Below are 461,373 nucleotides of genomic sequence, written 5' to 3'. Positions count from 1 at the left end.
CTAATTACTGAATCCTCAAACTGCGGTACAGCAACAACCTCACCACCACATTCAGGTACCTTAGTCTCTAAAAATGAATTTTGCCAACATTCGTCATACCTATTTTTAACAATTTTACCATCAGTCAAACTTGTTTCAGTATAACCAGGATAGTTATGCTGAGCAGCAAACATACTGTTAGAAGCAAATAACGCAAGTAATACTGCGGTTAATTTTAGCTGTTCGGTCATTATTATTTCCTCTATAAAAAATTATGCAACACTTAATTAAACACTATAATTAAACACTATTTATTGTCTGATCAAGCCTAAAATTAAAACATCACATGTTGAACTCTTAGATAACACACGCGATACACGTAAATCCATGCACTTACTATAATCACAGGCCCAAATTCTGTCAAGACATACAAGCCTGATAAATCCACATATCTCAAGCTAGATAAGCAATTGTCCCGCGCAATTATATCCCATTATGAAAAATAACACAATAAACAATCTAAATTAATTCAATCAGTTATCTCAACCAATTCAATCAGTTATCTCAAATTTAAAAAAATTATTTTAAAAAAATTTAAAAATCAAGTAGTTAATATTTCCATCACTATTTATTGAAGAATATATTTTCCCATGACGACATAAAAAACGATTAGAATTGTACAAAAGTAATTATTGGTCTATATTATTGACTAGTTCAACAACACCAGTTTTTTCGTTGTTTCAGTACAACAACCATATCCAATAAACAAATTTTTAGGATTTGTGATGAAATTATCTAATATATACTTACGCTTATGCCCCATAATAACAAGCTGGCTGCTTGTTACTTCCCCACATTTTGTTCACGCTAATGAACAAACCATTAGAAACAAAGCCTCCTATTTGTTCATGGCTCTTAGTGCTGAGATTTTACTGACAAAAGGATATGGTGATATCGCATTAAATACCTACTATAAGCTATTACAACAGACTCAAGATATAAAAATCGCAGAGCGTGCAACTGAAATAGCTTTGGCAAATACGAACCCAGAAATGTCTAAACAAATTCAATCCTTGTGGCTTAAATACCATAAGCAACCTTCAACCCGCTTGAAGAATTTATTTTGGGAACAAGCTGTTCTTGAAAAAAACTATCCCTATATATTCAATAATCTTGAAAATAGATTATTATTATCAGAAACATTACCAGAAAAGAGTTTTATATTTAATACACTAATCTCTCTCATTTTACAAGATATATCTCTATCTAAATATGCAAAACAAGTAAATTTAATTGCTAAACAATATCCTGAGAATGTAGATGCAGTCGTTACTAACCTAGTATACGCCTCAGCTAACAAGGATTACCCAACCACTCAAAAAGCCATAGCTCAGATACATTTTTTGTCTCCACAACCTAATCAAAGAATTATTACCCTATTACGTTTCTTAAATAATATTGACCCAACATACCTCAATGATTTTTTTAAAAAACTATCGAATGAAAAATACCAAAAAGAATGGATTTCTATCTACATTGATCAATTTCTGATTCAAAAACAATATGATGAAGCATTTAAAATAATTGAAAAGGCCTTAACCATATTTCCTAGTACACCACTATACACACAAGCAGGTTATGTTTCAGCATTAAAGAATAAACCCCAAAACATATATAATCATTACTTTACTCAAGCCTATCAATTAGCAAATAAACAACAGAAAGATTATGTTGCGACCTTTGCTGCTGCTGGTGCTTTAAGCAATGAGAACATTGGGTTATGTATATCATGGCTTGATAAAATACAGAATTCTGAATATGTGTATGATAAATTAATCATGCAGGGATTCATCGCCTATCACCAAGAAAAACAAAAATTATTAAAAGAAATATTAAATAAAGTGGAAAAATTACCTCAACTATCTGGTATAGTGTACCAATATGAGCAATATGCTAGACTGAAGTTAGGTCAAATTACTCAAACTGAAAAAGGTCAAAAAGCATTAAAGGAAATACTTACTTTAGAAAACTCAATTCAACATAATGCTCCAGAATTGATTGATATAAAAATGGGAATATTGCTATATAAAGGTGATATTTATTTTTCTCAAAGAAATTATATTCAAGCAGAAAAGGCCTACAGATCTGCGGTAGAAATGTATCCCAATGCCTTTAATCTAAATGCTCTGGGTTACACTCTCCTAGAATTTGATAACCAAGAAAAAAATAGACAAGCACTCCCTATTCTTCAGCAAGCTTATCTACTGGATGCTAAGGCTCCTGAGATCATGGATAGTTTGGGCTGGGCTTATGTGTTGAATGGTTATGTCAATAAAGGATTACCATTGTTACAAAAAGCTTATACAGCTACTCAATCCAGTGAATCAGGCTCTCACTTAGCTCATGCCTTATGGATTAGTGGTCATAAAAGACAAGCATTAGAAATCATTCACTCAGAACTTAAAAAAAATCCCTCAGATCCCCATATGCAAAAAATTATTAAAATCAACCAAATTCCCCGAAAAGAAATTACCTTATGAATCAAATAAAATATCCTTTTTTATTATTACTATTAATCATTAGTCTTATTTCGAGCTGCACTTCTATACCTAATAAAAATATTGTGTGGCAATCCTATCACGATCAAAAGATAGATTTTAAGGCCTTTGGTCGTTTATCAATAAAAATTGATCACCGTGGTTCACATGGCAACTTCGATTGGAACAATCAACACTCCAGAAGTTTTAGTATTATTGATATTAATACTCCTATTGGCAATACTATTGGTCAACTTTGTAAAGATTTTATTGGCGTAATCGCTGAAAATAATAAAGGGGAAATTTTCACAGGAAATAATGCATCTGAGTTAAGTGAAAAACTTCTTGGTTTTCAAGTCCCCATTGATTATCTCGACCTCTGGATTAACGGCTATGCATCAACCCAATCTCCTTATAATACATCAGGCAATAAACTTTACCAAAACAATTGGACTATCGAAAGGATACTAGACAAAAATCAAAAACCAAAAACAATACTACTACAAGGCAATGGATTAAGTATAACCCTCTTTTTTGATCAATTCTCTAAATCTGATAACTTACAACACAAAAACCAAGATTTAATCTGCCCGAATAGAAACCTATGAGCTATTATTTATCACCCGCTAAAATAAACTTGTACTTACATATCAAAGGTAGACGTAGTGATGGTTATCATCTAATAGAATCAATTTTCTCACTCATTAATTTATTTGATGTATTAGAAATTAAAACCACCTTTAACAATGAAATTAATCTGATCTCATCCAATCAAGAAATCGCTACTCAGGATAATCTGATTCTCAAGGCGGCTCATATGTTGAAAAATAAAACTGGTAGTAAATATGGTGCTAATATCACTTTAAATAAGAATATTCCTATTGGTGCTGGATTAGGTGGTGGTAGTTCTAATGCTGCTACTACTTTAGTGGCACTTAATTATTTATGGCAAACTCATCTATCAATATCTGAACTAAGAGAAATAGGTCTTGAACTAGGTGCAGACATTCCTTTTTTTATTTTAGGAGAGAATGCCTTAGTCTCAGGCATTGGAGAGATTTTGACCCCTATTAAACTGGCCAAATCATACTATGTTATTGTATTTCCCAATATATCTATATCCACGAAAAAAATTTTTCAGGCATTGGCCTTGACACAAAACAAAAGTACTGGGATAATCAGCCGTCTGTGTGACGGAACAAAAAATGACTTACAAACGACTGCTTTTCGTTTATACCCAGAAATGGAAATTGTTAGTCAGTTGCTAGCACCTTTTGGAAATCCAGTTATGACGGGCTCTGGTTCTGCAATGTTTATTGCAGCTCAGAATAAAGAACAGGCTCTTTTAATAAAAAAACAGTTGCCGGGGGATTTTAAGGTTTATTGTGTTGAATCTTTGGCTCAACACCCATTAAATGGTCTAAAAAAACCCATGGGGATTTAAATACAAATGGGGAGTCGTCAAGTGGTTAAGACACTGGGTTTTGATCCCAGTATGCGGAGGTTCGAATCCTCCCTCCTCAGCCACAATACGAGCGTATAGGATTGATCCTGTGCGCTCTTTTGTTTATTAATTTAATTTAATTAAGATTAATTTTAAAAATTATTTTTTTATGGTATCTTTTCAAAACAATATGCAAGCTAAAACTACACAATGTTTTGTAATGCTATAAAATTTAACCCACTTTATGGAATTGACATGGCTTCTTGTGACAGCTTAATGGTTTTTACGGGTAATGCAAACCCTTTTCTAGCGGAAAATGTGGTCAAACACCTAGATATTTCTCTTGGTAGGGCGAATGTAGGGACATTTTCTGATGGAGAAACAGCAATAGAATTGCTGGAGAACGTTAGAGGTAGAGATGTATTTATTTTACAATCTACTTGCTATCCAACCAATAATAATTTAATGGAAATATTAACTATGGCTGATGCATTAAAAAGAGCTTCAGCCGGCCGGATCACCGCTGCAATTCCTTACTTTGGATATGCACGACAGGATCGCAGACCTCGCTCTGCACGTGTACCAATTTCAGCTAAACTAGTTGCTAATATGTTAGACAAAGCAGGGATCGATCGGGTTCTGACCGTCGATCTACATGCCGATCAAATTCAAGGCCTGTTTGATATTCCTGTAGATAATGTATATGCAACTCCTATTTTGACTCATGATATTCAAGAACAAAGATTAGACAACATCATTGTGGTAAGTCCTGATATTGGAGGGGTGGTTCGTGCTAGAGCTGTAGCTAAAGTACTCAATAGCGAATTAGCTATTATTGATAAACGTCGCCCAAAAGCCAATATGGCTGAAGTAATGAATATTATCGGTGAAGTAGAAAATAAAACATGTATATTGTTCGATGACATGATAGATACTGCTAATACTTTATGCAAGGCCGCTACCGCACTAAAAGAAAAAGGTGCTAATCGAGTATTAGCATATGCTACCCATCCCGTATTATCGGGTGGTGCAGTACAAAGGGTCAATGAATCAATTATTGATGAGGTAATAGTAACAGATACCATTCCCTTATCTGAGGACGCTCGATCTTGTAAAAAAATAAGACAAATCAGTATTTCTGGATTACTAGCTGAAACCATGCGTCGCATTAGTAACGAGGAATCAGTTTCTTATTTATTTAACGAAGATATAGCTAAACCGGGAGCTTTGTTTCTCCCTTAATTAAACCATCTAGAGTATTGGTCGCGATTCTATCTAGATAATTTTTTTTTGGAGTGTTAATTATGACTGAAGTGGTAAAAGCAAATAAAAGAGATAAGATAGGTACCGGTGCGAGCCGCCGCCTACGTAGACAAGGATTGATTCCTGCTATTATTTATGGTGATAACCAGCAACCAATTAATATATCGGTTGATCAAAACAAAATGTTTCATGCATTAAATCAACCTGAATTTCATACAAGTGTGGTTCAATTAGAGTTAGAGGGTCAACCTCTAGAAGTGATTGTACGCTCTTTCCAAATGCATCCATTTAAACCTCAAGTACAACATATAGATTTTCAGAGGATAAATAGTGAAAAAACAATTAAAATCAAAGTTCCATTAGAGTTTTTAAATGCTGAATCTTCAGTTGCAGTAAAACTTCATGGTGGTGCTATATTTAAAATTGCTAATTCGGTTGAAATTATTACCAAACCAACTACTATTCCACAAAAGCTAACAATAGATTTAAAAGACATCCTCCCCGGCCAAATCTTACATGTATCCGACATTAAATTCCCAGAGGGTGTAGAGTCAGCTGCGTTAAAATGTGGCAATAATCCACCAATTGTTTCATCCTCAGGAAAGAGTAAATAAACCCATCAAAAAACCAAGCATTGCTTGGTTTTTTATACTAAAATCGCAGATATACGTCATAAACAAATCACTTAATCCATTGTTACATATGTCAACTAATGTTCTAGTGTACAAATTTAGGATCCACTATAGATCCAATGTAATTGACAATACAATATAAGGAAATAACTATGAAGATAAATAAATATTTGATAGCTCTGACATTAAGTCCACTGTTAACAAATCCTATGAGTTTTGCAGCTCGTATATCTGACATCATATCTGTCATACCCATATTAATAGATGATGCAGTAGCAGGCGGCCCTCTAAATTACTATCACAATTTTCCACAAGAAAATCTAGATGAGAAGAAAAATGGCTATGAATTCAAAAATTTGATGATTTTGGGAGATAGTTTAAGTGATAAAGGCTCTGGTGGTAGAAAATCTCTATATATTGCAGGTGGTTATGAAAGCCCTATGTATTTGGATTACTTAAGCCTGGCATTAACTGGTAAACATTCGGTACCAGAAAGTGATGGTGGCATGAACTATGCAATGAGAGGAGCTAGCATGGTCAGAATTCAAAAAAACCGAATAAGTATTCAAGAACAATATGATTTATATCTTAAAAAACATAACTATAAAGTTGATCCTGACTCTTTGTATGTTTTATGGGGTGGGAATATGGATTTAAATATCTTAGTTGCCAGTAATTTTCTTAATATCATTCTAAAAAAATATGATTTAAATAAACCAGAATATACGATGAATGAATCCCATCAAGCTACAGCCAATCTTGCACAAGATTTAATTAATCGCGGTGCTCCATATGTATTTGTTTCTAATATTCCTGACTCAACTCTCTTTCCTTACAGTATGTTACTGACAGTTGAACAAGTTGTAGAAGCTATCTTCACACCTCTAATAATCGTCCCCTATACATGGATAATCACAGCAGCAGGTCGTGCTGTTGATCGCTACGCAAGAAATCCAAATAATATTATTCAAGCTGATGGTAGATATTTCTTTCGTGAAAATCATATTAATGCCATGCACAGCCAACTTTATTGGATGTTGCCAAAATCTCTTATTAGTTTTTTATATGATGCTGTAACCTATCTTCAAGATAAGGTAATCGGACAATATAACTACTCACTTAATCAAGCATTAAGTAAAGTAGATGGTAACATTGTTTATTTTGACTTTAGTGCTCTATTAAATGAGGTGGCGTATAACTATAAAGATTATGGTCTTGATACAGTTTTAGTGCCCACATGTACGTTAGGATATTCATCTCGTTTTTGTGATAAAAAATCTCCCGAGTTCCATTCAGAAATTTCTCTCTTCAGTGATTGGTTTCATCCTAGTCCACAATTGCATCTTATGATAGCACAGACCATGCAGGCGATTTTTAATGCACCTGTTTATGCAAGCTCTATTGCCCAACAAGCAGATAATATTAACTTATCTAAACAATTCTTTATTAATAATCAGCTCAATGAATTGCGATATCAACACAACCCCCAACTTAATCAACCTTCTTTTTTCATAGGATATTCAGGTTCTATTAATAAAAGTGGTACATACATAGATAAGAAGAAAACCAATACGAACATATTAAATATTGGTATATATTCATACCTCGATCCACAGTGGCTAGTTGGTACTGCTGTATCAATAGGTTTTGGTAAAAATAAACCTCATGATCATTTCCGATATGGTTTCAGTCATCAAAACTTAAGCTTTTTCACTCAATATACTTTTCAAAATAATTTATGGCTTAATATAAACCTTGGTATTGGTCGTTTAATTGCCGATGATATTATTCGCTCTACTCTTATTTATACTAAGATGATTGACACTAAGGGTCAGACTAAAGCCTATTCTTACAATACATTAGCTAGAATAGGGATAGATATCTATAATGATGAAGCCCAACAAACAGGAACTGTTTTAGAATTGGGTGTTAATAGGGTTAAGGTAAATGGTTATACAGAAAATGGTAAAAAATTCTTAGCTATGAAATATAATAAATATCATTATGATAAAAACTATGTTGGAATAGGCTGGTACTATCGTAATCAAAACTTAAAAGTTGCTTCCAAAAATGTTCAATTGTCCTTTGAAACTAGTATTAATCGTAGATTAGGTGGTAATCAATTTAAAGTTCCTGCGGGATTAACAACAAGTCCAACAATGTTCAAAAGAGAGATAAAGAATAATGATAAGCAGTGGATTAATACCCAAGTTGGCCTCAAAGTAAATATTAATCACGCTTCCTCTTTATCGACCAACTTGGGCTATTCCTCTGATTTAAAACGTAGTCATCATGTCAATTATTCTATTGGGTTTAAATATCAGCTATAGATAATGGCTTTTTATGGTTAATAAAGTAGAGAGCACCAATACTAATATAAATTCTGAAACTTATATTTTTTTGCTTTCAATAATATAAAAGTATTAAAAAATGTTGATGGGGGAATAAAATGCCCATCTCAAAAAAAAAAGACAACTTTAAGTTGTCTTTTTTTGACATATATATATACTACTTACCTACAATTTTTCCATAAATAAACAAAACAATCAGAGCACCCATGATAGCAACCACAAAACTACCAAAATTGAAACCATCTACAGTACCATACCCAAAGAATGAACTTACCCAGCCACCAACAACAGCACCAACTATACCAAGTATGGAAGTCATAATAAATCCACCTCCATCCTTACCCGGCATAATCCACTTAGCAAGAACTCCCGCAATTAAACCGAATATAGCCCACGATAGTATACCCATAATTCCATTTCCTTTCGTAAAATTGTTAAATAATATCTTATACTTCCTTTGCTAACTCTCTAGCCTTACCAATATACTTGGTAGGTGTCAAAGATAATAATTCACTTATTACTTCCTTCGGTAATTCTAGTCTACTAATAAAATCTTGTATTGTTTTTTGGTTAACTTCATCTTTACCTCTAGTTAAAGCTTTCAGTTTTTCATAAGGAGAATCTATACCATAACGACGCATCACTGTTTGAATTGGCTCTGCTAATAACTCCCAATGGTCTTCTAAATCCTGTTCAATAACTGATTGATTAACTTCCAGCTTAGCAATCCCCCGCAATAGCGAACTATTGGCTAATACCGTGTATCCAAGAGCCACTCCAATATTACGCAACACTGTACTATCGGTCAAGTCTCTCTGCCAACGAGAGGTCAATAACTTCTGTGACATATGACTTAATAACGCATTAGACATCCCAAAGTTACCTTCTGAATTTTCAAAATCAATGGGATTTATCTTATGAGGCATGGTAGAACTGCCTACCTCTCCTTCCTTCAATTTTTGTTTAAAATAATTTAAAGAAATATAACCCCATACATCTCGACTAAAGTCAATCAATATTGTATTTATCAATATTAGAATTTGAAAATATTCAGCCATATAATCATGAGGCTCTATTTGAACTGTATAAGGATTAAATTCCAATCCCAAGGACTCAATAAATAATCGATTATTTGATACCCAATCAACATCTGGATATGCAACCAAATGAGCATTATAATTTCCTACAGCACCATTGATTTTAGCCATGAAAGAAAATCTACGTAACTTTTCAAGTTGTCGATTAAGTCGATATACAACATTAGCAAACTCCTTTCCTACTGTAGTAGGGCTGGCGGGTTGCCCATGTGTGCGACTCATCATAGAAACATCTGCATAAACATGTGCCATTCTTCTTAATGATTCAGTCACCTGCTCTAACTGAGGAATAATAACTTCCTTATTAGCATCTCTTAACATAAGTGCATAACTAATATTATTAATATCCTCACTCGTACAAGAAAAATGGAAAAATTCCTTCACATTTTCCACTTCCATATTTTCTTTGAATTTCTCTTTTAACCAATATTCCACCGCTTTTACGTCGTGGTTGGTAATTTTTTCAATTTCTTTAACCTGTTTAGCATCATCTAAAGAAAAGTCACTAATTACTTTATCGAATAATTCTTGTGTTTGTTCAGAAAAAGTTGGAATTTCATTAATTTCCTCCAAATTAGATAAATATTTCAGCCATAATATCTCAACAATAGCCCGATATCGAATCAAAGCATATTCAGAAAAATAAGGTGATAATACCTCGGCTTTAGAACGATATCTACCATCTAAAGGAGACAGAGTACTCAATAAATCAACAGCCATAATAATTAAATGTTTCCTCTCAAAATTTTCCAACCTTTATTGGTTAAATAAAATGTTGCTGATTTTTCCTGTTCTTTTCCTAGATATTTTTCATAATTCTTATCAGTGATCTTCAAGAATGGCTTTGCCCATCTATCTATTTTAGGTTCAACCGTATAAGTAACATGACTAACCTGACGGCCAAGACTAGTTGCTGGAATGCTGTAATACAACAGATCAGAAAACTCAAAATGCCCTACACAAACTGCACTACCTCCATTAAAGTACTGAGTTCCTTTATCTGTAATGTTCCACACTTTATAAGTTGTTGAAATGTTATCTTGCAACTTAATTTTTTCTGTCCCAGCTTCCTCATAATACCCTTGTTTTTTCAAAATGTTCATCTGTTCAACAGCAGACTTATTGACTTTTTTCCCATCAATATCTTTATACTTTATTTTAATTTGTTGGTCACCAAATCGATAATTAGGGATAATTTCACTATCGTCTAGAGCAAGACGAATTCTTAAACAAATAGGCTCGTCCTTATAAATTTGACTAATTGATTTTTTGACTTCTTTTTTACTGATCTTGTCACCAGAAGAACACGCTCCCAATAAAACAAGAGCAGATACTGCCAATATGTTTTTTTTCATACGAATTCCTTTTATACAATAAAACTTGAATACAGGACAAGAAATTAATATCCCAAAATATTCAGTTGTGAGTTTAATGTATGACTTTAGAATTTGCAACTGAAACTACCTTATCTTGTACTTGAAAAGATATAATTTGTCGTACATAATGAATACGTTATCATTCACATGAATCAACATGTCCGGAACATTATTAATTTCTGATTTACATTTATCCCACAACACAAAAAGTTTCAACTGTACTATACGAGAAAAACTTCCTAGATGGTCAGTCGAATATGATGCTCTTTATCTATTGGGAGATATTTTTGATGCCTGGTTAGGTGACGATATTATCGAAAATTATGCCATAGAGATAATTGATGCCTTTCAATCTTTTTCTAAACAAAAACCTTTATATTTCATGCATGGGAATAGGGATTTCTTGATTGGGAATCATTTTTTGGAACTATCTGGCGCCACTTTATTACCAGATCCCTATTTAGCCAAGATATATGGCCAATATTACATCCTATCCCATGGAGATTTACTCTGTACTGATGATGTTCAATACCAAAAATTTCGTGCCAAAACGCGTTCAATAGAGTGGCAAAATAATATATTAACTAAACCCAAATGGTATCGAAAAATTCTAACTAAAATCATTCGGAGTTTTTCCTCTTTTAAAGGAAAGCAGGCTCAACAAAAAATAATCAGTGATGTTACAATGCTAGGCATCCAAGAATTAAAAAAGCATTTCTCAGAATATCCCGAAATTGACATTATTCATGGACACACTCATAAACCTAAAATCCATATTCATTCATTCCATCTAGATCATAATTCATATACATTTAACCGATATGTTTTACCAGATTGGAGACCCAACATGTGTGGCGGGATCATCATCAATCAGAATAATAGAGTTAGCTATATAAACTTCCAATAAATATAAAAAAATGTAATAAATCTTTACATTCAAAAATATTTTTGTATTTTTACAACAACAATAAAAAAAGAAAATATATTTCATTACTTTAAATTCAATTAAAATCAATCATATACATAAATTTATCTACATGCGCAATTAACCCCATACAAATAACATGAGATTAGGAGCATTTCAATTTGCCTAACAGGAACATTATATCGGATAATTGACCCATAGGGAAAGCCAAAGTCTTTCTCAACAGTAGTCTCTCCTCTATTTCTCCTTTGTAGACTTTGATACACCTTATTTATATAAGGTGTTTTTTTATCTTGTCTCAATACTTATATTGGAAAAATGGTGGCTGTAATCATCACTCATTTTCACTATTGCAAGCACAAGTTGCCATGCTATATTTTGATATAGTTCTGAATAACGCCCCATCTTATCAATGGATCCTGTATCCATTGCTTCTCTAATCTCACAAGCCAGAGGCAACTGGCCTAATAGTGCGACATTAGTTTTTTGAGCCAATTTTTCTCCTCCACCAGAACCAAATATTTCTTCCTTAGCATAACAGTTTGAACAAATGTAGTAAGACATATTTTCAATAATGCCAAGTACTGGAATAGATACTTTATCAAACATAGAAATAGCTTTACCTGCATCAATTAAAGCAATTTCCTGAGGCGTAGTAACAACAACAGAAGCTGTAACAGGTATCTTTTTCGATAATGTCAACTGAGTATCTCCTGTTCCTGGCGGAAGATCTATAATCAAATAATCCAACGAACCCCATTTAGTAAAAAATAACAATTGCTGCAATGCTTTACTGATCATTGGACCTCGCCAAACAACTGCTTGATCATCATCAATCAAAAAACCCATAGACATGATTTCAATACCAAAATGATTGTTCACAGGAATAAAATGATCCTTATCTTTTTCTGGCTTCTGATCTCTCACACCCATCATTAAGGTCTGACTAGGCCCATATAGGTCAGCATCTAGCAATCCAACTTTGGCGCCCATACGATTTAACTCTATCGCTAAATTAGCTGAAACTGTACTTTTACCAACGCCACCCTTACCTGATGCTACTGCAATAATATTTTTGATATTAGGAACACGTGCAACATTTGACTGAACTTTTTTGGCTTTAATAACAAAATCAACGTCAAACTTAAGTTGTGAATATTTCCCCGATAGACCATCCTTTATATTTTGCACTAACTGGATCTTTTGACTCGTATTTATAGGGAAAGGTAAGGTTATCAAAAAATTTGATTCATCAGTCCCCTTATCTACCGATTTAAGCAAAAAATTGAAGTCTCCCAACCTCTTATCGCAGTTAGGAATAGCAATCTCCCGCAACAATCTCTCTATCTTTTGCCGATTATCCATCATCTATCCTGCTCTGATTAATGATTATCCTCTTTTCTCATTTGTGGAAATAAAATAACATCCCTAATAGATTGGGCATCAGTTAAAAGCATCACTAGACGATCTATACCAATTCCACCGCCACCTGTTGGCGGCAAACCATATTCCATTGCTCGTATATAATCTGCGTCATAATGCATTGCTTCCTCATCTCCAGAATCTTTTTGTACCACTTGTTGTCTAAATCGTTGAGCCTGGTCTTCCGGATCATTCAATTCTGAATAGCCATTAGCTAATTCCCTTCCCACTACAAATAACTCAAATCGCTCTGTCAAATTTGGATTAATATCCGAACGTCTCGCCAACGGTGAAATTTCTATGGGATAGTCAATAATATAGGTTGGATTCCATAACTTTTCTTCTGTTGTTTCTTCAAATAAAGCAAACTGTAAACTACTCAAACTGTGATTAGTTGATTCAATTTTAAGATTAGCCAACGCTAATTTTAGCCAATCAATATCATTAAGATTCTCTAAGGAGTACTCCGGATTATACTTATGAATAGCCTCTACAACAGTCAATCTTTCAAAAGGTTTTTCTAAATTCACTGATCTCCCGTTGTAATCAAAAACTAAACTGTTTCTTACCTCTATCGCACTATACCTAATAACAGCTTCTGTCAATTCCATCATTCTTTCATAATTAGAATAGGCCTCATAAAACTCCATCATAGTAAATTCAGGATTATGTCGTGTACTAATTCCCTCATTTCTAAAACTGCGATTCAATTCAAAAACTCGCTCAAATCCACCAATAACTAATCGTTTCAAAAACAACTCTGGGGCTACTCTCAAATAAAGTGGCATATGCAATGTATTATGATAAGTCTCAAAAGGCTTAGCTGTTGCACCACCAGGAATAGAATGCATCATAGGCGTCTCCACTTCAAGATAGTTTTGACTAAGCATATATTCTCTTACTATTTGTAAAATTTGACTCCTCTGCCTAAAAATATTTCGACTTTGCTGATTCACCATTAAATCCACATAACGGTATCTATACCTTTGCTCCTGATCTGAAAGTCCCTTATGCTTTTCTGGTAGTGGTCTCAATGACTTAGCTAATAATCTTAACTCAGTAACCCGAATAGATAACTCACCATGCTTGGTTTTAAAAACTTCTCCTGTAGCTCCTAAAATATCACCTAAATCAAAATGCTTAAATTCCGCATACAGTTCTTCCCCAATCAAATGCTTACTAATATACAATTGAATAACACCTGCCATATCCTGCAATGTGGCAAAGCTGGCCTTCCCCATCACTCGTTTTAACATCATCCTGCCAGAAACCTTGGCTGTTATTTTTTTTTCTTCTAATTCTTCTTGACGCCAACCATCATATGCCTCATGCAAATCTTGAGAAAAATTAGTTCTCTTAAAATCGTTTGGATATACATTACCTCTTTGCCTCAAATGATTTAATTTTTCACGTCGAAATGCAATAATTTGATTTTCATCGACAATATCTTCAAACAGTTTTTGTTGATCCATTTATTCTTCCTAATTTACATATCACCTCAATGTTATTACTCAAAAATACTAAAATTGCCTTTTCAATCCCGTTTGAGCCATCACACTTGCCGCCAATTCTTCGACAGACTTATTAGTGCTACTAATATAAGGTATCTTATTATATTTAAATATTTTTTCAGCCTGAATAACTTCTTTTTCACAATTTTCTAAATCTGCATATTTTGAGTCTGGTCTTCTTTCCGTTCTAATACCATGTAATCGCCCAGGATCTATGGTTAGACCAAATAACTTATCTTGATAGGGTGCCAATAATCTAGGAATATTGAATTTATCTAGGTCATCTTCTATTAGAGGATAGTTAGCTGCTCTGATGCCATAATTTAGCGCTAAATATAGACAGGTAGGTGTTTTGCCAGAACGAGAAACACCTACCAAAATGATATCTGCATGTTTTAAATTTTTATGAATTAATCCATCATCATGATTTAAAGAAAAATTAACCGCATCCATTCTTCTAGCATACTTTTCAGCATCATTCACCCCATGTGTTTTGCCTACTTTATTACTTGCGATCTCCTTCAACTCTTTTTCCAATAAATGAATAAATGTATCGAAAAAATCTATATGAAATCCTTGGCAGTGGTGAATTGTTTCTCTTATGTCTGTATTTACAATACTAGAGAAAATCAAAGGCCTAGGATGGCCATCTTCTACTATCTTATTGATTTGCTTCACTAATGTTTCTGCTTTCTCAATTGAGTCAATAAAAGGATAAGTTCTTTTTTGGAAGTCTACATAATCGAAACGGTTTAGCAAAGCTTCTCCCAATCCTTCCGAGGTAATACCTGTCCGATCTGAAATAAAAAAAGCATATCTTGACTTTTCTGTTCCAACCATAAACTATCCTTAGCGATTGTCAGTATTCAACATTAAATGCACATTATCTCAATTTATCTCAAAATAATCAATTTTATAAATCAATTTATCTAAGCTAATGAAATGATTTTATTTATATTTCAATTTATTAAATTGATTAATTAGCGTCAAATCTCAAAATTACATGACATCGTGTCACGAAAAAGTTAGAATATCCTCCATATTTATTCTATCGGTTAACCTTAAAATTCAGGGAACAACAATATGTCAAGTGAAAACATTATTTGGTTTGAAAATTTACGTATAACAAATATTGATCAAGTAGGTGGTAAGAATGCATCTTTAGGAGAAATGATTAGCCAACTGACTGAAAAAGGTGTCAGGGTTCCAGGAGGATTTGCAACCACGGTTCATGCTTTCCGACATTTTCTAGCCCACAACAATCTTAACGAAAAAATTAATACCGCCCTAAATAATCTTAATGTTGATGACATAAATGAACTTGCCAATGTTGGAAAACAAATTCGCCAATGGATTATAGACACCCCGTTCCCTGAAGATTTAGAAAATGACATTAGAACAGCTTGGGATAAAATGTGCCAAGATACAGGTGGCCACCAAATTTCAGTTGCTGTACGCTCATCAGCAACTGCCGAAGACCTTCCAGATGCTTCCTTTGCAGGTCAACAGGAAACATTTTTGAATATACAGGGTTTTGAAAATGTAAAGGAAGCAATTCATCATGTATTTGCTTCTCTATATAATGATCGCGCTATTTCGTATCGAGTCCATAAGGGCTTTAAGCATGATGCTATTGCTCTTTCTGCCGGCGTTCAACGTATGGTTCGTTCAGACCAAGGTACCTCAGGTGTTATGTTTACTATGGATACTGAATCTGGCTTTGATCAAGTTGTTTTTATCACTTCGTCCTATGGACTTGGAGAGACAGTTGTACAAGGTGCAGTCAATCCAGATGAGTTTTATGTACATAAGCCTATATTAAAGGCGGGAAACCCTGCTATCATCAAAAAAGTATTGGGCGAAAAAGCTATTAAAATGGTTTTTACTGATGAAACGCAGGCTGGTCATTCAGTCAAAATAGTTGATGTCCCTGAAAAAGACCGACGTCAATTTTCAATTAATGATAATGAAATTACAGAACTGGCCAAATATGCTTTAATCATTGAAGAACATTATGGTTGCCCTATGGATATTGAATGGGGGCGTGACGGAATAGACAATAAGTTGTACATTTTACAATCTAGACCAGAAACAGTAAAATCCCAAGAAGCAAAAGTAGATACTTTGAGAAATTACCACGTTCAAGAAAAATCCAAAGTACTATGCACTGGACGAGCAGTGGGACAAAAAATAGGCCAAGGTAAAGTTAAAGTTATTACCGACATCAGTCAAATGGATAATATCAAAGCAACAGATGTGTTGGTAACTGATATGACAGATCCTGACTGGGAGCCTGTTATGAAACGTGCCTCTGCTATTGTCACTAATCGTGGTGGTAGAACTTGTCATGCAGCTATTATCGCACGTGAACTTGGAATTCCTGCAGTGGTTGGTTGTGGTGATGCCACTAAAAAACTATCCGATGGACAAGAAGTTACAGTTTCTTGTGCTGAAGGAGATGTAGGTAAAATTTATGAAGGCCTGTTAGAGATAAAAATCACTGAACTAAAATTAGATAACATGCCAGAACCTCCAGTTAAAATCATGATGAATGTAGGCAATCCTGAATTAGCTTTCAATTTCTCCAGTCTACCGAATGAAGGAATTGGTTTGGCTCGCATGGAGTTTATTATTAACCGCCAAATTGGTATCCACCCAAAAGCATTAGTAGAATACGAAAAACAGTCTGATGAGTTGAAAAAAATTATTGATGAAAGAATTGCCGGCTACACATCTCCAGTCAATTTTTATATTGATAAAATTGCAGAGGGGATCGCAACTTTAGCAGCCTCTGTTTACCCTAAAAAAGTCATTGTACGTCTTTCTGATTTTAAATCCAATGAATATGCTAATCTAATTGGTGGGAATTTATACGAGCCTGATGAAGAGAATCCTATGTTGGGTTTTAGAGGTGCTTCCCGCTATATTTCTGATGATTTTAGAGATTGTTTTGATTTAGAATGCCATGCTTTAAGAAAAGTACGTGATGAAATGGGATTAACCAACGTTGAAATCATGGTTCCTTTCGTAAGAACACTCAAAGAAGCAGAGCAAGTCATCCGTGTTCTAAAAGAAAACAACTTGGAAAGAGGCAAAAATCAGCTTCGTCTAATTATGATGTGTGAAATCCCTTCTAATGCAATTTTAGCAGAACAATTCTTACAATATTTCGACGGTTTCTCAATTGGCTCTAACGATATGACTCAACTTACGTTAGGTGTTGATAGAGATTGCAGTGGAGAAGTTGCCAATAAATTTGATGAACGCGATCCTGCGGTTAAGACAATGTTAGCATTGGCTATTTCTGCATGTAGGAAATTGAATAAATATGTAGGAATTTGTGGCCAAGGCCCTTCTGACCATGAAGATCTTGCAAAATGGTTAGTAGAACAAGGCATTGAAACTATTTCTTTGAATCCTGATACTGTGGTTGAGACATGGCTGTACTTAGCTAACGAACTAAGCCCCAAACAAAAAATGTAATCGATATTAAAGTAAGATGAAAGGATAGCTACACTAGAATATAACCTGAAAAAATTATAAGGATTTGATCCTTAACGTTATGTTACACTGATAATATTCACTCATCAATTTTTGTAAAAAAACCATGAGAAAGATAATTGCCAATATTTGTACCAAAAATAAAAATCCCGTTTATCCCTCATGTAATATGACAGCCGTTGCGAAACTCTCACGGAACAACTACTTAGGGTTGAAATTACAAGCACAGGCTAACTGTATAAAAATACTACCTAAAGAGGTAGAATTGGATTTATACTACTTAAAAAAATGGCTAAGGTAGGCTTATGTTGACACAAAAAAACAAATGGTTTTTATTAGCTTCTGTTACTTGGTTTTTATTAAGTTGTTATGGTTTATTTTCGGAAATTAGCTCAAAACACACTACTCTTTTGGGTGATGTTATGGTTTTTTTCCATCTCAATCAAACCACATGGGCTATTGATAAAATAGCCCATTTTTTTGTTTTCTATATTCAAACTATTCTCATTTTACACAGTTTCAATCCCTTAAAAAAATTAGGTTTCATCTATATAATAGTCTGCATGATGCTCTGGACTTTCTTATCAGAACAATTACAATCCGTATTAACCATAACACGTCATAAAGATTTATTTGATGTGATGACAGATAACTTAGGAATATTATTTGCTAGTGTGTTTTTTCTATATGTTGAAAAGAATAAATAACCTGTATTTATCAATATTATATAAGGAAAATCAATGTGTAATCCCCTTTACAAGAAAAATATCATTTCAGTTCCTGAGCTCTCTAAAAATGAGCTTGAACTTTTGGTACAAACAGGATTAGATTTAAAGCATTCACCACGTAATGATTTATTGAATGGTAAAATGATTGCTAGCTGTTTCTTTGAACCTTCGACTCGAACGAGACTTTCATTTGAAACTGCGATACAAAAATTAGGAGGGAAAGTTATCGGTTTTTCTGATGCCCAAAATACCAGTGTTAAAAAAGGAGAAACTTTAGCAGATACTGCACGTATGCTTGATTCCTATGCAGATGCAATTGTGATGAGACACAATAAAGATGGTGCAGCAAGAATCATGGGGGAATTTGCAACTTGCCCCGTTATCAATGCAGGGGATGGTACTAATCAACATCCCTCCCAAACACTTCTGGATTTAATCTCAATTAAAGAAACACAAAAAACCTTAGAAAATTTAAAAATCGCCTTGGTCGGTGATTTAAAATACGGGAGAACTGTACATTCTTTGGTTCAAGCTTTAAGCTTATTTAACTGTGAGTTTTATTTTTTATCTCCAGACAATCTGGCAATGCCTGATTATATTTGTGAAGAACTAGATTATGCAGGTATTAAATATCAAACCTCACAATCTTTGACTCATGCAATTGAAGTAGTCGATATTTTATATATGACCCGTATTCAGAAAGAACGCTTTGATGAGCAAGAATTTCTAAAACTAAAAAATAGCTATATATTAAATGCTTCTTTACTAAGTAAAGCGAAGCCCAATTTAAAAATTTTACATCCGTTACCAAGAGTAGATGAAATCCATTACTCAGTGGACAGCACGCCTTACGCCTATTATTTCCAACAGGCATACAACGGTGTTTTTGCGAGACAAGCAATTCTTGCTCTGGTACTTAACCCCTCAATTTCTTAAACTTAATGAATGAGATAATATTGTGAAAAAACAAACTCTAAGTGTAAAAGCTATTAAAAATGGTACTGTGATAGATCATATTCCTGCAGGCGAAGGACTAAACATCTTGCACTATTTTAAGCTCGATCAACTGCAAAAATGTATCACAGTTGGCTTTAATCTGAAAAGTGATACTCAAAATCATAAAGACCTAATAAAAATAGAAAATATTTTCTTTACTGAGGAAAATATTCAACAAATTGCTTTCTTTGCTCCTAATTGTACTATTAACATTATCCAAAACTTTCAGGTTATTGAAAAAATAACACCTACATATCCCGATCAAGTAATTGGTATTTTTAAATGTCCCAACATAAACTGTGCTTCACATACCGAACCTGTCAAAAGTCATTTTTATGTTAAAAATAAGGATAATAAAACAAAATTAAAATGTCACTATTGTGAGAAAATATACCCATTTGAATGGGTACACAAATAATTAAATATCTGCTTCTACTTGATTACCTTTTTCCTCAACCCATTCACGTCTAGAAGCTGCTTCACCTCTACCCATTAATAACACAAACATTTTATGAGTATCATCTGGTATATCATTAATACAAACCTGTAGTAGTCGTCTGCTATCGGGGTTCATAGTTGTATCTCGCAACTGTTCGGGATTCATTTCTCCTAACCCTTTAAATCGGCTAATAGAGTATCCACCTTCATTAAAACCTTCCTTTGTTAATTTAGTAACTGTACCCTCCAGTTCCAGATGATCTAAAGCATAATATTTTCTTGCTTGTTTATTTTTACCTCTCACATTAACATCCACTCTAAATAAAGGAGGCTGTGCCACAAAAATATGCCCTTTCTCTATCAATTTAGGAAAATGCTTGTAAAACAGAGTTAGCAATAGTACCTGTATGTGGGCACCATCTACATCTGCATCTGATAAAATAGCAATCTTTCCATAACGTAAAGAACTCAAGTCCACATCGTCCTCTAATGTATGAGGATCAACGCCAATTGCAACAGAAATATCATGTATCTCAGCATTCCCTAACAACTGATCTTTATGCACATCAAAACTATTTAATACCTTACCTCTTAAAGGTAAAATCGCTTGATTGTACTTATTCCTCGCCAATTTAGCTGAACCACCAGCGGATTCCCCCTCCACCAAAAATAGTTCTGTTTCTCGGACATCTTCACTCTCACAATCTGTCAATTTTCCGGGGAGTACCGCAAGCCCTGATCCTTTTCTTTTTTCAATTTTTCTAGCAGAACGCATCCTTGCTTGTGCCTGTCTAATGGACAGTTCTGCTATTTTTTTACCTACATCTATATTTTGATTTAACCACAATTCAAGAGTGTCTCGTAATACTTGAGACACTAAACGAGTACTTACTCTATTAATAAGTTTTTCTTTGGTTTGACCTTGGAATTGCGGATCCATCACTCGAGCAGACAAAACAAAGGAGACTCTAGAAAAAACATCTTCACTTTGTATCTTAACACCCCTAGGTAATAGATTGTGTAATCGAATAAAATTATCGACAACAGTAAAAACAGCTTGCTTTAATCCAGACTCATGTGTTCCGCCTAAGGGAGTTGCTATCAAATTCACATAGCTACTAGAAACAACAGAACCTTTTTCACTCCAAGCCAGTGCTACAGATACACCTTCTCCTTTACTAAAATCACCAATATCCTCAGTAAGATAATTTTCCATATATTGAACAGGATGAATTATTTCAGTGTCGCCTAATAACGAGACCAAATAATCCTGTATACCATTTGAATAGTACCATTCTTTAGTTTCTAGATTACCATCCACTCTATGTATGTTTAGCATTACTCTTAACCCAGGCAATAAAATAGCCTTGGCTTTAAGCAAGTTTTCTATTTGAGGGATCGAATAATTTGGGTGGTCAAAATATTGAGTATCTGGCCAAATTCTCACTTTCGTCCCAGTATCATGTTTTGCACAAACCCCAATTTTGGCCAAAGGCTCTATAACTTCACCTCCCGAAAAAGCAATATACCAAATTTCACCATCTCGTTTTACAGTCACTTCCAATCGAATTGACAGTGCATTAGTAACAGAAACACCCACCCCATGCAACCCTCCTGAAAAAGCATAAGCACCTCCTTCTTTCTTATTAAACTTACCACCGGCATGTAAACGGCTAAAAACTAATTCTAAAACACTTACATTTTCATCAGGATGTAGTCCTACAGGGATTCCTCTCCCATTATCCTCAACTTGTAATGATAAATCAGAAAAAATATCTACCTTAATTTCATCCGCAAATCCTCCTAAGGCTTCATCTGCAGCATTATCAATCACCTCTTGGCAAATATGGGTTGGATTATCTGTGTAAGTATACATGCCAGGTCTTTTTTTTACTGGCTCTAATCCTTTTAATACAGTAACACTTGCTTCATCATAGCTTAGGTCTAAGCAATTCTTTTTGTCCATCATATTTAATTTAATCTATTTTTTTCATTTTTGAATTAGGTCAGAATCAACTCCCAGAATAGGGGCAAATTCTTTCAATACTGTTTGATATACTTCTTTTTTAAAGTCAACAATTTCTCTAATGGGATTCCAGTAAGCATTCCATCTCCAACCATTAAATTCAGGATTGCTAGTAGCTCTCAAAGAAATGTCTGAATCTCGGCCAACAAACCTTAGCAAATACCAAATCTGTTTTTGTCCCTTATAAAGGCTATCTGAATCTTTCTTCAACCATTTTTTAGGAACATCATAATAGATCCAATCATCAGTCCGATTAATAATTTCAACATGCTCAGGTTTTAAACCAACTTCTTCCATCAATTCCCTATACATCGCCTCATCAGGCGTCTCCCCTTCATTAATCCCACCCTGGGGAAATTGCCAAGCTAGTTGTCTAACTCTCTTCCCCCAAAATACCTTGTTGTCTCGATTGACAATGACGATCCCAACATTAGGTCGATATCCTAATTGATCTAACATTTTACTACCTATTTAAATTTAATAATTTCATTCTCTCATAATTTAAATTTTAAAACTAGGGACTATTCAGTAAGAGTATTATTTGTAAAAGACTTTATTTTACTTCAATTGTCTATTGCTAACAAAATTGATATTAATCTGGTACTCTTAATATGAGTAGTGGGAATTTTTTGTTTTTATTAAACCAATGTAAAATATTGGCTCCAATTCCTATCGATGTAACACCAGATAATACGGATGGAATCTGGATACCTACTGTGAAAAATAATTTTTATATCTCAACATAAACCACATTCCTACTAAAGTTTTTTGAGTATGATTTACCGATATTCACAATTGGATCAAGTAGCAATCCCCTATTAACATCCATATACCTTGATTAGATTTTGCATTGAGACAGCCAATAGTGCTACAATCAACGAGTACTTGTTGTATGTCAGGTTGTAAACAATCAAACATATACTCATATAGAAAATGTTATAACGCCACTCTTATTGTTTTTTACACACTATGTCCGACATATCAGAATTAATACCACGCTTAGCAATTGATACGAGTACTGAATACCTTTCAGTTGCGCTGCAAACTAAATGCGGAATCTTTTTAAGACATAAAAAAGTTGTTAATAAACATTCTGATTTTATCATTCCTTTTATTCTAGATGTACTCAAGCAAGCAAATATATCCCTCAATGAGATTCAGTTAATTGCCTATACAGCAGGCCCAGGCTCATTTACCGGCTTGAGAATTACTTTATCAGTTGTTAAAGGAATTGCTTTACCTAGAAACATTCCTCTTGTTGCTATCCCTACTCTGGATCACATAGCTTACCAAGTTCATAATATTAATCCTCAGTCAAACATTATTGCATTAATGGATGCCAAAATTAATGAAATATTTATTGCTCAATATCAGTCTAGTCCATTTAAAAAAATTAAGTCAGACTTTATTCTCAGAAAAAATTCCGATGAATTCCAAACATTATTAACACAAGATAATATGATCATTATTAGCAATAATAACTTCCATGAAAATGAAATCACTGTAAAAAATATTTTGGTACGAAACCCAAAAGCTGACCAACTATTTAAATTACTGGATAACACTACAAACTATTCAATGAGTAATGCTAAAAATTCGACTTTAATGTATATTAGAAATAAGGTGGCATTGACACATCAAGAACAACGACTGAAGGTTAAATAATTTGATACGTAAAATACAACTCTCCGATTTAGAATTTATCCATCGTATTGATCAATCAACCAACCCTCACCCATGGAGTCTTGGAAATATTCAGTCTAGTATCCAACATTATTTAGGATACGTATACTTGCATCAAAATAACTTGGTTTCTTTTTTATTATTTGCAAACCAATTAGACTATACAGAAATTTTATTACTTGCCACCGAACCTAAGCATCAGAATCAACATTTTGCAAGCCAACTAATCAATTGTTTAGTAGAATATAACAAAAGAGCTAACATCTATAAAATTCTGCTCGAGGTAAGACAATCAAATTCAATTGCTTTACAATTTTATCAGAGAAAAGGTTTTACCTATTTAGACACAAGAAGAAATTATTACCAAAGTCCTATTGAAGATGCATTAATTTTGAAAAAAAATGTTAGATTTTAAACTATTAGACTACCTCAAAGCACTAGACTTGGAACCTTTATACATACATAAAGAATCCAGTACATCACCTATTGTTGTACCAAACAAACAAGAACGATTATCGCCTGAACCTGTCAAAAAAACGAATATGCCTAATCAGCTTATTGTAACAAATAACCCTGATATTAATCAGCCCCAGACAATAATGGAAAAAACTTCGATAGACAATATCAGTGAGCTAGAAATAAATGCTAGGGCACAATTCATATTAGCCAATCAAAATGAGCATCTTATTCTAATTGGTTTTATGTCATCAAACCTAAATCAAACACAAAGTCCTTTTAAGGAAGGCAGCTATTCCAAATTACTCAAACATCTATTCAAACAACTAAATTTAACTTACCATGATGAAACTTTATTTAAAAAACGAGAACTGAACCAGCTTCGCAATAAGGAAAAAATTCGAGCTATACTACTATTTAGTAAGGAATTTAACTCAACCAAACACATAGTGGAATTACTACAAAAAAACACCCCAACAAAAATATTAGATCATCCTAACAATTTGCTTCGAAATCCATCACTTAAAAAACAAGTATGGTTAGAACTCAAGAAATTTTTTAAAAATCTAAACTAACATTTCCTTGCCTTCTCTTAATATTCTGATAGAAGTAAGCAAGAATGGCAATCTCATTCTTTTTAGCAATCATGTCTCTCGACTTTTCAAAAGAAAGTTTGATTTTTTCTTGACCAAACGGATAATCCAAAGTTTGAGAATTAACTCTCACTATGGTTGGCTGTGACTTTTTATCCAATAAATAATATCCTGGCTGTCCGTTTTTATTCGGACTGGTTGATAAAAATTTAATATATTCCTCTTGAGATAAATCTGATTCCGCTTTCTCTATTGACATAACTAGAGGATGTGTCCAATTTAATAAAACGTTTTGTCCGGAGCTCAATTGACTAAATCTCTTATTGACATCAGCCAAAGCTAATTCCCCAGCTTTCATCATGGTATAATCGTTAACTACCTGTTGTTTTACCTCATTAAAATCAAGTAATCTAGCAGGCCTATCTTCAATTACTCTAACGATCCAATAACTATCCCCCACATTAATTACTTCTGAATTTGATTTATCAGAAATGCTGATAGGATCAAATAAGGTTTCAATAACCTCAACAGGTAATCCTTGTAAAAGTGCCTGTTGTTTAGTAACCCACGCTTCACTAGACTGAACAATATCGAGTCCTAATTCTTTTTCAGAAACTTTATGTAAATCTTTACTTTCATTAAATGAAGCTTCTGATAATTCATCTCTCAACGTAATGAGTTTTTCCTTTGCCTGATTGTATTTCAAAACATACTCAATCCCTGTTCTATCTCTATCATAAGAGACCCAATCCATGGCAGCATCGACTTTGATAATATGATAACCATCTTCCGTTTCAACCAGTTGATTATGTATTTGCCCTGTCCCTAAACTAAATACAGCATCTTCAATGGCTTCATAGTACTGTCCATTTCTCTCAATAATACCAACAGAGCCACCAAATTGAGCTGTGGAAGCATCTTGTGAATATTTTTGTGCATAATCAGCAAATTTTTCTGGCTGTTGTTTTACTTTCTCTAGAATTAATTCTGCCTGTCTTCTTAAACTTGATTTGACTTGCTCATCCAGAGTCTGACTCTGCGGAAACATTAATACAATATGTGAAACCATCCGTTTAGGATTAGCCCCTTTATTATTTTCATAATAAGCTTGTAGTGTTTCCTCTGGAATTTGAACTTGTTTCATCATCCAATCTGGTGTTAAATGTAAATATTCAAAACGAACTGACTGATATTGTTTATATGCCTCCTGATGTTCTTCATAAAATGACTTCAATTCATCTTCATTGTAATGAACCTGGACTTGGTAGTCAGCAACAGGGAAACTTACACTTTGAATTTCCTTTTTAGTCTCATAAACAGTCAAATACTGAAGTAATTGGTAATCTGAAATAATATGATTATTGTTTAAATAATAAGTCATATAAGTAAATATCATATTTTTTTTCATTTCATCTTCAAACAAAAAATCAGAATGATAAGTATTATTAATAAAACTTCTGTATTTTTCTACATCGAAATTACCATTAAAATCTTTAAATGCAGGTTCAGATTTAATTACCTGATTAAGTTGATTAGGAGGAACCTCTATACCAATTTTTTTCCCTCCTTCAATTAAATAGGCTCTTTTTTGTAAAAAGATATATGCTTGCTTAATATTATCCTCATCTTGCATCTGCCTATTTCTTTGCAAATAAGCTTGTACATCAAAATTTGTGATTCTAGTATCACCTATTTCTACAAGATATTGCCTCTTATTAGAGGGACTCAACCCACCTATACCAAAATAAAAAAAACTGGCTACAATAATGATTAAAAATACTTTCACTAACACACTATTTCTGAACAAATCAAACATACTGACAACCAATAAAATGAATTAAAACCAGGCTCTATTGTAACTGAATTTAATAAAAAAGGTGAGCTAAAACTCACCTTTATTTGACACATTGAGGCTCAACTAAACCGATTTTTTCAAGCCTTTACCCGCTCTAAATTTAGGTGTTTTTGAAGCCTTAATCACGATAGGCTCTCCTGTTTTAGGATTTCTACCATTTCTTTCTGCACGCTCCCCTACATAAAATGTACCAAATCCTACTAAAGTAACAGCCTCACCTTTACCCAAAGCATCAGAAATAGCGCCTATAAAACCATCTAAAGCTTTAGCCGCAGTATTTTTAGAAATTCCCGCACTCTCCGCAATTGCACTTACTAATCCAGACCTATTCACAATGAGTCTCCCTTTCAAAAAAATATTAACAATCCTCAAACGAGAACCTAGACGGTGTAAATAACACATGCAATACACATATTTACATATACTTACGATCCTTTATAGCAAGAACAAAAAGCCCATGTCAAGCACTTATACATTTTATTAGCATTTTCTTCCTATAAAATTTAAATAACATATCAAAAATACCACTAATTCTTGCTTACTGTTATTTTTCCTTGCTTACGAGTGTCATTTATCTCAACTGGCACAGCACTACTACTTGAGGCAGTCAACAACTTACTAGATTCCACATCTGAATATGAAGCTTCTGGCATTCTTTCTAATGCGAGTTCTAAAATTTGATCTATCCATTGTACCGCAATTATTTTTAATCCCTCTTTGACATTGCCAGGAATTTCTTCTAAATCTTTAACGTTTTTACTAGGGATCAAGACTGTATCGATCCCCCCCCTTAAGGCGGCTAATAATTTCTCTTTTAGTCCTCCAATTGGTAACATTTCTCCTCTCAGAGTAATTTCTCCGGTCAGTGCAACGTTAGATTTTACCGGAATACCAGTTAAAGCAGAAACCATTGCCAAAGTCATTGCCCCACCTGCACTTGGTCCATCTTTAGGTGTTGCACCTTCTGGAACATGTACATGAATATCATATTTTTCATAAAAATCAATTGGTATACCCAACGACTCAGATCGAGAGCGCACAACAGAAAGAGCTGCTGTGATAGACTCTTGCATCACGTCACCTAGCTTACCTGTTCTAACAATACCCCCCTTACCTTTTAGGGCTACAGCCTCAATAGTTAGTAGCTCCCCGCCAACCTGTGTCCAAGCCAGCCCAGTCACCTGCCCTACCCGATTTTCATTTTCAGCTTTCCCGAAGTCGTAACGCTCCACACCCAAGAATTCAGATAAATTATCTGTCGTAACAATTACTTGATTATTTTTAGATTTCCTCTTATCTGCACTTAATACATGCTCAATAACAACCCGCCTACAAATTTTAGCAATTTCTCTTTCTAAAGAACGAACACCAGCCTCTCTTGTGTAGTAACGAATAATATGCCTGATAGCAGATTCTTGAATTTGAATTTCGTCTTCTGTTAAGCCATTATATTTTATTTGTTTACTTATTAAATAATTCAGAGCAATACTAACTTTTTCATCTTCTGTATAGCCAGATAAGAAAATCACTTCCATTCGATCTAATAGTGCAGGAGGAATATTTAACGAATTAGATGTAGCAATAAACATTACATCAGATAAGTCATACTCCACCTCTGTGTAGTGATCTGCGAAAGAATGATTTTGTTCGGGATCCAAAACCTCTAATAAAGCGCTAGCAGGATCTCCTCTAAAGTCCTGCCCTATTTTATCAACTTCATCTAATAAAAATAGCGGGTTTTTCACTCCAACCTTCATCATGTTTTGGATAATTTTACCTGGCATAGAGCCTATATAGGTCCTCCTATGCCCTCTAATTTCACTTTCATCATGCACTCCTCCTAAAGCCATACGTATATACTTACGTCCAGTAGCATTAGCGATAGAGCGTCCTAGCGATGTCTTACCAACACCAGGGGGTCCCACTAAACACAAAATAGGCCCTTTAATCTTACCCACTCTCTTTTGTACCGCAAGATATTCTAAAATTCTATCTTTAACCTTTTCCAGTCCAAAATGATCATCATCCAATATGTTTTGTGCTTTAGAAATATTGGTATTAATTTTAGTTTTTTTCTTCCATGGTAGTTCAAGTAATACATCAATATAATTTCTAACCACTGTTGCCTCAGCTGACATACTTGGCATCATTTTTAGTTTTCTTAATTCTGCTAAGGCTTTGGTTTGTGCCTCCTTAGACATTCCTGAAGATAAGATTCTATTTTCTAACTCATTTAACTCTTCTTTTTCATCTTCTTCACCAAGCTCTTTTTGAATCGCTTTCACTTGCTCGTTCAAGTAGTACTCACGCTGAGACTTTTCCATCTGTTTTTTTACTCGACCACGAATACGCTTTTCAACTTGGAATAACTCCATTTCTGATTCAATATAACCCAGCAGCAAAGAAGCTCTTTCATTAATATCCAAAGTCTCAAGAATTTTTTGTCTTTGAGGTAACTTTAATTGCATCTGAGCAACAATTGTATCTACAAGCTTACCTAATTTATTAATTTCCTTTATACTATTAACAATTTCTGCAGGAATTTTCTTGCTCATGTTAGCATATTCATCTATTTCATTAATTAAGGCCCTATATAAGACCTCTGAGGTTTCATTTTGCTCTCCTGTATCACTCAATACGGAGACACGAGAAACAAAAAAGGAATCCTCATCTGTAATATCCAGTACCTTAGCTCTATCAATACCTTCTACTAAAGCTTTAACAGATCCATCAGGGAGATTCAATATTTGAACAACCTTAACAATAGTTCCAATTTTATATAAGTCATCGGCTGTTGGATTTTCAATCTGATAATCTCTCTGTGCCAATAAAAATATGGATTTGCATTCCTTTACAGCAGCTTCCAAAGCAGCAATAGATTTTTCCCTTCCAATTAGCAAAGGGATTACCATTCCTGGATAAACAACTACATCTCGTAAAGGAAGTGTGGACAACACATGTGTTTTTTTTCTTGCCATTATGTTTTTCCCGATTTCATAATTGATATAAAGCAATATGGTGGGCAATTATTTAAATTTCAAGTCTTTAAAGTATTAAATATAAAAAACCACTATGACCAATGTGATAGCTTCAATCATAGCGGCTTCAATAAGAAATTTTATATTTTTATTTTATAGGTCTTTGGCATGGCTAGCTAGGTATATCGCCACCCCTTTTGTATCAGGCTTCATCCCATCTGTACCTTTTTGCCAATTAGCTGGGCAAACCTCACCAAATTCTTCTGTGAATTGCAATGCGTCCACCATACGTACCATCTCATCAACATTACGTCCTAGTGGTAAATTATTAATCACTTGATGCTGCACAATACCCTCTTTATCAATTAAAAATGAACCCCTTAAAGCTACTCCCGCATCAGTTTCCACGTCATAGGCACGGATAATTTCGCCTTTAATATCTGATACCATAGTAAACCCAACTGGACCAATCCCTCCCTCATTAACTGGGGTTTCCCTCCATTTCACGTGCACATAAGGATTATCGACTGATACAGAAAAGACTTCTACATTTCTTTTCTTGAATTCGTCCAAACGATTATTAAAAGCAATAATTTCAGAAGGGCACACAAAAGTAAAATCCATAGGGTAAAAAAATACTACTGCATATTTATCTTTTCGCACATTCTTAAAGTTAAATTTATTATCAATAGAACCATCTGGTGTCACTGCTGAAAAAGTTTTATCAGAATCAAAGAAAAATGGTGCTGGTTTAGTCACAAGAACAGACATAATACTCTCCTTCTAAAAAAGTTAATTTACTGTAATAAAATTTTAAATAGATTCATAAATTTTAGTAGCAACTTCTATCACATCGCTAGAAGTAACACGACGTAAAAGCCACTTTATTTTTTTCTGAATTATTTTCTGACGATCATCATCCAACATATTAACAACCTTAAATGAATCTACTAGTCGTGAAGCCATCATAGGATTAAATTTTTCTATTTTTACAATTAATTTTGCAATAAATTGATAGCCCTGTGCATTTATTTGGTGAAAGAAAATCGGATTTCGCGTAAACGTAACTAATAATGCCCTGACTTTATTGGGATTAGTTAAATCAAAATAAGGACTCTTTAAGCTTTTTTTAACATTCTTAAAAGTATCTTTTGCGAAACTAGAGGCGATCAAGTTAAAATACTTGTCCAATACTAAATCTTCACTTTCAAATTGTTTGGCAAATGAATCCAAAAGCGCCTCTTTGGCCTTGCTGTCGATATGTTTAATAGAATCTAATAAACCTATTCTATGCGTCATATTTGTGGATATTTGTTCATAGTCACGAGTAAACTGATCAAAATAATTTTTATCAGCATGAATCAAATAACTTCTAAATACATTAATCAAAGCTCTGACCCACTCTAATTCAGGATGATATCGCTCTTGAACACCAAAGGGGTCACTAGCTTCATAGCGTAACAACAAATTGTATTTGGATTCTATACTGGCAAAGCAATACAATGCAATTTGTGACTTGAAGTCTTCAATAACCTTTTGTAATAAAACTGGATCAATGGGTGCATTTGCTTCTAATAATTCATTAAAGCTTGGTAACACTAACATCAAGGATAACAAAGCATAATTATTTTCTGTTTCAATCATTTGATTAATTTTTGAGCTAAACCCCGAAATTGATGGGTATTTCTTACCTATTTTCTTTGCTTTTAAAAATTTTTTAATATATTTTTTGTATAATTTTTGGGAAGATTCCCAACGGATAAATTCATCGCTATCATGTAGCATTAAAGTCAACAGCTCATTCTCTGATTGCTTATATTCTAATTTAATTGGTGCTGAGAATCCTCTTCCAATCGACAGTATAGGATTCTGATTAGTATTAATCCTAAATTTTATCTCTGCCTTCCTATTTTTTAGTAGTAAAACATTTTCATCTTGCCATTGCTTAATATTTTTGATTTGATAACTTTGTTTTCTCCCATCATCAGTTAGAAATCCCATCTTAATAGGAATCAACAATGGCTTCTTATTACCTCCCGGAATATTCTGCTTGAGTTTAATCAAAACCTCTTTTTGATCCTTGTCAAAATATTTTTTTACTTTCACTATAGGTGTACCCGCATATGAATACCACCTTAAAAACTGAGGTATTTTCATGCTATTCGCATCCACCATTGCACTAAAAAAATCCTCACAAGTGACCGCTTGTCCATCATGTCGCTCAAAGTAAAGTTGCATACCTTTTTGAAAACCATCTTCTCCTAAAATAACATGCAACATACGTACCACTTCAGCACCCTTTTCATATACAGTTGTTGTATAAAAATTATTAATCTGTTCATATGCCTCAGGTCTTACTGGATGGGATAATGATCCTGCATCTTCTATAAATTGAAACTCGCGTAATATCTTGACAGCCTCAATTCTTCTTACTGCTCTTGAACTCATGTCAGAAGCAAACTCCTGCTCTCTGAACACCGTCAAACCTTCTTTTAATGTTAACTGAAACCAGTCTCTGCAAGTCACTCTATTACCAGTATAGTTATGAAAGTATTCGTGCCCAATAACTGATTCAATATTGGAAAAATCTCTATCTGTAGCTGTTTTAGATGTTGCTAGTACATATTTAGTATTAAAAATATTTAACCCTTTATTCTCCATTGCTCCCATATTAAAATCATCTACGGCAACCACCATAAAAATATCTAAGTCATATTCCAAATTAAAACGATCCTCATCCCATTGCATTGCTCTTTTTAAAGACTCAATTGCAAAATCGGTTTTTTCAATATCTTTCTGTCGGCAATAGAATTTGATCCTGACATTCCTACCAGAACGAGTAATATAGACATCTTCTTTATGTGCCAGCTGACCTGCTACCAATGCAAATAAATAACTCGGTTTTTTATAAGGATCATGCCACGTGATCCAATGCCTATTATTCTCTGTTTCTCCAAATCTAATTGGATTACCATTAGAAAGTAAAACAGGATATTTATCTTTATCTGCTGTAATCGTAACAATATACTCCGCCATAATGTCAGGTCGGTCAAGAAAATAGGTAATCTTGCGAAAACCTTCAGATTCACATTGAGTGAATAAATTTCCCCCTGATTCATACAGCCCCATCAACGTTTTATTCTCTTTAGGCTTTAATCTCGTGACTATTTCTAACCTAAAGTCTTTTTCTGGCACTTTCTCTATTCTTAACTGATGCTCAGTGAGCACATAGTCACCCTTCAACAACTGCTGACCATTTAACTCAAGACTAAGCAACTCTGCCTCACCATCCAAAATTAATACATTATCAGAACCCAATGGATGTATATCTAATACTGAATCTACTACTACATCTTCCTGATGAATATCAAAGTGTAGATTAATAGTCTTAATCACAAACGGCAAAGATGTATAATCTTTTAAATATTTTACTGAATTTTGCATAATCACTTCCACAATTAAAATATCTGACCCTTTTCACCACAAGCTATATCTAAATACCGTCTAACTACCCCTAGTATACTTTCCTTCTTATTTTTCTTAGATACCCAATTTTCATTCTCATAAATAAATTGATAAGCATCTTTACCTGCGACTAGCCAGATTTCATGCTGACTATAATTCTTAGTCAACACCATATATTCTTGAGTATTGTTATAAATAATAAAAATATCCCCTTTGTTATCATAGTCAAAGTCCCATTCATAACTACCTAACTCATCTTCAATCTTAATAAAAAATTTGTCTGATTCAACCCTATAGTCTACATCATTCATCTTTAAACGCCTCAAGTCTATCTACACGAGAGATATTATAATACAATACTCGAATATTTTTGATGTGTCTTATCTATTGAAAACTAAATTAAGAGATATAATCCTTATGAGATCAAGCCAATTATTTATTTTTATTTTGCTCACTTCACTTGTCGCTTGTGGCCATAAAGGTTCTTTATACCTACCTGACAAGAATGAGGATAATTCTGGTTTTGGCCCCATACAAACTGGGATAGGACTAAACCCTAATAAAACCTCCCAGCATAAAACACCATCGCCTACGCCTCCTGTACCAAACAACGATAACAAGAATGGGGATAACTAGGATATGCTACGCTACGTTAACCAACAATTATTTATTGAGCAAACATCTTGCTTGGAGTTGGCTAAAACTTATGGGACACCACTTTATGTTTATTCCAAAAAACATATCCAAGCTGCTTTTTTAAATTATCAACATATTTTTAATGATTTCAATCCTTTAGTTTGTTATGCAGTCAAGGCAAATAGTAATTTATCTATTCTCCAATATTTAGCTAGCTTAGGTGCTGGATTTGATATTGTGTCTGGTGGTGAATTACAAAGAGTTTTACTCGCGGGAGGAGATCCTGACAAAATCATTTTCTCTGGTGTCAACAAAAGTGAAGATGAAATTAAGTTGGCATTAACTGCAGGAATACTATGCTTCAATGTCGAATCATTGTCCGAGATTGATCGTATTCAAGTAGTCGCTAAGGAATTAAATACTGTTGCACCAATATCTTTTAGAGTTAATCCTAATGTCGATGCTAAAACACACCCTTATATATCCACAGGCCTAAAAAATAACAAATTTGGCATTCCCTATCCAGATGCTCTCGCAACCTATTTATATGCTCAGAAACAATCACATCTATCTATTATCGGCATTGATTGCCATATAGGTTCACAATTACTGGATTTAACCCCATTAAATGAAGCTGCTGATAAAATATTTGAACTCGTTATTCAATTAAAACAAAAAGGCATTCATCTCAAGCATATTGATCTGGGTGGAGGAATCGGCATTCCTTATAAGAAAGATGATCCTAACCCTAATTATGAAGATTATGCGAGGCATATTACCCCTTTTTTTCAGAAAAATAATGGATTACAATTAGTTTTGGAGCCTGGTCGTTCTATTATTGGAAACTCTGGTATTCTTTTAACAAAAGTAGATTTTATTAAACACAATCAAGAAAAGTGTTTTATTATCACGGATGCTGCTATGAATGATTTATTAAGGCCTGCATTATATGATAGCTATCATGATATCGTTCCTATAGTAATACACGAAAACTTGTCCACTGTTAAAGCAGATATCGTTGGCCCTGTATGCGAATCAGGGGATTGTTTAGGTAAAAATCGAACACTCGCTGTACAAGCAGGTGATTATCTTGCTGTAAAAAGTGCTGGTGCTTATGCTGCTTCCATGGCCAGTCATTATAATTCTCGTCTCATTGCTCCCGAAATCCTGATTGATGGTGACTGCCATACCATGATAAAAAGTAGGGATACATTTGAACAAGTTATTCAAAATGAAATTCTTTTTTTACAGAAGGTTGTGAAGTGAAATCAATTGCTTTAAATATCAATAATATTACTAAGGTATATAAAAATGGCTTTAAAGCACTAGATAATGTTTCTTTTCAAGTTTTTAACGGCGAATTTTTTGGCCTCTTAGGTCCCAATGGTGCAGGTAAAACAACTTTGATCTCTAGTATTGCCGGCCTAAGTAAGCCCACATCTGGATCAATTCAAGTTTTAGGTTTTGATACCAAAAAAAATAGTCATCTCTCTAAAATGAACCTAGGTATCGTCCCCCAAGAATTAACCTTTGATCCATTCTTTACAGTCAAAGAAGTTTTATCCTATCAATCAGGCTATTATGGTATCAAAAACAATGATCAATGGATTGAAGAAATATTAGAGGAACTGGGATTATTAACAAAAATTAACAATAACACCCGTAGTTTGTCAGGTGGCATGAAACGCCGTTTGATGATAGCTCAAGCTCTTGTACATAAACCTCCCGTTATTATATTGGATGAGCCGACTGCTGGGGTAGATGTAGAATTACGTCAATCTTTATGGATCTTTATCAAAAAACTCAATCAACAAGGTCATACTATTATTTTAACGACACATTATTTGGAAGAAGCTAAGCAATTGTGCGATAGGATTCTCTTTATGAAACAGGGGCAACTAATTGCACTTGATAAAACAGAAAACCTGTTGGTAGTTGATGAACATATTCACGTTTCATTTATTTGTCACGAGAATATAAAACCATTACTGAGTTGTTTACGTCATCAACATCAAAAAAATAAGTGGTTGTTTGAACTTGATAATTATTTACAACTAGAAAACTTATTACATATCATCAATGCCAACCATATTACTATTTCTGGGCTAGAAATAATAGAGAAAAATTTAGAAAAAGTTTTTTTAAGCTTAACACAATGAATAATTTATACGGTATCTACACCCTTTTCAAAAAAGAAGTTCTACGCTTTTCCAAGGTAGGTCTGCAGACTCTTGGTGCCCCTATCGTTTCCTCCTTACTGTATCTACTGATTTTTTCTAATGTGCTACAAGATAAAATCAATATTTATCCTGGGGTTAGTTATATGCAATTTCTTATTCCTGGTCTAATTATGATGGGTATTATGCAAAATGCCTTTGCTAATACTTCTAGTAGTTTAATTCAATCTAAAATTGCAGAAAACATTATTTTTATCTTACTCCCACCTTTATCCAATTTAGGATTTTTTATTGCTTTTGTAGGAGCCGCACTAATAAGAGGACTAATGGTTGGGCTGGGAATCTTTATTTGTGCTTTGATATTCGTACCAACTATTCCCATCTACGGACTATTATGGATAGTTTTATTTGCTATTATCAGTGGAGCAACATTGGGGACATTGGGCTTAATAGCCGGTATTGTCGCTGAAAAATTCGATCAAACATCATTGTTTCAAAATTTTATTATTATGCCACTGACTTTTCTGTCAGGTGTTTTTTATTCTATACAAAAACTACCCACATTCTGGTACACAATTAGCCAAGTCAACCCCTTCTTTTATTTGGTTGATGGTTTTAGATATGGTTTTTTTGGACAATCTGATATACAACCTTCTATTTCTTTAGAGATCTCCTTAGTTTTTTTTATGTCATTAACAATAATCGCCATACTAGTATTAAAATCAGGCTATAAACTAAGGTCCTAACACAGAACAGGAATCATCAATATGCAGTTAGAAGAATTAACCAATCTTATTCAACAAATAATACCATGCACCTACATAGAAGTTGATGGAGACGGATATCACTTTTTTGTGAAGATTGTGTCACAAAAATTTGAAAGTTTAAGTCGTTTACAAAGACATCGACTAATTAAAGATAGCCTAAAAGAACAAATTGCCAGTAACGAGCTACACGCCTTGTCTATTATAGTAGCGGCGACACCTGAAGAATGGGAACTAAAAAGTATGCAACTAAAATGAAAAACGTTTAGGCAAAGTATCTTTTAATCTGTCATATACTTTTAAAATAACATCTTCGGTTGTTTTCCAATCAATACAAGCATCTGTTATGGAAACCCCATATTTTAATTGGGATAAGTCTTCTGGTATTGATTGATTGCCCCACTCTAAATTACTTTCTATCATTAAAGCACAAATAGATTGATTACCATTTAAAATTTGATTAATAATATTATCCACCACTAAAGGCTGCAACTCTGCTCTTTTATTGGAATTCTCATGTGAACAATCAATCATAATATTAGTTGATAACCCTGCTTTTCTCAATCTTTCCTCCACCAACGTCACATTGACAGAATCATAATTTGTTTTATTATCCCCCCCTCTTAAAACAATATGTGCATACGGATTACCTCTTGTTTTAACACGAGAAACCCTACCTTCCTGATTAATACCTAAAAAATGATGTGCATTGGCAACGGATTTTAAAGCATTCAAAGCAACAGCTAGGCCACCATCAGTTCCATTTTTAAATCCTACCGCTGAAGATAAGCCCGATGCTAATTCCCTATGTGTCTGAGACTCAGTTGTTCTTGCACCAATGGCGGACCAACTAATCAAATCTTGCAAATATTGAGGAGAGATCGGATCTAATGCCTCGGTCGAAGCAGGTATCCCTATATGTGCAATTTCTAGCAGTAACCTTCTACTTAAATGTAGGCCATCTTCAATCTTGAATGTATCATTCAAATAAGGATCATTAATCAAGCCCTTCCAACCAACAGTTGTTCTTGGCTTTTCAAAATATACTCGCATAATTAAAAAAAGTGTATCTTTAACTCTATCTGAGAGTTTTTTTAATCGCTGTGCATATTCTATTGCTGCTTTATAATCATGGATAGAACAAGGCCCCACAACAACAAACAATCGATAATCCCTATGATCTAAAATATTTTTTACAATTTGCCGACTTTCTGATACTAATGTACGAGCTGTAGGAGACAATGGTAATTTATCTTTTAATTCTCGTGGCGTAACAATTGGTACATTCGCCTCAACATTAATATCATTAATTTTTTGTTTAGTTACAATCACTATATAATCCATTGAAAAATATTATCAAAAAATGTAATCGCCATCCGGATTATCCAACCAACAATCGGCCATATCACCTGGAATAAACCTAAAAACAAGGCGGCTATTACTATCCAAAGACCATACGGCTCTAACTTCATATATTGACTATAAGCTTCTGGACTCAAATAACTACTGATGACACGACTTCCATCTAAAGGTGGAATAGGCATCAGATTAAACACACATAACACTGCATTAATAACAATACCAAATTGGGACATTTCCCTGATGAAGGATACTAAATTAGAGTCTTGATTTTTTGATAGGTAAGAAGTGCCAACAAAGAGTGCAGCCCAAACAAATACCATAAGTAAGTTAGATAAAGGGCCTGAGGCTGCAACTTGCCTCATCCCTTTTCGGTAGTCTTTGAATCGGGAAGGGTTGATCGGTACAGGCTTGGCCCATCCGAATAAAAAGGGCACTTTCAGAACTAATAAAAGTAGTGGTAACACAACTGTCCCTATTGGATCTATATGAGCCAACGGATTTAATGTTAACCTCCCTGCATTTTTTGCTGTATCATCACCATTTTTCTTGGCTACATAACCATGTGCTGTTTCATGCACAGTAACTGCCAAAACCATAGGAATAGTATACACACAAACTTTATAAATGATATCTGCTATATCCATAAGTATCCTAGTTAAATTTAAATACATCCCATATGGGACGACATTCTATTGGCAAATCAGGTGTCACACCTATTTTTCTATGACAACCATATTCATGCCCATGAAAGTCACTACCTGAAGAAGCTAATAAATTATATTGCTCAGCTAACAATGAAACTGTCATTATCTCATTATAATCATGACCACTACAACCTACTTCTATACCTTGCCCACCATAAACAATAAATTCATCTAGGAACTGACGTATTTTGGCTAGGGTCAAATTGTAGCGTAAAGGGTGAGCCAGCACAGCTATCCCTCCTGCCTCTACAATTAATCTTACGACTTCTTGTAACGAACCCCATTCCGTTTTAACATAGCCTTTCTTCCCTTCCCCTAGGTACTTATTGAAAGCTTGTTGAATAGAAGATACAACTCCCTGACTGACCAAATATTCTGCCATATGTCTTCTACCTACCGTATCAGGATGTGAAGATAATTCTAAAGCACCTTGGTACACACCACGAATTCCAATATTTTCTAATTTCTCAGATATTAAGGAAAGGCGTTTTAGTCTTACACTTCTAATTTCATCAATTAATCTTATTAAGGGAAGGTAATCCAGGTCAAAATCAAGTCCAATCACATGTATGACTTTATTGCGCCAAGTAACAGAAATTTCTACCCCATTAACAAATGCTATACCCAGTTTGTCTGATACAATTCTTGCTTCTTCTAGACCACCTATATTGTCATGATCAGTTAAAGCTAATAATTCAGCATGATTCTCATTAGCTCGCTCTATCAATTCTTTTGGGGTATAAATTCCATCAGAAAAGTTTGAATGAAAATGTAAATCTATTTGCATAACTTAATTTTACCTTACACAACAAGGCAGTGATTTTATATCATCATAATCATTATTCTTCTTCAACTAACTTAGAAAATCGTTGCATTAAATCGTCATCTAACTGGCCAACTTTTTGGGTATTTAAATCCAAAATTACATATGTAACCATAGCATCTAATACTATACAGTTTGTTTTAGAATTAATAATTATCTGCTCTATAACACCTTTCCTCTCACTAAATTTTTTAATTTTTGATTGTATCTCAAGTTCATCACCAAACACTGCAGGGGATCGATAGTTAATATTGATATTAACAATTACAAACCCTAAATGCTTACAATGTAAGTCTGACAGAATATCGGTACTATCAATCATGTCCCATCTAGCTTCTTCCAAAAACTCCAAATATCTTGCATTATTAACATGACGGTATAAATCTAAATGAAAGCCTCTAACCTTGATAACAGTTTTAAAAATCACCATTACTCCTTTATTGATTCACTACTCAGATTCTGCAATAGAAAACAACAATCAGACTACCCTAAATTTTTGCTAAAGTTCCAAAGATATGAAAATTTATAGTCACAAACTAGTCTCCCAAATAAAGTCTATCTAATTGTAATATAACACAAATCTTACACTATTTACTCTTTTTAAATCAATAAGTAAACAACTATCTTAAGTATCATTCAAGCTTTTTCTTCGATTGATTCAATTGATTATTCTCTTCTTGGAGACTTTGAATTAATCCATCAACTCCACTTTCTTGAATAATTTCAGAAAATTGTCCACGATATGTAGTTACCAAACTAATACCCTGTACATTAATATTGTAAATTTTATATCCTTGCTCAGTTTTATAAAGAAAATAATCTATTTCAATAGGATCCCCAACATCAGATCTTACTGACGTTGCTGTAGATTGAATGATAATCTCTCTGCGCTTATTCTTAATAATTGGATTCTGTTTAATTTCAACCTTGGTATCTCTCACATGAATAAATACATTATAATAGGCATTAATCAATTTACATCTGAACTCCTTACTCAAGAGCATTTTTTGGTCTAAAGTTGCATTTTTCCACGGAAAGCCAACTGCTAAAGCAGTAATTCGATTAAAATCAAATAAGTCCACAGTCTGATCAACTACTTTCCTTTTAATGTCATCATTATTATTTCCATTATCTGAGGACATTAAACCCACCACATCAGCAATAGTATCAGTTAAAACTTTTACCGCTTCTGACGGCGTATTCATGAGACTAATATTGCCTTTAGCTAATACACTTAATGGTAAAAATAATAACAATTCCAGTATAAAAAATTTTATTATCTTCATATTCTTAACTAAATTAAAGTGTCATTTTCTTATTTGACCTAAAAAATTAACAACAATTTTATTTAATAATTCCTCGATAACAACTGCAGAATTTGTTACACTAATTGTGTCCCCCGGTTGTAAGTTATCAGTATCTCCTCCTTGCTGTAACCCAATGTACTGTTCTCCTAATATCCCCATTGTTAATATAGAGGCGGAAGTGTCTTGAGAAAAAGAATACTGTTTATTGATAGATAATTCAACTTTTGCTTGATAGCTTTTGACATCTAAAGTGATGTTATTCACTCTACCTACTAAAACGCCTGATGCCCTAACAGGAGCACCTATCTTCAAATTACCGATATTGTTAAAATAAGAAAATACCTGGTAACTACCTTCATCCGAAACAAAATGGTATTTATCCCCAGCTACCTTCATGCACAAAAAAATAATAGCAAAAAAGCTCAAAACCACCAGTAACCCAACAGAGAACTCAATATGTTTTTCTCTCATCCCATTAACCCGTAAATAAAAATACTGTTAATATAAAATCTGTTACCAAAATATACAATGAACACCATACAACCGTGTGATTGGTTGCTTTTAAAATTCCATTAGGAGTTGGACAAGCATACAATCCATTGTAAACTGCAATCAAGGAAATTAATATACCAAATACTAGTGACTTAATGATGGATCCTGATAAATCATAAGATACCGAAATGGCAGATTGCATTTGTCCCCAAAAGATGTTTCTGTCCAATCCATACAATACCACTGCCATTAAATATGTTCCTAGTATAGCAAAAGCATTATATACCAAAGTTAAAAGTGGTACGGAAATAATACCTGCCAGAAATCTAGGCCCTATAACCCTCTCAATGGGGTTTACGCCCATTACCTCTAATGCACTTAACTGATCTGTACTCTTCATTAAACCTATTTCACTCGTCATAGCACTGCCAGCACTACTTGCAAATAAAATAGCAGCTAAAACTGGCCCTATCTCTCTTAATACAGAAATACCGACCAAGGCACCTAAACTAGACTCTGCATTAAACAAAATAAGTGAATTATAGGCCTGTAGTCCCAGAACTAATCCTAAAAACAATCCACAAAAAACAATAATACTTATAGAGGAACAACCAAAGACATAAATTTCTTTTATAACCAATGTCGGCTTTAATAAATTTTTAACTGATTGAAATAATACCGAAAATAATAATAATACGATTTGCCCAATTTGTATATTAAATTGTATTACCTGTCGACCTATGGCTCTAATCGTACCAAACATATCAACTTCCTACATCTAACAATGCCAAAGGGATAGATGCCGCTCGTAAAAATTCCTGTACTATTGAATTTCTATTTTTCAAAATATCTTCAGGGCTTCCATCAAAAACAATCCTATTTTGTGACAGTAAAATAACTTTGTCAGCCAATGGCAAAGATTCTCTGATATTATGTGTCACCATGATACTAGTAGCATTAATATTTTGATTTGTTCTACCTATTAACTTTGCAATTTTCATCAACACAATAGGATCTAAACCTGCAAATGGTTCATCATATAATAATAAACTAGGATTTAAAGCAATTGCCCTTGCTAGTGCAACTCTCTTGATCATACCCCCCGATAACTCTGCTGGATATAATCTTTCTACACCTCCTAAATCAACTGAAAGTAATTTATTTTCTACAATAGCTTCGATTTCTTTTTCACATAAGGAGGTATGCTCTCTAATTGGAAACGCAACGTTATCATATACATTCAAATCAGTAAATAAAGCACCTTGTTGAAATAGATAACCCATACTCTTACGATACTTATGTAGTTCAGCTTTTGAAAAATCTGAAATTGATTTTCCTTTTATTAAGACTTCACCTTTTTTAGGATAAATTTCACCAGATATCAATTTCAGTAACGTTGTTTTCCCTGAACCTGATCCTCCTATAATACAAACAAAATCTCCTTCATATACAGAAAAATTTATGTCATGTAATACCTCCTTTTCTGTATACAAAAAAGTAACATTTCTAAACTCTATATAAGGCACCATTCTCATAAATTGCTCAAATCATATGACTTGCTACATTAATTGCGTGGATTAAACTACTAGCATTTGCCTTTCCTGTTCCCGCCAATTCCAAAGCTGTCCCATGATCAACAGATGTTCTGACATACGGTAACCCTAATGTAATGTTTACTGCTTTTTCAAATGAAGCATATTTAATAACTGGTAATCCCTGATCATGATACATTGTTAAAATAACATCACTACTTTCAATGAGTTCCTTTTGAAATACTGTATCCGAAGAATAAGGACCGAATACTAAAATATTTTCGTTTTTCAGATGGGTTATGGCAGGGATGATCACATCTATCTCTTCCATTCCCAAATAACCATTTTCACCAGCATGTGGATTTAATCCTGTTACCAATATTCTGGGTGCGTGTATTTTAAATTTTGACTTAAATTCCTGATTAATAATACGAACAACTTTTATTATTAGTTCAGAACTAATTGTTTTAGCTACTTGACTCAACGGTAAATGCGTAGTTACCAAGGCAACATTTAATTGCCCATCAGACAACATCATAACAACTTTTTCAACGCCTGCTTTATTTTGAAAATATTCAGTATGCCCAGTAAAGGGAATACCACTTGCGTTAATAATCCCTTTATGTATTGGACAGGTCACTATACCTGCATAAACGCCATTTTCAATACCTTCTACAGCCTGATCTAAGAGTGCCAAAACATACGAGGCATTTTTAACATTCAACTGCCCAGAGATAACCTTCTCCCGAACTGATATATTTTTAAAAGTAATATTAGGATTCTCTCCTCTGAAGTATGGATACAAGAACTCATACCTCTTAAGCTCTTTAGCTCTCTGTTCTAAAGATTCAAAATCAACTAATATCTCAATCGGATAGTCAAACTTAGTATCAAGAATACCTAAACAAATATCAAGCCCAATTCCAGCAGGCTCTCCACTTGTGATTGCTAAAGGAATCTGAGCTTGATCTATTTTCATCTATTTATGAATATCAATATGGTTTTTCTCTGTATTCGATATAAGCTCTATTTTTCAGGTCTTGTACAATACCTGATAAAATTTCTTGTTGCTTCCTATTGGCAATAAAGTTTCTAGCATCTTCTTTATTTTTCTGTGTGACAGGCATTTTATTTTGATTCAATAAAGCTTCTATTTCTGTTTCAGTAACTTCAATTTGACCTTTCGACACCTCTTTTGCCAGAGCCTCTACCATTAAATTATCCTTAATAGTCGCCCTTAGCATTGCCTCAGGAACACCCTCTCTTGAAATTGCTTTATAAAACTGCTCTGGTGTCATCTTATTAGAAGTAGCTATTTTTGCAACCTCGGCATCAATGTCCTTCTCCGAAACAGTAACCTGCATATTTTCTGCTGCCTGTTTTAGTAGTCTTTGCTGAATTAAATTGTCAATAGCTACCTGTTTAACATCTATTTTTTTTAGCTCAGACTTAGGGACTTGGGCTACAATCTGATGACTAATATCATTAATATCCCTTTGGGTAATTACATCTTGATTGACCACCACTACAATCTGGTCAACCCATCGTACAGATGCTGCGTTAGCACTCAACAAACCAAACCCCATTAGTACAGCACTTAGCCACTTTAAACTCATATATTATTTAACCTCTCTCTTAAGACGATAACCCGGTATGGAACGATACAATTCACTAAATGGATTCACTCCAAAACCGCCTAAACCTCTCAAATTTAACTGAAAAAATACTGCATTTTTTCGTTTATTATATTCTGCTAAATAAGTTTGAAATACTGTATTAAATCCCCAACATTGACACTCACTAACATACTCAACTCCTGCCAAGGCCTCTAATAACTTTTTATCAGATAAAGAATAGTTGTATCTACCAACAATTGAATATTTATTAGCAACTGGCCATCGAAAAGAAAAATCAACTTGTTCAAATTTGTTATCGTTTCGATTAATCCGAGAACTATTTCTATCATATTTATAAAGCAAATTAACCAGCTTACCAAATTGTGAATTATATCTTAAGCCTATCACATAACGATTATCTACTTTACGATTAGCATTAAAATATAAATCTGCCTGCAATGAGATTTTATCAGTAATTCTACTTTGAGCAAATAATAATGTATCATAACTGATCTTTCTACTATGCGCACCATCCTCTAAACTCGTATTATCTTTTCCAAAGTCAATACGTTGACCTATCCCAGTTCTAAAAAACTCTACTCCGTTACTTGAACTATAAAATCTTGTTAACAAACTATAAGACAAATTATTAGCAACACTAATCCTATCATAACCAGTAAATCTATTGATTCTAAATAGATTTGAAAAGGTTGGGTCTACCTCTTCACTATCAAAATTAGGGAATTGATCCTGTTCTTTTTTGGGAACATATGTATAAAAAATCCTAGGTTCAAGTGTTTGTATAAAATGATTTTCTTTAAATGTCAAAGGTCTTTCAAAAATTAATCCAGCATCCATACTGAAAATAGGTAGCACCCTAGACAAATGTCTTTTTGGTAAATTAATTTTTGTTCCATCCTTATCGACTCGCCAATAATGGTCTAATTGATAATAAGTAGAATGCAGTCCCAAACTAGGTCTGAAAAAGCCCCACTCATTGAAAAAATTCCAAGACACTCGGGGATAAAACAAACTTCTAATACCTGTTTGTTTCGTACGATGATCAAAATTACTTACTTGTGCCAAAATATCTATTTCTGCTGTATTCTCTAGTAATTTAGACCATCTTAGAGTCAATTGGGGACTCAGTTGATACGGCTCATATGTTGAATCACTAGAATTTTGTAATGTTTGATAATTTTGGAAGGTTAAGAATGCAAAAAATGCTCCTCCAAGGATCTGGTCGCCATACGATAACCATAATTGTCGATTTAAGTTATTATTCTCTGCAGAAGATGTTCTAGTACCAAAATCCTTAAAATAATGATTATCAGATACTTGATTATAAACTATGCCCAGAGATATTTTGGGTGTCAAATTTTGAATATGTTGAAAATCAAAAGCATAACGACTACTTTTATTTAATTCTTTTTTTGCAACTCTATCACTTGGCAGAAAACTCGCTGATATTCTACCAAAGAAATTAAGAGCTAAATACCTAAACTCCCCATCAATACCGATCCCCCTTTTTGTGTACAGATGGGGTGTTATCGTCATATCATAATTGGGCGCTAAGTTAAAGTAATAAGGTAACCCAAACTCTAACCCATTTCCTGACTTAATCCCTACAATGGGATTCAGAAACCCACTTTTTCGACTACCATTTAATGGAAAATCAAACCATGGAACAGCCATTACAGAAACTCCCTTAAAAATAAATTTAATTTTTTTGGCTACCCCTATATTATGATCATAATCTAAATTAATTTCTTTCGCTTCTATATACCAACTATCATCTCCTGGATTACAAGTATTAACACGTGCATTTTTTAAACGATAAAAATTTTTTTGCAAAATTTCTAGTTTTTTTCCTTCCCCTTGCAGAGATATCCTATTCCCCCGACTATTAAACTTAAAATCATCTACACTACCTGATTTGGTACTTAAATCATATTCTAAACTGTGCCCAGCAAAAATTTTACTACCATCCCTTAATTTAAAAGGATCTGAAGTAATAATTTTATTATTTTTATAAAGAATTTTATTAGCATTTAAGACTTGATCATCATACTCAACGATAACATTACCTTCAACTAAGACTTCTTCCAAACCCTTTCCCTCGACACTTTTGTCAAATGTAAAACGCACACTTCCACTATGAGGTGGAGATTCCTGACTGGTTTGAATAGGATCAATAGCTACAAATTTACTACCATTAGATGAGCAAGTATTATTATCGGTTAAATTATTATATTCATTAATAAATTTCTTATTGTATACTCTTTTATCAGAGAATCCTTCCAAGGGCGCCGACAAACTAACACTGAAACATAATCCAATTTGAGCTAGCAATAACTGCCACACAACTTTTTTTACTCGAAACAAAATTATAACCTTTGGGACAAATGAGTTAAAATAGTGTTCATTTTAACCTGAATTACTATAAAATAATATGCAACGTGAAAATAATTTAATAGACTGGGTTCAAACACTTTATCCAAGCCAATCTTTCCAAATAAAATTTGCAGCTTCTGATGCTGACTACCGAAAGTATTATAGAGCCATTTTTGACAATGGATCTTCAATTATTCTAATGGATGCCCCTCCCGAAAAATTTGATATGAATCCTTATATTCATGTACAAAGCCTGTTCCATTCTATTCAAGTTCCCAAAATATACCATGTCAATCAAAAAGCTGGCTTCATGTGTTTACAAGACTTTGGTAATGATTCATTTATTAGTTTAATGTTAGAAAATAATTCCCATGAAACACATAGAGAATTATTACTTAAATCAGTTTCAGAACTAACAAAATTACAACAAATCTCTCAAGAAAATAAATTACCCCTCTACTCCAAAGCAAAATTAAATGAAGAAATGGATTTATTTGTGACTTGGTGTATTCCTCAATACTATCATAAGCAGCTTAACAGTAAACAAACCGAAATATGGCAACAATCTAAAGACAAAATAGTAGCAGAAATTTTAAGTCATGCTAATGTATATGTACACAGGGATTATATGATAAGAAACCTAATGCTGTTACCTGACCAATCAATAGGTGTTATCGATTTTCAGGATGCTGTTTGGGGTAGCATTTGCTATGACATTATATCTCTCACACGAGATGCTTTTATTTATTGGGATGAAGAATTTACCTTAGACATAGTCATACATTACTGGCAACAAGCCAAGGAAAAAAATCTACCTGTCAATCCTTCTTTTGATGCTTTTTATCGAAGTTATGAATGGACAGGTGTTCAAAGACACCTCAAGGTAGCCGGTATTTTTACCCGTTTGAAATATAGGGACTACAAAGATAAATATATTTCAGAAGTTCCTAGATTTATTCAGTATTTGAAACAAACAACCCGTCGTTATTCTGAACTACATCCATTATATCGATTAATAGTGGAACTAACAGGAGAAGATCAAGACCTACAACAAGGCTTTACTTTTTAATGAAGATCAATATGTATTTTACTTATTTATTCTCTTGTGAAAACAATGTTCTAGTAACAATACTAACGCGCAGAATTACGATAGTGCTTGGTAACCTACATTGAACATATCAATTAATAAAAATTAATAAACTTAAAGCACAAATGAGAAAATCTCCTCCTCTGGGAGTTATTGATTTATGCCCTTAGGCAATAGCGGCCACACTATTAAAGAATATACAATAATAACTAATCATATGCTGTTCATCTTAATCAATAACGTTGTTTCCTAGTATCTTTGCTGCTATAACAATTCAAAAACATATTAATCAAACTGCATACTCACTACAGAAATCCTAGGCTTTATCACTATTACTTTTTTCCAATATCCCTGTTATTTTTACGGATTTCAATCAACAACAAATATTCACATACATATTCTCCTGTTCAAACTACTAATAATTAGACAGTATATTGTTATCAATAGATATTTTCTCTACGTAAACAATAAGATATAAAAAAAAATACAATCAATCATATGCAACAGTCACTAGTGATAATCAACCAAACTGTTCCTAATTAAGAACTGTAACAAGCAGACATTAGTCATCTCAAACTTGGAAGTTTGATGTCATTAGTGGTATATAAACATCGAAAAGATAATCAAAACAGGAGAAGATCAAACATTCTACTATTCAACTAATTTTAAAAATTGTAATCTTACACGCATTGGAGATAAAAAATGATGGATATAACACCTTTTGAAAACACTATTCGTGACCTAAAAGAAACCGGGAAATATAGAATTTTTAATGATATCTCACGTGAGAACGGACAATTTCCTTATGCCTTATGGTATGGCGACTATGGTGTTAAAACAATTGTGAACTGGTGCTCTAATGATTACCTTGGTATGGGGCAAAATAAAATCGTATTAGATGCTATGCGTACTGCTTTAGACAAAACAGGAGCTGGTGCTGGAGGAACTAGGAATATCAGTGGAACCACTCACTATCATATCATTCTTGAGCACGAACTGGCCAGTCTACATAAAAAGCCATCTGCCTTGCTATACTCGAGTGCCTATGTTGCCAATGAATGGACTCTTATTGCCTTAGGTAAAATTATTCCTAATATTCATTTTATTAGTGATCAGAATAATCATAACAGTATCATTGTCGGTATTAGTCATAGCAGGAAACCTAAGACTATCTTTGAACACAATGATTTAAAAGGGTTAAAAACAATCTTACAAACAGTAAAATCCAATAATGAAATCCCATGTATTCTTTTTGAATCTATTTATTCTATGGATGGAGATATTAGCCCGATTCAGGAGATTTGTGATTTAGCTGATGCATATGAGGCCATAACTTATATTGATGAGGTACATTCAGTTGGCTTATATGGGAAAGAGGGCGCAGGAAAACTTGAAGAGTTAGGCTTACAAAATCGTGTAGATATTATCAATGGAACACTAGGTAAAGCCTTTGGTGTACAAGGGGGTTACATTGCTGCCGATACCACAGTCATTGATGCCATTCGCTCTATTGCTTCTGGATTTATATTTACCACTAGCCTAAGTCCCATTATCTGTGCTGGGGCACTTTCTGCTATAAAATATTTAAGAAAACATCCTGAATTAAGAATACAGCACCAAGAACGTACAAATCTTTTAAAAAATAAATTAAAAATAGCCGAGATAAAGATCATGCCTAGTACAACACATATCGTGCCTGTTCTCATTGGAAATGCCGAACAAGCAAGATCAATTAGTGACCAATTATTAACCAATTATGGCATCTATGCTCAAGCAATCAACTACCCAACTGTACCAATCGGCACAGAAAGGTTGAGATTTGCACCAACCCCCTACCATACCAATGAAATGATAGACAATCTAGTCTGCGCTCTCACAGATCTACTATAATTAGAACCCACGGCTTATACTCTAACACTATTTTACCGAATGCTTGATATCATCATATAGCGGTTCTGGTCAAGTTTAACTTTTTCCAAACAGTATTTTTCCCACTTTTTTTCATAAGTTACTTTCTCTATATATAACAATTGATTACTAACTTAAGACATTTTGTCAATCCTCCAACAAGAAGCAGTATCAATATTTTCTAAAGTCCTCAATCAATACTTAATCATAGCCACAAAATATTTTTGTAAAACAGCTTTATTTAATTTATTCAATCTAATTTTACCTGCTGTAAAAATCGGTAATTTAAAACACCAACACAGAATAAGGAATACTTGTAAAAGCCTATCCTAGCGAAGGATATATGTCCCTATCTAAAATTCAAAATAAGTATCAAGAGTAGGAAATAAACTGACTTTACTACTAGTATCTTAGACAATTAAGATCCCCTTGTTCAACTTGAAGGGCTATGACTCAAATAGTGTATGTACTATCTTATCTTTACTTAAAATTTTCCTGTGCTCATATTTGACTAATACTTTGATTTATCAATTCCCGTTGCTGTTAAAACAACCCAGTCTTGAACACCATTAAAAAAACAACATATAATATAAACTCAGTATTAGGCTTGAACAAAGGAAATATCATGTCCGAGATTATTTGTAATCAAAAAAGATACCATTTAGAAAATATTTACTGTATTGGTAGGAATTACTCTGAGCACATTAAAGAACTTAATCACACACCAGATGATGAGATAGTGGTGTTTACCAAACCCAATACTTCTATCCACTTCGAAGAGATACCTGTACAGCTACCTAGTTTTTCTAACAATATTCATTATGAATGTGAAATCGTCATTTTAATTGGGGAGGATATATTAGAAGCGCCAATTAAAAACCCTTTAAAATATATTGCCGGCTATGCATTGGGAATTGATATGACTGCACGTGATATACAAAAAATTGAAATAGAAAAAGGGTTGCCATGGCTTAAAAGTAAAGGATTTAAACAGTCAGCACTAATTTCTAAATTTATTAGTCCCGAGAAAATATCTAATCCTAACAACATTTATTTTGAATTATCTCTTAACCAAAAAACAGTTCAAGTTGGAGAATCATGTCACATGATCTATTCCATTCCCACCATCATCCAATCAATACATAAAATTTATGGACTAAAAAAGGGTGATATTATCTATACTGGGACTCCCAAAGGGGTAGGACAGCTACACTCTAATGATATTTTGGAACTAAACTTGGAAAAGGGTCTGTTAAAAGCTACATTTACCATTGCGTAGTTGCGCCTTGTCTACATAGCAACCCAGGTATGAAGTAGTATAAGATTATTGTATTTGTGAACTACTCCTTTCTAAGGAAGAGCTATGATAGTGAGAGCTTCATACGACCGATAATCTACCTTACACAGTCACACTACAAGATCAAGAGTTCAGTAACAAGGAAATTTTTTACAACACGATTTGGTAGCACCTACGTCATAAGACACATTCAAGACTATGTATTGTATTCATACCTCTATCGCAATGAAACAACACATTCGGGATGTAGTGTCTTATACCGAGCGGTATATAACTGGGTATGAAACATTGATATTGATCATATCTTGTCTTAATCCTTTACACCCATATTCCAAATAAGTAATAAATTCACGTCAACCATGATCCCCCATGATAAGACGATCGTTTACTTTGTATCATTCCTTAATAATTCCTCAAAGGTGAAACAACTATTTTATTGTAAATAAACTAAGTTAGTTCAAAAGTTTTGTAAAAAGTCATTACACTAATTAGAAAGCCTTTTATCATGTATGACCGATAATCTTTGTTTATCTCCATCATTTAGATTCCAGTCTTTTTCTAGAAAATTTCCTTTGTTCCAAACTCAATTGGTTAAGTGACTGTCTAAAATATCTAGCAACACCAACCTGTAGTCTATTTTTTACAACTCCATAAAACTTGTAACAAAAGGATTAATAGTTCTTTGCTGCTTCATCATCCTCAATAGGCGTTTTTTTTGAGTCAAGTTCATCAACTTCATCAATACGGGCACATATCTGGCCATCTTTATCGTATCTAGCTTGTCCGGATTGAATACTCAATCGATACTCAACTGTATAGGTTAAACTCGACAGACAACGTTTGATCATCCTACCTGATAACGGTAGATTTCTATTCTTAGCATCTGCTTTCAAATGATTCAAAATACCTACCTGTAATGGTTTAACTTTGCCCTGTGAAAATATATCAGGCCAATATGTCTGTAAATTCTCAGTCGCTTCTGATACTGGCATCCGAATTTTGGGAAGGGGGTGAGATGGACCTTTTTTCTTTTGAGGAGGTGTTTGTACTCTAGGTTTTTTCAGCTCTTTAGATACTGGTGTTTGTTCCTTTACTTTTACCTTTTTGGCTTGCTTCTGAAAAGGATTTTTTTGTGTTTTCTTGACAACAACCTCAACTTTAGTATTTTTCCTACGTCTGACACCAGAAGAATCTGTTACTCTGGGTCTTTTTAGCATTAAAGTTTTTCTTTCATTACTCATTTTTTTAATCCTCTTTCCAAAATGTCTCCTCAACATACCCTATGGGTTTTGGTGAAATCGTAATAATCCATCTGTATGGATTTTTAAATGTTAATGTAAGTAATTAAGGATAATTTTTATCAATCTTAGGTATCCTTATTCGTGGGTTAATAAAGAGTATTTCCCAATCTAATGCCCCTATCCAGTATTTTAATACTATCTCTACCACCATATAGAGGGGGATAACCAACTTATCAGAAAATTTCATAGACATCAACTCTGTTATATCATTTTCTGGTGGCGTAGACTGTGGGCAACCTCTCCTTGAATGAGTAAATAGTATTCAGAAATAGTCTCCCTAGATAGCTTTCTTTTTCTTATTAATTTCATGGAATAAGCATCACTGTACATGGTTAAGTATCTTGAGGTGGTATCTCACCAATAAACAAATACCGAATTGAAAATAACTAATTTCATTCATCATTCGATAACGTCAATATCAAAATAAGCTATGAGGCAACATTTAGTATTCATATTGTCGTGTCGTATAATAGCCAAAAGCTTCCCAACCATAAAAGAATTCTCATACCTGTAGTTTTTTCTTAAAATACTCTGACTATTCTATCGATGACTTAACTTCTTTTTGCCAAATAGCCGTTTTAAAATAACCCGCTATGACTCTCCAAAGAAACCCTCTTATAGTTGATATATAGCTAAATGACATTGATTAATATTAATCAATAACACAATACACTAGGTAAAAATATTATTATTAAGATATATGTTCTGAAAAATGCCATAGATCTATTCAGAATATTTTGGAGTCCATAAGCTCGCGTACCTTGCAATTCATCCATAAACTTCACCAATATTTACTCTCCCCCCCCTTTGTAAGCTTAGACATGTTACTTACCCAAAGATCTTCTACATACACCAATGGTCTAATCTTTACTAATTTGAGTAGGAATTTTGATAAAGGTAATTAGGTCTAATATTGCCTATTCTCAAGTATAAGTGTGATACTTTATTTTTTGCTTTTTTCCAGTTGTGACGCAACTAAGTCTTATGGCTCAATTGTGGTTTAACTAGCTGATGTTGTGCTGTTTTGACAGTTACTTAAGCTCAAAAACTAGTCAATACCCGTATCTATACCCACTTCATATTCTGTTTGTATAACAACATAACACTTTTCACATTTGTGACTGATGGTAACGTTTTTCGACTATTACAGTATCTTACCCAACCTATTTTGATTAAATACATTTTGGAAATCTAGAACTTTCTTTCAATCCTTTCTTCTTAGGCTTAGGAAAAATAGAACGTTTGGTAAAGAAGTTCCGAAAATAGGCTTCTAAATATTTTAAGGATTGTTGTAACACTTGACTATGGCAATATTTAAGCTACTTGAATTTTCCATTTGGGTAGCAAGTCCACTATTTTGCTATCAGCCCCCATGGTTGTTTATTCTGCTAATCTAAAACATGATTAAATACAAAACGAGAACAGCTTCATTTTGTGAATATATTCACCATATATATTCACCATTTAGGTATTAATTTAAATTGAAAAAGGGGGGGGGCTTACAGCAAAGATGATAATTATCTGTATTGGCTTAAAACAGACCATTATGAAAATGTAGTTAATTGAAGAAAAAAAATAGGAGTAACTACAATGTTTAAAATAAGAGCAATATGTTAAAAAACTATGTTCAGTTCAGAATGCTCTCTGACAGATGTGTTCAAGAACAGAACCTACCACAAATGGCATTTCTCCTGATGGTTGATAATTACACGACCATATTTTATTTATTGAATCATATTTTACTCCTGCTATGCCTAGCCTGAAGATATATTATCTGCCTACAACATCATAACAAAATATTCATTACCAATAACCATCTATTACAAACAGAATTCATAGATTAAAAAAAATGATATATCACCAGATTCCACTTTTACTCTTAACTGGAATGTGGCGATTGAAAATCGTCACTTTTTTTTGTTTGAGGAATATTCCCATTAAATCCCAATACTGTGACTGCCAAATATTTTATTTATAGATAGATTGACATATCCTATCCTATTCAATATTATCCAAAATCTCTAATAAGTTAAAGTATAAATGCCCTAATTTTTATTTAGGGACACTTTGAATATCTTAAAAAATATAATTTTAATTTTTTATTTTTCTGTAAGGATTTTCCAAAAATAAACTTTAGGGTTATTTGAATCTATGCTTTATAAACCAACGTCATTATTTGTACTATTTATTATATGTTTATCAGTTGGGGGTTTGATTTCTACTGATATTTTTTTACCAGCACTTGAGGATATGCGTCAATACTATCAAGTAACGGAAAGTCAGATTCAAAATGCGATAGCTATTTTTTTAATTGCATTGGCTGTTGGGCAACTGATTTATGGACCACTCAGTGATAATTTTGGGCGTAAAAAAACACTTTTATTTGGCTTGCTTTTATGGCTTTTTTCTACAGTAGGTATCATTTATACAGTTAATATTGAAGCTTTTTTTATACTACGTTTTTTACAAGGTCTTGGAGCTTGTGCTGGTATTGTTATAAGTCGTGCTGTTATTAATGATTTAATGGATAAAGAACAAGCAGGAAAGATTTATTTAGTTATTTTCCCCTTTGTAGGCACATCACCAGCAATTGCTCCATTAATTGGGGGATTTTTATTACAAGTTTTTAATTGGCAGTCTACATTTATATTTTTAAGCCTTTTTATATTTTTTACCATTATACTGTGCTGTTTTGTATTAACAGAGACTCTTTCTCCTCCACAACGACAATCTTTCACTCCTACAGGAATTATTAAGAACAGTTTAGAAGTCATTAGAAATAAACGGTTTATCTTTTATGCGTTGATACCATGTTTTGCCTATGCAACTTACTTTGCTTACATCGTGGAATCACCTTTTTTTCTTACAACTCTGGGTTTATCACATTCATATATTGGCTATAGTTACATTGGCGTTTCTCTAACTTATGTCTTGGGAAACTTAGTAGCGAGAAGATTGATTGAACGGGAACCTATGGAATACACTATCCGACGCGGATATATTATTGTTGTTATAGGATCCATTTTATTTACTCTACAAACATATATAAGTCCATGGCCACTTGTAACGAGCTTAATAACCATTTCTATTCTCACTTTCGGCAATGGTTTTCTGTTGCCATTAGGAACTGCATTAGCAATTTCATCTCACCACCAAGCGGCTGGAGCAGCAGCCGGTGTTATGGGCAGTTTACAATTAGGGAGTGCCGCGCTAAGTGCCTCACTTATAGGGAAAATATCTACCCATAATCCACATAGTGTTGCTATTTTATTAGCGTTATTCTGTACAGTGGGTTTTATAATTTACATTCACAAGGCAAATTATTATATGACCTTGTGAAAAAATCGAATTAAATAAGCAGATTCGGTTAAAAATATTAAATATTAGTGTCACTGTGTATGATGGTGTTACCATGATTATTTTTGTTTTTGAATAAATTAATTTATGCATAATTAAAAATCTAGTTGTGACTCAAGTTAGATATAGAACAGTGGTTCGTTCAAATGTCAAATATGGGTCAAATATTTTTATGCTCCAGTGATTACCCCCAACCAATAGGTGATACAGTTCCGAATCTAAACTTGTCGTTATGGAATCAATCAGATAGTAGAGAATTAAAAAATCCATAAATAACATTTTGACAATGGTATCTACGTTTTCACTTTGTCGTTGTACTCATATTTTGAGATTACTGAGCAATATTAATATTGAAAGAGTAAGACAATTAAAACTACTATTTGGTAATATAACAATGGGTTTTAATAACAGTTTCAAATTCAGATGTAGCAAAATGTTCAACTTACAACAATGGAAGATGAGTTAGAATTTAGAAATTTCAATCGTAAAACATGACGATAAATCTCAAAAAATTTAGGAATCTATTTACAGAATTTATTTGTCAAAGATTCTATTTTTCTAAGTTTAAGAAAAAAGGGTTAAAAAAAGCTTTAAATCTCTACTCAGATTAGTAAAAACTACGTCATTATGTACGCTAATAATTTGCAGGTAGGTAACATGTTTAAATCCGCAAAAGATAATGGTACTCATGGTGACAATCTTGAGAAAAATATAGATTAAATTATTTTAACGGCTGACTGATACTAGATACTACAAGAATATTTACCTAAAATATTACAAATGCTGAGAATTACACCCCTCAATATTAAAATCTAAGATGAAAATTTAGTTTATTTTTTGAATTAATTTTAATGAAAAGTAGGTAACCATTAATCCCATAATGATTATTACATAAGCCAAAACATAAGATGGGAAAAATTTTGACATCATGATAAATATTGACCCTATCACCATTGCTAAACGAAAATCTAATGATTTTATTGAAGTATATTTAGCTCTAGAATTTTTTTCTGCCACATATACCAATAACGACTGTAACACAGGTAAATACACCATCTCAGAGAGAGTATAGAAAGTCATGGATAGCATAAGAATCCATGCGGAGTTACTCACCATCATCACGGCAAAACAAATAGAAGCCAAAATAGGAAAAATAATAAATATGTGCCAATTATTTATATACTTAGTTGCTCTTTGAACCCATGGACTTAATAAAATAACCATAAAATTGGTTTGGAGTCTCAAAATACCAAACATCTGAATCCCAGTAATGGCTACTACATAGGTACCAACTGCAATAATTTTTTGCATAGGAAACTCAATAGACAGCCTCATCGCTATATAATATGTCAGTTGTATTGATATCCCAAAATGAAGCGTGTTTGCTAAGAGCAAATATAACAATTTTTTATCCTTAAATATAATTTTATATTGATTAATAAAATTATTAGGTGTTGATTGTATGTCTGCTTTGACCAACACGGTTTCTTGTAATTTAGAAATAACTAGAAAAAGGCTTACTAATGAAAAAATACCACAAATGAAAGTGAGAGAGTTAAATCCATACATATCATATAAGATTACTCCCGAAATAGTCCCTACACTCCTACCGAGATTGGTAAGCCAATAGAGTATATTGTACACATCCTTGGCTTGATCTTGTTTTAAAACATCAAGTGTAAAAGCCTCACTCACTGAACTAACTACTGAATTTAGAGTACATATTACTAAGTATAATAATATTATTATATAAAAATTAATATGTATAAAAATAGCAATAGATATAAAAAACAGAGCAACAGTTTTAACTAGCTCTGAATAAATAGTGATTTTCCGTCTACCCTTGAGGTCAGATATATATCCCCCCCATAAACTAGCCACTGTGGAAATAATAGTAATCAACAACAAAGATAATCCAACTACAGTAGGATTAATATAACCAGAAATATATATAACAAAAAAAGGGATTACTAACCCTTCAAACAACTTTTCGGTAAAATGAATAAAAAATCTAATTTTTAAATGGGAATTAAATTTCATAACACAATAACCTATGCCTGTAATTAATTATTTAGCCAAAAGAACTGATAGTTTTTGACCTCCTTGAAATAAGTTTACTTTGTTAATACAGTTGGATAACCGATAATACTCCTGCAGAAATATTAAGCTATATTCATGGACTAATAACTTACCACCTAGTACTACTACTTTAAAAAAAATACTAAAATTAAGGGAGATTAACAAATTTAATTTTTATTAGAAAACTGTGACTTCATTATATTATTTTTTGAGTAAATATTCATTATTATCATTTTATGATGTGTGACCATATAATAATTTTAGGTCAACATATTTTAATATTAAAAAAATCAATAGTTTATACCTATCCCTCATAAGTAATAATTACAGTTTTATCAGCCTGGCCTTAATCCTTATGTAGATCAGACTTGCAAGCAAAACAATCATTTATAGAATAATGATTTTGTAACAAAATTTACTTTATCTGTTTTCTTTACTTCTTTGACATAAGAATTACAGTCAATCAATAAACACATTGCTAATACATATTTTAAGTTTGCTTTATTCATATAAACCTTTATCTACTTTGAATAAGCCTTGTCAATGCTGCTAGAAATTAGCCCATCAAAAATAAAATTAAAACTAGTTGAATATCAAAATTGACATATGTTACTAATGATCAAATTCAATTTAGGTGCTAAAAGTTTTTTAATGAGATAAAAAAATTAGTAAAACTAGACAAACTATTTACAAGTATGTTGATGAAGGTAAACTTTCATTTAAACTGGCTAACAATAGAATAAAACTAATTAAGGCCAGTGAAATTTTGAGTTTTTTTCCTGAGGTTTCTAATAAGATGACTGATCTTAAACAAACAAAAAGCACACTTGATATTGAATTAAAATTAGAATAGCTACAAACAGATCTTACAGATAAACAATATGGAATTGAAATGATTAAACAAGAATTAATATTTGAAAAAATAAAAATGAATTGTTAATCAGTCAGAATAAAATGCTAAATGATTTCAATAATGTGTTAAAAAGTCAGTCACTGAATCCCACAAAAGGTTTACCACAACAAGATGAATGGCATACAAAAATTGATAAGAGTGAGAGAGGATTTTTTAGAAAAATATTCAAGTAAAAATACCTTCCTTAATTTTATTAGAATCAGTCCAAATTATTGACACTAAAGCTATACGAATTATGTAACTTAATGTAAATCATATGGTTATCCAGAACAAAAACCTTACATAATTCTTTGTTATGTAAAATGTAAAATTTCTAAAAGATAGTGAACCAATTCCCTATTATTTCTTGTTGTTCATAGAGTATGAAAATGTTATATCTGACCTAGTAAATCCAAAGAAAATTTAAAAAATGCAGTCTTTTATATTCGTTGTACAATCTCAAGTTTGTTTCCGCTATAACTCACGCAAACTATTTTCCGACCCCCACCTTAAAGGACAGCAAGATAATTATTTCCTAACTTTCTTATCAAATTTCCCCAAAATATCCCTCTAGATTTTATTTATAAATTATTTTTTGTATATAATGGTTCAATAGAAATAAAAAATTAACTGATTCTAGCAATGATTTTTTTAATATACAAAACTTAATAAATAACAAATCAAAACAAAAAGATAATAAGTATTGATGAGAATACTGTAGTTACTTTAGATGACAAAATTTGGCATACAGATAAGTAACTATTGAATACAAAAAAATACTTCCTCAGCAAAAAACTCTAACGTGATAAAATGGTAGACAAATTCGCAGATTTAATTATTAAATGGCAACGACACTCAGGTCGTAATCAATTGCCATGGCAGGTATCAGATCCCTATAAAATATGGGTTTCTGAGGTTATGTTACAACAAACACAAGTACAAACAGTTTTGGATTACTTTCCAAAATTCATTCGAAGATTCCCTACCATACAAGATCTAAGCCAAGCTAAATTAGAAGATGTGTTGCAAATATGGGCAGGTCTCGGTTATTATTCACGTGCAAAAAATTTACACATCTCTGCTCAATATATTATACAAAACTACGGTTTACATTTTCCTAAGACTCGAGTTGAATGGGAACAGCTCAAAGGTGTTGGCAGAACAACAGCTGCAGCAATTGTTGCCTTTGCCTTCCAACAAAAGGAAACAATTTTAGATGGGAATGTTAAAAGAATCTTAGGTAGAGTCTTTGTATTACCCTTTAATATTGCAGAAAATAGTAATGAAAAAAAATTATGGACACTCGCTGAACAATTATTACCCGTCCAGTCTAGTGATATGCCTGCCTACACTCAGGGATTGATGGATTTAGGGGCTACTGTTTGTACAAAAAATAACCCTCTTTGCTCACAATGCCCTGTCAATCTACTCTGTCTAGCTAAACAACAGAAAAAAGTTTCAGATTTCCCAATTCATAAAAAATCAATCAAAATAAAGAAAATGTGTTATTTTTGGCCAGTGATTATTAATGATAAACAAATTTTTTTGATCGAGCGGCAACTCTCTGGAATATGGCCAGGATTACTCACCCCTCCTATTTTTACCACTGAGGAAGATTTATTTAACTGGCTAAGAAAAAACAAGTATTCCTTAAAAAATGTCCTTAAACTAGACCCTATTCTACATAAACTGACGCATAGAGAACTAATCATCTTTCCTTTTGAAATCAGAGTCACTCAAGCGACAACAAGTAATTTTTACACATTCCAAGAAGCCATCAAAGAAAGGATTCCTAAACCTTTAAAAGATTTTATTTGCCAAAGATATTTATCCTCTAGCTCTTATTAATTATTCTTATGTCTATTCTGACTCAAATTAACAGCACACTAGCTTATGTGTCATGATATAGATCAACCTTAAAATATCTTATAAAACAAAAGCATACCAAACTTTTCCATCTCGAAAAAACCTCTGGCATTTAATTCCCCACTATGAATCGTTACTATAACTCCTCTTTTTTCAGTAATATCAGTGCCAACTAAACAAATAACCATATGAATTTAAATTAGAAATATTAATTTTATTAACATTATTTTTCGTCCAATATATCAAGTAGAGAATCGACCCTGCATAAAATCATTTGGTATATTAACAACGTAATCTGGCTTATTTTTGTTATTGCCAATTTAAAAATGGATAAGATTTTACTCCTTATTATCCAAAATTTCTTTTAATGGGGGGGGATAGAACTGTCCCTTTATTTTAGTAAAATTGATTTCTCTACCTTTTTTGTTTTTGTTTAATCTATTTTTGACAATAGTTAATCGTTTCTCCTTTTTAACTATTTTAGACAGTTTATTGATTATGTTTGTCAATCATCACCGCTTTGATTGACCTAGAATTCGATTTAAAGTAATGGCAACTGATTTTGCCATCATTTCGACATAGTCTGTTGGTGCATTTTCAGAAAAATAATCTGGATCAGTATGCCCCACCAATAGTAAACCTAAATAATTATCCTGAGCGACTAAAGGTAAATGTAAGAAGCTTTCTACTCTAACATGTGCATCAAACCAATCGTATAAACCAGGATGAATACATTTTGTTCCTGTCACTGGTTTTTTAACTGACTTGATCGACTCGATCAGGTCTAAATCATTGACTCTATCTACATCGGCAATCCTAATACTTGCTTTAGGTTCAACAATAATTTTTAAAATGTTGTACGGCATATTAAAAACACAATTGAAATTTTCCCTAACCGTATTTAAAACTTGTCTAACTGTTTTACAGGCCATTAACTCATGATCAAAATTTATAATTTTTTGAATCAGTAAAAAATTCTCATCGGCAATACGATACATCTCTTGTAATCTCAGCTCAAGGTTTTCAATTATATCTTTATTAGCTGCCTGCTGAACTTCGACAAAGGGTCTTATTTTATCATTATTTTGCTTAGGCACTGTTTATCACCCCATCAAATACAAAAGCTACAGAGCCTATCATCGTTATATCATTACCTTCTTCCCACGCAATTTCCAGATCTCCACCTGGTAATGTGACTACTACCTTATTATCTAAAACACCTAAGGAAATCCCTACAACTACAGCAGCGCATGCTCCAGAACCACAAGCCAATGTTTCCCCCGTACCACGTTCATACACTCTTAATTTTATGTGTTCTCTATCTATCACTTGCATGAATCCTACATTGGTCTTTTCAGGAAATTGTTCCGAAGACTCAACACCTTTTCCCCAAACTGTGACTGGTGCTTTTTCTACGTCATCCACCATAATAACAGCATGAGGATTGCCAACATTAACACAAGTAACAGGTAAAGCTAATGCGCCAATAGATACAATCTGAACTGGATCATTGTTATCTTTATTTTTGGGAATGAAGGGTATCTCAGAAAAAGTAAATTTTGGTTGATTCATATTAACTTTAATTAAATCATCATCTTGAACTGTTAATATGAGAACTTCTTTCTTAGTTTCTACCCGAATCTCCTGTTTATCCGTTAAGCCTTTTTCTATCACATATTTTGCAAAACATCTTGCACCATTACCACATTGTTCAACTTCTCCACCATCACAATTAAAAATACGATATTTGAAATCACAATCAGCCCTCTGTGAGTGTTCAACCAATAGTAGTTGATCAAATCCTACCCCGGTATGACGATTAGCCCATAACTTAATTAACTCAGTATCTGGAATGAATAACTGATTAATAGCATCAATCACCATAAAATCATTACCCAGTCCATGCATTTTTGTAAATCGTACCCTTGTGGCCATCATAAAAACCTTGTTCGCAAAATACTCTTGTTTTATGATAACTGAAAGTTTGATAATATTGAATACTATTATGTAAGATAATTCCCATCTCAGGAGTAGAAAATGCGTATCGAAAATACCATTTACAAACAAACTAAAAAATTAAAGTCATTACCGAGTTCTATAAGGCTATGGCTAATGTCGAAGGTATTAGGTCGATTCGTTCCTTTTATCAACACTGCAGGCGCTCAATTTAAAAAATTAACTCGTGAAGAAGTAATAGTATCCATCAACAATCGTAAAAAAGTACAAAACCATATTAAAGGTATACACGCCTGTGCTACTGCCTTAATTGCAGAAACAGCTACAGGATTTGTCACGAGCTTGAATTGTCCGGATGATAAGATAATCTTATTGAAAGAGATGCATATTCGATATACTAAAATTGCTACAGGTAATTTAACAGCTACCGCGTTTTGTAATGAACAAATGGCTCAACAACTTGCTGATGATGAGAGAGGGTATTTTGTTGTCCCTGTCAAAATTACGGATGAGGCTAACATAGAACCCGTGGAAATTCAAATGACTTGGGCTTGGCTACCAAAAACAGTCAAAGAATAATGCCTGCTTTTTTTGACACTCACACACATACAGATTTTTTGCTTGCTCAAACTGGAGAATCTTTAGTGGAATTCACCTTAAAATGCATCAAGGTGGATGTATTTAAAGTGATGTTAATGGGCGTCCACTATGATCAATTTAAAAATATTATACAACTGTGCCATACTAATAATACCTTATTTTACTACACATTAGGTCTACATCCCTTATACTTGAAACAACACAATCTATCTGACTTAGAATATTTATCAGCTTTAGCCCAGCAAGATTCAAAATATTGTGTTGGTATCGGAGAAATAGGACTGGATAAGTATATTAAAGAACTCACTGACCCAATACAATGGAAACTACAATGTGAGTATTTTAATAAACAACTTCAAATCGCAGAAAAATTAAAACTACCTGTTTCAATCCATGCAAGACATTGTCATAACGAAATCTACTCCTTTATCAAAAAATATAATATTTCTGGTATCATTCATGGTTTTTCTGGTAGCTATCAAGAAGCAAAACGTTATATTGACATAGGTTTTTCAATAGGTGTTGGTAGTACAATTACTTATCCGAGAGCAACTAAAACAAGAACTACCATTAGTCAATTACCTTTAGATGTGATGGTACTAGAAACAGATGCACCAGACATGCCACTTAATCATCAGCAAGGAAAACCAAATCACCCTGCAAATATTCCTTTAATCTTTGATACACTACAATCCCTAGTTTGTGTTGATCCTGATCTTTTAAAACAGCAACTATGGTATAACAGTCTAAAGATCTTTAATATCGATAACTGACTGATATTACTCCTCAAGTACTCGTTTATCTTGCCTAAAATAAAAGTCCGGTCAAAGATGCCTAAAGTGGTCAATATAGAATTGAAATATGTGACATTCATTAAAACATGCGTTGCACCTAAAATATTCCTTTGACAATTGAACTTATAGCATAAATTGAGAATTTGATCTTTCACATATTACGTCTTTCACAACTATCTCAACTCGTGAGAGGTGATATTCTATCTCCGATTAAAAAGTAAATATCTTATGCATAGTAATTTTCTTGAAAATAAATAATAAATTTTTGATATTTAAATTAAAATTTCAATATTTATTCAAATCAATAATCATTTTCAACGTAACATTTCCGAAAGTTCATTTCTCCCCCAATACAATTAATTAGGTATGTGATCAAAATTAGAGATCAAGAATAAAAAATTACAAAATTGCTAACAATAACTTAGCAACCTAAAGACTCATCCCTCAATAATCAAAAAAGTTGAGAATACCTAAAACGTAGGTACTCATCACCAGAAAACTCACCGAATTGTCCCAAAATATACAGGGACAATTAGTTTTCGTACAAGAAGGGGTTAAGAATGAAAGCTAAAAAGATAAGGAAACAAGTTAAAAGAAATATATAACAAAAGCTTATGCAACAAATCTCAAATTGTTAAAGACAAAAGGCAATAACACAGTGACTGAATTTAAACTCTGTGAAAACAAGTATAAATGATAGCGAACTTCCCAAAAACAAAAATTATTCAAAGAAAGGGAATGTAATGCCTCCCTCATCAATGGGTATTTATTTTTTTAGTGAAAAATTTTTCTTCTAATGTAGATAGACCGTCTCTAACACATTCTTCCATTTGTGCATAACTTATGTAGTCTCCGTCTTTGTAATACTTTTTTCTACATTGTTCTTTTAATTTATCATGTGATTGTTCTAACCATTTTATTGTATAAGTATAATTCTTTTGCTTGTTCAATTGCTTAATTCTTTTTTCAATATTATTATATACCTTGTTTCCAGAACTTTCGAAACATAAAGCTATATCTACCATACTACCCTGAGCTTGATCATAACATTCACTATCCTCCTCAGTCTCTACATATTTAGCAGTGGCTTGGTTAAAACTAAATATCAACAATGGCAACAATAATAAACTTCTTTTCATAACACCTCCTTTTAATTTTCAATTAATAATACAACAGCATTTTCCATTTGTATCTATGGTGAACTTATTTTTCCACTAAACTTAAAATGAAGTCTGCCAGTATTTTTGGGTAAAGAGTCAATTATTTTAGGAAGGCACTTCACTTGGAATAAGTGACGGTGACACCCCCCTCTTTATCTTCGACTTCAGTGGATTCTGACCCCACCAGTTGATTCCTCTCATTTAAAGTGAGTAGTGGTACTCTACCTTAACTTCATCTTGTAATTATTTCATATCATTTTTTGAGTAAATGAAATAATCCAAACTTAATTTATTTATATATTTCATCTAAAATTTAGACTAAAACTTTTTCAATAAACTGGTACCACATTCCCTCCCTCAGGGTATTATCTCAAATGGAATCTAGGCAATCCTTGATTTTCACATGATCTTATGACCTACCATAGTAAAAATAGACATATGTTGAGTGTAGTGTTTCACACCACAAAGATATCGACGCCACTAAAAATATCATGGTTGCAGATCTAGTTCATGTCACAGATACTATGCAATACATAAACAATTTCCGCATTGAGGATAATGTGGCATCAAAAAGTAACTGAAAATAATTAGTATGACTCGTATGAGATAGCTTCTGCTTTTTGATTAAAGACAAAAACCTCTGTAATTGGTACCATTGTTACTATACTCTCATCTTAACATTACCACTAGAAAGTGGTAATGGCCTATGTACAAAACAATGTATGATAGCGATATTAATGTGGTCATCAATATCATGACTTCGGTCGCTTGGTCATCTCCGAGGATATATATGCATAGAAGGCTTCATCCAAGCTGGAATACTATCAACCCAAGCTGGAAGTTGAGTTTTCTCGTGTGCAACCCACTTCCCTCCAGCTCTGATGTTGGGTTCTCCTGTATATTCCAATTCATCAGACTCTGGTACCACTTGATCATTATCACTTGTTGATGTTGATAACCCTTCTACAGGTTTCACTTCAGCAGACTTTGGTGTCGCTACTGGAGCAGTTTCACTTACCGCCGGTTTTGATACCTCTTCTGTAGGTGTCACTTCAGCAGACTTTGGTGTCGCTACTGGAGCAGTTTCACTTACCGCCGGTTTTGATACCTCTTCTGTAGGTGTCACTTCAGCAGATTTTGGTGTCGCTACTGGAGCAGTTTCACTTACCGCCGGTTTTGATACCTCTTCTGTAGGTGTCACTTCAGCAGATTTTGGTGTCGCTACTGGAGCAGTTTCACTGACAGCCGGTTTTGATACCTCTTCTGTAGGTTTCACTTCAGCAGATTTTGGTGTCGCTACTGGAGCAGTTTCACTTACCGCCGGTTTTGATACCTCTTCTGTAGGTGTCACTTCAGCAGACTTTGGTGTCGCTACTGGAGCAGTTTCACTTACCGCCGGTTTTGATACCTCTTCTGTAGGTTTCACTTCAGCAGACTTTGGTGTCGCTACTGGAGCAGTTTCACTTACCGCCGGTTTTGATACCTCTTCTGTAGGTGTCACTTCAGCAGACTTTGGTGTCGCTACTGGAGCAGTTTCACTTACCGCCGGTTTTGATACCTCTTCTGTAGGTGTCACTTCAGCAGACTTTGGTGTCGCTACTGGAGCAGTTTCACTTACCGCCGGTTTTGATACCTCTTCTGTAGGTGTCACTTCAGCAGACTTTGGTGTCGCTACTGGAGCAGTTTCACTTACTGCCGGTGTTGATGCCTCTTCTGTAGGTGTCACTTTATCTGATTCTGATACCGCTACTGGTGTAGTTTCACTTACAACTGGCAGTAGTGATTCCGCCTTAACTTCATCGGACTCTAATGATGCTTGATTACTATTACCTAAAGCTTGTGCTATAGATTTTGGCCTATATTGAATAGGTAGCGTTGTCGCTCCATCAATTTCATAGCTACCGTTGTACAACATATTCAATACCAAGGTTTGGTTATTGATATATTTACTAACCCCTGATGAGTTACCACTAGCATCAACACCACGACCATAAGTAATTGTCACCACACAACCATTGGTATTGGTTTCAATAGAGGAGCCTTTATCCTTACTTGGGTCATCTGAAATGACTAACTGAGCATAACGTCCAGTAATCGTATTATTGACCTGTGCATAGGGATCCGTACAACGTCCATTTTGCAAATTATCTGTAATCGTTATCTTAGCATTGGTAGCCATTTGAATGCCTTCTGCTACCTGCGTTTTAGCAATATATTCATAAAATCTAGGAAGTGTGAACGCTGCCACTATCCCGATAATGACTAATACGACCATTACCTCAATTAAGGTAAAGCCTTTCTGTGATTCTTTCATACGTCAATCCTTATTCAAAAAACAAAGAAACTAATTAAAAACTGCTAATAAATCGCTCCTAAATAGGAGCGGCAATAGTAACCTTAAAAACTAAATTGGCAAAACGAACTAAAAAACGAACTAAATATGTTTGACCAATTACAATTTTCATCGTAATCATTTCATATCATTTTTTGAGTAAAATTTGAGTAAATATTCAATACAAAGTAATAATTTAGGCATTCACTATTTATTTCAATCTGGTTTTGATTAATATAAATTTGTTATCAGATTTATAATTTATATAAGATTTAAGAGACTGGGTAGTATTCAAGATGACATAAAGTCTTTCTGAAAATAGTCAATGGGTAGAAATAACCCAGACTTAATTTTTATATTATTTCATAATAAATTTAGATTAAAACTTTTTCAATAAACTGACACCATATTCCTTCCCTTAGGCATCAGCCAAAAGAGTGGAATATGGTGCCAATTTAAACAAATAGAACTACTAATCATTAACAAGTGAAACAGTTTAAGAAACCTTTGACCTGTTGCTCTTTTTTTTGTGATATAGCCTTAACTCATAGGAGTAGTTCACTACAACACTTAAGCTTTAGGACTAGGTACAAATGACATCGATTTTCTTACAATCATTGGTATCGAAAAATTCCTTACACATATCTCATCAAATAACCTTAATAATCGGTACTACTATACGCCTACTTTATCGAATAACTTGTCTTGAATACAACTTACAAGATCTGGTGAATCCTTACATTGTGGCTTAATTGCTAAATATTCTGTACCCGATACTCCAAGTGAAGACATTATTTCCATATCTTCTTCATTTAGCATTGCAAGCTGAGCAAAAGGATCAGAAGCTTGTGATGATGCCTCTTCTGTAGGTGTCACTTCAGCAGACTTTGGTGTTGCTACTGGAGCAGTTTCACTTACCGCCGGTTTTGATACCTCTTCTGTAGGTGTCACTTCAGCAGACTTTGGTGTCGCTACTGGAGCAGTTTCACTTACCGCCGGTTTTGATACCTCTTCTGTAGGTGTCACTTCAGCAGACTTTGGTGTCGCTACTGGAGCAGTTTCACTTACCGCCGGTTTTGATACCTCTTCTGTAGGTTTCACTTCAGCAGATTTTGGTGTCGCTACTGGAGCAGTTTCACTTACCGCCGGTTTTGATACCTCTTCTGTAGGTTTCACTTCAGCAGATTTTGGTGTCGCTACTGGAGCAGTTTCACTTACCGCCGGTTTTGATACCTCTTCTGTAGGTGTCACTTCAGCAGATTTTGGTGTCGCTACTGGAGCAGTTTCACTGACAGCCGGTGTTGATACCTCTTCTGTAGGTTTCACTTCAGCAGACTTTGGTGTCGCTACTGGAGCAGTTTCACTGACAGCCGGTGTTGATACCTCTTCTGTAGGTGTCACTTCAGCAGATTTTGGTGTCGCTACTGGAGCAGTTTCACTGACAGCCGGTGTTGATACCTCTTCTGTAGGTGTCACTTCAGCAGACTTTGGTGTCGCTACTGGAGCAGTTTCACTTACCGCCGGTTTTGATACCTCTTCTGTAGGTTTCACTTCAGCAGATTTTGGTGTCGCTACTGGAGCAGTTTCACTTACCGCCGGTTTTGATACCTCTTCTGTAGGTGTCACTTCAGCAGACTTTGGTGTCGCTACTGGAGCAGTTTCACTTACCGCCGGTTTTGATACCTCTTCTGTAGGTGTCACTTCAGCAGATTTTGGTGTCGCTACTGGAGCAGTTTCACTTACCGCCGGTTTTGATACCTCTTCTGTAGGTGTCACTTCAGATGATTCTGATACCGCTACTGGCGTACTATCACTTATAACTGGTATTGATAACTCTTCTGCAAGTTTCACTTCATCAGATCCTGATGCCACTACTGGTGTAGCTTCACTTACTGCCGGTGTTGATGCCTCTTCTGTAGGTGTCACTTTATCTGATTCTGATACCGCTACTGGTGTAGTTTCACTTACTGCCGGTGTTGATGCCTCTTCTGTAGGTGTCACTTTATCTGATTCTGATACCGCTACTGGTGTAGTTTCACTTACAACTGGCAGTAGTGATTCCGCCTTAACTTCATCGGACTCTAATGATGCTTGATTACTATTACCTAAAGCTTGTGCTATAGATTTTGGCCTATATTGAATAGGTAGCGTTGTCGCTCCATCAATTTCATAGCTACCGTTGTACAACATATTCAATACCAAGGTTTGGTTATTGATATATTTACTAACCCCTGATGAGTTACCACTAGCATCAACACCACGACCATAAGTAATTGTCACCACACAACCATTGGTATTGGTTTCAATAGAGGAGCCTTTATCCTTACTTGGGTCATCTGAAATGACTAACTGAGCATAACGTCCAGTAATCGTATTATTGACCTGTGCATAGGGATCCGTACAACGTCCATTTTGCAAATTATCTGTAATCGTTATCTTAGCATTGGTAGCCATTTGAATGCCTTCTGCTACCTGCGTTTTAGCAATATATTCATAAAATCTAGGAAGTGTGAACGCTGCCACTATCCCGATAATGACTAATACGACCATTACCTCAATTAAGGTAAAGCCTTTCTGTGATTCTTTCATATTTGTCTCCTAAACATTTGTCAGTTTCACCTAGTACACCCCCGACCAGAAGGACGGGGTGAACATCAGTATTTTTTTACTTGAAAGTTGATACTAAAGACTTTGGTCTATATTGAAGAGGTAGGGTTGTAGCTCCATCGATTTCATAGCTACCGTTGTACAACATATTCAATACCAAGGCTTGGTTATTGATATACTTACTAGCACCTGATGAGTTACCACTAGCATCAACACCACGACCATAAGTAATTGTCACCACACAACCATTGGTATTCGTTTCGATAGAGGAGCCTTTATCTTTACTTGGGTCATCTGAAATGACTAACTGAGCATAACGTCCAGTAATCGTATTATTGACCTGTGCATAGGGATCCGTACAACGTCCATTTTGCAAATTATCTGTAATCGTTATCTTAGCATTGGTAGCCATTTGAATGCCTTCTGCTACCTGCGTTTTAGCAATATATTCATAGAATTTAGGAAGTGTGAACGCTGCCACTATCCCGATAATGACCAATACGACCATTGTCTCAATTAAGGTAAAACCTTTTTGTGCTACTCTCATAACTTATCTCCTAGATATTTATTTATAAAAATCAACCGAACTGCTACTAACAATCCGGACATGGAAGCCAATCTAACATCTATCAGGTAAATTTTGAGTAAATGCTCAGTATTAAAAATGGTAATTTAAAGCTGTATGAAGGTTTTGGTTTAGTACCCCCTATTGTTGGGGGGAGCTTGAACTAGTCAAATATTTACTCTAACTCTAAGAAAGATGGTGGCTTTTTTTGATCTAGTGAGGAAAATGTCTCATCTAATGAAAGAACTAACAGTGAGATAGATTTTTTGACTTTTTATTTGATCAAAAACAAATCAAAAACTATTTTTTGAACTAAAGTCAATGGTTGTTAATTTAAATTCCTACTTAATCTACAATTTCTGTATAAAAATCCTCATGGTAAATTCTCCACTATTTTTATGTATGATTATGCTCATCATCATTCCTATGAAAACTTAATTTCAGGCTCATAATTTGATTGCTATCAGAAATATTTTCCTTCTTAAATCTAAGCAAAAAACTGTGTTCACTAGTCAACCTAAAATTAATTAATGATCTTTGAAAACTTCCATATCTCTTATCTTTTTCTCTATGAAAATTTTCTGGATCTTTCTTGTTTTTTTATAAACAAAATTTGAGTATTTAGAGTAAATTAAATTCATACCAATTAAATCTGTTTCAAATAAAATACATGCTACCTGAAATTACTCAGTTGGCATAAAGGATCCGAATCAAAATTCAGATAAATAATTTAAGGTGTTTTGAGTTTATTATCTATGAAAAACTTAAGAAGTAAGAATCTACCCCAATATCCATGACCATCGTCAAAAAAAGTTATTTAACTCTTTCCTGACAATCTATGATTCTATCTCAATACAATCACACAAAAAAAATCAAATAAAATCATAGCATAGTAATGTGTCGTACTGCTGTCATATTACTATTGTTTAATGGCCAAGTTTATTGTAACTTATTGGAAAATCACCATGACAAATCCCCAGCTTATTATTATGATTGTCGGTTTTTGCTTAGCCGCTTATTCTATTGTCGCCAATGACGCCATTCAAACTTTAGGAACATTTATCTCATCAAATAAAAATAAGCCATGGTGGATGTTGTGGCTTTTTATCTCTTTGATTTTAATTTTTGTTCTAATGTATGGTTGGCTTGGTTCAGGAACCTTACAAGATGCTTCATATCATCGTCTAGATTCAATCCCTTTCCCGAGTGGTGGGTTAACTTGGTTATACATCATTCCACCAATAGTGATTTTAATCTTAACTCGTTACGGGATTCCTGTTAGTACAACTTTCCTTATTCTAACTATTTTTGCTCCTAGCAATCTAGAAAAAATGTTGCTAAAGTCACTTATGGGTTACGTCGTAGCTTTTGTGTTAGCAATTTTGCTTTATAGATTTGTCTTTAGTCATACCATTCGCTACTTTAATCGCACAGGAGATCAGACTGCTCCTAAATATTGGATTGTTTTACAATGGATTTCAACCGGTTTTTTATGGAGTCAATGGTTAATACAGGATCTAGCAAATATTTTTGTCTTTTTACCGAGACAAGTCTCTGCTAATTGGATGATTGTTGCATTAGCTGTCTTTTTACTTACACTTGCCCTAATATTTTATAAAAGTGGGGGCGCCATACAAAAGATTGTCACTAATAAGACAGGAACAGTAGATATAAGAGCTGCCACTATTATTGATTTTATCTATGCAATTATCCTCTTAGTATTCAAAGAATGGAGCCATGTACCGATGAGTACTACTTGGGTATTTTTGGGATTACTAGCTGGTAGAGAGTTTGCTATATCGCTTCTTATGTATTCTCCACCACTTAATGAAACAGCAAAAATAGTTAGAAGTGATGTAACTAAGGCATTGGCAGGACTTATTATAAGTGTTGTTTTGGCACTCTTATTACCTATTTTGTATCGGTGGGTTGCTTACTAATTTTAGATAAGTTCGAATTAAAAGGGTTATTCTCCGATCTTTTACGAAATGGTAGTACAATATAAAAAAAGCACTATTGTATTCCAACATTGGATGTTTTTTTCTCGACCTACTACAAAAAGAAACTAAATTAAAAAAAATAAATATTAACTATCGGAGAATAACATGAAATTAGTAACGGCAATCATTAAACCGTTTAAATTAGATGATGTTAGAGAAGCATTATCAGAGATTGGCATTCAAGGAATGACTGTAACAGAAGTGAAAGGCTTTGGCCGCCAGAAAGGCCATACAGAAATTTATCGTGGTGCAGAATATGCAATAGATTTCTTACCTAAAATTCGTCTTGATATTGCCATCAGATCGGAGGATGTAGAAAAAGTTATCGATGTGATTATTCTTACTGCTGCCACAGGAAAAATGGGAGATGGTAAGATCTTCGTCACTCCGTTAGAACGTGTAGTGAGAATCCGTACTGGTGAGGCTGATAAAAATGCAGTGTAAAAATTATTTCAGATGAATAAAGTTCTTTTTGGTATGTTCTAACCTTACGATATAGAGCGTTTTTTGTTGTCATGCAACACTAAATCAGTGAGACTAATCATGTTTGCACCATCAAAAACAATAGAAAGAATAGGCTATGTTCTGCTATTGGTATTTTTTTCTACCTTAGTGATTGTCTCACAAAGAAACTTTTATTTTATTATTCCTACTATTTTTTCTATTTTTGGTATTATATTGTTGGTACACAACAGCTTTATAATACACTCTTTTAAAATCAATAAAGATCATCTTATTATTTTATATACTTTTTCAACTTATACCATTACCGCATCTGTATTGGCTTTGATTCATGGAGAAAGTTTTAGTAGTATTAAATTTGAATTAATTCCCCTGATTTTGTTACCTGCTTTTTTATTCTTTTGTCATACTCTCAACTATACTAAATCACTTAATTATATATTTCCCATTGCGACCATCATTATTGGTATTTATGCTTTGTATGATAAATACGTACAAGGTACCGAACGTGCATTGGAAACACAACAACCAGTCATTCCTGCTGCTGGGATCGTGATTACATTATCACTTTTCTGCCTCACTTTATTCTTTGATGCCTATAAACGAAACAAAATTTATAGCCTATTCACCTTAATGACTTTTTTACTTGGCGTAACTGCCAGTGTTTTAACTGGCTCTCGCGGTGCCTGGTTATGTTTTCCTATAGTATTTATAGTACTTTTTATTCATTATCTCGCACATATACCTAAGCTCATCACAACACTATTTCTTCCCATTATACTCATAATTTTCATGTCATTTTTATTTCTATATGACACAGGGATCTCTGTAAGATTGGATCAGATTAGAACTGATTTGATTTGGTATTTTCAGGATAGCAATCCTAACTCTTCTATTGGACTACGTTTTGAGTTTTGGAAAAGTGCTATTGATGGTTTTTTACAAAAACCTTTATTAGGCTGGGGAAATGCCAATTATATTTTTGTTAAAGAATTACAAGCAAAAAATGGTTTAATTATTCCCGAGGCTGTTCCCTTTGTGCATGCCCACAATCAATTTTTGGATGTATTGGTAAAAAAAGGTATTTTCTTATTTTTAGCAACCTTGTCTATCCTATTTGTACCACTGCATATGTTTTATAAATATAGACAACATAATGAGACTATTTCTATATTGGGCTATATTCTCATTTTTAATATTTTCACATTTTGTTTATCTGATTCTTTTCTAAGATTGCCATTAGGTATGATATTTTATATGATGACAGTTTATATGTTACTTGGCTTTTTGATCAAACATGAATCTTCCTAACATTTTTATTCTGTCTTTACCTGATGCGGTCAATAGACGGCAATCAGCCTTTAGTCAGTGTATTGAATATGCTCTACCCTTTGAATGTGTGGATGCTTTGGATTTTAGGAATAAAACAAAATGGGAAACATCTGCTGCCTATCAACCAACTGATAAAGCAAAACAAAAAAACAAATTTTTAAGTAATACCGAGATTGCTTGTGCACTCGGACACCAGAAAATTTATAACAAGATTATCGCTCAACAAATTCCTTTTTCCCTAATATTAGAAGATGATTTTAAATTGATTAACAACCCGTTGCCACTATTGAGTCATATTGGTACTATTCAAAAAAATACTGAATTTGATGTACTAATACTCGGTTATGTTAAAATCTTAGAGAAAGATTTAGCTTACCATTATCGTAGGCTTCCCATTAAACATACTTATACTTGCTTAAATTATCAATTTGGGAAACCATGGAAACAATTTAGTTGTGGTACTGTCGCTTATATCATTACCCTACAAGGAGCCAAGAAATTACAATCACAGATGATACATGTTACTGCTGATGATTGGTTATATTTTGAACAACAAAAAAATACTAAAATATTGCACATGCACCCCTTCATTGCTCTTGAAGATTGTGAAAATTTCCCAAGCAATATACGTCATGAAAAAAAAGGGCACTTAGATATCAAATGGTCAAGCTATATGGTTCGATCTGCTAAAGGAGTTATGAAAAATTTTTTAATGAATGGATTACAATGCAAGCAATGAAACTAGTTATCCTTGATAGAGACGGTGTCATTAATCATGACAGTGATGAATTTATTAAAAATCCAGATGAATGGATCCCCATCCCTAATAGTGCAGATGCAATTGCTTTTTTTAATCAATACAATTACCTTGTTGCTATTGCCACTAATCAGTCAGGTATATCAAGAAAACTATTTACTATCAATGACTTGAATCAAATTCACAGTAAAATGTTAAAACACATCAAAAATGCAGGGGGGGAAATAGAAGGAATATGGTTTTGTCCTCATTCAGAGCAGGATAACTGTCAATGCCGAAAACCTAAAACTGGTTTAATTGATGATATACTGCAAAGGTTAAATATCGCAGCAAGTGAAACCTATATGGTTGGTGACAGTCTAAGAGATTTGCAATGCATTCATGAAGCAGGTGGGATTCCAATACTGGTACTGACAGGAAAAGGAAAGAAAACACTCTATGAGCAAAAAATACCTGAAAAAACAATGGTTTATAATGACTTATGGTCCTTTGCCCAAGATATTTGCTTGAATAAATCATGCAATTAGAGTATAAAATTTGGAAAAAAATGTCTTTATAGTGCAACGAAACAAAAGTGAGATAGATATGGCAATAATAAGAAGCCTTCTTTTATGGTTAGTTTTTACTCCTTTTACCATCATATGGTTTATTCCTATTCTTTTTTCTGCCGTTTTACCACGTAGACAGCGTCATAATGTTGGTGCCTTTTGGAATACAACATTCGTGTTTTTAATTGATAAAATAATAGGTCTAAGATACGAAGTACATGGGTTGGAAAATGTTCCTGATGAGCCTACTATTATTTGCTGTAAACATCAATCTGGATATGAAACACTTGCTTTACAAAGATTTCTGCCTAGTCAAGTTTTTATTATGAAAAAAGAGCTATTATGGTTTCCCATCCTAGGTATTAGCTTATACATTATGAATTCTATTCCTATTGATCGTGATAAGAAAAACCCTAAGACTAGGGAACAGTTAATTAAAACAGCACATAAAAGAAAAAAAGATGGTTTTTGGATTAACATATTTCCAGAAGGGACAAGAGTTCCACCAGGGAGAAAGGGTAAATATCGCTACGGTGCTGCCAATATGGCTCAAGCATTGAAAATGAATATTTTACCTATTGCAACCAATAGTGGTGAATTTTGGTCCAAAGGGTTAGTTAAATACCCGGGAACGGCTAAATTTATTATTGGGAAACCTATTTCTTATAAAATAGGTGATGCTAAAGAAATGATGCACCAATGTGAGGAATGGATTGAATCTCAACAATTAAAAATTACCGGAGAGGGTCCTTTGGGGCCTAAAAAACAAAACGACCAAGACATAATCAATTAAAAAAAATAATGCAAACTATATTGGTTTCAAATTTCTTGACTATTTGTTTTTGACTAAACTTAATAAACTTCTAATGAACAATCATTAACGTTTATTCGTACATTAGCTTGATAGGATAGCTGTATTATTAAAATTTGTTAAAATTTCAAGGTACTTTAAGATGATTTTATTACGCTCCATATTATTTTTAGTTTATCTTCCACTGACTATGTTCGTCTATCTTGTGGCTTGTATCCTATTTATACCTTTTATGGATAAAACAACGCCAAACAGAATAGCTGTTTATTGGTCAAGAACAGCATTATGGGGTCTAAAAAAGATAGTAGGTCTTTCTTTTGAGGTAAAAGGAATGGAAAATATTCCTAAAGATCGAGTATATATTACTGTTGCCAATCATCAATCAGGAATGGAAACATCTGCTATTTATTCATTTTCTCCTATTTCTGTGTATATTTTAAAGCAAGAATTATTATCTATTCCTCTTTTGGGATTTGGTCTTTATTTGACTAATCAAATTCCTATCAAAAGAGGTGATCCTAATTCAAGAAAAAATATGCTAAAGATAGCCAAAGAAAAAGTGGAAGATGGATTAGGAATTAGTATTTTCCCAGAGGGCACCAGAATTCAACCAGGAAAATATGTTGCTTATAAACGTGGTGCGGCTCATCTAGCCAAAGATTTAAAGTTAGACCTATTACCTATTGCCCATAATTGTGGAGAGTTTTATTCTAAGGGTCTTAAAAAATATCCAGGGAAGGCAACTTTTATTATTGGTAAACCTATTGCATGGAACGCAAAAGAAGATCCACGTGAACTCACAGAACTAATTCAAAAAACTGTTCAGTCTGCTCAAAAAGAAATTGAAGGTGTTGGTCCACTGTATAATAAACAGTGAAAAATACATAAATTTGTTAAAATATCCTGTGGCTATAATCAAAAAGTTTTTCCTAAATTTCAAACAAGGGTAACCTATGACAACTAAAAACGATATATCAAGCTTTTCTTATCGCGAAAAAATGGTAGTTGAAGAACACGAAAAACTTTCTCCTCGCTTAGTCTATGAAATTATTCGAAGAAACGGTCTAGAGGAATTAGTTAGACCTAAAGCATCACTAATTTTTTCAGGTATAGCGGCGGGAATCCTAATTACTTTTTCTTTTGTTTTTAAAGCGGTTTTTACTACTTATTTACCCGATGCGAGTTGGTCTCCAATTATTTCTAATCTGGGTTATTCAGTTGGGTTTATCATTGTTGTATTAGGGCATATGCAACTCTTTACTGAAAATACAATTACAACTGTGGTTCCTCTATTCAATCCCCTTACACTAAAAAAAGTTTTATCTGTCATAAATCTTTGGAGTATTGTCTTATGTTCCAATTTGATTGGTACTGCATTAGCAGCTCTTTTTTTGCAGAATTGTAATGTTTTTGACCCTATCATTGTCAATGAACTCAATAACATTGCTCAACATGTCACATCTACTGGTGCATGGGAGAATATTTGGCGTGGTATTCCTTCAGGTGTTTTAATCGCTTCTTTAGTTTGGATGTTACCTACCTCTAAAAATTATGCATTTTTATTAGTTATGTTTATTACCTATTTAATTGCTCTAGGTGACTTCACACATGTAGTCGTAGGTTCTGCCGAAGTGGCCTATTGGGTGATGCAAGGAAATGCTAATTTATATGATTATTTTGTTCGTTTTTTATTTCCGACTAGTCTGGGTAATATTATTGGTGGGACATTTATTTTCACTATGTTGATTTATGTACAAGTCCTAGAAGAAATCAAACGAAAATAAGGTTTAAATTAATGAGAATATTGGGTATCGACCCAGGTAGTCGCTATACAGGTTTTGGTATTATTGATATTTCTAGATACAATGATTATTCTTACATTGTATCAGGTGTTATTAAAACAAACCCTAAAAATAGTTTACCTCTTAAAATCAATACCTTGGCCACTTCCATACAAGAAATAATAGATACCTACCACCCAGATGAAGTAGCTATCGAACAAATATTTATTAATATCAATTCTGCTACTAGCCTAATTCTAGGACAGGCTAGAGGGGGAATACTAGCTGCTGTATCATTAAAAAAAATACCTATTTATGAATATACAGCACTACAAGTTAAAAAAGCAGTTGTAGGTAATGGCAAAGCATCAAAAAAACAGGTGCAACATATGCTAGTTAATATGTTAAAGTTATCAGCAACACCTACCCCAGATGCTGCTGATGCTATCGCTGTTGCTTTTACTCACTCACTCAACAGAGTTAGCTCAACTAGAAAATTTTTTTATCTTAATAAGAAGGAAGTATTATGATTAGCCGCCTCACTGGCGTTATCATTGAAAAAAATCCACCTTTCATTGTGGTTGATGTACATGGTATTGGTTTTGAAATAGAAGTATCTATGCAAACCTTTTATCACTTACCCGAAACTAATCATAAAGTTGGTTTATATATTCAAACCCATTATCGTGAAGATTCACAACAATTATTCGGTTTCTATACTCCTCAGGAAAAAGAAACATTTAAACAGTTAATCAAGGTCAATGGTGTAGGTGTCAAAAGCGCATTAGCTATTTTGTCAGTATTAGAAATTAATGAGCTTACTCTAGCCATTAAAAATAAAAATACTACCCGTTTATCTTCTGTGCCTGGTATTGGTAAAAAAACAGCTGAGCGTTTAATTTTAGAACTAACAGATAAATTATTATTTTCTAAAAACGATAATTGTACCTCAGAAATTTATCAGGATAATACTGAAGATATTATTCAAACGTTGCTCGCATTAGGTTATAATCAAAGAGAAGCAAAGAATGCTATTAAAAATATTGAACCACAATTGAATCTTGGTGAATCTGTGAAACTAGCCCTAAAGTATTTAACAAAATAAACTATTTTTATCAATATAAATTTTTACAGTAATACAACAACATAGGTTATTATGATCGAGTCAGAAAAGATAAATGAATTAAATCAGCATATTAATGACATAAAATACCGCACTGAGAATATCAGGGGGTATCTTTGACTACGAGGAAAAAAAACAAAAACTAGAAGAAATTTGTTTATTATTAGAAGATCCAGATACCTGGAATGATATTTCACAAGTCCAAAGGATAAATAAAGAAAAAAAATCTCTAGAAAATATCGTAGATGCTATTGATTCTATTAACTCACAAATAGGAGATGCTGTACTCTTACTAGAAATTGCAATAGAAGAAAATGATTACAGTGCCTTTAATGAAATTATCCAAGATGTTAATAACGCCGAAAATAAACTAGCTGATCTTGAGTTTAAACGGATGTTTAATCAAGAAGCAGATGGCAATAACTGCTTCATTGACATTGTTGCGGGAGCAGGAGGTACAGAAGCCGAAGATTGGGCTGGCATGCTATTGCGTATGTATATCCGATACGCTGAACACAAAGGTTTTAGAGTCGAAGTATTAGAAGAAAATACGGGTGATATTGCGGGTATTAATCGTGCTTCCCTGAAACTGGAAGGTGATTATGCCTATGGGTTATTGAGAACAGAAACAGGTATTCATCGTTTGGTACGTTGCTCTCCTTTTGACTCATCTAATAAGCGACATACGTCTTTTGCTTCTGTATTTGTCTATCCAGAAGTTGATGATAGTATTGACATTTCAATTAACCCTTCTGATTTGAAAATAGACACGTATCGTGCCTCGGGCGCAGGGGGGCAACATATTAATAAAACTGATTCTGCAGTACGCATTACACACATCCCAAGTGGGATTATAGTCCAATGTCAAAATGACCGTTCACAACATCGCAATAAAGAAGAGGCAATGCAAATGCTAAAATCTAAATTATATGAATTAGAAATGCGTAAACACAATGAAAATAAACAAGCATTAGAAGACAGTAAATCTGAGATAGGTTGGGGTAATCAAATCCGCTCTTATGTATTTGACCAATCAAGAATTAAAGATTTGCGTACAGGCTATGAAGTTGGGAACATTAAAGCAGTCATGAATGGTCATTTAGATGATTTTATTCAAGCTAGTTTAAAACAAGGAGTCTAATAACGATTTTTTATTGAACTTTAATAATAATTGGCAATAATCATATATAAGCATAGACAGTATATCTGTAAATCCATTGGACTATTGTATAGCTTGCTTGTTTTAATTTCTGGTAAAATGAAAAGAGTAGAATACCAAAAGGTGGCATATGCCCTGCATTTTTAAACTTAATTGTGCATATATCATTAATATATCCTACATGATTTTGCTGGCTTTTTTGTGTATTACAATTATTATTAATTTAAAGAGAATTAAATATGTCCAAAAAAACACATTTTGGTTACCAACAAGTAGATGAATCTCAAAAATCTGAAAAAGTGGCAAAAGTTTTTCATTCTGTTGCTAAAAAATATGACATCATGAACGATATAATGTCTATGGGTATTCACCGAATTTGGAAACAATTTACCTTAACAACAGCACGTATTCATAAAGGAAATAAGGTCTTAGATATTGCTGGAGGGACAGGAGACTTGGCAAGTGGGTGGTTAAAGAGAGTAGGTAAGACAGGTGAAGTTTGGTTAACTGATATCAATTCCTCTATGCTTACTGTAGGGCGTGATCGTCTGCTAAATAAAGGACATATTATCCCTGTCGCTGTATGTGATGCTGAAAAATTACCATTCTCTGACAATTATTTTGACTTAGTGTCTGTTGCATTTGGCTTGAGAAATATGACACATAAAGACATCGCCTTAAAAGAAATGTACCGAGTTTTGAAACCAGGTGGTCAGTTATTAGTATTAGAATTCTCTAAGGTTTACCAACCTCTAAGTAAACCTTATGATTTTTATTCCTTCAATTTCTTACCTAAATTTGGTAGACTGATCGCTAATGATGCTGATAGTTACCAATACCTAGTTGAATCTATTCGCATGCACCCAGATCAAGAGACACTTAAGGAAATGATATTAAGTGCAGGTTTTGATAGAGTAGATTACAACAATTTGACTGCTGGCATTGCTGCATTACACAAAGGCGATAAGTTTTAATTTAGGTGCGATACTCGGCATTAATTGTCACATAATCATGGGACAAGTCACAAGTATATACCGTAGCTTTTTCTTGCCCTCTATTCAATTCAACTTGAATGGTGATTTCAGGTTTAGCCATAATCTTTTGACCATATTCTTCCTTATAATGACTAACAACACCGCCGTTTTCAGAAACCAGAATATCATCTAAAAATAGTTCAACTTGGCTCACATCCAAGTCTTCAATTCCAGAATTACCAATTGCACACAAAATACGACCCAAGTTAGCATCAGAAGCAAAAAAAGCTGTCTTCACCAACGGAGAATTAGCAATACTATAACCTACCTTCCTTGCCTCTTGACGAGTATTAGCGCCATTCACTTGAATGGTGATAAATTTAGTTGCTCCCTCACCATCTCTAATGATAGATTTAGCTAGTTCAGTGACAACTTCTTGTAAAGCTAATTTGAATTGCACATAGTCAACACTGTTAATATCTTCAATTATTTTACCATCAGCTTCGCCAGTCGCCATTAAGACGAAACTATCGTTAGTACTTGTATCACCATCAACAGTAATCGAATTAAAACTTTCTTCAACCACCTCTCTAATCAAATCATCTAACACTGGTTGAGATACTTTTGCATCAGTCGCAACAAAGGAAAGTAAAGTTGCCATATTCGGACAAATCATCCCAGATCCTTTGGCAACACCTGTAATATGAATAGGGTTCCCTTGTAATTCAATACGTTTTGAACAAGCTTTAGGCATAGTATCAGTGGTCATAATTGCTAAAGCCACAACATCCCAATAACTTTTTTTAACATTATCTAAAGCTGATATGATTTTATCTACAGGCAATGGTTCCATGATAACGCCAGTTGAAAATGGAAGCACCTGACTAATATCACAATTTATTTTTTCAGATACTTTTTTACATATTCTTAAAGCATTATCTCTTCCTGCCTGTCCTGTTCCTGCATTGGCATTACCAGTATTAATCACCAATGCTCGAATATTATTTTTAGTCTTTAAGTGTTGTTGACAAATCTGAACTGGCGCTGCACTAAATTTGTTTTTAGTAAATACCGCGGAGACTTTGGTCTCAGGAGATAAAACAAATAAAGTTAAATCATTATGATTACTTTTTTTTACGCCTGCTTGACCAACATATAATTGAGTTCCTTTAATATCATAAAGCTCATCAGCCGTTTTGGTATTAAGATTTACTGCCATTATTTTCCCTTTCTTCTAGTTTTCGTATCTTTATCCTTCATCACGCATTTAATAATCGATGTACCCTCCTTAATTAAATAATAAAGATCTAGCTAGAGCAAAACTGTCTCGCTTACAAGAAACACCATTATATAACATAATTAACAACTAAAATCAGAACCGTCAACTAATTTAAAATAATAAAATCAATAAAGACAATAACAACTGATACATCAGGTATTAAGAGATTAACTCATAAATTTAATCAAATTGCTGTGTCCACAGATTTTAAAACTATCTAAACCTACTAATAAAAATAACCACTACCAAAATAAAAGCTCAAAATTCTTTTAGAAATCACTTTTCCCATTTTAACTTGTATTTAAATATTTATTTGATCAGATGACAGCCTTTTTGACCTAATGATGCATATCATATATATCCACACAATGAAATAATTTTGATTTTGTGTATTTAATCATGATTTAGCTTATATGAAGCTAATAGTTTTAAATTGGGCTATAAAATAGACGATTAAACAAAAAAAATCCATTAAAGTAAATTAGCACAGTCGCCAAACATAACAAGATCTCCCATTACTTTAAAACGAGGAATACATCACACTTTGAAAAATATATTAATTTTTGATTTTGTCTCATCATAGGGGCATCATCATTTTTGTACCTCAAGGAGTCTTTATTATTTAATCATCTCTCTCAAAACGTAGTGTAAGATACCACCAGCTTTAAAATAATCAACCTCATTAACTGTATCGATGCGACATATGACCATAAATTCTATTTCAGAACCATCTTCTCTTTTAGCAACAACTTTAATATCTTGATGTGGTTTAACATTGTCATACAAATGGATAGTAAAAGATTCTTTACCCGTTAACCCAAGATTTTCCGCATTTTCACCATTTTTATATTGTAAAGCCAAAATACCCATACCAATTAAGTTAGAACGGTGAATACGCTCAAAACTTTCAGCTATGACAGCTTTAACACCTTGCAAGTTTGGACCTTTTGCTGCCCAATCTCGGCTAGAACCACTACCGTATTCTTTACCGGATAAAATAATACTTGGAATACCTGCCTCCTTATACTTCATCGCAGTATCATAAATGGTTAATTGCTCACCAGTTGGGATATGTATGGTATAACCTCCCTCAATACCAGGCACTAACTTATTACGAATACGAATATTCGCAAACGTACCTCTCATCATTACTTCGTGATTACCTCGACGCGAACCATAAGAATTAAAATCCTTAGGCATTACACCGTATTCTTGCAAATATTGACCCGCAGGTGAATCTGGTGCAATATTACCCGCAGGAGAAATATGATCTGTGGTAATGGAATCGCCAAAGTAAGCCAAGACGTAGGCGTTTTCTATTGGCTTTAATACCGGTAACGGTTGATCAATTGCCTCAAAATAAGGAGGATGACGAATATAAGTAGAGTCTTGATTCCATTCATAGGTTTTACTAGCTTCTACTCTTATAGCTTGCCAATTTTCGTCTCCATCGAATAATGCTGTATAGCTTTTTGTAAACATAGTACCGTTTACCATGGACACAGCTTGTGCAATTTCATAGTTACTTGGCCATATGTCTTTTAAGAACACATCATTGCCATTTTTATCTTTCGCTAAAGGGTCACTAAATAAATTAATACGTGTTGTACCCGCTAAGGCAAAAGCAACCACTAGAGGTGGGGAAGCTAACCAATTAGATTTAATTTTCGGGTGAATCCTTCCCTCAAAATTTCGGTTACCAGACAATACACCAGAAACATTTAAACCTGATTCATCAATCGCTTTTGCTACTTCAGGAATTAATGGACCAGAATTACCAATACAAGCTGTACAACCATAACCGGTTAAATTAAAACCTATTTGCTCTAAGAATTTTGACAAACCTGACTCATTTAAATAAGCTGTTACTACCTTAGAACCAGGTGCTAAAGAAGTTTTCACCCAAGGTTTACGAGTAATACCTAATTCTACCGCTTTTTTGGCCACCAAACCAGCTGCCATCATTACACTAGGATTAGAAGTATTAGTACAAGAAGTAATAGCAGCCAAAACAACATCACCTTGTTTTAACTGGTATTGTTGTCCATCTAGTATTAAGCTAATGCTTTTATCTAAATTATCACCCAACTGATTAGCATTCATATCAAAAGCATTTCTCAGGTCACCAATGACAACTCTATCTTGCGGACGTTTAGGCCCAGCTAAGCTAGTTTCTACTGCACTCAAGTCTATTTCTAGAACATCAGTAAAAACAGGTTCCTGACCTTTTTCTTGCCATAAACCTTGCTCTTTAGCATATATCTCAGTTCTTAAGATAACTTCTTCATCACGTCCTGTCAAACGCATATAGTTCAAGGTAACTTCATCAATAGGGAAAAAACCAACAGTTGCACCATATTCAGGTGACATATTAGAAATAGTGGCACGGTCTGCTAATGACAGATCGGCTAAACCCTCACCAAAATACTCAACAAATTTACCTACAACACCATATTTTCTTAATATCTCAGTAATTGTCAGGACTAAGTCAGTTGCAGTAATTCCTTCTCTTAAATGACCTCTTAACCTGACACCTACTACCTCTGGTAAGGTCATTGAAATAGGCTGCCCCAACAATGCTGCTTCAGCTTCAATACCACCAACGCCCCATGCTAAAACTGATAAACCATTCACCATAGGTGTGTGAGAATCCGTTCCAACAACTGTATCGGGAAAAACCCAATATTCTCCATCTTTTTCATTTGTCCAAGTGACTTCTGATAAATATTCTAAATTAACTTGGTGACAAATGCCTGTGCCCGGTGGGACAACACTAAAATTGGCAAAAGCCCTTTGTCCCCACTTCAAAAATTCATAACGCTCAACATTTCTGCTCATTTCCATAGCTACGTTTTGTTCAAATGAATGAGGTGTTCCAAAATAATCAATCATAACAGAATGATCAATCACTAAATCAACATGACAAAGTGGATTCACTTTTTTAGGATCACAACCTGCTTTTGCCATAGCATCTCTCATCGCTGCTAAATCAACAACTGCAGGAACACCTGTAAAATCTTGCATCAAAACACGAACAGGTCGATACTGTATCTCATGGCCTGATTTTTTATGTTTCAACCAATCTCCAATAGCTTCAATATCTCGCCTAGTAACTGTTTTTCCATCCTCAAATCTCAAAAGATTTTCTAATAAAACTTTCATAGATTTTGGCAATTGAGACAAATCACCTAATGTTTCTTCTGCCTTTTTCAAAGAGTGGTAATTATATTTTTTATCTTTAACTGTTAACGTAGACAAAGTATTAAATGAATTATTCGTGCTCATATTAACCCTCTTAATTGATAATCGTCCTAAAATTTTTGTCAACCCTTTGTTCTTCCATAAGTTATTTTTTTTATACTACCTAAAAAACTAAACTTTGAGTAGCCTACAGCATGAAACATTGTATAAATAATTATATTCATATGACATACTTTTTCTCTGTAAGAAAATAGAATAAGAAAAATTAATTTAATCAATATCACGCTCAGCAATATTTAAATAAATTATTAGGAATTTAAATAATCAACAATTTACTTTTTGCTTTGAATAAATTTATGTCTATAATTGGTTCAATATTCAATTATAAATTCTAAACCTTGAAAGCAGTTGAAATAAAAAAATGAATAACAGTGACGTAGCAAACATAACCAAAGAAATAACATTAATGGTCTCATACCATTTACAACCCAGCGTTTTTCCATAGGTTAAAATCACAAGCATAACAATAAAGATAATTAAAACACTATGTAATATATGTATATGGAATAACTCATAAAAAGAACTAAGATACACAATACAACCATACATCTGTACATCCCTTTATTACTTAAATAACCAAAGGATTATTTTGAAAATTTTCCCACAACAGAAAAAATAAGTTTTTAAAATATTCATCATATTTTAAATGGCTATTGTTTTCTCAACCCGATAGAAACTATCTTTACTATATAAATTTTTTACCTAGTGACATCGTGGCGTAGTAAGCCAATTTTTAATAATATTACCTATCCTTTGACCGTCATTTATACTAGTAATTGAATACTTATTAAAAATCTATTGATTAGAAAAAGATGATTGAGATCAATTATACAGATTATGGTTTTGATCACAATTAGGATATAAGCTATTCTTTAAATACAGATATTACAACAAATTAAAAAAATAATATATGAGGAAACTACAGCTAAGAATTGAGTTCTAGCCTAAAAGTTATGTCATACATATGACATAACATATGTCTATAATTTTTTGGTCATCTATATAGAGAGGAACAGCCATGCCAACAAAAAACAAAAAAAGTCTAAAACATATGAATCAGGATATGGTTCTTAACCATAGTAATAATCTAAGTATTCAAGAAATCATACAGAATAGTATCTCACGTCGACGTTTTTTACAAATGGGTATTGTAACAACAACAGCAACACTCACTTCTAATTTTTTGAGTAGTAAAACCATAGATACTATTAATTCCTCTGATAGACCTAAAGCTTTAGGGTTTGAAAGTATACAACCTTCCTCTCAAGACAATGTTAGAGTACCTAAGGGCTATACTGCAAAAGTTCTATACAGCTGGGGAGATCCAGTTGGTATTCATGATAAAAGCCCACAATTTAAACTTAATGCAGCCAATAGTGCCAGAGAACAAGCGTTACAAGCAGGTATGCACCATGATGGTATGGACTATTTCTCCCTACCAATGCATACACAATCTAACTCTAACGCCTTATTAGCTATTAACCACGAATACTGTGATAATGGTCTTCTATTCCCTGATGGTGACAATAATTGGTCACTTAATAAGGTCAGAAAAGCGCAACAGGCATTAGGTGTTTCTATTATAGAAATAAGGAAAAATTCACAACAACAATGGGAAGTTGTAAGGCCTTCTCAGTATGCACGTAGAATCACTGCTCAAACACCGATGAGTGCAACAGGACCAGCGGCAGGACATCGCTTAATGCAAACCAAACAAGATAAAAGCGGTCGAATTTTATTAGGAACAATGCAAAACTGTTCAAATGGTAAAACACCATGGGGGACATATCTTACCTGTGAGGAAAACTGGAGTGATATGTTTACTAATAAAACTGGTAAACTAACTGAACTAGAAAAAAGATATGGCATCAAACAAAGAGAACAATTCTATCGCTGGAGTGAAGTAGATCCTCGATTTGAAACTTCCAATGAACCTAATGAACCCCATCGTTTTGGTTGGGTAGTCGAAATAGACCCTTACAACCCCAATAGTACCCCTAAAAAACATACATCATTAGGTAGAATCAAACACGAATGTGCTACCGTTGATATAGGAAACAATAATAAAGTTGTTGTTTATACTGGCGATGATGAGAAATTTGAATATATATATAAATTTATATCCAAACATAGTTATCAACCACAAGATAGAGCTGCTAATTTAAAACTATTAGAGGAGGGTGTCTTATATGTTGCTAAATTCAATGAAGATAATACAGGCAAATGGATACCTTTAGTTTTTGGTCAATATCCATTAACACCAGATAATGGCTTTAAAGATCAAGCTGAAGTACTAATAAAAACCAGATTGGCTGCTGATAAAGTAGGTGCAACTAAAATGGATAGACCAGAATGGATTGCCATTGATCCTAAAATAAAAGGTAGTGTGTACTGCACATTAACCAATAATTCTTCAAGAGGAGAAAATGGTAAAGCCGGAGTTGATGCAGCCAACCCAAGAAAAAATAATATATTTGGTCATATTATACACTGGCAGGAAGATAAAAATAATCCTGAAAGTTTATCTTTTACCTGGGATATTTTTGCCATGGGTGGTTTATTAAATAGTTCAAATCTTAATTGGACAACAGATATTAAATCAGTCTCCTTTGGTAGCCCCGATGGGCTGAAATTTGATCATAGGGGGGTGATGTGGATACAAACAGATGTTTCCACCACAACATTAAATACAGGACCTTATGAAGGTTTAGGAAACAACCAAATGTTTGCTGTCGTTCCTGGCTCTAAAGAGTTTAAACGTTTTCTGACAGGGCCTTGTGGCTGCGAGATAACAGGTATCACTTTTAGCCCTGATAATAAGGCTATGTTTGTCAACATTCAACACCCCGGAGAAGCGGGGGGGGTCTCCGATCCTAAAACACCAAGAGCAGTTTCATCATGGCCAGATGCTCAAATAACAGGGCGACCTCGTTCCTCAACAATTGTTATCACTAAAAACGATGGAGGAGTGATTGGCTCATGACTAAACATGAGTTTATAATAATTAACAGTGACTAACAACATCGAGAGCCTCCTTTGCTGCTGTATCTTGCATTCAACCGGTTATGATAAAATTCCTCATAACTCATTAATACACGGTTAGGATGACGATCCCTCATAAATGCGCAGTATTGTTCATAATCTGGTTGACCTACCATTAGATACAATGTTTGCTTGAAGGCTTTCAATCTTTGTTTTAACATTAAATTCCCTCCTTTTTAATTCTAGCTAATTCTACTTGTGGCAAAGGCTCATAAGGCACTTCGGTTGAGGTCTCTTGATCTGATTTCAAAGATAGTAAAATCGAATAGATGCCGTATAAAACTATAATAATTGTGGCAATCATAAAAAACATAATAATAATTCCATCCACTTGATTGTTAAAAATAACGTACTTAGCATCTTCTGGCGTAGAAAACACTACATCAGCAACAAAAGGTTGATTAATATATTTTTCCTTTATCTTATTGGCAATAGCAAAAAAACCAATGGTATCATCAGCTACTTTTAGATAAGCAGCTCTCATGGTACAAATTAATAACCATATGGTTGGCAATACTGTGATCCAAGCATACCTATTACGTTTCATTTTGAATAAAACAACTGTACCCAAAGTAAGAGCCAAAGCCACTAACATCTGTCCTCCAATACCAAATAAAGGCCACAAAGTATTAATTCCACCCAAGGGATCAACCACCCCTTGATATAAGAAATATCCCCAGGCACATACAATAACTGCAGTAGCTAACAAATTAGCCGGTAGATAATCTGTTTTCCTAAACTTGGGATGAATAAGGCCTAAAAAATCTTGCAACATAAACCGACCTGCACGACTACCAGCATCGACTGTGGTGAGAATAAATAAAGCTTCAAATAAAATAGCAAAATGATACCAAAAGGGCATTGAGATGAGATTAGATATCCCATGGTGCAATAAATGTGCCATCCCTATAGCAAGGGTTGGCGCACCACCAGTTCTTGAAATAATACTTTCTTCCCCAATATCTTTAGTCATCTGTTGTATGGTTTCTGGCGTAATTACGAAACCCAAATTTGATATTGTCTGAGATGCAATAAAAACATTATCTGCCAAACCTTGTGGATTGAGAAAACTCTGTGGACTATTCATCACAAAATAAATACCTGGGTCAAGAATAGAAGCGGAGATTAAAGCAATAATAGCCACTCCGGACTCCAATATCATAGCACCATAACCAATAGGTCGTGCCAATACCTCATTAGGAATCATCTTGGGAGTTGTGCCTGAACAGATTAAAGCGTGAAATCCAGACACAGAACCACATGCTATAGTAATGAATAAAAAAGGGAAAGCAGGTCCAGACCAAATAGGACCAGTACCATCAACAAACCTAGTCACTGCTGGCATTTTCAAATCAGGCATTAGGACAATAACAGCCAAAGCAAGAATAAATATCATTCCCAACTTTAAAAACGTAGATAAATAATCTCTAGGTGCCAATAATAGCCAAACAGGTAATACCGCTGCTAAAAAGCCATAACCAATTAAACAGAAAGTCAGTGTCTCACCACTCAAATCAAAATAATGACTCAAATGTGGTTGCTGAGAGACCCAGCCCCCCAAAAAAATACCTAAAATTAATAAAACAAAACCTACTATTGAAATTTCGAAAATCTTACCAGGACGTATATATCTTAGATAAATCCCCATCAGTAATGCCAAAGGAATAGTATACGCCAAAGTAAAAGTCGCCCAGGGACTATGGGTTGCAGCTTTAACAACAATCATAGCCAATGAGGCAAGAATAATAATCATGATCATCAGAAATAAAATCATACTAATCACACCTGGAATATAACCCATTTCATCTTTCACTATCTCGCCTAATGACTTACCATCATGCCGCATAGACATGAATAAAACCATAAAATCTTGAACAGCACCTGCCAACACAACCCCAACCAGAATCCAAAGCATTCCTGGAAAATAACCTAACTGAACTGCCAATACCGGCCCTACCAAAGGCCCCGCACCTGCAATCGCTGCAAAATGATGTCCAAACAAAATTACTTTATTAGTAGGAACATAATCCAAACCATCACAATGCCGAAAAGCAGGGGTCATACGCGTAGAATCCAATCGGAGTGCATATTTGGCAATATATAGACTGTAATAACGATAACCAATAAAATAAATGCAGAGGGCACAAATAACAATCCATAAAGCGTTTATAGTCTCATTTCTTTCCAATGCAATAAAAGTAATAATACCTGTAGCAACAATAGAAGCAAACAATAATAAAATAATACTTCTAATACTATGTATCTTATTAGCACTCATATATCTCTCCTATCCTTCTTTTATTGCATTTATTTTACGACTAAAAAATAAAAACAATCAATCAGAATCTTATTTGTATCTTTTCTACCTATTGAAAACTATTTAACATTTCACTATAAAAGTTTCACGTGAAACATTTAAATTCTTAACCATTTTACACATTATGAACTCTGTGAATGACAAACTATAAAATTATCTAGACCCATTGATTTAGTAGTTCAATTTTTATTATTTCAAACGAATTGGAATAAAATATTAAAAAAACAGCTAAATACAATTATACAGTTTCCAAAAATGTGTTAACTAAAGTGAGAAAAGATTTCTTTTTAAAAGTTGAGATTAGGAATCTGTATCTTCTTAAAATACGTATACCTTCCTCATATATCGCACAATAAAAAGTATAAATTGATATGGCACTATACTAATACAGACAGAATAACACTTATTTCAAGTATCAAAATTAAAGATTAAAATACTATTATTTTTTACCCTCTAGATAACCAATCAACAATCCTATTTAACTGAATAGAATCCATAATAGAATTGATAAACCCCAGCGAATGGTCACAATAAACCCCAATAGAATTATAAAAAATTTTTAAAAAAGTTTAGTCGTAAAGATAAATACAGTTTAATGGCTCAAGTTAAAGATTTTAATTTCATGAATGAAAATACGGCTCAAATTCGTATATCTGCTGTTGTTTTACCCAAAACACCCACAATCGAGGAATATAAAGAAATTGAGTCAGAAGAAACTTCTTTAGTGGAAGTTAAATTTAAAATTTATTGCGGTAATATCATGAAAAAAGGCTTTGTAGAAACACAGTCAAATAATGAAGTTAGAGAAACAGCAGAAAAAGTTGTTGATGTACTACCATTCCTTACCTTCGGTCGATTGAAATACCTTGTTTTGATTGCCAAGTTGAGAAGTTTAGTTGGTGTATATATTTTAGCTGTATTAACTATTCCTCAAATTGGTACTAACTTAATTATGGAGTATTTAGGCAGAAAGCTATAGGAGCATAATAAATGAGAAATATTATTTATTTATTACTTGCTTGTTGTATCATGTGCAAGTGCTGAAATCGTTTTCCCTTTTTCAGAATCACTTTTTCCAAGTAATAAAATATGTGTTTTATCAAATTTTTCTTTTTTAATTGAATTTTTCTTTAAATTTTCATTGATACCAAAAATAATTTTATCTTTTTCAAAAATACTTGTAGGATCATAGTCTTTTTTATTGACGTCCTCGCCGGCCTAAAGGGCAGGGATTCCTACGGTGTTTAGCAGTATTGCTAACTCACTTCGGTGGGTTCCTGTTGCTGATGACCTTACTGCATCATTCACTTCACAGGCTAACCGGGCACATCCTGCCCTTAATATATTTATCGCTCCAACCTCATCTGCATTTAATTTATATCCACATGCAACACATTCAAAGTTTGATTGCGTTTGACGGTTCTGTGCACTTATATGCCCGCATTGTGGGCAAGTACGACTGGTATTCTTAGGATTCACTGCTACTAAATGACCTCCTCGCCATAACAGTTTATAGTCCAGTTGCCTTCTAAATTCATACCATGATTGATCTAGCATAGAACGATTTAATCCCGATTTTTGCTTTACTCTTTTACCAGGATGAGTCGTATCCCCCTTTGCAGACTTAGATATGTGACCAACCTGCAAATCTTCTACATACACAATGGCGTGGTTTTTGCTAATTTGAGCAGAGAGTTGATGAAGGTAATGACGTCTAATATTGGCTATTCTCGAGTGTAAGCGTGATACTTTATTTTTTGCTTTTTTCCAGTTGTGACTCAATGGCCTCTTATGGCTCATTTGACATTGCAATTTAGCTAACTGACGTTGTGCCGTTTTAAAACTATTGATAGGCTCAAAGTATTGACCGTTACTTAAAGTTGCAAAACGGGTAATCCCCATATCTATACCCACTTCATTACCTAATGGTATTGGTGGTTCAACATCATATTCCGTTTGTATAGCAACATACCACTTTCCACACTTGTGACTAATGGTAACGTTGTTAATCGAACCAATGACATGACGACTATTACGGTATCTTACCCAGCCTATTTTGGGTAAATACAAACGGTTGTTACCTTGTTCTAGTTTTACACCTTGGGGAAATCTAAAGCTTTCTTTCAATCCCTTTTTCTTAAACTTAGGAAAACTAGAACGTTTGGCAAAGAAATTCCGAAAAGAGGCTTCTAGATCTTTTAAGGATTGTTGTAACACTTGACTATGGCAATCTTTAAGCCATTTGAACTCATCTTTCCATTTAGGTAGTAAGCTCGATATTTTACTGTAGCAGAATTTGAAACCGTTACCAGCCTCATACTGCTTATTCTGACAATCTAAAGCATGATTAAATACAAAACGAGAACAACCACAAAACTGCTTCATTTTGCGAATATGTTCACCATTAGGTATTAACTCAAATTTAAAAGCTTTTTTGATTTGCATGTCTTGATTATACTAATGAACTATGAATAGTCAATAAGATAGCATAGACACTAAAAGACGGAATAACCACTTCGTGGTTACGCCTTATATCCCCGCCATGAAGGACGGGGTCTTACGGCGAGCGATAAAACTAGACCACAACGATCACCGCGAGCATTGATGAACTTATTCAAAATATTCTCATCAATTACCCAAAAATTTAAAACCATAAAAAAATGTTCCACATGGAACATTTTTTTATACAACCACTATATTAACTAAGCGCTTAGGAACAATTATAATCTTCTTAACTGTTCTACCTTCTATATGCCTTAATACTGATTGCTCTGCTTGAGCCAAATACTCTATTTCTTCCTTGCTTGCTTCTAAAGCGACAGTAATACGCCCACGTAATTTACCATTAACTTGAACCATTAACTCCATCTCGTCTGGTACTAAGGCCTCCTTATCAGCTACAGGCCAACCAGCCTCCAATATACCTTGATTTAATTCAAGCTCTTCCCATAAAGCTTCTGCAATATGCGGAACAATAGGCCACAACATTCTAAATACCACACTAAACATTTCTGTTGCTACTTCATTACCATAAGGTTGTGATAAGTCAGTTTTTTCATAAAGATTTAGCAACTCCATAATCGCTGCTATTGCAGTGTTAAACTGTTGCCTCCTATTATAATCATCAGTCACTTTATCAATAGTTGTATGCAATTTAAAACGCAATGCCTTAACATCTCCGGTCAAATCTTTTTGTGTCAATTGAAATAACGTTAAGCTATTTGATTTTTTAAACTCCACTAACAACCGCCACAATCTTCGTAAAAATCTAAAAGAACCCTCTACACCTTCTTCGCTCCATTCTAAAGTTTGCTCTGGAGGCGCGGCAAACATCATAAATAAGCGAATGGTATCTGCACCATATTCCTGAATCATCTGCTTAGGATCTACTCCATTATTTTTAGATTTAGACATCTTCTCTAATCCACCAGGAATAACAGGCTGTCCATCGATTTTATGATAAACCCTGGCAATCTGTCCTTTATCATTTTTTTCTACTACAACATCTTGTGGTGATATCCATTCCTTTGATCCATTTTCTTGCTCTCGATAATAGGTCATAGCAATAACCATTCCTTGAGTAAGCAGTTTTTGAAAAGGCTCATCAATAGACACTAAACCCTCATCTCTCAATAATTTAGTAAAATATCGAGAGTATAATAGATGTAAAATAGCATGCTCAACCCCACCCACATATTGATCAACTGGTAACCAATAACTTGCCGCTTGTGGATCTAACATTCCCAACGCATACTGAGGAGAAACATAGCGCATAAAATACCAACTAGATTCAACAAAAGTATCCATTGTATCGGTCTCATACTGACCAATAACTTCACCTTTTTCATTTTTTACTTCATAAAAGTCTGGTCTTTTCTTCAGTGGAGAACCGGAACCATCCGGAATAATCTCCTCAGGTAGAACAAATGGTAGTTGATCATCTTCAATAATACCTTCTTGACCATTTTCATAATAAATAACGGGAATAGGACATCCCCAATATCTTTGTCGTGAAATACCCCAATCTCTCAGTCTATATTGAGTTTTTAATTCTCCTAAACCTTTTTCCTGTAAAGCCTTAGCGATACAAGTAAAAGCCTCTTCAAAATTCTGTCCATCAAATTCACCGCTATTAAATAGAATACCATGATCCACATAGGCTTTCTCAGATGACAACTCACTTCCATCTGTAGGTTGAATGACCCATTTAATCGGCAAAGAATATTGTGTTGCAAACTCAAAATCTCGCTCATCATGTGCTGGCACAGCCATAACTGCACCATCCCCATAACCCCATAATACATAATTAGCGATCCAAACCTCCAATCTCTCGCCAGTAAGAGGATGAATAACATAACGTCCAGTAGATCTCCCTTCTTTTTGCATTGTCGCCATATCAGCTTCTGCAACAGAGCCTGCCTTACATTTTTGTATAAAAGCAATGAGATCAGGTTTATCTTTACTGGCTGCAATTGCTAATGGATGTTCAGCCGCTACGGCTAAATAAGTGACTCCCATTAAAGTATCAGGTCGAGTAGTATAAACCTGTATGTATTGGCTATCTTCTTTTGATAAATCTCTCTGACTATTTTTATCCAAAGGAAAACGGACAGCCATCCCTTGAGACTTACCAATCCAATTCTTTTGCATCTGAATAACATTAGTCGGCCAACCCTCTAACTTATCCAGATCATTTAACAATTCCTCTGCATAATCTGTAATTTTAAAGTAATACATCGGAATTTCTCGTTTTTCAACCAAGGCTCCTGAACGCCATCCTCTACCATCAATCACTTGCTCATTTGCCAAAACAGTTTTGTCAACTGGATCCCAATTAACCACACCTAGTTTTTTATAAATCTTGCCTTTCTTGTATAAACGAGTAAATAACCACTGCTCCCAGTGATAATATTCTTTATCACATGTTGTAATTTCTCTATCCCAGTCAATTCCAAAACCTAATGCGTTCAAGACCTTTTTCATATCTTGGATATTCTCTCTAGTCCATCTTACAGGAGAAACTCCATTTTGAATTGCCGCATTCTCTGCAGGTAATCCGAATGCATCCCACCCCATTGGCTGTAATACGTTAAATCCATTTAATAATTTAAAACGACACAAAACATCTGATAAAGTGTAATTCTTAACATGCCCCATATGTAACTTTCCAGAAGGATAAGGAAACATGGACAAACAATAATATTTAGGTTTAGTTGTATCCTCAGTCACATTGAAAATTTTGGCTTCTTGCCATTTTTTCTGCATTTTGGACTCGATTAAATCTGGTTGATACTGTTCTTGCATGATTTATTTACCTAATAAAAAATATTTTTGTTGAAAGAGCCGTTATTATACCGAATTTGCTACTTTATAAGCTAACTAAACTTTTAAATATGCTAATCAAATCTTCTTTTATATGTAATGCCACCGCCAACTGACTCTGTACTGACACGAGCAAAAACATTCAAAAACTTACTAATAACATCGATCAAACGCACAGCTTGTGTACTACTTTGAATACCAAATTCATAGCTCATATATAAGTTTTCATTTAGTTGTTTACCAAAAGTAACCATCTGCTCTGCAGGATTTAATTCCCCTGTACTTGTGTTTCTTTTCTGACTAGAACTTAATCCTATATTATCAAATACTGAACCAACCTCTTTATTGACTTTTTCAGCCGCCAATACTCCGACTGCTAGAGCAAGTGCATCATTGTCATTCTCTCCTTTGGATTCACGACCTAAAATCAACCAAGATAATTTATCCCTATCACTCATGAAAACATCTGATATGAGTGTAATTCTCGGATCTTGAAAAGTGCCTGTTACGTCAACACCAGCTCCTACTGGGGATTGGTAACGTCTAGCTCTAACGTTCATTTGCGTATTCGCCGGATCTCCTGTAAAAACTAAAGATCCTTTCTCTACCCTCAAATTCTGTCCGTAAGCACGATATTTACCTTCTACCGCAGAAATTTTTCCAAATATCTTTAAAGGTTGTCCCTTTTGTGCTCTTAAACGAAGGTTCCCACCAACTAAAAAATCCAAGTCACTCAAAATAAATCTTAATTGATTGTTCAAGTTAAGTTCTAAATCTACTATAAATGGTATCAGATTATTCAGTTTTAAATTTGGTATTTTTCCTCCTACAATATGTACATCATCTGATAACTTAGGCATACTATCACCCAAATTTTCATACTTACCTTTGTCTAATTGTAAACTTCCCGTCAATTGCAAACCAGAAGTTCTGTCCAAATTCATTTTGGTCTGCCCAGAAACAATAAATTGTCTATTAGGCTGATTTATGACCAAATAACGATCAAGAGCTAAATCCAAATCAATACCATATAATCCATTGATTTCTCCCACTACTCCTTTTAATAAAATAGCCCCCTCTTTATTCTTGAAAGACAGTTGATCAATAATCCATTGCTTACCTACCAGTCTTGAATTGAGTTGGCCATTACGTAAAAAAATTCCATTTGATAAATCTTTATATTCAACACCTGTTCCATCAAAATAACCAGTTAATTTAGGTTCTCCAACTGATCCCGATATATTAATTTTAGAATCGATTCTTCCTTTTAAATCTATGCCAACTGGTAAAGTATATTTAAAGGCACCAATATCACTGGAGTTAATATTAATTTGCCCTTGAATGGGAGAAGTTATAAAATTCCTACCAAATTTTTGTGAGATTGTCACATCCATATGCCCGCTTGCGAATCTTGTTTGAGTATCTAACAATGTCTTAATTTGATTACTATATAGTTGTACATTAAAATTAAATTTTTCTAAACCTAATGGTGTTTTTCTTTCAGAAAAAAGAATGTCTCCTGTTTGTTTTGTTAACTTAATATATCCAGAAGTATTTGCATTATAGGTTAAATCCCAATCACCTTTTACTACAATGTTTTGTTCAAAAGGGAGCTTAATCCAATTTTGTAACTCTCTCAATCGAAACTCAGCCACATTACCTTTCGTTTTAAATCCTTTCCCTTTAGTCCAATCAAAATAGTTTAGGTGTACTATCCCACCTAAAACAGTCCATTTTGCATCACCTAATTTTAAGCTATTAATACTTGCTTTGACAGGAACAGAATTTTGTAATAATAAATCAAAGAATCCTGATAGATTAAGTTCATCAATATTACCTTTCCACACATAGTTTTTATCAATCCCACCGCGGGCTCGATAATGTCCTACTAAAGTTCCTTGAGGTAACTTTAAACTAAATTGAGTGCTACCAGAATGAGAAACCAGCGTGCCAGTAAACAAACTATTTATATTATTAATAGAAAAATTACTAATATTTAATCCATTCCCTTTAACACCTATTTTTAAAGGAGCTGTTAAATCTGGAGAAATATGAATACCAAAACTTAAAAAATCTAATGAAAAAATTCCAAGTAATTTTACTTTTTTTAATTCACCAACTAAATTAGCAACCAAATTTTTAAAATTTCCTTGAATATATCCTTTAATGAAAGCATTACCTGAAATACCGAACCCAAAATATTGTAGATTAGGCATATGAAGGTCTATATTCAGTCGATCCTGATTATTATCAGATTTACGATTCAAAATCAAATGATTATCACCAAGTACAAGCCTTAGATCTGCTTTTTTAATTTCTTTTTTATTAAAATCAACAACCCCTTTAGTATAGAAAGGCATATTAGAGATTTGGCTATTTTCAATATTTACCAATAAATACAAAGATTCATTCAGGTTACCTCTAATATGCGCTTCTCCATTAATACTCGCTCGAGGATAATGCGGATTTATCACATAAGGGTTGAAATTCCTACCTAACAAATTTAAATCAATATCAAACTTATCTTTTAAATAAAATTTTCCAGAACCATAAAAATAACTATTTGATTTAGATAAAATAAATTGGTTAAACAATAATATTTTATCTCTAGATTGTAGTTGAGCATCTACTTGTAATTTATTCCACGCTGATTCAATATCAATCTTTAAAATAGGATTAATATAATTTCCTTCTAAAATTGCTTTTCCTTGATACGTATTTTTGATAGGTATATCTATGAAATCTATTAAACCTAAATTGACATTAGCCAACATTTGAATAGTTCCATCAGGGTGTATCAATCCCTTAGCATCTATATTTCCGTTAGTCATTGTTTTCATAATACCTTTAGAGAGTTCCAAAGTCCCATCCTCAGGTACTTCAAAATCTAAATCAATTTCTTTTATGGGAACTCCTTTCTTCTCATAATACGCTGGCCTAGCATTTTGAATATTAAAGTGCCCATAAAAAACTTCAGGATTATCTTTTTTTAGTTCCATAGAAAGCTGAAACGAAAGTTCAGCATCAAACCAACTAGAAACGAAATTTTGGGGATTAATTTTATCTCCTACAATATCTGCTGAAATAATTCTTCTTGTTTTAATAGGATCAAAAGGTGATAAATGGACATAACCAGCAATACCTAACTCTTTATTTTTTATATTTGTTTCTAATAAAGGATGTTGCAAGTTATTACTAAGCTTAATAAAACCAAAATGGGTACTATCTGAATGTAAACTGTATGAGTCAATTCGACCAACTAATTCAAAGGATTTAGCATCTTTAAAAAATAAAGTACCTCTATTGAGGGAGGAAAATATTATTAATTCTGTAATTCCTAGTGTGTATAAATGATTAAAATAGGAAAAATTAAATCTACTATTCCTAATAATAGGTGATTCAAAACCTTCTATTGAAAGACTAGAAATATGAATTTCATGGATATGGAAATTAAAAGGTAATTTTAAACTATCAGGTAACTTAACAGGAAGTTTAACTGCCTCATTTGGGATTTTTACATAAAATATATCTCCCAATTCTACTAATTTTACTTTTAATAAACCATCTATTTTTTTATTATCTTCCCAAATCCATTGGATTTTATTTGAAGATAATATATAGTCCTTAGATTTTATTTTAATCCCTTCAATATCAAAACCTTGATAGAAACTCCCTCGTAATTTCTCTTGTGAAACACTCATTCCAAACAAATGAGGTATGGTGGCCAAGGTAACCCTAAGTCCTAAATTAGTAAAAACAATAAAATTACCTAATAGAATCAATATGATAATAATAGCTATTAAAAACCGCCAGGTGAATGAATAAAATCTCTTAAGAAAGACTAACACTAAAACCTCGCCCCTAGATTAAGATGCCAACTAACTTTTCTTCTTTCATGCCCATACGCAACATCAAAAGACAATGGAGCCACTACACTAAACCAACGAACACCAATACCCGTACCATGTTTTAGTTTTATATCCTTCAATTTATTTTTTACATCTCCTATATCATGAAAAACAGCAACAGAGACACTTTTGGTTACTGGTTTTTGATACTCCACAGTTGCAGCCACCTTTACCATACCTCCAAGAGTATAAGAACCTTTCTTCATCCCTATACTATCAACCGGATAACCTCTAACTGAACCAGGTCCCCCTATTTTAAATTTTAATTCATCCGGTACATTAGCGGGATCTTTTGCCGAAACATAACCAGCTTGAGCTTTGAATAAAAATGTACCATTATTTCTTTGCCATGGTGTTATGTAATAATCACCATCAATCTCATATCGCCGTACAGAAGAAGATGACAGTACCCCCAAGGTACTACCAACCTTAGCGGAAATATAATAACCATTTTCAGGTCGTAATAAAGTTTCAACACGATTAATCTTCCATTGACCTGTGACTAATAAGGCATTATTATTCTTACGCTCTTCTTTGGTTTTTAATTTTTCTTGGTAATACTCTAAACCTACACTTGTATCTGTTACCTTGCCGGTATAAATATACCAAAATCCTGTAGACCATAAAACAGTATTTAGACCATTTTTAGAGCCTTTAAAATAATTTGTCCTAGCTGTCCAAAACTTGCCATTAGATTTTTTAGTTTGAGTTACCCCAAGGCTTACTTCTTGTTCGTATTGGTTATAAATTGCACTGATGGCTGATACATAACCTCTATTCAAAAAATTGTAATATTGATACTCTAAAACTGTTCCAAATCCAGCTCCAGAATCGTAGGTAAGCTCTATACCAAAACTTTTCTTTAACTGCTCTTTTAAATAGACAAATATTGGTACTTCATTATTTTCAATCTGTCCAAACACAGGTGTTACCACAACTTCACTGTAGTGCCCATCTTTTTCTAATTGCTGCTTATAATCAAATAATAATTCTTCATTATAGTCACCCCCTTGATTAAAAACAGCTAAATTCCTGACAATTGATTCAGGATATCTTTCCACGCCAAATACTTTAATCTCACCAAATTTAATTAAATTTCCACTTTCAATATCAAGGCTTAGCAAAGCACTATGCTCATTGGGATCAATTTGAGCATATGAATCTTTAATACGTGCTAAAGGGTATTTATTCTTCCGAACTTCTTTGAGTATCAATTTTTTACTTGAGGACCATAATTTTTGTTTAAAGATGTCTGACACATTTAATGCCCACACTGTATTAATACGCTGATAATAATTTTGAATAGACGGATCATCTTCAATTGCACCTGACAAAACCACTAATTTATTTTTGATTCTAACAGGTTCAGATAAGCCCACTTCAATAGTGTACTCTTTATTTCCTAAATTTAATCTAGGTACTATCTTAATTCGACTATCAAAATAACCTTCAGTCGCTAAAATTTGATTGATTTCTTTAGGTGCTTCTAACTCTAAATACTTTTCTTGTTCTTCGTCTAAATCAGGTTGTCTGCTTTTATTAACAATTGATAAATGTTCTTCTAATAATGCGGAAATACTGTTAATTACCTCTTCATCTGCATTACCAACCTCTAGAGGATAGACGTGAATCTTAACGAGATACTTAGCCTCTACCATTTCCTCTATGGGTGGAGTGACTAATTCATTTTTACTTTTCTTGAGTCCCCAATCAAAGCCAGAAAAAATCAACCATATTGATGACAACAAAATAACCATTAAATTTCTATCTATCACTCAATAATTACCTTTTGTTTTAAAGTTTTTTGGTAGTCGAAGCATTTTATCAGAATATATTCTAGATTGATTACTTTAATTAAGTTTAATTTATTTCTTCCCAATTCAACGAGTAAACTAATAAAAACATATGTTAAAATTAATTCAGTTATGCAATAAATTAATCTACATACTATGCATCAAAGGATTCCCCAAAAAAAAATTAAACAAGCAAAATTCCATTTGAAACGAGGAGGTATCATTGCTTACACCACAGAATCATGTTTTGGTCTAGGCGTACTCCCTAATCATCCCAAAGCAGTTTCTCGCTTGATTAAACTTAAAAAAAGACCAGTCAATAAAGGCCTAATTGTTATTGGTAGCACAATTAAACAATTGTCATCTCTCATCAATCCTTTGTCTGCATCTGAACTTGATTTTTTAAATAATACTTGGCCTTCAGCCAATACTTTTTTAGTTCCTGCTTGTCCTACAATATTTCCACTACTACGTGGAACTCAAAGGAAAAAACTAGCAATAAGAATTCCTGACCATGCTCAAGCTTTATTTTTATGTAGACAAATTCAATCCGCCTTAGTTTCAACCTCAGCCAATATAGCTCATAAAAAACCTTGTGTAACATTTCGGGAAATCAATCGACAATTTGGAGGTAGGGTGCTAGTCATCTCAGGATCAATAGGAAAATACAAAAAAAGTAGCCAAATATTTGATTTGGCTACTTTAAAAAAAATACGCTAATTATTAACTTAGATAAGAAATATCAGCAACTGCATTTAATTTTTTAGATAGTACGTTTAACAAATTTAATCTATTTTCTCGTATTTGCGTGTCAGCAGATATAACCATTACTTCATCAAAAAAAGCATCAACTTTTGGTTTAATTTTTGCTAAAACATTTAATGCACTTTGATAATCTCTGTTTTGTAACGCTGTTTCTATTATACAGGAAACTACCTGTATATTTTCCCATAAGATGATTTCTGCTTTTTCATGTAATTTATCTTGATGAATATTTGATTCAGAAAAATTATTTTTTTTAAGTATATTAGAAACTCTTTTATTAGTCTCTGACAAAGCCAGTGCCTCAGGTAAATTTTTAAAGTTTTCTATGGCAATCAATATTGCTGATAGCTGGCTAAATTCTTCTGGTTGCTTGGCTAAACTTGCCATAACAACATCATGAGTATGTTTATTCTGTAAATATACAGCAAGTCTAGTTAAGATAAATTGATATACTTCTGATACTGTCTTTGTACTCAACAGACCTTTAGGAAAAGTTTGATATACAAACTCTAACAACTTTTGTATATTCAAAGGAAATTCCAATAATATTCTAACAATACCTAATGCAGAACGTCTTAAAGCATAAGGATCTTTATCTCCAGTAGGAATTAATCCAATACCCCATATTCCTATCAAAGTCTCAAGTTTATCAGCTAAAGAAACTGCTATTCCTATTTCACTACTAGGCAATACATCATTTGCAAACTTAGGCCAATAATGTTCTTCAATTGCTTTAGCCACCTCGCTATCTTCATTATCGTTCAAAGCATAATATTTACCCATTACACCTTGCAATTCAGGAAACTCTCCTACCATTTCTGTGACTAAATCCGCTTTAGCCAACTGTGCCGCCCTACGAACCTTGGTTTCATCAATACCTAATTGACGAGCAATAAATGATGAAATTTCCATTAAACGCTGCACTCTATCATATTGACAACCTATTTTATTATTATAAATTACATTCTCTAACACATGTAGTCGGCTTTCTAAACTTACTTTCCTATCTACATTATAAAAAAAGGCAGCATCTGACAGACGAGCCCTCACAACTCTCTCATTCCCCGCAATCACTTCCTCCGGGTTTGCAGATTCAATATTGGAAACTAATAAAAAAGTATTTAATAGTTTTTGCTCAGCATTCATTAACGGAAAGTATTTTTGATTTTTTTGCATGGTTAATATTAAACATTCTGCAGGTATTTCTAGAAACTCAGGTGCAAAAGTGCCAACCAATGTCACCGGCCATTCAACTAGACCAGTAACCTCATCAAAAAGTGACTCTTCTGCCACCCATTGTGCATTTATTTCAGAACATCTATCTTGTATCTGTTGTTTAATTGCATTTTTTCTAGTCTCAAAATTGACCTTAACATAATTTTTTTCCAACAATTTTTCGTATTGATTACTATGTTTAAGCTCAATTAATTCATGGGTTGACATGAAACGATGCCCCAACGTTTTATTATCTGCCTTCAAACCAAATAAATGTACAGGCAATATATCTTCGCCCAACATTGCAATTAAACTATGAACTGGTCTCACAAATGTATAAGATTTGTCACCCCAGTGCATAAGTTTAGGTACAGGTAATTTCTTAACTGCTACATCTAATATCATCTGTAGTATTGTTGCTAATCCTAAACCTTTTTCAAAAAACTGATAACAGTAGATTTCCTGTTTACCATCATGCATAATGCATAAATCTTGCAAAGAAATATTATTTGATTTTAAAAATCCTTGTAGGGCACGAGAAGGTTCTCCATCAACCATTCCAATAGCTATAGAAGGTCCTTTTTTAATTTTTTCTTGATCTCGTTGTTCTGATTGCACCTCTGGAATCAATAATGCCAAGCGACGTGGTGTAGCAAAAAATTGATAGGATACAGTTTTTTCCACCATTTTTTCTTTAACTAGTCCTTCAAAAATTAATGAGGCAAAACTTCTTCCTAATTTCTCCAGTACATTAGGGGGCAATTCTTCGGTACGTAATTCAACCAATAATGTTTCTTTATTCATATTTCTTCCAAAATTACTTTTGAATAGATTCCCTTAACAAAGGAAATCCTAATGCTTCTCGTGAAGCAATATATTTTTTAGCCACTTTTTTACTTAAACTCCTAATTCTTGCGATATAAGTTGCTCTTTCTGTTACTGAAATAGCACCCCTAGCGTCAAGCAAATTAAAAGTATGTCCTGCTTTTAAAACTAACTCATAAATGGGTAATATTAAACCTACTTCTTCTACCTCTAATAATCTTTTAGCTTCACTTTCATATTCATTAAACTCCCTCAACAACCAGTCTGTATTCGCATATTCAAAATTATAATAAGATTGTTCTACCTCATTCTGATGATAAACATCACCATAAGTCACTATGTCACCGTTAAAATTTCTACCCCAATTCAAATCATAAACATTTTCAACCCCTTGTAAATACATGGCAAGTCTTTCCAATCCATAAGTAATTTCACCCAGTACTGGAAAACAATCCTGTCCTCCCACTTGTTGAAAATAAGTAAATTGAGTAATTTCCATACCATTTAACCATACTTCCCAACCAAGACCCCATGCACCTAAAGTAGGATTTTCCCAGTCATCTTCAACAAATCGCACATCATGAACTTGAGGAGAAAGCCCCAGATCTTTCAAAGAATTTAGATAAAGCTCTTGTATATTATCAGGTGAAGGTTTCATAACTACCTGAAATTGATAATAATGTTGTAAACGATTCGGATTTTGTCCATACCGACCATCTTTAGGTCGTCTTGATGGCTGCACATAGGCTGCATACCAAGGTTCACAGCCTAAAGCCCTTAAACAAGTAGAAGGATGACTCGTTCCAGCACCAACTTCCGTATCAAAAGGTTGCAGAAGAATACATCCTTTGGATGCCCAATAAGTCTGTAATTTAAAAATAATTTCTTGAAATGTAAGCATAATTTTTATTTAATATTGATAAATTAATGTCTATCGTTATAAAAACACATTCTTAAACAGTAGCGAAGTATTATAATCAATATTACACCATGCTTACTAATTAATTTTTTTATCTTTATCAAACTGGATAAAAATATTGACTAGTGATTTTTAAAATATTTTTTCAATATTTTTTCTGTATCTTTTCTGTTGTTTTTTTGACAGACACTACTTTCCCGTCTTTTGCAGTCACACTACAAATTTTAGAACCATCAAATGTTATGTCATATACCTGTTGAGCAATTCCTAATGACCGAGAAACAACGCTAAGCCCTTTAGAGTTTCCAAGTAGAGCACTTAAGTGCGTCACATCTATCCCCACACTTACAGCATCACAAATGCTCTTCTTGTTGAATGATTTTTTACCAAAAACCTCTCCTACCCCTACTTCTAAAGTATTTTTATTTTTCCCAGTACCAACAGTTGTCTCTGTATTCTCATTTCTATCAATTTCTTGCTTATCTGTATGGGTAGTATTAGCCTTTTCTGCACTACTCTTAATAGTATCAAAAATCTGGGTCAATTTATTAATATCAGAACTAATCTTATCAAGTTTCTCTTCTGTGGTTTGAGAAACACAAAATGATCCAGCTAATATCATTAATAATAGAACAATTTTTCTTATCATTGAATTCTCCTAAAAATATGCTCACGTAACAGTTTTTTGACAAGAAAATTAATAAAAGTTCAATTAAGATTAGGATAATTATTATCAATATTCTACATTTGAAAAAATTTAAGTTAAAATAAACCTATTAATCATTTACCAATAAAAAATATGTTTCGAATATTTAAAAAGAAAGCAGATCAAGCTTCTACAAAATCAAAACCTGAAAAAAATTCAAAAACTACTCAAACAAAGGCTACTATAAACAGTCAAATAATCCCCAAAGAACCAGATTCTGGGCTCTCGACAAACAATTCTGTAGGCGAGTCAATTGCTACAGAAACTTATGAACTCCCAACTCAAGATCAACTTATCAAAAACTGTAAAAAAAATCCAGTAAAAAAAGATTCCTGGTCTTTTCGACTAAAAAAAGGCTTATCTAAATCACGTGATAAATTCAATAAATCAATGGCCAGCATTATTGGTGGCGGACAAATTAATGAAGAATTATATGAAGACCTCGAAACAGTGTTACTGACTTCTGATATGGGTCTTAAGGCAACAGAGTTTCTATTAAAAGAAGTGCGAAATAGGGTGAGTTTTAAGGGGTTAAAAGATGTTAATGAACTAAGAAGTACTTTGAAAGAAGCTTTATTTGACCTAATTAAACCTTTAGAGCAACCCCTAGAAACAATAAATACCAAACCTTATGTCATCATGATGGTAGGTGTTAATGGTGCAGGTAAAACCACAACCATAGGTAAACTTGCCCATCATTTTCAAAATAAAAATAAGAGTGTTATTTTAGCTGCAGGAGATACTTTTAGAGCAGCTGCTAGGGAACAGCTCTTAGCTTGGGGGGAAAGAAATAATGTAACCGTTATATCTCAAGAAAAAGGAGATTCTGCCGCCGTATGCTTCGATACTATTGAGGCCGCCAAAGCAAGAAATAAAGATATTGTATTAGCAGATACTGCGGGACGTTTACCCTCTCAACTTAATTTAATGGAAGAAATCAAAAAGGTAAAACGTGTTATCCAAAAATCATTACCTGATGCACCACATGAAATTATCTTAGTTTTAGATGCCAATATTGGACAGAATACTATCAACCAAGTAATCGCTTTTGATGATGCTCTAGGATTAACTGGCTTAATTATTACTAAATTAGATGGTACAGCCAAAGGCGGTATAATTGCAGCCTTAGCAAGAAACAGACCTATCCCTATTCGTTATATTGGTGTAGGTGAGAATATTGATGATTTAAAACCTTTTAAGGCTCAAGAATTCGTGGATGCTTTTTTTGATGATTAAACAAGGAAATTTTACCTATGATACGATTTGAACAAGTAGTTAAGACTTATCCAGGTGGATACCGGGCTATTGATAATGTTTCTTTTACCATTAACCAAGGAGAAATGATTTTTATTGCAGGACATTCTGGTGCTGGTAAAACAACTATACTAAAATTAGTAGCGGGTATCATTCGACCAACATCGGGAAAAATTTGGGTCAATAATAGCTGCTTAAATGATTTAAATCACGACCAACTTGGTTTCTTGAGGCAACATATAGGTGTTATATTCCAAGATCATAAAATCTTGTATGATAGAACAACTTTAGAAAACGTGTTGCTACCTCTTTATATCACAGGATACGATAAAAATATAGCGCTTAGAAGAGCCAATCTGGCCATTTCAAAAGTAGGATTAGAGGGCAAAGAAAATGTCAACCCAATCTCTCTATCAGGTGGAGAGCAGCAACGCTTATGTATTGCCCGAGCAATGGTACATCAACCAGGAATACTCATTGCTGACGAACCCTCTGCCAATTTAGACCGTTCTTATGCTTTAGATATTATGGCATTATTTCAATCTTTTCATAAAGCAGGAACAACTTTGATTATTTCAGCACATGATGAATCTCTAATGGCTGATTATGGTCATCGTATTATACGTTTTAAAGAGGGAAGGTTTGCTGCATGAAACAATTATACAACCAGCATATTAATGCAATAAGAAATTCTATTAAAAGATTATTTAAACAACCTGTTAGTTCTATTTCTATTTTAATTATGCTAGGTATTGCTCTTGCTCTACCTTTAACTTTATATTTATCTGTACAAAGCTTTGAGTTGATTTTAAATAAGTTAACCATAGATCCTAGTATTACTGTTTTTATGGAAAATAACACGCCAGAAGAAGAGATATCATCGATCTCCTCTACTTTACAAGATCACCAAAATATTCAATCTGTTAAGTATATAGATAAAGAAGATGCCTTAACAGAAACCAGCAATATACTTGAACAGAAAGAACTCATCAACATGTTTGATCAGAATCCATTACCTGATGCATTCTCTGTTATTCCCAAAGATGTTGAACCGAGTCAAATTAGTCAACTAACTTCAGAATTAAAACAACTACCCTATGTTAATCAGGTATCTGTGGACTCACAATGGGTTCAAACACTCTATCAAATAAAAAGCTTTATCAATAAAATTCTTATTTTCTTATCAGTGACTTTAAGTTTTGCCTTTATTTTAATTTCTCATAATACGATTCGTTTACAGATACTATCTTGCCGAGATGAAATTGATATATCTCATTTATTGGGTGCTTCGAGTTCTTTTATTCGTAGGCCTTTCTTGTACCAAGCCTTTTGGCAAGCAATTTTAACGATTATTCTTGGGGTATGTATTACTAGTATTACAATGTTAACTGCCTTTAGGCAAGCAAAACTGATTCTAACCCCTTATGGTATTCAAATTCAACAAAGAATTTTTACTGTTCCTGAACTTTTATGGATTACTTTGATTGTTGTGGCTCTGGCTTTAATCGGCGCCACTTGGGCAAGTTGGCAATCTCTAAAAGAATTTGAACAACAAATTGGATAGTTATTATTTAGTTTACATTAATATTGAGTAGATCGTACTAGATGATAAATGGCGTCTAGTGCTTCCTTAGGACTCATATCATCTGGTGTTAGATTTTGTATTTGCTCGATCAATGCCTCATACAAAACTTTGTACTCATCCTTTTTATCGTCAGTCACTTGCATAACTTGAAATAAATCCATTTGTGGTTGCTGTTGTAAAGTCTCTGACTCCCTTAGAGACAGTAATTTTTCAGCATATTGTATAACTTTTTTAGGTAATCCTGCCAATTTTGCCACAGCAACCCCATAACTTTTCATAGCAGGTCCTGCTTCTAAACGATGTAAAAAAACAATATGTTTTTTTTCTTCTACTGCTGATAAATGCTTATTAAAAATAATGGAAAAATGAGCTGCCATCTCGGTTAACTCAAAATAATGTGTTGCAAATAAAGTAAAACTCTTATTAACCGTACTAAGATAATTTAAAACAGATTGTGCAATCACAGAACCATCCAAATTAGAAGTTCCACGTCCAACTTCATCCATCAAAACTAAAGAAGATTCTGTAGCATGATTAAGAATATAAGCAGTTTCAGACATTTCCACCATAAAAGTAGAACGGTTACTCGCAATATCATCCGAGGCACCAATACGAGTAAATATTTTATCGATTGAGCCTAATATTACTTTCTTGGCTGGTACAAACGATCCTATGTGAGCCATCAATACAATCAAAGCATTTTGTCGCATATAAGTCGATTTACCACCCATATTAGGACCAGTGATTAGCATTATCTTTTGTTTATTATCCAGTACACAATCATTGTTAACATAATGTTCCACTAGTTCTGATACAACTGGGTGTCTACCTAGTTGAATGTCAAGTATGGGATAATCCACTAATTTTGGGCAGATATAATTATTTTGTATAGCTTTTTGACTAAATGATAATAAGACATCTAAACTGGCAACTGAACGAGCAATAGTTTGTAACAAACTAATAAATTTTTGCAACTGACTAACCAGATCATTATATAAGTATTTTTCTCGTTCAAGAACTAATTGTTGGGAATTCAACACTTTCTCTTCTAGAGACTTTAACTCAGGTGTGATAAATCGTTCTACATTTTTTAAAGTTTGTTTTCTAACATAGTCAACAGGAGCATTAATAGCTTCTTTTTTACTTAACTCAATATAAAAACCATGGACACGATTAAACTCAATTTTTAAAGTAGATAAGCTAGTTTTTTGCCTTTCTCTATCTTGCATTTGAAGTAAAATATGATCCACATGAGATTGCAATTCTCTCATTTCATCCAACTCTACATCAAACCCTGTATTAATGACATTACCATCCTTTATCCATACAGAAGGTTCTGGTAAAATGGCTTTTTCTAATAAATCTGCCATTTCTTTACCTTGAGGGAATACCTGTTGCAAGACCTGTAATAATCCACTTTTCAACTCATTATTAATAACTAATTTTTCTAATATCCGTAAACTATCCCTTAACGCAGATAAATCCCTAGGTCTCACACTAGCTAAGGCAATTCTAGCAATAATCCTTTCTATATCAACAACTTGTTTTAACTTAGAGTATAGATTTATAGGGTTTAATTCGATTAACTCTGCTACCGCTTTTTGACGTGCTTCAATATGTGCATGAGCAGTTAAAGGGTGATGTATCCATTGTTTCAATAAACGGCTTCCCATATGAGTAGCACATTGATTAAGTACAGAAAATAAAGTAGGTGCTTTTTTTCCAGATAGTGTATAAGTTAACTCTAAATTTCTTCTGGTTGTACTGTCTAGGCCGATATACTGTTCCTCTTTTTCCAAGCTAAGTGCATCTAAATGTTTAGGAACTTGTTGCTGAGTTAATTTTATATAGTAAATTAATGCACCTGCTGCTGAGATGGCTAAAGGATGTTCACTCTTATTTAGTCCAAAACCTAGTAAATCTTGTGTTTCAAAGAAATGGATTAATACATTAAAAGCGGAATCACTTTCAAAATGCCATTCATTAACATAGGTCACTTGGTCTTGCCAGTTAATAGGAATAGCTACTCTTCTGGTGTCCTCTAATAAGATCTCTGATACTTGAAGTCGTTCTAATTCATCTTCTAAAAGATGATGAGGGATTTGTTTTGATTTAAACTCCCCACTTTCCAAAGACAACCATGCCAAACCGTATTCTTTTTTGCCATAGACAATAGCAACAATACGGTTAGTTTCAGTTTCAGAAAGTAATGCTTCATCAGTTAAGGTTCCTGGTGTTACAATTTTAACAATTTTACGTTCTACAAGCCCTTTACCTTGACCAACCATTCCCACTTGTTCACAAATGGCAACACTCTTTCCTGCTTTAATCAAGCGAGCTAAATACTGTTCAGCAGCATGATAGGGAACCCCAGCCATTTGAACTGGCTCATCACCAATTTTACCACGGGAGGTCAACGTAATATCTAATATACTGGCGGCTTGAACTGCATCATCTAAAAATAACTCATAAAAATCGCCCATGCGATAAAAAAGTAATTTATCCGAACAAGTTTTTTTAATTTCTAAATATTGTGCCATCATGGGCGTTATTTTATTATTCTGCATAGATTGTAAAAGATAATATTTCCCCTCATTTTAACCCTGTGAATAATCAATTGTCCAAAAATTTGATTTATTCTAAAATAAAACATTGTTTATTGATTTATGAATTATGACTTTTATTAATCAAACTGCTATTTGGGCACAATTACACCAACACCAACGTGCGACTCATTACCTACACATGCGTGATTTGTTTACGCAAGATCCAGATCGTTTCAATAAAATGCACCAACAGTTAAATGGATTATTATTTGATTATAGTAAGAATCGTATTACAGAAGACACAATCAAACTATTAATTGAACTGGCACAAACAGCTAAAATCAGGGAATGGATTGATAAAATGAGAACAGGAAAAAGTATCAATCTTAGTGAGAATAGACCTGTATTACATACTGCTTTAAGACAACCCAAAACAGCAAATATCTATGTTGCTGGTGAAAATATTATTCCCAAAGTTCATGAGGAGCTAGAAAAAGCACTCAATCTAGCAGAACAAATTCGTCAACAAAAATATTTAGGTTTTTCCGGACACCCTATTACCAGTATCGTGAACATTGGCATAGGAGGCTCGGATTTAGGTCCAAGAATGCTTTATGTTGCTTTGAAGCCATACCATCATGAAAAAATTACCGTGCATTATGTTTCCAATGTAGATGCAGCACATTTAGGTGAAACTTTAAAAAACCTAGATCCTAAAAGTACCTTGTTTATTATTGCCAGTAAATCATTTACCACCCCTGAAACCTTGTTGAATGCTATGACAGCTAAAAAATGGTTCTTAGAGAATTCACAAAACGAAAATATCAGTACTCATTTTCTAGCCATTACCAGCAATAAACAAGCCGCTTTAAATTATGGGATTGCCGAAGAAAATATTTTTGGTATGTTTGACTGGGTAGGTGGTCGATATTCTTCTTGGTCTTCTATCAGCCTTTCAGTTATGTGTGCTATTGGTCGAGATAACTTTTTAGAGTTTCTTGAAGGAGGGAGAAATATGGACGAGCATTTTTTCTCTAGTCCTTACTCTGAAAATATTCCTATTTTGATGGGATTAATTGGTGTTTGGTATAACACTTTCTACCAAAGCAGTAGTCATGCCATTATTCCCTATGATCATAGTTTAAGACGCTTTCCTACTCATATTCAACAACTCGATATGGAAAGCAATGGTAAGAGAACAGGCCGAAATGGCGAATATTTAGATTTTGATACAGGTGCTGTAATCTGGGGTGAAGAAGGTGTTAATTGTCAACATGCATTTTTCCAGTTACTTCATCAAGGCACTCGCTTGATTTGCTCCGATTTTATTGTAACAGCTAACAGCTTTTACCCTGAACAAAATAATCAACATCAAGTGCTAGTTTCGAATGCACTGGCTCAAACTAGAGCATTAATGCAAGGTAAAACTGAAGCTAAAGTTTATCAAGAGTTAAATTATTTATCAGGTATTGAACGAGACAAACTAGCACCACAAAAATTCTTTCCTGGTAATCAACCAAGTAATACAATTTTCCTAGAACGATTAACACCCTTCAACTTAGGCATGTTATTAGCCCTATATGAACATAAAGTATTTGTACAAGGTATCATCTGGGGTATTAATTCTTTTGACCAATGGGGTGTCGAGTATGGTAAAGTATTAGCAAAAAATATAGAACCCTTACTATCCAATAATGAATCAGCTCAATATGATTCCTCCACTAATCACTTAATTGATTACTTTAGAAAACACAATAAACCACATGAACCGTTCTCTGTTAGAAAAATTAAGTAACTTATTAATTACTAAAAATCTAATCATCTGCACTGCAGAATCTTGCACAGGTGGCTTATTAGCAAACTATCTAACTGATTTATCAGGAAGTTCCCAATGGTTTGAACTGGGTTTCATTACTTATTCCAATAAGGCTAAAAGCAATATATTAGGTGTTTGCACAGAAACGCTGACACAATATGGATCAGTAAGTCAAGAAACTGTAGTAGAAATGGCGAAAGGTGCTTTATTAAAATCATCCGCTGATATCTCAATTAGTATTTCAGGTGTTGCAGGTCCTACCGGAACAGACTCTCAATATCCAATTGGTTCTGTGTGGTTTGCTGTGACTTCTAAAAATACAATCAAAACTTATTTAAAACATTTTACTGGCAACAGGAAGGAGGTAAGAGAAAAAGCGACTCAATATGCTATTGAAATCCTAATTAAATTTATCCATTCATATCCCACCTACTAAAATGACAAGTTCTTACGGTGAAGCTGATAAATATTAAACATGCTTGTATTAAATGTATATGATTATATCATGGGGGAAAAAATTAAAAAGTATAAAGTATAATACCTAAAATTATGGAATAATAGTCATGAATCCATAAGAAATCATACCCAGAAACGACACCAGAATTCATTTTACAAGTCTAACTAAATTTCGTTATAATCGGCTCTAGTTATGCGAATTATGATTGATAAATAAAGGCTTATATTACTATGAAAACATATTTAATATTTCTTTCTTGTTCACTGCTTTTCACAGCTTGTGTGACTCAAAAAAATGATGATTTTTTGGATGCATTAGCTTTAAATCCTTCTTCTCAAATGTTAACCTCGACTGACTGGGTAATTATCTCTGGCCATTCCTTCAATGATAATGACATTAAAACTAACCTAGATAGCTTATTACCCAACAATGGTGCTAGAGCAATTGTCACTTTCAATAATACAGGACAGATAAGTATTCGTGGTGGTTGTAATCAATTAAGCGGATTTTGGTCACTCAATGATAATGTGTTAAAAGTATCTTCATTAGCCTCTACCAAAATGGCTTGTGAGGCTTCATTGATGGATTTGGATCAAGCAGTGCAAACATTATTTTCCAATAAAACTATTACCGCTCGTGTCCCCAATGGACTTGATAATTCTTTAATTAGAATGCAAACTAATGACAATATTTATTATGTAATGCAGTCAATTAATAATATTGAAAAAAATAATAAATCTTATGCAGGTAAATATTTTTCAGATGAGGTATTCCAAGAGTACGAATGGAAACTAACCAGTGCATTAGATCATGAAAATAATATACTTTTAACAAATACACCACTTCAAATTACGACTTTTAGCCAAGAAGGGCAGAATATGATTGTCAAGTCCAATTGTGGGAAAGCTATTTTTAATATGAATTTAGTTAAAAATAATTTGAGCATTGGTAATATTATTTCTGGTGCAGATACATGTAGTAAAATCGATAATGCCTTAACCAATAAGCATTTCTATATCAAAGGTGAAATGATAGGTAAGAATCCAGAAATTAAATTCATTGGTTCAAATGGTGATATTATTTCCCTCAAAGGTAGTAAGAAAAAGAACTGATGAAAAACACTAAAAATAGAGATTAATGTTCCGAATGAAAAGATGTGCATTTATTATACTATTATCACTGTACATTACTTCTTGTGACCAAATAAAAAACTCATTCACTCATATCAAAAGTAATGTGACACAGCAGAATCAAGATAATAATTCATTACATCAATTTGAAGCCAGAAACTGGCAATTAATAAAGGCTTTTGATAAAAATCAAAAGCCCTTGTTTCTTGAGTCTGTTGATTTTAAATTTGAAGATATAAATCTGAGCATTAAAGAAAATACTATTTATTTGCAAGGCATTTGCTCACCATTTCATGTCAGTTTCACACAAAAAGAACCTTCAATTATCATGACGGATGTTATTAATTATGCTAATGCAGTATGTAATAATAGTAATAGATTCAAGATAGGCCAAAATATTGTAGATTTCTTTAATAAACAACAACTTTCTATTAGTTATGGAAAATTTAATGATCATCTTATCTTCTCAAATTATGAAAAAAATACTTTAATTTTCAAAGAACTAACATCAGATACAGGACAACATCCAATCATTAAATCAAATATCGTTGATTCCACTACTGCATATATGGAAATAAAACCAACTGAAAACTGTGATAAAACAGAAAACTGCTTCCTAGTCAGAGAAATTTTTTATGACAATCAATTTCAAAAAAATTATTCTGAATGGTTAGCTCTAGATTTTGAAATTGAAAATCTACATCTGTCACCCGAATTCAGTGTGACAGTTAAGTTAAACATATTTAAAACAGGGGATCCTAATATTAAAACTAAATACATTTTAGATAAAGTACTAGAACAAACCCCCATCAAAAATTAATATCAAATATTAAGAAAGAATTCTTTGGATATTAGCACCTACATTACCTAATTTCTCCTCGATTTTTTCATATCCTCTATCTAAATGATAAATTCTCTCTATATAAGTAGTGCCATCAGCTACCAACCCTGCGACAACTAAACTAGCAGAAGCTCTTAAATCAGTTGCCATAACCTTGGCACCTGAGAGTTGTTCAACCCCTTTGATAAAAGCAGTGTTACCATCAACTTCAATACAAGCACCCATTCTATTTAATTCAGGTACATGCATAAATCTATTTTCAAAAATTGTCTCCACAATCTTACCAGTACCTTCAGCAATAACATTCATGGCCATAAACTGAGCTTGCATGTCAGTTGGAAATCCAGGATAAGGCAAAGTCCTAATATTGACAGGTTTGGGTCTTTTCCTCATCTCGATTAAAATCCAATCCTTACCCGTCTCAATAAGTGCACCAGATTCTAATAATTTATCCAAAATAATTTGCATACTTTTTGGGTGTGCATTGTTAAGGATAACTTTACCTTGAGTCATTGCTACAGCACATAAAAAAGTTCCTGTCTCAATACGATCAGGTAAAATACTGTGCTCTGCACCATGTAATTTATCTACACCATGGATTTTTAATACCCCTGTACCAATACCTTCAATCCTAGCACCCATAGAAACTAAACAATTAGCCAAATCAACTACTTCTGGTTCTTTTGCTGCATTTTCTAAAATGGTCACACCTTTTGCCAAAGTAGCTGCCATCAACAAATTTTCAGTTCCTGTAACAGTAACCATATCCATAATAATATGGGCTCCCTCTAAGCGCTTTGCTTTAGCCTTAATATATCCATGCTCTACGTTAACTTCAGCCCCCATGGCAACTAAGCCTTTAATATGTTGATCGACTGGGCGAGAACCTATAGTACAACCACCTGGTAAACTAATTTGACACTCTCCAAATTTTGCCAATGTCGGTCCTAAAATTAAAATAGATGCTCTCATGGTTTTGACTAAATCATACGATACAGCCAAATCATGGATAGAAGCACAACATATATTCACCTTATCCTGATGATTACTTTCTATATCTGCTCCCATTTTTTCCAAAACTTCAATGGTTGTTTTAACATCTTTTAACATAGGAACATTACTTAATGCCAAAGTATCATCCGTTAATAATCCCGCACACATAATGGGTAGGGTTGCATTTTTTGCACCTGAAATTCTTATTTCTCCATTTAAAGGGCCATTACCCACAATCTTTAATTTAGCCATTTATAATTCTCTATTGACAATTTATTATTTTAATTTTACGAGTTACATCTCTTTAACTCTTCATCCCTTAATTCTTTTCTCAAGATTTTACCCACTAATGATTTAGGAAGTTGATCTCTAAATTCAAAAATTTTCGGTACTTTATAGCCCGTTAAATATTGACGACAAAATTTAGTTATTTCTTCTCCTGTGAGTTTAGGATTACTGGTAACCACAAATACCTTCAATGCCTCACCTGTTTTAGGATGAGGCACACCAATGACAGCACATTCAACAATATCTGGGTGTAAAGTCACAACATCCTCTACTTCGTTAGGATAAACGTTGAAACCTGAAATAACAACTAAATCCTTTTTTCTATCAACAATACGTAAATAACCATCCTCATCCATTGTGGCAATATCGCCTGTCCTTAACCAGCCATCTTTTAGAACTTTCGCTGTTTCTTCTGGTTGTTTCCAGTAACCTTGCATCACTTGAGGTCCTTTAATCCATAATTCACCTGATTCTCCTAATACCACCTCATTGTTATTATCATCCCGTAAAGAGATATCAGTACCTGGTAATGGCAAGCCAACACTTCCAGTCCATCCTTTTTGTTTCATATCATCCGTATCCATCAATGGATTGACCGCCACACCAGGACTAGCTTCTGTTAGACCATAAGCTTCAATAATGGGTAACCCAGTCACTTTTAACCACTTGTCAGCAACATCTTTTTGAATCGCTGCTCCTCCTCCAAGACATAAAATCCAAGAAGAAAAATCTACTTTTTGAAATTCTGGATTACTCAGTAAAGAATTGAAAAGTGTATTCACTGCAGTTAAACCAGAAATTCTATATTTTCTCATCTGTCGAATGAACATCTTTGTATCCATAGGATTAGCAATCAAAATATTTTGCCCACCCAGATTCAAGAAAATCATCATATTACAAGTTAAAGAAAAAATATGATAAAGAGGAAGAGGTGACATCGCTATCTCTCCTCCCAATTTAAAATTATAAGGTTTCAGCCATTCTTGTGCTTGAGCCATATTTGCACAAATATTACGATGTGTTAACATCGCTCCCTTAGCAACACCCGTAGTACCGCCAGTGTATTGTAAAAAAGCTAAATCCGTATTTTTAATATCAACCTTAATATAAGACTTTTTCTTTCCTAACTTCAATGCATCATTAAACTTTATAGTGTTGCTGGGCAATTTATAAGAAGGTACCCCTTTTTGTATATATCGTACAACAAAATTCAATAGATATCCCCAAAAAGAATGTAACTGATCACCAATAGAGGTCAATATAATATTTTTAAGAGTTGGTATTTCTGGTAATGCTTTTTCCAGTGTCTTAGCAAAATTTTCAATAATAACAATTGTTGTTGGTTCTGCATCTACTAACTGATGTACTAATTCAGGTGCAGTGTAGAGAGGATTAACATTCACAATAACTGCACCAATTTGCAACGCACCTAAAACTACAATTGGATACTGCAAGCAATTCGGTAACATAACTGCTATCCGATCACCTTTTTTTATTTTTAGTTCGTTTTGTAAAAATGATGAGAATAAATCAACTTTCTCCTTAGTCTGTCCATAAGTTTGAACGGTATTAACGCTTGTAAAACCTTTATGATGTCTAAATCTTTCTACTGATCGATCGAATACATCAATAATCGTCCCTAATGAATCTACATCAACTTCAGAATCAACACCCTTAGGATAACTCTTTAACCATATTCTTTCCATAGCGTATTCTTTCCATACCATTATTGATCCTAATTATACTAGCATAGAAACCATTTATTACTTTCTTATTTTAAGTTTTGCCATCTCTTCTTCATGCAAAACTCTTCTTAAAATTTTACCAATATTAGATTTGGGTAATTCATCCCTAAATTCAATAATTTTAGGGATCTTGTAACTTGTCAGACTCCGTCTAGCAAATTGTATAACTTCTTCTTCAGTTAAATTAGGATCACTTTTAACAATAAATACCTTTAATGCTTCACCCGTCTTTTCACTAGGAACACCTATCACACTACACTCTAATATCCCTGGATTCATCATTAAAACATCTTCAACCTCATTAGGATATACATTAAAACCAGATATGATAATCATATCTTTTTTACGATCGACTAGTTTAACAAATCCTTCTTCATTGACGTAAGCAATATCTCCAGTATCCAACCAGCCATCTTTCAAAACTTTTTCCGTTTCTTCCGGTCGATTCCAATATCCCAGCATCACTTGAGGCCCTCTGACCCAAAGATCACCAACTTCTCCAATACCTAACTGCTCACCATTTTTGTCTCTAATTTGAATATCGGTGCTAGGAATTGGTAAACCAACGTAACCTGTGTATTGTTCAATAGTAACAGGATTAACACATACACCAGGACTAGCTTCTGTCAAACCATAGGCCTCAATGATCGGTAAACCGGTGATTTGATTCCATTTATCAGCAACATCTTTTTGTACAGCAGCACCACCACCCAGAGATATTTTCCAACTTGAAAAATCAATTTTCTTAAACTCAGATTGATTCACTAAAGCATTAAATAAAGTATTCACACATGAAATGGCAGTAATATTATATTTTTTGTTTTTTAACTGCTTAATAAAATTCTTCATATCTCTTGGGTTCACAATTAATATATTGTGTCCACCGATACTAGTAAAAATCATTAAGTTAACTGTCAGGGAAAAAATATGATAAAGTGGAAGGGCTGTAACAATACATTCGCTACCCGGTTTTAACTTCAAAGATATCCATTCACTAGCCTGAGCTATATTGGCACAAATATTACGGTGTGTTAGCATAGCTCCTTTAGGAATACCTGTTGTTCCTCCTGTGTATTGTAAAAAAGCCAAATCCGTATTTCTAAGATCAACAGGTCGAAAAGATGTTTTTTTACCTAGTGCAATCGCTTCTTTAAATGCAATATGACCCGATAATTTATAAGACGGAACCCCTTTAGCAATATTTTTAACAGCAAAGTTAAATACAAACCCCCAAAATGAATGTAGTAAATCACCAATTTTAGCCACAATAACATGCTTAACTGGAACTGTATCTGCTATTTTCTCAAATGTAGAAGCAAAATTTTCTAATACCACGATAGTTGAGGCTTCGCTATCTATTAGTTGAGCCTGAACTTCCGGAGCAGTATAAAGTGGATTTATATTTACTACAACCATACCAGCCTGCAATGCACCAAATACGGCTATAGGATACTGCAAAACATTTGGCATCATAATTGCAATACGTTCACCTTTTTCAACCTTCAAGATATTCTGTAAAAATGAACTAAAGTTATCTACTAATTCTTCTGCCTGAGCAAAGGTTAGTGTCGTCCTAATACTTGTATAAGCAGGATTATTTGCGTATTGTTTTGCAGAACGCTTAAACATATCTACTATTGTTCCTAAATCATCCACATTAATTTCACGTTTAATAGACTTAGGATAACTTTTAAACCAAATCTTTTCCATTGCAATCCCCACCAAAATAATCATTTATTCACACTACTTTAGAGATTTTAGTCTAAAATAGTAACTCTTTCTATAAAAAAAAATAGCACTTTAATATCTAAAAGTGCTAGCAATAATACCTCCACCTAAACATATATCATCTTGATAAATCACTGCTGACTGTCCAGGCGTCGCACCCCATACAGGTTCTTTAAATACTAAGCGAATCTTTTTTTTATCCATATAACATAATTCAGCTTCTACATCTTGCATACGATATCTTACCTTAATCTGATAATAACCCTCTTTGGGAGGTATTCCCAAAGTAAAACTTAAATCATCCATAACCAACTCATTGCTAAATAAAAAAGGATGATTGTATCCTTGCACAACAATCAACTGATTATCTTGAATATTTTTACCGGCAACATACCAAGGATCTCCATTACCACCAATACCTAACCCTTTTCGTTGTCCAAGGGTATAAAAAGCAAGTCCAACATGTTCTCCCATTATCTTTCCTTCTGGTGTTACCATCAATCCTTTTTGAACTGGTAAATATTTTTGTAAAAACTCCCTAAAAGGTCGCTCACCGATAAAACAAATACCTGTACTGTCTTTTTTATTGGCAATAGGTAGTGTTAAATCCGATGCCAATTGCCGAACTTCAGACTTGTTTAAATTTCCTAAAGGAAAAATAGAGGATCTAATCTGATCAGGATTTAAACGATATAAAAAATAACTTTGGTCTTTATTTAAATCTTTTGCTTTTTTTAAATAATGTACATCATCAATGACTTCTTTACGTACATAATGTCCTGTTGCTATGTGATCAGCACCAGTCGAAAAAGCATAGTCTAAAAAAACTTTAAATTTAATTTCTGAATTGCATAAAATATCTGGGTTGGGTGTTCGTCCTAATTGATACTCCTGTAAAAAATACTTAAACACTCGATCTTGATATTCTTGAGCAAAATTAACCAAATTAATATCAATTCCTAAAATATCAGCTACAGCAATTGCATCCAAAGAATCTTGCTTAATTGAACAATAGCTTTCATTGTCCTCCTCTTGCCAATTTTGCATGAAAATGCCTTTAACTGAATAATTTTCCTTTTGTAATAGATAAGCGGCCACAGAAGAGTCAACTCCTCCTGACATACCAACAACAACATTATTCATCCTTACCCTTTTCCTGTACTTCCAAAGCCTAAATCACCTCTATCAGTCGCCTGAAATTCATCTACTATCTCAAACTGCACTTGCAAAATAGGAACAATAACCATTTGAGCTATTCTTTCTAGCGGTTTAACCACATAAGATTGATTAGAGCGATTCCACACTGAAATTTTTACTTCTCCCTGATAATCAGAATCAATCAAACCAACCAAATTACCTAAAACAATTCCATGTTTATGCCCCAAACCAGATCTGGGTAATAGCATAGCAGCTAAGCTTTTATCTTCAAGATAAATGGCCCAACCAGTCGGAATTAATACACTTTCATTAGGGCTTATAACTAAATCTTCCGTAATGCAAGCATGCAAATCCAAACCTGCCGAACCAGAAGTTTTATATTCAGGTAAATGATCTTTGATTAAAGGATTGATAATTCTTAACTTAACATTAACATTACTCATAATGTGTATATTCACTTAAACAATTGATAAAATATGCAAGATATTTCAATAATTCATATTCATTTTAACGAATTGTATCTTGTATGCCTACTTAATTTTTAATTTGAAAAATTGATATCAAAATTTTATATCACAATCAATACAATATCATTATAATAAGCAGAAAAGGGAAGTTTATAAACCCATACTCTTAAAAGGAAGCATATTATGAACACAGCACTCGTATCGATTTCTATTATGTTAATCTTATCTTTAATATTTCGCATTCACGTAGTTATCAGTTTATTTCTTGGTGCATTACTGGGGGGGATTTTTTGTGGCGTTCCCCTTAGTAACATTATGTCAGCGTTTGAAAACGGACTTAGTAACGGTGCCTCCATTGCATTATCTTATGGCTTATTAGGCGTGTTTTCGGTTGCACTATCTTATTCTGGGTTACCGCAACTAATCATCAAATTATTATTAAGTAATATTCAAAAAGAACAGAAAAAAATTTACATTAATCCTAAATATTTAGTTTTATCAATTATTATCCTATTTGGGCTTATGTCTCAAACTCTTATTCCTATCCACGTGGCCTTTGTATTTATTTTTATTCAGCCTCTTTTATTATTATTTAATCAACTTAATTTAGACCGTAGAATGATTACCTGTACTATTTGTTTTGGATTAGTTGCTGGTTATATGCTATTACCTATTGGTTTTGGTAACGTTTATCTAAATGAAATATTGCTTAAAAATTTAGCTTCAGCTCAACTTGATACGAGTAACTTAAGTGTTTTCAAAGCCATGTTAATTCCTGCCTTAGGTATGTTGACGGGTTTATTAATTTCTATTTTTTTCACTTACCGGCGACCAAAATTTTATAAACAAGATCCTGAGGTTGTCAAACTTTTGCAGCAAGGACCACAAGAAGAATTTAAATATTCATCTTATGATGTATTTATTTCCTTAGTGGCTATTACCATTACTTTTTTGGTTCAACTTATTTCTGGTTCTCTTTTATTTGGAACCTTTGTTGGTATAGTCCTTGTTTTTCTTGGACGATTTGTAAATATAAAGCAATCTGATCAACTATTTGACAAAGGTTTTAAAATGATGGCTATGATAGGCCTTATTATGATTACTGCTGCAGGCTTTTCTAATTTTATTAAAGTAGAAGGAGATGTACCTGCATTAGTACAACTTTTTTTATCTATTTTTGATTCACCTCCTGTAGTAGTAGCAATCCTACTATTAGCCGGTTTGTTTATTACCTTAGGTATTGGAAGCTCTTTTGCTACCGTTCCTATTTTATCTACTATTTATGTTCCAATTGGACTACAAATGGGCTTATCTCCTATGGCTATTTTAGCTTTAGTAGGTACCGCAGGGATTTTGGGGGATGCTGGTTCTCCTACTTCAGACTCAACATTAGCGCCTACTGCTGTATTGAATTTAGATAATCAACACAATCACTTAAAAGATAGCGTTTTGCCTACTTTTATCCATTTTAATATCCCATTATTAATCTTTGGCTGGTGTGCAGTAATGTATTTAGCCTAAGTAAGCTAAATTTCATAAGCCTTATATACAGAAAATTTTATATGGAACACATACATATTATTGGTATTTCTGGAACATTTATGGGGGGAATCGCCCGTTTAGCTTTGGCTTCAGGTTACAAAGTAACAGGTTGTGACAGTAAAATATATCCCCCCATGAGTACTCAGTTAGAAGAACTAGGAATAAAAGTAATCGAAGGGTTTGATGCAGATCAAATTAATATTAAACCCGATGTATTTGTTATTGGAAATATTGCCAAAAGAGGGATGCCTATTATTGAAGCTATTTTAAATCAAAATAGAACCTATACCTCTGGACCTCAATGGCTTTATGAGCATATTTTATTTCCTTTGCATGTATTAGCTGTTACAGGAACTCATGGTAAAACTACTACGGCCTCTATGTTAACTTGGATTTTAGAATTTGCAGACTATAAACCTGGTTGGCTAATTGGTGGTGTTCCTGAAAATTTTAATGTATCTGCCAGACTCCCACAACAATCTTCTAAATTTTTTGTTTTAGAGGCAGATGAATATGACACTGCTTTTTTTGACAAACGTTCAAAATTTATTCATTATCATCCTAATACTTTAATTATTAATAATTTAGAGTATGATCATGCAGATATTTTTGAAAATATTCAAGCCATACAAAAACAGTTTCATCATCTAATTCGCACGATCCCAAGCCATGGAAAAATTATCTATAAAGCAAATGAACCTTATATTAAAGAAGTTTTAGCAATGGGTGTTTGGACGCCATCAGTTTTATTTGCTAGTAAAAACAAAACTGATTTTTATACCAAAGATTTAGGTAATGGTTCTGATTTTGAAGTCTATTTGAACAATAAATGTTTAGGCATTGTTAATTGGTCTTTATTAGGAAAACACAATCAAAACAATGCTCTAGCGGCTATTATTGCTGCTCATCATATTGGTATTGATGTAAGAAAAAGTTGTGAGGCACTATGTCAATTTAAAAATGTTAAACGTCGTATGGAAGTTAAAGGAATTGTACATAAAATCACAATATATGATGATTTTGCTCATCATCCCACTGCAATTCAAACAACAATTGAAGGATTAAGACATAAAATTGGTCATAAACAACGTATTATCGTTGTATTAGAACCTCGTTCTAACACTATGAAGTTAGGTTCTATTAAAAATTTATTACCTAAAGCTTTAAATGGTGCTGATCAAATATTTTGCTATGCTAGTAATATTGATTGGTCATTTGAAGAAAGTTTACAGCCCATTCAATCAAAAATTGTTATTGAAAAAAATTTTGACGAGATGATTACAAGAATTATTCAATTTATACAACCTACCGACCATATTTTAGTCATGAGTAATGGTAGTTTTAATAATATTCATTCTATTTTGCTAAAAAAACTGGAAACAGTATTATGATCAAAAAATATTTTTACCTAATCTTTTTATTTTTAATATCTGCTTGCTTTAACTCTCAGAAAAAACAGGATAATCAATTAAATATTTATAATTGGTCAGATTATGTGGATCCTGAAACAGTAGAAATTTTTGCCAATAAAAATAATATTAAAGTCAATTATAGCTATTATGACAGCAACGAAAGTTTAGAAGCAAAAATTTTAACAGGTCAATCAGGTTATGATTTAGTTTTCCCTGGTTCTGCTAACATAGAACGCCAGATTAAAGCAGGAGCATATGAAAAATTAGATAAAAGTAAAATTCCTAATTACCAATTAATAGATCCTCAATTATTAGAATTAATGCAACGTATTGATCCTAATAATGACTATGCTGTTCCCTATTTTATAGGTATTAATACCATTGCTATTAATGTAGAACAGGTTAAAAAAAGAATTGGTCAAGAACTTCCCCAAGATATATGGGATCTAGTTTTTAACCCCAAATATACTAAAAAATTGAAAACTTGCGGTATTAGCTTACTTGATAGTCCATCTGAGGTATTTCCTTTGGTTTTAAGTTATCTAGATTTAGATCCATCTACAAATAACCCTGAAGATATAAATAGAGCCTATGAAACATTAAAAAAGGTACGATCAGATATAAAGCGTTTTAATTCTTCTGGATATATTAATGATTTAGCTAGGGGTGAATTATGTGTAGTAGTAGGTTATGGGGGTGATTTGAATATTGCAGCTAGAACAGCTAAAGAAGCTAATGCTCCTTTTAATATAAAAGTATTAGCACCAAAAACAAAAACAGCTATTTGGATAGATTCAGCAGCCATTCCAATTGGTGTAAAACATCCAGATAATGCTTATCTATATATTAATCATTTTTTAGACCCTGAAATTGCAGCTAAAAACGGTGATTTTGTTACTTTCCAACCAGGTAGCGAACCTGCTAAGAAATTAATGAAAAAAGAATACACTGAAAATGAATCTATCTTTGTTAGTAATGATATTATCAAAACAGGTTTTATTATTAAGCCCTTTAGTCCTGTGTTAATAAAAAAAATGGTTAAGCTTTGGCAACAATTAAAAGTAGAAAAATAAATGATTTTTATTTCTGAACAAGATACGATTGCAGCTATTGCAACAGCTCCTGGTAAGGGGGGTGTCGGTATTATCCGTATTTCTGGCAAAAACTTACAAACATTAGCTAAACATATTAGTAAAATAAATGAGATAAAACCACGTTATGCCTATTTTACTCCCTTTTATAACAATAATAATGAAATAATAGATACAGGTATCTTATTATATTTTAAAGCACCCAATAGCTTTACCGGTGATGATATAATTGAAATTCAAGCTCATGGGGGAACAATTGTTTTACAATTGTTGTTAAACCGTTGTATTGAACTAGGTGCTCGTTTAGCATTACCAGGAGAATTTACTAAACGTGCTTTTTTAAATGAAAAAATTGATCTAATTCAAGCTGAAAGTATTGCAGATTTAATTGGAGCTAATAGTGAAAGTGCAGCTAAAATGGCCACTCGTTCACTACAAGGTCAGTTTTCTCATTATATTGAAATTATCAAACAAGAGATTATTGATATTAGAACTCTAGTAGAAGGTTCGCTCGATTTTCCTGAAGAAGACATTAATTTTCTTCAAGACGCACAGATAAAGAATCGATTAGCTAAAATTGAAACTAATTTAAACAATATTTTAATTACAGCTAAACAAGGTTCTATTTTAAGAGAAGGTATTACATTAGTTTTAATTGGTGCACCTAATGTAGGTAAATCATCTTTACTAAATGTTTTAGCTGAAAATGAAATTGCAATTGTAACTGATATTGCAGGAACAACCAGAGATGTTATTAAAGAAGAAATTATTTTAGAAGGTATCACTATCCATTTAATGGATACAGCAGGTTTAAGAGAAACTGATGATATCATTGAAAATATAGGTATTGAAAAAAGCTATCATTCTTTAAATATTGCTGATGTTGCCCTAATTATTATAGATCCCAGAGAAGGAATAAATCACAAAACCCAGCAAATTTTGGATAAGCTACCTAAACAAATTAAAAAAATCTATATTTATAACAAAATTGATTTAATTAATGAATTACCCAAAGTAACATACATTAATGATAAAGATCCTCTAATTAAAATTTCTGCTAAGAAAAATTTAGGAATCGATTTATTAAAAAAAGAAATATTAAATCAAATAGGTTATATAGGAGAAGACAACAGTTTATTTTTAGCAAGAACCAGACATGTTGAAGCTCTAAGGAAAGTTCAACAACAAATTACATTTGCAATTGAAACCTATTTTTATTTAGATTTACTAGCAGAACACCTTAGTAATGCTCAATTTCATCTTAATGAAATAACTGGAGAATACACTTCTGATGATTTATTAGGTAATATTTTCAGTCAATTTTGTATTGGTAAATAATTTAAAGATAATGAAAAGCACTGGGTAATTTTTCATCATTAGGGAAAGTGACTAAATCATAATTATCATCACTTTCTAAAATTTTACGTAACAAACTATTATTAATGGCATGTCCTGATTTATAACCTTTAAAATGTCCAATAATTTGATAACCAATAACGTACAAATCTCCAATAGCATCCAGTACTTTATGTCGAACGAATTCATCAGGATATCTTAAACCTTCTGGATTTAAAATACCTTCATCATCAATCACAATAGCATTATTTAAATTACCTCCTAAACCTAAATTATGAGTACGCATTAATTCAATTTCTTGCATAAAACCAAATGTCCTGGCTCTAGCAATTTCATCTATATAAGAAGCATTAACAAAATCAATATCAAAAGTCTGATTACTACGATTAAAAACAGGGTGATCAAATTTAATTGTTAAACTAACAATGAAACCATCATGAGGAATAATTTCTACTTTTCTCTCAATCTCATCTACACTAATTAATTTTTTAATTTTTAGAAAAACCTTTTCTTTTTTCTGCTCCACAATACCTGCTTCAGTAATAACATGAATAAAGGATAAACTAGAGCCATCCATAATCGGTATTTCTGGTGCATTTAATTCAACTAATACATTATCAATCCCTAAAGCACAAAAAGCTGACATTAAATGTTCTATAGTTCCAATTCTAATACCATCTGAAGTAACAATAGTAGATGAAAGACGCGTATCATTAATCAGATAAGGATTTAGATTTATAATCCTGTTTTGATCTTCTGGTAAATCAACTCGTCGAAACATAATCCCCTTATCAATATCTGCTGGAATTAATGATAACCTAACTCTTTCTCCTGAATGTAAACCTACACCAGTTATAGTAACTTCTTTCTTTAATGTTCTCTGTAACATTTAATAATCCATTGATTTAACAATATTATTTTTTTAATAAAGTTGTATATTTCTTGTTAAAAACTATATTCTTATACACAGGAAAAATAAAAAAAAAAAATTATTATTTTTTTTTTAACAAGTTTTTCATCATTTATGCACAAGCATAAACAGATACAATTCATTAAATTATATTAAATATTTTTTATATTAACAAAAATATTCAAATCTAATACTATTACTAAATTATATATGTATAAAAATATATATTATTTCTATTAACATATTTTTTCATTAAATACATATTTAAAATCTTTAATTTTTTTTGATAATAATGATCAAGAAATAAGATTTTTTCAGATAAATTACAATTAGATTATTATTTATTAGTTTAGCTTACTAAATACAAGATAATTTTTACCAAATAACTATTACCTATAAATATACTTTTTTAAACTTTTATTCAATTTTAAAGGAATAAATTTTACAAAATATGTACAAGAGAGAATTAACTTGGTTTAAATAGGAGTACATTAAGATAGTAAAATTTGTTTTGAAGTAATAAATAGTATATTCTTATAAATTTACAATTATATTTAATTTCAAGTAATCTCATACGTTATGAAGATTCTATTAGTAAAAACTTCCAGTATTCTGAATGTAAACCTACACCAGTTATAGTAAGTTCTTTCTTTAATGTTCTCTGTAACATTTAATAATCCATTGATTTAACAATATTATTTTTTTAATAAAGTTGTATATTTCTTGTTAAAAACTATATTCTTATACACAGGAAAAATAAAAAAAAAAAAATTATTATTTTTTTTTAACAAGTTTTTCATCACTTATGCACAAGTATAAACAGATACAATTCATTAAATTATATTAAATATTTTTTATATTAACAAAAATATTCAAATCTAATACTATTACTAAATTATATATGTATAAAAATATATATTATTTCTATTAACATATTTTTTCATTAAATACATATTTAAAATCTTTAATTTTTTTTTTGGTAATAATGATCAAGAAATAAGATTTTTTCAGATAAATTACAATTAGATTATTACCTATAAATATACTTTTTTAAACTTTTATTCAATTTTAAAGGAATAAGTTTTACAAAATATGTACAAGAGAGAATTAACTTGGTTTAAATAGGAGTACATTAAGATAGTAAAATTTGTTTTGAAGTAATAAATAGTATATTCTTATAAATTTACAATTATCAATTAATCTCTACGTTATGAAGGTTCTATTAGTAAAAACTTCCAGTATGGGGGATTTGATTCATACTTTATACTCAATTGAGGATTTAGCAAAATATAGATCAGATATTGAACTACATTGGATTTGTGAAGAGTCTTTTGTAAATATTCCTAAATTACATCCTTTTATTCATAAAGTAATTACCTTTTCTTGGCGAGAATATCGTCAAAAATTATGGTCCTTAAAAACATGGAACACAATGAGAGAAATTAGAGAATTTTTAGTAGGAGAAAAGTATGATCTAGTTATTGATAGTCAGGGACTTATCAAAAGTGCTATAATCGCCAGCTTAGCAAAAGCACCAATACATGGATTTAATAAAGATTGTATACGTGAAAAAATAGCAGTAAAATTTTATACACATCATTATCATATTCAAGAAAAAGACAATGTAATTTGGAAAAATCGGCAACTATTTTCTTTAATATTTAACTATCGAAATCAAATTGATAGAAATCGTTATGTAGCAAATTTACAAATACCAGAACATATTAATTTAGATTTTTTGGATTATGAGAACTTTCATGTAGTTGTGCAAGGAGCAAGTCAAGATTATAAATTATGGACTAAAAATAACTGGCAGGCATTATTAAAGAAAAAACATATGGATGATGCTTATCCTGTTTTATTGACCTGGGGTAATGAAAAAGAATATGAAGCAAGTAGAAAAATAGCAGAAGGACTTGATTTTGTTTATTTATGTCCTAAGATGGACTTAATACAAGTAGCAAAATTAATAGATTTAAGTACCTCTGTTGTCTCTGTGGATACTGGTTTATTACACTTAGCAAATGCTTTAAATAAACCAACTGTGGGGATTTATCCTAATAGTTCGACGGGTAATACAATGGTAGAAAATAGAAACTGGGAACAAGTAATTGGTGGTTTAAATTCTACTGTTAGTGTTGAACAAGTGTATAGTATTTGGAATGAGGTATTGAAAAATAAAGAGATAAGTCAAAATAATTAAAAGCTATTACAGGATTTAACTTTATTGATAAAAAAAGGATTTTTTTTATGAAAGCACTAGTGGCTGTTAAAAGAGTAGTTGATTTTAATGTTAAAGTGAGAGTAAAAGCTGATGGTTCAAATGTAGATACAGATAATGTTAAAATGTCAATGAATCCTTTTGATGAAATTGCTGTAGAAGAGGCAGTTCGTCTCAAGGAAGCAGGAAAATTATCAGAAGTAATTGTATTATCAATCGGGGTAAAAAAATGTGAAGAAATATTGAGAATAGGATTAGCAATGGGTGCTGATCGTGCTATTCATGTTGAAACTGATAAAGAAATTGAAACATTAGCAGTCGCCAAAATTATTCAAAAAATTGTTGAAAAAGAAAATCCAGACTTAATTTTTTTAGGAAAACAAGCTATTGATAATGAAGCTAATCAAGTAGGTCAGATGTTAGCTGCTTTAATTAATGCACCACAAGGAACATTTGTGAGTAAAATTGAGTTATCAGGAGGAGAAGTTGAAATTACTAGGGAAATTGATGGTGGTTTAGAAATGTTAGTACTTAAACTGCCTGCAGTAATTACAACTGATTTACGTTTAAATGAGCCCCGTTATATTAAGTTACCAAATATTATGCAAGCAAAGAAAAAATCTTTGGATAAAGTATGTCTTGAAGAATTAGGAGTAGATATTGAACCTAGAATTGAAATTCTTGCTTATATTGAACCAAAACCAAGAACTGGTGGTGTGAAGGTACAGTCAGTACAAGAGTTGGTAGATAAATTAAAAAATGAAGCAAAAGTAATATGAGTAGGAGAGATAAATGAGTACATTAGTTATTGCAGAAATTAATGAAAGTCAATTAGCCCCTACCTTATTTAATACGGTAACTGCTGCCAAACAACTAGGTGATGTGGATATTTTAATAGCAGGAATGAGTGTAGACGGTGTTGCTAAAGAAGCTAGTCAAATTGAGGGTGTTAATAAGGTATTAGTGGCAGATGCTGAACATTACCAAAACCAATTAGCTGAAGAAATGGCAGTTTTAATTAAGTCTTTGGCAGAACCTTATCATTATATTATGGCAGCAGCTAATACCTTTGGAAAAAATATTTTACCCAGAGCAGCAGCACTACTTAATGTAGCACAAGTATCGGATGTATCAGAAATTATTGCTGCAGATACTTTTTTGCATCCAGTTTATGCAGGTAGTGTTTTTCAAAAAGTTAAAACCAAAGATAATAAAGTTATTTTAACCGTTAGAACTACTCATTTTGATGTAAGTAATAGAGGTGGATCTGCCAGTATTGAGAAAGTTTCTGTCCCTAACCCAGTTAATTTAAGTCGTTTTATAAAAAGAGAGATTTCTAAATCAGATCGTCCAGAATTAACACAAGCAAGAGTAGTTGTTTCAGGTGGTAGAGGTTTAGTCAGTAAAGAAAACTTTGAAAGTTTAGTATATCCATTAGCTGATTCATTAAATGCAGCGATAGGAGCTTCTCGTGCAGCAGTAGACTTGGGTTATGCTCCTAATGATTATCAGGTGGGTCAGACAGGCAAAATTGTAGCACCAGAATTATATATTGCAATTGGTATTTCTGGCGCTATTCAACATTTAGCAGGAATGCAAGATAGTAGAATTATTGTAGCAATTAATAAAGATCCTGATGCCCCTATTTTTAATGAGGCCACTTATGGTTTAGTTGCTGATTTATTTAAGGTAGTACCGGAGTTAGTTGAAACATTAAAATGATCATATTGAATAATGAGACTAATTGACGGCTATTTTTTACAAATAAATTGTGGATAATATGATCGATCACTTTAAAACAATTGATGAAGAGGTTTTTGCAGAATATAAACATAAGGGTAGCCGTTTTTTGGCTTATGCTTACCCTACTCAATCTATTGGTGAGATAAAGATACAACAAGATTTATTGCGTAAAGAACACTTAAAAGCAGTTCATGTCTGTTATGCTTATCGCCTCGGTTTTGATAGACAACACTATAGAGCGAATGATGATGGTGAGCCATCTGGTTCAGCAGGATTACCTATATTGGGTCAGATTGATTCGTATAAATTAACTAATATTAGTATCATGGTGGTACGTTACTTTGGAGGTATACTTTTAGGAGTACCAGGATTAGTAAAAGCTTATAAAACAGTTTCTAAAAATGTTTTATCTCAAGCACACATCATAGAAAAAAATGTTTATAAAACTTTAACTATCGATTTTGACTATTCAAAAATGAATGAAGTAATGAGATTGATTCAGAAAACTGGTTCTGAGATTATTGAGCGAAATTTACAATCAAATTGTCGGTTAATTGTGAATATTCCATTGGTAGAATATAATACTTTTTTGGTCTATTTTAAAGATCATTTTGCAGTTAACATGGGAGATTATGAATGAAAATATTGGTGGTTGGTTCTGGAGGTAGAGAACATGCATTGGCTTGGAAAATTGCTCAATCAGATAGAGTATCCAAAGTATTTGTAGCGCCTGGTAATGCGGGTACTTCAGTAGAACCAAAAATAGAAAATATTAATTTAACTGAGCAAGATGATCTTATCCAATTTTGTCGAGAACAATATATTGATTTTACTGTTGTTGGACCAGAAGCATATTTAGCTGAAGGTATTGTGGATAATTTTAGAAAATTTGATTTAAAGATTTTTGGACCAACTCAATTTGCAACACAATTAGAAAGTTCCAAAGATTTTGCTAAACAGTTTATGAAAAAATACCATATTCCTACGGCTGATTATCAAACATTTTTTAATATTGATGAAGCAAAAGCTTATGTGTTGCATAAAGGAGCTCCTATTGTTATTAAGGCAGATGGATTAGCTGCAGGTAAGGGTGTAGTTGTGGCAATGAGTATTGAAGAAGCTAATCAGGCTATTGAGGATATGCTATTAGATAATAAATTGGGTGATGCAGGTACTAAAGTAGTTATTGAAGATTTTCTGGAAGGTGTTGAGGCAAGTTTTATTGTAATGGTTGATGGTCAACATATTTTACCTATGGCTACAAGTCAAGATCATAAACGATTATTAGATCAGGATCAGGGGCCTAATACTGGTGGAATGGGAGCATATAGCCCTGCTTTGGTTGTTAGTGAGTCAATTTTTCATAAGGTTATGGAAAGAATTATAGAGCCAACAGTTAAAGGTATGCGAAAAGAAGGGTATCCATTTACAGGTTTTTTATATGCAGGTCTAATGATTGATTCTAGTGGAGATCCTTATACAGTAGAATTTAATTGTCGTTCTGGGGATCCAGAAACACAACCAATAATGAGTAGATTAGAAACAGATATTGTTGATTTATTAGAAGCTGCAATTGAAGGAAGACTAGATAAATCTAGTATTCACTGGAATGAAAGAACAGCAGTGGGAGTTGTGTTGGCAGCTGAAAATTATCCACAATCACCCAAAAAAGGTGATTTTATTCAAGGTATAGAAGCTGCAAATAAAATTGCAAAAGTTTTTCATGCAGGGACAGCTTTAAAAGATGGAAAAGTTGTGACCAATGGTGGTCGTGTTTTGTGTATCGTTGGCTTAGGTAATGGTGTAGAAGATGCCAAACAAAAAGCTTATGCGGCAATTAAAGAAATTTATTTTGATGGTATGCAATATCGAAATGATATTGCAGATAAGGCAGTGCTTGCTTAAGGTAATTATATTTTATAATGGTTGTTTATTAATTGATGTAGGTGTGTTAAGAAAATCTATTATTTCTTAATTTTTGTGTAAAGTGTATAAATTATTGTATCCCCATATTTGTACTCCCAGGTGTTGGTCAAGTACCTGGTTCTTTTCATCCTATTAGTAAGATATGCACACTAAATCAGAGAATTATGTATGTTAAACAGTATCCATTATTATGATTACTCTTTTGTAGTTAGAGTTATTTTTCTAGTGTCTTTATCCATATACTGCTTAGCAGAGAATCTAGGATAGTATTTCTTTTTTTTAGATAGAAATACTTCTGTGTGCTACACATCAAAGAATACTCCATAATTGTGGATACTCTGTGTACTAACCAAAATTATAGATTAAGTTAGTGACTACAATTAAGTAGTCTTTTTTCTTGAGGATATCGGGTGGTCATACAAATATTACGTTGGCCGAATTATCTCATACACAGGCTTAATGACGTAATTCAAATACAAATAATATAGACTTTTTTCCTCTTATCCATTTGGATCTTTTGTCTACTAATTCTGGGGTATAGGTTTCTGTATCAGGGGGCTAACATTTTTTCATTGTTAATATAGGGAAACTCATGTCTTTCCCACACTATATTACTGATAAATAGATTTAAAGGTATCTGTTTAATGTATTCTCTGTATAGCTAAAAAAAATTATTATGTCATCATACATATTATAACCCTCAACCTTAGAATCATGGTCTGTTCCTTTGAAGTAAATAATTTTTTCATCCATCAATACTAAATTTTTTTGGATAGCTAAGCTGAGTGATTGTATGGTATCTATATTATAGTAGGTTTTTTATTAAGTTAATGATTAAGAAACAATTAAGTAGTCTATCAGAGATTATATTGATCTGTTTTGATAAAAAATTAGTCTTATCACAATTGGCAGATAAAAATATTTTGATAAAGTATTTTTCAAGGGATAACATGAAAACCGAACTTAAATTCATGTGATATATTGATAATAAATATAAAATTTATTATTTATCTCTTAGTAAGGCTTCTACTGGATTTAATTTTGAAGCATTTCTAGCTGGGACATAACCAAATATAACGCCAATTAAGGTAGAAAAGAATACAGCAATCATAACAGAAGTTATCGAAAAGCTAAAACCAATCATGGTATCAGGATCGCTTGCAATGATTTTAATGATTCCTCCTATTAAGAAAGCTAAGATAATACCAATAAAGCCTCCAAAAATACATAAGATAACTGATTCGATTAGGAATTGTTGTTTTATATCTTTTTGTTTAGCACCAACAGCCATACGAACACCTATTTCTGGTGTTCTTTCTGTCACAGAAACCAGCATGATATTCATTACGCCAATACCACCAACTAATAATGCTATGGAAGCAACAATTAATATAAATAACCTAAGCCCATCGGTGCTTGAAGTAAATTTTTGAATTTCATCATCAAGAGCAAATGTTTCAAAATCTTCATTATTTTGATGTTTTATATAAAAATAATGTTTTATTTTTTCCTTTACATCAGAAATTGAATATCCTTTTCTAACAGTTATTGAAAAACCTGGATAATCAGTATTGAAGCCCATAAAACGAACAGAAGCAGTAGTGTAAGGTATATAGGCCTGTCCAGAGGAGTGCTGATCATAATCTGGTTTATTTTTGACAACACCGATGACTTTCATAGGGCTATTTTGAATTGAAATAGTTTTGTCAAGCGCACTTTCATAGGGAAACATCTCTTTCGCCGAAAGATCATCAATAATAGTGACTAAGGAAGCACTATCAATTAAATTCTTGTTAAAGGGTCTACCCTCTAGTAATTTTAAATCTTTAGTGTGAATACAGTTAAAATCACAACCAAAAACATTAGTATTAATAGATGTATTACCATACTGCATTACTCCTCTGAAATTAACATCAGGTGTAACATCCTTCAAATACGGTAATGATTTTAGATATTGTAAATCACTTTCATTAAACGATTTGGCAGGAGATTTTAAGTTAGTTGCATTAAATTCTTGACCTTTGAAAATATATATGGTTCGTATTGTGTCTTCACCGAGTGAACTCATAATTTTAGTGACTGTTCCATTACCTATAGAAACCATAGAGACCACAGAGGCAATTCCAAAGATAATCCCAAGCATAGTTAAAATGGCACGTAATTTATTATTGCTAATAGATCGAGTAGCCATTTTATAGTTTTCTTTAAGAGCACTTAATATAGCATTAATATCAATTAATTTCTTTGTACTGTAAAAGGAATCTAACTTATTACCTGATATAGACTTTAGTCTTTTGTCACTAATAATCTGCCCATCTTTGATTTCCACAATGCGTTTAGCCTGATGTGCCAGATTGGGATCATGCGTGACCATTATGATAGTATGACCTTGATCATTCAAATTATGTAGAATTTGCATGACTTCTTCACCATTTTTACTATCTAAAGCGCCTGTTGGTTCATCAGCAAAAATTACTTCTCCACCATTCATTAGAGCTCTGGCAATACTTACTCGTTGTTGTTGTCCACCTGATAATTGTGCGGGGGTATGGTGTAAATGTTCTCCTAAACCTAATTGGGTTAATAATGAAGTAGCCCTTCTCTTACGTTCATCAGAAGGCATACCATGATAAATAGCAGGCATTTCGACATTTTCCAAAGCTGTCATACCGGAGATTAGTTGATAGCGTTGGAAAATAAAACCAAAATGACTACAGCGTAATTTAGCTAAATCATCTGGTTCTATATCACTAATCTTCTTACCATAGATTTCATAATTCCCATCAGAAGGTTTATCTAAACAACCCAAAATATTCATTAAAGTTGATTTTCCGGAACCTGACTGCCCTACAATGGCAATAAAATCACCAGAATCAATTTCTAGATTTATATCCTTCAAAACATCAACTGTTTCTTCCCCTTGTTTAAAGGATCTATATAAATTTTTAATTTTGATAATAGGAGAACTCATTTAGGTACCTTTGTATTTTTATTCAAGAGCCACAGACTCTTTTAAGATGGTATCACCTTCTTTTAGTCCCGAAACGACTTCTGTTTTGATGTTATCTGTAAAATTAGTTTGTACTTCTTGCATGTTTTTATTACCTTTTGAATCTATTAAGGTAACATATTTTTTACCATCTTTTTCGGTGATGGCAGTGTTTGAGATAGCAATTACATTTTTTCTTTCATCCGTAATAATATGTACAGTAGCAGTCATATTAACCCTAAAACTTTTATCAATTTCGTTAACATTTAGGGTTGTATAATAGTACGTCGAAGCAGTACCATTGGTGTTATCAGAAACATAAGTAGGTGCAGGATGCACAATATCAACCTCAGCTGGATAGTTTTTATTATTACCGACTACAGTAAACGTGGCTCTTTGGCCAGGCTTTATGTTATAAATATCTGCTTCGGATACCTGAGCTGTTATGACCATTTTATCCATCTGAGCAATGGTTGCTATAGTGGGTGTGCTATAACCAGCAGTTAAAGTCTGACCCTCCTCCACAGGTAGAGATATGATCACACCAGATATAGGTGCAATAATTTTGGTGTAAGACAAATTTTTAGTCATATTATCTACATCTAGTTTAGCCTGATCAACTTTTATTTTAGCCTGAGTTACCTCATTGGATATTTCCTTATAAAAAGTAAGGTATTTATTATATTCTGTTCGAGAAGTTGCGCCATTTTTGTATAACATTGTATAACTATTCAAATCAGATTTAGCAACCGCTAATTTTCTTTGTAGGGAATTCAAATCTGATTGGGTAGAAATCAGATTACCTTTGGCTTTATTTAAGTTGTTTTCTTGTACAGTGGGATCTAATTCAGCTATTAATTGTCCCTTTTCAACTCTGTCCCCAACCTTTATATGAAGTGTTTTTATTTCTCCTGTTGTTTGAGCACCGAGCGTTGTTTGTTTATAAGGACGTAACTGACCAGAAGTGATGACTTCAGCAGCAATATCCTGTATTTCCACTTTTTCATAAATCATCTCATCGGTTTTTTCTGATCTTATATTTTTAGATATAAGGTATAGAATTAACAGAAAAACAATTATAGAGAATATAATAAAATGTTTTTTGGTAAAAATTTTTTTTTCTCTTTTTATATGATTTTGTTTAGTTGCCATATATACTGTTCGTTGATAATTTTTTTAATATGGGCAATTGTAAAGATAAAATTTCAATTTGGCTATAGTTAATAGTTATTAATTTAATTTTCTAGTAACTATTTGATTATAATTTTATTATTATATAGATTTGATAATCATATGCTAAAAATAGTTCAATAGATCATTTTAATTTGGAGGAGTTGAATATGTGGCACAAGATATTTGCATATTGTGTATTCTATTTATTCTCTTTTAATTGTGTTTTGGCAACAATTAATCTTAATTCTGCAACTAAGAAAGAGCTTGAAATGTTAGTGGGAATTGGAGCAGTGAAAGCTAAAGCAATTATTAATTATCGTCGTGAACATGGTCAATTCACTAGTGTTGAAGAAATAATGAAAGTTCCAGGCATAGGAAAGAAAATTTACTTACAGAATATTAACCAATTATCTGTCACAATACCAACAGATACTGATGAATATAAGAAGAAACAAAACAAGCAAAAAAAAATTAAAAACAAGCAAAAAAAAATTAAATCGATTTATCCAGTAACTTAAAGGGTGATAACTCAAAAAATCTTTTATTTATATATAGTATTCTATTGGGTGTGTTAATGCTGGCAATTGAGTAGATCAAGCCCATGATTTTTGAGTTAATAATATTTTTTAGGTATTGCAGGAGCAGATGAGATTCCTCAACACATATTCGGAAAATAATTATTGACAATGTAGTTAAGTCTCCGATTATTATTTAGGGTTAAAAAATTGGTTGGAAGTATTTGGCCTCGGTTAGTTGTTGACCTGTAACAATTTTAGGATCAATTAATGTAATTTTTTTTTAATTATTTTATGTTTTTATTGGTATAGGTATAAATAACTTGATCAAAATATATTCAGAAAATTGAACATATTGGAGACTTAACTTCTCAAGATGTAGTTATTTTTGGTGATATTATTTGAGATAGCTTTGAAATCCTTGAAATCACTTAAAATAAGCGATACTACGATAGGGAAATTAGATGGGAACTCATCAATGTGTGGTTGTGCCTTTAAATCTAATAAAGGAAATATTTTTTGTGATGAGTATCAAGGTCATCTTTGAGCCATTTTACGAGTTTATTACCGGGTTAATGGTCAAAATTGGTGATAATTTAGAGGATGGTTGGGTTCATTATTGAATATTTTAGGACAGCCATTGTTTATCTGAATTAGTTGTAGGGAGTTAGGAAGTAAGGTTATATATCTTACAAAATTCTTTTGATGTTTTTTAGTATGTAACATAATTTAATCAATATGTTAGTGTGACTACTGGAACTTCTACTAAAGGGGGTTTAATTCAAGTTTAGCTCTTTTGATATAGGTGGTGTTTATTAGTATTGTAGTGATTATTTTCTAAAATATTAAAAGTTTGTAATGAGCTGAATTCAGCTTATGTTTTGGTTGTTTCCACAGTACTAAGATAACTTAAATAATGTTAGAATGCTAGGTTGATAACACTATCGAGGTGTAGTGCCTAAACCAAATACACGAAATCTTTGGAGTATTCATCATGGATGATAATTTAAAAAAAGCTGCGTTAGAGTTTCATGAATATTTAAGACCTGGAAAGATTCAGGTAACGCCCACTAAGCCTTTGGCTACTCAGTACGACTTGTCTTTAGCATATTCTCCTGGAGTTGCTGCTCCCTGTATGGAAATTTATAGTGATCCCACATTAGCTTCGAAGTATACAGCGAGGGGAAATTTAGTTGCGGTTGTTTCAAATGGTACAGCAGTACTAGGTTTAGGAAATATTGGCCCCCTAGCTGGCAAGCCAGTAATGGAAGGTAAAGCGGTCTTATTCAAGAAATTTGCAGGGATTGACGTATTTGATATTGAGATTGATGAAACAGATCCAGACAAAATTGTTGATATTATAGCTTCTTTGGAGCCAACTTTTGGTGGTATAAATTTGGAAGATATAAAAGCACCAGAATGCTTTTATATTGAGCAAGAATTACGTAAAAGAATGAATATTCCAGTATTTCATGATGATCAACATGGAACTGCAATTATTACAGCTGCAGCTATTATCAATTCTTTAGAAATAGTTAAAAAAGATATTGCAGAAGTTAAATTAGTTTGTTCAGGTGCAGGTGCAGCAGCAATAGCTTGTTTAGATTTATTGGTTGCTTTGGGATTAGATAAAAATAACATTGTTGTATGTGACTCAAAAGGTGTTATTTATGAAGGTCGTGGAAAATTAGATCCTTCGAAAGAAAGATACCAAGTAGCAGATACTGGTAATAGGACATTAGAAGATGTAATGCCAGGTAAAGATATTTTTTTGGGATTATCTGGACCAGATGTATTAACCCCAGAAATGTTAAAGGGTATGAATGAAAATCCTATTATTATGGCGTTGGCAAATCCACAGCCAGAAATCTGGCCACCTTTAGCTAAGCAAGTAAGACCGGATGTTATTATTGGCACAGGTCGTTCAGATTTTCCTAATCAGGTCAATAATGTTTTATGTTTTCCATTCCTATTTAGAGGGGCATTGGATGTCGGAGCTACTACTATCAATGAACAAATGAAAGTTGCCTGTGTTCATGCTATTTCTAGGCTAGCTAAAGCAGAAAAAAGTGATTTAGTACGTAATGCGGTCGGTAATAAAGATCTAACATTTGGGCCAGAGTATCTTATTCCATCACCTTTTGATCCCAGATTGATTGTGGAAATTGCGCCAGCAGTGGCAAAAGCAGCTATGGACTCTGGTGTTGCCATTCGTCCAATACAAGACTTTGATGCATATGTTAATTCATTGACGCAATATGTATATAAAACTAACTTGTTTATGCGTCCGATTTTTGAAAAGGCTAAGCAAGATAAAAAACGTGTAGTTATCTGTGATGGCGAAGAAGAAAGAGTATTGCATGCGGTAAATACTATTATTTCTTCTGGGTTGTGTGAACCTATTCTAGTGGGTAGAAAAAGTGTCATAGAGAAAAAATTAGCAAACTTAGGTATTAAATTAAAAATAGGCAAAGATTTTGAAATCTTTAATAGTGATGAGGATTCGAGATATGAAGACTACTGTGAAACCTATTACCAAATAGGTAAAAGACAGGGTATCACGCGTTCTATGTCTAGACAAAGACTATTGAATACACCAACTTTAATAGGTGCATTAATGGTTTACAAAAATGATGCTGATGCTTTGGTTTGTGGGGCTGTCGGACCATTCAAAGAAAATTTTAAGATATTAGAACAAATTATTGGTTATGATAACCCAGAAAAAATAGCTTGTGCTATGAATGCATTAATTTTGTCACAGGGTAATATTTTTATTGCTGATACCTATGTAAATGATGATCCTGATTATAGGCAAATAGCGAGAATTACAGAATTAGCCAGTAAGGAAATGTTAAGATTTGGTATAAGACCCAAGGCTGCATTATTAGCAAATACTAATTTTGGTTCTATGCAAACTGAAGTAGGACAGAAGATGGCTAAGGCACTAGAAATTATTCATGAAAGATGTCCAGATTTAGAAGTAGATGGTGAAATGCAAGGGGATGTTTCTTTAGTAGAAGAGATGAGAATGAGTATTATGCCAGATACTACTCTAAGATCTGGTGCTGCTAATTTATTAGTCATGCCTAATGTGTTTGCTGCCAATATCAGTTATAACTTATTACGGGTTTCTGCTTCTGATGGGGTAACCATAGGACCTATTTTAATGGGTATGGCTAAACCTTGTCATATTGTAACACCTATTTCTTCAACTAGACGAATTGTTAATTTATGTGCTATTGCTGCAGTAGACGCTCAGAGAGTGGGTGATAAATAGGAAAAATAATGAATAAGTTTAACAGGAGAGATTTTTTAACATCTTCAGGTATTGCAACTGTGGCCTTTTTACAAGCTTGTACCACAACTAAATCTGTACCAGAACAAAGGAGTAAAGTTTTAACCAAATATGGTTTAGATAATAATGTTGCTCATTTTTTTGCTAGTTCTGGGTATATCACAGATTATAATCGTATTAGTTTAGCCATCTCCAAATTTGAAAGAGCGGGATTTGTTGTTAATAATCAAGAATCAGCATACAGACGCTATAGGAGATTTGCAGGTACAGATGCTCAAAGAGCTGCCGATTTTCAAGATATTATCGAAGGAAGAACACATGTTCCAAAGCTATTATTAGGTGTTCGGGGTGGTTATGGTGCAGTGAGAATATTACCCATGGTTGACTGGGTTCGCCTTGGTGCGATGATGAGGGAGCATGGCACAATGTTATTTGGCTTTAGTGATACAACAGCTATTCAATTAGCCTTAATCGCTAGGGGAAATATGGTTAGTTTTAGTGGTCCTATGGTATACAGTGATTTTGGTAATCCTAGGGTATCTAACTATACGATAAAAAGTTTTATTGAGTGTGTTTCTAATCCATCAGTCACTGTGGTCGCTAATGGCTCTTTTATTAAAAATTCTATTGAAGGTATGTTTTGGGGGGGTAATTTAAGTGTTCTTTCGGCTTTAACTGGTACTGATTATATGCCTAAAATAGAAGGAGGGATTTTATTCATAGAAGATGTGGGTGAGCAACCTTATCGTATAGAGCGAATGTTGCAGACCCTTTATTTATCAGGTATTTTATCTAAACAAAAAGCAATAGTGTTTGGTAATTTTAAGATGGACAATATAGTTGATCAATATGATAGTAGTTATAACTTTACTTCTGTTATTGCAACTATGCGTCGTTTAACTAATGTTCCTATTTTGACTAATTTTCCTTTTGGACATGTGATAAATAAAGCGACTATACCATTAGGGGTTATGGCTAAAATTAGCCCAAATAGTTATGGCTATTCAGTTACTTTTATTCAGTATCCACATTTGGATCCTAGCCAATTTAACTTATCTTCGTTAATGGATGTTGAAGAACCAATGACAGTTCCCGACTATATAAATGAAGGCGCCAGTGGTTTGGAATGGGAATAGATACAATAGTCATGAATAAAATGAATAAGCCAAGAGTCATTAATTAAGTAATGTTAGTCTAATGATTTGTCTCGATAAAAATATTTTCAATATTTTAGAGGCTTATTTTGGTGAGGTGCAACACATTTCTATAGGTTTGATGTATCACCCTAAATATTTATGGCCTTAGTAAAGACTGATGGTTGGTCATAAGAGTGCGGCATATCAAGATCAAAAATACTATCAGTAGTTGGCAGTAAGTGATCCAATGTGTAGATACTTATGCCTTCTTTTTAATAAACTAGTTTTCTGATGTAACCACTCTATTGCTCTGAGGATCTAAATATACTAGGGTTGATAAATGGTAGCCACGACTATTGATTAATATACTTTTCTTTTCAACAAGGCATTCAATTCTTTATTTATTATTTTTAGTTTAATTGCATTTAGGATTATATGGTGATTTCCAGGTGATTATATTGTTGAATAATAGAAAATTTACTTTGATATTCAATGTTATTTTTGAGTTATATGGGAGGTTTTCTTATTAATCTTTGTTATCATTGGGCGTGTTTATTCTCTATTTTATGGTATGACAATATTTACAATATTAAAATTACATATTCCCATGACATTAGTAGATTTAATATCTTATATAGATATTAAAACAATTAGTTATTGACGATTCGATACTTTAAATTAATTTCTTTTGGGATTTCATCTTTTTTGTATTTATTTTATAGGTATAATTGGTAGGACAGTTATTTGAAAGGTATGTATGTATCATCGTATTTGGGCGATTTTGTTTTTCATTCTATCATCTAGTATTGTTTTTGCCGGAGAGCTGGATGGACGACAATTACAAGCAATATGGGGGTTGCCATTTTTATGCGTATTATTATCGGTAGCAATTGGTCCATTAATTCATCAGCATTTTTGGGAAAAGCATTATGGAAAGATTTTATTATTTTGGACTTTAATATTCATCATTCCATTTTTTTATTTTTATGGTATGGACGTTGCTAGTTATTCGATAATTCATGCATTATTAGAAGAATATTTGCCTTTTATATTATTACTCTTGGCTCTATATACTGTGTCGGGGGGTATTTTGGTTTGGGGAACATTGCATGGAACACCGAGAAATAATTTAATAATTTTAGCAATGGGAACTTTTTTATCTTCTGTTATGGGAACAACAGGTGCTGCTATGTTACTAGTTAGACCATTAATTCGTGCTAATGAAAACAGAAAATATCGGGTGCATCCAATTATCTTTTTGATTTTTTTGGTAGCAAATATAGGTGGTGGATTAACACCTATTGGGGATCCCCCCTTATTTTTAGGTTTTCTGCAAGGGGTTGACTTTTTCTGGACATTAAAGCATATGGGATTACCTGTGTTGCTAAATACAGTTATTTTATTGTTGTTATTCTTTATTTTAGATACTATATTATACAAAAAAGAAGATCCAATTATAAAACAGTTCCCAGAAGATAAAGAAAAAATCAGATTATATGGAAAATGGAATTTATTGTTGTTAGCACTTATTGTGGGAGCAGTGATTTTATCTGGAATTTGGAAACCTGAGGATTTTATAGTTATTTATGGTATTCATATTGGTTATCAAGACGTGGTCAGGGATGTAATTTTAATTGTCATTACTATTATTTCACTTTTAATTACGTCAAGTCAGGTTAGAAGTGGAAATGAATTTAATTGGGAACCCATGAAAGAGGTTAGTAAGCTGTTTTTAGCTATATTTATTACTATAATTCCAGTGTTAACAATTTTAAAAGTTGGTGTTGATGGGGATTTTGCGCCCTTAGTTTCTTTGGTAACAGATAATAATGGACAACCGATTAATAAGTTATATTTTTGGGTAACAAGTGCTTTATCATCATTCTTGGATAATGCTCCGACTTATTTAGTATTTTTTAATATCGCATCCGGAAATGCAAATTATTTGATGCATGAAATACCAAATACACTATTAGCTATTTCGATGGGGGCTGTGTTCATGGGGGCAGCTACATATATCGGTAATGCACCAAATTTTATGGTGAAATCTATTTCAGAGCAGAGAAGAGTAAAAATGCCTAGCTTTTTTGGTTATATGTTATGGTCAATAGGTATTTTGGTACCTGTGTTTATTCTTGATATGGTTGTATTCTTAATGTAAGTAGGGAAAATTTTACCAGTTTTGTCGTAAGATTCTAATTGTTTGGGTTGGTGGATGTTGATAATGTCAAATTTTGAGTGTTAGCAGTGTCATAAACTTGAGATTATTATTTTCCTAGTTATTTTAAGAGACTTTTGGCAAAGATATATTTGGTGAAAATATCTTTTACAGCTGCGGGCGGAATATCTTTTTTCGACATGGGCTACCACTGTTATTTGTGGAATGGTGTTAAGACTTATCAACCTAGTGAATATATATGTATTGAGGTATCTTAATGCCAAGAATGATATTTTTATTGGTTGAATTGATTAAGAAGTTAGCATGAATGTCGTGAAATATTTACAAGCTCAGGGGGTTGGTTCTAGGAAAGAGTGTCATATTTTGATTGAGGAGGCTGCTGTAGAAATTAATCATAGATTGGTTATTTCGGCTCATCAAGAGATTAGGTCAGAATTGGTGGATTCATTGTTGATTTATGGAGAGCCTCAGCATATAGTTCCTTTACCTTATTTTTGCTTAGTATTGAATAAACCTAAAAACTTTGAAGTGTCACATAAGCCCAAATACTATCCTAGTATATTTTCTTTATTACCTGGCCAAATAAGAAATCTACCTTTACAGGCTATTGGAAGGCTTGATGTTGATACGACAGGGTTATTGTTGATTACTAATGATGGAAAATTAAATCACCGTCTAACTTCTCCTAAGCATGATGTAGAAAAAGAATATTTGATTAACCTAAAGTATGAATTTGATTTAAAACAAGAACAAAAACTATTACAGGGGGTATTGTTAAAAGATGATAATGAAATTGTTAAAGCTAAAAGTGTCCAAATAGAAGCAGGTAGGTTAATTAAAATGGTTATTACTACCGGTAAATATCATCAAATAAAAAGAATGATAGCGGCCGTAGGAAATCGTGTGGAATCTTTGCATAGAACTAGATTTGGAAAATTAAATTTGCCTTGTGATTTGCAAATAAGTTGTTGGCGATTTGTTACCCCAGAAGTGATTTAATTTAAGGTATTTGATTAGAATAATGGAACAAAATATTGCAATAGGTAGCCCAAAAAAAATTAAGTTTAATCAATTACTTCAGCTTAAAAAAGGAGTTATATTACCAGAATTTGAATTAATGATAGAGACTTATGGCATATTAAATCAAGCACATTCTAATGCTGTATTAATTTGCCATGCTTTATCAGGTAATCATCATGTAGCAGGTAAATATACAGAGAAAGATAAATATTCTGGTTGGTGGGATAATATGGTTGGACCCGGTAAGCCTATTGATACTAATTATTTTTTTGTTGTTGGCCTAAATAATTTAGGTGGTTGCCATGGTAGTACTGGTCCTAGCTCTATTAATCCTAAGACAGGTAAATTATATGGTTCTGATTTTCCTGTGATTACGGTGGAAGATTGGGTTCAATCACAAGCACTATTAGCAGATTATTTGGGGATATCTCAATGGGCAGCTGTGGTTGGTGGTAGCTTAGGAGGTATGCAAGCACTACAATGGGCAATTGATTTTCCACAACGGCTAAAGCATGCAGTGATCATTGCCTCAGCACCTCAGTTATCAGCGCAAAATATTGCTTTTAATGATGTCGCTAGACAAGCCATACTATCAGATCCTCATTTTTATCATGGATTTTATCAAGAATATGCTGCTAGACCACGAAATGGTTTGAAGATAGCCAGAATGATGGGTCATATCACTTATTTAGCAGAGCAGGGGCTGGGTATGAAATTTGGCAGAGAATTAAAACATGGTAAGTTACGATATAACTATGATACTGATTTTGAAGTAGAATCTTATTTAAGGTATCAAGGAGATAAGTTTTCTGATTCTTTTGATGGTAATAGTTATTTGTTAATGACCAAAGCTCTTGATTATTTTGATCCTGCACAGGCATATGGTGGAGAACTTAGGCAAGCTGTTAAAAGAATACAAGCCAAAACTTTTTTAGTGAGTTTTAGTAGTGATTGGCGATTTGCACCGAAACGATCTAAGGAGATTTTACAAGCATTGATTCATGAGGAAAAAACAGTTCAATATTTGGAAGTTGAATCAATTTATGGGCATGATGCCTTTTTATTAGATGATCCTGCTTATATGAGAGGTATGAAAATTTATTTTTCACGTATCAATTGGGAGATCAATCATGTTGAGGATTGATTTAAAGTATATTTTTGATTGGATACCTGAGCGTTCTAGAGTGTTAGATTTAGGATGTGGCGAGGGAGAATTATTGTATGCCCTGAAAACACAAAAAAATTGCCAAGGCTATGGTATTGAAATTGATACCAATCGGATATTGAAATCAATGGAAAAAGGGATTAATGTTTTACAAGGTAATATAGAGAATGGATTAGACATTTTTAATAATGGTCAGTTTGATGTGGTGGTTTTATCTCAAACTATTCAAGCTATGCGTAATACAGAAGGTATTTTGCAAGAAATGGCTAGAGTAGGTAATCAGTTGATTGTCACTTTTCCTAATTTTGGTTATTGGCGCAATCGAATTCAAATTGGTTTTGGAGGACATATGCCAGTTTCAGAAAGTATGCCTTATAGTTGGTATGACACACCCAATATTCATTGGTGCACCTTGACTGATTTTGAAAAATTATGCCAAGACATCGATATCAGTGTAGAAGAGCGTATAGTTTTGACCAAGGGTAAAAGCATTCAACATTTTTCAAATATTTTGGGTAGCTTAGCAGTTTATCGTTTAGGTCGAGTAAGGATGTAAAATGCAAGCTTATTTAGATTTATTGGATAGAATTTTAACACAAGGAATAGATAAGTCTGATCGAACGGGGACAGGGACTCGTTCCATTTTTGGCTATCAAATGCGTTTTGATTTACAAAAAGGGTTTCCTGTATTAACAACTAAGAAGTTACACTTACGCTCGATTATCCATGAATTGTTATGGTTTTTAAAAGGTGATACTAATATCAAATATTTACGAGATAATAAAGTCAGTATTTGGGATGAGTGGGCAGATGAAGATGGAGAGTTAGGACCTGTGTATGGTTATCAGTGGCGTTCATGGCCAACTTATGATGGTAGCTCAATTGATCAAATTAAGCAGGTGATAGATACCATTAAAACCAATCCAGATTCTAGGCGTATGATTGTTTCAGCGTGGAATCCTGCTTTAGTTGAAGAAATGGCATTACCACCTTGTCACACTTTGTTTCAATTTTATGTGGCAGATAATAAATTGTTTTGTCAGTTATATCAACGTAGTGCCGATGTATTTTTAGGCGTGCCTTTTAATATTGCTAGTTATGCTTTGCTGACCATGATGGTAGCTCAAGTAACGGATTTAGAAGTGGGTGATTTTGTGCATACTTTAGGTGATGTACATTTATACAGTAATCATTTTGAGCAAGCAGAATTACAATTAACCAGAACACCTAAAGAGTTACCTATGATGAAAATCAATCCAGAAATTAAAGATATTTTTCAATTTAGTTTTGAGGACTTTGAGTTGGAGGATTATAATCCATACCCTTCTATAAAGGCAGAAGTGGCGGTTTGATATGGTAAAGCAAAAAATTACTTTAGTGGTAGCTAAAGATAGGAACAATGCTATTGGTGTTGACAATCAAATACCATGGTATATTCCAGAAGACTTTGCTTTTTTCAAAGAATATACCATGGGTAAGCCTATTATTATGGGACGAAAAACTTGGGAATCTTTGCCTAAAAAACCCTTACCAGGGCGTCAGAATTTGGTAGTGACACATAATAAGGCCTATGAAGCTAAAGGAGCTGAGGTATTTTTTAGTCTTGAAAAAGCCCTTGAGGTATGTGCAGCAGAATGCGAAATTTGTATTATTGGTGGTGCAGAGATTTATCTACAGAGTATAGAATTAGCCACAGACTTAATAGTCACTGAAGTTGATTTAGAAGTAGAGAATGCCAGCAGTTTTTTTCCTAGAATTTCTGATAAAAATTGGAAACGTATTCCACTTAAACAAAAACAAATATCAATCAATAAAATTTCTTTTAACCTAATGCATTATATTAGAATGTAGTTATGTGGTTAAATTTTTCTGTTGACTGGTGTAAGGATATTATTACAGAAAATGAAGGGATTGTAGTAAAGATTAATTAAATATGGCGATATTATGTACTCGCAGGATTTTTACGTTCTGTTTTGTTTTATTAAAAGATACTTACGATAAAACACAATAAGCTATTTTATTTATTATCGACAATTTTTAATGTGATTTTTCTTATTTTCGGTAGTGGCTATTAATTCCTTTTAGCTTGTGATAGTAAGCTAGGTATTCAGTAATAAATTCTGGATTCTGACAAATCGCTGAAATAAAAGCGATACCTTCAATGCCTGTTTGAAGGACAGGCTGATAATTGTTCGCATTAATACCACCAATTGCTACAATCGGTATGTTTGGTGCTGTTTTTTTTATTGATGTTAATTCCTTAATACCAATAGGTTCTTTAGCATCAGATTTGCTATTAGTAGGAAATATTGGACCAACACCGATGTAATCCACCTTTTCTTGTAGTGCAAGTGCTAGATCCTGTTCGTTATGCACAGAGTAGCCCAAGATCATATGTTCAGGTAGAATTTTTTTGAGCTCTTTTAGGGGCATATCGTCTGCTCCTACATGGACACCATCAGCGTTTAAAGATAGAGCTAAATCAATGTTATCATTGACTAAGAAAGGAACATGATATTGATGGCAAAGGTTTTGACATGTTTTAGCAAACATGAAACAATCATTTCCTGTTTTAGCCTTTCTTCCTTTTTCTCGAAATTGAAATAAAGTAATACCTTTTTGCAAGGCTGATTCTAAAATTTTTAATGGATTTTGAGTATCTTGGCTACCCATAATGAAATATAGAGCTAATTGATTAATGTCCATAGGTTTGTACTTCTATCTGAACTTTTGGTGTAATTTTATGATAAGCAAAGTGATTGATTGGTCCATGCCCATGTCCAAGATGAATAGGATTCTCTATAGCCATTTGAATAAATTTTTTTGCTTCTATCACAGCATCTAGTAATGCATAACCATCGGCCAATAAAGCTGTAATAGCAGCAGATAAAGTACATCCAGTACCATGTGTATCGGAGGTATTAACACGAGGAGTTCTTAGGTAAAATATTTTATTATCATTAAGTAAATAATCTTCAGCAAATTCGTCATGATGTAGATGACCTCCTTTAATCAGAACATTCTTTACTCCTTTTTCTATTAATCTGTTTGCAATATTTTGGATATCTTGTTTTGAATTAATCTTCATGTTACTCAATACTTCTGCTTCAGGAATATTGGGTGTGATGAGGTAGGCCATCGGTAAAATATTTTGTTTGAATTCTTCAATTGCATGTATATCGAGTAAAGTCGCCTTTGATTTAGAGACCATAACAGGATCGACAATAAGTGGTTTATTGGTGGTTTTGAGGATAGATGAAATTGTTCGAATAATATCTTTAGAATATAGCATTCCTGTTTTGATGGCACAGATATCAAAATCATTTAATACAGCTTTTAATTGATCAGCAATAATATTAATATCAATTGCTTGTATAGAATATACATGTTGAGTATTTTGTGCGGTAATAGCGGTAATGACACTGGTACCGAAAACATTTAATTCCTGAAAGGTTTTTAAGTCAGCCTGAATACCTGCTCCACCACCACTATCAGAGCCGGCTATCGTTAATACACTTTTCATTTAAACTCCTAAAGATAGCTGATATAAGCGATTAATAAATTCAGTTTGGAATTGACCCAATAACCGGGATTGTGTAAAGGCATGCCAAGCTGCTTGCTTATAGGATTGTAAAGTTTGTTGTAGTGATTGAAAATTATTGCTGTTTAAACAAAGAGAGGCTGCACAAATTGAGCTTAATAAACAGCCAGAAGCTGTTACTTGAGTGATAAGATGATGTCCTCCCGAAATGGTTATCATCTTGTCGGCACAAGCCAAGATATCTTCTTCTCCAGTTACGGCGACAATACAATTATATTCTTTAGCAAAAAATTGAATTTTCTCTTTGATTTCATTTAAATTTCCAGTGCCTGCATCAACACCTTTCGATTGCCACTTGATGTTGGCTAAAGCAGCAAACTCCCCTAGGTTACAACGAATAGCCTGTACCTCAAAGGATTGTAGTAACTGTAAAGTACTTTTAGTACGATATTGAGTAAAGCCTGCACCAACAGGATCTAGAACAACGGGAATATTAGAATGATTGGCGGCTTTTCCAGCAGTAGACATTAAATGTATTGTATTAGGGTTCAAAGTGCCGATATTAAGGCAAAGTGCTTGTACTTTTGAGGCAATTTCTTCACTTTCATCAATGGATTCAGACATGATGGGAGAGGCACCAACAGCCAGTAGGCCATTGGCCTGAAAATTAGCTGATACAATGTTGGTAATACAGTGTACGATAGGACTTTTTTGACGTATTTGTTGGAAAATCATGTTGCAAGATGCTTTCTATATTAATTCAATCGATTAAGAAAGCAATGAAGATAGTTTGATAATGCTAGAAAAATCATTGCTCCCTACGCTCGTGTTAACGAAACAGGTTCCAAGGGTTTAGAAAAATCTATCTCAACTCATTAACTGTTTATTTTAAGGAGTACCCCTGCAATTGTCGATTATTATAGAAATATAGTCTGATTAAGTCAATGACTCAATTTGGATAAAACAAATAGATATATGTTGTTATATCCATAATTTTGTACCAATAGATTCTAATCGTTTTGGACTGATAGTTTTTCATATGGTTTCGTATGACTTAACAACAGTTGATATTTTAATTTTGTGACGATATGCTTGTTGAATATTTGGTTATGGCAGTATTTTTTAGCTTATCACGATTGTTTAATGACAGTTATGATTTAAAAATATTTATCGATAATAATCAAGTCTACAATAAAATCGCTACATACTTTCTTAAAGAGGATTTCTATGATGGTGGTTCAAATTGATGAATTCAAATGGATGAGGTCAATGATAACTTTTCTAATTAGATTAGGTAAGGACTTTTTTGTTATGACACAAAAGCTATCGAAACGAGAACTAGGCGAGCGTTTATTGCTACTGAAAGAAAAACAAGAGTTATTAGCAAAACGGATTAATGCATTAATACAGGAAATCAATGAACTGGTGCTGCCCTTTGCACCTAAAGAGCCTAAAGTACCACCATTAATCACATCAGTTCATCATAGGTTGAGTTTTCATCTGCATGAATACGACGGCTCAATATAGGTATTGAACAGTTTCTTCGCGGTATCGGTATTTTCTGAAAGAATCGGAAACGTGATAGTTTTCTTTGCTCCGACTAATTGAGAGTTACGAGAAGTTTCTTGCTCAGAATAACACTTACGCATTACTAATACCACAGGTTTATTTGGATTGGCATTTTCTTTTAATAGTCTATCTGGGCGTACAGCGGAATACACGTGAGTACCGTCAATATGTACTTCGATTGATAGTGCGAATAGCTCACGTTGCACAATCAGGCTCTCACGGATTTTGTGAGCAAGGGTAAAAGCGGTTTTGTACTGTACATTCAAATTATGAGAGAGTTGTCAAGAGCAAATTCCTTTTACCGCATTCAAAAATAACGCAAAGGTGAATGAATAAGTATGTCTGAATTGGCAGTTTGTGATTTGAAAATTCGTACCTGATATAATGCATAAAGGTATGATTACAACGTTTACATCGCCATTGTTTGCGAGTGGAGATAAAATAGGCTTGATGTTTTACACCACACTTAGGGTAAACTTGTTCACTTCCACTTCCCCAACGAAATGTGTAAAGCATAGAAAACGCTTTGTCATCAGATAGTCGGGCTATCTTGATGGTCGAAAGCGTTTGGGCTTTGCTGGAAAGGAGGAAATGTTGTGCCATAAATTTGAAATAATGTGTAATATATGGGTGTATAGAATTATTGAATTAACATAAAAGTCAATAACGGATACTGAAATGAGTATAAATAACCGATTAAGATATGTAATGGAAAATAAGAGTTTAAATATCAAAACCTTTGCTGAGTTGCTTAATATGCCTTATCGTACACTTCAAAATTATTTGTTGGATGAACGCACACCAAGTGCTGATATTCTAACTAAAATAGGTAGTGTATTGAATGTTGACTTAAATTGGTTAATGTGTGGTAAGGGGGAAATATTTTATAGTTCAGTAGATGAAAATAAACTAACTGAAAAAGAAAAAATATTAATCAATCGCTATCGAATGATGTCAGGTGATGTGTAGGATGCATTTGACGTATCTTTTAAATATTTATCTACAGAATAAGGGTTAACTATGTTGTTTATTCCACAAACAAACAAGGATTGTTACGTTAGTAGTATCGTTGCATTAAATATTCGCAGCCCGAATGGTACAGGGGATTGGCATAGTTCAGCCGCACTAAGTGCTAATGCTTATCCACCAGATGTTTATGGTAACGGACAAAAAAATACTCATCATTTACTGGGCGATACGGGGATTATTGATGGTACAATACGCCATCAATACAATGACGGGTATTACCCTGAAAATACGCCTGTTCGGATAGCATACCACCCTAGAGCCTACGTTGATTACCTTTATACTTCGGTGTTGAAAATAGGTAATTCTTGGACGATTGATGCTAGATGAATGGTTTCCAAGTGTTTAAGATAAGGAAACAGTTTATAACCTGATAAATAAAATTGCACCACATCTAAACTCTCAAGAAAAGGAATATCTTTTACAATGGAAACACAAAAATCCAATAATTTAATACTTACAGAGCGAAATAGATATCACGAAAAACTAATGGTTAGTATTCTCCAAAATTTAGCCGAAACACCTCTAACGTTGAAAGGTGGCGGAGCAGTTTATCTTGGGTATGGTTTAAATTGCTTTTCAGAAGATTTAGACTGTGATTTGTCTAAAAAATTAAATTTGTTAGGTAAAATAAAATCATCTTCGCCACAAGGTATTATAATTGATGAAATTAATGTTCAAAAAAGATACTGATGCAGTAAGTTATTCTAAGAATGAAATAAATTTGCCTGATATCAATTAAATTTAAATAAGGAAAAAATGAGCCTACAAACCTACAATCTTATGGATAATCTAAATACAGTCAATATAATTGAGTTGATTTTATGATCACCGAAAAATTTTTCAATGCGGAAAACATCACTGCTACATCCACCCAATTAAGCCAACTTAAACAACTTTTTCCGAACTGTTTTAATGCCAATGGTGAATTTTTGCTAGAAAAATTTCAAGCGGAAATTACATTGCAAGCCGAGATTAGTAAAGAATTTTATGCAATGAATTGGCTGGGTAAATCTTATGCGAAATTGTTACGCAATTTGCCGCCTGAAACCTTATTATCAGAAGATATTGAGCATAACAAGCGGCCTGAAAATGCAGATAGCCAAAACGTGCTAATTTGCGGTGATAATTTGGAAGTGTTGAAGCATTTAAAAAATGCTTACCGCAATAGCGTGAAGATGATCTATATCGATCCGCCTTATAACACGGGTTCGGACGGCTTTGTGTATCAAGATAACCGCAAATTTACCCCCGAACAACTGGCAAGTCTTGCCAATATCACGCAAGACGAGGCTGAACGTATTTTGAATTTCACCGACAAAGGCAGCAATTCCCACAGTGCGTGGCTAACCTTTATGTATCCACGTTTGTATATTGCACGCGAATTGCTTAAAGATGATGGTGTGATTTTTATTTCTATTGATGATAACGAAGGGGCACAGTTGAAGATGTTGTGTGATGAGGTTTTTGGGGAGGGGAATTTTATTAGCCAAATTGTATGGGAAAGAGCGTATTCTCCCGTTAATCTAAAAAAACATTTTTCTGAAAATCACGACTTTATACTTTGTTATACAAAAAATATAAATTTAGCTGTATGTAATGGCTTACCAAGAAGCCAAGAAGCAAATGATCGTTATGCAAACCCTGATAATGATCCCAGAGGAGTTTGGGGAAGTAGCGACTTATCCGTAGGTCCTGCTATTGAGCAAAATATATATGAAATTACCACTCCCACTGGTAGAAATGTCCTTCCCCCTAATGGATATAGTTGGAGATTAAGTAAAGAAAGATTTGAAGAATTTCTAAAAGATAATCGTATTTGGTTTGGTGAATCAGGAAATAATGTACCACGTATAAAGCGTTTTTTATCAGAGACTAAACAAACTATTACTCCTATGACGATATGGAAATATCAAGATGTAGGGCATTCTCAATCTGCTAGTCAAGAATTAAAGCGTATATTTGATGAAAGATCCTATTTCACTTACCCTAAACCTGTTAATTTAGTTAAAAGAACGTTAGAGCTTTATTCAGATCAATCTAGTCTAATTCTAGACTTCTTCGCAGGTTCTGGCACAACCGCCCACGCCGTCATGCAACTGAATGCGGAAGACGGCGGTAATAGACGTTTTATTATGGTACAGCTGCCTGAAAAAACCGATAAAGAATCGGAAGCCTTTAATGCAGGTTATTCGACCATTTTTGACATTACCAAAGCCCGAATTGAAAAAAGTGCGGTCAAAATTCGTGAAGAAAATCCAAATGTAAGTGGTGATTTAGGTTTTAAAATTTACCAAACCACGGAAAATTTCAAAGCGGTTAGGGATGATGAGTTTAATCCATACCAAGCGGAATTACCGAATTTAACCATATTCACAGAAAGCCAAATTCAAACCTTGCTGACCACGTGGCGAGTGTATGACGGTGCGAAACTGACCGAGCCCGTGCAAGCAGTGGATTTGGGTGGCTATACGGCATATTTGTGCAATAAACGCTTGTATTTGCTCAATGAATATTTTAACAGCCAGCACTTGTTTGCCTTTATTCAAAAGTTGGATAACGATGTGGCATTTAATCCAAATCGTGTGATTGTGTTTGGCACCCATATGGAAAGTGCAATGCAACAAGAGTTAAATCAAGCATTGGCAAGTTACAGCAACCGCAAAAATATCAGTTTGAGTTTGATTGTGAGAAATTAAATGAGTGGCTTTAATTACGAGAAAAATCTAGAACATCAAAAAAGAGGTATTCAAGCTGTACTTAGCGTGTTTGATAACGCCTCTTGTCGCTTTCATCAAGCTGATGAAAATCCGTAAATTGTGTTTAGTCAAAATCAATACACCACCAATCTGAAAAAATACAAAACGAAAACAATATTGACCGCACTTTGTGTTTGGATTCAGACGGCATTAATGTGCTGGATATTTCTCAAGTGATGGGTGCATTTGATGTATCTTTTAAATATTTATCTACAAAATAAGGGTTAACCATGTTGTTTATTCCATAAGTAAACAAGGATTGTTACGTTAGTAGTATCGTTGCATTAAATCGAATGGTACAGGGGATTGGCACAGTTCAGCCGCACTAAGTGCTAATGCTTATCCACCAGATGTTTATGATAACGGAAAAAAATACTCATCATTTACTGGCCGATATGGGGATTATTGATGGTACAATACGCCATTAATACAATGGGGGTATTACCCTAGAAAATATGCCTGTCAAGGTGAGAGTAGTTTATCTTGGATATGACCTAAATTGCTTTTCAGAAGATTTAGACTTTGATTCGTCTAAAAAATTAAATTTGTTAAGTAAAATAAATCATCTTCGCTACAAGGCATTATAATTGATGAAATTAATGTTAAAAAAGATACTGATGCAGTAAATCATTCTAAGAATGAAAAATTTGCTTGATATCAATTAAATTTAAATAAGGAAAAAATGAGCCTACAAACCTACAATCCTATGGATAATCTAAATACTGTCAATATAATTGAGTTGATTTTATGATCACCGAAAAATTTTTCAATGCGGAAAACATTACCGCTACATCTAGCCAATTAAGCCAACTTAAACAACTTTTTCCGAACTGTTTTAATGCCAATGGTGAATTTTTGCTAGAAAAATTTCAAGCGGAAATTACATTGCAAGCCGAGATTAGTAAAGAATTTTATGCAATGAATTGGCTGGGTAAATCTTATGCGAAATTGTTACGCAATTTGCCGCCTGAAACCTTATTATCAGAAGATATTGAGCATAACAAGCAGCCTGAAAATGCAGATAGCCAAAACGTGCTGATTTGCGGTGATAATTTGGAAGTGTTGAAGCATTTAAAAAATGCTTACTGCAATAGCGTGAAGATGATCTATATCGATCCGCCTTATAACACGGGTTCGGACGGCTTTGTGTATCAAGATGACCGCAAATTTACGCCAGAACAGTTGGCAAAATTAGGTGGAATGGATATAGATGAAGCTAAACGTGTGTTGGAATTTACAGCGAAAAAATCCAATTCCCACAGTGCGTGGTTAACCTTTATGTATCCACGTTTGTATATTGCACGCGAATTACTTAAAGATGATGGTATGATTTTTATTTCTATTGATGATAACGAAGGGGCACAGTTGAAATTATTGTGTGATGAAGTGTTTGGGGAAAGCAATTTTGTTACTGAATTGATTAGAAAAACTAAAAGTGTTACTAATGTTGAAAAGACAGGAATAAATATCCAACACGAATATGTTTTGTGTTATGCAAAAAATAAAGAAAATATTTATTTAAAAGGGGATGAAAAAGATTTTTCTTTATATAAAAACCCTGATAATGATCCAAATGGCGATTGGATTTCTAATGATCCTACTGCTCCTAGAGATGGTGATCAATATGCAATTATTAACCCCTATACTGGAAAAGAAGATTTTCCACCTAAAGGGAGGGCTTGGTTTTTTTCTAAAGAAAATTTTGACCTTTGGGTTGCTTCTGGAAAAATTAAATTCAAAGAAACTCATCCAGAAAAGGAAAGAGGATTTATTTTAAAAAGATACAAATATGAAATAAAAAATAGTGATGAAATGTTAGATAGTCTATTTATTGATAATTTGTATTTAAATCAAGTCGCAACAAAGGAACAAGTAAAATTATTTGGAGATAAATTATTTCCTAGTCCAAAACCTGTTGATTTAATGAAAAAACTTGTGAAGAGTGCTACAGAGGAAAACTCCCTAATCCTAGACTTCTTCGCAGGTTCTGGCACAACCGCCCACGCCGTCATGCAACTGAATGCGGAAGACGGCGGTAATAGACGTTTTATTATGGTACAGCTGCCTGAAAAAACCGATAAAGAATCGGAAGCCTTTAATGCAGGTTATTCGACCATTTTTGACATTACCAAAGCCCGAATTGAAAAAAGTGCGGTCAAAATTCGTGAAGAAAATCCAAATGTAAGTGGTGATTTAGGTTTTAAAATTTACCAAACCACGGAAAATTTCAAAGCGGTTAGGGATGATGAGTTTAATCCATACCAAGCGGAATTACCGAATTTAACCATATTCACAGAAAGCCAAATTCAAACCTTGCTGACCACGTGGCGAGTGTATGACGGTGCGAAACTGACCGAGCCCGTGCAAGCAGTGGATTTGGGTGGCTATACGGCATATTTGTGCAATAAACGCTTGTATTTGCTCAATGAATATTTTAACAGCCAGCACTTGTTTGCCTTTATTCAAAAGTTGGATAACGATGTGGCATTTAATCCAAATCGTGTGATTGTGTTTGGCACCCATATGGAAAGTGCAATGCAACAAGAGTTAAATCAAGCATTGGCAAGTTACAGCAACCGCAAAAATATCAGTTTGAGTTTGATTGTGAGAAATTAAATGAGTGGCTTTAATTACGAGAAAAATCTAGAACATCAAAAAAGAGGTATTCAAGCTGTACTTAGCGTGTTTGATAACGCCTCTTGTCGCTTTCATCAAGCTGATGAAAATCCGCAAATTGTGTTTAGTCAAAATCAATACACCACCAATCTGAAAAAAATACAAAACGAAAACAATATTGACCGCACTTTGTGTTTGGATTCAGACGGCATTAATGTACTGGATATTTCGATGGAAACTGGTACGGGTAAAACTTACACTTATACCAAAACGATGTTTGATTTGCACCGAATGTTGGGCGTGTTTAAATTTATTGTAGTGGTGCCTACTCTTTCCATTAAAGCAGGTACGCGACAATTTTTGCAGAGCCAATCGCTAGCGGAACATTTTGAACAGGATTTTGGCAACGATTATCAGGGCATTCGTTTGAAAACTTATGTGGTGGAAAGCCCAAAAGTCAGCAAAGGCAAGAAATCCCATATTCAAATGGCAATAGATGCCTTTGTAAAAGCGGAAAATCACCAAGAAATTCATGTTTTGCTGATCAACGCTGGAATGATTAACTCGCCATCAATGAGCCATTCAGGTGATGTGGCATTTAAAGATTTTTTTGATAACCCTGTGGAGGGGATTGCTGCTGTTCGCCCCTTGGTGATTATTGATGAACCGCATAAATTCCCCACTCGTGAAAGTGCGAAAACGTGGCAGAACATCAAGCGGTTAAATCCGCAATATATTTTGCGATATGGGGCGACGTTTAACGAGCAGTATTACAACTTGATTTACCGTTTAACTGCAGTAGATGCCTTTAATGAAGGTTTGGTTAAAGGCGTGCGTGTGTTTCAGGAAGAAATGCAAGGCGGAATGGAAGCCAGTATTAAACTGCTTTCATTAGATGGTAAAGAAGCAGTGTTTGAGCTGACTGAAAATGGCAAAAGCAAAAAATTTGCCTTGGGCAAGGGTGATGATTTAGCACAAATTCATTCGGCGATTTTTGAGTTGAACATTGAAGCAATGAATAAAACGACGTTGTTGCTAAGTAATGGTTTAGAGTTGAAACGTAGTGCATTGCTCAATCCGTACTCTTACGTCCAAACTGTGCAAGATGCGATGATGCAACGTGCGATTGTGGAACATTTCAAGCTGGAAAGGGAATTATTAGTAGAACGTACTACCAAAATCAAACCGCTGACCTTATTTTTTATTGATGATATTATCGGCTATCGTAGCGGCAATGAGATTACAGGCAGCTTAAAAGAAAAATTTGAAAACTGGGTAAAAGCAGAAGTACAACGCCTTTTAAAAACCGAAACGGACGAGTTTTATCACGCTTATTTGCAAAAGACGTTGGCAGATTTATCCTTGATTCACGGCGGTTATTTTTCCAAAGACAATAGCGAAAGTGATGACAAAATTGAGCAGGAAATCAATGAGATTTTGCACGATAAGCAAGCCTTACTGTCATTAGACAACCCACGTCGTTTTATTTTTTCCAAATGGACATTGCGTGAAGGTTGGGATAATCCGAATGTGTTTCAGATTTGTAAATTGCGTTCCAGTGGCAGTCAAACATCTAAATTACAAGAAGTGGGGCGTGGTTTACGTTTACCTGTGAATGAACTAATGGAACGAGTGCGTGAACCACAATATAAGCTCAATTATTTTGTAGATAGTAGCGAAAAAGATTTTGTGGCAGAACTGATTGGTGAAGTAAATAAAAATTCAGTGAGCGAAGATGTTCCGAAGAAATTTACCGAAGAAATGAAACAGAAAATTTTACAAAAATACCCTATTAAATCCATTGCATTGCTGATGAAGTTAAAGTCAGACGGCATTATTGATGACGATGAGCAGTTTACCGAAAATGGTTACACCCGTTTGAAAATGTCTTATCCAAAAGCCTTTGAACAAACACTGAAAAAAGACAAAATCAGTAAAGCAGGCGAGGGTAAAGACACAATTAGAATGCGTGTCGGGAAATATGAGGAACTCAAAGCCTTGTGGGAATTGATTCATCATAAAGCAATTTTGCAATATAAGATCGGTTCAGAAAGTGAGTTTTTGGCATTGTTCACGGCTTATTTGCGTGAAAATGTTACCAAATTTAAACAAACTGGTATTCGCACAGTTGTGAATGAAACTTATATCAATAATAGTGTAATGCTCAACCGCAGAAAAGAGAGTATTGAACATGATGATTTTATTCGTTTTAATACGATGAATTATCGAGAATTTCTCACTGAGCTTGCCATAAGTGCCAAAATTCAGATGAACACGTTGCATCAAGCGTTTTATGCTTTGCGAGATGATCTAAATATCAGTGAGTTTATGAATCAACAAACGATTAACCAAATTCGCAGCGGATTTAATCAATTTTTGCTGAATCACTCGTTTAGCAAATTTGAATTGGGTTATCAGCTGGTAAATAATCGCATTCACCCAACAAAATTCACAGATGAAAAAGGTGAATCTAAAGAAGTGAAACGAGCTGATTTAGGTGTGTTTAGCGATAATAGAAGCAAGCCATCTGACAATTATTTGTTTGATGAAATTTTCTTTGATTCGGAAATTGAGCATCAGAATATTACTGATAGCGAGATCGAAAATGTTACCGTATTTACCAAAATACCGAAAAACTCGATCAAAATTCCTGTAGCAGGTGGTGGAACTTATTCACCTGATTTTGCCTATATTGTGAAAACCAAAACGGGGGAAATTCTGAATTTTGTGATTGAATCCAAAGGCGTGCAAAATTCAGATTTGCTACGCAAAGGTGAAGAGCGAAAAATTAAGCACGCTGAACAACTATTTTCTAAAATTTCTCAAAATGTGAAAGTTATGTTTAGAACACAGTTTGAAGGAGATAGAATTATAAATATTATTCAGGAGGCAATCAAAAAAAACTACCTCACATAATGCCTGCTAGTACACGCAAAAAATAAATCATATATTCAACACACCGAAATCATGAGAACTGAAAACTAACAATTCAAAAAGAGCAATTTATGCACATTAATCATACATAAGTTGCTCATCATTAAATCAATCCAATTCTTTTTATCGTCTAAAATATAAGCAATCAAAACAGCAAAATTTTTTAATTTCCAACACATCTACCCAAAAAGAATATTTATATATTAAACAGTTAAAATATTTTCTAATATTTAGCAAAAATCTATTTAACTATTTTTATTTTTTATTCAAGATGTTACTTAACAAGGCTCTTATTACTTAATACCATTTTGGCCACATAAAATAGTCCTTTTATTACCACTTTTGATATTAAGTCTAAAAGGCTTAGTGATGTTAAAGTCGTAATAAAGGGATTTTTGTTTTTATGGCACAGCATTTTTTGTTATCGGAAAAGGTTTGCCACTTGTCACTTGAATAAGTAGTAAGCCTTTCTGATGCCGAAATTTTTGCTTTACTAAAAAAGTCTGTTGGGGTACAGATAATAAACAGCTTTGTTATTGTGCTGTTCGTTATCAAGCCTATTTAATTAAAACCCATCAACAATGGCAATGCAAATGTTGCCAATACCACTTTTCCATTACCACTGGTACGATTTTTCAAGGGCATAAATTATCACTGCTTAAAATCTTAATTACCCTTTGCCTTTTCGTAACGGAAAGTAAAGGTGTGTCAGTCATTTTTTCTCACAAGCTAAACGTACAATATAAAACAGCGTGGACGAATTTACATAAAGTGAGAGAAGCGTTAAATCGTAGCAAAAATTTAACCGCACTTTCAGGGGAGGTGCATTTAGACGGTTGCTATGTTAATCATTACATTCACCCTAGAAATCTCAAGCATCATCGTATTGATAGATGGGCAAAATGCTATCAATGCAAAGGATAAAGCCAGTGTAATAGTCTTTCGCCAAAAGGCGGCGCATCAGCAGTACCTTATCAAAGGGGCGGATAGAAGCATTGTCGCCATTATCAAAGAAGAAAATGCAAAAGATATTGTTGAGCTAATGCATAGACTAATTCTAACCTCATAGTATTATTTGTGCTGATGAAAATACTGCTTACAACAATTTTGCTTTTACTTACAAGTTAGCACGAGTCATCATGCTCAAGAATATTGCTCCATAGACGGTATTACTAGTAATCTTGCTGAGTCCTTTTTCGCGTGTCTTAGACGAATGATGATGGGCACTCATCATAGAATGAGTAACCGCTATTTAATCCACTATACGAATGAAATCGGTTGGCAAGAAGACGCACGTCGTAAATCTGCCTTAGAGAAATTTAATGATTGGCTGAAAAAATGTTTACAATGCACGTCATCATGATATTTAGTCGGCTATTGGCAGGGCAATAAACGCCAACCAAGAGGTCTTTGGTTTAGTAAGCCTTATTTATTAACCACAATCGCACAAGGAAAATTTCATTACGAAACCCATTATTTCTATGTATCCGCTTTGAGTATCGCTCGTAAGAGTTAATTGGTATGACAGCCTTCAGCCCTGAAGAAATTTCCCAAACCTACTTTAAAAATCTCAATGAGATGATGAAGTATGAACAGGAATTGCTTTCTGCTTAACTTTTAATCGTAAAATAACATTCCGATTCCTATCAGGGAAGTTGCTTATCTTTTACAAGGTTGAGCGGATTGGCTACGTTTGTAGTAAGGAAATTTTGTGTAGTGCGTAGAGAAATCAGCTAAAATGAGATAAAAGAAATGCCCTTAACCCTGTTTTTAGAGTTAAGAGCATCGGAAATTTTACTGCGGTTAAAATGAGTTTTGGTCTTTGTGCATTTGCTAGATAATACCGGATTTTTAATGGATCACTAACAAAATGAAATTAATTTTTATCGATTTATCTAATTTATAAAAATCTTGTATAATTTGTAAAAAGGTTTTAGGTTTGGACAATATAGACAATATTTCGTGGGGGGTTAAGACAAATTTTCTAAAGCTAAAATAAGTAGCGGGTTATTGGGTGGATAACTAAATCCAATTTGCTAGTCGTATGTTAAAGGAGAATATATGAAAATAGGGATACCTAGAGAGTCCTTGACAGGAGAAAAAAGAGTTGCAGCAACACCAGTAACCGTAGGCCAATTGATAGATCTTGGTTTTGAAGTGTTGGTCGAGAAAAAAGCAGGTATTGAGGCTGGATTTTCTGATACTGCCTATAAGGAAGTTGGTGCTAAAGTTTCGGTCAACAGAACGGTTTGGCATTCTGATATTATTTATAAGGTGAATGCACCTACGGAATCTGAAATATCTAATATGAAAGAGGGGGCAATATTAGTCAGTTTTATTGAACCTGCCCAAAATTCAGATTTAATTCAATTATTAAATAGTAAAAAGATTACTGTGTTGGCTATGGATATGACACCGCGTATTTCTCGTGCTCAGCCTATGGATGCACTTTCTTCTTTTGCTAATATCAGTGGTTACCGAGCAGTTATCGAGGCTGCTAATGCATTTGATCGTTTATTTTCAGGTCAAATCACGGCAGCAGGGAAAATATCACCCGCAAAAGTATTGGTTGTAGGTGCTGGAGTGGCAGGATTAGCATCAATTGCTACCGCGGGCTCCTTAGGTGCTATAGTGCGGGCATTTGATACCAGATTAGAGGTGGCTGAACAGATAGAATCAATGGGGGCAGAATTTTTGAAATTGGACTTTCCTCAAGAAGAAGGAGGAGGTACTGATGGTTATGCCAAAGTGATGTCAGATGAATTCATTGCAGCAGAAATGAAATTATTCAAAGAGCAAGCAAGAGATGTTGATATTATTATCACAACTGCTGCGATTCCAGGAAGGCCATCTCCTAAACTAATCACGAAAGAAATGGTAGACTCAATGAAGCCAGGTTCAGTAATTGTTGATTTAGCAGCAAAAGGTGGTGGTAATTGTGAATATACAGTTCCAGGAGGAAAAATTATTACACGCAATGGGGTCACCGTAGTTGGTTATACCGATATGGTCAATCGTTTAGCAGGACAATCCTCCCAATTATATGCGACGAATTTGGTCAATTTAGTTAAATTAGCCTGTCCTGAAAAAAATGGTGTATTTAATTTAGATTTTGACGACGTAATTATCCGCCATATGACGATTTGTGACCAGGGCGAAGTGATGTATCCGCCACCACCTATCCAAGTATCAGTAGCACCGAAGACTGAACCCACTTATGTCAAGGTTGAAACAGATAAGCAACAAGCAAAAGTTTCAGTAACACGGAAATTGATTTCATTAGTAGGCGTGTTTGGAGCAATATTATGGGTTGGTGCTTATGCCCCAGTAGAATTTTTAAATCATTTTATGGTATTTATTCTGGCATGTGTGGTTGGTTATTATGTGGTTTGGAATGTGACTTATTCATTGCATACTCCATTAATGTCTGAAACAAATGCAATTTCAGGGATTATTATTATAGGTGCTCTAGTTCAGATAGTGAATGATAGTTTCTGGTTAAATTTATTGGCATTTATAGGTATTTTGCTCGTAAGTATTAACATTTTTGGTGGCTTTTCGGTCACTAATCGTATGTTAAATATGTTTCGTAAAGGCTAGAGGGGGGGTAGTGTATGACACAAGGATTGGTTATCGTGACGTATATTGTTGCAGCACTGTGCTTTATTTTTAGTTTAGTAGGTCTTTCGAAACAAGAAACAGCTAAAATAGGCAATTATTGTGGCATTTTGGGTATGATTGTTGCTTTAGTTGCAACCATTGCAAGTGAGAGCATGGACTGGTTGGTCTGGATTTTACTTGCAATGCTAATAGGTGGTTCTGTTGGTCTTTATTTGGCAAAGAAAGTAGAGATGACTCAGATGCCTGAGTTAATTGCTGTTTTACATAGTTTTGTTGGATTGACAGCAGTATTTGTTGGAATTAACAGTTTTAGTGATTCAGGTACTGTTGATACCAATATGCATTTTATTCATATGATTGAGGTATTTCTAGGTGTATTTATTGGGGCTGTGACTTTTACTGGTTCTATTGTTGCTTATGCGAAATTAAGTGGAAAAATAAGAAGTTCGCCATTAGTTGTGCCTCATAAGAACTTGTTGACTGTTTTAGCACTGGTTATCTTCTTTTTGTTGATGATTTTGTTTTTACAATCTGAATCTTGGCTACCTTTGGTTACAATGTTGATTATTGCACTATTATTTGGCTGGTATTTGGTTGCTTCTATTGGTGGTGCAGATATGCCAGTAGTTATTTCTATGTTGAATTCATATTCAGGATGGGCAGCAGCAGCAGCAGGATTTATGCTAGGAAATGATTTGTTAATTGTAACTGGTGCTTTGGTAGGTTCAAGTGGTGCTATTTTATCCTACATTATGTGTAAGGCCATGAATCGTTCATTTATTTCTGTAATTTCTGGTGGATTTGGGACTGAAAATATTTCTACTGGTGGTGATCAAGTGGGTGAATATAGAGAGGTGAATGCAGATGAGGTAGTAGAGTTACTAAAAAATGCTTCTAGTGTCATCATTACACCAGGATATGGTATGGCGGTTGCTCAGGCACAATATCCAGTAACTGAGATGGCTAAAAAATTGATTGACCAAGGCGTCGATGTACGTTTTGGTATCCATCCAGTTGCAGGAAGACTACCGGGACATATGAATGTACTATTAGCTGAAGCTAAAGTTTCGTATGACATCGTTTTTGAAATGGATGAAATTAATGATGATTTTGCTGATACAGATGTGGTGTTAGTGATTGGTGCTAATGATACAGTTAATCCAGCAGCAAAAATCGATCCACATAGTCCAATTGCAGGAATGCCTGTGTTGGAAGTTTGGCATGCTAAAAATGTAATTATCTTTAAACGTTCAATGAGTACTGGTTATGCAGGCGTGCAAAATCCACTATTTTTTAATGAAAATAGTGCTATGTATTTTGGTAATGCCAAAGATTCTGTGGATGAGATAGTAAAAAGACTATAAATAGGTTTTTGTTAAGTAACATATATGGTATACGGTTAAAATATTTACCGATTGTTTTGCGAGTTTTAGTTTGATAGTCGGTGTTTGTCATAATAGATCTGGAGTATTCAGAATGGAAGTGAGATATCTTGGGGGTAGTTACTGTTAAATGATAAGAAAATTAGCCTACTAGGTTCTTCATTCTTAACATTCTTATATTTGTAAATATTTTAGCCACTGTCCTAGTTTTCCATGAGGCTCAAAACATTGTAGTGAAAGCCATAAATCTAATAAACTAATGACTGAGTCGAGCATGAATTCACCATTTAAAATAGCATTAATAAGCTCAGAATGAGTCATTTTCTGAAAATAGCTTACCTCCCCATCAATATTATTGGGGTTTAGTTGTTTACTAGTTTTTAAATGGTAGACATGCAAATACTCGCGGTGCATACCGTTGTGCACTTTACGAAAACTAAAATAACTATTTGATTTAAAAATATATTTTAATTTATTGGCTTGGATGCCAGCTTCTTCCATGCTTTCTCTTACGATTGATGTATAGGGAGATTCTCCTGCACTAATACCACCACAAGCAATATTATCTAATTTATTGGGGCTAACAGCTTTATGAGCGCTTCTTTTAGCGATCCAATGTACGATAGAATCATCATCGTCTATGAACCACGCATTCAAATGAACAGCATGACTTTTTAGTCCTAAGGGTCTAAAAGCGGAACGTTCGAGTAAAAATAGTGTATTATTATCTTGTTCATCTCGAACATCAAATAGTTCATTTCTCCAATTGTCATAAATTTTTTGCTCGTGCCAATGCCAAGTAATTTTTGTGAGCAAGTCAGACATTGATAGCCAGTCCTTAGTTTCAATATGGATACCATCTTGTGTTTTCTGTACAGATGTAGGAGATATAGATTCGATAATCAAGGTTTTGAATTTGGGGCTTAATAGACCTAATGGATGTTTATTCAAAAACAAATTTGTATAGTCAGGCAAAGGAGAGTTCAACTGGGGTTGTAAAAATCCTAGGATTTCATCTTGTTGCTTCTTACTAATATAATTTTTAGACATTGTAATGAGAATATTTTGCTAATAGGATATCATTTTCTTGAAAATCATTATATATTTGTTGAAGGATTTCCGAATGTGTTTCTGCAGCAGGAGGGTAAAGTGTATTAATCCAATAAGATGATTTTATTTCGATACCAATAGGATCAATTTGGTGTAGAACAACAGTGATTTTCTTTTGATTATTCACATTAACATGTTGGCGAATATTTTTTTGTATGATTTTAATTGCTCCTGCAATATCGTTTACATGTTCTAGTTTTAAAGAAAATTCTTGTAACAATTCTTTAGCCAGCATACTTTCATTTTTAACAATATCTGAGATAATTTTTTGATTGGGGATAAGCGCTTCTGTTCCATCATGTGATTTTAGGGTGACAAAACGTGTAGAGATATGTGTTACATATCCAGTAAAATTATTTACTTTAATTCTGTCATGGATACGTATGGACTGATCGAATAAGATGATAAATCCTGAAATGTAATTACTGACAATATCGCGTAAACTAAAGCCTAACCCTGCTGCAAAGGCACCACCCAAAATAGTCAGTGTGGTGATATCAATGCCAAAGATAGGTAATATGATAGTTACAGAAATAAAAATAATCAAAAACTTAAGAAGCTTAGAAATAATTAATTTAAAATTTTCATCTACATTGTCAATAGACATAATCCTAGTTTCAGCAAATCTACTCAGCCATAGGGTAACAATAAAGGCGATAATGGACCAAAATATTCCGATAATCAAAGTGAAAATACTAATGGAGATTTTACCAATTGAAATTTGGATTGTTTGGCTAAATTCCATAAGTGATTTACCTAAACCAGAAAACCATAAAACAAAAACAAGTGAGGCCAAAACAATAGCAATTTTTTTGTTGTAGTTAGAAAGTTTATAAGGGATAACATGAGCTAATAATTTTATGATAAGAACGGATACTATGCCCCACAAGCTCATTGCAGTTAAAAGATATAACCAAAAAGGAAAATAATCAAAATAAGTGATACAAATGGATGTGCTTATGCCACTTAGTAACCCAATGATAGAAAAAATAAATAAATAGTTAAGAGAATATTTTGCAAGGATACCTGAGCGATTATTGGTTTTTTTGATTATTAGAAGTATTGTTAATAACAACATTGATACCAACAATAGTTCAAGTAAAGATTGTTTTGAAGATAAAATTTTGTGAGTATCGTTAGTAAAGTAGAAAGGAATGTTCATAAAACCTGTATAAACTTTTTGTATATTGGTCAATAGATCTGTAGACATTGTTTATCCATTGTGTATTAACTGTCTTTAAGTATACTATTTTTACCTACATAAGAAAAAAATAAAACTTATCTAATTGTTTTAAATGTCAATATTATTCAGAACTACGATAAATGGAGAAAAAATATTTGTTTTCTATCCTATTGGTGAATTAAGAACAAATATTGCTAGAATCAATTTAGAGAGTTTGGTAAAGGGGTAACAAGAAATAGTAATGGGTTTATTTTTTTGGAAATTAAGTTTAAGGTATAAGTAATGCAATTTTTAGTAGACAAATAATTTTCATCTATATTAACTGACACTATCCATTTCAAGGGATTTTGATATTGTTATGATCCTGGCAACAAATTAAATACTTATTTTTTATCTAAAGGAAAAATACTGATTTTTTTCATTTCTTATGTTATATGTTGTATTTCTAGGTTATTAGAACTATTATTTCAATATGAAAGAAAAATACAATAGATTAACTAGTTCACCATATTCGATCACCAAATTTTAAATTTAACATATAAGTAGCTGGTAAGATTTTTTACTTGATCTACGTAAAACAGTAACAATGATTTTGATCATGGCTGTCTGGCTTAATTTCATCATTATGTAGTGATGGACATCAATATTGAAACACACTTATACAGTAAAAATTTCACTACTTTATAACTTCATAAATTAAGGTTAGGATAATTTTAGTTGATTATTCCCAGAAAGGATAATTTATTTCGGCTTCATAATGACAGATTCAGGTATGTTATTTCCTTACCAATTGCCAGAAAGTTTTTTTATAGTAATGCCAATTTTTAAGTGTTCAAATTTTTTTTTCACTCTCTTGCAACGATTATCTTCTCGTACAGCATTCACTGGCGTACATAGTATCGATATTATTTTATCATATGAGAGATAACCGTAATCATTTGCTGGGTTCTATGAAAAAGCATTCGGCAAGATTGTTTATTACATCATCTATTAAACAAAATGCTTATGACTGATTTACAAGCTATGCTCTTGTAAATGGAAGGTTAGTCTGTCATACACTATCTGTATGAGGATACTATTATCAGGTTTTACCCAATGTTGGGTTTAAATGCAGTATATCTTTATTTTTTAGGTATTAAACTCTCTTTATAATGTCCTGATAGTAGTGATACATTTTAATATGTAGAATTTTCCTTGCTGCGATGATATTTCTTGTATTTGTCTAGACAATTATGATGGGATTTGTTTTGATGAATGTAATAATTAACATTAATTTGATTAATATGTATTTCACCGTATAGGAGAAATTTTTTAACTTTTTCTAAATTTTTTCAAAATTGATAGTCAATCTAGGTAGCTTGATATTACCTACTTATATTTGTAGAAAAGTTAAATGACAGATAAGCTGTTATTTTCTGTGATAAATAGCCAAGGGTAATAAGTATTTGTCGAAACAAAATCTTGTGAATAATTGTTTGTTGTAGAATCTTTTTACTAATAAATTCAATACTTTTTGAGTTCAAAAAATTAAAAGTTGTTGCGAAGAGACAGTTGTTTGTAGCAAAAAATGTATTTTTATTAGGGTGCATTTTATTAGGATACATTTAGATTGTTATTCATGAGAAACCTGTCAAGTATTTTTTTATAAATTTTAAAAAATAAAATTGAAAAATATCTACACAGGCTTTTCTGGTCTCATAAATCGATCACCAACTTTATGATCCTGTACTTGTTTTGATTACTTGTCTATTTTTACTACACTTACCAATAAGTTACCTGTATAAAAGGCGAAATAAAATGCTTACCTTTAATTTTTGTAAAAAAATCAAATATCTAGTTATTTATCTTTTCTAATTCACCTTTTGGATCTTTGCCATAAGCATTATCTTTACGTTGCCCATCTTTGAATACAAGATACAGCAAAAAAGATAAAGAAATCAATATGATAAGAAAATATCCATAAACTTCATTGTTTGTCATTGCCTCCGGTGGTTCTGCAAAAATGAAATATACCCCCAGTAAGGTAAATGGGGTTTGTAGCCAACCCGAATACCCCAGGTCATGTAACCGTCTAGTTGTTACTGAAGTACTTGGAATCAGGTAGATTATATTGATAAGTAGATCAAGTATTTTTGGTAATCCGGTAGATAACAACGAAATGGGTATCGAAATAATAGTTGCAATCAGTGTGAACCAAGCAAATTCGGCACGTCTTGCTCGTCCGCTGAATTTGAAAGAATTATTTAACGCAGTAAGAAACCATTGAAAACCGTTCATTTTACTTTTCCTTAAATTCTTAGGTTGTTATTTGACTCTGTCTCAATCCGGGTTGGAGCTCCTCCTAAACATTCTACACGATCAGTAATAATTTTGTTTCAAAATTTCTTAAAATATTCGGTTTTTTATGGTGTATCAATGGGATTGGGGCGGTTATGATTTTTGCAATCGGCTCAATATTTATTACAGTGATGTTGCCTTTCTTTTAAAGATAAGAAATAGTGTTGGTACAATAACCATTAAATCGAAGGAAATAAGTATAACGGGGTTAAATTCACAGTATATCAACTAAATGGCCTATACTATATCATGTCAATGGAGGGTATACAGCAAATTAAGATTGATAAAAGCTAAGTGAATGGTGTATCGTATTTTGTATATTTAGTTTAATATTGATAACATCACTATTTTAGATAGTTTCGGTTTCTTATTTTTTCAACTTCAATACTTGCAAGCCTATTGGTTTTATTTATCTTCAATTTTTAAATAGTACATACCTTAGATGATCCTATACACGAAAAATTAGATTTATTTGAAGTTTAGCAGTTACTGTTATAGCTTTTGTATTTGCTTTATGTTCAAAGAGGTCAGTCAATCCGGTCAGATATGTAAAATTTTTGGTTTTACATCTTTCGTATTGACAGAATCTTTCTGATATAGATATTTGTTCTTGTAAATTTATTTTATATTAATGGAGTATTTCAGAAGAATAAGTATTTGTATTTGAGTGGCGGCTACTAATGATTATTAGTAGGTCAAAAAATAAAGGTTGTATTTTTCTATCATAATGAAACCTCCGTTGAATTAAGATTTCAATAAAGATTTTCAATTGGTATGAATCTTTGTAAGGCTACTATGTAATACCATTTAATTCTACTTATCAACTTTTTCCTACTTAGCTTTCTAAAAATTTCTTTTTTGGGTTTTCTCTTTTAGGTTGGCAAACGAGCTAATAGAACAAGCAAGGTAACCAAATAATGAGGAAAAAAATAATAATGCCATACTATATCCACTTATACCTATTTGGTTTAATAGCCATAGGTACAAGAGAAATCCAGAGTATGATATTGAGAATTTCGATATAGATTCACTAGGAAACAAAAAAATATAGTGTCAAAAGTAAATCGCTAGTATATATGTATATATTTAGGATTTATGTTATTTTGAGAGTTAAATCTAATTAATAAAGATGTTAGCCATATACAAAAGAGTAACATCAAATATGCAAATTTAATAATAAATATGAATGAAAACAAAAATACATCTGATTTATTTTGATACCAAAACAACTTCATTGATCCGTATTTTGAGGATAGAAATCAAGTATGGTGGTAGTAATTTAAAGTTTCATTCGATAATGAAATCAAGGGTATCTATCTCATATACATAAAATGCATTATTGAGGGTAAAATTTTTTACGTACTAGTCTAATGGGTATTTCATAGATTATTAATTTAGTTGGAAGCTAGATAATTTATCTCTAAAGGTAACAAACTGGACGCATTATCAGAGTGAATTTTATATAAAATATTGTAGCTTTTGTTTTGGCTCATGTCTTAGGTACTCCAAGAGAATTTTTTCGTACTATATTGTTGAGTAACAGTGTAATAGGTAAGATAGTGTCAAATTCAATATGGATCATATAAGGTGTTCTTTAGAAAGCTACCTTAAGTAGCGTTTACAATATTTTTGTGTAACAGATCTATAAAATCTTGATTGCGATATTACATTAATTATTTTAAAATGGACTGCTTACAGGTTAATGGTAAAAGCACGAAAGGCAGAAATCTGCCCGTGCTTTTTTTCTGCAATGATACTGTAACATATAACATTTTGAAATTGAGGTAATTAAATGACTGAGGCTGTGTTGGTTTTATCGGATGGAACTGTTTTCAAAGGATATTCAATTGGGTGTGAAGGCGAATCAGTTGGTGAAGTGGTTTTTAATACTTCGATGACAGGTTATCAAGAGATTCTAACTGATCCTTCGTACGCACAACAATTAATTACTTTAACTTATCCTCATATTGGGAACGTTGGTGTCAATTCAGAGGATGAAGAGTCAGATAAAATTTTTGCCAAAGGATTAATAATTCGTTCTCTTTCTTCTTTGGCGAGTAATTTTAGAGCAACAGATAGTCTTTCAGAATATTTAAAAAAACATCAAATTGTTGCTATTTCAGATATAGATACAAGGCATTTGACAAGGATTATTCGATCTCAAGGTAGTCAGGTAGGTGCTATTTTGACTGGAGAGCACATAGATATTCAAAGAGGGATCCAATTGGCTAAAGATTTTGGTTCAATGACAGGAAAAGATCTGGCGTCAGAAGTAACATGTGCTGAAAAATATTCTTTTATGGAAGGGAAATGGCGGTTAGATAAACGATACACTTTAGAAGATAATTTCAAATACAATGTTATTGTTTATGATTTTGGTGTAAAAAGGAATATTTTACGGTCATTGGTTGCCCGTGGATGTAAACTGACTGTGGTGCCAGCGAATACAACAGCAGAAGATGTGTTGGCTTTAAATCCTGATGGGATTTTTTTGTCGAATGGGCCTGGAGATCCTGAGCCATGCACTTATGCGATTGAAGCTATTAAAACTTTTTTGTCTAAAAATATTCCCTTATTTGGGATATGTCTAGGGCATCAACTATTGTCCTTGGCTTTAGGTGGTAAAACTCAAAAAATGAAGTTTGGTCATCATGGTGCGAACCACCCTGTGATAGATTTAAGAAATAATAGAGTTTCAATTACTAGTCAGAATCATGGATTTTTTGTAGATGAAAAAAGTTTACCTGACAGTGTAGAAGTGACACATAGATCATTGTTTGATCAGTCTTTACAAGGAATTGTATTGAAAGGTAAACCTGTTCTATCTTTTCAAGGACATCCCGAAGCCAGTCCAGGGCCTCAAGATATAGATGTATTGTTTGATCAATTTATACAGTATATTGAAAATAGTAGAGTGCTGTCGTGAGCCTATAATGGGTAGTATTTATTCGTAAAAAAAAGAGATAGTTATGCCAAAAAGAACCGATTTAAAGAGTATTTTGATTATAGGTGCAGGGCCTATTGTTATTGGACAAGCATGTGAATTTGATTACTCAGGAACGCAAGCCTGTAAAGCATTGCGTGAAGAGGGCTATAAAGTTATTTTAGTTAATTCTAATCCTGCAACTATTATGACTGATCCTGAAATAGCAGATGTGACTTATGTTGAGCCAATTCAGTGGCAAGTGGTTGAGAGAATTATAGAAAAAGAAAGACCTGATGCTATTTTGCCCACTATGGGTGGACAAACAGCACTAAACTGTGCTTTGGATTTGGGAAGAAATGGTGTATTAGAAAAATATAATGTTGAGCTAATTGGAGCTTCTGAAGATGCTATTAATAAAGCAGAAGATAGGGGACGTTTTAAGGAAGCCATGCGAAAGATAGGGCTATCCTGCCCTAAATCATTTGTGTGTCATAGTATACAAGAAGCACTTGAGGCTCAGAATAAAATTGGATTTCCAACATTAATTAGACCTTCTTTTACTATGGGGGGTTCTGGAGGAGGTATTGCTTATAACAAAGAGGAATTTTTAGAAATTTGTGAACGAGGATTTGAAGCGTCGCCTACTCATGAACTTTTAATTGAACAGTCAGTACTGCGTTGGAAAGAATATGAAATGGAGGTCATACGTGATAAAAACGATAATTGTATTATTGTATGTTCGATTGAAAATTTTGATCCTATGGGTGTGCATACAGGAGACTCGATAACAGTTGCTCCAATACAAACCTTAACTGATAAAGAGTATCAAATTATGCGTAACGCAAGTATTGCTGTATTACGTGAGATCGGCGTAGATACTGGTGGAGCGAATGTACAATTTGCAGTTAACCCTGTCAATGGCGAGATGATTGTCATTGAGATGAATCCTAGAGTTTCTCGTTCTTCTGCTTTGGCATCGAAAGCAACAGGCTTTCCTATAGCAAAAGTAGCCGCTAAACTGGCAGTTGGATTCACTCTAGACGAAATTAAAAATGATATTACAGCGGGGAAGACACCTGCTTCTTTTGAGCCAAGTATTGATTATGTAGTTACCAAAATACCTCGTTTTGCTTTTGAAAAATTTCCTGTGGCAGATGATCATCTAACGACACAAATGAAATCTGTGGGTGAAGTTATGGCAATTGGACGCACTTTTCAGGAGTCAGTACAAAAAGCCCTGAGGGGTTTAGAAACAGGGTTATCTGGATTTGATCCAAAAACAGAGGATGAAGTAATCATTCGTCAAGAGTTGGTTAATCCGAAAGCAGACCGTATTTTATATGTGGCAGATGCTTTTAGAGTAGGGATGAGTCTAGAGGAAATTAATAAAATTTCATCTATTGATCCATGGTTTTTGGCTCAGATTCAAGACATTGTAACTGAAGAACAGGAGTTATCTAAAAAGACTTTAGAGACTGTAGAATTAAAGTATTTTAAGAGATTAAAAGCTAAGGGATTTTCAGATAAAAGAATTGCCAGTTTAGTTGGTACAAGTGAGGTAAAAGTTAGAGAATTTAGAATGAAAGACCTCAGATTGTATCCTGTTTTCAAGAGAGTAGATACTTGTGCCGGGGAGTTTGAAACGGATACAGCTTACATGTATTCTACTTATGAGGATTTTGATGAAGCAAGACCAAGTACTTGTAAAAAAATTATTATTTTAGGTGGTGGGCCTAATCGTATTGGCCAAGGTATTGAGTTTGATTATTGTTGTGTACATGCATCCTTAGCATTAAAGGAAAGAGGTTGGGAAACAATTATGGTTAATTGTAATCCTGAAACAGTTTCAACTGATTTTGATACATCTGACCGTTTATATTTTGAACCGTTAACATTAGAGGATATTTTAAACATTGTGCATATTGAGAAACCTGATGGTATGATTGTGCATTATGGTGGACAAACTCCCTTAAAATTGGCCAATGAATTAGTAGCTAATGGTGTGAATATTGTAGGGACTTCAGCTAATAGTATTGATTTAGCAGAAGATAGGGAGAAATTTAAAAAAATATTAGATGACTTGGGTTTAAAACAGCCTCCTAACCGTATTGCATATAAAGTGGATGATGCGATGATGTTGGCTGAGCAAATTGGTTATCCGTTGGTTGTTAGACCATCTTATGTACTAGGTGGTCGGGCTATGCAAGTGGTCAATGATTCTGAACAGCTATTACAATATATGACAGAAGCTGTGAAAATATCAGAAGATAATCCAATCCTACTAGATCGTTTCTTAAACAATGCTATAGAAGTTGATGTGGATTGTGTTAGTGATGGAGAAAAAGTAGTGATTGGTGGGCTAATGCAACATATTGAGCAGGCGGGTGTGCATAGTGGAGATTCTGCTTGTTCAATTCCTGCTTATTCACTGACTTCTAGTATTCAAGATGAGATTCGCAGACAGACCAAAGAGATGGCAAGAGCCATACAGGTGGTTGGTTTAATGAATGTACAATTTGCAGTTCAAGGTAGTGTTGTTTATGTTTTAGAAGTCAATCCTAGGGCGAGTCGCACAGTACCATTTGTCAGTAAAGCAACTGGAGTTCCTTTAGCTAAAGTTGGTGCTAGAGTGATGCTAGGTGAAAAACTTTCTGATATTGAATTTACTGAAGAAATTATTCCAGAACATTACTTTGTAAAAGAGGCTGTGTTTCCTTTTATTAAGTTTCCAGGTGTTGATACGATACTCGGTCCTGAAATGCGTTCCACAGGAGAAGTGATGGGCATAGGTAAAACTTTTGCAGAGGCATTTATTAAATCTCAATTAGGGGCTAATTCTATTATTCCTAATTCTGGCTGTGTGTTTATGTCTGTTCGTGATGAGGATAAAATTTACTTACCACAGATTGCTACGAATTTTTTAGCAGGTGGCTACACACTATGTGCAACAAAGGGAACGGCTATTTATCTACAGGAGAGAGGATTTAATGTTGAAGTTGTGAATAAGGTTATGGAAGGTAGGCCACATATTGTAGATAAAATTAAAAATGGTGGAGTTGCAATTGTAATTAACACTGTGAATGATAAGATTCAATCTATCCAAGATAGTCACTCTATTAGAAGGAGTGCTTTAACACAAAATGTACCACTGTATACTACAATTACAGCTGGGTTAGCAGTTAGTCAAGGTATTGAGCAGTTAAATGTAGAGAATACATATAGCTTACAATCATTATATAGCACATCACATATATCGTTTAATCTGAATTAATATCTATGTTAGATGATAATGTTTATTTGTATACCGATGGTGCATGTAAAGGCAATCCCGGATCTGGTGGCTGGGGAGTTTTGTTATGTTATCGAAGCCATGAAAAGGAACTGTATGGGGGAGAAGCTAATACAACTAACAACCGTATGGAATTGACAGCAGTTATTAAAGGATTACAAGTATTAAAAAAAAATTGTAATGTTGTAATCTATACTGATTCTCAATACGTGAAAAATGGTGTCATGCAGTGGATGCCCAATTGGAAAAAAAATGGCTGGCAGACTACGAATAAAAAACCGGTTAAAAATAAAGACTTGTGGTCTAAGCTGGATCAAGAACTGGGTCAACATCAAGTAGTTTGGCATTGGGTTAAAGGACATGCAGCACACCCTGGGAATGAGCGTGCCGACATTTTAGCTAATTTAGGTTATAGGTCTTTATTTTTATAGGATATTTAATAGAGGGTATGTTTTATTTTTCTTATCTTGCAATCATAAAAAGGAGATGCTATGAGAAATTTTATTTACTATTTAAGTATTTTATTAGTGTTTATACTGGGAGGATGTACAACAATGAATACTAAGGAGTTAGTAGAACACCAATTAATTGATAGAGCAGTTATTTTTGGTAATCCAGAAATAACGGGTGCAGATCTAAGTCCAGATGGTCAATATGTTACGTTTTTAAAAGAGTATGATGGAATTTTGAATATTTGGATTAAAAAAATAGATGAACCATTTGAAAAAGCAAAAGTACTAACAGATACTAAAAGACCTTTAAGTGATTATTTTTGGACAGATGATAGTAAATATATTTTATATTTCAAAGACAATGATGGAGATGAGAATTTTAATTTATATATGTTAGATCCACATGAGGTCACAGAAAATAAATTACCTAAATCTAAAAATTTAACACCTTTTAAAGATGTACGTGTCACTTTATTTCATTTGAGCCAAAATAATCCTGATTATATATGGATAGGTTTAAACGACAGAGATCCTGCATGGCATGACTTATATAAACTTACTATTTCAAGTGGTAAATTAGAAAGAATTTATAAGAATACAGACAGGATTACTTCATATGAATTTGACTGGGATGATAATTTACGTATTTTAGAAAGAACTGATGAAAACGGTAATAGTGAGTTATTTAAAATAGATGAAAATAAAAAACTAACAAAGATATTTGAAACACCTGTTTCTGAATTTGTGTCCATAGGTGGTTGGACTAAAGACAATCACTCTCCCTATTTTATTACTAATAAAGGGGATATTGATTTAGCGACTTTATTTCTATTTGATATGAATTCGTTGAAATTATCTAAGATTGAGTCTGATCCTAACAATCGAGTAGACATTAATGGAGTTTCATTCAATCATAATACTAGAGAGATAATTGCAACTAGTTATACAGATGATGAAACCATGTATTACTGGAAAGATGAAGTTAGAGAAGCTCAATATAATTACTTGAGAAAACGATTTCCGGATCGTAGGGTGACGTTTAGTGCTACCGATAACAATTATGATAAATTCTTGATCGTTGTATGGGGGGATAAATATGCTGCAGATACTTATTTATTTCAACCCAATGTCGATAGTGAAAAAGATAAGTTAATTTATCAATATACCAGTCGTCCCGAATTGAAGAAGGTAGAGAAACAATTATCACCAATGAAAACTATACGTTATAGAAGTAGTGATGGTTTAGAAATTCCGGGATATTTAACTATTCCAGTCACTAAAAAAGCTAAGAATTTACCATTAGTTGTATTGGTGCATGGAGGCCCTAAAGGCCCAAGGGATTATTGGGGATATGATCCTGAGGTTCAGTTTTTAGCTAATCGTGGTTATGCAGTTTTACAACCAAATTTCCGTGCTAGTGGAGGGTATGGTAAAAAGTTCTTGAATGCAGGTGATTTGCAATGGGGTCGCTTAATGCAAGATGATATTACCTATGGTGTGAAATATCTAGTGGATAAGGGAATAGTAGATTCGAAAAAAGTTGTAATCATGGGTGGAAGCTACGGTGGATATGCAACATTGGCAGGTTTAGCTTTTACACCAGAGGTATACGTAGCAGGTGTGGATATTGTTGGTCCGAGTAATTTATTTACTTTGCTAGATTCAATTCCTGCCTATTGGGAAGCAGGTCGAGCAGAGTTGTATCAAATGACTGGTAATCCAAATACTGAAGAGGGTAAGAAAATCTTGAAAAATGCTAGCCCTTTATTTAGTGTGGATAAAATTAATAAACCACTTTTAATTGTTCAAGGAGCAAATGACCCTAGAGTGAAGCAAGCAGAGTCAGATCAAATTGTGACAGCCCTTAGAGATAAGGGTAAAAAGGTGGTGTATTTATTAGCTAAAGATGAGGGGCATGGTTTCGCTAAACCTTTGAATCGTATGGCAATGTACGCAGAAATTGAGAAATTTTTATCAGAAGTATTGGGGGGAGTGTATCAACCAGATATGCCATCCGATGTACAAAAAACCTTAGATTCTTTGCGAGTGGATGTTAATTCATTTCATCAATAGGAAACCTTGTTCGTCGATAATAAAAAATAGATTGTTCATTATGAATTAAGAAATCTTGAATTAATTCACTTAAATCAGATGAATAAACTATCAGTATTAGATTGTTTATATTGATTCAAAACAGAAAATCGACACATATTCTTAATTGGTATGTGTCGATTTTGATTAAAAGAAAATATTATAAAATATAACGAGCTAGGTTTTCTTGCTCTGCAATATCACTTAAATATTTCTCAACATATTGAGCATCAATGGTCACTTCTTCTTTGGGTACTTCAAAAGAAATATCTTCTAATAATTTTTCCATAACGGTATGTAAACGTCTGGCACCAATATTTTCAGTTTTCTCATTAACTTGGAAGGCGATTTCGGCAATTTTTTCGATACTATCATCTGTAAAGTTTAAATAAATACTATCTGTAGCCAATAATGCTGTGTATTGCTTAGTTAAACAAGCATCCGTTTGTGTCAGAATGGCTTTAAAGTCTGCCACACTTAAACTTTCTAGTTCTACTCTGATGGGTAACCTTCCTTGTAGTTCAGGAATCAAATCTGAAGGTTTGCTTAAATGAAAAGCACCTGATGCAATAAACAAGATATGATCTGTTTTAATCATACCGTATTTAGTTGATACAGAAGTTCCCTCAACCAAGGGTAATAAATCACGTTGTACACCTTGGCGAGATACATCAGCACTAGAGGAAGAAGTAGGGGTTGCCACTTTGTCAATTTCATCAATAAATACAATCCCATTTTGCTCTACTGATTTAATAACTTGATCTCGTAATTCCATCTCACTGACTAACTTAGCAGCTTCTTCATCCAATACAATCCTCATAGCATCAGAAATTTTTAATTTTTTTTCTTTAGTTTTACTATTACCAATATCTGAAAAAATATCTTGTAACTGATCAGTAAAGTCTTCCATTCCTGGTGGCCCCATAATAGACATACTTTTAACACTAGGAGCAGAAACAGTAATAGTGATTTCTTTATCATCTAGCTCACCCTTACGTAATTTCTCTCTAAATTTTTGGCGTGTTGTATTATCTTCCACAGCTTTTGTTGGCTCTCCTGCGAAACCAGCAGTATCAGCAGATGGTAGTAAAACATCCAATATTCTATCTTCTGCTGCTTTTTGCGCATGTAGACGGTTTTTTTCAATGGATTCTGAACGGATTTTTTTCATTGCCATTTCAGCTAAATCACGGATAATGCTATCAACGTCTTTGCCCACATAACCTACCTCTGTGAATTTAGTCGCCTCTACCTTAATGAAAGGGGCATTCGCTAACTTAGCTAATCTTCTTGCGATTTCAGTTTTGCCCACACCAGTAGGACCAATCATTAAAATGTTTTTAGGCATGATTTCACTTCTTAATGGCTCATCCACTAAGCTTCTTCTGTAGCGATTTCTTAGAGCAATGGCTACTGCTTTCTTAGCAGAATTTTGCCCAATAATATTTTTATCTAATTCATGCACAATTTCTTTTGGCATCATTATAGATGTTGACATAGTTAATTCCTCTATTTTCAAAACTTTTAATGTTACGAACAGCTACGTGGTGTTATTTTTAAATATTTCAATAGGGTAACTAAAAAATCTTTTATTTTATGTTGTTACAACAGTTGATTTTATCTTCTAACACATGTAAGAGGTGAATGCTTTTATAAGAATACGGTTGTATTTCATCATAATACATATGAAAATATGAGATATACCAGCCCTCAATCGATAACTACATTGGTGATTAGATAACTTTAAAGTGACTCTATCGTCTGGTTTTTATTGGTATAAATACAAATATCCCCAGCAATTTCTAATGCTTTCTTGACAATATCCTTAGGATCCAAATCTGTATTATCAACCAATGCTTTAGCTGCAGATTGAGCAAAAGCACCACCTGAACCGATGGCAGCAATACCATGTTCTGGTTCTAGTACATCGCCATTTCCAGTAATGATCAAGGTATTATCTTTGTCTGCTACAATTAACATAGCCTCTAACCTTCTAAGTGCTCTATCAGTTCTCCATTCTTTAGCAAGTTCAATGGCTGCAATAAGTAACTTACCTTGATGTTTTTGTAATTTACCTTCGAATAGCTCTATTAGGGTGAAGGCATCCGCAGTTCCTCCGGCAAAACCAGCTAAAACTTGATCATTATACAATTTTCTTACTTTTTTTGCGGTTGCTTTCATTATTGTGTTACCCAACGTTACTTGTCCATCTCCACCGATAGTGACTTTATTATTTTTTCTAACACAGATTATGGTAGTCCCATCAAATTGTTGCATAGTGAAATCCTTATCTTCATATCCTAACCCTCCATGTATAGGTAAAAATAATAATTTCAAGGGATAATAGTAAAAATTATGGCCTATACTTACTTTGGATATCATATACTATAGTGGGTTGTCAAAATTCGGAATATATTTTTTGGATTGAATAGCAGGTTAAAATCTTTTTTAATTTTAATATGATCTTATTGAAGATTATAAGCAATTTATTAACGCTCTGACAGTAGCGTAGATGGCAACATAGTCGTTAAATTATGTAGTTAGTCTGCGTTGCTTTTGGATGTAGGATTTTAGGATGAGTATGATTTTTTGTTATAATGTATGACAAATTACAAATTATTTAAATATTTTATGAATAAACGTGTTAGTTTAATTTCGTAGGTGTGATGAAGTACGAGAGAGTTCCTCTGTGTACTAGAACTATTGAGTGATAGTGTGATAGGGGGAATATACATTTATTTAGCATGGGTTGTAAAAAGCTTTCTATGTGCTTGACATTTAGAGAGAGTAGTTCATAGTTATTTATTAGGGAGGATTATATGTGTACTAGGGAATCTATCGCTAATCTTCAGGTTGAAAAGACACTTTTTAGGTTTATAGAAAAGCAAATTTTAGCTCATCACCCATCACTGACAAGTGAGGAATTTTGGCCAAAATTTGCTCAATTACTGAAAAACTATGGTGAAAAAAATCAAAAATTATTGGATAAAAGAAAGGAATTACAAACAAAACTGGATGATTGGAATAAAAAACATCAAGGACAAGGACTAGATACTTCTTCATATAAAGACTTTTTAAAGGAGATAGGTTATTTAGTTCAGGTGCCTGAGGATTTCAAGGTCAGTACTCAGAATGTAGATACAGAAATAACAGAGCAATCTGGCCCCCAATTAGTGGTACCTGTTGGAAATACAAGATATGCCTTAAATGCTGTTAATGCACGTTGGGGGAGTTTATACGATGCTTTGTATGGTACAGATGTTATTGATACATCTGGTGATCTAGCACCTACAAAAGAATATAACATTAAACGTGGTGAAAAAGTTATTGAATATACCAGAAATTTATTAGACCAAACTATACCTCTTAAAGAAGGTAGTCATAAGGATTCAACTGCTTATCAGGTGGTTGATGGAAAATTACAAGTTATTTTGCAAGATGGTCGTAAAACAGGTTTGCACAATGATGATTTGTTTATTGGTTATCAAGGATCAGAAGAGGCACCTAATTCAATATTATTCAAGCATAATGGACTACATCTTGATTTGTTAATTGATAGAGGTAGTTTTATTGGAAAAACAGATCCAGCAGGTGTGAAAGATGTGATTGTCGAGTCAGCAGTATCCACTATTATGGATTTAGAAGATTCTACTGCAGCCGTGGATGGGAAAGATAAAACTGTGCTTTACCACAATTGGTTAGGCCTACTAACAGGGACATTAAAAGAAACAGTTACTAAGAATGGTCAAACTTTTGTAAGAAAAGTTAACCCTGATAGGGAATATACTTCTAAGCAAGGTGAAAAAATAAAATTGAAAGGGCGTTCTTTATTATTCATTAGAAATGTGGGTCTTTTAATGAGAACACCTGCGATTTTAGATGAAAATAATCAAGAAATATTTGAAGGAATCTTGGATGGGGTAATTACTGCTTTAGTTGCGCCATACGCATTTGCCAACGAAAAAACACCGAATAGTATAAAAAGATCTGTATATATTGTTAAACCTAAAATGCACGGTCCTGAGGAGGTTGCATTTGTAAATGATTTATTTGATGCCATTGAAGATTTAACATATTTACCAAGAAATACTTTAAAAATTGGCCTTATGGATGAGGAAAGAAGAACATCCTTAAATTTAAAAGCATGTATTGAAAAGATAAAAGAAAGAATAGTATTTATCAATACAGGATTCTTGGATAGAACAGGCGATGAGATTCACACTAATATGCATTTAGGAGCAATGGTACGTAAAGGTGAGATGAAAAAAGAAACTTGGTTTGATGCCTATGAATTGAACAATGTGGAAATTGGTTTACAATGTGGTTTAACTGGTAAAGCACAAATTGGTAAAGGTATGTGGGCAATTCCAGATAATATGGCAGATATGCTACGTGAGAAAATCAATCATCCTAAATCAGGTGCAACCACTGCTTGGGTGCCAAACCCGACAGCAGCAACATTACATGCTTTACATTATCATCAAATAGACGTGTATGAAGTGCAAAAGGAAATTTTAAAACAACCATCATTTAAAGATTATACTGATGCATTACTAACAGTACCGGTAGCCAAACAAACTAACTGGTCACAAGATGAAATTAAACAAGAATTAGATAATAACTGTCAGGGTATTTTAGGATATGTAGTTCGTTGGGTAGAGCAAGGTATAGGTTGTTCTAAAGTTCCAGATATCCATGATGTTGGTCTAATGGAAGATAGAGCGACTTGTCGTATTTCGAGTCAGCACGTTGCTAATTGGTTTTTGCATGGGGTTATTGATCGGAAACAAGTGGAAGAAACCTTGCAGAGGATGGCAGTAGTGGTTGATAAGCAGAATGAAGGAGATCTATCTTATGTGCCGATGGAAGGAAGATTTGATACCTCTTGTGCTTTCTTAGCTGCATCGGATTTAATTTTTAAAGGGTTGGAGCAGCCGAGTGGTTATACGGAGCCATTATTACATGCTTGGCGTTTAAAACAAAAAAGAAATCGCTTAACTCAATGACTAAATTTTTTATACTCAATACCTCATGTTGTTATGGGGTATTGTTTTTTGTATACAATAGCTCTACTAAATGAAAAAAGCAAAAGAATACCCATTTTATACTGTACGTCAAAAAAGACTTTCTTTGACGGTTGATAATGTTTCTGGATTTGAGATACCATCATATGAAAGATTTTTTAATTGGATTTTTGAAGCCATGAGTGAAGAATGTAGTTATGCTACTATAGGGTTACTATTGTGTGGTGTGTCACAAGCAAGGTATTATAATCGTGTTTATCGAGATAAAGATTATGCTACTAACATATTGAGCTTTCCTCTGGCACTTCATGAAGAATCCAGATTAAGAGGAGATTTGATTATATGCCCCGAGGTGGTACAAAGAGAAGCTCATGAGCAAAATAAAATACTCAGATCTCATTATGCCCATTTATTAGTGCATGGAGTGTTGCATCTAATGGGTTATGAACATGTTGAAGATGATGAAGCAGAAGTTATGGAAAGTAAAGAAATCTCCATATTGCATAGGATGGGTTATCAGAACCCCTATTTAGAGGATAAGTAGAATGGAAGAGCGATCGAAGAAACAAAGTTTTTGGGGCAGGATCAGTAATAAAAGGAAAAAAAATACTTTAGAATCAGAAAAAGATTTGGTTTATTTAATATCTCAAGCAAAAAACAACAATATTGTAGATCAAGATACATTTAATTTAATGATTAATGCCTTGCAGTTTTCTACTTTAGAAGTCCGAGATATTATGATTCCTCACAGTCAGATGCAGGTCGTACATATTGATGATCCGCTCGAAAAAATAGTTGATTTCTCGATAAAAACTACACATTCTAGGTTTCCTGTTGTTGCAAATGAAAAAGATGAGGTGGTGGGTATTTTACATGTTAAAGACTTATTAAATTTCTTTTGCAATCAGGAAGTATTTAATTTAAATAATATTTTAAGACAGGTGGTATATGTACCAGAAGGAAAGTCGTTACCTATTTTGATTAAAGAGTTTAGAGAGAAAAGAAATCATATTGCTATAGTCGTGGATGAATATGGTGGTGTTTCGGGGTTGGTGACACTGGAAGATGTTATTGAAGAGATTTTTGGTGATATTGAAGATGAGTTCGATGTGGAAGCGACTGCAAAAAATATTGTGCGACTTTCTCAAAATACATATCAAGTGAATGCTACAACTGAAATAGAAGAATTCAACGAGTATTTTTCAGTGAACTTTACCGATGAAGATGTTGATACGATAGGAGGTCTAGTTTTAAGTTTGTTTGGGTATATGCCAAGTAAAAATGAGATTATTGAATATAAAAATTTTAAATTTCAAGTTGTGCGTGTAGATAGAAGAAGAATTCTGATTGTAAAAGTTATCCGAGTGGAGACAGAGTGAGAATTAAGAGTGATAAAATTATTTGAGGATCATACTAATATTATTTTTGGAGGTATCGCTTTTTGTGCGGGAGCCTTGACTATATTAGGGTTTGCACCTTTTCGATATTTTTTATTGATTCCCTTGTTGTTAGGCGTGTTATTTTTTTTCATCTATTTTTACCCTAAAAAAGCAGTGAAATATGCTTATTTATGGGGGTTGGGTGTTTTTATTACACACTGTTATTGGATTAATACCGCTATTAATGTTTTTGGAGGTGTACCGAAATATCTCTCAATACCTTTATCACTATTGTTGCCTATTTATTTGGCTATTTATCCTATGTTAGCGGTATGGATAACTAAAAAATTTGCATTTTCAAAACAAGTACAAATTGTATTGATTTTACCGATGGTTTGGGTTGTGCTTGAATTTGTTAGAGAAAGACTGTTTACAGGTTTTGGTTGGGGGACATTGGGTTACTCCCAGGCTGTAAACTCTCCATTAATAGGTTATGCTAGTATTGGAGGAATACTTTTAGTGACATATGTAGTAGTTTTGGTCACAGCACTTTTATTTTATCTATTTATAGAAAAAAATAATAAAAGTAAGATGATAGTAAGTATTTTGACCATTGTATTAATAGGGTTAGGACAAATTTTAAAGTCAATTAATTTTACTCAACACGATGGAAATATAACCAAAGTTGGGATTGCACAAATTAATATTCCTCAAGATGTTAAGTTTAATTATCCAAATGTTTCAATGTCTATTAACCAAATTTACACAATTATTGCTGATTATCCTGATGTCGATATTCTATTTTTTCCCGAAACTTCTATTCCAATTGCCTGGGAAAATCTATCTTTTGAGGAAAAGCAGAAATTTATTGATTATGCACAAAAGTATCAAACCAGTTTGGCATTAGGTGTATTGAAAGAGATCTCTACTGGCGAGAATCTCTTATATAATTCAGTGATTGGTATTGATCCTGTGAATGAAGTGGCTGATTTAAATGATTTCCCCTTCTATGCAAAACGTCATTTAGTTCCTTTTGGTGAGTATAAACCTATTCCTATTATTTCTAATTATATTTTCAATGCCTTAAATATCTCGATGGGTGAGATTAAGCCAGGATCTAAAGAACAGATTTTAATTCCTTTGAGTAATCAATATGTTGCACTAAATATTTGTTACGAGGAAGGGTTTGGTGATGAATTAATTAATTTAGCTAGACACGCTAGTTTGATTGCAAACGAGACTAATATGGCTTGGTATGGAAGCTCTTATGCAATGGATTTACAGCTCCAACAAGGACAAGCAAGAGCAGTTGAATTAGGTAGATATGTTGTACGAGCTACTAATACAGGTTATTCCGCTATCTTAGATAATAAGGGAAAAATTATTAGTTATTTACCACGAGACAAATTTGGTGTTTTAATAGGTGAAGTAAAAGGATTTTTGGGGCAGACCCCTTATATGAAAATTGGTGGAAGTTTTTATTGGATTTTTACGTTATTTTTGTTATTGTTAGCTTTGTTTTTTTACTCAAGAATTAAAAATAAAAGCCAAAAAGGAATACTATGCGTAGAGTAAATGTAAAAAATATTGATGATACAAAAATTAAACAAATAAAAGAGTTGTTGCCGCCTATTGTTTTGCTATATGAGTTGCCTATCAATCAAGAAATTTATGACACTGTTCACTCTACCAGAACTCAAATATCAGATATCATTCATGGGCGAGAAAATCGTTTATTGGTGATTACTGGGCCTTGTTCGATACATGATATCAAATCTGCACTTGATTATGCCAAGAGACTGGTAAGATTAAAAGAAAAATATCAAGATGAGTTATTAATAGTCATGAGGGTTTATTTTGAAAAACCAAGAACAACTGTTGGCTGGAAAGGTTTGATTAATGATCCTAATTTAGATGAAACATTTGATATTAATGCAGGGCTACATATTGCTAGAGATTTACTTTTACAAATTAATGAATTAGGAATTCCTGCTGCCACTGAATTTCTGGATATGATTACTCCTCAGTACTATGCTGATTTAATTAGTTGGGGGGCAATTGGGGCAAGAACAACTGAAAGTCAAGTTCACCGACAGTTAGCTTCAGGACTATCTTGCCCAGTTGGTTTTAAAAATGGCACAGATGGTAATTTAAAAAATGCAATTGATGCGATCGGTACTGCAGAAAACCCACATCATTTTTTATCGGTGACTAAAAATGGGCATTCTGCAATTGTTGAAACAAAGGGTAATCCTGATTGCCACCTCATTTTAAGAGGTGGTAAGGAACCTAATTATTATGTCAAAGATGTACAATCCGCAGTTGACCAGCTCAAAAAGTTAGGGTATCCCCATAAGGTTATGGTGGATTTTAGTCATGCTAATAGTTCTAAGGATTATCGCAAACAAATGAATGTGGCTCAAGATGTGGCACAACAAATTAATACTGGTCAAAATGATATTATGGGTGTAATGATAGAAAGTCACTTGGTGGAGGGGCGGCAAGATTTCGTGGTAGGTCAGGAGTTGACTTATGGTCAAAGTATTACTGATAGCTGTATTGGTTGGGAGGAAACAGAGGAGATGTTGGATTTATTATCACGAGCAAGTGCGAATAGAATTTCTCGTTTCAGTTAAGATAAGATCAGATCAATAAAAAAAAGGAAGCCGTAGCTTCCTTTTTTTTATTGTTAAAATAACTCACGTGAGTTTAGTTTCCTAATCCTAATATAATTGGGTTCAGAAACAGAAATAACATAATACTCTCCTGAGGTACTTGTAACTGCTAATGATCCATTACTGTGCTGTCTTATATGTGTAATACCTGAGTCTTCCCAGCCACTGTTGAATTGACCTGATGTATTGGTTAAGACATCTTGACCAAGTGTCACAAAAGAAAGTTCGGAGGGTACACCATGAAATTTAAAACCCGAAATAAAATTGACATTTTCTTTATAGCGATCCTCTATTGGATTTAAATTCATCATGTTTCTTTTTAAACGACCACCTGTTCTGGGGTTAATGCCCAATAGATAGCCATTACTACTAGCAATAGGATTAACACAACTATTACTATAATTGATATAGCCAGAATTTTCACTTCTATATGATCTTGTGGTAAAGAATACAGAGTTGCCAGTTAGCTTGCCTGAACGAGTGATTCTTTCTCCAATATCATTAGTTAAATCAATGTACCAGCCTCTGTATTTGGAGGTCATTTTATTGTCACTTAATGTAATTATTGTTTTGGGTTCGCCTTTGAAATTCCCCCTACTTTTAGTCATAGTTTGATTAAGTAAGTTATGACGATTAGTTGCTTTGATAGAAGTGTCATTCAGGTCATCATAAATTCCATAAATTGTTTGTATTTGAGATTTATTTTTCAGTAAATCATCTTCAAATAAATCACTACCGGTTCCAAATATAACTACGTATTTAGATCCAGTTCCATCTAGTTTATACAAAGTAGGAGCGGTTGTGATAGGTTGCTTGGAGTTATGGGCTTTATAAATCATGCTAGCAGTCCAGTCATTTGGGCTACTTTTTCTTAAGTCAAAGCGATACAAGTTACCCTCATAATCTCCTGCATAGGCAATATCCGCAATATTATCACCATCTAAATCTAACACTGAAGGGGGAGACAAACTTTGCCGGTTACTTGATTTGGATTTATTTCCTGTTTTTATTTTAGCAATTAATTTTCCTCGATTCGATTGAATGTCTTTTGATGATGCTCTTTTGGTTCCATCAGAGTCAACACCTTCTATTTTCGTAATGCCTAAAGCATCAAAAATATATAAAGTAGGTTCTTCATTATCAGAGAAAAATCCATCATTGGTGATAACAGCATAGCGAGTTTCACCATTATTTTGAGGCTTCATCTGATTGAGCTCATTATTTATTTTACGATTAATAGAAACATTCGCTAACACTGGGGTTCCCATGATATATCCTAAGCTTAGATGAGCTTGTTTTGATTTATTGTCATTTTGATTAGCGCCATATTTATCTGAGCCACTTTCCCATAATGGAACCTCTTTTGGCCAATAAGCTTGATTTGTATTAGATAGAGCAATTTGATTACCAGATGTATAACTGACCCCTCCAATATTTAATGCGTATAGGCCTCGTCCTCCTTGGCCATAAGAGCCTACCATGAATAATTGTGCTGGTGTATTTTGACAAGTAAAAGCTTTTCCTTGATCGCAATTTTTTTTCATGGTTCCCATATAGGCAATACCACCATTATTGAAAAATTGATGAGGATATTGTTGATGTTTACCATATCCTGGATGTGCAATACTAGGTAATTGTTCCCAAATAGTTGTATTTTTAGCCCTTTTGGCTGCTGCAGGTAGGTAATCCAATACCAAATTATAAGGACTATTATCATTACCTGTTCTTTTGAAAATATGCACCATACCATCATTAGCAGCAGTAACAATAAAAGTAGTATAAGGGTCAGAACTACGATTTCTAGAAGTAGGATTTTCATCTATAGCTAAAATAGGTGAATTTAAAATATCACCTAACATTCTATCAGGACAGTTTATTTCTTTATTTTGGCAACGATCACGTAAATTAGTATGAAACTGCTCATTAATTTGTTTATCTGATAGATTATGTGGACGAATCAGCCATTGATTGAAGGCCGTATCGCCTTTTAGGAACTCAGGTTCAGTTTTTCCTGTTGATACCAGAATTCTTCGTGAGGGTTGTATTCCTATGCTACCTGTATTACCTATCCCAATATTGTCATGACTAGTGCTGCCATAATTAGGTGTTAGATAATTATTGAGATTGACCGTGAAGTCATTATTGTGTTCATTGAGTGTATACAAGCGTAAGCTACTGGACCAATTTTTAGTATTTAAATAAGCAGATACTCCTAGAGTAGGGTTCATCTGTGAAAGAACAGTAGAAGCAGCACTTGAAATATTCTTTTGACTAACTCCCATGATAGATTCTTTAACCACTTTCTTTACTTCATCAATGCTGGATATGCCACTAAAGTAACTATTCTTACCAATTTTTACTGAGTAAGAAGCAGCGTTTTTTAAATAAGCAGGATTTGCAACTACGTCATTTAAGCCATTGATAAAAACACTCAGAATAGTGGTTAATATTTTACTTGAGTTACCTAATGGTACGTCATTAGAATTATCTATTGGGGCATTATCAATAGTGATTGTTGTAATATTTTGAAAAGGGAAATCTTCATCATCCCAGCTTTTACCTTCAGCATCGGTGCCATCTTTTTCAGTTTTGAGGTCAGTCTGATCAAAAAGAGTGCTTAAAAAAGCTAAACCATGATTTTTATACTGAGTAACTGGATTATTCCATTGAAGAAAGTTCAAGGTAGTACCATTTTTACTATAAATATGTCTCCTTACTAAAGTATCATCCTCAGGGATTTGTAATTCATTTAAATCAGGAATAGGGAAATAACGTTTGGTATCGATACCTAGTGCCTGAGCTGGCAATGCTATCAAGTTTAAGAATGTAGATAGCCAGCCACTTACATCGTTAATTCCTAAACTACCGGGCGTTACTATACCAGAGGATAACACGATAACAAAATTAGGTTGACAACGATATTGCATTGCATCAGTAAAAAGGGGTTGGTATTCTTGTGTAGATCCGGCAATGCGAACAATATCATTCAAGAAGGTTTTAATAGTAGAAACAATAATTCCAACACCAGGTAGATTACTAACTATGGGATGATTAAACACATTCTCAAATAATGAAATTATATTTTTAATATTATTCATTCCACTAGGAATTTGATTAATAGGTCTGTACATAAAAGAGTTATTTGGTTCTAGTCCTCTTATTTCTCTAGTGATCTCATAGTATCGTCGAGTAATTGTCGGTAACCCTATTGGAATAATACTATTCCCCATTGATAAAGTGAGAGAATTAATTACTTCCGGTAAGTTAATAGACAAATCATTCAATTTGACTTCTTGTGTTAATTTTTGAGAGTTAATTTCTATATTTAAACTTGTATCCCTTAAAGTAGGTATACATGTAGTAATGATGGGCCCAATCAGTGCCAACAGAGATGTAAAAAGGCCTGGTAGACCAGCAATAATAGCTAGCCCACCAGTTATAATGGAGGAAGAGCCTATAGCTGCTACTATCAAACTAATGGCCGGTGGCCCTATAGCAACTAATTGAGTTGAAGCACATATTAGAAATTGTGTGGGAAGTTCAAAGCTGATAAAAGGGTGAGAGTCCGCATAAAGATAAGCTAGACCAACTCTCATAGTTGAGATCATATCAGGATCTGTTACGATACCGGTAATGATTGCTTGTGTTTCGGTAGAGTCTGTAAAAGTTGAATTATCTACTAAAAAAATGAGATTAGGTTTGATTCCAGGGCTCATTAAGGAAGCATATTCCAGAGGGGTTGAAGCAAATTTGTGATCAAAATATTCATCAGCAGCATAAACTGTATGACTGATGATTAATGGTACTGCCAAAATAATAGACTGGGAGAGTTTTTTTAATTTCCTTGCTATCATAATCTGTCCTTCTAACTCTGGTTTTAAATCTTCGTCCAGTGTATCATTTAATAGTTATTTTGAATGAACTTCAATTAAGTTAAACATTCGGTCGTCAACAAAGGATATTCGGTTTACCTGGGTATTGTTAACATGCAGGAGAAATATAAGAGATGAGACACCTTGCATTATGTGTAATTGGATTTCTATTTTTAGAAGTGATATCGATAGTGATGTTGGCTTCAATGATTGGTGGGGTATGGTTGCTGGCTATTATTGTGACCTTTTTCTTTATTGGTATTTTTATGTTTAAACACCAAGGAGCAAATGTACAAAAGATGTTCGCAAGTTTACAGAGCAATACATTAGATCAGACATGGTATTCAAAAGTGGGGCCTATACGCTATAATCTAGCTGCTTTGTTGTTCATCTTACCAGGTATTTTTAGTGATATAATAGGGCTGATATTTTTACTGCCTGGAGGATTGGGAAAAGGATATCTCAAAATTAAACCATATAATCCATTTAGTAAAACAAAAAACCATCGATATGACCAACCTGAGGATGGTATTATTGAAGGTAAATTCAGAGAAGTATTTAAAGAAAAAAAAGAAGAGTAGAACCTCTTCTTTTTTTATTAAAAATTTCCTGATTGTTATAGTTGATTTCTAAATTTTTTCGCTTCATCAACCATGGTTTTCAGTGCAATATTGGTTTCTTCCCAGTTACGGGTTTTAAGACCACAGTCAGGATTAATCCACAAATGTTTAGCAGGAATTACTTCAAGTGCTTTTTGAATGAGGTGATGGATTTCACTATTGGTGGGAACTCTGGGGCTATGGATATCATAAACACCAGGGCCAATGTTATTTGGATATTCAAATTGTACAAAAGCATCTAATAATTCCATATCAGAACGTGAGGTTTCAATAGTAATAACATCGGCATCCATTGCAGCAATGGCTGGTAAAATATCGTTAAATTCAGAATAGCACATGTGTGTGTGAATTTGTGTTTCATTTTTAACATGACTACATGACAACCTGAACGAGTGACTTGCCCAATCTAAATAGGTATCCCAGTTTTTACGTTTTAAAGGTAGTCCTTCTCTGTAGGCAGGTTCATCAATTTGAATAACTTTAATACCTGCTCTTTCTAAATCTAGTACTTCATCATTTAAGGCAAGTGCAATCTGTTTGGCCACTTCTGAGCGATCAATATCATTTCTAACAAAACTCCATTGCAACATTGTTACAGGACCTGTAAGCATTCCTTTCATAGGACGAGAAGTTAAGCTTTGAGCATAACTAGACCACTCCACAGTCATTGGTTTTGGACGTACGATATCACCATAGATAATAGGTGGTTTAACACAGCGACTACCATAACTTTGTACCCAGCCAAATTGAGTGAAAGCATAACCATCTAATTGTTCAGCAAAATATTCAACCATATCATTACGTTCAGGTTCTCCATGCACAAGAACGTCTAAGTCTAATTTTTCCTGTGCCCTCACAACAAATTCTATTTCTTTTTTCATGGCTGCCACATAATCTTTTTGTGATAATTCACCTTGTTTGAACTTGGCTCTAGTCTGTCGAATTTCTTTAGTTTGCGGGAAAGAACCGATGGTTGTGGTTGGTAGTAAAGGAATGTTTAATACTTTTTGTTGAGCTTCAAAACGTTGTAGAAATGGACTTTTTCTTTTATCAGCATCAGGTGTTAAATTTTGTAACCTAGATTTAACTTCTTGTTTATGAATATATTTGCTATTTTTTCTACTGTTTGCAGCTTTATCATATTGTTCAAATACTGTTTTTACAGCTTCTTTCCCGTGAGCTAGAGCTTGTTTGAGAATCCCCAGTTCTTGTACTTTCTGTACACTAAAAGCTAACCATTCTTTTAATTCAACATCTAGCTTTTCTTCAACTGATAAATCTTGTGGTGTGTGTAATAAGGAACAACTTGTTGAAATCCACAATTGATTGCCCAGTTTTTCTTGAATGGGTTTCAAAAAATTATAGATTTTGGATAAATCAGCTTTCCAAATATTCCTGCCATCAATGATACCAAGAGATAGAATCTTATTACTTGGCCAGTTATTTAAAAATACATTAATTTGTTCAGGTGCTCTAATTAGGTCAATATGTAAACCATGAATAGGTAGGGATTTTAATAAATCAACATGTTCTGCAACGGAGTCAAAGTAAGTACCAATAATGATTTTGGTAGAGGTATTAGCCAATGCTTTATAGGTAGGCTCAAATGCTTGAATCCAGCTATCTTCTAGGTCTACAGCTAAAATTGGTTCGTCAATATGTATCCAGGAAGTACCTTCATTAATTAACTCTCTTAAGATTTGTTCATAAGTGTCAATTAGTTTAGGTAACAAAGTTAAACGATCAAATACTTCTCCTTTTGCTTTACCTAGCCAAAGCAAGGATAATGGACCAATAATAGTTGGCTTAAATTCATAACCTTCTTCTTTAGCCTCTCTAATCTGACGAATAAGTTCAGTAGTCACAGGTTGAAACTGTGTGTCGGATTTCCATTCTGGAACAAGATAGTGATAATTTGTATCGAACCATTTAGTCATTTCAATGGCAGGTTGAGATTTATTTCCTCTTGCCAATTCTGAATATTGTTGCAGATTTAGTTGTGTCACATCAAAGCCAAAACGTTCAGGAATAGCACCTACTAGTATTTGCGCATCCAACACATGATCGTAATAGCTGAAATCACCTACAGGGATAAGATCGATTTTAGCTTGTTTTTGTAATGCCCTGTTTTTTCGTCGAATTTCTTTTGCTACTTGAAAAACTTCTGTTTCAGGAATATCACCTTTCCAAAATTTTTCAAGACTAAATTTTAATTCTCTTTTGGCACCTACTCTAGGGAAGCCGGTAATATGGGTTGTGTTCATAGTGACTCCATTAATGAAATTTAACGATTAGATATTGCTATGATGATCTAAAATCAATTATGATGCAAATTCATAATTTTAACATAAGATATGAAAAAAATTCATAATGGGATCTAAATTAGAAATTAAACATTTAAAAACAATTAAAGCGATTCATGAAACAGGTAGTTTAACTCGAGCCGCCCAAAGGCTTTTCACAACACAATCAGCACTATCTCATCAGATCAAAGCGTTAGAAAACTATTTTGATTTACCTTTATTTGAACGGAAAAAACAACCAATACAATTGAATCAGTTCGGCCATAAACTATTGAAATTAGCAGATGAATTCTTACCGATGATCAATGCGTTAGAAAAAGAATTAAGCCATCAAAAAACTCAAGATACGGGAGAGATGAGAATTGCAGTTGAGTGTCACACGTGTTACGACTGGTTAATTCCAGCGATGGACGATTTTAAAAGCTATTGGCCTAATGTTGAGTTAGATATTGTGTCAGGCTTTCAAACTGATCCAGTCGGATTATTGTTGTCAAATCGAGCAGATGTAGCTATTCTTTCTAGGCCAGAACCCAACATAGACATTCATTACAATCCTTTATTTGCTTATGAAATGGTAGCAATTTTAGCAAAAAATCATTATTTGGCAGAAAAACCTTTTTTGGAAGCTAAGGATTTCAAAGATGAAACATTAATTACATACCCAGTAGAAGATGATATGTTGGATCTAATTCGAAAGGTATTGGTGCCTGAAAATATTTTTCCTCATCGAAGATATAGTGAATTGACTATTGCTATAGTACAGTTGGTTGCCAGTGGTCGTGGTGTAGCGGCATTGCCTTATTGGGCTGTTTTACCTTATTTGGAGAAAGATTATGTGATTTCTAAACCTATTGGACAGCAAGGCCTAAGTAGTGAATTGTATTTAGCCATTCGTCAAAATGATACTACAAAAAAATACTTATCAGAGTTTTCTAAAATTATTAAAGAACGAAGTTTTAAGGAGTTACCAGGATTGAGTCAATTGAGTATGTAATTCTTGATTTAAAACCATTCATCTTCTCTTAGGATACGCCATTTGCCTAAGGGTAAATTAGCTAATCGTATGTTGCCTATTCTTACTCGCTTTAATTGAAGGACTTTTAATCCTACCAATTCACACATACGACGGATTTGTCTTTTCTTACCTTGTGTTAGGATGAATTTAAGTTGATTTTTATTTAGCCAAGAGACTTTTGCTGGCAATAACAACTCTCCATCTAGAGATAAACCATGGTTAAGTAGCATCAATTCTTCATGGTTTAAATTACCTGATACGTGTACTAAATATTCTTTTTCGATATTACTCTCATGATGGATGATTTGCTTAGCAATGCGACCGTCTTGAGTGAGAATCAATAAACCAGTTGAGTCAATATCTAAACGACCAGCTGGTGCTAATCCTTTAATATGACTAAGATAAATTTTATTTTGAGAATTATTTCGAGCCCAATAGTTATTCGGATTGATCAACTCTTGAACAGAACGATAATTTTTTTCAGGTTGAGCACTAACATAGCCCACCGGTTTATGTAATAGTACAGTAATTTTTTTATTTTGTTGTTTTTTTAGTTGTTTTGTAAGGTCGATTTTATCTTGGGATGTGACTTTTTTTCCTAGAGTAGCAGGCTGTCCATTTACTTTTACCCATCCTTTACTAATATAATCGTCTGCTTCTCTTCTGGAGCAAATACCAAGTTCTGACATACGCTTACTTAATCTGACTAATTCCTCGCTCATTACTTAATTCTTTGTATGTGTTATATGATGAATTATTGTATCATCAATTGCCAAGGTATATTTATGTTGTAAAGTTATTGAAAAACTTAATTTAGAATACTGGTATTTAATTAAGAATTGTAAAAAAAATCAACTATATTGTTATGATTTTGGTGATTATCGAGAAACTAATCTAATTCAATAGATTATTCCCGAACATATTACTCGGTGTTTAATGATTTTGAGTATACTGATTTTGGATTTTAATTTCTCAGCAGAATAGTAGCATCTATTGTGTGTTAATCGATTAATTTTTTGGCCATTGAGCCACATAGTAGATTAATTGGTTTATTTTGATTGTACATTATTGAATGTACAGTAATTCAAGGAGGGTTGTTTGAGTTCTGGTATTAAGTGGATATTTAAAAAAACTCAAATGATTTATTTTATGCAAATAAGCTATTTTTTGTGTTGAGTTAATTGCTAAAATATGAACTCGATGGCGGCGTGTTAAGTGAAATAGGGAGTATGTTTTCGTACCTTGGCACTATAAGATTTGAATGTTTATTGGTTTAACCAATGAGCGATATCTTTGGCAAAATAAGTCAAAATACCATCAGCGCCCGCTCGTTTGAAACACAATAAGGATTCGAAAACGCTTTCCTCATCTAGCCAGCCATTCATCATAGCTGATGTTAACATGGCATATTCGCCAGATACTTGGTAAGCAAAAGTTGGAATTTTAAACTCATTTTTAACCAGGTGTACTATATCAAGATAAGGTAATCCGGGCTTTACCATAATCATATCGGCACCTTCCTTTAAATCCAGAGCAACTTCATGTAAGGCTTCATCTTGATTGGCTGGATTCATTTGATATGTTTTTTTATCTGATTTAAGATTTTTGCTAGAGCCAATTGCATCTCTAAACGGTGCATAAAAATAAGAGGCATATTTAGCTGCATAAGACATAATCATCGTATTGCTATAGCCACTTTTCTCAAATGCTTGACGGATTGCACTAATTCTTCCATCCATCATGTCACTAGGTGCTACAATATCTACACCAGCTTCAGCATGGGATAGGGCTTGTTTGACCAAAATTTCAGTTGTCATATCATTTAAGATATGTTTATCATCATCAATAATTCCGTCTTGCCCGTGAGTAGTATAGGGATCTAGGGCGATATCAGTGATAATACCTAATTCTGGAATTTCTCGTTTTAATGTTCTTATTGCTCCAGGAATTAATCCTTTTGGATTATAAGCCTCCTCAGCTAATAAACTTTTCTTATCAGTTTTAATATGAGGAAATAATGCAATTGCAGGAATCCCTAATTGGTAGCATTGTATTGCTTCATCAACCAATAAATCTAAACTGAAAACCGATATGTTAGGCATGGAGATTACTGGTGTTGCTGTGGCTTTTCCTTCTTGTACAAACATAGGATAAATTAAGTCACTTGTTTGTAAATTATTTTCAGCAGTGAGTTTTCGACTGAAAGATTTTTGACGGATTCTGCGTAAACGATTATTAGGAAATTGGTAATAGGAGTTAAAGCCCATAAAAATGCCTCTTTAAAGATTAAGTATTTTTTAAGACCTATGGTAAGGGTGTTGATGAATGATGCTTACAGCCCGATACAGTTGTTCTATCAGTATTATTTTCGCTAAGCCATGGGGAAGCGTCATGCGAGAAAGTTGCATATTGAAAAAACCATCTTTTTTTAAATTAGAGCTGAGCCCATCTGCACTACCAATAATAAAGCAAGGATTAACACCTTCATCTCGCCATTTTGATAGATAATTGGCAAAATCTATTGTGCTAAGTGCTTGACCTTTTTCATCTAGTATAACAACTTTCGATTCGAAAGGGATATTTTCCCTTATTCTTGTTTCTTCTATCGATAGTATTTGTTTGATATTTTGATTATTGTTTCTTCTTTCTGGTTTTATTTCTTTGAGGGTCACCTTAAAATCTGCACTAAAACGTTTCAAATATTCTGAGCAACCATCATTAAGCCAGCTAGGTAGTTTATTATTGACTGAGAGTATATTTATTTTCATATTTTAATAAATTTTGGAAATCATAACATCAAGTTGTTCTGGTTTTTCAGCACCCCAAAGGGTCTCTATGCTATAGAATTTCCTGATGTCAGGTTGCATGGTATGGATGATCAGTTCTCCAGCATCAACTAAAATCCATTCGTTATTTTGTAAACCTTCTACACTCAAGATTTCATAGCCAGAAGATTTCAACTCTTCCTCTACATTGCGTCCCAGTGCTCTTACTTGTCTTGAGCTATCTCCTGTTGCTACGATAATACGTGAAAAAAGAGTGGTGTGTTGATGGACATCTAGTACTACAATATCTTTTGCTTTAACATCTTCTAAAGCATTAACGGCTATTGTTACCATATTATCAAGACGTTCTTCATTTGTGGTCATGAATCTGTTACCTTTCATTAAATCATTAAACATATAGTTTATTTTCTCTTATGTATTTTTCAACTTCTTTGGGTAGCCATTGGGGATTTATGGCTTTATTTTTAATTCCTTCCCTGATCTTTGTTGAACTAGTGGGACACTTAGGAATATTTAAAATTTTGATATTGGCGGGAGTGATAAAGGTATTATTTTTTTTTACAATGTCTTTCTCTGTATTTGGTGATCTTAATGCAATAGCAAAAGAAGTCATCTGAATCAGGTATTCGTAGCGATACCAACTATCTAGTTCTAAGAAAGAATCACTACCTAACAACCACCAAAATTCACTTTCTGGATAAAAATCTCTAAGAATTTTAATAGTCTCATAAGTATATGTGTTACCACTTCTCTGAATATCAATATTTGAAATTTTGATTTTTGTATAGGCTGAAAAAGCTAATTGGCACATGTTGTAGCGATGGTTATTTTCAATATTTTTATTATTATTTTCTTTATGGTAAGAGTACCCGGATGGAATCACAATAAGCAAATCCAACCCCATTTCATGAATGAAAATTTCGGCTATTAGGATATGACAATTGTGAATGGGGTTAAAAGTGCCTCCAAATAAACCAATACGCTGTTTCAAATTTATAAACTCTCCTAAAATATGTTACTGTAAGTTGCCCTTTAATGGTGTATTACTAGACTGTGGATTATGATGCATTTTGATTAGTGGTGTTAGCATTAAGGGTGATTAATTATATTTGGTGGTTTGAATAATACTCTCCTTGACTGGGTCAAAACTTCATTATTGCCATTTATTGAATTAATTAATGACATAATTTTTAAAAATGTCAATCATTGATTGATCCCCCCTAGATATATGCCTAGTAAAATTTTTTACAGCTATCATAGCAGTAGTGGGTTACTCATTTATTTACACATGTAGGCGAAGCTTGACACAATGACTCACCGAACCCCATATATCACACTAGCGTACTTGTTTTTAGTGAAATTTTTTCACCACTTTTTTTTGAGCCGTCATTTGAACATCCTTTTATATACATAGTTTAGGTAACGAGATTTCTATTGGGGGGATCTATTGTAAAGAAATTAGAATACTTCCAGAAACTACAAGCTAACGCTTATGACTCCATCAGTAAATAAACGTACAATAATTTCGACCCTTAAAGAATTTTGCCGGCATGAAATTATACCTAAATGTTATTGACAAAGGAAGATAGTTTGTTAACTAGATTATCTAACTTAGTAAAGAGTTATGCAATTTACTTGATTAAAAGTGTATTTTTAAAGCAACAGGTTTGTATCACTCAAAACAATAAAACCAAAAAATATTTTTATGATTAACTTATTGAAAATAAATATATTATAATAATCTTTTATTTTTATTATGATTTAATTTGTTTTCTGCCACCAATCATGTTGGTTGGGACTTAATTTTTGTATTAAGAGAAATTTTATATTTGATAATCCACAAAGCTATTGACTACTATTTATGTTATTATATGCTCGTTTCGATGATTGATTTCTTGGGAACAAAATGGGGAAACCAGAGCTGTTAGACTGGACTTAATTGGGTACGAGTATTTTGATACCAAAGTTTAGTTTGGCTTTAAGCTTGTTTTTTGATTATTTTGTTGTTATTTAAACACAGAAAATGCTTGAATAGTGTTGATATATTGCTTGAAATGCACTAAAACGTCTAAAATGTGTTAGACTTACAAAAAACTAGGTATTAAAATGGCTTTAGATATTCGTTACGGAGTTTAGAGCTAGATTATTATAAATAAGAACTAAAATGGAGTGGTAGATATGATAGATATGAAAAAAACATTAATTACTTTAGCTTTATCGACAGCGTCTTTAGCGGCAGTTGCAGACGTAACACTGTATGGTTCAGTTAAGGGTGGCGTGGAATATAACAAGGCAGATCGCAGTGATAAAGCTACAAGCGTTATTAGTGACTGGGGCTCTTACATTGGTTTTAAAGGAGAAGAAGATTTAGGAAGTGGCTTGAAAGCTATTTGGCAAATTGAGCAATCTGTTTCTTTAGGTGGTGGCTCAAACGCTGGCCATTGGGCTACTCGTGATAGCTTTATTGGTTTGGCTGGTAGTTTTGGTACTTTGCGTGCTGGTTATTTGTCAGATACATTTAAGTCTATGGGTAAATTAGACCCTTGGACAGGTAACGGAATTAGAACTTTGGAAAGTTTCAGTCGTTATGGTAGTCGTTACACTGGGGTTCGTTACGACTCTCCAAATTGGAGTGGTCTGTCTTTAAATGTATTGTATTCACCTAAAGACAATCAATCCAGTGATGGTAAAGATGCTTTAAGTAAAGATGTTTTGGCCGTAGGTTTGGGTTATGAAAACTACGGTTGGTTCTTTAACTATGGTTATAAAAATGTCCGTGGTGCAGCCAATGCAATCGGTCGAGATGGTAGATTAAATGGTGAAGTTCATGGTTTAGATATTGGGTACGACAATGGTACTCTATTTGCTGGCTTAGGGTATAGAGATTCTAGAAACCTTAATTCTAAAGATTCTGCTAGTCTGAAAGATTCTTTGGAAAGTGTAGGTATTTCTTGTGATGCCTTGTGTAGTAATTGGGGATCTAGTCAAGGTGCTATAACGTTTGCTTATAATCTTGGTAATATTGTACCTCGTATTTCGTATGCTTACGGTGAGGAAAAAGAACGCCATGTTAAAGATCCTTCTAAAAACAAATATAGCCAAGCTATTGTCGGTGTTGATTATAACTTAAGTAAGCGTACAGCAGTTTTGGCTAGTTTGGGTTACTGGTCTAATAAGCCTAAGTCTTGGGTTGAGATTAGAGATCAAGTAACTGATGTTGCAAGAGACGAAGACAGTAAGAAGTACAAACGTGATGAAGAAAGACAAGAATCTTATTCATTTGGTTTGGGCTTACGTCACAAGTTCTAAATTTAATTTGGAGTACATAAATTTAGGAAAAGAGAGTTGGTGACAACTCTCTTTTTTTATTATTAATATCTGAATATAAGATTGTGATATTTACAATAAAAAAATTATGGTATTAGCGTATAATTAGCAGGTTAGATTGATGATTGCTAGGGATGGAAATGAGTTTAGGTCTATTAAATATTTTAAAAAGGAATAATTATATTTCTGATGAGAAATATAACCTGGTTTTGAATACATATAAGTCAGATATTCGAGATGTAGGGAATCAAGCTAATAGTTTAATTTCCTATTTATTTGATTTTGATGTGATATCACCTAGGGAATTAGCTAGAATTTTATCAGAAATTTATGGTTACCCAGTTTTTGATTTATCCGTTTATGATACTCATCATTATGTTAGTGGTCTTGCCTCAGAAGAAGATTTATATGATTATAGGATCTTGCCAATTTTTAAGCGAGGTAATAAATTATTTTTAGCAGTCTCAGATCCTACTTTGGAGTCGTCCTATAGAAAATTATTTTTCAATACAGCGTATACTCTTGAATATATTCTGGTAGAAGATGATATTTTAGATTCCGTTTTTGAAATTATTAGACGAGAATCTACAAGCATGTTTGAAGAGTTACAAAAAGATCAAATCTTTAATCCTGTTAAAATGATGAATGATGATGGAATGAGTGAGGATGGGCCTATTGCTAAGTTTGTCAATAAAATTATTTATGATGCTGTATTCAGTAGGGCTTCTGATATCCACTTTGAATTTTATGAATACTATGCACGTATTCGATTTAGAATGGATGGTGTTTTAAAAGAAATTGTTCAACCCCCATTAGTCACAAAAGATAAGATCTCTTCTAGAATCAAGGTAATGGCAAAGCTTGATATTTCGGAAAAGAGGGTACCACAAGATGGTGGTATGAAATTAAAAATTGACCGTAAAAAGACTATTGATTTTCGGGTGAGTACTTTACCAACGTTGTTTGGAGAAAAAATTGTTATTCGTATTTTAGATAATACAGTTGGTTTTATCGAGCTCAAGGATTTAGGGATGAGCGAGTATGAACAAAATATTTTGCTAGAAGCCATTTATAGACCTTATGGCATGATTTTGGTTACAGGTCCTACTGGTTCTGGTAAGACTGTGACACTTTATAACTGTTTGAATATTTTAAATACACCTGAAGTTAATATTTTGACAGTTGAAGATCCTGTTGAGATTAATTTGCCGGGTGCTAACCAAGTTAGTATGAATGAAAAACAAGGATTGGATTTTGCTAGAGCTCTAAGGTCTTTTTTACGTCAGGATCCAGATATTATTATGGTAGGAGAAATTAGAGATTTAGAAACAGCAGATATTGCACTGAAAGCCTCTCAGACAGGACATTTAGTCTTTTCAACATTGCATACTAATAGTGCACCCGCATCTGTAACTCGTTTGAGCAATATGGGGGTTCAAGCTTTTAATGTGTCTAGTTCTGTACTTTTAATTATAGCTCAAAGATTGGTTCGAAAGCTTTGTCCAGATTGTAAGAAACCAGCTAAAAAAATGCCAGAGGAGATACTGTATCAATTAAAATTCACACCTGAGGATTTAAAGGAAGATTGGAGAATTTATGAGTCAGTTGGTTGTAAGAATTGTAAAGGTACTGGATATCGAGGTAGGGTGGGTGTTTTTGAGGTTATGCCTGTTTCAGAGAGAATACAAAAAGCAATTTTGGCAGGTAAAGACGAGTCATACATTTTGCAAATTGCTTTAGATGAAGGGATGGTCACCCTGAGGCGTTCAGGATTGGAAAAGGTAAAACAAGGAATAACATCATTGGATGAAGTAATGTCAATCTCTAATTAATTTGAATAAATAGGTACGATGATTTATGGCTCAGCAATCTTTACAGTTACATCAAAAAAATAAGTCTAAAAATAATTTTAGATCAAAACTATATGAATTTGAAGGTGTTAATCAGATTACTAATGAAGAAGTAAGGGGGCAGGCACAAGCAATTAATGAAAAAGAAGCTCGTCGGCAGTTGAGATATAAAAATATTAAAATTAGTAAAATTAAGCGATCAAGCAGATACAGAAAAAAGATTCGGTCTAAAGATATTACAGTATTTACTAGGCAAATTGCTTCTATGCTGAAAGCCGGATTACCTTTAATTCAAGCACTGGTTATTATAGCTAGTGGAAATACTAATAGTAATATGGCAATGATGGTGTTCGATATAAAAAATGAAATTGAACAGGGATCATCATTGACGAATGCATTGGCAAAGTATCCTAAATATTTTGATGGCCTGTATTTAGGGTTAGTGCGAGCAGGGGAGTCTTCTGGGTTATTGGAGGATTCATTAGATAGAATTGCAACTCAAAGGGAAAAAAATGCCAAATTAATTAATAATGTGCGTAGGGCTCTTATTTATCCATCTGTTGTTATATGTGTTTCTATTTCTGTGGTTCTGTTTATGTTAATTTGTATTTTACCGATTTTTAAAGGGTTCTATGATGATGCTGGCGCAGCCCTGCCTTGGATAACCACCGCAGTTATTTCTTTGTCTGATTTTATAATGCATTGGGGAGGCTTATTGGTATTAATTATTCTTATTTTATTGATTACTACTTTTATTTGGCGTTATAAGAATAATATACAATTGAGAGAAAAAGTTACAAGGGTAGCGTTGCAATTGCCACTTATCGGTTATATTATCCAGAGAGCAGAAGCTTCAAGATGGGCAAGAACTTTTGTATGTTTATATGGCTCTGGGATGCCCATGACAGAGGCGTTAGCGTTAATTTCAGAGAGTTCAAAAAACATTATATTTCAGAAAGCGACTTATCAAATAGAACAACAGGTGCTCCAAGGAGAAAGTCTAGTTAGTAGTATACGTAGTATGGAAGAGATTTTTCCGCCGTTATTTATACAATTAGCAGAGGTAGGAGAAGAAGCAGGAACTTTGGAAGAAATGATGAATAATGCTGCGGATTGTTTCGATGAGGAAGTTAGTTCAACGGTTAGTACATTAGAGTCTATTTTAGAACCTGTTATTATTGTGGTGTTAGGTATTATTGTAGGCATTATTTTAATTGCTATTTATTTACCAATATTTAATTTAGCCTCAGCTTTTTAAAGATGAACAGTTATATGGTTGATATTTATCTTTTTTTAATATGTTTTTTTATTTTAGGTCTGATTGTAGGTAGTTTTTTAAATGTAGTTATTTATAGATTACCATTGATGCTGGAGTGTTACTGGAAAAATCAGGCTAGATTACTTTTAGACTTGCCAGTGGCGGAGGATCAAAAAAAGTTTAATTTATTTTTTCCAAAATCTCATTGCTCTCATTGTCACACTAAGCTTAAGCTTTATGAAAATATTCCTGTGGTGAGCTATGTGTTGCAGGTGGGGCGGTGTCGATATTGTCATCATAAAATTAGCTTGCAATACTTAATAGTTGAATTGATAACTGGTGTTATTTTTACTTTACTTTATTATAGATTTGGTTTGAGCTATGCTTTATTGGGGGGGGTAGTATTTTCTTCTGCTCTTATTGCATTAACATTTATTGACTTTCGAACTAAATTATTGCCAGATATCATTACAATCCCATTACTATGGTTAGGTTTATTATTTAATTTATTTAAAGTGTATGAAGTGAGTTTAGAATTTGCGGTGTTGGGGGCATTGGTCGGCTATTTATTATTTTGGATAGTATTCCAAATTTTTAAATTCCTGACAGCAAAGGAAGGGGTAGGCTATGGTGATTTTAAGCTTTTTGCAGCCATTGGTGCATGGTTAGGTATTGTAAACTTACCATTCTTATTGTTGTTTGCTTCTATTAGTGGTTTGATTTTTGCTCTAGTATTTAAAATTGGAAAGAACCAGGAAATGCCTTTTGGGCCTGCTATTGCTATTTCTGGATTAATTTTATTTATTTTTTATCCGGAAATTTCATCATGGCTCAGCATTAATTTAAGGTATTAGAGATCATGGGACATTGGGTATTAATTACAGGTGGTATTGGAAGTGGGAAAACAACTGTAACAAATTTTTTTCAACAACAAGGTATACCAGTTATAGATACGGATGTGATTTGTCGAGAGTTAACCCAAGTAAATGGATTGGCTATTGATGAAATCAGACTATCATTTGGTCATGAAGCTATTGATCAAAATAATGCTTTAGATAGAGATTGGATGAGAGATAAAATTTTTCAAGACCCTTTGGCTAAAGAGAAGTTGGAGAACATTTTACACCCTATTATTTTTAATCAAACCATTCAGTTGCAAAAGAAAATAGATCATATTTATGGACTAGTAGTTGTTCCCGTTTTTGATAAAAACAGTATCTACAATGGTATTACAGAAAGAGTATTGGTGGTAGATGTAGATCAAAATATACAAGTACATAGAGTGATACAAAGAGATCATTTAACCTATGAAGATGTTAAGAGAATTATCGATGCTCAAATATCTAGGACAGAGAGATTATTACTAGCTGATGATGTTATTGTGAATAATCAGGATCAATGCTACTTGGCAAAACAAGTTTTAAACATGCATAAGTATTATTTAAGCTTATTTTCTTGAATTTTTTTAGAGTTTTTCCTAATTTTCTGTCTAGAATTATTTTATTTTTTTAATTTACTCAAGCAGAATACTGTGCGTTATTTTTTTCTGTTGGAGCCAGCAACGATATCAAATAGATATAAACGACACTCTATTTGACCATTATAGACCGGGATTTTTTGTTTTGGGGACAAACGTAATTTTTTAGGGAATTCGAAATCCGGAGTAATAAAGCCTGTCGTCCAAGTATCTAAGTTGAGTTTTAAAATCTTTGACCACTCTGCATATTGAACTTGTATTTTTTCTAACTCTGACAGTCTTTGTCCATAAGGAGGATTAGTTAAAAGTAGTCCTTGTTTATCTCTGATACGAATTTGTTTAAAAGGGATACAATCGAACTGTATGTAGTCAATTAAGTTAGCATGTATTGCATTATTGACAGCTTTTTTAATAGTATTGGGTTGATTATCTGATGCATATATTTGAAAGGTAGGAGGATGAATATTGCTTTTTGCTTGTGCTCGTAAATTTTTCCATAATTGAGAATCAAAATTGTTAAGATTTTGAAAAGCAAATACTCGGTTTAACCCTGGAGGGGTACTAGATGCTATCATGGCGGCTTCAATCGCAATTGTGCCACTACCACACATAGGGTCAATGAAGGCTTGTTTTCCATTATAATTGGCTAATTTTAATAATCCAGCTGCTAAGTTTTCTCTAATAGGTGCACAATCAGTTTTTTGTCTCCATCCTCGCTTAAATAGAGCTTCTCCACTAGTATCTAGATATATGACCGCAGTATTCTGATTAACATATGCAGAAACTCTAATATCAGGATTAGATTTATCTACATTTGGTCTAATATTGTATTGCTTTATGAATACATCGCAAATAGCATCTTTAACTTTTAAAGCTAAGATATCGAAGCGTCGACACCAATTAGCATTTCCTTCAGTCCTTACCCTAAATGTCTTATCGTGGCTAAAATAATCGGGCCAATTAATTTGCGTAGCTAATTCATATAAGTCATTTTCTGAAGTGATGTGACCTTGTGTGATTTTGATTAATACTCGGGAGGCAAGTCTAGAATGTAAATTAATCAGATAAATATCTTTCCAATTACCTTTTAAACTAACATGGCCTTTTTTAGCCGTTGCATTTTGACAGGTTATCGCGAATATTTCTTCTTGAAGCTTTGCCTCTAAACCTCTTGGACAGGAAACAATAATAGAATAATTCATATAATCTAAAAATCCTTATTGTATCTTAAATGAGATCAAAGAGACAAACATTACAATCATAACCGTAGTACAATATAATCTTACGGCAGTACATTAAAATAACTTCAGAAGAAACAATATTTATGGAATCGACGAAATACGAACCTCTTTCAATTGAAATGAAATGGTATGCACGGTGGGAAAAAAATGGATACTTTCAACCCAGTATGAATAGGCAAGACACTCCCTTTTCTATCCTGCTCCCGCCACCTAATGTAACTGGAGTATTGCATATGGGGCATGCATTCAATCAAACTATTATGGATGCTTTGGTGCGTTTTCATCGTATGAAGGGTGAGAATGTTTGTTGGATACCTGGCTTGGATCATTCAGGTATAGCCACTCAAATAGTGGTTGAGAGACAGTTAGCCAGTGAAGGTATGACACGCTATGACTTAGGAAGGGAAGCATTTTTAGATAGAGTGTGGGACTGGAAAAATAACTCTGGTGGAACCATGAAAGAACAAATGAAGAAGTTAGGTTGTTCTGCTGACTGGACACGAGAGTATTTTACCATGGATGATACTCGAGCCAAAATAGTGACAGAGGCATTTGTTCGTCTTTATGAGCAGGGGTTAATTTATAGAGGCAAAAGGTTGGTTAATTGGGATCCTGTGTTGAAAACTGCTATCTCAGATCTGGAGGTTGAGAATGTTGAAGAGCAGGGCTTTATGTGGAGTATTAAATATTTACTAAAAGATAACCCTGATGAATTTTTAGTGATTGCCACAACTCGGCCTGAAACTCTTTTAGGTGATGTGGCGATAGCAGTTCATCCAGAAGATGAAAGGTATCAGAAATGGATAGGTAAGGAGGTGATAATACCTTTAACGGGGAGAACAGTGCCCGTTATTGCTGATGAATATGTAGACAAAGATTTTGGTACTGGTTGCGTTAAAATAACACCAGCTCATGATTTTAATGACTATTTAGTAGGGCAGAGAAATCAAATGCCATTAATCAATATTTTTGATTTACAGGCCAATGTTCTTCGGGAGGCTGAAATTTATTCTTATGATACCAACATTCAAGTAGGTTCAATTGTTTTACCAGAACAATTTCATAATTTAGATCGATTTGAGGCGAGAAAAAAAATAGTTGAGGAATTATCAGATAAACAATTATTAGTGAACACGAAACCTCATACTTTAATGATCCCGAGAGGTGATAGAACAGGGACTGTGATAGAGCCTATGTTAACAGATCAGTGGTTTGTATCTATGGATAAAATACCTCACAATTCTGATTCTTTTTTATCTTTGGGAGATCAAGCAAGACGAGCTGTTGATTCAAAAGAAGTCTCTTTCATTCCTGAAAATTGGGTTAATACCTATAATCAGTGGATGAAGGAATTACAAGACTGGTGTATTTCTAGACAGTTGTGGTGGGGGCATCAGATTCCTGCATGGTATGATGAAGATGGCAATATTTTTGTTGCCAGAAGTCAAGATGAGGCAATGTTACAAGCAGGGACTAAAAATATTAAGAGAGATGAAGATGTTTTAGATACTTGGTTCTCATCAGCTTTGGTTCCTTTTGCTGCTTTAGGGTGGCCTGAGGATAATGATGAAATGGAAGTCTTTTTGCCTAGTACTGTATTAGTCACTGGTCATGAAATCATTTTCTTTTGGGTGGCAAGAATGATTATGATGACAACCCATTTTACAGGTAAGATACCTTTTCGTAAGGTTTATATCCATGGCATTGTGAGAGATCATGAAGGTAAAAAAATGTCTAAATCAGAGGGTAATGTGATTGATCCTGTTGATATTATCGAAGGCGTTAGCTTACAAGACTTGTTAAGGAAAAGAACAACCGGACTTAGACAACCAGAAAAAGCAGAAGATATTAAGAAAGCAACTCAAAAGTTATTTCCAAACCATATAGAGGCATATGGTGCGGATGCATTGCGTTATACCATGGCCAGTTATGCTAGTTTAGGTCGATCTGTTAACTTTGATTTAAAACGTTGTGAAGGATACCGGAATTTTTGTAACAAAATTTGGAATGCAGCAAGATTTGTTTTAATGAATGTTGAGAATCAAGATTGTGGACAGAAAAAGGATACAAATTTTGAATATTCCTTTGTGGATCAATGGATATTAGGGAGGTTGGAAGAGGTCAAGATAGCAGTAACACAAGCATTTGAGACATATAGGATTGATCTTGTTGCGAAAATTTTATATGAATTTTTATGGAATGAGTATTGTGACTGGTATCTTGAGTTAACAAAAGTCCAATTAAGAGATGAACGAGAGGTTGTTCAAATAACCACCCGAAAGGTGTTGCTTGAAGTACTGGAGGTTGCTTTAAGACTACTACATCCTATTATGCCTTTTATTACGGAAGAAATATGGCAAAGCATTGCACCATTAACAAGTGCTAAACAGCAGGACAGTATCATAATCTCTTCTTGGCCACTTTTTCACCAAGAGAATGTTGATCTTGACTGTGTGCGTAAGATGGCGCTTTTAAAGGAATTAGTCAATAGTATTCGTAATTTAAAAGTAGCAATGGGTCTAAAAACAGGTGTAAAACCACCTTTATTGATAGAGGATAAAGCATCACAGTTAAAAAATATTATTCCCTACTTACCAATGATAGCAAGATTAAGCCAAGTCGAGCTTTTACAACAATTACCTGAGCATCTTGAGTTACCGGTAGGAATGATAGCAGGGGATATAAAGTTTATTCTAAAAGTGGAGATTGATAAAGCGGCTGAAACACAACGCTTGAATCAGGAGATTGTAAAATTGACTAAGGCTCGTGAGAAGATAGAGAATAAACTCAGTAAACCAGGGTATCAGGAAAAGGCACCCAAGCACTTGGTAGAAAAAGATAAAATAGAATTGAATTCTTTATTAAACCATATCAGGGATATTCAAGAACAATTAGATCAATTACAGAGGTAATAGAAATTACATTTTATGAAAATAGATAAAAGAAAATTATTAGTTACAGGATTGATGGCTCTGTCATTTTTTATAGTACTGTTGATATCCATCGTTCTGCTATTATTTTATCCTAAAGATATTCACCAGAATGAATATTTATTGGTGATTAATAAAGGTGATAGTATCTCTTCTGTGGCAACAAGGTTAAATAAAGAGGGAATTATTTATAATCGTAAGGGATTTATTTTTTTAGCAAAAATAACTCATCTTAATTCAAAAATTAAGCCTGGTTTTTTCTATATTAAAAATCCTGCCTCTATATGGAATATTGTTAACATTATCAAGAATGAGCCCAAAAAAATAATGATTACTTTTGTTGAGGGTTGGAACTATCAGAAAATTAAGAATTATCTTGATAATAATAATCAAATTAGACACTTAACTAAAAATTGGACGGAACAACAACTTTTATCATTTTTGGATCCAAGTTCGAATTATAAAAAAGTAGAAGGCTTACTATTGCCTGATAGTTTTTATTTTTATCAAGGAGTGGAAGATAAAGATATTTATCGCATGGCATATTCTTTAATGCAGCAAGAATTGAGAAAGCAGTGGGATGAGAGACAAGAAGGATTGCCTTATCAAACGCCATATGAATTATTAATAATGGCTAGCATTATCGAGAAAGAAACTGGGGATATAGAGGATAGGGCATTAGTGTCAGCTGTTTTTGTTAATCGTCTTAACAAAGGGATGCGACTGCAAACCGATCCTAGTGTTATTTATGCAATGGGAGATGATTATCAGGGTAAAATAAGAAAAAAAGATTTATATCATGATAATCCTTATAATACCTATACTAGAAAAGGGTTACCGCCAAGTCCGATAGCGATGCCTTCACGAGCTTCTTTGTATGCGGCGGCTCATCCTGCGGATGAGAAGTATTTATATTTTATATCCAAACAAGACGGTTCTGGTAAAAGCTATTTTAGTAAATCTTTATCAGAACATAATGCAGCAGTAAGAAAATACATATTGAGGAAGTAAGATGAGGCAAGGTCAGTTGATTACTATTGAGGGAATAGATTGTTCAGGTAAGACTTCCCAAGTGAATTTTATACGTAAGTGGTTTGAGGATAATAATATTGAATTGATTATCACTAGAGAGCCAGGTGGTACAAAACTTGGAGAGAATATACGTTCTCAATTATTGGATATTGATACTTCTGTTTCATTAGAAACAGAAGTGTTGTTAATGTTCGCTGCTAGGCAACAACATATACATGAGGTCATTTTACCGGCACTTAAAGAAGGTAAGTGGGTTTTGTCTGATAGATTTACAGATGCTACTTATGCTTATCAAGGTGCAGGAAGAGGGGTGGCTACAAAAAAGATTAAAGTGCTTGAAGAGTGGGTGCAAGAGGGACTTCAACCTAGCTTAACAATTTTGTTGGATGCCCCAGCGGAAGTGTGTCAGAAACGTTGTGAAAACAGAGATAGAAGAGATAGAATAGAGAGCGAGGATATGTCATTTTTTAATAGAGTGAGAGAAAGATATCTTGCCTTAGCACAATCGAATCCAGATAGATATCGTATTATCTCGGGCGAACAGTCAATAGAAAAAGTATCTGAACAGATTGTTAATGTTTTAGACGATTTCAAGCGTAAGGTGATGTAGTATGATTTACCCTTGGCAAAAGGATTCATGGCAAAGACTTTTTCATGGATGGGAAAGTAAACCTAATGCTTGGCTTTTTTATGGTAGGCAAGGTGTAGGCAAAGCAGCATTTGTTATGGAATATGCTAAGGCACTGTTATGCGAGCAACCGCTTGAAGGAAGTTATTTTCCTTGCCTTCAATGTCATTCATGTCACTTATTTTCTCAGGGTAGTCATCCTGATTTTTATCAAATCTCTCCTGACGAAGATAGTGAATTAAATCTCATTAAAATAGAATCTATTCGTGAGGTCTTAGCAAAGGTACAGACAAGCAGCCATCTAGGTGGTTGGAAAGTTGTTTTAATCATGCCTGCCGAAAAAATGAATATGCAGGCCTCTAATGCATTGTTGAAAGTCCTTGAGGAGCCTCCATCTAAAACAATTTTTTTATTGGTAAGCCATTCTAAAGATAAGTTGTTAAGCACTATTGTCAGCCGTTGCCGTCAATTTGCTTTATCGATGCCTAATGAAAAGGAGGCTTTAGAATATTTATCTACACAACCAAATTTTGATGAAAATACATATTTTCATTTGGCTTTTAATAGTGGGGTTCCTTTCTTTTCACATAATTTTCCATTGGAATTGTATCAAGAATTTTTAAAGGTGATGTTAGAACCGAGATTATTATCGTGTTTAGATTTTGCTCAACATTATGATTCTGAGATAAAAACACTCGATTATTTTTTTGATTGGGTGTATAAATGGCTGGCTGATATTATTTTGAGTCAGCAAGGGTATGGACTGAAGTTCAATCGAACATTAAGCAGTTGTATAGAGAAAAAGCTGAAAAATAAGTATAATACTCGAGATTTATTTGCTTTATTAACTTTGGTTAAACAACAGGCAAGACATAAAAATCATCCGCTAAATACTAAACTGCAAATAGAAAACATCATGTTAGAGTATTTGTCTTTGTCTATTGGTTAGGATTTATTATGAGTAAAACAAAAGAAGTGCAAATGATACAACTACATATTGATGATTTAGATTACTTATATCAATCATATATGAAGTTTGTCATAGGGGGGGGAATTTACTTTTTTTCTAATGAGGATTTTTCACTAGGTGAACAGGTATTTTTAGTCCTTAGTATTAAAATTGATTTTATTGATAAAAAATATCCTATGAGAACAGAAGTTATTTGGAAAAACTCTCATTTGTCAGATAAGGGGTATGGTGTTTCTTTTGGATCGGATGAAGTTGCTAAAATCGCTAAAAAAGATATTGAAACACTATTAGGAAATATGGATTCTAATAAAAAAGCTTTTACCATGTAATTATGTTAGTTGATTCTCATTGCCATATTAATTTTCTTGAATTAAAAAAACGGATATCTGATGTTTTAACCAACATGCAAAATAATCAGATTAGTCATGCGTTAGTAGTTAGTGTTAGTCAGGAAAGCTTTTTTGAAATCATTGATCTAGTCAATGAATATCAGAACTTATTTGGCTCTATTGGTATACATCCAGATAATATTGATAATATTGAGTTTTCTCTTGACGAAATGTTATTGCATTCCAAACATCCTAAAATTATAGGTATAGGTGAGACAGGGTTAGATTATCACTTGTGTGAAGGGGATCTAACTTGGCAAAAGAATAGGTTTACTAAACATATTGAGGTATCTATACGAACAGGCTTGCCATTAATTATTCATACAAGAGATGCTGGTTTAGATACATTAGACATTATGAGGGCACATCAAGTAAAAAAAGCAGTCATTCATTGTTTTACCGAAACTCGGGAGTTTGCAAAACAGGCATTGGATCTCGGTTATTATATTTCTTTTTCTGGAATTGTGACATTTAAAAATGCAAAACAGATACAAGAAGTTTGTCGTTATATCCCTGATGATAGGTTATTGGTTGAAACAGATGCGCCTTATTTGGCACCTGTTCCTTTTCGAGGTAAAACTAATGAACCTGCCTATGTAAAAAATACAGCAGAGTTTATTGCAGCATTACGAAATCAGAGATTTGAAACAATTGCCAAAATGACTACTGATAATTTTTTTAGCTTATTTGAGAAAGCACAAGATGAGAAAAGAATAAGTAATGAATAAAATTAGCATAATCAATATGTTGATAAAGATTAATAAATAAGTATTCATCAGTACTGTTATTATCTTAAATGATATGGTTTAAGAGCGTGACACTGCAAAAAAAACTAAGGGAAAATATGAAGAAATCACACTCAATAGATAAATTGGGATTATTAGGCAATCAGTTGGCACAGTATCCTGTGCAGTATGATGCGAGTATTTTGGAAATATTCGATAATCCTCATACTGGGAACGATTATTGGGTTCATTTGAACTGTCCAGAATTTACAGCTTTGTGTCCTAAGACAGGACAACCAGATTTTGCTAGAATTATTATTTCTTATATTCCCAATTTGTATATGGTTGAAAGTAAGTCATTGAAGTTATATTTGTTTAGCTTTCGTAATCATGGGGGATTTCATGAAGATTGTGTTAATGTTATCATGAAAGATTTAGTTAATGTAATACAACCTAAGTATATTGAAGTTATTGGGTTATTTTCGCCTAGAGGCGGTATTTCTATTTATCCTTATGCTAATTATTCTGTTGAAGAGGAAAAATGGCAGCAGATGGCGATAAGCCGATTAACAAGGTTTAATATTATTGATTATGATTAGTTCTAGCTCTTTAACTTTAAGTAGACCGCAACAGAAAAAAGCAATTATCTATCTTTCTTTTTTTCATATTTTAATTATAGATGCTAGTAATTATTTGGTTCAGATACCATTTACATTATTTGGTATACATGCGACCTGGGGTGCGCTTACTTTTCCTTTTATTTTTCTGGCCACAGATCTAACGGTAAGAATTTTTGGTACTTCTCTAGCAAGAAAAATTATTTTCATATGTATGTTACCTGCAATGGTTGTTTCTTATGTTATATCATCTCTGTTTTCGCAGGGATATTGGCAAGGCTTTGATACTTTTAATTGGCTAGTAGCTCGTATCGCATTGGCTAGTTTTTCAGCTTATGTTTTAGGACAACTGACTGATGTTGTTATTTTTAGCCGCCTGCGGCAAATATCTCAGTGGTGGGTAGCACCTTTTACATCTACTGTTATAGGGAACGCTTTGGATACATTGGTATTTTTTCTGATTGCTTTTTATAATAGTACTGATGAATTTATGGCTAACCATTGGATAGAAATTGCTTGGATTGACTATGGATTTAAATTGTTTGTTTCAGCTTTATTCTTTTTACCATTGTATGGTATCGCATTAAGGTATCTTTCCCTTAAATTAATTCAAATAAGAATATAATGGTTACGGTTTATTCAAAGGAGGTTAATATGTTTGCAAAAGATATTGAATATATTATGAAAAGCCGGCATTCAGTTAGAGCCTTTAAAGATAAAAAAGTATCTAAATTAATTATTCAAGAAATTTTGGAGGCGGCTAGTAGGGCGCCATCGGGATGTAATACTCAACCGTGGCGAGTTTATGTAGTACAAGGTAGTGTTAGAGACGAAATAGTCAATGCTGTTTGTCAAGTATATGATGATTCGATTGACAAGCCTGGTATCAAATCACAGTATCAGGCAGCTTATGACTATTACCCTCAAGAATGGTTTTCACCCTATATTGAAAGACGAAGAGAAAATGGATGGGGGTTGTATGGTTTGCTAGGAATAGAAAAGCAGGACAAGGATAAAATGTCAGCACAACAGAGAAGAAATTTTATGCTGTTTGATGCACCTGTTGGTTTATTTTTAACTTTTGATAGGCGTTTAGGAACAGGTTCCAAGATGGATATTTCCATGTTTATACAGAATATTTTACTGATGGCTATAGCAAAGGGGTTAGATACTTGCCCACAGGCAGCTTGGAATGAATATCAATCAATTGTATTGCCTAAAATAAAGGCTGGAAAAGATGAAGAGTTATTGTGTACGATCGCCTTGGGCTATGCCGATAAAACTCAAATTGTCAATGAGTTCACTACACCAAGAGAGCCCGTGGATAGTTTTACTACTTGGTTAGGATTTGATGAATCATAGGCTAGACACCTTCAATTTTGGGTGAGCGACGCATGATGGTCTCTACAACATCATCGACGGATATTTTGCCTGTTAATAGATTAGATAGCATTTCTGTGATAGGCATTTCTACATTATTTTTTTTTGCAATGGCTAAAACTTCTGGTAAAGTGTTAATACCTTCTGCGACGTGTTCCAATTCCTGTAGAATTTCCTGAAGGTTTTTTCCTTCTGCCAACTTTAAACCTACTTGCCTATTACGAGAAAGATTTCCAGTACAAGTTAATATTAAGTCTCCAAGAGTACCTAAGCCTCGCATCGTATCTTCTTTGGCTCCTAATGAATTGGCTAGTCTAGTCATTTCTGCCAATCCTCGCGTGATTAAGGCAGCCCTGGCATTATTTCCTACATGTTTCCCATCAGAAAAGCCAGAAGCTACTGCGATAATATTTTTGACTGCTCCCCCAACGCCCACTCCTATAGGATCATCATTGAGATAAATTCTCATAGTACTATTATTGAGCATTTTAGTTATATCTTTACCCCATATTAAATTATCAGTTGATAAACAAATAGCAGAAGGCAAGCCTGAGGCTAGTTCTTGTGCAAATGTAGGTCCAGATAAAAGACCAATACTTTTGTTATTGGGATAGATATCGGCCACAACTTGGTGGGGCAGTAGGCCAGTTCCTTTTTCAAAACCTTTAGACGCTACCAGTATTGGAGTGGATTTGAGAACAGGTAAGGATTCTAAAGTTGCACGAACAGCAATCATTGGTGTTGCGATAATAACTAAATCATACGGTGATAAACAATCAATATTTTCTATGAAGTCAATAGTCAATGAATCAGGGAAATGATAGTTAGTGAGATATTTTTTATTCTCTCTATCCTGATTAAGCTTTTGAGCGTCTTTGCAGTTTCTTGTGAGTAAACTGGTATTATGAGTCCTAGAAAAATGAATGGCTAATGCGGTTCCCCACGAGCCATTTCCAATAATAATAATTCTCATAAGGAAAAAACCTTGTTAACATCGGTAGTATGTTACGAATTATGACATATAACAAAAGAAACCAATAGTGTATTTTGTTTTATTTATTTTTTTTGTGCCAAAATTTTTGGAGTTAGGCTATAATGTAGACCGTCTATCTTGGTTGTATTTTTGAGCTGAGTGTATTTAAAAACAGATATGTAAGAATTAATTGGGAGTTTAACATGGAAAATATTGAAAACAAAGTTAGGGAAATTGTTTCTGAACAGTTATGCATTGAGATAGAGAAAATAAAAAATGAATCTTCTTTTCAGGAGGATCTAGGAGCAGATTCTTTGGATATTGTTGAATTGGTTATGAGCTTAGAAGAAGCTTTTGGTTGCGAGATACCAGATGAAGATGCAGAGAAAATTACTACTGTACAGCAAGCAATTGATTATATTGTTGCACGTCAATAATTTTGTATTTAGGATCGACTTCTAGGGTATCAGGGTATGGGTAAAAGAAGAGTTGTTGTTACTGGTGTGGGACAAGTTTCTCCGGTTGGTAATACTGTTTTAGAAGCTTGGGATAGTCTGCTTAACGGGAGGAGTGGTATAGCAACGATTACCCGGTTTGATACATCAGGCCTCGGGTGCTCTATTGCAGGTGAAGTTAAGAACTTTAATATTGAGGATTATGTTTCGCCAAAACAGGCACGTCATATGGATTTATTTATGCATTATGGCATAGCTTCCGCTTTGCAAGCAATTGAAGATGCTCAATTGGATGATGATCCTAATTTGGATAAAACAAGAGTTGGCGTCATTATAGGCTCTGGTATTGGTGGTGTTGATAATATAGAAAATATGACACTACAAATTGAAGAAAAAGGCTACAGGAAAGTGAGTCCTTTTTTTATTCCAAGTACTATTATTAATTTAGTTGCTGGGCATGTTTCAATGTTAAAGGGCTATCAAGGTCCTAGTTATAGTCTTGCTTCTGCTTGTACAACAGGAACACACAGTATAGGTGATTCTTTTATGATGATCCAAGCAGGGAGGATAGATGTTGCAATAGCAGGTGGGACAGAATCTTCTATTTCGAGATTAGCTGTAGCTGGATTCCATGCAGCAAAAGCACTTTCTAGTCGAAATGATGACCCTACAACAGCCTGTCGACCTTGGGATAGAGGTAGAGATGGTTTTGTTATGGGTGAAGGCGCGGGTGTTTTAGTTTTAGAAGAATATGAACATGCTAAAAAGCGTGGTGCAAAAGTTTATGCTGAAGTCCTTGGTTATGGTATGAGTTCAGATGCTTATCACATGACTGCGCCATTACCAGACGGTTCTGGTGCCATTTTGGGTATGGATAGGGCACTTAAGGACGCTCAAATTAATCCTGTAGATGTAGACTATATTAATGCTCATGCGACGTCAACCCAACTGGGTGATTTGGCAGAGGTGGTTGCCATTAAAAAATTATTTAAAGATCATGCTTATAATATGAAAATCAGTTCCACTAAATCGATGACTGGTCACTTATTAGGAGGGGCAGGAGGTATTGAGTCAGTATATTCAATTTTAGCCATCCATCATCAAATAGTACCACCTACTATCAATGTTTTTGATCAGGATATTGAGAATGGCTGTGATTTAGACTTTTGTGCTAATGGTGCTCAAGAAACAAAAGTTGATATTGTATTGAGTAACTCCTTTGGTTTTGGTGGTACGAATGGTACTTTGATTTTTGGAAAACTGAGGTAATAACTTTTACGTTCCCCCATTAAAATTATTTTGCCTCCATGCTTCGAATACCATTACTGATACGGTATTTGCCAAGTTCATACTACGACTGTTTTTAAACATTGGTAGACGTAATTTCTTTTGATCAGAAAAAGTATTGAGTATTTTTTCAGGTAATCCCCTGGTTTCAGATCCAAATAGAAAAGCATCTCCTTGATTAAATTTAGGTTGATCGTAGCGTGTAGTACCTTTGGTTGTTAGGGCGTAAATGTTTCCTTGTGTAAAATAATTTGAGCATTCCTGCCATGTTTTATGGATAACAACAGAAGTGAATTCATGGTAATCCAGGCCAGCTCTTCTCATTTTGCTGGAATTGAATATAAAGCCAAGAGGTTCAACCAGATGGAGTATGAAGCCTGTATTAGCACACAGTCTAATGATATTGCCAGTGTTTTGAGGAATTTCTGGTTCAAATAAAATAATGTGATTCTTATCCATGTGATTTTCCTAATGAGCCAAGACCCAGGTAAAAACTTGGTAATTCTTTTCTTTTTTTAAGCATTTTGCTAGTTCGTTCACAGTTGCAAGTGTAGTTGCAACATCATCAATTATTAGAATAGTTGTGGCATTGGGACTCTTATTAAGCTGAAATGAATTTTTTATATTTGTAATACGTTCTTCTTGCTTTAAATTATGTTGTGGTTTGCGATTGTGTTTATTTATATAAGCGTTATGCCAAAGAGGAATATTATATTCTTTACTTATGTATAAAGATAATTCTAAACTTTGGTTAAATAGTCTTTTGTGATAGCTACTAATGGTGAGTGGCATTGCAATAATATAATCGATAAGCTTGGATTGTTTTTTTAACCAATAAGGCGTATTTTGTAGCATGAGATATGCTAGTATTTTCGAATATTGGATTTTAGAGTGAAATTTCCATTCTTGTATCAATTTAGATAAAGGAGGTTTGTAATAATAGCTTGCCCAAAATTGGTCTATAAGTGTATTTTGGGATTGACATAGCCCACATATATTTCCTGCAAGAATTTCTTGTCCACAATGTCTGCAGTAATGTCCATGTCTACTTATCGTTTTTATTATTTCGTAGCATTGCTGGCACAGGATTTTACGAGAATCTAGGTGATAACATAATGGGCATTGATACATAAAAATGATTCGATATTTTTTTACAATGTTGAAGAATGACATGATTACATCATTATAATATTTTATATCGATATGTTTTGTATTTTTCTTCACAAGGTGAAAAAAAAATATATAATGAGCAGGTGTAAATTTTAACTGGGAAGAAGTAATGAGTTTGATTGATGATATCAAAAAAATAGCTGGTAGTGCTATTGCTGGTAATACCGATCAGTTAATAGGTTCATTTATTAAGGAGCGGTTAGAATCAGGTAATATGAAGCAAATCATTACGATAATGACTGAATTAATAGGAGAGCAAGGCTCTATAGGCGGGTTTGAAGCATTAATTAAAAAATTTGATACAGCTAACCTGGGTGAGTTGATTCAGTCTTGGATTGGATCTGGTAAAAATATGCCATTGACAATGGAGCAAGTACAATCGGTATTTGGAGTAGATTGGATTCAAACATTATCTGATAAAGTAGGGATGAGTTCTACTATTCTTACTGGTTTGATTTCTCAATTTTTACCTTTGGTTGTTGACGAAGCAACTAGAGAGGGTAATGTTCCTGATGCAAATGTGATAAAGCAAATGAATATAGCAGAATTGTTAACCTCATTTATAAAGTAAAGGAGTCAATTATGAGTTTATTTAGTTTTTTCAAAGAAGCAGGAGAAAAGATTTTTGGTGCATCTGATAACAATACAGATAGAGGTAAAAAAGTGACCGCACATGTGCGAAGTTACAATATCCCAGGTGCAACTGATATTCAGGTGGATTGTAATGAAGATGGGGTTGCAACAGTCACAGGTGAGTGTGAGTCACCACAGGTAAAACAGATGGTTTTGACTGCAACAGGGAATATTGAAGGTGTTAAAGAGGTTAATGATAAATTAAAAGTTAGATCAAGTGGTAAGGAAGCTGATTTTTATGCTGTTCAAAAGGGTGATACTTTATCAAAAATTGCAGAAAAATATTACAATGATGCTAGCAAATATACTATTATTTTTGAAGCAAACAAACCTATGTTAACTGATCCTGATAAAATTTATCCTGGACAAACTTTGATTATTCCTAAAGCATAATTGAACTTTAGTACGGAGGAAGAAGAGCTCCCATAGTGGGCTCTTTCTTTTTAGACTATAATATGTTGTATATATGTAAAAGAAACCTTAGTCTTACAGAGTTACATTACATAGAATATATATCAAATACTTTTGGCCTTTCTGTCTGTTATCAATCACCGGATAAGTCTTATTTTTTGATTTGGGATGGGCAGATGATTGGACTGAAAAGTAGTCAATATAAAAAAATGCTTGTCGTTGATTTTTCTTCTAACAGGTTATTACATAGAATTGGAAGAAATCAGGGAGAGCTGATTTTAAAAGCGGTTAATTTGAAGAAACATAATCAAATATGGGATGCGACGGCAGGCTTAGGAAGGGATGCATTTGTATTGGCTTCATTTGGTGGAGAGGTAACGATGTTTGAGCGAAATCCTATGATTGCAGCAATGTTGTGGGATGGTATTCGTAGAGCAAAGAATATAAAATTGTTGGTTGATATTGTACAGCGTATGCATTTGATATACGGTTCAATTCTGGACGATCATTTAGTTTTACCTAAGTTGCCAGAGATTATTTATTTAGATCCAATGTTTCCAGAAAGAAAAAAATCTGCTTGTGTTAAAAAAGAGATGATTTTTTTGCAAAAAGTGGTTGGTGAGGATTCTGATTGTGTACAACTGTTTTTGCGAGCAAAAGAGCTAGGTATTCCTAAAATTGTTGTTAAACGGAGTAAGTTAGCACCTGATATCGAAGAAGGTTTGATTAACTTCAGTATTAAAGGGCAGTCAACCCGCTTTGATATTTATTTAAATTAAACACTCATGATGAAAATTTATCACAGGTAAAACGGTATATACTAGCAAACATCGTATTTTTCAGAATTGGGTTTGATTTTGGATTTTGTATTTTATGAGTGAAAATTAATTGATTAGAGGTGTTGTAATAACTTGCTGAGATTAGTTTAACTCTTGCTTGTTTGCAGTTAACTTCCCATTGATTGATGTCATAAGCATATTTTTTCCCTTTAAGGAAAGAAGTTGTTTCCGGTACCTTTAATACATTTTTGGATTCCACTTTGGCTATTGAGCCATTTCTTTTGATTGAGTTAGGACTGATGTAATGTTTCATATCTCCCCAGTGGGTTTCTCCAACATAAAACCAAGAACCTGAGCCAGAAGTAGTAGTGGCACAAGAGTTAACTAAGAGGATTAATCCCAATATTCCTAACGTATTACAATACTTTGACGTTATAACCATTTGTACTCTGTTTAATTGATATTAATGTAGTGTATTATACCTGTATGAGCTCAAATAATAATCTTTTTTTTAGTATCAAAAAAATATTGAATGATGTTTTTGGCTATGAGAATTTTAAGCCAATGCAGTTAGAAATTATACAAGCAATTCTTGCTGGGGAGCATATATTTGCACAATTGATTACTGGTGCTGGCAAATCAATTTGTTATCAAATTCCTGCTTTGTTGACAAATGGGGTTACAGTTGTAATATCCCCATTAATTGCTTTAATGCATGATCAGGTACAAGCATTGCATTTTAATAACATTTCAGCACGATATTTGGATAGTAGTTTGAGTGTTCATGAGCAGCAGTCGATTTATGACAACCTACTAAGTAATCAATTGAGTTTACTTTATATCTCACCAGAAAGGTTTAAAAGTAAAGAGTTCCTAAAAATATTAAAGCAGATCAAGATAGATCGTTTTGTCGTGGATGAGGCTCACTGTGTAAGTCAGTGGGGGCATGATTTTAGAAAAGATTATTTGAATTTAACCCAATTACAACATGAATTTACAGATGTTCCAAGGATAGCTCTAACTGCAACCGCTGATACTCAAACTAGGAATGATATTATCAATTTACTTGGTTTGTCATCTGGTAAAATATTTAAAGATTATTCAATTAGAAATAATTTTCAAACTTTCTTCATTCCTAAGAATAATGCAAAAAAACAATTATTGAATTTTTTACAGCAGAGGCCAAAGAATGAATGTGGGTTAGTTTATTGTATTTCTAGAAACCAAGTAGAACATGTTGCTGATTTTTTGAGGAATGAAGGTTATAAAACCTATATCTATCATGCGGGATTAGATTCTGATATTAGAGAACTAAATCAGAATTTATTTAATCAGGCAGAAGAAGGGATTATGGTTGCAACAATTGCGTTCGGTTTGGGAATTGATAAGTCAAATGTTAGATATGTTGCTCATTTAAATTTACCTCAGAGTATTGAGCATTATGTCCAGGAATCTGGGAGAGCTGGTAGAGATGGGTTACCTGCAGTAAGTTGGGTATGTTATGGTTTGAATGATTTTGTTTTGCAAAATGAAAGAATAAAAAACTCAGAACAAGTGGGTGAGACTAAAAAAAACAGATTAGCTAAATTAGTAACAATGCTAGAGTTTTGTGATACAGCAGAATGTAAGAAATGTTTTTTAGAAAAGTATTTTGATAGTGAGATCACTCATGAATCTTGTCATCATCAAAATAATGATAATCTTTTAGAGATATCCAGAGAATCTATGCAGGTTCTATCTACAATATATTATGTTAATCAAAATGCATCCATCGATGAGATCATCCAAATATTACAGGGTAAAAATAATCAATTCGTTAGTAGATATAATTTACAAGATAAACCTATTTTTGGGATTGCTTCAGATAAAAGTGTCAAATTTTGGCGATCAATTATTAGATATATGATAGGCTTAAGATTGTTAGAAGTAACTAATTATGCACAGATTTTAAGATTAACGGCTGAATCTGTTCTATTTTTAAAAAATAAAAATAAGCTTTTTGTTGAACTAAAAATTAAGATTACTAACTATTCTTTTATTTATTTGGCTAAAACAGAGAGAGAAAAATTATTTTCTAATTTATTAGTTAAATTTCGTCGGGATAAAGCTAAAGAACTTGATTTATTTGCGGAGCAGATTTTTGATGATTTTGCTTTACAGAAGATAGTTGAAAATAAACCTTTGAAGATAGAGGAATTATCAAAAATCCCAGGATTAAATCAGCATAAGATAGATAAGATAGGAATAGAAATTATTCATATGTGTTCTAAAGTAATGAAAATCAATAATACATCAGTAGATCAAGTTTTATTTTCTGAGGAATGAAGTAGTAACCTCACCTAGAACAGGTTGATAGTTGGGTAGACTGCAATTTTTATTTCGACAATAAAACTGTATAAGTTATGATTGTATTTATATTTAATTATTTTAGTATTTGTATGAGTTATAGTACTTTTTAGTGCGGTTAGCAAGTGAGGTCACGATCAGCTAAGTTGCATTTGGATCATGTAGCATGTTACTGAGGTTCTAGTAACTAGTAGAATTTCCTAGAGAATTAGTTTCAATTGTAATAAAGGGCTTTTAGCTTGTGCAAAAATTTCTAAATATGTGCTGTGTAGATTTTGATGTTTAGTCATATTGGTATCAACTATTTTTTTCGTTTTTGAGCTTGTTTAATAACTTGTTTAATTTTTGGGAGAGCCGCTTTGGCTGCTTCTTCTCCTGCTTTGATGGTTGCATCCATTATAAAAAAATTAAAAAATGGGATATCTGTCAGATCTGGTCTGATGATAACATCAGCTTGTTCTAATTCTTTTTTTAATTGGGTATTTAATAAAATGATAACGCTTTGATCTAGGGTAGAGAACCATGAATTTGGCTGATGGAAAGTTCCTTTCCCTTCTTCTGTGGGTTTATCAGAAATATCAACAGCTATAACCACATCTGCCCCCATAGATCTGGCTTGAGAGACAGGGACAGGTGCAGTTAACCCGCCGTCAATGTATAGTCTGCCATTGATTTTAGCAGGCTGAAAGATAGCAGGAACACTAGATGATGCACGAACTGCTTGCCCAACATCACCCTCGGTAAACATGACAACATCTCCTGAGCTGAAGTCAGTTGCAACAGCGCCAAACTTTTTAGTTAATGACTCAATTGGTAGATTGTGAATATTTTTATTGACTAGCTCTCTCAATTTTTCACCCTCAATAAAACCATTTGATGATAAACTAAAATCTATTAGAGCATAGCGAACATCTTTTAAAATTCGTTGAATACTTTCGGCATTAAATCCATAGGAAAATAATGCACCAACTACAGAACCTGCACTGGTTCCAGTTACGATTTGTATGGGAATATGATTTTCTTGTAACACCTTTATTACGCCAATATGTGCAAATCCCTTAGCCCCACCTCCGCCTAGGGCTAGTCCAATTTTAATACCTTCATATTCTTGAGAGACGTTAGCATTAACTTCTGTTTTTTTGACAATATTACTGTCTTCTTGTTGCCTATTAGTGTTGGAAACATAGATGAAGCCCAATATTAATGCGAATAAAACAAATAATAAAATAACTAATTGTAAAATTGATTTAATATCTTTAAAAAATTTCATTAGTATTCCTGTATTATTAGATTCAATTTTGATTATCTTTTTGGATAAAACATTATTTTTTGTTCTTTCTTAGGCGAAAGCGTATCCTTAGTTTTATAAATCGCGTGAGCGAAAACAAACTCATAAGATACTTTAAAATTTAGTCGATTTTTCTCTAATCGGTTTAAAACATCATTAAATTCCTGATAGTTGATGTTAAGGCAACTTAACATTGTTGGCAATACTCCTAAGCTATTTAAATCATTAATTAAAGTTTTATTTTTTTCATAGATCATAGACATGTTCTCCATACTCACGACTGGATCTATAAATCCTAAGCGGATCAGTTCATCTCCTATATCATGCATATCCATATGATAAGGAGGGATTTTATTTTTTATTGTATAATCAAATAATTGATAAATTTCCTGAAAACTACCTAATCCTAGAAAAGAAAAAAATAACATGCTATTAGGTTTTGATGAACTTTTCCATAAGTTGAAAAGTTTTTCTTTGTATGCATTCATACGAGATAAGTATAAATTAGAAACAATAAAATCATATTGATTTTTTTGATGATTAGATTGTTCTAAGTTTAAGAGTTGGAAGTTTTGATTTTTTTTTAGTAATTTACTTAACCATGTATTTTTAGTTACATTTTCAAATCTTTTGCGGTCAATATCCATTTCAGTTAATCTAGCAGAATATATATCATTTAATATTCTTCTAGAACTCCCATAATCAGAGCCTACTATTAAAATATCATTGGGATTGACAGTCACAAATTCTAATTTTTCTTTTAGTAATTGGGAAGTAATATGGAAAATTGTATTATGCATTTTTGTCGAAAAAAGAAGCCAACTTAAGAAGTTAAATAATGTTATATTGTGATTATTTTAAATCCTAATAAACTCGTGTCATTATACCATTTAATCTACGTTTTAAGCATAAGGAAAATTTTATTGGTCAACTTAGATTATATTTATAAATGATCTACTTAGGTGTTGAGCATTTAATAGTTAAAAATTATAAAAGGGAATTATTGAATTAAGTTTGGGAAAACAGGTTTAGCAAAGTGTTGTCGAATTCTATAAATTAATTGGTACTACGTCTTCATATCATTTTTTATTTATTATTTTCTGAAATTTCGCTTGGCTCCGAAGCAATCAATGTTTGTTCACTCCTTAAACTTTGCTCACGTACATATTCATTGTCTTAACCTGTGTATGTAGGTGCCAGTTTGCTGTTAAAATTAAGTATAGGTAAAAAAACATTCCCCCATATGCATATGGGCAAAAAATTAAAAAATGTTTCTTTACCTAAAGTAATAAGGGCATAAATCCTAATGCTTTACTATAATGATGATAAGTCCAATACAACAGATTCCAAGCAAATGGTATACATGTATATTATTTTAGGATTGGATACTTTTGTTTTGAACATCTTTCGCTGAGATAATACCTTTTTTGATCAGTGTATTTAGAGACTGTTCTAGAGTTTGCATGCCAGAGGCAGAACCTGTTTGAATACAGGAGTTTATTTGTGCTATCTTATTTTCTCTAATTAAATTTTTGATAGCAGGATTCGAGATCATAATTTCATGAGCGGCAACACGACCAGAGGCATCAGCTTTTTTGATTAGGGTTTGAGAAATAACGGCAATTAAACTTTCAGATAACATAGTTCTAATCATTTCTTTTTCAGATCCTGGGAAAACGTCAACTATTCTATTAATTGATTTAGCAGCACCAGTTGTATGTAGTGTTGCTAACACTAAATGTCCTGTTTCAGCCGCTGTCAGTGCTAATTTTATTGTTTCTAGATCTCTCATCTCACCAATCAAGATAATATCAGGATCTTCTCTCATTGCTGATCTTAATGCATTTTCAAAACTTAAGGTGTTTTGATTTAATTCTCTTTGATTGATCAAGCAATTTTTGCTAGAGTGAATAAACTCAATAGGATCTTCAATTGTCAAGATATGTTGATAAGTATTCTCATTAATATAATCAATCATAGCTGCCAATGTAGTTGATTTGCCCGAACCAGTAGGCCCAGTGACTAAAATGAGGCCGCGGGGATGTGAAACTATCTTTTTAAATATATTAGGGGCATCAATATCTTCTAGTGTCATGATTTTGTTGGAAATAGGACGAAAGGCCATGGCAATACCGTTATTGGTGTGAAACACATTAACTCTAAAACGAGCTAAATCTTCCATAGAGATAGAAAAATCTATCTCCAGTTGCTTTGTTAGTAGTTCTTTTTGAGAGGGAGTGGTAATTGCTGATAATATAGATGCCATGTCTTCTTTAGTTAAACAATCATGACTTAAATTTTTTATATCACCGAGAAACCTAATCTTAGGAGGTAGCCCAGGACTTAGGTGTAGATCTGATGCTTTTTGTTGTACTATTTTTACTAGCAATTCATGTATATTCATTCAATATGATCCTTGTTGCATATTTGTTAGGTTGTATTGAAACAATGGTATAAAATATACCAATATTTTGTCATTATGGTAATTAGAAATTTAAAATTTAATGAAATAAATTATGAAAACCAAACAAGAGAATTTGCAAACGATACTTAATAGAATAGAAAAGGCAAAGAGGGAGAATAATCGTGAAGATAGAATAGATTTGATTGCAGTAAGTAAAAAGTTTCCGACTCAAGATATTCAGGAATTGTATAACTTGGGGTTGAGAAGTTTTGCAGAAAACTATATTCAAGAATGGAACACAAAAATAAATCAACTACCTAGTGACATTATTTGGCATGTGATTGGTAGTGTTCAAAGTAACAAAACTAAATGGGTTGCTGAAAATGCCGATTGGTTGCAAACATTAGATAGGAAGTCGGTGGCACAAAGAATTGAAGTTCAGAGACCAAGTCATAAATTACCTCTTAATGTTTGTATTGAGGTCAATATTTCAAAAGCAAAGCAAAAATCAGGGATTGTTCCTACTCAGTTAGAAAATTTAATAGAAGAGATCATACCACTAAAAAAAATTTGTTTTAGAGGGTTAATGTGTATTCCAGAAGCTGAAGATCAGAGTCAAAAAATAGAACAGATGCAGCAAATGCAAGAAATGTTTCAAAAATTAAAGCAGATGATTCCTACAGTGGATACATTGTCTATGGGTATGTCCTCAGATTTAGAGTTGGCAGTTCAGTATGGTGCGAATATGGTTCGTGTAGGGACAGCATTATTTGGGAGAAGAAAGTGAAATCAAATAGAGTAATTTATTTTTTAGGTGGTGGAAATATGGCAGAAGCGATAATCAAAGCCATACAGCATTCATATTCTAGTCTTAATATCATAGTGATAGAGAAATCTGCTGATAGAAGGGAGTACCTTAAGAAAACTTATCCATCTGTCACAATAAAAAGTGTACTAACTGACCCATTATGTTCTGAAGACGTTTTATTTATAGCAGTCAAACCTCAAGATACATTAAAAGCAGTGAAAGATCTGGAATTAAAATCACCTTTAGTTGTTTCTATGGTAGCGGGTCTACCCATTACTGCATTATCTCAAGGGTTAAATGGATTACAACGAATTATAAGAATGATGCCAAATACTCCTGTATCTGCTTTAGAAGGCATGTATGGATTTTATGCTAATGAACATCAAGTTTCGTCAGATGATAAAGAGTGGTTAGAAAATTTATTAACTAATTCTGGTCAATTTATTTGGGTAGAGAAAGAGGACGATTTACATTATGTTACTGCTATTTCAGGGTCTGGCCCAGCTTATGTTTTCTATTTCATGAATGCTTTATTCGAAGCTGCTAAACATTTGGGTTTGGATGATCAAGCATCTAAACTATTAGTAGAACAAACCGTACTGGGAGGTGTTAAATTAGCCCAGTCCTCATTTTTTTCATTTCAGGAGTTACAGGAAAAAGTAACCTCTCCTAGAGGGACGACTTATGAAGCAATTAAAGTTTTTGATTCTCATGATTTGAAAGAGATTATTTTACGAGGCGTTGTAGCGTGTGCTAATAGATCTAAGGAGCTATCTAGTGAATTGGAGTTAGTAACATGAAATGGTTAGTCTCGATTTTAGATACTTTAATTTTTATTTGGTCAGTTTTAGCAATGTTGAGATTTTTATTGCAAAAAGGGGGACTTTCTTATAATCATCCTTCAGCTTATTTTTTATATCGTAGTACACAGTGGATAGTAGGAGAAATGAGAAAAATTATTCAGCCAATAAAAGGATGGGATATGGCAATACCTGTATCTGTATTCCTAATTTTTTTGTTGTATGAATTTGTAAAACTTCTTATAAATCTCTTGCATATTAATATTGATTTAAATATACCCAATCTAGTAGTGGGAACTTTACTTATTGTGATTTTGAAAGTAATCTCAACCTCTGTATATGCTTTTTTGTATGAATTGATTATGAAGTATTTATTACAACACAATCTAAAAGATATACGTTTATTGCAGGCATGCAATTTTTCGATAAATTGTATTTTATCGCCTTTTCATATACGTTATAAGCCAACTTTGGTGGCCTTTGTTTTTTGTATTGTGTGGGTTTTGCTCATTTATCCTAATCTTATGTATGTGGTACAACGTTATGTGCTTATTCAGTGATATCTATCTTGCTGTTTTTTGGCTAAGATAGGAATATTTTCTGGTAAATGATGACTATTACATAATAATTCGTCAAATGAAGCAGTCAAAATAATTCTTTTTTTTTTGAAAAACTGTGTTATCATTCATACTTGAGGTTATTTTTGCTGTTATTTTGTTATTAACTATTTGATTATAAGTTGATTTTTATAAATTTAGGTTCATTAATGAGAGATATTTTGTAATATTTTTGGATAAAATATGGGAAAAACATCTAAACTGACAATTGAAGAGATTAAAAACTGGGCCGGTCCTGAAGAGGATTACATGAATGAGGATCAATTAGCTTTTTTTAAGGATGTTTTATTGAAAATACAGGATGACATTATTAATAAGGCTAACCAGACAACAGATTATCTACAGGAGCAAGAAGTAACACCTGACCCAGCAGATCGTGCTACTTTGGAGGAAGAGTATGCATTGGAGTTGCGTACTCGTGATAGAGAACGTAAGCTTCTAAGTAAGGTGCAAGCCTCATTAAAGCAAATTGATGAAGGAACCTATGGGTACTGTTTGGACACAGGGGAGCCAATAGGATTGCGCAGGTTACTTGCCAGACCTACAGCTACTTTTTCTGTAGAGGCGCAAGAAAGAAGAGAACAAATTAAAAAGCAGTTTGCGGGTTAATTATTTTTTTGTCATCAAAGGAAATCATAATGAAGAAAACAACTTTATTTTTATTAATATCTACAGCTTTGTTAGTGTCTTGTAAGCAAAGTGAAGAGAATAAGAATGTTGGTACGACAACAACTCCTACTCAAGTCTCAGAAACTGTAGTCAATGGTAGTACATCTGTTCATCAGCTTAATAATCAACAAATTGCAGTTGCTCAGAAAGAGTTTTTGAAGGTGTTAAGTGTTAAAGATGATGCTTTAACCCAGATATTTCAGTTAGGTCAATCGTTGAATCAAAATCAGTTAGATGAAAAATCAATGAAAAAGATGCAAGATCAGGTATATCGTCTTTCATTGGAAACACAAAAGGAACTTAATAAATTAAAAATAACTGATCAAGAAATTAAAAACTATATCCAGGCACAAAATTATCTAGTAGAGTTAAGTGAAAAGTTATATAAAGCTCAGGATAAGATTGAGAAGGAACAAAAAAGTGGTAAATTATCTGAGGAGAGTGGGGCTTTGTTGAAACAAATGCAAGAAGCACAAGGAAAAGTTTTTCAGCAAGAGCTTTCTTTGACTGATAAGCTTGCACAATCTGGAGAGCAAAGTGCAATGAGAGAACTTTTACAGATAAAAAGTATTCAAATAAAAGAGGCAATGCAGTTGGCCAGCTCGATGCAAATATTAATGAATGATTCATCAAGTGATGAAGAAAAAGCCAAAAAAATGGCTGATGTTAATAGAAAGATTGCAGATGATACGGTATCAGAATTAAATAAACTATCGATTCAAACAGAAGACATAGATGATTATCGTAAAAAATTACTTGACTTGTCGAAGTTAAAAATAAAATCGATTGATAGAGCTGATAAAATGCAAAAGGAGATTGCAAAAGATAAAAAATTATCTCCTGAATCTGAACAGTTGATGGAGCAATTGCAAAGAGATACAGTTAATGTTGAGAAATTACGTATACAGTTAACATCTAAATATGCACAGTAGCAAATAACTTATTTGGTATTTACATGAAAAAAGCCGGCATCGCCGGCTTTTTTCATAATAAAGCTGTTGACATATTTTTTTATTTTAGTATAATCCCAATTCTTAGCTAATTGAAACGAATTAGTTGGTTCTTTGACAATTGATTATCGATAAGTGTGAGTGCAATTGGCCTCACACTGATTTGAAGAAGTATAAGAGAAGGATAGGAAACTATTCTGTTAATACTTTGAGAATTAGACCAGAATAAAAAATAAGTTAGAGATTGAACATAAGAGTTTGATCCTGGCTCAGATTGAACGCTGGCGGCATGCTTTACACATGCAAGTCGAACGGCAGCGAGAGAAAGCTTGCTTTCTTGTCGGCGAGTGGCGAACGGGTGAGTAACGCATCGGAACGTGCCGAGTAATGGGGGATAACTATCCGAAAGGATAGCTAATACCGCATACGCTCTGAGGAGGAAAGCGGGGGACCATATATGGCCTCGTGTTATTCGGAGCGGCCGATGTCAGATTAGCTAGTTGGTGGGGTAAAGGCCTACCAAGGCGATGATCTGTAGCGGGTCTGAGAGGATGATCCGCCACACTGGGACTGAGACACGGCCCAGACTCCTACGGGAGGCAGCAGTGGGGAATTTTGGACAATGGGGGAAACCCTGATCCAGCCATGCCGCGTGTATGAAGAAGGCCTTAGGGTTGTAAAGTACTTTTGTTAGGGAAGAAAAGCTTTTGGTTAATAGCCAAGAGTGCTGACGGTACCTAAAGAATAAGCACCGGCTAACTACGTGCCAGCAGCCGCGGTAATACGTAGGGTGCGAGCGTTAATCGGAATTACTGGGCGTAAAGCGAGCGCAGACGGTTACTTAAGCCAGATGTGAAATCCCCGAGCTTAACTTGGGACGTGCATTTGGAACTGGGTGACTAGAGTGTGTCAGAGGGAGGTAGAATTCCACGTGTAGCAGTGAAATGCGTAGAGATGTGGAGGAATACCGATGGCGAAGGCAGCCTCCTGGGATAACACTGACGTTCATGCTCGAAAGCGTGGGGAGCAAACAGGATTAGATACCCTGGTAGTCCACGCCCTAAACGATGACAATTAGCTGTTGGGTTTTGAAAGACTTAGTAGCGAAGCTAACGCGTGAAATTGTCCGCCTGGGGAGTACGGTCGCAAGATTAAAACTCAAAGGAATTGACGGGGACCCGCACAAGCGGTGGATGATGTGGATTAATTCGATGCAACGCGAAAAACCTTACCTGGTCTTGACATGTATGGGATCTTTTAGAGATAGAAGAGTGCCTTCGGGAGCCATAACACAGGTGCTGCATGGCTGTCGTCAGCTCGTGTCGTGAGATGTTCGGTTAAGTCCGGCAACGAGCGCAACCCTTGTCATTAGTTGCTAACATTAAGTTGAGCACTCTAATGAGACTGCCGGTGATAAACCGGAGGAAGGTGGGGATGATGTCAAGTCCTCATGGCCCTTAAGACCAGGGCTTCACACGTCATACAATGGTAGGTACAGAGGGTAGCTAAGCCGCGAGGTGGAGCCAATCCCATAAAGCCTATCGTAGTCCGGATTGTAGTCTGCAACTCGACTACATGAAGTCGGAATCGCTAGTAATCGCGGATCAGCATGTCGCGGTGAATACGTTCCCGGGTCTTGTACACACCGCCCGTCACACCATGGGAGTGGGAGATGCCAGAAGTGGGTAGGATAACCGCAAGGAGTCCGCTTACCACGGTATGTTTCATGACTGGGGTGAAGTCGTAACAAGGTAGCCGTAGGGGAACCTGCGGCTGGATCACCTCCTTTCTAGAGAATATGAGGAAATTGCACTTACACTTATCGATAATTGGTTGTTGATTGAGAAGCTAATGGGTTTGTAGCTCAGCCGGTTAGAGCACACGCTTGATAAGCGTGGGGTCGCAGGTTCAAGTCCTGCCAGACCCACCAATCCTATCAATACAAATCTTTATTCGGGGGGTATAGCTCAGTTGGTAGAGCGTCTGCTTTGCAAGCAGAATGTCATCGGTTCGATCCCGGTTACCTCCACCAATATTATGTGGTTAGATTTCTATTTGAATTATTGTTGTTAGATTAAGTCCGATTGTTGTTTCTCTTTGTTTTTACTAGTTTTATTCTTTCGATATGTGAGTGTATGCAGTGTTTTTCATTTCATATTGGGTAGTTTGATTCAAATGTAGCATATTAGTATAAATTATTTATCTATTTATTCCGGATTGTTAGGAATAGTTGTCCTGCTATTGGGTTATCTGTATAATAAAAATTACTTTACAACCTAAATGTTTAAGGAGCGTGTGATGGCTAATGATTATGATAGTAGGAAGTCAAAATTTCAGAAAGATTTAGAGCAGATTAAGAAAGATTTCTCAGAATTAAAAGAAGCCGGTGGAGATGAATTTGAACGTGACGTAAAAGATTTCCAAAATAATGCTCGTGAATTTTATGAAAACTTTAAAGACAAAGCCAGTGATAAAATAGAAGAAGTTAAAAATAAGCTACCTGAATATCAGAAAGAGGTTCAGGATAAACTTGAGAAAGTTGGAGATGAATTCTCTAGTGCCATTAGGAAAAAGCCAGTTGAGGCTTTGGCAATTGCTGGATTAGTTGGTTTTGTTGCAGGTATTGTGCTTGGTAAAAAGAACTAATTGATAGCTTTTGTTGGATTTAAAATGGCAAATTTAAAAAATATTGTAGCAAAGTTTAATTTTTTGAGAAGCAATCGTTCTAGCATTGAGCGGTTGCTTAAACTTCGCTTTGAAATAATTTCTATAGATTTAACATCTTTACAAAAGAATTTGTTATGTGCATTTGTTTTTGTTGGTATTGCTCTGATATTTCTTTTAATAGCAATTTTAAGTGTGTTTTTCGGAATTAATGATTTTGTTACAGACCCAAAAGTAAGGATATGGCTTTTTTTTGGTAGTGCCATATTTTGTCTTTTATTATTTTTTGTTTTGATTAAAAGGGCAATTAGTCGATTGATGGGTTCTATTCAGAATTTAAATAGAAGTATCGGAGAATTGGTTAATGAAATTGAGTTTTTATCAGGTAGAAATGTATCTAGTGAAGTATCTCAGGATCTTATGGGGAAAATTGATCAACAGTTGAAAGAAGTCTCATGAGTAGCGATCAACGGCAGTATTGTCAAATGGAAGCTGATATCTTACGAACTAAGTTAGAAGTTAATTATGTAAAAGATAAGCAGATGGGGCAACGTAGACCTAAAGGAGTTTCTCAGCGTTTGATGAGTTATGTTCCTACCTTTGGTGGGCTGACCAAGGTGATATTCACTAATAAAGCAATTATTAGTCGACTGATACGTTGGGTATTTTTCTTGTTTTTATCAAGAAAAGTACGGCTGGTATCTAAAATAAACAATAAAGTTGTTTCTATATTAATTAAAAAAATTAAAAATAAGTGGCGTAATTTGTTATAGTAGTGTTTATTATCTTTTTAACACCATACATAAATATTTTGTCACAATTTGCTTTTTGATTGATTAGAAAATCTTATCTGTAGGCCTTTGAGTTTATTTTAAATAGCTTTGTAGAGATGGTTTCCACCATCATTTTTCAATTAGGTACTATGAAAATTTGCAAAGTATTATGTTGTTTCATGGATCTTGATTGGTAGATTGATACAGGGAGAGTTTGGAATAGTATATGTTGTATTTTAACTAAAATTTTTTTTAGTTTTTAAAGTATGGGATTGAAGATTCATTCGTTCATTTGTGTTACAGTCAAAAAATTTGATTACTAGAACTAGCTAGAGAAATATTGTCTTTATTGATATTTTTATGCAGAAAAATTATCTACAAGATTACTTTACCTCCTGCATTTATAGTTATTTCTTATTGAAATCTAATTAACATACGGTAGTTTAGCCAGTTTTTTTTGCAAGTAAAGTTGCAAAACGAAATTTATACGGTTGACCACTTGGATCTAATTTATGCATTTGTCCAACATTTTCATTGTATTTGATAATTTCCCAATCTTGATAGTAAGCCTTCAATTCATTTCTTTTAAATTTATGTGAAAAATTCAGATCGCAAGGATAGTCTTCAGTATCCATTGCTGAAACAATCAGATTGTAACCATTTTTATTGGTACAGTTCTGCATATTGTGAATGATAGCGGGGACTTTATTGGTATCTAACATCATAAATACAACGGTAGAGATAATGAAGTCATATTGTCCTTCAATATTTGCTTGATTGATATCATATACATCAACATTTAAATTATTAAAACCATTTTCATCAATAATATCCTTTAATTTTCTTATTTTTGTTTCTTCTATATCTACCCCTGTAACATTAAAGCCTTTTAATGTTAGATAAATACTGTTTCTTCCTTGACCACAGCCCAAATCCAAGATTTTATAGCAGGAAGGATCATTATTTAATGAAATATTTTCAAAGGCTTCCACAACTTCAGAATGAGTTTGAGAGAAATTATATTTTTTTTTGGCAAAATTTTCCTGCTGACAATAAAAAGAGAGTTGACAATTTAGGTTATCCGAAATTTTTGCGATTCTATGCCAGACTTGAGGTTCTATAAATGGCGGCTGAGTTTCTTCAGAAAAATGATGTGTCGAAATAATATTTCCTGCTTCGTCCATAATGTCAAAATCCATTTCCCCTCGTAGAATTTCTAATTTTGCCCAAGTTCCCTCTTGAGTATTATGTTTTCTACAAAAAGCTTGAGGGAGATTTTTAGCGTCCCACTGAGGTAGGGTTTTGTACTTGACTAAATTTTTGTACATAAAAAATTCCTTGGCAAGAATGAGGTTTCATTCTATCACAATGGTTAGTAGAATGTATATCTGACCTATTCATTTTATATCTCATCGATATAATATTCGTTCTAAGTGTTATTTGTGTCCAACACATGTGCACATATCTTTTGTAAGATGGTGTATAACACTTGTCAGGAGTATTTTGTATCATTAACTTTAACATTCGATTGATTAATAGAAACTTTACTTTTTTCACTATCATTGTTTGTGTTGGTAGGAAGATTTATGACAGACAACTGTTTAGTTCTCTTTAAAATACAGCATAGTAGTTTCATACTCCATAATCAGTCACTTTTATCAAGGTATAGTTTTGAGGGTTTTCAATCTTTTTATCCGTATTTATGTTTCTCATTTCAACTAAGTTTTGACCAATAAAGAAAACACGACTATCACCTTTTTCATCTAAAGTGATCAAAGATGGATTATTAGCATGAAAGGTAAAAGTTCCATTAGTGGTAAATGTACTATTATCAGTTTTATCAGTTTGATATTCTTCTACTAAAGAATAGGTTTTATCTTGATTAAGTGTTAATGCTATTTTAATACCACTGCAATCAGCACATGGGAATTCCCCTTTATAGGTACCGCTCCAATTTGATGAATCTTCAATAGTATTTGCCTGGATAACAGCAGTTTCTTGTTCTAAATTAGATTCTTGAGATTGGGTATTTTTAGACTGACAAGCGATAAGTAATAGCAATCCTGAGAATAATAATAGTAGTTTTTTCATTGTTCTCCTTCTTTAACCATAGGTTTTCTGTTTGAGTTAATTTTTATGAAAGTTTTAATTAAACTCATTAAATAATCTTTAACTATAGGTTAATAATGTAGAATACACAATTATTTTTTTTTAATCATGATAAATATAATCAAATTAATTTAAATCAATTTAGGAGGATAAAATGCAAGATATCATATCATTGGTGAATAGTCGTTATACTTGTAAGGACTATGACCCTACAAAAAAAATTTCAGCAGATGATATAGAGAAAGTGAAAGAAATTTTAATTAAGAGCCCATCTTCATCCAATACCCAATCTAGCCATTTTGTAATGGTGGAATCGGATGAAATAAAAAGAAAAATTGCTGATTGTAGCTGGGAAGCTAATTACAATAGAATTGTTCATGCATCTCACGTGATCTTATTTTGTGGTATGAATGGGTACAATGAAAGATATTTAATGGAAGTTTACAAGCAGGAAAAAGCTGATGGTCGATTTGATAAATTTACCAGTGAAGAAGCTTATTTTAAAAATAGGGCGAGCTTATATATGTCGTTACCTTATAGTGAGCAGATTGCACATATTGATGCACAAGTTAACATTGCTTTAGGCTTTTTTTTATTAGGTATTGAAGGATTAGGCATTAATGCAACACCTATGGGTGGATTTGTACGAGGTAAAGTTGACCAATTATTAGGCTTGACCGATAGGAGACTTCATTCTGTCTACCTTGTATCTATTGGTTACGCAGGAGAACATGATTTTAATATGGGGATTAAAAAGTCTAGATTACCAGAAAAAACACTTATTACAGTTATGTAATGTTTATAAAAAAGTTAGAAAGCCAAAATTATGTCAGAATATGATTGTTTGCTAGGATATTAGTTGGTGGTAATCGTGAGTGGTGTAGGGCTATAGTTATGTATCATAGTATCAACTATTTTTAAATGTCTAGTAAAATTTCTAAACCCAGTGCAAGTTTAATTGGAGAGGGAAAAATTTTAAGTTTACAACTGAACTATTAAAGTTTTTGATCAGAGCAGTGGGACTTTTGAGATGAACTTTGAGACAACCAAACGATTACAATATTCAAAAGTTCCTATATGCTTTTTTTTAAATTTTATTTAAACAGGTTAAAAAAATATTGTACAAGTATATTTTAATTTCAGGCGTCTGTTCCATTAATGCAACATACCCTTTCTTAAATTTGATTGGTCATATGTTGATATGAATTTTTGTCTTTATAGGGAACAAATTCCATTACTATAATGTTTGAATTTGAAAATCTGTATTATTGATGTAAACCAAATCAATACCACCCTTTCTACATTACAAGCCCAATACATATGTCACAACTTCTGTACAAAATGAGGGAAGAATGGATAAATTGCTTTTGGATATCCAAACTGAAATTATTGGGAAAAAATTAAGTCTTTTATTGGTTTTATTTATAATAAATATTTGTATTAAATAAGAAAAACACATATTACAGAATAATTTATAAAGGATTAGGTACTGATGAGGTCTTAGATAAATGTTCGGAAATGAATATGAATGATCAACTTAATAACATCAATTGTGCTATAGATAGGAAATCAAGATCAGAAATTGTCGGGAAAATATTATTTGGAAAATGGTTTAAATGAGAATAAATTTTAATATTAATATTGAAAAGTTAATTAGAAATATGGAAACACAGGAGAATGAGTAATGTTTTTCTTACTACAAAAATCAATTGAGTTTCATATTTGGAGCCAGCTTACGATCGCAACCTAGTACGATGGTTTCTTTTGTTATAAGTATTTTATTCAGGAAAGATAATAGAACTTAGCAATTTTTGTAAAGGACACTTGGATATAACTATGTTTTTCTTAAAAGTAAAAAGAGGAGAACATTATCGCATTTTCTGAAAATCGTGACGAAAGTAATTTAGGAATGTATCAAGTGTCTTGGAGGTGAAAATTATCCTTAGGCATATAAATTATTTTTAGTTTGTATTAGTATAGCAATACTAAGATACGAAAATGTTTTGATTAACCGATTACTTGTGTGGATCATCTACTATGAAGAATTGGTATTTAGTAGAACATAAGATATGTTGGAAAAAGATTTAAACAAAATAAGCACTCAAGTTTTTTATATTTATTACACAAAATTACAGTTAGTATATGATGAGATTAGATAAAATCCTCCTGATTGGAACTTTAGATGATGCGATAACACCATTCAAAAAATTAAAGTTTGTGTAAAAGGAATTGGATAAATTATTTTGACTGATAATGTAATGCAGGTGCGGTCTATGCATTTAAAAGTGCATAGGTTTCTCCCAGAAAATGAGATATGTGTCTTTCTGGTGGAATATATAGCGATTCAATACAACAGATTGTTTATGTGCTTTACACAAAATCAAGATATTGTTAGATTTTTGTAGTGAAATTTTATCGATATTTCTTAAATCAGAGAATATTAAGGGTAAGTAGACTTTTTATTTTTACTTATCGGAGATCATGTTAAAGGTTTTCAAGTGTAGTCTAGTGGAGTCTGTAAGTTAATTAAGTGGTAAAAGATGTGGATATTTGTGCTGGGGATATTCTTACTTCATGGCCAAATAATTAGTATGGGTTTGTTGATAGGGGGAAAATATAATTGTGATTATCAGGTCAATTATTAGTTGTGTGACTCGAATACAAATATTGTGGCAGTGGCTAATTTTTTTTAGTGCTGGGCTAAACCTAATATCCTGTACAATTAATAAGCCCATATTTTATAAGACAAATAATATAGAGTCTCTTCTATTGATTAGTGAAAAGCCGGTCAATAATATGCCATTGGGTAATTTATCAGGCATAAGTTATTGTCATCACCAATGGTTAGGGATTTCAGATAAAGATGATAAATATATCTATCAACTAGTTGAAAAGAGTTCTTATTATGAAGCCAGAAAAATTTCTTTACCACCTATACCAAAATTAAATGATTTAGGTAGTTCATTTACAGCAGAACAACCCGAGGTTTTTGAGGGGCAAGGTAATTTAGATTTCGAAGCAATAGTTTGTGATAAAGAAGGTTCTTTATATCTTGTCAGTGAGTCCACTAACCAGATTTTAAAAGTTAGTAATGGATTTTCACAAGCCAATTGGTTGATATTACCTAATAATTTAATTTATGAGGCGAAAAAAGCTAATTTATTGCGGCATTTCAATGCAAAATTTGAAGGGTTAGCTGTAGATGGAGAAATAACAAAGCTGTGGTTAGTGGCAGAACGTGATAGTAGAGGCATTATCTTATTAGAAAAGGTGAATGATCAATGGGTTTGTGAAGATTGTGTCTTACTTTCTGAGCATTTGATGAGATCATCACCTAAATTATTAGGTTCAAAGAGGTTGCCATTAGACTTTTCTGATGCTTTTTATTATCAAGGTAAACTATTTACCTTGGAGAGACTACAACATCAAATTTGTCGTAGGAACTCTCATAATGCCCAATTAGAAAAATGTTGGCAGTTTGAAGATTCGGTATTGAGTGATGAAAAGTTTAGATATGGTGCATATTCATTTGGCCAAGCAGAGGCATTGTGGTTAAATGATGATGAGGTATGGATAGGGATAGATAATAACAACATGTACAGAAATGATGGAGAGTATCGTCCAATTATTTATCGATTTAAGGCTCCTAATAGTGGGTGGTTGGATTAGGCCATTTATTAAGGAAATACACAATGAAGATAAGCTTTTTTTTAGTACTAATGGCATTGAGTTTAATAAGTTGTGCACAGGAGAAATTAACCTTTCATCCTGTAGTGCTGCATCAAGATTATATTTTTGAATTTCGTTTACCACATATTGAATACAATATTCCAGTGGATGATGGTATTTATCTTAATAGTATTTTATTTAAAGCTCATAAGAGTAAGGGTGTTATTTTGTATTTGCATGGTAATACTGGTAACATATCCGGCTGGGCTTCTGTAGCTAAAGAGTATTTAAAGAATAATTATGATGTGTTTATGGTTGATTATCGTGGTTTTGGAAAAAGTGTTGGTTGTATCCAGGATGAAAAGATTTTGTATCACGATATGCAAAAAGTTTATGATTTCGTCCATAGTATGTACCCAGAGAACAAAATCATTTTATTAGGTTATTCTATTGGCACAGGACTGGCAGCTAAAATAGCGAGTGATAATCATCCAAAGGCTTTATTGTTACTCGCACCATATTATAGTTTGCCAGATGTTGTTAAGAGTCATGTGCCTTTTATTCTTCAATCTTGGGTGAAATTTCAAATTCCTACATACCAATTTTTAGAAAAATTTTCTGGTTCAGTTTATCTTTTTCATGGAAAAGAGGATACGGTTATTTATCCACATTCAAGTAAAAAACTACAAACACATATCAAAGGAAAAAGTAAAGTTTTATTTTTGGATAATCAAGGGCACAATGATATTGAAAGCAATATTGAATACCAAAAAAATCTAAAATTTGTATTGAATTCTTTAAAGTGAACAAATAGTTAATAATTTATTTTTAAATAATATACAATTTTTGGTAGATAACAAGTAATGACTTTTTACTAGAAAGCTATCTTCAACCCGTTCTCCTAGTGTATTAATACTAATGGAGATAATTTCGATGCCGTATTGATTGAATAGCTCAACAATATTCGCAAGTAATGCATTCCTATTAATGGTAACTAGTGAGATGATGAAACAATCCTGAGCTTGATTATAATATTCTTGAGAGATAATTACCTCTGGTACAATGTTAGAGTGTAAGGAGCGTCTAGTTAAGAATATTTCAGGGATGGATAATTGTGTTGCTGTAATTTTTTCATTGATTACGAGCTTAAGATAATAGGTTAATTTTTCGGTTATTCTTCGTGTATCATTAGATAGGCATTGAAAAGGGAAAGCAACGATAAATTTGTTCAGAACCCAATTACTTTCTTTAGCCATGAAGACTTTTGCCTTTATGATATTAAGGTGTAGATGAGGGAATATTTTACATAGCGTAAGCATCAAATTATCACTGTTGGGTTTGAAAATAATACATTCAAGTGTCATTTTATCTAAGAATCTAAAATTAAAAAAAGCAGATTTGGTTGTATGATTAACGTTATTAATTTGCCAGCGAATGTCATCAAAAGTTTGTGTATTAAAAAAAGAATCATCTATAGCATTGGCAAATTGAATAATCTTTTCTTTATATTTAGAGTTTTCTGAAATTAATTGGTTTATAACAGTTTGTTTTTGAACTATATATTTTAATTCTAGTTGTGATTTATCTTGCAATATTTTTAGTGTGGCAGTAAATAACTGGTAGAGTAAATTACTCTTCCAATTATTCCAGAGGGTTGGATTGGTGCCCCTAATATCTGAAATAGTAAGTAAATATAATGCTACTAAACGTTCAGGTGTTTTAACTATCTCGCTAAATTCTTTAATTACAGAATAATCACCGATATCCTTTTTTTGAGCAGTAATAGACATTACTAAATGGTTTTCAACTAGCCACACAATTAGATTTGTATCTGATTGGTTTAATTGATGTTGGTTACAAAACTGTTTTGCAATTTGTGCACCTATTATTTCATGTCTACCTTTTTGACCTTTACCAATATCGTGGAAGAATGCCGACAGGTAAAGTATATATTTATTTTTATAATTATTTATTAAGTTTGAAGCGAACGGAGCTTCGAAAATGAAATTTTCATTCTCAAGTCTAACCAAATAATAAATAACAGTTAAAATATGGTCATCCACAGGGTAGACATGAAATAAATCATTTTGTAATAGGCCAACAATTCGGCCGAAGTCAGCAATATATTTTTCTAAGAAACCATATAAATTTAGGTATTGTAATATTTCAAAAATGTCATGGCCATATTTAAATAAATTAATAAAAGCTTTTTGATTTTCAACATTTTCTGAAAAAGAATACCCTAAGTTTTGGATAGCCAGCCACCACGCTCTTAATGTTTTAGGGGCTATACCAATAATGCTACGATTTTTTTGTAGGTAGGTAATAATTTGCAAAATTTGCGTAGGATCTTTGGTGAAAATTTCGAGATCATTGCAAGCAATTAAATTCCAAACCTGATAATAATTTTTATCGATTTGAAATACTTTTCTAGGATAGGGAACATAAACTCTGTGTGTTAGCATGGGAATCAAAATACCCATTAATTGTCTTACCAATTTAGTTGAACGATAAAAAATTTGCATTATTTGTTCACCATTTTTGGGGATATTCTCTGGGAAGTTACAATGCATTAATTGAGCAATATCATTATGATAGTTGAAAAATAAACAATTCTCATTTTTATTCGCAAGCATGTGCAGATGAATACGAATACGAGATAAATTTTGATGGCTATTAATGATGAGATTGGCTTCATCTTTAGAGATAATGTTATTTTTAGTTAATTCATTAATATTAGTTTGTAAACCTTGAGCTTTAGCAATCCATAATAAAGTGTGAATGTCTCGTAAACCACCTGGTGTATTTTTAACATCGGGTTCAAGCTGTTTGGCAGCACCCTTAAATTGATTGTGTCTTGTATTAAGCTCACTGAGTTTGGCTTCAATAAAATCAACTATATTACGTTGATTATCAAGTTCACTTAATAGCTTTTCAAGTAATTGAGAATTTCCAAGAATATATTCTGTCTCTAAAAAGGATGTTTCCTTAGTTGTTTCATTTTTAGCATCATGAAATAATTCCTCAACAGTACCAACAGTGATAGAAGGAGATAAACCAACATCCCATAAAGTACTTATGAACTCAGAAATAAAACTTTCTTGTTTTGAATCAGGTTTTGTACGTGTAATAATCGCTAAATCAATATCCGAATAGGGGTATAGCTCTCTTCGTCCGAAACCCCCAGTTGCAAGTAGACACAAATTATCTTCATTGTCGCAGGGATGTAGATACCATATTGTCTTTAACAGATGAGTAGTAATTTTTGAATGTTCTGTAAAAAATTGGTACGCATTATCATGCTCTTTAAAATTGAGATATATCGTTTGTTGTTTTTGCTTGAATTCTTTTATAATTTTTTGCATATTTTCCAGATCAATCAGAGAGTGTTGATGATTTACCAATACTAGTTAAAGGGTGACAATAGTTTGATAACTTAGAAATAGGCAACAATAATTATCATTATTTAGTTAATCAAGATCAGGTTACACTTTTTTTGAAAAAGCATAACCTGATGCATTAGAGGTTCAAAAATGAAGATTATTTTTTGAAATTCTTTACCCCATTTTCTAGTTCGTTTTTTGCATCCTCTACATTACCCCAACCTTTTATTTTGACCCATTTACCAGATTCTAAATCCTTATAATGTTCAAAAAAATGTTGTATCTGCTGGATTAATAGTTCAGGTAGGTCAGAAATCTGTCTTATATTTTTATACATCGGGCACTGTTTTTCTACAGGAACAGCAAGAATTTTTTTATCTAACCCTGCATCATCTTCCATATCAAGAATACCGATAGCTCTACATCTTACCAATATACCTGGAGGAATAGGGAAAGGTGTCACTAGAAGAACATCACAAGGATCGCCATCTCCAGACAATGTGTTAGGAACAAAACCATAGTTAGTTGGATAGGTCATAGAAGTTCCCATGAAACGGTCGATTGCTATAGCGCCGCTTTCTTTATCAATTTCAAACTTAATAGGTGCAGAGTTTGCTGAAATTTCAACAATGGCATTAAAGTCATCAGGAAAACTTTTTCCTGGAGAGATAACTGAAATATTCATAAATACATTCCTTTTAATAATTAGCCATAGACGGGCAAATGTTCACAAAGTTGATTAACTCTTTTAGCAACTTTCTCAATAGCATCCAAGTTGTCTGGTTGTTCTAGTACATCTGCTATTAAATGTCCAAGTTCCTCGGTTTCTTTTTCTTTAAAGCCCCGGGTGGTAATAGCAGCAGTGCCTAGACGAATGCCTGAGGTTACAAAAGGTTTTTCTGGGTCATTAGGAATGGCATTTTTGTTGACTGTAATATGTGCTTTACCTAATACCTCTTCTGCATTTTTTCCGGTAATTTTTTTGGAGCGTAAATCTACCAAAAATACATGACTTTCTGTCTTGCCAGAAACGATCCGTAACCCTCTTGAGGTAAGTGTGTTAGCTAAAACTTGGGCGTTTTTTTTAATCTGTTTTGCGTACTCTTTAAATTCTGGGCTCAATGCTTCTTTAAAACAGATAGCTTTAGCTGCAATAACATGCATTAATGGGCCACCTTGTAAACATGGAAATACAGCAGAATTAAGAGTTTTCTCATGTTCAGTACTACGACATAAAATTACACCTCCCCTAGGGCCTCTTAATGTTTTATGAGTGGTTGTCGTAACAAAATCAGCATAAGGAACTGGGTTTGGATATTCTCCACCAGCAATAAGTCCTGCGTAATGAGCCATATCAACAAAAAGATAAGCACCGACTTTATCTGCAATTTGCCTAAATTTTTGCCAATCGATAATTAAAGAGTAAGCAGAAGCGCCTGCTACAATCATCTTAGGTTTATGTTTTAAGGCTAACTGCTCTATTTCTTGGTAGTTCAATACCTCATTGTCATCTAAACCATAACTAACGGAATGATAAATTTTACCTGAAATATTTACTTTTGCACCATGAGTTAAGTGCCCCCCATGTGCTAAACTCATACCTAAGATAGTATCTCCAGGGGTTAACACACTTGTATAGACAGCTTGATTAGCCTGAGAACCTGAATGAGGTTGTACATTAACATATTCAGCTTTAAAGAGTTTTTTTAATCTATCAATGGCTATTTGTTCTACAATATCGACAAATTCGCAACCACCATAATATCGTTTGTGGGGATAACCTTCTGCATATTTATTAGTTAACTGCGAACCTTGAGCAAGCATAACCGGCCAACTGACATAGTTTTCGGATGCAATTAGTTCAATATGATCTTGCTGGCGTGTATTTTCTTGATGAATAGCTTGTGCTATTTCAGGATCAAACTGCTCAATAGTTGTTTTGGTTGAAAACATTACAAATTCCTTTATGAGTTGATAGTTGCAAATTAAAAATCAATTATTCGTTAGGTTATATACTTAAAAAAGTGTATAACCAATAAAACTTGGTGAGGTTAAGCGAAGACCATCCATTAATTTAACCATTATGGCTATAATAATAGTCCATATAATTCAGTGTGAATTATAACAAATTAATTTAAGATATGAATTGTAATGTTAGGTATTTGTTTGTTTGAGGGGAAAGATCGCCTCAGAAAAAGATAACTTTTATTGGTATAATGGAGAAACTACTCATGCATGTGTTATAACTTAATGATAAAGGATAAGGATACCGGGATATGTTAACCCAGGATGATAAAAAAAGAATGGCAGCTAAGGAAGCACTTAGATTTTTACCTAAGGATGGCTATATTGGAATAGGAACAGGTTCTACAGTTAATTTTTTTATTGAAGAGTTGGCGGCTTTTAAGGAAGATATTAGAGGGGTGGTTTCCACCTCCGAACAAACAAAAACACTTTTGCTTAAGCATGGATTCAATATCTTGGATTTGAATGAAGTAACTGCATTATCAGTATATTTTGATGGAGCAGATGAAGTAAACTCTTTATTACAAATGGTAAAAGGAGGAGGGGGCGCTTTATTGGCAGAAAAAGTAGTGGCGTCAGTAGCTAACAATTTTGTTTGTATGGTTGATGATAGCAAATATGTGCCTAAGTTAGGGGCGTTTGCAGTACCAGTAGAAGTACTTTCGTATGCACGGTCTATGGTGTCCAGGAAAATGGTTGCATTGGGTGGTCGGCCAGAATTAAGGATGAATTATACCACTGAACAAGGCAACCAAATTATTGATGTACATAGTTTAAATTTATCTACCCCTATGGAGTTGGAAAATGAAATTAATCAAATACCCGGAGTGGTAGAAAATGGTATTTTTGCAAAACATCCTGCTAATGTGCTAGTTATTGGTCGAGATGGAGGAACTGAAGTTAAGCAATTAGGGGGATTTTTTTAGGGTATGAGGAAGTTTTTAGTATCTTTAATGTTTGGTTTTCTATTACTGGTTATACAAGCACAACCTCAGAATCACAAGTCTTACCCTATTAAGTATGTTGCCAATGTGGCTTATATAGTTGATGGTGATACTTTACATGTCAAAGATTTGAATGGATTGAAACATAAAATTCGTGTTGCAAATATTGATGCCCCTGAGATGAATCAGGCAGATGGGGAACGTAGTCGACAAAATTTATTGTTTTTAGTTAACAAAAACGTTGAAGTAATTGTTTTATATATGGATAGATATAGGCGTGAAGTATCAAATATTTACTATAAAAATCAAGATATAGCATTTAAGCAAGTTAAGGATGGGTATGCTTGGATTTATCCAGGTTATGCTAAGAAATATTTATCTTCATATAGGTTGAAAACGTATTATCAAGCACAAGAAAATGCAAAAATTAAAAGACTGGGCTTATGGAGAAATTATGGAGCGATCCCTCCTTGGTTGTTTCGCAAGAATTCAAAAGCGATTTAATGAATCAGGCCAAACGAATAGATATATTGAAACGTTTCAAAGAGGCTGATCCTAGTCCTCAGACCGAGTTGATCTATTCTTCTGCTTATGAATTATTAGTAGCGGTTATTTTATCAGCACAGGCAACTGATATTTCTGTGAATAAGGCTACCAATAATTTATTTCAGGTGGCGTGTACCCCTCAAGAGATGTTGGATTTAGGAGAGGAAATGCTCATAGATTATATTAAGTCTATTGGGCTATATAAGAATAAGGCTAAAAATATTATACGATGTAGTCAACAATTGCTTTCTAATTTCAATGGCGAGGTGCCTCGAAACAGAGAAGATTTGGAAAGTTTAGCAGGGGTGGGTAGGAAAACAGCAAATGTTGTTTTAAATACATTATATGATGAACCAGTTGTTGCTGTAGATACACATGTATTTCGAGTAGCTAATCGGACGGGTATTGCAAAAGGTAGAACAGTTCTGGAGGTCGAAAAAAAGCTAGAAAAAAATATTCCTAAGTCCTATTTAAATAATGTACACCATTGGCTGGTTTTACATGGACGATATGTTTGTAAAGCTCGTAACCCATTGTGTTGTGGATGTATTATTAATGATTTATGTGATTACTCTATCTATAAGTAAAATTTTGTGATGTAATATTAACTTTAATTAATTAAAATTAAACATTTTCATGGGGGATAGGTGAAATTTCAATATCCGGTTTTAGCGCTTTGGGTCATGTTATTATTTGGCGGATGTTCAGAGTCTCATTCTGATGAAAGTAATTCGACCCTGAGTGTTAATTCGAATAATGTGATATTTCCTCAGTCACAGGGAGCTAATAATTCAGTTTACTCTGATTTTACTTACTTATTGGAAAAGGTAGGTCCTTCGGTTGTGAGTGTGGATGCTTACTATGTCAATAAGTTTAAGGAAGATATTTTTGATGATGATGATAGTTCTGTGACAGAAGAATCCAATGGGGGGTCTGGCATTATATTAGACGAGGATGGGTATATTATCACTAATGTGCATGTGATAGAAGGTAGTAACGCTATTAAGGTTACCCTAATGGATAAACGTGTTTTCATGGCTAAAGTGGTGGGTATGGACGCTATTTCAGATTTAGCATTGCTTAAGATAGAGGCAAGTAGCTTAGTACCCATTAAAGTTGGGGATGTTAGTAAAGTCAAAGTAGGTCAGTGGGTAGCTGCTTTAGGGGCACCTTTTGGATTTCAATTCTCTCTAACTTCGGGTATTGTCTCAGCTAAGAAAAGAACCATTCAGGATGATCCATCTTATATTCCATTTTTACAAACAGATGCTGCGATTAATCAGGGAAATTCAGGAGGGCCTCTTTTAAATCTTGATGGAGAAGCCATTGGTGTTAACTCTCAAATATACAGTCGTTCAGGAGGATTTGTTGGTATTGCTTTTGCCATTCCAATTGATATTGTAATTAATGTTGCCAATCAATTAAAGACTACCGGTAAAGTACAAAGAGGACAATTAGGTGTTAAAGTAGATGGTATGAGTTATGAATTGGCTAAAACTTTTGGTAGAAATAATTCTGATGGTGCGTTGATATTAGATGTATTGGATGATGAGCATACAGGAGACACATTACGAGTAGGCGATATAATCCTTGCTGTTAACGGTGAGGCTATTCAAGGGCCAGAGGATTTACCTGGAATACTAAATTTGATTAAACCAGGAGAAGAGATAGAGTTATACATTTGGCGCCAAGAACATGGTTTAAACGTGAAAATTATCTTACAACCTAGGGGTGATTTGAATAAAATTAAGGGAGATATTATTAAATCTAATGGGGAAAGTAGTCCTAAAAGTGGTGATATCTATGCGATGGAAGGATTAGATGTCGGCTTAAAAAAGCCTAGCCCAGACATACTATCATATTATCAATTGGAAAGTGGGTTACAGATTGATTCTATTGGTAGTAAGGCTGAGTCTTTGGGATTTGCATTAGGTGATATTATTGTTAGAGTTGGGGAATATAAAATTAAAAGTACTGATGACTTAGAAGTGGCTTTAAAAAGTCAAAAAAATGTACCTATATTCTTGATTAGAAATTATAAACCCATATTTATTCCCTATGCAGGTCAATTAGCTGAAGGAAGTTAAAATAAATGAGTTCAAGTTTTTTAGGGCCTATCATGGCTGACGTTGGAGGCTATTCTTTAACAGAGAGGGAGAAAAGGAGACTGTTACGTCCAGAAATAGGTGGGGTTATCTTGTTTAGACGAAATTATCAATCAATTTCACAGATACAGAATTTAGTTTCTGAAATTAAACAGATTAAATCACCTGAATTATTAGTAGCAGTTGATCATGAAGGTGGGAGGGTTCAACGTTTTATTGATGGATTTACTCGCTTACCAGCAATGAGAATATTAGGGAAAATTTATGATGAACAAAGTAGAGAAAGGGCTTTAGAATATGCCCAATTAACAGCTTGGGTTTTGGCAACTGAATTGAGAGCTCTTAATATTGATTTTTCTTTTACGCCCGTTTTAGATTTAGATTGGGGGAGAAGTGGGGTCATTGGTGATAGAAGTTTTCATTCAAATCCAGATACTGTCATTGAATTGACCGGCTCTTTTATAGAAGGTCTTAAGCGTGGTGGCATGCAAGGATGTGGTAAACATTATCCCGGGCATGGTTATGTAGAAGCTGACAGTCATTGTGTGTTGCCTGAAGATCATCGAGATTTTCAAGCAATACAAGTTAATGATCTATTGATTTTTTCAGAAATGATTAAAAAAGGGCTATCTGCTATTATGCCTGCACATGTTATTTATTCGGCTGTTGATACTATGCCTGCTGGTTATTCTAAAATATGGCTAAAGGATATTTTAAGAGAACAGCTAAATTTTAAGGGGTTAATATTCTCTGACTCCTTAACTATGGAGGGTGCTTGTGGTGTTGGAGATATTGTTGAGAGAGTACTGGCTTCTCAACAAGCAGGCTGCGATATTTTGCTTATCTGCAATCGTCCCGATTTAGTAGATTCGGTATTGGCTAATACACACAGGCTAAAACTAAGAGATTGTACAGACTTGTGGCACACAATGAGAGATTCACGTCCAAGTGATACTTATCGGCGTATCGTGCAAACTTATGAATTTAAGAAAGCTCGAGAAGTGGTGGCTAGTCTTTGTTATGCAGGTGATTTAATGAATGGATTTGATGTGGGTGAAGCCAGTTAATTTTGAGCATCAAAAGCTAAAAAATCATATTCCATCAGTCTTTGTTGTTTAATTAGAGCGTCGATTTCTTTCAGAGTATATAGTAATTCTTTCATAAAACTTAGTGGAACAGCGTTAGGACCATCTGATTTAGCTACTTTAGGGTTAGGGTGTGTTTCCATAAAAATACCTGCAATACCTGATGCAACTGCTGCTCTAGCCAGTATTGGTACAAATTCTCTACGTCCTCCCGATGATGTTTCTTTTTCGCCGGGCAGTTGTACAGAATGGGTTGCATCGAATATAACTGGGCATTTAGTTTCACGCATAATCATTAAGCTACGCATGTCGGAAACCAAATTATGGTAACCAAAACTAGCCCCTCGTTCACAAACCATGAAAGAATCTGGCTCAAGCCCAATTTCAAGTGCTGCATTCCTAGCCTTTTGAATAACCTGTAGCATATCTTTAGGCGCCATAAATTGGCCTTTTTTAATATTAACAGGTTTACCACTTTGGGCGACAGTGTGGATAAAATCTGTTTGGCGTGCTAAAAAAGCAGGTGTCTGTAATACGTCAACCACTTCTGCAACAAGTGGAACCTCTTTTTCAGTATGAACATCTGTTAATACAGGAACTTGTATTTGTTGTTTAATTTTTGACAAAATATGTAATCCCTTTTCAATACCTAACCCTCGAAAGGATTGGTCACTAGAGCGATTAGCCTTATCGTAACTAGATTTATAAATAAATGGGATATTAAGTACTGACGTAATTTCTTTCAGATAACCCGCTGTATCTATTGCTAATTGTTCGCTTTCAATGACACAAGGGCCGGCAATTACGAACAAAGGGTGCTTTAGACCAACTTCAAAACCACATAATTTCATCTATAAATCCTTTATTTTTGATTTATTTATTAAGGCAGCAGTAATAAAAGAATTAAATAATGGATGTCCATCTCTTGGTTTAGAAGTAAACTCAGGATGAAATTGGGAGGCAAAAAACCAAGGGTGGTTAGGTAGTTCTATTGTTTCTACTAATTTTTCATGCCCTGTGGAATAACCACTAATGCGAAGCCCTGCATTTGTCAAATCATCTATATAACGATTATTTACTTCATAACGATGTCTATGGCGCTCTTTAATTGGGGATATTTGATAGATTTCTTTAGCCAGGCTTCCATGCTCAAGTTCACATGTTTGAGCACCCAGACGCATAGTACCGCCTAAATCTACATTATTATCCCTTTTCTCTATATTGCCTTTAGCATCAGACCATTCACTAATCAAGCCAACTACAGGGTAAGGTGTTTTAATATCAAATTCAGTTGAGTTTGCATTTGGCAGATTTGCTTCATGTCTTGCGTATTCGATGACTGCAATCTGTAACCCTAAGCAAATCCCTAAAAAAGGGATATTATTTTTTCGTGCATATTCTACTGCAGAGATTTTACCTTCAATTCCACGATTACCAAAACCACCAGGAACCAATATAGCATCTGCATCTTTTAAAATATCCAGATTATTTTTTTCAATTTCTTCACTATCAATATATTCGATTAATACCTTCGTATCTGTATGGATTCCAGCATGTACTAGCGCTTCAGAAAGAGATTTATAAGATTCGGTTAAATCAACGTATTTCCCAACCATAGCAATTTTAACAGTATGTTTAGGGTGGTCTATAGCATAGGCAATTTTATTCCAATCAGCTAAATCAGCTTCTTGTACATTGAATTGTAGTTGTTCACAAATAATTTTATCAATACCCTGACTGTGTAGCATTTGAGGTATTTTATAAATAGAATCAGAATCATAACAACCGATAACAGCTTTTTCATCTACATTACAAAAAAGGGCAATTTTCTGTTTTTCTTCATAAGGTAATTCTCGATTCATACGGCAGATTAGCATATCGGGTTGGATGCCAATCTCTCTCAACTCTTTAACAGAATGTTGAGTAGGTTTGGTTTTTATTTCACCAGCTGAGGGAATATAAGGTACATAGGATAGGTGGATAAAAAATGTATTTTGCCGACCTAGCTGACTTCGCATTTGGCGAATGGCTTCCAAAAAAGGAAGGGACTCAATATCACCGACCGTACCCCCAATCTCTACGATAGCTACTTGTTTATTATCAGTACCTTGGTGAATTTTTCTTTTAATCTCATCTGTAATATGAGGGATAACTTGCACAGTTCTACCAAGATAATCACCTTTTCGCTCTTTGGCAATTACTGACTCGTAAACTTGTCCTGTTGTAAAATTATTTTTTTTGGACATAGTAGGGCGAATAAACCGTTCATAATGCCCTAAATCCAAGTCAGTTTCCGCACCATCTTCTGTGACAAAAACCTCACCATGTTGAAAAGGGCTCATGGTGCCGGGATCAACATTGATATAGGGATCCAATTTAATCATGGTTACATCTAAACCACGAGATTCGAGTATGGTTGCTACTGAAGCAGCAGCAATTCCTTTACCTAGAGATGAGATCACACCTCCAGTAACAAAAATAAATTTAGTCATGATTTTTTAAAGGCTATTCGACAAAATACTAAAATACAAGCGATATTCTAACTGATAATGAGATACTTGTTAACTGATAAAAATTGTTTGTTATTAACTGACTTTAGTTATTGAGTGATTAGTATTAAAATTATGTGTGAAAATATAAATAGAGAGGATTTTATGGCAAGCATATCCACTATTCCTGAGATTATTGAGGATATCAAGCAAGGGAGGATGGTTATTTTGACCGATGATGAAAATCGGGAGAATGAAGGTGATCTATTAATGGCAGCACAGTTTGTGACACCTGAGGCTATTAATTTCATGATTACACATGCACGGGGATTGGTGTGTATGCCTATCTCTGCTGAAATTGCCAATCGGCTTCAATTGCCTTTGATGACAGATAAAAATGAAGCCAGACATCGAACCAACTTCACTGTTTCTATTGAGGCCAGAGAGGGGATTACTACAGGAATATCTGCTCAAGATAGAGCAACTACTATTTTAACAGCCATTAATCCTGTAGCAAAACCAGAAGATATTGTGCAACCTGGTCATATTTTCCCCTTAAAAGCAGAAAAAGGCGGAGTATTAGTCAGAGCAGGGCATACAGAAGCAGGGGTTGATTTAGTAAAAATGGCAGGCTTAAGAGCAGGGGCAGTCATTTGTGAGGTGATGAATAAGGATGGTACCATGGCAAGAATGCCAGAGTTATTAGATTTCTCAGAAGAGTTTGGTATTAAAGTTGCGACCATTGCTGATGTAATTGCTTATCGGAATCAACATGAGCAACTCATCATAGAAAAAGGTATACGGGAGATTAACACACTGTGGGGCAGATTTGAGCTACATATTTATCAAGATACTGTGTCTGATGAAATACATTTTGCTATAGTTAAAGGTGAAATCATACCTGACAGGGAAGTATTGGTGAGGGTTCATGATGGTATTAATTTCTTGGATTTCTTAAGTCCCAATCCCAATCATTCATTTTATTTACCTGATGTTTTAGAAAAAATTGCCAGTAGTGAAGCGGGGGTGGCTGTATTTTTACATCGTGGTTTTGATAGTAAAGATATTTTAGAGCGAGTATTAATGGAAAAGGATGGTAATAAGTCAGTAGGTTGGGATACTAAGAGTTATGGTGTAGGTGCGCAGATTTTAGCTCATTTAGGCGTGAAAAAGATGAAAGTGATGGGTACTGCTGCTAATTTTGTTGGGTTGCAGGGCTTTGGTATTGAAATTGTGAGTAATTGATGTTTAATGTAAATTCGCAGGATGTGCGTCGTTTTTTTTCTCATGTGTGGCATCATCGATTTGATATGTTATTAGAGCCCATGGAAAAAATGGCACTTAGGATTATCTTAGCACATCCTGAATATCAGCCATATTTGGAACGTGTAGAGGACTACATTGATTTTGTTTGGTCACCAGAGTTAGGGCAAACGAATCCATTTTTGCATTTATCCTTACATTTGTCGATTCAGGAGCAAGTTTCCATTGATCAACCCCGAGGAATTGCAACACTACATCAACAACTATGCGAACAAGAGGGTGACTGGGTCTTGGCAGAAGACAAAATGATGGATGCTTTGGTAGAAATGATTTGGAAAGCACAACGCTCAGGTACTGGTTTTGATGTGAATGAATACGTTACTCATCTGAGACGATTGCTGGGACTGGGGTCAGAAGATAATGCACGGTTAAATCCACACGAAATTAAATAAAGGGAAATTAACTCACTTCATCAATCCAAGCCTGTTGTACAGCTTCTAAAATTCTTTCACCACAGTATTCAGGTTTATCATCAAATTCAGGTATTTCCAAAATTAGTTTTCTAAGTTGGCTAAATCTAATTTGTTGGGGTTCTATTTCGGGGTGTTGGTCGGCTAGATAGGTTGCGATATCGTTAATATCAGACCATTTCATAAAATACCTTTCTTAAAACAATTATCTTTCAATGGTAATATAATTTTACTACTTTGGGTATATAGAATCATGAGAATAAATTTTAGGCATTTGTCTGGTACTTTGCTTGCATTTTATCCCTCACCATGGGTAGTGAGTCAATTTTCGAATCAGCATGAAGCGTTGGAGTCTATTTTCAGCGCTTATTTTTCTTTAGTATATTGAAATGGATAAGTGATTCCATCATATCGGGTTAATAGCTTATTTCCAAAGTGTTTATTTAGATTAACTTAAGTATTCATTGCATCTTTTTTCCTTAAATTTAACTAACAAAAACCTTATTCTGTTGTTCTCTACCTAATTAGAGGATCAAATCTTTTCTTTTTGTTTATTTAAAGTAGTTTAAAAACAGTATTTTTTTTGTGTGGTAGAAAAATGTTAAAGCCACCGTAATTAGACAAAGCATATAGGTAATGAGTATTACATTTTCGTCTGATTTGAGTCTAATACGCATCAGAACCACTTAATGGTTCGGATGGATGTACTTTGGAGTTAAGATAGAAGATGATTTGATATTTTTATTTTGGTGTATTCGCTCATTTGAAATTCTTTTTTTTGCTTAGAAAAGAATCAAAAATTCTTTTTTGGATTAAAAAGGGTTTTGTAAATACCCATCTATCCATAATTTCTGTATAAAAAAGCAGACGATTAGTTTTACCAAGCATATTCATTATGTAAATAGCTTGAGCTCAGACTTATTCCTCCAAAATACGGGAAAGAACTATCACTCAACAAACCAGTAAGAACAAAACTTATGACAGGTAACACTAGAAATGTAAATCTGGTGGTTTAACTGGTGTTGCCAACAAGTAGTTGCGATCCAAAACATCATTAAGGGAAGCTCATTATATTTGATATGGGAAAAGCCAGTTAGTCAATACAATTACCATCAACATGCCCACGATCCATAAACAAGATTTTAAAATATCACCCCAAGTCTTTCTGCCCACATAGAAAGGCAATGGCAGATAATCCAGTCACAAGAGTTGTAATTGTTGCTCGTATTTTACCTACCATAGTTTGGGTTGCATCTACTAATCCACCCTTCGTTGTTTTTTCAACGGCAAATGTCAACTGTGGTAAAATTACAAAATATGTGTATTTAATATGATGTTTGATTGACATTTTCTTAACCCTTTAATAAGTGATATTTATTATGTTTTGATTAAATATTATGAAAATGATAAATATTATCATTTTCATAATATTCGTTATTTCTATCAAAATAATGTCTTTAATGTCAATAGATGAAGTTAAATTTATGGTTATTTTTTTGTTAAAATAGATAAATATTATATTTTGGTGAAAAATATGAGGGTAAAAAAGATATTTGTAGACGTTAAATTTGAACATAAGAATCATTTTAAGGTATTGTTTACAGATGCATTTTGGCGAAAAGGTAAAGGTTGGGAAATCGATGATACTTTGGCTAATCATGAGAAACTTGAGTTATGGTATCAGCAAGTAGACAAAATCGCAGAAAACGAGATTTTAGAAGCCGCCAAAAAGATACAAGAGGGAATAGAAACTATTAGTAGGAAAGTACAGGAACAAGATTCTAAAATTAATACTATATATGCCAAATTAGGTTTAGGGGAAAATAAGGCAGAAAAAAATGACAAACACGATCTCATGTATATTTTAGGAAGTGAGCTACTCCTTCTAAAGCTAACGCCTATAGAGTGAGCTTCGTGTGACTCATATAAATTTTCATCTACACCTTTCGCTACAACACGGGATAACTCTCTACACACATCGCGGTCTCTGCGATATCGGCCAAAGCTAATTATAATAAATACAAAAAATAATCAAAAAAAGACTATTGTAGTTCTTTGAACTATTTGCTATTTATCTCCACCTAAGTTAAGTCTATAGTTGGATAATTCCGCAGTATTGGTTAAATGATTGCTGTAATTTTAAGTGCATCTTTGGTGTAAAGAGCTAGGTAAAAGCCGTGAAACCAGTGAATCAATAAGGGATCAGTTGCAAATATCTTTTGGAAAAAAATTTTCAAGAAACAGAATAAATGAGCTAATATCGAAAAAGCATAGATTATTACCATGAATTATCTTGGGCTTATATATCCATCCTGATTTTACTCTTATCGATTGGGGGCACAAGTCCATAGGCATAGTATTTATAGGGTAAATGATAGATCAGATTCAATGTTGATTGGCTTTTGGGTACCTTAAATCAAAATTTTTTGTAACTTTAACAAGCTCTTGTAATATTTTTGTTTCATCTAAATCAATGAAAACTTTTTTGACAGGAGTTACGTTTAATGGTATCTGGAATTTTTTAATATTTGGTTTCTTTTCTATCTTAACTACGTTGATAATTTCAACATTGTTCATTGAGCAATAATCAAAAAAGAGTAAATTAATTTTCCATTGTAAAATCAAGTGTATTTTCGACAAATTCTCGGACGTAAAACTAGAAATAAATGTCATAATTAATCATACACTGAACGAAAGGATTGGTTCCATTTTTGTGGTATGAAAACCCTAAATCAATTTATGAGTACCAAGAAATAGTTGTGCAAATTATTTGTGGAACAAGAAATAAGGGTTGGATTTTGTAAAAAATAAATGTTTATCAATAGATTTTAAAAATTAAACCCAATTTGTATGGAGGTATCCGACCATATCTCTTTTAGAACGGGATGAGCATTCCTTATAAATTGGTTTTGGCATGTGATTTTTACTGTATTGAATTATTTGTAATCATATACATGAAATTATTCCACAGTCTATTACTTTATCTTTTATTGAGAGTGGAAATACTTATACCTATAGCCTAGGCTTTCTCTTGTGATTGATGAACGATCAAATATATATGCTAATCTAAGTTAAAACTAAAGAAATATAGCAGAAGAAAAACAATTAAGAGTTAAAATATACTTTCACCAAAAAAGTAGCTATGCATCCTATACGTATGATGAATATAGGATTGAACGTTTTGTACTTTATTTTGTACTTTTAAATATCAATTATGTTCATATCCTAACCCAGTTTGGGTACAGACTAGAGATGTTGACAGGAAATAGACTTGAAAAATGTTATTTAAATTGAATAGAGTAAAATATTCTGTATCAATAGAAAAATTTTTGGATAATAATTATGTTAAATGAAATTATTAGCTTAAATCACAAAATGTCAGTAGATATTTCAGAAAATTTCATTCGTAAAAAAATGCCTGAGATTCTTAAAGTACTTTTAATCGATAGAACAAAATCAACTAAGAAAATGATTAAAAACATTATTTGGGCTAATAATAACTATATCGAACATGGTTCTGAGTGCTATGCGCCAACTGCTCAAATAAAACCTGCGCTCATTGCTGGAAAAATGGAGCGTCTTATTATGCCTAGAGCATTGAAATCACAAGACATTCAAAAAAAAAGAACAAGAGCCAAGGCTGAGGTTTTTACGCCAACATGGATTGTAAAAAGGCAAAATGATACAGTTGAAAAAGATTACTTAAATGATGATGTAAAAACCTATATATCAAGAATCTGGCTAGAAATTACTTGTGGTGAAGGTCCCTATATGGCGACTCGCTATGATATGTACACTGGGGAGATCTTACCTATTGGTGAGCGAGAGGGCTTTATAGATCGTAAACTAAAACGAATTTCTTCTGAAATTAATGATAAATTGGAGTGGCATAGCTTTGCTATCCTCGCTTATCAGGCTTCTTATGGATTTGAATGGAATGGTGATTCCCTTCTATTAGCTCGTGAGAATCTTCTTTATACTTATTGTGATTACTATGTTGCAAAATGGAAAGAAAAGCCTTCTTATGAGAATTTTAAGCATATTGCTGAAATCATCAGCTACAATGTATTTCAAATGGATGGCATTAAGTATATTGTTCCTTTATCTGATATGGATACGCTTGAAACTGAGACACAATTAAACCCTTTTACCAAAAATTATGATTCTCCATCAATTACACATAACAATGGAAAGCGTGTGAAAATAATGAATTGGAATACAAATAAGATGGAGTTTTTTGACAAAGAGATAAGTATGTAAGAGGAATAGCACTGAAATGAAAATAACCAGGACTATTTATCAATAAACTTATATTGATTCATTATCTGATATACCTCAAGGTCTAAGAATATGCATGAGCGTATACTCAAGTCAACTAAAACCATAGCAATTAATCTCAAGTATCTAAGTTATGGGAGGTATCAGAGAAATCTTCTATTTCGACGCAAGGGTTAAAGACAAATAATTTCATACTTATATCCGGTATATTATCAGGGGGTCTCAAGGCAAAAATAGTGAATGGTTTAATTATAAGGTTTATGCCTATGATATTTGGTGTGTTTAAATAATTTTAAGATAATGTCAAATTATTACTGAATTTCTTTCCATTTTATTGTTAAATACAATGAGAGGGGGGTGATTAAATTGATTTCATCAAGTTATGATGCTTCCTATAGAGATAAAGTCTCATTAAGTAGCATACTGTGGATTTATATCGAGTCTATTGTTCCCCAAGCCTGTCATGTATTTTACGTCTGGAAGTTTATGTGATTTTAGAGTCTATCACTTATGTAGATGTTGGTAAAACAACATCAGGCGCAGCCAAATTGATATTCAAGCAGTTCAGGTAAGCAATAGGGAAGTCTCTTACTTTTTCAAAATGAGGCTAATTCTGGTAAAAAATTGATAAGAAAATTATGGTTACTGCGGTAATTAAATCATCTGATGGTAACATATCTTCTTGTGGTCTACTAAATTTACAGAGGATATGGTTCACAATCAGTTAAAATTATCTAGCCAAATATTGAGTATATTTAACAACAGACTGGTATCTAAAAATTATCCAAGAAATGAAGATACAGTCGAATTGAAGAAAGTCATTGCTAAAAGCCATTATAACATTATAAAGGCTAAAGATATTTTGAAGACAAAGTCAACAATATTGATACTAATTTAAAGAAGAATCAACTATTGACTCAGAAAAAGATGAAGCTAATATAATAAAACCCAGTAGAAAAGATGATATTTGGGCAAGATGACAAATTTTGCAGGATCATTACTTCTTTCTTGATGGCTACAGGTAAATTAGATACAATTTTATCCATGTTCAATAAAATTTTAATGAAAGTATTCGGGTGTGGTCGGTGTTCCCCCAAGAAATTCAGGTTACTAAGAAATAAATATCAATTCGTTGATAAGTCTGTATTCAGTGGATTGAAAAATAGGTTGAGTTGGTTAACTATTTTGATTTCATTCAGAATAAGTATATTTTTGACTATATTTCTATTCAAAAAATCAATCAAGTTTTTACACTCAAAGAAAGTAGTGAAGCTAATGATTGACAGGAGAATATTAGTATTTTAGTAATGTGAATAAAATTTTTGCTTGTATTGTGCAATCAGGATGATGTGTTACTGAGATTGCGAAATCCTTATATGATTCAGAAAAGAATCTAGTACAGAATTTTGAGATAGAATGTGATGCGTTATTTGGAGATAAGAAATGAAGTTTGATGTTGTTGTAGGCAATCCACCTTATCATCAAAGCAAAGAAAATACCAGAGATAATCCCATTTATAACTATTTTTATGATCTATCCGAAAAAATTGGGGGAAAATACTGTTTAATTTCTCCCGCTAGATTTTTATTTAATGCGGGTAGTACAAATAAGAGTTGGAATAAAAAAATGCTTTCAGATAAGCATATTAAAGTTGAATTTTATGAGCAAGATTCATCAAAATTATTTCCCAATACAGATATAAAGGGTGGGGTTGCCATATTATATAGGGATAATAGTAAAAATTTTAGAGCGATTGGAGATGAAATTGGAACCTTTACTGTGTTTGAAGAATTAAGCAGTATTGTGAGGAAAGTTACAAATTTAACAATAGATACTTTAGACACAATTATATCAGCACAAGGTATATATAAATTTACTACTAAAATCTATAAGGATTACCCTGACCTTAGAAGTAAATTATCTACCAATACTGTTGGAACAGGAGTTTTTTCTACATTAAATAATATTGTATTTTTTGTGAATAAACCAAATGATGGTTATGAGTATATTGCAATCCTAGGACGCTATGAAAATAAAAGAGTGATTCGCTACATACGTAAGGATTATATTAACGAACCTTATGGATTTGATAAATGGAAGGTTATTTTACCTAAAGCTAATGGTAGTGGTTCTTTAGGAGAGGTTCTTAGCTCTCCAACGGTAGGGAAACCGTTATTGGGATTTACTCAAACATTTATATCTATTGGTGCATTTAATACTCAAATTGAGGCAGAAAATGCTTTAAAATATCTCAAAAGTAAGTTTGCTAGAACAATGTTGGGTATATTAAAAATAACTCAAGATAACCTAAAAGATAAATGGAAAAAGGTTCCAATTCAAAGTTTTATAAGTCCATCAGATATAGATTGGGATAAGGACATTACTGAGATAGATAAACAACTATATTTAAAATATAATTTAGATGAAAATGAAATAAACTTCATTGAATCAAATGTTAAAGAAATGAATTGATTTTGTAAAGTCCCCCAATTATTGGTTGATGTCTTTATTTAGTATTTCCCTCGATAAAAATCGTAAGAACTAGAAACTCCTAATTATGAATATTTATTCATACCAAAATAATCAAATAATATAAATGAGTTTGATATGTCTTTAAATGATATTTTTGTTCATGTACCATAAAATATTAAATTAAGCGTTAGCTTGCGCTTAAAAAATTTAACAAACACTGCGGAATATAGCATCAGCTTAGGTGGATATGGATAGCAAGTCGTTCAAAGAACTGCAATAGTCTTTTGTTTTTGATTATCTGTGTATTTGTTATAATTAGCCTTAGCCAATATCACAGGGATTGCGATGTGTGTCAAGAGTGCTCCTACAACAATACCATTAGGCGATGGTGTTGTAGTGAAAGGTATAGATAGATGAAAAGAAAATCTATATGAGTCGCACGAAGCTCACTCTATAGCGTTAGTTTAGAGGAAGTGGTTCACTTACAGTGAAGCAGGGAGTAGTAGTGACTTGGTTTATAACGTTGTGTATAAATTAACATCAATCAGTGAGTGAACAAACCCTAATTGTAGGGGGACATGTGAATATATACATTCACATTTCGTACATAAATTTTTAAATAATAAATTTCCCCCCCCCCTATTAGTAAGATATTGTATATTTAATGAAGCCAAATATTTAGTAAAACAATGTTTAACAGAAAATATTAAGAAATATATCCATAAGACAAAGTATTGATGCTATTTTCATTAAAATTTAGCGTACAAGGCTTTTGGCGTTTTTGGTACTTGTAATGCATCTGCTCAATCAGGCTAAGATTAATGGGTATTGATTTTTGTAGGTAATATTTTAATTTTTTGGTTCATAATCATTATATAACCAGTTAACTATGTTAAATTGCTACTTTATATCACAATAATTTTATCTTTTTATTAATAAATTGATACTTTGTGTGAAGGATGTGTTAGCATAGTGGGCTTATTTTCAAGCTAACTTGATTTTCGTTTAACGATAATTTTTAGGATTAAGCTATGCGTGGTATTTTTGCAGATATGGAAAAAAATATGCATCCTAATGATATTGCAGAAAAATTAGTAGAATTGGATCAGAAAGATAGGTTATTCAACTTTTATTGTCTGCCTAAAGAATTAAAGGTTGAAGTATTTAGTTATTTAAATTCAGTTTTGCAAAGAGAAATTATAGAGGCATTAGGTACAGAAGAGACCAAAGAAATATTAAATATGATGGCTCCAGATGATAGAACAGAGTTTTTTCTCGATTTACCAGATGAATTAATTAAAGAGACTATTAATTTATTAGGTAAAAAGCAAAGAGATGTTGCTTTAAAGTTATTGGGTTATCCTGAGAACTCTGTTGCACGAATTATGACACCATTTTATATTCGTGTAAAAGAAGGCTGGACAGTAGAGCGTGTGTTCGATCACATTAAACGCTATGGGAAGATTGTTGAAACACTCAACATTGTCTATGTAGTAGATGATAATAGTGTTTTATTGGATGATATTCCGATTGGAAAATTTTTGATGGCGGAGCCAGGTACATTAGTTTCTGAATTATGTGATTATAGTTTTAAAGCTTTGCCCACTACTATGCTTCAGGAATTGGGTGCACAAGAGTTTAAAAAGTATGATCGTTCGGCCCTACCCGTGATTACTGATACTGGTGTATTAGTTGGTATTGTTACATCCGATGATATCATTGATGTTATTACAGAAGAAATGACAGAAGATGCTCAGAAATATGGAGCAGTGGAAGCATTGGAAACACCATATGTGAATATTTCTTTATTTAATCTTTATAAAAAAAGAGCGGGCTGGTTAATTATTTTGTTTATAGGTGAAACAATAACCGCTAATGCTATGGGTTATTTTCAACATCAACTAGAACGTGCTATTGTATTGGCTTTATTTATTCCCCTGATTATTTCTAGTGGAGGTAATACAGGTTCACAGGCATCAACTTTAATTATACGAGCACTGGCATTGGAAGAAATAACATTAAAAGATTGGCTCTTTGTTTTACGTCGAGAAACAATAATGGGGTTGATGCTTGGTTTAACGCTAGCCATTATCGGGTTTTTAAGGATAGAGACATGGCAGCATCTGGGGTGGTTTGATTATGGAGAGTATTTTGGTTTATTGGGTCTAACAGTGGCTGTTGCATTGATTGGTGTAGCTTTATGGGGAACAATAGTAGGTGCTATGATTCCATTTATATTAAAATCGTTCAGATTAGATCCTGCAACTGCTTCAGCGCCATTTGTTGCCACTTTGGTAGATGTGACCGGGTTGGTTATTTATTTTTTAGTAGCGATGGTTATTTTATCCAACTCACTTTTGTAGAAAGATAAATACAGAATTTTTAACTAAGAAACTGCTCAAGATGAGCAGTTTCTTATTTTTATTTAAGCATTACCAACTTGTTCCAATTGTTGCTGGTACATGGCATCGAAATTCATTGGTGCTAGATAAATTGGTGGAAAACCAGCACGAATAATAGTATCAGAAACTGCTTCACGTAGGTATGGAAATAGAATAGATGGGCAAGAGACGTTTAATAGAAAATCGGTCGATTGTGCATCAATATTTTCAAGTCTAAAAATTCCACTTTGAGACACTTCACACAAGAAGACTACGTTATTATCTACTTTAGCAGTAACAGTAGTGGTAATTACATTTTCATAGAGAGATTCATCTATTTTCTGGGAATTAATATTAAATTTGACATCAATTGTTGGTTGTATATTTTCAAAAAAAACTTTAGGAGAATGGGGTGACTCTAATGAAATATTTTTAATGTATAATTTTTCAATATTAAAAACACTCCCCTCTTGAGAATCTATCTGATTATTATCTCGAGTTTCATTGCTCATGTCTCATCCTTTATTAAAATAGTCATTAAAATTACAGCACTTGATTATATCAGCTTTATTTTAGGGATTGGGGTGCTTGCATATTATGTTGTTCAGAAACATCTTTCAAAATAGAAACTAATAATTGATCTAAGTCGCCATTAATAAGATTAGTATTATGTTTTTTATTTACAATAATAGCAATAGATATGGGATGCTCATGATTTTGTGATGGGAGCTTATAGCCTGCTAAAGCATGTACATTATCTAGATTGCCTGTTTTTAAATGTAAGTTAGGCATGGTTTTCAAACGTCTTTTTAGAGTGCCATCGATACCAGCAATAGGTAAACTATCAATAAATTCATATTTGAAAGATGAAAAATAACTAGCGTATAAAATTTGCCCCAGCATTTTTGTAGTGACTTGACTAACACGAGACAGGCCAGAGCCATTTTCTATAAAAAAATGTTCAGTACTAATGTCAGCTTTCTGAAGCGTTCTAGTAATTGCTTGGGCAGAAGGAAGGTTAGTCTTTTTACCAATTTCTAAAAAAATACTACGAGCGATGAGATTGTTTGAATATTTATTCATATTTTTAATAATATGACTTAATTTAGGGGAGTAGTTGATAGCTAATATTTTAGTGATGATAGGTTCATGTCCAATCAAGACATCTTTTGGGCCTATATTGCCTAGTTTTTGCCAATGAGAAATAAAGCTATATTTGACAAATTGATTAATATCAAAAATATTAATATAGGCGGATTCTCCCACACAGCTTGGGGGGATATTGCCTTTAATATTTAATTGTTGTCCATCCCATTTAGTATATAAATAAGAACTTATACTGGCACAGTCTTTTATGGTAGGGTTGGAGGTGACTTGTATATTCGTCATATTGGATGGTAGAGGGGGATTTATTCCAATGGTTGGTTGATTTTGGCTGTTAAGATAATAATACAGCCATACTACTTTATAAGCCAAATTGTGTGGATCAGGTGGCGTAGTAAAACTTTTATTCTTATCTTTATCAAAACCATGGCTGGTATTAACTTCCTTTTGTAGGCTTTTATCTAGTACTAGATTACCTTGGATATTGTAAATTCCTTTTTCAATTAATTGAATTTGCATACTGGTTAAATCTTTCTGATCAAAAACTGGATCATTGGTTCCTTTCCAGTATAAGTCACCTAATAGGTTACCATTATGTATAGGTGCATCAGAGCTCCAAGAGGTGATCCATTGATAATCCTTGCCCAAGACTGTAAAGGCGGCAAAAGAAGTGACTAGTTTCATAGTTGAAGCTGGACTCATAGGTGTATTCTCTTGATGTTGTGCCAAAACTTCGCCTGTTTGTAGATCTTGTACATAATAAGCTACTTCATCAGGTTGGATTCGTCCAAAGTCAACTGTGTAGGCAGTGTGAGGAATAGTGCAAAGTAAAATGAGTAATAAAGAGCGTACTAAACTTAAAAAGTCCATATCATATTTCATGGGGATCAACATCGATGATCCATTTTAGGGTTCGGTAATTATTTTGTAAAGACATTAATTGAGTGATTGTTCTTTTTACAGTCTGATGGAGCTTGGCTCTGTTTTCTGATTCAAAATACAAAATAGCTCGTTCTCGATTAGCAATTTTCAGCATAGTCATTGGTAGCGGTCCAATAATAGTTACTTCAGGCTCAGGAGTAATGGCTTGGGTCAGTTCTTTCAAGAAAGCTTCCGCCATATTAAAATCAACATGTTCTGCCTTAATAACAATACGATGTGATTTAGGTGGGAAACCTAATAATAAGCGTTCTGATAATTGCTGTTCTGCAAATTCAGGGTAGTTGTGTTTTTTTAATGCTTGAAATAATGGATGTTCTGGGAATTTGGTCTGAACTAAAACTCGTCCTTTTATTTTATTTCTGCCTGCACGACCCGAAACTTGTATGAGCTCACTAAATAACTTTTCAGTAGCTCTATAGTGAGCACTAAATAAGCTATCATCAGCATTGATGACGACAACAAGGCTGAGGTTCTTGAAATCATGACCTTTAGCGAGAATTTGTGTGCCAATCAGAATATCAATTTCATTATTCAGCACACCTTCATAAATATCAGTCCAAGCATTTTTATTGGCAATGGTATCGCTATCAACTCGAGTAATGTTGGCAGTGGGCAAGTAATCTTGAAGAAATTGTTCCACACGTTCTGTGCCCATGCCAAGAGATGTTAAATCTTGATTGCCACATTTGGGACAGGAAGTCGGGATTGTTTGTTCATATTCACAATGATGGCATTTTAAACGTTGTTGTTGTTTATGATAAACCATTTTTGCACTACAATAACGACACTGTATAACATGACCGCAGTCTAGGCATACGATAGCTGGGGCGTAACCTCTACGATTTAAATAGATGAGAGTTAATTCTTTTTTTAATAGATTATTTTTTATTTGATCCAATACTTCATCAGTAAATCCTTCATGCAAAATTTTATCTTTGGTTGAAATTAAATGAATGTCTGGTAAATGAGCTTGTGAAATAGCTCTATTGGTTAAAGTTATTAATTGGTATTTTTTTTGAGATACGTTATACCAGCTTTCTAAACTAGGTGTGGCAGAACCCAATACAATAGGGCAGTTATTTTTTTGTGCACGCCAGATGGCTAAATCTCTCGCGTTATATCGCAAGTCATTTTCTTGCTTAAAGGAATCATCATGTTCTTCATCCACAATAATTAAGCCCAAATTTTTTATTGGTGTAAAAATTGAAAGTCGAGTACCTATGATAATTTGTGCGGTTCCGTTGCTGGCATTTAGATAATTCCCTAGGCGTTGTCGTTTAGCAATTTTACTATGTAATATAGCAATATTTGCTTGTGGAAATGTTTCTTTTACACGAGAAAAAAATTGTGGAGTGAGATTGATTATAGGCAGTAACATTAAAACTTGTTTTTTTTCTTGGATGATTCGATTGATTAGTTCGAAATACAATTCAGTTTTACCACTACCAGTAATACCAAATAAAAGAAAGCACTTAAATTGGTTTATATGCTTGATAACAGTTTGACTGGCTATTGTCTGTTCTTGGTTAAGTCTTTTGCTACGATACTCCCAGTGGTTAAAATAATTTGAAGTTTTAGTATGTAATAAACCTTTAGTTTGATATTTTTTTAAATAAGATCTGGCATTAGGATGTAGGTATATTGCCTCATCTAAAGAAATAAAACTATTTTTTAAGGCATTCCACAAAGACAAGAGAGCTTGGTGTCTTGCTTGTGGTGGTTTTTCATTTTGTATGTTTTGATTAAATTGATATAACAAAGGTTTTTCAGGGTATTGAATGGATTTATTTTGTTTCAAATCTATCGGAAGTGTACTAAAAAAAGCCTGTCCTATGGGGTATAGATAATAAGTGGCAGTAAATTTAATAAGTGCAATCCATTCTGGTGAAAAGACAGATTGGGCGTCTAGAACTTGTTCGATAGATTTAATTTTATGTAGTTGGATTTTAGGATGGGCGTTTTGATGAATAACAATACCTGTGACTTTTTGAGTGCCAAAAGGTATGATTACTCTAGAACCCAGTGGTATGTCTTGATGGTATTGATAAGTAAATAATTGGTATAGTGGTTTATCAACAGCAATATCAAAGAAAAATTGAGGTTTAGTAAGGTGTTCCATAAAATGTGGTTGTTTCAAGTTTGAAAGGATATATCTTAGTTCTCAAAATCAGCTTTAACCAGGTTTCGAGGCTTATACACAAGCCTTATTTGGATAGAGCTCTCCGGAATAACACACCAATTCAACAAATCACTCAGTTCAATTTGTTTAGGATATGTATTTAATTTTTAATGTATAAGTTCTTTTTTAAGTATAGCCTAATTACTGTAGTTTATCTAAATTAATGATTCTAACTGTATCATAGGGAATGTTGGATAATTCTATAATTTATTGAATTTTTAAACCTTTATGTATTTACTTCCTTTGTCAAATACTTAAGGTAAGGATCACAATAAATTGCTTTTGAAAGAATTTTATGGAAACAACCACAGTGTCAATTTTAGCTTTGGTTGAGTCTAACAAAGACTTATGTTACAAATTCCTTGTAACTTCGAATTTTTTGGGTATTAAAAAGTAAAATGGTTAACATGTCTATAGCACTATTTATATGGGCTGAGCTTGCTCCTTCCGATGGTGTGTTGTTAAGTGTAGTAAGGTAGTCCCAATCGGTTTCACTTCTAATTTTTGTGACTAAGATACAATAGGTGGGGGTAACTGTATGCAAACAAAAATAAATCCTGATTAAAGTATCTGGAGGTGATAAGTGCACTTAAATTAAGGTTATTCATATTGGGTGAATCCAATGATAAGGGATTAACCGGAATATTAAGAAAATAATAAATGTATACAAATAGTGGAGAGATAAGAAAGTAATGGATATTATTAAAGGAAATAATTCAATACAATTCACGTATACTAAACCAAAATTTAGAAAGGATGTATGGATTAATAGTATAGTGACAGTGATAACAGGAAATTTATCCATATTTAGGCTGAGTGGGTTTAGGTAACCTTATTGAGAGATTTAAATGTACTACTTTTAAGTAAGGAGGTAGTTATAGTCTAAAATTTTTTTCTGAAAATGCAGGCACCAACAAGTAAATTAAGCATGTGCTAGTAGAAATCAACACAGCTGATAGTGTGTTAAACTGGCAACAGAGTAATCAATATCTAAATGTTTCAATCGATTAATTAAAAATTCAAAAAAATTACAGATTTGATTTTAATATAATTTTTGTAAAATTATTTGTGATTAATATAAATCTTAATTTCCAAAGTGATAGGATAAGCTTTATTTCAAACAAAAAACCGTATATTAAGAATAGGAATTGGTTGATGTTATAATCAAAGTTTCAGTTATAATCCTATCTTTAAAAATAAATACACAGAAAATATTGATCTATCTATGGCATTCATTCCACAGTCAGGTAAAAAACAAACTCTACCTGTGTTCAATTTAGAGACCTTACCTATGGCTATGAGGGAGGTTGAAGTTAAGTGGCCGATTTTGGTTTTGACTGATGACGTTCAACAAGCTAAACAACTATTTTTGGCATGGCAGTTTTTTGAGTCAAATAAAAAAGTTATTTATTTCCCTGATTGGGAATTACTACCCTATGAGCGATTTTCTCCTTATCATGATTTAGTATCAGAGAGGTTATCGGCTCTGTGGCATATGGCTAATAATATGGTAGATGTTGTGATCATGCCTGTGGCAACGGCTATGCAAAAATTACCACCTGTGTCCTTTATTATGGATCACACTGTTTGGTTAGAGGTAGCACAAGATTTAAATCTAGAGAGCTTTCGTCAAAATTTAGTGACTAATGGTTATCAATATGTTTCACAAGTTGTTTCCCCACGTGAATTTTCTATTAGGGGGGGGATCATTGATTTATTTCCTATGGGGGCACAATTTCCTTATCGAATAGATTTATTGGATAATGAGATTGACAGTATTCGTACTTTTGACCCTATAACACAACGAACTATTAAAAAGGTTTCTTCCATTCGTTTGTTATCTGCTTATGAGTTTCCTACAGATGAAGTAGGTATTCAAATTTTTAAAACACAATTTAGAGATATTATTGATAGCCCTGTGCATGAAGCCAATGTGTATCAAGCAGTTGCAAAAGGAATATTTGGAGCAGGGGTAGAGTTTTATTTTCCATTATTTTTTGAAGAAAATACGGCAACTATACTGGATTACTTATCTTCAGATGTCGTAGTGATACAAAATAAAACATTACCTATACAAGCAGGTGAATTTGAGAAGGATGTTAAATCTAGATATATTTTGGCGGGTGGGGATGTTGCTTATCCACCATTGGCACCGAATTATTTATATTTGGATGCTAATGAATTTCAAGGGTTACTTAAACCAAAAGCTAGGATAGTATGGCAAGTTGAGCAAGCTGAACGATCAAAACTTCCAAAATTAAGTATTAACCGTGATTTAAAAGATCCTATACAACCTCTCAAACAATTTATACAAAATTTTTCAGGAAGAATTTTATTATTGGCTGATAGTTTGGGTCGAAGTGAGACCATTATTAATTTGGCACAACAAAATGATTTAATAATTCCACGTGTTAATAGTTGGCAGGAGTTTTTAAAATTTGATCAAAAATTGGCGATATTATTATCACCAGATTTTCAACAAGGATTTATTTTACCAGAACTCAACCTTGCTTTAGTGACTGAGTCTGATCTGTATCAAAATAATAGCCGTAGAGTGACCAAAAAGCGAAAATACCAATCTGTTTCAGAGAATGCTTTTATGGATTTAGCGGAAATTAACATAGGTGATTTTGTAGTGCATGAGAATCATGGTATTGGACTGTATAAAGGTTTGGTTAATTTAGGTTTAGATGGACAGCCAATTGAAGAATTTATGTTGTTGGAATATAAGGATAATGCTCAGCTTTATGTCCCTGTTTCTCAATTAAATTTAATTAGTCGTTATCGAGGACAGAACTTAGAGGCGGTACAATTACATGCTTTAGGTCAGGAGCAGTGGAGTAGACAAAAACAAAAAGCTTTACAGAAAACTTGGGACACTGCGGCTGAGCTACTGAATATTTATGCACAAAGAGAATTAAAACAAGGGTTCTCTTATTCTTTGGATATTGAATCTTATCAAAATTTTGTTGATGGTTTTGAGTACGAAGAGACAGAAGATCAAGCAAAAGCCATTGAGCAAACATTACATGATTTGGCAAAAAATAAACCTATGGATCGTTTGATTTGTGGTGATGTAGGGTTTGGTAAGACAGAAGTAGCTTTGAGAGCTGCTTTTGTGGTAGCTATGTCAGGAAAACAAGTGGCGATATTAGCACCAACAACATTATTGGTTGAGCAACATACAGAAACATTTATGAGCCGGTTTGCCAACTTTCCTATTCGGATTGAATCTGTATCACGTTTTGTGAGTAAGAAAAAAACACAGGAGATTTTACAGGATTTAAAAGAAGGTAAGATTGATATTATTATCGGTACACACAAATTAATTCACGCCGATGTCCAATTCAAAAATATGGGGCTATTGGTGATCGATGAGGAGCATCGTTTTGGTGTTCGGCAGAAAGAAGAGTTAAAAAAATACCGTAGTCAAGTGGATGTGTTGACCATGACAGCAACCCCAATTCCTAGAACTCTTTCTATGGCCTTGGAGCAGTTACGTGACTTTTCTCTGATTGCCACGGCACCTGAAAAACGTTTGGCGGTTAAGACTATGGTTCAGCCTTTTTCGGAAGCTGTGGTGCAAGAAGCGATTTTGCGTGAAATGAAAAGAAATGGACAGATATTTTTCTTACATAATGAAGTCTCAACAATAGAAAACATGAGGAATAAGCTATTAGAATTGGTTCCCCACGCAAGAACTTGTGTTGCGCATGGGCAAATGCATGAGCGAGAACTTGAACAGGTGATGCGTTCTTTTTTACGTCATCAATATGATGTGATGGTTTGTTCGACTATTATTGAAACTGGTATTGATATTCCAAATGTCAATACGATTATTATTAACAGAGCTGATAAATTTGGAATTGCTCAACTACATCAATTAAGAGGTAGGGTGGGGCGTTCTTATCATCAGGCTTATGCTTATTTGTTAACGCCTGAATATTTAAGTTCAGAGGCGAGAAAGAGATTAGAGGCGATAGAACGGGCGAATGAACTGGGTGCTGGTTTCTTTTTAGCGATGCAGGATTTAGAAATTAGAGGATCAGGAGAAATTTTAGGAGATAACCAATCGGGAGATATGATTAAAGTAGGTTTAAATTTATATACCGAGATGTTACGTCGTGCGGTAAGAGATATTCGACAAGGAAAATCTCCTGACTCAAATCATCCTTTGAAAATTACATCTGAGATTAAATTATACAGTCCGGCTCTATTGCCAGAAGATTATTGTCCAGATGTTCATGAGCGTTTAGTGTTATATAAGAAATTAGCTCAAGCAGAAAATAAGCAGCGCTTAGATGATATTTTAGAAGAGTTAATTGATCGCTTTGGATTGTTGCCATGCCCTGCTAAATTATTAATCGAAATACATTATTTACGTTTGATAGCCGAACAAATGGGGATCCAATATGTTGATGCCAGTACAGAACAAATATCAATACTATTTGATAAAAATACAACAGTAGATCCAGTGAGCATTATTCAGTTGATTCAAATGCAACCTGATAAGTTTCAGTTACAAAATGGAACTAAATTAGTGGTAAGAATAGCACAAGAGAACCCCGAAAAAAGAGTACAAGAAATTAAAAAGGTATTAATGGAATTGAGATAATGGGGTAATTTTATATGCTGATTTTCTAGTTTATAGATATGTAACACTTTGAATTGTGTTCTAATTTATCAGCTTTTAGCCTATCTTTTAGGGGGTAGTAATGTTTAATTTATTGCAAAAGTTCAATTGAGTGAGGTAGTTGTTTTAGGGGGAAACGGTTTATGTTAAAAGCAGTTTCTAGTACCGTATTCAGTATTAAATTATGTATTACTAATAATCCAGTGTTGTTATCCAATTTGACTCATAAATAGATAGCATGGGTTTTACTTATTTTAAATTCGACAATGTCTTTAGTGGTATTGAGTGAACCACAAGCTATAACCAGTTACGTAGTTATTCACTTTTTCCTTGGTGATATGTTTTGAAAGTTACTGGGATGTGTAGTAAAAATAGATGATTATTAATAACTTATTTATTATTGTTCCAGCGTTGAAAATTCTAGTACAAGATCTATAATGGTCAAGTCATTATTTTTAAAATAAACTTTTCATATTTATTCGTTTCTTTATTATGTTCAAGTAGGGTAAAATCATGGTTCATTTTGTGTTATAATTCAGCAGATAATTTAGGTCAAATGATAGAACTGGGTTTTGCAAATCTTGTGAAAAATGGATAGCATGTTAGAACTTCATGTTAGCGTTCTTGAGAGTTGTAGTTGTTGAGAAAATTCATTCTTAACCTGTTAGCAGTGAAATCATTTTTGACTACATTTGGAATGACGGGTTCATGTATTGGATGAGGATCTTGACTTTGGCTTCTTTATTATGGTGTTTAAGTCATAATGTCTGATATCAAAAATTTTGAAATACTATAACTAGGTTAAGAGATTGATACCGTTATACATAAGTGCAAGTAATGTGCTCAAAGTGGTTTTTCTGATATTTTTTTGGCCATCACTTTTGTGGTTCGAAATCCATCCCACAATAAAAAACTAGGAAAAAAATGACTGAAACTTTTAAAATTACTAAAGAATTTCGCTTTGAGGTTGCTCATTTATTGGATGGGCATGATGGCAAGTGTAAGAACCTACATGGACATAGTTATGTGCTACATGTCGAACTAACTGATATGCTATATCGAGAAGGACCTAAAGAAGGTATGGTGTTTGATTTTAGTGATTTAAAAGAGATAGTAGAGCAAAAAATTGTGTCTCAGATGGATCATTCTTTTATTTATGACACCCGTAGTGAACGAGAATGTAAAATTGCAAAAGTCTTAATGGAGTGTGATTCAAAAGTTTACGGTGTACCTTTTCGGACTACAGCAGAACTAATAGCAAAGTACATTTTTAATTGCTTAAAACAGAATAAATTACCAGTTTCAGCCATACGCTTGTGGGAGAGTGCTCATTCTTTTTGTGAGTATCGACCGTGAATTTAGATATTCAATATCGTATTGTAGAAATTTTTGAGAGCATACAAGGAGAGGGGTACAATACGGGGATGCCTGCTATATTTCTACGCTTTGGTAAGTGCAATTTAGCGTGTACTTGGTGCGATACGCCATATCAAAAATTCTCTATGCGTACTGCTCGAGATATTTTACAGGAGATCATGCAATATCAAGCAACCAATATCATTCTTACAGGTGGTGAGCCAACCATACAGCCACATATTCAAGCACTCATTACTGAGTTAAAAAAACTTCATTTTTATTTAGCCATCGAAACTAATGGCTTAAAACATATTCCTAAAGAAATTGATTATATTGCAACTAGCCCTAAAAAAGCTTATCAATCTATTTACCAGAACAAAGGAATTACTCAGGCAGATGAAGTGCGTTTAGTGGTAGATGGTGATATGTCAGAATTTTGTCATATGATTGAAAATAAAATTCAAGCTAGAAATTATTATCTTTCGCCTCGCGAGATAGATGGTCAGATGAACTTACAGGATACAATATTACAATTAGGGAAGCTTAATCACCGAAACAACCGCCCCATACATTGGAATTTAAGTTTGCAAACACATAAATTAATAGGCATAAGATAAACCCTGCATGTCAGCAGGGTTTGATCTACACATCTTGAAAAATATATGCATTAACGTTTTGAGAACTGTTTTGCTCTACGTGCTTTACGTAACCCTGGTTTTTTACGTTCTACTTGACGTGCATCACGGGTTACTAAACCTGCCTTAGATAGGGTGGGTTTTAAACTTTCATCGTAGTCAATTAATGCACGTGTGATACCATGACGTATTGCACCTGATTGACCAGCTTCACCCCCACCAGAGACATTAACCATAATTCTAAAATTATCTAAGTTATTGGTTAATACTAAAGGTTGTTTAATAATCATGCGACCTGTTTCACGTGCAATATAGTCATCTAAAGGACGACCATTAATAACAATTTCTCCATCGCCTTTTTCAATAAACACACGAGCTACAGAGTTTTTACGACGACCTGTACCATAATAATATTTTCCATTCATTTGATATCCTTAAATTTTCAATACCTTAGGTTTTTGCGCAGTGTGTTGATGCTCACTACCTGAGTAAACCTTTAGCTTTTTGAGCATAGCATAACCAAGCGGTCCTTTAGGCAACATACCCTTAACAGCCATTTCTAATACACGACCAGGGTATTTTTCTTGGTACTCTTTAAAATCACGTTCATAAATCCCGCCAGGATAACCTGTGTGACGATAATATTTTTTATCACGGGCTTTGTTTCCGCTGACACGGATTTTGTCAGCATTGATCACTACGATGTAGTCACCTAAATCCATATGAGGAGTGTACTCTGGTTTATGTTTTCCACGAAGACGACGTGCAATCTCGGTTGCAAGACGACCTAATATTTTGTCATCGGCGTCTACGATATACCACTCACGTTGAATATCTCGTGGTTTAGCTGAATATGTCTTCATGCTTAATTCCAAAAAAAAGTCAATAATTAAGTTATGTGCGAAAGCGATAAATCATAAGGATTTTTTAATAAAATGTCAAGATCATTTAGAGATAATTGTATATATATTTCTATAAAGTTATTACGCAAAATTGGATTAATGATTTGTTCGAAGTTCTTTGGGTAATACAAAAACAATATTTTCTTCTGTGCCTGAATTTTCCTTAATGTGCTCAAAGCCCCACTCTCTTAGTTGTTCTAATACTTGATTAACTAGAACTTCTGGTGCAGAAGCACCAGCTGTCAGGCCTACATTATATTTATCCTCAAACCAAGCTTTTTCTAAAAAAGAGGCATTATCTACCATATAGGCAGGAATATTCCTTAGTGCCGCAACTTCTCTTAAGCGATTACTGTTTGAACTATTAGGAGAGCCTACTACGATGATAACATCACATTTAGTAGTTAAGTCTTTCACAGCATCTTGCCTATTTTGAGTGGCATAGCAAATGTCATCTTTATTGGGACTTTTGATGTTAGGAAATCGTCTTTTTAGTGCATCAATGATTTCTTGTGTTTCATCGATAGATAAAGTTGTTTGACTGACATGAGCTAATTTCTCTATATTAGGAACTTGTATATTAGCTACGTCATTTATAGTTTCTACTAAAGTTATATCAGCATCCACTTGCCCCATAGTACCCTCAACTTCCGGGTGGCCTTTATGGCCAATCATAATGATATAATAACCTTGAGCATGTAGACGTTGTACTTCACGGTGTACTTTGGTCACTAAAGGGCAGGTAGCATCAAAAATTCTAAAACCTCTTTTTTCTGCTTCTTTTTGCACTTCCACAGATACACCATGAGCAGAGTAAATTAAAGTTGCATTCTTAGGAATTTCGTTTAAATCTTCTATGAAAATAACACCTTTATTTTTCAAGTTATCAACTACGAACTTGTTGTGTACAACTTCATGCCTGACATAGATTGGAGAGCCAAAAGTTTCTAATGCTTTTTCGACAATATTGATAGCTCTATCCACTCCTGCACAAAAACCACGGGGATTAGCTAATATGATCTTTTTATAAGGGCGCGTCATAAATTAGTATGCCCTTCGTTGTTGTGCATAACCTTCGAAAATAAAAATAAACGCACCAATGGAAATAAAACTATCTGCTAGATTGAATACAGGCCAGGAGAAACTGTTATGATAGAATAATAAAAAGTCGATTACATAACCATGTAAAAATCGATCAATAATATTACCTAAAGCACCACCAATGATTAGTGCTCCTGCTATTTTCTGTATATTGTTAAAACGATTAGTAAAAGTGTAGTAAACCATGTATCCACAAATCAGCAACGCCAATGTTAAGATAATATAGTGGATCCAATCAGAGGCTTGTGAGAACATGCTAAACGCTACACCTTTATTGTACACAAGTGTTAAATCAAGCCAGTTGGGAACAATGGATATTCTTTCATAGTATTGAATATTGGTATTACACCAATATTTACTTATTTGATCAGATACAATAAAAGTGGCTGATAAAATTAAATAAAACCAGTTCTTCATAAATACCTTAAAAATTTAGGTTAATATTAGGCAAATAATCTATTTTCGCCATTGCCTTCTATATTCTCAATACAACGTCCACAAATTGTAGGGTGATTTTTATTCTGACCTACCGTATCAGAATAGTGCCAGCAACGTTCACATTTTCTAGTACTTGCAGATGTTGCCTGAATAGAAAGTTTATCACCTGTGGATACTTTTATATCAGAAACTAAAAATACAAATTTTAATTCATTGCCTAATGAATATAATGCCTCTGCAATTTCTTCAGGTGCCACAATTGTTACGTTTGCTTGTAGGGAGGAGCCAATTTTATCAGCTTGTCTTAAAGGTTCTAAGGTTTTTATAACTTCAGCTCTTACTGTACGTATAATATTCCATTTATGATCAATTTGTTCTGCGTACTGTGATAGCGTACTTGGAAACTCATAAATAGTATGAAATAAAACACTGTCATTATTATCATTAGTGAGTACTTTCCAAGCTTCCTCTGCTGTGAAGCATAAAATAGGAGAGATCATCAAAATAAAGGATTGTGTAATGTGATATAATGCGGTTTGAGCACTTCTTCTACCATGGCTATCAGCTGGCATGGTATAGAGCCTATCCTTTAATATATCCAAATAGAAAGCACCTAAATCGTCAGAGCAAAATTGAACTAATTCTTGTACAGCATGATGAAAGTCATAACGTGGATACAATTCTTCCGCAATTTTCTTCTGTAACGATTGAGTCATCAAGAGTGCGTAACGATCGATTTCAACCATTTTTTGTTCAGGTATGATATTTGTTTTAGGATCAAAATCTGTAAGATTAGCGAGTAAAAAACGAATGGTATTACGAATACGACGATAACTATCCGCATTTTGTTTCAATATTATGTCAGATAGTGCAATTTCTCCTGACGTATCAGTGGATGCAATCCATAAGCGCATAATATCCGCACCATACTTATCATAGATTTCTTGTGGTGCAATTGTATTGCCAATTGATTTGGACATTTTTTGTCCCTTATCATCTACGGTAAAGCCATGTGTTAAAATTTGTTTGTAGGGAGCGCTACTATAAATAGCACAACCAGTTAACATGGATGATTGGAACCAACCTCGATGTTGATCACTACCTTCCAAATATATGTCAGCGGGCCAGTTTAACTCTTCTCTATGATGTAATACAGTATGGTGCGTTGTGCCTGAATCAAACCATACATCTAAAACATCGCTTAGTTTCTCGTATTCTTGGGCATCTTCTTGACTTAGAAAATCTACTTTATTGAGTGAGAACCATGCTTCTACTCCCTCTTTCTCGATCAGTTGGGCTATCTTTTCAATATATTCTAGAGAGTTAGGATGAATATCTCCTGTTTTTTTGTTAATGAATAACGTAATAGGAACCCCCCAAATTCTTTGCCTGGAAATACACCAATCAGGTCTATTGTCAATCATAGAACCTAGACGATTTGCTCCCCGGGCTGGGAAAAATTGGGTGTGGCTAATGGCATTTATTGCTAGTTCTTTTAATGGTTTTCTATCCTTTCCAGATTCTGCCAAGGTAATAAACCATTGAGGGGTTGTAAGGAATATCATTGGAGTTTTGTGACGCCAACAATGAGGATAGCTATGTTGAATTTTTTCGTGAGCTAATAGGACATTGTTCTCTTTTAACCAGTCAATAATAATAGGATTAGCATCCCAGATAGATCTATTCCCAATTTTAGGGGTATTTTGCTTAAATAGACCAGTTGATAATACAGGTGTATTGGTTGATAGGGTATATTTTTTACCGATATTGAAATCGTCTACACCATGTGCAGGTGCAGTATGAACGAGTCCTGTTCCCGCCTCTTTGGTAACATGCTTACCAAGAATGATAGGAACCTGTCTTTGTAAAAGAGGATGTTGTAAGGTGATGTATTCCAATTTATCTCCTTTAACAGAACCAATTACTTGATAATCTTGTAGGTTATACTTAGTAAGGTTATCTTTTACCAGCGATGATTCTAAGATAAAGTATCCTGCCTTGGTTTTAACCAAAGAATAATCAAAATCAGGGTGGATACAAACAGCACGGTTGGCTGGGAGTGTCCAAGGAGTAGTTGTCCAAATCACGGCATAAGTGTTGTCACTAACACTAGGGATATTGAATATATTTGCTAGTTTATTGTTATCAACCACTTTAAAACCAACATCGATGGCGTCTGATTGTTTATCTTTATACTCAACCTCAGCTTCAGCAAGAGCTGAGCCACAATCGATACAATAATGGATAGGCTTTTCGCCTTTTTTAAGGTAGCCAGCTTCTAAAATAAGACCGAGACATCGTACTATATTGGCTTCATTATGGAAATTCATGGTGAGGTAAGGATTATCCCAATCACCGATAATGCCCATGCGTTGAAACCCCTGTTTTTGAATTTCCACTTGCTCTGCTGCATACTGTCGGCAAAGAGCTCTAAATTGAGGAGGAGGAATATTTTTCCCATGGGTTTTTTCAACCATTAATTCAATCGGTAAACCATGACAGTCCCAACCAGGTACATAGGGGGAATCAAAACCCATCCATGTTTTACTGCGAACAATCATATCTTTTAGAACCTTATTCACAGCATGCCCCGCATGTAGTTCTCCATTTGCATAGGGAGGGCCATCGTGTAAAATAAATTTAGGACGTCCTTGACATATTTGCCTAACACGTTGATAAATATTGTTTTTTTTCCATTGTTCTACCCATTCGGGTTCTCGTTGGGAAAGATTACCTCTCATTGGAAAAGGAGTATCTAGTAAATTTACTGTAGTACGATAGTCGATCATATTTTTCTCTCAAATGAACAAAAACATAGGGATTAACCTATAAATAAAGCGATTGTTATAGGTGGCTATTATATAATGATTTGAATTTGGGGGCAATTTTAAGGATGGATGAACCAGTTTTTAGCAAAATATATATCTTTTCCAATCTGGTTTTTTAATTCAGTCAAATTGTCAAATTTGAGTTCATCTCTAATTTTCTCTTTAAAGATAACAGTTAAAATCTGCCCGTATATATCTTCATTGAAATCAAAAATGTGTACCTCGAGCTTTGGGGCGGGGTCATTACTAATGGTAGGATTGGTGCCAAAACTTGCTACTCCTTTTTTTTGACCGAAAGCACCTTTTACTTCTACAACGTATATACCACTTAATGGGAAATGATGATTATTTAAATCGATATTAGCTGTAGGGCAGCCTAATTGGCGACCTAATCTCATTCCTTGCTTGACTTCTCCGCTCAAGAAATAATCATGGCCTAAGAAAGCTTCTGCCTGTTTAAGATCTCCCATCATTAAAGATTGCCTAATGACAGAACTGGATACTCTGGTGTTATCAACCATAATTGAAGGTGCTTTCTGTGTCTCAAAATTGGGAAAACGTAGTAAATAATCGTAATTTCCTTGACGTTCTTTGCCAAATTTAAAATCATCCCCTATCAATAAATATTTGGTATTTAGTTGCTTAATTAAGATATCTTTAACAAAGTCTTTAGCGCTAATACAAGAGAATTCTTGATTAAAATCAAATACAATAGTGATGTCAATATGTTTAGTTGATTCAATAAGGGCTAACTTATCTTGTAAGGGAGAAATCCTCACAGGGTGCAAATTGCTGCAATTTCTAGCTAAGTATTCTTTAGCTAAAGGCTCAAAAGTGATTAAAACAGTGGGTAAGTTTCTTTTTTCTGCTTCTTTTTTTAGGCATTTGAGTATGTATAAATGGCCTTTGTGTACACCATCGAAATTACCGATGGTAAGCGCACAGGCTTCTAAATTTGGGGTAGAGTAGTTAAAATAGGTTTGCATTTAACTTGATGGGTAAATAATTTGTGACTCATTTCAAAAGTCCCTCATTTTATATTTTTTTATAAAATTAGTCTAATCTTAAAAATCATCGTTTATAATATCTCAAATTATTAAATGATTTCTTATGAAGAAGAGAATTGCACTATGTTTTTGTTATCAAGGAACTGCCTACAATGGATGGCAAAAACAAAAAAATATAGGAAATACAATCCAAGAAGTTATGGAAACAGCGATTGCCAAAATTGCACAGCATCCTATTGAATTGATTGCTTCAGGACGTACTGATAAAGGTGTACATGCTTTGCGACAAGTAGCCCATTTTGATACTATTGCTGTGCGTGATCCTTCAGCTTGGTTATTTGGCGTTAATCGTTATCTACCAGAAGATATTACGGTTCAGATGGCTAAAGAAGTTAGTTTTGATTTTCATGCTAGGTTTTCTGCTCAAAAACGTTTTTATCGTTATGTTTTGTATCCTGAGAAAATTCGTCCTGTTTTTTTTAAAAATCAAGTAGGTTGGGTTTTTCAAACAATTGATATTGAGGTGATGAATAAGGCAATACAGTTGTTATTGGGGAAGCATGATTTTTCTAGTTTCCGTTCCTCTGATTGTCAAGCTAAAACACCTATCAAAATTATTTCTCATGCTAGAGTGTATTCATTCCAAGGGTTAATATGCTTTGATATTGCTGCGGATGGTTTTTTACATCATATGGTAAGAAATATTGTAGGTGCATTGATTTATGTGGGGATTGGTCGTTGGTCCATAGAACAATTTCGAATATTATTGGCAGAAAAAAGCAGACAAAAAGCACCGCCTACTTTTAGTGGGGATGGTTTATATTTTTTAGGGGTTAATTATTCCAAGGAGTATGGACTATCATTGCCTAGTATTCCAGCTTTTTTTTGGGGAGATCATGAGTTCATTAACTAGAGTTAGAGTGAAAGTTTGTGGCATAACTCGCTTAAAAGATGCCTTAGATTGTGTCGATTTAGGTGTTGATGCACTAGGGTTTGTATTCTATCAAAAGAGTAAACGTTATGTAGAGCCAACGAAGGCTCGAGATATTATTTATCGATTACCTCCTTTTGTAACAACAGTTGGTTTATTTGTAAATACAAAAAGATCAGAAATAGAGGATATTTTAAGAATTGTTCCCTTACAATTACTACAATTTCATGGTAATGAAACAGAAAATGAATGCCGAGTATTTAATAGACCTTACATCAAAGCCATAGGAATTAAAGGAGGAGAAGATTTTTATCAAATTGAGAAAGATTTTGCCTCTGCTGTGGCTTTATTATATGATACTTATTCTAAAACAGCATTTGGTGGAACAGGTAAAATATTTGAATGGTCTACCATTCCTTCTGATTTAACTAAACCATGGATCTTGGCAGGAGGGTTGACGCCAGAGAACGTAACACAAGCGATTAGGCAGACGCAAGCTGAAAATGTTGATGTATCCAGTGGTGTTGAAAGTGATTATGGTATAAAAGATAAAACAAAAGTTCAAACATTGATATCGGGAGTTAGTATTGAAAAATTATGATTATCCGAATAAACAGGGGTGGTTTGGTGATTTTGGGGGAAGGTTTGTTTCGGAAACTTTAATGACCTCACTACTTGAACTGGAGCAGGCATACTTAGAGGCAAAAGAGGATTCTGGGTTCTGGCAGGAATATAGGCACTTTTGTCGGCACTATGTAGGTAGACCCAGCCCAACTTACTTTGCAGAAAGATTAAGTAAATACCTAGGCGGTGCAAAAATTTTTCTAAAAAGGGAAGATTTAAACCACACAGGGGCACACAAGGTAAATAATGTTTTAGGACAGATATTATTAGCTAAACGCATGGGGAAGAAACGTGTCATCGCTGAAACAGGTGCGGGTCAACACGGTGTGGCTAGTGCAATGGTGGCTGCACGCTTTGGTATGGAATGCGTAGTATTTATGGGAGAGGATGATATTAAGCGACAGGCGTCTAATGTTTATCGTATGAAATTACTGGGGGCTCAAGTAATTGGTGTTTCCAATGGAACCCGAACTTTAAAAGATGCTATGAATGAAGCGATGAGAGAATGGGTGGCACGAGTAGATGATACTTTTTATGTGATAGGAACTGTTGCGGGGCCACATCCTTATCCACAAATGGTTAGAGATTTCCAAAGTATTATCAGTCAAGAAGCCAGAGCTCAGATTTTAGAGTGTATTGGGCGATTACCGGATGTATTAGTGGCTTGTATTGGAGGAGGTTCTAATGCGATAGGTTTCTTCTATCATTTTATTCCCGATGAAAGCGTTGCTATGGTTGGTGTAGAGGCAGGCGGTTTAGGTTTGGAAACAAAACAATGTGCAGCCACAATTTCTTCGCATAGTCCAATAGGCATCTTACATGGGGCGAAAACCTACTTAATGCAAGATCAAAATGGACAGGTATTAACAACACATTCAGTATCTGCAGGGTTAGATTATCCCGGTGTTGGTCCAGAGCACTGTTTTCTAAATAGTATTGCACGGGTAAAATATGATTCTATTAATGATGATGAAGCAGTGCATGCGTTTCATTTGTTAAGCACTCAAGAGGGAATTATTCCAGCTTTAGAGAGTAGTCATGCGGTAGCGTGGGCTATTAAAAATGCGCCCAAAATGAGTCAGGATAAGGTGATATTCATCAACTTATCTGGTCGTGGGGACAAAGATATTAATACAATAGCTAATATGTACGGTATTGGACTGTGATTATAATACTTAAAGGATCGGTATGAATCGTTTAGATAGTACTTTTGAAGAATTAAAGAAAAAAAAAGAAAAAGCACTAATTATATATATTACTGCTGGAGATCCTGATTTAGACACAACGCTTGATATTATGTATGCACTTTCCGATAATGGGGCAGATATCTTAGAAATAGGCTTCCCTTTTTCAGAACCGATGGCAGATGGATCTGTGATTCAGCGTGCTATTCACAGATCAATTGAAAGTGGTACAACTTTAGATAAAGTTCTTGAATTGATTAGTATGTTTCGTCAAAGGAACCAAAAGACGCCAGTTGTTTTAATGGGTTATTTAAATCCTGTATTCTGCTTAGGTTATCAATCTTTTGCTAGAAAAGCAGCACAAGCAGGCGTAGATGGTGTATTAGTTGTTGATTGTCCAGTGGAGTCTATTGATGAGTTAAGTGGGAACTTGAAAAATGAAGGTATTGAATCTATATTTTTGGTGACACCCACAACATCAATGGAGCGCGTTAAAATGATAGCTACTCGTGCAGGAGGTTTTTTATACTATGTTTCTCTAAAGGGGGTGACTGGTTCTGATCGATTGGATATGGCAGAAGTGGAAAAGAAGATTCGTTTTATAAAAACAGATACTAATATTCCCATTGTGGTGGGTTTTGGCATTAAAGATTTTGAAAGTGTACAGGCAGTTTCTCAAGTCGCAGACGGTGCAGTTGTGGGAAGTCGTATTATTGAGGAAATAGAAAACAATGGTACTCACTCATTACAACATATCACCAGCTTAGTGAAAGATTTAAAAAGAGCGACAAAAACTATATAGGAAAGATGAAAGGTTGAGTAAATTATGTCTTGGTTAGATAAAATTTTACCCCCAAAAATAAAAAAAGATGGCGGTGTTGATAAGTCACCTATTCCAGAAGGTTTGTGGCAGAAATGTCAGTCTTGTTTGACAACACTTTACACTACCGACCTGAACAAAAACTTACAAGTATGTCCTAAGTGCAATTACCATAATCCTATTTCAGCCAGAGAGAGGATTAGTATTTTCCTGGACAAAGATTCATTCGAGGAAGTGAATAGTCAAATTAAACCAGTTGATTTTCTCAAATTTAAGGATACAAAAAAATATTCAGATCGTTTAAGTGCTGCCAGAAAAGAGATTCGAGAAGAGGACGCTTTGATTACAGGCAGAGGAACATTACAAGGATTACCGGTTGTCATAGCAGTCTTTGAATTTAGGTTTATCGGAGGTTCTATGGGTTCTGTGGTGGGTGAGAAATTTGTGAGAGCAGTACATGAGGCCACAGAAAATAATCGACCATTTATTTGTTTTTCGGCATCAGGTGGTGCTAGGATGCAAGAGGGATTGACTTCACTATTGCAAATGTCTAAAACATCAGCAGCATTACATCTATTAAATAATAAAAGACTTCCTTTTATTTCAGTGTTAACCAACCCTACTATGGGTGGTGTGTCAGCTAGTTTTGCTTTTTTGGGAGATTTTGTTATTGCAGAACCTGGAGCCTTGATAGGTTTTGCAGGCCCTCGGGTGATTGAGCAAACAGTACGAGAAACATTGCCTGAAGGTTTTCAAAGATCTGAATTTTTGATGGAGAAAGGCGCTTTGGATCAAATTGTGGATCGTAGAGATATGCGAGACTCTATCTTTAATTTGATTTCATTAGTGATGGATAAAAAATTTAGTGCCTAAGATATATTAAGTAGATAAGAAGTGATAGAATCGGCAGTTCGAAGGTTTCTGAAAATAGAGAATTTAACATGAAAAATAATTACCCTCACCCATATATAGCCCGAGAGGGGCATCCCTATATTATACTGATGTTACTAGTTTGTTGGGGAGCACTTTTGATAGGATGTTGGTTATTTAATCTTATTCTTTATGTTATCACAGTTTTTGTGATACAGTTCTTTAGGGATCCTAGCCGTAATTTGCCTAATGAGGATGAATTATCAGTGGTTTCTCCTGCAGATGGAAAAGTGATTACTGTAGAAAGAACAATGGATCCCTTTCGTCTCGAAGAAGCATTAAAAATAAGTATTTTTATGAATGTGTTTAATGTTCATTCTAATCGTGTTCCTGTTGCTGGCATAGTAGAAAAAGTCGAATATTATGCGGGAAGTTTTCTGAATGCTGCAGTGGATAAGGCTAGTTCTGACAATGAACGTAATGCAATTTTATTAAAAGCATGCAATGGTCAGTCTGTTACTTTTGTACAAGTAGCAGGGTTGATTGCGAGGCGAATTCTTTGTTATGCTAAAAAAGGTGATAAATTATCCAGAGGTGAGCGTTATGGATTTATCCGTTTTGGTTCCCGAGTAGATTTGTATTTGCCAGTTGATGCTGAACCTAAGGTAGTCATCGGGGATAAAGTTAAAGCGACAAGTTCCATATTGGCACAACTTAATTGATCAGATTGTATAATTAGTTTTGGACGCATGGCTTGTAATAGCTTGAATAATGAGTTAGGAAAACTAAAAGCACAAGAGAGTGCTTTTGATTTTTGTTGACCTTAACTAAGGACAGGAGGCTATTGTGTATTGTTGCTTATGAAGTTGATGGCGCTAAATAGCTGATAGGTAAATAGTACCCTAATTAAAACATTGGAAAGATCCCCTGTTCTCGGGGTGGTATTAGTTCGTTTGACTTGAATGGATTACAAGGCAATTAGAGAAAATAGGATCCGACAAAAATAAGGAAATATTAATTAAATTAGTTATTATGTTAAATAAATACATGAATTAAGAGAAAAATTTAGAAATTTTTTTGTTGTATTGTCAGAATTAATGCAGGTTTCATTTTAGGTGTTTTTCTGATTAGAGGGCGATAAAAAAGTTGACTGTAAGTTTTTTGGCTAGTTGCATTTAAAAACTTTTTAGTTTATGGTTACTTATAAAATCTCAGATGTGTGCATTGGATTTAAGGGTCGGGAGAGATAAGTTAGAAACAGAAATCTAAAGTATCAAGATACGAAAATTTTTATATAAAAACTCTAGAGATTTGGTGTGTTATTTTGATAATTTAAGGGCTTTATTAGTGTGAATAGCCTAAGTTTTACTAATATGTTGGTTAATTTGATCAATTGTTCTATATTTTTTAAGGGCTATAATTTTTCTATTTTGGATAATATGAGAAAATATGGTTGGTATTTTAATTGATACAGTTGATTTTAATATATCGGTTCTCATATATCGGTTTTAATATATCAAACGAATTTATTATTACTTTCTAAAAAAAAAAGATATATCCATTCTTTATAACACGTATTTATTAGATAGTAATCGTATGTGTTATAAGATAGTATTAATCATATTTTGAAAGAGATCTGTGTAGGTTGTTATTTATTAGATCATCCTTTACAATGAAACTCACTAAAGTAGAGAATGTAGTGTTGCAAAAGAGCGTACTTACAGGATCATCCAACAATGGATTAATTATTGGATTAAATATTGATTTCGAGATAAGTAGATCGACTAAAAGCAGTTTTTTAAAAGGATAAAAAATTAATTAAAATAATTATTTATGAGTTTATTATGAGTAATGTAACAAACCAAACGAGTGAAACTTGGCAGGAAAAAACTGGATTTTATTTTTTACCTAATGCGTTTACATTGGGCGCGTTATTTTTCGGATTTTTTGCCATTACTGAGGCAATTAATGGGAGGTATGATCATTCGGGTTGGTCAATTATAGTATCTTTATTGTTGGATGGGATGGATGGTCGGATAGCCCGTATGACTGGTAAACAGGGGGCTTTTGGTGAACAGCTAGATAGTATTGCTGATATGGTTAGTTTTGGTTTAGCACCGGCTTTAATTTTATATATGGCTTTGCTAAATAATTTTGGTAAGTTCGGTTATATGTTAGCTTTCATTTATTGTGCTTGTGCAGCATTAAGGTTAGCTTTATTCAATACACTGGTAGATATAGCAGATAAAAAATGGTTTACAGGTTTGCCCAGTCCTTCTGCGGCATCAATTGTTGTTGGTTATGTTTGGATGTGGTTTGAATATTTCCCAGATTATAATTACGCCGGGCAAATTGCTATTTTATTAGTTTTGTTTTCAGGTTTATCGATGATAGCACCGGTTAAATTTTGGAGTTTTAAGGGTGTTAAAAGTAAAAAATTCCAGAACTATAATGACTGGTGTATTTTGGTGATACTATTACTATTAGTTGCAACCGAAACTCCTATTGTGTATTTCTTTGCTTTTTTTCTTTATGCTGTTGTTAGCTATATATGGGCTTTAAAAAGATATAATGGAGAGTTTCCAATTTAGTAATGTAATTGGTCGAAATGTTTAAGTAGAGTGGGAAACTTATCTTCCAATATTTGGAATAAATTTTTGGAAATTTTTTCAATTGTTTGTTATGGCTAATTTATTTTTGGCGAATTTGATTTATTTTCTTAAAATTAAGCTTCCATGGTATGTTCATTTTTAATGAGTTCGGATCATTTCTAAAAATGGATTATAGGAATACATATGTTAGTTTAGTTCCTCTTTTATCTTTTCATTTTCTAATGTTACAACCATACCTAATATATTCGTATGTTTCCATATAAGTTATGTTGCTTATTCCTGTCATAATGTTTTCGTAATATTTAGTAAGTTTTGTTGCATCTTTGTTTGATTTGTATTCAGGTCATTTCCCCATATATGTATAAATATTTTGTTTAATTATTCAATTTTTTATTCATAGAATTCCATATTTTTATTGAAAGTTTTATTCATATAGTTTTGATTTTATGTTACATTAAAACAAGTGATGCCTAGTGTTGGGCGCACTAGGCACCGATGAGTGAACCAAAGTAAATCATGATGATTAAGAAATATTTATTGCCTTTTACTTACACTCACTTTAGTTTTTCCAAACATATACATGCCAAATGGAGGGTACAAGAAAAAATGGTAGAGAAGAAATGATTTTTGTCTTTGGAAAAGGTACAGGGAAAACTTAAAAAAAATGCTTGTGTAGAAGCAAAATGTGGTGTAGATAAAATTAAGCCAAGTGACACACACGTCAAAAAAACATTGTCGTTGTTTTAAATACGTATATCAAAAATAAACACCTATGTCTGGATAACTAATGATCGAATATAATGAATTAGTTAAATCTATTACATTTTTTTTAGATTTAGGTCATGATGCCTCAAACTACAAACTAGATATATAAAAACGATAAAAATCAATACTTCTGTGTTTTAAGCAAAAAACAAGTATTTGATTTAATCCTAGTAACAGATCAGGATGAGGATGTTAGAGTATCAGAGTCTTTTTGGATAGACGATAGTGATTTCAATATATATGAAAATCATTTTTTTGCATCTTTAGAGGATTGTATTAATACCACTTTGGACATTATCTCCCAGAAGGCAAAAGAATATCAGTCTTTTCACCTATTCAAATGAATACCCTCACTCTCAAGTCTAGGGTTTGCAGAGTGGGATCATTTACTATGTATAATTATTGGATATTGGCGTATACTTTATTGAGGAGTTGATCAATCCAATAAAAAATCAAAAGATTACTCTGGCTATTCTGCCGGGAGGAGTAGTATTTCCCAGTTTTTACGTAAAGTCTAGTACAGGTTACATTTGTACCTAACATCAATATAGTGATAAATACTAATTTTTTTCGTCATAGATGATGCCTCTTAATTCTGACAATTTTAATAACTTATTTTTTATCTTTATCGTACCTGTTCTTAAATTAATTTTCTAATTCTGATCGAACTTGGTTGAAAATAGTGATTAGTAACATTTTTATTAAATGAGTTGAGTGCTATTTTATCTACCTTTGAAAAAAAGTATATTTATTTTTTGTTATATATGTTTGATTTTATTAAAATTAATAAGATTAAAAAATAAATTGGAGACTGAATAGGATGTTATTTTTCAGATTATACTTTATAATAAAATCATTAAGTTAGATGAGGTAAGGTTACGTTATGTAACCATAGATTGATTGTAGGATTAGAAGTTTTAAGAATTTAGGGATAAAAAAGTTCACAATTTAATATTTTATATCTTGAATACGTGGTATTGGTAATTTGATAAAAATATGGAGGGAGGGTTTTGATGCAACGAAAATTTCTCATTTTGTTAGTAGGCTTGTTATTCTCATTTAGTGTGGCTAAGGAGAATAATTCCAATATTTCTGCATCGGGTACTTCTAATAAAGTATATCATCAGACAACGGTAGCCCAGCAGGCAGGTGCTGCCTATGACCTAGGTACATCAGTATTTTTCCCAGTATATGCCAAGAATGGTATGGTTGTTTCAGAGCACGAGCTAGCTTCCAAAGTAGGTTTAGATATACTAAAAGATGGAGGTAATGCCATTGATGCGGCTGTAGGTATTGCATTTGCTTTGGCTGTTGTATTGCCTAATGCAGGGAATATAGGTGGTGGTGGTTTTATGTTAGCTTATGATCAAAAGAATCAAAAAGTCAGGGCAATTGATTTTAGAGAAGTGGCGCCTATGAATGCGAATAAGGATTCTTTTTTATCAGAAGATGGTGCTGTTATTGATGGTAAATCAATTAATACTCACTATGCCTCGGGTGTTCCTGGTACTGTTGCCGGATTAGAGTACGCCTGGCGACAAGGAGGAGCGTTACCATGGAATAAACTTATAGAGCCTGCTATTGAATTGGCTGATAGTGGTTTTGAAGTTTCTCCAGCTTTAGAGAAAAAACTGTCTGGTAGTGCCAATTTTTTAGGTAAATGGGATTCTACACGAAAAATTTTCTTTAAAAACGGTCAGCCACTAAAAAATGGAGATTGGTTGATCCAAAAAGATCTTGCCAAATCGTTACGTTTAATTGCCAAACAAGGAGCAAAGGCTTTTTATGAAGGGGATATAGCTGATAAAATTGTAGCAGAGATGGCACCTTATCACTGGATTACTAAGCAAGATTTAAGTAGTTATAAAGTGATCGAAAGAGATCCTATTTGGGGAACATACAAAGGGTATAAAGTTGCTATAATGCCCCCACCATCTTCAGGAGGTATACATATCATTCAGATATTAAATATTTTGGAACGTTGGCCATTGTATCAGTGGGGACAAAATAGTGCACAAACAATTCACTATATGGTAGAGGCAATGAAGTTAGCTTATGCAGATAGGCAGAAATATTTGGGTGATCCAGATTTTGTATCCATGCCTGTAAAAGGTCTTGTTTCAAAGAGATATGCAGATGAATTATCTAAAAAAATAACAGCTAAAGCTTCTAAAGTATCAACAGTGAATCCCGGTAATCCATTCCCTTACGAAAGTGAGGAAACAACCCATTTTTCTGTGATTGATAAGGAGGGAAATGCGGTATCTGTAACTTATACTTTGAATGGTAACTTTGGTAATGGTATTGTGGTTAAAGGCACAGGTATTTTATTAAATAATGAAATGGATGACTTTGCATTAAAACCCGGCGTTGCTAATATCTATGGGTTAATGGGGAATGAAGCTAATCAGGTAGCGCCAGGGAAAAGGCCTTTATCATCAATGTCTCCTACTTTTGTTTTTTATAATAATCAATTACATTTGGTAACTGGAAGTCCAGGGGGAGCAAGGATTATTACTACAGTGTTGCAAATGATATTAAACGATATTGAATTTAAATTAAATCCAGCAGAAGCAACTGCAGCTGCTAGAGTGCATCATCAGTTACTTCCTAATGAGTTGAGAGTAGAGAAACCTTTAAGTGTGGATACCATTAATCTTTTGAAGAAAAGGGGACATAAGGTAGTTATTAAGCCATCAATGGGTAAAACTCAAACCATAAAAGTTAACCCTAACGGCCTGCTAGAAGGTGCTTCTGATACCCGTAATCCAGATGGTAAAGTGATGGGATATTAATTAGAAATTACGTTTTAATATGAAATTAGCAATATCAATTAAATGTTGGCTGTTGGGTAAATAATTTTCAGCGATAGAGATTGCTTCGTCTGTTAGGTTGTGAGCGTACTGCTTAGCAGCGCTTATACCTAGTAGACTTACAAATGTAGGTTTGTTATATTTTTTATCTTTTCCAGCAGTTTTGCCGAGAACTTCTGTTGAGGACTCATAGTCAAGAATATCATCGATGATTTGAAATACAAGACCTATTTTTTCTGCTACTTGTTTTAGGTCAACAGCAACATCATCTCGGTAATTATGGCATGATAATAGGCCTAGGTGAACTGAAGCAATTATTAGTGCACCTGTTTTTTTTAGATGCATTATGGTAAGCTCTTTCAAGGTAATATGTCTGTTCGTGTTTGACAAATCTAAGGCTTGTCCTCCCGCCATACCATAGAATCCACATGCAGAACTTAATTGTTTGATTGCTTCTAGATTTTGATAGGCAGGTAGATGATTATTCTGAGTTAAAATCTCAAAAGCTAATGTCTGTAATGTATCTCCTGCTAATAAGGCTAGTCCTTCTCCATAAATTTTATGACAGGTAGGTTTCCCATGCCTTAGGTCATCATTGTCCATCGCAGGTAAATCATCATGAATTAGTGAGTAGGTATGTATCAGTTCAACAGCAGCGATGTATTGTTTTAAAGCTTCGGGATCAGTGTCTCCAATTTCGGAAGCTGCTATGACAAGTAAGGGGCGAATTCTTTTACCTTTTCCTAATAACGCATAGCGTAGGGCTTCGCTTAGATTATTGGGTATTGATTCAGGACTAGGTAGATACTCATTGAGTATAGATTCGATGAGTTTTTTCTGATTGTTCATCCATGTAATGAATTCAGAGCCCATTTTGATTAAAATCCTCCAACTCATTTTGTGAATTTAATATTTCGATTTTTTGTTCTACCTCTACTAATTTTTTTTGACAAAAATTTATCAGTTCAACACCCTGTCGGTAGTAGGTTAGAGAATCCTCCAAGCAGATATCTTTATCTTGCATTTTGGCAGTAATATCTTCTAATTCTTTCATGGCTTTTTCAAAGGAAAGTTGTTCTTTACTCATGTGATATCCTAAATTAAATTGAGCTGGTCAAAAAAATGCTCAGGACAATTATCTCATGAAAGTAGCAGAAAAGGTATTTTTGTTGCTTAACTTTATATTCTTTATGTGTAATAATTAAATAAATTAAGATTTTATACATGATTCATTTGAGGTTGAATGTTTAATTGCCATAGTGTTATTACCATTTGTTCGAGTTTGGTTCTAGGGTGATTGATTACGACGGGAGTAGGTCAGTAGTGTTTCCAGTGTTGAGAAATTCTTTATATAGATGCTCTGTCTATTAATTTTATAGGTTATTTTTTGATTTTAGTATATATGATTTTACCAATATTGACTATTCCGATAATTTTAAATTATTCATTATTATCATGTTCTTAAGGAGTGCAACAATATTCTGAATTTTTTCTAGAAGTTATTGATGTTATTCTAATTTTAGATACATGATAAGTGATACTGGTAATTAGGTATTAATTATGATTGGTGTATATTAGTAATCGTTTAAGGATTACTTTGGCCATGAGAAAGGAATTAAATGCCATTCATACGGGCTGTATTTGATTAAACATGTCTTGGGTGAAAAAATGTTTAAGGTACATTAGTTTAGTGCTACTGATTATTAGATATTAGCAGTTGCTAGAAAAGTGATGGTTTAGGACAATTGTATCAAGCACTAGGTGTTAACCTTTCAAGATAAATACAGCTCAAAGTGATGAGAGTTTAGAGTGTTAAATGAGAAGCTGTAGCCAAAGTTACTCTACGGATTTATTCTTAGAACCAGCTTATTCCAGTATGATGAAATAATATATTGAGATGATGCTAGTAACCCAAATTCAAAATTAGTAGGTTAAAAATTTATGAAAATGATAGTAAAGCATGAGATTTTATTATTAATAATCTCGACTTTTTTAGTTGCCTGTGTGAATGTTACAGAATCAGTAACAGGCAATCATTCAGTCTACTTGGGAGATGGTCGATCCAACCCATCTGTGAGGATAGCACATGTTTCTTATCAGCAAGCTTATCCGGAGATTGTCATGTATACCATGAGTTTACTAGGTATGCCTTATACTTATGGTGGGAGTAGCCGAAATTCAGGGTTCGATTGTAGTGGACTGGTCTTAAATGTTTACCAGAATACGGTACATATCAGTCTTCCAAGAACAGCTCGTGAGATGGCTAATGCAGGTATTCCTATTAGTAAAAACCAATTAAAAATTGGTGACTTAGTATTTTTTAACACTACTGGCCAGAAGTATTCGCATGTAGGTATTTATTTAGGACATGATAGATTTGTGCATGCACCCAATGTTAGGAGTTACGTACAAATAGGTTATTTAAACAGCCCCTATTGGCGCAAGAAGTTCACAGGCGCTAGGACTTATTTTGTTAAATAAAATTGACTTTAAACAATTTTAATATTTAAGGAGGATCAAATATGGAAAATTTAATTTTATCGTTTAATTGTGGAAGCTCGTCCCTAAAAGGTGCTGTTATTGATTATCAATCAGGTAATGTAGTTATTAGTTATTTAGCGGAAAAGTTAAATTTACCAGATGCTTATCTTAATATTGATTATCAAGGGCAGAAAACATTAGTTGATTTATCAGATAATCCAACTCACGAGGGGGCAGTTGATGTTTTGATGCAAAGTCTTAAGGAAAGAAACTTAAACCACTTAATTAAGGCTGTGGGACACCGACTTGTGCATGGTGCGGAATGTTTTAAAGAATCGCAAATTATTACACAAACAGTTCTTGATGTTGTGGAGAAACATAAGGCTTTGGCTCCTTTACATACACCTGCTAATTTAACAGGTGTTCGAGTGGCAATGAAGGCTTTTGATAACATACCTCATGTGGGTGTTTTCGATACTGCCTATCATCAGACTATGCCTGAGAAAGCTTATTTATATGCTATTCCTTATGAGTATTATGAAAAATATAGTATTAGAAAATATGGAATGCATGGAACTAGTTATCGTTATGTTAGTGATAGAACTAACCAATTTTTAGCAAATCATGATATATCTGTTAGTCGCATGTTAGTTGCGCATCTGGGGAATGGGGCTTCATTATGTGCCATTAAAGATGGGAAATCTGTTGATACTACAATGGGATTAACGCCTTTAGAAGGTTTAATCATGGGGACAAGAAGTGGTGATATTGATCCCAGTATTTTTTCTTTCTTGCATGATAATTTGAATATGGATATCCAAGAAATTACAGATTTGTTGAATAAGAAAAGTGGCCTAACGGGAATTTCGGGGATTTCAAGTGATCTAAGAACCATTACAGAGGCTGCACAAGAAGGAAATACGCGAGCCCAATTAGCAATTGATATGTTTGTATATAGAATAGCAAAATTGGCAGCTGGTATGATTGTGGCTATGGGAGGAATAGACGCTTTCGTATTTACAGGTGGTATCGGGCAGAATTCAGTCATTATTCGACGAGAAGTGTTAGAACAGCTGAAGATCTTTGGTTTTAGAATTGATAATGAGGCTAACGAAAAATTACCATCTGGTGAAGTGAGCTTAATTAGTCAAGAAGGTAGTGATCCAATTGCTTTAGTAGTGGCAACTAACGAAGAATTAATGATTGCCAGAGATACAGCTAGATTGGTTGGATTTACGTGTTAGATTGATAAAATGTCATGAATTGTATTATTTTCTGTTAGAATTATTGAGTTATTAAATTGAGTAAGACTGAATATGACTTTAAGCGATTCACCAGTACAAAAAACTGTGGCCTGGGCAGTACATTTATTTACTGCCACTGGCGTTGTCTTGGCAGCTTTGGCCTTGCTTTCGATTGTTAATGATAATCCTGTTGCTTGTATTTTTTGGTTAGCAGTTTCATTAATTATAGACGGCATAGATGGGACATTAGCACGTAAATTTAATGTTAAAAATATTTTACCCCAGGTAGATGGATCAGTATTGGATTTAATTACAGACTATCTAACTTATGTTTTTATTCCTGTGTTATTTATGTATTACTATGTACCATTCCCTGAGAATACTACCCTATTTATTTTAGGGTGTATTCTGATTAGTTCTTTGTACTGTTTTTCGAATATAGGGATGAAGAGTACTGATAACTACTTTGTTGGGTTCCCCGCAACTTGGAATATAGTCGCTTTGTATTTTTATTTGCTAGACATGGGCTTTTGGTTTAATTTAATCGTTTGTTTAGTTCTTTGTGTATTAACCTTTTCAAAAATAAAATTTCTACATCCTTTTAGGGTTAAGGAATTGATGCCATTAAATATTTTAGCAACAGGTATATGGTTTGCTACTAGTTTGATTTTGGCCAATGATCATATCAGTACGGGAGGGAATGATATTGTTTGGATATTATGGTGGGTGAGTTCACTGTATATTTTCGTTGTGTGTTTATGGCGAACTTGGTTTAAAAATAATAATCAATGAGCAAATGAGTTTATTTCTTGATCCGGCTCCATTTTAATTAATTTACTTAGAAACAAAAAATTTATGGGTACCATTAATGCTTTTTTTCTCTTATTTGGGGCATTACTTTTTTTTAGTATTATTGCAACTACTTTATCCGCGAGAATTGGGTTCCCTTTCCTGTTAATTTTTCTATTTGTTGGAATGCTAGCGGGAGAAGATGGGATAGGAGGTATCAAATTTAATAATTTTTATTTAGCCACTTTTGTCAGCCAACTCTGTTTAGCAGTAATTTTGTTGGATGGTGGGCTAAATACTAAATTACAGAGCATCAAAATGGTATTAAAACCAGCAGGGGTATTGGCAACTTGGGGGGTAATAGCAACAGTACTTTGCTTAGGTGTGTTTGCTACCTTTTTATTACCAGTTAATAAAGATTGGAAGATGGGATTCTTAATTGCGGCTATTGTTGGTTCAACTGATGCAGCTGCTGTATTTGGTTTATTGAGAAATAGTGGCGTTAGATTGATAGATAAAGTTAAGGCAACTTTGGAAATTGAATCAGGAGCCAATGATCCTATGGCTATTTTATTAGTGACCATTTTAATCGAATTGATTTTACAACCAGACATAACTAGTTTTAGTTCTATACTATTAATGTTAGTGCAACAGCTAAGTCTTGGGTTTGTTGTAGGCATTGTTGGTGGTATTATTTTAGGCATTACTTTGGTACGCATATCTTTACCACAAGGATTATATGCTCTTTTAGTTGTTTCCGGTGGTTTATTAGTTTTTGCATTAACTAATCTATCAGGAGGAAGTGGTTTTTTATCTGTCTATATTTCTGGTATTATAATTGGAAATTTACAAAGAAATAAAATCGGTTACGTATTAAGTGTGACAGATGGATTAGCCTGGTTAGCACAAGCATCCATGTTTTTGGTACTGGGTTTGCTTGTGTCGGTTGATCGACTTATTTCTTCAGCACCGAGTGCTATGTTAATTGCGCTACTTTTAATTTTTGTAGCCAGACCTTTTGCAGTTTGGACAAGTTTGATGTTTTTTAATTTTACTAAAAATGAGAAGTATTACATAAGTTGGGTTGGCTTAAGAGGTGCAGTGCCTGTGACTCTGGCTATTTTACCAGTAATGATGGGCGTAAAAGATGCTTACTTTTTGTTCGATATTGGTTTTGCAATTGTAATTTTTTCCTTGATTATTCAAGGATCTACGATCCCATATATGGCAAAATTATTTAAAGTTACACTACCAGCTAAGATTGGCGCCAATGCCACGCAAGCTATTTGGGTAGGTGATAAAGCTGTTGTTGATTTATTTGGTTATAAGGTACAGAAGGGTTCAGAAGCTATTGGTAAAAACCCTTTTAAGCTGGGTAGGGAAGTGGGTGACGAAAGTATTCGTTTTTTTTCCATGTTAAGAGATGATGAATTGGTAGATACTAAGTTTAGTACCCAAATGCAAGAAAAAGATTTTATTTGGTATGTGGCTCCAGCAGAAGCCTCAGAAAGTCTTGCAAGAAGATTTAATAATATGGGACAGGAATTTAGTGAGAATTTGAAGTTTTACGGTGAATTTAATGTAGATAGAGATTTATTGATGCAAGATTTAGCAGTAGCGTATGGTATTAATTTGGATGATGTCTCTAAAGAGCTAACTGCGAGTGATTATGTTAAGAGAGAGCTCGACTCTTTACCTTCTGCTGGTGATAGAGTACCTTTGGGAGATGGATTTTATCTGACGGTAAAAGATACAGATGAAAATAATAAAATAACTCAACTGTATCTCAAAATTCCTTCTTAGAACATCTATTATTAAAATAATATTGTATTAAAGTGAAAAACTTAAGTTCTATTCATAGCCAGAGGTTTTTTTGATAATTTAAGTTTATATGAATTAGAAATAAATATTGAAATTATCATATCAAAAAAAACCAAAAATCGAACAGTTATCCTATATTTATAGGTTTTTGTGTTACAGGAGGAATGGACAGAGACAAATGAATATCATGTTACTAAATACAAGTGATGTGATAATCAAATCACTACCATTCACTGTAATTCTTATACAAGGTGTGTGGTTACTAAAATACCATCTTCGTCGCTATACACATAATAGCCCGGTTGGAAAGTGACATGACCAAAGGTTACGGGGATATCCAATTCACCTATTCCTTCTTTACTACTTTTTTTTGGGTTGGTGCCCAGTGCTTTTACCCCAAAATACATTTGGTCAATTTCTACAGAGTCACGAATGACTCCATTGATAATAACACCTGCCCAACCATTATCCATACCAGCTTTAGCAATCATACCTCCCATCAATGCACTAAAATAAGAAGCATTTCCATCAATGACTAACACTTCACCTTTTGAAGGAGAACTCATAATCTTTTTTACTAGTCCATTATCTCTAAAGCATTTAATTGTCCTAATAGGCCCTGAAAATTTTTTCCTTTTCCCGTAAATCTGAAATTGAGTTTCACAGGAAGGAGTGTCCGGTATTGTATCTATAATAGCAGCAGTTTCAAAATTGAAAATCATATATCCTCCTTTGAGCAAATCACACACCTTAGAGTATAGATGAGAAATTAAATAAATAAAATAGAAACTTTTTACCAAAATGAAAATATATAAAAAACATATAGTTAATATTTATTTATTCGATATTATATTTTTTCTAATCAGTTTTGTTGACATTCCCTATAACTTAAAGATATGATGAAAGGATCAAGAAGGGCAGATTTTCGCGTGTGCTCGTGAGAGTTTACACATCTCGGACAAGGTTGTCATTGTTTTATTAAATCAAAATTAAACTCAAGAATTATTTATGACTATGCATGTATCAGAATTACAGAATTTGCACGTCTCTCGGCTATTGGAGATGGCAGAATCACTTGAAATAGAAAACCCTAACCGTTTTAGAAAGCAAGATTTAGTTTTTGCAATCGTCAGACAATTTGTTAAAAATGGACAGAGTTTTACTGGTAAAGGAACCCTAGAAATCCTACCTGATGGATTTGGTTTTTTAAGAAGTGCCGATACTTCCTATTTGGCCAGTCCTGATGACATTTACGTCAGTCCCAGTCAGATTCGACGTTTTAATTTACAAACAGGAGATACTATTGAAGGCGGTGTGAGAGCACCTAAAGATGGAGAACGCTATTTTGCTTTAGTTAAGCCTGATATTATTAATGGTGATGATCCAGAGCTTTGTAAACATAAGATATTGTTTGAAAATTTGACACCTCTGTTCCCTACTTCTAGAATAGTACTGGAGTCAGATAAGCCAAATGATGAAAATCTAACTGGACGAGCGATTGATTTAATTGCTCCTATTGGTTGTGGTCAAAGAGCATTGTTGGTAGCGCCCCCTAAGACAGGAAAGACTGTTATGCTACAAAAAATAGCATATTCTATAACAGCCAACTATCCAGATGTCGAATTAATGGTTTTGTTGATAGATGAACGGCCTGAAGAAGTCACTGACATGAGTCGTTCGGTGAGAGGTGAAGTTGTTGCTTCTACGTTTGATGAACCAGCACAGAGACATGTTCAAGTAGCAGAGATGGTGATTGAAAAAGCTAAACGTTTAGTTGAACATAAGAAGGATGTAGTCATTTTACTAGACTCTATTACGAGATTGGCAAGAGCTTACAATACTGTTGCCCCCGCTTCCGGAAAAATTTTAACTGGAGGTGTAGATGCTAATGCATTACATCGACCTAAACGTTTTTTTGGCGCTGCTCGAAATATAGAAGAGGGTGGTTCATTAACCATTATTGCAACAGCTTTGGTTGAAACTGGCAGTAGGATGGATGATGTGATTTATGAGGAGTTTAAAGGTACGGGTAATCTAGAATTGCATTTAGAGAGACGTTTAGCTGAAAAAAGAGTATTTCCTGCTATTAGTATTAATAGATCTGGTACTCGAAAGGAAGAATTACTGGTTCCAAATGATGAGTTACAAAAAATGTGGCTACTACGTAAATTCTTACATCCGATGGATGATGTAGAAGCCATGGAATTTTTACTAGATAAGTTAAAACGTTCTAAGGGTAATGCTGATTTTTTTGAACTCATGAAGGGTAAGTAATAGTGATAGACTTAAATTAGGATACTAAAATATGAAACAGATCAGGAGATTGATAAATTGGGTTCCTGTGCTTGGTTTATTGTTTAGCCAGTATTACTATGCAACAAATACACAAATAAGTAAAGAGTCTGCCATAAATCGAGAGATATCTGAGAATATAGAGGGGTATATTGTTTTTTTAAATACACAACCATTAAATAAAAATATTAATTCTCAAGATATTGATCTTAACTTAATTAATCAATTAACTAAGATGTTTCATGTTGATGATGTTCGACCTGATTTGATCCGAAGATATGAAGAATCCTTTATCACACATCCTGAATATTTTAATCAAACTTTAATAAGAAGTGCACCTTATATGCATTTTATCATCAAAGAAGTGTTAAGAAGAAATATGCCAGGTGAGATCGCTTTGTTACCGTTTATAGAAAGTCGTTTTACCCCTGGTGTTAAGTCCCATGTAGGGGCAAAGGGCATTTGGCAATTTATGCCAGCAACTGGTAAGCGCTATGGACTTGATTTAACCAACTTATATGATGGTCGAGATGATTTTTATGCGGCTACTATGGCTGCTCTAGACTATTTAGAATATTTGTATAGTTTGTTTGGTGATTGGTCATTGGCAATTGCTGCTTATAATGCAGGCGAAAATAGGGTGCAAAAAGCTATAAATCAGGCGCAAGCAAAAGGTTTATTGCCTAGTTTTGATAATCTAAGATTACCTAAAGAAACAACCAATTATGTACCTAAGTTATTAGCAGTAAGAAATATTATTAAAAATCATAAGGCATATCATTTGTCTTTAGTTAATTTGATTAATAAGCCTTATTTTGAGAATGTAAAAATTAGTCATCCTATAGCATTACATACTATAGCTCAGTTGGCTAATGTTCCATTATCTGAGATTCAAAACCTTAATCCTAGCTATAAAGCGGCTATTTATATACCAAATAATAATCGTAATTTATTAATACCGAGGAGTAGTTATCGTCGTTTTTTTGACAACTATAATCTTATGGTGAAGAAAGATCAATCGAACTGGTATGCCTTGAAACTACGGAATGCTCAACCCATTGGAGAAATATCAAAGGTACTTAACATTTCTGTAAAAGATTTACATGGTTATAATAATTTTAGTTCAGGAACTATTCCTGCTGGGAAAACTGTTTTCTTTAAAGTTCCAAAAGGTGATAGCATTTCCGAATTACCTTCAGATCAATTCTCAATACTCAGTTTAAATGAATTTGAATCACCTGTATCTTTTTCTAAAAATAAAAGTATTGCTTATAGAAAATCAAGTAAATTTTCTAATTACAAATCAAGGATGAGTGGTATTGTTAAGGTATCTAATAAAAAAAATAAAAAAATTAAGTCACCTAAAATGATTAAAAAAAGTAATAAGATTCAAAATATCAAGAAGTCAAGTCGTTAATGGTTATTTTAAAACTGGGTAGATTGGGTAGTTTTATTAAATCTGCAGGTAACCAGACCTAACTCATATAATAAAACCAGAGGGACTGCCAAGAAAAATTGTGAAATAATATCTGGAGGTGTAGTGATAGCAGCAATAGTAAAAGCAGCAATAATGGCATAAGCTCTGAAATCTTTAAACTGTTGTCTAGAAACGATATCCATTGTATTTAGTACAAACATTACAATTGGGACTTGAAATGCTAGCCCAAAAACCAAAAACATAGTTAAAATGAACGAAATATAGTTATTGATAGTAGGAACATAATAAGCAACATCTCCAGGAGTAAAAGTAGAGGCAACAGTAAAAAGTGCTGGGAAAAATATAAAATAACAAAAACCCATCCCCAAAAAGAATAATAAAAAACTGGAAAGTAGAATAGGGAATACAACTTTTTTTTCTTTTCTATAAAGTCCTGGTGCAATAAAAGCCCAAATTTGATACAAAGTGAAAGGTAAGGAGAGAATGAAGGCCATTGTTAATAATACTTTAATAGGGACAATAATTCCTTCTAAAACACCTGTGATGCTCATTTTATTACCTTCAGGCAAAGAGGCAAGCATAGGCTGTGTGACGTAGGTTAAGATTTGATGCAAAAAAGGGGTAAGGGTAATAATCAAAATAATTATGACCAGAATAATTTTAATCAATCTTGATCGTAACTCAATTAAATGTTCGGTTAACGATTTATATTTTTTTAGATCTTTGTGTTGTTTGCTCATTTTAGATGACGATTTATTTTAGATTGAGATATTTTTTTATTAAAACTTATTTGTTGTTTGTATTTGTTACGTTGGCTTTTTCTCCGTTTATTTAGTAAAGAGGATTTAATTACTGGCTTATCGATGTATCTTGAATCTGTATCGTCAGATAATTCTTCCTCTAACAAAAGATTTTCCGGCATAGTCGGGAGATCATTTCGTAGATCAGAAAAATCCTTTTTGACCTGTTGAGTAAAGTCATCCATGCTTTCTTTAATTGATTGACTAAAATGATTGATTTTTATATCTTCAGTTTGTTCTATTAGTGTTGACTGGATTTGATGGCTGAAATTTTTCACTTTATTGACTGTACTGCCTATGAAGCGTGCAAATCTTGGTAATTTTTCAGGGCCTAAAACAACAAGTGCAATAATGAGGATAACTAATATTTCAGCAAAACTTAAATCAAACATAAAATTATATATTGTTAGCAGAGTTATTGGTTGCTATCATCCTCTATTGGTTGTGCAGTATTGTCTCCTTTTATTTTAGGTTTTTCTTCTCCATTGAGACCTTTCTTAAAGTCGTGAATAGCCGAACCCAAATCCTTGCCTGCATTTTTTAATTTACTTGTTCCAAAGATCAATATAATTACCAGTGCTACAACTAGCCAATGCCATATACTTAAACTACCCATTCTTTCTCCTAGGTTACAATTTACAGATGCTTTTTCTGCTATTCTAAAAGCATTTTGCTTCGGTTTCTAATTCGGTCAATAATGTCTCTCTCGGTGACAATTGTTATGATAACTTAAAATACCATGCTGCGGAATAATAAATCTGATATTTTTATTAAGATAAGTGAGTTTGCTATTTTTTGATGTATTCAAAAATTATCCAGCTTATCCAACCAATTTTTTTGAAAACAATAAAGTTTTATATAATATTGATTATTATAATTTTTTTATTTTCTATATTTTTACTTTTTATGATTTTCTTAACTCTGTCGGAATATTTAAATTATTTATGAATATTTGTCTATTATAAATATTTTATAAATATTTGTGGATCTTTTAATACGGTTTTAAATTTACTATTGTTACCATCCTATTGATCCAAAAAAAAGATTTTCTTTTCTAGTATGGTCAAGCTACTTATTTTGTGGCTCCAAAAAAATCGTATCTGAACCAGTATCTTTTTCTTTTTTTTTTTTTTTTTTTTTTTTTTTTGATGAATTTATGGAGAGGTTACCCATTGTGGATGTCCGACATATTAGGATGTTTATTTAATTTTTTTGTTCAACAAAGTTTTTTGAAATGTTACTTTGACATAAAAAATATTATTGTTACCCAAACGTATCGATCACCCTATAATGGGGGGATGTTGATGGTTTTAATACTCAGTCACAAGCGAATCATTATGATTGGTGACACTCACATAGAGGTCGATATCATTACAGCCTAAACTCTCTTAAAGTGTGGTATGTGCATGAAGCCAGACTGTATTGATCATTGAATAGCAACAATAATAATTTTCTTGTCAAAATAAAGTAGTTACGCCTCACTGATAGAGTGTATATAATAGTATTGGTTACCGTTAGCTTTTAATCACTACCAACATTTAATGGTTACTGATGGCAGATCAAGAGCGAACAATACCATATTAAAGTATAAACAATAATTCAATTATTTGAATTTTCAGTGAGATCTAGGAAAGAAAATTCATCTTTACCTTCATCCTATTTTTGTAGAAATTTGACCAGTATTCCTAGGGTTAAACAATAAATAAAGTTAATATTTTAACAAATTACCTTTTATTAATTTTTCAACAGGGAATTTTCGCCTGACTCATATGAAAGAGATGTTCATTGTCACAATAAATTATCTATTTTTTCAATAGAATTACTGAGATCATCCACTGTTTTTTGTGGTTTAGGCTCCCAAATACTTTGAGGAAGTTTGATCATGGGATTAAAAAGAAACTCATCTATTTTCATTTTATCCATGGTTCTTGAGTACTCAGTAGCTCGAATTTCTATTTTACCTTCAGTCCACGCAATAGATTGAAGCTTCCCTGATATTTTGGGGAATTTCTGAGTGCAGGTTAAACAAATTGGCTTAGGCTGAGATTTTTTTAATGCTTGACTCAGTTTCACTTTATCAATGAGTTGACCTGTTTCTTGTTCCCATAAGTTTAATGTGGTCTTAATTTGTTGTAAGTTCTGATCCTCTAGTTTATATGGGTTGGGGTATTTTTGGAACCAAAGCTGGTTATTGTCATCCAGATTTAGAGCGTATAGTTGATAAGTTATACTAACAAAGTCACCTTTTTTAATTTTCTTATCTAATTGAATAATATCTTCATTTTTCATGCGTATGCACCCATGACTCCTAATACCTGGAACACTACTAGGAACATTAGTTCCATGAATACCAAGACCAAGTTCACTTTCCCCGAAGCGAATAAACAGAGGGCCTAATGGGTTGTCAGCACCGGGTAGGATTTTTTTAACATCCTCGAGGCCTTTTTGTTTGCGTTCTTTTTGAATACTCAATGGTATATACCATGTTGGATTATGAGCTCGAACACCTATCTGGTAATTTCCAACTGGCGTTTGGCTGAGACCTTTCCCTACAGCGATTGGGTAATCAATATCATAAATTTTTTCTTTATAAACATAAAGTCGTACATTAGGAATATTAATCACAATATGATTTTCAGTTTCAGAGACTGCTATATCAGGTAGTAAATAAGTATGAGAAAAGTTAAATTTACTCAACGATATAAGAACAGAAAATAAAATTAAGTTAGATTGAATGGTTTTCATTGTATTCCAAAAAGTTAAAAAATTGCTTATTTATTAAACAGAATAAATGCAGGAAATAAAATATTCTAAGTACCTATAGTATAATTCATATTTGTATTAAATGTTATTTTAAGACAACATTTATTATCGACGAGTTATGAATTATCAATAAGTCATGAAAATGTTACATTTAATTGTTATCCTCTCAACTAAGATTTTTTAATGGAGGATAGGTATATGGGTTCATTGTCATTAGTATTGTTGAGTTTGTTTTTTATCGTTTTTTATATAGCTTTGTATGCAATAGAGCGCATGAAAGAGTAGAATGTGGCGTGACACAGTGGGGTTATATATTTGGTATTTTGTGTATTGAGCAAAAATAAATATCATGTAGCTTGGTATTTTATTTTTTTTGCCACCGTGGTATTTGGTGATCCGGATAGTATATAATTTACAATTATTTGTGTAGTGGTAGTGAAATATATGTCTGGTAGTAGTGGTTTGATTATTTTAATTCTTTTTGTCTTTTTACTAGTCTTGATTGTGTTAAGGCGATCTGATCAAAAAAAGATTCAGAAGAATAATATATTTAGACAAGAAAGTTTGTTCCGTGGTAATAAATCTACGAATCATGAATTATCACAAAATACTACTCAATCTGAAAATTTTACTGGTCGTGATGATGTCATTGATATTCAGGCGCAAGGTGAATCTGGTCGGGTGCTGACAATTAAGAACAAAGGTGTTGTTTCTAGTGAAGCTATTGACAAGTTGCAAGAGTATAGGCTTTTCAAGGAACTAGGTTATTATCGGCAAGCGGCAGAAATATTATCAGAGTTAATTAATTCTAATAAACGATACCGAGAAGTAGAATATATCGTTGATTTGGCAGATTTGTATATTCAAACAGAAGAAATTAATAAATTAGATGAATTGTTGGAAGACTATGCTTTGTTGTTAGATACAGATCAGCTGCAAGGTATTTTCGTAAGAGGATTTTATGTTGACCCCACCAACTATAGATTACAATTGATCTGTTCAAAAGCATTGAAACAAGATCCTACCCAACTAGGTGCAGTAATAGAAAAGAAGTAGTTTTTAGTTTCTTATTGAAAAAAGTTATGGGACTCCTTGTGAGGCCTGTCTTTTAAGGCAAGTAGACAAGGTGTAACTGCAAAGTGGTAGCTTCCTGCAGAATAAAGCAGACTACAAGTTATTCTACCAGTTTGGACTTAATTTGGTAGTGTCTTTTTCCAATCATTTCACTTACCACAGTACAAATAAACTTTAGGTACATATTTGACAAACAGATTTATGTGGTCATCTCCTTCTCAAATGACAGATATCTTTGTAATATTGAGTTATAAATGCAGAGAATCTTAAGAAAACACAATATTCACCTTGGGCTTAATACCAATCAGTTGCTATTAAACAGTCACAATCCCAAATTATCCATCATACAGTGTAGCAACTAGCCAGTTTCTATGGCGTATAGCCAAATAATACTAATTTAGGATAGAATAAAAGTTCCATGCTAAAAGCTAATTAAATAAAAGCTAATATAAAAATGAAAACATCAGAAATCAGAGAAAGTTTTTTACGTTTTTTTGAATCAAAAGAACATACCATAGTGTCTTCAAGTCCATTGGTTCCTAATAATGATCCTACCCTTTTATTTGTGAATGCGGGGATGAATCAATTTAAGCAGGTATTTTTAGGATCTGATACTCGGCCTTATGTTAGGGCTACAACAGTACAAAAATGTGTACGTGCAGGCGGTAAACACAATGACTTAGAAAATGTTGGTTATACAGCTAGACATCTTACTTTTTTTGAAATGTTAGGTAATTTTAGCTTTGGTAATTACTTTAAAGAGAAGGCTATTGAATATTCATGGGAATTCTTGACTTCTAGTGATTGGTTAGGTATTCCTAAGGAAAAATTGTTAGTAACCGTGTATGCAGAAGATGACGAGGCATATGATATCTGGTATGAAAAAATAGGATTGCCCAAAGAGAAAATTATCAAGATTGGGGATAATAAAGGTGCTAAGTATGCTTCTGATAATTTTTGGCAAATGGGAGATACAGGACCGTGTGGGCCGTGTACTGAAATTTTTTATGATCATGGGATCGAGGTTTTTGGAGGCCCGCCAGGTAGTCAAGATGAAGATGGCGATAGATTTGTGGAAATTTGGAATTGTGTATTCATGCAGTATAACCGTGATGATAAAGGGCAGATGAATTCTTTACCTAGACCTTCAGTTGATACGGGAATGGGATTGGAAAGAATTGCAGCGGTGATGCAACAAGTACATAGTAATTTTGAGATTGATTTATTCCAACACTTGATTCGGGCAGTAGCAAGGGAAGTAGGTATTTCATTTGAAAAAAATAACTCCTCTTTAAATGTTATTGCTGATCATATTCGTACTTGTAGTTTTTTGATTGCTGATGGGGTTTATCCGGGTAATGAAGGTCGTTCTTATGTATTAAGACGTATTATTCGAAGAGCAATTCGACATGGCTATAAATTAAGGCAGAAAAATCCCTTTTTATACCGTTTAGTTCCTGATTTGATTATTGAAATGGGAGAGGCTTATCCTGAGTTAATAAAAAAACAAGACGTGATACAGAAAACTTTGTTGGATGAAGAAAAAAAATTCTCACAAACTCTTGCACAAGGGATGGGCTATTTACAAGAATTTTTAAATGCTAATCTTAAGGTTTTACCAGGAAAAATTGCTTTTAAATTATATGATACATATGGGTTCCCTTTAGATTTGACAATAGAAATATGTCGTGAAAAAAATATCATAGTCGAACAAGATGAGTTTACTCAGGAAATGAAATTGCAAAAGGAAAGAGCAAGACAAGCTTCTCGATTTAAGTCTGAGCGTCAGCTTGAATATGCAGGACCTACTACTCAATTTATTGGCTACGATAGACATGAAGACGATGCAAAAATTTTGGCTCTTTATAATCAAGATGGAGAACCTGTTTCTCAGCTAGGCCGACAAGATCAAGGTACTGTCGTTTTGGATAAAACACCGTTCTATGCTGAAAGTGGTGGGCAAATAGGCGACATAGGTTATTTTTACATTGATAAAAAACCTGTATTTCAAGTGAACAATACTCAAAAAATTAAATCTGAGGTGTTCGGGCATATGGGTAGTGTCATAGATGATTCAATTCATATAGGACAATTTATTACTACTATGATTGATGCTCCTACTCGCTTAGATATCATGAGAAACCATAGTGCAACTCATTTGTTACATGCAGCTTTGAGACGTGTAATTGGAAAACATGTCGAACAACGAGGTTCTTTAGTAACTAGTCAAAAGTTAAGGTTCGATTTTACACATTCGAATGGTTTGACAGAACAGGAGTTAATCAGTATTGAGTCTTTAGTTAATCAAGAGATTATGCAAGATTCAGAAGTATCCAAGCAGATTATGTCGTATGATGAGGCTATTAATAAGGGCGCAATGGCTTTATTTAGCGAAAAATATGGGGATGAAGTTTGTGTCGTTCAAATGGGAGATTTCTCGGCAGAACTATGTGGGGGTACCCATGTGGCAAGAACAGGACAGATTGGATTTTTTAAAATTATAACTGAGGGGGGTATTGCTTCTGGTGTTAGAAGAATTGAAGCTATTACAGGAAAAGCTTCAATTTTATGGATGCAAAGTCAAGAAAGGTTAATTGCTGCGATATTGCAAGAATTAAAAGCACAGACTGTGGATGACTTGTTACCTAAACTCGAAAATATTTTACGTAATAGTAAGAAATTAGAACTGAGTCTTATTCAGATGAGAGCTGAAATTTTGAAAAAAGTTAGCAATGATCTAATTGAAAAGGTACAAAAAGTTGGTGATTTTACTTTGATTGTGGAGGAGTTACCTTTTGAACCTAATATGCTAAGAGAAGCTATTCCCGAGTTAACTGGAAGATTTGATAACTTGGTAGTTGTTGTTTACTCAATTATTGAGGATAAAGTGTCCGTTTGTGTCGGTGTTTCCAAACCAATTAGTGACCGCGTGAAGGCGGGAGATCTGGTTAAATACATACTAAAGCCCATTAATGGGAAAGGAGGAGGGCGTTCAGATTTGGCACAGGGAGTAGCATTGTACAATATAAAACTACCAGAAGTGTTAACCTCCATCAATAAGGTACTACAGGATAAGTAATTATTGCTCTGTTTGATGGAGTATTTTCGATATCGCTTGAGTAGTAATTGTAGGAAAGTCTTGCCTTAATGTTTGATGCAATTGATAAAATTTTTGAATAACTTCTTGGCATCTTTTAGGATTATCGAGGTAAATTTGGCAGGCTTTAAATAAGTTGTCAGCTGTTGCATTCTCTTGAATATATTCAGGTACTACCCGTTCTTGTAAAAGAATATTAGGCAGTCCAAATGTATCGGTCTGGATGAATGGTTTAACTAAGTGGTGGGTTATAGGAGAAATGATATAACTAATAACCATAGGACATTTACATAGAGCAACCTCTAAGGTGGCAGTGCCACTAGCGACTAAAGCAACATTAGAGGCTGCTAGATAATTGTACTTATTGTCAGTTTCAGTTATTAATCGAATTGGGAGGAAGTCTAATTTCTTTGTTTGGATTATCTTTCGAATGAGATCCTGATTCTTTTGGTTATTAATAGGCATAAAAAATTGAATTGAAGGATAGGCTTCGAATAGTTGTTTGGCGGTTTCCAAGAATAATGGTGCCATATATTTAATCTCACTTTCACGGCTACCAGGCATAAGTGTGGCAACTAGAATGTTGTTAGGTAAACTGAGTAATTGTCTTGAATCCAGTTGATTAATATTTAAAGAAATTTGATTGGCTAAAGGATGTCCCACATAAATTGCATTTCCTCCTTTGTTGTGGTAAATAGGAGGTTCCATAGGGAAAAGACATAGAATATTATCTGTGAATTGTATGATTTTTTCTACTCTTTTAGATTTCCAAGCCCACACAGATGGACTGACATAATGAATAGTTGGAATCCCTTGTCGATGAACCTTTTGTTCTATTTTAAAATTGAAATCCGGTGCATCGATACCAATATAAATATCTGGTTTTTTTTTTAAGATAATGTTAGTGATTTGTTTTCTAATCAACAGGATTTTGGGTAATTTACTTACCACTTCAAAATAACCCATTACTGCTAAGTTTTCTTGTTTAAAGAAACTGGTAAAACCCTGATCGATCATCAAAGGTCCACCAATACCAAAAAAATGAGCATTAGGGTATGTTTTTTTTAAAGCACTTATCAAATAGGAACCAAGCAAATCGCCAGATGGTTCACCAGCCGTTATTGCAATATTTAGATTTTTTATACTCATTTTTTTTTCTAAGTATAGGTAATAGTAAAAGTTTATTATACAATGATAAGCTGTTTTCTTTATGACTTATTTAATTAATGACCATTACTAATGCAATGACTTACTTTAACATAGTTGGGGCTCACAAATATGGTTAATCGTTTTTTACCAATTATTTACAATCTTGCGAGATTGAATATTTTGTTTTCTTGCCTATTATGGGCTCCAGCACTGGCTTCTTATTACTTTGGCGATGGGCTTCTAGAAACTTGGTTGTTTACCTCGTTAGTAATGATTATTTCGTCTTTTATAATTAGGCAGTTGACTAAAAAATATAATAGAGAGTTACAAGCAAGAGATGGTTTTTTATTAGCTTTCTTATTATGGATTTTATTTGCTTTTGCAGCGTCTATCCCTATCTATTTTTCGGACAGTTTGAGTTTTACAGACGCTTATTTTGAGGCTATTTCAGGCTTAACGACAACTGGTTCTAGTGTTTTTGCCAATGTTGAGCATTTGCAACCTTCGCTAAATTTATGGCGACATATGCTTAATTGGTTCGGTGGTATGGGGATTATAGTGTTGGCAGTAGCGATTATCCCAACCCTAGGTATTGGTGGAATGAATATTTTGAGAGCGGAGATTACAGGAGTCAATAAAGATAAAAAATTAACACCCAGAATTGCACAAACAGCTAAATCTTTGTGGGGGATTTATATAATTTTTACTGTTATCGTTGTGATAGTACTTAAATTAGCTGGGATGAGTTGGTTTGATGCGGTGTGCCATGCATTCTCCAGTATTTCTTTAGGTGGGTTTTCAACTTATTCAGACAGTATTGGTCATTTTAATTCAGTTACAATTGAGATAATTTTGATGATCACGATGTTAATTGGGGCTATTAGTTTTTTGAATCATATAATGGTCATAAAAAATAGAAGCCTCATCATATACTGGAAAGATGAAGAGGTGAGAATATTTTTAAAAGTATTACTTTTGAGTATTTTAATTTCTACAGTTTATTTATGGTATATGGGATTTTATGGACAAGGATTATCTGGTTTTTTGACTTCACTAAGGTATGTTGCATTTAATTATGTTTCGATTGGTACAGCTTGTGGATTTAGTTCAGTAGATTTTACTCAATGGCCGATATATGTTGGGATAATCATGTATATGTTGGCGAACATATTGTCAAATTCTGGGTCAACTGGTGGTGGTATTAAAATGATTCGTATTATTATTCAGTTCAAGTTTATGTACCGAGAAATGTTGTTGTTAATTCATCCTAACGCGGTTAAAACCGTTAAGGTAAATGGTAATATTGTTCCCAATAAGATATCATTAAATGTGATGGCATTCATTTTAGTGTATTTGATGACTGTGGTGATTGCGACTTTAATATTACTTTTTACCGGAGTAGATGCTGTTTCAGCGTTTTCCTTTATTATTGCCTCAATCACAAATGCAGGTCCAGGACTTGGATATCTTGGTCCCATGGCGGACTTAAATATTTTGAGTGATTTTCAAAAATGGGTGTGTGCTTTCACTATGTTGATTGGTCGATTAGAAATTTTTACCGTATTTATTTTATTTTTACCCGTGTATTGGGAAAGTTAAATATTGGAATTATTACTTATGCTAAAAATAAAACAAAGAATAATCTTAACTTCAATTTTGGGAATACTACTAGCTTGTGCTAATAATAATCAAGAAGGCAATACACACCAGACTGTCCAGCACTTTGAATCAAGAATTATTGCACCTGTCACAACCTTTCCAAAGCAAAATGAATCAAAAGTTATGTATGATTATTCTTTATACCAAACAGCTTTGATTTCATTAAAACAGAAACAAACAGAAGATGCATACCACTTTTTATCTTTTCAAACGGGTCAACAAAATAGTATGGTTGAACAGATAAGGATAGGATTGTTAAAAATTTTAGGTAAGCAGGCCAATTGGGCAGAATTTCTAAGTCAGTATAAATTGTTACCCTCCAATACCAATAATCTGGAAGTCAATTGTTATGCAACTATAGCTGGATATTCACAAAGAGGAATATCATTATCTAATATGTCTGGAGAGTTGGTTAAGAGTAATGAAAAACTACCAGAAGGTTGTAATAAAATGATAGAAGTAGCCGCTTCTAGAGGGATGATCGACCAAAATGATGTGTGGAGAAGAGTAAGAATACTAATTTCTAATAATTATATTACGTTAGCAAAAAATTTGGCTAATGCAGTTGGACAACCAATACCCAATATATCGGTATATGACGGTTCTAAAGCCTCCAAAATAGCCAAGATTATGCCCGGTATTACCCCAAAAGGTAGGAATAGGCATGATATTGATGAATTTATTTACAAGTTATATGGCAATGTAGATCAAGATGATATTGGTTTTGTAGAGGGATTGGTGGGGCTTTCTAAAGCCAGAGACTTGGATATGGTATCTGCATTGCAACATTTTAATAAATCTGATAAAACACAATTATCTAATGAGCAGTGGGAGTGGTATGCTCGTTCAGCACTCCGTTTAAAATTGTGGAGTCAACTTAGTCAGATTATTCAAATGATGCCAAAAAAATTGCGTGAGACACCAACTTGGTGGTACTGGCAAGGTAGGGCAAAAGCTGCTTTAGGTGATAGGACGAATGCAAGAATATTGTATGAAAAAGTAGTGGCAAGTGGAAGAAACTTTTATGCAATTTTAGGGCATGAAGAGTTGGGTAAGCCTTTAAATGTGAAATCTAATACTTCAGGTGGGCGTTCCTCTTCAGCAATGGCTTTAGCACAAGATAGTCAGATTCATCGATCATTGGTTTTATTTAGGAACTCATTGGATATGGGGGATCGTCAAATGAGAATAGCAGCTCAAGATCAATGGCGATATGCTATCAAAAATTTTGCAGACGATAAACTTATTTTAGCTTCTCAGTTGGCGTTACAAAATCAATTTTATGAAATGTCTATTTTAAGTGCAGATATGAGTGATAGTTTGTTAGACTATCAGTTAAGATTTCCATTTCCTTATAAAAATATTGTTGAGAAATATACTGACCTTTATGGTATAGAATCTGCATGGGTATTTGGATTAATTCGACAAGAAAGTCGTTTTATTATGATCGCTAAAAGCTCAGTGGGAGCATCAGGATTGATGCAAATTATGCCTGGAACCGCACAAGTGATTGCTCGAAAAATTGGTCTAGATGGGTATCACTTATTAAATAATATGGATAATAATATTAATATGGGGGTATGGTATTTGGCTGATTTATATAAACAATTTAACTCAGAGCCATTGGCTACTTCAGCTTACAACGCAGGTCCAGGAAGGGCTAAAAGGTGGCGTCAAAATGGCTTAGAAGGTGCTGTTTATGTAGAAACAATTCCTTTTGATGAAACTAGAGAATACGTAAAAAAAGTCATGAGTAATACTGTTTATTACTCTCACTTATTTAGTGGTTTTTCAAACAAAAGTCTGAAAGCACGTCTAGGTTTTATGTAATCGTTTAGTAGGGAAGAAAAATGACCCTTTGTATATATGTGATTAAATATATTTAACAGGAGCAACGCAAAACCATGCTTTAAAGAACATGGCTAAGCGTCAATTTAATAACTATTATTAGCCATTTTATTCACTTGTTCATATTTTGACACGGACAGTTTACTTAAATTCCTCAAATTTGAGTGCTACTAGAGTGAAAAATGTCATTATTTCACATTTTTTATTATATTAAACATAGCTATTACCGAATAATAAAATAATTTCATTATTTTATTATTTCTCAATCTCTTACTCTTAGATGAAATTGATTTATTTTTTTAATTGATAAAAAGCTTTTTTACCAGGATAGTAAGCCATTTGTCCTAACTGCTCCTCAATTCTGAGCAGCTGATTATACTTAGCTGTCCTATCTGAACGAGATAATGATCCTGTTTTGATTTGCATACAATTAGTGGCTACTGCTAAATCAGCAATAGTCCCATCCTCTGTTTCTCCAGAACGATGACTTATAATACTGGTATAAGAATTTCTTTTTGCTAAATCAATAGTTTTTAGGGTTTCAGATAGTGTACCAATTTGGTTAACTTTGATTAGAACGGCATTAGCTAAACCTTGTTCAATCCCATCTTGGAGAATTTTTGGATTAGTGACAAACAAATCATCACCGACTAGCTGAATTCTCTTCCCTAATTGATCCGTTAATATTTTCCAACCTTCATAGTCTTCTTCAGCCATACCATCCTCGATAGAAGTGATAGGGTATTTGTTAACTAAATTTACTAAATAGTCAACAAACTCAGCACTAGATAAAGATTTATTTTCAGCAGATAAATGATATTGCTTATTTTCATAAAATTCAGAAGAGGCACAGTCTAGAGCTAATAAAATTTCTTGTCCTATTTTGTAACCTGCCCTTTCAGTCGCTTCTATGATTAACTCAATTGCCTGTTCATGGCTATTTAAGTTTGGAGCAAAGCCACCTTCATCGCCTACTGTGGTTGGATAAGCCTTTTTGTTACAGATTTGTTTCAAATGTTGAAAAATTTCCACTCCTGCCCGTAAAGCTTCTCTAAAGGAATCAAATTGGGCAGGAATAATCATAAATTCTTGTATGTTTAGAGAGTTATTAGCATGAGCCCCACCGTTAATAACATTCATCATAGGAACAGGCAAAGACATTGGTCCTGTACCACCAATATATCGATAAAGGGGTAATCCTGCTTCTTCCGCTGATGCTTTTGCAACTGCTAACGAAACAGCTAACAATGCGTTGGCACCTAGGCGTGATTTATTTTCAGTACCATCTAACTCGATCAATACTTGATCAACATAAGTTTGATCCTCTGCTTCAACACCTATAACAGCATCAGCAATTTCTTCATTAATATGAGTAACTGCCTTTAAAACACCTTTACCTAAATAGCGAACATTATCAACATCTCTTAATTCTATAGCTTCTTTTATACCTGTTGATGCACCAGAGGGAACTGCAGCTCTACCCATGGCACCACTTTCCAAAAGTACGTCACATTCTACAGTAGGGTTCCCACGTGAGTCTAAAATTTCACGAGCTAATATGTCAATAATGGCGCTCATCCAATGCTCCTGTTAATATCTTAGTGTTAATGTTGTCTGAATTAAAAAATACCAAAAATGGTCTTGAGGCTTTAGGCTCTTTTTCTGAATTCATTAGTCCGAGTATCAATCTCTATCTTATCTCCATTTTCAACAAAGGAAGGCACGCTTATTTCATAGCCTCCTATTAATGTCGCCGGTTTCATCACTTTCCCTGAGGTATCTCCCTTTACAGCAGGTTCTGTATACTGTATTTCTCTAACGATAATAGTAGGGAGTTCTACAGATATTGCTTTACCTTGATAAAAAGTTACTTCACAAATATCCTCCATGCCATCTACAATGTAATGAATGCTATTAACCATATTGTCAGCTTCAATTTCATACTGGTTGAATTCTTCATCCATAAAGACATACATAGGGTCAGAAAAATAGGAATAAGTACATTGTTTTTTCTCAAGAATAATATCATCTAATTTGTCATCAGCACGATACACAGATTCAGTGATATTGCCATTAAGTAAATTTTTTAATTTCATTTTTACAACGGCAGCATTACGACCAGATTTATTATATTCTGTTTTTTGTACAACCATAGCATCGTTTCCGACCATAAAAACATTACCTATGCGTAATTCTTGCGCTGTTTTCATACATAATCCTCAGTGTTATATTGAACATTTAAAGGGGTAATTCTAACTGTTTTTTGATAAACTGTGTTAATTTTTCATATGCTGTAGATTGAGATAATAGAAAATCTCTCCATGATTGTGTATTTTTTAGCCAATTTTCTTGATATTGTAATAATATATTCCAACTGGTATAGCACTCTTTATCAGAGAGAACAATCCCTTCGTTTAGAGCTAGTGACAAACGTTGGTGGTGAAAAAAAATTTCATTTTCATAGTATGGAGTGACTTGGCACCAAAAGGCACTTAATTTTTTTAAGTGTAATTGATTTTTTTGAGGATAAATGTGCCAAAAAAAAGGAATTCCTGCGAGCTGAGCTCTAATAAAACTATCTTCACCACGAACAATGGCAATATCAGATAACCATAGTAGTTTGTCAAAATCCGTTTGGTTGACAAAAGGAAGAGATACTGTGTGAATACGATTTTCTCGCATAGAGTTTAATACTTTTTTTTCAGCTATCCATAGCTCATAGTTGATATTAAGTTGACGCCAGATATTAGTCCATTGATGCCATATGTTTGATTCATAGCCAAAGATAAAAATTTTTTTTCTTTTTAGGTTAAATGGAATTTTATATTTTTGTACGAAATTTAATATGTTAGTATCATGTTTTTTGAATTCCATCTCTTCTTGTGTGTAATTGTTTTCAATGAATAACCCCCCACTATTTTCATTGAAACCAAGGAAATAGAAAAATTTTTTTTGTGTGCCCAATAAAGAGGGTTTTAAATGGTAATTAAGCGTCCAATCTTCGGCACTTAAGTATTCGATATTAATTTGTGGAATGGATTCTAATTTTTGATTGTTAAGTGGTTTTTCTGAAAAACAACCAAAGGTTTCGAGAATAATATCAGGAGTGGCAAGGCCAGAAAAGCAAGATGAATTCCATTGGATGATGATTATATTGTGTCTGATTTGTTTTTGATGCTGTAGGGATAGGGAATTTTCAAGTTTTGCTAAAGTAATGATATCATCAATAAATAAAAAAATTTTAAATTCTTTGTTTAAGGATATTTCGCGAGCAATCCTATAAGCAACACCTGCATCACCAAAGTTATCGATAACCGATGAAAAAATCCATATATTTTTTTTGTTCATTATTTAAAGTATTTCTAAAAGTAAGTATAAAAAACTACAAGTTATTCACAGATTTAGGATGATGACTAATTCCCCAAGCTCAAAACAATAAACAAAAATTATTATATATATTAACTAATTGAAAAATAATAAATAATTATTATTTCTTGTCATTAAATTTAGCTATCAACCAAAATCAATTGGCCTTATTTTAAACCAAATTTTTATTTATTTAGTGAGTTATTCACAAAGTTATGCACAAGGTATTCGAATAACTAGAATAACTAAATATGATGAACCATGCCTGATATTTTTGTTATTATCTAATAGTAATCTTGATCACTGCCTCTGATTTTAATGATGAGATAAAAAAGGATACCAATAGGTGCCAATAAAATTGCGTACGCCCAACATAGAGCGAGATAGAATATTTTGACCAGGTAAGAAATAATTTTAGGGGTTTTTAATTGATTCCCAGTAACAATGTAGTTGATGATCGAATCTAATGCAAACCTAGCAAAAGGAAATAACAGTGTGTTGAGAATGAACCAAGTACTGACAAATAATATTAAGATTGGATTAGAGTCATTTGCCATTACCAGGGAATCATATACCAGATATAAACAAAGCATGCAAAACAACAATGATATGACATACTGTTTTAGTATGTAATGAAGCTTAAATTGTTTTGATGTGTTGACAAAAAAATCATAGATTTTCACTTTAGATCCCAATCCTAAAAGTTATGTAGACTTATTCTTATTATTTACTTAAATTTAATTGATGTAATTTTAATTTATGATGGTATATCTGCTAGATAGATACTAGATTTGTTAATGGTAAGAGAAAAGACACAAAATGGCAACTGGCATTTGAGAAAAGTCCCTTGCAAGTTTTTAGTATGATAGAATACACATGTTTTATTCTTTGAGAAAGTCAATATGTCGGAGTCGTTTGTTGCTAAAGAAACATTTCCAATTAGTTTAGAAGAGGAAATGAAGCAGTCCTACTTAGATTATGCCATGAGTGTTATTGTTGGTAGAGCCTTGCCTGATGTGAGAGATGGAATGAAGCCCGTGCATCGAAGAGTACTTTATGCCATGAATGAACTAAGTAATTATTGGAATAAGCCCTTTAAAAAGTCTGCTAGAGTTGTGGGTAATGTGATTGGTAAATATCATCCTCATGGGGATAAGGCAGTTTACGATACGATTGTTAGGATGGCACAAGATTTTACTATGCGTTATCAATTGATAGACGGACAAGGTAATTTTGGTTCTATTGATGGAGATGGGGCTGCGGCTATGCGATATACTGAGATTCGTATGCACAAAATAGCCCAAGAAATACTAGCAGACTTAGATAAAGAAACTGTAGATTTCAGTCCTAACTACGATAATAGCGAAAAAGAGCCTGTGGTTTTACCCTCTAAGATACCCATTTTATTAGTCAATGGATCTTCAGGTATTGCTGTCGGTATGGCTACTAATATACCACCACATAATATTTCTGAAGTGATTGATGCTTGTGTAGCGGTATTAGATAATGAAGATATTTCAGTTGATGAATTGATTGATATTATTCCCGCACCAGATTTTCCTACGGGTGCAACTGTTTATGGTATCTCAGGGATAAGAGAAGGATATAGAACAGGTCGAGGCAGAGTGGTGATACGCGGTAAAACCCATATAGAAACCATTCATAAGGCAGGCGATAGGACAGCGATCGTTATTGATGAAATTCCTTATCAAGTCAATAAAGCTAAATTAGTGGAGAAAATTGGCTTATTGGTTAGGGATAAGAGTATAAATGGTATTGCTGACTTACGTGATGAATCGGATAAGTCTGGAATTCGTATTGTTATTGAGTTAAAACGTAATGAGAATGCAAAAGTTATTTTAAATCAATTGTATAAATTGACAAAATTACAGGATACTTTTGGCATAAATATGGTAGCTCTAGTGGATGGGAATCCTAAACAACTTAATTTAAAATGTTTTATTGTTGAGTTTTTAAAACATCGGAGAGAGGTAGTTTATAGGCGAACTGTTTTTGAACTTAAAAAGGCACGTAATCGAGGGCATGTATTAGAGGGGTTAGCAGTTGCGCTTACTAACGTAGATGAAATTATTCAACTAATCAAATCGAGTACTACACCTTGGGAAGCAAAAACAGCATTGCTAGCTAGAACCTGGCGATACGGTTTGGTTGCATCAATGTTAGAGCGGGTAGACATTAACTTATTTCGTTCAGAAGAAATTAGTGAAGACTTTGGATTGAAGGCTGATGGATATCAATTATCTGAAGTGCAAGCTCAGGCTATTTTAGATATGCGTTTACAGCGATTAACAGGTTTGGAGCAAGATAAAATCATTTCTGAGTATGAAGAAGTGATTGAAGTAATGTTAGATTTGACTGATGTTCTCGCTAAAAGAGAACGTGTTACTGAAATTATTCGTCATGAATTAAATCAAATTAAAATAGATTTTGGGGATGCTAGGAAAACAGAAATAGACCCTATTGGTGGCGATATTGATGATAAAGACTTAATTCAACCTCAAGATATGATTGTGACACTTTCACATGAGGGGTATATTAAAGCTCAGCCGGTGGAAGATTATCAATCTCAAAACAGAGGAGGCAGAGGGAAGCAGGCAACAGCAACTAAGGAAGAGGATTTTATTAAAACCCTTTTTGTTGCTAATATGCATGACTATTTATTATGTTTTACTTCTTTAGGGAAATGTTATTGGATCAAGGTTTATAAGTTACCTATTGGTAGTCGTGTCAGTAGGGGGAGGCCTGTGACCAATGTATTAAATTTATCTGATAATGAAACAATTAGTGCAATTTTACCAGTCAAAGAATTTACAGACAGTGAATATGTATTCATGTGTACTAGTTTAGGTATCGTGAAGAAAACATCCTTAATGAACTTCTCTGGTGCTAAAAATTTAGGGATTGCTGCTATTACTTTATCTGAGCAAGATAGCTTGGTTGGTGTTGTTAAAACAAGTGGAATGCATGAGATTATGTTATTTTCTGATCGGGGTAAAGTAATAAGATTTGATGAGAACGGTATTAGACCAACGGGGCGCACATCTCAAGGTGTCCGGGGTATGAGATTATCCGATGGTTCCAAAGTTATTAGTTTATTAGCGATGCATCCAGAAACGGACAAAAACGCCATGGTGCTAACCGCCACAGAAAATGGTTATGGTAAAAGAACGAATATTGATAGCTACCCTAAGGGGCGTAGAGGCAACTACGGAGTGATTGATATCGATACAGGGCAGCGAAATGGTATGTTAGTGGCAGCATCGCTTGTTGAAGAAACTGATGATGTGATGTTAATTACTTCGGGAGGTATTTTAATTCGTACGTATGTCAACCAGATTAGAGAAACAGGTCGAAGAGCACAAGGAGTTCGTCTCATTAATTTAGATAGGGGGGAGACCTTAGTATGTATGGAAAAGGTTGCTGAAAGCAAAGAGGAAACAGAAGAATTGATTGATTAGGAATGATTATTCATTAGTTACGTAAAATAAGTTGGGAACATTTCTGACTTATTTTTGTTGATTGAGTATGAGACCATTAAAAGCATACATCTATTTAAGCCATTTGGTTAATAATTTTATTTATTTAAAACAAAAACATAAAGGCGTTTCTTTGGCTGTGCTTAAAGCAGATGCTTATGGCCATGGTGCTATTCGATGTGCTCAAGCACTGCAAGAATATGCGGATGGTTTTGCAGTTGCTTTTTTAGAGGAGGCTTTAGAATTAAGAAATCATGGTATTACAAACCCTATCATATTGCTAGAAGGTGTTTTTTCACAAACAGAATATAAGGCGGTAGATCATTATCAATTAACACCAGTTATTCATCATTTACAACAAGTAGAATGGTTTTTAAATCATATATGGCATAATCAAATTGATGTTTGGATCAAGTTGGACACAGGTATGCGACGTGCAGGATTTATGCCGATGGAGTTTGATAATGTTTTAACAAAATTTAAGAATCACTCTCGAGTTAATAGTATTGTTGACATGACACATTTTTCTTCTGCAGATGAGTTGCAATCTAATTTTACTCGACAGCAATTAGATCGTTTTATTACTACCACGCATGCATCAGGTAATTTAAAAAGCATTTGTAATTCTTCAGGCGTTTTATATCATCCTTATGCTTATCAAGACATTGCTAGGATAGGTATAGCATTATATGGCCTTAATCCGATTCCTAATATACCCAAAGATATCCATTTGAAACCTGTCATGCATTTACATTCAGAAGTTTTTTCGGTCAGAGAGCTAAAAAAAGGTGAAAGTATTGGTTATGGTGGAATATTTACTGCACCCTATGATATGAGAGTGGGGTTGGTTGCATGTGGCTATGCAGATGGTTATCCAAGAGTCTCTTCGCAAGATAATTTTGTCTGGATTGATGGGGTACAAAGTAGAGTGGTGGGTAGAGTTTCTATGGATATGCTATCTGTAGAGCTTAACCGAGAAAGTCAAGGAATTGGTAGTGAAGTAGAACTTTGGGGAGAGCATATCTCCGTTAGTGATATTGCATCTAAGGCCAATACAATTTCCCACGAATTATTATGTCATCTCAAAAGAGCGCATAAAATCTATATTGAGTAATATTCACTTAATGATACGTTAAAACAAAAATTTGCCACTGAATGTATTTGAATTTTCTTCTAAATAGTGGACATTAGTTTCAAAAAGAGATTTTCTAGTAATATCTGTGCCATTTTTATGGTAAATAGTGGCTTGCATTATTGGTGTCTCACCAACAATAGCAATTAATTTACCATTTGGTTTCAAAGTATTCAGTAAGAAAGTGGGTATTGAGTAAACTGCACCACCGACATAAATAGCATCATATAGATTTCCAATTTCTTGGTAAGTTGTTTGATTCAGACCATTTTGGGCATAATACTGAATATTATTTAAACCTAGTTCATCTAGGACATTCTTGGCAAAATCTAGCTGCTCTTGATCTTTATCTAATGTATCTACTTCTTTAGCAAGCTTAGAAAGAATAGCAGTAGCGTAGCCAGATCCCGTACCTATTTCAAGAACATGCTTTTGAGGATTAAGTTCTAATGATTGAATTAGACGTGCCACTATTTTTGGTTCTAACATAGTAGAACCATTTTTTAAAGGAAGCGCTAATTCTGCATACGCAATCTCTAGCTGATCGGGAAGGACAAATCTCTCCCTAGGAATATCGCTTAACACCTCTAACAGTGTTAAATCCAAAACCTCCCATGGTCTTATTTGTTGTTCAACCATATTATAGCGTGCTTTTTCAAAATCCATATTCCACCTCGTTAATATCTTGGTTGCTCATTTTAGCTCAAGTTCTATAACTTCTCAATTCATAAATTTGTTTTGATTGGATCAAATGGTAGGCTTTATTTATAAAATTTTTTATATTTCGATGGGGTGGTGGACAGATGATTAAAAAATAAATTTCCACAAAACACCTATTAATAATATAATTAAAAGGGTTTGTTAGTAGATTTATTTGCTAGAACTATAAATGATAGTCCTAATTAGATTTTTAAAATAGTTAGTATTTTGTAATTTGTTCGATTGGAGGATATAATGTTGCCGGTACTAGAAACATTGATAGAAAAGATTAAAAAACAAGATCCTACTCAAACAGTATTTCACCAAGCAGTACAAGAAGTTTTTTCAAGTATTTCCCCATTTTTAGAAGAAAATCCTTGTTACATGCAAAAGGGTTTATTAGAGCGCCTTGTTGAGCCTGAGCGTGTGGTTATGTTTCGTGTTCCTTGGGTTGATGATGCAGGTGAAGTAAGAGTTAACCGTGGATTCCGTGTACAAATGAACTCAGCAATCGGCCCCTATAAAGGTGGACTTAGGTTCCATCCAACCGTTGATTTAGGTGTGTTGAAATTTTTAGCATTTGAACAAGTTTTTAAAAATGCACTTACCACTTTACCTATGGGCGGAGGTAAGGGTGGCTCAGACTTCGATCCTAAGGGGAAATCAGATAATGAAGTGATGAGATTCTGTCAGTCATTTATGTCTGAATTGTATCGTCATATTGGTGCTTTTACGGATGTGCCTGCTGGAGATATTGGGGTTGGCGGTAGAGAGATTGGCTTTTTGTTTGGGCAGTATAAGAAAATACGAAATGAATTTGCTTCTGTGTTAACAGGGAAAGGTATGAGTTATGGAGGAAGTTTGATTCGTCCAGAAGCTACCGGATATGGTACTGTTTATTTTGTTGATTGTATGTTAAAAACTAACGGGGAGAGTATGTCAGGTAAACGGGTCGTTGTGTCCGGTTCGGGTAATGTTGCTCAGTTTGCTGTTGACAAGTTATTAAAGAATGGTGCTATTGTATTAACTGTTTCAGATTCAAATGGATTTGTTTATTTTCCGGAAGGAATTACAGAAGAACAGTTAGAAAGTTTACTTCATCTGAAGAATCATCGTCGTGAGCGTTTATCGGTCTATGCTACAGAGCATGAATCGGAAGGCGTACAATATTTTGCTAATCAGCGACCTTGGTCTATTCCTTGTGATATTGCAATACCTTGTGCAACTCAAAATGAGCTAGATAAAAATGATGCAGAATTACTAATTAAACAAGGATGTAAGTGTATTGCAGAAGGTGCTAATATGCCATCTACCTTGGAAGCAGTTGAGGTCTTTTTGCGTAACAAAATATTGTATGCTCCAGGTAAAGCGAGTAATGCAGGAGGTGTGGCAACTTCGGGTCTGGAAATGAGTCAAAATGCTTTACGTTTAGTGTGGGATGCTGAAAAAGTAGATATGCACTTGCATGATTTAATGGTTAAAATCCATGATTCTTGTGTTATGCATGGAACCGAAGGAGATGGCTATATTAATTATGTACGTGGTGCCAATATTGTTGGGTTTAAAAAAGTTGCTGAAGCAATGTTGGAACAAGGTGTTGTGTAGAATCAATCAAATTGTTATAGAATATTTCAACATGAGAAGCCAAAACAAAATATTTACTTGTTTATCCCTTGTTTTAATAGTATTGGTAGCTTGTAGTTTTAATCAATCCTCTAATGATATAAGAGCAGCTTCTGATACAAGAATAAAAATACTAGGAACCGATGAGCAGGTTATTATTCCTTTGGAAGCGAAAAATGGTAGCCGAGTGATCGGAACGGTCGAAATTTCCGTCTTAAAAGAGGGCACTGTATTGTTGCAATTAAAGGCTAAAAATGTCTTACCTGGATTACATGCTATTCATATTCATGAAAACCCAGACTGTTCTTCAGATGATGCTAGCTCTGCTGGAGGTCGTTGGAATCCTACACGGGGGGAATATCATCGTTCGGAAAACGGTGGTTATCATAGAGGGGATGTTGGTGTATTTTTAGCGAATAAAGACGGTAATGTTGATTATACCTTTAAAACAACCACGAATAGTTGGTGTATTGGTTGTAATGATGCTACTAGAAATATTTTAGGACATTCAGTTGTTTTGCATAGTCATCCAGACAATTCTGAAACTCAACTCATGAGTAACGCGGGAGAAAAGATTGCTTGTGGTATTATTTATTAATTAATTGAGTTAAACCATTAGAACATTGGTAGGAATCGCTCTTCTGAATATTTTCAAGAAGAGCATTATTTTTTTCCAGGTTCTTGTTTGTGTTTTCTGGATGATATAAATGGTACTGTATAGCATTAAATTTAATATGTTTAATCCATAATCCTTTGCTTAGTAATCGAAAGGCGAATTCTGAATCTTCACGCCCCCAACCATAAAAGTCTTCATTGAAACCATTAACTTCTAGGATGTCTTGATAAAAACAAGCAAGATTACAACCTCGGATTTTAAAAATTAGTTCTTGTATTGGTTCACGTCTTTTTTTAGCTGTTTTATTAGATAAAAAACGACTGTAAATAGCATTTTGTTTGTTAGAAGCTTTAGTAGTAAGAAAGTTAAAATAGAAAAATTGTTTCTCTAAGAACTTTTGAGTGTTACTTTCTCTGAGAAGCACTCGTGAACCTACTACAAAAGTGTTAGGCTCTAGATGGTATAAATGATCTTCGATAAATCTAGGATGTAAAATAGTATCGCCATCAATAAAAATAATATAACTACTCTTCGCAACTCTTAATGCATTATTACGAGATTGTGCTAGACGGAAACCTAAATCTTGTTGCCACACATGTTTAATGGGTATGGGGCTTTTTTTTATGAAGGAATCAATTAGATATTTTGTTTTAAAAGTTGAACCATCATCTGCAATAATAATTTCATTAGCACGTACAGTTTGCTCTATAGCACTTTTTAAGACCAATGCTAATGCTGAGGGCCAATTATAAGTAGAAATAATTAAGGCAACAGAAGTGAGGTTCATGGCTATTTTACAATAGGGTGTTGTAGGTAATAAAAACGCATATATTTGGTATAAGTATAAAAATAATGATTTTTAGCTAGAACAAAACCTAATTTACCATCTAAGAAACCAAGGTGAATAAAATACATTTTAATAAAAGACCAAAGAGGTTTTAAAGTTAAATCTAAGAAAAAGTGGGAGGTTTTACCCTCGAAGAGATATTTTTCGGCTGAAAGTTGTGTGTAGCGGTCAAATTTTGCATAATATTCTTCCCATGACTGATAGGTGTAATGTAACATCCCATTTTTCAATTTATCCTCAGAATAAGGGTGTTGTGTCTTTTGATGTACTTTGCCTTGTATTGATGTCCCCTCTCTTGGAATTAACCGACATACATAATCAGGACGCATAGTGCCGAAGTAGACCCTTTTTGCATTAAAGTGATTTAAACGTTTGATTTGATAAGCGACTAAGGGAGGATTTTGTACAACTTGTAAAATCTCATTTTTTAGTGGTTCAGTAATCCTTTCATCGCAATCAATAAGTAATAACCAGGGATTTTTGGCTTTAGAAATTGCAAAATTTTGTTGTGCCCCATAATCACCATTCATTGCTCTTTGATAAATAGTAGCACCTAAAGATTGGGCTAATTCTACTGTGTCATCATCACTAAAATCATCAATGACAATAACTTCATCACAAAAAGAAACACTTTTAAGGCATTCGGTAATATTATCATGTTCATTTTTTGCAATAATAAGTGCAGAAATTTTAGAACTCATAATAACTCATTATATGGATTAGGAAGGGATTCAATTAATTTAATCATAAATTCTTTAACCTGATTTTCTTCACATCCCATAAGAATAGCATCTTCAAAAATATCCTGTACATTGTGAGCAAATTCTTGCATATTTTCTTGCATCACTTTGTTTTTTTCTTTACAAGCAATAACATTACCATTTTTATCCAACCATCTATGGGAAAAATCAGTAGGCATAACTATATCTTCTCTATTGTTTATCAATTCGTCTTGCCCAGAGATATGCTTTGGTCCAGTATTTATTAGATAAGGATCTGATTTCTACTGCTTTCCCTGTACGGGGGGTATGTATAAATTTATCATCACCAATGTATACACCAACATGAGTAACTGCTCTATTTCTTTTGCCAGTAGCAAAAAAGATTAAGTCGCCAGGCTGTAAATTATTTCTGGCAATAAGCATTCCTTGCTGGGACATCATTCTAGCAGTTCTAGGTAAATTGACGTCTTGACTTGTTTTAAATATATATTGTATAAACCCACTACAATCCATACCACTGTGGGGATTATTTCCTCCCCATTTATAATTAACACCCAGCATGGCCATAGCATTCATAAGTAAATCATCGGCTTGTTTTTTGTTATCTACTTTATTGAGTATCATAGTGTTTGAATTGTGTGTAGTATTATTACTATTAGTGTTGTTGATTATGATAATATCATTAATTTTATCAGCAAATATTGGGGTAGTTGTTAGACATAGAATGATATAAAAAATATATTTAATAATAGAATTAACTTTCATAGGCAATACTTATCCGTATTATTCACGCTGTAATATACCACAAAAAAAATCACTTGGAATAAAAATATGTTTTCTTTCATTAGTTTATATGGAATCTTTATTCAAATAAAATTATACCTATTTTAGGAAATACCAATAATAGGGTTGGTTGATTTATATGCTTTCCCCTTTTTCCCTCTATTAGTTAGTATATCGGATATATGATAAGTTTCTATTGAAGTGTTTTTTTGATTGCGGATATGTAAATGATATTTTTCCTGAGTAGTCACCATTACGTGTTGTAATCGATAGTGGGTTGATAGTGACATAATTTGTAGTCCTCGACCTTTATTTAAAAATTTTATTTCATTTAAATGGAAAGCGATTAATCTGGTTTCATTACTTACAGCAATCAAAATAGCATTTTTTAGATCATCATGATTCAGCAGAATAGGAGGTAGGGCTTGGTGATTTTTTGTAACAGTAATAATATTTTTTCCTGTTCTCATTTTAGTCATCATGTGTTTCAAGTTGGTAATAAATCCATATCCATCCGAACTAGTTAATAACACTTTTTGCTCAGGTTCTCCCGTTAACATACCGATAATTTTAGCTTTAGGATTGATATCAATTAGTGTGGCAATAGGAATTCCATCACCCCGACCACTAGGAATTTGAGATGCATCAATTGTGTAAGATTGACCAGTGGTATCTAATAATGTAATGGGGGAAATAGTTCTTGCCTCTAAGATTTGCTGGAGCTCGTCTTTTTCTTTGAAAGTAGTAGTACTTAAATCTAAGTGATGTCCAACTCTGGAACGCATCCAGCCCTCTTTTGATAGAATTAAAGTAATCGGTTCATCAGCCGTTGTTTGATTTAATAAAGAACGTTCAGTTTCTTCAATTTTAGTTCTTCTTTCATCACCAAATTTTTTACTATCAGATTGAATTTCTTTAATAATCAATTTCTTTTTTGCATCTTCATTATTCAATAAATACATTAGCTCTTGAGCCTCTTCTTTCAATTTATTGAGTTCATTTTCAAGTTTAAGCCACTCAAGTTTTGCTAACTGCCTTAATCGAATTTCAAGAATGTCTTCTGCTTGTATTTGCGTAAGCTTGAAATGAGATATTAATTCTTGTTTGGGGTCATTTGATTCTCGGATAATGGTAATAACCTCATCAATATGGACAAATACGGTCATACGCCCCTCTAGAATATGCATTCTTTTTTCAACTTGGGTTAAGCGATGTTGTAAGCGCCTTGTTACACAAGTCTTTCTAAAGATAATCCATTCTTCCAGTATATTCTTGAGTGATTTTTGCTGAGGTCTTCCATCTAAACCAATCATGATGAGATTGATAGGAATGTTTAATTCTAGGTCTGTTTGTGCCATTAAGGTATTGATAAATTCTTTCGGATCTTGGCGACTATATTTAGGTTCGAATACCAAACGGATAGGTTGTTCACCATCAGATTCATCTCTTACTCTGTCTAAGATAGACAGTATGAGTGATTTGGTATTATTTTGTTCTTGAGTAAGTTGTTTTTTTCCTCCTTTAGGTTTAGGATTCGTTTGACTTTCAATTTGGGCTAGGATTTTTTGTGTGGAAGTAGTTTGAGGGATTTCATTTACAATGATACGCCACTGACCCCTAGCTAGTTTTTCTACACTATATTTTGCACGAACTCGAACACTGCCTTTTCCAGTTGTATAGATGTTGAGTAATTCCTCTGATGAATTAATGATATGTCCACCTGTAGCAAAATCTGGCCCCATAATGTATTGCATTAAATCTTTGGTAGAAAGATTTGGGTTTTTGATAAGTGCTACAGTTGCTTGAGCAACTTCTTTTAAATTATGAGAAGGTATTTCTGTAGCAAGACCCACTGCAATTCCAGAAGCTCCATTTAAAAGTATTATGGGAAGTCTACTGGGTAAGTCTATTGGTTCTTGGTTAACCCCGTCATAATTGGGTTTAAAATCTACTGTACCCAAATTAATTTCTGCCAAGAGTAGTTCTGAGATAGGCATTAGCCTTGCTTCTGTATAACGCATGGCTGCAGCACCATCACCATCCCGAGAGCCATAATTACCGACTCCGTCTACTAATGGGTAGCGTAGAGTAAACCCTTGTGCCATTCTGACCATGGCGTCATAGGCGGAAGTGTCTCCATGAGGGTGATATTTACCAATCACATCACCGACGACACGAGCAGATTTAACAGGTTTAGCTTGATTGCTTAAACCCATTTCATACATAGAAAATAAGATACGTCGTTGTACTGGTTTTTGTCCATCAGAAATACTAGGAATCGCTCTACCCTTAATCACACTCATGGCATATTCTAGGTATGCTTTTTCGGCATATTCTGCTAATGTGATCGTATCATGGGAATTCGTAAGAGGGGTTGAAATATTGCTCATAAAAATTTTTAGTGTTAAGTTTTTTATTGGTTATGACTTCATGGTCTCGAAATTTAGACCCATTGCATTATATAGAAAAAACCACAGATAGGCTAATTCTTGAATATATTCATCTTGAGCGTTTAAGGATTCATGGCCTCCTTGATGGTAACTTATCAGATGACTACTAGTATGTCCCATATTCAGCATCTTTTTGTGTAATAAAAGGGCATGTTTCGGACTGACTCTGTCATCACTTAAACTTGTCGTAATAAATAATTCAGGGTATCGTATCTTATCAGAAATTTTATTTAATACATTAATTTTTTCTAAATAGGGAATTATTTTCGGATCATTAGGGTCGCCATATTCAGATTTCCACAAATAGCCACTACCGTATTTTGTGTAATTTTGCATGTCAATAATAGGCACCTCACATAAAACAGTTTTTAATAAATCAGGTACATCAGTCATGGCATTTGCAACAATTAAACCTCCATTACTAGCACCTTGTATTGCAGTCATTGCAGGAGATGTTCTTTTATTTTTTTGTAAATCTTGTATAACAGCAATTAAATCCTCAATACTTTTATATTTATTTTCTCGTACAGCTTCTTGATGCCAGTATTCTCCTAATTCTGCTCCACCACGTATATTGGCAATGACAAATGAAAATCCTTTTTCTAACCAAAGTTTACCAATAACAGGCATGTAATGGGGTAGTTCATTGACAGAAAAACCACCATAGCAATAAATTAAAGTAGGCGTTTCATGCGTTAGGTTGGTACCACACCAAAAATAAGGAATTTGGGTATTGTCTTCAGATGAGGCAAAATATTGATGAATAGATATATTATTTGTATTAAAAAGAGATTTTTGTTGTCTTAATATACTTAATTCTTCTCGTTTCGCATCCCAAGCATAAAGAGTAGGTTCATGAGTTAAATCATTAGCAGCAATGTAAAATATATTACTGCGCCATGGTTGGTCGATTAATTCAAAGTTAATAGTGCCTAATTCTGGAAAGTTGATGGGTTTTAAATCACCATTTTTAAATAGTGTTACATATGCCTTACTGTAAATATTATCTAAATAATGAATAAAAATATAATCTTTACTAGTTTCTATTGATTCCACTACCTGATGCTCTTGTGGTATGAATATAGGAATAATAGTTTTTAATTTCCCCTTTTGTAGTTTGATAGCTAACACGCTTCCTGATAAATAAGTTTCTTTAGATTTAACCCAGTCTTGTTTTAGATGTATTAATAAATAACTATTGAGATAACCACAAATATGGCAACTTTTGGGTAATGATAGTGGTAGAATTTGCAAATTTTCTTGAATGATATAGTAAGAAAAATGAGAAAAATAATGAGATTGTTTGATAACATCTAATGGGGTGCTGTGTACATCTAAATAGCGCCACGCTTCTATGAATATATCGTCTTGTTGACCTTCAAAAACAAGTGTTGCCTCGGATAAATTTTGACCACGTTTTAATAGATAAACTTGTCTAGAATATCCACTAGAAGTTATTTGATTCTCTTCCCATGCGGGATTAAGCCAAACACTATTTTCATCTCTCCACTGTACAAATGATTTGGAAAGGGGAAAATTAAAACCATCAGTAACAATATTTTTTTTGGATATATTAAATTCAAGTGTATAGTGCATATCTTGACCTTTACTACTTAGTACTAGCAATATTAAATTTGGGTTTTCAACAAAATGCATATACGCTTCAAGGTAAATATCATCATTTAATATTTCATCAAAATCAGCAACATTAAATATCAATTCCCAATTAGGGAGGCCAGCTCTATAATCTTTCACACTACAGCATCTATATACACCTTTGGGGTATTCATGATTTTGTAATAAATGATACATTTTCCCTTGATGCTCCTCACAATAAGCGATATGTGCTTCACTATTTAAAATATTAGTGATATTTTTCTTAATAGACATCCAATCTGCATGGGAGGTGATTATATCAATTGTTTTTTGTGACTCAGTTTGTATAAATTCATTTTCTAGATTATTCATAATGCATTACCATTGAAATATAGATTTTGAAACATGGGATTAATTGATTATAATGATTCTTCTAGTCAAATATTATATTTTTTAGAATATCTAGATTTTATGACACTACAACAACTAAGATATGTACTGGAAGTGTACAAACAAAATTTAAACGTATCAGATGCAGCTCAAGTTTTATTTACTTCACAGCCAGGTATTTCTAAACAAATTAAATTATTAGAAAATGAGCTAGGTATACAAATTTTTGTCCGACAAGGTAAAAGGATTACTGCGGTGACAGAACCAGGACAATTGATTTTACAAACAGCAGAGAGAGTATTGAGAGAAGCGGAAAATATTAAAAGAATAGGAGATGAACTTTCTAATAAAAACTGTGGTGAAATTAATTTAGCTGGTGTATATGGATTTATGCGTTATGAGTTACCCAAGAAGATGTATGCTTTTAAGCAAAGTTACCCAGATATAAGAGTTTCAGTTTTACCAACTAATTCTGTGGAGGTAGCTCGTTTAGTCGCGGAATATGAAGTTGACTTCGGTGTTATTAATCAAGATTTATACTTTAATCCTGAGTTGGTTTATCTGCCATACAATACATGGTCTTATCAATTAATTATGCCAGTTGATCATCAGTTAGCTGATAAGCATGAGATCGAATTAGAGGATCTATTAAAATACCCATTAATTACTTATGATTATAGTTTCGTGAATCAAGAAACAGTAGTCAGAATGTTTCAGAAGGCAGGATTAGATTTACCTAATGTGGCTCTATCATCATTTGATGCGGATGTGATTAAGACCTATGTTAAAATGGGTCTTGGCATTGGATTGATAGAGTCTATGGCGGTTGATCTAGAAACATTAGATGAAAGTTTAGAAGTAGTTTCGGTATCACACCTATTTTCTGAAGTGGAAACAAGAATTATCATGAGAAAAAATCAGTATATTAGAGGTTATATCTATGATTTAATTAATATATTAAATCCAGAATTAACCAAGGAGCGAATAGATAAGTGTATACATGAAGTTGCAGTCGATTATGTGATTTAAAAAAATAAAATTAGGAATAATAATGAGCGCAAAAACACTATATGATAAATTATGGGATAGTCATGTTGTTAAACAAGAAGATGATGGGACTGTTTTGTTATATATCGATCGTCATTTGGTGCACGAGGTTACCTCTCCTCAGGCTTTTGAGGGACTGAAGCTGGCTAATCGTCGATTATGGAGAGCATCTAGCATTATTTCTACTGCAGATCATAATACACCAACCCACAATTGGGATAAGGGGATTCTCGATCCTATTTCTAAGCTACAAGTTGATACTTTGGATGAAAATGTTAAAGCATTTAAGATTAAAAATTATTTTCCTTTTATTTTGGATAAGCGCCAAGGTATTGTACACGTAGTAGGTCCCGAAGAGGGAGGTACATTGCCTGGGATGACTGTTGTGTGTGGTGATTCGCATACTTCTACACATGGTGCTTTAGCAACTTTAGCGCATGGTATTGGTACTTCTGAGGTAGAGCATGTTATGGCCACACAATGTCTTGTGGCAAAGAAGTCTAACAATATGAAAATAGAAGTTAATGGCCATTTAGAAGAGGGAGTGACAGCAAAAGATGTTGCTTTATATATCATTGGTCAGATTGGAACTGCTGGTGGTACTGGTTATGCAATTGAATTTACTGGTGAGGTCATTCGAGGTTTAAGTATAGAGGGTCGAATGACTTTGTGTAATCTTGCGATTGAAGCGGGTGCTCGTTCGGGTATGGTTGCTGTTGATGATATTACCTTGAATTATTTAAAAGGTAGACCCTTTGTCCCTAAGGGAGAAGACTGGGATAAGGCAGTCATGTATTGGAAAACTTTAGTGTCAGATGAAGGTGCATATTTTGATAAGGTTTATACTTTTGATGCTAGGGATATAAAACCGCAAGTAACGTGGGGAACCTCTCCTGAAATGGTGATTGCTATTGATGAAACAATCCCTGGTTTGGAAAATATTACCGATCCCGTCAAAAAGAAGAGTTATGAACGAGCCTATGAATATATGGGGATAGAACCTAATACACCCATTACAGAATTGGCAGTTGATGTAGTATTTATTGGTTCTTGTACTAATAGTCGAATTGAAGATTTAAGATCAGTAGCAGAAGTAGTTAAAGGTAAGAGTAAAGCTGATTCTGTCAAGCGTGTTTTAATTGTCCCCGGATCAGGCCTGGTTAAAGAAGAAGCAGAAAAGGAAGGGTTAGATAAGATTTTTAAGGAAGCAGGGTTTGAATGGAGAGAACCAGGATGTTCTATGTGTTTGGCGATGAATGATGATAAGGTAGGACCTAAAGAACGCTGTGCTTCGACCTCTAATCGGAACTTTGAAGGTAGACAAGGCGCATTAAGCAGAACACATTTAGTTAGTCCTCAGATGGCTGCTGCAGCTGCAATTGTTGGTCATTTTATTGATCATAGGAAGCTGTAAGATAATTTTAAGACTAAGGATAAGAGAGATATGAAAGTATTCCAAGAACTAAAAGGATTGGTAGCTCCCTTAGATAGGGTGAATGTAGATACTGATGCCATCATTCCAAAACAGTTTCTAAGATCGATTAAGCGTACAGGTTATGGGGACAATTGCTTTGATGCTTGGCGTTATTTAGATCGTGGGGATATAGCAATGGATAATAGTACACGGCCTTTAAACCCCGATTTCCCTTTGAATAAGCCTCGTTATCAAGGTGCAGAGATTTTATTAACACGTAGGAATTTTGGTTGTGGTTCTAGTCGTGAACATGCACCTTGGGCTTTAGAAGAATATGGATTCAGAGCGATTATTGCGCCTAGTTTTGCTGATATATTCTTTAATAATTGTTATAAGAATGGTTTATTGCCTATTATTTTGTCAGAAAAAGAAGTTGATATATTATTTTGTGAAGTTGAAAATAATGTTGGTTATTGTTTATTAATTTCTTTACAAGAGCAAACTGTTATTACTCCAAGTGGTCAAGTTTTTAATTTTGATATTACAGAACACAGAAAATATTGTCTATTAAATGGGTTGGATGAGATTGGGTTAACTTTGCAAAATAGTGATAAAATTAAGGCATTTGAAGATAAACGTAAACAACAATTTCCTTGGATGTTTTAACATCTGTGGCGTTATGAGATTAGGAAAAGATTTGTTTTGCCTATCTCATAATTTTGACCTGGTGAGCCACTTTTAATTTATTCCCATAGAATAAAAATGTTATTTTTCTTGCGTTGTCGCGTAGCGTGCCAAGTGGTTCTAACTTGAGGATATTTAGCGGTAAATTCTTGTTCAGTGCTGAGCAATATACGATATTGACAAAAATTAAGAGGTTTATTAATTGAGGACTGGATTTTAAATTGACTATATTCATTCCAACTGATTAACGTCTTCAAATCATCACTATTGGCACATACTTGTAGTTTATTGAATTTGTTTAGTGTTGTTTCAGGAATCATATTTTCCAGTTCAGTGATTAAAGGACGAGGACTTTTGGAAGTGTCTAACCATGACAAAAATAAAGTCATCATCAAAAGCCAAATAAAAGTAACACCTGTTGCCCAGTTAGTAACAGCTTGTCTGCCTTCTATATGTTTTCTATTAACTGAATATAACCAAATAGGTGTGAAAGTTAAAGCAATTAAGATAACCATAATAGAAATATGAGGTTGATATAGAGGGTTAAAGTAAGTAGAACGAGCATATAATTCATTAGATAGATTCAGATTAATTGCAATATATTCAGCCCAAATAAATAATGCTAGTAGCCCAAAAGTGGTGATACCCAACCAATTTAAAAAAGCAGCAAACTCTCTTTTTAAAGTATCGATTTGAGAAGTTGCTAAAAAAACCAAAGGGGGAATAATTAAAATTAATTGATTATTTTCAGGATCACTTTGAAATAGTAGGAAAATAAATCCTAAAGCAATCCACAGTGAAAAGAAAAAATAAATAGGATTTTTATAGCTTTCTTGTTTTAGTTTAATAATCGCCCATACCGCCAATGGAAATGCCGGAAATGTATACCAAATGATATTTTTAAAGTAATACCAAGTTGGTAGTGAAAATTTAGGTAATGAAAAGCCACCATAAACACCCAATGAATATAAATCTAGCCACATATCAAAATATGTAGGATAGACAATATACAAGGCACTAGGCCATAGAGCGGCTAAAGGTAAAAATATGAAAATACTTACAAGTAGAACTAGATAATATTGTCGGTTTCGCCATCCAGGATGTAGGGTTAAACAGATTGAAATGAACATTAATAACAGTACTGGAGGAAGGTTTTGTATATAAAAAGCTACCATCCAGCTTAAGGAAATTAATAATCCTGTACGGAATATTTTGTTGGCCTTGTATTGACTTAAGGCATAACTATATAGATTTAGAGAAAAGAATAGTAACGGTAGTTGGCTAATATTGTGACTAAATAATATAATACCGACACAACCAATAGTCATTAAAGGGGTAACCCGACTGTAGCGATGGCCAAGAAAATTTTTAGTAGCAATACCTAAAACTAATAAACTAGTGGATATCATCACTAAGGTTAGAAATCTAACACTGATATACTCAGGAATTCCTATTGAAGTCAAAGAAAGTTTTGAGATGCCACCTAGCCACAGGTAGAAAGGAGAACTAGATATATAGGGCACCCCATAAATATTCGGTAATAACCAACGTTGGGTTTCTATCATAGAATTAATATAAGCGTAAAGATAGCCTTCTTCCCCCCATAAGTCTCTACCTATAATCCCTGCCCATAACCAAATAAGAGTCAGTAATATTAGTAGCCATGGCTTTTCATACGACTTAGGTAAGATTTTTTTTTCAGGTGAACTATAGGTAAGCATAATTCATAGTGACTGATAGATATTATTCACATTCTAACTTTTTTTTGAAAAAAAACCAAAATATTGCACCAGTTTATTATCTTGAGTAAATTTGGTTGATAATAAAATAGTTAATGGTTTAGTTATGGTCTTGTTATTTGAATTGGGTTGGATCAATATATTTTGCTTAATGTACTGTAATCTGTTTTGTTACATGCTTTTATAGGATAGCAAAGCCATATTCTGAACAAAAATCATGAACAGGAGTAGCCATGTGAAGTGATCATTACCAATTGGTGAATTTCAGGACATAGGTGCCTTTAGGTGAGCCTTGAGCCATTTTCTGATAACTCCTATAAGGTAAATTTATTTGGGATACTCCATATGGACTCCTAGAATTAGGAGAAACAGTAACTTCTAGAGAGTTTACAACACCAAACCCTTGCAATGGTATCACAACTATATCGATCAGTTAGTACGATACCTAGTGTTTCCACCCCTGTTGACCAACAAATATTTACTCATCAGTTCCTCTGCGGATATAAGCTATTAAATAACCAATAATAAGTGTTATTATCGCAGGAATAATCCAGCTAAATGTTAAGTCACTGATGGGGATTCCCAAAGCGTTATAAAACGGAGTAAAAATTTGTTTTGACATATTTTGGAAAAGTACATTACTAATACTGATTAGAGATGTTGTAATTACAGTAATTTGAAACGCAATTTTAGGAATGTGGATAACTTCATTAAAAAGAACTATAAAAATAATCAGAATCGTAATAGGGTATAGAATATTTAAAATAGGTATCGATGCACTAATAACTTGATTTAAACCTTGATTGGATAAAATAAGGCTAGTTAGCGTAAAAAAGTAAACACAGAAATTATAGTTTAACTTCGGGATATAGGAACCAAGCAAATTGGCGAAGAAGCTTGAGATAGCTACTGTCAGACCAATGGCAGTAGTAAGGCAAGCTAAAGTTACTATGAGTGATACTACAATGGGTCCGAGAGTATTCAAAAGAGTGTTGGATGCGTTAGCTAGGATGTAAGCACCTTCATGCATCTCATTTTGGGTGATCCAGTTTAATTGTTCAGTACTCAATGGGTAATGATTACCAATCCAACCCAGACCAATGTAAACAATAACTAAACAAATCCCTGAAACCAAAGCTGCTAAAGAAGAGTATTTGAGTATTTTACTTTTTTCAGTAATTCCTGCAGCTCTGAGTACAGTTAGGGAAATAATGGAAAAAGTAACAGAGGCAATAGCATCCATGGTTAGATAACCCTGAGTAAATCCTTCTGTAAAAGGGTTGCGGTAGGCTGTGGCTGAACCTTGTAGCTCGGTGACAGTTGTGTTTAGTTTGAAAAAAGCCACTGTACATAGTATGCCGATAACCAGTAGTAAAGCAGGGGTTAAAAAGCGACCAATTCTTTCTACCATCTCAGATGGCTTTAAACTGAAAATTAACACAATTAAAAAGTAGATAACACTAAATACTAGTAAGTAAATATTAGAATCAGCCTGAAGGTGTGGAGCAACACCAATAGTATAAGAAGTAGTAGCAGTTCTGGGGATGGCGAATAGGGGACCAATGGTTAAATAAATACTTGTGATGAGCAAGAAAGAAAACCATTTACTGACCTTCTTATCCAGTATTTCAGGAATACCACCAGGGGAGGTCGAACTGGCAATCAAACCGAGTAAAGGTATACCAACACCGGTGATTAAAAAACCAATGACTGCCGGATAAAATGAAGAGCCACTTTGCCATCCTAGCTTGATAGGAAAAATTAAATTGCCAGCACCAAAAAATAAAGCAAATAAAGCCAAACCTAATACAAAAACAATTCTAATCATAAATGTCTCAATTCTTTTCTCGTGTGTTACACAGTTAACAAATGAATAGCAGTTAGTCGATCATTGCTGATTTTAATAAATTAAATTAACAATTCCATATTTTTTCCATTAAATTTGTTGTTATTTTCATTAGATTTGTTGTTATTTCATAAATTTGTTATTACTTTTTAATAGAATTTTAACTCTATTGTTCTAAAGATAATGGATTTTGATAAAAAAAGCAATATTTATAAAAACTTTTCTAAAATTTTGTATCGAGTAAATTCTAAATTCAGATGTGGTATAGTATCCAAAGCATTTTTTTTGAGAGAAAAATTTTCTATACATTAAGTGAGGAGTGTAATATGTTGATGTATAAAGATGTTGAGTTAGATAGTTTACCTTCTTTGACTAAGGGCTATTTAAAGGCAGCAGGCCAAATGATAAATAAATCTTTGATAGTTAAACATATTGGGAGTGTCTTACCAAATCTTCCTGTAAAAAGATTGATTTTGAGAAATTACCAACTCAGTCCAGAAGAAGTTAAGAAGTACACAGATAACACACAATTGGCAAATAGCAAAATTTTACCACTGACTTATCTGTACTCAGTAGCTTTTCCAATGGTAATTAAATTATTAACAGAACCTGATTTTCCTTACACACCAGTGGGATTGGTTCATTTATACAATACCATCAATCGATATAAAGAAGTAGCAACGGATGCGGTTGTAGATATTTATGTACATACTGAAAAAATAAGAGAACATCGTGCAGGATTATTAATAGATGTAGTTACAGAGGTATATGTAGGCTCTGAATTGGTTTGGTCACAAGTAAGTACTATGTTACATAAACAAAAAACGTCCTTAAGCAGTATGTCTAGGGAGTTTTCCGAACCATTTGATAAATCAAATATTACTAGCCAAGAAACGATCAAAGCTACAGTTGATATCATTCGTAAGTATGCTTCTATCTCTGGTGATAGGAATCCTATCCATATGTCACCTATTACTGCAAAAATTTTTGGTTTTCCACAAATAATTGCACATGGGAGTTGGATGATGGCAAGAATTTTATCCTCCAGTGAAGCACAATTACCATCATCATGTACCTATAATGTTCAGTTTGGCAAGCCTTTTTTGGTTCCTGGTAGTGCCGGACTATTTGTGACACATAATGAAAGCAATCATTGGTTATATTCGTTAGAAAAACCAGATAAAAAAATAATTATTTTATCTGCTCAAGTAAAACCTTTAGACAAAGAGTAACCAATAAAAAAAACCTGCATTCGCAGGTTTTTTTATTTAATTAAATAAACTTTTTAATTTGTCAAAAAAACTTTTTTGCTTAGGTGTTTGAGAGTAAGGGAGACTATTTGATACATCATCAAATTTTTTTAAGATTTCTTCTTGCTTATCTGTAAGATTAACAGGTGTTTCGACAAATATATGACAATGTAAATCGCCTGTGCCAATTCCTCTGATAGATTTAATGCCTTTACCTTTTAAACGGAGTATTTTACCGTTTTGAGTACCTTTAGGTATTTTCAGTTTAATTTTCCCATTTAAAGTAGGAACATCTACTTCTCCACCTAAAGCAGCTAAAGGAAAGGTGACAGGCACTTCGCAATGTAGATTAGAACCATCTCTAGTAAAGAAAGAATCAGGTTCAATATGTACCCTCACGTATAAGTCACCATTAGGCCCCCCATTAATACCTGCATCACCTTGTCCGTTTAAACGAATACATTGACCTTCATCTATGCCTGCGGGAATAGAAACTTCCAGTGTTTTAGTAGTTTTGACTCTTCCCTTCCCTCTACATTTAATACAGTGCTCCTTAATAATTTTTCCTGTTCCATGACAGTTTGGACAGGTTTGTTGGAATTGGAAAATAGCTTGTCTCACATTAATTGTGCCTGATCCTTGGCAGGTAGGACAAGTGTCTATCTTGCTTCCTGGTTTGGCTCCAGTTCCATGACATACATCACATTCTTGTTCAGTAGGGACTGAAATTGTTTTTTTCACTCCTTCTGCAGCTTCTTTAAGGGTGATTCGAATATCATATTGTAGATCTTGTCCTTGATATGCTTGAGGCTGCTGGTTTCGGCCTCTGTTTCCGCCAACACCACCTCCAAACATTTGACTAAAGATATCACTAAAATCAAATGCATCACTACTGCTAAAACCGCCCATATTAGGACCAAAACCAGCTTCTCCAAACTGATCGTACTGTTTTCTTTTTGTTGGATCAGATAAAACAGCATAAGCCTTTTGAATTTCTTTAAATTTTTCCTCCGCTGCTTTATTGTCGGGATTTCTATCAGGATGATATTTCATAGCTAATTTACGGAATGCTTTGGTAATTTCCTCTTGAGAAGCCGTTTTACTCACACCTAATACATCATAAAAATTTTTATTATTCATGGCTCATATATCTTTAATTATCGATTTTCCATAAATATGGGTATTTTTATTAAAATCAAGTCCAATATGATATAAATGTAGTTTTATTATCATAAAAATACGTATAATACATCTAGGTTATATAATGGAGTAGGAAGAGATGAAGACACATCCAGTCCAATTAAAGGGCAAAGGTTTAAAGATAGGTATTGTCCAATCTAGGTTTTCAAATGGAATTGGTGAGGAATTATTAAATGCTTGTGTTAAGAAATTAGTTAAGCGAGAGGTTAAAGAAAATAATATTATTTTAGTTACAGTACCAGGTGCACTAGAGATTCCTATCGCGCTACAGAATTTGTTAATGAGTGATAATTTTGACGCTATGATTGCATTAGGTGTTGTTATTAGAGGGGAAACATATCACTTTGAATTGGTATCTGATATTTCAGCACGAGGTATTTCACGTGTATCACTTGATTTTAATGTGCCAATTGTAAATATGGTTTTGACTACAGAAAATGATGAACAAGCTATTGTAAGGGCAAAAATAAGAGGATTAGAGGCTGCTGATGTTGCTGTTGAAATGGCTAATCACATTAAAAATTTAAGAAAATATAAGAAATAATTACTGAGGAATATAATAGTATGAGAACGCCTAGACGCCGTTCACGAGAGTTTGTGCTACAAGCACTTTATCAATTAATTTTAAATCCCGAGTACTTGGCACAAGAGTTATTGAGGAACATTAAAGAAACCGATGCATTTTTAAATGCTTTGCAGGATAAAAAGCCTAAAGTCGATGAAAATTTCTTTGATACCTTATTTTTAGGTATTTATCCCATGATAGATACTTATGAAATTGAACTTACTCCCTACTTGGATAGAAGTTGGGATGGAGTGAATGCGGTTGAGAAAGCAATTTTATTGATCGCCTGCCATGAACTAAAGACATTACCAGAAACACCTTTTCCTGTTATTATTAATGAAAGTATAGAATTAGCTAAAGGATATGCAAAAGAAGATAGCTATAAATTCATTAATGGTGTATTAGATCGTTTATCTGTAGTACTAAGACATCATGATAACCCATAACCAATCAATTTGATTGCATTGTGATTTTAAGATAATGTGGGGAGGTTGTGATGATAAAAGGAAATTTTTCAATAGTAGTTATTTCTAGTTTCTCAGTCACAAGTGCAGTTATCATTACCTGATCATGTGATACCATGAATGGCAAGTAGTAGTTCTGATTGATAGTAAGTATCATTCCTGTGAGTATGAATAGGAGTTGATGGTAGATAATTTGGTGATGTTAAACATGAATCAATTAGTCAATCATTCTCCAATTTCAAAACAAGGGAATTTATTTTCGGACATTTCTGAAAAGAGGGTTGCTTTATGGCTAGCATTTGACAGGCAACGGCTTTGTCTACATTTTTTTTTGATAAAAGTAAAATAAAAAAGGTCAGGTGTTATGACCTTTTTTATTAAAGATGATTTTTATTTAAGATGATATTGGTGAGTCATTTTTCCACAATAGCAGTGACGCCTTGGCCACCAGCTGCACAGATTGAAATTAATGCTCTACCACGACCTTTTTGATTAATAAGTTTAGCTGCTGTTGCCAAAATTCTACCCCCGGTTGCAGCAAATGGGTGTCCACAACCTAAGGAAGAACCTTTAACATTTAGTTTGCTTCTATCAATTGAACCCAAGGCCTTTTTTAACCCCAGCTTTTGTTGGCAGAAAATATCACTTTCCCAAGCTTTTAAGGTTGATAGTACTTGGGAGGCAAAAGCTTCATGTATTTCGTAAAAATCAAAATCTTGTAGGGTAATACCTGCACGTTGTAACATTCTAGGAACAGCATAGGCAGGTGCCATTAATAAGCCTTCAGGTTTACCATTTCTGCCAATAAAATCAACAGCGGCAGTTTGTTGAAAAGTTAAATAAGCAAGAATTGGTAGCTCGTGTTCTTGTGCCCATTTTTCAGAAGCAAGTAGCACGGTTGAAGCACCATCCGTTAGGGGAGTAGAGTTTCCTGCCGTCATGGTAGGATTAACACCTTTATCAAAAACTGGTTTTAAAGTGGCTAATTTTTCTATTGTTGTGTCAGGCCTTAGATTAGAATCTTTCTCCAATCCCGCAAAAGGGGTGAGTAAATCTTCAAAAAAACCTTCTTCATATGCAGCTGCTAAATTTTTATGGCTAAGATAAGCCAGTTCATCTTGATCTTCTCGTGTAATCCCCCATTCTAGAGCTGTAATTGCAGCATGATCTCCCATAGAAAGTTGAGTACGAGGTTCTTTATTTTGAGGAGGTTCAATTAAACCAGATAGAGAAATTTTGGTGAGTGCTTTAAGTTTTCCACCTATGGTTTTTGCAGCATTTGCTTGCATTAAAGCTTCACGGGTTTTTTTACCAACTGCGATAGGTGCATCAGATGTAGTATCAACACCTCCTGCGATACCGCATTCTATCAGACCTAACGCAATTTTATTGGCAATTTGAAAAGCAGCTTGTAACCCAGTACCACAGGCTTGTTGTAAATCATAAGCAGGTGTTTCTGGTGCTAAGCTAGAACCTAAAACACATTCGCGAACCATGTTAAAGTCTCTGCTATGTTTTAATACAGCACCACCAACGACTTCTCCTATTAACTGACCATCTAAATTAAAACGTTTGATCAAGCCATTTAATGCCGCAGTAAACATATCAGAATTTGATTTTTTCATATAGGCGCCATTGGAGCGAGCAAATGGAATACGATTTCCTCCAATAATTGCTACTTTTCTAGGTTGATTAGCCATAATTTTTCCTTTTGTCTTTTAATCAAAATTAATGAACCTAAGTGTAAGAAGAAAAAATATATTTAGCAAGAATTATTTATTGACTTTTACCATTCCATGAGCATACACAAGTTCTATGAATTTATGTTTAATCTTTATTTTAATATATAATTTTTATACTCATTCATTGAAAATAATTTTCTGTAATGCGGGTATACTCTACTTTGTTTATCTGTGCTTGATGATTGTCTATAGTTTTTTCTTGTGTAATGATCTTGACGTCCTCGCCGGCCTAAAGGGCAGGGATTCCTACGGTGTTTAGCAGTATTGCTAACTCACTTCGGTGGGTTCCTGTTGCTGATGACCTTACTGCATCATTCACGTCACAGGCTAACCGGGCACGTCCTGCCCTTAATATATTTATCGCTCCAACCTCATCTGCATTTAATTTATATCCACATGCAACACATTCAAAGTTTGATTGCGTTTGACGGTTCTGTGCACTTATATGCCCGCATTGTGGGCAAGTACGACTGGTATTCTTAGGATTCACTGCTACTAAATGACCTCCTCGCCATAACAGTTTATAGTCCAGTTGCCTTCTAAATTCATACCATGATTGATCTAGCATAGAACGATTTAATCCCGATTTTTGCTTTACTCTTTTACCAGGATGAGTCGTATCCCCCTTTGCAGACTTAGATATGTGACCAACCTGCAAATCTTCTACATACACAATGGCGTGGTTTTTGCTAATTTGAGCAGAGAGTTGATGAAGGTAATGACGTCTAATATTGGCTATTCTCGAGTGTAAGCGTGATACTTTATTTTTTGCTTTTTTCCAGTTGTGACTCAATGGCCTCTTATGGCTCATTTGACATTGCAATTTAGCTAACTGACGTTGTGCCGTTTTAAAACTATTGATAGGCTCAAAGTATTGACCGTTACTTAAAGTTGCAAAACGGGTAATCCCCATATCTATACCCACTTCATTACCTAATGGTATTGGTGGTTCAACATCATATTCCGTTTGTATAGCAACATACCACTTTCCACACTTGTGACTAATGGTAACGTTGTTAATCGAACCAATGACATGACGACTATTACGGTATCTTACCCAGCCTATTTTGGGTAAATACAAACGGTTGTTACCTTGTTCTAGTTTTACACCTTGGGGAAATCTAAAGCTTTCTTTCAATCCCTTTTTCTTAAACTTAGGAAAACTAGAACGTTTGGCAAAGAAATTCCGAAAAGAGGCTTCTAGATCTTTTAAGGATTGTTGTAACACTTGACTATGGCAATCTTTAAGCCATTTGAACTCATCTTTCCATTTAGGTAGTAAGCTCGATATTTTACTGTAGCAGAATTTGAAACCGTTACCAGCCTCATACTGCTTATTCTGACAATCTAAAGCATGATTAAATACAAAACGAGAACAACCACAAAACTGCTTCATTTTGCGAATATGTTCACCATTAGGTATTCACTCAAATTTAAAAGCTTTTTTGATTTGCATGTCTTGATTATACTAATGAACTATGAATAGTCAATAAGATAGCATAGACACTAAAAGACGGAATAACCACTTCGTGGTGACGCCTTATATCCCCGCCCTGAAGGATGAGGGTCTTACGGCGAGCATGATAAAATGTTGCTTCACACTTTCACTTTTATCAGTTATGGTACGATCATGCTTAGATAGTTGGTTTCTAAGTTCTGTAACTTTTTTTTCCGTATCCAAATTTTTTTCATTTAATTGAGATCTATGTTCGAGGTCTTTTCTGCTTTTTCCTCTATCTGTCCAACTATAGTACCTTTGTTTTTGGATCTTGACATTACTTGTGGTGAGATATTTAGTACCCCCCATTAATTAAATTAATTTTGGTGATTTGATCGCCTTTTTTATAATGCCATTGGACTCCATTTGTGATCTTAAATGATCACTCCCATAAAGTTCTTTCATCACCATTTTTCTTAATTTTTAAGAAAAAACTTTTTTCGCCATTGGGATCAACACTATTTCCTATCTTGATGACCTTAATAATTGGTAAATTTTCAGTTACTTTAGCTTTAGGTGATTCATTTAATAGGCATGCTCCCCTCGCTCTAAAGGCTATGGGTTATAAAGTGGGAGTATTCATGTCTATCAATAGTAGTAATTGATTATCGAATCTTAAATAATAAAGAAAGTGGTTAGGATATCAACAGACAAAAGTTTCTAAAGCAGAACTTAGCAATTAACTACATTGGAAGAAGACATATGTGTTTTTATCTGCGCTACTGTCAAATACAGAATTTTGTAATATCTTGTTAATATTTCTGTTATTAATATTAATTAAGATTTTAGCTTTAGAAAATATTTTTAATTAGTTAAATTATCAGGTAATTTAAGTGAACAAAATTTTAATTTTAGATGGTAGAAATTTAGTACATAATCCATGTTGTTGGAGAAATTTTAATGATCTATTGCAGTCTATCTATGGGCAAAACTTTTCAAAAATGACAATTAACTATTTAAATGACAAAGATATATTAGGAGAGGTTTCTGGTTGTTTAGAGGAGGGAGTAAGCCCGTAAATTGTAATGTATTTTATTATTGACTGCTAGTCATTAAGAACATTTTATTTCTAGAATTCATATTTTGGTTCATGGGAAGAGTTTTTGGCGGGGGTATTTAATTTGATCAAAATTTTGAGTTGACATCACTAGGTAAACTTGTACAGCGATTTGTGAGCAAAACATTCATAAAAAGACGTTAGGTTATCTAACGTCTTTTCAAAATGTGTACAATTATCTTAAGCCATTCCTTTGGATTTTAATAATTCCAGTAAAGTAGAACCGATTTCTGATGGACTTCTTGTATAGGTAACTCCTGCTTTTTCAAATGCTTTAAATTTTTCTTCAGCTGTTCCTTTACCACCTGAAATAATAGCACCAGCATGCCCCATTCTTTTACCTTTAGGTGCGGTAACACCTGCAATGTAGCCTACTACCGGCTTGGTAACATTTGATTGAATATATTCGGCTGCCTCCTCTTCTGCGGTACCACCAATTTCACCAATTAAAACAATAGATTTAGTTTTAGGATCTTTTTCAAATAGCTCTAGTACATCAATTTGGTTTAAACCAGGAATAGGGTCTCCACCAATTCCAACACATGTAGATTGACCTAAACCAATTTTACTAGTCTGTCCAACTGCTTCGTAAGTTAATGTACCGGAACGAGAAATAATACCAACACTGCCTGGTATATGAATATGCCCAGGCATAATTCCTACCTTGCATTCCCCAGGGGTGATAATACCTGGGCAGTTAGGCCCGATTAAACGGACATTCCCAACTGTATCTATATAACGCTTAGCAATCAACATATCTAGTGTAGGAACACCCTCAGTAATGACAACAATCAATTTAATACCCGCATCAACGGCTTCAATGATTGAGTCTAATACAAAAGGTGCAGGAACATAAATAACTGAGGTATCTGCTTTTGTTTCTGCTACTGCTTCCTGCATAGTATTGAAAACAGGTAAGCCTAAATGAGTTTGGCCTCCTTTTCCTGGAGTCACACCCCCAACTACGTTAGTGCCATAAGCAATGGCTTGTTCTGAGTGGAACGTACCATTCTTTCCTGTGAATCCTTGTACCAAAACTTTTGTATTTTTATCAACTAAAATACTCATTCTTAATTCTCCTTAAGCTTGTTTTGCTGCCGTAACTACTTTTTCAGCAGCATCAGCTAATCCATTTGCAGAAATGACTTTCAAGCCAGATTCGTCTAATAATTTAGCACCAATATCTGCATTATTACCTTCAAGCCTTACTACAACTGGCACTGTAACATTAATTTCTTTGACTGCAGCTATAATTGCTTCAGCAACCATATCGCATCGTACGATTCCACCAAAAATATTAATCAGTACTGCTTCAACTGATTTGTCATCAAGAATAATTTTAAAAGCTTCAATAACACGATCTTTAGTTGCACCACCACCAATATCTAAAAAGTTAGCAGGTTGTCCACCATAAAGTTTGATAATGTCCATGGTAGCCATAGCCAGCCCAGCACCATTAACCATACAACCGATGTTACCTTCGAGAGCCACATAATTCAAACCAAGTTCTGAAGCTCTTAGTTCACGTTCATTTTCTTGTGATTTATCATGTAGCTCTGCTATATCTTGCTGTCTAAATAAAGCGTTAGAATCGATGCCAATTTTAGCATCTACACACGAAAGTTCCCCATTTTTACGAACAGATAATGGATTAATTTCTACTAAAGAGAAGTCATTTTCAACAAAGGCGTTATATAGGCCAGTCATTATTTTTGAAAATTGAGTAATTTGTTTATCTTTTAAACCTAACTTAAAAGCAACTTTCCTTGCCTCAAAAGGCATCAAACCGACTAATGGATCTGCGACTACTTTGAATATTTTTTCAGGGGTTTTAGCCGCTACTTCTTCAATTTCTACACCACCTTCAGTAGAAGCCATAAAAGTCACACGACGTGTAGAACGATCAACGACAGCACCTAAATACATTTCCCGTTCTACCGGATACATGTCTTCACAAACAAGAACTGAGTTAACAGGTAATCCATTAGCATCAGTTTGATAAGTGACCAAACGGCTCCCAATCATTTCCCCAGTGATTTGTTCTGCTTCTTCTCTTGTTTTTACAATTTTAACACCGCCAGATTTGCCACGCCCACCTGTATGTGCTTGAGCTTTAATAACAGCAAATTTACCACCTAGTTGATCAAATGCATCACCAGCTTCCTTAGGAGTTGTTGCTAGAATTCCATCTTGTGTTGGCAAACCGTAGCGTTTTAATATCGCTTTTGCCTGATATTCATGTAAATTCATAGAATTTCCTTAAAATTAAGTTAATAAAATTTCAATAGCAAACTTAATTTTTTATAAATAATTAAGTTAACATCAATAAATAAATTATCCATTTAATGGACGTTTGTCTACTGCCAAACTGGCTTCATGTATTACTTCAGACAGAGTAGGGTGAGCATGTACAATTCTAGCTATGTCTTCACTGGATGCTGAGAATTCCAATGCTTCTACCGCTTCGGTCAGTAATTCAGAAACCATAGGGCCTATCATATGTACACCTAATATACGATCTGTTTTCTCATCAGCAAGAATTTTAACAGTACCTTGTGCTGCACCCATAGCCAATGCTCTACCATTTGAAGTAAAACTAGATACACCTTTTTTGTATTTAATTTTGGCTTGTATTAATTGCTCTTCTGTTTGACCTACCCAAGCAATTTCAGGTGTTGTATATAGAATTGATGGCATAATATCTAAATTAACATGTGGTTTTTGCCCTGCAATACGTTCTGCTACTGCAACACCTTCCTCACTAGCCTTATGTGCAAGCATAGGACCTCTGACGACATCACCAATAGCCCATATATTATCTACTTTGGTATGGCAATCCTCATTTACTTCGATAAAACCACGATCATCTAGAGTAACGCCAACAGTATCGAGGTTTAAATTTTCAGTATTAGGCACTCGGCCAATAGCGATAATTAATTTATCAAAAGTAATCTCTTCTGTTTCCCCATTTAGTTCGTACTTCACTGTAATCTGTTTTCCTTTATGGGAAACTTCTAGAACTTTAGCACCAAGTTTAATATCTAGTTTTTGATTTTTAGTGAAAATTTTAAAAGCTTCTTTGGCAATTTGTTGGTCAGCCATAGGTAGGAAAGTAGGGGAGGCCTCTAAAATAGTCACTTCTGAACCTAGACGATTCCACACAGAGCTCATTTCTAAACCGATGACACCAGAACCTATCATACCCAATTTTTTGGGTACTGATTCTAAGTCTAATGCCCCCACATTATCTAGTATATTAATATTATCAATTTCGACAGAAGGAAATTGACGAGGTTTTGAACCTGTAGCAATGATTACATGTTTTGCTTTGATTTCAGATACACTTTTATCATCAGTAACTACTATTTGATACCACTGACCATCTTTGCCTTTAAATGAAGCTTGCCCATGGATACTCTCTACTTTATTTTTTTTGAATAGGAAACCAACACCACTGGTTAATTTCGTAACGATAGCATCTTTTCGAGCAATCATCTTCGGAATATTAATTTTTACGTTATCTGTTGAAATACCGTGTTCCTCTAATTCATGACTTACTTTATGAAATTCTTCTGAAGATTGTAATAGTGACTTGGATGGAATGCATCCAACATTTAAACATGTCCCACCTAAAGCGGGTTTATCTCCTCTTTTATTTTTACCTGCATCAATACAAGCTACTTTAAATCCAAGCTGTGCAGCACGAATTGCTGCAATATAACCACCAGGGCCAGCCCCAATGACTACAACATCAAATTCAGACATATTTTAAATTCTCCTTTAGAGTAAATTTATTATGGAAAGCTTGAGTGAATGAAGGTAGCGAACTACCTTCATTATTTTTGGATCTAGATTTCCAATAGTATTCTAGCTGGATCCTCTAACATTTGCTTTATGGTTACTAAGGTTAGTACAGCTTCCTTTCCATCGATTAAACGATGGTCATAAGATAAAGCAACATACATCATTGGACGAGAGACCACCTGATTATTTTCAACAACGGCTCTATCATAAATAGAGTGCATACCCAAAATGGCAGATTGGGGTGGATTAATAATTGGTGTGGACATCATAGAACCAAAAGTTCCCCCATTGGTAATGCTAAATGTACCACCAGTAATTTCATCCAAACTTAATTTTCCGTTTTGAGCACGGGTGGCAAAATCAATAATTTGTGTTTCGATCTCGGCGAATGTGAGCAAGTCAGCATCTCTTATGATAGGAACAACCAGTCCTCTTGGGGTGCTCACAGCAATACCAATATCAAAGTAATTATGGTAAACAATATCATTGCCATCAATAGATGCATTAATAACGGGATACTTTTTCAATGCAGCGATAGTTGCTTTGACAAAGAAAGACATAAATCCAAGTTTAACATCATACTCTTGAGCAAATAAATCTTTATATTCCCTACGTAAATCCATGACAGGTTTCATATTGATTTCATTGAAGGTAGTCAAAATAGCATTTTCGTGTTGCGAATTGAGTAAACGTTCTGCTACCCTTTGACGAATACGAGTCATAGGAACTCTTTTTTCTATTCTGTTGGCAGTAACCAGAGGAGGTACTGGTGATAGTGTAGATGTTTTTTCTGAAAATTTATTTTGTACATCTTGTACATCTTCTTTTAGAATTCTGCCGTCTTTCCCAGAACCGGAAACTTGATCTAAATCAATGCTTTTTTCTGCAGCAATTTTTGCAGCTGATGGCATAGCAACAGATCCTTTCTTAGGATCTATTATATTGATAGCTGAAGATTTTTTATTTTCTTCAGTGGTCGTGAGATCCTGTTTATTCTCAGAAACGCTAATTGGATTTGTTTTTCCTGTATTAACACAGCTATCTTCTTTTTTCGCAGTATCAAGTTTAGCAATTAATTGTTCTGCTTCTACTGTCTCTCTATCTTGGGCTATTATTTCAGTAATAACCCCAGAATCAGGTGCTGGAAGCTCCAGTACTACTTTATCCGTTTCGATATCAATTAAATTCTGATCACGCTTTACATAATCTCCAACTTTGACATTCCAGGACATCAAAGTTGCTTCAGTAACACTTTCTGGTAAACCAGGCACTTTAATTTCAATAATCATTAAAAATTCTCCATCTAAATATTCTTATAAAGTTAGCGCATCATCTAGCAAATTATTTAATTGTTGAACATGTAAACTTTTATATCCGACTGCAGGCGATGAGCTTGCGGGCCTAGCAGAAACAGAAAGTTTTTGTTTTAAATTAATGTGAGGCTGAATATGGTGTAATATTTGATACCACGCTCCTTGATTCAAAGGTTCCTCTTGTACCCATTTAATATCGTAGGTTTTACTATATCTATCTAATTCGTTTTTAAATTCTTTACATGGGAATGGATATAGTTGTTCAATTCTAATAATTGCTATTTTATTTTCTAGTTTCCGCTTTTCACGTTCAGCTTTAATATCGTAATAAATTTGGCCTGTACAAATAATGATGCGCTTAACTTTTGAATCATCTCTTTGAATATTATCACCAATAACATTTCTGAATTTTGAACCATTAATAAAATCACTAATATCACTCATTGAATCTTTAAATCTTAACAAACGTTTAGACATAAAAATAACCAGAGGTTTTCTATAAGGTCTCAGGATTTGACGACGCAGAACATGAAACATCTGAGCAGCTTCTGAAAGATAGACAACCTGTATATTATCATCCGCACATAATTGCAACCATCTTTCCAAGCGACCTGAAGAATGTTCTGGCCCTTGGCCATCATAACCGTGAGGAAGTAAAACAGTTAATCCACACAGACGACCCCATTTAGCTTCCCCAGAAGTAATAAATTGGTCAATAGCTACTTGCGCACCATTAACAAAATCACCAAATTGAGCTTCCCAGATAACTAATTGAGTAGGAGCAGAACATGCAAAACCATACTCATAGGCCAAAACAGCTTCTTCATTCAGGATTGAGTCAACAATCATGAAGTAAGCTTGATCTTCAGAAATATTTTGCAATGGAATGTAGACCCCTTGATCCCATTTTTCCCTATCTTGATCATGGAAGACCGCATGTCGATGAGAGAAAGTTCCTCGACCCGAATCTTCGCCAGAAATGCGAACACCATTGCCATGAGCGACCAAACTTGCATAAGCTAATGTTTCAGCCATCCCCCAATCCATAGGCGTTTCCCCAGATCCCATTTTCTTTCTTTGTTCTATTAATTTTGCAACAGTACGGTGTAACTGGAAATTTTCAGGTACTTCTGTCAACTTATTGGTTAGAGATTGTATTTCTAACACTGACAGTGAAGTATCGACTTCTTGAGTCCAATGAGTATTTTTATAGATTTCCCAATTTTGGGAATGCTTGTTCTGATCGATCCTCAGATTAGATTTTTGAACATGCTTACCTTCATCAAGTAATTTCCGATAATCTTGGATCATTTTTTCTGATTCATTTTCGCTTAAAATTCCTTCTTGAATTAATTTTTCAGCATATAAAGTACGAGTTGTTGGCCGCTTAGTAATTGCCTTATACATCATTGGTTGTGTAATAAAAGGATCATCTCCCTCATTGTGACCTAAACGACGGTAACAAACCATATCAATAATGATGTCTTTATGGAATATAGTTCGGAATTCTAAAGCGATTTTTATAACGTAGCACATAGCTTCTGGATCATCTCCATTAACATGGATGATCGGTGCATCAATCATTTTTGCAATATCAGTACAAAAAGTAGTAGAGCGTAAATCTCTAGTATCAGAAGTGGTAAAACCAATTTGATTATTGACAACAATATGTACAGTCCCCCCAGTTGTATAACCACGAACCTGAGATAAATTAAATGTTGCTTGATTAACACCTAAACCAGAAAGAGCTGCATCACCATGAATCAGAATAGGCAATACTCGAGTTTTGCCATTCGCTCCATATCTTCTTTGTCTGGCTCTTACGTTTCCTTGGACTACAGGATTAACAATTTCTAAATGGGAAGGGTTAAATTCTAAAGAAATATGCACAGACCCCGATTCTGTCTTAAGATCTGCAGTAAACCCATTATGATACTTCACATCACCACTTGGAAGTTTAGTCTTGGCTGTACCGGTAAACTCATCAAACAGATCTTGAGGCGATTTTCCCAATGTATTGATTAAAACATTTAAACGACCACGATGCGCCATGCCGATAACTATAGACTCTACTCCATGTTTCGTTGCTTCATTAATTAAGTAATCTAAGCCCGGAATTAAACTTTCACCGCCTTCAAGAGAGAAGCGTTTTTGACCAACAAATTTAGTATGTAAATATCTTTCAAATGTTTCAGCAGCAGTTAATTTGTATAAAATATTTTTTTTAGATTCATTATTAAAGTTAGGAGTTGAGAGTTCAGATTCAAAGCGATCTCTCACCCAATGTCTCTCTTCTGTATTGATAATATGCATATATTCAATACCAATTGAGCCACAATATGTTTGTTTCAGTTTTGAAATAATTTCAGACAAGAGTACAGGCTCATTGTTAACATTAAAATTTGATGACGAATAAAACTTTTTGGATAAATCATCTGTGTTCAGATTATAAGCCTCTGGATCCAATAGATTTGACTGTGTTTTTTGATTTTGACGTCCTAAAGGATCTAAATTAGCATACCTTGAACCTAATATTCTAAATGAATAAATCAATCTTAACACATTAACTTGTTTTTGCATTTCCTCCGTACTTGTGTGAGAGGTCGTTATCGGTTTTTTTGACTTGGATAATTTTCTAAAAGATTCTTCTATGCCTAGCCTTGGTTGATCCTGAATAATAATACCAGCTTCTTTTGTTAACAGATCAAATTGTGTTTTCCAGTAATCACTAATACTATTAGGGTTAATGAGATATTGCTCATACAAACCTTCGACATATGGAGCATTTCCACCATAAAGGTAGGATAACTCACTTTCTTCTTTCATCATGATTAATCATCCTTTGTATATTCTTTTGTATATTCTAAAGTTTTTTATATATTTTACTTGTTTTCTCATTCTATCATTTTCCATCTTATAATAAATCATTTTTTCAGTAATTGAGCACGAACACACCCAATTAAATTAACTTAAATTAGCTGATTATATGATTCTAATAGTATTAAAAATATTAAGATTTAAAAAATCACCATCCTAAAGACGGTGATTTTTTAATAATGATTTATCTTTTGTCTAGATCTACGTAGTCTCTTTGTGTTGCGCCTGTATATAATTGACGAGGTCTACCAATCTTGCGATTTGGGTCTGCAATCATTTCATGCCAATGAGAGATCCAGCCCACAGTTCTAGCTAAAGCAAAAATTACTGTAAACATAGAAGTAGGGATTCCTAAAGCTGACAAGACAATACCAGAGTAGAAATCTACGTTAGGGTATAGCTTTCTTTCTACAAAATATGGATCATTTAAAGCAACTTTCTCTAATTCCATAGCTAATTTAAATAAAGGATCATCTTGTAAGCCAAGTTCATTTAATACCTCATCACAAGTTTGCTTCATGATTGCCGCACGAGGATCCATATTTTTATAGATTCGATGTCCAAAGCCCATGAGGCGATATTTTCTCTCTTTAACACCTTGCATAAAATCTTTAACATTAGCAATGTTGCCGATTTCATTTAACATGTTTAATACAGCTTCATTCGCACCACCATGGGCAGGTCCCCATAAGCATGCAATACCAGCAGCAATGCAGGCAAAAGGGTTAGCACTTGAGGAACCTGCTAAACGTACAGTAGAAGTAGAAGCATTTTGTCCATGATCTGCATGTAAAATGAAAATTCTATCCAAGGCTTTAACTAGGACTGGGTTAGGAACATATTCTTCACAAGGTGTACCGAACATCATGTACATGAAATTAGCAGTGTAGTCTAATTTATTATTAGGATACATAAAAGGCAGACCCTTTGAGTAACGGTAACACATTGCTGCAATAGTAGGAATTTTAGCAATTAAGCGGTGTTCTGCAATTCGATCATATGAAGGGTTGTTAATATCTAAGCTATCTTGATAAAAAGCAGATAAAGCCCCTACGACACCAACCATCATTGCCATAGGGTGAGCATCTCTTCTAAAACCGTTAAAAAATTTAGTCAATTGGTCGTGAACTAATGTATGATGAGTGATATCATCAACAAATTTTTCCTTTTCTTGTTTTGAAGGAAGTTCCCCATAAATCAGTAAATAACAAGTTTCAAGGTAATCACTCTTCTCTGCCAATTGCTCAATTGGATAACCTCTGTAATATAAAAGTCCCTTAGCACCATCAATAAATGTAATTTTAGATTCACAGCTAGCGGTTGATAAAAAACCAGGATCAAAGGTAAACATTTTGGTTTGATCAAATTTTCGAATATCCACCACATCATTACCTAGAGTACTTTTGAGCACTGGAAACTCTGCTGTAGCCCCTTCACCATAATGAAATTTAACAGATTTGGACATAGTACCTCCTTGCTATCTTAAAAATTTGAAAAAATTTTTGATCTCTATCTTGTAGAAAAACCAAGTTTAGCCAATTTTACTACAAAATTTTATTTTTTGAATTATATTTCTAACATCAGATTTGCGATGAGACTTAGTTCCTTGTAAAATATCAAGGAGGTCGTGATCCTGCCACTCTAGAATTTGAATATAGATAGCCAGTTCTTTATCACTTAAGGTTTCAAAGAGAGGACTCGCTAGAAACTTGGACAACAAAATATCCAATTCGAGTAAACCTCTTCTTGATAACCATCTGGCTCTTCTTTGGAGGGTTTGACAAACCATCAAATTGCTCGACTTAAGATTAAATCTTTTATCTTACCAATAGCTCTGGTTGGGTTTAAATGTTTTGGGCAAACATCTACACAGTTCATAATAGTGTGGCATCTGAATAATTTGTAAGGATCATTGAGGTAATCCAATCTGTCATTCGTAATGGTATCTCTACTGTCGGCAATAAAGCGATAAGCGTTTAATAGACCAGATGGCCCAATAAATTTGTCCGGATTCCACCAAAAAGAAGGGCATTGTGTAGAGCAACAAGCGCATAAAATACATTCATAGAGGCCATCAAGCTCTGCGCGATCCGCCTGAGTTTGAATTCTTTCTCGTTCAGGGGGTGTCGTATGATTCACCACGTACGGTTTGATAGAGTGATATTGGTTGAAAAATTGTGTCATATCAACGATTAAATCTCTAATGACGGGCAATCCTGGTAAAGGAGCTAGTCTGATCGGTTGTTTTAAATCGCGAATATTAGTTAAGCAAGCTAAGCCATTTTTCCCATTAATGTTAATACCATCTGAACCACAAATACCTTCACGACACGATCTTCTGAAAGAGATTGAATCGTCTTGCGTACTTTTTAATTTAATCAATAAATCTAATAGTTTTACTTCATTAGGGGCTATTTCGATTTCATAATTCTGAAAATAAGGTTTTTTGTCTTTTTCAGGATCATAACGATATATTGATAGTTTTATTATTTCCATAGTTTGGCTCCTTAGTACACACGCTTGGCTGGTTTAATATAGTCTACTGTTAATGGATTTGTATGTACAGGTTTATAAGATAATGAGTTAGTTGTAGAGTAATATAAGGAGTGCTTCATCCAATTAACGTCATCTCTATCTGGATGGTCGTCAGATGCATGTGCGCCCCTGGATTCTTTACGAGCTTCAGCCGCGACTAAAGTAGCCTTAGCTACTTCGATGAGATTATCTAATTCTAGGGCTTCTAACCTAGCTGTATTCCAAACATTACTTTTATCTTGAATTTCAGTTTTCTTGATACGTTCTGCTAGGTTAAATATTTTATCTTTACCTTCTTTCAGAACTGCATCAGTTCTAAATACGCCAGCATGAGCCTGTACACTTTTTTGTAATTCATTACGCAAGCTAGAAACATTTTCACCATTGGTTTGATTATTTAGACGCGCCAATCGTTCACGGGTAAGCTCTCCTGCATCTGTTGGTAATGGTTTTAAAGGGCCATAATTTTTAATAAACTCAATCATACTATTTCCTGCTGCACGACCAAAAACTACTAGATCCAGTAGTGAATTGGTACCTAAGCGATTAGCACCATGAACCGAAGCACATGCACACTCTCCGGCAGCGTAAAAACCATTCACCTTCGTGTCATAGTTGTTACCTTGTGGAACAACGACCTCTGCATGATAATTAGTCGGGATACCACCCATCATATAATGGGTAGTTGGAACCACAGGAATAGGATCTTTGATTGGATCTACGCCTGCAAAATTAATAGCAATTTCACGAATACCCGGTAATTTAGATTTGATTTTTTCCTCACCTAAATGATCTAGTTTTAATAATACGTAATCTTTATCAGAACCACAACCTCGACCTTCATATATTTCCATAGCCATAGCTCGGGAAACAACATCTCTAGATGCTAAATCTTTTACGGTTGGTGCGTAGCGTTCCATAAATCTTTCACCTTGACTGTTAAGAAGAATTCCACCTTCTCCACGCACCCCCTCTGTAATTAAAACACCAGCTTTGGCAACACCAGTTGGGTGAAATTGCCAAAATTCCATATCTTCTAAAGGAATACCAGCACGAGCTGTCATGCCTAAGCCATCTCCAGTATTCATAAAGGCATTAGTGGAAGAGGCATAAATCCGACCAGCACCTCCTGTGGCGAACAATACAGCCTTGGCATGTAAAATATAAACTTCACCAGTTTCCATTTCCATGGCCACTACACCTATAACGTCCCCATCATTATCTCTAATTAAATCAAGAGCAGACCATTCGATATAGAAATTTGTATTAACAGCTACGTTTTGTTGATAAAGTGTGTGTAACATAGCATGTCCTGTGCGGTCAGCTACTGCACAAGCACGTTCAACTGGACGTTTTCCATATTCTGAAGTATGTCCCCCAAATGGGCGTTGATAAATCTTGCCACTTTCAACACGGTCAAAAGGCATTCCCATATGTTCTAGTTCTACAACCACTTCTGGAGCTGCTCTACACATGTATTCAATTGCATCTTGGTCACCTAACCAATCAGAACCTTTGACTGTATCATACATATGCCAATCCCATTGATCAGGTTGAACATTTCCTAATGAAGCAGAAATACCTCCCTGAGCTGCTACAGTGTGTGAGCGTGTTGGAAAAACTTTAGATAAAACCACGGTATTAATACCTGCTTTTGATAATTGATAGGCAGCGCGTAGACCCGCTCCACCACCGCCAACTACGATTGCATCAAAGCGACGAATAGGATAGCTCATCTTCCACCTCCCCAGATTACGTAAACAGAATAGATAAAACTGGCTAAAAGCCATGTAACAGTAAACGTATGCATTAACAAGCGTAATCCGGAATTGTTAATATAATCCATCCATATATCCCTAATGCCAACCCATGCATGAACTATGATAGCAATAACTATTATTTGAGTAACTATTTTTACCGAAACATAAGAGAAAAATTGTTGCCAAGCTTCATAAGTGGAAGGTGTGAAGAACAGGCCTGTTATAAATATAATAGAGAAAACTAAAATTAAAACAGCAGACAGGCGTTGAAAAATCCAATCCCTAATACCGTAATGGGCTCCAGTCAAGTGACGATCTACCATAACAAATACCCTCCAACGATTAAGGTAAGTATAGGTGCACTGAACAATACTATTTTTGCAGTCAATCGAGCAGTTTTAAGATCCAAACCTTTTCCAATGTCAAGAATTAAAAATCTAATTCCAGCTAACATATGATGAAAGGTAGCCCATAAGAAAAGTAATAAAATAATTTTAACAATAAAATTATTCATGACCTCATGATAGGTATCAAAGGCTTCTTGTTGATTGAGTGAGCTAGAAAGTAACCACAAAAAAAAAGGTAAACCTACAAAAAGAGCAGCACCAGAGATTCGATGCAAAATCGATAATATCGCAGTAACTGATTGCCGAATCTGAAATAAATTTAAATACTTAGGATTATTTTTATGCATACTTATGTTCCCTAAAAGAGTTTTTTATTATATAAAAAATCAAAATACATCAAAAACATTCAGCATATTCTAGCACAAATCTTTGATTGTGAGGTTTAATATAATTTATATCTTTTGTACTTATGTAGCAATAATAATGATAGAATGGCGAACGGATATTGACTAAAAAATATCAATATTCTATACATAAGACTTTTAAGAAATAAGCATGTATGGCTATATTCTGAATTAATATTCAGAATAAATATTTTCACATCATAGTAGTTCTAGGTATCGATGGTTATGGTCATTGTATAATACAGCACATGGCTTCTTGGCTATTGAATATAATTACTGTTTTTAAAATATTGATTTTGGTAGCATAAAAAATTTGAGAGTATATGTCTTATTAAGATTTTTTCAATTTTAGAAATTTTCGGAGGTTTATATAATGAAACAACCTATTCGTGTTGCAGTAACAGGTGCAGGAGGTCAAATTGGTTATTCTTTATTGTTTAGAATTGCTAGTGGTGAAATGTTGGGTAAAGATCAGCCAATTATCTTGCAATTACTAGATTTATCTCAAGCACGAAATTCAGTTAAAGGGGTAGTGATGGAATTGCAAGATTGTGCATTTCCATTGTTGTCGGATATTTTTACTACAAATAATCCTGAGGAAGCATTTAAAGATGCTCAAATCGCCATCCTAGTAGGCTCAAAAACTTGTACTAAAGGAATGGAACGTGTTGATTTATTGCATGATAATTCGGGAATTTTTGTCTTGCAAGGAGCGGCATTGAATAGGGTAGCTGACCGTAATGTGAAGGTATTGGTAGTAGGGAATCCGGCTAATACGAATGCGTATATTGCGATGAAATCAGCACCCGATTTGCCGGCAAAGAATTTTACAGCGATGATGAGACTAGATCACAATCGTGCTTTGAGTCAACTAGCTGCTAAATTAGAAAAACCGGTCAGTGAAATTGAGAAAATGGTAGTTTGGGGGAATCATAGTCCTTCTATGTATGCCGATTATCGATTTGCTACGATTGACGGTAAGAGTGTTAAGGATATGATTAATGATAACGATTGGTATGTAGACGTATTCTTACCTCGAGTAGGTAAGAGAGGTACTGAAATTATTGATGCACGTGGGATGTCCAGTGGCCCCTCTGCAGCGAATGCAGCAATTGATCATATTAGAAATTGGGTATTAGGTTCTAATGGCCAATGGGTTACAATGGCAGTACCTTCTGATGGGTCTTATGCGGAGATTCCAAAGGAAATCGTTTGTGGAATGCCTGTGATTTGTGAAAATGGGGAATATCAAATAGTGAAAGATTTACCAATGGATGATTTTAGTAAGGAGCGGTTGAGTTTAACAGTTCAGGAGTTAGAAGAAGAACGTCAGGCAGTTGCACATCTGTTGAGATAATTTATTGATATAAGTTATTGTAAAACACCTATTGGCTGCTAGTAGGTGTTTTTTTTGTCCTCCGGGAAAACTTGATGCCATAGTTGTTTTACATTTAGATAGTTCTCTTCTAAATCAATTAAATCAACTGGCGGTGGTACATCATGTAATACGTTATTATGAGAGATCTTACGATAATTTCTATAAGCAACTCTTGCTTTTTCTGCTAAGTCTGAATCAATAATGCCATGCTCAGCTGCCATTTTGAGGAGGGTGATATTACCTAAGTTTTTTGTTAATTCTGGATATTGATGTGAATAAGCTAGGACGATATATTGTACGATAAACTCTACATCAGCTAATCCACCTCTGGCATATTTGATATTGCTAAAATCATCAGGATGGGTACTAAGCATTTTGTATCTCATTTGGACTATCTCTTTTTTAAGATCTTCTCGATTACGTTTTAGCATTAATATATTTTTTCTGACTTGATTAAATTGATGTTCAATTTGTGAGTCACCTGCGACAAAACGAGCTCGTGTTAGTGCTTGATGTTCCCATATCCAGGCACTATTGTATTGATAGGTTTCAAAAACCTCGAAGTTAGTAGAAAGAAACCCCGCTTCCCCATTAGGTCTTAATCTCAAATCAACCGTATACAAACTGCCACTACTTGTGGTTGTAGATAGAAAAGAAGTTAGCCTGGAAGAAAACCAACTATAAATTTCGTTCGCTTCTGTGTAGCTATCATCGTATAGATAAACTAAGTCTAAATCTGAATCATAGGACAATTCTTTACCTCCTAGTTTTCCATAAGCAATGATGCCAAATTTAGGAGTTTGAATATGAGCCTTTTTGTAATTATTCCAGACTTGTGTTATGGCCTTATCAAGTATAATATCCGCTAAAATGGATAGTTGGTCAGAAAGCTGTTCTACGGTCCACAAACCTTTTAGTTCTTGTACTGCTAAACGAAAAATAAAAGAATGTTGAAATTTTCGTACTATATCCATTTGTTGTTCGATGTCATTAGGTACCAAGCTTAATTTACGAGTTAGAATTGATTTTTTCTCTTCCCAGTTTAAGTCTGTATTTAACAGTTGAGCGTTGATAAGTTCATCTAAGAGGATAGGATGATTAGTCAGGTAATCGCTCATCCATTTGCTTTGATTCAAAATAGAAATAAGTTGATAGGTAACACCATGATATTCATTTAAGAAAGTAAGATAAGAAGACCGGCCAGTGATATTTTTCGAGAATTCGATAACTCGTTCTAGAGTAGTACTATCAGCATTGAGTTTTGCGATACATTGCAAGTATTTTGGGATAAGTGAATCGAATAGTAGCTGTACATTAGGACGAAGTTTTTCGTAAACAGAACTTTGTTTGAAGTTTTGTAGCTGATATATAAATTTTTCTGGCTCTGGGAATTTATATTGTTCTAAAGTTTTAATTTGTATTTCAGTTTGATCAATACCAAGCCAAAGGCTTTTTAGGTCATTATTGGTCTTATGGTTTTCAGAATCTGGCTCGTATAAAATATCATTAAACAGAGTATTCACATTGTCTCTGTGAATGTCAAGTTGAGATAAAAAATCATCGTATTGTTTAAAGCCCATACTTTTAGCGATTAGATTTTGGTCTATAGAATTTTGAGGTAGATTTTGAGTTTGTTGATCCTCTTTGTATTGTAGGCGATGTTCTAGATTTCTGAGGAAAAAATAAGCTTTTAGTAGTAGGTTAATTTTTTTTTCATCGAGAATTTGTAATTTATGTAATCTTTGTAATGTTTCTACAGTACTTTTAACTTGTAAATCTGTGAGTTCACCGCCACGAATCATTTGGAATATTTGTGCAATAAATTCTATTTCCCTGATACCCCCATATCCTAGTTTAATATTATCATTCAGATCACTTCTGGATATCTCTTGACGAATCTGTTGATGTAGCTTACGCATAGCTTGAAAACTATTGAAATCAAGATATTTTCGATAGATGAAAGGTGTGGCTATAGTATGAATATTGTTTGGGAAAGGTGATACTACACGAGCTTTGGTCCATGCATAACGTTCCCATTCTCTACCCTCTCTTAGTAGGTAGTGTTCTAACCCGTTTTCACTCATCACGATAGGGCCTGAGTCACCATTGGGTCTAAGTCGAGTATCTACTCTGAAAACACGACCATCTTCGGTAATGTCATCGATTATGGTAATAATTTTTTTAGCAACTTTACTAAAAAAATCTTGATTACTAATGGATTTTTTACCATTTGTTATACCATCTTCGGGGAAACTAAAGATGATGTCGATATCTGATGAAGCATTGAGTTCATAGCCTCCCATTTTTCCCATAGCGATAATCGTTAAATGTTGTATATTTTGATGATTAGATCCAATCGGGTACCCATACCGAAGGGAATATTGTTGTTCAGTTAATGCTTGAGCTTTTAATAGTGAAAAATCAGCAAGTTTCGTCATAGTTTGCATAACTTCATTTAAATTCCCTTGCATACTAAGATCTCTAATGAGTAATTGAGAAAAGGTAATAGTTCGTAAACGCCTTAACTGTTTTTTTAATTCACTTTCGTTTAACTGTTCAATGATTTGATCCCAAGGAGCGAAGTTAGTTAAAAAATTATCTGGGAGAGGAGATAGGGCCAGTTGGTTAAGTTTAGTTTCATCAACTCGACCACTTTGTAGCAGACGCTCTAGAAAGGCGGAATAGGGAATTGCTTCTTGTACAAGATTTCGCATGATTGTTCTTTTTACTTGACAACTTGGTATTCTAGCATTCTTAGCTAAAATAAACAGGACAAAATGGTAGAATAGAGTTAATAATTGTTGAATAATACAGGATGATAATGAATATTGATTAAAAATTACCCAAGAGATAGGAGTGAAGGAACAACAGGTCAACAAAGCAGTTGAACTTTTAGAAAGGTGTAAAGGTTCCCTTTATTACCCGATATCGCAAAGAAGCCACTAATGGTTTAAATGATATTTAGTTGAGATTTCTACTGGGACGTTTACAAAATTTTTTAATACCCCCTAAAGAGGGATAAAAATTTTTTTATAATATTTTATATTTTTCGAAGTATTAAAATATTCTGTAACTCCATTAATAGCATTAAAAACAATCATTAAAAAGTGGTCACAGTAATTACAACTTAAGTATTTGATTTTAAATAGACTTAATTTTTTAAAAAAGCGTCATTATAACATAGTAATATTTTTTCTGATTTGTTTAACATCATTAATTGGTTCTTAATATTCTCTTTAATTTTTTTAATTGCATGTTTTGAACATAATGCCAAAGCTTCAAAATTGCCCTGACTTTCATCAATACATTTATCTTCTTCTGTTTCCCCGTCATATTCTTTTGGTACAAAAAATCATTAATAGAATTAGCTTTGGTCAAATTAGCTTCTTTGGCGCAAGTGGTAGAGCCTCAGACACTAGTTGATCTTCCAGTTTTTTTGAGAAAATCATACCCTGTAAACCTTATGCAACGAGTACGATTATTGATCCCTCTTTCATAATTAATTTGAACGCAGTGGGGGTGGACGTTAACACGGTATCAGAAGCATTATTATCTTATGTGGCCGCCTTCAATAACACGCATGCGGAAAATATTATTGAATAACGTAATCAATATGGAGCTTTTCAAAAGAGAGATGAATTATTGAAGGTTCCAAGAATAGGATCCAAAACATATGAATAAGCAGTAGGATTCATACACATTAGTGGTGGATTAGAACCTTTGGATGCTTCCGCGGTTCACCCAGAGTCTTATCTAATTGTGTTTAGGATGTTGAAAAATATTGGTGTTGAGGCTGATGATCTTATTGCTAATGATGATATGATAAAAAAGATCAGATCTCGGGATTATATTACTGAACAATTCGGATTAGAAACCATAATTGATATCTTAGTGAGGAGTTTTAAGTTATTCACAATGATGCAGTACAAGTAATTTCTGACTTAAAACAGGGATGATCTTACAAGGGATAATTACCAATGTAACTAATTTTGGTGCATTTATTGATATTGGTGTTCATTAAGATGGATTAATACATGTTTCAGCAATGCCTAAGAAATTTGTTAAAACACCCAAAGAATTAGTGAAATTCGGCCAAGTATTACAGGTCAAAGTAATAGAGGTTGATGAATTTAGGAACAGAATTTCCTTATTAATGGTACTAGAATAAAATTAGTTCTAATCCAAGATATTTCTTTGTTGGAATAATTAATAAAACATTGCAGAACTCTTTTATCTGGAGTTATATCCTATATAGAGACGGGAGCTATGGTTGAAATGGCTTTTGGGATGATTGTGTTTGTTATTATGTCACAAATTAGAGTCTTCATTTTAATTTATTTTTTCAATGTTGCAAGTACATCATAAACAGTTATTCTATCATCGAACCATTGAGCCATAGTGTGGTATGAACACAGATAAATAAGCCAATATAGCTTTTATGCAACCCATTCTATTGTTTTACAAGGAGTATACTTATTTATTCTTTAAAGCTCAAAGCATTAGCATGTGGGAGTCTGAAGTTATAACATTGTGACTGATTTAGAAAATAAACTCTTCACCTAGGTAGACTTTCTTGACTATCTCATTATTAGTCAATTCGCTGGGTATGCCTTCAGCCAATAATTGCCCATTATTAATAATGTATGAATAGTCACATATCTTAAATGTTTCTCTTACATTGTGATCAGTAATTAGAACACCAATTCCTTGTTGTTTTAAAAATAAAATAATATTTTGAATGTCAGAAATAGATAATGGATCTACACCTGCAAATGGTTCATCTAATAAAATAAAACGAGGTTTACTTGCCAACACTCTAGCGATTTCAATACGTCTTCTTTCTCCACCAGACACAGATAAGCCTAAGCTATTTTTAATATGAGAAATATTTAAATCACTCATAATTTTCTTGAGCATTTTTTTTTGTTCTGTCTTATGGTAGTGTAATTCTAATATAGATAGGATATTATCCTCCACGGTTAATTTTCTGAAAATAGAGGCCTCCTGTGGTAAGTAGCCTAAACCCAGTTGTGAACGTTTATGAATGGGTAAATTTATAATATTATTGTCATCTAAAAGAATTTTTCCAGAATCTGCAGCTACTAGCCCCACAATAATATAGAATAATGTGGTTTTACCAGCACCATTAGAGCCAAGTAGGCTGACAATTTGTCCACTTTGTACAGAGAGCGAGATATCTTTGACAATTTGTTTTTTTTGTATCTTTTTGCTAATACGTATTATGTTTAAAGTTGAAACTGAATTTTTCATTGACATTACCCAATATGATTTTTACTTCTTAGGATAGATCACAATACTTGCCTTTTTATTTTTGCTAGAACTTACTTTGTATTTTTCAGTAATAGTATTGTAGTCAATTTTATTACCAGATATCGTATTGTTCCCAATATTTAAATGGGCATCACCTTGCATTGTTACATTCCCTGTTTGGCCGTTATAGACAATATTGTTAGCTCTCGCCTTTAGTACTTGATTCTTACCTCCTTGATCTTTAGTGTCTAATACTTGTTGGAAAGTAGCTGGATTGCCTGATGTGTTAATCATTTGGTTTTTGTTAGCTATTCCTTTATAGTTAACCTTATTGGCATGTATTAATAAAGTACCTTGCTCAATTGTAATGTTTCCGAATATTTGAACATTGCTAGCATCTAAGTTACCTTCAGCATTGTCAGTAAGGATTTTTATAGGAAGATCTCGGTCAGATTTTTTAGCAAGAATTGAATTTAAGTTCAGACTTAGCATAATTGTGATTAATATGATTTTATTATATTTCATTGATAATAATCTCCACTCTACCATTATTTTGACCACTCTTAGGATCTCCGGTTAATCTAATTTTCTTGGTGTTATCATCAAAACTGGCTTGCTTTGCAGTGACACTTTGAAGCATCTTACCATTGGTATAACGTGTGATTTCTGAATCTTCTAACACAAAAGAATTGGAGTTTTTTATTTGGGTCATTTTGTTGGCATAAATATCGTTTTCTAATGTTCCATCGATATTAAAACTTCTAATGCTAGCATTATACATGGTAGTTATTGGTGGATTTTTAAAGCCAGAAAAATTTTCATCCACTAATAGTGTTACTTTATTAAACCACAAGGTAAATATGACTAATAAAATACTTAATAATGTTGGGAAAATAATAGAATTTAACCAAGATTTCATAGCATAAATTGATCCATAACTGCGGTTAACTTATTACGTGCGTATAATATGATATCACAAAGTTCTCTTACAGCACCTTGCCCAGCAATATTGTTTGTGACATAGTGGCAATAGGGTTTTATGCTAGGGTGAGCGTCTTTCACTGCTACCGCTAATCCAACTTTAGTTATAATGGGTAGATCGATGATATCATCCCCGATATAAGCAATTTCAGGATATTGGAGTCCTGTTTGTGCCATCAGTTTATTAAAAGCAATATTTTTATTAGTATAACCCGCAAAATAGTGTTTAATATTTAACTCTTGTGCTCTTAATCTAACACAAGCATCATCTCTACCTGTAATAATAGCAGTTTGTACATTATTTTGGTGTAAAAGCACAATACCTAAACCATCCCTAACAAAAAATCCTTTGATTATTTTTTCTGATGCGGTGTAATAAACTTTTCCATCAGAAAGCACACCATCTACGTCCATAATCAATAACTTAATGCCTTTAGCTCGTTGGACAACTGTATCAGTTAATAATGGAATGTAGAAATCCATTAAACGATTCCTGCTTTAAGAAGTTGATGCATGGTCAATACTCCAAGTAATTGATTATTATTATTAATTACCAATAGTGAGGCAATTTTATGTTTTTGCATGAGGTGCAATGCTTCACTTGCCAAAATATCTTTTGAAATAGTTTTAGGTAGGGTAGTCATAATATCTTTAATAACTAGATTTTTTATTTCTTGCTCATTTTGAAATAGTCGTCTTAAATCTCCATCAGTGAATATACCTAAAACATGTTTCTCTGTATCAGTTATAATCGCCAAACCTAAGCCTTTATTGGTCATTACAATAATGACATCTTTTAAGGTAGCATTGGTTGACACAACTGGTGTATCATCCTCCTTGATCATAATATCTTCTGCTTTTATTAGAAGGCTTTTACCTAAGCTACCAGCAGGATGAGATAGAGCAAAATCATTGGAAGTAAAGTGTCTTTCTTTTAATAAACACACTGCAATTGCATCGCCAATAGCCAAGCTAACTGTAGTACTTGTTGTCGGTGCTAGGCCTAAAGGACAAGCCTCCTGATTGATTCTAGCAAAGATATGAATATCTGAAATTTTAGCTAAGGTAGATTGTTCTCGGCCTGTGATTGCTATAATGGTAACACCTTTTCTCTTTAATGCTGGAACCAAAGTCAAAATTTCATCACTTTCACCTGAATTAGATAAAGCAATAACAATATCTCCAGCCACAATCATTCCTAAATCACCGTGTGCTGCTTCCGCTGGATGTACAAAAAAAGCAGGTGTGCCTGTGGATGCTAGGGTAGAAGCAATCTTATTAGCGATATGGCCTGACTTTCCCATTCCAGTTAAGATAGTACGTCCTTGGCACTTCAATATAGTTTGGATCGCTTTGGAAAAAGATTTATCTAAATAATCAGACATTTGTAAGAGGGCACTACCTTCTATGTACAATACCTCTCTAGCAGTTTCAATCTGTACATTTGTATCTTGATCTGAACTCATTAATATTATTTAATCTAAATGATTCGACTATTATAGCAATAAATTATACAAGATTTAATAAATTATTTTTTATCAAAGACTAGCAAGTACTTTAAAAAAATTAGGGAAGGTCTTATTGACACATTCTGGGTTATTGATAATGATGGGGGTATTAAGTAGTGATACTAAAGAGAAACACATGGCCATTCTATGATCATCGTATGTGTCAATAGCAATATTTGGACTGATAATTGAAGGGGGGGTGATTTGAATACTATTTTCTGTCGTTTGTATGGTAGCACCTAATTTTTCTAGTTCCTTTTTCATCGCTTCAATCCTATCGGTTTCTTTCACTTTCCAGCTAGCAATATTTCTGATGGTTGAAGTACCATTGGCCACAAGTGCAATGATACAAAATGTCATGGCAGCATCAGGAATATTGATAGCGTCAATGTCAAATGCAGGAATAGCAAGTTTATTATTACGGGACAAAGTAATAGATTGTTTTGTCATATATAGGTGTGCGCCTAGTTTTTCTAATTCATAAGCAAATTCGATATCCCCTTGAATGCTATCTTGACCCATACCCTCTAGTGTTAAGGGGGTTCCGGTTAAAAAGGCAGCAGCTAGGAAATAAGAAGCACTAGAAGCATCGCTTTCAATATAATAACTTTTAGGAGCAATATATTCACTATTATTGGGAATTGTAAATGATTTAAAGGAGTGATTATGGATATTGATTCCAAATTTCGCCATTATATTTAAAGTAATATCGATATAGGGTTTAGAGATTAAATCACCTATGACTTGAATTTCAATTTCTTGTTTTAGTAAAGGTGCTGCCATTAACAGGGCAGTTAGAAATTGGCTAGACACATTACCATTGACAGTTACAGTACTTATTCCATTATATTTAAATGGTTCGATTTTCAATGGGGGATAGCCAGATTGCTTTAAATATTTAATGTTTGAACCCATTGTTTGAAGTGAGTCTACTAAGTCTTTGATAGGACGTTCATGCATACGAGTCGTCCCATGTATGCGATAATATCCGTCTTGTAATGCCAACACTGAAGTAAGTGGGCGAAATGCAGTACCCGCATTACCTAGGAACAAATCAGCTTCTTTTACAGTAAAATTGCCTTGATTGCCTTTAATCATTATTTCATTTTGATTGATATTTTTAATATCAATCCCCAGAAATTTTAGTGCTTTTTGCATATATTGTGTGTCATCAGAATCCAAAACATTGTGTAAATGACACTCGCCCTTGCTTAAAGCAGCTAATAATAAAACTCGATTACTGATGCTTTTTGATCCTGGAAGCATGATATTGGAAGACCTAATTGAATTACGGCCTAATAAAAGGGAAGATGACTTCATGAGTATCTTTCGTACCATAAATGCCATATTATAGGCTAATTTAGTTCATATATAAAAGATATAATATCTTTTGGGGAACCTGCTAAAATAACTTTATATAACGAATAAAACGCTGAAGTGAAAATCAATGAAATATAATATTGTCGATACTAGACCCTATTCTGAAAATAAAAATAAGAACGAACTATTATGGTATGTAGAACAAATTATTAATAGTCAGTGTCAGTTAAGTCAAAAAATGGCACAACAATCTTTACAAAAATCTATAACTCAGATGCTTAAAAATCATCATTATTTGAGTTTATCTGTTGCTCTTTCATTGGCACCATCTAGAAAACATTATCAGATTCTTTTTAATCAATTGGATGATATATTAATGGCACAAGAAAATGAAAACCAATTTATTGTTATGCCGTTAGTTATGGTATTAGGAAATAAGGATAAAAAAACTATTTCCTTAGAAATACCTTTAACTCATTTTCAAGATATATTACAAGATATCTATGGGCGTATCATTCGAAAAATTAATTGGCTAGATTCAATCATACTAGCAGATAATATTTCACAAATTAAGGCTGATGAATGGTATGACGCAAAATACAATCCTGATAATTTATTAAAGAATTTACAAAATAAAATTAGTTCAATAGTACTTGAGGTTACCTATGAAGTCAAATTAGGCTTTATATTTGGTTATGGATCATGGGAAATTAAGAAATTGATTAACCTAAGGAAAAATACTATGCCAATAATGCAGTTTTGGAATAAATATTTTCTTGAGAAAGGTACTACACCATTCGTTAATCCTTTACCAATCAATAGCCCTTTACAAGGATTAACAGAAGGATCTTACGTACAAAAAAAAATGGATTTAGATATTTTTGTGACCAATACAATTAGAAATATTAAATTGATGGGACATAGGATTGCTGTAGTGATAGCAACAAAAAAGGGCGGAATGCTAGAAATTCGTATACAGGCATTAGAAGATAACAAAAAATTTGTTGATTACCATTGGCAGTTGACTTCTTGTGACCAAATAGATGAAATAATAGGAGACCTAATTATTTTGTTGAGGGCTTGCTTGGTAGATAATGTGCGTATTTTAGAGCAGCCATTGGAGTTAGATGATGGCTTACCTAATTATCATACTAGTTTAGAAGAACAAGGCATTAATCCTCTCGTTTTGTAGGGTAAAATTTGGTAGGGAATTTGAAGTGATTGTACATAATGCTTTGATTGAGTTTGCAGATAGTCTATATTTGTATTGTAGTATCTTGCTTTTTTAAGGGAATAACAAAGATGTAGCTCTTTATTAACAGAAAGGAGCAATGTTCGATTGATGCACACTGCTTTAATGGTGAATCAATATACTGGAAAAACTTTTGAGTACAGATAACTGTTTTTTTTATTTGGTGAATGTCTGAACAAGAGAACTGGTAAAGAAACATTCAACTTGTATTTAAGAGTGAATATTGGTGTCATGGACAATAGCAGTTTTGCTTTAGTGATTAAATTTTTAAATCATGATGGCTAGGTTTTTTTATTGGGTAGATAGTTTAAAGGGCAGAATTGTAATATTTAAATTTACATTCTGCTCCTTAGTTTAAATGATTAATTATTTGAAAACAGCTTCATTATTCTCAATACTCACCGTTATAGTACTTCCTGGGGGATATTTCCCAGAAATAAGAGCAGAAGCAAGAGGATTTTCTATTTCCGTTTGAATGGCTCTTTTGAGTGGTCGAGCACCATACACTGGATCAAAACCAACTTGAGCTAGACAATTCAATAAGCCATTATCATACGATAAATATAAATCATTTTCGTTTAGACGTTTATTTAAAGTCCTCAACTGGATCTCGGCAATTTCTTTAATATTCTCCTGATTTAAGGCATGGAATACTATAATTTCGTCTATGCGGTTAATTAATTCAGGTCTAAAGAACCTTTCAACATGTTCCATAACAGCTTTTTTCATGGTTTGGTATTCTGTGTGTCGACCAAGAGAATGGATCTGATCACTACCAATATTTGAAGTCATAATAATAATGGTATTAGTAAAATCAACTGTTCTTCCATGACCATCAGTCAAGCGACCATCATCTAATATTTGTAATAAAATATTGAATACATCAGGATGTGCTTTTTCCACTTCATCCAGTAGAACAACGCTATATGGGTTACGTCTGACCTGTTCTGTTAGATACCCGCCTTGTTCATAGCCTACATATCCTGGGGGAGCACCAATCAGACGAGAAACTGAGTGTTTCTCCATGTACTCAGACATATCAATGCGAATAAGATGCCCCTCACTACCAAACATAAATTGAGCTAATGATTTACTTAATTCTGTTTTGCCTACTCCTGTTGGCCCTAAGAATAGGAAGCTAGCAATAGGTTGGTTGGGATCAGAGATACCAGATCTTGAGCGACGAATAGCATTTGAAACAGCATATATAGCTTCATTTTGACCAATAACTCTTTTATGAAGCTCATTTTCCATATGTAATAGTTTTTCTTTTTCACCTTGTACCATCTTTGATACAGGTATACCTGTCATACGAGATACAATATCAGCAATTTCATCTTCCGTTACTTTGGTTTTAAATAAGATATTTCTAGGTTTTTGAGTAGTAGAATCATTTTGTTCTATTGTTTTGAGTTGAGCCATTAACTGTGGTAATTCACCATATTTTAATTTAGAGGCTTCTTCTAGATTACCTTCACGCGTATAGCGGTTAATTTGGTTGTTAACCTCTTCAATTTTTTTCTTAAGACTGGCACCACCTTCAGAAGCAGTTTTTTCATCCAGCCATATTTCTTCTAGGTTGGCATACTCTTTTTTGAGAGAAGTAATTTCTTCATCAATAATGGCAAGACGTTTTTTACTAGCTTCATCATTTTCTTGTGTTAAATGCATTCTTTCCATCTTTAATTGAATTAACTTACGATCAATACGATCCATTTCCTCAGGTTTAGAGTCTATCTCTATTTTGATACGACTGGCTGCTTCATCTATCAAATCAATAGCCTTATCAGGTAAATAACGATCAGTGATATAACGATTAGATAAAATGGCAGCAGCCACTAGAGCAGGGTCAGTAATTTCTACTCCATGATGTGTTTCATAGCGTTTTTGTAGACCTCTTAGAATAGAAACTGTATCTTCAACTGTAGGTTCTTGTACTAGAACTTTTTGGAAACGTCTTTCAAGGGCAGGGTCTTTTTCAATATACTGGCGATATTCATCTAAAGTTGTAGCTCCAATCATGTGTAGTTCCCCTCTTGCCAGAGCTGGTTTTAGCATATTACCAGCATCCATTGCACCTTCTGATTTGCCAGTACCTACTAGATTATGTAATTCATCAATAAAAACAACAGGAGCATTTTTTGACTGCTCAATTTCCTTTAAAACAGATTTTAATCGTTCTTCAAACTCTCCCCTGTATTTTGCACCAGCAACTAATTGAGCTAAATCTAGTTCTAATAGTTCTTTGTCACGCATACTCTCAGGTACTTCACCATCTACAATTCTTTGTGCCAAGCCTTCTACAATAGCAGTTTTACCAACTCCGGGTTCACCAATTAAAACCGGATTATTTTTAGTTCTTCTTTGTAAGACTTGCATGGTACGACGAATTTCATCATCTCGACCAATGACAGGATCGATTTTCCCATCACGTGCTTTTTGTGTCAGATTAATGGTATATTTTTTTAATGCTTCTCTTTGATCTTCCGCATTTTCATTGTTCACTGGCTCATTCCCCCTAATTTGTTTAATAGTTTGATTGATAGTTTCCAGATTTCCACCATTTTTAATTAGAAGTTGTCCTATTTGTTGATTAACTTCAATTAATGCAGGGAAAAATAACTCTGTCGCAATAAAGCTATCATTGTTTTGAGTTGCGTACTTATCCATGACATTAAGAATATTGACTAATTGCCTAGAAATGGATATCTCTCCCGCATTACCTCCTGTTACTTTTGGAAGTTGTTTAATTATATCATCAACCCCTTTTTTTAATTGAATCACATTAATATTGGCTTGAGATAATAAACTCACAATGCCTTTATCCTGTAATAGAATTTTCAAAACATGTGTAGCCTCTATGTAGGCATTATCATTTGCTAGGGCAAGACTCTGAGCTTCCATTAGTGCTTGCCGAAATTTGTTAGTCAATTTATCTTCTCTCATAATGATTTCCTTTAAGCAAATGTATTAATATTACTATACTTGGATAGATGTGGATGTACATAACGTATTGCCATACAATATATATATGGGCGAGAACTTTATATTCAAGAATATGATATGGATTGGATTATGTCGAGGTGGTTGGATATACCAATTAGATATCGGCTGTTATAAGTTTTATTGTCAATGAAACTCAATAAATGGTCTCAAAATGGACATGAAAGTTAAAATAATGTGACGTACAGCGCTTAAAATATTTGTGAATATATCGATAAAAGGCAAATTATATTATCTATCTTAAGATTAAGACGCCCATGTTTTAATCTGGGGCTCACAGTCTTGTCAATAAAAATTCATTGATTAATTTTACTGGTTTTTCAGTTTCTTATTTTAAGTAAAACAATAAGATATAACCTATCTTAGATAAGTATATGTTTTATTCTTCTTTCAAAAAATTGATATAACCTACTCGACATGTTTTTTTTCTGGGTAGTTAAATCAATACATACAGATATTTAGGATGTTCGATATCGAGTATCTCTTCCTCCTCTATCCATTTTTATGGTGCTCATTGGATAGTTATAATGATCATTAATGTTATATTTTATTTGTGACATTTTTTGACTATATTTTCTTGAATAGATGAGTGCTCTTGCCTTATGTGGTTGGCGCAACTCTACTGGGGTAACCTTTCCAAAGCCATCGGAGGAAGTTATATTGGTTGTGATTTTTAACCATTCTTTACGTATTCTGCTACATAGTATTTTCTATTGTATTAGATAAAAGCTAGTTTCTTTATTCAAATCAAATTTAGAACACTATTTTTTCAAGTGGCTAAAATGGCCAATTAGTACCATAATTTGTTGCATCTCACACTGATGTAGTACATATCCGATTCGGATGAAAAAGATCAAAATGTAATCATATTTTATACCAAATTCTTTTACTCTCTTAATGTTGATATTTGTCTATTACATTGCCTTCTTTTAGATAATGTTTTCATTATCCAGAATAACCGACTGCATTCTTGAAACCAGAGAGAGTAAACATCAAAATTTCAATATTCCAGAACTAAGCGAATCTACCAACTAGTACTGGTGGATTTTTTATAACTGATTAATTTTTAGGAATTTTATTAACAGGCCACTGTTTTCTCTCTAAGGTAGTTTTTTTAGGGACAATGATAAAATTCCCCCCATTAGTAAAACTTAAATATAATACCTTATCCTTAATTTCATTTGAGTAATTATTAACAGATCCTTGACCGTAAGTTATTCTAACCAAACAGCCACTATCAGCATAAGGATCGTCTATATTAGCGAGAACTGGCTCCCCTTCGATATAGAAACTGGCATATTTAGATTTTAGTGGCTCTGATCTAGAATAAAATTTTAGCTGACATTGATTTTCCATCAATGACTGGACAAGACTACTAGCAATATTATTGTCGACAAAATTAATTGCTTCATTAATTTGGTTATTTATAATTAAATCCAGACTATATTGGTTTTGGGTATTAATTTTTTTTTTAGAAATGTTTCTATGTGAAATATACATACTGATCCCAATCACTGATACTAACAAAATAATGACTACTAATATAACCAAAATACTTTTTTTCATAAGAAAGGAAAAGATAGTCTATAACTTGACTCATTATAATTTATTAGACTAACAGCACACAATAACATTGTGTACTATGACAATAATACCGTTAATCATGATTTCAATAGTTTGTATCACATTGATAATAATATTTTTAGTATTAATGACAGATATTTTGAATAAAATAAAAAAACCACTCAGTCATAAGTGGTTTTTTGATTCAGTCTATTTCTTTTTATTATTTTGTAACAATAAAATATTTAAATTGCTACATGCAGGTTTTTCACCTAATTGACAGGCTTTATTAAATAGTTCAATTGCTTTGTTCAGGTCTATTTTAACAATATCGTCTGTTCCAAAAGCATAATATCGTCCGAGATTATTACAACCTTGAGGACTATTACCGTTACAGGATCGTTTGTATAAATCAAAAGCAGCTTGCTTATTTACTGCTAAACTCATGCCATATTCATTCAAATAGCCCAAGTCGTTACAAGCATTGTAATCATTCATCTCACATTTGATTTTTAACTGTTGAGCGATAGTTGGATTTTTCTCAGTAGAAGCACAAGTACTCAAAATAGGGGTAAGACAACTGATGAGCAAAAATTCTTTTTTCATAATCTATCCTTAATATTCGAGGTTCCACCATTCTACCCTAAAATAATAAAAAAATGTTGCTTACCAATATTTGTTAGTTAATAGTCAATACTTTAAATCTATAAACAGCCTTGGAATATCACAATCGAGTCGGAAAAGTAAGAAAGTATCACACTTGACAGGGAGTCTATTTAGGTGACTGTGAGTCCTATTGGGGGGTGATTCAAAAGGCTATCATTATACCTAAGCGTAGTTGATCTTAACTTTAGACCTCTGTCCCAATACAGTAATATTGATACAAAATTTATATCATACAGGCATGTAGATAGTAAATATCTTATGCCTGTAATTCACTTAATATGCTATTTTTTTTTAATAGTAGGAATGATTGAATCTTCTCCTAATTTTATCAAACCAGTTTCACTATAAAGCGTTAATTTATCTCTAGAATCTGTAATATCCAAATTACGCATGGTTAGTTGCCCGATTCTGTCTTTTGGTGTAAAAGATGCATTCTCTTTTTCCATGGTGAGACGTTCAGGATGATAGGTTAAATTAGGCGATTCTGTATTTAAAATCGAATAGTCATTACCACGGCGTAATTCTAGAGTTACTTCTCCGGTGATTGCTTTAGCCACCCAACGTTGTGCTGTTTCGCGTAACATGAGTGCTTGTGAATCAAACCAACGGCCTTGATATAATAGTCGACCTAAACGTAATCCATTAATTCTATACTGTTCAATAGTATCCTCATTATGAATGCCAGTGACCAAACGTTCGTAGCTAACATATAGTAAAGCCATGGCAGGTGCTTCATAAATACCACGAGATTTAGCTTCAATAATTCTATTTTCAATTTGATCGCTCATACCTATTCCATGACGACCCCCAATGGTATTTAATTCAAGAATTAGCTCTACTAAATTAGGGTAGGACTTATTATTAATAGCAACTGGAATCCCTTCTTCAAAGCGAATAGTTACTTCTTCTGTTTGAATCTTAATATCATGATTCCAAAAAGCAACCCCCATAATTGGTTTAACCAAGTACACATTACTATTTAAATATTCTAAATCCTTAGCCTCATGTGTGGCACCGAGCATATTGGAATCAGTGGAGTATGCTTTTTCTTTAGACATTTTATAATCAAAACCATTATCAATTAAAAACTGAGACATTTCAGCACGACCACCTAATTCACTAATGAATTGGTCATCTAACCATGGCTTATAGATAGATAGATTAGGGTTGGTGATTAAACCATAGCGGTAAAATCGTTCAATATCATTGCCCTTGTAGGTGCTACCATCTCCCCAAATATTCACATCATCTTCTTGCATAGCTTGTACAAGTATCGTCCCAGTAACAGCTCTCCCAATAGGTGTTGTATTAAAATAAGTCACACCTCCAGTACTAATGTGGAAAGCACCACATTGAATAGCAGCAATACCTTCTTGAGCTAATTGTGGACGACAGTCAATTAACCTTGCTTTTTCAGCACCGTATTGCAAAGCTTTTTTAGGGATTGCTTCATAATCTATTTCATCAGGTTGTCCTAAGTTCGCTGTATAAGCATAGGGGGTGCATCCTTTTTTCTTCATCCAAAGTAAAGCAGCAGAAGTATCTAACCCCCCTGAAAAAGCAATACCAACTTTTTGTCCAATCGGTACATTTTGTAAAATTGTACTTGTCATATTAATCCTCTACCTAAATTGTTTATTCAATAACTATAACTATTATTAATTCAATAGATTAAATTGTCTTATAACTGATAAATTATTTGAAAATAATACGCTATCAGTTACAATTGTACCTAAACGTCTTAAATAATTGTAGGGGTGGTGGATATGAAAAAAAGAGTTTGTACATTGGGCGGTAGTGTGTTATTCCTGTTATTGGCAAGTTGTTCAGATAATACTAGAACAGTAGATTGTCAGGAGAATTTTACAGCCGAGTGCGAACAAGAATTAACCAACACGCATATTACAAGTCCGATTTTAAGAGCTTCTTTTGCTGGAGCAGGATGTGCACAAAATAATTTACAAGCTTGTTTGGCGTTAAGGGGCGTTACTGGACAATCTCAAACTCAACTAGAAGGAAACAAAATCCTTAAATTAAATCCAACTGATGAATCTTCTTTATTTCCTGATAATTTTGATAGTGTAGTGGATATCAGTCGGAATTTTTGTGACATAAAAAGTATTGATCATGACAAATGTATTGCTTTTATTGATTCGTTAAAGGGCTTTATATCTGGATTGACAAGAAACATCGAGTCATTGACCCAAAGTGATAATAATCACAATAATCAATTGTCATCCAATCGAGAATTAAGTTGTTATGAGGGGAACTTACTTGACTGCGAACCATCTTTAAAACAGCAACATTCTGAATTATCCAGTCAGAAAGTGCAAATAATGGGGGAGGTCAGAACATTAAGGAATGGAAAAACCTCTACCGAAGTGAAATCTAAAGCAACAGTATGTTCTTCTACAAACGGGGATAGGCCGGTATGCCGTGAATATGAAAATTTTATTCCTCAAGAGACAAACAATATTGACCAGATAACGGAAAAAACTTTTAAAATTGTTAACCCATTTTCTCAACAGCAGCTTTCTCCTTATAAGTCAAGTGTCCCTAATAAAAGAGATTTGACAAATGCAACATGCAATGAAGATCAACAGTGTTCTACAATTATTGATAATTCTCTTTTACAAGATAAGCAGCAAGAGAAAAGACAAAGCAAAAATAGTTCTGAATATAGCGATGATCAGAATGATAATAGTACATCAGCAGCTACTGTAGAGAAAAAATCATCACAACTATTTGATTCTATGAAATTTACAGAAAAAATGTCTCAGACTTCTATTGATGATCAGGTTAAGAGTATTGATGATCTTATTGAGTCAAGAGCAAGTAAAATTTTTGAATCTAATTGGTTGGATGACATGAAGGGTATGCCTATTATTGCTTTAGTGAATCCTGATAATAAATCGGCATCAAATTTAAGTTTGTCATCATCTTCAGAATTAATAAAAGAAAATTTTTTAAATACACCTAAAGTCATCAGAGATTCAGATCTTGATTCAAACCCTGTACCTGAATCTATTTCTGTTGCGAAATTAGCGCTTCCAGGTAATTTTGCTAATGAATTACAACCATCCCCAAAAGTGGTTACAACTAATTATAGTTTACCATCCCGTCTGTCTAAAGGGTTAAATCGGGAAGAAATGTTGGTGGGACATGAGTTAGGTGAAACTTTAATGCAGAATCAACTCAACACCAATCTACAAACATTTTTTGATTCTATCAGTAAAGGACAAGAAAAAGGGTTACTTGAGGCACAGTGGAAAGATCAGCAAAAACGATTGAAAGAGCAAGAGATAGTTAAAAAGAAGGCACAGGCACTTTCCTCGGCTAGAAATGTGGCAAGTTATCCTCCAGCTGTACAAACATTAAAAACTAGTTGTGATAATAACAATATAGCATCGTGTTATGAGTTGGCAAATGCTTTTAATAGGGGATATGCAGGTACTGAAAATCGGAATAAAGCACAAGAAATTTATAATGATTTATGTAGGTTACAAAGAGAAGATACAGAACGGCAGTACTACTGCGCCCGTTTAAATATTGAGGGGGAAATTGTTGAACCTAACCTTGGTCGTGCTGTTGAGTTATTTAACCAATCTTGTCAAAAATCATTCCGGAAGTCTTGTGAAAGTTTGGAAATGTTAAAACAAATTGGTGTTAATGCCATTATTTAGGTATAGGTTAGATAATTTCTAACATGGTCTCTCTTTGATTCTAAAGACCTATGTTTTTTGTGGATAATTATTAATGTAAATTATCAGTTCCTTGTTAGGATTTGAGGGCTACCATTCAAAAGAGACTACTTAATTTTAAAATAAGACAATTTTTTGATTGTTTCTGTTTTGAATTTGATCAGGCTTTAGCTTGGTAGAATGTGTACAGTCAGATTTAATGGGACAAATTCAATGGTACCACAAGTCTATTTGGTAAGTTGTGTTGGATTTATTAATTGGTAGTATTTCGAACCTTGAAAGTATTTTTTTTAGTAGCAGCTGTTTTTCTGTTTAAAGTATTTGGAGGCTCAGTTCTATTTCCAGACCGTTTTTTAAAATTGTGTCGAGCTTTTTTAAAATCTGATTTATTAGGATTTCTGACTGGTTCCATTCCTTCGATAGATACAACTTTGATGGGATGTTGGATTAATTTTTCTATTTTATGAACCTGAGGGGTTTCGTCAACCATGGCGAATGTAATTGCAATACCATCCTTACCAGCCCTACCTGTTCTACCAATACGATGGATATAATCTTCTGGTTGTTTTGGTAAGTCAAAATTAATTACGTGAGTGATGGTTGCAATATCAATTCCTCTAGCAGCTACATCAGTAGCAATTAAATAATCAATTTGTTTGCGTTGTAATTTTTTAATAGCTTGAATTCTTTGATTTTGTGCCATATCACCATTCAAGCATAAAACTTTGTGTTTTTTTTGTGCTAAATTTTTGGCCAAGTCTTCGCTTAAGTGCTTAGTAGCCGTAAAAATGACAGCTTGATAAATAGCAGGATCCATTAATAGATACTCTAAAATCTGGATTTTATGTTTTAAGTTATTGGTGTAGTAAAGTAGCTCAGAGATATTACCCATATTGATAGACCGTTCTACTTCTATATGTAGTGCATTATGAGTAATTTGTTCTGCTAATTTCTTTGTGTTTTTATCTAATGTTGCCGAAAATAGAAGAGTTTGTCGTGAATTTGGTAATTGCTGAGATATTTTTTGAATGTCTTTTAGAAAACCCATATCTAACATACGATCAGCTTCGTCTAATGCTAAATACTCTACTCGATTAAATTGTATATGGCCTTGATTCATTAAATCAATTAAACGACCTGGTGTGGCTATGAGTAAATCCAAAGGTTTAGATAACGATTCAATTTGTTTACGATATGGAGTTCCTCCAATAAGGGTGGTATATCTAAACCATTTAATTTTTTTAGTCAATATAGCAACATTTTTTTCAATTTGTTTAACGAGTTCCCGAGTTGGTGCCAGAATCAATATTCTGGGTCCATTACCTTTTTCCTGACTCCTGCGTGTCATAATTCCATTTAAAGTAGGGATTAAAAAAGCTAATGTTTTCCCGCTACCCGTTTGTGCACATACTGTTAGATCGCTACCCTGTAAAGCAGTGGGGATGGCCTTTAGCTGTACAGGTGTAGGAAATCTGATCCCCATAAAGCTTAATGCACTAAATAACTGGGTATTTAAAGAAAATTGAGAAAATTGATTAGTTGTCATTGTAAGATGGTATCCATTAGTTTTTCACAAAACCAAAAAATCAGAAATATTATTTTGTATTTTGTTTTTTCTTAAATATGCGAAATATGTTCAGATTGGTCTTCTTTTTTATCTTGCTGATTAATTTTATCAATCAAATTAGAAATATTGGCACCACGTTCAATACTAGTATCGTACTTAAACGATAAATTAGGAACTTGATATATAGTTAAGCGTTTCGCAAGCGATGAACGGATAAATCCTTTAGAACTTTCCAGTGCTTCTTGAGTAGAAATTCTATCTTTATCTTCCAGTACTGTATAGTGAATAGTGGCATTTTTTAAATCTTTGCTCACATCAGTGCCAGTCACAGTAACATAACCTAATCTAGGATCTTTTACTTCTTTATAAATAATATCGGCAACATCTTTAAAAATTTGCTCTTCCAGACGACTTGCCCTAGTAAAATTTTTCGTCATTTCTTTTCCTTATTGATTAAGTAAAAATTATCTTAGTTAGAATAATTAGATCATAAAATAGTAGTGATGATAAATTATAAACTTCTTTCTACTTCGATGATTTCAAATATTTCCAATTGATCTGCTTCTTGAATATCATTATAGTTTTTAATAGTTAGACCACACTCAAACCCTTGTTTTACTTCTTTAACATCGTCTTTATATCGTTTTAGAGAATCAATTTCACCTGTATGAATAACAACATTGTTTCTTAGTACCCTAACATTTGATTGTATTTTAACCAGTCCTTCTAAGACCATACATCCTGCAATGTTACCCACTTTTGAAATAGAAATAACCTGACGAATTTCAACTAAGCCCAATATTTGTTCTTTTTCTTCAGGAGATAACATACCGGACATAGCTGCTTTAATATCATTGATGGCATTGTAGATAATATTATAATACCGTATATCTACACCTTCATTCTCGGCTAATTTTCTTGCATTAGCATCAGCTCTAACGTTAAAAGCAATAATAATAGCATTGGAAGCAATGGCGAGGTTAATATCAGATTCTGTAATTCCACCTACTCCTTCATGGATAACAGAAACCTTAACTTCATCCGTAGACAACTGTTTTAAACTACCAGATAAAGCTTCATAAGAACCTTGCACATCAGATTTAACAATAATTGTTAAGTTTTGCACCTCCCCAGAATTGATATGACTAAACAAGTTTTCTAGTTTGCTGGCTTCTTGTTTAGCTAATTTTACATCACGATATTTTCCTTGACGGAACATGGCGATTTCTCTAGCTTTTTTCTCATCCAGTAACACAATTGTATCATCGCCAGAATGAGGTACTTCAGATAAACCCAGCACCTCTACAGGGGTAGAAGGGCCTGCTTCCTTAATTTCTTTACCCAGCTCATTGTACATTGCACGTACTTTTCCATAGGCATTCCCTGCTAATAGCATATCACCCTTTTTCAGTGTTCCTGATTGAATTAAAAGTGTTACCACTGGTCCTCTTCCTTTATCAAGACGAGATTCAATCACAACACCTTTGGCAGGGGCATCCACTTGAGCTTTTAATTCAAGTATTTCAGCCTCCAGTAGAACAGCATCTAATAATTTTTCAATATTGGTTCCTTTTTTAGCTGAAATATCCACAAATTGATTTTCTCCACCCCATACATCAGGAATCACTTTATGGTTGGTTAGTTCTTGACGAATTCTTTCTGGATTAGCAGAGTCTTTGTCAATTTTATTAACTGCTACGACAATAGGGACACCTGCAGCTTTAGAGTGATGTATGGCTTCTATTGTTTGTGGCATAACACCATCATCAGCAGCAACAACTAAGATAACTATATCAGTTGACTTAGCACCTCTAGCGCGAATTTGAGTAAATGCAGCATGTCCAGGGGTGTCTAGAAAAGTAATACAGCCTTTAGAAGTAGAGACACTATAAGCACCAATATGCTGTGTAATACCACCTGCCTCACCTGAAACTACTTTTGTACGGCGAATATAGTCTAATAGTGAGGTTTTTCCATGATCAACATGTCCCATCACTGTTACCACGGGAGCTCTTGGTAGTTCTGGTGCATTGTATAATTCTTGGTGCTCTTCTAAGAAGGTTTCTGGATCATCCATCTTGGCCACAATCCCTTTATGTCCCATTTCTTCGACAACGATCAAGGCAGTTTCCTGATCTAAAGATTGGTTAATAGTAACCATTACACCCATTTGCATTAAAGTTTTAATTACTTCAACAGATTTGACTGACATTTTTTTAGCTAACTCTGCTACTGTGATCGTTTCGGGTACCATAACTTCATAAATAGTTGGTTCGGTAGGTGCTTGGAATGCATGTTTATTTTCTTCTTGGAACTTAGCTTGCTTTTTATTTCCTTTTTTTGACGAATGCCATTTTACTTGACCATCATCTTGACTTAAAACGGTTTCATTACGATTACGACCTTTTGTTCTTGTTTTAGACTTTGGATGACGTGAGTCATCATCTTTAGCATCTGAACGTGAATTTTTTGGCCTATTTTTTCTTAAGGTTGTTTGTGTTTCACCGGTAGAGGATGATGACTCATTATATTTAACTTTTGCTTCTTTTAATTGAATCTGAGCTTCTTTTTTCTTATGCAATTCCTCGTTTTGCTTTGCTAACTCGTTTTGCTTTGCTAACTCGTTTTGCTTTGCTAACTCGTTTTGCTTTGCTAACTCGTTTTGCTTTGCTAACTCGTTTTGCTTTGCTAACTCGTTTTGCTTTGCTAACTCCCTTTGTTTTGCCAACTCATTTTTCTTTGCTAACTCCTTTTGTTTTGCTAACTCCTTTTTCCTTGCTAGTTCTTTTTGATAGAATCTAAGCTGTTCGGCACGTTTACGTTCTTCATTTCGCTCTGCGATCTCTTCGGGGCTCAGGATGTGCTCTGGACTGATTGGAGGGACTAATGGCGTTACTTCTCTGTCGGGATTTATTTGTGCCTCATCATTTGATTTATCCATTTGAATACACGATTCAGAAGAAGATTCCTCTTGATGATTATTTTCTGGAGTGTTTTGAGTGTTTAAATTATCTGTTTTTATTACTTTTTCTGTTAGAGTATCTGGTTTTTCAGAAGATTTTTCAGTATGTAAGATCATATTCTCATTTTTATCAATCTTTTTATTGATTGATAGTTGTTTTTTCTCAGCTTCTGAGTTTTGACTAAGTTCATCAGGAATTTGAATTCTTCTTCTGCGTCGGGTTTCTACTTGAACTCCAGCAATAGTACTATGTTCTGTTTTTTTACGAGTTATAACTAGCTTTTTTTTAGAAGCTTGTATTTTGTTTGCAGACTGCAAGCTATTTAACAAAGCTTTTTTATCGTTTTCTGTAATAACATAACTCTCAGAATTGACCTTTATACCAATAGATTGAAATTGATCAATTAATTCACTTTCAGGTACATTGAGCTGTTCTGCAAAGTTTTTTAAGGTATCTTTACTCATTAGCACCTCCTTCTTTAGATGTTTTTTCAAACCAATGTGATCTTGCCTCTAGGATTAATTGGCTAGCTTGTTCTGAAGTTAAGTCAGTAAACTCTCTTAATTCAGGAGCTGATAGTTCTGCAAAATCATCAAGTGTTAAAATGTTATGGTCAATTAAATTTTTTAATAGGGATTCATTCATACCAGCAAGATTTTTAAGTTTTGAGTCTATATCTCTTAATTTTTCTTCTATAGCAATAGCTTGCATTAATACTGCATTTCTTGCTCTGGTACGTAAATCACTAATTAGTTCCTCATCAAATTCTTCTATTTCTTGCAATTCTTCTATTGGAACGTAGGCAATTTCTTCTAGAGAAATGAAACCTTCCTGAACTAGGATATCAGCAATTTCCTCATCGATATCAAGACTATTCATAAATTTTTCTTTCAATTCTTCATCTTGAGTTTGATGAACATGTTCAGCCTCGTCTACGGTCAAAATCTTGAGATTCCAACCTGTTAGTTTTGAAGCCAGTCTAACATTTTGACTCCCTCTACCGATTGCAATAGCTATCTGATCCTCTGCCACAACAACGTCAACACTATGTTTGTCTTCATCAATTAAAATTCTAGTAACTTCTGTAGGCGATAATGCATTCATGATAAATTGAGCAGGTTCAGGAGACCATAGGACAACATCTATGCGTTCCCCATTTAAAGCGTCAGAAACATTATTGACGCGAGATCCTCGCACACCTATACAGGTACCTTGGGGATCTATTCTTGGATCATTAGATTTAACAGCGATCTTGGCTCTCATACCAGGATCTCTCGCTACTTCTTTAATTTCTATTGATCCTTCTTCTATTTCTGGGACTTCCATCTCAAAAAGATGAATCAAAAACTCTTTAGAAGTTCGAGTTAAAATGATTTCTGGGCGATTGCTTCTTTGTTCTATTTTTAATAAGTAAGCACGAATTCTATCCCCAACTCTAAGATTTTCCCTTGGTATCATTTGATCTCTAGGCAATAGTGCTTCTAGTTTTCCAATTTCAACAATGACACCCTGTCTATCCATACGTTTTACTGTGCCAGAAATTAGGCTTTCTTTTCTTTGCAGAAATTCATTAAGTATCTGTTCTTTTTCGGCATCACGAATACGTTGTAGAATGATTCTTTTAGCTGTTTGAGCCCCAATTCTACCGAAGTCGACCTCAGGTACAGGTTCTGTATAATAATCCCCCTTTTGCAGAGTGGTATCAGGATCTGTTTCTTGGAGTTCCTCTAACGTTTTTTCAAGAGATGGTGTAGTGTAGTCTAAGTCATCAACTACTAACCAACGACGGGTAACATCGTAATTCCCCGTTTCTTTATCGATTTTTACATGAATATCAACATTATCAAGCCCCAGTTTTTTGCGTGCAGCGCCAGCCAACGCAAATTCAACTGCTTCAAATACAGTTTCGTTATCCACATTTTTTTCACTGGCTAGTGCATTGATTAATAGTAATATTTCACGACTCATTGTAGAGTATCCTCCATTAAAGGTTTGTTGTGTTTAAATTTTAGGTTTTAAACGAGCTTTTTTTATGTTATTGAAATCAATGGTTATGGTCGAATTATGTTGTTCAGAAAGTAAAGTTAATTTCTCCCCATCAAAGCTTAAAATTCGACCAGTGAATTTTTTTTGCTGATCAATTGGCAAATGGGTTTTTATATCAACCAAATGGTCAATGAATCTTGAAAAATCACTCACTTTTTTTAAAACCCTATCTAAACCAGGACTTGATATTTCAAGCGTTTTGTAATCAATATTTTCAACTGTGAGAATTCGGTTTAGATGATTACTTACGTAAGCACAATCATCTATCGATATACCTTGAGGTTTATCGATATATATTCTCAATATGCCATTAGATGTTTGTTCGATATCTACGCACTCGTAACCAAGACCTGATAAGCAAGTACTAACCAAATTTTCAATATTCTTCATATTCTTTATAATAACCATAAAAAAATGGGCAACCGCCCATTTTCTGAATTATATAGTATTTAAAATGAAAGATAAATAGCTGTTAGGTAAATCTTGACTAAATTTTTATCGTAAATAAACCCAAATAGTAGAAGTAGAATTTGATTGCTGATAGAAAAGAAGGCCTATAGAATTGGTTATTATATTGAGGAATGGGAATACACATGGCATTAAGTGAAGTATTTAATTTTTCGGCTGGGCCAGCGACTTTGCCACGGGAAGTATTATTAACTGTACAGAATGAATTGTTGGATTATCGAGGAACAGGATTATCAGTAATGACAGTCAGTCACCGTAGCAATACCTTTTTAGATATTCTACATCAAGCTGAAAGTGACTTATCCCAACTGTTAGGTGTTCCTGATGATTACGCCATTTTGTTTTTACAAGGTGGTGCTAGCTTACGGTTTACGGATATTGTTTGCAATTTGTCACTATCACAAAAGCGTCAATTAGGATGTGTTGTATCTGGCAACTGGAGTAAAATTGCGTATCAACAAATGTCTAAAATAAAACTTGTATCCACTAAGTTGATCGCAAACAGTGAGCAGGATGGATACTATGTCGATGTTCCTTTACAAAAAGATTGGTTAGTCAATTTACCTTTAGATTTCATTCATTTTACTAGTAATGAAACAGTGCATGGTGTGCAATACCAAACATTACCCCATCGAATCAACGTGGACTATCCATTATTGGTATGTGATATGTCAAGTGACTTTTTGTCTAGACGAATTAAGGTACGAGATTATGCACTAATTTATGCTGGTGCTCAGAAAAATATTGGTCCGTCTGGGGTTACAGTGGTTATAGTACAAAAAGACTTATTGAGTAGGGCACCTGATACAATTCCTGATGTATTAAATTATCAATCTCATTTTAATAAAAATGGAATGTATAACACACCAAATACTTTTGGTACTTATGTTTGCGGTCTAGTTATGAAATGGCTACTCCAGAGAGGAGGGTTATCTAAAATGGAGGAAATCAATACTGAGAAGGCAAAGCTTTTGTATTCAACAATTGATGAGAGTAATGGCTTTTACTCTAATCATGTTTGTAAATCAGCACGTTCAAAAATGAACGTTGTATTTTATACGCCCAATGAACAGTTAGATGCACTTTTTATTGAAGAAGCTACTAAAAATAACTTAAAATTTCTGAAAGGTTATAAGAGTATGGGAGGTATGAGGGCTAGTATCTATAATGCGATGCCTCTAAAAGGAGTGCAATTATTATCAGAGTTTATGCAAGACTTTCAGCGACGTTATGGATAATTTGATTTTAATGACTTTTTTGTTAAGCTGGAAATAACATAAAAAGGAATAAATCATAGTAAAAAAATAATCAAAGAACATACTTCAATTTTAGCGAAATGTTCAATGTTCCTGAAATTTAAAGATGTGATCAAAGCTTTTACTCGAAAATACTATAACCCTAAAAATAATATTTTTGAAAAAAACAAGCTTGTCTTTGGCGTGAATAAAAATTTTAAGAAAAATTTTATCTTGACAAAAAAAATTAACAATCAACGCTATAGCATCAGCTTAGGTGGATATGGATAGCAAGTATTATTTTTTCGAGAAACTGCAATGGCCTTTTTTATTTTTGATTATTTGTGTCTTCATTAGCTTTAGCCGATATCGCAGGGATGAGATATGTGTAATAGAGTGCTCCTGTAGCAATGTCATTAGGCAATGGTATTGCGGCCAGAGATACAGATGAAAATCTATATGGGTTGTGCGAAGCTTATTTTTAGTGTTGGCTTAGCGGGGTGCGATTTACTAAAATACCTATTGCTTGGGGGAAGTGGTTCTGGGAAAGGAAAAATAATTTTGATTATTGCCAGACAACTAATCCAAAATTTGGACAGAATCGTTGTCATTTTCAACCGAAAAATTGATAGTTTTTTTAGTTGTTCGATACGATTATGGTGAACAAATCAATTACATTCATTCTCTTAAACGCCTAGAGAGATGTAATTAATTGATTTGTTCATCTATTGAGCTAGAATTGAGCTATAACATCTTTTCTGGGATATTTTCTACAAGTTTTGACTCAACCGTTTTTTTTTTAAGCATTATATTACTCTCAAAAATTTTTGGTATTATTTCATTTGTTCTTTTATTAAAGGTTCCTGTTCTACCCGCATGTCAAATACATATATTTTTTCTATACCCTTAGTAGGGTACTGTTTAACACGTACAATTTCCCTGACATTGGGTTTTTTAATATAGTTTTTAATGTCGGGTAAACCTGGTCTCCACTCACTATATTCTTTATTATATTTTTCATCATAAGTTACAAAACGGTATTGATAGCATTTTTCATTACTTTTGCAATGACTATTTTTTTTAGTACTGATTTCTATAAAAATTGTTTCAAAATCATTGCCATATAACACTTCATCATTTGGATAGCCATTTAGAGTTAATAGTTCATTCTGACTGTTTTTTAAAGTTAGTATAAGTTTATTGTCTATTTTTTTTATGCGATATTCAATGGTATTTTGCGCAAAAAAATTGCTAACCAATTGATCTTGTTTCATTAGTTCTTTATTACAGGCCATCCTGGTTGATGCTACTGAGTTTGTTTTAAAGTTTTCTTTGGTCAGTAGAATACCAGACATAAAATTATTACAACCACCTGAGAAATTTATTTTATTGTTGTCGAATGTAACCTGTATGTTAGTATTATTGAGTTCTGGGAGTATTCGATTTGTTTTATCTCTGATATTGATGAGATGCCAATTGTAATCGGTTATGTTGATGTCGTTAAAGTTAATTTTATCTGAGTTATTGGATGAACAAGCAACTAACGTAACCGCTACAAAAGGTAGTAAAAGTAATTTATTTTTCATGTCTATTTCCTTTGTTTTATTTTTGAAACCTATTCTATATTTAATGAGCAGACTTTAAATTTATTGTTTATTTTTTTGGATCGTTTACTTTTTTTTTAAAGAGTAAACTTTCCAGAATATTGTCTTTCATATGCCCGAGAATTAATTAAGATCAAAAAAATGAGGTACTCATTAATCTTTATATCATTTGGTTTAGAATCACAAACTATACATAGTGTATGGGTAACCGTATAGTGTGATTCATTTTTTTATTAAAAGTTCAAATCAATTACTCATGGGTATCATTTGAAAAAACTAATAAAAAAACAGTAAGAATATGAAAAAAATTGGATTAGGAGACCTGGTGGCCAAGAAAGTACTAACATAGTTCAATTGGTTGACTGATTTTTTGATGAAAAATAATTTTTCTTAATGCTCATCAAATAGGTAATTTTAGTCAGATTGATTATTTGAAAGTTATGAATTGATGAAGGGTTAAAGTTTAAATACTGAACTTAATCTAAGATGAGTATCTTAGCGCATGATCTAGACAAGTAATTGTCTAGATGAAAATACTATCAATTGGTTGCTGTAAATCATAGTACTTGACTGATTCAGAATCAAAATATCATAGAATTACAAAAAAAGATTAATGTAAGAATATCAAAATTATTGGTTTTATTGAACTAACTTAGCTTACAATACAGTTTAGGTCACCAAGTCGATCCAAAATCCTTTTACCATTTAACACTATGTTAAACTTGTTTGGGAATAGTTATGCAAATTATCTCACTTTTTCGAGAAGTATTAGAACCAGATGAACTTATTTTAGATGATATTAAAATGGCAACCTATACCATTGATTGGAGAAAACGTTATCAAGCTTCTTGTCATTGTGTATTGCGCCCTAAGTCACTAGGAAGTTTGCAAAAAATAATGCAAATTGCCTATGATAATTGTATTACAGTTACACCCCAGGGTGGAAATACCAGTATGTGTGGTGCAAGTATTCCTAGTATTGAAAATAGCGTTATTGTTATTTTGGAGCGAATTTCAAAGATTCGTTCACTTAACACTTTGGATAGAACAGTAACAGCTGAAGCTGGTATAGTATTGGCTAATTTACGATCATTTGTTAGGGAGGCAGGGTTTTATTTCCCTTTGAGTTTAGCCAGTGAATCTTCTTGTCAAATTGGGGGTACTATTGCTTGTAATGCTGGTGGATTAAATGTTTTGAGGTATGGAACCATGCGAGATTTGGTGTTAGGATTGGAAGTTATTTTACCTAATGGACATTTGATAAGTCATTTATCTGGTTTGCATAAAAATACTACTGGGCTAGACACTAAACAGTTGTGGATTGGTAGTGAAGGTACTTTGGGGATTATTACTGCGGCAACTTTAAAAATTTATCCACAGGTTAATGAGAGAATGACCTTTTTAATTGCTTGTGATGAAATAAGCCAAGTTTTATTCTTATTACAAAAGTTTCAGTTTGAATATATGTCTGAATTAACTAGTTTTGAATATATGAGTTTGCCTGTTTTTCAGTTATCTCAAAACTATAGTGGTATTTGTTTTGGTTTATCCGGTCAGCATTTTGTTTTGTGTGAATTAAGTTTCGATGATAAGAAAAGGTTTGATAAAGATTTATTATTGGAACAATTATTATTATTAGGTTTTTCTAATACCATTGTTGCCTGTTCTGATAAAGAATCACAAAGAATGTGGCAAGTAAGAGAAAATATTTCTGAGGCTCAAAAAAATACCTTAGGCATTTCAATTAAACATGATATTGCAGTACCAATTAGCTCTTTACAAAGATTTATAGAAAATACAGAGATGAAAGTCAAATCGGAATTTCCTGATGCTACTATTTTGTTGTTTGGTCATTTGGGTGATGGAAGTTTGCATTACAATGTATCTTTGGCAAGAGATCGTACCAACGGTGTCTATCAATTTGAAGAGCAGCTAAACCGGTTGGTGTATACGGAGGTTATTAAGCATTCAGGAACGATAGCAGCAGAACATGGGATAGGTCAGCTCAAAAAGAAATGGTTATCTTTAGTGAGGACAGAACAAGAAATCCAGATAATGAGCGCTTTAAAAAAGGCTATCGATCCTAAGAATATCATGAACCCTGGAAAAATAATACCTGATTAATTTTTTAAAATTATTTTTTTGTTAGAACAATATAGTCAAAACTACTAAAGCATTGATTATTTGATGCATTGTTGTCAGTATATCTTGAAATGAAGTGTATACTGCTTCATGGTAATGAAGCTTTAGGAGTGTTCAAGATTGGCTAGATTCAAGATGCCTTAAATAGCTTATTCTAAAATGCCTTGTTGTTTTATTTACCCACAGGAATTTTTTGGATATGACAGACTGTTTTAGTTTCCTAAACAATAGTGTTTTTTCAAGTCAATATTTGAAAATAGATTTGAACAATAATGTTAGTGATTAAGATTGCAAAATAAAAGGTTACCGGGTATGTTTTTGATGATCGTATTAAATTACCTGATATTTACTTAGTTTGGAACATGATTCCATGTTTTTAGAGTAGAGTATTGGTTAAAAGTGATAAGATAAGCTGGGTAATCCTTAGAATAGCTGTTGTTGTGGTATTCTACTTTAGTTTTTTTTTGGGGGGGGGGTTGAAGTGGGATCTTAAATACGAATAATAATTTTATTTGACTGAGCAAAAAATTTGTGGGGAGTGATGTTGATTAGTTGCTTTTGTCTCTGATGGCACCGAATGTTTCTGTAGTATATTTTAGGAATAGATTGTTGCCTAAGATTAAACTAATTTGGATTAGATATGTGTTCATAGCTCGTTAATGATATTAGGGAGTGCTGCTCTAAATTGTTTAAAACTAGATTACTATTATATTGAGAGTCTAATTTTTGTTGTGGTACCCTATGCTGGAGGTATAAATTAATTACGTTGTAGACATACAATATCTATGTAAGCAACTGTATATAATAAGGAAAAAAACACATGGGTCAAGATATTATTAGAGATAGTATGCAATTCGATGTAGTTGTTGTGGGTGCGGGTCCTGCTGGGCTGAGTGCAGCGATTCGTTTAAAACAATTAGCACAAGAGCAAGATAGAGAAATTACTATTTGTATTGTAGAAAAGGGTTCAGAAGTGGGGGGGCACATCATATCGGGTGCCGTTATGGATCCTAAGGCTATTACTGAGCTCATTCCTAACTGGAAAGATTTAGGTGCGCCATTAACTTGTGAGGTTAAACAAGACCGTTTAATGTTTTTAACAAAAAACAAAGCTTTTAAATTGCCGACACCACCTGCTTTCCGTAATAAAAATAATTATATTATTAGCCTTAGTTTAGTTTGCAAATGGCTAGCAGAACAAGCTGAAAATATGGGGGTGGAAATCTACCCAGGTTTTTCAGCAACTGAAATCTTATACCATAAAGATGGTACTGTTAAAGGAATTTTGACTGGTGATATGGGTGTTGGTGTCGATGGGAAGCCGACTGATGCCTATCAACCAGGAATGGAGTTATTGGCACAGCAAACTATTTTTTCAGAGGGGTGTAGAGGAAATTTAACCAAAACTTTATTAAAAAAATTTAATTTAGATAAAGATTCTGACCTTCAAACTTATGGGATAGGCATCAAAGAAATATGGGAAGTGTCTGAAGAAGTACATCAAGAGGGTCTTGTGATGCATACAATTGGTTGGCCACTGCCTATGAGTGTTTATGGTGGTTCCTTTATGTACCATATGCAGAATAACAAGATTTATATTGGTTATATAGTAGGTTTGGATTATAACAATCCTTATATGTCCCCTTTTGATGAGTTTCAAAGATATAAGTTACATCCCGAAATTAAAAAATATCTACAAGGTGGCCGTAGAATATCATATGGTGCCAGAGCTATTAATGAAGGTGGCTTTCAAAGTCTTCCTAAGTTAAGTTTTCCTGGTGGTGTTTTAGTTGGAGATACTGCTGGTTTTTTGAATGTGCCGAGGATGAAAGGTTCTCATATGGCTATTAAGTCAGGTATGTTAGCTGCTGAAGCTGTATGGGATGTGCTAGAGCCTTCAAGAGAGTCTTATACTACCTCTCAAGAAGCGATATCTTATCAGAAATTATTTGAGCAAAGTTGGCTATACGATGAATTGAAAGCGGTGCGTAATTATCGTCCGGCATTTAAATGGACTTTATGGCCTGCTATGGTATATAGTGGACTGGAGGATTATGTTTTGAAAGGTAGAGGTCCATGGACAATCAAACATTACAAAGCAGACAATGAGAGACTGTTACCTAAAGATAAGGCGAAAAAAATAGATTACGCTAAACCTGACGGTAAGGTTAGTTTTGATCGTTTGTCGAGTATATTTTTATCTGGTACTAATCATGAAGAAAATCAGCCATGCCATTTGAAATTAACCAATCCAAATGTGGCTATTTCAGTTAATCATGAGCTTTATGACTCTCCAGAAACACGCTATTGTCCTGCTGGTGTGTATGAAATTATAGAAAAACAGGGAAAACCGTATTTACAGATCAATGCTCAAAATTGCTTGCATTGTAAAACATGCGATATTAAAGATCCAACACAAAATATCATATGGACTTGTCCAGAAGGGGGAGGTGGGCCTAACTATTCTGCGATGTAGTTATCATTTTTGGTTGACAGTACTTCAAGGGGAATTACCATTAAGTTGAGTCTTATGGGCTGTTCTAACATAACATGTTATGGTATCGAGTTGTGTAATTAGGTTAAGATTCTTTTTGATAACTATTAATTTAAAAATTAGGTATATGTATTATTAATGGTTGGGTCAAGGGTAGCAAGTGTAAGCTAAAACGAGTTTGTTTATTATTAGCATTTAATTCTGTTGTATCATTGGTATTGACTCAAAAAAGTAAGTTTACCTAATTTCAGGAATAAGGGGTTCTTGTTTGAATATGGAGTAAGTTATCGATCCCATTAATAAAATCTGTATATGCCTATTACATGCCTTCTCAATCTGAAGAGCCTCAAAGGTTATTAACCATGTAAATCCTGTAAAGAATTTTTTTATACGGGTTATTGTTACAGGGGTATTGTAAGTTAGTTTACTTCTTCCAGGTTTTATTGGTGATGATAGTTTCAAGCTTTATATTCCCTAATTGATAGATTTGATACCAATATCTGTATAATGTTAGAGGTGAGATTTGTTTTAGTGGTAGGTTCCTGCATTGATGACTAATTTAGAATTGAGTACTAGTAGAGTGTAGCCACTTTACTTATATTTAATTATCACTCGCACTAAATTCTTTTACATTTAATTTCAATAACTGGTGCTTCATGTCTTGAATACTCTTGGATTTATACTTAATTCTCACTAAGTTCAAGTATTTTATCCCAAGTTCATTGTCTTCATGAGGACTCATTAATTTCTAGGTGTTTTGTTGGATCTGCCATAAACTTAGATTTATGCCTTACTAATAAGCATCATTAAACACTTTTAAGTTGCTGGTTGGTCACGAAAGCTTAAGATAATTTTCATAAAAGATTCTGCAAAGTATCATTGATTTTATCAAATGGTGGTGATATTCAATTAAGAAATAAATCATTTGGTTAAGGACGTTAGTTATAGCCAGATATGCTTATTGTTCAATTTTAGGTTGGGTAAAAGTCTCAGGATTAGAATACCAGTAAATTACAGTTTGACAAGATAAAACAGCAACAATTCTATTCCACTTGATCTAGTGTATCATTATTACAAATTTGATAAAAAAATAATATTTCGGTACTAAGGATTAAATAGAATTAATTTATTATTGTTGCTTTTTTTATACATATTCTTTACTGGATTTGGTGAGCATAACTTTAGAAAGTATATAATTATATTATTGTTTTAATTAATATATAAAGCTAAAATTTGCTGGTAGTATTTATGTTTATATCAATATTAGAGAGACTAACAGTGAGACAAAATATTGAAGTCATTTGAGTAATGCATTTTATTATTGTATACTTAAAGCAACAGTGTAATTTTAACCGCATAGTTATGTCTATAACTGTGGTTGATATTTTGTGGTCTGAAAAAAAAAAGGGGGCAGTGATTTAGGTGGCTATTTAGAAAATAATTAGTTGTTTGCAGGCAATTGATTTTTACATCTTAGATGGCTTAAAAAAAATAAGTGTTAACTAAAATTTAGGAGTCATAAAGTGCAAAAATTTAAAAAGAAATATCTAGGTGTGTTGGTATTGTCTTATGTTGCAAGCATAGCATCAGCACAATCAGTTTCTTCGATCTCCCCCTATAATGTAGCAATGTCAGGTGATGACGGGCAGGGAAGTGTTCATCCAACCCCAACCTATGAGCAACCAGTTTCTGATGAACCAGTTTATGAGGAAGCATATGCTCAAGATGTTGCTGTTGAAGGTTGTTGTAGTAACGTTGGTGGAATCTTATCCAGTGTATTGCAAGCAGGTTTATTTTTAACAGGTATCATTAATGATAAAGATAATAATAGAAGTTTAGCAAAATTAACTGATATGATTAAGCCGGATGGTTATTACGCTGGGTTTGAGATTTTTGCTGATGCGATTCAGCCTAGGTTTCCTTCTGTACGGTCGTTAGTATCATTGGCACCATTTTCTGCTATATCTAAATTACCAGCATCTGTGGTTCCACCAACTATCGTTAGTAGTTCTGAAGCATTGAGTTCTTTGCTACCTTCATTGTCTACGATACCTTCTTCTATTGGTGTTTCAGTTAGTGGGCCTTTATCTACATTAAGTGGTTTATCCGCTTTGGCTCCTTTGGCTCCTTTGGCTTCCATTTCTAGTATTGTGCCAAGTTCTGCTTCTATTCCAAGTGCAGTTTCGGCCTTTTCATTTTCAGTGCCAGCTAGTTCATTACTTCCTAGTGTATTACCTTTGATTTTTTCAAGTATTTTGTTGCCATCTTCATTGCCATTGAGCTTATCTGGGGTGTCTCCATTACTTACCAGTGTGCCGCAGTCAGCCTCTTCTGTACTGAGCTCATTTTCTGAAACATTCTCAATAGTATCCTCTTTAGCAAATTCATTTAGTGCTACTGTTAGTTCTCTATCATCTTCTATTTTGGGTATTCCTAGTGTGATTAGCACTTCTATTGGATTGCCGAGCACTATTTCAGCAATTATTTTAGGTTCTCCTATATCATCTAGTATCTTAACCAGTTCTTCTGCCATTACAAACTTGTCTTTATCAAGTTTGTCAAGTGTGCTTCCGTCATCAGCTCCTTTTGTCAGTTCATCAGCAGTAGTTTCGTCATCGTTAGGTTTAAGTTCGTTAGTTTCGTCTCCTGTACTTAGCTCATTGTCAACTATGCCAAGTTCATTGGGTATTAGTACTTTAAGTTCATCTTTAGTAAGTGCTGCACCTCTACTTTCGGGCAGTGTGACAAGTACTTTGGCTAGTATAAGTTCTTTTAGTGCACCTTCATCATCGTTGTCATCTATTATTTCTAGCGTACTTGGTTCAAGTGGTTTGTCATCATCTAGTTTATTGATTCCTTCTGCTACATCGTCTTTGTTGATTGGTTCGTCTTCTTTACTCCCGTCTAGTGGATTAGCTATTTCATCGATATCATCATCATTACTATTCCTATCTAGTTTTTTACCTGGCATGGTGTCTTTAGTGAGCGGTGTTTCTAGCTTGTCTGGTGCCGTATTGAGTTCATTGGCGCCATTATCAGGGCCAGTATTGGCTTCGAGCTCGTTTAGTTCTTCCTCAGTAGGGCCAATTTTGGGGGTTGCGATGATTACATCTTCAATACTTTCATTACCATTTGCTAGTTCTTCTTTGACTTTATCAAGTATCCCGTCGAATATAATTACTTCGAGCTTGATTCCTAGTTCTAGCATGAATTCAGCATTATCTGGATTGTCTTTAAGTTCGGCAGTGCCATCATCTTCGACGATTGTTGGTTCGATTTCAGCCTTGCCATTAAGTTCATCAGCTAGTTCTTCAGGTGTTTTGTCATCTACGTCTGTTAGTTCGATTGTTCCTTTGGCAGTTAGTGTTTCTTCATCATTGTCCTCAGGTTTGGTGCCAGTTGCTTCACTAGTATCTGGTTTAATTTCCAGTACAAGTAGTGTTAGTGGATTGCCATTATCGTTGTCAACACTATTGTCTAGTATTCCGGTATCATTATCTTCTTTACCTACATCTATTTCGTCATCTGTGCTTAGTGTTTCTAGTGCTCCATCTTTTTTATCTAGCACGATGTTAGCTAGTTCATCGGTGCTTTCTTCCAGTTTGGTGCCAATTTCGTCGTTGTTTCCGTTGAGTTTATTAGTTCCTGCTAGTTTGTCTAGTTCTGTGGCGTTTTCATCATTGTCTGTGGGTAGCTCATCTTTGTTGTCCACACCAATATTATCGGTCAGTTCATCTTCCTTTTTAGTATCCTCGCTACCATTAATCGTTTCTGCAATACCGAGCTTAGTTTTGGGGAGTAGTTCTGGGCCATTATCGTCTTTGCCAAGCAGTTTATCGGTTAGCTCTCTAGTGCCGGCCATGAGTTCTCAATCCAGTTCTTTTACTTCTAGTAGCTTAGGTGTGTCTACATTGAGTTTAAGTGTTCCACTATTTGTTAGTGCTTCTGTTTCATCTAGTTCATTGCCATTAAGTTCAGTTCCTTCGTCTTTGGCAGCTAGTTCGATACCTAGCTCTTTGTTGTCTGTTCCTTCTGCCATTCCTGCCTTATCGTCTAGTGCTGTGAGTTCTATTCCTTCAAGTTCTGCTTCATCTTTGTCGAGTCTACCTTTAAGTTCATTGGTTCCTGCTGTAATCACGAGTTTGTTGTCTTCTAGTTCTTTTGTGAATGTATTGAGTAGTTCGTCAGGTCCATCTCTTTCCTTGAGTAGCACTGTTTCACAGGCATTATCTAGTATACCTTCTTCTGGTGCTGGTGTATCTTCGTCTGTATTGGGGTCATCTTCATCACTTAGTGGTATTCCATCATTGCCATCTGCTGTTTCGATGTTATCAAGCAGCGTGCCAGCATTTTCACTGTCAACTAGTGCCTCAGTAAATAGTTTGATTAGTACTACATCTGCATTATTTAGTTTATCTTCACCGGTTTTATCACTGTCTAGTATTCCTGCGTCTATTTCAGGACCATTTCTTTCATCTAGCACATTACCTTCTTTATCCTCATTGCCGTTTAATTCATTGTCATCACTTAGTTCCTCAGTACCTGCTACTTCGGCACTTTCTAGTGGGGTACCTGCACTTTCTAGTGGGTTACCTAGTAGTTCTTCGTTTGTCCCATCTATGAGTTTAGGTCCATTGTCTGTAGCTTCGTCATATGTACCAATTATTTCGGGTGCAGGTGGTGCTTTATCTTGGAGAGTGTCTAACCCTAATAGTAGAATTAGTTGGAAATATGGGTTTCATGATTATAATTATGATGCTAAATATGAGGATTTTGAATTTAAAAACTTGGTGGTATTTGGTGACTCATTGTCAGACACGGGCTCGTTTGGTCGTGGGTCAGTTTATGTGGCTGATGGTAATCCGTATGTTATCTATAACTCATATTTGTCATTGGCCTTGACTGGGAAAGTAGTAACACCAGAACGTTTCGGTGGTGCTAACTATGCAATGTCTGGTGCCGTATTACGTAATGATCTTTTCGATCCAATGAGCTGGATTATTCGAAGAGATTCATTAAAGTCTCAAGTTAATCGTTATTTAGAAAGAAATGGTGGTGCTAACAAGGATGATATATTCATCTTGTGGGGTGGTGGTAACGATGTGACCGCTGATATTCAGTATGCTGTAATGAATCCTGTGAATTGGGGAACTGTATTCAATAGTGTGATGCCTAACCAACCTTATTTGAATGATAAAGCGTTGTATCCTGGTTTGTTAGCACAAAAGCTGATTGATAATGGGGCACAAGGTCCTATCCTTATTTTGAATCTACCTAGTTCTGCCTATACCTCATTTACTGGTGTTATGTTAGAAGGGCTAATGGATATAGGTATGATTACAGGTGGGACACCACTTGATATTTTTAATATTGGTGGTTGGTTAATGAAATCTCAAGATAGTTTTTTAAGAGATCCGGCTAATCGGGTTGGTAACCTCGCTGATGGTAAAGGTATTGAGTACTTCCGTGAAAATAATATCAATGCTATTCATAGTAGATACCCATTTATTCCTAGATCTTTAGTGGCTGCGTATTTTGATACTGTATTCAAGGCTCAAAATAATGTAATTTCTTGGTTTAACCAGTCAGTCAATGGTCGTATTGAACAGGTGGTAGGTGGTAATGTGGTTCAATTAGATGTTGATGGGTTATTTAGGGAAGTAATGGATAATCCACTAGCTTACGGTATTGATGAGATTTTAGTTCCAGAGTGTACAATTGGACAAGTTGCACCAAACTGTGATGAAGGGGATCGTTATTATCATGGTCATGATGGTCGCCATTATATGTACACTGACTGGCATCACCCTAGTGCTGAAATGCATAGAATAATTGCAGAATACGCAATTGCTACTGTTAACGCCCCTGCTTATATGACTGGTTTGAGCCGTTCACTAGAAATTGGTGCTAAAGCAAGACAAGATTACCTGTTAAGTGAGCTCACTCGTATTAATGCCAGGCCGTATGAGGGTCAGGGTCAGTCTTATGTATTTGGTGGATTTTCTGGAGGATATAGTAAGCAAAATCGTTCATTAAATAACCGTGCGATTGTTTATAATGGGTTGAATATTGGTTATGGATTCCGTCCAGCAGAGGGGGTTGATGTTGGCTTAATGGGGTCATTGGGTATTAGTAAAATGAAACCTCATCAAAACTTAAAGTATGATCAAAAAGACCTCGTCATTACTGGATTTGCGCAGTATTCAACTGGATCATGGTGGATTAACGGTTTAATATCAGGTGGTACTACTAAATTTGATAGCATTGGGCGTTCAATTCCTTTAGGCGAAAATGCTCGGGTTGAAAAATCTAAAACTGATGGTAAAACCTGGGGTGGTCGTATCGAAACAGGATATGAGTTTTTATTGGGTAATACTTGGGTGTTAGCACCAGTATTAGCTTATACTAGCTATCGTTATGAAGTAGGGGCGTTTGACGAAAATGGCATATCTAGTACAGCGATGAGGTTCAAAAAACAAAAACGTAATCAAGAATATGCTACTTTAGGTGTGAGGATTTCAGATGACTGTCCGGATGATTCTGCGTTTATGAGAGCTTCTATTGATATCACAGCTAATAGGAACTTGAATGATGATAAGAAGAATAAGTTAATCGGTGAGGGTGGGTTGAAGCGTTATAATACTACATTCTCTCGAGAAGCTAATCGTCTTGTGAAGAATGCTAAGAGTTGGTTTGAAATTAAACCAACAGTTCAATTTAAATTGGATAAGAATTCACGGATTACTACGTCTGTCAATTATGCGCTTGATAAGAACAAATCTAAGAGCAAGAATCTATCATACTCAGTCGGCTATAGATATGAGTTATAATTTTAGTTCTATGTGTAAAGCCCTCATTTTGTTGAGGGTTTTTTTTTATTTTTTTGCGTGTTAAAATTAAATCACTCTCTAAGGTTTTGTGAAAAGGGAACGTGTATGGATTCCAAGAAAATAGTTTTATTGCATGGTTTGTTCTGTAATGGTCGAGTGATGTTTTGGTTATCTCGAAAACTGCATCGGTTAGGTTATACTTGCTTATGTCTATCATATCCAACACTTAAATGTTCTGTAGAAGAAAGTGCTCAAAATTTAGAGGAATGTATACGTGAATTTAAAGGGGAAGGTACTGTTTATTTTGTGGGGCATAGTATGGGAGGTATTGTTATTCGTTATCTACAGCATTTATTTTCAGATATGTTCGAAAATAGTCTTGTGGTGACACTAGGGACGCCCCATAAAGGAAGTAAGTTTGGTCGGGTGATACATGAGAAATGGCCTAAGTTTGTTTTAGGTAAATCATGGGAAAACTCTCTAGATGGGAATGTTCCTTTGTGGAATCCAGCAGTTCCCTTATTAAGTATAGGAGGAACTAGGACTGGTATTGAAAATTGGGTAGTTAGGGTTTTTGCTAAAGATGAAATTAATGATGGATTGGTTTCTATTTCAGAAACGGAAATGCCTGAATTTAGAGCGTGTAAGAGAATCCACCGATCACACCTACCCTTGTGTTTTGATTCACAAGTGGTTCATTGTATTGATGAATGGTTTAGACAAGTATAGGTTTACTTTTTCCTATGGAGTTATGTAAAAGGTAGCAAATTCAAAAATTATAGAATAAAATCAATGTTATCAATTAATCGGGTGGTGCCTAATTTAGCTGCGCCTAGTACAACTAAATCATTATCCTTATAGGTTGCACGTCGTAAGTCATGTTGGTTAGCAACTTCTATATAGTCAACACGCCAACCGTTGTGAGATAGTTTTTTAATGGCTTTTTGACAAAGATCATTAAAATTTTTATTTCCACTGAGGATATGATCTTTGATTTCTAGTAAGGCTTGATATAGCTGAGGTGCCTGTTCTTTCTGTTTCTGACTTAAATATTGATTACGACTAGAGAGAGCTAATCCTGAGTTGTTGTCCCTTTTAGTATCAATTCCAATAATAGAGGTTCTGAAGTTTAATTGCTCTACTATTTGTTTGATGATGACTAGCTGTTGGAAATCCTTTTTGCCAAAAAAAGCCCACTCTGGTTGAATAATATTCAACAGTTTGACCACTATGGTGGCAACGCCACGGAAATGTATCGGTCTCGTTTTTCCGCAATATTGAGTACTAATATTGCCAGGATTAACCCATATGGTTTGTTCACCATGAGGATATATCTCTTTGACAGCCGGAGAAAATATAGCATCTGCACCTATTTGGCTGGCTTTTCGAATATCTTCTAGTAGAGTTCGTGGATAGGTATTAAAATCCTCATTTTCACCAAATTGAGTTGGATTAACAAAAATACTTACAATAACATGAGATGCTTTATTTCTCGCTTCTTTAATAAGGGTTAAATGTCCTTCATGTAAGTTTCCCATGGTGGGTATTAATGCGATACCTTTAAGACTAGATCGCCAACTATGTAACTCTTCAATGGTAGTTAATTGTATCATTAGAAATGATATTCCTTTAGGGTAAAGCTATATCCTATCATAAACCTTATCAGCATTTTAATTAAAATATATTTTATAGAGTAATACCTTTTAATTATTTAAAAAATAAGCTATAATTCCCGGATTTCATTTTAAATTTGAAATGAATCTCTACAAGTAAGCGCGCATTTCACTAAAGGGTGCTTTTGTAAAGAGTTCTGTGTGAGATGTGTTAGTGATAACCCTTTAAAAGGAAAATTAAATGTCAAATATTACAATGCGTCAAATGTTGGAGTCTGGTGTTCATTTTGGTCATCAAACTCGTTTTTGGAATCCTAAAATGGGAGAATATATTTTTGGTTCTAGGAATAAAATTCATATTATTAATTTAGAAAAAACACTTCCAATGTATGTTCAAGCTCAGGATTATGTACGTCGTTTGGCTTCAAATAAAGGAACTATTTTATTTGTTGGTACCAAAAAACAAGCCAGGGATATTATTCGTGAAGAGGCAACTCGTGCGGGATCGCCATATGTTGATCATAGATGGTTAGGTGGGATGTTAACCAATTATAAGACGGTTAAGCAATCTATCAAGCGATTGAAAGAAAAACAAGAATTATTAGAGAGTGTGGTAGATGGAACCTATAGTAAGAAAGAGTTGTTAACATTGCAACGTGAGGTAGATAAATTAGAGCGATCTTTAGGCGGTATTAAAAATATGGAAGGGTTACCTGATGCCATTTTTGTGATTGATACTGGTTATCAAAATGGTACTATTGTTGAATCAAATAAGTTAGGAATTCCTATTATTGCAGTCGTTGATACAAATAATAGTCCAGATGGTGTGGATTATGTAATTCCAGGAAATGATGATTCCACCAAAGCGATTCGCCTTTATGCTAGAGGAATTGCCGATGCAATTTTAGAAGGTAAAGCTCAATCAATTCAAGAAATGGTTGATTCGTTGGGAACTGATGAGGAAAATTTTTCTGAAGAAGAAGTTATTTCACAAGAAGCTTCAGAGAACAATTAAGACAAAGACTTTGAATTTATACAGTCAATAAAATAAATTTTAGGAGGAACGATGGCTGAAGTTACAGCGAAAATGGTTGCAGAGTTAAGAGCAACAACTGGCTTGGGGATGATGGAGTGTAAAAAAGCTTTAGTAGAAGCTGGTGGTGATTTTCTAAAAGCTGAAGAAATATTACGTATTAAATCTGGGGCTAAGGCGGGTAAATTGGCAGGAAGAACTGCGGCAGAAGGTATTATTGCAAGTTACATAGAAGGTAATCGTGGCGCTTTAGTTGAAGTTAATTGCGAAACAGATTTTGTTGCAAAAGATGAAAATTTTAAGGAATTCGCAAATGATGTAGCTAAAGCGATAGTGCTTAATAAGCCATCAAATTTGGAGAGCCTTAGTGAGTCTGAGATCTCAGTTGATCAAACGGTTGAACAAAGAAGAAAAGAAATTATTGCTCAACTAGGTGAAAATATGACGATTCGTCGTTTTAAGTATTATGAAACTAATAACCAATTAACTAGTTATATGCATGGTAGTAGAATTGGTGTTATTGTGGAATTTAAAGGTGATGCAGTAACAGCGAGAGATGTTGCAATGCATGTTGCAGCCTCAAGGCCACAGTGTGTTTCTAGTGATCAAGTTGATCAAGAGTTGATAGAAAAAGAACGCCGTATCTATACTGAACAAGCAGCTGATTCAGGTAAACCAGAAGAGATTATTGCAAAAATGGTAGATGGCCGTTTGAAGAAATTCTTAGCAGAGATAACTTTGTTGGGGCAACAGTTTGTCAAAAATCCTGATCAAACAGTTGAACAATTATTAAAAGAACATGCTTCAACTGTGATTGATTTTACTGTTTATCATGTTGGTGAAGGGCTGGAAAAAAAGGTTACTGATTATGCTGCAGAAGTAGCTGCAGCTGCTAAAGTTTAATACTACTGAATCACTCAAAACACTCTAAAAGTTCTCTTAGAGTGTTTTTTTTAGGCTATAATCATTAAGATAATTGAAATGTAGTAAGGATGAATGATGTTTGACTTAAAATATAAGAGGATCTTATTGAAATTATCAGGGGAATCTTTGATGGGAAGTGATCCTTTTGGTGTTAACAGAGACACTGTCATGTTTATTACGAATGAGGTAAAAGAGATTGTTGATTTAGGTGTTGAAGTAGCAGTAGTTATTGGAGGTGGTAACATATTTAGAGGAATCTCAGGTGCTGCTGAAGGTATGGAACGATCAACAGCTGACTATATGGGAATGCTCGCCACAATAATGAATGCTTTGGCCTTGAATGAAGCCTTTAAGTCTATGGGGATTTCATCTCGTATTCAATCAGCCCTAAGTATTCAACAAGTAGTAGAAACTTACGCAAGGCCTAAAGCTATGCAATATTTAGATGAAGGGAAGCTTTTGATATTTGCGGGGGGTACTGGGAATCCATTTTTTACAACTGATACAGCCGCAGCCCTGCGTGCTGTTGAAATGAATTGTGATATTTTATTAAAAGCGACTAATGTAGATGGCATATATAGTGAGGATCCCAAAAAAAATCCAGAAGCGGTTAAATATAATAATATTACTTTTGATGAGGCCATTAACAAACAATTAAAAGTAATGGATGCAACTGCATTTACTCTTTGTAGAGAGCAAAAACTGGACATTATTGTATTTGGTATCTCTCAAAAAGGTATTCTAAAAAAGATTGTTTTAGGAGCAAGCGAGGGTACGTTAGTCCATTCTTGAATACTAATTACAATCTCCTACCATAATGACATTAAGTGTATAATTAATTGTTAATTGATAAGAGAGAGGTATTTGATCATGTTAAGAGAAGTAGAAAAAACAGTTGATGATAAAATGACTAAAACAATTGAGGTTTTAAAAGATAATTTAACTAAAGTAAGAACTGGTAGAGCCCACGTTGGTTTTTTAGATCAGGTTGAAGTGGATTACTATGGTGGTATGGTTAGGCTTAGTCAAGTTGCCAATGTGACCTTATTAGATTCAAGAACTTTAGGCGTAAAACCTTATGAAAAGAATATGTTAAATGTTATTGAAAAAGCTATTAGGGATGGAAATTTAGGGTTGAATCCTGCTTCCTCTGGGGATATGATTCGTGTGCCTATGCCTATGTTGACAGAGGAAACACGTAAAGAGATGACTAAAATTGTCAAATCAGAAGGTGAAGGGACTAAGATAGCTATTAGAAATATCAGAAGAGAAGCAAATAATGAAATCAAAAATCTGTTGAAAGATAAAGATATATCAGAAGATGACGCTCGTCGTTCAGAAGAATCAATTCAAAAAATTACTGATCAATACATTAATGAAGTTGCTTCAATAATTGAAGAAAAAGAAAAAGATTTATTAGAGTTATAATTCGACCAATATAAATATATATGAAAAAAGTTTCCTCTAAGAATAAAAGTAAAGCTATTCCTTCACATATAGCTATTATCATGGATGGTAACGGTAGATGGGCAAAGAAAAGAAAAATGCCCAGAGTTATGGGGCATAAAAAAGGTTTAGAGGTACTTGAGAGTATTGTTAAAGACTGTATTGATCTAGGAGTAAAGAATTTAACCGTGTTTGCTTTTTCTACTGAAAATTGGAAAAGGCCTAAGATCGAAGTTGATTTTTTAATGAATCTTTTTTTGAGATCATTAGAGTGTAAAATTCATGAATTACATAAAAATAATATTCGCTTTAGATTTATTGGTAATATTCATCGTTTGAGTCATGAAATAGTTGAGGAGATCAAAAAAGGTGAGGCATTAACTAGGAATAATAATCTGTTTACGATTACTGTTGCGGCGGATTATGGGGGGCGTTGGGATATCGTGAATGCGGTCAACCAGTTGATTCGAGATGGTTATCAAGAAGTTACAGAGGATGATATACAATCTCATTTAGCACTCCATGATTTGCCAGAGCCGGAGTTATATATTCGTACAGGTGGGGAAATTAGAATTAGTAATTTTCTACTTTGGCAGATGGCATATACAGAGTTCTATTTTACTGGTACTTTATGGCCAGATTTTGATAAAGCGCAGTTAATTCTAGCAATTGAATCATTTCAAAATAGGGAAAGAAGATTTGGTCGAACTTCAGAGCAACTACTGATACATGAAAGAAGAGACTAATTATGTTATTTCAAAGAGTTAGAACAGCAGTTTGTTTATTGCTACTAATATTAGTAGTTGTAGTATTCACTGATAAGGTTGGTTGGTTGTTATTTAGTAGTGTTCTAACTATATTAGCAATGTGGGAATACACTCGTATTGTTAAAATGCCTAAAATTTGGTCTATTATTTATTTATTATTGTCTTTAGGAATATTGGGCGTTGTATTTTACTGGGATATAGTGGATATTATCCAAGATGTTCCTTGTCTATCGTTGATTCTAGGATTATTGTTGTTGTGCTATTGGTTAGTAATTGTACCTTTAGTTTTAAAAAATAAAATTAAGCTTGAAAATATTGTACTAACATCTATTTTGGGTTGGTTAATGTTTATTCCTTTTGGAAGCTACATTGCGCAGTTGTTTATCTACAAGACAACTACAGGTGCGATGAGTTTAACTCAAGTTAACTTTGTTATTTTGTATTTAATTTTACTGGTATGGGTTGCTGATATTTCTGCATATTTTGTTGGAAGGCAATTTGGTAAAAATAAGTTAGCTCCACAAATTAGTCCGGGAAAAAGTATTGAGGGTGTATTGGGGGCTATTGTTATAGTAGTTATTTACGGTATAGTATATTTTAGTTTATATTATATGCAATTAGTTGATTCTTTTTCTTGGTTCAGATTATTTTTTTTGGTAGTATGCTCGGTTCCTTTAACTTGCGTGTGTGTCATTGGCGATTTATTTGAGAGTTGGCTAAAAAGGTGTGCAGGCGTTAAAGACAGTGGTAAATTATTACCTGGTCATGGAGGTGTCTATGATAGAGTTGATTCGTTAGTGGCTGTTTTGGGAATATATCCGATTTTGGTTTTGTGCTTACAAGCTTTTAGATAATTTAAGATGGCTAGACAAAAAATTACTATTTTAGGTGCTACGGGTAGCATTGGGTTGAGTTCCTTGCAAGTTATTGAACAGCATTCAGATTTATTTGAAGTTTTTGCTTTGACAGCTTATACACAAAAAGAAAAATTACTTAAACTGTGTTTCAAGCATCAACCTAAATTTGCAGTGATGGCGAATCAAACTGATAGTGATTGGTTGAAAGATCAATTAGGCGGATATTCTAAAACCCAAGTTTTAGCTGGATTGTCAGCATTGAGAGATGTGGCCAGTGATAGTGAGGTTGATGTTGTTATTTCCGCTATTGTGGGGGCAGCTGGGGCTATTCCCACTTTTGCAGCAGCTCAGGCTGGTAAAAGAATACTGTTAGCGAACAAAGAAACTTTAGTTTTGGCTGGGAAATTATTTCTCCAAGTTGTAAAAAAATCGGGGTCTTTAGTCTTGCCTGTGGATAGTGAGCATAATGCTATTTTTCAGGTACTACCTCATAAATTAGAGCAAGTCAAAAATATTGTTTTGACAGCATCGGGCGGGCCTTTTTTGCATACTCCACTTAAACAATTGGAACAAGTGGCTGTCGTAGAAGCTTTGAGTCATCCGAATTGGAGGATGGGTACAAAAATATCTATTGATTCTGCTACAATGATGAATAAAGCTTTAGAAGTTATTGAAGCATCATGGCTTTTTAACTTACCAGCAGATAAAATAAAAGTAGTCATTCATCCTGAGAGTATCATACATAGTATGGTCAGATTGATTGATGAGTCTGTTTTGGCGCAGCTTGGTGTGACAGATATGAAAATACCAATCGAGTACTGTTTGGCATATCCTGAACGAATAGAGTCGGGTGCTAATGAGTTGGATTTTGAGTGTATGTCAGAATTACATTTTATGAAGGTGGATCCTAAAAGATTTCCGGCACTTGGTTTGGCATATCAAGTGTTAGAAGAAGGATTAGATTCAGGTTGTATTTTAAATGCAGCGAATGAAGTTGCAGTAGGTCTGTTTTTAGAAAATAAAATAAAATTTACTGATATTTATTTTTTAGTTGTTGAGGTGTTGAATAACTTAGCATCAGAAGAATATAGTGATTTAGAGACATTATTATATAAAGATAATATAGTAAGACAAAAAACGCTAGAATTAGCAACTAGAAATTTTAATTGAAATTTACAGATGAGGATTATTATTTGAGTCAAGTATTTTATTTCTTAATAGCAATTACTACCATTGTGACTGTGCACGAACTAGGTCATTATTTAGTGGCAAAGTTTTTTGGTGTTAAAGTTGAAAAATTTTCAATAGGTTTTGGTAAGGTGTTGTGTAGTAAAACATGGAATGATACTACATGGTGTTTAAGTTTAATCCCCTTAGGCGGATATGTGCGCATGTTGGATACAAGATTAGGCGAAGTTGATGAGGTGGAGAAACAATATGCCTTTGATTTACAAGCGCCATGGAAAAAGATTCTAATTTATTTTGCTGGCCCATTTATTAATTTTGTTTTAGGTGTTCTACTGTTTAGCTTAGTTTTTTATCATGAGGGTATCACCTCGTTAAAACCAGAAGTGAATATGGTTGCTATAGATTCTTTGGCTGAAAAAGCTGGATTTCAAGAGGGTGACTATATTATTAAGATAAATCAAAAATTAGTAAAAGATTTTTCAGATGTGTCTATATTGACCATGGAAAATTTAGAAAATGGATTACAGTATGAAGTAATTGATGCCTCAGGACAACCACAAATAAGAAAAGTTGATACCGAAAAATACCCACAAGAAGTTAGGAGTATTTTATTAGGTAAAAGTGGTTTTGGCCTTTACCCACATAGAGTCACTAATGAGATAGAAATGGTATCACCTGATGGTCCCGCTAGTAAAGCAGGTTTGCAGGCTGATGATATCATTTTAGAATTAAATCACGAGAAAGTAGAAAATTATACCAATTTTGCTAGTATTATTAGAAACCATCCTAGTCAAAAAATTGATGTTTTGTATCAAAGGGGGGGAGAAAAGTTTGAAACCGTTGTAATTCCTGATAGTTTATTAGAAGCAAAGAATTCTAGGCCTATAGGGAAGATTGGAGTGCAAAATAAGATTGATGAGATACTGGCTAAAAAAAATAGCGACATTTATTATCCTAATTTGTTAGAGTCTGTTAAAATGGCGTTTGGTAAAGTTGGTTATTTTTCTAAACAGATATTATTCCTTTTGGGGAGGATAGTGGTCGGTAAGAGTTCATTAGTGAATATTAGTGGACCAGTTACTATGGCTAGTTATGCAAATGAAACAGCTGCGATCGGTTTAATGACTTATTTAGCATTTATAGCGGCTATTAGTGTAAGTATTGGGATTTTTAATCTGTTACCTGTTCCTATATTGGATGGGGGTGGTATTTTGTTTTCGTTTATTGAATGGGTAAGGCGTAAACCTATGAGTGATGCGGAGCGAGCGTTTGGAACGCGGTTAGGATTTTTGTTCCTCGTATTGTTAATGTTTATTGCTTTTTCAAATGATTTCGTTAGGATTTTTGGGTAATTTAAAATGAATAAAAAATTAATAGTGACATGTTTGGCGGGCTTATTTTTATCCGTACCTTCGATAGCTAAAGATTTTACAATAAAAGATATACGTATTGAAGGATTGCAGAGAATTGAACCAGAGACTGTGTTCAATTATTTACCCATAAACGTAGGAGGTCAATTTACTTCTACTAAGGGCGAACAAATTATTAAAGATCTATATGCGACGGGTTACTTCTCGGATGTACAGGTAGAGGTACAAAATGATCAAGTCTTATTGACTGTTATCGAGCGTCCTATTGTTGATTCAGTAGTGGTGACGGGTGGTAAGGCAATTTCTAATCAATTGATCAAGGATAATTTGAAACGTTTAGGTGTAGCTGAAGCTAAAGTTTATGATCCTGCTGTTTTGAAAGCGGTGACTCAGGGATTGCAACAGGAGTATTTGAATTTAGGTAAAAATAATGCTGTAGTGTCACCAAAAGTAACGGAGCTAGAGAGAAATAGGGTAGCATTGACTATTAATGTTGATGAAGGAGTTACGACAAGAATTAGAAAGGTAGAGTTTGAAGGTAATGTCAATTTCTCCGATGGAACGCTCAAACGTCGTATGAGTATGGGGCAACATAACATTATGTCCTTTTTTACTAAAAATGATATATATGCATACATTAAGAGTGATGTGGATCAAAAAGCACTTACAAAATACTACAAAGATAGAGGCTTTTATGATTTTGCTATTGTCAAATTTGAGCCAGAGATTGATATTGATTCCCCTCAGAATATGACCCTGAAAATAGTGTTAAATGAGGGAGTTCGTTATACTTGGGGAAAAATTAATGTTTTGGGAGATTTCAAAGAAGTTCCTATGGAGCGTTTGCAAGCAATAGCGGACAATCATAATACAAGATTCGCTTTTAACACTTCTAAGTGGTTTAATCAAACACAATTAGATAATGTTGTTAGTGACATCAAAATGGAATTAGGTAAATCAGGATATGCAAAAGCGGACGTGCAAGTCAATCCTCATCGTAATTCTGATAACTCTCTAGGATTTGATATTGTAGTGAATGCAAATCAGAAGATTTATGTACGTCAGATTAATATCACAGGCAATACTAAAACGAGAGATGAAGTGATTCGTCGTGAGATGAGACAGCAAGAGAATACTTCTTATGATGCTCAAAAAATTAAACGTTCTAAAGAGAGAATAGGAGACTTGGGGTATTTTGAAGATATAACAGTTCAAGAAGTACCAGTTGAAGATAGTGCAGATCAAGTCGATTTGGCAGTAGATGTTAAGGAATCGAACGTAGGGTTACTGGATTTCTCAGTGGGTTATGTTCAGGATGATGGAGTTGTGGTTAGTGGTAAATTTACTCATGATAATTTATGGGGAACAGGTAGACAAATTGCCTTAAATGTTTCTACTGGTGGTACTTCTAAAGCTTTGACATTAGACTATTTGAATCCATATTACACAAAGCATGGTGTGGGTGCTGGATTTGATTTTTCAGCCATTAAGTTTGATCCTAATGATGTTGAAACCAGCTCTTATAAGGCAAAAACACTTACCGGTGGGTTGAAGTTTGTTTTTCCTGTCACTGATTATGATAAAATCAATTTTAGAATAGGTGCAGAACATAAGAGAGTTGATTTATATGAGAGAAGCCCTATTTATTATAAAAACTATGTTGCTAAACACGGTAACTCTAGTACAATTTACCCGGTCTCTGTCTCTTGGAGAAGATCAACTATTGACAGTTATTTATGGCCCACTCGTGGTTATATCTTAGAAAGCCAATTTGAAGCAACTCTCCCTAGTGTGAGTGATCATGAGTTTTACAAATTAACACACCAAGAATGGTGGTTCTTTCCGTTAACTCAAAATTTGACTTTTATGTTGACTGGGCAGGCAGGCTATGTCAAAGGATATGGACATAGTCATGATGTGCCGTTCTTTTATAATTTTCATACGGGGGGTATGGGTTCTATCAGAGGTTATGATGCTTCATCAATAGGTCCTAAAATTAATAATTGGTATGGTGATGTTGATTATATTGGTGGCACCAGATTGGTCACTGGGACAGCGGAGTTATTCTTTCCAATGCCTGGTTTGAAGGATTCACAGACAGTACGTTTGAGTGTGTTTGCAGATGCAGGTAGTTTATGGGATGGTAAAACTCGTGGGCCATTGGATAACTTCGAATATAAAGAAAGCTATAAGAGTAGTTTTGAAAAAGAATTACGTTATAGTGCTGGTATTGGTATGGTTTGGTTATCTCCTTTAGGGGCTCTAAGATTCAGTTGGGCAAAGCCTTTGAATAAAAAAGCAGGTGATAGGGAACAAGCTTTTCAATTTAATATTGGTAATACTTTCTAAGGTTATTGTTTTTTATCTAAGGAACTGTGAATTGCAGTTCCTTTTTTTATTGATCGTTATAAATAGCTAATAATGGTATTATTATGTCATTAATAGTTTCTGGATTTGAATTATGTCTAAGATGGCGGTAGAGTTATCTGAATTAATTACTCTATTTGGAGGTATGTTAGTAGGGTCAGATTTGATAGTAGAGGGTATTTCATCATTGGATTTAGCTACGGAGAAACAGTTATCATTTTTAACTGATCATCGTTTAAAGAATGAGGTTTATCAATCCAAGGCTTGTGCTTTGATTGTGGGTTCTAATTTTGACTATACAGAATATTTTGATAAAAGCTTTATTGTTTGTGATAATGCTTATTTATATTTTGCACGTGTATTACAATATTTCCACCCCGCGGAAGTTTCGAATTGTACTACACACTTTAGTGCAGTGATCGAATCTGATCAAATCGATGCAACTGTTGAGATAGGTGCTAACGTGTTTATTGGAAAAGGTGTTAAAGTGGGTGCGTATACTCGTATATCATCTGGTTCTGTTATTGGGAAAGATGTAACTATTGGAGAGCACTGTTATATTCACCCCAATGTAACCATTTATAATGGTAGTACCATAGGCGATAATGTAGAAATTCATTCAGGTAGTGTTATCGGGGCGGATGGATTTGGATTTGCCTGGAATGGCGCTAGTTGGGAAAAAATTCCTCAAGTGGGTAATGTGGAGATACATGATGATGTAGAGATAGGTTCTAACGTTTCTATAGATCGGGGTGCTATTGGAAATACAGTGATTCATAAAGGCGTCAAAATAGATAACTTAGTACAAATCGCTCATAATTGTGAGATTGGTGAGCATACAGCTATTGCTGCTATGGTTGGATTGGCAGGAAGCACAAGAATAGGGAAAAGGTGTCGTATTGCAGGTGCTGCTAAATTTACAGGTCACTTAACCGTTGCAGATGATACTTTGATTGCTGGAGCTACTATCGTTAGTCACTCAATTGACCATCCTGGAAAACAATATGCGGGCTCATACCCATTTCACGAATATCAAGATTGGAAGTATAATGCAGTTTATTTAAGGCGATTAAGAGACATGAATCAAAGATTAACAAATATAGAAAAGAAATTAATAAAGGATCCAGAATAAATTAAAAGGACACATTGATGAAATCAGTTATTTTACCTTTGGAAGCCAAAGACATAGAGAAGATCATACCGCATAGAAGCCCATTTTTATTAGTAGACCGAGTTATAGAATTGGAACTGTCAAAGAGTATCAAGGCATTAAAAAGTATTTCTATGAATGAACCTTATTTTATGGGACACTTTCCAGGTTATCCAGTAATGCCCGGTGTTTTGATCATAGAAGCATTGGCACAAACTGCTGCTGTTCTAGCTACATTAAGTTTTGAAACCCAAGAAGATGAATTATATTTTTTTGCTTCTATTACTAATGCTCGATTTAAAAGACCCGTTTTTCCAGGAGATACACTGATATTGGAAGCTTCTATATTGAATCAAAAAAGTGGCGTAGGAAAATTTTCAGTTAAAGCTTCAGTTGATTATGAGGTCGCAACAGAAGCTGAAATAACATGTGCGAGGAAAAATATTGGATAGATAGGGAAGTGTTAATGAGTAATATTCATAAAACGGCTATTATAGATAGTAAAGCTGAGTTAGCACCTAGCGTGGAAGTGGGAGCCTATTCAGTGATTGGACCACATGTTAAAATTGATGATGGAACGGTGATTAAATCACATGTTGTTATTGAAGGTTCAACGGTCATTGGTAAATATAATCGAATATTTCAGTTTGCTTCTATAGGGGCTATTCCTCAGGATAAGAAATATAAGGGAGAGGATACCAAATTAATCATTGGTGATAGTAATACCATAAGAGAGTATTGTACAATTAATGTTGGCACAGTAACTGGTGTGGGCGAGACTAGAGTAGGTAGTCATAATTGGATTATGGCGTATGTACATATCGCTCATGATTGTGTTGTAGGAAATAATACAATATTAGCAAATGGTACGAGTTTAGCAGGTCACGTGATTATTAAAGATTATGTTGTGACAGGTGGCTTTACTTTAATTTTTCAGTTTTGTCAGATAGGTGAATACGCTATGACGGCATTTGCTTCTCGTGTTGATAAAGACGTTCCACCTTATGTTATGGCGGCAGGATATAAATTAAAACCAGTAGGATTAAACATAGAGGGCTTAAGGCGAAATGGTTTTTCAGCTGCAGAGATCTCCCACATCAAAGAGGTCTATAACATTATTTATAGACAAGATTTAACCTTAGACGAAGCTAAAGAAAAAATTAAACCTATGATAGAGATTCACCCAGAGTTATCAGTTTTTCAGGCTTTTTTCCGAGACTCGAGAAGAAGTATCATCAGGTAATAATCAGTTAGAATGACAATTTCATATATTCCTTTAAGACTATACTCAGAATACTCAATAGAGAGTAGCATTATTCGTATTAATGATGCAGTTAAATTTGCAAAAGATGAGAACTTTCCTGCTTTAAATTTAAGCGATAACATGAATATGTTTGCAGCAGTAAAATTCTATAATATATGTCGTAAAAATGGGATCAAGCCTATTTTTAGCGTAGATTTCTCTTTAGAGAATATAGATGATAACTCTCAACCTCATCGTGTGCTTTTATTGGCTAAAAATTATGTGGGATACTTGTCCTTATGCGAACTCTTGACTCATGCTTACATGGAGAGAGATAAAAAACTAGATACACCTATGATTCGTTGGCAATGGCTTGAGGAAATTGATAAAACAAACCTTATATGCTTATCAGGTGCACAACAAGGGGTTGTTGGGTATTATTTGTTGAAAAATAAATCGGAAAAAGCAAAGGAATATGCTCAGAAGTTAGCAGACTGGTTCCAAGATAACTTTTATTTAGAAATCCAACGTTATTTTGACGTATCTTTGGCAGGTGATGTTTCTATTCGTTCAAGAATGGACGAATTAAAAAAAGAAGCAGAAATTAACCTTTCAGGTTCGTTACTACTCGCTCAAGAGCTAAATTTGCCACTTGTAGCAACTCATCCTATCCAATTTATGCAACAAGAAGACTTTGTTGCTCATGAAGCAAAAGTTTGTATCGCCTCTGGATATGTTTTAGAAGATGAGCGAAGAGTTCGCAAGTTTCATCCTAGTCAATATTTTCTAGGAAAATATGAAATGAATCAACTATTTAAAGATTTGCCAAGTGCATTGCAGAATAGTTATGAAATTGCCAAACGTTGTACGGTTAGTTTAACATTGAATAAAAGTTTTTTACCTATTTTCCCAACACCTCATAATGAAAGTCTTGAGGATTATTTAATTAAAGTTTCAAAACTGGGATTACAAGAACGATTAACATTTTTATTTCCAGATGAAGAGGAAAGAGTAAGAGTATTTCCTATTTATCAAGAAAGACTTGATTCTGAGCTGGATATTATTATTCAAATGGGATTTTCAGGTTATTTTTTGATTGTGGCAGATTTTATTAATTGGGCTAAAAATAATGGATGTCCAGTTGGCCCAGGCAGGGGGTCTGGTGCAGGATCTCTTGTGGCGTATAGTCTCAAGATCACAGATTTAGATCCTATTAAATATAATTTACTCTTTGAGAGGTTTTTAAATCCAGAACGAGTTTCTATGCCTGACTTTGATATTGACTTTTGTCAGGATAATCGAAATCGAGTGATTGATTATGTGAGAAGTAAATATGGAGAAATGGCGGTTAGCCAAATTGTTACTTTTGGAACAATGTCTTCTAGAGCAGTCATTAGAGATGTGGGAAGGGTACTGGGTATTCCTTTTGGGGTATGTGATAGGCTATCAAAATTAATTCCTATAGAGACAAATCGGCCTGTTAGTTTGCAAAGAGCAATGGAATTAGAACCCGATATTCAACGGCTAATACATGCAGAAGAAGCAGAAGAGTTGATGAGACTCGCCTTAAAATTAGAGGATTTAGTTCGTAATACCGGTATGCATGCAGGGGGAGTACTAATTGCACCCAATAAGCTCACTGATTTTTGCCCTATCTATAAACCTTCTGGGACAGATAGTGCAACTATTTCTATGTATGATAAAGAAGACGTGGAGGCAGTGGGACTGGTTAAATTTGACTTTTTAGGTTTGAGAAATTTGACTATTCTACAAATGGCACAAGACCTGATAAAGAAAAATAGAGATAAAGAAGTAGATATTTCAAAAATCCCTTTAGATGATGTATTGGCGTTTAAAATTTTTCAAAATGCTAATACAACTGCGGTATTTCAATTTGAATCAAATGGTATGAAGCGAATGTTATTTGAGGCCAAACCATCTAAATTTGAAGAAATTATTGCTTTTGTTGCGCTATACCGCCCAGGTCCTATGGATTTAATACCAGATTTCATTCAGAGGATGCATGGAGCTAAATTTGAGTATTTACATCCTTTTTTACAAGAAATCTTAGAGCCCACCTATGGTATCATGGTTTACCAAGAACAAGTAATGCAGGCAGCTCAAATTTGTGCAGGTTATTCTTTGGGGAGTGCTGATTTATTACGTCGGGCTATGGGAAAGAAAAAAGTAGAAGAGATGCTAAAACAAAGAGAGATTTTTGTTTTGGGAGCTAAAGAAAAAGGAATTGATACTGTAAAATCAAATGAAATATTTGATTATATGGAACGATTTGCAGGATATGGATTTAATAAATCTCACGCAGCGGCCTATGCCTTGATTGCTTATCAAACAGCTTGGTTAAAAGCCCATTATGCAGTTGAATTTATGAGTGCTACGATGTCAAGTGAATTGCATAATACAGATCAGTTAGAGATATTTTATGAAGATGCCAAAAAAAACAATATAAAATTTCTTCCTCCTGATATCAATGAATCATTTTATTGTTTTATACCACAGGGTACAGACTCAATCCGTTATGCATTGGGTGCCATTAAAGGGGTAGGTGAAGCTGCAGTAGAAGCTTTAATTTTAGAGAGGGAAAAACATGGTTCATATCAAGATCTATTTGATTTCTGTGGCCGGTTAAGCAAAAATGTCATCAATAAAAGAACATTAGAATCATTAATCAAAGCGGGTACATTTGATAGCCTTGAAAGTAACAGAGCATTATTGTTTGAAAATATTGGTTTTGCATTAAGTTATGCTGATCAAAAAGGGGAGAATCAGTTTCAAGGGGGATTGTTTGATTTAGATGAAGAAGTAAAAACAGCAGCCAACATGCAGGAGACGATCCCTTGGAAATTAAGTAGGAGACTGGCAGAGGAAAAAGAGGCTATTGGTTTTTATATTTCCGCACATCCATTTGAGCCTTATAAGGTTGATTTACAGCATTTACCAAGAGTTCATCTAAGTGAATTAAAACCCTCAGATCGTAATATTTGGATAGCAGGTTTTGTTACTAAGATGAGGAGTTTGATTACCAAATCTGGCCGTAAGATATGGATTTTGGAGATAGACGATATGTCTGCTCGTCAAGAAATTATATTGAATGAGGAGGTTATGAGATCTTGTAGTGTGTCTATTCATCCTGATATGCCTATTTTTTGTTCATGCCGTGTTAGAACAGACGAATATAGTAAATCTAAAGAATTGAAAATAACAGTTAATAAGGTTGTAACTATTGATGATATGATAGTTTCTTATGCAAGTGGTTTACAATTGTGCTTAAATCCACACTCTCCTGTGTTAGAGTTATTTAAATTGTTAGAACGTTATAAGAGTCATTCATCTGCATTAAAGGTATCTATTATGTATCAAGATGAATTTATTGAAAGTTCTTTGATAATTTCAGATGAATGGCAGGTAAAACCGGAGCAAGCATTAATGGAGCAACTAGAAAATATGCTAGGATCTTCCAATGTAAAAATTCAATGGTATCAATGATTATTTATTTTTTGCGCCATGTTGTTCCTTCCGCTGCATCTTCGAGAATAATATCATGTTCTAATAAAGAATCTCTGATTCTGTCAGACTCTGCCCAGTTCTTTGTTTCTCTAGCAATGTTTCTTTGTATAATCATGTGTTCAATTTCCTTACTGCTCAAACTCGATAAATTATCACCTTGCAAAAAGTGTGTTGGTTTTTGTGTTAGAATGCCTATTTTGTTACCTAGGATCTTCAAATAATTAGCTAATTGACTATCTTGTGTTTTGTTAACTTCACTAGAGAGTTCGAATAGAACAGCAACCGCTTCGGTAGTATTAAAATCTTCATTCATGGCAATAAAAAATCTTTTTGTGAAGTGATTGTCCTCATAGGAAATATCCTGAAATTCTAGAGAAGGTGGTGTATTTTTTAATGTAGTGTATAGGCGCGTGAGTGCATTTTTAGCATCAGTCAGATGGGCGTCTGAATAGTTTAGAGGACTCCTATAATGGGTTCGTAGTAAGAAGAAACGTACAACCTCTGCAGGATATTTCTCTAAAATTTCTCTTATAGTAAAAAAATTACCCAAAGATTTAGACATCTTTTCATTATCAACTCGGACAAATCCATTATGAATCCAATATTTAACATGACTTTGAATTAGTTTTGGTTTGGTTGTTTCCAGAGCGAAGTGATGATTAGCCCCACAGTTTTGTGCTAATTCATTTTCATGATGAGGAAATTGTAAATCAGCACCACCTCCATGAATGTCAAAAACTTCACCAAATAGGCTAGCACTCATGGCTGAACATTCAATATGCCATCCGGGTCTGCCATCTCCCCATGGGCTAGGCCAGTATGGCTCATTTGGTTTAACAGCTTTCCATAGGGCAAAATCTAGAGGATCTTTTTTAGCTTCATTAATATTAACACGTTCACCGGCTCTTAATTCATCAGGATTTTTTCCTGATAATTGACCATAAGCAGGAAATTCTTTGACTGAATAATATACATCTCCATTTTCTGCCACATATGCTTTATGATTATTAATCAAGGTTTCAATCATTTTAATAATTTCAGGAATATATTCTGTTGCTCTGGGTTCTATATCTGGTCTGAGAACACCCAATGCATCAGAATCTTTATGCATAGCGTTGATAAACTTGGTAGTTATTTCTTCATAGGGTACATTGTTTTTTTGAGCAAGTGCAATAATTTTATCATCTATGTCTGTAATGTTTCTAACATAAGTTAAAGGGTATCCTAGCTCTTTAAGCCAACGGGCAATAATATCAAAAACTACCATCAATCTTGCATGTCCCAGGTGGCAGTAATCATACACGGTCATTCCACATACATACATTAATACAGATTTAGGGTTAATTGGCTGAAATTCTTCTTTTTGTTTAGTAATAGTATTGTATATTTTTAACATAGTAATTTTTGGTGGCAGCTAAATGTAGTTAATTCTACCTTGGAGAGGTAACACTTTCAAATTATTTTTAGGGAGTGTTGCTAGGCTGAATGCAATGCGTATTTTCTTTGTTATTTTGAGAAGATGAATTATCAATATCACAATTAGGGTTGATTTTGATCAACTTTAAATAATTTTGAATGGCGCACAACAAGGGCTCAAGACCTTTTTTCGTTATGGCACTGATGCTAAAGATTTCAGGGTGGGTTTGGTTAAAAGTATGAGGAATTAGTGCCTCTTGTTTTAGTCGAGAAACAATATTCTCCTGGATTATTTGTATTTTTTTTGAATCAACTAAATCAATTTTATTAAACACAATCCATCTAGGCTTTTCAGATAATTTCTGATCAAATTTTTTCAGCTCTTTCACAAGAGAGACAGCTTCTTCTTCTAAATTAATAGTCTCGTCCAAAGGTGCAATATCAATTATATGTAATAATAAATGATTTCTACTTAGGTGTTTTAAAAACTGGTGTCCTAGACCTGCACCATTTGCAGCACCTTTTATTAACCCAGGAATATCAGCTACTACAAAACTATTATCTTCATTGATTTTCACTGTACCTAAATTAGGGTGCAGTGTCGTGAAAGGATAGTCTGCAACTTTAGGTTTAGCTGATGATATAGCGCGAATAAAAGTAGATTTTCCTGCATTGGGTAATCCGAGCAGTCCAACATCAGCCATTATTTTTAATTCTAATTCTAAGGTTTTCACCTCGCCGTCTTCCCCGGGCGTAGATTGTCTGGGGGCACGATTAGTAGAAGATTTAAAATGAACATTACCTAGTCCCCCTTTACCTCCTCTGACTAAACAAACTGTTTGTTGGTTATAGGTTAAATCAGCAATTATTTTTTTAGTATTCTTATCTCTAATAATAGTTCCAACCGGCATTTTGAGATAAATATCATCAGCACCTTTGCCGTATCTATCCGAACCATGCCCTTTTTCACCATTTTTAGCTTGAAATCGTTTCGTAAATCGGTATTCAATCAGTGTATTGGTATTTTCATCAGCAATGGCAAAAATACTTCCTCCTCTTCCACCATCACCTCCATCAGGGCCACCTTTAGGAACAAACTTTTCCCGACGGAAACTCACAGCTCCACTTCCACCATTACCTGCAATTGTTTCTATTGTAGCTTCATCAATATATTTCATTATTATTCTTCACAAAATTGTTGTTGAACATAACCAAGTTGTCTGCGACTAATTGGTAACAGAGTATTAGAGTTGATAATTTTAGCATGCCACCTGTTATTACCATTATGCTCAATTTTCGTTAGGGATTCTAACATATGTTTCATTACCAGTGTATTGCGATGAACTCTAACCACCTTGTTTTTTAGTTGTTCTTCCCAATAGGTCAGGGTTTTAGGTAATTCATAACGCTCGTTATTGTCTGTCAACAAAAAAACAGATTTATCTTCAGCTTGAAGATAAGTAACCTTTTGCCATGGTATTTTAATCCATTCATTTTTTAATTGAATGGTAAAATAATGAAAATGACTATTATCCGTATTGTTTTTATATTTTAGGATTCTGCGTAGTGTTTCCTTTAATCGGTTTGCACATACAGGTTTTAGAAGATAGTCTTTTGCATTTAAGGAAAAAGCATCTACTGCAAACTCATCATAGGCAGTAGAAAAAATAATAGCCGTATCTTGAGTGTTAAATTGTTTGAATTGCTGGACGAACTCAAGACCACTAATTTCAGGCAACCTAATGTCAACAAAAATAATGTCGGTTTGATGGTATTGCAACCATTGCAAGGCTCTTTTCGCATTTGTAAACATTTCAAGAACAATTACATGATTGTCATGCAAAAGTAACTTTAGCCTTTCCTGAGCCAAAATTTCATCATCTAAAATAATAGCACTTAACATATTTTTGGTTTACTATAAACGTTTTACTTTTTCAAATTATAGACCATAGATATCAAAATGCATATACAAAAGACAAATAAAATTAAGATGATATATACTGGTGGGACAATTGGTATGAAAAGAAGTAGGAATGGACTTTCCCCAGATCCTAATAGTATTGAATGTTTTTTAGACCAAAATCAGTTAAAAGATAGAATTGAGTTGATTGTTGCCCAACCACTAATTGATTCAAGTGCATTATCAATACAAAATTGGAACCAATGGATCAAGCTTATTAATCAGGATCTAGGGGGTTATCAGGGGGTTATTATCTTGCATGGTACAGACACTTTAGCTTATACTTCTGGAGTATTAGGTTTATTATATTCTCAACAAAAAATCCCCATAGTTATTACAGGAGCAATTTTACCTCTTTTTGAAGAGGATTCTGATGGGCAGGAAAATATTATCTTATCAATACAAGCAATAGAACAAATCAACAGAGGGGTATTTGTAGTTTTTAATCGAAAAATGTTACACGCATTTGATTGTTTAAAAATAAGTGCTGTGAGTAAAAATGCTTTTATAAGCCCAAATTTATGTCCTGTCGCTAAATATGATCAGGATGCCTGGTTGTTTGAAAATGAATTTAATCACTTATTATTAAGTAAATTTCCAAAAATTGATTATGAAAATTTCCAATTTTGTGATGAAATCAAGATTTTAAATTTATTTCTTACCCCGACTCTTATATCGTGTATCCCCAGTATTGTTGACTCATCTCAAAATTGGAATGCATTAATATTTCAATCATTTGGCCATGGTAATTTCAAAATTAATAATGATATTAAAGAAATAATACGTTTGTTTTTGGAAAATGATAAGCCTGTTATTAATGTTAGCCAAGTGGTTATGTCAAGAGTAGATGGTACCTATGCTTTAGGTAGTGATATTATCGATACCGGGGGTATCAGCGCAAGATCTTTTACTTTTGAATTTTGTTATTCTTTGATAGCCGTGGCATTGAGTTGTCATAAGATAAATAAAATAAAATTCATACAAAAAATAATTACTGATATAGATGATGCATTAACCAACTGAACCTGAACTGAGGTAAATTAAAAATATTATTTCTTTGCTGCATCAGTGGCTACTTTATTTTATCAGCTATACTTCTTGACACATGATTGATATTTTTTCCAATTGAGTTAAAAGGCAGAATCAATAATAACATAGATTGGTGTATAACTTTGTTTCAGCATTAGTCTAGTTCTACCATGAGTTTTAAAATGATTAGTCCTCATTAGTATTTTCTGTTTTTTTGTATCAATTATTACAATATTTTTGGTATTTTTGTTGAAAATGATCATTGCTTTGTTAATCTTCTTACTTCCTCATTATTGAGCTATATTTTACATCTTGTTTTCTAAGTATTGCTTTTTGTTTCGTAGCCTTAATGTTGCCAAAATTTGGGTGAGAAAGCCATAAATGTAGCAGAGTTGATAGTGATAATTTGTTTTAGATATTGTGGCTAGTTCATAGTGTATTTAAGTACTAAGAAAGGAGTTATACTATCGTCAGTTACAACTACAACATGCTTAAATTATTTTAAGCTTTTGAAAATTATAAAATTGAATAAAGATTTTTTTAAGATCAGCCTTGTATATTCAAGTATAATGTAGAACGCGGTGGATTTCTCAAGTTTTAACTATGTTTTAATATTTTTGTTTTCGGTACGTATGCAGATAAATAGAAGATTTCTTGGTAATAGTCGCCTTTATGGGGAAGAAAAATTTTATAAGATTAATCAATCACATGTGTGTGTTATAGGTTTAGGTGGTGTTGGTTCATGGGTTGTTGAGGCTTTGGTGAGAAGTGGTATAGGTCAGATGACAATGATAGATTTGGATAATGTTTCGGAATCAAATGTTAATCGACAATTACCGGCTATAAATTCTAACTTTGGAAAATCAAAGGTAGAAGTTTTGAGGGAGAGGGCATTAGAAATTAATCCTGAAATTAGAATTATTGCTGTAGAAGATTTTGTAGATGAAAGAAATTATCTTGATTTATTTTCTTCTCCTTTTAGTTTTGTGGTGGAAACAATAGATGAAGTTCGGATAAAAACTCTATTGGCTAGTCATTTTATTAAAAATGGACAGCCTTTTGTTGTTTCAGGAGGGGCAGGAGGTAAACAATCAGCTAGGTTAGTTAAAACTTCAGATTTAAGTGAGGTGACGCATGACAGACTTTTGTCTCATATGAGATATCAATTAAGGAAAAATTTTAACTTCCCAAAGAAGGGGAATATGCAAATAAATTGTGTTTTTTCAGAAGAACCTTCTTCTAAACCAGTACAAACTTGTAAAAGTAATATTTCTATCCAGTCAGGGCTATCATGTGCTGGTTATGGTTCGAGTATGATTGTAACTGCAAGTTTTGCCATGCAACTGGCTCAAAGTGCATTGGAATGGGTTGTGAAATGAGTCATGACAGGCCAGTCGCTATTCTGTATGGAAGACCTGTCCTAGAGACGCCTAAGGATTTATTTATTCCTTCTAATGCACTGTATGTTATTCTAGCTGAATTTGAAGGACCTTTAGATTTATTGTTGTACCTAATTAAAAAGCAAAATTTAGATATTTTAAATATCCCGATTACTCTGATTACTAAGCAATATTTGCAATACATAGACGGATTAAAATACATGGATTTTGAACTAGCTTCTGAGTATTTGTTAATGGCAAGTATGCTGTTAGATATAAAATCTCGAATGATGTTACCTAAATCTGTTTTTCAAGATGAGATTGAAGAAGAGGAAGACCCAAGAAATGAGTTGGCTAGAAAATTAATTGAATATGAAATAATAAAGTCTGCTTCAGTAAAATTAGATAATTTACTTCATGCTGGTCGAGATTTTATTTGGGTACATTCCCCAGTTGAAAAAAAAGTATTCCATCGTTTGCCCGATGTTCATATGGAAACATTACACATGGCATGGCTGAGAATTTTAAATAGGCGTAGAAATTTTCAACATCATCAGATTCAGAGAAGTAAAAAAGTGACGGTTCAAGAGCAGTCTGATTTTATTATGTCTTATTTTGATAGAATTGAACAGGTTGATTTTAAAATTATTTTCCTAAAGTTGCCCAATAGACAAATGATGATAGTAACGTTTATTGCCTTATTGACATTAGTTAAAAAAGGCATACTGGTGATACAACAGGACAGACCTTTATCTCCTATTTTGATACAAAAATCTTAGATAAATGATTTTTGCTAGTAACTATTATGAAAAAAGATTTACCCAATCAATCTCATACATACACGTGATATTTATAAGATTTGTGTATTTGATTATCAAGCTATTTGCCTAAATTTTGATTAGGATCTGGTGGTATAATTCAGATGGTTTTACTAAATTGTATTTAGAATAACTAAATGTATTAATAGATATTTTAAAGTATGGACACAAAGGTTGATGGCTGTTGCAATGAAAGATATATTAATTTCAAGATTAAAGGTATTAGCTATTTCTGGTGGTGTGATTGGCTCTTTTATTTATTTGTTTATTTTTAGGTAGCCCTATTTTATGTTCCTTTAGTTGATTAATTTTTTTTAAGTTATTTGTTGATGGCTAAGCCACAAACTATGTATGCTCAACTTGGAAAAGGTAAAAAATATCAACCCTAAACTGTTTTATTTGTTAATAAAAGTTCTTTAAGCTAATTATTAATTGTGGAACATTGTTTGGATAAACTAATAATTAAGTTGTGTTTTTATTTCTAGGATGATGTTTCTTCATTATGTTTTTTAGTCGTTCATTGGTGACATGTGTATAAATCTGCGTTGTATTAATGTCAGAATGTCCCAGCAGCATTTGCACTACCCTTAGGTCTGCTCCATTATTGAGTAGATGAGTTGCAAATGCGTGTCGTAATGCATGGGGACTAATATTTTCAAATCCTACGAGTTTGGCATATTTTTTCACAATCATCCAGGCTAGTTGTCTAGTCATTCCCCCATTTTTTTGACTGACAAATAGAAAATCACAATTAGTATTAGCTTTTAGTAATTTTGGACGGCTTTTATGTAGATATTTTTCTATCCATTCAGTGGCGACTTCTCCAAAAGGAACAATTCTCTGTTTATTGCCCTTACCTATGGTCGTCACCATACCTCGATTTATATCGATTTCACTTAACCGAATTCTTATTACTTCTGAAACGCGCATACCCGTTGCATACATCAACTCTAAAAGAGCTTTATCTCTTAAGCCATGTGGATTAGATATCTCAGGAAGTTGTAAAAGCTCATCTACCAGTTTTTCTGTAATCACAGGAGGTAAGTTTTTTGCCTTTTTAGGAGATTTGAGATGTAGTGAAGGATTTTTATCAATATAATTTTCTTGAACTAAATAGCCATAGAATTTTTTTATTGTTGATAATGCTCGTGCCTGAGATGTCTTTTTTTCCTGGTTATCAAACAATGTTTGAGCCAATGTATATTGGTCTGCTGATAAGAAATTGCTATTCTGTGATTCTAGACGTACAAAAATCTTATTTAAGTCTCTTTGGTAAGAAAGTAAAGTGTTTTTTGATAACTGTTCCTGAAGCCAAAGATTCTCTAAAAAGGAATCGATTAACTGTTGTGTTGAAAATGTTATAGTGTATGTCATGGGCATTTTTAAGATTTAAATAAACAAGCTATATTTGGTATACATAATATCACTTAATTATTGACGAGCCTTAACATTTTAAATAATGTCTTTGTTATAAAAAATATACATACAGAATACGGACTTTAATTTTTTAAAAAAGTTATAGTTTGCTTTCCAAGTAATTACTTAATAGAACATATTGTTCAATAGACAACTCCTCAGGGCGAAGGGTTGGATTTATGTTTAATTTGAGAAGAGTATTTTGTTCTAGGATAGATTTTAAATTATTGAATATGGTTTTTCTCTTCATGCTAAAAGATTGTTTAACCAGCTTAGAGAAATGTTCCCAATTATTCACTTTACCGTGAGCTCCTTGATTAGGTAACATGCGGATGAAAGCCGAATCAACTTTAGGCACTGGTTTGAAAGCAGTGGGGGGAATTTCTAGAATGATTTCAATATTAAAATAGTATTGTAGTAAAACACTTAGCCTTCCAAACTGTGATGAGCCAGGTTGTGCAATTAGACGCTCTGCCACTTCTTTTTGTAACATAAAAAACATGCTCTCAATGAGATTAATATAATTTGTCAGTTTAAACAAAAGAGGTGTTGAAATATTATAGGGTAAATTACCTATTATTTTTTGAGGGGAGGGTAGCTCGTTGAAGTTATAGTTGAGAACATCTTGATGGTGTATCACTAGCTGATTAGAGTAAGTTTGTTTTGATAGAAAGTTAACTATATCATTATCAATCTCTATCACATGGATTGTTTTCACAGTTTGGCTTAATGGTGCAGTTAGAGCACCTAATCCCGGACCGATTTCAACTAAAGTTTCAAAACTAGTTGGACTAATTGACTGTAAAATATGTTGTATTAAAAAAGTATCTTGAAGAAAGTTTTGACCAAATCTCTTCTTTGCTTTGTATTTCATAAGGTTAAAATATTTATGTCCCAAATTTATTGAAAAAACTATTAAATATATTTAAATGATATTGCAGATATTGCAAAAAAATATTTTTTTGTGTTAGTCTAACATACAGTTTTGAGCTTTTTCAAAATATCAATTTTAAATTTGCTTTCCTCTTTAATCAAAGATCATAACTTTTTATTATTATAGTAGTTGATGGATATAGTGGGTGAAAACATGCTGACATCATTTTCGGTGCGGTTTGGTTTATGCCCTTGAAAGGTTATTATGAATAAAGAAAATAATGAAGAGATAGAAAAAAAGGTTTCCGTTGTTTTTGAAAAACAAGCTTCACCAACCTTGACTGGGAAAACGGAAACACGGTTAAATAAACGAATGCGTAATCTAATAATATTTAACATTATTTTAGTATTGGTTGGTTTATTTTTCCTATTTAAGTATTTAATGTTTTGGTCTCATGAAGTTAAAACCGATAATTCTTATGTTAATGGGCATATTGTCTATGTAAATACACAGATTTCGAGCACTGTCAATAAAGTATTGGTCGAGGATACTGACATTGTGCAGCAAGGTGATTTATTGGCTTTATTAGATAAAGAAGATTATCAACTAGCATACGATAAGGCCTTAAATCACCTTAAGAATGAAGTAAGAGTATTTAAAAATCTGAATAATTCAGTACAACAAGCAAAACTGAATGTAGATTTAAAACGAACAGCTTTGGCGAAGGTCAAGACAGATTATTATAGACGTTTGACTTTGTTGAAGTCAGGGGCTATTTCACAAGAAGAATTATCTCACTTAAAATTACAATTAGAACAAGCTCAAGAAGATCTGCATATAGCTCAACAAGCTCATGAAACAGCATTAAATAATATTAATGATGGTATTAGTATTGCAGAACAGCCTAATATTAGAGTCGCAATTGCAGATTTAAAACAAGCATGGTTGAATTTGCAACGTACAGAAGTTAGAGCTCCTATTGCGGGTCAAATTGCAAAAAGGAATATACAAATAGGGCAAAAGGTAGCAGTAGGACAAAATTTACTTCTGGTAGTTTCAAATACTAATTTTTGGGTGGATGCTAATTTTAAGGAAAACCAACTTAAAAGAATAAAAGAGGGACAATCAGTTGAACTGGAGTCTGATTTGTATGGTTCTGATGTGAAATTTCGTGGAAATGTGGTAGGAATCTCTGCAGGTACAGGTAGTGCATTTTCTTTATTGCCAGCTCAGAACGCTAGTGGTAATTGGATTAAAGTTGTACAAAGAGTACCTGTGAGAATTGCTTTAAAGCAAGAAGATTTGGAAAAGCACCCTTTAAAAATTGGGTTAAGTATGAAAGTTAGAGTATTGACAGATTCTCAAAACAACCAGAATAATATGGGTTCTAATATTTCATACCATGGTAATACAGACGAAGAAATTATCCCGATAGATTACCAACCTATTGAGAGTATTATTCAAGAAATTCTTGTTGGATCCAATTAGGGGTGAAAAATGAACCGACCGTTAAAAGGAAAACCATTAGTGTTGGTAACCATCGGCTTGTCCTTAGCAGTTTTTATGCAAGTTTTGGATTCTACCATTGCCAATGTTGCGTTGCCTACAATTGCTGGTAACTTAGGTGTAGCTGTTTCGCAAGGAACTTGGGTGATAACTTCTTTTGCCGTTGCTAATGCCATTTCTATTCCATTAACAGGTTTTCTGGCTAAAAGATATGGTGAGGTTAAACTTTTCTTAATATCTACCTCTTTCTTTTTGGTGGCTTCTTTATTTTGTGGGCTATCTACTAGTTTGGGGATGCTTATTTTATTCAGAGTGTTACAAGGATTAGTGGCAGGTCCAATGATTCCTTTATCTCAAAGTTTATTATTGGCAGTATACCCTAGAGAGAAGCATGCTATAGCAATGGGATTATGGTCCATGGTAATAATTGTTGCGCCAATATTTGGTCCTATTATAGGTGGTTACATTAGTGATAACTATTATTGGGGTTGGTTATTTTTTATTAATCTTCCAATTGGTTTATTAGGGTTATTTTTTTGTTGGGGATATCTAAAACATCGAGAGACTCCTAGATATAGAGTTCCAATTGATACAGTCGGAATTATTTTGATGGTCATTGGAGTAACTAGTTTTCAGCTAATGTTAGATAGAGGACAAGAGTTAGGTTGGTTTGAATCTAGAGAAATAGTTGTGTTGTTTTTGTTGAGTTTAATTACTTTTGGGTATTTTATTATTTGGGAGAAAGGGGATAGTAATCCTGTTATTAATCTATCACTCTTTAGAAAAAACAATTTTACTATTGGGGTGATAGTATTATGCTTGGCTTTTATGGTTTATCTAGGCGCAATCGTTTTAATTCCTCAGTTATTACAAATTCAGTATGGGTATACTGCTATTACTTCGGGTTTGGTAACCGCACCTATAGGCTTGTTCCCTGTTTTATTAGTTCCGATTATAGGTATGGTAGGTAAAAGACTAGATATGAGGGTTCTGGTTATTATTAGCTTTGTGGTATTTGCTATTTGTTTTTATTGGCGTAGTGTTACATTCAATATAAATATGACTTTTTGGGATGTTTTTTGGCCTCAGTTTTTTCAGGGTATTGCAATAGCATTATTTTTTACGCCATTGACAACTATTATTTTTTCTCAAGTAGAGGCAGAACAGATTGCTCAAGCGTCTAGTTTATCTAACTTTTTGCGGACACTTTCAGGTGCTGTGGGGACATCTATTACCATTAGTTTATGGGATAGACGTCAAGCTTTTCATCATGCTAGATTGACGGAATATTATAATGCATTGAATCAAAATGCAATTGATTGGGATACCCAATTAAAGTCATTAGGTATTTCTTCTCCAGACATAGGGAATTATTTAGTTAATCAGATGATTACCCAACAGTCTTTTATTATTGGCGCAAACGAGATATTTTATGCTTTTTCTATTTTATTTTTGATGTTGATTGGAGTTATTTGGTTCTCGAGGAGATTTTAAAACCATTTCTTTAGTTGATCTTTCGAAACATAGGGATGTGTGTAGTGGTAAACAACAGAAACATAGATTGAATTGGTCTCTTTGAGGTAAGTTTTCAATCTAGCTCTCCAATCTGAACTATCAAAATTGGAGTAAGGAGTCGCAGCTACTTGGACATGCATGCCCAAAAGTAAGCTGATAATTTTTGCTCTTGTTAAATGGTAGGGATCACTAACAATAATAAAAGTCTTGAAATTATTTTTGTCAGCAATTCTCTTAGCGTGTAACAAGTTTTCATAGGTGTTGCGACTAGTTTTATCAGTAAATATATGTATTTTAGGAATATTTTTATCAATGGCCCATTTGGTTGCAACCTCTCCTTCTGATGTGTAATTTTTATTTGGAGTGCCCCCCGTAAAAATAATGTTATTGGCTAAACCATTTTGGTATAACTCGATAGCATATTCAATTCTATTTCTAAAGACAGGTGAGGGGCGTTCTCCCCATGCGGCAGCACCCAGTACAATAATGGCATCAGCTGCATTTAAGTGTGATTTATGCTTTATGCTTACCACACAAATAAAAACTACTAGATAACCTATCAAAAAAATTATTATTGAGAGTTTAATCATAGCATAAATTTTTCTCATATGATTTTAGGCTTAAGTTTATTAAAAAGTCGTTAAAAATATCATAAATCAGTGAACTTTTAAAATATTATTACTCATAGTAGAAAGAGTGTCGATAAGTTTTAAGTATTTTCCTCTTAATTTTTATCATGTTAGATCCTTATGAGTTTGGGTGGTCTTTTTACGTTTGATTGAGTATAATGATAGTTGTGATATTTTAATGGGAAATTTAATAACGGGCGGATATGGTTATTTTATCTTAAGAATAGTTTTTATCCTAGCTAAATGAGTAAATACGATTTAATAGGTGAATTTATTTTAAAATCAAGTAATTTTATTAATTGGTTGGCAATTTGATGCGGTAAAGAATAATGTCATTATATATAACAGATGAATGTATTAATTGTGATGTATGTGAACCTGAGTGTCCTAATGAAGCGATATCTCAAGGAGAGGAGATTTATCAAATAGATTCTTCTCTTTGTACACAGTGTGTAGGCCATTATAATGAACCTCAGTGTCAGCAAGTTTGTCCAGTTGATTGTATTCTAATTGATCCTAAAAATCCTGAATCAGATCAGGAGTTATTGGATAAATATTACAAGATAATAAAGATTGAAAAAGTTGTTTGAAAATTTTTTATTATTTTGTTGTATTATTTGACATATTGTTTAATAATCGGATTAAAAAAAATCTTGACTTAGACGGCCGAAGTTTTGTACAATCATCCGCTCTGAATTGGAGGGATTCCCGAGCGGCCAAAGGGGGCAGACTGTAAATCTGTTGCGTAAGCTTCGAAGGTTCGAATCCTTCTCCCTCCACCATAGTGATTGCTTGGGTAGATAATAAGCGGGTGTAGCTCAATGGTAGAGCAGAAGCCTTCCAAGCTTAATGTGAGGGTTCGATTCCCTTCACCCGCTCCAATTTGCCCATGTGGCTCAGGGGTAGAGCACTCCCTTGGTAAGGGAGAGGTCGGCAGTTCAAATCTGCCCATGGGCACCATACAACAATTTTTGAGTAAATTTAAGATAACTAAACTAATGTGATTTTGGTTGCTAATTGTCATTTTTTAAAACTGGATTTTTTATTATAGATTTATTATTAGGATTAATATCAAAGGATTATTGCCATGGCTAAAGAAAAATTTGAGAGAAGTAAACCGCATGTAAACGTTGGCACCATTGGTCACGTTGACCATGGTAAGACGACATTGACAGCAGCTTTAACGACGATATTATCAAAGAAATATGGAGGAACTGCCAGAGCTTACGATCAAATTGATAATGCACCGGAAGAAAAAGCACGAGGTATCACGATTAATACATCACATGTTGAGTATGAAACAGAGGCTCGTCACTATGCACACGTAGACTGTCCGGGTCATGCGGATTATGTCAAGAATATGATTACAGGTGCTGCACAGATGGATGGTGCGATATTGGTAGTATCGGCGGCAGATGGTCCTATGCCACAAACACGTGAGCATATATTACTGGGTCGTCAAGTAGGTGTACCATACATTTTGGTGTATTTAAATAAATGTGATCAAGTAGATGATGAAGAGTTACTAGAATTAGTAGAGATGGAAGTAAGGGATTTATTATCTAGTTATGACTTTCCGGGGGATGACACGCCTATTGTTAAGGGCTCTGCATTGAAAGCATTAGAGGGAGATCAGTCAGCAATTGGGGAGCCTTCAATACTGGAATTAGCAGCTGCATTGGATAGTTATATTCCTACACCGGAACGAGCAGTGGATAAACCATTTTTATTGCCAATCGAAGATATTTTCTCTATTTCAGGCCGTGGTACGGTAGTGACTGGACGTGTTGAACGTGGTATTGTGAACGTTGGAGATGAGGTTGAGATTGTTGGATTGAAGGCAACGGAAAAGACGACGGTCACTGGTGTTGAGATGTTCCGTAAGTTGTTAGATCAAGGACAAGCTGGAGATAATGTTGGCGTATTATTAAGAGGTACTAAGCGTGAAGATGTAGAGCGTGGTCAGGTGTTGGCAAAACCAGGTTCAACCAAACCTCACACTAAGTTTTCAGCGGAAGTTTATGTGTTGAGTAAAGAAGAGGGTGGTAGACATACACCATTCTTTAATAATTATCGTCCACAGTTTTATTTTAGAACGACAGATGTAACGGGTGCGGTTAATTTACCGGAAGGAACGGAAATGGTGATGCCGGGAGAGAATGTTACATTGGATGTTGAGTTAATAGCACCAATAGCGATGGAAGAGGGTTTACGCTTTGCAATAAGAGAAGGTGGTCGTACGGTTGGTGCCGGTGTCGTTTCTAAAATCGTCGCTTAATTTTGGGGTTTAGATAGGCCAGTAGCTCAATTGGTAGAGTATCGGTCTCCAAAACCGAGGGTTGGGGGTTCGAGACCCTCCTGGCCTGCCAGAAATAGACTAATCGGCCTTGCCGATTAGTTTTTTGCATTATTTATGCAAAAAATTATATAGGCGTAAATTAAATAATCTAGAAATTAAGTATTCTATAAATTGGAAAAATGATGAAACAAAATAAGCAGGCTAAGAATAAGATAATACAAGCAGATGTTAAGAGGAACTATACTACTGAATTGGCTGGTAAAAGAGATGATAAAAAAATAAAACGAACATCCAATCAAACCAGTGAGAAGATAACTACTTTGGATAAGTTCAAGCTATTTTTAGGACTGGTTGTTTTGGGTTTGGGTATCTGGGGCTACTATCATTTTAATGGATCTAACCTTTTATCGTCGAATACTAATTCTTTACTTTCGTATTTGTGCCCAATTTTGGGGGTGTTTGTATTTTTATCAATCGTTATTTATGGGTGCTCTTTTGGTCGGGATATTATTAATTACATTAAAGAAGCAACGACTGAGTTGAGGAAAGTGGTATGGCCAGATCGTAAAACAACTACTCGTATGACGATGTTAGTGATGTTTTTTGTATTTATTTTAGCGTTGTTTATGTGGATTTCAGATGCATTTATTCAGTGGGTTTTGTACGATATTATATTGAGACGTTAAATAAGGAAGTTAATATGGCTAAACAATGGTATGTAGTTCATGCTTATTCTGGATTTGAGAAAAAGGTCATCAGAACATTAAATGAACGTATTGCCAGAGAAGGAATGGAGGATCAATTCGGAGAAATTTTGATTCCTACCGAGGAAGTGGTGGACATGAAAAATGGAAAAAAGAAAATAAGTGAAAGAAAATTTTTTCCAGGTTATATCTTAGTGGAGATGGAAATGTCTGACGAGACTTGGCATTTGGTAAAAAGTACTCCGAAGATAACTGGCTTTATTGGTGGTACGTCTCATAAACCATTGCCTATTACCAAAAGAGAAGTTGATAGAATATTAAATCAAGTCCAGTCTGGTGTCGAAAAACCTAAACCTAAAGTTGAATTTGGAGTGGGTGAGCATGTACGTGTTACCGAAGGCCCTTTTGCAGACTTTAATGGTATTGTTGAAGAGGTGAACTATGAAAGAAATAAACTTAAGGTGTCTGTGCAGATTTTTGGACGTGAAACTCCTGTTGAGTTAGATTTTATTCAAGTTGAGAAGGTATAAAAAAACCTATCAATATTGAGCTAGAGGTTAATATTAAGATATTTTTTTAAGTCTTGTTTAAGTAATTTTCCGAATAACTTATTTTATTGGTTGAATTTTTTATTAACCGTTTGTCTAGAGAGAAATATATATTAATAACATCATTCTTTTTTAAGATGAGGCGACATTAGAAAAATATTTGTGCTTTGGGATTGATTTTTTGAAGTATTATTTATTGTTTGAAATTAGAGCTCATTAGTAGGGCTCATGTGTGGTGTGAACTAATTAAAAGTTAATATTCAATAATTAAATTTGAGATTAATTTTAGTAAATATATTCAATATGTACTTAATGCCCTTGCTTTTTCTTTTTAATTATTTTAAAATATCCAGCTAACTTTTATTTAAGCTAACTTTTTTGGGGAGTGTAACTGAGTTTATACGTTTAACCCATAAGCTAAGGAGTGTTATTGTGGCAAAAAAAATTGCAGGTTATATCAAGTTACAGATACCAGCAGGTAAAGCAAACCCGTCGCCTCCTGTTGGTCCAGCATTGGGTCAGCGTGGGCTGAATATCATGGAGTTTTGTAAGGCATTTAATGCGGCTACTCAGAATTTAGAGCCGGGGATGCCTGTGCCAGTAGTTATTACTGCGTATGTAGATAAGTCATTTACGTTTATAATGAAAACTCCTCCCGCAAGTGTTCTGTTGAAAAAAGTAGCGGGGGCTGCAAAAGGGAGTGCAACGCCTCATACAATGAAGGTGGGTAAGGTGACTCGCGAGCAAATAGAGGAGATTGCAAAAACTAAACAGCCAGATTTGACAGGTGCTGATTTGGATGCGAATGTGAGGATTATTGCAGGTAGTGCGCGATCTATGGGTATTGACGTGGAGGGGGTATAAGTGGCAAAGAATTCAAAAAGATCGAGGGGGATCAGAGAAGGTTTAGATTTTAATAAGTTGTATTCTCTAGAGGATGCTATTTCTTTGGTTAAAAAAACAGCAACAGCAAAATTTGATGAATCTGTCGATTTATCCGTTAATTTGGGGATTGACCCTAGAAAATCAGATCAAGCTATTCGTGGTTCTGTTGTTTTGCCCAATGGTACTGGAAGAGTGACAAGAGTTGCTGTATTTACCCAGGGTGCTAATATAAAGGCAGCTAAAGAAGCTGGTGCTGATTTGGTAGGGCTGGAGGATTTAGCTCAAGAGGTTAAATCAGGTCATATTAACTTTGATGTTGTTATTGCATCTCCGGATGCAATGAGGGTTGTAGGGCAGTTAGGTACAATTTTAGGGCCTAGAGGATTGATGCCGAATCCAAAAGTGGGGACAGTAACATCTAATGTGACTGAAGCTGTTAAGAATGCTAAAGTTGGTATTCAATACCGTGCGGATAAAAATGGCATAATTCATACGACAATCGGACGTGCTTCTTTTGATGATAAGGCACTTAGAGAAAATTTTGATGCAGTGCTAGATGCTTTGATTAAGGTGAAGCCAGCTAGTTCTAAAGGTCAATATGTTAAGAGAATCGCGTTATCTAGCACGATGGGACTAGGAGTTGGTGTGGATACCGCTTCAGTGTCTAAATAATTTAGTATTTATGTTTATCATTGATACTATTGGGCTATAACTGTAAGGTTATAGGTGGTCGCAGACCGTAGGGATTGTTATAATTTAAACCAAAAACCCTACGCAGACGGTAATTCAGAATGATATTCCTAAAATATTCTTTTAAAATTGCCGAGCTGAAAAGAGTGATTTTTTTTACTCTAGTTTTAGTTTATATGGGAGGTTTAATTTGAGTCTCAATATTGAAGAAAAAAAAGCAGTTGTTGAAGAGATTAGCCAGGGTTTGTCTAAGGCTAAGACCTTAGTGATTGCTGAGTATAGAGGCATTAAAGTTGCTAGCCTAACTCAACTTCGATCGGAAGCTCGTAAAGCTGATGTATATTTGCATGTATTGAAGAATACTTTGGTGAAACGTGCGGTTGAAGGAACGTCTTTTGAGGTATTAGCAGATCAAATGGTGGGGCCTTTGATTTATGCAGCTTCAGAAGATCCAGTTGCGGCTGCGAAGTTATTGTACACTTATTCTAAGAAAGAAAGTGCATTAGCAATTAAATCAGGGTCTTATGATGGCGGTGTTTTATCAGCAGAAGAAGTTGCTAATTTAGCATCTATTCCTTCGAGGGAGGAATTGTTGACTAAGTTTGTGGGTATGATGCAAGCACCATTAGCGACATTTGCACGTACATTGGCAGCTTTGGCAGATAAGGAATCTGCGGGAGAGCCTGCGGCTTAAATATAAATATTAATTTACAAAAGTTTAGGAGTATATAGCATGGCTATTTCAAATGAAGAGATTTTAGAAGCAATTGGTAATTTAACCTTAATTGAATTAAATGATTTGATTAAAGAATTTGAAGAAAAGTTTGGTGTATCAGCTGCTTCTATAGCAGTTGCTGCTGCACCAGGAGCAGACACAGGTGCTGCAGCGGTAGAAGAAAAAACTGAATTTGATGTTATTTTAACTGAAGCGGGTGCTCAAAAGGTTGGTGTTATTAAAGTAGTTAGAAGTCTTACAGGCTTAGGATTGAAAGATGCAAAAGATTTAGTGGATAGTGCTCCTAAACCTGTTAAAGAAGGTGTTTCTAAGGATGAGGCTGATCAAATTGTTAAACAACTAGAAGAAGCTGGTGCTAAAGTAGAAGTTAAATAATTGAATTAAATTATTATGAGACAGGCTGGTGGCTTTTACCGGCCTAGCTCTGTTTTTTTTGTTTTTATTAAAAGTAGTTAAATATAAAAACCTAAAAATATTAAAATTTTAGATTTTCATATTTGGTTATTTCATCTGTTATTCATTACTGGAGACTCCATCAATGAGTTATTCTGTCACTGATAAAAAACGTATTCGTAAGTCCTTTGCAAAACGTCAAAATGTATTAGATTTTCCTTATCTGCTTGCTATGCAAAAAGATTCTTATGCACGATTTCTTCAATATGATATACCCACCGAGGCAAAGAAGGATGAAGGCTTGCAAGCTGCGTTTAATTCTATATTTCCAATTGTAAGTCACAACGGATTTGCGAGGTTGGAGTTTATTGGTTATAAATTAGGTCAACCGGAATTTGATATTCAAGAGTGTCAGGTTCGTGGTGTGACTTATGATGCTCCTCTAAGGGCTAAGATTCGTTTGGTTATTTTTGATAAAGAATCTTCTAAGAAGAATATCAAAGAGATTAAAGAGATTAGAGAAAATGAAGTCTATATGGGACAGATTCCACTAATGACACCTAGTGGTTATTTTGTTATTAATGGAACGGAACGAGTGGTTGTCTCTCAACTACATCGTTCCCCAGGCGTATTTTTTGAACATGATAAAGGCAAAGGACACTCTTCTGGAAAAAAATTATTTTCAGCAAGAATTATTCCTTATCGTGGTTCTTGGTTAGATTTTGAATTTGATCCTAAAGATTTACTTTACTTTAGGATAGATAGAAGAAGAAAAATGCCAGTTTCAATTTTATTGAAAGCACTAGGCTATTCTGTGGAAGATATTTTATCTATATTCTATGAATTTGAAGACTACCAATTAATAGGGAATGGAAAAGTTTTTACTGAGTTAGTGCCTAAGTATCTATTAGGTGAGAAATGTAACTTTGATATAGTTGGTGAAGATGGTAGTATCATTGTTAACAAAGGTACCAAAGTTACCAAGAAGAATTTGAGAGATATTAATAAAGCCAGTATTACAACCATTGAAATTCCTTCAGAAGCCCTCATAGGCAAAGTACTAGCTAAGGATATAGTTCATCCTGAAACAGGTGAGATCATTGCCTTTGCTAATGATGAAATCACAGAAGAGTTATTTGAAAAAATTGAATTAAGTAATATTAAAAGTATTCAAACCATTCATATTAATGAATTAAATCAAGGCCCGTATATATCAAATACACTACGTATTGATGAAACAAATGATGAACTATCAGCAAAAGTAGCGATATATAGAATGATGCGGCCAGGTGAACCGCCTACTGATGATTCTGTTACTCAATTATTTCAACGCTTATTTTTTGATCATGATGTTTATGATTTATCAAAGGTAGGCCGTATGAAATTTAATACTCGTACTTACGAAAATAAGATTGAAGATATTGCAAATGAATGGTTTAAGAAATTGATGAATGAGACTGTGAGTGATCAAAGAGGTAATTCTGATTTAGTTTTAAATTATTCTGATATCTTGGTAGTTATTGCCACTTTAGTTGAATTAAGAAATGGCCATGGGGAAGTAGATGATATTGACCACTTAGGTAATCGTCGTGTTCGTTCAGTAGGTGAATTAGTTGAAAATCAATTCAGATCGGGATTGGCTAGAGTAGAAAGAGCGGTTAAAGAGCGTTTGAATCAAGCAGAGTCAGATAATTTAATGCCGCAAGACTTGGTTAATGCTAAACCAGTTAGTGCTGCTATCAAAGAATTTTTTGGCTCAAGTCAATTGAGTCAATTTATGGATCAAACGAATCCTCTTTCAGAAATTACTCATAAAAGACGTGTGTCAGCCTTAGGGCCTGGTGGGTTGACTAGGGAGCGTGCTGGGTTTGAAGTTCGTGACGTTCATCCAACACACTATGGTCGAGTTTGTCCTATTGAAACACCTGAGGGGCCTAATATCGGATTAATTAATTCTTTATCAGTCTATGCACGTACAAATGAATATGGTTTTCTAGAGACGCCTTATGTTAAGGTGGAAAATGGTCAAGTGATTAATCAAATTGATTACTTATCAGCTATCGAGGAAGGTCATTACATTATTGCTCAAGCTAACTCTAATTTAGATGAGGATGGTAAGTTAGTTGACGAATTAGTTACCTGTCGTGAGAATGGTGAAACTATATTTGCTACACCAGATATGGTTAACTATATGGACGTATCTACTGGTCAAATTGTTTCAGTAGCTGCTTCTTTGATACCATTTTTAGAGCATAATGATGCAAACCGAGCCTTAATGGGAGCCAACATGCAACGTCAAGCGGTTCCTTGTTTGATACCAGAAAAACCTTTGGTAGGAACTGGTATTGAGAAAGCTGTAGCAAAAGACTCTGCTACTTTGGTGACTGCTAAACGTGGAGGGGTAGTTGATTATGTTGATGCAGGTCGAATTGTTATTCGAGTCAATGATGTAGAAACTGAAGTAGGTGAAATTGGGGTAGATATTTATAATTTAATTAAATTTACTCGTTCAAATCAGAATACTAATATTAATCAGACACCAATTGTTCAAGTTGGTGATGTGTTACAAGCGGGTGATGTTATAGCAGATGGTGCGTCTACTGACTTAGGGGAGTTGGCTTTAGGTCAAAATGTAACTGTTGCCTTTATGCCTTGGAATGGCTATAACTTCGAGGATTCAATTTTAATTTCAGAAAAAGTAGTAGCGGATGATCGTTATACATCGATTCATATTGAAGAATTGAATATTGTATCCCGTGATACTAAGTTGGGGCCAGAAGAGATTACTCGAGATATTCCTAATTTGTCTGAGAGAATGCAAAATCGGCTAGATGAGTCTGGTATTATTTATATTGGTAGCGAAGTAGGTCCTGGGGATGTATTGGTTGGAAAAGTGACCCCTAAAGGTGAAACGCAACTGACACCAGAGGAGAAACTTTTAAAAGCTATTTTTGGTGAGAAAGCTTCGGATGTTAAAGATACTTCATTGAGAATGCCTACAGGTATTAGTGGTACAGTTATTAATGTTCAGGTATTTACTAGAGGGGGTATTAAACGTGATGCTCGTTCAGAGTATATTATTGATTTTGAGTTAAAAAAATATCGACAAGACTTGAATGACCAGTTAAGAATTTATGATACAGATGCTTTTGCTCGTATTGAAAGAGCAATTATTGGCCAGAAAGTAAAAGGTGGACCAAAAAATTTGGCCAGGGGTGAAAAGGTAACAAAAGACTACCTAGATTCGTTTAGTTCAAAACATGAATGGTTTGATATACGTTTAGAAGATGAAGAGTTAGCTAAACAATTAATAAAAATTAAGGAAAATCTTGATCAGAAACGAGAGGAGGCGGAACTTCTATATCAAGTCAAGAAAAACAAATTAACTCGTGGTGATGAATTACAACCGGGTGTGCAGAAAATGGTAAAAGTTTTCGTGGCAATAAAACGTCGTTTGCAAGCAGGAGATAAGATGGCTGGACGTCATGGAAATAAGGGCGTGGTGTCTAGAATTTTACCTGTTGAAGATTTGCCATATATGGCAGATGGAAGGCCAGTTGATATTGTGCTTAACCCTCTTGGGGTACCAAGTCGTATGAATATTGGGCAAGTTTTGGAGGTGCATTTGGGTTGGGCTGCTAAAGGTCTAGGGGAAAGAATTAATAAAATGCTAGAGGAAAATCGACAAGTAGCAGAGTTAAGGGAATTTTTGGAGAAAATTTATAATACCAGTGGTAAGAAAGAAAATTTATCTGAATTAACAGATGATGAAATCATACAGTTGGCTAAAAACTTAAGGAAAGGTGCTTCATTTGCTTCTCCTGTTTTTGATGGTGCAGAAGAATCTGAAATTAAACAAATGTTAGATCTTGCTTACCCAAGTGATGACCCGGCAATACAGAAATTAGGATTTAATGATAGTAAAACTCAAATTACTCTTTTTGATGGCCGTACTGGTGAGCCGTTTGATCGTAAAGTAACTGTAGGGGTTATGCACTATTTAAAATTACATCACTTGGTCGATGAGAAGATGCATGCTCGTTCTACAGGTCCATATAGTTTAGTGACTCAACAACCATTAGGTGGTAAGGCTCAATTTGGGGGGCAAAGATTTGGAGAGATGGAAGTTTGGTCACTTGAGGCTTATGGTGCGGCATATACTTTGCAAGAAATGCTAACGGTTAAGTCCGATGATGTTTCTGGTCGTACAGCAATGTATGAAAACATCGTTAAGGGCGAACATAAAATGGTGGCAAGTATGCCTGAATCCTTTAATGTGCTGGTAAAGGAAATTCGTTCTTTGGCTTTAGATATTGATCTGGAAAATCGTTAAATATATTAATGTCGACAATGATTCGATAAAACTTGGAGCAAACAGATAATGAAAGCTTTATTAAGTGAATATAACCCGTTTCAAAATATGCAAGAAAATTTTGATGCAATTAAGATAGGTATTGCATCACCTGAGACTATTAGATCTTGGTCATATGGAGAAGTAAAAAAACCTGAAACCATCAATTATAGGACGTTTAAACCAGAGAGAGATGGGCTTTTTTGTGCTAAAATTTTTGGGCCAGTGAAAGATTATGAATGTTTATGTGGTAAATATAAGCGTTTAAAATATAAAGGTGTTACATGTGAAAAATGTGGTGTTGAAGTCACCCTGTCAAAAGTAAGACGTGAAAGAATGGGACATATTAATTTAGCCAGTCCTGTTGCTCATATTTGGTTTCTAAAATCTTTACCTTCCAGACTAGGTATGGTCTTGGATATGACATTAAGAGATATTGAGAAGGTACTGTATTTTGAGGCATATATTGTTATTGATCCTTTGCTAACTAACCTTAAGCAGGGGCAATTATTATCAGAAGAGGATTACTATAATTTATTGGAGGAGCATGGTGATGGGGAGTTTGTCGCTAAAATGGGAGCAGAAGCCATCAAAGAAATGCTACAACGTTTTGATCTAGATAAAGAGATTAAACTCCTAAATGAAGAATTGGATAGCACTAGCTCAGATGTAAAAATTAAAAAAATAGCTAAGCGTTTGAAAATATTAGAGGCATTTCAGCGTACAGGTATGAAGCTCGAATGGATGATTCTTGAAGTTTTGCCAGTGTTGCCACCAGATTTAAGACCTTTAGTTCCTTTGGATGGGGGGCGATTTGCCACATCTGATTTAAATGATTTATATCGTAGAGTTATTAATCGGAATAACCGCTTATTTCGATTACTGGAATTGCATGCTCCCGAAATTATTGTTCGTAATGAAAAAAGAATGCTTCAGGAGGCAGTCGATTCACTGTTAGATAATGGCCGACGTGGGAAAGCAATGGCAGGTGCTAATAAGCGTTCATTAAAGTCATTAGCAGACATGATTAAAGGAAAAGGTGGTCGTTTCCGTCAGAATTTGTTAGGTAAACGTGTTGATTATTCTGGGCGTTCTGTGATTACTGTTGGTCCTTATTTGAGATTACATCAATGTGGATTGCCTAAAAAAATGGCTTTAGAGTTGTTCAAACCATTTATTTTTAATAAATTAGAAGAACAAGGTATGGCCAGTACAGTAAAGGCCGCTAAAAAGTTAGTAGAACAAGAGGTGCCAGAAGTATGGGATATTTTGGAAGAAGTCATTCGCGAACATCCAGTATTATTGAATAGGGCACCGACTCTTCATAGGCTAGGAATTCAAGCATTTGAGCCAATATTGATTGAAGGTAAGGCAATTCAATTACATCCATTAGTGTGTGCTGCTTTTAACGCCGACTTTGATGGAGACCAAATGGCTGTGCATGTTCCTTTATCTTTAGAGGCCCAAGAAGAAGCTAGAACGTTAATGTTAGCTTCTAATAATGTGTTATCACCTGCAAATGGAGAGCCGATTATTGTACCTTCTCAAGATATTGTATTAGGTCTTTATTATATGACTCGTAGCAAAATTAATGTGAAAGGGGAAGGCGGAATTTTTGTAGATACCAAGGAGGTTCGTAGGGCATATGAGACTGGACAAGTTGAACTTTCTGCCAAGATTACAGTAAGAATTAGTGAATGGGTAAAAGATGATAATGGAAGTCATGTACCTGTAGTCAATCGTTATGAAACTACAGTTGGTCGGGCTTTATTGTCAGAAATATTACCCCAAGGGTTACCATTTAAGTATATCAATACTGTACTAAAGAAAAAGGAAATTTCAAAATTAATTAATGCTTCTTTCCGTTTATGTGGCTTGAGGGATACGGTCATATTTGCAGATCATTTGATGTATACCGGATTTGCTTATTCAACTAAGGGTGGTATCTCTATTGCGGTAGATGATATGTTGATTCCTGAAGAAAAATCGTCGATTCTACAAGAGGCGCAAGAAGAAGTAAAGGATATTGAAGAGCAATACAGGCATGGATTAGTTACTCAAGGTGAACGCTATAATAAGGTGGTAGATATTTGGGGTAAAATTGGCGATAAGATTGCTAAATCAATGATGGATAACTTGTCATTTGAGAGAACTTTAGATAAAGATGGTAATGAAGTTGAGCAAGAATCTTTTAATTCTATCTATATGATGGCAGATTCTGGTGCTCGTGGTTCTGCAGCTCAGATTAAACAGTTATCTGGAATGCGTGGTTTGATGTCTAAGCCTGATGGTTCTATTATTGAAACACCAATTACTTCGAATTTTAGAGAAGGATTAACAGTATTGCAGTATTTCATTTCTACCCATGGTGCACGTAAGGGGCTAGCGGATACTGCGCTGAAGACTGCAAACTCTGGATATTTGACAAGGAGATTGGTGGATGTAACGCAGGATTTAGTTGTCATTGAAGATGATTGTGGTACCAGAGATGGTTTGACACTTAAGGCTGTAGTGCAAGGGGGGGATGTTATTGAATCACTTCGTGATCGTGTTTTAGGTCGAGTATTGGCAGAACCTGTTATTGATCCTATTACTGGTGAAACATTAATAGACAGAAACACATTAATCACTGAGGTTTTGGCAGAGGTAATTGACAGTTTAGGTGTAGATGAGGTGAAGGTTAGAACACCAATTACTTGTAAAACTCATTACGGATTATGTGCCCATTGTTATGGTCGTGATTTGGCTCGAGGTAAAATGGTTAATATAGGGGAGTCAGTTGGGGTTATTGCTGCTCAATCAATTGGGGAGCCAGGAACTCAGTTAACAATGCGTACTTTCCATATTGGTGGGGCAGCCTCTCGTTCTGCTGCAGCTAGTCAGGTTGAAGTAAAAACAAGAGGCGCAGTTCGTTTTGGAAGTCAAATGAGGTACGTTGCTAATAAGAAAGGTGAATTGATTGTTATTGGTCGATCTTGTGAGATTGTGATCCATGATGAAATTGGGAGAGAGAGAGAAAGACATAAAATTCCATATGGTGCAACCTTGTTAGTTTCAGATGGTCAAGAAATCGTAGAAGGCACTGTTTTAGCAACATGGGATCCACACACCCACCCTATGATTACCGAGCATGAAGGAACGATTGCTTTTGAGAATATGGAAGAAGGGGTGAATGTTGAAAAACAAACTGATCCTATAACAGGAATTTCAACGTTGGTTGTTGTGGATAATAAAATTGGTTCGTCTAAAGCAAAACAGACAAAACCTATTATTAAATTACTGGATGAAAACGGTAATGAGCTTAATTATTCAGGTACAGAAACGCCTATCTTATTTACCTCATTTCCTGTAGATACAGTCATAACTGTCAAAGAAGGGCAGATAGTTGGTAGAGGTGATGTTTTAGCAAGGTTGCCGAAAGCATCTACAAAAACTAGGGATATTACTGGTGGGTTACCGCGGGTAGCGGAGTTATTTGAAGCACGTGTGCCAAAAGATGCGGGTATTTTAGCAGAAGTATCAGGAACTGTTTCTTATGGTAAAGAAACTAAAGGTAAACAAAGGCTAGTTATTACGGATGCAGACGGTCTTGATCATGAAACCTTGATTTCTAAAGAAAGACAATTGCTTGTTCATGATGGGCAAGTGGTTAATAAAGGTGAAATGGTTGTTTCTGGAAGTAATAATCCACATGATATTTTACGTTTGCAAGGAATTGAATCACTCACTCGGTATATTGTTCAAGAAGTACAAGAAGTCTATCGTTTACAAGGGGTTAAGATTAGTGACAAGCATATAGAGGTTATCATTCGTCAAATGTTACGTCGAGTGAACATTATTGATGCTGGTGATAGTGATTTTATTGTGGGTGAGCAAGTTGAGAGAACCGATTTAGTTATTGCTAATGAGAAGTTGGTAGCTGAAGGTAAAGAACCTGCGAAATATGAAAATATTTTGTTAGGTATTACTAAAGCATCTTTATCAACTGATTCTTTCTTATCTGCAGCATCATTCCAAGAAACAACTCGAGTGTTGACTGAAGCTGCCATCATGGGTAAAAGAGATGATTTAAGAGGATTGAAAGAAAATATTATTGTGGGTCGATTAATTCCGGCAGGGACTGGTTATATTTATCATGATAATAATAAAGAAGAAGTAAAATCATCCCAAATTGATAATAGTCATATGGTAGTAAATGAGTAATTAATTAGTATATCGTTAAATAAAAAAGTACAAATAAATTTACACTTTTTTATTTAACGATCGAGAAGCTTATTTTAAATGTAACCATTTTATTAGATGTAATTTTTAAAATTGTATAGTTTCGATAGGATGGATTATATCTAATTTTACCATTAGTTAAGTTGATGCAATCTTGACATTCTTTTGTATAAAGCATAGAATAAGCAGTTTACTTAATTAAAAAAGTGGTTTAGAAAACTCAGCTTCGCCGTAAGGCTTCGTTTTTGAGGACGAGGAAGAGGTCGATATTTGCAAAATAAATGTTGAAATGAAGGGAACTAAATAAAAATGCCTACAATTAATCAGTTAGTCCGTAAAGGACGTAAGGCGCCAGTTTATCCAAATAAGGTGCCTGCACTGAAACAGTGTCCACAACGTCGTGGTGTGTGTACGCGTGTGTATACTTCTACACCTAAAAAACCAAATTCAGCAATGCGTAAAGTTTGTAAAGTAAAACTTACCAGTGGGTATGAAGTCATTTCATATATCGGTGGTGAGGGACATAATTTACAAGAGCATAGTGTGGTTTTGATTAGAGGGGGTCGTGTTCCTGACTTGCCGGGTGTTCGCTATCATACTGTTCGTGGTGCTTTGGATACTGCAGGGGTTAAAGATAGAAAACAATCCCGTTCTAAATATGGTGCCAAGAAACCTAAGTAGTTTAAATTTTGACGATAGATAATTATCGAGTAAGTGGGTAGTTTGTTAGCTATCTAAGAGTGATACTCAACTGAAGAATATTAAGGAGTAAAAATGCCTAGAAGAAGAGAGGTCCCAAAAAGAGAAGTACTTCCAGATCCTAAATTTGCCAGTACTGACATATCTAAGTTTATGAATGTGGTGATGATTAGTGGAAAAAAATCTGTATCGGAGCACATTGTTTATGGTGCTTTACAGATTATTGAGCAGAGAACGGGGAAATCAGGAATTGAAGTCTTTGATGAAGCAATTGCCAACGTTAAGCCTATTGTTGAGGTTAAAAGTCGTCGTGTAGGTGGTGCTAACTATCAAGTTCCTGTAGAAGTAAGGCCTACTCGTAGAACAGCTTTAGCAATGCGTTGGATTCGTGATGCTGCACGTAAACGTGGTGAAAAATCTATGGAGTTACGTTTGGCAGGGGAGTTATTAGATGCACTTGAAGGACGTGGTGGTGCCATGAAGAAACGTGATGAAGTTCATCGTATGGCAGAAGCAAATAAAGCATTCTCACATTTCCGTTTTTAAATAAATTTTAAGAGGTAAGATCATGGCTCGTAAAACGCCTATTAATTTATACCGAAATATTGGTATTAGTGCGCATATTGATGCAGGGAAAACCACTACTTCAGAGCGTATTTTATTTTATACAGGTGTGAATCATAAAATTGGTGAAACACATGATGGCGCAGCTACTACAGACTGGATGGAGCAAGAGCAAGAGCGGGGCATTACTATTACTTCTGCTGCTGTGACTGCATTTTGGGATGGAATGGCGCATCAATTTCCAAAGCATCGTTTAAATATTATTGACACCCCAGGGCATGTGGACTTTACGGTTGAAGTGGAACGCTCTATGCGTGTATTGGATGGGGCGGTAATGGTTTATTGTGCTGTAGGAGGGGTTCAGCCACAGTCAGAAACTGTATGGCGTCAGGCAAATAAATATAAGGTACCTCGTTTGGCATTTGTTAATAAGATGGATAGACAAGGTGCTAATTTTTTCCGTGCTGTAGATCAAATGAAGACTCGTTTACGTGGAAATCCGGTTCCTATCGTAATTCCTATTGGGGTAGAAGATAATTTCCAAGGGGTTATTGATTTGATTAAAATGAAGGGGATTATTTGGGATGAGGCTTCTCAAGGAACTAAATTTGATTACATTGATATCCCTGAAGATTTGGTGCCTGTGGCTGAAGAATGGCGCGAAAAGATGATTGAAGCAGCTGCTGAAGTTAGTGAAGAATTGATGGATAAATATTTGGGCGGTGAAGTTTTAACTGAAGAAGAGATTGTTGGCGCCCTGAGACAAAGAACTTTAGCAACAGAAATCCAGCCAGTTTTATGTGGTTCTGCCTTTAAAAATAAGGGCGTTCAAAGAATGTTAGATGCAGTAGTTGAGTTTTTACCTTCACCAACAGATATTCCTCCTGTGGCAGGAGAGAGCCCTGAAGGAGAAAAAGATAGTCGTAAGGCATCAGATGAAGAAAGTTTTTCTGCCTTAGCATTCAAATTAATGAATGATAAGTATGTGGGGCAATTAACGTTTATACGTGTATATTCTGGTGTTCTGAAGTCTGGGGATACTGTGATAAACACAGTAAAGGGAACTCGTGAAAGAATTGGTAGATTGGTGCAAATGAAAGCTAATGATAGAGACGAGATTGAAGAAGTTAGAGCAGGTGACATTGCGGCAGCAATTGGACTGAAAGATGTAATAACAGGTGAGACTCTGAGCGCTGAAGCTAAGCCTATTATTTTAGAGAGAATGGAGTTTCCTGAACCTGTTATTCACGTAGCAGTTGAACCTAAAACAAAAGCAGATCAAGAAAAAATGGGCTTGGCCTTAAATCGTTTAGCAAAAGAGGATCCATCTTTTAGAGTTCGTTCTGATGAAGAATCAGGTCAAACAATTATTTCAGGTATGGGTGAATTGCACCTTGAAATTATTGTAGATAGAATGAAAAGAGAATTTGGGGTAGAGGCAGCTGTGGGTGCGCCTCAAGTTGCTTATCGTGAAACTATTCGCAAAGAGGTAGAATCTGAAGCCAAGCATATTAAACAGTCTGGAGGGAAGGGACAATATGGTCATGTGGTATTGAAACTCGAACCTTTGGAGCCGGGTTCTGGTTATGAGTTCGTAGATGAAATTAAAGGAGGTATTATTCCTCGTGAATTTATTCCTTCAGTTGATAAAGGTGTTCGAGACACTCTACAAAGTGGTGTTTTGGCTGGCTATCCAGTTGTTGATGTTAGGGTTCGCTTAATTTTTGGTTCTTACCATGATGTTGACTCTTCGCAGTTGGCTTTTGAATTGGCTGGTTCTATGGCATTTAAAGATGGTATGCGTAAAGCAAATGCTGTTTTATTGGAGCCAGTGATGGCAGTGGAAGTTGAGACTCCTGAAGATTATATGGGTGATGTGATGGGGGATTTGTCTACTCGGCGTGGTATGGTTCAAGGGATGGATGATGATGGTATTGGTGGTAAAAAGATTAGAGCTGAAGTTCCGTTATCTGAAATGTTTGGCTATGCAACATCATTACGTTCTTTAACTCAGGGGCGTGCTACTTATAGTATGGAATTTAAGCACTATGCTGAAGCCCCACAACATGTGGCACAGCAAATTATTGAAAGTAGAAAATCATAGTTTACTATTTTAAATAGTAGTGTTCTTTAATTAATTTTTAGAAGGAATTAGCTGATGGCTAAAGAAAAATTTGAGAGAAGTAAACCGCATGTAAACGTTGGCACCATTGGTCACGTTGACCATGGTAAGACGACATTGACAGCAGCTTTAACGACGATATTATCAAAGAAATATGGAGGAACTGCCAGAGCTTACGATCAAATTGATAATGCACCGGAAGAAAAAGCACGAGGTATCACGATTAATACATCACATGTTGAGTATGAAACAGAGGCTCGTCACTATGCACACGTAGACTGTCCGGGTCATGCGGATTATGTCAAGAATATGATTACAGGTGCTGCACAGATGGATGGTGCGATATTGGTAGTATCGGCAGCAGATGGTCCTATGCCACAAACACGTGAGCATATATTACTGGGTCGTCAAGTAGGTGTACCATACATTTTGGTGTATTTAAATAAATGTGATCAAGTAGATGATGAAGAGTTACTAGAATTAGTAGAGATGGAAGTAAGGGATTTATTATCTAGTTATGACTTTCCGGGGGATGACACGCCTATTGTTAAGGGCTCTGCATTGAAAGCATTAGAGGGAGATCAGTCAGCAATTGGGGAGCCTTCAATACTGGAATTAGCAGCTGCATTGGATAGTTATATTCCTACACCGGAACGAGCAGTGGATAAACCATTTTTATTGCCAATCGAAGATATTTTCTCTATTTCAGGCCGTGGTACGGTAGTGACTGGACGTGTTGAACGTGGTATTGTGAACGTTGGAGATGAGGTTGAGATTGTTGGATTGAAGGCAACGGAAAAGACGACGGTCACTGGTGTTGAGATGTTCCGTAAGTTGTTAGATCAAGGACAAGCTGGAGATAATGTTGGCGTATTATTAAGAGGTACTAAGCGTGAAGATGTAGAGCGTGGTCAGGTGTTGGCAAAACCAGGTTCAACCAAACCTCACACTAAGTTTTCAGCGGAAGTTTATGTGTTGAGTAAAGAAGAGGGTGGTAGACATACACCATTCTTTAATAATTATCGTCCACAGTTTTATTTTAGAACGACAGATGTAACGGGTGCGGTTAATTTACCGGAAGGAACGGAAATGGTGATGCCGGGAGAGAATGTTACATTGGATGTTGAGTTAATAGCACCAATAGCGATGGAAGAGGGTTTACGCTTTGCGATAAGAGAAGGTGGTCGTACGGTTGGTGCCGGTGTCGTTTCTAAAATCGTCGCTTAATTTTGGGAGTTAACATTCATGAAAACTCAAAAAATTAGAATTAGATTGAAGGCGTATGATTATAATTTGATCGATCATTCTGCCCAGGAGATTGTAGATACTGCTAAACGTACTGGAGCTGTGGTAAAGGGGCCTATTCCTTTACCAACGAAAATTGAGCGATTTGATATTCTACGTTCTCCTCATGTGAATAAAAAGTCTCGTGAGCAGTTGGAGATAAGAACTCATTTGAGATTGATGGATATTGTAGATTGGACAGATAAAACTACAGATGCATTAATGAAACTTGATCTGCCTGCAGGGGTGGATGTGGAAATTAAGGTGCAGTAGTTTAAAATAATATTATAATCTGTTAATAGTGTTGTTTCTTTTTGAAATATCTGTTAAAATACCAAGCTCAACTTAAAATTTGTTTTAAGTTGAGCTTTTGTTTTAAAAACTACGAAACAACTCTAGTTTAGGTGGGGTGTAGGTGATGTAGTTTAGGCATTCGTTATTGTGTTTAGTATTAATGAAGCCTTATTGAGTTTGGGCAGTCAATCGTAATTGCCTAATGATTAATTAGAATAATTTTTTAAAAGGTATTATTATGGCTTTAGGTCTAGTAGGACGTAAAGTTGGTATGACAAGAATTTTTGGTAAGCAGGGGGAGGCAATTCCTGTGACTGTTCTTGAGGTGCCGACAAATTGTGTTACTCAAAAAAAATCCAAAGAAACTGATGGGTATAGTGCTGTTCAGTTAGCTTTTGGTCGAAAAAAAGCAAATCGTGTTAATAAAGCACAGGCAGGTCATTTTGCCAAGGTAGGCGTTGAAGCTGGTTCTGGCTTGATCGAGTTTCTTTTAGATGAAGATCAATTAGCACAGTTAGAGTTAGGTAAGAATATTGATGTTTCTATTTTTGAAGAGGGTCAATTAGTTGATGTTACCGGCATTAGTAAAGGTAAGGGTTTTGCGGGTAATATCAAGAGAAATAAGTTTAGCTCTCAGAGAGCGTCTCATGGTAACTCACTTTCGCATAGTGCGCCAGGATCTATTGGTCAGTGTCAGGATCCGGGGCGTGTGTTTAAAGGCAAAAAGATGCCCGGACATCTAGGTTCAAGACGTGTGACAACTCAGAATTTAAGAGTTGTTAGAGTTGATGTTCAGAGACAATTGCTATTAATTAGAGGTGCTATTCCAGGATCTGTTAATAGTGATGTTATTGTGCGTCCTAGCGTGAAGAGAGGTATTTAATGGAACTTAAGATTATTGATGATAAAGGTAATATCTCTGGTAATGTGACTGTTTCAGATATGTTATTTGCTAGGGAATATAATGAATCGTTGGTTCATCAATTAGTGACTGCATATTTGGCGAATGCAAGAAGTGGTACCAGAGCTCAAAAGTCGAGAGCGGAAGTAAAATTCACTAGTAGAAAACCATGGAAGCAAAAGGGGACAGGTCGAGCTCGTTCGGGTTCTGCTGCATCTCCTGTTTGGAGAAAAGGTGGGCGTGCGTTTCCTAGCAAGCCATGGGAGAATTTTACTCAAAAGGTAAATAAGAAAATGTACCGTGCAGGTATAGCAACCATTTTATCTCAGTTGGTTCGTGATGAAAGATTGTTTGTGATTGATGAATTGAGTGCTCAATCTCCAAAAACTAAAGATTTTGCTGAGCAGGTCAGGAATATGGGTCTGGATAAAGCTTTGTTTTTGACCAATGAATTATCAGAGAATATTTATTTGTCTAGTAGAAATTTAGCTAATGTCCTGGTGTTAGAAACCCAAAGAATCGATCCCTATAGTTTGTTGTACTACAACAAGGTGATTTTAACTAAAGAAGCAGTTACACAACTAGAGGAGCAATTAGCATGAATCAAGAACGTTTAATGAAGATTATCGTTGCTCCAGTGGTTTCTGAGAAAAGTAACGATTTAACTGAAAATAAAGAACAAATTGTTTTAAGAGTAAGACGCACGGCAACAAAGCGTGAAATTAAGGCAGCTGTTGAATTGATGTTTGAGGTTAAAGTTAAGGCAGTCAATACTGTCAATCAAATGGGTAAAAACAAGCGTTTTGGGCGATATGTAGGGAAAAGAAGTGATGTGAAAAAAGCTTATGTAACTCTTGTTCCTGGTCAAAATTTAGATGTAGAAGCAACAACTTCTAAGAGTGTGGAATAGGGAGAAATAAATGGCTATTATAAAGATGAAACCTACTTCTGCTGGTCAGCGTGGAATGATCCGTATTAAGGTAGACGGCTTGCATAAAGGGGCACCATACGCACCTTTAGTAGAGAAAAAAAGAAGTAATGCTGGTCGTAATAATAATGGACATATTACAACTCGTCATAAAGGTGGTGGACACAAGAAAAACTATCGCATTATTGATTTTAAGAGAAATACAAAGGATGGTATCAAAGCTAAAGTTGAAAGAATTGAGTATGATCCTAATCGTAGTGCATTAATTGCTTTAGTTTGTTATTTAGATGGTGAAAGAAGTTATGTTATTGCACCAAGAGGGATTAAAGCTGGTGATACATTGATGGCGGGAGCTAAGGCACCTATTAAGGTAGGTAATAATCTACCTATTCAAAATATACCAGTTGGTACTACTATTCATTGTATTGAATTAAAACCGGGTAAAGGGGCTCAGCTTGCAAGATCGGCTGGATCTTCTGCTATTTTATTAGCAAAAGAGGGTATTTATGCGCAAATTCGTTTGCGTTCTGGTGAAATTAGGAAGGTTCACATTAGTTGTAGAGCAACTATAGGTGAAGTTGGAAATGAAGAACAAAGTGCGAAAAAATTAGGTAAGGCGGGTGCTAATCGTTGGAGAGGTGTTCGTCCTACTGTCCGAGGTGTGGCAATGAATCCGATTGACCATCCTCATGGTGGTGGTGAAGGTAAGACTGGTGAAGCACGTGAACCGGTTAGTCCATGGGGTACACCAGCAAAAGGTTATCGTACTCGTTCTAACAAACGTACAGACAGTATGATTGTACGTCGTCGTTATTCTAGTAAAGGTTAATTAATATGGCACGTTCATTAAAGAAAGGTCCTTATGTTGATCTACATCTTTTAAAAAAAGTAGATGCAGCTCGTGAGACTAATGATAAGAGACCAATTAAAACATGGTCACGTCGTTCAACCATCTTGCCTGATTTTATTGGTTTGACTATTGCAGTACACAATGGTCGTACCCATGTTCCTGTGTATATTAGTGATAATATGGTCGGGCATAAATTGGGTGAATTTTCGTTAACGCGTACCTTTAAAGGTCATTTGGCTGATAAAAAAGCTAAGAAATAGTAAGAGGTATATATGAGAGCTACGGCAAATCATCAAAACGCGAGGATATCTGCACAAAAAGCAAGATTAGTTGTAGATATGATCCGTGGTAAAAAAGTAGAAGAGGCATTAAATATTTTGACTTTCAGTCCTAAAAAAGGGTCTGATTTAGTCAAGAAAGTCTTGCTATCGGCGATTGCTAACGCAGAGAACAATGAAGGTGCGGATATAGACACACTTAAAGTTTGTGAAGTTTTTGTTAATAAATCAGGGAGCTTAAAGAGATTTCATGCAAGAGCTAAAGGACGTGGTAATCGTATTGAAAAACAAACTTGTCACATCAATGTGACTTTAAGTGATTAAAGGGAAACAGAATGGGTCAAAAAATTAATCCGATGGGTTTTCGCTTGTCAGTCAATAAAGACTGGTCTTCTAAGTGGTATGCTAAGTCTAGTGAATTTCCTGTTATTTTGAAACAAGATATAGAAGTTAGGGAATACTTAGATAAAAGATTGTCAGGTGCATCAGTTGGTAGAATTGTTATTGAAAGACCAGCTAAGTCTGCCCGTATTACAATTCACAGTGCTAGACCTGGTGTTGTTATTGGAAAAAAAGGTGAGGGCATAGAAAGTTTAAGAAATGATTTACAAAAATTAATAGGTGTTCCAGTTCATGTTAATATTGAAGAAATTCGTAGACCAGAATTGAATGCACAGGTAGTTGCTGATGGTATAGCTCAGCAGTTGGAAAAGCGTGTTGCTTTTAGAAGGGCGATGCGTCGAGCAATGCAAAATGCGATAAAACAAGGGGCTAAAGGGGTTAAGATAATGTGCTCAGGTCGGTTAAATGGAATCGATATCGCAAGAAGTGAGTGGTATAGAGAGGGGAGGGTTCCTCTGCATACTTTGCGTGCTGATGTAGATTATGCTACCAGTGAAGCGTTGACTACTTATGGAATTATCGGTGTTAAAATTTGGATTTATAAGGGGGAAATAGGTTCTCCAGATCATATTTCTGATCAGAAACCTCAATTAAATAGAAGAAGAAAGGCAGGTGGTAGAAATGCTGCAGCCAAATAGAGTAAAGTTTCGCAAACATCATAAAGGTCGTAATACAGGCATAGCTACGAATGGTGTTGATATAAATTTTGGTGATTTTGCTTTAAAAGCTACAGGTAGGGGGCGTTTGACAGCAAGACAAATTGAGGCAGCTCGTCGTGCGATGACTCGTCATATTAAACGTGGCGGTCGTATTTGGATTCGAGTCTTTCCTGATAAGCCTATTACAGAAAAAGCAATTGGTGTGCGTATGGGAGGAGGTAAAGGTTCTCCTGAGTATTTCGTTTCTGAAATACGTCCTGGAAAAGTACTGTATGAAATGGATGGAGTATCCGAGGATTTAGCGCGCCAAGCTTTTGCTTTAGCAGCTGCTAAACTACCTATTTCAACTGTTTTTGTGACTAGACGGATGGGGTAATAATGAGCATAATGGAACTTAGAGAAAAAAGTTTGGAAGATTTAAAAAAAGAACTTTTGGAATTAAACAAAGTGAGTTTTGGTTTAAGGATGCAGCTATCGTCCGGTCAGTTAGCTAAAACCAGTGAGGTTAGAAAAATTAAACGTGATATTGCACGTATTAAGACTATTTTGACTGAAAAAGGAGAACAAGCAGTATGAGTAATAAAAATGTACGTACTCTAATTGGTAAAGTGGTTAGTGATAAGATGGATAAAACGGTTACTGTATTTGTTGAGCGAAAAGTGAAACATTCTTTGTATGGTAAGTTTATTCGTAAGACAAGCAAAATTCATGCACATGATGAGGCTAATGAGTGTAAACAAGGTGATATTGTGCGTATTTCAGAGCATAAACCTATTTCAAAAACTAAAGCCTGGGTTGTTACTTCGTTAGTTGAGAAAGCTAAAATTATTTAATAAAAATTAGATGAGTGTGTTAGGCGGGGCTTGTTGAAATTAATAAATCATGTTACAATCCCTGTTTAAAATTAAAAAATAGATAATCTATATCCTTTTCGGGAACCAAGACTGATTTATTGGAACCCCATACTGGTGGATGGAATGTATGGGGTGTTGAAGGTTGGTGTTGATTAAAAGACCTTTAATAATGGTAAGTTAAGTTGGTATTAGAATTGTTGAGTTAATTTATTATTGCAAGCAAGTAAAGGTAATCATCATGATTCAGATGCAAACCATGTTGGATGTGGCTGATAATTCTGGTGCACGTAAAGTGATGTGCATTAAGGTGTTGGGTGGCTCAAAACGTCGTTACGCAACAGTTGGCGATGTCATAAAAGTTACAGTAAAAGATGCGGCACCACATGGCCGTGTTAAAAAAGGTGATGTATACAATGCAGTGGTTGTTAGAACTGCTAAGGGTGTACGTCGTTCTGATGGTAATTTGATTAAATTTGATCGTAATGCTGCGGTGTTATTGAATACTAAACTTGAGCCATTGGGTACTCGTATTTTTGGACCAGTAACACGTGAATTACGTTCGGAGCGATTTATGAAGATCGTTTCATTGGCACCAGAGGTGATTTAAGGAGTTCATATGAATAAAATTCACAAAGGCGATCAAGTTGTAGTAATTGCAGGTAAAGATAAAGGACGCCAGGGTAAAGTTTTGAAAGTTACTGATGGTAAAGTTATGGTTGAAGGTGTAAATGTTGTTAAACGCCATACGAAACCAAATCCTGCAAAAGGGAAAGAAGGTGGTGTAATAGTTAAAACTATGCCGATAGCGATTTCTAATGTTGCGATTTTAAATCTTAAGACTAAGAAAGCAGATCGAGTTGGAATTAAAGTTGTGACAGGGGAAGATAATAAAGTGCGTCGTGTTCGTTTTTATAAATCTGATGGACAAACGATTGGGACTTAATGGGGTTGAATATGTCTAGTTTAAGAAAACAGTATGTGGAAGAAATTGCTCCTCGAATGATGGAAAAAATGGGCTATAAGTCTATTATGGAAGTGCCTCGTATTGAAAAAATCACTTTAAATATGGGTGTGGGTGAGGCAGTTTCTGATAAGAAGGTTATGGAGTTCGCTTTATCTGACTTAGCAAGAATTTCAGGGCAAAAGCCTGTTGTGACAAAAGCTAAAAAATCTATTGCTGGTTTTAAGATACGTGATGACTACCCCATCGGTTGTAAAGTAACTTTGCGTCGTCGTCGAATGTACGAGTTTTTAGAAAGATTAATTGTTGTTTCTTTGCCTCGTATCCGTGATTTTAGAGGTTTGAATCCTAAATCATTTGATGGAAGAGGTAATTATAATATGGGTGTGAAAGAGCAAATCATATTTCCTGAAATTGAATATGATAAGATAGACACTTTGCGTGGTTTGAATATAACGATTACCACTACGGCGAAAACTGATGAAGAAGCACGAGAGTTGTTAACATTAATGAATTTTCCTTTTAAGAGTTAAGATATATGGCAAAAAAATCGTTAATCTATAGAGATGTAAAACGTCGACGTTTGGCTGAGAAGTATAAATCAAAGCGTCTTGCGATCATTGCGGTTATCAATGATCCGAATGCAACAGCAGAAGAAAAATTTGAGGCGCGTTTAAAATTTCAATCTATTCCACGTAATGCGATGCCTGTACGTCAGAGACGTCGTTGTGAGATAACAGGCAGGCCACGTGGTACTTTTAGAAAATTTGGATTAGGTCGTACTAAGGTTCGCGAACTTGCAATGAAGGGCGAAATTCCTGGTGTGATTAAATCTAGTTGGTA

General features: G+C 33.9%; 374 protein-coding genes, 7 tRNA genes, 1 rRNA gene, 5 pseudogenes and 2 riboswitches (2 of these 389 cut by a window edge). Of the genes and pseudogenes, 232 read left to right on the top strand and 155 right to left on the bottom strand.

Translation table 11 applies throughout. The features are described from left to right. Positions 1-230, bottom strand: the 5' portion of a protein-coding gene (locus tag GKC53_04610; protein ID QRN41412.1) for an OmpA family protein. The gene continues 421 nt to the left of window position 1, outside the view; the window shows 230 of its 651 coding nt (coding positions 1-230); the start codon lies at positions 228-230; its stop codon lies beyond the left edge, outside the window. Between the two features lie 534 nt (positions 231-764). On the opposite strand from GKC53_04610, the gene GKC53_04605 reads away from it, so the two are divergent. From GKC53_04605 to GKC53_04575, 7 genes are all read left to right on the top strand, one after another. Then, entirely contained in the window at positions 765-2,519 is a 1,755-nt protein-coding gene (locus GKC53_04605; protein QRN41411.1) for a hypothetical protein, read from the top strand. Next, positions 2,516-3,124 (top strand): lipoprotein localization factor LolB, encoded by a 609-nt coding sequence (locus GKC53_04600; protein QRN41410.1) that lies wholly within the window; start codon positions 2,516-2,518, stop codon positions 3,122-3,124. The genes GKC53_04605 and GKC53_04600 overlap by 4 nt, the downstream gene beginning before the upstream one ends. Beyond that, entirely contained in the window at positions 3,121-3,960 is an 840-nt protein-coding gene (ispE, locus tag GKC53_04595; GenBank protein QRN41409.1) for a 4-(cytidine 5'-diphospho)-2-C-methyl-D-erythritol kinase, read from the top strand. The genes GKC53_04600 and ispE overlap by 4 nt, the downstream gene beginning before the upstream one ends. A 7-nt stretch (positions 3,961-3,967) precedes the next feature. Beyond that, positions 3,968-4,043 (top strand) — tRNA-Gln (locus tag GKC53_04590). A gap of 127 nt (positions 4,044-4,170) precedes the next feature. Further along, positions 4,171-5,202, top strand: a complete 1,032-nt coding sequence (gene prs, locus GKC53_04585) for a ribose-phosphate diphosphokinase (protein QRN41408.1) — start codon at positions 4,171-4,173, stop codon at positions 5,200-5,202. Between the two features lie 62 nt (positions 5,203-5,264). After that, entirely contained in the window at positions 5,265-5,837 is a 573-nt protein-coding gene (locus GKC53_04580) for a 50S ribosomal protein L25/general stress protein Ctc (protein ID QRN41407.1), read from the top strand. Between the two features lie 170 nt (positions 5,838-6,007). Then, the gene (locus GKC53_04575) at positions 6,008-8,185 is read left to right on the top strand and encodes an autotransporter domain-containing protein (protein QRN41406.1); all 2,178 of its coding nucleotides are present in this window, start codon (positions 6,008-6,010) and stop codon (positions 8,183-8,185) included. 178 nt (positions 8,186-8,363) lie between these two features. On the opposite strand, the gene GKC53_04570 is transcribed toward GKC53_04575, so the two are convergent. From GKC53_04570 to GKC53_04560, 3 genes are read right to left on the bottom strand one after another with little or no spacing between them, the layout of a single operon-like run. Next, on the bottom strand, positions 8,364-8,615 hold the full coding sequence (locus GKC53_04570) for a GlsB/YeaQ/YmgE family stress response membrane protein (GenBank protein QRN41405.1): 252 nt from the start codon (positions 8,613-8,615) through the stop codon (positions 8,364-8,366). Positions 8,616-8,652: 37 nt separating this feature from the next. After that, positions 8,653-10,023 (bottom strand): adenylosuccinate lyase, encoded by a 1,371-nt coding sequence (gene purB, locus GKC53_04565; GenBank protein ID QRN41404.1) that lies wholly within the window; start codon positions 10,021-10,023, stop codon positions 8,653-8,655. A gap of 5 nt (positions 10,024-10,028) precedes the next feature. Next, on the bottom strand, positions 10,029-10,658 hold the full coding sequence (locus tag GKC53_04560) for a hypothetical protein (protein ID QRN41403.1): 630 nt from the start codon (positions 10,656-10,658) through the stop codon (positions 10,029-10,031). 178 nt (positions 10,659-10,836) lie between these two features. Between GKC53_04560 and GKC53_04555 the strand changes: the two genes are divergently transcribed. After that, entirely contained in the window at positions 10,837-11,586 is a 750-nt protein-coding gene (locus GKC53_04555; protein QRN41402.1) for a UDP-2,3-diacylglucosamine diphosphatase, read from the top strand. 306 nt (positions 11,587-11,892) lie between these two features. Here GKC53_04555 and apbC read toward each other — a convergent pair whose 3' ends face one another. From apbC to ppsR, 3 genes are read right to left on the bottom strand one after another with little or no spacing between them, the layout of a single operon-like run. Next, a complete protein-coding gene (apbC, locus tag GKC53_04550; GenBank protein QRN41401.1) occupies positions 11,893-12,972 on the bottom strand; it encodes an iron-sulfur cluster carrier protein ApbC in 1,080 nt (359 codons plus the stop codon). 14 nt (positions 12,973-12,986) lie between these two features. After that, positions 12,987-14,498: a lysine--tRNA ligase gene (lysS, locus tag GKC53_04545; GenBank protein QRN41400.1), complete on the bottom strand. Its 1,512-nt coding sequence runs from the start codon at positions 14,496-14,498 to the stop codon at positions 12,987-12,989. A 48-nt stretch (positions 14,499-14,546) separates the two neighbouring features. Further along, positions 14,547-15,377 (bottom strand): pyruvate, phosphate dikinase/phosphoenolpyruvate synthase regulator, encoded by an 831-nt coding sequence (gene ppsR, locus GKC53_04540; GenBank protein ID QRN41399.1) that lies wholly within the window; start codon positions 15,375-15,377, stop codon positions 14,547-14,549. Between the two features lie 243 nt (positions 15,378-15,620). On the opposite strand from ppsR, the gene ppsA reads away from it, so the two are divergent. The 4 genes from ppsA (at position 15,621) to GKC53_04520 (ending at position 20,180) form a co-directional block, all read left to right on the top strand. Then, positions 15,621-18,020, top strand: a complete 2,400-nt coding sequence (ppsA, locus tag GKC53_04535; GenBank protein ID QRN41398.1) for a phosphoenolpyruvate synthase — start codon at positions 15,621-15,623, stop codon at positions 18,018-18,020. Between the two features lie 323 nt (positions 18,021-18,343). Continuing rightward, positions 18,344-18,745 carry a hypothetical protein gene (locus tag GKC53_04530; protein ID QRN41397.1) on the top strand — a complete coding sequence of 134 codons (402 nt, stop codon included), beginning with the start codon at positions 18,344-18,346 and terminating at the stop codon, positions 18,743-18,745. Positions 18,746-18,778: 33 nt separating this feature from the next. After that, the gene (gene pyrB, locus GKC53_04525) at positions 18,779-19,702 is read left to right on the top strand and encodes an aspartate carbamoyltransferase (GenBank protein QRN41396.1); all 924 of its coding nucleotides are present in this window, start codon (positions 18,779-18,781) and stop codon (positions 19,700-19,702) included. A gap of 19 nt (positions 19,703-19,721) precedes the next feature. Then, positions 19,722-20,180 carry an aspartate carbamoyltransferase regulatory subunit gene (locus GKC53_04520; protein ID QRN41395.1) on the top strand — a complete coding sequence of 153 codons (459 nt, stop codon included), beginning with the start codon at positions 19,722-19,724 and terminating at the stop codon, positions 20,178-20,180. Here the strand turns inward: GKC53_04520 and GKC53_04515 are convergent, their stop codons facing one another. Both GKC53_04515 and GKC53_04510 read right to left on the bottom strand, forming a co-directional pair. Then, entirely contained in the window at positions 20,181-22,166 is a 1,986-nt protein-coding gene (locus GKC53_04515; protein ID QRN41836.1) for a DNA topoisomerase IV subunit B, read from the bottom strand. 24 nt (positions 22,167-22,190) lie between these two features. After that, positions 22,191-22,685, bottom strand: coding sequence for an RNA pyrophosphohydrolase (locus GKC53_04510; protein ID QRN41394.1), 495 nt, complete (start codon positions 22,683-22,685; stop codon positions 22,191-22,193). A gap of 510 nt (positions 22,686-23,195) precedes the next feature. On the opposite strand from GKC53_04510, the gene tsaB reads away from it, so the two are divergent. From tsaB to GKC53_04495, 3 genes are read left to right on the top strand one after another with little or no spacing between them, the layout of a single operon-like run. Beyond that, positions 23,196-23,891 carry a tRNA (adenosine(37)-N6)-threonylcarbamoyltransferase complex dimerization subunit type 1 TsaB gene (tsaB, locus tag GKC53_04505; GenBank protein ID QRN41393.1) on the top strand — a complete coding sequence of 232 codons (696 nt, stop codon included), beginning with the start codon at positions 23,196-23,198 and terminating at the stop codon, positions 23,889-23,891. A gap of 1 nt (position 23,892) precedes the next feature. After that, the gene (rimI, locus tag GKC53_04500; protein QRN41392.1) at positions 23,893-24,324 is read left to right on the top strand and encodes a ribosomal-protein-alanine N-acetyltransferase; all 432 of its coding nucleotides are present in this window, start codon (positions 23,893-23,895) and stop codon (positions 24,322-24,324) included. Further along, positions 24,311-24,940: a hypothetical protein gene (locus GKC53_04495; protein ID QRN41391.1), complete on the top strand. Its 630-nt coding sequence runs from the start codon at positions 24,311-24,313 to the stop codon at positions 24,938-24,940. The genes rimI and GKC53_04495 overlap by 14 nt, the downstream gene beginning before the upstream one ends. Here GKC53_04495 and GKC53_04490 read toward each other — a convergent pair. The 6 genes from GKC53_04490 to GKC53_04465 form a co-directional block, all read right to left on the bottom strand. After that, on the bottom strand, positions 24,924-26,774 hold the full coding sequence (locus tag GKC53_04490) for a hypothetical protein (GenBank protein ID QRN41390.1): 1,851 nt from the start codon (positions 26,772-26,774) through the stop codon (positions 24,924-24,926). The genes GKC53_04495 and GKC53_04490 overlap by 17 nt on opposite strands. Positions 26,775-26,876: 102 nt before the next feature. Further along, positions 26,877-27,146, bottom strand: coding sequence for a DNA-binding protein HU (locus tag GKC53_04485; GenBank protein ID QRN41389.1), 270 nt, complete (start codon positions 27,144-27,146; stop codon positions 26,877-26,879). Positions 27,147-27,340: 194 nt separating this feature from the next. Continuing rightward, positions 27,341-29,791 (bottom strand): endopeptidase La, encoded by a 2,451-nt coding sequence (locus tag GKC53_04480; protein ID QRN41388.1) that lies wholly within the window; start codon positions 29,789-29,791, stop codon positions 27,341-27,343. A gap of 153 nt (positions 29,792-29,944) precedes the next feature. Further along, the gene (locus tag GKC53_04475) at positions 29,945-30,562 is read right to left on the bottom strand and encodes a redoxin domain-containing protein (GenBank protein ID QRN41387.1); all 618 of its coding nucleotides are present in this window, start codon (positions 30,560-30,562) and stop codon (positions 29,945-29,947) included. 42 nt (positions 30,563-30,604) lie between these two features. Then, entirely contained in the window at positions 30,605-33,235 is a 2,631-nt protein-coding gene (pepN, locus tag GKC53_04470; GenBank protein ID QRN41386.1) for an aminopeptidase N, read from the bottom strand. Positions 33,236-33,249: 14 nt separating this feature from the next. Further along, positions 33,250-33,567 (bottom strand): hypothetical protein, encoded by a 318-nt coding sequence (locus GKC53_04465; GenBank protein QRN41385.1) that lies wholly within the window; start codon positions 33,565-33,567, stop codon positions 33,250-33,252. Positions 33,568-33,673: 106 nt separating this feature from the next. On the opposite strand from GKC53_04465, the gene GKC53_04460 reads away from it, so the two are divergent. Genes GKC53_04460 through GKC53_04440 form a run of 5 tightly spaced genes read left to right on the top strand, consistent with a single transcriptional unit; the run spans position 33,674 to position 37,091 of the window. Then, positions 33,674-33,892 carry a hypothetical protein gene (locus tag GKC53_04460; GenBank protein ID QRN41384.1) on the top strand — a complete coding sequence of 73 codons (219 nt, stop codon included), beginning with the start codon at positions 33,674-33,676 and terminating at the stop codon, positions 33,890-33,892. Between the two features lie 3 nt (positions 33,893-33,895). After that, a complete protein-coding gene (gene lysA, locus GKC53_04455; protein ID QRN41383.1) occupies positions 33,896-35,158 on the top strand; it encodes a diaminopimelate decarboxylase in 1,263 nt (420 codons plus the stop codon). Next, a complete protein-coding gene (locus GKC53_04450; GenBank protein ID QRN41382.1) occupies positions 35,155-36,051 on the top strand; it encodes an ATP-binding cassette domain-containing protein in 897 nt (298 codons plus the stop codon). The genes lysA and GKC53_04450 overlap by 4 nt, the downstream gene beginning before the upstream one ends. Continuing rightward, positions 36,048-36,815 carry a metal-dependent hydrolase gene (locus GKC53_04445; protein QRN41381.1) on the top strand — a complete coding sequence of 256 codons (768 nt, stop codon included), beginning with the start codon at positions 36,048-36,050 and terminating at the stop codon, positions 36,813-36,815. Before GKC53_04450 ends, GKC53_04445 begins: the two co-directional genes overlap by 4 nt. 21 nt (positions 36,816-36,836) lie before the next feature. Next, positions 36,837-37,091, top strand: a complete 255-nt coding sequence (locus GKC53_04440; GenBank protein ID QRN41380.1) for a BolA/IbaG family iron-sulfur metabolism protein — start codon at positions 36,837-36,839, stop codon at positions 37,089-37,091. Here the strand turns inward: GKC53_04440 and GKC53_04435 are convergent. From GKC53_04435 to lptD, 11 genes are all read right to left on the bottom strand, one after another. Further along, the gene (locus GKC53_04435) at positions 37,083-38,177 is read right to left on the bottom strand and encodes a 3-deoxy-7-phosphoheptulonate synthase (GenBank protein QRN41379.1); all 1,095 of its coding nucleotides are present in this window, start codon (positions 38,175-38,177) and stop codon (positions 37,083-37,085) included. The two genes, GKC53_04440 and GKC53_04435, sit on opposite strands and share 9 nt — an antisense overlap. Continuing rightward, complete coding sequence (locus GKC53_04430; protein QRN41378.1) at positions 38,165-38,839, bottom strand: site-2 protease family protein; 675 nt, start codon at positions 38,837-38,839, stop codon at positions 38,165-38,167. Before GKC53_04430 ends, GKC53_04435 begins: the two co-directional genes overlap by 13 nt. A 7-nt stretch (positions 38,840-38,846) precedes the next feature. Then, positions 38,847-39,686 (bottom strand): PHP domain-containing protein, encoded by an 840-nt coding sequence (locus GKC53_04425; GenBank protein ID QRN41377.1) that lies wholly within the window; start codon positions 39,684-39,686, stop codon positions 38,847-38,849. A 52-nt stretch (positions 39,687-39,738) separates the two neighbouring features. Further along, positions 39,739-40,152, bottom strand: coding sequence for a YbgC/FadM family acyl-CoA thioesterase (locus GKC53_04420; protein QRN41376.1), 414 nt, complete (start codon positions 40,150-40,152; stop codon positions 39,739-39,741). A 202-nt stretch (positions 40,153-40,354) separates the two neighbouring features. After that, positions 40,355-41,008 (bottom strand): hypothetical protein, encoded by a 654-nt coding sequence (locus GKC53_04415; protein QRN41375.1) that lies wholly within the window; start codon positions 41,006-41,008, stop codon positions 40,355-40,357. Positions 41,009-41,029: 21 nt separating this feature from the next. Next, the gene (gene mlaD, locus GKC53_04410) at positions 41,030-41,500 is read right to left on the bottom strand and encodes an outer membrane lipid asymmetry maintenance protein MlaD (protein ID QRN41374.1); all 471 of its coding nucleotides are present in this window, start codon (positions 41,498-41,500) and stop codon (positions 41,030-41,032) included. A gap of 4 nt (positions 41,501-41,504) precedes the next feature. Then, positions 41,505-42,284: an MlaE family lipid ABC transporter permease subunit gene (locus GKC53_04405; GenBank protein ID QRN41373.1), complete on the bottom strand. Its 780-nt coding sequence runs from the start codon at positions 42,282-42,284 to the stop codon at positions 41,505-41,507. 1 nt (position 42,285) lies between these two features. Beyond that, a complete protein-coding gene (locus GKC53_04400) occupies positions 42,286-43,050 on the bottom strand; it encodes an ATP-binding cassette domain-containing protein (protein QRN41372.1) in 765 nt (254 codons plus the stop codon). A gap of 13 nt (positions 43,051-43,063) precedes the next feature. Continuing rightward, positions 43,064-44,032: a 4-hydroxythreonine-4-phosphate dehydrogenase PdxA gene (pdxA, locus tag GKC53_04395; protein ID QRN41371.1), complete on the bottom strand. Its 969-nt coding sequence runs from the start codon at positions 44,030-44,032 to the stop codon at positions 43,064-43,066. 13 nt (positions 44,033-44,045) lie between these two features. Then, positions 44,046-44,669 carry a hypothetical protein gene (locus GKC53_04390; GenBank protein ID QRN41370.1) on the bottom strand — a complete coding sequence of 208 codons (624 nt, stop codon included), beginning with the start codon at positions 44,667-44,669 and terminating at the stop codon, positions 44,046-44,048. Positions 44,670-44,672: 3 nt separating this feature from the next. Then, positions 44,673-47,054, bottom strand: coding sequence for an LPS assembly protein LptD (gene lptD, locus GKC53_04385; protein QRN41369.1), 2,382 nt, complete (start codon positions 47,052-47,054; stop codon positions 44,673-44,675). Positions 47,055-47,121: 67 nt separating this feature from the next. Here lptD and GKC53_04380 point away from each other — a divergent pair, with 67 nt between their 5' ends. The 3 genes from GKC53_04380 (at position 47,122) to GKC53_04370 (ending at position 51,337) form a co-directional block, all read left to right on the top strand. Then, positions 47,122-48,132: a phosphotransferase gene (locus tag GKC53_04380; GenBank protein QRN41368.1), complete on the top strand. Its 1,011-nt coding sequence runs from the start codon at positions 47,122-47,124 to the stop codon at positions 48,130-48,132. A gap of 723 nt (positions 48,133-48,855) precedes the next feature. Further along, a complete protein-coding gene (gene hemA / locus GKC53_04375; GenBank protein QRN41835.1) occupies positions 48,856-50,040 on the top strand; it encodes a 5-aminolevulinate synthase in 1,185 nt (394 codons plus the stop codon). A 643-nt stretch (positions 50,041-50,683) separates the two neighbouring features. Next, complete coding sequence (locus GKC53_04370) at positions 50,684-51,337, top strand: isomerase/hydrolase (GenBank protein QRN41367.1); 654 nt, start codon at positions 50,684-50,686, stop codon at positions 51,335-51,337. A 689-nt stretch (positions 51,338-52,026) separates the two neighbouring features. Here GKC53_04370 and GKC53_04365 read toward each other — a convergent pair. Continuing rightward, positions 52,027-52,632, bottom strand: coding sequence for a conjugal transfer protein (locus GKC53_04365; GenBank protein ID QRN41366.1), 606 nt, complete (start codon positions 52,630-52,632; stop codon positions 52,027-52,029). Positions 52,633-54,807: 2,175 nt separating this feature from the next. Between GKC53_04365 and GKC53_04360 the strand changes: the two genes are divergently transcribed. Next, the gene (locus GKC53_04360) at positions 54,808-55,995 is read left to right on the top strand and encodes a Bcr/CflA family efflux MFS transporter (protein QRN41365.1); all 1,188 of its coding nucleotides are present in this window, start codon (positions 54,808-54,810) and stop codon (positions 55,993-55,995) included. A gap of 843 nt (positions 55,996-56,838) precedes the next feature. Here GKC53_04360 and GKC53_04355 read toward each other — a convergent pair. Next, on the bottom strand, positions 56,839-58,053 hold the full coding sequence (locus GKC53_04355; protein ID QRN41364.1) for an MFS transporter: 1,215 nt from the start codon (positions 58,051-58,053) through the stop codon (positions 56,839-56,841). 1,741 nt (positions 58,054-59,794) lie between these two features. Between GKC53_04355 and mutY the strand changes: the two genes are divergently transcribed. Further along, positions 59,795-60,832 (top strand): A/G-specific adenine glycosylase, encoded by a 1,038-nt coding sequence (gene mutY, locus GKC53_04350; protein QRN41363.1) that lies wholly within the window; start codon positions 59,795-59,797, stop codon positions 60,830-60,832. A 530-nt stretch (positions 60,833-61,362) separates the two neighbouring features. Here mutY and GKC53_04345 read toward each other — a convergent pair. Both GKC53_04345 and dapF read right to left on the bottom strand, forming a co-directional pair. Then, a complete protein-coding gene (locus GKC53_04345) occupies positions 61,363-61,947 on the bottom strand; it encodes a DUF484 family protein (protein QRN41362.1) in 585 nt (194 codons plus the stop codon). Next, on the bottom strand, positions 61,940-62,785 hold the full coding sequence (gene dapF / locus GKC53_04340; GenBank protein QRN41361.1) for a diaminopimelate epimerase: 846 nt from the start codon (positions 62,783-62,785) through the stop codon (positions 61,940-61,942). The genes GKC53_04345 and dapF overlap by 8 nt, the downstream gene beginning before the upstream one ends. A 102-nt stretch (positions 62,786-62,887) precedes the next feature. Here dapF and GKC53_04335 point away from each other — a divergent pair, with 102 nt between their 5' ends. Both GKC53_04335 and GKC53_04330 read left to right on the top strand, forming a co-directional pair. After that, a complete protein-coding gene (locus GKC53_04335; protein ID QRN41360.1) occupies positions 62,888-63,385 on the top strand; it encodes a DUF4442 domain-containing protein in 498 nt (165 codons plus the stop codon). Beyond that, positions 63,385-64,179, top strand: coding sequence for a TatD family deoxyribonuclease (locus tag GKC53_04330; protein ID QRN41359.1), 795 nt, complete (start codon positions 63,385-63,387; stop codon positions 64,177-64,179). Before GKC53_04335 ends, GKC53_04330 begins: the two co-directional genes overlap by 1 nt. A gap of 776 nt (positions 64,180-64,955) precedes the next feature. On the opposite strand, the gene GKC53_04325 is transcribed toward GKC53_04330, so the two are convergent. The 4 genes from GKC53_04325 to GKC53_04310 form a co-directional block, all read right to left on the bottom strand. Further along, entirely contained in the window at positions 64,956-65,339 is a 384-nt protein-coding gene (locus GKC53_04325; GenBank protein ID QRN41358.1) for a hypothetical protein, read from the bottom strand. A gap of 793 nt (positions 65,340-66,132) precedes the next feature. Next, entirely contained in the window at positions 66,133-67,674 is a 1,542-nt protein-coding gene (locus GKC53_04320) for a prepilin-type N-terminal cleavage/methylation domain-containing protein (GenBank protein ID QRN41834.1), read from the bottom strand. A gap of 693 nt (positions 67,675-68,367) precedes the next feature. Beyond that, positions 68,368-70,281, bottom strand: a complete 1,914-nt coding sequence (locus GKC53_04315) for a prepilin-type N-terminal cleavage/methylation domain-containing protein (GenBank protein QRN41833.1) — start codon at positions 70,279-70,281, stop codon at positions 68,368-68,370. Positions 70,282-70,357: 76 nt separating this feature from the next. Next, positions 70,358-70,846, bottom strand: a complete 489-nt coding sequence (locus GKC53_04310; protein ID QRN41357.1) for a prepilin-type N-terminal cleavage/methylation domain-containing protein — start codon at positions 70,844-70,846, stop codon at positions 70,358-70,360. Positions 70,847-71,829: 983 nt separating this feature from the next. Between GKC53_04310 and GKC53_04305 the strand changes: the two genes are divergently transcribed. The 12 genes from GKC53_04305 to ubiE all read left to right on the top strand — a co-directional run bounded on the left by GKC53_04305 (position 71,830) and on the right by ubiE (position 81,811). Beyond that, the gene (locus GKC53_04305) at positions 71,830-72,804 is read left to right on the top strand and encodes a hypothetical protein (protein QRN41356.1); all 975 of its coding nucleotides are present in this window, start codon (positions 71,830-71,832) and stop codon (positions 72,802-72,804) included. Positions 72,805-72,969: 165 nt separating this feature from the next. Continuing rightward, on the top strand, positions 72,970-73,308 hold the full coding sequence (gene glnK / locus GKC53_04300; GenBank protein ID QRN41355.1) for a P-II family nitrogen regulator: 339 nt from the start codon (positions 72,970-72,972) through the stop codon (positions 73,306-73,308). 99 nt (positions 73,309-73,407) lie between these two features. Next, positions 73,408-74,637 (top strand): hypothetical protein, encoded by a 1,230-nt coding sequence (locus tag GKC53_04295; GenBank protein QRN41354.1) that lies wholly within the window; start codon positions 73,408-73,410, stop codon positions 74,635-74,637. After that, positions 74,624-75,397: a glycosyltransferase gene (locus tag GKC53_04290; protein QRN41353.1), complete on the top strand. Its 774-nt coding sequence runs from the start codon at positions 74,624-74,626 to the stop codon at positions 75,395-75,397. The genes GKC53_04295 and GKC53_04290 overlap by 14 nt, the downstream gene beginning before the upstream one ends. After that, positions 75,394-75,942 carry a D-glycero-beta-D-manno-heptose 1,7-bisphosphate 7-phosphatase gene (gmhB, locus tag GKC53_04285; protein ID QRN41832.1) on the top strand — a complete coding sequence of 183 codons (549 nt, stop codon included), beginning with the start codon at positions 75,394-75,396 and terminating at the stop codon, positions 75,940-75,942. The genes GKC53_04290 and gmhB overlap by 4 nt, the downstream gene beginning before the upstream one ends. Positions 75,943-76,000: 58 nt before the next feature. Beyond that, positions 76,001-76,756 (top strand): 1-acyl-sn-glycerol-3-phosphate acyltransferase, encoded by a 756-nt coding sequence (locus GKC53_04280; GenBank protein ID QRN41352.1) that lies wholly within the window; start codon positions 76,001-76,003, stop codon positions 76,754-76,756. A gap of 160 nt (positions 76,757-76,916) precedes the next feature. Continuing rightward, positions 76,917-77,651: a 1-acyl-sn-glycerol-3-phosphate acyltransferase gene (locus GKC53_04275; GenBank protein QRN41351.1), complete on the top strand. Its 735-nt coding sequence runs from the start codon at positions 76,917-76,919 to the stop codon at positions 77,649-77,651. Between the two features lie 76 nt (positions 77,652-77,727). Beyond that, complete coding sequence (locus GKC53_04270) at positions 77,728-78,558, top strand: formate/nitrite transporter family protein (protein ID QRN41350.1); 831 nt, start codon at positions 77,728-77,730, stop codon at positions 78,556-78,558. Between the two features lie 11 nt (positions 78,559-78,569). Then, positions 78,570-79,085 (top strand): crossover junction endodeoxyribonuclease RuvC, encoded by a 516-nt coding sequence (gene ruvC, locus GKC53_04265; GenBank protein QRN41349.1) that lies wholly within the window; start codon positions 78,570-78,572, stop codon positions 79,083-79,085. Further along, positions 79,082-79,660, top strand: coding sequence for a Holliday junction branch migration protein RuvA (ruvA, locus tag GKC53_04260; GenBank protein ID QRN41348.1), 579 nt, complete (start codon positions 79,082-79,084; stop codon positions 79,658-79,660). The genes ruvC and ruvA overlap by 4 nt, the downstream gene beginning before the upstream one ends. 54 nt (positions 79,661-79,714) lie before the next feature. After that, positions 79,715-80,819 (top strand): peptide chain release factor 2 gene (gene prfB / locus GKC53_04255; GenBank protein ID QRN41831.1). Its coding sequence is split into 2 segments (ribosomal slippage): positions 79,715-79,795 and positions 79,797-80,819, totalling 1,104 coding nucleotides; the frame shifts between segments, so codons are not numbered across the junction. Between the two features lie 257 nt (positions 80,820-81,076). Beyond that, positions 81,077-81,811, top strand: coding sequence for a bifunctional demethylmenaquinone methyltransferase/2-methoxy-6-polyprenyl-1,4-benzoquinol methylase UbiE (ubiE, locus tag GKC53_04250; protein QRN41347.1), 735 nt, complete (start codon positions 81,077-81,079; stop codon positions 81,809-81,811). Between the two features lies 1 nt (position 81,812). Here the strand turns inward: ubiE and argJ are convergent, their stop codons facing one another. Both argJ and acnA read right to left on the bottom strand, forming a co-directional pair. Continuing rightward, entirely contained in the window at positions 81,813-83,030 is a 1,218-nt protein-coding gene (argJ, locus tag GKC53_04245; protein ID QRN41346.1) for a bifunctional glutamate N-acetyltransferase/amino-acid acetyltransferase ArgJ, read from the bottom strand. Between the two features lie 678 nt (positions 83,031-83,708). Further along, positions 83,709-86,375 (bottom strand): aconitate hydratase AcnA, encoded by a 2,667-nt coding sequence (acnA, locus tag GKC53_04240; GenBank protein QRN41345.1) that lies wholly within the window; start codon positions 86,373-86,375, stop codon positions 83,709-83,711. A gap of 994 nt (positions 86,376-87,369) precedes the next feature. Here acnA and GKC53_04235 point away from each other — a divergent pair. Next, positions 87,370-89,334: a DUF839 domain-containing protein gene (locus tag GKC53_04235; GenBank protein ID QRN41344.1), complete on the top strand. Its 1,965-nt coding sequence runs from the start codon at positions 87,370-87,372 to the stop codon at positions 89,332-89,334. 31 nt (positions 89,335-89,365) lie between these two features. Here GKC53_04235 and GKC53_04230 read toward each other — a convergent pair whose 3' ends face one another. Continuing rightward, positions 89,366-89,554: a putative selenoprotein gene (locus tag GKC53_04230; protein ID QRN41343.1), complete on the bottom strand. Its 189-nt coding sequence runs from the start codon at positions 89,552-89,554 to the stop codon at positions 89,366-89,368. Next, the gene (locus GKC53_04225; protein QRN41342.1) at positions 89,554-91,671 is read right to left on the bottom strand and encodes a carbon starvation protein A; all 2,118 of its coding nucleotides are present in this window, start codon (positions 91,669-91,671) and stop codon (positions 89,554-89,556) included. Before GKC53_04225 ends, GKC53_04230 begins: the two co-directional genes overlap by 1 nt. Before the next feature lie 634 nt (positions 91,672-92,305). On the opposite strand from GKC53_04225, the gene GKC53_04220 reads away from it, so the two are divergent. Next, positions 92,306-92,689, top strand: a complete 384-nt coding sequence (locus GKC53_04220; protein QRN41341.1) for a hypothetical protein — start codon at positions 92,306-92,308, stop codon at positions 92,687-92,689. 239 nt (positions 92,690-92,928) lie between these two features. Here the strand turns inward: GKC53_04220 and GKC53_04215 are convergent, their stop codons facing one another. The 4 genes from GKC53_04215 to GKC53_04200 form a co-directional block, all read right to left on the bottom strand. Continuing rightward, on the bottom strand, positions 92,929-94,155 hold the full coding sequence (locus GKC53_04215) for a transposase (GenBank protein QRN41340.1): 1,227 nt from the start codon (positions 94,153-94,155) through the stop codon (positions 92,929-92,931). Between the two features lie 237 nt (positions 94,156-94,392). After that, a complete protein-coding gene (locus GKC53_04210) occupies positions 94,393-97,014 on the bottom strand; it encodes a leucine--tRNA ligase (protein ID QRN41339.1) in 2,622 nt (873 codons plus the stop codon). Between the two features lie 92 nt (positions 97,015-97,106). After that, the gene (locus tag GKC53_04205; protein ID QRN41338.1) at positions 97,107-100,733 is read right to left on the bottom strand and encodes a hypothetical protein; all 3,627 of its coding nucleotides are present in this window, start codon (positions 100,731-100,733) and stop codon (positions 97,107-97,109) included. Between the two features lie 146 nt (positions 100,734-100,879). Beyond that, positions 100,880-102,715 (bottom strand): BamA/TamA family outer membrane protein, encoded by a 1,836-nt coding sequence (locus GKC53_04200; GenBank protein QRN41337.1) that lies wholly within the window; start codon positions 102,713-102,715, stop codon positions 100,880-100,882. A gap of 174 nt (positions 102,716-102,889) precedes the next feature. On the opposite strand from GKC53_04200, the gene GKC53_04195 reads away from it, so the two are divergent. Continuing rightward, positions 102,890-103,453 (top strand): Sua5/YciO/YrdC/YwlC family protein, encoded by a 564-nt coding sequence (locus tag GKC53_04195; GenBank protein ID QRN41336.1) that lies wholly within the window; start codon positions 102,890-102,892, stop codon positions 103,451-103,453. A 3-nt stretch (positions 103,454-103,456) separates the two neighbouring features. Here GKC53_04195 and GKC53_04190 read toward each other — a convergent pair whose 3' ends face one another. The 3 genes from GKC53_04190 to GKC53_04180 all read right to left on the bottom strand — a co-directional run bounded on the left by GKC53_04190 (position 103,457) and on the right by GKC53_04180 (position 107,106). Further along, on the bottom strand, positions 103,457-105,517 hold the full coding sequence (locus tag GKC53_04190; GenBank protein QRN41335.1) for a glycine--tRNA ligase subunit beta: 2,061 nt from the start codon (positions 105,515-105,517) through the stop codon (positions 103,457-103,459). A 13-nt stretch (positions 105,518-105,530) separates the two neighbouring features. Beyond that, positions 105,531-106,439: a glycine--tRNA ligase subunit alpha gene (gene glyQ / locus GKC53_04185; GenBank protein QRN41334.1), complete on the bottom strand. Its 909-nt coding sequence runs from the start codon at positions 106,437-106,439 to the stop codon at positions 105,531-105,533. 163 nt (positions 106,440-106,602) lie between these two features. Beyond that, positions 106,603-107,106 (bottom strand): hypothetical protein, encoded by a 504-nt coding sequence (locus GKC53_04180; protein ID QRN41333.1) that lies wholly within the window; start codon positions 107,104-107,106, stop codon positions 106,603-106,605. A 150-nt stretch (positions 107,107-107,256) separates the two neighbouring features. Between GKC53_04180 and ftsY the strand changes: the two genes are divergently transcribed. The 3 genes from ftsY to GKC53_04165 are packed head-to-tail and all read left to right on the top strand — an operon-like array spanning position 107,257 to position 109,981. Further along, a complete protein-coding gene (ftsY, locus tag GKC53_04175) occupies positions 107,257-108,399 on the top strand; it encodes a signal recognition particle-docking protein FtsY (GenBank protein ID QRN41332.1) in 1,143 nt (380 codons plus the stop codon). A 17-nt stretch (positions 108,400-108,416) separates the two neighbouring features. Further along, complete coding sequence (locus tag GKC53_04170; GenBank protein ID QRN41331.1) at positions 108,417-109,070, top strand: ATP-binding cassette domain-containing protein; 654 nt, start codon at positions 108,417-108,419, stop codon at positions 109,068-109,070. After that, positions 109,067-109,981 carry an FtsX-like permease family protein gene (locus GKC53_04165; protein QRN41330.1) on the top strand — a complete coding sequence of 305 codons (915 nt, stop codon included), beginning with the start codon at positions 109,067-109,069 and terminating at the stop codon, positions 109,979-109,981. The genes GKC53_04170 and GKC53_04165 overlap by 4 nt, the downstream gene beginning before the upstream one ends. Positions 109,982-109,998: 17 nt before the next feature. Here the strand turns inward: GKC53_04165 and mutS are convergent, their stop codons facing one another. Further along, positions 109,999-112,569 carry a DNA mismatch repair protein MutS gene (gene mutS / locus GKC53_04160; GenBank protein QRN41329.1) on the bottom strand — a complete coding sequence of 857 codons (2,571 nt, stop codon included), beginning with the start codon at positions 112,567-112,569 and terminating at the stop codon, positions 109,999-110,001. 106 nt (positions 112,570-112,675) lie between these two features. Between mutS and GKC53_04155 the strand changes: the two genes are divergently transcribed. The 4 genes from GKC53_04155 to GKC53_04140 all read left to right on the top strand — a co-directional run bounded on the left by GKC53_04155 (position 112,676) and on the right by GKC53_04140 (position 116,771). Continuing rightward, positions 112,676-114,343, top strand: coding sequence for a glucose-6-phosphate isomerase (locus tag GKC53_04155; GenBank protein ID QRN41328.1), 1,668 nt, complete (start codon positions 112,676-112,678; stop codon positions 114,341-114,343). Next, entirely contained in the window at positions 114,312-114,800 is a 489-nt protein-coding gene (locus tag GKC53_04150; protein ID QRN41327.1) for a nicotinamide-nucleotide amidohydrolase family protein, read from the top strand. The genes GKC53_04155 and GKC53_04150 overlap by 32 nt, the downstream gene beginning before the upstream one ends. 251 nt (positions 114,801-115,051) lie before the next feature. Further along, entirely contained in the window at positions 115,052-115,933 is an 882-nt protein-coding gene (locus tag GKC53_04145; GenBank protein ID QRN41326.1) for an META domain-containing protein, read from the top strand. A 124-nt stretch (positions 115,934-116,057) separates the two neighbouring features. After that, positions 116,058-116,771, top strand: coding sequence for a hypothetical protein (locus GKC53_04140; GenBank protein QRN41325.1), 714 nt, complete (start codon positions 116,058-116,060; stop codon positions 116,769-116,771). A gap of 9 nt (positions 116,772-116,780) precedes the next feature. Here GKC53_04140 and murA read toward each other — a convergent pair whose 3' ends face one another. The 5 genes from murA to GKC53_04115 form a co-directional block, all read right to left on the bottom strand. Next, the gene (murA, locus tag GKC53_04135; protein ID QRN41324.1) at positions 116,781-118,037 is read right to left on the bottom strand and encodes a UDP-N-acetylglucosamine 1-carboxyvinyltransferase; all 1,257 of its coding nucleotides are present in this window, start codon (positions 118,035-118,037) and stop codon (positions 116,781-116,783) included. Positions 118,038-118,072: 35 nt separating this feature from the next. Then, positions 118,073-119,779 carry an AMP-binding protein gene (locus GKC53_04130; protein QRN41830.1) on the bottom strand — a complete coding sequence of 569 codons (1,707 nt, stop codon included), beginning with the start codon at positions 119,777-119,779 and terminating at the stop codon, positions 118,073-118,075. A 57-nt stretch (positions 119,780-119,836) separates the two neighbouring features. Continuing rightward, positions 119,837-121,528 (bottom strand): AMP-binding protein, encoded by a 1,692-nt coding sequence (locus GKC53_04125; protein ID QRN41323.1) that lies wholly within the window; start codon positions 121,526-121,528, stop codon positions 119,837-119,839. A gap of 90 nt (positions 121,529-121,618) precedes the next feature. After that, positions 121,619-122,689: a tRNA 2-thiouridine(34) synthase MnmA gene (gene mnmA, locus GKC53_04120; GenBank protein ID QRN41322.1), complete on the bottom strand. Its 1,071-nt coding sequence runs from the start codon at positions 122,687-122,689 to the stop codon at positions 121,619-121,621. Between the two features lie 2 nt (positions 122,690-122,691). Then, a complete protein-coding gene (locus tag GKC53_04115) occupies positions 122,692-123,147 on the bottom strand; it encodes a dUTP diphosphatase (GenBank protein QRN41321.1) in 456 nt (151 codons plus the stop codon). A 207-nt stretch (positions 123,148-123,354) separates the two neighbouring features. Between GKC53_04115 and GKC53_04110 the strand changes: the two genes are divergently transcribed. Genes GKC53_04110 through mnmE form a run of 4 tightly spaced genes read left to right on the top strand, consistent with a single transcriptional unit; the run spans position 123,355 to position 128,554 of the window. Then, positions 123,355-124,692 carry a TRAP transporter large permease subunit gene (locus GKC53_04110; protein ID QRN41320.1) on the top strand — a complete coding sequence of 446 codons (1,338 nt, stop codon included), beginning with the start codon at positions 123,355-123,357 and terminating at the stop codon, positions 124,690-124,692. A gap of 41 nt (positions 124,693-124,733) precedes the next feature. After that, a complete protein-coding gene (gene mpl, locus GKC53_04105; protein QRN41319.1) occupies positions 124,734-126,104 on the top strand; it encodes a UDP-N-acetylmuramate:L-alanyl-gamma-D-glutamyl-meso-diaminopimelate ligase in 1,371 nt (456 codons plus the stop codon). Further along, the gene (locus GKC53_04100) at positions 126,101-127,198 is read left to right on the top strand and encodes an extracellular solute-binding protein (GenBank protein QRN41318.1); all 1,098 of its coding nucleotides are present in this window, start codon (positions 126,101-126,103) and stop codon (positions 127,196-127,198) included. The genes mpl and GKC53_04100 overlap by 4 nt, the downstream gene beginning before the upstream one ends. Continuing rightward, on the top strand, positions 127,199-128,554 hold the full coding sequence (gene mnmE, locus GKC53_04095) for a tRNA uridine-5-carboxymethylaminomethyl(34) synthesis GTPase MnmE (protein QRN41317.1): 1,356 nt from the start codon (positions 127,199-127,201) through the stop codon (positions 128,552-128,554). It abuts the gene before it with no gap. Position 128,555: 1 nt separating this feature from the next. Here mnmE and GKC53_04090 read toward each other — a convergent pair whose 3' ends face one another. Further along, positions 128,556-129,461: a UDP-3-O-acyl-N-acetylglucosamine deacetylase gene (locus tag GKC53_04090; protein ID QRN41316.1), complete on the bottom strand. Its 906-nt coding sequence runs from the start codon at positions 129,459-129,461 to the stop codon at positions 128,556-128,558. Between the two features lie 1,231 nt (positions 129,462-130,692). Between GKC53_04090 and waaC the strand changes: the two genes are divergently transcribed. The 5 genes from waaC to purD are packed head-to-tail and all read left to right on the top strand — an operon-like array spanning position 130,693 to position 135,351. Continuing rightward, positions 130,693-131,685, top strand: coding sequence for a lipopolysaccharide heptosyltransferase I (gene waaC, locus GKC53_04085; GenBank protein QRN41315.1), 993 nt, complete (start codon positions 130,693-130,695; stop codon positions 131,683-131,685). A 47-nt stretch (positions 131,686-131,732) separates the two neighbouring features. Continuing rightward, positions 131,733-132,482 carry an EtfB protein gene (locus GKC53_04080; protein QRN41314.1) on the top strand — a complete coding sequence of 250 codons (750 nt, stop codon included), beginning with the start codon at positions 131,733-131,735 and terminating at the stop codon, positions 132,480-132,482. A gap of 13 nt (positions 132,483-132,495) precedes the next feature. After that, positions 132,496-133,425: an electron transfer flavoprotein subunit alpha/FixB family protein gene (locus tag GKC53_04075; GenBank protein ID QRN41313.1), complete on the top strand. Its 930-nt coding sequence runs from the start codon at positions 132,496-132,498 to the stop codon at positions 133,423-133,425. 58 nt (positions 133,426-133,483) lie between these two features. After that, positions 133,484-134,086, top strand: coding sequence for a YigZ family protein (locus GKC53_04070; protein ID QRN41312.1), 603 nt, complete (start codon positions 133,484-133,486; stop codon positions 134,084-134,086). Continuing rightward, the gene (purD, locus tag GKC53_04065; protein ID QRN41311.1) at positions 134,083-135,351 is read left to right on the top strand and encodes a phosphoribosylamine--glycine ligase; all 1,269 of its coding nucleotides are present in this window, start codon (positions 134,083-134,085) and stop codon (positions 135,349-135,351) included. Before GKC53_04070 ends, purD begins: the two co-directional genes overlap by 4 nt. 1,024 nt (positions 135,352-136,375) lie before the next feature. On the opposite strand, the gene GKC53_04060 is transcribed toward purD, so the two are convergent. Further along, positions 136,376-138,343 (bottom strand): ATP-binding cassette domain-containing protein, encoded by a 1,968-nt coding sequence (locus GKC53_04060; protein QRN41310.1) that lies wholly within the window; start codon positions 138,341-138,343, stop codon positions 136,376-136,378. Positions 138,344-138,361: 18 nt separating this feature from the next. After that, positions 138,362-139,513, bottom strand: a complete 1,152-nt coding sequence (locus GKC53_04055; protein QRN41309.1) for an efflux RND transporter periplasmic adaptor subunit — start codon at positions 139,511-139,513, stop codon at positions 138,362-138,364. Positions 139,514-139,701: 188 nt separating this feature from the next. Between GKC53_04055 and GKC53_04050 the strand changes: the two genes are divergently transcribed. From GKC53_04050 to GKC53_04005, 10 genes are all read left to right on the top strand, one after another. Further along, positions 139,702-140,052, top strand: coding sequence for a helix-hairpin-helix domain-containing protein (locus GKC53_04050; protein ID QRN41308.1), 351 nt, complete (start codon positions 139,702-139,704; stop codon positions 140,050-140,052). 461 nt (positions 140,053-140,513) lie between these two features. Continuing rightward, positions 140,514-140,672, top strand: a complete 159-nt coding sequence (locus tag GKC53_04045; protein ID QRN41307.1) for a hypothetical protein — start codon at positions 140,514-140,516, stop codon at positions 140,670-140,672. Positions 140,673-141,043: 371 nt separating this feature from the next. Beyond that, entirely contained in the window at positions 141,044-143,326 is a 2,283-nt protein-coding gene (locus GKC53_04040; GenBank protein ID QRN41306.1) for an NADP-dependent malic enzyme, read from the top strand. A gap of 8 nt (positions 143,327-143,334) precedes the next feature. Continuing rightward, positions 143,335-144,480: an LD-carboxypeptidase gene (locus GKC53_04035; GenBank protein ID QRN41305.1), complete on the top strand. Its 1,146-nt coding sequence runs from the start codon at positions 143,335-143,337 to the stop codon at positions 144,478-144,480. A gap of 757 nt (positions 144,481-145,237) precedes the next feature. After that, positions 145,238-146,641 carry a sodium:proton antiporter gene (locus tag GKC53_04030; protein ID QRN41304.1) on the top strand — a complete coding sequence of 468 codons (1,404 nt, stop codon included), beginning with the start codon at positions 145,238-145,240 and terminating at the stop codon, positions 146,639-146,641. Between the two features lie 321 nt (positions 146,642-146,962). Further along, a complete protein-coding gene (locus tag GKC53_04025; GenBank protein ID QRN41303.1) occupies positions 146,963-147,658 on the top strand; it encodes a pseudouridine synthase in 696 nt (231 codons plus the stop codon). 22 nt (positions 147,659-147,680) lie between these two features. Further along, positions 147,681-148,823 carry a homoserine O-acetyltransferase gene (locus GKC53_04020; protein QRN41302.1) on the top strand — a complete coding sequence of 381 codons (1,143 nt, stop codon included), beginning with the start codon at positions 147,681-147,683 and terminating at the stop codon, positions 148,821-148,823. Continuing rightward, complete coding sequence (gene metW / locus GKC53_04015; GenBank protein QRN41301.1) at positions 148,807-149,400, top strand: methionine biosynthesis protein MetW; 594 nt, start codon at positions 148,807-148,809, stop codon at positions 149,398-149,400. Before GKC53_04020 ends, metW begins: the two co-directional genes overlap by 17 nt. Before the next feature lies 1 nt (position 149,401). Further along, complete coding sequence (locus tag GKC53_04010; GenBank protein QRN41300.1) at positions 149,402-150,196, top strand: thymidylate synthase; 795 nt, start codon at positions 149,402-149,404, stop codon at positions 150,194-150,196. Position 150,197: 1 nt separating this feature from the next. Next, on the top strand, positions 150,198-150,695 hold the full coding sequence (locus GKC53_04005) for a dihydrofolate reductase (protein ID QRN41299.1): 498 nt from the start codon (positions 150,198-150,200) through the stop codon (positions 150,693-150,695). Positions 150,696-150,896: 201 nt separating this feature from the next. Here GKC53_04005 and GKC53_04000 read toward each other — a convergent pair whose 3' ends face one another. The 4 genes and pseudogenes from GKC53_04000 to GKC53_03985 all read right to left on the bottom strand — a co-directional run bounded on the left by GKC53_04000 (position 150,897) and on the right by GKC53_03985 (position 154,557). Beyond that, a complete protein-coding gene (locus GKC53_04000; protein QRN41298.1) occupies positions 150,897-151,550 on the bottom strand; it encodes a thiamine phosphate synthase in 654 nt (217 codons plus the stop codon). Next, positions 151,540-152,367, bottom strand: a complete 828-nt coding sequence (gene thiD / locus GKC53_03995) for a bifunctional hydroxymethylpyrimidine kinase/phosphomethylpyrimidine kinase (protein QRN41297.1) — start codon at positions 152,365-152,367, stop codon at positions 151,540-151,542. Before thiD ends, GKC53_04000 begins: the two co-directional genes overlap by 11 nt. Beyond that, a complete protein-coding gene (gene thiM, locus GKC53_03990) occupies positions 152,368-153,120 on the bottom strand; it encodes a hydroxyethylthiazole kinase (GenBank protein ID QRN41296.1) in 753 nt (250 codons plus the stop codon). Positions 153,121-153,183: 63 nt separating this feature from the next. Further along, a riboswitch (TPP riboswitch) is annotated at positions 153,184-153,298 on the bottom strand. A gap of 561 nt (positions 153,299-153,859) precedes the next feature. Continuing rightward, positions 153,860-154,557 (bottom strand): annotated as a pseudogene (locus tag GKC53_03985) (DDE transposase). A gap of 75 nt (positions 154,558-154,632) precedes the next feature. Here GKC53_03985 and GKC53_03980 point away from each other — a divergent pair. From GKC53_03980 to pntB, 11 genes and pseudogenes are all read left to right on the top strand, one after another. After that, the gene (locus tag GKC53_03980) at positions 154,633-154,923 is read left to right on the top strand and encodes a helix-turn-helix domain-containing protein (protein ID QRN41295.1); all 291 of its coding nucleotides are present in this window, start codon (positions 154,633-154,635) and stop codon (positions 154,921-154,923) included. A 51-nt stretch (positions 154,924-154,974) separates the two neighbouring features. Continuing rightward, a pseudogene (locus GKC53_03975) lies at positions 154,975-155,434 on the top strand (hypothetical protein). After that, positions 155,407-155,673, top strand: a complete 267-nt coding sequence (locus GKC53_03970; protein ID QRN41294.1) for a hypothetical protein — start codon at positions 155,407-155,409, stop codon at positions 155,671-155,673. Before GKC53_03975 ends, GKC53_03970 begins: the two are co-directional and overlap by 28 nt. A 302-nt stretch (positions 155,674-155,975) precedes the next feature. Beyond that, the gene (locus GKC53_03965; GenBank protein QRN41829.1) at positions 155,976-157,679 is read left to right on the top strand and encodes a site-specific DNA-methyltransferase; all 1,704 of its coding nucleotides are present in this window, start codon (positions 155,976-155,978) and stop codon (positions 157,677-157,679) included. A gap of 807 nt (positions 157,680-158,486) precedes the next feature. Further along, positions 158,487-160,355 carry a site-specific DNA-methyltransferase gene (locus tag GKC53_03960; GenBank protein QRN41293.1) on the top strand — a complete coding sequence of 623 codons (1,869 nt, stop codon included), beginning with the start codon at positions 158,487-158,489 and terminating at the stop codon, positions 160,353-160,355. After that, complete coding sequence (locus GKC53_03955) at positions 160,356-163,271, top strand: type III restriction-modification system endonuclease (GenBank protein ID QRN41292.1); 2,916 nt, start codon at positions 160,356-160,358, stop codon at positions 163,269-163,271. An 859-nt stretch (positions 163,272-164,130) separates the two neighbouring features. Next, positions 164,131-164,358, top strand: coding sequence for a hypothetical protein (locus GKC53_03950; protein QRN41291.1), 228 nt, complete (start codon positions 164,131-164,133; stop codon positions 164,356-164,358). Positions 164,359-164,448: 90 nt separating this feature from the next. Then, positions 164,449-164,652: a hypothetical protein gene (locus tag GKC53_03945; GenBank protein QRN41828.1), complete on the top strand. Its 204-nt coding sequence runs from the start codon at positions 164,449-164,451 to the stop codon at positions 164,650-164,652. A gap of 134 nt (positions 164,653-164,786) precedes the next feature. Next, positions 164,787-164,903 (top strand): annotated as a pseudogene (locus tag GKC53_03940) (DDE transposase). Positions 164,904-165,350: 447 nt separating this feature from the next. Beyond that, the gene (locus GKC53_03935; protein QRN41290.1) at positions 165,351-166,889 is read left to right on the top strand and encodes a Re/Si-specific NAD(P)(+) transhydrogenase subunit alpha; all 1,539 of its coding nucleotides are present in this window, start codon (positions 165,351-165,353) and stop codon (positions 166,887-166,889) included. 14 nt (positions 166,890-166,903) lie between these two features. After that, complete coding sequence (pntB, locus tag GKC53_03930) at positions 166,904-168,274, top strand: Re/Si-specific NAD(P)(+) transhydrogenase subunit beta (GenBank protein ID QRN41289.1); 1,371 nt, start codon at positions 166,904-166,906, stop codon at positions 168,272-168,274. 192 nt (positions 168,275-168,466) lie between these two features. On the opposite strand, the gene GKC53_03925 is transcribed toward pntB, so the two are convergent. The 3 genes from GKC53_03925 to GKC53_03915 form a co-directional block, all read right to left on the bottom strand. Beyond that, positions 168,467-169,342 (bottom strand): DUF4743 domain-containing protein, encoded by an 876-nt coding sequence (locus tag GKC53_03925; protein QRN41288.1) that lies wholly within the window; start codon positions 169,340-169,342, stop codon positions 168,467-168,469. Then, entirely contained in the window at positions 169,335-170,612 is a 1,278-nt protein-coding gene (locus GKC53_03920) for a mechanosensitive ion channel (protein ID QRN41287.1), read from the bottom strand. Before GKC53_03920 ends, GKC53_03925 begins: the two co-directional genes overlap by 8 nt. 1,806 nt (positions 170,613-172,418) lie before the next feature. Next, positions 172,419-172,862 carry a DUF805 domain-containing protein gene (locus GKC53_03915; GenBank protein ID QRN41286.1) on the bottom strand — a complete coding sequence of 148 codons (444 nt, stop codon included), beginning with the start codon at positions 172,860-172,862 and terminating at the stop codon, positions 172,419-172,421. A 1,852-nt stretch (positions 172,863-174,714) separates the two neighbouring features. On the opposite strand from GKC53_03915, the gene carA reads away from it, so the two are divergent. From carA to GKC53_03895, 4 genes are read left to right on the top strand one after another with little or no spacing between them, the layout of a single operon-like run. After that, positions 174,715-175,848: a glutamine-hydrolyzing carbamoyl-phosphate synthase small subunit gene (carA, locus tag GKC53_03910; protein QRN41285.1), complete on the top strand. Its 1,134-nt coding sequence runs from the start codon at positions 174,715-174,717 to the stop codon at positions 175,846-175,848. Positions 175,849-175,891: 43 nt separating this feature from the next. Further along, entirely contained in the window at positions 175,892-179,119 is a 3,228-nt protein-coding gene (gene carB, locus GKC53_03905) for a carbamoyl-phosphate synthase large subunit (protein QRN41284.1), read from the top strand. A 5-nt stretch (positions 179,120-179,124) separates the two neighbouring features. Further along, on the top strand, positions 179,125-179,568 hold the full coding sequence (rnhA, locus tag GKC53_03900) for a ribonuclease HI (protein ID QRN41283.1): 444 nt from the start codon (positions 179,125-179,127) through the stop codon (positions 179,566-179,568). A gap of 60 nt (positions 179,569-179,628) precedes the next feature. Then, positions 179,629-181,662, top strand: a complete 2,034-nt coding sequence (locus GKC53_03895) for an alpha/beta fold hydrolase (protein ID QRN41282.1) — start codon at positions 179,629-179,631, stop codon at positions 181,660-181,662. 178 nt (positions 181,663-181,840) lie between these two features. On the opposite strand, the gene hslU is transcribed toward GKC53_03895, so the two are convergent. Together hslU and hslV are read right to left on the bottom strand one after the other, a co-directional pair. Beyond that, positions 181,841-183,178: an ATP-dependent protease ATPase subunit HslU gene (hslU, locus tag GKC53_03890; GenBank protein QRN41281.1), complete on the bottom strand. Its 1,338-nt coding sequence runs from the start codon at positions 183,176-183,178 to the stop codon at positions 181,841-181,843. A gap of 245 nt (positions 183,179-183,423) precedes the next feature. After that, a complete protein-coding gene (gene hslV / locus GKC53_03885) occupies positions 183,424-183,957 on the bottom strand; it encodes an ATP-dependent protease subunit HslV (protein QRN41280.1) in 534 nt (177 codons plus the stop codon). Positions 183,958-184,499: 542 nt separating this feature from the next. Here hslV and GKC53_03880 point away from each other — a divergent pair. The 5 genes from GKC53_03880 (at position 184,500) to aroG (ending at position 190,719) form a co-directional block, all read left to right on the top strand. Further along, positions 184,500-186,686: a malate synthase G gene (locus GKC53_03880; protein ID QRN41279.1), complete on the top strand. Its 2,187-nt coding sequence runs from the start codon at positions 184,500-184,502 to the stop codon at positions 186,684-186,686. A gap of 70 nt (positions 186,687-186,756) precedes the next feature. Further along, positions 186,757-187,248 carry an rRNA maturation RNase YbeY gene (ybeY, locus tag GKC53_03875; GenBank protein QRN41278.1) on the top strand — a complete coding sequence of 164 codons (492 nt, stop codon included), beginning with the start codon at positions 186,757-186,759 and terminating at the stop codon, positions 187,246-187,248. 1 nt (position 187,249) lies between these two features. Then, the gene (locus GKC53_03870) at positions 187,250-188,083 is read left to right on the top strand and encodes a CBS domain-containing protein (GenBank protein ID QRN41277.1); all 834 of its coding nucleotides are present in this window, start codon (positions 187,250-187,252) and stop codon (positions 188,081-188,083) included. A 9-nt stretch (positions 188,084-188,092) separates the two neighbouring features. Continuing rightward, complete coding sequence (lnt, locus tag GKC53_03865) at positions 188,093-189,658, top strand: apolipoprotein N-acyltransferase (protein ID QRN41276.1); 1,566 nt, start codon at positions 188,093-188,095, stop codon at positions 189,656-189,658. After that, positions 189,646-190,719 carry a 3-deoxy-7-phosphoheptulonate synthase AroG gene (gene aroG, locus GKC53_03860; protein QRN41275.1) on the top strand — a complete coding sequence of 358 codons (1,074 nt, stop codon included), beginning with the start codon at positions 189,646-189,648 and terminating at the stop codon, positions 190,717-190,719. The genes lnt and aroG overlap by 13 nt, the downstream gene beginning before the upstream one ends. 53 nt (positions 190,720-190,772) lie before the next feature. Here aroG and GKC53_03855 read toward each other — a convergent pair whose 3' ends face one another. Further along, a complete protein-coding gene (locus GKC53_03855) occupies positions 190,773-194,612 on the bottom strand; it encodes a hypothetical protein (protein ID QRN41274.1) in 3,840 nt (1,279 codons plus the stop codon). A 152-nt stretch (positions 194,613-194,764) separates the two neighbouring features. On the opposite strand from GKC53_03855, the gene GKC53_03850 reads away from it, so the two are divergent. Then, the gene (locus GKC53_03850; protein QRN41273.1) at positions 194,765-195,211 is read left to right on the top strand and encodes a hypothetical protein; all 447 of its coding nucleotides are present in this window, start codon (positions 194,765-194,767) and stop codon (positions 195,209-195,211) included. Positions 195,212-195,246: 35 nt separating this feature from the next. Here the strand turns inward: GKC53_03850 and metE are convergent, their stop codons facing one another. Then, entirely contained in the window at positions 195,247-197,514 is a 2,268-nt protein-coding gene (gene metE, locus GKC53_03845) for a 5-methyltetrahydropteroyltriglutamate--homocysteine S-methyltransferase (protein ID QRN41272.1), read from the bottom strand. A 106-nt stretch (positions 197,515-197,620) separates the two neighbouring features. Between metE and GKC53_03840 the strand changes: the two genes are divergently transcribed. Then, on the top strand, positions 197,621-198,547 hold the full coding sequence (locus GKC53_03840) for a LysR family transcriptional regulator (GenBank protein ID QRN41271.1): 927 nt from the start codon (positions 197,621-197,623) through the stop codon (positions 198,545-198,547). Positions 198,548-198,555: 8 nt separating this feature from the next. On the opposite strand, the gene GKC53_03835 is transcribed toward GKC53_03840, so the two are convergent. From GKC53_03835 to nadD, 5 genes are all read right to left on the bottom strand, one after another. Beyond that, positions 198,556-199,290, bottom strand: a complete 735-nt coding sequence (locus tag GKC53_03835) for a pseudouridine synthase (GenBank protein ID QRN41270.1) — start codon at positions 199,288-199,290, stop codon at positions 198,556-198,558. A gap of 543 nt (positions 199,291-199,833) precedes the next feature. Then, positions 199,834-200,835 (bottom strand): porphobilinogen synthase, encoded by a 1,002-nt coding sequence (hemB, locus tag GKC53_03830; protein ID QRN41269.1) that lies wholly within the window; start codon positions 200,833-200,835, stop codon positions 199,834-199,836. Positions 200,836-200,865: 30 nt separating this feature from the next. Then, on the bottom strand, positions 200,866-201,336 hold the full coding sequence (gene rlmH, locus GKC53_03825) for a 23S rRNA (pseudouridine(1915)-N(3))-methyltransferase RlmH (GenBank protein QRN41268.1): 471 nt from the start codon (positions 201,334-201,336) through the stop codon (positions 200,866-200,868). A 3-nt stretch (positions 201,337-201,339) separates the two neighbouring features. Beyond that, positions 201,340-201,717, bottom strand: coding sequence for a ribosome silencing factor (rsfS, locus tag GKC53_03820; GenBank protein QRN41267.1), 378 nt, complete (start codon positions 201,715-201,717; stop codon positions 201,340-201,342). Positions 201,718-201,742: 25 nt separating this feature from the next. After that, the gene (nadD, locus tag GKC53_03815; GenBank protein ID QRN41266.1) at positions 201,743-202,366 is read right to left on the bottom strand and encodes a nicotinate (nicotinamide) nucleotide adenylyltransferase; all 624 of its coding nucleotides are present in this window, start codon (positions 202,364-202,366) and stop codon (positions 201,743-201,745) included. 1,166 nt (positions 202,367-203,532) lie between these two features. On the opposite strand from nadD, the gene GKC53_03810 reads away from it, so the two are divergent. The 5 genes from GKC53_03810 (at position 203,533) to GKC53_03790 (ending at position 209,248) form a co-directional block, all read left to right on the top strand. Next, the gene (locus GKC53_03810; GenBank protein QRN41265.1) at positions 203,533-204,663 is read left to right on the top strand and encodes a porin; all 1,131 of its coding nucleotides are present in this window, start codon (positions 203,533-203,535) and stop codon (positions 204,661-204,663) included. A 158-nt stretch (positions 204,664-204,821) separates the two neighbouring features. Continuing rightward, positions 204,822-206,513 carry a type IV-A pilus assembly ATPase PilB gene (pilB, locus tag GKC53_03805; GenBank protein ID QRN41264.1) on the top strand — a complete coding sequence of 564 codons (1,692 nt, stop codon included), beginning with the start codon at positions 204,822-204,824 and terminating at the stop codon, positions 206,511-206,513. Between the two features lie 25 nt (positions 206,514-206,538). Then, positions 206,539-207,789, top strand: a complete 1,251-nt coding sequence (locus GKC53_03800; GenBank protein QRN41263.1) for a type II secretion system F family protein — start codon at positions 206,539-206,541, stop codon at positions 207,787-207,789. Between the two features lie 14 nt (positions 207,790-207,803). After that, entirely contained in the window at positions 207,804-208,643 is an 840-nt protein-coding gene (locus tag GKC53_03795; GenBank protein QRN41262.1) for a prepilin peptidase, read from the top strand. A gap of 5 nt (positions 208,644-208,648) precedes the next feature. Continuing rightward, positions 208,649-209,248, top strand: coding sequence for a dephospho-CoA kinase (locus GKC53_03790; protein QRN41261.1), 600 nt, complete (start codon positions 208,649-208,651; stop codon positions 209,246-209,248). A 77-nt stretch (positions 209,249-209,325) separates the two neighbouring features. Here GKC53_03790 and GKC53_03785 read toward each other — a convergent pair whose 3' ends face one another. Further along, on the bottom strand, positions 209,326-210,468 hold the full coding sequence (locus tag GKC53_03785; GenBank protein ID QRN41260.1) for a class I SAM-dependent RNA methyltransferase: 1,143 nt from the start codon (positions 210,466-210,468) through the stop codon (positions 209,326-209,328). A 122-nt stretch (positions 210,469-210,590) separates the two neighbouring features. On the opposite strand from GKC53_03785, the gene GKC53_03780 reads away from it, so the two are divergent. From GKC53_03780 to GKC53_03740, 9 genes are all read left to right on the top strand, one after another. Continuing rightward, complete coding sequence (locus tag GKC53_03780) at positions 210,591-213,419, top strand: valine--tRNA ligase (GenBank protein QRN41259.1); 2,829 nt, start codon at positions 210,591-210,593, stop codon at positions 213,417-213,419. A 15-nt stretch (positions 213,420-213,434) separates the two neighbouring features. Beyond that, a complete protein-coding gene (gene mltG / locus GKC53_03775; GenBank protein QRN41258.1) occupies positions 213,435-214,448 on the top strand; it encodes an endolytic transglycosylase MltG in 1,014 nt (337 codons plus the stop codon). A 1-nt stretch (position 214,449) separates the two neighbouring features. After that, positions 214,450-215,079 (top strand): dTMP kinase, encoded by a 630-nt coding sequence (locus GKC53_03770; protein ID QRN41257.1) that lies wholly within the window; start codon positions 214,450-214,452, stop codon positions 215,077-215,079. A gap of 1 nt (position 215,080) precedes the next feature. Beyond that, a complete protein-coding gene (holB, locus tag GKC53_03765; GenBank protein ID QRN41256.1) occupies positions 215,081-216,046 on the top strand; it encodes a DNA polymerase III subunit delta' in 966 nt (321 codons plus the stop codon). A gap of 8 nt (positions 216,047-216,054) precedes the next feature. Beyond that, positions 216,055-216,396, top strand: coding sequence for a hypothetical protein (locus GKC53_03760; protein ID QRN41255.1), 342 nt, complete (start codon positions 216,055-216,057; stop codon positions 216,394-216,396). A 2-nt stretch (positions 216,397-216,398) separates the two neighbouring features. After that, positions 216,399-217,184, top strand: coding sequence for a YchF/TatD family DNA exonuclease (locus GKC53_03755; protein QRN41254.1), 786 nt, complete (start codon positions 216,399-216,401; stop codon positions 217,182-217,184). 116 nt (positions 217,185-217,300) lie between these two features. Continuing rightward, entirely contained in the window at positions 217,301-217,780 is a 480-nt protein-coding gene (gene queF / locus GKC53_03750; GenBank protein ID QRN41253.1) for an NADPH-dependent 7-cyano-7-deazaguanine reductase QueF, read from the top strand. Next, the gene (locus tag GKC53_03745) at positions 217,773-218,423 is read left to right on the top strand and encodes a 7-cyano-7-deazaguanine/7-aminomethyl-7-deazaguanine transporter (protein ID QRN41252.1); all 651 of its coding nucleotides are present in this window, start codon (positions 217,773-217,775) and stop codon (positions 218,421-218,423) included. The genes queF and GKC53_03745 overlap by 8 nt, the downstream gene beginning before the upstream one ends. A gap of 29 nt (positions 218,424-218,452) precedes the next feature. Beyond that, positions 218,453-219,160 (top strand): nitroreductase, encoded by a 708-nt coding sequence (locus tag GKC53_03740; GenBank protein QRN41251.1) that lies wholly within the window; start codon positions 218,453-218,455, stop codon positions 219,158-219,160. A gap of 1 nt (position 219,161) precedes the next feature. Here GKC53_03740 and GKC53_03735 read toward each other — a convergent pair whose 3' ends face one another. Then, a complete protein-coding gene (locus GKC53_03735) occupies positions 219,162-220,151 on the bottom strand; it encodes an NAD(P)H-dependent glycerol-3-phosphate dehydrogenase (protein ID QRN41250.1) in 990 nt (329 codons plus the stop codon). Between the two features lie 203 nt (positions 220,152-220,354). On the opposite strand from GKC53_03735, the gene acpP reads away from it, so the two are divergent. Beyond that, complete coding sequence (gene acpP / locus GKC53_03730; protein QRN41249.1) at positions 220,355-220,588, top strand: acyl carrier protein; 234 nt, start codon at positions 220,355-220,357, stop codon at positions 220,586-220,588. A gap of 36 nt (positions 220,589-220,624) precedes the next feature. Continuing rightward, positions 220,625-221,875 carry a beta-ketoacyl-ACP synthase II gene (fabF, locus tag GKC53_03725; protein ID QRN41248.1) on the top strand — a complete coding sequence of 417 codons (1,251 nt, stop codon included), beginning with the start codon at positions 220,625-220,627 and terminating at the stop codon, positions 221,873-221,875. Between the two features lie 6 nt (positions 221,876-221,881). On the opposite strand, the gene trmL is transcribed toward fabF, so the two are convergent. Both trmL and GKC53_03715 read right to left on the bottom strand, forming a co-directional pair. Further along, positions 221,882-222,352: a tRNA (uridine(34)/cytosine(34)/5-carboxymethylaminomethyluridine(34)-2'-O)-methyltransferase TrmL gene (gene trmL, locus GKC53_03720; protein ID QRN41247.1), complete on the bottom strand. Its 471-nt coding sequence runs from the start codon at positions 222,350-222,352 to the stop codon at positions 221,882-221,884. A gap of 9 nt (positions 222,353-222,361) precedes the next feature. Continuing rightward, entirely contained in the window at positions 222,362-222,748 is a 387-nt protein-coding gene (locus GKC53_03715) for a ComF family protein (protein ID QRN41246.1), read from the bottom strand. Positions 222,749-223,172: 424 nt separating this feature from the next. Here GKC53_03715 and GKC53_03710 point away from each other — a divergent pair, with 424 nt between their 5' ends. From GKC53_03710 to GKC53_03700, 3 genes are read left to right on the top strand one after another with little or no spacing between them, the layout of a single operon-like run. After that, the gene (locus GKC53_03710; protein ID QRN41245.1) at positions 223,173-223,634 is read left to right on the top strand and encodes a DUF937 domain-containing protein; all 462 of its coding nucleotides are present in this window, start codon (positions 223,173-223,175) and stop codon (positions 223,632-223,634) included. 11 nt (positions 223,635-223,645) lie between these two features. Continuing rightward, a complete protein-coding gene (lysM, locus tag GKC53_03705) occupies positions 223,646-224,089 on the top strand; it encodes a peptidoglycan-binding protein LysM (protein ID QRN41244.1) in 444 nt (147 codons plus the stop codon). 35 nt (positions 224,090-224,124) lie between these two features. Then, a complete protein-coding gene (locus GKC53_03700) occupies positions 224,125-224,886 on the top strand; it encodes a 16S rRNA methyltransferase (GenBank protein ID QRN41243.1) in 762 nt (253 codons plus the stop codon). Positions 224,887-224,890: 4 nt separating this feature from the next. On the opposite strand, the gene GKC53_03695 is transcribed toward GKC53_03700, so the two are convergent. After that, positions 224,891-225,328: a hypothetical protein gene (locus tag GKC53_03695; GenBank protein QRN41242.1), complete on the bottom strand. Its 438-nt coding sequence runs from the start codon at positions 225,326-225,328 to the stop codon at positions 224,891-224,893. Positions 225,329-225,372: 44 nt separating this feature from the next. Here GKC53_03695 and GKC53_03690 point away from each other — a divergent pair, with 44 nt between their 5' ends. Continuing rightward, positions 225,373-227,211, top strand: coding sequence for a RecQ family ATP-dependent DNA helicase (locus tag GKC53_03690; GenBank protein ID QRN41241.1), 1,839 nt, complete (start codon positions 225,373-225,375; stop codon positions 227,209-227,211). Positions 227,212-227,533: 322 nt separating this feature from the next. On the opposite strand, the gene GKC53_03685 is transcribed toward GKC53_03690, so the two are convergent. The 3 genes from GKC53_03685 to GKC53_03675 form a co-directional block, all read right to left on the bottom strand. Then, the gene (locus GKC53_03685; protein QRN41240.1) at positions 227,534-228,502 is read right to left on the bottom strand and encodes a patatin-like phospholipase family protein; all 969 of its coding nucleotides are present in this window, start codon (positions 228,500-228,502) and stop codon (positions 227,534-227,536) included. 32 nt (positions 228,503-228,534) lie between these two features. Further along, on the bottom strand, positions 228,535-229,320 hold the full coding sequence (locus GKC53_03680) for a hypothetical protein (protein ID QRN41239.1): 786 nt from the start codon (positions 229,318-229,320) through the stop codon (positions 228,535-228,537). 575 nt (positions 229,321-229,895) lie between these two features. Beyond that, entirely contained in the window at positions 229,896-230,924 is a 1,029-nt protein-coding gene (locus GKC53_03675) for a PilT/PilU family type 4a pilus ATPase (GenBank protein ID QRN41238.1), read from the bottom strand. Between the two features lie 112 nt (positions 230,925-231,036). On the opposite strand from GKC53_03675, the gene GKC53_03670 reads away from it, so the two are divergent. From GKC53_03670 to GKC53_03620, 11 genes are all read left to right on the top strand, one after another. Beyond that, positions 231,037-231,711 carry a YggS family pyridoxal phosphate-dependent enzyme gene (locus GKC53_03670; GenBank protein ID QRN41237.1) on the top strand — a complete coding sequence of 225 codons (675 nt, stop codon included), beginning with the start codon at positions 231,037-231,039 and terminating at the stop codon, positions 231,709-231,711. Next, complete coding sequence (proC, locus tag GKC53_03665) at positions 231,708-232,532, top strand: pyrroline-5-carboxylate reductase (protein QRN41236.1); 825 nt, start codon at positions 231,708-231,710, stop codon at positions 232,530-232,532. The genes GKC53_03670 and proC overlap by 4 nt, the downstream gene beginning before the upstream one ends. Continuing rightward, complete coding sequence (locus tag GKC53_03660) at positions 232,529-233,092, top strand: hypothetical protein (protein ID QRN41235.1); 564 nt, start codon at positions 232,529-232,531, stop codon at positions 233,090-233,092. Before proC ends, GKC53_03660 begins: the two co-directional genes overlap by 4 nt. A gap of 240 nt (positions 233,093-233,332) precedes the next feature. After that, complete coding sequence (gene dksA / locus GKC53_03655) at positions 233,333-233,758, top strand: RNA polymerase-binding protein DksA (protein QRN41234.1); 426 nt, start codon at positions 233,333-233,335, stop codon at positions 233,756-233,758. Between the two features lie 29 nt (positions 233,759-233,787). Continuing rightward, complete coding sequence (locus GKC53_03650; GenBank protein ID QRN41233.1) at positions 233,788-234,750, top strand: hypothetical protein; 963 nt, start codon at positions 233,788-233,790, stop codon at positions 234,748-234,750. Between the two features lie 261 nt (positions 234,751-235,011). Next, positions 235,012-236,559: ribosomal RNA gene (locus GKC53_03645) — 16S ribosomal RNA — on the top strand. 62 nt (positions 236,560-236,621) lie between these two features. Continuing rightward, positions 236,622-236,698, top strand: a tRNA-Ile gene (locus GKC53_03640). Positions 236,699-236,724: 26 nt separating this feature from the next. Next, a tRNA-Ala gene (locus GKC53_03635) sits at positions 236,725-236,800 on the top strand. A 248-nt stretch (positions 236,801-237,048) separates the two neighbouring features. Continuing rightward, positions 237,049-237,414 carry a DUF883 family protein gene (locus tag GKC53_03630; GenBank protein ID QRN41232.1) on the top strand — a complete coding sequence of 122 codons (366 nt, stop codon included), beginning with the start codon at positions 237,049-237,051 and terminating at the stop codon, positions 237,412-237,414. Between the two features lie 24 nt (positions 237,415-237,438). Further along, a complete protein-coding gene (locus GKC53_03625) occupies positions 237,439-237,891 on the top strand; it encodes a hypothetical protein (GenBank protein ID QRN41231.1) in 453 nt (150 codons plus the stop codon). Next, positions 237,888-238,205, top strand: a complete 318-nt coding sequence (locus GKC53_03620) for a hypothetical protein (protein QRN41230.1) — start codon at positions 237,888-237,890, stop codon at positions 238,203-238,205. The genes GKC53_03625 and GKC53_03620 overlap by 4 nt, the downstream gene beginning before the upstream one ends. Before the next feature lie 443 nt (positions 238,206-238,648). On the opposite strand, the gene tehB is transcribed toward GKC53_03620, so the two are convergent. Both tehB and GKC53_03610 read right to left on the bottom strand, forming a co-directional pair. Further along, positions 238,649-239,533 (bottom strand): SAM-dependent methyltransferase TehB, encoded by an 885-nt coding sequence (tehB, locus tag GKC53_03615; protein ID QRN41229.1) that lies wholly within the window; start codon positions 239,531-239,533, stop codon positions 238,649-238,651. Positions 239,534-239,837: 304 nt separating this feature from the next. After that, on the bottom strand, positions 239,838-240,296 hold the full coding sequence (locus GKC53_03610; protein QRN41228.1) for a copper resistance protein NlpE: 459 nt from the start codon (positions 240,294-240,296) through the stop codon (positions 239,838-239,840). Positions 240,297-240,468: 172 nt separating this feature from the next. Between GKC53_03610 and GKC53_03605 the strand changes: the two genes are divergently transcribed. The 3 genes from GKC53_03605 (at position 240,469) to GKC53_03595 (ending at position 244,789) form a co-directional block, all read left to right on the top strand. Further along, on the top strand, positions 240,469-241,110 hold the full coding sequence (locus GKC53_03605; GenBank protein ID QRN41227.1) for an NAD(P)H nitroreductase: 642 nt from the start codon (positions 240,469-240,471) through the stop codon (positions 241,108-241,110). Positions 241,111-243,083: 1,973 nt separating this feature from the next. Next, positions 243,084-243,983 (top strand): DNA topoisomerase IV, encoded by a 900-nt coding sequence (locus GKC53_03600; protein ID QRN41226.1) that lies wholly within the window; start codon positions 243,084-243,086, stop codon positions 243,981-243,983. A 23-nt stretch (positions 243,984-244,006) separates the two neighbouring features. Then, the gene (locus GKC53_03595) at positions 244,007-244,789 is read left to right on the top strand and encodes an alpha/beta fold hydrolase (protein ID QRN41225.1); all 783 of its coding nucleotides are present in this window, start codon (positions 244,007-244,009) and stop codon (positions 244,787-244,789) included. On the opposite strand, the gene glnD is transcribed toward GKC53_03595, so the two are convergent. The 3 genes from glnD to GKC53_03580 all read right to left on the bottom strand — a co-directional run bounded on the left by glnD (position 244,781) and on the right by GKC53_03580 (position 249,319). Further along, positions 244,781-247,348: a [protein-PII] uridylyltransferase gene (gene glnD / locus GKC53_03590; GenBank protein QRN41224.1), complete on the bottom strand. Its 2,568-nt coding sequence runs from the start codon at positions 247,346-247,348 to the stop codon at positions 244,781-244,783. The genes GKC53_03595 and glnD overlap by 9 nt on opposite strands. A gap of 175 nt (positions 247,349-247,523) precedes the next feature. Next, entirely contained in the window at positions 247,524-248,051 is a 528-nt protein-coding gene (locus GKC53_03585) for an inorganic diphosphatase (protein ID QRN41223.1), read from the bottom strand. 20 nt (positions 248,052-248,071) lie between these two features. After that, entirely contained in the window at positions 248,072-249,319 is a 1,248-nt protein-coding gene (locus GKC53_03580; protein QRN41222.1) for an aminotransferase class I/II-fold pyridoxal phosphate-dependent enzyme, read from the bottom strand. Between the two features lie 323 nt (positions 249,320-249,642). On the opposite strand from GKC53_03580, the gene rpiA reads away from it, so the two are divergent. From rpiA to nagZ, 5 genes are read left to right on the top strand one after another with little or no spacing between them, the layout of a single operon-like run. Then, complete coding sequence (gene rpiA / locus GKC53_03575; GenBank protein QRN41221.1) at positions 249,643-250,317, top strand: ribose-5-phosphate isomerase RpiA; 675 nt, start codon at positions 249,643-249,645, stop codon at positions 250,315-250,317. A gap of 3 nt (positions 250,318-250,320) precedes the next feature. Next, the gene (locus GKC53_03570) at positions 250,321-250,839 is read left to right on the top strand and encodes a thermonuclease (GenBank protein ID QRN41220.1); all 519 of its coding nucleotides are present in this window, start codon (positions 250,321-250,323) and stop codon (positions 250,837-250,839) included. Beyond that, positions 250,839-251,468, top strand: a complete 630-nt coding sequence (gene nth / locus GKC53_03565; GenBank protein ID QRN41219.1) for an endonuclease III — start codon at positions 250,839-250,841, stop codon at positions 251,466-251,468. Before GKC53_03570 ends, nth begins: the two co-directional genes overlap by 1 nt. Positions 251,469-251,528: 60 nt before the next feature. Further along, positions 251,529-252,968 carry a trypsin-like serine protease gene (locus tag GKC53_03560; GenBank protein QRN41218.1) on the top strand — a complete coding sequence of 480 codons (1,440 nt, stop codon included), beginning with the start codon at positions 251,529-251,531 and terminating at the stop codon, positions 252,966-252,968. 5 nt (positions 252,969-252,973) lie between these two features. Beyond that, positions 252,974-254,053 (top strand): beta-N-acetylhexosaminidase, encoded by a 1,080-nt coding sequence (gene nagZ / locus GKC53_03555; GenBank protein QRN41217.1) that lies wholly within the window; start codon positions 252,974-252,976, stop codon positions 254,051-254,053. Here nagZ and kdsA read toward each other — a convergent pair. Both kdsA and GKC53_03545 read right to left on the bottom strand, forming a co-directional pair. Next, positions 254,050-254,922, bottom strand: a complete 873-nt coding sequence (kdsA, locus tag GKC53_03550) for a 3-deoxy-8-phosphooctulonate synthase (GenBank protein QRN41216.1) — start codon at positions 254,920-254,922, stop codon at positions 254,050-254,052. The genes nagZ and kdsA overlap by 4 nt on opposite strands. Beyond that, positions 254,923-256,563, bottom strand: a complete 1,641-nt coding sequence (locus GKC53_03545) for a CTP synthase (GenBank protein QRN41215.1) — start codon at positions 256,561-256,563, stop codon at positions 254,923-254,925. 162 nt (positions 256,564-256,725) lie between these two features. Between GKC53_03545 and ribB the strand changes: the two genes are divergently transcribed. Together ribB and GKC53_03535 are read left to right on the top strand one after the other, a co-directional pair. Next, positions 256,726-257,805 carry a 3,4-dihydroxy-2-butanone-4-phosphate synthase gene (ribB, locus tag GKC53_03540; GenBank protein ID QRN41214.1) on the top strand — a complete coding sequence of 360 codons (1,080 nt, stop codon included), beginning with the start codon at positions 256,726-256,728 and terminating at the stop codon, positions 257,803-257,805. After that, positions 257,805-258,275: a DUF1841 family protein gene (locus tag GKC53_03535; GenBank protein ID QRN41213.1), complete on the top strand. Its 471-nt coding sequence runs from the start codon at positions 257,805-257,807 to the stop codon at positions 258,273-258,275. Before ribB ends, GKC53_03535 begins: the two co-directional genes overlap by 1 nt. A gap of 7 nt (positions 258,276-258,282) precedes the next feature. Here GKC53_03535 and iscX read toward each other — a convergent pair whose 3' ends face one another. Together iscX and GKC53_03525 are read right to left on the bottom strand one after the other, a co-directional pair. Then, positions 258,283-258,477, bottom strand: a complete 195-nt coding sequence (gene iscX / locus GKC53_03530; protein QRN41212.1) for a Fe-S cluster assembly protein IscX — start codon at positions 258,475-258,477, stop codon at positions 258,283-258,285. A 966-nt stretch (positions 258,478-259,443) separates the two neighbouring features. After that, entirely contained in the window at positions 259,444-259,641 is a 198-nt protein-coding gene (locus tag GKC53_03525) for a hypothetical protein (GenBank protein ID QRN41211.1), read from the bottom strand. A gap of 186 nt (positions 259,642-259,827) precedes the next feature. Between GKC53_03525 and GKC53_03520 the strand changes: the two genes are divergently transcribed. The 4 genes from GKC53_03520 to mgtE all read left to right on the top strand — a co-directional run bounded on the left by GKC53_03520 (position 259,828) and on the right by mgtE (position 267,406). Further along, positions 259,828-260,202, top strand: a complete 375-nt coding sequence (locus tag GKC53_03520) for a hypothetical protein (GenBank protein ID QRN41210.1) — start codon at positions 259,828-259,830, stop codon at positions 260,200-260,202. A gap of 1,433 nt (positions 260,203-261,635) precedes the next feature. Next, positions 261,636-262,553 carry a restriction endonuclease gene (locus tag GKC53_03515; GenBank protein QRN41209.1) on the top strand — a complete coding sequence of 306 codons (918 nt, stop codon included), beginning with the start codon at positions 261,636-261,638 and terminating at the stop codon, positions 262,551-262,553. 1,461 nt (positions 262,554-264,014) lie between these two features. After that, positions 264,015-265,043 (top strand): DNA/RNA helicase, encoded by a 1,029-nt coding sequence (locus tag GKC53_03510; protein QRN41208.1) that lies wholly within the window; start codon positions 264,015-264,017, stop codon positions 265,041-265,043. A 1,031-nt stretch (positions 265,044-266,074) separates the two neighbouring features. Further along, a complete protein-coding gene (gene mgtE, locus GKC53_03505; protein ID QRN41207.1) occupies positions 266,075-267,406 on the top strand; it encodes a magnesium transporter in 1,332 nt (443 codons plus the stop codon). Positions 267,407-267,468: 62 nt separating this feature from the next. Here mgtE and secB read toward each other — a convergent pair whose 3' ends face one another. The 3 genes from secB to GKC53_03490 are packed head-to-tail and all read right to left on the bottom strand — an operon-like array spanning position 267,469 to position 271,589. Then, positions 267,469-267,936: a protein-export chaperone SecB gene (gene secB, locus GKC53_03500; protein ID QRN41206.1), complete on the bottom strand. Its 468-nt coding sequence runs from the start codon at positions 267,934-267,936 to the stop codon at positions 267,469-267,471. Between the two features lie 55 nt (positions 267,937-267,991). Beyond that, positions 267,992-269,422: a D-alanyl-D-alanine carboxypeptidase/D-alanyl-D-alanine-endopeptidase gene (dacB, locus tag GKC53_03495; protein ID QRN41205.1), complete on the bottom strand. Its 1,431-nt coding sequence runs from the start codon at positions 269,420-269,422 to the stop codon at positions 267,992-267,994. After that, on the bottom strand, positions 269,400-271,589 hold the full coding sequence (locus GKC53_03490; GenBank protein QRN41204.1) for a primosomal protein N': 2,190 nt from the start codon (positions 271,587-271,589) through the stop codon (positions 269,400-269,402). The genes dacB and GKC53_03490 overlap by 23 nt, the downstream gene beginning before the upstream one ends. Positions 271,590-272,874: 1,285 nt before the next feature. On the opposite strand from GKC53_03490, the gene mfd reads away from it, so the two are divergent. The 3 genes from mfd to GKC53_03475 all read left to right on the top strand — a co-directional run bounded on the left by mfd (position 272,875) and on the right by GKC53_03475 (position 278,255). Then, positions 272,875-276,264 (top strand): transcription-repair coupling factor, encoded by a 3,390-nt coding sequence (gene mfd / locus GKC53_03485; GenBank protein ID QRN41203.1) that lies wholly within the window; start codon positions 272,875-272,877, stop codon positions 276,262-276,264. Positions 276,265-277,159: 895 nt separating this feature from the next. Then, positions 277,160-277,205, top strand: a riboswitch (PreQ1 riboswitch). A 1-nt stretch (position 277,206) separates the two neighbouring features. Next, positions 277,207-277,638 (top strand): 6-carboxytetrahydropterin synthase QueD, encoded by a 432-nt coding sequence (queD, locus tag GKC53_03480; protein QRN41202.1) that lies wholly within the window; start codon positions 277,207-277,209, stop codon positions 277,636-277,638. 68 nt (positions 277,639-277,706) lie between these two features. Then, a complete protein-coding gene (locus GKC53_03475) occupies positions 277,707-278,255 on the top strand; it encodes a radical SAM protein (protein ID QRN41827.1) in 549 nt (182 codons plus the stop codon). A gap of 50 nt (positions 278,256-278,305) precedes the next feature. On the opposite strand, the gene rpsI is transcribed toward GKC53_03475, so the two are convergent. The 6 genes from rpsI to ribF all read right to left on the bottom strand — a co-directional run bounded on the left by rpsI (position 278,306) and on the right by ribF (position 284,528). Further along, positions 278,306-278,698, bottom strand: a complete 393-nt coding sequence (gene rpsI, locus GKC53_03470; GenBank protein QRN41201.1) for a 30S ribosomal protein S9 — start codon at positions 278,696-278,698, stop codon at positions 278,306-278,308. Between the two features lie 9 nt (positions 278,699-278,707). Continuing rightward, on the bottom strand, positions 278,708-279,136 hold the full coding sequence (rplM, locus tag GKC53_03465) for a 50S ribosomal protein L13 (GenBank protein ID QRN41200.1): 429 nt from the start codon (positions 279,134-279,136) through the stop codon (positions 278,708-278,710). A gap of 135 nt (positions 279,137-279,271) precedes the next feature. Then, on the bottom strand, positions 279,272-280,216 hold the full coding sequence (gene ispH / locus GKC53_03460) for a 4-hydroxy-3-methylbut-2-enyl diphosphate reductase (protein QRN41199.1): 945 nt from the start codon (positions 280,214-280,216) through the stop codon (positions 279,272-279,274). Positions 280,217-280,219: 3 nt separating this feature from the next. Next, a complete protein-coding gene (gene lspA / locus GKC53_03455; protein ID QRN41198.1) occupies positions 280,220-280,693 on the bottom strand; it encodes a signal peptidase II in 474 nt (157 codons plus the stop codon). A gap of 26 nt (positions 280,694-280,719) precedes the next feature. Then, positions 280,720-283,503 carry an isoleucine--tRNA ligase gene (gene ileS / locus GKC53_03450; GenBank protein ID QRN41197.1) on the bottom strand — a complete coding sequence of 928 codons (2,784 nt, stop codon included), beginning with the start codon at positions 283,501-283,503 and terminating at the stop codon, positions 280,720-280,722. A 98-nt stretch (positions 283,504-283,601) separates the two neighbouring features. After that, positions 283,602-284,528: a bifunctional riboflavin kinase/FAD synthetase gene (ribF, locus tag GKC53_03445; protein ID QRN41196.1), complete on the bottom strand. Its 927-nt coding sequence runs from the start codon at positions 284,526-284,528 to the stop codon at positions 283,602-283,604. 124 nt (positions 284,529-284,652) lie between these two features. On the opposite strand from ribF, the gene truA reads away from it, so the two are divergent. From truA to ggt, 8 genes are all read left to right on the top strand, one after another. Then, a complete protein-coding gene (gene truA / locus GKC53_03440; protein ID QRN41195.1) occupies positions 284,653-285,462 on the top strand; it encodes a tRNA pseudouridine(38-40) synthase TruA in 810 nt (269 codons plus the stop codon). Further along, complete coding sequence (locus tag GKC53_03435; protein ID QRN41194.1) at positions 285,446-286,081, top strand: phosphoribosylanthranilate isomerase; 636 nt, start codon at positions 285,446-285,448, stop codon at positions 286,079-286,081. Before truA ends, GKC53_03435 begins: the two co-directional genes overlap by 17 nt. Continuing rightward, a complete protein-coding gene (gene trpB / locus GKC53_03430) occupies positions 286,068-287,270 on the top strand; it encodes a tryptophan synthase subunit beta (protein ID QRN41193.1) in 1,203 nt (400 codons plus the stop codon). Before GKC53_03435 ends, trpB begins: the two co-directional genes overlap by 14 nt. A gap of 22 nt (positions 287,271-287,292) precedes the next feature. Next, on the top strand, positions 287,293-288,090 hold the full coding sequence (locus tag GKC53_03425; protein ID QRN41192.1) for a tryptophan synthase subunit alpha: 798 nt from the start codon (positions 287,293-287,295) through the stop codon (positions 288,088-288,090). Between the two features lie 24 nt (positions 288,091-288,114). Beyond that, positions 288,115-288,981, top strand: coding sequence for an acetyl-CoA carboxylase carboxyltransferase subunit beta (locus GKC53_03420; protein ID QRN41191.1), 867 nt, complete (start codon positions 288,115-288,117; stop codon positions 288,979-288,981). A 68-nt stretch (positions 288,982-289,049) separates the two neighbouring features. Next, positions 289,050-289,700, top strand: coding sequence for a phosphatidylserine decarboxylase (locus GKC53_03415; protein QRN41190.1), 651 nt, complete (start codon positions 289,050-289,052; stop codon positions 289,698-289,700). Between the two features lie 1,122 nt (positions 289,701-290,822). Then, positions 290,823-291,569, top strand: a complete 747-nt coding sequence (gene pssA / locus GKC53_03410) for a CDP-diacylglycerol--serine O-phosphatidyltransferase (GenBank protein QRN41189.1) — start codon at positions 290,823-290,825, stop codon at positions 291,567-291,569. 1,799 nt (positions 291,570-293,368) lie between these two features. Continuing rightward, entirely contained in the window at positions 293,369-295,150 is a 1,782-nt protein-coding gene (gene ggt, locus GKC53_03405) for a gamma-glutamyltransferase (protein QRN41188.1), read from the top strand. Here the strand turns inward: ggt and GKC53_03400 are convergent, their stop codons facing one another. Further along, positions 295,151-296,041 (bottom strand): geranyl transferase, encoded by an 891-nt coding sequence (locus GKC53_03400; GenBank protein ID QRN41187.1) that lies wholly within the window; start codon positions 296,039-296,041, stop codon positions 295,151-295,153. Further along, complete coding sequence (gene xseB / locus GKC53_03395; GenBank protein ID QRN41186.1) at positions 296,031-296,255, bottom strand: exodeoxyribonuclease VII small subunit; 225 nt, start codon at positions 296,253-296,255, stop codon at positions 296,031-296,033. The genes GKC53_03400 and xseB overlap by 11 nt, the downstream gene beginning before the upstream one ends. Before the next feature lie 854 nt (positions 296,256-297,109). Between xseB and GKC53_03390 the strand changes: the two genes are divergently transcribed. The 4 genes from GKC53_03390 to GKC53_03375 all read left to right on the top strand — a co-directional run bounded on the left by GKC53_03390 (position 297,110) and on the right by GKC53_03375 (position 301,485). Continuing rightward, positions 297,110-297,649: a peptidoglycan endopeptidase gene (locus GKC53_03390; protein ID QRN41185.1), complete on the top strand. Its 540-nt coding sequence runs from the start codon at positions 297,110-297,112 to the stop codon at positions 297,647-297,649. Between the two features lie 41 nt (positions 297,650-297,690). After that, positions 297,691-298,893 carry an acetate/propionate family kinase gene (locus tag GKC53_03385; protein QRN41184.1) on the top strand — a complete coding sequence of 401 codons (1,203 nt, stop codon included), beginning with the start codon at positions 297,691-297,693 and terminating at the stop codon, positions 298,891-298,893. A gap of 72 nt (positions 298,894-298,965) precedes the next feature. Beyond that, the gene (locus GKC53_03380; GenBank protein ID QRN41183.1) at positions 298,966-299,685 is read left to right on the top strand and encodes a phosphatidylcholine/phosphatidylserine synthase; all 720 of its coding nucleotides are present in this window, start codon (positions 298,966-298,968) and stop codon (positions 299,683-299,685) included. A gap of 63 nt (positions 299,686-299,748) precedes the next feature. Further along, positions 299,749-301,485, top strand: coding sequence for a potassium/proton antiporter (locus GKC53_03375; protein QRN41182.1), 1,737 nt, complete (start codon positions 299,749-299,751; stop codon positions 301,483-301,485). 260 nt (positions 301,486-301,745) lie between these two features. On the opposite strand, the gene rraA is transcribed toward GKC53_03375, so the two are convergent. Next, positions 301,746-302,225 (bottom strand): ribonuclease E activity regulator RraA, encoded by a 480-nt coding sequence (gene rraA, locus GKC53_03370; GenBank protein QRN41181.1) that lies wholly within the window; start codon positions 302,223-302,225, stop codon positions 301,746-301,748. A 292-nt stretch (positions 302,226-302,517) separates the two neighbouring features. On the opposite strand from rraA, the gene rho reads away from it, so the two are divergent. Next, the gene (gene rho / locus GKC53_03365; protein ID QRN41826.1) at positions 302,518-303,777 is read left to right on the top strand and encodes a transcription termination factor Rho; all 1,260 of its coding nucleotides are present in this window, start codon (positions 302,518-302,520) and stop codon (positions 303,775-303,777) included. A 31-nt stretch (positions 303,778-303,808) separates the two neighbouring features. After that, a complete protein-coding gene (locus GKC53_03360) occupies positions 303,809-305,212 on the top strand; it encodes a transglycosylase SLT domain-containing protein (protein ID QRN41180.1) in 1,404 nt (467 codons plus the stop codon). Positions 305,213-305,220: 8 nt separating this feature from the next. Here the strand turns inward: GKC53_03360 and tatC are convergent, their stop codons facing one another. The 4 genes from tatC to GKC53_03340 form a co-directional block, all read right to left on the bottom strand. Continuing rightward, the gene (gene tatC / locus GKC53_03355) at positions 305,221-305,973 is read right to left on the bottom strand and encodes a twin-arginine translocase subunit TatC (GenBank protein ID QRN41179.1); all 753 of its coding nucleotides are present in this window, start codon (positions 305,971-305,973) and stop codon (positions 305,221-305,223) included. Beyond that, on the bottom strand, positions 305,970-306,425 hold the full coding sequence (tatB, locus tag GKC53_03350) for a twin-arginine translocase subunit TatB (GenBank protein ID QRN41178.1): 456 nt from the start codon (positions 306,423-306,425) through the stop codon (positions 305,970-305,972). The genes tatC and tatB overlap by 4 nt, the downstream gene beginning before the upstream one ends. 23 nt (positions 306,426-306,448) lie before the next feature. Next, a complete protein-coding gene (gene tatA, locus GKC53_03345) occupies positions 306,449-306,649 on the bottom strand; it encodes a Sec-independent protein translocase subunit TatA (GenBank protein QRN41177.1) in 201 nt (66 codons plus the stop codon). 1,172 nt (positions 306,650-307,821) lie between these two features. After that, complete coding sequence (locus tag GKC53_03340) at positions 307,822-308,778, bottom strand: L,D-transpeptidase family protein (GenBank protein QRN41176.1); 957 nt, start codon at positions 308,776-308,778, stop codon at positions 307,822-307,824. Positions 308,779-309,240: 462 nt separating this feature from the next. On the opposite strand from GKC53_03340, the gene GKC53_03335 reads away from it, so the two are divergent. Beyond that, positions 309,241-309,852, top strand: coding sequence for a hypothetical protein (locus tag GKC53_03335; GenBank protein ID QRN41175.1), 612 nt, complete (start codon positions 309,241-309,243; stop codon positions 309,850-309,852). A gap of 472 nt (positions 309,853-310,324) precedes the next feature. Beyond that, positions 310,325-312,949, top strand: coding sequence for an alanine--tRNA ligase (gene alaS / locus GKC53_03330; GenBank protein QRN41174.1), 2,625 nt, complete (start codon positions 310,325-310,327; stop codon positions 312,947-312,949). Here the strand turns inward: alaS and lpxB are convergent, their stop codons facing one another. After that, the gene (lpxB, locus tag GKC53_03325; protein ID QRN41173.1) at positions 312,950-314,116 is read right to left on the bottom strand and encodes a lipid-A-disaccharide synthase; all 1,167 of its coding nucleotides are present in this window, start codon (positions 314,114-314,116) and stop codon (positions 312,950-312,952) included. Between the two features lie 129 nt (positions 314,117-314,245). Here lpxB and GKC53_03320 point away from each other — a divergent pair, with 129 nt between their 5' ends. Together GKC53_03320 and GKC53_03315 are read left to right on the top strand one after the other, a co-directional pair. Next, on the top strand, positions 314,246-315,715 hold the full coding sequence (locus GKC53_03320; GenBank protein QRN41172.1) for a TrkH family potassium uptake protein: 1,470 nt from the start codon (positions 314,246-314,248) through the stop codon (positions 315,713-315,715). 18 nt (positions 315,716-315,733) lie between these two features. Then, positions 315,734-317,605, top strand: a complete 1,872-nt coding sequence (locus GKC53_03315) for a transglycosylase SLT domain-containing protein (GenBank protein ID QRN41171.1) — start codon at positions 315,734-315,736, stop codon at positions 317,603-317,605. 309 nt (positions 317,606-317,914) lie between these two features. Here the strand turns inward: GKC53_03315 and GKC53_03310 are convergent, their stop codons facing one another. From GKC53_03310 to GKC53_03300, 3 genes are all read right to left on the bottom strand, one after another. Further along, positions 317,915-319,201: a phosphopyruvate hydratase gene (locus GKC53_03310; protein QRN41170.1), complete on the bottom strand. Its 1,287-nt coding sequence runs from the start codon at positions 319,199-319,201 to the stop codon at positions 317,915-317,917. Between the two features lie 71 nt (positions 319,202-319,272). Continuing rightward, complete coding sequence (efp, locus tag GKC53_03305; protein ID QRN41169.1) at positions 319,273-319,833, bottom strand: elongation factor P; 561 nt, start codon at positions 319,831-319,833, stop codon at positions 319,273-319,275. 28 nt (positions 319,834-319,861) lie between these two features. Further along, on the bottom strand, positions 319,862-320,971 hold the full coding sequence (locus GKC53_03300; GenBank protein ID QRN41168.1) for a DUF2331 family protein: 1,110 nt from the start codon (positions 320,969-320,971) through the stop codon (positions 319,862-319,864). A 920-nt stretch (positions 320,972-321,891) separates the two neighbouring features. Here GKC53_03300 and gyrA point away from each other — a divergent pair. Together gyrA and alr are read left to right on the top strand one after the other, a co-directional pair. Next, positions 321,892-324,468, top strand: a complete 2,577-nt coding sequence (gene gyrA, locus GKC53_03295; GenBank protein QRN41167.1) for a DNA gyrase subunit A — start codon at positions 321,892-321,894, stop codon at positions 324,466-324,468. A 67-nt stretch (positions 324,469-324,535) separates the two neighbouring features. After that, complete coding sequence (gene alr, locus GKC53_03290) at positions 324,536-325,600, top strand: alanine racemase (protein ID QRN41166.1); 1,065 nt, start codon at positions 324,536-324,538, stop codon at positions 325,598-325,600. An 18-nt stretch (positions 325,601-325,618) separates the two neighbouring features. Here alr and GKC53_03285 read toward each other — a convergent pair whose 3' ends face one another. Beyond that, positions 325,619-326,284, bottom strand: coding sequence for a methyltransferase (locus tag GKC53_03285; protein ID QRN41165.1), 666 nt, complete (start codon positions 326,282-326,284; stop codon positions 325,619-325,621). Between the two features lie 288 nt (positions 326,285-326,572). Here GKC53_03285 and GKC53_03280 point away from each other — a divergent pair, with 288 nt between their 5' ends. Beyond that, complete coding sequence (locus tag GKC53_03280; GenBank protein QRN41164.1) at positions 326,573-327,922, top strand: NADP-specific glutamate dehydrogenase; 1,350 nt, start codon at positions 326,573-326,575, stop codon at positions 327,920-327,922. Beyond that, a complete protein-coding gene (locus GKC53_03275; protein ID QRN41163.1) occupies positions 327,804-328,538 on the top strand; it encodes a superoxide dismutase family protein in 735 nt (244 codons plus the stop codon). Before GKC53_03280 ends, GKC53_03275 begins: the two co-directional genes overlap by 119 nt. On the opposite strand, the gene GKC53_03270 is transcribed toward GKC53_03275, so the two are convergent. The 6 genes from GKC53_03270 to GKC53_03245 all read right to left on the bottom strand — a co-directional run bounded on the left by GKC53_03270 (position 328,528) and on the right by GKC53_03245 (position 335,326). After that, positions 328,528-329,343 carry a glycosyltransferase gene (locus GKC53_03270; protein QRN41162.1) on the bottom strand — a complete coding sequence of 272 codons (816 nt, stop codon included), beginning with the start codon at positions 329,341-329,343 and terminating at the stop codon, positions 328,528-328,530. The genes GKC53_03275 and GKC53_03270 overlap by 11 nt on opposite strands. A 2-nt stretch (positions 329,344-329,345) precedes the next feature. Next, positions 329,346-330,104: a glycosyltransferase gene (locus tag GKC53_03265; protein ID QRN41161.1), complete on the bottom strand. Its 759-nt coding sequence runs from the start codon at positions 330,102-330,104 to the stop codon at positions 329,346-329,348. Beyond that, a complete protein-coding gene (locus tag GKC53_03260) occupies positions 330,101-330,322 on the bottom strand; it encodes a hypothetical protein (protein ID QRN41160.1) in 222 nt (73 codons plus the stop codon). Before GKC53_03260 ends, GKC53_03265 begins: the two co-directional genes overlap by 4 nt. Positions 330,323-330,335: 13 nt before the next feature. Further along, positions 330,336-330,890 carry a peptidase C40 NLP/P60 gene (locus tag GKC53_03255; GenBank protein ID QRN41159.1) on the bottom strand — a complete coding sequence of 185 codons (555 nt, stop codon included), beginning with the start codon at positions 330,888-330,890 and terminating at the stop codon, positions 330,336-330,338. A 122-nt stretch (positions 330,891-331,012) separates the two neighbouring features. Continuing rightward, on the bottom strand, positions 331,013-333,298 hold the full coding sequence (gene parC, locus GKC53_03250) for a DNA topoisomerase IV subunit A (GenBank protein QRN41158.1): 2,286 nt from the start codon (positions 333,296-333,298) through the stop codon (positions 331,013-331,015). Positions 333,299-333,328: 30 nt separating this feature from the next. Continuing rightward, a complete protein-coding gene (locus tag GKC53_03245; GenBank protein ID QRN41157.1) occupies positions 333,329-335,326 on the bottom strand; it encodes a prolyl oligopeptidase family serine peptidase in 1,998 nt (665 codons plus the stop codon). A 33-nt stretch (positions 335,327-335,359) separates the two neighbouring features. Between GKC53_03245 and GKC53_03240 the strand changes: the two genes are divergently transcribed. Genes GKC53_03240 through leuD form a run of 3 tightly spaced genes read left to right on the top strand, consistent with a single transcriptional unit; the run spans position 335,360 to position 338,471 of the window. Continuing rightward, positions 335,360-336,373: a LysR family transcriptional regulator gene (locus tag GKC53_03240; protein QRN41156.1), complete on the top strand. Its 1,014-nt coding sequence runs from the start codon at positions 335,360-335,362 to the stop codon at positions 336,371-336,373. A 22-nt stretch (positions 336,374-336,395) separates the two neighbouring features. Next, the gene (leuC, locus tag GKC53_03235) at positions 336,396-337,805 is read left to right on the top strand and encodes a 3-isopropylmalate dehydratase large subunit (protein QRN41155.1); all 1,410 of its coding nucleotides are present in this window, start codon (positions 336,396-336,398) and stop codon (positions 337,803-337,805) included. Positions 337,806-337,835: 30 nt separating this feature from the next. Beyond that, positions 337,836-338,471, top strand: a complete 636-nt coding sequence (gene leuD, locus GKC53_03230) for a 3-isopropylmalate dehydratase small subunit (GenBank protein ID QRN41154.1) — start codon at positions 337,836-337,838, stop codon at positions 338,469-338,471. 77 nt (positions 338,472-338,548) lie between these two features. On the opposite strand, the gene GKC53_03225 is transcribed toward leuD, so the two are convergent. Both GKC53_03225 and brnQ read right to left on the bottom strand, forming a co-directional pair. Continuing rightward, on the bottom strand, positions 338,549-340,210 hold the full coding sequence (locus GKC53_03225) for a hypothetical protein (protein QRN41153.1): 1,662 nt from the start codon (positions 340,208-340,210) through the stop codon (positions 338,549-338,551). 496 nt (positions 340,211-340,706) lie between these two features. Continuing rightward, on the bottom strand, positions 340,707-342,056 hold the full coding sequence (gene brnQ / locus GKC53_03220; protein QRN41152.1) for a branched-chain amino acid transport system II carrier protein: 1,350 nt from the start codon (positions 342,054-342,056) through the stop codon (positions 340,707-340,709). A gap of 275 nt (positions 342,057-342,331) precedes the next feature. Between brnQ and GKC53_03215 the strand changes: the two genes are divergently transcribed. Continuing rightward, entirely contained in the window at positions 342,332-343,306 is a 975-nt protein-coding gene (locus GKC53_03215; GenBank protein QRN41151.1) for a dehydratase, read from the top strand. 36 nt (positions 343,307-343,342) lie between these two features. On the opposite strand, the gene dnaJ is transcribed toward GKC53_03215, so the two are convergent. Beyond that, a complete protein-coding gene (gene dnaJ / locus GKC53_03210; protein ID QRN41150.1) occupies positions 343,343-344,464 on the bottom strand; it encodes a molecular chaperone DnaJ in 1,122 nt (373 codons plus the stop codon). 139 nt (positions 344,465-344,603) lie between these two features. On the opposite strand from dnaJ, the gene GKC53_03205 reads away from it, so the two are divergent. Further along, positions 344,604-345,068 (top strand): 6,7-dimethyl-8-ribityllumazine synthase, encoded by a 465-nt coding sequence (locus GKC53_03205; protein ID QRN41149.1) that lies wholly within the window; start codon positions 344,604-344,606, stop codon positions 345,066-345,068. 20 nt (positions 345,069-345,088) lie between these two features. Beyond that, positions 345,089-345,535, top strand: a complete 447-nt coding sequence (gene nusB / locus GKC53_03200; GenBank protein ID QRN41148.1) for a transcription antitermination factor NusB — start codon at positions 345,089-345,091, stop codon at positions 345,533-345,535. A 431-nt stretch (positions 345,536-345,966) separates the two neighbouring features. Here the strand turns inward: nusB and GKC53_03195 are convergent, their stop codons facing one another. The 3 genes and pseudogenes from GKC53_03195 to GKC53_03185 all read right to left on the bottom strand — a co-directional run bounded on the left by GKC53_03195 (position 345,967) and on the right by GKC53_03185 (position 349,102). After that, entirely contained in the window at positions 345,967-347,253 is a 1,287-nt protein-coding gene (locus GKC53_03195) for an acetyl-CoA C-acetyltransferase (protein QRN41147.1), read from the bottom strand. Between the two features lie 271 nt (positions 347,254-347,524). After that, positions 347,525-348,751, bottom strand: a pseudogene (locus GKC53_03190) (transposase). 84 nt (positions 348,752-348,835) lie between these two features. Continuing rightward, positions 348,836-349,102, bottom strand: coding sequence for a hypothetical protein (locus GKC53_03185; protein QRN41146.1), 267 nt, complete (start codon positions 349,100-349,102; stop codon positions 348,836-348,838). Between the two features lie 524 nt (positions 349,103-349,626). Here GKC53_03185 and GKC53_03180 point away from each other — a divergent pair. After that, positions 349,627-349,812, top strand: coding sequence for a hypothetical protein (locus tag GKC53_03180; protein ID QRN41145.1), 186 nt, complete (start codon positions 349,627-349,629; stop codon positions 349,810-349,812). 218 nt (positions 349,813-350,030) lie between these two features. On the opposite strand, the gene sucD is transcribed toward GKC53_03180, so the two are convergent. The 11 genes from sucD to sdhC form a co-directional block, all read right to left on the bottom strand. After that, on the bottom strand, positions 350,031-350,918 hold the full coding sequence (gene sucD / locus GKC53_03175; protein QRN41144.1) for a succinate--CoA ligase subunit alpha: 888 nt from the start codon (positions 350,916-350,918) through the stop codon (positions 350,031-350,033). 12 nt (positions 350,919-350,930) lie between these two features. Further along, on the bottom strand, positions 350,931-352,100 hold the full coding sequence (gene sucC, locus GKC53_03170; protein QRN41143.1) for an ADP-forming succinate--CoA ligase subunit beta: 1,170 nt from the start codon (positions 352,098-352,100) through the stop codon (positions 350,931-350,933). An 84-nt stretch (positions 352,101-352,184) separates the two neighbouring features. After that, entirely contained in the window at positions 352,185-353,615 is a 1,431-nt protein-coding gene (lpdA, locus tag GKC53_03165; GenBank protein ID QRN41142.1) for a dihydrolipoyl dehydrogenase, read from the bottom strand. A gap of 83 nt (positions 353,616-353,698) precedes the next feature. Further along, complete coding sequence (gene odhB, locus GKC53_03160; protein ID QRN41141.1) at positions 353,699-354,943, bottom strand: 2-oxoglutarate dehydrogenase complex dihydrolipoyllysine-residue succinyltransferase; 1,245 nt, start codon at positions 354,941-354,943, stop codon at positions 353,699-353,701. 24 nt (positions 354,944-354,967) lie between these two features. Next, a complete protein-coding gene (locus GKC53_03155; protein ID QRN41140.1) occupies positions 354,968-357,796 on the bottom strand; it encodes a 2-oxoglutarate dehydrogenase E1 component in 2,829 nt (942 codons plus the stop codon). A 232-nt stretch (positions 357,797-358,028) separates the two neighbouring features. Further along, positions 358,029-359,309, bottom strand: a complete 1,281-nt coding sequence (gene gltA, locus GKC53_03150) for a citrate (Si)-synthase (protein QRN41139.1) — start codon at positions 359,307-359,309, stop codon at positions 358,029-358,031. Between the two features lie 66 nt (positions 359,310-359,375). After that, entirely contained in the window at positions 359,376-359,633 is a 258-nt protein-coding gene (locus tag GKC53_03145) for a succinate dehydrogenase assembly factor 2 family protein (protein ID QRN41138.1), read from the bottom strand. After that, positions 359,633-360,340: a succinate dehydrogenase iron-sulfur subunit gene (gene sdhB, locus GKC53_03140; protein QRN41137.1), complete on the bottom strand. Its 708-nt coding sequence runs from the start codon at positions 360,338-360,340 to the stop codon at positions 359,633-359,635. Before sdhB ends, GKC53_03145 begins: the two co-directional genes overlap by 1 nt. An 11-nt stretch (positions 360,341-360,351) precedes the next feature. After that, positions 360,352-362,115 (bottom strand): succinate dehydrogenase flavoprotein subunit, encoded by a 1,764-nt coding sequence (gene sdhA, locus GKC53_03135; GenBank protein QRN41136.1) that lies wholly within the window; start codon positions 362,113-362,115, stop codon positions 360,352-360,354. Then, positions 362,112-362,462 (bottom strand): succinate dehydrogenase, hydrophobic membrane anchor protein, encoded by a 351-nt coding sequence (sdhD, locus tag GKC53_03130; protein ID QRN41135.1) that lies wholly within the window; start codon positions 362,460-362,462, stop codon positions 362,112-362,114. The genes sdhA and sdhD overlap by 4 nt, the downstream gene beginning before the upstream one ends. Further along, positions 362,456-362,833 (bottom strand): succinate dehydrogenase, cytochrome b556 subunit, encoded by a 378-nt coding sequence (sdhC, locus tag GKC53_03125; protein QRN41134.1) that lies wholly within the window; start codon positions 362,831-362,833, stop codon positions 362,456-362,458. The genes sdhD and sdhC overlap by 7 nt, the downstream gene beginning before the upstream one ends. 430 nt (positions 362,834-363,263) lie before the next feature. Here sdhC and GKC53_03120 point away from each other — a divergent pair, with 430 nt between their 5' ends. Continuing rightward, positions 363,264-364,247: a malate dehydrogenase gene (locus tag GKC53_03120; protein QRN41133.1), complete on the top strand. Its 984-nt coding sequence runs from the start codon at positions 363,264-363,266 to the stop codon at positions 364,245-364,247. Positions 364,248-364,285: 38 nt separating this feature from the next. Here the strand turns inward: GKC53_03120 and glnE are convergent, their stop codons facing one another. Beyond that, positions 364,286-366,982, bottom strand: a complete 2,697-nt coding sequence (glnE, locus tag GKC53_03115) for a bifunctional [glutamate--ammonia ligase]-adenylyl-L-tyrosine phosphorylase/[glutamate--ammonia-ligase] adenylyltransferase (GenBank protein ID QRN41132.1) — start codon at positions 366,980-366,982, stop codon at positions 364,286-364,288. Positions 366,983-367,106: 124 nt separating this feature from the next. Here glnE and GKC53_03110 point away from each other — a divergent pair. The 5 genes and pseudogenes from GKC53_03110 to GKC53_03090 all read left to right on the top strand — a co-directional run bounded on the left by GKC53_03110 (position 367,107) and on the right by GKC53_03090 (position 368,436). Next, positions 367,107-367,233 (top strand): annotated as a pseudogene (locus GKC53_03110) (hypothetical protein). 479 nt (positions 367,234-367,712) lie between these two features. Continuing rightward, positions 367,713-367,871, top strand: a complete 159-nt coding sequence (locus GKC53_03105) for a hypothetical protein (protein ID QRN41825.1) — start codon at positions 367,713-367,715, stop codon at positions 367,869-367,871. 117 nt (positions 367,872-367,988) lie between these two features. Continuing rightward, complete coding sequence (locus tag GKC53_03100) at positions 367,989-368,201, top strand: hypothetical protein (GenBank protein ID QRN41131.1); 213 nt, start codon at positions 367,989-367,991, stop codon at positions 368,199-368,201. A gap of 19 nt (positions 368,202-368,220) precedes the next feature. After that, positions 368,221-368,289 carry a S1 RNA-binding domain-containing protein gene (locus tag GKC53_03095; protein ID QRN41824.1) on the top strand — a complete coding sequence of 23 codons (69 nt, stop codon included), beginning with the start codon at positions 368,221-368,223 and terminating at the stop codon, positions 368,287-368,289. A gap of 24 nt (positions 368,290-368,313) precedes the next feature. Then, positions 368,314-368,436: a S1 RNA-binding domain-containing protein gene (locus tag GKC53_03090; protein QRN41130.1), complete on the top strand. Its 123-nt coding sequence runs from the start codon at positions 368,314-368,316 to the stop codon at positions 368,434-368,436. A gap of 371 nt (positions 368,437-368,807) precedes the next feature. Here GKC53_03090 and lptB read toward each other — a convergent pair whose 3' ends face one another. The 6 genes from lptB to aroA all read right to left on the bottom strand — a co-directional run bounded on the left by lptB (position 368,808) and on the right by aroA (position 373,348). Continuing rightward, complete coding sequence (gene lptB / locus GKC53_03085) at positions 368,808-369,539, bottom strand: LPS export ABC transporter ATP-binding protein (protein QRN41129.1); 732 nt, start codon at positions 369,537-369,539, stop codon at positions 368,808-368,810. 21 nt (positions 369,540-369,560) lie between these two features. Continuing rightward, on the bottom strand, positions 369,561-370,088 hold the full coding sequence (gene lptA / locus GKC53_03080) for a lipopolysaccharide transport periplasmic protein LptA (protein ID QRN41128.1): 528 nt from the start codon (positions 370,086-370,088) through the stop codon (positions 369,561-369,563). Then, positions 370,054-370,458 (bottom strand): LPS export ABC transporter periplasmic protein LptC, encoded by a 405-nt coding sequence (gene lptC, locus GKC53_03075; GenBank protein ID QRN41127.1) that lies wholly within the window; start codon positions 370,456-370,458, stop codon positions 370,054-370,056. The genes lptA and lptC overlap by 35 nt, the downstream gene beginning before the upstream one ends. Next, positions 370,455-371,003, bottom strand: coding sequence for an HAD hydrolase family protein (locus GKC53_03070; GenBank protein ID QRN41126.1), 549 nt, complete (start codon positions 371,001-371,003; stop codon positions 370,455-370,457). The genes lptC and GKC53_03070 overlap by 4 nt, the downstream gene beginning before the upstream one ends. After that, a complete protein-coding gene (locus GKC53_03065) occupies positions 371,003-371,986 on the bottom strand; it encodes a KpsF/GutQ family sugar-phosphate isomerase (GenBank protein ID QRN41125.1) in 984 nt (327 codons plus the stop codon). The genes GKC53_03070 and GKC53_03065 overlap by 1 nt, the downstream gene beginning before the upstream one ends. A 72-nt stretch (positions 371,987-372,058) precedes the next feature. Then, on the bottom strand, positions 372,059-373,348 hold the full coding sequence (gene aroA, locus GKC53_03060) for a 3-phosphoshikimate 1-carboxyvinyltransferase (protein ID QRN41124.1): 1,290 nt from the start codon (positions 373,346-373,348) through the stop codon (positions 372,059-372,061). A 127-nt stretch (positions 373,349-373,475) separates the two neighbouring features. On the opposite strand from aroA, the gene GKC53_03055 reads away from it, so the two are divergent. Continuing rightward, positions 373,476-374,540, top strand: coding sequence for a hypothetical protein (locus GKC53_03055; GenBank protein ID QRN41123.1), 1,065 nt, complete (start codon positions 373,476-373,478; stop codon positions 374,538-374,540). A gap of 426 nt (positions 374,541-374,966) precedes the next feature. On the opposite strand, the gene clpB is transcribed toward GKC53_03055, so the two are convergent. The 4 genes from clpB to argG all read right to left on the bottom strand — a co-directional run bounded on the left by clpB (position 374,967) and on the right by argG (position 381,445). Next, positions 374,967-377,546, bottom strand: a complete 2,580-nt coding sequence (gene clpB / locus GKC53_03050; GenBank protein ID QRN41122.1) for an ATP-dependent chaperone ClpB — start codon at positions 377,544-377,546, stop codon at positions 374,967-374,969. A gap of 1,116 nt (positions 377,547-378,662) precedes the next feature. Continuing rightward, positions 378,663-379,103 (bottom strand): hypothetical protein, encoded by a 441-nt coding sequence (locus tag GKC53_03045; protein QRN41121.1) that lies wholly within the window; start codon positions 379,101-379,103, stop codon positions 378,663-378,665. Between the two features lie 273 nt (positions 379,104-379,376). Then, a complete protein-coding gene (locus tag GKC53_03040) occupies positions 379,377-379,772 on the bottom strand; it encodes a hypothetical protein (GenBank protein QRN41120.1) in 396 nt (131 codons plus the stop codon). 341 nt (positions 379,773-380,113) lie between these two features. Continuing rightward, a complete protein-coding gene (gene argG, locus GKC53_03035) occupies positions 380,114-381,445 on the bottom strand; it encodes an argininosuccinate synthase (GenBank protein QRN41119.1) in 1,332 nt (443 codons plus the stop codon). Positions 381,446-381,598: 153 nt separating this feature from the next. Between argG and GKC53_03030 the strand changes: the two genes are divergently transcribed. After that, positions 381,599-383,515, top strand: coding sequence for a hypothetical protein (locus GKC53_03030; GenBank protein ID QRN41118.1), 1,917 nt, complete (start codon positions 381,599-381,601; stop codon positions 383,513-383,515). A gap of 271 nt (positions 383,516-383,786) precedes the next feature. On the opposite strand, the gene GKC53_03025 is transcribed toward GKC53_03030, so the two are convergent. The 5 genes from GKC53_03025 to rimP all read right to left on the bottom strand — a co-directional run bounded on the left by GKC53_03025 (position 383,787) and on the right by rimP (position 390,499). After that, complete coding sequence (locus GKC53_03025) at positions 383,787-385,079, bottom strand: DEAD/DEAH box helicase (GenBank protein ID QRN41117.1); 1,293 nt, start codon at positions 385,077-385,079, stop codon at positions 383,787-383,789. A 71-nt stretch (positions 385,080-385,150) separates the two neighbouring features. Then, complete coding sequence (rbfA, locus tag GKC53_03020; protein QRN41116.1) at positions 385,151-385,537, bottom strand: 30S ribosome-binding factor RbfA; 387 nt, start codon at positions 385,535-385,537, stop codon at positions 385,151-385,153. A gap of 74 nt (positions 385,538-385,611) precedes the next feature. Next, a complete protein-coding gene (gene infB / locus GKC53_03015; GenBank protein ID QRN41115.1) occupies positions 385,612-388,527 on the bottom strand; it encodes a translation initiation factor IF-2 in 2,916 nt (971 codons plus the stop codon). Then, positions 388,520-390,031: a transcription termination/antitermination protein NusA gene (gene nusA / locus GKC53_03010; protein QRN41114.1), complete on the bottom strand. Its 1,512-nt coding sequence runs from the start codon at positions 390,029-390,031 to the stop codon at positions 388,520-388,522. The genes infB and nusA overlap by 8 nt, the downstream gene beginning before the upstream one ends. A 33-nt stretch (positions 390,032-390,064) precedes the next feature. Further along, positions 390,065-390,499, bottom strand: a complete 435-nt coding sequence (gene rimP, locus GKC53_03005) for a ribosome maturation factor RimP (protein QRN41113.1) — start codon at positions 390,497-390,499, stop codon at positions 390,065-390,067. Between the two features lie 203 nt (positions 390,500-390,702). Here rimP and serC point away from each other — a divergent pair, with 203 nt between their 5' ends. Together serC and GKC53_02995 are read left to right on the top strand one after the other, a co-directional pair. Further along, positions 390,703-391,815 carry a phosphoserine transaminase gene (serC, locus tag GKC53_03000; protein ID QRN41112.1) on the top strand — a complete coding sequence of 371 codons (1,113 nt, stop codon included), beginning with the start codon at positions 390,703-390,705 and terminating at the stop codon, positions 391,813-391,815. Positions 391,816-392,259: 444 nt separating this feature from the next. Next, entirely contained in the window at positions 392,260-392,475 is a 216-nt protein-coding gene (locus tag GKC53_02995) for a hypothetical protein (GenBank protein ID QRN41111.1), read from the top strand. A gap of 170 nt (positions 392,476-392,645) precedes the next feature. Here GKC53_02995 and GKC53_02990 read toward each other — a convergent pair whose 3' ends face one another. Further along, a complete protein-coding gene (locus GKC53_02990; GenBank protein QRN41110.1) occupies positions 392,646-393,398 on the bottom strand; it encodes an META domain-containing protein in 753 nt (250 codons plus the stop codon). A 756-nt stretch (positions 393,399-394,154) separates the two neighbouring features. On the opposite strand from GKC53_02990, the gene GKC53_02985 reads away from it, so the two are divergent. The 4 genes from GKC53_02985 to GKC53_02970 all read left to right on the top strand — a co-directional run bounded on the left by GKC53_02985 (position 394,155) and on the right by GKC53_02970 (position 405,611). Then, on the top strand, positions 394,155-395,540 hold the full coding sequence (locus GKC53_02985) for an FAD-binding protein (GenBank protein ID QRN41109.1): 1,386 nt from the start codon (positions 394,155-394,157) through the stop codon (positions 395,538-395,540). Positions 395,541-396,378: 838 nt separating this feature from the next. Next, positions 396,379-398,034 carry an FAD-binding protein gene (locus GKC53_02980; GenBank protein ID QRN41108.1) on the top strand — a complete coding sequence of 552 codons (1,656 nt, stop codon included), beginning with the start codon at positions 396,379-396,381 and terminating at the stop codon, positions 398,032-398,034. A 1,541-nt stretch (positions 398,035-399,575) separates the two neighbouring features. After that, a complete protein-coding gene (locus tag GKC53_02975; GenBank protein QRN41107.1) occupies positions 399,576-404,882 on the top strand; it encodes an autotransporter domain-containing protein in 5,307 nt (1,768 codons plus the stop codon). 105 nt (positions 404,883-404,987) lie between these two features. After that, positions 404,988-405,611: a hypothetical protein gene (locus GKC53_02970; GenBank protein QRN41106.1), complete on the top strand. Its 624-nt coding sequence runs from the start codon at positions 404,988-404,990 to the stop codon at positions 405,609-405,611. Between the two features lie 47 nt (positions 405,612-405,658). Here the strand turns inward: GKC53_02970 and GKC53_02965 are convergent, their stop codons facing one another. Continuing rightward, a complete protein-coding gene (locus GKC53_02965; GenBank protein QRN41105.1) occupies positions 405,659-406,495 on the bottom strand; it encodes a pantoate--beta-alanine ligase in 837 nt (278 codons plus the stop codon). Positions 406,496-406,736: 241 nt separating this feature from the next. Here GKC53_02965 and rpsB point away from each other — a divergent pair, with 241 nt between their 5' ends. The 13 genes from rpsB (at position 406,737) to dnaE (ending at position 422,344) form a co-directional block, all read left to right on the top strand. Beyond that, positions 406,737-407,510 carry a 30S ribosomal protein S2 gene (gene rpsB / locus GKC53_02960; protein QRN41104.1) on the top strand — a complete coding sequence of 258 codons (774 nt, stop codon included), beginning with the start codon at positions 406,737-406,739 and terminating at the stop codon, positions 407,508-407,510. Positions 407,511-407,561: 51 nt separating this feature from the next. Beyond that, positions 407,562-408,431 (top strand): elongation factor Ts, encoded by an 870-nt coding sequence (locus tag GKC53_02955; protein QRN41103.1) that lies wholly within the window; start codon positions 407,562-407,564, stop codon positions 408,429-408,431. A 93-nt stretch (positions 408,432-408,524) separates the two neighbouring features. Continuing rightward, entirely contained in the window at positions 408,525-409,244 is a 720-nt protein-coding gene (locus tag GKC53_02950; protein QRN41102.1) for a UMP kinase, read from the top strand. A gap of 78 nt (positions 409,245-409,322) precedes the next feature. After that, positions 409,323-409,880, top strand: a complete 558-nt coding sequence (locus GKC53_02945) for a ribosome recycling factor (GenBank protein ID QRN41101.1) — start codon at positions 409,323-409,325, stop codon at positions 409,878-409,880. Between the two features lie 20 nt (positions 409,881-409,900). Further along, positions 409,901-410,644 carry an isoprenyl transferase gene (locus GKC53_02940; protein ID QRN41100.1) on the top strand — a complete coding sequence of 248 codons (744 nt, stop codon included), beginning with the start codon at positions 409,901-409,903 and terminating at the stop codon, positions 410,642-410,644. A gap of 2 nt (positions 410,645-410,646) precedes the next feature. Beyond that, the gene (locus GKC53_02935) at positions 410,647-411,519 is read left to right on the top strand and encodes a phosphatidate cytidylyltransferase (protein ID QRN41099.1); all 873 of its coding nucleotides are present in this window, start codon (positions 410,647-410,649) and stop codon (positions 411,517-411,519) included. 6 nt (positions 411,520-411,525) lie between these two features. Beyond that, positions 411,526-412,692: a 1-deoxy-D-xylulose-5-phosphate reductoisomerase gene (locus GKC53_02930; protein QRN41098.1), complete on the top strand. Its 1,167-nt coding sequence runs from the start codon at positions 411,526-411,528 to the stop codon at positions 412,690-412,692. Continuing rightward, on the top strand, positions 412,689-414,062 hold the full coding sequence (rseP, locus tag GKC53_02925; protein ID QRN41097.1) for an RIP metalloprotease RseP: 1,374 nt from the start codon (positions 412,689-412,691) through the stop codon (positions 414,060-414,062). The genes GKC53_02930 and rseP overlap by 4 nt, the downstream gene beginning before the upstream one ends. 6 nt (positions 414,063-414,068) lie before the next feature. Next, entirely contained in the window at positions 414,069-416,429 is a 2,361-nt protein-coding gene (gene bamA / locus GKC53_02920; protein QRN41096.1) for an outer membrane protein assembly factor BamA, read from the top strand. 121 nt (positions 416,430-416,550) lie between these two features. After that, the gene (gene lpxD, locus GKC53_02915; protein QRN41823.1) at positions 416,551-417,579 is read left to right on the top strand and encodes a UDP-3-O-(3-hydroxymyristoyl)glucosamine N-acyltransferase; all 1,029 of its coding nucleotides are present in this window, start codon (positions 416,551-416,553) and stop codon (positions 417,577-417,579) included. A 17-nt stretch (positions 417,580-417,596) separates the two neighbouring features. Then, entirely contained in the window at positions 417,597-418,049 is a 453-nt protein-coding gene (fabZ, locus tag GKC53_02910; GenBank protein QRN41095.1) for a 3-hydroxyacyl-ACP dehydratase FabZ, read from the top strand. Positions 418,050-418,063: 14 nt separating this feature from the next. After that, a complete protein-coding gene (gene lpxA / locus GKC53_02905; GenBank protein ID QRN41094.1) occupies positions 418,064-418,840 on the top strand; it encodes an acyl-ACP--UDP-N-acetylglucosamine O-acyltransferase in 777 nt (258 codons plus the stop codon). Positions 418,841-418,852: 12 nt separating this feature from the next. Further along, entirely contained in the window at positions 418,853-422,344 is a 3,492-nt protein-coding gene (dnaE, locus tag GKC53_02900; protein QRN41093.1) for a DNA polymerase III subunit alpha, read from the top strand. 4 nt (positions 422,345-422,348) lie between these two features. On the opposite strand, the gene GKC53_02895 is transcribed toward dnaE, so the two are convergent. The 3 genes from GKC53_02895 to GKC53_02885 all read right to left on the bottom strand — a co-directional run bounded on the left by GKC53_02895 (position 422,349) and on the right by GKC53_02885 (position 425,684). Then, positions 422,349-423,761 (bottom strand): cysteine--tRNA ligase, encoded by a 1,413-nt coding sequence (locus GKC53_02895; protein ID QRN41092.1) that lies wholly within the window; start codon positions 423,759-423,761, stop codon positions 422,349-422,351. Positions 423,762-423,828: 67 nt separating this feature from the next. Beyond that, positions 423,829-424,959, bottom strand: coding sequence for a GTPase ObgE (obgE, locus tag GKC53_02890; GenBank protein QRN41091.1), 1,131 nt, complete (start codon positions 424,957-424,959; stop codon positions 423,829-423,831). A gap of 2 nt (positions 424,960-424,961) precedes the next feature. Beyond that, positions 424,962-425,684, bottom strand: coding sequence for a response regulator (locus tag GKC53_02885; GenBank protein QRN41090.1), 723 nt, complete (start codon positions 425,682-425,684; stop codon positions 424,962-424,964). A gap of 57 nt (positions 425,685-425,741) precedes the next feature. On the opposite strand from GKC53_02885, the gene GKC53_02880 reads away from it, so the two are divergent. From GKC53_02880 to GKC53_02870, 3 genes are all read left to right on the top strand, one after another. Beyond that, entirely contained in the window at positions 425,742-426,764 is a 1,023-nt protein-coding gene (locus GKC53_02880; protein QRN41089.1) for a hypothetical protein, read from the top strand. A gap of 638 nt (positions 426,765-427,402) precedes the next feature. Then, entirely contained in the window at positions 427,403-428,149 is a 747-nt protein-coding gene (locus tag GKC53_02875; GenBank protein QRN41088.1) for a tRNA threonylcarbamoyladenosine dehydratase, read from the top strand. Beyond that, positions 428,062-428,928, top strand: a complete 867-nt coding sequence (locus tag GKC53_02870; protein ID QRN41087.1) for a segregation/condensation protein A — start codon at positions 428,062-428,064, stop codon at positions 428,926-428,928. Before GKC53_02875 ends, GKC53_02870 begins: the two co-directional genes overlap by 88 nt. 501 nt (positions 428,929-429,429) lie before the next feature. On the opposite strand, the gene xerD is transcribed toward GKC53_02870, so the two are convergent. Beyond that, complete coding sequence (gene xerD, locus GKC53_02865; protein ID QRN41086.1) at positions 429,430-430,341, bottom strand: site-specific tyrosine recombinase XerD; 912 nt, start codon at positions 430,339-430,341, stop codon at positions 429,430-429,432. 142 nt (positions 430,342-430,483) lie between these two features. Beyond that, on the bottom strand, positions 430,484-431,257 hold the full coding sequence (rsmA, locus tag GKC53_02860) for a 16S rRNA (adenine(1518)-N(6)/adenine(1519)-N(6))-dimethyltransferase RsmA (protein ID QRN41085.1): 774 nt from the start codon (positions 431,255-431,257) through the stop codon (positions 430,484-430,486). Between the two features lie 264 nt (positions 431,258-431,521). Between rsmA and GKC53_02855 the strand changes: the two genes are divergently transcribed. Beyond that, entirely contained in the window at positions 431,522-432,745 is a 1,224-nt protein-coding gene (locus GKC53_02855; GenBank protein ID QRN41084.1) for an HlyD family efflux transporter periplasmic adaptor subunit, read from the top strand. 9 nt (positions 432,746-432,754) lie between these two features. After that, on the top strand, positions 432,755-434,257 hold the full coding sequence (locus tag GKC53_02850; protein QRN41083.1) for a DHA2 family efflux MFS transporter permease subunit: 1,503 nt from the start codon (positions 432,755-432,757) through the stop codon (positions 434,255-434,257). On the opposite strand, the gene GKC53_02845 is transcribed toward GKC53_02850, so the two are convergent. Further along, positions 434,254-434,886: a YdcF family protein gene (locus tag GKC53_02845; GenBank protein ID QRN41082.1), complete on the bottom strand. Its 633-nt coding sequence runs from the start codon at positions 434,884-434,886 to the stop codon at positions 434,254-434,256. The genes GKC53_02850 and GKC53_02845 overlap by 4 nt on opposite strands. Before the next feature lie 350 nt (positions 434,887-435,236). Between GKC53_02845 and GKC53_02840 the strand changes: the two genes are divergently transcribed. The 33 genes from GKC53_02840 to rpsN all read left to right on the top strand — a co-directional run. Further along, a complete protein-coding gene (locus tag GKC53_02840; GenBank protein QRN41081.1) occupies positions 435,237-435,497 on the top strand; it encodes a YfhL family 4Fe-4S dicluster ferredoxin in 261 nt (86 codons plus the stop codon). A gap of 108 nt (positions 435,498-435,605) precedes the next feature. Continuing rightward, positions 435,606-435,689 (top strand) — tRNA-Tyr (locus tag GKC53_02835). A 25-nt stretch (positions 435,690-435,714) separates the two neighbouring features. Further along, positions 435,715-435,788, top strand: a tRNA-Gly gene (locus GKC53_02830). Positions 435,789-435,792: 4 nt separating this feature from the next. Continuing rightward, positions 435,793-435,867, top strand: a tRNA-Thr gene (locus tag GKC53_02825). Between the two features lie 127 nt (positions 435,868-435,994). Beyond that, complete coding sequence (gene tuf / locus GKC53_02820) at positions 435,995-437,185, top strand: elongation factor Tu (protein QRN41080.1); 1,191 nt, start codon at positions 435,995-435,997, stop codon at positions 437,183-437,185. 15 nt (positions 437,186-437,200) lie between these two features. After that, positions 437,201-437,276, top strand: a tRNA-Trp gene (locus GKC53_02815). Between the two features lie 109 nt (positions 437,277-437,385). Then, positions 437,386-437,892, top strand: coding sequence for a preprotein translocase subunit SecE (secE, locus tag GKC53_02810; protein ID QRN41079.1), 507 nt, complete (start codon positions 437,386-437,388; stop codon positions 437,890-437,892). A 14-nt stretch (positions 437,893-437,906) separates the two neighbouring features. Beyond that, positions 437,907-438,440, top strand: a complete 534-nt coding sequence (nusG, locus tag GKC53_02805) for a transcription termination/antitermination protein NusG (GenBank protein ID QRN41078.1) — start codon at positions 437,907-437,909, stop codon at positions 438,438-438,440. Between the two features lie 450 nt (positions 438,441-438,890). Then, positions 438,891-439,322: a 50S ribosomal protein L11 gene (gene rplK, locus GKC53_02800; protein QRN41077.1), complete on the top strand. Its 432-nt coding sequence runs from the start codon at positions 438,891-438,893 to the stop codon at positions 439,320-439,322. Further along, on the top strand, positions 439,323-440,015 hold the full coding sequence (rplA, locus tag GKC53_02795) for a 50S ribosomal protein L1 (protein QRN41076.1): 693 nt from the start codon (positions 439,323-439,325) through the stop codon (positions 440,013-440,015). Between the two features lie 208 nt (positions 440,016-440,223). After that, positions 440,224-440,727: a 50S ribosomal protein L10 gene (gene rplJ / locus GKC53_02790; protein QRN41075.1), complete on the top strand. Its 504-nt coding sequence runs from the start codon at positions 440,224-440,226 to the stop codon at positions 440,725-440,727. Between the two features lie 39 nt (positions 440,728-440,766). Continuing rightward, a complete protein-coding gene (gene rplL, locus GKC53_02785; GenBank protein QRN41074.1) occupies positions 440,767-441,144 on the top strand; it encodes a 50S ribosomal protein L7/L12 in 378 nt (125 codons plus the stop codon). Between the two features lie 163 nt (positions 441,145-441,307). After that, on the top strand, positions 441,308-445,495 hold the full coding sequence (gene rpoB / locus GKC53_02780) for a DNA-directed RNA polymerase subunit beta (protein QRN41073.1): 4,188 nt from the start codon (positions 441,308-441,310) through the stop codon (positions 445,493-445,495). Between the two features lie 48 nt (positions 445,496-445,543). Continuing rightward, positions 445,544-449,716 carry a DNA-directed RNA polymerase subunit beta' gene (gene rpoC, locus GKC53_02775; GenBank protein ID QRN41072.1) on the top strand — a complete coding sequence of 1,391 codons (4,173 nt, stop codon included), beginning with the start codon at positions 445,544-445,546 and terminating at the stop codon, positions 449,714-449,716. 327 nt (positions 449,717-450,043) lie between these two features. Continuing rightward, positions 450,044-450,415: a 30S ribosomal protein S12 gene (rpsL, locus tag GKC53_02770; protein QRN41071.1), complete on the top strand. Its 372-nt coding sequence runs from the start codon at positions 450,044-450,046 to the stop codon at positions 450,413-450,415. 93 nt (positions 450,416-450,508) lie between these two features. Next, a complete protein-coding gene (rpsG, locus tag GKC53_02765) occupies positions 450,509-450,979 on the top strand; it encodes a 30S ribosomal protein S7 (GenBank protein QRN41070.1) in 471 nt (156 codons plus the stop codon). 22 nt (positions 450,980-451,001) lie between these two features. Continuing rightward, the gene (fusA, locus tag GKC53_02760) at positions 451,002-453,101 is read left to right on the top strand and encodes an elongation factor G (protein QRN41069.1); all 2,100 of its coding nucleotides are present in this window, start codon (positions 451,002-451,004) and stop codon (positions 453,099-453,101) included. A 54-nt stretch (positions 453,102-453,155) separates the two neighbouring features. Continuing rightward, entirely contained in the window at positions 453,156-454,346 is a 1,191-nt protein-coding gene (gene tuf / locus GKC53_02755; protein QRN41068.1) for an elongation factor Tu, read from the top strand. An 18-nt stretch (positions 454,347-454,364) separates the two neighbouring features. After that, a complete protein-coding gene (gene rpsJ, locus GKC53_02750) occupies positions 454,365-454,676 on the top strand; it encodes a 30S ribosomal protein S10 (GenBank protein ID QRN41067.1) in 312 nt (103 codons plus the stop codon). 259 nt (positions 454,677-454,935) lie between these two features. Beyond that, entirely contained in the window at positions 454,936-455,580 is a 645-nt protein-coding gene (gene rplC / locus GKC53_02745; GenBank protein QRN41066.1) for a 50S ribosomal protein L3, read from the top strand. Then, complete coding sequence (rplD, locus tag GKC53_02740; protein QRN41065.1) at positions 455,580-456,200, top strand: 50S ribosomal protein L4; 621 nt, start codon at positions 455,580-455,582, stop codon at positions 456,198-456,200. Before rplC ends, rplD begins: the two co-directional genes overlap by 1 nt. Beyond that, complete coding sequence (rplW, locus tag GKC53_02735; GenBank protein QRN41064.1) at positions 456,197-456,508, top strand: 50S ribosomal protein L23; 312 nt, start codon at positions 456,197-456,199, stop codon at positions 456,506-456,508. Before rplD ends, rplW begins: the two co-directional genes overlap by 4 nt. Before the next feature lie 10 nt (positions 456,509-456,518). After that, positions 456,519-457,355, top strand: coding sequence for a 50S ribosomal protein L2 (rplB, locus tag GKC53_02730; GenBank protein ID QRN41063.1), 837 nt, complete (start codon positions 456,519-456,521; stop codon positions 457,353-457,355). Positions 457,356-457,360: 5 nt separating this feature from the next. Continuing rightward, a complete protein-coding gene (gene rpsS / locus GKC53_02725) occupies positions 457,361-457,636 on the top strand; it encodes a 30S ribosomal protein S19 (GenBank protein QRN41062.1) in 276 nt (91 codons plus the stop codon). A gap of 12 nt (positions 457,637-457,648) precedes the next feature. Beyond that, entirely contained in the window at positions 457,649-457,978 is a 330-nt protein-coding gene (gene rplV / locus GKC53_02720) for a 50S ribosomal protein L22 (GenBank protein ID QRN41061.1), read from the top strand. An 11-nt stretch (positions 457,979-457,989) separates the two neighbouring features. Then, positions 457,990-458,694, top strand: a complete 705-nt coding sequence (gene rpsC / locus GKC53_02715; GenBank protein ID QRN41060.1) for a 30S ribosomal protein S3 — start codon at positions 457,990-457,992, stop codon at positions 458,692-458,694. After that, the gene (gene rplP / locus GKC53_02710; GenBank protein ID QRN41059.1) at positions 458,678-459,091 is read left to right on the top strand and encodes a 50S ribosomal protein L16; all 414 of its coding nucleotides are present in this window, start codon (positions 458,678-458,680) and stop codon (positions 459,089-459,091) included. Before rpsC ends, rplP begins: the two co-directional genes overlap by 17 nt. 2 nt (positions 459,092-459,093) lie before the next feature. Further along, positions 459,094-459,291, top strand: coding sequence for a 50S ribosomal protein L29 (gene rpmC, locus GKC53_02705; GenBank protein QRN41058.1), 198 nt, complete (start codon positions 459,094-459,096; stop codon positions 459,289-459,291). Next, a complete protein-coding gene (gene rpsQ / locus GKC53_02700; protein QRN41057.1) occupies positions 459,288-459,548 on the top strand; it encodes a 30S ribosomal protein S17 in 261 nt (86 codons plus the stop codon). The genes rpmC and rpsQ overlap by 4 nt, the downstream gene beginning before the upstream one ends. 259 nt (positions 459,549-459,807) lie before the next feature. Then, entirely contained in the window at positions 459,808-460,176 is a 369-nt protein-coding gene (gene rplN / locus GKC53_02695; protein ID QRN41056.1) for a 50S ribosomal protein L14, read from the top strand. A 9-nt stretch (positions 460,177-460,185) separates the two neighbouring features. Next, a complete protein-coding gene (gene rplX, locus GKC53_02690) occupies positions 460,186-460,512 on the top strand; it encodes a 50S ribosomal protein L24 (protein ID QRN41055.1) in 327 nt (108 codons plus the stop codon). Between the two features lie 11 nt (positions 460,513-460,523). Further along, complete coding sequence (gene rplE, locus GKC53_02685) at positions 460,524-461,063, top strand: 50S ribosomal protein L5 (protein ID QRN41054.1); 540 nt, start codon at positions 460,524-460,526, stop codon at positions 461,061-461,063. Positions 461,064-461,068: 5 nt separating this feature from the next. Continuing rightward, a protein-coding gene (gene rpsN, locus GKC53_02680) for a 30S ribosomal protein S14 (protein ID QRN41053.1) crosses the window boundary here: on the top strand, positions 461,069-461,373 show its 5' portion. The gene runs 1 nt beyond the window's last position; 305 of the gene's 306 nt are visible here — the first part of the coding sequence; the start codon lies at positions 461,069-461,071; its stop codon straddles the right edge of the window (only 2 of its three bases are visible, at positions 461,372-461,373).

This window comes from Neisseriaceae bacterium (genome assembly GCA_016864895.1).
Taxonomy (GTDB): domain Bacteria; phylum Pseudomonadota; class Gammaproteobacteria; order Burkholderiales; family Neisseriaceae; genus QFNR01.
Note: the sequence above shows the minus strand (reverse complement) of the source record. Positions and strands in the feature narration are given on the sequence as shown.

Coding starts and splice junctions, on each gene's coding strand:
- hemB (QRN41269.1), bottom strand. CDS start 200,835: ATGGGCTTTAACTCCTATTACCAATTTCCTAATAATCGTTTACGCAGA.
- tehB (QRN41229.1), bottom strand. CDS start 239,533: ATGTACAAAAATTTAGTCAAGTACAAAACCCTACCTCAGTGGGACGCT.
- GKC53_03685 (QRN41240.1), bottom strand. CDS start 228,502: ATGAAATTTTTTAAAGATATTAAATCAATTTTACAATTAGTTATTTTA.
- acnA (QRN41345.1), bottom strand. CDS start 86,375: ATGAGCACGAATAATTCATTTAATACTTTGTCTACGTTAACAGTTAAA.
- GKC53_04380 (QRN41368.1), top strand. CDS start 47,122: ATGCAACGTGAAAATAATTTAATAGACTGGGTTCAAACACTTTATCCA.
- GKC53_03760 (QRN41255.1), top strand. CDS start 216,055: ATGAGTAAAACAAAAGAAGTGCAAATGATACAACTACATATTGATGAT.
- gmhB (QRN41832.1), top strand. CDS start 75,394: ATGAAACTAGTTATCCTTGATAGAGACGGTGTCATTAATCATGACAGT.
- GKC53_03855 (QRN41274.1), bottom strand. CDS start 194,612: ATGATAGCAAGGAAATTAAAAAAACTCTCCCAGTCTATTATTTTGGCA.
- carB (QRN41284.1), top strand. CDS start 175,892: ATGCCAAAAAGAACCGATTTAAAGAGTATTTTGATTATAGGTGCAGGG.
- GKC53_03285 (QRN41165.1), bottom strand. CDS start 326,284: ATGGATTTTGAAAAAGCACGCTATAATATGGTTGAACAACAAATAAGA.
- GKC53_04280 (QRN41352.1), top strand. CDS start 76,001: ATGGCAATAATAAGAAGCCTTCTTTTATGGTTAGTTTTTACTCCTTTT.
- GKC53_03475 (QRN41827.1), top strand. CDS start 277,707: ATGCCTGCTATATTTCTACGCTTTGGTAAGTGCAATTTAGCGTGTACT.
- GKC53_03320 (QRN41172.1), top strand. CDS start 314,246: ATGGTTAATCGTTTTTTACCAATTATTTACAATCTTGCGAGATTGAAT.
- GKC53_04115 (QRN41321.1), bottom strand. CDS start 123,147: ATGAGTAATGTTAATGTTAAGTTAAGAATTATCAATCCTTTAATCAAA.
- xerD (QRN41086.1), bottom strand. CDS start 430,341: ATGACATACACTATAACATTTTCAACACAACAGTTAATCGATTCCTTT.
- lspA (QRN41198.1), bottom strand. CDS start 280,693: ATGAAGAACTGGTTTTATTTAATTTTATCAGCCACTTTTATTGTATCT.
- GKC53_03895 (QRN41282.1), top strand. CDS start 179,629: ATGAGAAATTTTATTTACTATTTAAGTATTTTATTAGTGTTTATACTG.
- GKC53_03340 (QRN41176.1), bottom strand. CDS start 308,778: ATGAAAACCATTCAATCTAACTTAATTTTATTTTCTGTTCTTATATCG.
- GKC53_03770 (QRN41257.1), top strand. CDS start 214,450: ATGAGGCAAGGTCAGTTGATTACTATTGAGGGAATAGATTGTTCAGGT.
- GKC53_02940 (QRN41100.1), top strand. CDS start 409,901: ATGAAAAAAGTTTCCTCTAAGAATAAAAGTAAAGCTATTCCTTCACAT.
- rplD (QRN41065.1), top strand. CDS start 455,580: ATGGAACTTAAGATTATTGATGATAAAGGTAATATCTCTGGTAATGTG.
- lpdA (QRN41142.1), bottom strand. CDS start 353,615: ATGTCTGAATTTGATGTTGTAGTCATTGGGGCTGGCCCTGGTGGTTAT.
- odhB (QRN41141.1), bottom strand. CDS start 354,943: ATGATTATTGAAATTAAAGTGCCTGGTTTACCAGAAAGTGTTACTGAA.
- prs (QRN41408.1), top strand. CDS start 4,171: ATGTTTTGTAATGCTATAAAATTTAACCCACTTTATGGAATTGACATG.
- GKC53_04510 (QRN41394.1), bottom strand. CDS start 22,685: ATGTTAGATCAATTAGGATATCGACCTAATGTTGGGATCGTCATTGTC.
- secE (QRN41079.1), top strand. CDS start 437,386: ATGATGAAACAAAATAAGCAGGCTAAGAATAAGATAATACAAGCAGAT.
- aroG (QRN41275.1), top strand. CDS start 189,646: ATGCGTAGAGTAAATGTAAAAAATATTGATGATACAAAAATTAAACAA.
- GKC53_04045 (QRN41307.1), top strand. CDS start 140,514: ATGGGAACTCATCAATGTGTGGTTGTGCCTTTAAATCTAATAAAGGAA.
- GKC53_03040 (QRN41120.1), bottom strand. CDS start 379,772: ATGAAAAAAGAATTTTTGCTCATCAGTTGTCTTACCCCTATTTTGAGT.
- GKC53_03415 (QRN41190.1), top strand. CDS start 289,050: ATGAAAAATAATTACCCTCACCCATATATAGCCCGAGAGGGGCATCCC.
- rpsL (QRN41071.1), top strand. CDS start 450,044: ATGCCTACAATTAATCAGTTAGTCCGTAAAGGACGTAAGGCGCCAGTT.
- GKC53_03810 (QRN41265.1), top strand. CDS start 203,533: ATGATAGATATGAAAAAAACATTAATTACTTTAGCTTTATCGACAGCG.
- GKC53_04530 (QRN41397.1), top strand. CDS start 18,344: ATGTTGACACAAAAAAACAAATGGTTTTTATTAGCTTCTGTTACTTGG.
- mnmA (QRN41322.1), bottom strand. CDS start 122,689: ATGAATAATGTTGTTGTTGGTATGTCAGGAGGAGTTGACTCTTCTGTG.
- parC (QRN41158.1), bottom strand. CDS start 333,298: ATGAGCAATATTTCAACCCCTCTTACGAATTCCCATGATACGATCACA.
- ribF (QRN41196.1), bottom strand. CDS start 284,528: ATGCAAACCTATTTTAACTACTCTACCCCAAATTTAGAAGCCTGTGCG.
- GKC53_04465 (QRN41385.1), bottom strand. CDS start 33,567: ATGAATGATGTAGACTATAGGGTTGAATCAGACAAATTTTTTATTAAG.
- GKC53_04320 (QRN41834.1), bottom strand. CDS start 67,674: ATGAAAGAATCACAGAAAGGCTTTACCTTAATTGAGGTAATGGTCGTA.
- pssA (QRN41189.1), top strand. CDS start 290,823: ATGAGTAATGTAACAAACCAAACGAGTGAAACTTGGCAGGAAAAAACT.
- rplX (QRN41055.1), top strand. CDS start 460,186: ATGAATAAAATTCACAAAGGCGATCAAGTTGTAGTAATTGCAGGTAAA.
- glnE (QRN41132.1), bottom strand. CDS start 366,982: ATGCGAAATCTTGTACAAGAAGCAATTCCCTATTCCGCCTTTCTAGAG.
- GKC53_04330 (QRN41359.1), top strand. CDS start 63,385: ATGCCTGCTTTTTTTGACACTCACACACATACAGATTTTTTGCTTGCT.
- GKC53_02935 (QRN41099.1), top strand. CDS start 410,647: ATGTTATTTCAAAGAGTTAGAACAGCAGTTTGTTTATTGCTACTAATA.
- lysS (QRN41400.1), bottom strand. CDS start 14,498: ATGGATCAACAAAAACTGTTTGAAGATATTGTCGATGAAAATCAAATT.
- mnmE (QRN41317.1), top strand. CDS start 127,199: ATGATTTTTATTTCTGAACAAGATACGATTGCAGCTATTGCAACAGCT.
- GKC53_02980 (QRN41108.1), top strand. CDS start 396,379: ATGGGTCAAGATATTATTAGAGATAGTATGCAATTCGATGTAGTTGTT.
- tuf (QRN41080.1), top strand. CDS start 435,995: ATGGCTAAAGAAAAATTTGAGAGAAGTAAACCGCATGTAAACGTTGGC.
- GKC53_03610 (QRN41228.1), bottom strand. CDS start 240,296: ATGAAAAAACTACTATTATTATTCTCAGGATTGCTATTACTTATCGCT.
- rbfA (QRN41116.1), bottom strand. CDS start 385,537: ATGACGAAAAATTTTACTAGGGCAAGTCGTCTGGAAGAGCAAATTTTT.
- rpsI (QRN41201.1), bottom strand. CDS start 278,698: ATGAATGGAAAATATTATTATGGTACAGGTCGTCGTAAAAACTCTGTA.
- lysA (QRN41383.1), top strand. CDS start 33,896: ATGCTACGCTACGTTAACCAACAATTATTTATTGAGCAAACATCTTGC.
- serC (QRN41112.1), top strand. CDS start 390,703: ATGGCATTAAGTGAAGTATTTAATTTTTCGGCTGGGCCAGCGACTTTG.
- GKC53_04000 (QRN41298.1), bottom strand. CDS start 151,550: ATGGACATTAATCAATTAGCTCTATATTTCATTATGGGTAGCCAAGAT.
- gltA (QRN41139.1), bottom strand. CDS start 359,309: ATGTCCAAATCTGTTAAATTTCATTATGGTGAAGGGGCTACAGCAGAG.
- GKC53_04580 (QRN41407.1), top strand. CDS start 5,265: ATGACTGAAGTGGTAAAAGCAAATAAAAGAGATAAGATAGGTACCGGT.
- GKC53_03630 (QRN41232.1), top strand. CDS start 237,049: ATGTTTAAGGAGCGTGTGATGGCTAATGATTATGATAGTAGGAAGTCA.
- GKC53_04390 (QRN41370.1), bottom strand. CDS start 44,669: ATGAGTTTAAAGTGGCTAAGTGCTGTACTAATGGGGTTTGGTTTGTTG.
- GKC53_02885 (QRN41090.1), bottom strand. CDS start 425,684: ATGTTAAGTGCTATTATTTTAGATGATGAAATTTTGGCTCAGGAAAGG.
- thiD (QRN41297.1), bottom strand. CDS start 152,367: ATGAAAAGTGTATTAACGATAGCCGGCTCTGATAGTGGTGGTGGAGCA.
- rplM (QRN41200.1), bottom strand. CDS start 279,136: ATGAAGACATATTCAGCTAAACCACGAGATATTCAACGTGAGTGGTAT.
- GKC53_03850 (QRN41273.1), top strand. CDS start 194,765: ATGAGACACCTTGCATTATGTGTAATTGGATTTCTATTTTTAGAAGTG.
- fabF (QRN41248.1), top strand. CDS start 220,625: ATGGGTAAAAGAAGAGTTGTTGTTACTGGTGTGGGACAAGTTTCTCCG.
- rpoB (QRN41073.1), top strand. CDS start 441,308: ATGAGTTATTCTGTCACTGATAAAAAACGTATTCGTAAGTCCTTTGCA.
- tatC (QRN41179.1), bottom strand. CDS start 305,973: ATGAGCAAACAACACAAAGATCTAAAAAAATATAAATCGTTAACCGAA.
- GKC53_03915 (QRN41286.1), bottom strand. CDS start 172,862: ATGAACGGTTTTCAATGGTTTCTTACTGCGTTAAATAATTCTTTCAAA.
- GKC53_03970 (QRN41294.1), top strand. CDS start 155,407: ATGGAAACACAAAAATCCAATAATTTAATACTTACAGAGCGAAATAGA.
- sdhB (QRN41137.1), bottom strand. CDS start 360,340: ATGGAAATAATAAAACTATCAATATATCGTTATGATCCTGAAAAAGAC.
- GKC53_04205 (QRN41338.1), bottom strand. CDS start 100,733: ATGAGTGTTTCACAAGAGAAATTACGAGGGAGTTTCTATCAAGGTTTT.
- ruvC (QRN41349.1), top strand. CDS start 78,570: ATGAGAATATTGGGTATCGACCCAGGTAGTCGCTATACAGGTTTTGGT.
- GKC53_03260 (QRN41160.1), bottom strand. CDS start 330,322: ATGCCTACTGATTTTTCCCATAGATGGTTGGATAAAAATGGTAATGTT.
- GKC53_04370 (QRN41367.1), top strand. CDS start 50,684: ATGTCCGAGATTATTTGTAATCAAAAAAGATACCATTTAGAAAATATT.
- GKC53_03380 (QRN41183.1), top strand. CDS start 298,966: ATGACTTTAAGCGATTCACCAGTACAAAAAACTGTGGCCTGGGCAGTA.
- GKC53_03955 (QRN41292.1), top strand. CDS start 160,356: ATGAGTGGCTTTAATTACGAGAAAAATCTAGAACATCAAAAAAGAGGT.
- aroA (QRN41124.1), bottom strand. CDS start 373,348: ATGAAGTCATCTTCCCTTTTATTAGGCCGTAATTCAATTAGGTCTTCC.
- acpP (QRN41249.1), top strand. CDS start 220,355: ATGGAAAATATTGAAAACAAAGTTAGGGAAATTGTTTCTGAACAGTTA.
- GKC53_03145 (QRN41138.1), bottom strand. CDS start 359,633: ATGGTTTGTCAAACCCTCCAAAGAAGAGCCAGATGGTTATCAAGAAGA.
- GKC53_04055 (QRN41309.1), bottom strand. CDS start 139,513: ATGGCAACTAAACAAAATCATATAAAAAGAGAAAAAAAAATTTTTACC.
- GKC53_03715 (QRN41246.1), bottom strand. CDS start 222,748: ATGCTACAAAATACGCCTTATTGGTTAAAAAAACAATCCAAGCTTATC.
- mpl (QRN41319.1), top strand. CDS start 124,734: ATGGAACACATACATATTATTGGTATTTCTGGAACATTTATGGGGGGA.
- GKC53_03270 (QRN41162.1), bottom strand. CDS start 329,343: ATGAACCTCACTTCTGTTGCCTTAATTATTTCTACTTATAATTGGCCC.
- dapF (QRN41361.1), bottom strand. CDS start 62,785: ATGGCCACAAGGGTACGATTTACAAAAATGCATGGACTGGGTAATGAT.
- mutS (QRN41329.1), bottom strand. CDS start 112,569: ATGCAGAATAATAAAATAACGCCCATGATGGCACAATATTTAGAAATT.
- secB (QRN41206.1), bottom strand. CDS start 267,936: ATGAGCAATGAAACTCGAGATAATAATCAGATAGATTCTCAAGAGGGG.
- GKC53_03510 (QRN41208.1), top strand. CDS start 264,015: ATGAAGTTTGATGTTGTTGTAGGCAATCCACCTTATCATCAAAGCAAA.
- lpxA (QRN41094.1), top strand. CDS start 418,064: ATGAGTAATATTCATAAAACGGCTATTATAGATAGTAAAGCTGAGTTA.
- GKC53_03205 (QRN41149.1), top strand. CDS start 344,604: ATGAAGACACATCCAGTCCAATTAAAGGGCAAAGGTTTAAAGATAGGT.
- GKC53_04360 (QRN41365.1), top strand. CDS start 54,808: ATGCTTTATAAACCAACGTCATTATTTGTACTATTTATTATATGTTTA.
- glnD (QRN41224.1), bottom strand. CDS start 247,348: ATGCAAAAAATTATAAAAGAATTCAAGCAAAAACAACAAACGATATAT.
- GKC53_04600 (QRN41410.1), top strand. CDS start 2,516: ATGAATCAAATAAAATATCCTTTTTTATTATTACTATTAATCATTAGT.
- GKC53_03535 (QRN41213.1), top strand. CDS start 257,805: ATGTTTAATGTAAATTCGCAGGATGTGCGTCGTTTTTTTTCTCATGTG.
- GKC53_02930 (QRN41098.1), top strand. CDS start 411,526: ATGGCTAGACAAAAAATTACTATTTTAGGTGCTACGGGTAGCATTGGG.
- GKC53_04170 (QRN41331.1), top strand. CDS start 108,417: ATGATACGATTTGAACAAGTAGTTAAGACTTATCCAGGTGGATACCGG.
- GKC53_03835 (QRN41270.1), bottom strand. CDS start 199,290: ATGAGCGAGGAATTAGTCAGATTAAGTAAGCGTATGTCAGAACTTGGT.
- purB (QRN41404.1), bottom strand. CDS start 10,023: ATGGCTGTTGATTTATTGAGTACTCTGTCTCCTTTAGATGGTAGATAT.
- rlmH (QRN41268.1), bottom strand. CDS start 201,336: ATGAAAATAAATATACTCTCAGTCAATAATAAACTACCTAGCTGGCTT.
- rplW (QRN41064.1), top strand. CDS start 456,197: ATGAATCAAGAACGTTTAATGAAGATTATCGTTGCTCCAGTGGTTTCT.
- ppsA (QRN41398.1), top strand. CDS start 15,621: ATGTCAAGTGAAAACATTATTTGGTTTGAAAATTTACGTATAACAAAT.
- mlaD (QRN41374.1), bottom strand. CDS start 41,500: ATGAGAGAAAAACATATTGAGTTCTCTGTTGGGTTACTGGTGGTTTTG.
- ftsY (QRN41332.1), top strand. CDS start 107,257: ATGTTTCGAATATTTAAAAAGAAAGCAGATCAAGCTTCTACAAAATCA.
- GKC53_03025 (QRN41117.1), bottom strand. CDS start 385,079: ATGACAACTAATCAATTTTCTCAATTTTCTTTAAATACCCAGTTATTT.
- xseB (QRN41186.1), bottom strand. CDS start 296,255: ATGAGTAAAGAACAACTTTCCTTTGAAAAAGCCATGAAAGAATTAGAA.
- GKC53_03785 (QRN41260.1), bottom strand. CDS start 210,468: ATGAATTATTCTATTATTGTTTCCTGTCCAAGAGGTTTAGAGGCAAAG.
- GKC53_04215 (QRN41340.1), bottom strand. CDS start 94,155: ATGCAAATCAAAAAAGCTTTTAAATTTGAGTTAATACCTAATGGTGAA.
- GKC53_03335 (QRN41175.1), top strand. CDS start 309,241: ATGTCTGGTAGTAGTGGTTTGATTATTTTAATTCTTTTTGTCTTTTTA.
- carA (QRN41285.1), top strand. CDS start 174,715: ATGACTGAGGCTGTGTTGGTTTTATCGGATGGAACTGTTTTCAAAGGA.
- GKC53_03300 (QRN41168.1), bottom strand. CDS start 320,971: ATGAACAAAAAAAATATATGGATTTTTTCATCGGTTATCGATAACTTT.
- GKC53_03195 (QRN41147.1), bottom strand. CDS start 347,253: ATGGCTAATCAACCTAGAAAAGTAGCAATTATTGGAGGAAATCGTATT.
- GKC53_03265 (QRN41161.1), bottom strand. CDS start 330,104: ATGAGTTCTAAAATTTCTGCACTTATTATTGCAAAAAATGAACATGAT.
- sdhC (QRN41134.1), bottom strand. CDS start 362,833: ATGCATAAAAATAATCCTAAGTATTTAAATTTATTTCAGATTCGGCAA.
- GKC53_04010 (QRN41300.1), top strand. CDS start 149,402: ATGCAAGCTTATTTAGATTTATTGGATAGAATTTTAACACAAGGAATA.
- rplC (QRN41066.1), top strand. CDS start 454,936: ATGGCTTTAGGTCTAGTAGGACGTAAAGTTGGTATGACAAGAATTTTT.
- GKC53_04435 (QRN41379.1), bottom strand. CDS start 38,177: ATGGATTATATAGTGATTGTAACTAAACAAAAAATTAATGATATTAAT.
- GKC53_04480 (QRN41388.1), bottom strand. CDS start 29,791: ATGGCAAGAAAAAAAACACATGTGTTGTCCACACTTCCTTTACGAGAT.
- GKC53_04030 (QRN41304.1), top strand. CDS start 145,238: ATGTATCATCGTATTTGGGCGATTTTGTTTTTCATTCTATCATCTAGT.
- lpxD (QRN41823.1), top strand. CDS start 416,551: ATGGCGGTAGAGTTATCTGAATTAATTACTCTATTTGGAGGTATGTTA.
- GKC53_04515 (QRN41836.1), bottom strand. CDS start 22,166: ATGGACAAAAAGAATTGCTTAGACCTAAGCTATGATGAAGCAAGTGTT.
- GKC53_04405 (QRN41373.1), bottom strand. CDS start 42,284: ATGTTTGGTACGATTAGAGCCATAGGTCGACAGGTAATACAATTTAAT.
- tuf (QRN41068.1), top strand. CDS start 453,156: ATGGCTAAAGAAAAATTTGAGAGAAGTAAACCGCATGTAAACGTTGGC.
- ileS (QRN41197.1), bottom strand. CDS start 283,503: ATGATCGACTATCGTACTACAGTAAATTTACTAGATACTCCTTTTCCA.
- iscX (QRN41212.1), bottom strand. CDS start 258,477: ATGAAATGGTCTGATATTAACGATATCGCAACCTATCTAGCCGACCAA.
- GKC53_04445 (QRN41381.1), top strand. CDS start 36,048: ATGAATAATTTATACGGTATCTACACCCTTTTCAAAAAAGAAGTTCTA.
- GKC53_03935 (QRN41290.1), top strand. CDS start 165,351: ATGAAAATAGGGATACCTAGAGAGTCCTTGACAGGAGAAAAAAGAGTT.
- rsfS (QRN41267.1), bottom strand. CDS start 201,717: ATGACCACAAATGAAGAACGTCTTGATAATATGGTAACAATAGCCGTT.
- GKC53_03710 (QRN41245.1), top strand. CDS start 223,173: ATGAGTTTGATTGATGATATCAAAAAAATAGCTGGTAGTGCTATTGCT.
- waaC (QRN41315.1), top strand. CDS start 130,693: ATGAAGGTTCTATTAGTAAAAACTTCCAGTATGGGGGATTTGATTCAT.
- GKC53_03870 (QRN41277.1), top strand. CDS start 187,250: ATGGAAGAGCGATCGAAGAAACAAAGTTTTTGGGGCAGGATCAGTAAT.
- GKC53_03660 (QRN41235.1), top strand. CDS start 232,529: ATGAAATGGTTAGTCTCGATTTTAGATACTTTAATTTTTATTTGGTCA.
- GKC53_03045 (QRN41121.1), bottom strand. CDS start 379,103: ATGTATATTTCACATAGAAACATTTCTAAAAAAAAAATTAATACCCAA.
- rsmA (QRN41085.1), bottom strand. CDS start 431,257: ATGAAATACAAAGCAAAGAAGAGATTTGGTCAAAACTTTCTTCAAGAT.
- GKC53_02970 (QRN41106.1), top strand. CDS start 404,988: ATGGATTCCAAGAAAATAGTTTTATTGCATGGTTTGTTCTGTAATGGT.
- GKC53_04335 (QRN41360.1), top strand. CDS start 62,888: ATGCGTATCGAAAATACCATTTACAAACAAACTAAAAAATTAAAGTCA.
- rplE (QRN41054.1), top strand. CDS start 460,524: ATGTCTAGTTTAAGAAAACAGTATGTGGAAGAAATTGCTCCTCGAATG.
- queF (QRN41253.1), top strand. CDS start 217,301: ATGAAGAAATCACACTCAATAGATAAATTGGGATTATTAGGCAATCAG.
- GKC53_04090 (QRN41316.1), bottom strand. CDS start 129,461: ATGTTACAGAGAACATTAAAGAAAGAAGTTACTATAACTGGTGTAGGT.
- GKC53_04295 (QRN41354.1), top strand. CDS start 73,408: ATGTTTGCACCATCAAAAACAATAGAAAGAATAGGCTATGTTCTGCTA.
- GKC53_03515 (QRN41209.1), top strand. CDS start 261,636: ATGTTAAATGAAATTATTAGCTTAAATCACAAAATGTCAGTAGATATT.
- ribB (QRN41214.1), top strand. CDS start 256,726: ATGGCAAGCATATCCACTATTCCTGAGATTATTGAGGATATCAAGCAA.
- GKC53_04605 (QRN41411.1), top strand. CDS start 765: ATGAAATTATCTAATATATACTTACGCTTATGCCCCATAATAACAAGC.
- GKC53_04235 (QRN41344.1), top strand. CDS start 87,370: ATGCCAACAAAAAACAAAAAAAGTCTAAAACATATGAATCAGGATATG.
- truA (QRN41195.1), top strand. CDS start 284,653: ATGAAGAAGAGAATTGCACTATGTTTTTGTTATCAAGGAACTGCCTAC.
- GKC53_04005 (QRN41299.1), top strand. CDS start 150,198: ATGGTAAAGCAAAAAATTACTTTAGTGGTAGCTAAAGATAGGAACAAT.
- GKC53_04570 (QRN41405.1), bottom strand. CDS start 8,615: ATGGGTATACTATCGTGGGCTATATTCGGTTTAATTGCGGGAGTTCTT.
- GKC53_04420 (QRN41376.1), bottom strand. CDS start 40,152: ATGGTGATTTTTAAAACTGTTATCAAGGTTAGAGGCTTTCATTTAGAT.
- GKC53_04555 (QRN41402.1), top strand. CDS start 10,837: ATGTCCGGAACATTATTAATTTCTGATTTACATTTATCCCACAACACA.
- GKC53_03425 (QRN41192.1), top strand. CDS start 287,293: ATGAATCGTTTAGATAGTACTTTTGAAGAATTAAAGAAAAAAAAAGAA.
- GKC53_03625 (QRN41231.1), top strand. CDS start 237,439: ATGGCAAATTTAAAAAATATTGTAGCAAAGTTTAATTTTTTGAGAAGC.
- GKC53_04220 (QRN41341.1), top strand. CDS start 92,306: ATGGCTCAAGTTAAAGATTTTAATTTCATGAATGAAAATACGGCTCAA.
- GKC53_04310 (QRN41357.1), bottom strand. CDS start 70,846: ATGAGAGTAGCACAAAAAGGTTTTACCTTAATTGAGACAATGGTCGTA.
- brnQ (QRN41152.1), bottom strand. CDS start 342,056: ATGATTAGAATTGTTTTTGTATTAGGTTTGGCTTTATTTGCTTTATTT.
- rpsG (QRN41070.1), top strand. CDS start 450,509: ATGCCTAGAAGAAGAGAGGTCCCAAAAAGAGAAGTACTTCCAGATCCT.
- GKC53_04165 (QRN41330.1), top strand. CDS start 109,067: ATGAAACAATTATACAACCAGCATATTAATGCAATAAGAAATTCTATT.
- GKC53_03920 (QRN41287.1), bottom strand. CDS start 170,612: ATGTCTACAGATCTATTGACCAATATACAAAAAGTTTATACAGGTTTT.
- rpiA (QRN41221.1), top strand. CDS start 249,643: ATGTTAACCCAGGATGATAAAAAAAGAATGGCAGCTAAGGAAGCACTT.
- hslV (QRN41280.1), bottom strand. CDS start 183,957: ATGCAACAATTTGATGGGACTACCATAATCTGTGTTAGAAAAAATAAT.
- pilB (QRN41264.1), top strand. CDS start 204,822: ATGAGTTTAGGTCTATTAAATATTTTAAAAAGGAATAATTATATTTCT.
- GKC53_03960 (QRN41293.1), top strand. CDS start 158,487: ATGATCACCGAAAAATTTTTCAATGCGGAAAACATTACCGCTACATCT.
- clpB (QRN41122.1), bottom strand. CDS start 377,546: ATGAGAGAAGATAAATTGACTAACAAATTTCGGCAAGCACTAATGGAA.
- sdhD (QRN41135.1), bottom strand. CDS start 362,462: ATGGTAGATCGTCACTTGACTGGAGCCCATTACGGTATTAGGGATTGG.
- GKC53_03800 (QRN41263.1), top strand. CDS start 206,539: ATGGCTCAGCAATCTTTACAGTTACATCAAAAAAATAAGTCTAAAAAT.
- GKC53_04475 (QRN41387.1), bottom strand. CDS start 30,562: ATGTCTGTTCTTGTGACTAAACCAGCACCATTTTTCTTTGATTCTGAT.
- GKC53_04460 (QRN41384.1), top strand. CDS start 33,674: ATGAGATCAAGCCAATTATTTATTTTTATTTTGCTCACTTCACTTGTC.
- glyQ (QRN41334.1), bottom strand. CDS start 106,439: ATGCTTACATTTCAAGAAATTATTTTTAAATTACAGACTTATTGGGCA.
- GKC53_03375 (QRN41182.1), top strand. CDS start 299,749: ATGGGTACCATTAATGCTTTTTTTCTCTTATTTGGGGCATTACTTTTT.
- GKC53_03580 (QRN41222.1), bottom strand. CDS start 249,319: ATGTTTTCAACCAAAACAACTATTGAGCAGTTTGATCCTGAAATAGCA.
- GKC53_04125 (QRN41323.1), bottom strand. CDS start 121,528: ATGGAAAAGATTTGGTTTAAAAGTTATCCTAAGTCTATTAAACGTGAA.
- GKC53_03795 (QRN41262.1), top strand. CDS start 207,804: ATGGTTGATATTTATCTTTTTTTAATATGTTTTTTTATTTTAGGTCTG.
- GKC53_03360 (QRN41180.1), top strand. CDS start 303,809: ATGAAACAGATCAGGAGATTGATAAATTGGGTTCCTGTGCTTGGTTTA.
- nth (QRN41219.1), top strand. CDS start 250,839: ATGAATCAGGCCAAACGAATAGATATATTGAAACGTTTCAAAGAGGCT.
- pdxA (QRN41371.1), bottom strand. CDS start 44,032: ATGAAAATAGATCAAGCTCAGATTCCTTTAGCAATCACAAGTGGAGAG.
- GKC53_02880 (QRN41089.1), top strand. CDS start 425,742: ATGCATATACAAAAGACAAATAAAATTAAGATGATATATACTGGTGGG.
- GKC53_03155 (QRN41140.1), bottom strand. CDS start 357,796: ATGATGAAAGAAGAAAGTGAGTTATCCTACCTTTATGGTGGAAATGCT.
- gyrA (QRN41167.1), top strand. CDS start 321,892: ATGTCGGAGTCGTTTGTTGCTAAAGAAACATTTCCAATTAGTTTAGAA.
- GKC53_03030 (QRN41118.1), top strand. CDS start 381,599: ATGAAAAAAAGAGTTTGTACATTGGGCGGTAGTGTGTTATTCCTGTTA.
- alr (QRN41166.1), top strand. CDS start 324,536: ATGAGACCATTAAAAGCATACATCTATTTAAGCCATTTGGTTAATAAT.
- GKC53_03255 (QRN41159.1), bottom strand. CDS start 330,890: ATGAAAGTTAATTCTATTATTAAATATATTTTTTATATCATTCTATGT.
- GKC53_04190 (QRN41335.1), bottom strand. CDS start 105,517: ATGAATAAAGAAACATTATTGGTTGAATTACGTACCGAAGAATTGCCC.
- GKC53_03745 (QRN41252.1), top strand. CDS start 217,773: ATGATTAGTTCTAGCTCTTTAACTTTAAGTAGACCGCAACAGAAAAAA.
- rpsJ (QRN41067.1), top strand. CDS start 454,365: ATGAAAACTCAAAAAATTAGAATTAGATTGAAGGCGTATGATTATAAT.
- GKC53_03950 (QRN41291.1), top strand. CDS start 164,131: ATGTTAATCATTACATTCACCCTAGAAATCTCAAGCATCATCGTATTG.
- tatA (QRN41177.1), bottom strand. CDS start 306,649: ATGGGTAGTTTAAGTATATGGCATTGGCTAGTTGTAGCACTGGTAATT.
- holB (QRN41256.1), top strand. CDS start 215,081: ATGATTTACCCTTGGCAAAAGGATTCATGGCAAAGACTTTTTCATGGA.
- GKC53_04075 (QRN41313.1), top strand. CDS start 132,496: ATGAGTACATTAGTTATTGCAGAAATTAATGAAAGTCAATTAGCCCCT.
- GKC53_03385 (QRN41184.1), top strand. CDS start 297,691: ATGGAAAATTTAATTTTATCGTTTAATTGTGGAAGCTCGTCCCTAAAA.
- GKC53_02875 (QRN41088.1), top strand. CDS start 427,403: ATGCAGATAAATAGAAGATTTCTTGGTAATAGTCGCCTTTATGGGGAA.
- mgtE (QRN41207.1), top strand. CDS start 266,075: ATGCGTGGTATTTTTGCAGATATGGAAAAAAATATGCATCCTAATGAT.
- GKC53_04130 (QRN41830.1), bottom strand. CDS start 119,779: ATGGAAAGAATATGGTTAAAGAGTTATCCTAAGGGTGTTGATTCTGAA.
- lptB (QRN41129.1), bottom strand. CDS start 369,539: ATGAAAAATTCAGTTTCAACTTTAAACATAATACGTATTAGCAAAAAG.
- GKC53_04145 (QRN41326.1), top strand. CDS start 115,052: ATGAAAACATATTTAATATTTCTTTCTTGTTCACTGCTTTTCACAGCT.
- GKC53_04305 (QRN41356.1), top strand. CDS start 71,830: ATGACAAATCCCCAGCTTATTATTATGATTGTCGGTTTTTGCTTAGCC.
- GKC53_03570 (QRN41220.1), top strand. CDS start 250,321: ATGAGGAAGTTTTTAGTATCTTTAATGTTTGGTTTTCTATTACTGGTT.
- sucC (QRN41143.1), bottom strand. CDS start 352,100: ATGAATTTACATGAATATCAGGCAAAAGCGATATTAAAACGCTACGGT.
- dacB (QRN41205.1), bottom strand. CDS start 269,422: ATGTTGATCCCCATGAAATATGATATGGACTTTTTAAGTTTAGTACGC.
- trmL (QRN41247.1), bottom strand. CDS start 222,352: ATGGATAAGAATCACATTATTTTATTTGAACCAGAAATTCCTCAAAAC.
- GKC53_04155 (QRN41328.1), top strand. CDS start 112,676: ATGACTTTTATTAATCAAACTGCTATTTGGGCACAATTACACCAACAC.
- sucD (QRN41144.1), bottom strand. CDS start 350,918: ATGAGTATTTTAGTTGATAAAAATACAAAAGTTTTGGTACAAGGATTC.
- pntB (QRN41289.1), top strand. CDS start 166,904: ATGACACAAGGATTGGTTATCGTGACGTATATTGTTGCAGCACTGTGC.
- infB (QRN41115.1), bottom strand. CDS start 388,527: ATGAGTAAAGATACCTTAAAAAACTTTGCAGAACAGCTCAATGTACCT.
- ispH (QRN41199.1), bottom strand. CDS start 280,216: ATGACGCGCCCTTATAAAAAGATCATATTAGCTAATCCCCGTGGTTTT.
- argJ (QRN41346.1), bottom strand. CDS start 83,030: ATGGCAGTAAATCTTAATACCAAAACGGCTGATGAGCTTTATGATATT.
- hslU (QRN41281.1), bottom strand. CDS start 183,178: ATGTCAACATCTATAATGATGCCAAAAGAAATTGTGCATGAATTAGAT.
- GKC53_04430 (QRN41378.1), bottom strand. CDS start 38,839: ATGGATATAGCAGATATCATTTATAAAGTTTGTGTGTATACTATTCCT.
- GKC53_03925 (QRN41288.1), bottom strand. CDS start 169,342: ATGTCTAAAAATTATATTAGTAAGAAGCAACAAGATGAAATCCTAGGA.
- rpmC (QRN41058.1), top strand. CDS start 459,094: ATGAGCATAATGGAACTTAGAGAAAAAAGTTTGGAAGATTTAAAAAAA.
- GKC53_02895 (QRN41092.1), bottom strand. CDS start 423,761: ATGTTAAAAATATACAATACTATTACTAAACAAAAAGAAGAATTTCAG.
- GKC53_04325 (QRN41358.1), bottom strand. CDS start 65,339: ATGAAAAGAAGTTTATTATTGTTGCCATTGTTGATATTTAGTTTTAAC.
- nusB (QRN41148.1), top strand. CDS start 345,089: ATGAGAACGCCTAGACGCCGTTCACGAGAGTTTGTGCTACAAGCACTT.
- rraA (QRN41181.1), bottom strand. CDS start 302,225: ATGATTTTCAATTTTGAAACTGCTGCTATTATAGATACAATACCGGAC.
- thiM (QRN41296.1), bottom strand. CDS start 153,120: ATGATTTTCCAACAAATACGTCAAAAAAGTCCTATCGTACACTGTATT.
- GKC53_04290 (QRN41353.1), top strand. CDS start 74,624: ATGAATCTTCCTAACATTTTTATTCTGTCTTTACCTGATGCGGTCAAT.
- GKC53_03620 (QRN41230.1), top strand. CDS start 237,888: ATGAGTAGCGATCAACGGCAGTATTGTCAAATGGAAGCTGATATCTTA.
- GKC53_03065 (QRN41125.1), bottom strand. CDS start 371,986: ATGAGTTCAGATCAAGATACAAATGTACAGATTGAAACTGCTAGAGAG.
- GKC53_03245 (QRN41157.1), bottom strand. CDS start 335,326: ATGAATAATCTAGAAAATGAATTTATACAAACTGAGTCACAAAAAACA.
- GKC53_03070 (QRN41126.1), bottom strand. CDS start 371,003: ATGGATTTCTACATTCCATTATTAACTGATACAGTTGTCCAACGAGCT.
- GKC53_03435 (QRN41194.1), top strand. CDS start 285,446: ATGAGTTCATTAACTAGAGTTAGAGTGAAAGTTTGTGGCATAACTCGC.
- GKC53_03965 (QRN41829.1), top strand. CDS start 155,976: ATGAATTGGCTGGGTAAATCTTATGCGAAATTGTTACGCAATTTGCCG.
- rnhA (QRN41283.1), top strand. CDS start 179,125: ATGTTAGATGATAATGTTTATTTGTATACCGATGGTGCATGTAAAGGC.
- lptC (QRN41127.1), bottom strand. CDS start 370,458: ATGAAATCTTGGTTAAATTCTATTATTTTCCCAACATTATTAAGTATT.
- GKC53_03215 (QRN41151.1), top strand. CDS start 342,332: ATGTGGTATAGTATCCAAAGCATTTTTTTTGAGAGAAAAATTTTCTAT.
- GKC53_03740 (QRN41251.1), top strand. CDS start 218,453: ATGTTTGCAAAAGATATTGAATATATTATGAAAAGCCGGCATTCAGTT.
- GKC53_03310 (QRN41170.1), bottom strand. CDS start 319,201: ATGAGCGCCATTATTGACATATTAGCTCGTGAAATTTTAGACTCACGT.
- rho (QRN41826.1), top strand. CDS start 302,518: ATGCATGTATCAGAATTACAGAATTTGCACGTCTCTCGGCTATTGGAG.
- GKC53_03735 (QRN41250.1), bottom strand. CDS start 220,151: ATGAGAATTATTATTATTGGAAATGGCTCGTGGGGAACCGCATTAGCC.
- argG (QRN41119.1), bottom strand. CDS start 381,445: ATGACAAGTACAATTTTACAAAATGTACCGATTGGACAAAAAGTTGGT.
- rimP (QRN41113.1), bottom strand. CDS start 390,499: ATGAAGAATATTGAAAATTTGGTTAGTACTTGCTTATCAGGTCTTGGT.
- GKC53_04440 (QRN41380.1), top strand. CDS start 36,837: ATGCAGTTAGAAGAATTAACCAATCTTATTCAACAAATAATACCATGC.
- GKC53_02840 (QRN41081.1), top strand. CDS start 435,237: ATGTCATTATATATAACAGATGAATGTATTAATTGTGATGTATGTGAA.
- ispE (QRN41409.1), top strand. CDS start 3,121: ATGAGCTATTATTTATCACCCGCTAAAATAAACTTGTACTTACATATC.
- GKC53_02855 (QRN41084.1), top strand. CDS start 431,522: ATGAATAAAGAAAATAATGAAGAGATAGAAAAAAAGGTTTCCGTTGTT.
- GKC53_03280 (QRN41164.1), top strand. CDS start 326,573: ATGTTGCCGGTACTAGAAACATTGATAGAAAAGATTAAAAAACAAGAT.
- ruvA (QRN41348.1), top strand. CDS start 79,082: ATGATTAGCCGCCTCACTGGCGTTATCATTGAAAAAAATCCACCTTTC.
- glnK (QRN41355.1), top strand. CDS start 72,970: ATGAAATTAGTAACGGCAATCATTAAACCGTTTAAATTAGATGATGTT.
- GKC53_02965 (QRN41105.1), bottom strand. CDS start 406,495: ATGATACAATTAACTACCATTGAAGAGTTACATAGTTGGCGATCTAGT.
- GKC53_04425 (QRN41377.1), bottom strand. CDS start 39,686: ATGCAAATAGATTTACATTTTCATTCAAACTTTTCTGATGGAATTTAT.
- GKC53_04040 (QRN41306.1), top strand. CDS start 141,044: ATGGATGATAATTTAAAAAAAGCTGCGTTAGAGTTTCATGAATATTTA.
- mltG (QRN41258.1), top strand. CDS start 213,435: ATGAAAATAGATAAAAGAAAATTATTAGTTACAGGATTGATGGCTCTG.
- GKC53_03545 (QRN41215.1), bottom strand. CDS start 256,563: ATGACTAAATTTATTTTTGTTACTGGAGGTGTGATCTCATCTCTAGGT.
- GKC53_04575 (QRN41406.1), top strand. CDS start 6,008: ATGAAGATAAATAAATATTTGATAGCTCTGACATTAAGTCCACTGTTA.
- GKC53_03595 (QRN41225.1), top strand. CDS start 244,007: ATGAAGATAAGCTTTTTTTTAGTACTAATGGCATTGAGTTTAATAAGT.
- GKC53_03755 (QRN41254.1), top strand. CDS start 216,399: ATGTTAGTTGATTCTCATTGCCATATTAATTTTCTTGAATTAAAAAAA.
- rpsS (QRN41062.1), top strand. CDS start 457,361: ATGGCACGTTCATTAAAGAAAGGTCCTTATGTTGATCTACATCTTTTA.
- GKC53_04080 (QRN41314.1), top strand. CDS start 131,733: ATGAAAGCACTAGTGGCTGTTAAAAGAGTAGTTGATTTTAATGTTAAA.
- GKC53_04400 (QRN41372.1), bottom strand. CDS start 43,050: ATGGTGCCTTATATAGAGTTTAGAAATGTTACTTTTTTGTATACAGAA.
- GKC53_02955 (QRN41103.1), top strand. CDS start 407,562: ATGGCTGAAGTTACAGCGAAAATGGTTGCAGAGTTAAGAGCAACAACT.
- rplP (QRN41059.1), top strand. CDS start 458,678: ATGCTGCAGCCAAATAGAGTAAAGTTTCGCAAACATCATAAAGGTCGT.
- fusA (QRN41069.1), top strand. CDS start 451,002: ATGGCTCGTAAAACGCCTATTAATTTATACCGAAATATTGGTATTAGT.
- rpsQ (QRN41057.1), top strand. CDS start 459,288: ATGAGTAATAAAAATGTACGTACTCTAATTGGTAAAGTGGTTAGTGAT.
- GKC53_04110 (QRN41320.1), top strand. CDS start 123,355: ATGAACACAGCACTCGTATCGATTTCTATTATGTTAATCTTATCTTTA.
- alaS (QRN41174.1), top strand. CDS start 310,325: ATGAAAACATCAGAAATCAGAGAAAGTTTTTTACGTTTTTTTGAATCA.
- GKC53_03390 (QRN41185.1), top strand. CDS start 297,110: ATGAAAATGATAGTAAAGCATGAGATTTTATTATTAATAATCTCGACT.
- efp (QRN41169.1), bottom strand. CDS start 319,833: ATGAAAACAGCGCAAGAATTACGCATAGGTAATGTTTTTATGGTCGGA.
- leuC (QRN41155.1), top strand. CDS start 336,396: ATGAGCGCAAAAACACTATATGATAAATTATGGGATAGTCATGTTGTT.
- nagZ (QRN41217.1), top strand. CDS start 252,974: ATGAGTTCAAGTTTTTTAGGGCCTATCATGGCTGACGTTGGAGGCTAT.
- ubiE (QRN41347.1), top strand. CDS start 81,077: ATGTCCAAAAAAACACATTTTGGTTACCAACAAGTAGATGAATCTCAA.
- GKC53_03790 (QRN41261.1), top strand. CDS start 208,649: ATGGGACATTGGGTATTAATTACAGGTGGTATTGGAAGTGGGAAAACA.
- GKC53_04025 (QRN41303.1), top strand. CDS start 146,963: ATGAATGTCGTGAAATATTTACAAGCTCAGGGGGTTGGTTCTAGGAAA.
- GKC53_04020 (QRN41302.1), top strand. CDS start 147,681: ATGGAACAAAATATTGCAATAGGTAGCCCAAAAAAAATTAAGTTTAAT.
- GKC53_03980 (QRN41295.1), top strand. CDS start 154,633: ATGAGTATAAATAACCGATTAAGATATGTAATGGAAAATAAGAGTTTA.
- nusG (QRN41078.1), top strand. CDS start 437,907: ATGGCTAAACAATGGTATGTAGTTCATGCTTATTCTGGATTTGAGAAA.
- GKC53_03490 (QRN41204.1), bottom strand. CDS start 271,589: ATGGAACACCTTACTAAACCTCAATTTTTCTTTGATATTGCTGTTGAT.
- GKC53_04415 (QRN41375.1), bottom strand. CDS start 41,008: ATGAAGATAATAAAATTTTTTATACTGGAATTGTTATTATTTTTACCA.
- GKC53_04275 (QRN41351.1), top strand. CDS start 76,917: ATGATTTTATTACGCTCCATATTATTTTTAGTTTATCTTCCACTGACT.
- GKC53_04060 (QRN41310.1), bottom strand. CDS start 138,343: ATGAGTTCTCCTATTATCAAAATTAAAAATTTATATAGATCCTTTAAA.
- pepN (QRN41386.1), bottom strand. CDS start 33,235: ATGCAAAATTCAGTAAAATATTTAAAAGATTATACATCTTTGCCGTTT.
- dnaE (QRN41093.1), top strand. CDS start 418,853: ATGACAATTTCATATATTCCTTTAAGACTATACTCAGAATACTCAATA.
- GKC53_04365 (QRN41366.1), bottom strand. CDS start 52,632: ATGTTGAGGAGACATTTTGGAAAGAGGATTAAAAAAATGAGTAATGAA.
- GKC53_03840 (QRN41271.1), top strand. CDS start 197,621: ATGGGATCTAAATTAGAAATTAAACATTTAAAAACAATTAAAGCGATT.
- GKC53_03690 (QRN41241.1), top strand. CDS start 225,373: ATGAGCTCAAATAATAATCTTTTTTTTAGTATCAAAAAAATATTGAAT.
- obgE (QRN41091.1), bottom strand. CDS start 424,959: ATGAAATATATTGATGAAGCTACAATAGAAACAATTGCAGGTAATGGT.
- GKC53_04035 (QRN41305.1), top strand. CDS start 143,335: ATGAATAAGTTTAACAGGAGAGATTTTTTAACATCTTCAGGTATTGCA.
- GKC53_04050 (QRN41308.1), top strand. CDS start 139,702: ATGTGGCACAAGATATTTGCATATTGTGTATTCTATTTATTCTCTTTT.
- GKC53_04230 (QRN41343.1), bottom strand. CDS start 89,554: ATGTTAAAACAAAGATTGAAAGCCTTCAAGCAAACATTGTATCTAATG.
- GKC53_04560 (QRN41403.1), bottom strand. CDS start 10,658: ATGAAAAAAAACATATTGGCAGTATCTGCTCTTGTTTTATTGGGAGCG.
- GKC53_02990 (QRN41110.1), bottom strand. CDS start 393,398: ATGAAAAATAAATTACTTTTACTACCTTTTGTAGCGGTTACGTTAGTT.
- GKC53_02945 (QRN41101.1), top strand. CDS start 409,323: ATGTTAAGAGAAGTAGAAAAAACAGTTGATGATAAAATGACTAAAACA.
- rplL (QRN41074.1), top strand. CDS start 440,767: ATGGCTATTTCAAATGAAGAGATTTTAGAAGCAATTGGTAATTTAACC.
- pyrB (QRN41396.1), top strand. CDS start 18,779: ATGTGTAATCCCCTTTACAAGAAAAATATCATTTCAGTTCCTGAGCTC.
- nusA (QRN41114.1), bottom strand. CDS start 390,031: ATGAGTCGTGAAATATTACTATTAATCAATGCACTAGCCAGTGAAAAA.
- GKC53_03315 (QRN41171.1), top strand. CDS start 315,734: ATGCTAAAAATAAAACAAAGAATAATCTTAACTTCAATTTTGGGAATA.
- dnaJ (QRN41150.1), bottom strand. CDS start 344,464: ATGAATAATAAAAATTTTTATGATGTATTAGGTGTGAGTAAAACGGCT.
- GKC53_02850 (QRN41083.1), top strand. CDS start 432,755: ATGAACCGACCGTTAAAAGGAAAACCATTAGTGTTGGTAACCATCGGC.
- GKC53_03675 (QRN41238.1), bottom strand. CDS start 230,924: ATGAATATACATGAATTGCTAGTAAAAATAGTACAACAAAAAGCATCA.
- queD (QRN41202.1), top strand. CDS start 277,207: ATGACTGAAACTTTTAAAATTACTAAAGAATTTCGCTTTGAGGTTGCT.
- sdhA (QRN41136.1), bottom strand. CDS start 362,115: ATGAGCTATCCTATTCGTCGCTTTGATGCAATCGTAGTTGGCGGTGGT.
- GKC53_04490 (QRN41390.1), bottom strand. CDS start 26,774: ATGTTTGATTTGTTCAGAAATAGTGTGTTAGTGAAAGTATTTTTAATC.
- mfd (QRN41203.1), top strand. CDS start 272,875: ATGGCATTCATTCCACAGTCAGGTAAAAAACAAACTCTACCTGTGTTC.
- GKC53_03520 (QRN41210.1), top strand. CDS start 259,828: ATGAGGGTAAAAAAGATATTTGTAGACGTTAAATTTGAACATAAGAAT.
- bamA (QRN41096.1), top strand. CDS start 414,069: ATGAATAAAAAATTAATAGTGACATGTTTGGCGGGCTTATTTTTATCC.
- GKC53_03780 (QRN41259.1), top strand. CDS start 210,591: ATGGAATCGACGAAATACGAACCTCTTTCAATTGAAATGAAATGGTAT.
- kdsA (QRN41216.1), bottom strand. CDS start 254,922: ATGAAATTATGTGGTTTTGAAGTTGGTCTAAAGCACCCTTTGTTCGTA.
- tatB (QRN41178.1), bottom strand. CDS start 306,425: ATGTTTGATTTAAGTTTTGCTGAAATATTAGTTATCCTCATTATTGCA.
- lysM (QRN41244.1), top strand. CDS start 223,646: ATGAGTTTATTTAGTTTTTTCAAAGAAGCAGGAGAAAAGATTTTTGGT.
- GKC53_04270 (QRN41350.1), top strand. CDS start 77,728: ATGACAACTAAAAACGATATATCAAGCTTTTCTTATCGCGAAAAAATG.
- hemA (QRN41835.1), top strand. CDS start 48,856: ATGGATATAACACCTTTTGAAAACACTATTCGTGACCTAAAAGAAACC.
- GKC53_04150 (QRN41327.1), top strand. CDS start 114,312: ATGAACCGTTCTCTGTTAGAAAAATTAAGTAACTTATTAATTACTAAA.
- GKC53_03275 (QRN41163.1), top strand. CDS start 327,804: ATGATTCTTGTGTTATGCATGGAACCGAAGGAGATGGCTATATTAATT.
- GKC53_04315 (QRN41833.1), bottom strand. CDS start 70,281: ATGAAAGAATCACAGAAAGGCTTTACCTTAATTGAGGTAATGGTCGTA.
- ggt (QRN41188.1), top strand. CDS start 293,369: ATGCAACGAAAATTTCTCATTTTGTTAGTAGGCTTGTTATTCTCATTT.
- leuD (QRN41154.1), top strand. CDS start 337,836: ATGAAAGTATTCCAAGAACTAAAAGGATTGGTAGCTCCCTTAGATAGG.
- GKC53_02995 (QRN41111.1), top strand. CDS start 392,260: ATGAAAATCTATATGGGTTGTGCGAAGCTTATTTTTAGTGTTGGCTTA.
- GKC53_03605 (QRN41227.1), top strand. CDS start 240,469: ATGCAAGATATCATATCATTGGTGAATAGTCGTTATACTTGTAAGGAC.
- GKC53_04225 (QRN41342.1), bottom strand. CDS start 91,671: ATGAGTGCTAATAAGATACATAGTATTAGAAGTATTATTTTATTATTG.
- GKC53_03400 (QRN41187.1), bottom strand. CDS start 296,041: ATGGGCTCTGAATTCATTACATGGATGAACAATCAGAAAAAACTCATC.
- GKC53_03585 (QRN41223.1), bottom strand. CDS start 248,051: ATGAATATTTCAGTTATCTCTCCAGGAAAAAGTTTTCCTGATGACTTT.
- ppsR (QRN41399.1), bottom strand. CDS start 15,377: ATGGTTGGAACAGAAAAGTCAAGATATGCTTTTTTTATTTCAGATCGG.
- GKC53_02950 (QRN41102.1), top strand. CDS start 408,525: ATGATGTTTGACTTAAAATATAAGAGGATCTTATTGAAATTATCAGGG.
- ybeY (QRN41278.1), top strand. CDS start 186,757: ATGAAAAAAGCAAAAGAATACCCATTTTATACTGTACGTCAAAAAAGA.
- rplN (QRN41056.1), top strand. CDS start 459,808: ATGATTCAGATGCAAACCATGTTGGATGTGGCTGATAATTCTGGTGCA.
- GKC53_03225 (QRN41153.1), bottom strand. CDS start 340,210: ATGCTTACCTATAGTTCACCTGAAAAAAAAATCTTACCTAAGTCGTAT.
- GKC53_03240 (QRN41156.1), top strand. CDS start 335,360: ATGGGATTAATTGATTATAATGATTCTTCTAGTCAAATATTATATTTT.
- GKC53_03880 (QRN41279.1), top strand. CDS start 184,500: ATGTGTACTAGGGAATCTATCGCTAATCTTCAGGTTGAAAAGACACTT.
- rpoC (QRN41072.1), top strand. CDS start 445,544: ATGAAAGCTTTATTAAGTGAATATAACCCGTTTCAAAATATGCAAGAA.
- GKC53_03185 (QRN41146.1), bottom strand. CDS start 349,102: ATGGGGGGTACTAAATATCTCACCACAAGTAATGTCAAGATCCAAAAA.
- rpsC (QRN41060.1), top strand. CDS start 457,990: ATGGGTCAAAAAATTAATCCGATGGGTTTTCGCTTGTCAGTCAATAAA.
- mutY (QRN41363.1), top strand. CDS start 59,795: ATGGTAGACAAATTCGCAGATTTAATTATTAAATGGCAACGACACTCA.
- GKC53_04180 (QRN41333.1), bottom strand. CDS start 107,106: ATGATAAGAAAAATTGTTCTATTATTAATGATATTAGCTGGATCATTT.
- rpsB (QRN41104.1), top strand. CDS start 406,737: ATGTCAAATATTACAATGCGTCAAATGTTGGAGTCTGGTGTTCATTTT.
- rplV (QRN41061.1), top strand. CDS start 457,649: ATGAGAGCTACGGCAAATCATCAAAACGCGAGGATATCTGCACAAAAA.
- GKC53_03055 (QRN41123.1), top strand. CDS start 373,476: ATGAAATATAATATTGTCGATACTAGACCCTATTCTGAAAATAAAAAT.
- dksA (QRN41234.1), top strand. CDS start 233,333: ATGGGAAAAACATCTAAACTGACAATTGAAGAGATTAAAAACTGGGCC.
- GKC53_04495 (QRN41391.1), top strand. CDS start 24,311: ATGTTAGATTTTAAACTATTAGACTACCTCAAAGCACTAGACTTGGAA.
- GKC53_02845 (QRN41082.1), bottom strand. CDS start 434,886: ATGAGAAAAATTTATGCTATGATTAAACTCTCAATAATAATTTTTTTG.
- GKC53_03120 (QRN41133.1), top strand. CDS start 363,264: ATGAAACAACCTATTCGTGTTGCAGTAACAGGTGCAGGAGGTCAAATT.
- GKC53_04070 (QRN41312.1), top strand. CDS start 133,484: ATGATCGATCACTTTAAAACAATTGATGAAGAGGTTTTTGCAGAATAT.
- apbC (QRN41401.1), bottom strand. CDS start 12,972: ATGATGGATAATCGGCAAAAGATAGAGAGATTGTTGCGGGAGATTGCT.
- GKC53_04100 (QRN41318.1), top strand. CDS start 126,101: ATGATCAAAAAATATTTTTACCTAATCTTTTTATTTTTAATATCTGCT.
- lptA (QRN41128.1), bottom strand. CDS start 370,088: ATGGTAGAGTGGAGATTATTATCAATGAAATATAATAAAATCATATTA.
- lpxB (QRN41173.1), bottom strand. CDS start 314,116: ATGAGTATAAAAAATCTAAATATTGCAATAACGGCTGGTGAACCATCT.
- GKC53_03525 (QRN41211.1), bottom strand. CDS start 259,641: ATGTCAATCAAACATCATATTAAATACACATATTTTGTAATTTTACCA.
- GKC53_04210 (QRN41339.1), bottom strand. CDS start 97,014: ATGCAAGAACAGTATCAACCAGATTTAATCGAGTCCAAAATGCAGAAA.
- GKC53_04195 (QRN41336.1), top strand. CDS start 102,890: ATGCATCAAAGGATTCCCCAAAAAAAAATTAAACAAGCAAAATTCCAT.
- metE (QRN41272.1), bottom strand. CDS start 197,514: ATGAACACAACCCATATTACCGGCTTCCCTAGAGTAGGTGCCAAAAGA.
- GKC53_03090 (QRN41130.1), top strand. CDS start 368,314: ATGCCTAAGAAATTTGTTAAAACACCCAAAGAATTAGTGAAATTCGGC.
- GKC53_03650 (QRN41233.1), top strand. CDS start 233,788: ATGAAGAAAACAACTTTATTTTTATTAATATCTACAGCTTTGTTAGTG.
- purD (QRN41311.1), top strand. CDS start 134,083: ATGAAAATATTGGTGGTTGGTTCTGGAGGTAGAGAACATGCATTGGCT.
- murA (QRN41324.1), bottom strand. CDS start 118,037: ATGGCTAAATTAAAGATTGTGGGTAATGGCCCTTTAAATGGAGAAATA.
- GKC53_02985 (QRN41109.1), top strand. CDS start 394,155: ATGCAAATTATCTCACTTTTTCGAGAAGTATTAGAACCAGATGAACTT.
- fabZ (QRN41095.1), top strand. CDS start 417,597: ATGAAATCAGTTATTTTACCTTTGGAAGCCAAAGACATAGAGAAGATC.
- GKC53_03670 (QRN41237.1), top strand. CDS start 231,037: ATGAAAACCAAACAAGAGAATTTGCAAACGATACTTAATAGAATAGAA.
- GKC53_02870 (QRN41087.1), top strand. CDS start 428,062: ATGTGCTGGTTATGGTTCGAGTATGATTGTAACTGCAAGTTTTGCCAT.
- GKC53_03680 (QRN41239.1), bottom strand. CDS start 229,320: ATGCATAATACAATTTTCCATATTACTTCCCAATTACTAAAAGAAAAA.
- GKC53_04355 (QRN41364.1), bottom strand. CDS start 58,053: ATGAAATTTAATTCCCATTTAAAAATTAGATTTTTTATTCATTTTACC.
- tsaB (QRN41393.1), top strand. CDS start 23,196: ATGTCCGACATATCAGAATTAATACCACGCTTAGCAATTGATACGAGT.
- rplB (QRN41063.1), top strand. CDS start 456,519: ATGGCTATTATAAAGATGAAACCTACTTCTGCTGGTCAGCGTGGAATG.
- GKC53_03420 (QRN41191.1), top strand. CDS start 288,115: ATGTCTTGGTTAGATAAAATTTTACCCCCAAAAATAAAAAAAGATGGC.
- GKC53_03695 (QRN41242.1), bottom strand. CDS start 225,328: ATGGTTATAACGTCAAAGTATTGTAATACGTTAGGAATATTGGGATTA.